This is a genomic window from Rhodococcus sp. BP22 (genome assembly GCF_014281965.1).
Classification (GTDB): domain Bacteria; phylum Actinomycetota; class Actinomycetes; order Mycobacteriales; family Mycobacteriaceae; genus Rhodococcoides.
The window spans coordinates 170,689-602,605 of sequence record NZ_JACFTB010000002.1 but is presented as its reverse complement, the minus strand read 5'-3'; the positions used below and the strand labels follow the sequence as shown (position 1 = coordinate 602,605).

General features: G+C 62.4%; 379 protein-coding genes, 7 tRNA genes, 2 pseudogenes and 2 riboswitches (1 of these 390 cut by a window edge). Of the genes and pseudogenes, 191 read left to right on the top strand and 197 right to left on the bottom strand.

The features are described 5' to 3' along the window. Positions 1–157: 157 nt before the first annotated feature. Positions 158–1,945, top strand: coding sequence for a long-chain fatty acid--CoA ligase (locus H2510_RS07245; protein WP_186627610.1), 1,788 nt, complete (start codon positions 158–160; stop codon positions 1,943–1,945). Here H2510_RS07245 and dapA read toward each other — a convergent pair. Beyond that, on the bottom strand, positions 1,926–2,885 hold the full coding sequence (gene dapA, locus H2510_RS07240) for a 4-hydroxy-tetrahydrodipicolinate synthase (protein WP_315901273.1): 960 nt from the start codon (positions 2,883–2,885) through the stop codon (positions 1,926–1,928). The two genes, H2510_RS07245 and dapA, sit on opposite strands and share 20 nt — an antisense overlap. A 74-nt stretch (positions 2,886–2,959) precedes the next feature. Here dapA and H2510_RS07235 point away from each other — a divergent pair, with 74 nt between their 5' ends. Continuing rightward, complete coding sequence (locus H2510_RS07235; RefSeq protein ID WP_186627609.1) at positions 2,960–3,850, top strand: LysR family transcriptional regulator; 891 nt, start codon at positions 2,960–2,962, stop codon at positions 3,848–3,850. Positions 3,851–3,861: 11 nt separating this feature from the next. Here H2510_RS07235 and H2510_RS07230 read toward each other — a convergent pair whose 3' ends face one another. The 6 genes from H2510_RS07230 to H2510_RS07205 all read right to left on the bottom strand — a co-directional run bounded on the left by H2510_RS07230 (position 3,862) and on the right by H2510_RS07205 (position 7,576). Then, a complete protein-coding gene (locus tag H2510_RS07230) occupies positions 3,862–4,158 on the bottom strand; it encodes a DUF1049 domain-containing protein (protein ID WP_186627608.1) in 297 nt (98 codons plus the stop codon). Between the two features lie 114 nt (positions 4,159–4,272). Then, positions 4,273–4,647 (bottom strand): hypothetical protein, encoded by a 375-nt coding sequence (locus tag H2510_RS07225; RefSeq protein WP_186627607.1) that lies wholly within the window; start codon positions 4,645–4,647, stop codon positions 4,273–4,275. A gap of 50 nt (positions 4,648–4,697) precedes the next feature. After that, complete coding sequence (locus H2510_RS07220; protein ID WP_186627606.1) at positions 4,698–6,332, bottom strand: AMP-binding protein; 1,635 nt, start codon at positions 6,330–6,332, stop codon at positions 4,698–4,700. 256 nt (positions 6,333–6,588) lie between these two features. Next, a complete protein-coding gene (locus tag H2510_RS07215) occupies positions 6,589–6,798 on the bottom strand; it encodes a DUF2945 domain-containing protein (RefSeq protein ID WP_186627605.1) in 210 nt (69 codons plus the stop codon). Between the two features lie 115 nt (positions 6,799–6,913). After that, positions 6,914–7,090, bottom strand: coding sequence for a hypothetical protein (locus H2510_RS07210; protein ID WP_186627604.1), 177 nt, complete (start codon positions 7,088–7,090; stop codon positions 6,914–6,916). A gap of 45 nt (positions 7,091–7,135) precedes the next feature. Continuing rightward, complete coding sequence (locus H2510_RS07205) at positions 7,136–7,576, bottom strand: Hsp20/alpha crystallin family protein (protein ID WP_088942176.1); 441 nt, start codon at positions 7,574–7,576, stop codon at positions 7,136–7,138. A 586-nt stretch (positions 7,577–8,162) separates the two neighbouring features. Between H2510_RS07205 and H2510_RS07200 the strand changes: the two genes are divergently transcribed. From H2510_RS07200 to H2510_RS07170, 7 genes are all read left to right on the top strand, one after another. Then, on the top strand, positions 8,163–8,351 hold the full coding sequence (locus H2510_RS07200) for a hypothetical protein (protein WP_186627603.1): 189 nt from the start codon (positions 8,163–8,165) through the stop codon (positions 8,349–8,351). A gap of 54 nt (positions 8,352–8,405) precedes the next feature. Beyond that, positions 8,406–10,871 (top strand): excinuclease ABC subunit UvrA, encoded by a 2,466-nt coding sequence (gene uvrA / locus H2510_RS07195; protein WP_186627602.1) that lies wholly within the window; start codon positions 8,406–8,408, stop codon positions 10,869–10,871. Between the two features lie 143 nt (positions 10,872–11,014). After that, positions 11,015–12,175 (top strand): acyl-CoA dehydrogenase family protein, encoded by a 1,161-nt coding sequence (locus H2510_RS07190; protein ID WP_088942170.1) that lies wholly within the window; start codon positions 11,015–11,017, stop codon positions 12,173–12,175. Between the two features lie 66 nt (positions 12,176–12,241). Continuing rightward, positions 12,242–14,422 carry a 3-hydroxyacyl-CoA dehydrogenase NAD-binding domain-containing protein gene (locus tag H2510_RS07185; RefSeq protein WP_186627601.1) on the top strand — a complete coding sequence of 727 codons (2,181 nt, stop codon included), beginning with the start codon at positions 12,242–12,244 and terminating at the stop codon, positions 14,420–14,422. 37 nt (positions 14,423–14,459) lie between these two features. After that, on the top strand, positions 14,460–15,086 hold the full coding sequence (locus H2510_RS07180; RefSeq protein ID WP_186627600.1) for a TetR/AcrR family transcriptional regulator: 627 nt from the start codon (positions 14,460–14,462) through the stop codon (positions 15,084–15,086). Positions 15,087–15,224: 138 nt separating this feature from the next. Next, positions 15,225–16,772, top strand: coding sequence for a long-chain fatty acid--CoA ligase (locus tag H2510_RS07175; RefSeq protein WP_186627599.1), 1,548 nt, complete (start codon positions 15,225–15,227; stop codon positions 16,770–16,772). Then, positions 16,769–18,289: an aldehyde dehydrogenase family protein gene (locus H2510_RS07170; protein ID WP_186627598.1), complete on the top strand. Its 1,521-nt coding sequence runs from the start codon at positions 16,769–16,771 to the stop codon at positions 18,287–18,289. The genes H2510_RS07175 and H2510_RS07170 overlap by 4 nt, the downstream gene beginning before the upstream one ends. Before the next feature lie 13 nt (positions 18,290–18,302). Here the strand turns inward: H2510_RS07170 and H2510_RS07165 are convergent, their stop codons facing one another. Continuing rightward, complete coding sequence (locus H2510_RS07165) at positions 18,303–18,890, bottom strand: TetR/AcrR family transcriptional regulator (protein WP_186627597.1); 588 nt, start codon at positions 18,888–18,890, stop codon at positions 18,303–18,305. Between the two features lie 112 nt (positions 18,891–19,002). Here H2510_RS07165 and H2510_RS07160 point away from each other — a divergent pair, with 112 nt between their 5' ends. The 5 genes from H2510_RS07160 to H2510_RS07140 all read left to right on the top strand — a co-directional run bounded on the left by H2510_RS07160 (position 19,003) and on the right by H2510_RS07140 (position 24,805). Next, entirely contained in the window at positions 19,003–19,932 is a 930-nt protein-coding gene (locus H2510_RS07160; protein ID WP_186627596.1) for a metal-dependent hydrolase, read from the top strand. Then, entirely contained in the window at positions 19,929–21,059 is a 1,131-nt protein-coding gene (locus tag H2510_RS07155; RefSeq protein WP_186627595.1) for a PDR/VanB family oxidoreductase, read from the top strand. The genes H2510_RS07160 and H2510_RS07155 overlap by 4 nt, the downstream gene beginning before the upstream one ends. A gap of 18 nt (positions 21,060–21,077) precedes the next feature. Beyond that, positions 21,078–22,658 (top strand): NAD(P)/FAD-dependent oxidoreductase, encoded by a 1,581-nt coding sequence (locus tag H2510_RS07150; protein ID WP_186627594.1) that lies wholly within the window; start codon positions 21,078–21,080, stop codon positions 22,656–22,658. Then, the gene (locus H2510_RS07145) at positions 22,655–23,491 is read left to right on the top strand and encodes an SDR family NAD(P)-dependent oxidoreductase (RefSeq protein WP_186627593.1); all 837 of its coding nucleotides are present in this window, start codon (positions 22,655–22,657) and stop codon (positions 23,489–23,491) included. The genes H2510_RS07150 and H2510_RS07145 overlap by 4 nt, the downstream gene beginning before the upstream one ends. Positions 23,492–23,557: 66 nt before the next feature. Next, positions 23,558–24,805 (top strand): MCE family protein, encoded by a 1,248-nt coding sequence (locus H2510_RS07140; RefSeq protein ID WP_186627592.1) that lies wholly within the window; start codon positions 23,558–23,560, stop codon positions 24,803–24,805. 27 nt (positions 24,806–24,832) lie between these two features. Here H2510_RS07140 and H2510_RS07135 read toward each other — a convergent pair whose 3' ends face one another. Continuing rightward, positions 24,833–25,651 (bottom strand): SDR family oxidoreductase, encoded by an 819-nt coding sequence (locus H2510_RS07135; protein ID WP_222438365.1) that lies wholly within the window; start codon positions 25,649–25,651, stop codon positions 24,833–24,835. A gap of 139 nt (positions 25,652–25,790) precedes the next feature. Between H2510_RS07135 and H2510_RS07130 the strand changes: the two genes are divergently transcribed. Beyond that, a complete protein-coding gene (locus tag H2510_RS07130) occupies positions 25,791–26,411 on the top strand; it encodes a TetR family transcriptional regulator (protein ID WP_186627590.1) in 621 nt (206 codons plus the stop codon). A 16-nt stretch (positions 26,412–26,427) separates the two neighbouring features. On the opposite strand, the gene H2510_RS07125 is transcribed toward H2510_RS07130, so the two are convergent. From H2510_RS07125 to H2510_RS07110, 4 genes are all read right to left on the bottom strand, one after another. Beyond that, complete coding sequence (locus tag H2510_RS07125; protein ID WP_176224618.1) at positions 26,428–26,583, bottom strand: hypothetical protein; 156 nt, start codon at positions 26,581–26,583, stop codon at positions 26,428–26,430. Positions 26,584–26,924: 341 nt separating this feature from the next. After that, positions 26,925–26,997: transfer RNA gene (locus H2510_RS07120), tRNA-Arg, on the bottom strand. Positions 26,998–27,067: 70 nt separating this feature from the next. Beyond that, positions 27,068–27,157, bottom strand: a tRNA-Ser gene (locus H2510_RS07115). 84 nt (positions 27,158–27,241) lie between these two features. Beyond that, a complete protein-coding gene (locus tag H2510_RS07110) occupies positions 27,242–27,970 on the bottom strand; it encodes a dienelactone hydrolase family protein (RefSeq protein WP_186627589.1) in 729 nt (242 codons plus the stop codon). 91 nt (positions 27,971–28,061) lie between these two features. Here H2510_RS07110 and hisC point away from each other — a divergent pair, with 91 nt between their 5' ends. Further along, the gene (gene hisC, locus H2510_RS07105; RefSeq protein ID WP_186627588.1) at positions 28,062–29,123 is read left to right on the top strand and encodes a histidinol-phosphate transaminase; all 1,062 of its coding nucleotides are present in this window, start codon (positions 28,062–28,064) and stop codon (positions 29,121–29,123) included. Here hisC and H2510_RS07100 read toward each other — a convergent pair. Continuing rightward, positions 29,107–30,048, bottom strand: a complete 942-nt coding sequence (locus H2510_RS07100) for an AraC family transcriptional regulator (protein WP_186627587.1) — start codon at positions 30,046–30,048, stop codon at positions 29,107–29,109. The genes hisC and H2510_RS07100 overlap by 17 nt on opposite strands. Before the next feature lie 162 nt (positions 30,049–30,210). On the opposite strand from H2510_RS07100, the gene H2510_RS07095 reads away from it, so the two are divergent. Further along, a complete protein-coding gene (locus H2510_RS07095; RefSeq protein ID WP_186627586.1) occupies positions 30,211–31,005 on the top strand; it encodes an alpha/beta fold hydrolase in 795 nt (264 codons plus the stop codon). Positions 31,006–31,021: 16 nt separating this feature from the next. Here the strand turns inward: H2510_RS07095 and H2510_RS07090 are convergent, their stop codons facing one another. After that, the gene (locus H2510_RS07090) at positions 31,022–32,056 is read right to left on the bottom strand and encodes an alpha/beta hydrolase family protein (RefSeq protein WP_186627585.1); all 1,035 of its coding nucleotides are present in this window, start codon (positions 32,054–32,056) and stop codon (positions 31,022–31,024) included. Positions 32,057–32,413: 357 nt separating this feature from the next. On the opposite strand from H2510_RS07090, the gene H2510_RS07085 reads away from it, so the two are divergent. Further along, on the top strand, positions 32,414–32,758 hold the full coding sequence (locus H2510_RS07085) for an excalibur calcium-binding domain-containing protein (protein ID WP_186627584.1): 345 nt from the start codon (positions 32,414–32,416) through the stop codon (positions 32,756–32,758). A gap of 91 nt (positions 32,759–32,849) precedes the next feature. On the opposite strand, the gene H2510_RS07080 is transcribed toward H2510_RS07085, so the two are convergent. Then, entirely contained in the window at positions 32,850–33,662 is an 813-nt protein-coding gene (locus tag H2510_RS07080) for a formate/nitrite transporter family protein (protein WP_186627583.1), read from the bottom strand. Between the two features lie 300 nt (positions 33,663–33,962). Between H2510_RS07080 and H2510_RS07075 the strand changes: the two genes are divergently transcribed. Genes H2510_RS07075 through H2510_RS07055 form a run of 5 tightly spaced genes read left to right on the top strand, consistent with a single transcriptional unit; the run spans position 33,963 to position 39,299 of the window. Further along, complete coding sequence (locus tag H2510_RS07075) at positions 33,963–37,115, top strand: ATP-binding protein (protein ID WP_186627582.1); 3,153 nt, start codon at positions 33,963–33,965, stop codon at positions 37,113–37,115. Beyond that, the gene (locus tag H2510_RS07070) at positions 37,112–37,528 is read left to right on the top strand and encodes a roadblock/LC7 domain-containing protein (RefSeq protein ID WP_186627581.1); all 417 of its coding nucleotides are present in this window, start codon (positions 37,112–37,114) and stop codon (positions 37,526–37,528) included. The genes H2510_RS07075 and H2510_RS07070 overlap by 4 nt, the downstream gene beginning before the upstream one ends. 5 nt (positions 37,529–37,533) lie before the next feature. Next, positions 37,534–37,908, top strand: a complete 375-nt coding sequence (locus H2510_RS07065; RefSeq protein ID WP_186627580.1) for a DUF742 domain-containing protein — start codon at positions 37,534–37,536, stop codon at positions 37,906–37,908. Then, entirely contained in the window at positions 37,889–38,476 is a 588-nt protein-coding gene (locus H2510_RS07060; protein ID WP_186627579.1) for an ATP/GTP-binding protein, read from the top strand. The genes H2510_RS07065 and H2510_RS07060 overlap by 20 nt, the downstream gene beginning before the upstream one ends. Before the next feature lie 58 nt (positions 38,477–38,534). After that, positions 38,535–39,299, top strand: a complete 765-nt coding sequence (locus H2510_RS07055) for an MHYT domain-containing protein (RefSeq protein ID WP_261392772.1) — start codon at positions 38,535–38,537, stop codon at positions 39,297–39,299. 51 nt (positions 39,300–39,350) lie between these two features. On the opposite strand, the gene H2510_RS07050 is transcribed toward H2510_RS07055, so the two are convergent. The 7 genes and pseudogenes from H2510_RS07050 to H2510_RS07020 all read right to left on the bottom strand — a co-directional run bounded on the left by H2510_RS07050 (position 39,351) and on the right by H2510_RS07020 (position 44,524). Beyond that, positions 39,351–40,496 (bottom strand): RNA polymerase sigma factor, encoded by a 1,146-nt coding sequence (locus H2510_RS07050; RefSeq protein ID WP_186627577.1) that lies wholly within the window; start codon positions 40,494–40,496, stop codon positions 39,351–39,353. Between the two features lies 1 nt (position 40,497). Beyond that, positions 40,498–40,906 (bottom strand): annotated as a pseudogene (locus tag H2510_RS07045) (YciI family protein). Positions 40,907–41,012: 106 nt separating this feature from the next. Further along, on the bottom strand, positions 41,013–41,414 hold the full coding sequence (locus H2510_RS07040) for a nuclear transport factor 2 family protein (protein ID WP_186627576.1): 402 nt from the start codon (positions 41,412–41,414) through the stop codon (positions 41,013–41,015). A gap of 98 nt (positions 41,415–41,512) precedes the next feature. Next, entirely contained in the window at positions 41,513–41,983 is a 471-nt protein-coding gene (locus H2510_RS07035) for a DUF732 domain-containing protein (RefSeq protein ID WP_222438364.1), read from the bottom strand. A 666-nt stretch (positions 41,984–42,649) separates the two neighbouring features. Continuing rightward, positions 42,650–43,003 (bottom strand): hypothetical protein, encoded by a 354-nt coding sequence (locus H2510_RS07030; protein WP_186627575.1) that lies wholly within the window; start codon positions 43,001–43,003, stop codon positions 42,650–42,652. An 882-nt stretch (positions 43,004–43,885) separates the two neighbouring features. Beyond that, a tRNA-Ser gene (locus H2510_RS07025) sits at positions 43,886–43,975 on the bottom strand. A 48-nt stretch (positions 43,976–44,023) separates the two neighbouring features. Further along, a complete protein-coding gene (locus H2510_RS07020) occupies positions 44,024–44,524 on the bottom strand; it encodes a MarR family winged helix-turn-helix transcriptional regulator (protein WP_397517325.1) in 501 nt (166 codons plus the stop codon). Between the two features lie 150 nt (positions 44,525–44,674). Between H2510_RS07020 and H2510_RS07015 the strand changes: the two genes are divergently transcribed. Beyond that, a complete protein-coding gene (locus tag H2510_RS07015) occupies positions 44,675–45,664 on the top strand; it encodes an NAD(P)H-quinone oxidoreductase (protein ID WP_186627573.1) in 990 nt (329 codons plus the stop codon). A gap of 46 nt (positions 45,665–45,710) precedes the next feature. Here the strand turns inward: H2510_RS07015 and H2510_RS07010 are convergent, their stop codons facing one another. Further along, a complete protein-coding gene (locus H2510_RS07010; protein WP_186627572.1) occupies positions 45,711–46,913 on the bottom strand; it encodes a cysteine desulfurase-like protein in 1,203 nt (400 codons plus the stop codon). Positions 46,914–47,077: 164 nt separating this feature from the next. Here H2510_RS07010 and H2510_RS07005 point away from each other — a divergent pair, with 164 nt between their 5' ends. From H2510_RS07005 to H2510_RS06985, 5 genes are all read left to right on the top strand, one after another. Continuing rightward, the gene (locus H2510_RS07005) at positions 47,078–47,680 is read left to right on the top strand and encodes a bacterial proteasome activator family protein (protein ID WP_186627571.1); all 603 of its coding nucleotides are present in this window, start codon (positions 47,078–47,080) and stop codon (positions 47,678–47,680) included. Between the two features lie 64 nt (positions 47,681–47,744). Then, entirely contained in the window at positions 47,745–48,587 is an 843-nt protein-coding gene (locus H2510_RS07000) for an ABC transporter permease (protein ID WP_315901272.1), read from the top strand. 12 nt (positions 48,588–48,599) lie between these two features. Continuing rightward, entirely contained in the window at positions 48,600–49,397 is a 798-nt protein-coding gene (locus H2510_RS06995; protein ID WP_186627569.1) for an ABC transporter ATP-binding protein, read from the top strand. Beyond that, positions 49,390–50,289, top strand: coding sequence for a glycosyltransferase (locus H2510_RS06990; protein WP_186627568.1), 900 nt, complete (start codon positions 49,390–49,392; stop codon positions 50,287–50,289). The genes H2510_RS06995 and H2510_RS06990 overlap by 8 nt, the downstream gene beginning before the upstream one ends. Positions 50,290–50,341: 52 nt before the next feature. Then, positions 50,342–51,220: a TylF/MycF/NovP-related O-methyltransferase gene (locus tag H2510_RS06985; RefSeq protein ID WP_136170439.1), complete on the top strand. Its 879-nt coding sequence runs from the start codon at positions 50,342–50,344 to the stop codon at positions 51,218–51,220. Here H2510_RS06985 and H2510_RS06980 read toward each other — a convergent pair. The 4 genes from H2510_RS06980 to H2510_RS06965 form a co-directional block, all read right to left on the bottom strand. Next, positions 51,211–51,615 (bottom strand): VOC family protein, encoded by a 405-nt coding sequence (locus H2510_RS06980; protein WP_186627567.1) that lies wholly within the window; start codon positions 51,613–51,615, stop codon positions 51,211–51,213. The two genes, H2510_RS06985 and H2510_RS06980, sit on opposite strands and share 10 nt — an antisense overlap. A 10-nt stretch (positions 51,616–51,625) precedes the next feature. Next, positions 51,626–52,075 carry a helix-turn-helix transcriptional regulator gene (locus H2510_RS06975; RefSeq protein ID WP_186627566.1) on the bottom strand — a complete coding sequence of 150 codons (450 nt, stop codon included), beginning with the start codon at positions 52,073–52,075 and terminating at the stop codon, positions 51,626–51,628. Between the two features lie 22 nt (positions 52,076–52,097). Beyond that, the gene (locus H2510_RS06970) at positions 52,098–53,984 is read right to left on the bottom strand and encodes a glycosyltransferase (RefSeq protein WP_186627565.1); all 1,887 of its coding nucleotides are present in this window, start codon (positions 53,982–53,984) and stop codon (positions 52,098–52,100) included. A 107-nt stretch (positions 53,985–54,091) separates the two neighbouring features. Beyond that, positions 54,092–54,871, bottom strand: coding sequence for a glycosyltransferase (locus H2510_RS06965; protein WP_186627564.1), 780 nt, complete (start codon positions 54,869–54,871; stop codon positions 54,092–54,094). A gap of 102 nt (positions 54,872–54,973) precedes the next feature. Between H2510_RS06965 and H2510_RS06960 the strand changes: the two genes are divergently transcribed. Next, on the top strand, positions 54,974–57,193 hold the full coding sequence (locus H2510_RS06960; RefSeq protein ID WP_186627563.1) for a hypothetical protein: 2,220 nt from the start codon (positions 54,974–54,976) through the stop codon (positions 57,191–57,193). On the opposite strand, the gene H2510_RS06955 is transcribed toward H2510_RS06960, so the two are convergent. Then, positions 57,142–58,113 (bottom strand): Gfo/Idh/MocA family protein, encoded by a 972-nt coding sequence (locus H2510_RS06955; protein ID WP_186627562.1) that lies wholly within the window; start codon positions 58,111–58,113, stop codon positions 57,142–57,144. The two genes, H2510_RS06960 and H2510_RS06955, sit on opposite strands and share 52 nt — an antisense overlap. Before the next feature lie 2 nt (positions 58,114–58,115). Next, complete coding sequence (locus H2510_RS06950; RefSeq protein ID WP_186627561.1) at positions 58,116–59,216, bottom strand: DegT/DnrJ/EryC1/StrS aminotransferase family protein; 1,101 nt, start codon at positions 59,214–59,216, stop codon at positions 58,116–58,118. A gap of 183 nt (positions 59,217–59,399) precedes the next feature. On the opposite strand from H2510_RS06950, the gene H2510_RS06945 reads away from it, so the two are divergent. Then, positions 59,400–60,119 (top strand): DapH/DapD/GlmU-related protein, encoded by a 720-nt coding sequence (locus H2510_RS06945; RefSeq protein ID WP_186627560.1) that lies wholly within the window; start codon positions 59,400–59,402, stop codon positions 60,117–60,119. A gap of 98 nt (positions 60,120–60,217) precedes the next feature. Beyond that, entirely contained in the window at positions 60,218–61,207 is a 990-nt protein-coding gene (locus H2510_RS06940; protein ID WP_315901271.1) for a lysylphosphatidylglycerol synthase transmembrane domain-containing protein, read from the top strand. On the opposite strand, the gene rfbB is transcribed toward H2510_RS06940, so the two are convergent. Further along, entirely contained in the window at positions 61,208–62,233 is a 1,026-nt protein-coding gene (rfbB, locus tag H2510_RS06935) for a dTDP-glucose 4,6-dehydratase (RefSeq protein ID WP_186627559.1), read from the bottom strand. A gap of 86 nt (positions 62,234–62,319) precedes the next feature. On the opposite strand from rfbB, the gene H2510_RS06930 reads away from it, so the two are divergent. The 5 genes from H2510_RS06930 to H2510_RS06910 are packed head-to-tail and all read left to right on the top strand — an operon-like array spanning position 62,320 to position 66,156. Next, on the top strand, positions 62,320–63,081 hold the full coding sequence (locus H2510_RS06930) for a hypothetical protein (protein ID WP_186627558.1): 762 nt from the start codon (positions 62,320–62,322) through the stop codon (positions 63,079–63,081). Positions 63,082–63,084: 3 nt separating this feature from the next. Continuing rightward, positions 63,085–64,293: a hypothetical protein gene (locus tag H2510_RS06925; RefSeq protein ID WP_315901270.1), complete on the top strand. Its 1,209-nt coding sequence runs from the start codon at positions 63,085–63,087 to the stop codon at positions 64,291–64,293. After that, positions 64,290–64,643 (top strand): hypothetical protein, encoded by a 354-nt coding sequence (locus tag H2510_RS06920; protein ID WP_186627557.1) that lies wholly within the window; start codon positions 64,290–64,292, stop codon positions 64,641–64,643. Before H2510_RS06925 ends, H2510_RS06920 begins: the two co-directional genes overlap by 4 nt. A gap of 44 nt (positions 64,644–64,687) precedes the next feature. Continuing rightward, positions 64,688–65,557: a glucose-1-phosphate thymidylyltransferase RfbA gene (rfbA, locus tag H2510_RS06915; protein WP_186627556.1), complete on the top strand. Its 870-nt coding sequence runs from the start codon at positions 64,688–64,690 to the stop codon at positions 65,555–65,557. 11 nt (positions 65,558–65,568) lie between these two features. Beyond that, a complete protein-coding gene (locus H2510_RS06910; RefSeq protein ID WP_186627555.1) occupies positions 65,569–66,156 on the top strand; it encodes a dTDP-4-dehydrorhamnose 3,5-epimerase family protein in 588 nt (195 codons plus the stop codon). Positions 66,157–66,166: 10 nt separating this feature from the next. Here H2510_RS06910 and H2510_RS06905 read toward each other — a convergent pair whose 3' ends face one another. Beyond that, positions 66,167–66,661 (bottom strand): GtrA family protein, encoded by a 495-nt coding sequence (locus H2510_RS06905; protein ID WP_222438437.1) that lies wholly within the window; start codon positions 66,659–66,661, stop codon positions 66,167–66,169. A 72-nt stretch (positions 66,662–66,733) separates the two neighbouring features. On the opposite strand from H2510_RS06905, the gene H2510_RS06900 reads away from it, so the two are divergent. The 7 genes from H2510_RS06900 to H2510_RS06870 all read left to right on the top strand — a co-directional run bounded on the left by H2510_RS06900 (position 66,734) and on the right by H2510_RS06870 (position 80,754). After that, entirely contained in the window at positions 66,734–68,185 is a 1,452-nt protein-coding gene (locus H2510_RS06900) for an FAD-binding oxidoreductase (RefSeq protein ID WP_261392771.1), read from the top strand. Further along, positions 68,182–68,946 carry a decaprenylphospho-beta-D-erythro-pentofuranosid-2-ulose 2-reductase gene (locus H2510_RS06895; protein ID WP_136170455.1) on the top strand — a complete coding sequence of 255 codons (765 nt, stop codon included), beginning with the start codon at positions 68,182–68,184 and terminating at the stop codon, positions 68,944–68,946. Before H2510_RS06900 ends, H2510_RS06895 begins: the two co-directional genes overlap by 4 nt. Then, positions 68,947–70,923, top strand: a complete 1,977-nt coding sequence (locus H2510_RS06890) for a galactan 5-O-arabinofuranosyltransferase (protein ID WP_186627554.1) — start codon at positions 68,947–68,949, stop codon at positions 70,921–70,923. 35 nt (positions 70,924–70,958) lie between these two features. Further along, positions 70,959–72,764, top strand: a complete 1,806-nt coding sequence (locus tag H2510_RS06885) for a glycosyl transferase (RefSeq protein ID WP_186627553.1) — start codon at positions 70,959–70,961, stop codon at positions 72,762–72,764. A gap of 56 nt (positions 72,765–72,820) precedes the next feature. Beyond that, positions 72,821–76,033, top strand: a complete 3,213-nt coding sequence (locus H2510_RS06880; protein ID WP_186627552.1) for an arabinosyltransferase domain-containing protein — start codon at positions 72,821–72,823, stop codon at positions 76,031–76,033. A 72-nt stretch (positions 76,034–76,105) separates the two neighbouring features. After that, the gene (locus H2510_RS06875) at positions 76,106–79,417 is read left to right on the top strand and encodes an arabinosyltransferase domain-containing protein (protein ID WP_186627551.1); all 3,312 of its coding nucleotides are present in this window, start codon (positions 76,106–76,108) and stop codon (positions 79,415–79,417) included. 386 nt (positions 79,418–79,803) lie between these two features. Beyond that, positions 79,804–80,754 (top strand): hypothetical protein, encoded by a 951-nt coding sequence (locus H2510_RS06870; protein ID WP_186627550.1) that lies wholly within the window; start codon positions 79,804–79,806, stop codon positions 80,752–80,754. A gap of 86 nt (positions 80,755–80,840) precedes the next feature. Here the strand turns inward: H2510_RS06870 and H2510_RS06865 are convergent, their stop codons facing one another. The 16 genes from H2510_RS06865 to cobM form a co-directional block, all read right to left on the bottom strand. Then, positions 80,841–82,385, bottom strand: coding sequence for an acyl-CoA carboxylase subunit beta (locus H2510_RS06865; protein WP_186627549.1), 1,545 nt, complete (start codon positions 82,383–82,385; stop codon positions 80,841–80,843). Beyond that, entirely contained in the window at positions 82,382–87,313 is a 4,932-nt protein-coding gene (pks13, locus tag H2510_RS06860; protein WP_315901282.1) for a polyketide synthase Pks13, read from the bottom strand. The genes H2510_RS06865 and pks13 overlap by 4 nt, the downstream gene beginning before the upstream one ends. Before the next feature lie 115 nt (positions 87,314–87,428). After that, the gene (gene fadD32, locus H2510_RS06855) at positions 87,429–89,327 is read right to left on the bottom strand and encodes a long-chain-fatty-acid--AMP ligase FadD32 (protein WP_186627547.1); all 1,899 of its coding nucleotides are present in this window, start codon (positions 89,325–89,327) and stop codon (positions 87,429–87,431) included. 173 nt (positions 89,328–89,500) lie between these two features. Then, positions 89,501–90,520: an LLM class F420-dependent oxidoreductase gene (locus H2510_RS06850; RefSeq protein WP_186627546.1), complete on the bottom strand. Its 1,020-nt coding sequence runs from the start codon at positions 90,518–90,520 to the stop codon at positions 89,501–89,503. A gap of 185 nt (positions 90,521–90,705) precedes the next feature. Continuing rightward, entirely contained in the window at positions 90,706–91,674 is a 969-nt protein-coding gene (locus H2510_RS06845; protein WP_186627545.1) for a cutinase family protein, read from the bottom strand. 8 nt (positions 91,675–91,682) lie between these two features. Continuing rightward, positions 91,683–92,225 (bottom strand): DUF732 domain-containing protein, encoded by a 543-nt coding sequence (locus H2510_RS06840; protein ID WP_186627544.1) that lies wholly within the window; start codon positions 92,223–92,225, stop codon positions 91,683–91,685. 115 nt (positions 92,226–92,340) lie between these two features. Beyond that, positions 92,341–94,188, bottom strand: a complete 1,848-nt coding sequence (locus H2510_RS06835) for an alpha/beta hydrolase-fold protein (protein WP_186627543.1) — start codon at positions 94,186–94,188, stop codon at positions 92,341–92,343. Between the two features lie 201 nt (positions 94,189–94,389). Continuing rightward, positions 94,390–95,391 carry an alpha/beta hydrolase family protein gene (locus tag H2510_RS06830; RefSeq protein ID WP_186627542.1) on the bottom strand — a complete coding sequence of 334 codons (1,002 nt, stop codon included), beginning with the start codon at positions 95,389–95,391 and terminating at the stop codon, positions 94,390–94,392. 293 nt (positions 95,392–95,684) lie between these two features. Further along, positions 95,685–96,677 (bottom strand): alpha/beta hydrolase family protein, encoded by a 993-nt coding sequence (locus H2510_RS06825; protein ID WP_186627541.1) that lies wholly within the window; start codon positions 96,675–96,677, stop codon positions 95,685–95,687. A 195-nt stretch (positions 96,678–96,872) separates the two neighbouring features. Further along, complete coding sequence (gene zomB / locus H2510_RS06820; RefSeq protein WP_315901269.1) at positions 96,873–98,729, bottom strand: flagellar motor control protein ZomB; 1,857 nt, start codon at positions 98,727–98,729, stop codon at positions 96,873–96,875. After that, a complete protein-coding gene (locus H2510_RS06815; protein WP_186627540.1) occupies positions 98,707–99,612 on the bottom strand; it encodes a decaprenyl-phosphate phosphoribosyltransferase in 906 nt (301 codons plus the stop codon). Before H2510_RS06815 ends, zomB begins: the two co-directional genes overlap by 23 nt. Beyond that, positions 99,609–100,145, bottom strand: coding sequence for a phosphatase PAP2 family protein (locus H2510_RS06810; RefSeq protein ID WP_397517324.1), 537 nt, complete (start codon positions 100,143–100,145; stop codon positions 99,609–99,611). The genes H2510_RS06815 and H2510_RS06810 overlap by 4 nt, the downstream gene beginning before the upstream one ends. Then, positions 100,123–102,030 (bottom strand): glycosyltransferase, encoded by a 1,908-nt coding sequence (locus H2510_RS06805; RefSeq protein WP_186627538.1) that lies wholly within the window; start codon positions 102,028–102,030, stop codon positions 100,123–100,125. Before H2510_RS06805 ends, H2510_RS06810 begins: the two co-directional genes overlap by 23 nt. After that, entirely contained in the window at positions 102,027–103,238 is a 1,212-nt protein-coding gene (gene glf / locus H2510_RS06800) for a UDP-galactopyranose mutase (protein WP_315901268.1), read from the bottom strand. The genes H2510_RS06805 and glf overlap by 4 nt, the downstream gene beginning before the upstream one ends. A 173-nt stretch (positions 103,239–103,411) precedes the next feature. Then, complete coding sequence (gene cobF, locus H2510_RS06795) at positions 103,412–104,176, bottom strand: precorrin-6A synthase (deacetylating) (protein WP_186627537.1); 765 nt, start codon at positions 104,174–104,176, stop codon at positions 103,412–103,414. Beyond that, complete coding sequence (gene cobM, locus H2510_RS06790) at positions 104,173–104,916, bottom strand: precorrin-4 C(11)-methyltransferase (RefSeq protein WP_186627536.1); 744 nt, start codon at positions 104,914–104,916, stop codon at positions 104,173–104,175. Before cobM ends, cobF begins: the two co-directional genes overlap by 4 nt. Before the next feature lie 189 nt (positions 104,917–105,105). Between cobM and H2510_RS06785 the strand changes: the two genes are divergently transcribed. Next, on the top strand, positions 105,106–107,172 hold the full coding sequence (locus H2510_RS06785; RefSeq protein ID WP_261392770.1) for an N-acetylmuramoyl-L-alanine amidase: 2,067 nt from the start codon (positions 105,106–105,108) through the stop codon (positions 107,170–107,172). A gap of 40 nt (positions 107,173–107,212) precedes the next feature. Here the strand turns inward: H2510_RS06785 and H2510_RS06780 are convergent, their stop codons facing one another. Continuing rightward, positions 107,213–108,049 (bottom strand): HAD family hydrolase, encoded by an 837-nt coding sequence (locus tag H2510_RS06780; RefSeq protein WP_186627534.1) that lies wholly within the window; start codon positions 108,047–108,049, stop codon positions 107,213–107,215. Between the two features lie 144 nt (positions 108,050–108,193). On the opposite strand from H2510_RS06780, the gene H2510_RS06775 reads away from it, so the two are divergent. Beyond that, positions 108,194–108,937 carry a CPBP family intramembrane glutamic endopeptidase gene (locus H2510_RS06775; protein WP_186627533.1) on the top strand — a complete coding sequence of 248 codons (744 nt, stop codon included), beginning with the start codon at positions 108,194–108,196 and terminating at the stop codon, positions 108,935–108,937. 93 nt (positions 108,938–109,030) lie between these two features. Beyond that, positions 109,031–109,537, top strand: coding sequence for a nuclear transport factor 2 family protein (locus H2510_RS06770; protein ID WP_186627532.1), 507 nt, complete (start codon positions 109,031–109,033; stop codon positions 109,535–109,537). A 68-nt stretch (positions 109,538–109,605) separates the two neighbouring features. On the opposite strand, the gene H2510_RS06765 is transcribed toward H2510_RS06770, so the two are convergent. Then, on the bottom strand, positions 109,606–110,358 hold the full coding sequence (locus H2510_RS06765) for a 1-acyl-sn-glycerol-3-phosphate acyltransferase (protein ID WP_186627531.1): 753 nt from the start codon (positions 110,356–110,358) through the stop codon (positions 109,606–109,608). A gap of 63 nt (positions 110,359–110,421) precedes the next feature. On the opposite strand from H2510_RS06765, the gene H2510_RS06760 reads away from it, so the two are divergent. From H2510_RS06760 to H2510_RS06750, 3 genes are all read left to right on the top strand, one after another. Beyond that, complete coding sequence (locus H2510_RS06760; RefSeq protein ID WP_186627530.1) at positions 110,422–111,267, top strand: hypothetical protein; 846 nt, start codon at positions 110,422–110,424, stop codon at positions 111,265–111,267. Positions 111,268–111,418: 151 nt separating this feature from the next. Beyond that, the gene (locus tag H2510_RS06755) at positions 111,419–111,847 is read left to right on the top strand and encodes a hypothetical protein (RefSeq protein ID WP_186627529.1); all 429 of its coding nucleotides are present in this window, start codon (positions 111,419–111,421) and stop codon (positions 111,845–111,847) included. Positions 111,848–111,925: 78 nt separating this feature from the next. Continuing rightward, positions 111,926–113,176, top strand: a complete 1,251-nt coding sequence (locus H2510_RS06750) for an NAD(P)/FAD-dependent oxidoreductase (RefSeq protein WP_186627528.1) — start codon at positions 111,926–111,928, stop codon at positions 113,174–113,176. Positions 113,177–113,183: 7 nt separating this feature from the next. Here H2510_RS06750 and serS read toward each other — a convergent pair whose 3' ends face one another. Next, positions 113,184–114,437 (bottom strand): serine--tRNA ligase, encoded by a 1,254-nt coding sequence (gene serS / locus H2510_RS06745; protein WP_186627527.1) that lies wholly within the window; start codon positions 114,435–114,437, stop codon positions 113,184–113,186. Positions 114,438–114,447: 10 nt separating this feature from the next. Further along, positions 114,448–114,843 carry an ankyrin repeat domain-containing protein gene (locus H2510_RS06740; RefSeq protein ID WP_186627526.1) on the bottom strand — a complete coding sequence of 132 codons (396 nt, stop codon included), beginning with the start codon at positions 114,841–114,843 and terminating at the stop codon, positions 114,448–114,450. 33 nt (positions 114,844–114,876) lie between these two features. Between H2510_RS06740 and H2510_RS06735 the strand changes: the two genes are divergently transcribed. Both H2510_RS06735 and H2510_RS06730 read left to right on the top strand, forming a co-directional pair. After that, positions 114,877–115,968, top strand: a complete 1,092-nt coding sequence (locus H2510_RS06735) for a septum formation family protein (protein WP_186627525.1) — start codon at positions 114,877–114,879, stop codon at positions 115,966–115,968. 13 nt (positions 115,969–115,981) lie between these two features. Next, complete coding sequence (locus H2510_RS06730) at positions 115,982–116,314, top strand: metallopeptidase family protein (RefSeq protein WP_084348165.1); 333 nt, start codon at positions 115,982–115,984, stop codon at positions 116,312–116,314. A 139-nt stretch (positions 116,315–116,453) separates the two neighbouring features. On the opposite strand, the gene H2510_RS06725 is transcribed toward H2510_RS06730, so the two are convergent. Next, positions 116,454–117,221, bottom strand: coding sequence for a CbtA family protein (locus H2510_RS06725; protein WP_397517323.1), 768 nt, complete (start codon positions 117,219–117,221; stop codon positions 116,454–116,456). Positions 117,222–117,238: 17 nt separating this feature from the next. Further along, positions 117,239–117,433 carry a CbtB-domain containing protein gene (locus H2510_RS06720; RefSeq protein WP_084348167.1) on the bottom strand — a complete coding sequence of 65 codons (195 nt, stop codon included), beginning with the start codon at positions 117,431–117,433 and terminating at the stop codon, positions 117,239–117,241. Positions 117,434–117,464: 31 nt separating this feature from the next. Beyond that, a riboswitch (cobalamin riboswitch) is annotated at positions 117,465–117,603 on the bottom strand. Between the two features lie 55 nt (positions 117,604–117,658). Between H2510_RS06720 and H2510_RS06715 the strand changes: the two genes are divergently transcribed. The 4 genes from H2510_RS06715 to H2510_RS06700 all read left to right on the top strand — a co-directional run bounded on the left by H2510_RS06715 (position 117,659) and on the right by H2510_RS06700 (position 120,770). Further along, positions 117,659–118,225 (top strand): histidine phosphatase family protein, encoded by a 567-nt coding sequence (locus H2510_RS06715; RefSeq protein WP_186627524.1) that lies wholly within the window; start codon positions 117,659–117,661, stop codon positions 118,223–118,225. A gap of 92 nt (positions 118,226–118,317) precedes the next feature. Beyond that, positions 118,318–118,620 (top strand): PE domain-containing protein, encoded by a 303-nt coding sequence (locus H2510_RS06710; protein WP_186627523.1) that lies wholly within the window; start codon positions 118,318–118,320, stop codon positions 118,618–118,620. Positions 118,621–118,692: 72 nt separating this feature from the next. Continuing rightward, positions 118,693–119,958: a PPE domain-containing protein gene (locus tag H2510_RS06705; protein ID WP_315901267.1), complete on the top strand. Its 1,266-nt coding sequence runs from the start codon at positions 118,693–118,695 to the stop codon at positions 119,956–119,958. Next, entirely contained in the window at positions 119,943–120,770 is an 828-nt protein-coding gene (locus H2510_RS06700) for an ESX secretion-associated protein EspG (RefSeq protein ID WP_261392768.1), read from the top strand. The genes H2510_RS06705 and H2510_RS06700 overlap by 16 nt, the downstream gene beginning before the upstream one ends. Positions 120,771–120,779: 9 nt before the next feature. On the opposite strand, the gene H2510_RS06695 is transcribed toward H2510_RS06700, so the two are convergent. Genes H2510_RS06695 through H2510_RS06685 form a run of 3 tightly spaced genes read right to left on the bottom strand, consistent with a single transcriptional unit; the run spans position 120,780 to position 123,119 of the window. Continuing rightward, entirely contained in the window at positions 120,780–121,445 is a 666-nt protein-coding gene (locus tag H2510_RS06695) for a histidine phosphatase family protein (protein WP_186627522.1), read from the bottom strand. Continuing rightward, entirely contained in the window at positions 121,442–122,371 is a 930-nt protein-coding gene (gene pheA, locus H2510_RS06690; RefSeq protein WP_186627521.1) for a prephenate dehydratase, read from the bottom strand. The genes H2510_RS06695 and pheA overlap by 4 nt, the downstream gene beginning before the upstream one ends. A gap of 31 nt (positions 122,372–122,402) precedes the next feature. After that, complete coding sequence (locus H2510_RS06685) at positions 122,403–123,119, bottom strand: hypothetical protein (protein WP_186627520.1); 717 nt, start codon at positions 123,117–123,119, stop codon at positions 122,403–122,405. A gap of 106 nt (positions 123,120–123,225) precedes the next feature. Between H2510_RS06685 and H2510_RS06680 the strand changes: the two genes are divergently transcribed. The 4 genes from H2510_RS06680 (at position 123,226) to H2510_RS06665 (ending at position 126,904) form a co-directional block, all read left to right on the top strand. Then, positions 123,226–124,011, top strand: a complete 786-nt coding sequence (locus tag H2510_RS06680) for a DUF2470 domain-containing protein (protein WP_186627519.1) — start codon at positions 123,226–123,228, stop codon at positions 124,009–124,011. 30 nt (positions 124,012–124,041) lie between these two features. Further along, a complete protein-coding gene (locus tag H2510_RS06675) occupies positions 124,042–124,848 on the top strand; it encodes a CPBP family intramembrane glutamic endopeptidase (protein ID WP_186627518.1) in 807 nt (268 codons plus the stop codon). Positions 124,849–124,996: 148 nt separating this feature from the next. After that, a complete protein-coding gene (locus H2510_RS06670) occupies positions 124,997–126,187 on the top strand; it encodes an LCP family protein (RefSeq protein WP_186627668.1) in 1,191 nt (396 codons plus the stop codon). Positions 126,188–126,349: 162 nt separating this feature from the next. Further along, positions 126,350–126,904, top strand: a complete 555-nt coding sequence (locus tag H2510_RS06665; RefSeq protein WP_186627517.1) for a ferritin — start codon at positions 126,350–126,352, stop codon at positions 126,902–126,904. Positions 126,905–126,979: 75 nt separating this feature from the next. Here the strand turns inward: H2510_RS06665 and H2510_RS06660 are convergent, their stop codons facing one another. The 4 genes from H2510_RS06660 to H2510_RS06645 form a co-directional block, all read right to left on the bottom strand. Continuing rightward, a complete protein-coding gene (locus tag H2510_RS06660) occupies positions 126,980–127,891 on the bottom strand; it encodes a DUF5926 family protein (protein ID WP_186627516.1) in 912 nt (303 codons plus the stop codon). 53 nt (positions 127,892–127,944) lie between these two features. Further along, positions 127,945–128,712 carry a glycerophosphodiester phosphodiesterase family protein gene (locus tag H2510_RS06655; protein WP_186627515.1) on the bottom strand — a complete coding sequence of 256 codons (768 nt, stop codon included), beginning with the start codon at positions 128,710–128,712 and terminating at the stop codon, positions 127,945–127,947. Continuing rightward, entirely contained in the window at positions 128,709–129,521 is an 813-nt protein-coding gene (locus H2510_RS06650; protein ID WP_186627514.1) for a DUF4328 domain-containing protein, read from the bottom strand. Before H2510_RS06650 ends, H2510_RS06655 begins: the two co-directional genes overlap by 4 nt. A 179-nt stretch (positions 129,522–129,700) precedes the next feature. Next, positions 129,701–130,045, bottom strand: coding sequence for a rhodanese-like domain-containing protein (locus H2510_RS06645; RefSeq protein WP_186627513.1), 345 nt, complete (start codon positions 130,043–130,045; stop codon positions 129,701–129,703). A gap of 187 nt (positions 130,046–130,232) precedes the next feature. Here H2510_RS06645 and H2510_RS06640 point away from each other — a divergent pair, with 187 nt between their 5' ends. After that, entirely contained in the window at positions 130,233–131,174 is a 942-nt protein-coding gene (locus tag H2510_RS06640; protein WP_186627512.1) for an LLM class F420-dependent oxidoreductase, read from the top strand. On the opposite strand, the gene H2510_RS06635 is transcribed toward H2510_RS06640, so the two are convergent. Then, entirely contained in the window at positions 131,158–132,219 is a 1,062-nt protein-coding gene (locus H2510_RS06635; protein ID WP_261392803.1) for an acyltransferase, read from the bottom strand. The two genes, H2510_RS06640 and H2510_RS06635, sit on opposite strands and share 17 nt — an antisense overlap. Before the next feature lie 330 nt (positions 132,220–132,549). Between H2510_RS06635 and H2510_RS06630 the strand changes: the two genes are divergently transcribed. The 6 genes from H2510_RS06630 (at position 132,550) to H2510_RS06605 (ending at position 138,096) form a co-directional block, all read left to right on the top strand. Further along, entirely contained in the window at positions 132,550–133,173 is a 624-nt protein-coding gene (locus H2510_RS06630) for a superoxide dismutase (protein ID WP_084348182.1), read from the top strand. Between the two features lie 218 nt (positions 133,174–133,391). Next, positions 133,392–133,919 carry a peptidase gene (locus H2510_RS06625; RefSeq protein WP_186627511.1) on the top strand — a complete coding sequence of 176 codons (528 nt, stop codon included), beginning with the start codon at positions 133,392–133,394 and terminating at the stop codon, positions 133,917–133,919. A gap of 224 nt (positions 133,920–134,143) precedes the next feature. Then, positions 134,144–134,854, top strand: a complete 711-nt coding sequence (locus tag H2510_RS06620) for a TMEM165/GDT1 family protein (RefSeq protein ID WP_186627510.1) — start codon at positions 134,144–134,146, stop codon at positions 134,852–134,854. Positions 134,855–134,978: 124 nt separating this feature from the next. After that, a complete protein-coding gene (locus tag H2510_RS06615) occupies positions 134,979–136,172 on the top strand; it encodes an ATP-binding protein (RefSeq protein ID WP_315901266.1) in 1,194 nt (397 codons plus the stop codon). Then, positions 136,169–137,230: a tripartite tricarboxylate transporter TctB family protein gene (locus H2510_RS06610; protein WP_186627509.1), complete on the top strand. Its 1,062-nt coding sequence runs from the start codon at positions 136,169–136,171 to the stop codon at positions 137,228–137,230. The genes H2510_RS06615 and H2510_RS06610 overlap by 4 nt, the downstream gene beginning before the upstream one ends. Positions 137,231–137,328: 98 nt before the next feature. After that, entirely contained in the window at positions 137,329–138,096 is a 768-nt protein-coding gene (locus H2510_RS06605) for an SDR family NAD(P)-dependent oxidoreductase (RefSeq protein ID WP_084348186.1), read from the top strand. Positions 138,097–138,242: 146 nt separating this feature from the next. Here H2510_RS06605 and H2510_RS06600 read toward each other — a convergent pair whose 3' ends face one another. Next, a complete protein-coding gene (locus H2510_RS06600) occupies positions 138,243–139,850 on the bottom strand; it encodes a TM0106 family RecB-like putative nuclease (protein WP_315901265.1) in 1,608 nt (535 codons plus the stop codon). 168 nt (positions 139,851–140,018) lie between these two features. Here H2510_RS06600 and H2510_RS06595 point away from each other — a divergent pair, with 168 nt between their 5' ends. The 9 genes from H2510_RS06595 to H2510_RS06555 all read left to right on the top strand — a co-directional run bounded on the left by H2510_RS06595 (position 140,019) and on the right by H2510_RS06555 (position 148,408). Then, positions 140,019–140,669: a DUF6474 family protein gene (locus H2510_RS06595; protein ID WP_186627508.1), complete on the top strand. Its 651-nt coding sequence runs from the start codon at positions 140,019–140,021 to the stop codon at positions 140,667–140,669. Between the two features lie 21 nt (positions 140,670–140,690). Next, on the top strand, positions 140,691–141,209 hold the full coding sequence (locus tag H2510_RS06590; RefSeq protein ID WP_186627507.1) for a hypothetical protein: 519 nt from the start codon (positions 140,691–140,693) through the stop codon (positions 141,207–141,209). A 48-nt stretch (positions 141,210–141,257) separates the two neighbouring features. Further along, the gene (locus H2510_RS06585) at positions 141,258–141,932 is read left to right on the top strand and encodes a YcnI family protein (protein ID WP_186627506.1); all 675 of its coding nucleotides are present in this window, start codon (positions 141,258–141,260) and stop codon (positions 141,930–141,932) included. Continuing rightward, on the top strand, positions 141,929–142,501 hold the full coding sequence (locus tag H2510_RS06580; RefSeq protein WP_186627505.1) for a copper resistance CopC family protein: 573 nt from the start codon (positions 141,929–141,931) through the stop codon (positions 142,499–142,501). The genes H2510_RS06585 and H2510_RS06580 overlap by 4 nt, the downstream gene beginning before the upstream one ends. Before the next feature lie 5 nt (positions 142,502–142,506). Further along, positions 142,507–143,433 carry a CopD family protein gene (locus tag H2510_RS06575; protein ID WP_315901264.1) on the top strand — a complete coding sequence of 309 codons (927 nt, stop codon included), beginning with the start codon at positions 142,507–142,509 and terminating at the stop codon, positions 143,431–143,433. Positions 143,434–143,551: 118 nt separating this feature from the next. Beyond that, the gene (locus H2510_RS06570; RefSeq protein ID WP_222438359.1) at positions 143,552–144,574 is read left to right on the top strand and encodes an ABC transporter substrate-binding protein; all 1,023 of its coding nucleotides are present in this window, start codon (positions 143,552–143,554) and stop codon (positions 144,572–144,574) included. Further along, positions 144,564–146,189: an iron ABC transporter permease gene (locus H2510_RS06565; RefSeq protein WP_186627504.1), complete on the top strand. Its 1,626-nt coding sequence runs from the start codon at positions 144,564–144,566 to the stop codon at positions 146,187–146,189. The genes H2510_RS06570 and H2510_RS06565 overlap by 11 nt, the downstream gene beginning before the upstream one ends. A gap of 16 nt (positions 146,190–146,205) precedes the next feature. Next, entirely contained in the window at positions 146,206–147,255 is a 1,050-nt protein-coding gene (locus H2510_RS06560) for an ABC transporter ATP-binding protein (RefSeq protein WP_186627503.1), read from the top strand. Positions 147,256–147,535: 280 nt separating this feature from the next. After that, the gene (locus H2510_RS06555) at positions 147,536–148,408 is read left to right on the top strand and encodes a universal stress protein (RefSeq protein WP_186627502.1); all 873 of its coding nucleotides are present in this window, start codon (positions 147,536–147,538) and stop codon (positions 148,406–148,408) included. Here the strand turns inward: H2510_RS06555 and H2510_RS06550 are convergent, their stop codons facing one another. Both H2510_RS06550 and H2510_RS06545 read right to left on the bottom strand, forming a co-directional pair. Beyond that, positions 148,409–149,005 carry a hypothetical protein gene (locus H2510_RS06550; RefSeq protein WP_186627501.1) on the bottom strand — a complete coding sequence of 199 codons (597 nt, stop codon included), beginning with the start codon at positions 149,003–149,005 and terminating at the stop codon, positions 148,409–148,411. 28 nt (positions 149,006–149,033) lie between these two features. Next, a complete protein-coding gene (locus H2510_RS06545; RefSeq protein WP_186627500.1) occupies positions 149,034–150,146 on the bottom strand; it encodes a GGDEF domain-containing protein in 1,113 nt (370 codons plus the stop codon). A gap of 261 nt (positions 150,147–150,407) precedes the next feature. On the opposite strand from H2510_RS06545, the gene H2510_RS06540 reads away from it, so the two are divergent. Both H2510_RS06540 and H2510_RS06535 read left to right on the top strand, forming a co-directional pair. Then, positions 150,408–150,890: a MarR family winged helix-turn-helix transcriptional regulator gene (locus H2510_RS06540; RefSeq protein WP_186627499.1), complete on the top strand. Its 483-nt coding sequence runs from the start codon at positions 150,408–150,410 to the stop codon at positions 150,888–150,890. A gap of 58 nt (positions 150,891–150,948) precedes the next feature. Continuing rightward, complete coding sequence (locus tag H2510_RS06535) at positions 150,949–152,862, top strand: MDR family MFS transporter (RefSeq protein WP_186627662.1); 1,914 nt, start codon at positions 150,949–150,951, stop codon at positions 152,860–152,862. A gap of 166 nt (positions 152,863–153,028) precedes the next feature. Here the strand turns inward: H2510_RS06535 and H2510_RS06530 are convergent, their stop codons facing one another. Beyond that, positions 153,029–154,582, bottom strand: coding sequence for a succinic semialdehyde dehydrogenase (locus H2510_RS06530; RefSeq protein WP_186627498.1), 1,554 nt, complete (start codon positions 154,580–154,582; stop codon positions 153,029–153,031). Positions 154,583–154,827: 245 nt separating this feature from the next. On the opposite strand from H2510_RS06530, the gene H2510_RS06525 reads away from it, so the two are divergent. Both H2510_RS06525 and H2510_RS06520 read left to right on the top strand, forming a co-directional pair. Continuing rightward, positions 154,828–156,033 (top strand): lipase family protein, encoded by a 1,206-nt coding sequence (locus tag H2510_RS06525; RefSeq protein ID WP_186627497.1) that lies wholly within the window; start codon positions 154,828–154,830, stop codon positions 156,031–156,033. A 60-nt stretch (positions 156,034–156,093) separates the two neighbouring features. Continuing rightward, on the top strand, positions 156,094–156,843 hold the full coding sequence (locus H2510_RS06520; protein WP_186627661.1) for a MerR family transcriptional regulator: 750 nt from the start codon (positions 156,094–156,096) through the stop codon (positions 156,841–156,843). Positions 156,844–156,857: 14 nt separating this feature from the next. On the opposite strand, the gene H2510_RS06515 is transcribed toward H2510_RS06520, so the two are convergent. Genes H2510_RS06515 through H2510_RS20630 form a run of 3 tightly spaced genes read right to left on the bottom strand, consistent with a single transcriptional unit; the run spans position 156,858 to position 159,223 of the window. Next, positions 156,858–157,223: a hypothetical protein gene (locus tag H2510_RS06515; RefSeq protein WP_186627496.1), complete on the bottom strand. Its 366-nt coding sequence runs from the start codon at positions 157,221–157,223 to the stop codon at positions 156,858–156,860. Then, the gene (locus tag H2510_RS06510; protein ID WP_186627495.1) at positions 157,220–158,431 is read right to left on the bottom strand and encodes a hypothetical protein; all 1,212 of its coding nucleotides are present in this window, start codon (positions 158,429–158,431) and stop codon (positions 157,220–157,222) included. Before H2510_RS06510 ends, H2510_RS06515 begins: the two co-directional genes overlap by 4 nt. Before the next feature lie 18 nt (positions 158,432–158,449). Continuing rightward, complete coding sequence (locus tag H2510_RS20630) at positions 158,450–159,223, bottom strand: hypothetical protein (protein ID WP_222438358.1); 774 nt, start codon at positions 159,221–159,223, stop codon at positions 158,450–158,452. Between the two features lie 88 nt (positions 159,224–159,311). Between H2510_RS20630 and H2510_RS06500 the strand changes: the two genes are divergently transcribed. The 3 genes from H2510_RS06500 to rraA are packed head-to-tail and all read left to right on the top strand — an operon-like array spanning position 159,312 to position 160,631. Continuing rightward, positions 159,312–159,761: a hypothetical protein gene (locus tag H2510_RS06500; protein WP_186627494.1), complete on the top strand. Its 450-nt coding sequence runs from the start codon at positions 159,312–159,314 to the stop codon at positions 159,759–159,761. Positions 159,762–159,772: 11 nt separating this feature from the next. Then, positions 159,773–160,144: a DUF5313 family protein gene (locus tag H2510_RS06495; RefSeq protein ID WP_136170519.1), complete on the top strand. Its 372-nt coding sequence runs from the start codon at positions 159,773–159,775 to the stop codon at positions 160,142–160,144. A gap of 10 nt (positions 160,145–160,154) precedes the next feature. Further along, positions 160,155–160,631 (top strand): ribonuclease E activity regulator RraA, encoded by a 477-nt coding sequence (gene rraA / locus H2510_RS06490; protein WP_186627493.1) that lies wholly within the window; start codon positions 160,155–160,157, stop codon positions 160,629–160,631. A gap of 90 nt (positions 160,632–160,721) precedes the next feature. On the opposite strand, the gene H2510_RS06485 is transcribed toward rraA, so the two are convergent. After that, positions 160,722–161,429 carry a YoaK family protein gene (locus H2510_RS06485; RefSeq protein ID WP_186627492.1) on the bottom strand — a complete coding sequence of 236 codons (708 nt, stop codon included), beginning with the start codon at positions 161,427–161,429 and terminating at the stop codon, positions 160,722–160,724. Positions 161,430–161,604: 175 nt separating this feature from the next. Here H2510_RS06485 and H2510_RS06480 point away from each other — a divergent pair, with 175 nt between their 5' ends. Beyond that, positions 161,605–162,165: a TetR/AcrR family transcriptional regulator gene (locus H2510_RS06480; RefSeq protein ID WP_222438357.1), complete on the top strand. Its 561-nt coding sequence runs from the start codon at positions 161,605–161,607 to the stop codon at positions 162,163–162,165. Between the two features lie 8 nt (positions 162,166–162,173). Here the strand turns inward: H2510_RS06480 and H2510_RS06475 are convergent, their stop codons facing one another. From H2510_RS06475 to H2510_RS20755, 3 genes are all read right to left on the bottom strand, one after another. Beyond that, entirely contained in the window at positions 162,174–162,836 is a 663-nt protein-coding gene (locus tag H2510_RS06475) for a GAP family protein (RefSeq protein ID WP_186627490.1), read from the bottom strand. A gap of 92 nt (positions 162,837–162,928) precedes the next feature. Next, a complete protein-coding gene (locus tag H2510_RS06470) occupies positions 162,929–163,843 on the bottom strand; it encodes an aminotransferase class IV (protein ID WP_186627489.1) in 915 nt (304 codons plus the stop codon). Between the two features lie 100 nt (positions 163,844–163,943). Next, positions 163,944–164,075, bottom strand: a complete 132-nt coding sequence (locus H2510_RS20755) for a hypothetical protein (protein ID WP_261392812.1) — start codon at positions 164,073–164,075, stop codon at positions 163,944–163,946. A gap of 314 nt (positions 164,076–164,389) precedes the next feature. On the opposite strand from H2510_RS20755, the gene H2510_RS06465 reads away from it, so the two are divergent. Both H2510_RS06465 and H2510_RS06460 read left to right on the top strand, forming a co-directional pair. Next, a complete protein-coding gene (locus tag H2510_RS06465; protein WP_186627488.1) occupies positions 164,390–165,997 on the top strand; it encodes an FMN-binding glutamate synthase family protein in 1,608 nt (535 codons plus the stop codon). Positions 165,998–166,008: 11 nt separating this feature from the next. After that, the gene (locus H2510_RS06460; RefSeq protein ID WP_186627487.1) at positions 166,009–167,727 is read left to right on the top strand and encodes a thiamine pyrophosphate-dependent enzyme; all 1,719 of its coding nucleotides are present in this window, start codon (positions 166,009–166,011) and stop codon (positions 167,725–167,727) included. 20 nt (positions 167,728–167,747) lie between these two features. On the opposite strand, the gene H2510_RS06455 is transcribed toward H2510_RS06460, so the two are convergent. Both H2510_RS06455 and H2510_RS06450 read right to left on the bottom strand, forming a co-directional pair. After that, entirely contained in the window at positions 167,748–169,127 is a 1,380-nt protein-coding gene (locus H2510_RS06455) for a PQQ-binding-like beta-propeller repeat protein (protein WP_186627486.1), read from the bottom strand. Positions 169,128–169,258: 131 nt separating this feature from the next. Further along, positions 169,259–169,672 carry a hypothetical protein gene (locus tag H2510_RS06450; RefSeq protein ID WP_186627485.1) on the bottom strand — a complete coding sequence of 138 codons (414 nt, stop codon included), beginning with the start codon at positions 169,670–169,672 and terminating at the stop codon, positions 169,259–169,261. 29 nt (positions 169,673–169,701) lie between these two features. Here H2510_RS06450 and H2510_RS06445 point away from each other — a divergent pair, with 29 nt between their 5' ends. Beyond that, entirely contained in the window at positions 169,702–170,283 is a 582-nt protein-coding gene (locus tag H2510_RS06445) for a TetR/AcrR family transcriptional regulator (protein ID WP_261392800.1), read from the top strand. Here H2510_RS06445 and H2510_RS06440 read toward each other — a convergent pair. Beyond that, complete coding sequence (locus tag H2510_RS06440; protein WP_186627483.1) at positions 170,280–170,837, bottom strand: helix-turn-helix domain-containing protein; 558 nt, start codon at positions 170,835–170,837, stop codon at positions 170,280–170,282. The two genes, H2510_RS06445 and H2510_RS06440, sit on opposite strands and share 4 nt — an antisense overlap. 68 nt (positions 170,838–170,905) lie before the next feature. Here H2510_RS06440 and H2510_RS06435 point away from each other — a divergent pair, with 68 nt between their 5' ends. From H2510_RS06435 to H2510_RS06425, 3 genes are all read left to right on the top strand, one after another. Continuing rightward, complete coding sequence (locus H2510_RS06435) at positions 170,906–171,580, top strand: AzlC family ABC transporter permease (RefSeq protein ID WP_186627482.1); 675 nt, start codon at positions 170,906–170,908, stop codon at positions 171,578–171,580. Beyond that, positions 171,577–171,888, top strand: coding sequence for an AzlD domain-containing protein (locus H2510_RS06430; RefSeq protein ID WP_315901263.1), 312 nt, complete (start codon positions 171,577–171,579; stop codon positions 171,886–171,888). The genes H2510_RS06435 and H2510_RS06430 overlap by 4 nt, the downstream gene beginning before the upstream one ends. A gap of 109 nt (positions 171,889–171,997) precedes the next feature. Beyond that, positions 171,998–174,130, top strand: coding sequence for a heavy metal translocating P-type ATPase (locus H2510_RS06425; RefSeq protein WP_186627481.1), 2,133 nt, complete (start codon positions 171,998–172,000; stop codon positions 174,128–174,130). Positions 174,131–174,200: 70 nt separating this feature from the next. On the opposite strand, the gene H2510_RS06420 is transcribed toward H2510_RS06425, so the two are convergent. From H2510_RS06420 to H2510_RS06405, 4 genes are all read right to left on the bottom strand, one after another. Further along, positions 174,201–174,833 (bottom strand): DUF305 domain-containing protein, encoded by a 633-nt coding sequence (locus tag H2510_RS06420; RefSeq protein ID WP_186627480.1) that lies wholly within the window; start codon positions 174,831–174,833, stop codon positions 174,201–174,203. An 86-nt stretch (positions 174,834–174,919) separates the two neighbouring features. After that, positions 174,920–175,333 carry a DUF6153 family protein gene (locus tag H2510_RS06415; protein WP_186627479.1) on the bottom strand — a complete coding sequence of 138 codons (414 nt, stop codon included), beginning with the start codon at positions 175,331–175,333 and terminating at the stop codon, positions 174,920–174,922. A 58-nt stretch (positions 175,334–175,391) separates the two neighbouring features. Further along, complete coding sequence (locus H2510_RS06410) at positions 175,392–175,853, bottom strand: MarR family winged helix-turn-helix transcriptional regulator (protein ID WP_186627478.1); 462 nt, start codon at positions 175,851–175,853, stop codon at positions 175,392–175,394. After that, entirely contained in the window at positions 175,850–176,455 is a 606-nt protein-coding gene (locus H2510_RS06405; RefSeq protein WP_186627477.1) for a DJ-1/PfpI family protein, read from the bottom strand. The genes H2510_RS06410 and H2510_RS06405 overlap by 4 nt, the downstream gene beginning before the upstream one ends. 115 nt (positions 176,456–176,570) lie before the next feature. Between H2510_RS06405 and H2510_RS06400 the strand changes: the two genes are divergently transcribed. Beyond that, positions 176,571–177,587 (top strand): DUF5914 domain-containing protein, encoded by a 1,017-nt coding sequence (locus H2510_RS06400; protein WP_186627476.1) that lies wholly within the window; start codon positions 176,571–176,573, stop codon positions 177,585–177,587. A gap of 46 nt (positions 177,588–177,633) precedes the next feature. Here H2510_RS06400 and H2510_RS06395 read toward each other — a convergent pair whose 3' ends face one another. The 5 genes from H2510_RS06395 to H2510_RS06375 form a co-directional block, all read right to left on the bottom strand. Further along, positions 177,634–179,145, bottom strand: coding sequence for an NAD(P)/FAD-dependent oxidoreductase (locus H2510_RS06395; protein WP_186627475.1), 1,512 nt, complete (start codon positions 179,143–179,145; stop codon positions 177,634–177,636). Next, entirely contained in the window at positions 179,142–179,861 is a 720-nt protein-coding gene (locus H2510_RS06390) for a class I SAM-dependent methyltransferase (RefSeq protein ID WP_136172566.1), read from the bottom strand. Before H2510_RS06390 ends, H2510_RS06395 begins: the two co-directional genes overlap by 4 nt. Before the next feature lie 41 nt (positions 179,862–179,902). Continuing rightward, positions 179,903–180,136 (bottom strand): RNA-binding S4 domain-containing protein, encoded by a 234-nt coding sequence (locus tag H2510_RS06385; protein ID WP_088942441.1) that lies wholly within the window; start codon positions 180,134–180,136, stop codon positions 179,903–179,905. A gap of 131 nt (positions 180,137–180,267) precedes the next feature. Continuing rightward, on the bottom strand, positions 180,268–182,469 hold the full coding sequence (locus H2510_RS06380) for a cation-translocating P-type ATPase (protein ID WP_186627658.1): 2,202 nt from the start codon (positions 182,467–182,469) through the stop codon (positions 180,268–180,270). Positions 182,470–182,498: 29 nt separating this feature from the next. After that, positions 182,499–182,636 carry a hypothetical protein gene (locus H2510_RS06375; protein ID WP_186627682.1) on the bottom strand — a complete coding sequence of 46 codons (138 nt, stop codon included), beginning with the start codon at positions 182,634–182,636 and terminating at the stop codon, positions 182,499–182,501. Between the two features lie 214 nt (positions 182,637–182,850). Here H2510_RS06375 and H2510_RS06370 point away from each other — a divergent pair, with 214 nt between their 5' ends. Next, positions 182,851–184,548 carry a cutinase family protein gene (locus H2510_RS06370; RefSeq protein ID WP_186627474.1) on the top strand — a complete coding sequence of 566 codons (1,698 nt, stop codon included), beginning with the start codon at positions 182,851–182,853 and terminating at the stop codon, positions 184,546–184,548. A gap of 189 nt (positions 184,549–184,737) precedes the next feature. Here the strand turns inward: H2510_RS06370 and H2510_RS06365 are convergent, their stop codons facing one another. Then, positions 184,738–186,285, bottom strand: a complete 1,548-nt coding sequence (locus H2510_RS06365; protein ID WP_186627473.1) for an aldehyde dehydrogenase family protein — start codon at positions 186,283–186,285, stop codon at positions 184,738–184,740. Positions 186,286–186,402: 117 nt separating this feature from the next. Between H2510_RS06365 and lat the strand changes: the two genes are divergently transcribed. From lat to H2510_RS06320, 9 genes are all read left to right on the top strand, one after another. Continuing rightward, positions 186,403–187,746: an L-lysine 6-transaminase gene (gene lat / locus H2510_RS06360; protein ID WP_186627472.1), complete on the top strand. Its 1,344-nt coding sequence runs from the start codon at positions 186,403–186,405 to the stop codon at positions 187,744–187,746. Between the two features lie 191 nt (positions 187,747–187,937). Next, complete coding sequence (locus tag H2510_RS06355; protein WP_315901262.1) at positions 187,938–189,788, top strand: anthranilate synthase family protein; 1,851 nt, start codon at positions 187,938–187,940, stop codon at positions 189,786–189,788. Between the two features lie 131 nt (positions 189,789–189,919). Next, the gene (locus H2510_RS06350) at positions 189,920–192,001 is read left to right on the top strand and encodes a bifunctional diguanylate cyclase/phosphodiesterase (RefSeq protein WP_261392766.1); all 2,082 of its coding nucleotides are present in this window, start codon (positions 189,920–189,922) and stop codon (positions 191,999–192,001) included. Between the two features lie 46 nt (positions 192,002–192,047). Beyond that, complete coding sequence (locus tag H2510_RS06345; protein ID WP_186627471.1) at positions 192,048–192,461, top strand: TIGR03668 family PPOX class F420-dependent oxidoreductase; 414 nt, start codon at positions 192,048–192,050, stop codon at positions 192,459–192,461. A 153-nt stretch (positions 192,462–192,614) separates the two neighbouring features. Continuing rightward, positions 192,615–195,926, top strand: a complete 3,312-nt coding sequence (gene lysX, locus H2510_RS06340) for a bifunctional lysylphosphatidylglycerol synthetase/lysine--tRNA ligase LysX (RefSeq protein WP_397517328.1) — start codon at positions 192,615–192,617, stop codon at positions 195,924–195,926. A gap of 13 nt (positions 195,927–195,939) precedes the next feature. After that, positions 195,940–196,809: an alpha/beta fold hydrolase gene (locus H2510_RS06335; protein WP_186627469.1), complete on the top strand. Its 870-nt coding sequence runs from the start codon at positions 195,940–195,942 to the stop codon at positions 196,807–196,809. 98 nt (positions 196,810–196,907) lie between these two features. Continuing rightward, positions 196,908–197,915: a beta-ketoacyl-ACP synthase III gene (locus H2510_RS06330; protein ID WP_186627468.1), complete on the top strand. Its 1,008-nt coding sequence runs from the start codon at positions 196,908–196,910 to the stop codon at positions 197,913–197,915. A 76-nt stretch (positions 197,916–197,991) separates the two neighbouring features. Then, on the top strand, positions 197,992–198,396 hold the full coding sequence (locus H2510_RS06325; RefSeq protein WP_186627467.1) for a PPOX class F420-dependent oxidoreductase: 405 nt from the start codon (positions 197,992–197,994) through the stop codon (positions 198,394–198,396). A 2-nt stretch (positions 198,397–198,398) separates the two neighbouring features. Beyond that, positions 198,399–198,581, top strand: coding sequence for a hypothetical protein (locus tag H2510_RS06320; RefSeq protein WP_084348221.1), 183 nt, complete (start codon positions 198,399–198,401; stop codon positions 198,579–198,581). On the opposite strand, the gene H2510_RS06315 is transcribed toward H2510_RS06320, so the two are convergent. After that, the gene (locus H2510_RS06315; protein ID WP_186627466.1) at positions 198,565–199,827 is read right to left on the bottom strand and encodes an MFS transporter; all 1,263 of its coding nucleotides are present in this window, start codon (positions 199,825–199,827) and stop codon (positions 198,565–198,567) included. The two genes, H2510_RS06320 and H2510_RS06315, sit on opposite strands and share 17 nt — an antisense overlap. Positions 199,828–199,910: 83 nt before the next feature. On the opposite strand from H2510_RS06315, the gene H2510_RS20745 reads away from it, so the two are divergent. The 3 genes from H2510_RS20745 to H2510_RS06300 all read left to right on the top strand — a co-directional run bounded on the left by H2510_RS20745 (position 199,911) and on the right by H2510_RS06300 (position 203,030). Beyond that, the gene (locus H2510_RS20745) at positions 199,911–200,813 is read left to right on the top strand and encodes a LysR family transcriptional regulator (protein WP_315901261.1); all 903 of its coding nucleotides are present in this window, start codon (positions 199,911–199,913) and stop codon (positions 200,811–200,813) included. 21 nt (positions 200,814–200,834) lie between these two features. After that, a complete protein-coding gene (locus H2510_RS06305; RefSeq protein ID WP_186627465.1) occupies positions 200,835–201,461 on the top strand; it encodes a histidine phosphatase family protein in 627 nt (208 codons plus the stop codon). Between the two features lie 87 nt (positions 201,462–201,548). After that, positions 201,549–203,030 carry a phage infection protein gene (locus tag H2510_RS06300; protein WP_186627464.1) on the top strand — a complete coding sequence of 494 codons (1,482 nt, stop codon included), beginning with the start codon at positions 201,549–201,551 and terminating at the stop codon, positions 203,028–203,030. Here H2510_RS06300 and H2510_RS06295 read toward each other — a convergent pair. Further along, positions 203,013–203,309 carry a putative quinol monooxygenase gene (locus H2510_RS06295; protein ID WP_186627463.1) on the bottom strand — a complete coding sequence of 99 codons (297 nt, stop codon included), beginning with the start codon at positions 203,307–203,309 and terminating at the stop codon, positions 203,013–203,015. The genes H2510_RS06300 and H2510_RS06295 overlap by 18 nt on opposite strands. Positions 203,310–203,431: 122 nt before the next feature. Between H2510_RS06295 and H2510_RS06290 the strand changes: the two genes are divergently transcribed. Continuing rightward, positions 203,432–204,970, top strand: coding sequence for an MFS transporter (locus H2510_RS06290; protein WP_186627462.1), 1,539 nt, complete (start codon positions 203,432–203,434; stop codon positions 204,968–204,970). Here H2510_RS06290 and H2510_RS06285 read toward each other — a convergent pair. The 3 genes from H2510_RS06285 to gltB form a co-directional block, all read right to left on the bottom strand. Continuing rightward, a complete protein-coding gene (locus H2510_RS06285) occupies positions 204,961–205,872 on the bottom strand; it encodes a cutinase family protein (RefSeq protein WP_186627461.1) in 912 nt (303 codons plus the stop codon). The genes H2510_RS06290 and H2510_RS06285 overlap by 10 nt on opposite strands. A gap of 191 nt (positions 205,873–206,063) precedes the next feature. Next, positions 206,064–207,515, bottom strand: a complete 1,452-nt coding sequence (locus H2510_RS06280; RefSeq protein WP_186627460.1) for a glutamate synthase subunit beta — start codon at positions 207,513–207,515, stop codon at positions 206,064–206,066. Next, positions 207,508–212,097, bottom strand: coding sequence for a glutamate synthase large subunit (gltB, locus tag H2510_RS06275; RefSeq protein ID WP_186627459.1), 4,590 nt, complete (start codon positions 212,095–212,097; stop codon positions 207,508–207,510). The genes H2510_RS06280 and gltB overlap by 8 nt, the downstream gene beginning before the upstream one ends. A 751-nt stretch (positions 212,098–212,848) precedes the next feature. On the opposite strand from gltB, the gene betT reads away from it, so the two are divergent. Genes betT through H2510_RS06260 form a run of 3 tightly spaced genes read left to right on the top strand, consistent with a single transcriptional unit; the run spans position 212,849 to position 218,038 of the window. Next, on the top strand, positions 212,849–214,894 hold the full coding sequence (gene betT / locus H2510_RS06270) for a choline BCCT transporter BetT (RefSeq protein ID WP_186627458.1): 2,046 nt from the start codon (positions 212,849–212,851) through the stop codon (positions 214,892–214,894). 60 nt (positions 214,895–214,954) lie between these two features. Then, positions 214,955–216,427: an aldehyde dehydrogenase family protein gene (locus H2510_RS06265; protein ID WP_186627457.1), complete on the top strand. Its 1,473-nt coding sequence runs from the start codon at positions 214,955–214,957 to the stop codon at positions 216,425–216,427. Positions 216,428–216,484: 57 nt separating this feature from the next. After that, the gene (locus tag H2510_RS06260; RefSeq protein ID WP_186627456.1) at positions 216,485–218,038 is read left to right on the top strand and encodes a GMC family oxidoreductase; all 1,554 of its coding nucleotides are present in this window, start codon (positions 216,485–216,487) and stop codon (positions 218,036–218,038) included. Between the two features lie 123 nt (positions 218,039–218,161). On the opposite strand, the gene H2510_RS06255 is transcribed toward H2510_RS06260, so the two are convergent. Further along, a tRNA-Leu gene (locus H2510_RS06255) sits at positions 218,162–218,244 on the bottom strand. Positions 218,245–218,463: 219 nt separating this feature from the next. Between H2510_RS06255 and H2510_RS06250 the strand changes: the two genes are divergently transcribed. From H2510_RS06250 to pknB, 7 genes are all read left to right on the top strand, one after another. Beyond that, positions 218,464–219,873, top strand: coding sequence for an FhaA domain-containing protein (locus tag H2510_RS06250; protein WP_315901260.1), 1,410 nt, complete (start codon positions 218,464–218,466; stop codon positions 219,871–219,873). 149 nt (positions 219,874–220,022) lie between these two features. After that, the gene (locus H2510_RS06245; RefSeq protein WP_084348233.1) at positions 220,023–220,487 is read left to right on the top strand and encodes an FHA domain-containing protein; all 465 of its coding nucleotides are present in this window, start codon (positions 220,023–220,025) and stop codon (positions 220,485–220,487) included. Further along, complete coding sequence (locus H2510_RS06240; protein ID WP_186627454.1) at positions 220,484–221,929, top strand: protein phosphatase 2C domain-containing protein; 1,446 nt, start codon at positions 220,484–220,486, stop codon at positions 221,927–221,929. The genes H2510_RS06245 and H2510_RS06240 overlap by 4 nt, the downstream gene beginning before the upstream one ends. Beyond that, positions 221,929–223,386 carry an FtsW/RodA/SpoVE family cell cycle protein gene (locus tag H2510_RS06235; RefSeq protein ID WP_084348235.1) on the top strand — a complete coding sequence of 486 codons (1,458 nt, stop codon included), beginning with the start codon at positions 221,929–221,931 and terminating at the stop codon, positions 223,384–223,386. Before H2510_RS06240 ends, H2510_RS06235 begins: the two co-directional genes overlap by 1 nt. Continuing rightward, positions 223,383–224,870, top strand: coding sequence for a penicillin-binding protein 2 (locus H2510_RS06230; protein WP_186627453.1), 1,488 nt, complete (start codon positions 223,383–223,385; stop codon positions 224,868–224,870). Before H2510_RS06235 ends, H2510_RS06230 begins: the two co-directional genes overlap by 4 nt. 9 nt (positions 224,871–224,879) lie before the next feature. Then, positions 224,880–226,334, top strand: a complete 1,455-nt coding sequence (locus H2510_RS06225; protein ID WP_186627452.1) for a serine/threonine-protein kinase — start codon at positions 224,880–224,882, stop codon at positions 226,332–226,334. Next, entirely contained in the window at positions 226,331–228,256 is a 1,926-nt protein-coding gene (gene pknB / locus H2510_RS06220; protein WP_186627451.1) for a Stk1 family PASTA domain-containing Ser/Thr kinase, read from the top strand. Before H2510_RS06225 ends, pknB begins: the two co-directional genes overlap by 4 nt. 8 nt (positions 228,257–228,264) lie before the next feature. Here pknB and H2510_RS06215 read toward each other — a convergent pair whose 3' ends face one another. Continuing rightward, positions 228,265–228,906 (bottom strand): aminodeoxychorismate/anthranilate synthase component II, encoded by a 642-nt coding sequence (locus tag H2510_RS06215; protein WP_186627450.1) that lies wholly within the window; start codon positions 228,904–228,906, stop codon positions 228,265–228,267. An 81-nt stretch (positions 228,907–228,987) separates the two neighbouring features. Further along, a complete protein-coding gene (locus H2510_RS06210; protein WP_186627449.1) occupies positions 228,988–229,746 on the bottom strand; it encodes a DUF881 domain-containing protein in 759 nt (252 codons plus the stop codon). A 249-nt stretch (positions 229,747–229,995) separates the two neighbouring features. Between H2510_RS06210 and crgA the strand changes: the two genes are divergently transcribed. After that, positions 229,996–230,259 carry a cell division protein CrgA gene (crgA, locus tag H2510_RS06205; protein ID WP_186627448.1) on the top strand — a complete coding sequence of 88 codons (264 nt, stop codon included), beginning with the start codon at positions 229,996–229,998 and terminating at the stop codon, positions 230,257–230,259. 45 nt (positions 230,260–230,304) lie between these two features. Further along, complete coding sequence (locus H2510_RS06200; protein ID WP_186627447.1) at positions 230,305–230,784, top strand: PH domain-containing protein; 480 nt, start codon at positions 230,305–230,307, stop codon at positions 230,782–230,784. A 38-nt stretch (positions 230,785–230,822) separates the two neighbouring features. Here the strand turns inward: H2510_RS06200 and H2510_RS06195 are convergent, their stop codons facing one another. Both H2510_RS06195 and H2510_RS06190 read right to left on the bottom strand, forming a co-directional pair. Further along, entirely contained in the window at positions 230,823–231,722 is a 900-nt protein-coding gene (locus tag H2510_RS06195; RefSeq protein WP_186627446.1) for a rhomboid family intramembrane serine protease, read from the bottom strand. 73 nt (positions 231,723–231,795) lie between these two features. Next, entirely contained in the window at positions 231,796–232,323 is a 528-nt protein-coding gene (locus H2510_RS06190) for a peptidylprolyl isomerase (protein ID WP_186627445.1), read from the bottom strand. 97 nt (positions 232,324–232,420) lie between these two features. Here H2510_RS06190 and H2510_RS06185 point away from each other — a divergent pair, with 97 nt between their 5' ends. Beyond that, positions 232,421–232,813, top strand: a complete 393-nt coding sequence (locus H2510_RS06185; protein WP_186627444.1) for a hypothetical protein — start codon at positions 232,421–232,423, stop codon at positions 232,811–232,813. A gap of 23 nt (positions 232,814–232,836) precedes the next feature. Here the strand turns inward: H2510_RS06185 and H2510_RS06180 are convergent, their stop codons facing one another. From H2510_RS06180 to dnaA, 15 genes are all read right to left on the bottom strand, one after another. Beyond that, positions 232,837–234,363, bottom strand: coding sequence for an alpha/beta hydrolase family protein (locus tag H2510_RS06180; protein ID WP_261392764.1), 1,527 nt, complete (start codon positions 234,361–234,363; stop codon positions 232,837–232,839). 239 nt (positions 234,364–234,602) lie between these two features. Continuing rightward, entirely contained in the window at positions 234,603–235,604 is a 1,002-nt protein-coding gene (locus H2510_RS06175; protein ID WP_315901259.1) for a GGDEF domain-containing protein, read from the bottom strand. 297 nt (positions 235,605–235,901) lie between these two features. Next, a tRNA-Ala gene (locus H2510_RS06170) sits at positions 235,902–235,974 on the bottom strand. A 94-nt stretch (positions 235,975–236,068) separates the two neighbouring features. Then, entirely contained in the window at positions 236,069–236,179 is a 111-nt protein-coding gene (locus H2510_RS20625; protein WP_222438355.1) for a DLW-39 family protein, read from the bottom strand. 28 nt (positions 236,180–236,207) lie between these two features. Next, positions 236,208–236,281, bottom strand: a tRNA-Ile gene (locus tag H2510_RS06165). A 124-nt stretch (positions 236,282–236,405) separates the two neighbouring features. Beyond that, entirely contained in the window at positions 236,406–237,284 is an 879-nt protein-coding gene (locus tag H2510_RS20620) for a DUF3566 domain-containing protein (protein WP_315901258.1), read from the bottom strand. A 500-nt stretch (positions 237,285–237,784) separates the two neighbouring features. Beyond that, positions 237,785–240,328 carry a DNA gyrase subunit A gene (gene gyrA / locus H2510_RS06155; RefSeq protein ID WP_186627440.1) on the bottom strand — a complete coding sequence of 848 codons (2,544 nt, stop codon included), beginning with the start codon at positions 240,326–240,328 and terminating at the stop codon, positions 237,785–237,787. A gap of 69 nt (positions 240,329–240,397) precedes the next feature. Next, complete coding sequence (gene gyrB / locus H2510_RS06150; protein WP_186627439.1) at positions 240,398–242,434, bottom strand: DNA topoisomerase (ATP-hydrolyzing) subunit B; 2,037 nt, start codon at positions 242,432–242,434, stop codon at positions 240,398–240,400. A 309-nt stretch (positions 242,435–242,743) separates the two neighbouring features. Beyond that, the gene (locus H2510_RS06145) at positions 242,744–243,841 is read right to left on the bottom strand and encodes a PDR/VanB family oxidoreductase (RefSeq protein WP_186627438.1); all 1,098 of its coding nucleotides are present in this window, start codon (positions 243,839–243,841) and stop codon (positions 242,744–242,746) included. 32 nt (positions 243,842–243,873) lie between these two features. Then, positions 243,874–244,815: a metal-dependent hydrolase gene (locus tag H2510_RS06140; RefSeq protein WP_397517322.1), complete on the bottom strand. Its 942-nt coding sequence runs from the start codon at positions 244,813–244,815 to the stop codon at positions 243,874–243,876. Between the two features lie 158 nt (positions 244,816–244,973). Beyond that, positions 244,974–245,528: a DUF721 family protein gene (locus tag H2510_RS06135; protein ID WP_084348340.1), complete on the bottom strand. Its 555-nt coding sequence runs from the start codon at positions 245,526–245,528 to the stop codon at positions 244,974–244,976. Next, positions 245,528–246,739 carry a DNA replication/repair protein RecF gene (recF, locus tag H2510_RS06130; RefSeq protein ID WP_186627437.1) on the bottom strand — a complete coding sequence of 404 codons (1,212 nt, stop codon included), beginning with the start codon at positions 246,737–246,739 and terminating at the stop codon, positions 245,528–245,530. Before recF ends, H2510_RS06135 begins: the two co-directional genes overlap by 1 nt. A gap of 2 nt (positions 246,740–246,741) precedes the next feature. Next, on the bottom strand, positions 246,742–247,662 hold the full coding sequence (gnd, locus tag H2510_RS06125) for a phosphogluconate dehydrogenase (NAD(+)-dependent, decarboxylating) (protein WP_186627436.1): 921 nt from the start codon (positions 247,660–247,662) through the stop codon (positions 246,742–246,744). A 76-nt stretch (positions 247,663–247,738) separates the two neighbouring features. Further along, the gene (dnaN, locus tag H2510_RS06120; protein ID WP_186627435.1) at positions 247,739–248,923 is read right to left on the bottom strand and encodes a DNA polymerase III subunit beta; all 1,185 of its coding nucleotides are present in this window, start codon (positions 248,921–248,923) and stop codon (positions 247,739–247,741) included. Positions 248,924–249,560: 637 nt separating this feature from the next. Next, entirely contained in the window at positions 249,561–251,093 is a 1,533-nt protein-coding gene (gene dnaA / locus H2510_RS06115; RefSeq protein ID WP_088944106.1) for a chromosomal replication initiator protein DnaA, read from the bottom strand. A gap of 658 nt (positions 251,094–251,751) precedes the next feature. Between dnaA and rpmH the strand changes: the two genes are divergently transcribed. Genes rpmH through H2510_RS06090 form a run of 5 tightly spaced genes read left to right on the top strand, consistent with a single transcriptional unit; the run spans position 251,752 to position 254,406 of the window. Further along, positions 251,752–251,895 carry a 50S ribosomal protein L34 gene (rpmH, locus tag H2510_RS06110; RefSeq protein WP_026347786.1) on the top strand — a complete coding sequence of 48 codons (144 nt, stop codon included), beginning with the start codon at positions 251,752–251,754 and terminating at the stop codon, positions 251,893–251,895. A 31-nt stretch (positions 251,896–251,926) separates the two neighbouring features. After that, positions 251,927–252,307 carry a ribonuclease P protein component gene (gene rnpA, locus H2510_RS06105; protein WP_186627434.1) on the top strand — a complete coding sequence of 127 codons (381 nt, stop codon included), beginning with the start codon at positions 251,927–251,929 and terminating at the stop codon, positions 252,305–252,307. Further along, positions 252,304–252,627 (top strand): membrane protein insertion efficiency factor YidD, encoded by a 324-nt coding sequence (yidD, locus tag H2510_RS06100; RefSeq protein ID WP_186627433.1) that lies wholly within the window; start codon positions 252,304–252,306, stop codon positions 252,625–252,627. Before rnpA ends, yidD begins: the two co-directional genes overlap by 4 nt. A gap of 4 nt (positions 252,628–252,631) precedes the next feature. Further along, positions 252,632–253,738, top strand: a complete 1,107-nt coding sequence (gene yidC, locus H2510_RS06095) for a membrane protein insertase YidC (protein ID WP_186627432.1) — start codon at positions 252,632–252,634, stop codon at positions 253,736–253,738. A gap of 29 nt (positions 253,739–253,767) precedes the next feature. Further along, the gene (locus H2510_RS06090) at positions 253,768–254,406 is read left to right on the top strand and encodes a R3H domain-containing nucleic acid-binding protein (protein WP_186627431.1); all 639 of its coding nucleotides are present in this window, start codon (positions 253,768–253,770) and stop codon (positions 254,404–254,406) included. A gap of 1,893 nt (positions 254,407–256,299) precedes the next feature. Here the strand turns inward: H2510_RS06090 and H2510_RS06085 are convergent. Next, positions 256,300–257,085: a class I SAM-dependent methyltransferase gene (locus tag H2510_RS06085; RefSeq protein ID WP_186627430.1), complete on the bottom strand. Its 786-nt coding sequence runs from the start codon at positions 257,083–257,085 to the stop codon at positions 256,300–256,302. A 2,590-nt stretch (positions 257,086–259,675) separates the two neighbouring features. Here H2510_RS06085 and rsmG point away from each other — a divergent pair. The 4 genes from rsmG (at position 259,676) to H2510_RS06065 (ending at position 263,366) form a co-directional block, all read left to right on the top strand. Further along, a complete protein-coding gene (gene rsmG, locus H2510_RS06080) occupies positions 259,676–260,353 on the top strand; it encodes a 16S rRNA (guanine(527)-N(7))-methyltransferase RsmG (protein WP_186627429.1) in 678 nt (225 codons plus the stop codon). Between the two features lie 64 nt (positions 260,354–260,417). Beyond that, positions 260,418–261,419 (top strand): ParA family protein, encoded by a 1,002-nt coding sequence (locus H2510_RS06075; RefSeq protein ID WP_186627428.1) that lies wholly within the window; start codon positions 260,418–260,420, stop codon positions 261,417–261,419. 4 nt (positions 261,420–261,423) lie between these two features. Beyond that, positions 261,424–262,458, top strand: coding sequence for a ParB/RepB/Spo0J family partition protein (locus H2510_RS06070; RefSeq protein WP_186627427.1), 1,035 nt, complete (start codon positions 261,424–261,426; stop codon positions 262,456–262,458). A gap of 221 nt (positions 262,459–262,679) precedes the next feature. Continuing rightward, the gene (locus H2510_RS06065) at positions 262,680–263,366 is read left to right on the top strand and encodes a GNAT family N-acetyltransferase (RefSeq protein WP_186627654.1); all 687 of its coding nucleotides are present in this window, start codon (positions 262,680–262,682) and stop codon (positions 263,364–263,366) included. Positions 263,367–263,392: 26 nt separating this feature from the next. Here H2510_RS06065 and H2510_RS06060 read toward each other — a convergent pair whose 3' ends face one another. From H2510_RS06060 to H2510_RS06025, 8 genes are all read right to left on the bottom strand, one after another. After that, positions 263,393–264,586: an N-acetylmuramoyl-L-alanine amidase gene (locus H2510_RS06060; RefSeq protein WP_186627426.1), complete on the bottom strand. Its 1,194-nt coding sequence runs from the start codon at positions 264,584–264,586 to the stop codon at positions 263,393–263,395. A 226-nt stretch (positions 264,587–264,812) separates the two neighbouring features. Beyond that, positions 264,813–265,145, bottom strand: a complete 333-nt coding sequence (gene trxA / locus H2510_RS06055) for a thioredoxin (RefSeq protein ID WP_084348264.1) — start codon at positions 265,143–265,145, stop codon at positions 264,813–264,815. A 38-nt stretch (positions 265,146–265,183) separates the two neighbouring features. Further along, positions 265,184–266,173: a thioredoxin-disulfide reductase gene (gene trxB, locus H2510_RS06050; RefSeq protein WP_186627425.1), complete on the bottom strand. Its 990-nt coding sequence runs from the start codon at positions 266,171–266,173 to the stop codon at positions 265,184–265,186. A 140-nt stretch (positions 266,174–266,313) separates the two neighbouring features. After that, positions 266,314–267,036: a hypothetical protein gene (locus tag H2510_RS06045; RefSeq protein ID WP_186627424.1), complete on the bottom strand. Its 723-nt coding sequence runs from the start codon at positions 267,034–267,036 to the stop codon at positions 266,314–266,316. A gap of 89 nt (positions 267,037–267,125) precedes the next feature. Then, on the bottom strand, positions 267,126–267,719 hold the full coding sequence (gene sigM / locus H2510_RS06040; RefSeq protein WP_186627423.1) for an RNA polymerase sigma factor SigM: 594 nt from the start codon (positions 267,717–267,719) through the stop codon (positions 267,126–267,128). A 125-nt stretch (positions 267,720–267,844) separates the two neighbouring features. After that, complete coding sequence (locus H2510_RS06035) at positions 267,845–271,960, bottom strand: lipid II flippase MurJ (protein ID WP_186627422.1); 4,116 nt, start codon at positions 271,958–271,960, stop codon at positions 267,845–267,847. Next, complete coding sequence (locus H2510_RS06030; RefSeq protein WP_397517327.1) at positions 271,957–274,341, bottom strand: DUF6049 family protein; 2,385 nt, start codon at positions 274,339–274,341, stop codon at positions 271,957–271,959. Before H2510_RS06030 ends, H2510_RS06035 begins: the two co-directional genes overlap by 4 nt. Continuing rightward, entirely contained in the window at positions 274,341–274,928 is a 588-nt protein-coding gene (locus H2510_RS06025; RefSeq protein WP_397517321.1) for an NUDIX hydrolase, read from the bottom strand. The genes H2510_RS06030 and H2510_RS06025 overlap by 1 nt, the downstream gene beginning before the upstream one ends. 158 nt (positions 274,929–275,086) lie before the next feature. Between H2510_RS06025 and H2510_RS06020 the strand changes: the two genes are divergently transcribed. Next, positions 275,087–276,499 carry a CCA tRNA nucleotidyltransferase gene (locus H2510_RS06020; RefSeq protein ID WP_261392791.1) on the top strand — a complete coding sequence of 471 codons (1,413 nt, stop codon included), beginning with the start codon at positions 275,087–275,089 and terminating at the stop codon, positions 276,497–276,499. On the opposite strand, the gene H2510_RS06015 is transcribed toward H2510_RS06020, so the two are convergent. From H2510_RS06015 to H2510_RS06000, 4 genes are all read right to left on the bottom strand, one after another. Continuing rightward, positions 276,492–277,982: a DUF4185 domain-containing protein gene (locus H2510_RS06015; protein WP_261392762.1), complete on the bottom strand. Its 1,491-nt coding sequence runs from the start codon at positions 277,980–277,982 to the stop codon at positions 276,492–276,494. The genes H2510_RS06020 and H2510_RS06015 overlap by 8 nt on opposite strands. A 219-nt stretch (positions 277,983–278,201) precedes the next feature. Then, a complete protein-coding gene (locus tag H2510_RS06010) occupies positions 278,202–278,705 on the bottom strand; it encodes a DUF6301 family protein (protein WP_186627418.1) in 504 nt (167 codons plus the stop codon). A 3-nt stretch (positions 278,706–278,708) separates the two neighbouring features. Further along, entirely contained in the window at positions 278,709–280,034 is a 1,326-nt protein-coding gene (locus tag H2510_RS06005) for an MFS transporter (protein WP_186627417.1), read from the bottom strand. Between the two features lie 38 nt (positions 280,035–280,072). Beyond that, entirely contained in the window at positions 280,073–281,005 is a 933-nt protein-coding gene (locus tag H2510_RS06000) for an NAD-dependent epimerase/dehydratase family protein (protein ID WP_186627416.1), read from the bottom strand. A 117-nt stretch (positions 281,006–281,122) separates the two neighbouring features. Between H2510_RS06000 and H2510_RS05995 the strand changes: the two genes are divergently transcribed. Both H2510_RS05995 and H2510_RS05990 read left to right on the top strand, forming a co-directional pair. Then, on the top strand, positions 281,123–281,809 hold the full coding sequence (locus tag H2510_RS05995) for a TetR/AcrR family transcriptional regulator (RefSeq protein ID WP_186627415.1): 687 nt from the start codon (positions 281,123–281,125) through the stop codon (positions 281,807–281,809). 63 nt (positions 281,810–281,872) lie between these two features. After that, entirely contained in the window at positions 281,873–282,481 is a 609-nt protein-coding gene (locus H2510_RS05990) for a YqgE/AlgH family protein (protein WP_186627414.1), read from the top strand. An 89-nt stretch (positions 282,482–282,570) separates the two neighbouring features. Here H2510_RS05990 and H2510_RS05985 read toward each other — a convergent pair whose 3' ends face one another. The 3 genes from H2510_RS05985 to H2510_RS05975 all read right to left on the bottom strand — a co-directional run bounded on the left by H2510_RS05985 (position 282,571) and on the right by H2510_RS05975 (position 285,208). Then, positions 282,571–283,512, bottom strand: coding sequence for a GGDEF domain-containing protein (locus tag H2510_RS05985; protein ID WP_261392761.1), 942 nt, complete (start codon positions 283,510–283,512; stop codon positions 282,571–282,573). A 300-nt stretch (positions 283,513–283,812) separates the two neighbouring features. After that, on the bottom strand, positions 283,813–284,796 hold the full coding sequence (locus tag H2510_RS05980; RefSeq protein WP_186627413.1) for a DUF1648 domain-containing protein: 984 nt from the start codon (positions 284,794–284,796) through the stop codon (positions 283,813–283,815). A gap of 7 nt (positions 284,797–284,803) precedes the next feature. Next, positions 284,804–285,208 (bottom strand): SdpI family protein, encoded by a 405-nt coding sequence (locus H2510_RS05975; RefSeq protein ID WP_088944101.1) that lies wholly within the window; start codon positions 285,206–285,208, stop codon positions 284,804–284,806. Positions 285,209–285,277: 69 nt separating this feature from the next. Between H2510_RS05975 and leuS the strand changes: the two genes are divergently transcribed. From leuS to H2510_RS05960, 3 genes are all read left to right on the top strand, one after another. Then, on the top strand, positions 285,278–288,112 hold the full coding sequence (gene leuS / locus H2510_RS05970) for a leucine--tRNA ligase (RefSeq protein WP_186627412.1): 2,835 nt from the start codon (positions 285,278–285,280) through the stop codon (positions 288,110–288,112). A 41-nt stretch (positions 288,113–288,153) separates the two neighbouring features. Then, positions 288,154–288,822 (top strand): hypothetical protein, encoded by a 669-nt coding sequence (locus H2510_RS05965; protein WP_186627411.1) that lies wholly within the window; start codon positions 288,154–288,156, stop codon positions 288,820–288,822. A gap of 156 nt (positions 288,823–288,978) precedes the next feature. Then, entirely contained in the window at positions 288,979–289,401 is a 423-nt protein-coding gene (locus H2510_RS05960; protein WP_186627410.1) for a hypothetical protein, read from the top strand. Between the two features lie 365 nt (positions 289,402–289,766). Here the strand turns inward: H2510_RS05960 and H2510_RS05955 are convergent, their stop codons facing one another. Continuing rightward, positions 289,767–290,105, bottom strand: coding sequence for a cupin domain-containing protein (locus tag H2510_RS05955; protein ID WP_136170605.1), 339 nt, complete (start codon positions 290,103–290,105; stop codon positions 289,767–289,769). Between H2510_RS05955 and H2510_RS05950 the strand changes: the two genes are divergently transcribed. From H2510_RS05950 to H2510_RS05925, 6 genes are all read left to right on the top strand, one after another. Further along, positions 290,104–290,949, top strand: coding sequence for an AraC family transcriptional regulator (locus tag H2510_RS05950; RefSeq protein ID WP_261392760.1), 846 nt, complete (start codon positions 290,104–290,106; stop codon positions 290,947–290,949). The two genes, H2510_RS05955 and H2510_RS05950, sit on opposite strands and share 2 nt — an antisense overlap. A gap of 200 nt (positions 290,950–291,149) precedes the next feature. Next, positions 291,150–292,178 (top strand): iron-siderophore ABC transporter substrate-binding protein, encoded by a 1,029-nt coding sequence (locus tag H2510_RS05945; protein ID WP_186627409.1) that lies wholly within the window; start codon positions 291,150–291,152, stop codon positions 292,176–292,178. A gap of 8 nt (positions 292,179–292,186) precedes the next feature. Continuing rightward, entirely contained in the window at positions 292,187–293,209 is a 1,023-nt protein-coding gene (locus tag H2510_RS05940; protein ID WP_222438406.1) for an iron ABC transporter permease, read from the top strand. Between the two features lie 26 nt (positions 293,210–293,235). Next, complete coding sequence (locus tag H2510_RS05935) at positions 293,236–294,249, top strand: iron chelate uptake ABC transporter family permease subunit (protein ID WP_186627650.1); 1,014 nt, start codon at positions 293,236–293,238, stop codon at positions 294,247–294,249. Then, entirely contained in the window at positions 294,246–295,109 is an 864-nt protein-coding gene (locus tag H2510_RS05930; RefSeq protein ID WP_186627407.1) for an ABC transporter ATP-binding protein, read from the top strand. Before H2510_RS05935 ends, H2510_RS05930 begins: the two co-directional genes overlap by 4 nt. A 109-nt stretch (positions 295,110–295,218) precedes the next feature. Continuing rightward, positions 295,219–296,793: an AMP-binding protein gene (locus H2510_RS05925; RefSeq protein ID WP_186627406.1), complete on the top strand. Its 1,575-nt coding sequence runs from the start codon at positions 295,219–295,221 to the stop codon at positions 296,791–296,793. A 32-nt stretch (positions 296,794–296,825) separates the two neighbouring features. On the opposite strand, the gene H2510_RS05920 is transcribed toward H2510_RS05925, so the two are convergent. Then, positions 296,826–297,794, bottom strand: coding sequence for a patatin-like phospholipase family protein (locus tag H2510_RS05920; RefSeq protein WP_186627405.1), 969 nt, complete (start codon positions 297,792–297,794; stop codon positions 296,826–296,828). Positions 297,795–297,850: 56 nt separating this feature from the next. Continuing rightward, positions 297,851–298,582 carry a thioesterase domain-containing protein gene (locus H2510_RS05915; RefSeq protein ID WP_186627404.1) on the bottom strand — a complete coding sequence of 244 codons (732 nt, stop codon included), beginning with the start codon at positions 298,580–298,582 and terminating at the stop codon, positions 297,851–297,853. A 346-nt stretch (positions 298,583–298,928) separates the two neighbouring features. Here H2510_RS05915 and H2510_RS05910 point away from each other — a divergent pair, with 346 nt between their 5' ends. Then, positions 298,929–299,582, top strand: coding sequence for a Tat pathway signal protein (locus H2510_RS05910; protein ID WP_186627403.1), 654 nt, complete (start codon positions 298,929–298,931; stop codon positions 299,580–299,582). 75 nt (positions 299,583–299,657) lie between these two features. Here the strand turns inward: H2510_RS05910 and H2510_RS05905 are convergent, their stop codons facing one another. Both H2510_RS05905 and H2510_RS05900 read right to left on the bottom strand, forming a co-directional pair. After that, positions 299,658–300,344 carry an SDR family oxidoreductase gene (locus tag H2510_RS05905; protein WP_186627402.1) on the bottom strand — a complete coding sequence of 229 codons (687 nt, stop codon included), beginning with the start codon at positions 300,342–300,344 and terminating at the stop codon, positions 299,658–299,660. A gap of 26 nt (positions 300,345–300,370) precedes the next feature. Continuing rightward, positions 300,371–300,895 carry a DinB family protein gene (locus tag H2510_RS05900; protein ID WP_186627401.1) on the bottom strand — a complete coding sequence of 175 codons (525 nt, stop codon included), beginning with the start codon at positions 300,893–300,895 and terminating at the stop codon, positions 300,371–300,373. 111 nt (positions 300,896–301,006) lie between these two features. Here H2510_RS05900 and H2510_RS05895 point away from each other — a divergent pair, with 111 nt between their 5' ends. Then, positions 301,007–302,344 (top strand): amylo-alpha-1,6-glucosidase, encoded by a 1,338-nt coding sequence (locus H2510_RS05895; protein ID WP_186627400.1) that lies wholly within the window; start codon positions 301,007–301,009, stop codon positions 302,342–302,344. On the opposite strand, the gene H2510_RS05890 is transcribed toward H2510_RS05895, so the two are convergent. Then, complete coding sequence (locus tag H2510_RS05890; RefSeq protein ID WP_186627399.1) at positions 302,341–302,724, bottom strand: VOC family protein; 384 nt, start codon at positions 302,722–302,724, stop codon at positions 302,341–302,343. The genes H2510_RS05895 and H2510_RS05890 overlap by 4 nt on opposite strands. Before the next feature lie 50 nt (positions 302,725–302,774). Between H2510_RS05890 and H2510_RS20740 the strand changes: the two genes are divergently transcribed. Further along, positions 302,775–303,020: a DUF6597 domain-containing transcriptional factor gene (locus tag H2510_RS20740; RefSeq protein WP_261392759.1), complete on the top strand. Its 246-nt coding sequence runs from the start codon at positions 302,775–302,777 to the stop codon at positions 303,018–303,020. A 42-nt stretch (positions 303,021–303,062) separates the two neighbouring features. Here H2510_RS20740 and H2510_RS05880 read toward each other — a convergent pair whose 3' ends face one another. The 9 genes and pseudogenes from H2510_RS05880 to H2510_RS05835 all read right to left on the bottom strand — a co-directional run bounded on the left by H2510_RS05880 (position 303,063) and on the right by H2510_RS05835 (position 326,221). Continuing rightward, the gene (locus H2510_RS05880; protein ID WP_186627398.1) at positions 303,063–304,058 is read right to left on the bottom strand and encodes an alpha/beta hydrolase family protein; all 996 of its coding nucleotides are present in this window, start codon (positions 304,056–304,058) and stop codon (positions 303,063–303,065) included. Beyond that, on the bottom strand, positions 304,055–318,646 hold the full coding sequence (locus tag H2510_RS05875; RefSeq protein ID WP_186627397.1) for a non-ribosomal peptide synthetase: 14,592 nt from the start codon (positions 318,644–318,646) through the stop codon (positions 304,055–304,057). The genes H2510_RS05880 and H2510_RS05875 overlap by 4 nt, the downstream gene beginning before the upstream one ends. 286 nt (positions 318,647–318,932) lie before the next feature. After that, a complete protein-coding gene (locus tag H2510_RS05870; protein ID WP_186627396.1) occupies positions 318,933–320,975 on the bottom strand; it encodes a PhoX family phosphatase in 2,043 nt (680 codons plus the stop codon). 82 nt (positions 320,976–321,057) lie between these two features. Then, a complete protein-coding gene (locus tag H2510_RS05865) occupies positions 321,058–321,783 on the bottom strand; it encodes an amino acid ABC transporter ATP-binding protein (protein WP_084345842.1) in 726 nt (241 codons plus the stop codon). 3 nt (positions 321,784–321,786) lie between these two features. Beyond that, positions 321,787–323,488, bottom strand: a pseudogene (locus tag H2510_RS20735) (ABC transporter substrate-binding protein/permease). 126 nt (positions 323,489–323,614) lie between these two features. Then, positions 323,615–324,379 carry an LLM class F420-dependent oxidoreductase gene (locus H2510_RS05850; protein WP_186627394.1) on the bottom strand — a complete coding sequence of 255 codons (765 nt, stop codon included), beginning with the start codon at positions 324,377–324,379 and terminating at the stop codon, positions 323,615–323,617. Positions 324,380–324,415: 36 nt separating this feature from the next. Then, the gene (locus H2510_RS05845) at positions 324,416–324,928 is read right to left on the bottom strand and encodes a TIGR04338 family metallohydrolase (protein ID WP_186627393.1); all 513 of its coding nucleotides are present in this window, start codon (positions 324,926–324,928) and stop codon (positions 324,416–324,418) included. Positions 324,929–324,939: 11 nt separating this feature from the next. Beyond that, entirely contained in the window at positions 324,940–325,269 is a 330-nt protein-coding gene (locus tag H2510_RS05840) for a TfoX/Sxy family protein (RefSeq protein ID WP_186627392.1), read from the bottom strand. A gap of 133 nt (positions 325,270–325,402) precedes the next feature. Further along, the gene (locus H2510_RS05835; RefSeq protein ID WP_186627391.1) at positions 325,403–326,221 is read right to left on the bottom strand and encodes a DUF2786 domain-containing protein; all 819 of its coding nucleotides are present in this window, start codon (positions 326,219–326,221) and stop codon (positions 325,403–325,405) included. 236 nt (positions 326,222–326,457) lie between these two features. On the opposite strand from H2510_RS05835, the gene H2510_RS05830 reads away from it, so the two are divergent. From H2510_RS05830 to H2510_RS05815, 4 genes are read left to right on the top strand one after another with little or no spacing between them, the layout of a single operon-like run. Further along, the gene (locus H2510_RS05830) at positions 326,458–327,729 is read left to right on the top strand and encodes an ABC transporter substrate-binding protein (RefSeq protein WP_084345838.1); all 1,272 of its coding nucleotides are present in this window, start codon (positions 326,458–326,460) and stop codon (positions 327,727–327,729) included. Positions 327,730–327,777: 48 nt separating this feature from the next. Then, positions 327,778–328,827, top strand: a complete 1,050-nt coding sequence (locus H2510_RS05825; protein WP_186627390.1) for a carbohydrate ABC transporter permease — start codon at positions 327,778–327,780, stop codon at positions 328,825–328,827. A gap of 11 nt (positions 328,828–328,838) precedes the next feature. Then, entirely contained in the window at positions 328,839–329,660 is an 822-nt protein-coding gene (locus tag H2510_RS05820; protein WP_084345837.1) for a carbohydrate ABC transporter permease, read from the top strand. Continuing rightward, positions 329,657–329,839 carry a hypothetical protein gene (locus tag H2510_RS05815; RefSeq protein ID WP_186627681.1) on the top strand — a complete coding sequence of 61 codons (183 nt, stop codon included), beginning with the start codon at positions 329,657–329,659 and terminating at the stop codon, positions 329,837–329,839. The genes H2510_RS05820 and H2510_RS05815 overlap by 4 nt, the downstream gene beginning before the upstream one ends. Before the next feature lie 122 nt (positions 329,840–329,961). Here H2510_RS05815 and H2510_RS05810 read toward each other — a convergent pair whose 3' ends face one another. Further along, entirely contained in the window at positions 329,962–331,044 is a 1,083-nt protein-coding gene (locus H2510_RS05810; RefSeq protein WP_186627389.1) for an inositol-3-phosphate synthase, read from the bottom strand. Then, positions 331,037–331,624, bottom strand: coding sequence for a PadR family transcriptional regulator (locus H2510_RS05805; RefSeq protein ID WP_186627388.1), 588 nt, complete (start codon positions 331,622–331,624; stop codon positions 331,037–331,039). Before H2510_RS05805 ends, H2510_RS05810 begins: the two co-directional genes overlap by 8 nt. A gap of 289 nt (positions 331,625–331,913) precedes the next feature. Between H2510_RS05805 and H2510_RS05800 the strand changes: the two genes are divergently transcribed. The 3 genes from H2510_RS05800 to H2510_RS05790 all read left to right on the top strand — a co-directional run bounded on the left by H2510_RS05800 (position 331,914) and on the right by H2510_RS05790 (position 336,780). Continuing rightward, entirely contained in the window at positions 331,914–332,345 is a 432-nt protein-coding gene (locus H2510_RS05800) for a DUF5318 domain-containing protein (protein WP_186627387.1), read from the top strand. 739 nt (positions 332,346–333,084) lie between these two features. Beyond that, a complete protein-coding gene (locus H2510_RS05795; protein WP_261392786.1) occupies positions 333,085–335,187 on the top strand; it encodes a transglycosylase domain-containing protein in 2,103 nt (700 codons plus the stop codon). 126 nt (positions 335,188–335,313) lie between these two features. Then, positions 335,314–336,780: a glycosyltransferase 87 family protein gene (locus H2510_RS05790; RefSeq protein ID WP_261392785.1), complete on the top strand. Its 1,467-nt coding sequence runs from the start codon at positions 335,314–335,316 to the stop codon at positions 336,778–336,780. Here H2510_RS05790 and H2510_RS05785 read toward each other — a convergent pair. The 7 genes from H2510_RS05785 to H2510_RS05755 form a co-directional block, all read right to left on the bottom strand. Further along, a complete protein-coding gene (locus H2510_RS05785) occupies positions 336,777–337,973 on the bottom strand; it encodes a TerD family protein (protein WP_186627647.1) in 1,197 nt (398 codons plus the stop codon). The genes H2510_RS05790 and H2510_RS05785 overlap by 4 nt on opposite strands. Before the next feature lie 116 nt (positions 337,974–338,089). Further along, positions 338,090–338,845, bottom strand: a complete 756-nt coding sequence (locus tag H2510_RS05780; protein ID WP_186627386.1) for an ESX secretion-associated protein EspG — start codon at positions 338,843–338,845, stop codon at positions 338,090–338,092. A gap of 17 nt (positions 338,846–338,862) precedes the next feature. After that, on the bottom strand, positions 338,863–340,323 hold the full coding sequence (locus H2510_RS05775; protein ID WP_186627385.1) for a hypothetical protein: 1,461 nt from the start codon (positions 340,321–340,323) through the stop codon (positions 338,863–338,865). A 128-nt stretch (positions 340,324–340,451) separates the two neighbouring features. Further along, positions 340,452–341,300 (bottom strand): HAD family hydrolase, encoded by an 849-nt coding sequence (locus tag H2510_RS05770; RefSeq protein ID WP_315901256.1) that lies wholly within the window; start codon positions 341,298–341,300, stop codon positions 340,452–340,454. Next, positions 341,297–343,624, bottom strand: coding sequence for a phosphoribosyltransferase (locus tag H2510_RS05765; RefSeq protein WP_186627384.1), 2,328 nt, complete (start codon positions 343,622–343,624; stop codon positions 341,297–341,299). Before H2510_RS05765 ends, H2510_RS05770 begins: the two co-directional genes overlap by 4 nt. After that, positions 343,621–344,778 (bottom strand): HpcH/HpaI aldolase/citrate lyase family protein, encoded by a 1,158-nt coding sequence (locus H2510_RS05760; RefSeq protein WP_186627383.1) that lies wholly within the window; start codon positions 344,776–344,778, stop codon positions 343,621–343,623. The genes H2510_RS05765 and H2510_RS05760 overlap by 4 nt, the downstream gene beginning before the upstream one ends. A 47-nt stretch (positions 344,779–344,825) precedes the next feature. Next, positions 344,826–345,929: a hypothetical protein gene (locus tag H2510_RS05755; protein WP_186627645.1), complete on the bottom strand. Its 1,104-nt coding sequence runs from the start codon at positions 345,927–345,929 to the stop codon at positions 344,826–344,828. A gap of 262 nt (positions 345,930–346,191) precedes the next feature. Here H2510_RS05755 and H2510_RS05750 point away from each other — a divergent pair, with 262 nt between their 5' ends. Continuing rightward, the gene (locus H2510_RS05750) at positions 346,192–346,767 is read left to right on the top strand and encodes a TerD family protein (protein ID WP_084345828.1); all 576 of its coding nucleotides are present in this window, start codon (positions 346,192–346,194) and stop codon (positions 346,765–346,767) included. A gap of 108 nt (positions 346,768–346,875) precedes the next feature. Beyond that, complete coding sequence (locus H2510_RS05745; protein WP_088945977.1) at positions 346,876–347,973, top strand: DUF475 domain-containing protein; 1,098 nt, start codon at positions 346,876–346,878, stop codon at positions 347,971–347,973. A gap of 21 nt (positions 347,974–347,994) precedes the next feature. On the opposite strand, the gene H2510_RS05740 is transcribed toward H2510_RS05745, so the two are convergent. From H2510_RS05740 to H2510_RS05725, 4 genes are all read right to left on the bottom strand, one after another. Continuing rightward, positions 347,995–348,255 (bottom strand): LuxR C-terminal-related transcriptional regulator, encoded by a 261-nt coding sequence (locus H2510_RS05740; protein WP_315901279.1) that lies wholly within the window; start codon positions 348,253–348,255, stop codon positions 347,995–347,997. 223 nt (positions 348,256–348,478) lie between these two features. Beyond that, on the bottom strand, positions 348,479–348,847 hold the full coding sequence (locus H2510_RS05735) for a response regulator transcription factor (RefSeq protein ID WP_186627381.1): 369 nt from the start codon (positions 348,845–348,847) through the stop codon (positions 348,479–348,481). Positions 348,848–348,986: 139 nt separating this feature from the next. Next, positions 348,987–349,679 (bottom strand): response regulator, encoded by a 693-nt coding sequence (locus H2510_RS05730; protein ID WP_261392757.1) that lies wholly within the window; start codon positions 349,677–349,679, stop codon positions 348,987–348,989. A gap of 67 nt (positions 349,680–349,746) precedes the next feature. Beyond that, on the bottom strand, positions 349,747–351,156 hold the full coding sequence (locus H2510_RS05725; protein ID WP_186627380.1) for a glycosyltransferase family 87 protein: 1,410 nt from the start codon (positions 351,154–351,156) through the stop codon (positions 349,747–349,749). Between the two features lie 163 nt (positions 351,157–351,319). Between H2510_RS05725 and rpsF the strand changes: the two genes are divergently transcribed. From rpsF to H2510_RS05695, 6 genes are all read left to right on the top strand, one after another. Beyond that, complete coding sequence (gene rpsF / locus H2510_RS05720) at positions 351,320–351,607, top strand: 30S ribosomal protein S6 (protein ID WP_186627379.1); 288 nt, start codon at positions 351,320–351,322, stop codon at positions 351,605–351,607. A gap of 58 nt (positions 351,608–351,665) precedes the next feature. Next, complete coding sequence (locus tag H2510_RS05715; RefSeq protein WP_084345823.1) at positions 351,666–352,217, top strand: single-stranded DNA-binding protein; 552 nt, start codon at positions 351,666–351,668, stop codon at positions 352,215–352,217. Positions 352,218–352,261: 44 nt separating this feature from the next. Continuing rightward, positions 352,262–352,504, top strand: a complete 243-nt coding sequence (gene rpsR, locus H2510_RS05710) for a 30S ribosomal protein S18 (protein ID WP_084345822.1) — start codon at positions 352,262–352,264, stop codon at positions 352,502–352,504. 15 nt (positions 352,505–352,519) lie between these two features. Further along, positions 352,520–352,975, top strand: a complete 456-nt coding sequence (gene rplI / locus H2510_RS05705; RefSeq protein WP_186627378.1) for a 50S ribosomal protein L9 — start codon at positions 352,520–352,522, stop codon at positions 352,973–352,975. A gap of 812 nt (positions 352,976–353,787) precedes the next feature. Then, positions 353,788–356,187 (top strand): replicative DNA helicase, encoded by a 2,400-nt coding sequence (gene dnaB, locus H2510_RS05700; protein WP_186627377.1) that lies wholly within the window; start codon positions 353,788–353,790, stop codon positions 356,185–356,187. A gap of 616 nt (positions 356,188–356,803) precedes the next feature. Further along, the gene (locus tag H2510_RS05695; RefSeq protein WP_186627376.1) at positions 356,804–357,268 is read left to right on the top strand and encodes a hypothetical protein; all 465 of its coding nucleotides are present in this window, start codon (positions 356,804–356,806) and stop codon (positions 357,266–357,268) included. A gap of 345 nt (positions 357,269–357,613) precedes the next feature. Here the strand turns inward: H2510_RS05695 and H2510_RS05690 are convergent, their stop codons facing one another. Then, positions 357,614–358,270 carry a DUF6308 family protein gene (locus H2510_RS05690; protein WP_186627375.1) on the bottom strand — a complete coding sequence of 219 codons (657 nt, stop codon included), beginning with the start codon at positions 358,268–358,270 and terminating at the stop codon, positions 357,614–357,616. Positions 358,271–358,274: 4 nt separating this feature from the next. Between H2510_RS05690 and H2510_RS05685 the strand changes: the two genes are divergently transcribed. Beyond that, positions 358,275–358,547 (top strand): hypothetical protein, encoded by a 273-nt coding sequence (locus H2510_RS05685; RefSeq protein ID WP_186627374.1) that lies wholly within the window; start codon positions 358,275–358,277, stop codon positions 358,545–358,547. Positions 358,548–358,748: 201 nt separating this feature from the next. On the opposite strand, the gene H2510_RS05680 is transcribed toward H2510_RS05685, so the two are convergent. After that, positions 358,749–359,321 (bottom strand): HPP family protein, encoded by a 573-nt coding sequence (locus H2510_RS05680; RefSeq protein WP_186627373.1) that lies wholly within the window; start codon positions 359,319–359,321, stop codon positions 358,749–358,751. A 265-nt stretch (positions 359,322–359,586) separates the two neighbouring features. Between H2510_RS05680 and H2510_RS05675 the strand changes: the two genes are divergently transcribed. The 4 genes from H2510_RS05675 to H2510_RS05660 all read left to right on the top strand — a co-directional run bounded on the left by H2510_RS05675 (position 359,587) and on the right by H2510_RS05660 (position 362,026). After that, positions 359,587–360,024 (top strand): pyridoxamine 5'-phosphate oxidase family protein, encoded by a 438-nt coding sequence (locus H2510_RS05675; RefSeq protein ID WP_186627372.1) that lies wholly within the window; start codon positions 359,587–359,589, stop codon positions 360,022–360,024. A gap of 217 nt (positions 360,025–360,241) precedes the next feature. Continuing rightward, positions 360,242–361,183, top strand: a complete 942-nt coding sequence (locus tag H2510_RS05670) for a DUF808 domain-containing protein (RefSeq protein ID WP_186627371.1) — start codon at positions 360,242–360,244, stop codon at positions 361,181–361,183. Between the two features lie 65 nt (positions 361,184–361,248). Further along, complete coding sequence (locus H2510_RS05665; RefSeq protein ID WP_186627680.1) at positions 361,249–361,401, top strand: hypothetical protein; 153 nt, start codon at positions 361,249–361,251, stop codon at positions 361,399–361,401. 28 nt (positions 361,402–361,429) lie between these two features. Beyond that, on the top strand, positions 361,430–362,026 hold the full coding sequence (locus H2510_RS05660) for a DUF6188 family protein (RefSeq protein WP_261392756.1): 597 nt from the start codon (positions 361,430–361,432) through the stop codon (positions 362,024–362,026). A gap of 11 nt (positions 362,027–362,037) precedes the next feature. On the opposite strand, the gene H2510_RS05655 is transcribed toward H2510_RS05660, so the two are convergent. Continuing rightward, entirely contained in the window at positions 362,038–362,943 is a 906-nt protein-coding gene (locus tag H2510_RS05655) for a LysR family transcriptional regulator (RefSeq protein WP_222438351.1), read from the bottom strand. Positions 362,944–363,040: 97 nt separating this feature from the next. On the opposite strand from H2510_RS05655, the gene H2510_RS05650 reads away from it, so the two are divergent. Continuing rightward, positions 363,041–364,354 carry an NAD(P)/FAD-dependent oxidoreductase gene (locus H2510_RS05650; protein WP_186627370.1) on the top strand — a complete coding sequence of 438 codons (1,314 nt, stop codon included), beginning with the start codon at positions 363,041–363,043 and terminating at the stop codon, positions 364,352–364,354. Positions 364,355–364,450: 96 nt separating this feature from the next. On the opposite strand, the gene H2510_RS05645 is transcribed toward H2510_RS05650, so the two are convergent. Further along, a complete protein-coding gene (locus tag H2510_RS05645) occupies positions 364,451–365,152 on the bottom strand; it encodes a DUF998 domain-containing protein (RefSeq protein ID WP_315901255.1) in 702 nt (233 codons plus the stop codon). 378 nt (positions 365,153–365,530) lie between these two features. Between H2510_RS05645 and H2510_RS05640 the strand changes: the two genes are divergently transcribed. After that, entirely contained in the window at positions 365,531–366,214 is a 684-nt protein-coding gene (locus H2510_RS05640) for a response regulator (protein WP_186627641.1), read from the top strand. A 23-nt stretch (positions 366,215–366,237) separates the two neighbouring features. Here H2510_RS05640 and H2510_RS05635 read toward each other — a convergent pair whose 3' ends face one another. Further along, entirely contained in the window at positions 366,238–368,514 is a 2,277-nt protein-coding gene (locus H2510_RS05635) for a bifunctional diguanylate cyclase/phosphodiesterase (protein ID WP_186627368.1), read from the bottom strand. A gap of 437 nt (positions 368,515–368,951) precedes the next feature. On the opposite strand from H2510_RS05635, the gene H2510_RS05630 reads away from it, so the two are divergent. Then, positions 368,952–369,224, top strand: a complete 273-nt coding sequence (locus H2510_RS05630) for a hypothetical protein (RefSeq protein WP_186627367.1) — start codon at positions 368,952–368,954, stop codon at positions 369,222–369,224. A 9-nt stretch (positions 369,225–369,233) separates the two neighbouring features. On the opposite strand, the gene H2510_RS05625 is transcribed toward H2510_RS05630, so the two are convergent. After that, positions 369,234–369,398, bottom strand: coding sequence for a hypothetical protein (locus H2510_RS05625; protein WP_186627366.1), 165 nt, complete (start codon positions 369,396–369,398; stop codon positions 369,234–369,236). A 140-nt stretch (positions 369,399–369,538) separates the two neighbouring features. Beyond that, the gene (locus H2510_RS05620; RefSeq protein ID WP_186627365.1) at positions 369,539–370,402 is read right to left on the bottom strand and encodes an MBL fold metallo-hydrolase; all 864 of its coding nucleotides are present in this window, start codon (positions 370,400–370,402) and stop codon (positions 369,539–369,541) included. A gap of 277 nt (positions 370,403–370,679) precedes the next feature. Here H2510_RS05620 and H2510_RS05615 point away from each other — a divergent pair, with 277 nt between their 5' ends. The 3 genes from H2510_RS05615 (at position 370,680) to H2510_RS05605 (ending at position 372,896) form a co-directional block, all read left to right on the top strand. Then, complete coding sequence (locus H2510_RS05615) at positions 370,680–371,549, top strand: SGNH/GDSL hydrolase family protein (protein WP_261392755.1); 870 nt, start codon at positions 370,680–370,682, stop codon at positions 371,547–371,549. Between the two features lie 45 nt (positions 371,550–371,594). After that, on the top strand, positions 371,595–372,185 hold the full coding sequence (locus H2510_RS05610) for a DUF937 domain-containing protein (RefSeq protein WP_186627363.1): 591 nt from the start codon (positions 371,595–371,597) through the stop codon (positions 372,183–372,185). 69 nt (positions 372,186–372,254) lie between these two features. Then, positions 372,255–372,896, top strand: a complete 642-nt coding sequence (locus H2510_RS05605) for a LysE family translocator (RefSeq protein WP_186627362.1) — start codon at positions 372,255–372,257, stop codon at positions 372,894–372,896. A 30-nt stretch (positions 372,897–372,926) separates the two neighbouring features. Here H2510_RS05605 and H2510_RS05600 read toward each other — a convergent pair whose 3' ends face one another. Next, positions 372,927–373,757, bottom strand: a complete 831-nt coding sequence (locus tag H2510_RS05600; protein WP_261392754.1) for an SDR family NAD(P)-dependent oxidoreductase — start codon at positions 373,755–373,757, stop codon at positions 372,927–372,929. 85 nt (positions 373,758–373,842) lie between these two features. Between H2510_RS05600 and H2510_RS05595 the strand changes: the two genes are divergently transcribed. Then, complete coding sequence (locus H2510_RS05595; protein WP_186627361.1) at positions 373,843–374,349, top strand: MarR family winged helix-turn-helix transcriptional regulator; 507 nt, start codon at positions 373,843–373,845, stop codon at positions 374,347–374,349. Positions 374,350–374,410: 61 nt separating this feature from the next. Here H2510_RS05595 and atzF read toward each other — a convergent pair whose 3' ends face one another. From atzF to H2510_RS05570, 5 genes are read right to left on the bottom strand one after another with little or no spacing between them, the layout of a single operon-like run. Next, positions 374,411–376,126: an allophanate hydrolase gene (gene atzF / locus H2510_RS05590; protein WP_186627360.1), complete on the bottom strand. Its 1,716-nt coding sequence runs from the start codon at positions 376,124–376,126 to the stop codon at positions 374,411–374,413. Further along, on the bottom strand, positions 376,113–378,137 hold the full coding sequence (locus tag H2510_RS05585) for a 5-oxoprolinase/urea amidolyase family protein (protein WP_186627639.1): 2,025 nt from the start codon (positions 378,135–378,137) through the stop codon (positions 376,113–376,115). Before H2510_RS05585 ends, atzF begins: the two co-directional genes overlap by 14 nt. After that, positions 378,137–378,763 carry an urea amidolyase associated protein UAAP2 gene (locus tag H2510_RS05580; RefSeq protein WP_186627359.1) on the bottom strand — a complete coding sequence of 209 codons (627 nt, stop codon included), beginning with the start codon at positions 378,761–378,763 and terminating at the stop codon, positions 378,137–378,139. Before H2510_RS05580 ends, H2510_RS05585 begins: the two co-directional genes overlap by 1 nt. Then, positions 378,760–379,557 (bottom strand): urea amidolyase associated protein UAAP1, encoded by a 798-nt coding sequence (locus tag H2510_RS05575; protein WP_186627358.1) that lies wholly within the window; start codon positions 379,555–379,557, stop codon positions 378,760–378,762. The genes H2510_RS05580 and H2510_RS05575 overlap by 4 nt, the downstream gene beginning before the upstream one ends. A gap of 4 nt (positions 379,558–379,561) precedes the next feature. Next, the gene (locus H2510_RS05570; RefSeq protein WP_186627357.1) at positions 379,562–381,112 is read right to left on the bottom strand and encodes an amino acid permease; all 1,551 of its coding nucleotides are present in this window, start codon (positions 381,110–381,112) and stop codon (positions 379,562–379,564) included. 199 nt (positions 381,113–381,311) lie between these two features. Here H2510_RS05570 and H2510_RS05565 point away from each other — a divergent pair, with 199 nt between their 5' ends. From H2510_RS05565 to H2510_RS05555, 3 genes are read left to right on the top strand one after another with little or no spacing between them, the layout of a single operon-like run. Further along, entirely contained in the window at positions 381,312–382,025 is a 714-nt protein-coding gene (locus H2510_RS05565; RefSeq protein ID WP_186627356.1) for a TetR/AcrR family transcriptional regulator, read from the top strand. Then, positions 382,015–382,872, top strand: coding sequence for a spermidine synthase (locus tag H2510_RS05560; RefSeq protein ID WP_186627355.1), 858 nt, complete (start codon positions 382,015–382,017; stop codon positions 382,870–382,872). Before H2510_RS05565 ends, H2510_RS05560 begins: the two co-directional genes overlap by 11 nt. A 42-nt stretch (positions 382,873–382,914) precedes the next feature. Continuing rightward, a complete protein-coding gene (locus H2510_RS05555) occupies positions 382,915–383,211 on the top strand; it encodes a putative quinol monooxygenase (protein ID WP_186627354.1) in 297 nt (98 codons plus the stop codon). A 13-nt stretch (positions 383,212–383,224) separates the two neighbouring features. Here the strand turns inward: H2510_RS05555 and H2510_RS05550 are convergent, their stop codons facing one another. The 3 genes from H2510_RS05550 to H2510_RS05540 form a co-directional block, all read right to left on the bottom strand. Further along, on the bottom strand, positions 383,225–385,078 hold the full coding sequence (locus H2510_RS05550; protein WP_315901254.1) for an EAL domain-containing protein: 1,854 nt from the start codon (positions 385,076–385,078) through the stop codon (positions 383,225–383,227). Between the two features lie 242 nt (positions 385,079–385,320). Further along, complete coding sequence (locus tag H2510_RS05545) at positions 385,321–387,696, bottom strand: lysylphosphatidylglycerol synthase transmembrane domain-containing protein (protein ID WP_186627352.1); 2,376 nt, start codon at positions 387,694–387,696, stop codon at positions 385,321–385,323. 57 nt (positions 387,697–387,753) lie between these two features. Further along, entirely contained in the window at positions 387,754–388,359 is a 606-nt protein-coding gene (locus H2510_RS05540; RefSeq protein WP_186627351.1) for a GNAT family N-acetyltransferase, read from the bottom strand. 132 nt (positions 388,360–388,491) lie between these two features. Here H2510_RS05540 and H2510_RS05535 point away from each other — a divergent pair, with 132 nt between their 5' ends. Next, positions 388,492–388,848, top strand: coding sequence for a hypothetical protein (locus H2510_RS05535; RefSeq protein ID WP_186627350.1), 357 nt, complete (start codon positions 388,492–388,494; stop codon positions 388,846–388,848). A gap of 8 nt (positions 388,849–388,856) precedes the next feature. Here the strand turns inward: H2510_RS05535 and H2510_RS05530 are convergent, their stop codons facing one another. From H2510_RS05530 to H2510_RS05510, 5 genes are all read right to left on the bottom strand, one after another. Next, complete coding sequence (locus H2510_RS05530; RefSeq protein WP_186627349.1) at positions 388,857–389,237, bottom strand: hypothetical protein; 381 nt, start codon at positions 389,235–389,237, stop codon at positions 388,857–388,859. A gap of 27 nt (positions 389,238–389,264) precedes the next feature. Continuing rightward, positions 389,265–390,011 carry an AIM24 family protein gene (locus tag H2510_RS05525; RefSeq protein ID WP_186627348.1) on the bottom strand — a complete coding sequence of 249 codons (747 nt, stop codon included), beginning with the start codon at positions 390,009–390,011 and terminating at the stop codon, positions 389,265–389,267. A gap of 9 nt (positions 390,012–390,020) precedes the next feature. Further along, positions 390,021–390,719 carry an AIM24 family protein gene (locus tag H2510_RS05520; protein WP_186627347.1) on the bottom strand — a complete coding sequence of 233 codons (699 nt, stop codon included), beginning with the start codon at positions 390,717–390,719 and terminating at the stop codon, positions 390,021–390,023. Between the two features lies 1 nt (position 390,720). Then, positions 390,721–391,329, bottom strand: coding sequence for an AIM24 family protein (locus tag H2510_RS05515; RefSeq protein ID WP_186627638.1), 609 nt, complete (start codon positions 391,327–391,329; stop codon positions 390,721–390,723). Positions 391,330–391,398: 69 nt separating this feature from the next. Beyond that, positions 391,399–392,376 (bottom strand): LLM class F420-dependent oxidoreductase, encoded by a 978-nt coding sequence (locus H2510_RS05510; RefSeq protein WP_186627346.1) that lies wholly within the window; start codon positions 392,374–392,376, stop codon positions 391,399–391,401. 94 nt (positions 392,377–392,470) lie between these two features. Here H2510_RS05510 and H2510_RS05505 point away from each other — a divergent pair, with 94 nt between their 5' ends. Then, positions 392,471–392,851: a VOC family protein gene (locus H2510_RS05505; RefSeq protein WP_186627345.1), complete on the top strand. Its 381-nt coding sequence runs from the start codon at positions 392,471–392,473 to the stop codon at positions 392,849–392,851. Between the two features lie 4 nt (positions 392,852–392,855). Here H2510_RS05505 and H2510_RS05500 read toward each other — a convergent pair whose 3' ends face one another. The 3 genes from H2510_RS05500 to H2510_RS05490 form a co-directional block, all read right to left on the bottom strand. Then, entirely contained in the window at positions 392,856–393,941 is a 1,086-nt protein-coding gene (locus H2510_RS05500) for a S1C family serine protease (protein ID WP_186627344.1), read from the bottom strand. A 226-nt stretch (positions 393,942–394,167) separates the two neighbouring features. Next, positions 394,168–395,784 (bottom strand): HNH endonuclease signature motif containing protein, encoded by a 1,617-nt coding sequence (locus H2510_RS05495; protein WP_186627343.1) that lies wholly within the window; start codon positions 395,782–395,784, stop codon positions 394,168–394,170. Positions 395,785–395,857: 73 nt separating this feature from the next. Beyond that, on the bottom strand, positions 395,858–396,619 hold the full coding sequence (locus H2510_RS05490; protein WP_186627342.1) for a nuclear transport factor 2 family protein: 762 nt from the start codon (positions 396,617–396,619) through the stop codon (positions 395,858–395,860). Positions 396,620–396,828: 209 nt separating this feature from the next. Between H2510_RS05490 and H2510_RS05485 the strand changes: the two genes are divergently transcribed. Together H2510_RS05485 and H2510_RS05480 are read left to right on the top strand one after the other, a co-directional pair. Then, positions 396,829–397,647, top strand: coding sequence for a DUF72 domain-containing protein (locus tag H2510_RS05485; RefSeq protein WP_261392753.1), 819 nt, complete (start codon positions 396,829–396,831; stop codon positions 397,645–397,647). 89 nt (positions 397,648–397,736) lie between these two features. Further along, positions 397,737–398,612 (top strand): aldo/keto reductase, encoded by an 876-nt coding sequence (locus H2510_RS05480; protein ID WP_186627340.1) that lies wholly within the window; start codon positions 397,737–397,739, stop codon positions 398,610–398,612. Here the strand turns inward: H2510_RS05480 and H2510_RS05475 are convergent. Beyond that, the gene (locus H2510_RS05475) at positions 398,609–399,382 is read right to left on the bottom strand and encodes a GTP pyrophosphokinase family protein (RefSeq protein WP_186627339.1); all 774 of its coding nucleotides are present in this window, start codon (positions 399,380–399,382) and stop codon (positions 398,609–398,611) included. The genes H2510_RS05480 and H2510_RS05475 overlap by 4 nt on opposite strands. A 15-nt stretch (positions 399,383–399,397) precedes the next feature. Next, complete coding sequence (locus H2510_RS05470) at positions 399,398–399,682, bottom strand: hypothetical protein (protein WP_186627338.1); 285 nt, start codon at positions 399,680–399,682, stop codon at positions 399,398–399,400. A 194-nt stretch (positions 399,683–399,876) separates the two neighbouring features. On the opposite strand from H2510_RS05470, the gene H2510_RS05465 reads away from it, so the two are divergent. Further along, entirely contained in the window at positions 399,877–400,290 is a 414-nt protein-coding gene (locus tag H2510_RS05465; protein WP_186627337.1) for a DoxX family protein, read from the top strand. 18 nt (positions 400,291–400,308) lie between these two features. Here the strand turns inward: H2510_RS05465 and H2510_RS05460 are convergent, their stop codons facing one another. After that, the gene (locus H2510_RS05460; RefSeq protein ID WP_261392752.1) at positions 400,309–402,306 is read right to left on the bottom strand and encodes a DEAD/DEAH box helicase; all 1,998 of its coding nucleotides are present in this window, start codon (positions 402,304–402,306) and stop codon (positions 400,309–400,311) included. Between the two features lie 256 nt (positions 402,307–402,562). Between H2510_RS05460 and H2510_RS05455 the strand changes: the two genes are divergently transcribed. From H2510_RS05455 to H2510_RS05435, 5 genes are all read left to right on the top strand, one after another. Beyond that, a complete protein-coding gene (locus H2510_RS05455) occupies positions 402,563–403,723 on the top strand; it encodes an alpha-hydroxy-acid oxidizing protein (RefSeq protein WP_186627336.1) in 1,161 nt (386 codons plus the stop codon). Continuing rightward, positions 403,720–405,024 carry an alpha-amylase family glycosyl hydrolase gene (locus H2510_RS05450; RefSeq protein WP_186627335.1) on the top strand — a complete coding sequence of 435 codons (1,305 nt, stop codon included), beginning with the start codon at positions 403,720–403,722 and terminating at the stop codon, positions 405,022–405,024. Before H2510_RS05455 ends, H2510_RS05450 begins: the two co-directional genes overlap by 4 nt. Positions 405,025–405,135: 111 nt before the next feature. After that, a riboswitch (TPP riboswitch) is annotated at positions 405,136–405,225 on the top strand. A 46-nt stretch (positions 405,226–405,271) separates the two neighbouring features. Beyond that, on the top strand, positions 405,272–406,042 hold the full coding sequence (locus tag H2510_RS05445) for a 3-oxoacyl-ACP reductase (RefSeq protein WP_186627334.1): 771 nt from the start codon (positions 405,272–405,274) through the stop codon (positions 406,040–406,042). Between the two features lies 1 nt (position 406,043). Then, positions 406,044–407,315 carry an LLM class flavin-dependent oxidoreductase gene (locus tag H2510_RS05440; protein ID WP_186627333.1) on the top strand — a complete coding sequence of 424 codons (1,272 nt, stop codon included), beginning with the start codon at positions 406,044–406,046 and terminating at the stop codon, positions 407,313–407,315. A 38-nt stretch (positions 407,316–407,353) separates the two neighbouring features. Next, positions 407,354–408,808 (top strand): DUF4185 domain-containing protein, encoded by a 1,455-nt coding sequence (locus tag H2510_RS05435; protein WP_186627332.1) that lies wholly within the window; start codon positions 407,354–407,356, stop codon positions 408,806–408,808. Here the strand turns inward: H2510_RS05435 and H2510_RS05430 are convergent. Continuing rightward, positions 408,805–409,698, bottom strand: a complete 894-nt coding sequence (locus tag H2510_RS05430) for an alpha/beta fold hydrolase (protein WP_186627331.1) — start codon at positions 409,696–409,698, stop codon at positions 408,805–408,807. The genes H2510_RS05435 and H2510_RS05430 overlap by 4 nt on opposite strands. A 178-nt stretch (positions 409,699–409,876) precedes the next feature. On the opposite strand from H2510_RS05430, the gene H2510_RS05425 reads away from it, so the two are divergent. Next, positions 409,877–410,377, top strand: a complete 501-nt coding sequence (locus H2510_RS05425; RefSeq protein ID WP_186627330.1) for a hypothetical protein — start codon at positions 409,877–409,879, stop codon at positions 410,375–410,377. Positions 410,378–410,431: 54 nt separating this feature from the next. On the opposite strand, the gene H2510_RS05420 is transcribed toward H2510_RS05425, so the two are convergent. Then, entirely contained in the window at positions 410,432–410,914 is a 483-nt protein-coding gene (locus H2510_RS05420; protein ID WP_186627329.1) for an alpha-isopropylmalate synthase regulatory domain-containing protein, read from the bottom strand. Between the two features lie 294 nt (positions 410,915–411,208). Here H2510_RS05420 and H2510_RS05415 point away from each other — a divergent pair, with 294 nt between their 5' ends. Further along, the gene (locus H2510_RS05415) at positions 411,209–412,399 is read left to right on the top strand and encodes an ATP-binding protein (protein WP_186627328.1); all 1,191 of its coding nucleotides are present in this window, start codon (positions 411,209–411,211) and stop codon (positions 412,397–412,399) included. Positions 412,400–412,403: 4 nt separating this feature from the next. Here the strand turns inward: H2510_RS05415 and H2510_RS05410 are convergent, their stop codons facing one another. After that, entirely contained in the window at positions 412,404–413,522 is a 1,119-nt protein-coding gene (locus H2510_RS05410; protein WP_186627327.1) for an alkane 1-monooxygenase, read from the bottom strand. A gap of 209 nt (positions 413,523–413,731) precedes the next feature. Here H2510_RS05410 and H2510_RS05405 point away from each other — a divergent pair, with 209 nt between their 5' ends. Together H2510_RS05405 and H2510_RS05400 are read left to right on the top strand one after the other, a co-directional pair. Beyond that, entirely contained in the window at positions 413,732–414,571 is an 840-nt protein-coding gene (locus tag H2510_RS05405) for a lysophospholipase (RefSeq protein WP_315901253.1), read from the top strand. 43 nt (positions 414,572–414,614) lie between these two features. Next, the gene (locus H2510_RS05400; RefSeq protein WP_186627326.1) at positions 414,615–415,469 is read left to right on the top strand and encodes a patatin-like phospholipase family protein; all 855 of its coding nucleotides are present in this window, start codon (positions 414,615–414,617) and stop codon (positions 415,467–415,469) included. Between the two features lie 8 nt (positions 415,470–415,477). Here the strand turns inward: H2510_RS05400 and H2510_RS05395 are convergent, their stop codons facing one another. Together H2510_RS05395 and H2510_RS05390 are read right to left on the bottom strand one after the other, a co-directional pair. Further along, positions 415,478–416,353: an amidohydrolase family protein gene (locus H2510_RS05395; RefSeq protein WP_186627325.1), complete on the bottom strand. Its 876-nt coding sequence runs from the start codon at positions 416,351–416,353 to the stop codon at positions 415,478–415,480. Continuing rightward, on the bottom strand, positions 416,340–417,020 hold the full coding sequence (locus tag H2510_RS05390; RefSeq protein ID WP_186627324.1) for a dienelactone hydrolase family protein: 681 nt from the start codon (positions 417,018–417,020) through the stop codon (positions 416,340–416,342). The genes H2510_RS05395 and H2510_RS05390 overlap by 14 nt, the downstream gene beginning before the upstream one ends. Before the next feature lie 147 nt (positions 417,021–417,167). Here H2510_RS05390 and H2510_RS05385 point away from each other — a divergent pair, with 147 nt between their 5' ends. Beyond that, a complete protein-coding gene (locus H2510_RS05385) occupies positions 417,168–418,142 on the top strand; it encodes an NADPH:quinone oxidoreductase family protein (RefSeq protein WP_186627635.1) in 975 nt (324 codons plus the stop codon). Positions 418,143–418,244: 102 nt separating this feature from the next. Beyond that, on the top strand, positions 418,245–418,832 hold the full coding sequence (locus H2510_RS05380; protein WP_186627634.1) for a DUF998 domain-containing protein: 588 nt from the start codon (positions 418,245–418,247) through the stop codon (positions 418,830–418,832). Between the two features lie 8 nt (positions 418,833–418,840). Here H2510_RS05380 and H2510_RS05375 read toward each other — a convergent pair whose 3' ends face one another. Further along, complete coding sequence (locus tag H2510_RS05375; RefSeq protein ID WP_261392751.1) at positions 418,841–419,620, bottom strand: class I SAM-dependent methyltransferase; 780 nt, start codon at positions 419,618–419,620, stop codon at positions 418,841–418,843. A gap of 117 nt (positions 419,621–419,737) precedes the next feature. Between H2510_RS05375 and H2510_RS05370 the strand changes: the two genes are divergently transcribed. Then, positions 419,738–419,814, top strand: a tRNA-Met gene (locus H2510_RS05370). Positions 419,815–419,876: 62 nt separating this feature from the next. Here the strand turns inward: H2510_RS05370 and H2510_RS05365 are convergent. The 5 genes from H2510_RS05365 to H2510_RS05345 all read right to left on the bottom strand — a co-directional run bounded on the left by H2510_RS05365 (position 419,877) and on the right by H2510_RS05345 (position 427,608). After that, positions 419,877–420,512: an LON peptidase substrate-binding domain-containing protein gene (locus tag H2510_RS05365; RefSeq protein WP_186627323.1), complete on the bottom strand. Its 636-nt coding sequence runs from the start codon at positions 420,510–420,512 to the stop codon at positions 419,877–419,879. A 2-nt stretch (positions 420,513–420,514) separates the two neighbouring features. Further along, positions 420,515–421,417 carry an alpha/beta fold hydrolase gene (locus tag H2510_RS05360; RefSeq protein ID WP_186627322.1) on the bottom strand — a complete coding sequence of 301 codons (903 nt, stop codon included), beginning with the start codon at positions 421,415–421,417 and terminating at the stop codon, positions 420,515–420,517. Positions 421,418–421,605: 188 nt separating this feature from the next. Then, positions 421,606–424,188, bottom strand: a complete 2,583-nt coding sequence (locus H2510_RS05355; protein WP_186627321.1) for a non-ribosomal peptide synthetase — start codon at positions 424,186–424,188, stop codon at positions 421,606–421,608. Positions 424,189–424,336: 148 nt separating this feature from the next. Next, complete coding sequence (locus tag H2510_RS05350) at positions 424,337–426,874, bottom strand: ABC transporter permease (protein WP_186627320.1); 2,538 nt, start codon at positions 426,872–426,874, stop codon at positions 424,337–424,339. Positions 426,875–426,876: 2 nt separating this feature from the next. Then, on the bottom strand, positions 426,877–427,608 hold the full coding sequence (locus H2510_RS05345) for an ABC transporter ATP-binding protein (RefSeq protein WP_186627319.1): 732 nt from the start codon (positions 427,606–427,608) through the stop codon (positions 426,877–426,879). 76 nt (positions 427,609–427,684) lie between these two features. Between H2510_RS05345 and H2510_RS05340 the strand changes: the two genes are divergently transcribed. Continuing rightward, positions 427,685–428,449, top strand: a complete 765-nt coding sequence (locus H2510_RS05340; protein WP_186627318.1) for a deoxyribonuclease IV — start codon at positions 427,685–427,687, stop codon at positions 428,447–428,449. Here H2510_RS05340 and H2510_RS05335 read toward each other — a convergent pair. From H2510_RS05335 to H2510_RS05325, 3 genes are all read right to left on the bottom strand, one after another. Next, the gene (locus H2510_RS05335; protein ID WP_186627317.1) at positions 428,446–429,114 is read right to left on the bottom strand and encodes a hypothetical protein; all 669 of its coding nucleotides are present in this window, start codon (positions 429,112–429,114) and stop codon (positions 428,446–428,448) included. The genes H2510_RS05340 and H2510_RS05335 overlap by 4 nt on opposite strands. A gap of 77 nt (positions 429,115–429,191) precedes the next feature. Next, positions 429,192–429,662 carry a DUF309 domain-containing protein gene (locus H2510_RS05330; RefSeq protein WP_186627316.1) on the bottom strand — a complete coding sequence of 157 codons (471 nt, stop codon included), beginning with the start codon at positions 429,660–429,662 and terminating at the stop codon, positions 429,192–429,194. Positions 429,663–429,668: 6 nt separating this feature from the next. Continuing rightward, a complete protein-coding gene (locus tag H2510_RS05325) occupies positions 429,669–430,949 on the bottom strand; it encodes a multidrug effflux MFS transporter (protein ID WP_186627315.1) in 1,281 nt (426 codons plus the stop codon). A 69-nt stretch (positions 430,950–431,018) separates the two neighbouring features. Between H2510_RS05325 and H2510_RS05320 the strand changes: the two genes are divergently transcribed. Further along, positions 431,019–431,402: a hypothetical protein gene (locus H2510_RS05320; RefSeq protein ID WP_186627314.1), complete on the top strand. Its 384-nt coding sequence runs from the start codon at positions 431,019–431,021 to the stop codon at positions 431,400–431,402. A 20-nt stretch (positions 431,403–431,422) separates the two neighbouring features. Here the strand turns inward: H2510_RS05320 and H2510_RS05315 are convergent, their stop codons facing one another. After that, on the bottom strand, positions 431,423–431,917 hold the 3' portion of the coding sequence (locus tag H2510_RS05315) for an aldo/keto reductase (protein ID WP_186627313.1). Its footprint extends 456 nt past the window's final position; 495 of the gene's 951 nt are visible here — the last part of the coding sequence; its start codon lies off the right edge, out of view; the stop codon is at positions 431,423–431,425.

Below are 431,917 nucleotides of genomic sequence, written 5' to 3'. Positions count from 1 at the left end.
CCAGATGGTGGCAGCGTCGCAAAGGTAACGACAGCGTGACATTCAATAAAGAAAAATCTTCGAATAGCAATGTCTTTCTTGGATATTCAATGCAACGAAGCTCAGCGACACCCTTCTTACCGAATCAGCCGGCAGTGCCGTCATTGGAGAGTCAATAGTGCGTGAGTTCTCAGTTCCTCAGTCGTTCTCGATTCCGGCCGACGTGTCGATGGCCGACTCCGTGTTCCGCCATGCTGAGGAAGACCCCACATTCACGCCGTTCAAGCGGCTGTCGAACGGTGGTTGGGTCGACGTCACCGCAGCTCAATTCGCGAAGCAAGTGTCCGCAGTCGCAAAGGGTCTGATTGCGTCGGGGCTGGAGCTCGGCGACCGCGTCGCCATCCTCTCTTCGACCCGCTACGAGTGGGTCGTTTTCGACTATGCCATCTGGACTGCCGGCGGATGCACTGTCTCGATTTACGAGACATCCTCGCCCGGTCAGGCGCAGTGGATCCTCGAGGATTCCGCCACAACACTTCTCGTGGTCGAAACGACCAAGCATGCGGAGATCCACCAGGAAGTTACCGACGGCGCCGACGCTCTCCGCGAGGTTCTGGTCATCGAATCGGGTGCGATCGACGAGCTCGCCAAGCGCGGCTCCACGATTACCGACGAAGAACTGCACACTCGTCGTCGCCAGGTCACTGCAGCCTCACCCGCGACCCTGATCTATACCTCCGGCACAACGGGACGCCCCAAGGGTGTCCAGCTGACTCATGCCAACTTCTACGCGCAAGCGGCCGTTTGCCAGCTGGCACTACCGGATTCGATGACCCCGGGCAAAAAGACTCTGATGTTTTTGCCGCTCGCCCATGCGTTCGCGCGAGCGATCTCATTCGGCGCGTTCGAGTCGAAAGTAACCGTGGCCCACACCTCGGATTTGACGACGCTCCTCGACCAGTTCGCCGATTTCAAACCCACCTTCATCCTCTCGGTGCCCCGCGTATTCGAGAAGGTCTACAACTCGGCGCGTCAAAAGGCCGTGGACAACGGCAAAGCCGGAATCTTCGACAGAGCAACAGCAACGGCCATCGAATACAGCGAATCCCTCGAAAAGGGCGGCCCAGGAATAGCGCTCAGGCTCGAGCACGCCATATTCGACAAGCTCGTCTATTCGAAGCTGCGCTCAGCTCTCGGTGGCGAGTGCAAGCAAGCATTCTCCGGTGGCGCCGCGCTCGGCGCACGCCTGGGTCACTACTTCCGCGGCGTCGGCATACCGATCTACGAGGGGTACGGACTCACCGAATCGAGCGCCGCCTTCAGCATCAACACTTCCAATGCGCAGCGCATCGGCACGGTAGGCAAACCGGTCGACGGCCACACCGCGCGTATCGCCGACGATGGCGAACTTCTCCTTCGCGGTCCGGTCGTATTTGCCGGCTACTGGAAGAACGAGAAGGCAACTGCCGAATCGATCATCGACGGTTGGTTCCACACCGGTGACCTCGGCTCGATCGATAATGAGGGATTCGTCTCGATCACCGGTCGTAAGAAGGAAATCATCGTCACCGCGGGTGGCAAGAACGTCGCGCCGGCGGGCCTGGAAGATTCGATGCGCGCACACCCACTGATCAGCCAGTGCATCGTGGTCGGTGACGCTCAGCCGTTCATCGGCGCACTGATCACACTCGACCCGGAGACCTTGCCCGCTTGGGTCGAGCGGAACGGCCTTCCTCCCACCACGACAACCTCCGACCTGGTGACAAACGCCGATTTGATCGCTGAAATCGATACGGCCGTGGAGGAGGCGAACAAGAAAGTGTCCAACCCCGAAAAGATCAAGAAGTACACGATCCTCGAACGCGACTTCACCCAGGAGAGCGGCGAACTGACGCCGACACTCAAGCTCAAGCGCAACATAATCCACGAAGTTCACCGAGCCGAGATCAGCGACCTGTATTCCTGACCCGCCGACTCTGCCCGCTGGAATGAGCTGACACAGCGGGCCAACCTGCGACCGTGAGGGCATCGACGAGGCGTTGCATATCGACGACCGGAGCCTCGATCAGCGGAAGACGAACTGTCGCATGGCCGATGACGCCGAGGTGTACCAGTGCAGACTTGGCCATGACCGCGCCCTGCGCGGTACGGAGCATCGCTTCGGTCAAGCCGATCAAAGATCGCTGGATGGTCCGTGCCGAGTCGAGCTCACCGGCACGGACCGCCGCTATGAGCCTTCCGGTGTGTTCCGCAGCGACATTGCCGATCACGCTGACCAATCCGGTAGCCCCACATGCGAGGTACGCAAGGTTGAGCTCGTCGAGTCCACAATAGTAGGCAAGTGAAGTCGATTCCATGACGGACATTGCTTCGAACAAGTCGCCTTTGGCATCCTTGACGGCCCGAATTCGAGGATGCGCCGACATCTCGATCAACGTTGCTGCGTCGATGGCCATACCAGTCCGCGCCGGAACGTCGTAGACCATGACGGGTAGCTCGGTGGAATCGGCGACGGCGAGGCAATGCGCAAGCACCCCAACCTGAGTCGGGCGGGAGTAGTACGGGCACACGACGAGAAGAGCATCGGCACCCGCCTGCTCGGCGTCGCGGGCTCGACGAATCGTGGCCGCGGTGTCGTACGTTCCCACCCCGGCAATCACCCGTCCAAGTCCGGACGCGCGCGCCGAGACTGCCTGCACGAGTGCAACGGACTCGCTCTCGGTGAGGGTGGGTGACTCACCTGTTGTGCCAGCAACGACGAGACCATCGCATCCGGTGGCGAGGAGGTGGTCGACCAAAGCATCAGTGCCCGACGCACTGAGCGACCCGTCGGGATTCATCGGCGAAGCCATTGCCACAAGATTGGTCCCGAAGAGTCGCTCGGCCGGCTGAAGAGGAATCGTCACAGTCGATGATCCTGCACGTCATGTCCACCTAGAACCAGCAATACTTTTTTGGGGGAATACCGTAGCTTGGCTTCATGATCGATGTCGGTGCACTCCGTGCACTACACGTGGTTGCACTCGTTGGAACGATAGCGAAGGCGGCCGAGGAGCTCGGCTACACCGCCTCCGCGGTGTCACAACAGATCAAGCGGCTCGAACGCCAACTCGGCGTCGCAGTGATGGTGCCCGCGGGAAGAACGTTGACGCTGACGCCTGCCGGTCGAATGCTCGTCGCCACCGCTCCTGATGTGTTCCAAGCTCTCGAGCGATGCACGGAGGCAGCACTATCGGTTTCGGTGGGTTTGCCACGTGGCCGACTCAGAGTCGTTGCGTTTTCGACGGCGGTGCGCGGACTGTTGGCACCGATCTTGCCAGCGCTTGGTTCACGATATCCAGACGTTCGGATCAACATCGAAGAGCAGGACCCTGCAAAGGCGCTCTCCAGCGTCGAGGCAGGCACCGCCGACCTCGCACTCGTGCACGACACCGACGGAATGCCGAGCTCTTTGCCTGCGTCGATGACCAAGCAATTGGTGCACACGGATGTCGGCGACGTGGTCATGCGGCGAACACATCCGCTAGCAGTTGCGACCGAGCCCCTCACCAGCGCCGATCTCATCGACTATGCGTGGGTGACCAGCCCTCGCGGGACTCTCTGCCACGAGTGGTTCCGGCGCCTCTTCGCCGACCTTCCTCATGAGCCCGATGTGCGTCACCTGATCGACGACTTCTCCACTCAGCTGGCACTGGTTTCCACGCACGATGTTCTCGCATTGATCCCCCGACTGGCGCGTCCGCCGCTGGGTGAGGATCTGATCTTCAGAGAGTTGCACCGTGAGCCGAAGCGAGATGTGTACGCAGTGTGGCGAATCAGCGCAGAAAACAGTCCTACTATCCGGGCGTTGATGTCAGAACTTGCTTCCTAGCTGCGGCTTGTTCAGTGGCGATTGTGCACCCGGCGTCGTAGGCGCATAACACCATTACCGAGGACTGCGATCAGAAAGCCGATGATCGCGGCTAGAAGTAGCGAAACGCCCTGGGCGACATCGAGGTTCAACCCGAGAAATTCGACGTGCGCCTTTTCTGTGTTTTGCAATACGAATATCACCAACGCGATCACCAAAAATACCGCGGCAACTCCGGTGAGGATTCGCGTTGCGCTATGAGAGGAACGCGCCGCGGGTTGCGTAGAAGTTGTTGTGGTGGTCTCGGGTTGCTGAGGCCGTTCGTTCATCGTGGCTCCTTGTCGAGGTGTCGACAGGTAGCTACCCGGCAGATGCAGAGGCGAAACCGGCGCCATTCATGTGATGGCGTTGCTGTCGACCGCCTCGATTCAGGGCGACGACCGTCACGGACTCAACGCGCTCAAAGACATCGACATGTAGATGACCATGGAGACCAACAAGGCCCACCCGGCTCCCTGCCAAATCGGCCAAGTGCCACCACTGCGCCACACCCGATACGTCTGAACGAACGCGAACAACCCCCCGATCAACAACAGAGCGGACGGAACTACGAGAAGAATCGTTCGCTCGGGCTCGGCGCACACCGTAAACGCCGCGTCGCGACACTGACCCGAGTGCGGTCCCCAGGCCGCCCACATGATGCATCCGACCATCACCACCAGCGCACTGACGATGACCGAGACGGTGAACAGGGCTGCACGGCGGACACCGCCAGACCCCCCAGGGTCATGCCATCGCTTTCCTACGTCATCGGTCATACTTCCCAACCTAATCTCCTTGCTCGGTGGCGAGGCGGGGTCCGGGATTACTACCCCTGGATCGGCTCAGCACTGGACACGTCCGTCGCCACTGTCTTCGCCCAGCGGTAGTCCGCTTTACCGGCTGGGGTTCGCTTGACCTCCTCGACCAGCACGACCGAACGCGGGATCTTGTAGCCGGCAAGCGTCTTGCGGCAGTGCTCCTGAACGTCGTCGAGGGTGAGTTCAGGTGACTCGGGATAGGTTGCGATCACCGCGGCAACCCGTTGGCCCATACGCTGGTCAGGTGCGGCGACGACGAGCGCATCGCTGATCGACGGGTGCGCGTGGAGGGCGGCCTCGACCTCCTCGGCGAAGACCTTTTCGCCGCCGGTGTTGATACATTGCGAGCCTCGTCCGAGGAAGACTATCGTGCCGTCCGCTTCCACCTTGCCCATGTCGCCGAGCACCGACAGGCGGGTTCCATCACTGCGTGTCGGGAACGTCCGGGCGGTCTTCTCCTCGTCTTTGTAGTAGCCGAGAGGGACGTTGCCGATCCGGGCGATGTAGCCCACGTCCTCGGAGCCTGCTGGAATCTCGTTCAGACGCTCGTCGACGAGTGTCATGCTCGGCGAGGGTGGCATTCGCAGAGTGCCGACCTCGTCGATGGTGAAGGCGCCGTCGTTTCCAGACTCCGAGGCGCCGAAGTTGTCCCGCAACAGCAGGTCCGGTTTGACCGCCAGCATGCGGTCCCGAACGCTGGTGGACCAGATCGCGCCGCCTGAAGTTATCGAGAACAGGGAGCTGAGATCTACCTCGCCCTTTCGGCGTTCCATCTCATCGACCAACGGCAGCCCCATAGCATCGCCGACGATCAGGATAACCTGCACCGAATCCTTCTCGATCGATTCGACGACCTTCTGCGGATCGAAGTCGCGCCTGAGCACTACGCGAGCGCCGAGGGTGAAAAAGGTGAACAACGAGTACAACGCCGCACCGTGCATCAGGGGCGCGGCGATGAGGAACGAGAGTTCGGGAAATTCCTTTGCAGCACTTGCGATCTCGGCGAGGTCTTGTCGCGCCCCCTCTCCGTATGGGTTTCCGCCGGAAAGGGGCTTGCGGAAAAAGTCATCTTGCCGCCACATGACGCCCTTCGGGTATCCAGTGGTCCCTCCCGTATAGAGCAGGTACAGGTCGTCGCCCGTGCGGGAATCGAACTCGGCTGTGGGCGACAATTCACGAGCATCGGCGAATGAAACCACGGAAACTGCATGCTCGTTCGCGGCGGACGAGAGTTCGGCGGCGATCTCGCCGATCACGATTACCGTCCGGATCATCGGGCACGCGCCCAAGAGGGAAGCAAGGACGCGCTGGTGCTCGGAGATTTCGACGACCACTGCGGCCGAATCGGAGTTGATGAAGATGTACTCGAGTTCGGCGGGCGTGTACCGGTAGTTGACGTTGATCGGGACCGCGCGAATCTTGAGCAATCCCAGGATGGAAGCTACGTGCTCGACGCTGTTCTTCAGGAACAGTGCGACATGGTTGCCTCGGGAGATGCCGGCCTGTGTGAGCAGCTGGGCGGTCCTGTTGGCCTCTGCGTCCAACTGGGCGTAGCTGAGGTTCTCGCCCTCGTAGGTCAATGCAACGCGATCAGGTACCGCATCGGCGACTGTCTCGAAAACGTCCGCAAGGTTGAATTGCATCGTCATTCCTCTCAAGTGACAGCGCCGCGATCTCGAGGCGGTTGACCTGAGTTTAGAACACGTTCTAGCTTGCTCGGAGCAACGCGATCCGATTGGGTTCTGTTTCGGTCGCGCTGTCGATCAAACTTGTATCACCTGCGTCGATGGACCGCGAGATGGTTCCACGCTAAACAAGGGGCAAACGATGAGACGCCACCAGTCGAGCGGGGTGGTCGCCTGCACAACATCACGCCACGTGACGGGAAACTACAGAGCATCAGATCTTCGTCAACGCGCTGCCCTTGTGCATCGCAATGTGGTCGGTCTTGTCACTTTTGATTTCGTACTGGGGATCGTCCGGGCTGCAGCGGCGGATATGCCCCTTGTAGTCGACGTCTTCGGTGTGGACTCGCGTAATCGTGCCTTGCACGTACCCGGCTTCGGAGTTCCAACGCACATGGTCGCCTACCGAGAACTTGGTTGCCATAACTTCTTCCCCTGCCGAATGGGTTGAGCATGCGCAACGGCATGGTCGGACAACCATGCCGTTGCGCGTGCCGCTCGATTTCGCTGACTGCCTCGAAGTTACGCGGTCAGACGAGTCATGCGACGACCATCGGATCTCGGCTTGTCGTGCGCGGATATTCGTCGTCGTCGAGTGGTTCGTCTCGATGTTGTTCGATCACATCGATTGTCGAGCATTCCCGTACCCCTGGGTCGAGAATCGAGAGCCACCACTCGTCACGATCCGGAGTATCCGGCCACAGTACTGTCTCCATCACAGATCACCTCGTTTCCGTAACAGGCTCGGTACCGAATATCCCTCAGGTGGAGTGTGTTTCGATCGAACGCTGTGTTTCCCCGTGGGCGATGTCGATTTTGCGGGGCTTTGCGCGTTCGGCGAGCGGAATCATCACCGACAGGACGCCGTTATCGTAGGTCGCCGAGATATTTTCGACGTCGATTCCCTCACCCAGGGAAACCTGACGGCGGAATGTTCCGGCAAAGCGTTCGGAGGAAATCCATTGCACACCATCGGTTTCCGGTGCAGTTCGATGCGCGGTGAGAGTAAGCGTGCCACGGTCCACATCGACGTCGATCGAGCCAGGATCGACACCGGGTAGGTCAGCGCTCAGAATGTAGCGATCGTCGACCTTGTACAGGTCCATTGGCATGAACCGTGGAACACGGCCCGAGCCACTCGATGCTCCGAGCATGTTCGCGGCGAGAGAATCGAAGTCACGAAAAGGATCGAAGCGCAGCACAGCAACCACCTCCTGAACTCGTGTCGCCCGCTCCTCTAGCGGGCGCTTTCTCACTGTGCACGGAACAATTTAGCACTCTCGACCGCCGAGTGCCAGACCGTGTCGATAACATTTTGAAAACACCGACAACTCAAACATGCTGCACGACAGCACAGCCGAGAGTTCGGGTGAGAATAGTCGACCCGAGATCTCTACCGTTTGCTGCGAGCAACGACAGGGCTGCCAGCGCGTTATGAACCCGATACGGACCGAGCAGGGTATGTCGACGGTCGCCGCGAGCCTGTGCCCGTAGTCGTCATCGATACCGATCGCCACCGCAGCCGCTCGTAGTGCTCGTTTTGCCGTTAGTGCCGGTGACTCCGTAGAAGGAGGGTCGCTTGCCATGAATATCTCCCTCGAATCCGCGCGATCAAATCTGTAGCAGCGTGAAGGACCTGAGGAGGTGGTGCCCTACGCGCTAAGGGCGTACGTTGGAGTCAGATCGCTTAAGCCGTCAGGCGTATTGACCGTGCAGATACCGCAGTCAATCAGTAACTCGAATTCGCTGCGGCACTACTCGATTAACTGATGCAGCGGAGGATCGTTGATGGAACCGATCGTGTGGCCGACAACAGATTCGATGGACGACTGGTGGAAGGGCGTGATGGCCCACCAGGACGTCGGGCATGCTCCCACGCGCAGCTACCCGCCGGACCCGGACATCGACGAAACTCGCCCTCCCCCGCAGGCCCACCCGATGGCAAGCGCCCACGCCAAACCGCGTCGAGCAAGTTGACCGCGTAAAGAACGAATCCTCCCGACCCGAGCCACCCGCGCTAGTGTCGGAAAGATGACGGGCACATCGTGGGACGGGTATGTGCGCGTTCGCGGCGCCACCGAGCACAACCTGGCAGCCATAGATGTCGATATCCCTCGCAACGCGTTCGTCGCGTTCACGGGCGTGTCGGGATCAGGCAAGTCTTCGTTGGCGTTCAGCACCTTGTATGCCGAAGCTCAACGACGCTACTTCGAGTCGGTGGCCCCCTACGCCCGTCGGCTCCTACAGCAGGTAGGCGCACCGCACGTCGCTTCCATCACCGGACTGCCCCCGGCCGTAGCGCTGCAGCAACGCCGGGGCGCGCCCAGTTCACGCTCCAGTGTCGGCACCATCACCACCTTGTCGAACCTGCTTCGGATGCTCTATTCCCGCGCCGGTACCTACCCGGATGGGGCGTCACGCCTCGAGGCGGAATCGTTCTCCCCCAACACCGTCGCCGGAGCATGCCCGCGTTGCGGCGGGCTCGGCGTCTTCCACGACGTGACGACGGATTTACTGGTTCCCGACCCGTCGTTGAGCATCCGTGAGGGAGCGATCGCGGCCTGGCCCGGCGCCTGGCAGGGTGCAAACCTACGCAGCATCGTCAGCGGCCTGGGTATCGACATCGACGTGCCATGGCGCAAGCTCAGCCGGAAGAACCGAGACTGGCTCCTCTACACCGACGAGCAACCGAAGGTGTTCATCAAACCGCAGGCCGACCGCGTCGACCACAGTTACGAAGGCAAATTCTGGAGCGCTCGCCGCCACGTCATGCATGTCCTGTCGGACTCCACCAGCCAACGAATGCGTGAGCGTGCTCTGCAGTTCACCGAGAGTGTCCGGTGCCCACAGTGCGCCGGCAGCGGACTTCGCGTCGACGCGCTGGCGGTGACCGTCGCCGGATATTCCATCGCCGAGCTCAACACGCTCTCGCTGACCGAGGTCGCCGCGGTGTTACGGCCCATCGCCGAACAGTCCGGAATGATCGCGGCGACGCCCTCGGCATCGTCCGGGGAGACAACCGAGGTGGCGGTACGCATCACTGCTGACCTGCTCGCCAGGATCGAGGTGCTGCTCGGTTTGGGTTTGGGATATCTGTCGCTGGGACGTAGTTCGACGACGCTGTCGCCCGGTGAGTCCCAGCGTCTGCGTATCGCCACACAGCTTCGATCCGGGCTCTTCGGTGTGGTGTACGTCTTGGACGAACCGTCTGCCGGCCTGCATCCGGCCGATGCCGAGCCGCTGCTCGACGTCCTGGATCGGCTGAAGGAATCCGGGAACTCACTGTTCGTCGTCGAACACGATATGGACGTGGTCCGACGGGCCGACTGGGTGGTCGATATCGGACCCGCTGCGGGGGAAGGCGGTGGCCGGGTGCTGTACAGCGGTCCAGTGGCCGGGCTCGAGCAGATCGAGGAGTCGGTTACCGGGCGCCACCTGTTCGGACGCGCAGAGTCCCTGCATCGTGTGGCGCGACCGACCGACGGCTGGCTTACTCTGACCGGCGTCACCCGCCACAACCTGCGCGAGCTATCCGCGGCGTTCCCACTGGCGGTGCTGACCGCGGTGACCGGTGTGTCGGGCTCTGGGAAGTCGACACTCGTCACCCAAGTCTTGTTCGAGGTGGCGCGTCATCGACTCGATACCGCTGCAGATGAGGACGACGACGCGCAGATCAAGATCGATGTGGCCGCCGTCGACGGATTCGAGGAGTTCAACCGGTTGGTCCGGGTGGATCAGCGCCCCATCGGCCGCACACCCCGCTCGACACTGGCCACCTACGTCGGAATGTTCGACATCGTGCGCAAACTGTTCGCCGACACCGACGAGGCCAAGGCCCGCGGCTGGGCGCCCGGCCGGTTCTCCTTCAACGTCCCCGAAGGACGCTGCCCGACGTGTCAGGGTGACGGTTTCGTCGAAGTGGAGCTCCTCTTCCTTCCCGGCACCTACGGCCCCTGCCCCACCTGCCACGGCGCCCGCTACACCCCCGAAACTCTCGAAGTCACCTGGCGCGACAAAACCATCGCCGACGTGCTGGCGATGTCGGTGAACGAAGCGGCCGGGTTTTTCGCCGACATCACCGGCGCTTCTCGCAGCCTGCAGACGCTGCTCGATATCGGGCTCGGCTACCTGCGACTCGGCCAGCCTGCGACCGAGCTCAGCGGCGGCGAAGCACAGCGCATCAAGATCGCCAACGAACTGCAGCGCACCCGACGCGGCAACGCCCTGTACCTACTGGACGAACCCACCGCCGGGCTGCATCCCGCTGACGTCGCCCTGCTCATGCGCCAACTCCACCGCCTCGTCGACGCAGGCAACACCGTCGTGATGGTGGAACACGACCTGGACGCCATTGCCTCCGCCGACTGGGTCATCGACCTCGGACCGGGCGGTGGCGACAAAGGCGGCACCGTGGTCGCCACGGGGACACCCACCGAAGTGGCCGCGTCTACGGACAGCATCACTGGCCCTTACTTGGCACGACGACTGCAATCCTGATCCGGAGCAACGCGGCCTGACATCGGATCCCCCGCGGGAGGAACGTATCGGTCGATGTCGGCACCACCTTGACATCACTCGGCAACACGAGCAAGGTAATTGGCACAGTGCCAACAAGCTTGTTTGCCGACCTAGGAATGCCCATGACTGCACTCGCCGACCGCACCAGCAGCGAACTCGCCACCGAACTCGCTGACGTGCGACAGCTTGCTCGAGGATTCTTCGAGAAAGAGGTCGTACCGCACCGAGAAGAATTTGCGGCCGCAGGCCGCCCTAGCCGCGAGGTATACAGCGCTGCCGGGCAACTCGGCTTGCTCGGCATGTCGATCCCGGAGATATACGGCGGTGGCGGTGGCGATTTCCGTCACGAGGCGGTGCTGTTCGAGGAACAGGTTCGCGCCGGCGACTCGGCCATGCAATTGGGCGTGCACAGCGGCATCGTCCCGCACTACATCCTTGCGTACGCATCCGAGGAGAACCGGCAACGATGGTTGCCGAAGCTGTGCTCCGGTGACTGGATCGGCGCGATCGCGATGACCGAGCCGGGAACCGGCTCCGATCTCCAAGGAATCGCCACCCGAGCAGTTCGCGACGGCGACGACTACGTGGTGACCGGTGCAAAGACCTTCATTTCCAATGGAGCCCACTGCGATCTGCTCATCTTGGCGGTGAAGACGGATCCGTCCGCCGGCGCGCGCGGATTGTCACTGCTCGTCGCCGAGGTATCCGATGACACCCCGGGATTCTTTCGTGGACGAGTACTGCACAAGATCGGCCAGAAGGGGCAGGACACCGCCGAGCTGTCGTTCGACGGCATGCGCGTACCGGCCGCGAACATACTGGGTGAATCGGAGGGCCGCGGCTTCGCACAGTTGATGCAGCAGCTCCCCCAGGAGCGTCTGATCTGTGGGATAGCTGCAGCCGCGATGATCGAGACTGCAGTGCAACAGACCGTCGAATATACCAAGTCTCGCAACGCTTTCGGAAAAACTTTGTTCGATCTGCAAAACACGAAGTTCGAACTCGCGGAATGCGCCACTATCGGACGAGTGGTGCGTACGTTCGTCGACGACGCCGTCGCCAAGCACCTCGTCTCCGAGCTCGACGTCACCACTGCCGCGATGGTCAAGTACTGGACCACGGACCGGCAGTTCGAGGTGGTCGACAGGTGCCTGCAGCTCTTCGGAGGATACGGCTACATGGAGGAATACCCCATCGCCCGAATGTTCGTCGACGGCCGCATAGCCCGCATCTACGCCGGTGCCAACGAAGTTATGAAAGACCTCATTTCCCGTTCGCTCTAGTTCGACCTGTGCGACGGAGTCCCCTTGGTCGCCGACAACCACCATCACGATGCCCGAAGGACGCCCATGAGCACATCGACTGCTGTGCAAACATCCACGATCAACGGCGAAATCGGCGACGACCGAGTGCTCGTACTGACGATCGACGATCCGACACAGGCCACCAACACCATGAACGACGCATTTGGTCAGTCACTTGCGTCGACGATCGACTGGCTCGAAGCACACCGCGACGACTTCGACGGCGTCATCGTGACCTCGGGAAAGGACTCGTTCTTCTCCGGAGGCGATCTCGAGTTACTGCGCGACGCCGGCCCGAATGATCATGCAGCGATCTCGGGCGCTCTCGATTTCACCAAGGATAAGTTCCGTCGTCTCGAGCGGCTCGGCAAGCCGGTTGTGGCTGCACTCGGCGGCACTGCGCTCGGTGGCGGCTACGAAATCGCGCTGGCATGCCACTATCGAATCGCTTTGGACAAGAAGAGCTCTCGCTTCGGACTTCCCGAAGTTACCCTTGGGCTCCTGCCCGGCGCCGGTGGAGTCACCAGGACAGTCCGCATGTTCGGCGTCGTCGAAGCATTGACGCGGGTTGTCGGACAGGGCCAGCGGTATCGGCCGGCTCAGGCTCTCGAGCTGGGATTGGTCGACGAGGTAGTCGACACCGAGGAGGCGATGATGGCTTCGGCCCGCGCCTGGATCACCGCTCATCCCGACGCTGCGCAGCCCTGGGACAAGAATGGGTTCGAGATCCCAGGCGGCACCGCAGCATCGCCCGGTTTGGCGGATCGACTGCCCGCTCTCGTCGCAGCCGCCAGCGGTCGCACGCCGGTCAAAGGCGCACCGATGCCTGCACCCATCGCAGTGATCACCGCCGCGGTGGAGGGATCGGTCCTGGACTTCGACTCTGCCTCACTCGTCGAGACCGAACATTGCACGTCCCTCGCATGCGGACCGGTGTCGGGGAATCTGATCCAATCGATGTTCTTCGATCTCGGTTCGATCAACAAGGGTGTCTCGCGTCCCCCGGCCGAGCCGCAACGGGTTCCGAAGAAAGTACTGGTGATCGGCGCGGGAATGATGGGCGCCGCCATCGCCTACGTCGTCGCCTCGGCAAAGGTGCCCGTCGTGCTGCGCGATGTGTCGATCGAATCAGCAGAGCGCGGAAAAGATTACGCCCGTTCGATTCTCGGTAAGTCTGTTGCCAAAGGCAGAACGACGCAGGAGGCCGCAGACGCTGTCCTCTCGCTCATCACGGCGAGTGCCGACGCAGCAGACACCGAGGGCTGCGATCTCGTCGTGGAGGCGGTGTTCGAGGATCCTGCCGTCAAGCAAGGTGCGTTCGAAGCAGTGGACAAGTACCTCACCGCCGACGCCCTTCTGTGCTCGAATACCTCGACGCTTCCCATTACTGCACTGGCCGAGGGAGTCTCCCGTGAAAGTGACTTCGTCGGGACGCACTTCTTCTCACCGGTGGACAAGATGCCACTGGTGGAGATCGTGGTCGGAGAACACACCAGCGACTCGGCGTTGGCGCGTGCATTCGACTTCGTTCGTATGATCGGCAAAACCCCGATCGTCGTCGGAGACAGTCATGGGTTCTTCACGACTCGGGTCATCGGCCGATTCATGGACGAGGCCATCTCCATGGTCGCCGAGGGCGTGCACCCGTCGACCGTCGAGCAGGCCGCCCTCCACGCCGGCTACCCATCCGGGGCGCTGGCCCTGATGGACGAAATTTCTTTGACGCTCTCACGCCATATCCGCGAGGGGATGGCCGAGGCCGCCCGCGCCGACGGCCGTGAGTGGATCGACTCGAAGTCCTATACGTTGGTCGACCGTATGGTCGACGAGTTCGAGCGTCCCGGACGCAAGTCGGGACGCGGTTTCTACGACTATGCAGAGGACGGTTCCAAGGCAGGCTTGTGGCCGGGTCTCGCCGAACACTACGTCCGCGCCGATCATGGAATTCCGTTCGAGGACATGATGGATCGAATGTTGATCGCACAATCGCTGGACTCGATCGCGTGTCTCGACGAGGGTGTGCTGCGTACGGTTGCGGACGCCAACATCGGCTCCATCATGGGAATCGGCTACCCAGCTTGGACCGGGGGTGTACTCCAGTTCGTCAACCAGTTCGACGGCGGCCTATCCGGATTCGTCGAGCGCGCCGACGAACTGCGGGAACGCTACGGTGATCGCTTCATAGTGCCGTCCTCACTGCGCTCGCGCACCGAGCGGTACCTCTGACGTCTCGCACCCTCGGTGCGATGCAATCATGAGAGCTATGGCGGCTGTGAACACACCCAAATGGAGTCGACTGGAACCCGACGAAAGACGGACACAAATACTGGCCAGCGCGGTTCGTTTGTTCGGCGACAAGCCGTACGCCGAAGTGTCGATGGCCGACGTCGCCGAGTCCGCGGGGGTTGCCCGCGGACTCATCCACCACTACATCGGTGGCAAGCGCGATCTGTATCTGGAGAGCGTGCGATTCCTGGTCACGGTCCCGCCGATCGAGGCAGTGAACCTGCCGGCCGGATCGCTCGAGGAGCGTGCCAGGGGCAGCGTGCACTGGCTGGTGGGGGTCATCGAGACCCACGGCACGGCCTGGGTGTCCATGGCGAGCGGTTCGGGCGTCGACGAGCAGGTCGCCCAGATCCTCGACGAGGCGGACGATCTCGCCGCCGAACGAGTCCTCGACGCAACAGCATTCGAGGGTGGACACGGCGACCGCATTCTCACCACGTCGGCGGTACGTGCGTTCGGTGGAATGGTCAAGGCCGCCGGGCGTGAGTGGCTGGTCCGCGGCACTTTGACCAGGGATCAGGTCGAAAGATTGTTGACGGACGTCCTCGTCACCGTTCTCGCCACGGCGCAGTCCCTCGCAGCCGACGGCAATCGAGAGCAGTAGCAGCACAGAACTTTTCAGTGGATCCCAGTAGCCGTGCGCTACACCCCTACCCTCCCTATTGACACTGTGCCAACAAGGTGGGACTGTGACCGTATTCACTCCGGGCACTTGCCCCCTCTCGTCACAAGGAACTCCGCCATGTATCTCACTCAAGGCCTCCACCGATCCGCAGCAACGACCCCGCAGCGAGCGGCCACTGTCGTCGGCGACCGAGTACGCACCTTTGCCGAGCAGATCGACCGGGTTGCTCGATTCGCCGCCGGTCTGCACTCGATCGGCGTCGAGAGCGGCGACCGGGTGGCCATGTTGGCTTTCAACAGCGACCGCTACTCCGAGTACCTGCTGGCCGTGCCCTGGGCCGACGCCGTGCTCAATCCTGTCAACATCCGATGGTCCCCGGTAGAGGTCGCCTACGCGCTGAACGATTCGAACACCAAGGTCCTCCTGGTAGATGACACCTTCGCCGCCATGGCACCTGCCCTGCGCGCAGCGTGCGCAAACCTCGAGACCATCGTCCATTGCGGCGACGGCCCCACCCCCGAAGGCATGGTCTCGTACGAAAACCTCGTCGAGTCCAACGACCCCGTTTCCGATGCGCGACGCAGTGGAGACCAACTTGCCGGATTGTTCTACACCGGCGGCACCACCGGCTTCCCCAAGGGCGTCATGCTCTCGCACGCCAACCTCGTCACCTCAGGTCTGGGAACTGTCGCCACCGGTCAATTGCTCGACGACGCGTCGATCCTGCTGCACGCTGCGCCGATGTTCCACCTCGCCGATCTTGCGGCATGGGTCGGTCAGGTCATGCTCGGCGGAACCCACGTGATGGTTCCGTTCTTCGAACCCACCGCGGTGCTGGAGGCTATCCAAAAGCATTCCATCACAGACGTTTTGTTGGTGCCTACGATGATCCAGCTACTCGTGGACCACCCTTCACTGAGCACCTTCGACACCTCCTCGCTCAGCCGGGTTCTCTACGGCGGCTCTCCCATCTCCGCCGGGGTGCTGGAGCGCACCCAGGCGCGACTTCCCGCCGCCCGGCTCACCCAGGCATACGGCATGACCGAGCTCGCTCCGGTTGCATCGCTTCTATGGCCCGAACATCATGTGGGAGAACGTATCGGCTCGGCGGGCCGGGCGGCACCACACTCCGAAATTCAGATTGTCGATCCCGACGATCGTCCTGTAGCCACCGGGGCAGTCGGCGAAATCTGCGTCCGTGGTGGACATGTCATGCTGGGCTATTGGAACAAGCCCGCGGAGACGGCAGCCGCCATTCGGGACGGGTGGATGCACACCGGCGACGTCGGATACCTCGACGACGAGGGTTTCCTGTTCGTAGTGGATCGACTCAAGGACATGATCATCACGGGCGGCGAGAACGTCTACAGCGCCGAAGTGGAAAGTGCGCTCAGCCTGCACCCCGCAGTATTGGCTTGTGCGGTGATCGGCGTACCGGACCCGGAGTGGGGCGAACGAGTCCATGCGTGCGTGGTTCTGGCAGAAGGAGTTTCACCGTCCGTCGAGGAGCTCCGCGAGCACACCAGAACCTACGTCGCAGGTTACAAGACACCGCGCACCATCGAGTTCGTCACCGCGCTACCGATGAGCGGCGCAGGCAAGATCATGAAGCGTGAACTACGAACTGCACACGAATCGAAGATCGGGCTCGAGGTCTCCCGGTGACTCGGCAGACTTCGACTGTCCAGGCATCGGCCGGCCAGACATCGAAGTCGACGAGTTTCGATTCGGTCTCGCCGATCGATGACCGCCACATCGGCACCTTCGAAGTGGCGTCGGCCGAGGCCGTAGCTGCGGCAGTAGCAGAGGCACGCCGCGTCGAGCATGAATGGTCTTCGCTCCCACCGAGGTCACGGGTTCGACACCTGAAGGCCTGGCGTCACGAAATATGGAGCCGAAGAGACGAATTCGTCGATCTGATCCATCGGGAAAATGGGAAGCCTGCCGAAGACGCTTTGCTCGAGATCGTGCTCACTCTCGAGCACATCGCGTGGGCCGAGGGCCATGCACCGCGGCTGCTGCGCACGCGCCGGGTCAATCCCGGCCTACTGTTGGCCAACTACTCTGCCCGGGTCGACAAGGTGGCGCTCGGAGTCGTCGGCGTCATCGGGCCATGGAATTACCCGCTGTATGCACCGAACAGTGCCATCTCCTCAGCCCTGGCAGCAGGCAACTGTGTCGTGTTCAAACCGAGCGAATACACCCCAGCTGTCGGTGCGAGATACGTTCAGGCCTTCAACGACGCGAATCCGACGTTGCCCACCGGGGTGCTCTCGGTGGTCATGGGGTTCGGAGACACCGGTGCCGCTCTGTGCCGAGGCAGAGTCGACAAAATCGCGTTCACCGGCTCGACCAACACCGGTTCGAAGATCATGATGACGTGCGCCGAGACGCTCACGCCGGTCGTCATGGAATGTGGCGGTAAGGATCCCGTGATCGTCGCCGCGGACGCCGACATCGCGGCGGCCGCTGAGGCGGTCGCCTGGGGCGCATTCACCAACGGTGGCCAGACATGTATCGGGGTCGAGCGCGTGTACGTCGAGCGCAGCGTCTCCGCTCAGTTCACCGCCGCACTCGTCGAGCATGCGCGCCGAATTCGACCGGGTGGTGACGCGTCGGCTACCTACGGGCCGATGACGATGCCCGCTCAAATCGACGTCGTACGAAGACATCTCGAGGATGCTGCTGCAGCTGGAGGCAGGGCGTTGATCGGCGGGCTCGATTCGATCGGTCCGCGGTTCGTCGGTCCGACCGTACTGGTCGACACCCCTGAGGACTGCTCGGCCGTTCGTGAGGAGACATTCGGTCCCACCGTCACAATCTGCGAAGTCGACGATCTCGACGAGGCGATCGGCCGCGCCAACGACCATCGATACGCGCTCGGTGCGTCGGTCTTCTCACGCCGCCGCGGAAACGAGACAGCGGCCCGGTTGGTGTGCGGCCAGGTGACCGTGAACTCGGTGATCGCGTTTGCCGGAATGGGCTCGGTCCCGATGGGCGGCGTCGGTGCCAGCGGCTTCGGCCGGGTACACGGCGACGAAGGATTCGCAGAGTTCTGCCGAACCCGTAGCCGCGTGAGCAAGATGTTCGACATTCCTGGTTTCGAGTTGGTCACCCTGCGTCGCAAACGCTGGGTCGCGCAGTCGATCGACCGCCTGCTCTGGCTCCGCCACCGCGCGTGATCTGCCGTGGTTCCTATGACTCCGATTCGGTGCGCCCAGCCACGAGCAGCGGGACTATGTTGCGGTGGGCAAAGGTGAGCAGGTCCTCGTACGTCTCGAGCGGAGCGCCTGCCGAAGGCGTCAACAGGATCGAATGGACCACGCGTGCAACGATTTCCGGTGCATCGGGCACTGCGAACGCGTCCGTACTGGATTCGTCTCGCGCAATGTGCGTTGCGGCCCTGATCGCTGACTCGAGTAGCGCAGACGCATTGATGGTGAGCTGTTCCAACACTACGGGGCTCTCGGAATCGAACATCTTCAGCAGCACGGGATTGGTCCTGACCGAGTCGATCGTCGTCGCGAAACCATGTGCGACGCGGTCAGCTCGCGAAGATTGCTCTGCAGCCGACTTCGCCAGCGACGCGAAAAGTCGTGACGATTCGCGTGCCATGACCGCTTGCACCAACTCGTCCTTGGACCCGATCCGGCGGTAGACGGTCACCCGGTTGATGCGTGCTCGCTTGGCGACGTCTCCGATCGTCGTCCGAGCGATGCCTACCTGCCCGAACAGCTCGAATGCGGCATCGAGGATGGGCCCATCGTCTCCGTCGGGATGCATTGCTCGATCCTAGCGGCCACCCGGCTGTCGGCCACGTGCTCAATGCACCATTGCAACACCAACTGTTGCAATGTAACATCGGGCCAACATCACCCGCAGAAATGGAGTTCGGATGTCCCGAAACAAGGCGGTCGTCACCACGAGTAAGCCGCATACCGATGAGTCCTACGCGATCGTCGCGCGCGCGGTGAAATTCGATTGGTCGAACGTCCCGCTCCAATACATCCCCGGGGAGTGGTACGCCACGCACTTCTGGAACGTGATGCACCTGGTACTCCCCGAGGGCGAGCGCGCCATGGCCGATGTGTTCGCAAGCGCTCTACCCTTCATCGACGATCCTCGACTGCACGAGGAAGTGGTCGGCTTCGTTGGACAGGAAGCCACTCATGCCTCTTCGCACGAAAGTTTCCGCGACTACCTCGTCACTCACGGAGTGGACATCGAACCCATCCTGCGACGCATCCGATTCGCAGTAGGAGTGGTCTTCGGAGACCACGGCCTGACGGGCCGAGCCGGCAAGGCGTGGCTGAACGAACGCCTGGGAATCTACGCGGCTGCAGAGCATTTCACCGCCGTCGTCGGTGAGTGGTTGCTCGACAACACCGAATTCGATCGACTCGGAGTCGACCCGACGATGCTGGATCTGCTGCGCTGGCACGGTGCGGAAGAACTCGAGCACCGCAACGTGGCGTTCGACGCATTCCAGTATGTAGACGGAGGCGGGTTCCGACGCGCCCGGACTGCCGTCGCGGCCAGCGCTGGGTTGGCTCTGTTGTGGTTCAGTACAGCGGCATATCTGTACAAGAACTCGGTCGCAACGCCGCGCTCGAGCAAAGGGCGCCTCCGCCGTCGAATTCAGATGCCGTGGCCACTGGCGTTCGCGAGAGCCTCACGCAAACAACTGATTCCAGGCCTGTCATTTCTGTTCGTGCAACTCGCCCTCTACATCCGTCCTGGATTCCACCCTTCGAAGATGGGCGACATCGACAAGGCTGTGCAGTACCTGGCGAAGTCACCCGCGGCATTGGCGACGCAGCCGTGAGGACCGAAAGTACGAATCCAGAACCGACATCGGTCGAAACCCGTAGTCACCTGGGCGACATCGCCGTTGTCGAACCAGGAATCGGGTTACGGGCCATCGGGGCCGTGTCCCGGATCTACGCCAAGCTGGTAGCGGATTCGTCGATCATCACGGCCCTCTCCCCTGCGCGACCTCGAAGGGGCACAGGATACGAGTTCGCGACAACCATCGACGATATCGTCGTCGAAACAGAGGACGTCCGCTCGCTCTTACTGCGGCGCAACGACGGCGTTCCGCTTCCTTCGTGGCTTCCAGGCGCGCACATCGACATCATCACACCGTCGGGGGAACTGCGTCAGTACTCACTCGCCGGCCAACCCTCCGAGGGCGAGCACTACCGGATCAGCGTTCGGAAGATCCCCGGCGGCCGAGTATCCAGCGAGATCCACGGCCTCGAGCGCGGCGACATCATTCGAGTCAGAGGGCCGCGCAATGCCTTTCCGATGGCACGAGCGGACAACTATCTCTTCGTCGCAGCGGGAATCGGCATCACCCCTATTCGCTCGATGATCGAGCGCGCCGTAGAGGACAACGCTCGTTGGACGCTCTATTACCACGGTCGATCACACGCAAGCCTGCCTTTCGTCGCGGACCTCGGTCGGTTGGCTCTTGCTTCGGGTGGACGTCTGATTCTCGCGGCCGACGATGTGGACGGTATGCCGGACCCTGCCATGATCGTGGACCTCGCAGAAGTCGACTCCGCGATGTACGTGTGCGGACCGGCGGCGCTCTCGAAGAGGCTTCGCGACGAGTCGATACGAAACCGCAGAATTCAGGAGTTTCATGCCGAACTTTTCGCTCCGCCGGCAGTAGTCGACGGTAAGCCCTTCACGCTCCATTTGAACCGTTCGGGTGAAACGATTGCCGTTGGCGCACAGGAGACTGCACTCGATGCGCTACGCCGGACGAGGCCCGATCAACCGTACTCGTGTCGACAGGGTTTCTGCGGGGTCTGCGTCGTCGGCCTCGTCGAGGGCCGCGTAGATCATCGCGACCGTGTACTCGACGCCACCGAGCGGCAGACCACGCTCACCCCGTGTGTTTCGCGAGCTGCCGTCGACAACGAAGTCGTCGTCCTCGATCTGTAAGAAGGAGTCGAAAATCTCATGACCACAACTGTTTCGGACACATCTGCCAATGAGCACGACGCCTCCGACAACCTGGCGGTCTCCCTCGTCGACGTCGCGATCATCGGGGCCGGATTCGGCGGCCTCGGTGCAGCGATTCGTCTTCAGCAGGAAGGTCGTGGTGACTTTCTGATCTTCGAGCGCGACGATGCGGTCGGCGGAACGTGGCACGTCAATACTTATCCTGGCGCCCAGTGCGATATCCCCTCTGCGCTGTACTCCTTCTCTTTTGCGCCCAACCCGGACTGGACCCGCCTTTACCCTCTTCAGCCCGAGATCGAGGCCTACCTGAACGACTGCACCGACCGGTTCGACATTCGGAACCGCATCCGCTTCGGTCACGAGGTGCTGGACGCAACGTGGAACGAAGACGAGGCCAGGTGGCTGGTGACGACGTCGGAAGGGGCCTGGTCGGCGCGCATACTCGTCGGCGCACTCGGACCCTTCAGCGAACCCGCCAAGCCGAATATTGCCGGTCTGGAGTCATTTTCGGGATCTGTCTTCCATTCCGCAGAATGGGATCACGAACACTCCGCTCGCGGTCGGCGAATTGCGGTGATCGGTACCGGGGCGTCCGCGGTGCAGTTCGTACCGCGGATCGCACCCGAGGCCGCCCATCTGACCGTGTTCCAGCGGACTCCGACGTGGATACTGCCGCACCCCGACCGGTCGATCTCCGAATCCGGACGATCGATGCTCCGAAGGTTCCCTCCGCTGCAACGCATGATGCGGCGCACGTTCGACTTGTTCCAGGAAGCGTTGGTGCCCGGCCTCATTCACCATCGATCACTGCTCGCACCACTGACCGTGCTCGGACGAGCGCATTTGCGTCGCCAGGTGAAGGATCCAGTGTTGCGCAAGAAGCTCACTCCCGATTATGCGTTCGGCTGTAAGCGACCGACGTTCTCGAACAAGTTCTATCCCGCACTGTCCCGGGACAACGTCACCGTCGAAACAACCGGCATCGCAGAAGTTGTGTCAACGGGCATCGTGACCACCGGCGGTCGAACTCACCCGGTGGACACGATTGTCCTGGGAACTGGATTCACCGTCGCCGGCCATTCGGGGTTCCGTCGCATCCGCGGCCGCGACGGACAAACGTTGGCAGATGCGTGGCCGTCGGGAGAGATGTCTTCGTACCGAGGCACGACCGTGCACGGGTTCCCGAACTTTTTCATGCTGCTCGGCCCCAATTCGGTCGTCTACACCTCGCAGGTAGTCACGATCGAAGCGCAGGTGAACTACATCCTGGAGGCACTGCGGGTCATGGACGCCAAAACCATTGCGTCGCTGGAAGTCAGCCGGCAGGCGCAGAGCGAGTTCGCCGACTACACCGATGCCACGCTCGAGGGCTCGGTATGGAACTCGGGCGGATGCAGTAGCTACTACCTGAGCCCATCCGGGCGGAACGTCACCTACTGGCCGGGCTCGGTACGTAATTTCACCCGCCGCATGTCCACGATCGACCTCGAACACTACGAGTACCGCATCGGCAGTGCCACCGATCCGAAAGAACAGAAGCCGAACGGCAATTCGACACGGTTGAAGGATCGCTCATGAGTCGACACATCTCTCTTCCCGACAAAGTTGCGCTGGTGACAGGCGGGGCGCGGGGCATCGGCGCTGCGACAGTGGAGAAATTGCTGGCAGCGGGTGCGTATGTCGCAGTTGTCGATCGAGACATACCTGCACAGGCGCGTTCATCCGAACGAGTTCTCTTCCTCTCGGCCGACGTGACCGACTCCGAGGCGATGGTGGAGTGCGTCCGTCGGACGGTGGCGGCCTTCGGCGCACTCGACATCGTGGTGGCCAATGCGGGAATCACCCCACCGCCGGCAACAATTCGGACTGTCGAACGAGATGTCTTCGACTCCGTGATGGCCGTCAATTTCGGCGGCGTGCTGAACATCGTGCGAGCGGCAGCAGACGAGATCGTCGCAAGCGGTGGGCACATGCTGTTGGTGTCCTCGTGTGCGGCGTTCACACCTGGCATGGGCGGGGTGCCGTACATGGTGAGCAAGGCGGCCGTCGAACAGCTCGGACGCGGATTGCGCATCGAACTGGCTGCGTTCGGAGCCTCCGCCGGGCTCGCGTACTTCGGCGTGGTGGACACCGGCTTGGCCCGCGACACACTCGACAACGACCCGATGGGCAAGCGAATCGGTCAGCTTCTCCCCTGGCCACTGAACCGAAGACTGTCTGCTGATCGAGCCGCAGATCTCTTGGTCGACGCTGCCCGAACTCGCCGTGCCCGGATAGTCGCCCCAACGGTGTGGCTGCCGTACTTCTGGCTGCGCGGGATCCTCAATCCCGTGCTCGAGTGGAAGCTGGCGCGCGACCGGAAACTCACTGCTCTGCTGCGCGAAGTGGAACAGGCTCAATCCCCGAGATAGCTGCTGCCCGATACGAGCCACTACTCGGTGGAAGACGTCAGTAGTCAGGAAACTCGGAGGTGGGCTGTGAGATCTCGACTGGTCAAGATTCAGCTCGTCGCATTGGTGGTGGTTACCGTCGCCGGCATCGTCTTCGTCGGCGGAAAGTACGTTCGGATCGATAACCTACTCGGATTCGGGCAGTATCGGGTCCACGCCCAATTCGAGAATTCCGGCGGCATTTTCCGCAACGCGGAAGTTACCTACCGCGGGGTTCCGGTCGGCACCGTCGGGACAATGTCGCTGACGCACAACGGGATCGACGTGGAACTCCTCCTCGACAGCGAAGGACCGGACATTCCGGATTCGGCGAGGGCCGTCGTCGCCAACCGGTCGATGATCGGTGAACAATACGTCGATCTGCAGCCGATCAGTGAGCACGGGCCTTACCTCGACGACGGTTCGACGATCACGTCGGAGAACACCGAAACACCTGTGCCTGTCGAGAAAGTACTCGCCAGTGTCGATCGGCTCGTGAAAACGGTTCCACTGAAGAATCTGACGACAGTCGTACGTGAACTCGGTGATGCTTTGAACGGCAGGGGTGACGACCTGCAGGTGTTGGCCGATACGCTTGGGTCTCTGTCGGAGAGCGCCGACGACGCTCTGCCAGAGACACTCTCACTCATCAGGGACAGCAGGACAGTTCTCGACACCCAGTCCGAACAGTCCTCTGCAATCGGTCGGTTCAGCACCGATCTCGACGCGGTTGCAGCCCAATTGCGCAGCAACGACCCCGACATAAGGCGCCTCATCGAAACCGGCACGGCAGCAAGCGATCAGGTGGGTGCACTGATCGCCGACGGCGGACCCTCCCTGACGACCGACCTGACGAATATCAACTCGGTCACCGAAATAACCGGCCTGAAATCCCTCGCGCTCAGACCGCTGCTGATCTTCCTGCCCGCCCTCGCCGCAGGTGCTGGAACTATCGTGCCCAACGATGGCACAGCTCATTTGGGACTGGTGCTGGAAACGAACAATCCCCCACCATGCACCATCGGCTACGAGGGTTCACAGGACATTCTCGACGAGGAGAAAGCGAATGATCCCAACTTCGACCTCACCGAAGAGAACTACCCGCTGAACCTTCGAGCGAACTGCGCAACACCCCAGGGCAGCGTGACGGGCGTCCGCAGCGCCAACCGGATCGTCTTCGCGGATCCTGAAACACCGCAACCATGGGACGGCAAGCCCAAGGTGGATCCGGACAAGCTCAACCTCAACCCGATCGCATCACAGCTCGCCCCCCTCGTCGGTGCATCGCCGAGGTGATCGCTGAAGGTTCGACGGCAGGGGTCGTCAGCTCTTACTCTTCGCCTCGACGCGGCCGACGAAGTGATCCATGGTGTTGTTGACGCCGAGCTGGTTCATGAGTTTGTCGAACCAGCGAACTGGAAGCACGCGGGCGGGCGACAGGAGGTTCACGAATCGGGGCATGATCAACTCGTGGCGGCCCTTCTCGATCGCTGTCAGGGTTTTCTCCGCAACGGACTCGGGCGTGAGAATCGGTAAAAGGAGTGGGTATTTCGTCTGCACACCCTTGAACATTCCGGTGCTGACGAAGTACGGGCACACAACCAGCGAGTTGATACCGGCGTTGGCTTTCGAGAGCTCCACACGGAGTGATTCAGCGAAACCGAATGCGGCGAACTTGCTCGCGGAGTAGTCGGTTTGCTTGGCGACCCCTACAAGCCCCGCAGCACTGGAAACGGTGACGACGGTACCGCGACGGTTCTCGATCATGTTGCCGAGGAAGGCCCGGGTGACCCAGAAAAGGGAAAGCGTGTTCACGCGGATCGTGCGCTCGATGGCGTCGTCGGAGGCGTCGAGGAGGTTCTTGCCGGTGACGATCCCCGCGTTGTTGATCAGGACGTCGACAGGCCCCGCTAGCTTCGCGGCTGCCTGGACGGAATCGCGATCGGACACATCAACGGTGTAGGCCGCGGCAGAGTGACCCGCAGCAACAATCTCCTTGCTGACATTGCCTCCTGCCTCTTCGGACAGATCCCACACGATGACCCGGGCCCCACGTTCAGCAGCACCCAAGGCGAGAAGTCGGCCGATGCCACTGCCACCGCCGGTGACCAAGACGGTTTGATTCCTCAGGGAATGAGACACAGTTCTTCTCCTAGCAGTAGACGGCGACGAAGCAACACCAATACCTCCAGTATTGACCAACTGGTCAATACCCGCAATGTGACTCTGGACAACCTCATACCTGCTGGCCATACACCTGCGCTGGTCTAGGCTCCCGAGAGTGGCCGGAGCAAAGAAGTCAGAACTCGAGCGGCGTAGCGACATCCTTGCCGCCGCAAAACTGGTGGCGCTCGATGGCGGACTGGACACTGTCACAGCGCGGACAGTCTCTGCAGAAGCGGACCTCTCCAGCGGCCTCGTCTACTTCTACTACCAAACCAAAAACGGCTTGCTTCACGCTCTGCTTGCGCGATTGCTCGAGACAACCTTGGACGGGCCGGAAGACGGGTTCGGCGAGGACCTTCCCGCAGACGTCGCCCTCTACGAGATGATCACGACAGAACTAGAAGGCCTCCACACTCAGCGTGATGAAGTCGACCTACTTTTCCAGTTCTACTTCCTCCGAAGAAGCGCCGATTTTCGTGACCAGATCGACACGGGTCTCCGTCTGTATACCGACGCGATTCACCCCGTCACCGGCCGATTCGCCCGGGAACACGATCTCGATCCCGACGCATTCCGCTCCACACTCGTCGCTCTCATCCAGGGAGCTGCGATAGACGTCGTACGTCGGCCCGAAAGCTTCAGTGCCGCAAACCTTCTTCAAGTTGTTGCTGCCCTCGCGTCGTCGACACCTCGCCACTCCGAGGGCGCCATCCAAGCTCGTCCACATTCTCGATGAGCGAATCGGCCCAGCGTCAGGTGCGAGTGTTTCGCTTCACCCAACCCCACGCAGCGGTCGCTGCGAACAACACGATCCCGATGATGGCCAACCAGAGCAAGCCTTTGACAACGAACCCGAGAATGACGAATACCAGCCACACGACGAGTAACAATCCAATTAGTCCAAGCATCCCCCGATCATGACAGACCCTTTACGTCCGCTCGGTCGGAACCCATCGAAACGGACACCCTGGGTCCTCGGAGTCGAAGACCGGTTTCCGTAGTGATCTTCGACTGCGAACTCCTGTGCAGTGCGTTCGCGTAGACATACTCGTAGAACTACTTCGGCGTCCGCATGTGCACTCAAGCTTGTAGGCGCCAATTCTCCTTGCCGGAAACGTGACCGAACTCCCACTGCGGATCTACCGGATACCCCACCTGGTCAGCTTCGCCTACGGATCGCGGAGGCAATCTACGACAAAGAAAAATAGTCTCGCACTGTGCGTTTCCGCAAGTGCGAGACTATTTCTTGTGCGCCCGAAGGGATTCGAACCCCTAACCTCCTGATCCGTAGTCAGGTGCTCTATCCGTTGAGCTACGGGCGCATGTTCAATTGTGTTGATCCTTACGAATCAACGGTCCTGCGTCAAACTGGCTGGTCCTTGCGGATCAGCTTGGCGGAGGCGAGAGGATTTGAACCTCCGGACCCGGTGAAGGGTCAAGTCATTAGCAGTGACTCCCATTCGGCCGCTCTGGCACGCCTCCTAGGCTGCCGGCCCTCTCGGACCGCCGAGGAACGAGATTACACACGGTTGAGAGGAGAACGCAAAACGCCAGGTCAAATCCCGTTCACCTGAGGAACGAGTCGAACCAATCGAAAATTCTGGCCTGAGCTTCGATCAGGGCCGCCGCCGCCGGGTCGCTGTCTTCGGTACTGCCGGGTGACGGCTGCGGTTCGTCGGCGCGGTGGCGCAGTCCGCTGTAGCTGACGACGTTGGTGGCTACGGATGACCGTGTGGCTGCGTCACGGAGGCCCTCGATGTGCTCCGGTGGGGTCCTGGGGTCGTTCTCGCCGTACAGGCCCAACCAGGGCGCCTGGAGCGAGGGCGCGGCTTCGATCAATGCGATGGCGTCGGCGTTCAGTGGTTCGACGATGCCCGCCGCCGCGACGCTGACGGCGGCACCGATCGGCCGGTTCGTTGCGACGATCAGCGCCGCAGTTCCGGCGTCGTCGAATCCGATGACACCGACGCAGTCCGGGTAGACACCTCGGGAAGTGAGCCAGTCGAAGGTTGCGTCGAAATCAGAGAACAGGTTTTCGCCGAAAACTTCATCACCCTCGGTGCCTCGATGGAACAAGTTCGGGGCGACGGCCAGCCATCCTTCGAGTGCGAGGGCGCGCAGCAAGTCCAGTAGCGATTCCGGTAGTTCGCGAGATTCGTGCAGCACTACGATCCCGCCTCGGACGTACCCTTCCGGGGAGATGGCCGTCAGCGGCACCTTGTGCTGCCCAGGCGGTTGCTCATCGTCGTCCGCGTCGATTCGGAGCACTGCCACATCCGTGAAGATTCCCGACATGACACCAAAATAGTGCGGCGAGGCACGCCCCGCTGGATTACCGGCGGACGCACAGGAAATGATCAGCTCCACCTGGCGCATAATGTGAGCCGTGACTGCTCGCATCCGCACCGACCTCGACGCAATCCCCGCCTACGTACCCGGACGCAACTTCCCGGGTGCGATCAAGCTGGCCAGCAACGAGACGACGCAGGGTCCGCTCCCGGGCGTCCGCGAGAAGATCGCCGAGTCGGTCGTCACCGTCAACCGCTACCCCGACATCCGCGCCACTGCCCTCGTGGACGCCGTCGCCGCGCACGTGAAGGTCGACCCGGCCAATGTCGCAGTCGGCAACGGATCGGTGTCGCTGTGCCAGGAAGTCGTCCAGATCATGTGCGGCCCCGGTGACGAGGTGATGTACGCGTGGCGGTCCTTCGAGGCGTACCCGATCATCGCGCGCGTCGCCGGTGCGACGCCGGTAGAGGTCCCCCTGAACGCGGAGCATGTGCACGATCTCGACGCGATGCTCGCCGCGATCACCGAACGCACCCGCGTGATATTCGTCTGCAACCCGAACAATCCTTCCGGCACCGTCGTGGCCAGATCTGCACTCGAACGATTCCTCGACTCGGTGCCCGCGCATGTCCTCGTGGTACTGGACGAGGCCTATTTCGAGTACGCCCGCGACAACCCGGAGGGTGAGTACACCGACGGTGTCGAATTGGCCCGCGACCGTCGCAACGTTCTCGTTCTCCGCACGTTTTCCAAGGCGTACGGGCTGGCCGGACTACGCGTGGGATATGCCGTCGGCGACCCGGCGGTGATCACCGCGATGAGCAAAGTGCGCATCGCATTCGCGGTGAGCTCTGTCGCCCAGCAGGCAGCGCTGGCATCGCTCGCAGCAAAGGACGAGCTCCTCGCCCGTACCGATACCCTTGTCGCAGAACGTGAACGGGTTCGCACTGCACTGATCGAGCTGGGTTACGACGTCGCACCCTCGGAGGCGAACTTCGTGTTCCTACCACTCGGCGCCCTCTCCGGCCCCTACACCGAAGCCGCAGCAGAAGCTGGAATACTGTTGCGCGCCTACGGAAACGACGGGGTTCGCATCACAATCGGCGACCCACACGAGAACGACGCCTTCCTGAAATACGCAGCTACCGCCACTCACTGACGGTCCGTGCCTGCCGAGGACTCATCCCGAACTCCTCACGGAACACCGCATTGAAGGTACTGACCGAGCCGAAACCCGACTGATGGGCGATCTCGGCGACCGTTCGGTGACGCTGAGCTGGATCGTCGAGCCGAGCACGAGCACGAACGAGCCGGCTGGCCCGAATCATCTCCGAAGGGTTGGTGCCCACCGACTGCGTCACGGCCTGCACATGCCGCAGCGACCAGCCGAGGCGTCGAGCAAGGGTTTTCGGGGTAAGAGTCGGGTCGTCGGACTGCGTTTTCACGAGTGTCGACGCGGCCTGTGCGACGTCCGGCCACCGCGACACATCGGATGCGACCCCGACCAGCATCCGAGTGAGCGCATCGGAAACCTCACGAAAGCTGCTCGCCGAGAGGGCATCTCGCTGCGCGGATAGCTGCTCGGTCATCGCAGCTGCTACCGCGCCCATACCCGTGGCAAGGTCGAGAATCCGCGGCTTCACGGGAACAACCGAACGGGGCCAGGCCGATTCCGGGACGCTCACCACCCATGCTCGTGCGCCCGGGCCGTGCTCGATGGAGAAGGGAGCTGCCATCGACATCGCGACCGCGGCACCCGGGCCCACGATCGCGCGATCGTCACCGTACGCACATCGAAACGTGCCCGCCCGAGGGACCACGACGCGCAGGGTCCGATCGTCGTCGGAACGAGCAGCTGCGGCGCTTCGCGAGTAGACGATCGCGTCGGAACTGAACTCCACCAGTTGAAATTCTTCGGACCGCTGCACGACGGTCTTGCCGCTGAAACCCATCGTTTCGTCGAATGCGAAATCGAGGCCACCATGGTTGAAGCGAACGTGCTCTCGCCAGAACCCCGGCCGATCCGTGGCAGGCAACAGTGTGGTGTCGATCGTCGACACGACGTAGTCCGCTGCGGCAGTCATAAGTTTCTACCTTTCGCGCCTGAATCTGTGCGCCCGGCCGTCGATTCCGTGCGCGTCACCGGCAGACCCGTCGCATACATGCGCCCTACCGTGCAGAGAGTACACGTGTCCCCCATCACAGCGGGGGTCACGACGGCGGCAAGAATCTGTCAGGAGTCCGACATGAACACGATCCAGGTCAACGGCGCGACGCTGTCCTACGAGGTATCAGGACCGGAGGACGGCACCCCCGTCGTCCTCAGTCATTCACTGTTCTTCGATCATCGAATGTTCGACGCGCTGGCCGGGCTCTTGGCGTCCGCAGGGCACCGCGTCTTCGCGTACGACCACCGCAACCACGGCGAGAGCTCGACGCATTCGCGCGCCGAGGTGTCCGTGGACATCCTGACCGAGGACGCTGCTGCGTTCATCGAAGAACTGCAACTGGGTCGCGTGCATTTTCTGGGAAACTCGCTCGGCGGATTCGTCGCGCTTCGGTTGGCGGCAAGGCGGCCCGAGTTGCTGCTCTCCGCCGTCGCAATGGGCTCTTCGGCGGAGGAGGAGCATCAGCTGGAGGCGTTTGCTCCCCTCGTGGAGCAACTGGCCGACATCGGGGGACGCGAGAACATCGACATCGTCTTGTACATCATGTTCGGAGACACCAGCTTGTCCGCAGGCACACCCGCCGTCGAGGAGTGGCGCGGCCGGATCGCGGAGCTGAAGCCCAGTATCGGCGACTCTGCCTACCAGGTGATTCACCGGTCGCGAATCGTCGAGGAATTGAACGGTTGCACGGTGCCGGTGCTCGCGATCTCCGGCACGGAAGATCACGCATACCCGCCGCCCATCTCGGACGTCAACATCGCCGAGGCATCCGGTGGCAGCTACCGGAGCGTCGAAGCTGCGGGCCACTCGGTATCTCTCGAGCAACCCGCCGCCGTCGCCGAGCACGTACTCGCGCACTTCTCGGCGATCTGAACCCCTTGCGCGAGTCCTAAATGTTCAGAGCGTCGCGGAGCGTCGGCCAGGACTCGCGCAGATCGTCCTGCCAGTACGGCCATTGGTGGATGCCGTAAGGCCGATAGACGAACTTGGCTGGGATGCGGATAGACCGAAGTTTGGTGTCGAACAACGTTGTGCAGTAGAGCGCCGCAGCCTCGAGCGGCCCGCCCATGGCGGCCGACTCGACTCCGGTGCCGCCCGGTCCGAGTTCGTACGGACCGGGCAAACCGGTGCCGACGGAAACATAGATGTCCTTGCCCCGCAAGGCTTCTGCGTTACGAGACGGGTCGTGCTCGGCCCACTTCGGATCGGCATTCTCACCCCACATGTTGCTCGCATTACCGCCATTGGTTGCGACGGTGGCGCGAACGGCGTCTTTCAGGTTCGGCTGCGAGTTGTCGTAACAGCCGCTCAGGCCTGCCACACCGGTATAGAGATCGGGGTGACGGGTAATGAGATCCATCGCGCCTTGCGCGCCCATGGAGACGCCCGCGATCGCGTTGGTGCCGTTGCCGGAGAACTGAGCATCGATCAGCGGGGGCAGTTCCGAAGTCAGGAACGTCTCCCACATGTTGACACCGAGGATTGGGTCCGGCACATTCCAGTTGGTGTAGTAGCTACTCGAACCACCTACGGGAAGCACGACGTTGAGGTCTTTGTCGGCGAAGAAGTCCACGATGTCGGTCTTCTGCGTCCACGTGCTCTCGGCGTAGTCGGATTCTTTGCCGGCGCTGACGCCGTCGAGCATGTAGAGGGTGGGGCGCGGACCGCCCCTTGCAGGCAACAACACCTGAACCTGAATGATCTTGTTCATCGAAGGCGACTGCACGAACACGGCAGCACGACGGGGTGTGATCATCTCGATACGGTCGATACGAGCAGAAGACGACTGTGAGGACTCACCGAAAGTCGTCACGGGACCATCGGAGCTTCCGGTCCCGGGCAGCGGTTGAGCAGACACCACACCGGTCCCCAATATCGACAGCGCAATGCTGGTCCCCAGCGCTGCCAGAACACGACGGTGCATTCGACTGATCAACCCTCCTCCGCCGCACCCCTTCGGGCGCAACACGAGCAACTTCGGATTCAACCTGACCCACCAGTAGGTGGACCTGCTGTAGTTGCGGTGCCGCCCACAGTAGCCGCGATATAGGTCGTACAAAAGTTCTGTCGATTCTTTGGGACATATCCAAGCAACCCGCATGAGCAGGGTCGCAGCAGTTCGATCGTGAGATCGCTCACCTCCGACTCTTCGCTTGCTCGTTCGGCACACGCGGGTATGCGGGTTCCTGCGCACGTCATTCGGTCGAATGACCTCGTTGACTGTTCAAGCGCCGAACCTAGAAGATCGACACCCGACAACCCCCTCTGCCAGGAGCTATGAATGACCAGCAAGACCCTCTTCGCACGAATTGGACTAGGTAGCGTCGTACTCGCCGCAGCGATGATGACTGCTCCGGCCGTTGCCGCAGCAGATCCGATCACCGACTTTTTGTGCGGCACCGGCTCGGCACAGTTCTGCCCGCCGCCGCTCGCACCGTTCCTCCCACCGCCCCCGCCGGCCCCAGCCCCAGCCCCAGCCCCCCAGAATGCACCGCCCGCTCCCAGCACGTTCCAGTACAAGAACTGCACCGAGGCACGTGACGCCGGTGCTGCGCCCGTGTATCGCGACGAGTACGGATACGGTCCGCATTTGGACCGCGACAATGACGGTATCGGCTGCGAGTAGGGGGATTGCCTACGGCACCAAGGGCCTCCGACCGAACGCCGAACTGGAGGCCCTCGGTGTCGACCGAGGACGTCAGCTTGCCCTCGCAGGATCAATTTGGATGGCGATTGCGCTCGGACTTCACCAGTTCCTTGGTTCGAACCAGGCGTAGGGCAGTGACAAGTACGACGCCACCGACGATGTTGAAACCCACCGTGTATCCGAACCAGTCGATCCACGATCGGTAACCGACGTCCGTGCCCGCGTGAATGGCCCCGAAGATCAGCAGTGAGTCCAAGATCGAGTGGAAGAGCTGCAATCCGGCCAGCAGGAACCCCGCCGACATCGCCGCGATGATCTTCGCGACGTCGGAATCGGTTCCCTGCTGCATGCGGGTCAGCAGGGTCATCGTGCTGCCGCCCAGGATCGCCAGGCAGATCGACTGCAGGTTCAGCGGGGCGTCTACGAAGTGGTGCGCGGATTCCGACAATACCGACAGCCATTGCGGGAAGGCATGCGCGACCAGCCACATTACGCACCATCCACCTGCCAAGTTCGACAACAATGTTCCGATCCACAGCCTCGCCAACTGCGCAGGTGTGCCGTGGCGGGAGACCAACGCCGCGATCGGCATGAGGAAGTCCTCGGTGAACAACTCACCGTGGGCCAGGAAGATCGCGACCAGACCGATTCCGAACGCAAGCCCCGCCAGCAGATGATTGTCGGTCTCGTACAGCACCGCCAGGTAGGCCATGACACCCAGTGCAACCTCGAGACCGCCGAACAATCCCGTGATCAGCACCGTGCGCACGGTTCGGTGCAGACGCTCACCGCCTTCGGAGACGACCGCGTCGAAGCTATCCTCGAGTTCCTCTTCGAGCGGACCGTCGTTGTCACCGTCGTTACGTCGCGCTTCTTCGCTCATCCGCAGGTCGTACCCGCTCGTCCCAATTCGACACCCACACTCGTCGATGCAGGGCTACATGCGGCCAGATTCGGTTCATCGAAACGGTCGAGTCTCCAGCATTCGACACCGAAAATGCTAGGTAAACAGGGCCAGAGTTGCTTAAACCTGAACATTAAAGACTGTAAACCTGATAAATCGACATCATTCTGTTACGGTTCAAATCGATTTCGTTCGACTGCGATTAATCGGAGGAAGTCGATCAATGCCCAACAGGGGACAACAGATTTCAATGGCAGACGCGAAGAGGCATTGGACCGCATGAAAGACGATGCACAGACAACCTCGTGGTGGTCGATCGGCGAATGGCGCCTCGGCTGGAAGGTTATCGCAGTTTTCGCGGTTCCGATGCTCGTCGCCGTTCTGTTCGGTGGCCTCCGGATCCAGAGCGAACTGACCGACGCCGCGGACCTCAATACATCGGCCGAACGTACATTTGCCGTTCCTGCGGCACTTCGGCTGGAACAAGCTCTCACAGCAGTGACGGTCGCGGCTGCTTCCGACTCCGACACCACTGCTCCCGTCGCAGCAGCCAGAACCGCGTTGCAGGAGTTCGCCACTGCGGCGAACGTTTTCCGAACCGACGCAGCGCTCAGTGACCTGGTGGACAAGTCCCTGCAGAACAGCCGCGCGCTCATCGACGAGGTTCCAAGCGGCTCCGAGCGGCCCATCCAACTCGTCGCCCGCTTCAGTCAGGTGTCGACAGAGCTCTGGATCCCGTTCGCAGACCTCTTGTCCAAATCCGAGCTGCCACTTCTGCGTGAGCGTGGTGCCGAGTTGACGCCTCTATGGGGCGCCCGTCGAACGCTCGCCAATCAGCACATTCTGTTCGGCACCGGCGACCTCGATCCACAATCACGTGCCATCTTCGCTTCCACTGCCGGCGCAGAACTTGCCAGCCTCGGTGGGCTCATTCCACTAGCCGTGCCCGGTGGAGTGCTGCCGCCAGCCGGAGCGGACAATGCGCAGGATCCCATGGCCGAGCTGAACTCTCTGCGGGCGTCCGCACAAGGCCGTCTCGGCGCGATCGGCGCTACACCCTTGACGTCCCCTTTGAGCAGGGACATCGGCCTCGGACTGCAAGCCAGCAGCGATCAGTACGACGCTATCGCCGATGCCACAATTGCCCGGTTCGTCCCCACCGTGATCTCCGAAACGGGGGCCGCCCAATCCGCGGCGCTTCGGGATGCGGCGCTGGTGGTCAGCACGGTCCTCACGGCACTCTTCCTCGCGCTCGTCATCAGTCGCTCGCTGGTCGAACCCATCCAGCGCCTGCGTTTTGCAGCGCTCACAGCAGCACGACACGGCCTCCCCGAGGCGATCGAAAGAATCCGCGCCGGCGAGAGAATTGTCGACCTCGAAATACCCCGTGTACCTGTCGAGACACACGAGGAGATCGGGCAACTTGCACGCGCAGTGGATGACATGAACGGGCAGGCGATTGCGTTGGCGGGCGAGCAGGCAACTCTGCGCCGCCAGGTCAACGACATGTTCGAAACGCTTTCTCGCCGAAACAAATCCCTCGTCGAACAACAGCTCGTGCTTATCGAGCAGCTCGAAAAAGACGAAGACGACCCGAATCGCCTCGAGAATCTCTTCCGCCTCGACCACATCGCCGCCCGAATGCGACGCAACAGCGATAATCTCCTCATTCTTTCCGGCAACGAGGGACGACGCGCACGAACTGCACCGATCGCTCTTGCCGACGCCCTACGCGCCTCGGCTTCCGGAGTCGAGGACTATCTGCGTGTCGAACTCGGACAGATTCTGTCTGCTGTCGTCAGTGGCCAGGCCAGTGCAGATGTCGTGCACCTCGTCACCGAACTCCTTGACAATGCCCTGCGCTACTCACCACCCGAAACAACGGTGACGATCGACGCCGCACGCACCAACGACGGTTCCGTGCTGGTAGAGATTGCCGATCTTGGTATCGGAATGTCGCCGGACGACCTGGCCGACGCCAACAGGCGCCTCTCGTCGGGCGGCGAGATGAGTCCCGACACCGCCCGCCACATGGGGCTGTTCGTCGTCAGTCGGATCAGCAATCGATACGGTATTTCTGTACGTCTGCGCCCGTCCGCAGGCATATCTGATCGCGGTGGCATCACTGCGATGGTTCACCTGCCGATTGCACTGCTCGAGGCGCCACGCGACACCGCGATCAGAACGTCGACGGCTGCACTTGCCTCTCAGGCTCGCGCAGCATCGACGGTTCAGTCTCATGCGGCGAGCGCGCCTACATCGAGTCAGGGTGCACTCCCCTACCAGGCAGCAAGCGCCCAGAACGCCGAAACTCCGGGGGCATCCGGGGACTGGCTGCCGAATCGTCAATCTGCATACCCTGCTGCTGCCACCGTCCCGCCAACTGTTTCGGGTGCGCCCGCTGCGTTTGCTTCGCCGGCCAGCCCCGTCTCGCTTCCCATGATGAACGGACTACCACGCCGTACCCCAGGGAGCAGTGGAGTACCCGGTACCGCCAATGCCTTCACGACCCAACCGATAGCGCCGCCGCCGCCGAAGCCAGAAGTTATTGTCGACCAAGCGGATACAGGCGAGTTCCCCGCCGCCAGACCCGTGCCGAGAGCTCCGATGGGTGCCCCGAACCCGAACGTAACAGCGGCGTTCTTCTCGTCCCGACCGCGCGACTCGACACCGCGTCGCATACCGACACCGCCGCGCGAAACGACACCACCGCGCGACTGGACAGCACCTCGAGACCTGACCCCACCCCGCGAGGCGACACCACCGGGTGAAGCGTCACCACCGCGCGACTGGACAGCACCCCGCGAGGCGACACCACCGGGTGAAGCGTCACCACCGCGCGACTGGACAGCACCTCGAGACTTGACCCCACCGCGTGAAACGACACAATCACGCGACTGGACGGCACCTCGAGACTTGACCCCACCGCGTGAAACGACACAATCACGCGACTGGACTCCACCTCGAGACCCGACCCCACCGCCCGAAAGCGTCTTCAGCGCGAACGCTCCCGAGGCTGGATCCGATGCTCCACCGACAGCATCCCCGATCTTTGCCGGGATGGTGTCGGAGTGGCTGATCGATCCGACGGACGACAAGTCCGGTGTGAAAAGCACAAGCATCTGGACAACTGAGGCTGACGAAGGATGGGTTGCCGCTCGCGCGTCAACGGACATGCCCTCGAGTAAGATGGCCGATTCGGGGCTCCCGATCCGTGACCGCGGGGCGCGGCTGGTTCCCGGAACCGTCAAGCCCCTGAATGGCTCTACCCGTTCCGGATCGCACCGTCAGCGGGTCGACCCGGAAACGATCAGACGCGGGTGGAGTGACTACCAATCCGGCCTCAGCCGGGGACGCCGGCACGTCAGCAGCGAGAACACCACAGCCTTGCACTCCATAACACATGTGCAGAAAGACGAAGGAGAACAGTGAATTCTGTCGGAGCCCCAGAAACTCCTCGCGCACTCGACTGGTTGGTGTCGGGTTTTGCGCGCGACGTTCCGGGAGTAAGCCACGCCATCATCGTCTCTGCCGACGGATTGCTGAGCGCGGCGAGCTCGCACCTTCCTCTCGATCGTGCGGACCAGTTGGCCGCCGTGACGTCGGGACTCGCCAGTCTCTCTGCCGGTGCGTCTCGGCTGTTCGACGGCGGCGCAGTTCTGCAATCGGTGGTCGAGATGGAAAACGGCTACCTCCTCCTCATGGGCGTTGGTAGTGGTGCCTATCTTGCTGCGCTTGCAGTAGCGGGATGCGACATCGGTCAGATCGGTTTCGAAATGGTCACTCTGGTCGATCGAGTCGGAACAACCATGGACATCGCTCCCAGAACAAGTCGGGATACCTGACGTCGATGCCACAAAACTACTCCGAGCACGCTGATCCTGAACCGAGTCTCGTTCGCTCGTACGCCATCACCGAAGGTAGGACGAAGCCGTCCATCGACCTTCCGCTCGAAGCGATCGTCGCAACGGTAGAGGATGTCATCGCAAGCGGCCTGGCACCCGAAGATATTCGTTCGTCGATTGTCGCGCTCTGCGGACAGCGCATCTCGATCGCGGAAATCGGGGCGTACCTCGGTGTACCGATCGGAGTAGCTCGGGTTCTGGTGGCGGATCTTGTTGTCAGCGGGGCATTGAAAGTGCAAGCCACTCTGCGAGCCGACGCGACTGCGGTCGAGCGCCGCGAATTGATCGAAAGGACCCTCCGTGGACTTCGGCAACTCTGACACGCCGACGCGCGTCACGTCGACAAAAATCGTGATTGCCGGAGGATTCGGCGTCGGAAAAACCACCCTTGTCGGGACGGTCTCCGAGATCGTTCCCTTGCGCACCGAAGCGATGGTGACCGACGCCAGTGACGGGATCGATCACATCGGCTCGACACCGAACAAGCAGACGACAACTGTCGCAATGGATTTCGGCCGCATATCGCTAGCCGATGACCTGGTCCTCTACCTGTTCGGCACACCCGGCCAGCGGCGATTCTGGTTCATGTGGGATGACCTCATCACGGGTGCGATCGGCGCGGTCATTCTCGTCGACACACGCCGCCTCGAAGACAGTTTTGCTGCTGTCGACTTCTTCGAAGCCCGTGGTTTGCCGTTCATAGTGGCAGTCAATCGTTTCGACGATGCTCCCGTACATGCAACGAACGACCTTCGTCAGGCTCTCGCGCTGTCCGACCACGTACCGATGATCGACATCGACGCGCGTAACCGAGAATCGTCGAAGCAGGCGTTGATCACGATCACCGAGTATGCGCTCGAACGTATCGCGACAGCAGCATCCCGCTGACACCGGACAACAACAAACCTAAGGAACTGGCATGTCGGCTGAAATGAACCATTTCTCTATGGGACTCTGGCTGCTCGGATTGACGTTCGCGGTTGCACTCCTGGGATCGGTCATCGGCTTGGCGTGTACCCGATATGGCATGGCGACAACTCGCCCTGCGGTGCGGATGCGCTGGTTTTCCATGGGCGCACTATCCATCGGTGGTGTAGGCATCTGGCTGATGCATTTCATCGCAATGCTCGGGTTTGCTGTACCCGGCAGTCCCTTTCGTTACAGTCTGACGTGGATGCTCATCTCTGCGCTGATTTCCGTGACGGGGGTCTTGGCCGGGTTGTACATGCTCGGCACCGAATTCAGTTGGCCGAGGATCCTGGCGGCCGGCTTCATCATCGGCACGACTATCAGCGTTGTGCACTACACAGGCATGCGGGCCCTACATCTTCAGGGCCAGATCAACTACGACACGCTTTTGGTCGCACTCTCGCTCGTGATTGCTATTGCTGGCGGGACAGCCGTGTTGTGGATCACTATGGTGATGAGATCCACCAGTCTGCGATTGATCGCAACCCCGATCATGGGCGTCACCGTAGTCGGCATGCACTACACCGGAATGGCCGCAGTGGAAATCATCAACGATCCGTCCGCACCCGCACCGACCGGATTCGCGTTGTTCCCGTTCATCTTTCCGGTCTTCGTCTTCGGACTTCTCACATTGGCTGTGCCGATCGTCGCCGTTCTGACAGTTCGCGACCGCGAGCTCGCCCGCATGGACGCCGCTTCAGACGATCTCGCTCAGGAAGCACGACAGCTCGCTGACCACTAGGTCTCAACCTTTGATCGCGGAGCTTCGCCCGTGTCGGTGGTCGACGACCGGTTAGTTCGGCTGGAACTTCCGCAACCGCGCAGCCTGCAGTGTGAGGTGGTGTCGCTCGGCGAGGGTGGGAGCGGTTCGGGCAGCCTCGGCGTAGAGATCCGCCGCGATAGGTAGATCCCCCGCCTTTTCGTGCAGGTACGCCGACGCGGCCGCGTACCGGGGCATTGTCGAGTCGACGGCCGCCAAAGCCGCGAGGCCGGCTGCCGCGCCGTCGGCTTCCCCGATCGCGACGGCACGATTGAGCTGCACGACCGGACTGTCGTTAAGCGAGAACAGTTCGTCGTACCAACCGACGATCTGAATCCAGTCTGTCTCCTCTGCGCGCGGTGCATCTGCGTGCAGGGCAGCGATCGCGGCCTGCGCCTGGAATTCACCGAGCCGGTCGCGACGTAGGGCTCTCTGCAGAACCACGACGCCTTCGGCGATGAGCGCGGTGTCCCACCGAGAACGATCCTGTTCGGGCAAGGCAACCAGGGTGCCGTCGGCTCGGGTCCGCGCCGGCCTCCGGGCGTGGTGTAGAAGCATCAACGCCAACAGCCCGGCAGTCTCCTCGTCCGTCGTCGTTCCGGCCAGCTGCCGGGTGAGCCGAATCGCCTCGGCTGCCAGGTCGATGTCACCGGTGTAGCCCTCGTTGAAGATCAGATACAGCACGCGTAGCACGGTTGCGAGGTCGCCGGCCTCGTCGAACCGCACGTCGCGAACAGTGCGTTTCGCCCGGCTGATTCGCTGCGCCATCGTCGCCTCGGGAACGAGATAGGACTGGGCAATCTGCCGGGTCGTCAATCCCCCGACCGCACGAAGCGTCAAAGCCACTGCGGACGACGGAGTAAGCGACGGATGAGCGCACAGGAAGAACAGCTGCAACGTGTCGTCGACGCTTTCGGCCTGTCCGGGCGTCGGCTGGGCATCGACGCGCAGTTCTCTGTCCCGTCGTGCTGTCTCCGAGCGGTGCTCGTCGAGAAACTTGCGCCAGGCAACCTTGACCAGCCATCCCTTCGGGTCGGCGGGTGGCCGGTCCGGCCACGTCGACGTGGCTCGAATCAACGCTTCCTGCACGGCATCCTCGGCCGTCGCGAAGTCGACTCCGCGATGGACGAGGACGCCGATCACTGCGGGGGTCAGCTCTCGCAGCACAGCCTCGTTCATGTCAATCGCTGATGGTCGTGGGCGTGCCCATCAGTGGTCGCACCTCGAGCCACTCGTGGATCGGCTTACCGCCCGCCCCTGGCACCGCCGACAACTCGCCTGCCAGCTCCAGCGCACGCTCGTACGTGTCGACGTCGATGATCATGAAGCCGGCGATCAGATCCTTGGTCTCGGCGAACGGCCCGTCGGTGACGGGAGGCTTGCCTTCGCCGTCGTACCGCACCCACGAGCCCTCGGGCCGGAGCGCCTGGCTGGTCACGAACTCACCCGTGCCCTCGAGCTTGGCCACGAAATCGTTTCATGTACTGCATATGGTCGTCGACCTCCTGCGGGGTCCACTGATGCATTGGAACGTCATTGACGGCCTCGGGGGCGCCACGGTAGTGCTTGAGAAACAGGTACTTCGCCATCAGGGTCTCCTCGCGTTCCGTGCAGCCCTACGGCTGCATCCAACCCTGGGACGGAGCGGCCGTTCCGGTTTCGACAACGTTGTGCACTTCTATCGGAAACTTTTTCCTACACCGCTCGATACTGCGCGGCCTCCGCAGTGATCTGCGGAAACTGAGCACCCATCGCCTCGGACAAGGCCATCGCCGCGGACAGCGGGCGGACCATCACCACGAAGTCGTCGATCAAGCCGTTCTCGTCGAGGTGGAGGAAATCGCATCCGTTGATCTTCTTGCCGTCGACCATCGCTTCGAATACCAGCGCATGGTCGCGTCCGTCGACACTCTCGATCGTCTTCGTGTAGTGAAAATTCTCGAATACGCGGAGGACGCCGCGCAGGATGGCCGACGTAATCGCCTTGCCGTCATAGGGTTTGAACGCAACCGGGCTGGTGAAACGCACATTTTCGGCCAGGAGAGTCTCCACTGCGCTGTGATCGCCGGCTTCGACCGCATCTGTGAACTTCCGCATCGCCCATGCTCCTGTTTCGCTCTTCGCTCGGATATCCAGGTCGACGTGGATTTTAGATGTAATTCCACGCGAGCGAACAACTTTCGCTGGAGACGGCCTCAGTTGACGGTCAGCTTTCCGACGTTCGTCGTGCAGTAGATCGGAACGGCGATGTTGATCAACGTGCGGGACTGGGCGTCGTCGAGTCCGGTCGTCTCCGCAATCTTGACTCTGGTGGCGTCGAGGCTCGTGTCACCGGACAGCTCGTCGCAGGCGGTACGAGCCGCCGCGACCTGATCTTCGGTGCTCCCGAAGCTGATGTTTTGGCTCTCGAGCGCCTGAAGGTACCCGGTGTCCTGGACGTTGCCCACCGCAGCCGACGCGGTGGCCTTGACACTGCTGGCCGCTGCTGAGGCACTACCCTGCACCTCGCTCGCGACACTGGACGCAATTTCGCGCGTGCTACTCGCCGATGCGTCGGTAGAGTTCGCATTATCGGTGTCGTTGTCGCTGCACGCCGCTGCAAACAATACGAGTCCACAGAGTGCAGACATGGCCACAGTGCGCTTGATCGCCGGGGTGCGTTTCATGAAGACGAGCATCCCGCTGACTGCCGCCCGCCACATCATCCGTCGCGGATGAAACAGCGAGGGCACTCAGTTGATGACCATGGCTTCGACGCAGTGCCAACAGGTTATGGTCAGTGATTAGATCCTCGCGAATTTTGATTCGGGCCCGATCGCCATCGGCGAGTTCGTGCCAAGTCTCAGTCCGAACTGGTCCATTCTGGCAGCGATGGAACTTACCAGGGCGGTAGACATCAATCCCTTATTGTCATTGCGAACTACTGGCTCAAATCTCGGTCAAGATTTCCGTTCAGCGAACGGACATGCCTTGTCGACTGCGCAAACAGGCAGCGCCGCTTTGGACCGCCAGTATCGGACTGCGCTTGGATCAACCTGTTGGATGATCCAAGCGACCAGCGCCAGGGCAGCGATTCTGGCCTGAGAGACGAGACCTGAATCTAGATGGCAGCGATCAGTACTTGATCGGATCTGCCCCACCGAAAAAGTCTTCAGCAGACCCGAAAATGTTGTCTCGCGAGATGCTGTTCTTATGCCCGCACTTCTGGCATTTACACGTATACCTGTCGTCGTCGAACCCATCCTGGACGTTCAAATGATCGTTGCAACGGTCACAGAACCAATCGACATCGGGAAATCTACTCATTTTCTGCTCCTCGACCAGGAACGAGGTTAATCCTCTTCGTCTTCGTCTTCGTCTTCGTCTTCGTCTTCGTCTTCATCTTCATCTTCGTCTTCGTCTTCGTCTTCTTCGTACCAAAAGGTGTATGCGTCACCGACCTCACCCATCGCCGATTCGAACTCTTCCTCTGCAGCTTGAAGTGTGATCTCTGCTCGCTGATGCTGCTCCGACAGCCGAGCAACCTCGTCGTCATCACCAGCAGCAGACGCCGCATCCATGTCACGTACAAGACGTTCTTCGAGTTCCTGCGCTTCGTCCCTGGCAGAGTCAGCCCTGGTGGATTCAGCCTGCAACCGTTGCATGTCTGCTTCGGCCTGTGCTGGGTCGTTGTCTGCTCTTGCCAATGTTTGGCTCCTGACTTCTCGGGTGAGACTGATTCCATCGATATCTTTACATTAGATGCGATCTGAGCAGTTGTCCCTCCCGTCAAGCCAACGGCCGATTGCCAGATATAGGCGTTGGTTCAGCTAGGTTCGCCCAGAGTGGGGCATGCTGATCACAACGCGAGTTAGCTGAACTGGAACACAACCCGTCGATCCGGCCGAGCCAGTGAAACTCTCCGAGTGCGTTAAACCACGTTCCGCGAGGCCGATACACCGAGCCGCACACCTCGGCCCCAGGTGCACCTAGGTTCCGAGACGGAGCGGCGATCATTGTGTGCGTCGGTACCGCTGTGTAAGTGCGATCATGACGGTATACACCCACCGAATTCGGTGATCGCCACAAGCGTGGGGCCAGGCAAGACGTTGGAGCCTGGGCCAATCCAAGAACGGGCAGTCGCGTGCCTCAGAGCGTGGACAACGCAAGACACACGTCTACCTGACACACTCAAGTCGCCGAACTAGCGGCCAGTTCCGGACAGCACCGAGTCCGCCACCTCGACCTGTCGTACTGCGGTCTCCCTGGGGCGAAGCGATCGGGCTCCGAGTCCGCCACTTCGATCTGCTCCGTAAGAGACTGAATGTCGTCGACAATGCGGTACAGGTCGACAACGTGATGGACGTCGGCACTCCGAAGTCCCACAAGTCGCGAGCAGTACCGGTGCCGGCGTTCTCGACGTGTACGCAGACCTCTTCGGCCACGACCTCGAGGCTGTTGGGACGCCCTCGATCGTGCAGTTTCAGCGCAGCGTGTGGGCAAAGTGTGGGCAGACGGGGCGAGTCTGGCCCACCCCAACGCAGAAGAAAGGCCCTAACCTACACCGACTGGTGAGATCAGGGCCTTCGTGGCGGAAGCGGAGGGATTTGAACCCCCGGACGCTTTTACACGTCTCTCGCTTTCAAGGCGAGTGCATTGGGCCGCTCTGCCACGCTTCCGTAGAAGATACTAAACGCCCCGTGCGCCGCGGGGCGAATCGCGGTCGGTCAGCGTGCCTGGACCTCCGACTCGCCCATCGCCGCGTCTACCTCCTCGAAGATGTCGCCGAGCGCCATCAGCTGCCGCCGTGTCAGCAGATCGACCAGATGCTTCCGGACGCTCGACACATGTGTGGGAGCTGCTTCAGCGAGCCTTCGGGCGCCTTCGTCGGTGATGGCGGCAAGCACGCCTCTGCCGTCGTCGGCGCAGGTGTTCCGCAAGACCATCCCGTCGCCTTCCATCCGGCGAATCTGGTGGGTCAACCGGCTACGCGAGGACAGGACGCCGTCGGCGAGATCGCTCATACGTACTGATCCGTCCGTTGATTCGGACAGCATCACCAAAATCCGGTATTCCGCCATCGTCAGGCCATGTGCGTCCTGCAAATCTTTGTTGAGTACCCCCATCAATCGTTGGCCGCCGTCTACATAGGCGCGCCACGCTCTCATTTCCGCAGCATCGAGCCACTGCGGGTCCCCCCCTGGACCAAAGGATCTTTCGGCCGTCACCCGACCATATTAGGCAAGGACTGCTACCGGTTAGTAGATCCCTGCCATTGATGTCCGATTTGTCCTGACAACGTTTGCCGAAAACATGCCGGAATTGCACACAGCTGGGACGTTGAATGTGGCTGCGCCGCCACGCCTACGCTGGGAGCCATGCACGCAATCACACTGACCGAGTTCGGGTCCCCCGACGTCATGGAGTGGACCGAGGTCCCCGATCCGCACCCAGGCCGTGGCCAAGTCGTCGTCGACGTCGCTGCTACCGCGATCAACCGCGCCGATCTCATGCAGCGGCAAGGTAACTACCCACCGCCTCCCGGTGCGAGCGAGATTATGGGGCTCGAATGTTCGGGCGTGATTTCCGAGCTCGGCGAAGGTGTCCACGACTGGAAGGTCGGCGACCGTGTGTGCGCCTTACTCGCCGGTGGCGGTTACGCCGAACAGGTCGTCGTGCCGTCCGCTCAGCTGTTCCCCATTCCCGGTGAACTAGATTTGCATGCGGCAGCGGCACTTCCGGAGGTGGCGTCGACTGTCTGGTCGAATCTCGTCATGTACGGCGGCATGCGATCCGGACAGGTCCTGTTGATCCACGGCGGCGGTAGCGGAATCGGCACGCATGCCATCCAGGTAGCAAAGGCATTCGGCGTCACCGTCGCAGTCACGGCCGGCTCGACATACAAACTCGACTTCTGTAGAACTCTCGGTGCAGACATCACCATCGACTACAAGAACCAAGATTTCGTCGAGGTGTTGCGGTCCGAAACCGACGGCCACGGTGCCGATCTCATCCTCGACAACATGGGTGCAAAGTACTTGCAGCCCAACGTGAATGCGCTCGCGATGGATGGCACCCTCATCACTATCGGAATGCAGGGCGGAGTCAAAGGTGAGTTGAACTTCGGCGCACTCCTCGGCAAACGCGGAACCATCCACGCCGCCGGATTACGCGGCAGACCCGAAACCGGACCGTCGAGCAAAGCGAACATCGTCTCGGACATGACCGCTCGCCTGTGGCCGATGATCAGCGAGGGACAGATCAGTCCTATCATCCACGCCGAAATTCCGATTACCGATGCGGCCCTGGGACATCGAATGCTCGACGCCGAAGACACCATCGGCAAGGTGATCCTACGAGTGCAGTAATCGTGCAGTAGAGGCCCGGCGGCACCTACCTAGTGCGGTCGGGCGTCTACGCCAGCTTGGACAATGCTTCGACGAGCTGATCGATCTCGTATCGCGTCGTATACGGAGCGAGCCCGATGGTGACAGCACCACCCTCGTCGTTGACACCCAACGCGTCGAGCAACCGGCTTCCGCTGTGGATTCCGCTGACCGTTCCGATCCGGGCCTGAGCGAGGTGCTCGGCAACCTTTTCGGCAGAAGTTCCCGAGACTGTGAAGCTGAGCGTGGGAATGCGGCTGGGAGAGTCGCCGAGAACCATCACATGATCGAGCGTTGCCAGTCGTCGGATCAAATAGTCGAACAATTTGTCGTGGTAGTCCTGCAGCGAACCGATGGACAGCTGAAGGCGTTCGCGTCGCGTTCCGGTGGCCTCCTCGTCGAGGTTGGCGAGATAGTCGATGGAGGAAACGACACCGGCGAGCAATGCGTACTGATGCCCACTGACCTCCAACCTTTCTGCGCCCTTCGCAAAAGGGTTGAGCGACATCGACGGAATGCGGTCGATCAAGCTGGGATCACGAAACACGAGCGCACCGACCTGAGGCCCACCCCACGCGGAAGCGTTGATGGCAAGGACGTCGGCTCCGAGTTCTTCGATGTCGACGTGGGCGTACGGCGCCGCACCTGCAGCATCGACGACGATGAGGCCGCCGACGGCGTGAACACGATCCGCCGCGACCCGGACGTTGGGAGCCGAGCCGACGATCGGTGACGCAGCGGTGACAGCTACGAGACGGGTACTGGCGGTGATGAGCTCCTCGAACTGCCAGCTGGGCAGCTCACAGGTGTCGATCTCGACCTCGGCCCAGCTCACACGTGCGCCGTAGCGATTGGCGATGCGCAGCCAGGGCGCAACGTTCGCTTCCTCGTCGAGCCGAGAGAGAACCAGACCGGTTCCGAGGCCGAGACGGGGCGACAGCGACTCCGCCAGCCACGCCAGCATGGTTCCGCGATCGGGCCCGAGCACTACTCCTGCCGGGTCACCGCCGACGAGGTCGGCAATCGCTTGCCTGGCTGCCTCGAGGAGCCCGGCGCTCCGACGCGAGGACATGTGTCCGGAGTTGTGATTCGGCGCACTTCCACGAAACGCCGTCGATACCGCGGTCGACACACGATCGGGGATCTGCATCCCGTTTTGTGGATCGAGGTGAATCCAGCCGTCGCCCAGTGAGGGAATCGACCCTCTGACACGTGCGACGTCGTACCCCATGCCGGACACTCTAAGCGTCGATTTCGTGAGCGTGTTTTCCACATCCCTTATTCGCATCCGCCGCCCTGTCGACTCGCACGGTTGTTTCCCCCGATCCCGCCCCACAAACAGGATAATTGGACCCGCTCGTCGCGCAATACCTGGCAACGCGCAAGGATAGCGTTATGACGCAATCGGACTCGAACTCGAATCCCGAAGCCGGTGACCATGTCGTCGTGATCGGTCCCAATGGAGAGCCTCTCGCACTGAGCCGCGCGGAGGCAACCGCTGCAGCCGCACGAGCAGCAGGCAGCGGGCCGCATCGGAACGTCGATCCGGCCGACGCCGAGCAACCTCTCTCGGACATGGTCGAGCAACCCGCCAAGGTCATGCGCATCGGCACAATGATCAAACAGTTGCTCGAGGAAGTGCGCCTCGCGCCCCTCGACGACGCCAGCCGAACCCGACTCAAAGACATCCATCAGTCGTCGATTCGCGAGCTCGAGCAGGGCTTGGCGCCCGAACTCCGCGACGAGCTCGAACGCCTGGCGCTGCCCTTCGGAGAGGACGCCATTCCCTCCGACGCCGAACTGCGGATCGCACAGGCCCAGCTCGTCGGGTGGCTGGAAGGTCTCTTCCATGGAATTCAGACGGCACTGTTCGCTCAGCAGATGGCCGCACGCGCCCAGCTCGAGCAGATGCGTCAGGGCGCACTACCGGCCGGGGGAATGCTGAACCCTGGCATGGGTGGCCCTGGTGGCGGAGGCGGTACCGGTCAGTACCTGTAAACGGGTAGGGTCGACCGTCGTGTCGGCCCCACCGAAGAATTCCGAGAGCGAAGCAGGAGAACGCGTGTCCGTTTCCGTTCCCGTTTCGGACTCACAGACGTTCAAGCGCGCTTTCGGCGATCTGACGACGGGATTCAGCCAGCGAGAGCTGTGGCTGCATCTCGGTTGGCAGGACATCAAGCAGCGCTACCGCCGCTCGGTGATCGGACCTTTCTGGATCACCATCGCCACCGGCGTCCAAGCCGTCGCGATGGGCTTGTTGTATTCGGTACTTCTCGACGTCGACCTGAAGACCTTTCTGCCGCACGTCACTGTCGGCCTCATCATCTGGGGTCTGATCAGTGCGTCGATCCTCGAAGGTGCCGATGTGTTCGTCGCGAACGAGGGGCTGATCAAACAGCTGCCCAGCGCGTTGAGTGTGCACATCTATCGCCTGGTGTGGCGCCAACTGCTGCTGCTGGGCCACAACCTGCTGATCTACGTGATCATCATCGCCGTGTTCTTCCCGCCGAACGGTTTCCATTGGTCCGATTTGGCTGCTATTCCGGCGCTCGCATTGATCTCGCTGAACGCGCTGTGGGTTGCGATTCTGTTCGGCATCGTCTCAACCCGCTACCGCGACATCGCGCCGATTCTTGGCAGCATGGTCACATTGTTGTTCTTCATGACTCCGATCGTGTGGACCACGGCAGGCCTCGAATCGATGGGCGGCGACGCTGCCAAGCGGGCCAAGCTGGTCGAGCTCAACCCGCTCTTTCACTATCTCGACATCATCCGGGCACCCATGCTCGGCGAAACTCAGGAGCTGTACCACTGGTACATCGTGATCGCGTTCACGATTGTCGGCTGGCTGCTCGCCATCTTCGCGCTCAAGAAGTACCGGGCCCGCGTGCCCTACTGGGTTTAGGGGTCTGAAACTTTGTCTGTCAGCATCAGCACGCACGACGCTTGCGTCGACTTCCCCATCTTCGACGCCAAGACGCGTTCATTGAAGAAGGCATTCCTCGGCAAAGCCGGTGGAGCCATCGATCGGAACTCCTCCGACGTCGTCGTCGTCGAGGCGCTCAAGAACATCACGATGAACTTGAAGGACGGCGACCGCATCGGGCTCGTCGGACACAACGGTGCAGGCAAGTCGACGCTGCTGCGACTGCTGTCGGGCATCTACGAGCCCACCCGGGGCAGTGCCTCGATCCGCGGCCGCGTCGCGCCGGTGTTCGATCTGGGCGTCGGAATGGACCCCGAGATCTCCGGCTACGAGAACATCATCATCCGCGGACTCTTCCTAGGCCAGACACGCAAGCAGATGCTCGCGAAGATGGACGAGATCGCTGACTTCACCGAGCTCGGCGAGTACCTCGACATGCCGCTACGGACATACTCGACGGGTATGCGGGTGCGCGTCGCGATGGGCGTCGTTACCAGCATCGACCCGGAGATTCTGCTGCTCGACGAGGGTATCGGTGCCGTGGACGCCGAGTTCATGAAGAAGGCTCGTATCCGCCTTCAGGAGCTGGTGAAGCGCTCCGGGATTCTGGTGTTCGCCAGCCACTCCAACGAATTCCTGGCCCAACTGTGCGACCGCGCGATGTGGATCGATCACGGACAGATCCGTCAAGAAGGCGGAATCGAGGAGGTCGTCCGGGCCTACGAGGGCGACGACGCAGGCGATCACGTCGCGACGATTCTGAAGGAACTCGAGCGCGAAAGTGCCTGAGAAAATTGTCGGGGTGATCGTCACCCACAAGCGTCGTGAGCTCCTAGCCCTGTCGCTGGACGTCGTGGCGCATCAGAGCCGTCCGCTCGATCATCTCGTCGTCGTCGACAATGCGCACGAAGATGCCGTCCGCACACTCGTCGAGTCGGCGGACATCCCGACCACCTATCTTGGGTCACATCACAATCTCGGTGGAGCCGGCGGCTTCGCACTCGGCATTCTCTACGCGCTGTCCCTCGGGGCCGATTGGGTATTCCTCGCCGACGACGACGGCAGACCCGAAGGGCCCGACGTCCTGGCGACGCTCTACGCCTGTGCACAGAAGCACGGCCTCGACGAGGTCTCCCCCGTCGTCTGCGACATCGACGATCCCGATCGGCTTGCGTTCCCGTTGCGCCGCGGAACGTCATGGCGACGCCTTCGTTCGGAATTGATCGACCCGCAGAACCCCGAAGACGATCTACTCGAAGGCATAGCTTCGCTGTTCAACGGCGCACTGTTCAAGGCGTCGACCATCGATGCGGTGGGGGTACCGGATCTGCGACTGTTCGTCCGCGGCGACGAGGTCGAGGTCCATCGACGGTTGCAGCGCTCGGGCTTGAAGTTCGGCACCTGCTTGACGACGGCCTATGTGCACCCCAACGGTGCCGCGGAATTCAAACCGATCCTCGGCGGACGTATGCACACGCAGTATCCGGACGATGCGACGAAGCGGTACTTCACGTACCGAAATCGCGGATATCTGATGTCGCAACCCGGAATGCGAAAGCTGCTGCCGCAGGAATGGATTCGATTCGGCTGGTACTTCCTTGTGACGACTCACAACCCGAAGGGACTCGCCGAGTGGTTGCGGCTTCGGCGCCTCGGCCGGCGGGAGCATTTCCGGCGGTAAGTCGGGGGCCCTGAGCATGTGACACCGTGCCATCCTCGGCTACCGTGTGCGCATGACGGAACCTCGGAAGCTGACGGATCGACTTCGGCATTCGGCACGCGAGAAGATCCAGCGAACAATCGGCGAAGTTCTCGACAAGCAGACGGCTCAGTTGGCCGAGCAGACAGGCACTCAGCAAGCCAAGCTTCTCGAGATCCTCGACCGTCAACGCCGAGAGATCGACGACCTTCACGCGTTCATTCGCGGCCTGGAAATGCGTATGCGACGCGACATCCCGTACGCATCCGACGTCGAGGCAGCAGCGCAGAGCGCCGAGTTCGCCGAGGAGGTCATGCCCAAAGCGCCGACCTTCCTCCGTCCGCACGCAACTCTTCGCTTCGCGCTCGGTGAAGTGTCCGTGCCCGGCATGGCGCTCGAATTCGGGGTAGCCAGCGGCACCACCCTGGAAATCATTGCCGAGGAGTCCGCGTCGAAGAAGGACGTGACGATCGTCGCCGGCTTCGATGTCTTCTCGGGGCTACCCGAAACCTGGCGCAGCGGATTCCCGAAAGGCCTGTTCGAGCAGGAGAACCTGCCTCAGGTCCCCGGTGCCGAAATCGTGCCTGGTTTGTTCGAGGAATCGCTGCCCGAGTTCTTGAAGCACCACGACGACAACCTGGCGTTCCTACACCTCGACGCGGACCTGTACTCGTCGACGATCACGGTGCTCGACCTGGTCGCCGACCGACTCGTCGTCGGGACCGTCATTGCCTTCGACGAGTACTTCAACTTCCCGGGCTGGCGTAATCACGAGTACCGCGCCTGGACGGAGTTCGTCGCACGCACGGGAACCGAATTCGACTACCTCGGTTACACCGCGGACAACGAGCAGGTGGTCGTTCGGATCCGGCGAGCTCCGACGCTGCAGGCGAGCAGGGCCGATCAGGCCTGAGAAATTCGGACGAGGTTTCCTGCCGGGTCACGGAACGCGGCGTCACGAACACCCCACGGTTGACTCGCGGGTTCCTGCAGGATTTCGGCGTTACCCGCTGCCCGCACCTTTTCGAATGTCGCATCGAGGTTGTCGGTACGAAACAACACGCCGGGAAGCTCACCCTTCGCCAGTAGAGCCGCCAACTCGTCGCCGAGTTCCGCCGACCGACCGGCATGAGGTTGCGACAGGACGATCTCGATTTCGGGCTGCTCGGCAGGGGTCAAGGTGATCCAACGGAAGCCGTCGTTGGCAACTTCGTTCTTCACTTCCAAGCCCAGGGTGTCGCGGTAGAAAAGCAGTGCGGCGTCGGGATCGTCGACGAGGACATGTACGTGGCTCAATGAGACTGTCATGTCTGCAAATCTAGGGCTGCGCGACGACCGATGCTTCTTCGATCCTGCTCGTTTGTGCCGGACTCCGACGCGGCCGTCCCAGCAACATGGCCGAGCAACTGGGCACCACCCGACTGTCGTGGTGATCGCGTGACCGATACGCGCTCGGTGTCTCACCCACGATCTCGGTGAACCGACTACTGAACGAACCGAGACTGGTACAGCCGACAGCGAAACACGCCTCGGTCACGCTCATGTCTCCGCGACGCAGAAGCGCCTTGGCCCGCTCGATGCGCCGCGTCATCAAGTGCCCATAGGGCGTCTCACCGTAAGCATCGCGGAACCGGCGACTGAAATGAGCCGTCGACATGTACGCCGCGCGAGCCAGCGTCGGGACGTCGAGAGGACTCGCGTACTCGCGATCCATCAAATCGCGGGCACGGCGAAGATGACGCAGTTCTTCGAGGTCGGCCCCACTCATGGGTGAAATCCTACGCCCGAGTTCAGCTGTAGAGCCGGGCCCAGTTCTCGCGACTCGTCAGTTCGGGCATTGCGATTCGGTAAGCGTCGGACACGTCCGCAGTTTCGGTCCGGAGACGACGCAGTGCCTGCACTCCGCGTGTGAACAGCGTCTTGGCCGCATCCTTGTCGCGCTTGCGAACTCGGACACCTTCCTGCGAGCGATCTGTGACGACTGCATGTGCGAACAGGGACACATGCCACCAATGTGCGTCGTCCGCCGAGATCGCAACCGGTCCGGGGTGTACTCGCCCACGCCACTGATTGAGGACCCTCTTGGCCAGCACAGCCCACTCCAGATTCTTGTTCGGAGTAGGACCTGCCGGGGTGATGAACATGTCTGCTGGACGAACGTCGGGCACCGCATTTGCGTTGTGCCGCTTGGTCTCCCCATAAGCTGCCCGCTCACGACGAATCGCCCCGGCGGCTTCCATGCCGCCGTCGAGAAGATTGCTCGGGCCAGCGAGGAAATCCTCGATGGCCTTGATCAAAGTGAACGCCATCCCGTACTGCATCGAGACCAGATAGCGAAACAGATCGGTACTCAGCTGGCGCGCAAGCTTTCTACCGTCGAGGCCTCCGTGCAACGCAGCGGTGATCATGCCGTTGCGGAGATTGAAGTACCTGTGCCACTCGTCCCAGTCCTTCCACGCGAAGTCCGCATGCCAGACAGCAGCACCGGGAAGGGTGACAGTGGCAAAACCGTTCGCGCGAGCGCGGTAGCCGTACTCGATGTCGTCCCACTGGAAGAACAAAGGTAGCGGGTAGCCGATCTGCGAGACGATCTCCGACGGGATCAGGCACGACCACCAACCGTTGTAACCGGCGTCGACGCGAATGTCCTGCTTCTTCTTCAGCGCGCTCTTGTCCGAGATCGCGTCCTTGACGTGAAGACCGGCTTCGATCTTCTGCAAATTGGCAACCTCGGCGCCTACGTGCACACGATCGGGATGCAGCAGATACAGCATCTGCGCGCCGATGATCGCCGGCTCGACGGTCTTGTTCGCGAATGCATTCATCCGGACGAGCGCCTCGGGCTCACACAGCACGTCATCGTCCATGAAGATGACGTTCGCGGGATCCCCACCCTTACCTTGCACCTCGTACAGGCCTCGGGTGAATCCGCCGGCACCACCGAGGTTTGGTTGGGTTATGTAGACCAGTTGGTCGCCGAGCTCGGCCGAAACTCGCTGGAACTTCGCGCGTGTCTGCACCTGATCCGTGCCCTGATCGACCACATATACGTTGTCGACTCCGTTCAGCGCGATCGGATCATCCGCCATCGCGGCCAAGGTGTTCGCGCAGTCGTCGGCGCGGTTGAAGGTACAGATGACAACCGAGGTAGGACGCAATTTCTCCGGTGCGTCGACCGACCAATCGGCATCTTCCACGGTCAGCTCACCCGAGCTGGTGGTGAACCTGACGAACAAGGCGCCGCCGTCGAGGAACTGCTGAACCTTCACTGCCATGCTGAGACGACTCGACTGCCCGTCCGTGTCGACCGTGGTGCTCGAAACTGTCCGCTTACGACCTTTCGAGTCGGTCGCGACGATGTCGATGCGCCCCGCCCCGGTGACCGCAGCTTCGAATCGGACCTCGGTGACATCGGTCCACCGCTGCCAGTAGCTGGCCGGGAACCGTCCGAAGTAGCTGTTGGTGTCGACGGTCGTGCGCTTGGAGAGTACGGCCACGTAGCGCGAGCGCTCGGCATTTCCCTTCGCGACATTCGCATACATATCAGCGCTGACCAGTGGGGACGGTCCGTCGAAGAGCAGGCGCTGCGCGGTCAGGTACGCCGGCGTTGTCGATCGGACGTCGGAATCGGCCCCGACCTCCAGACGACCGACAAGCGACACGTCAGGCTTCTCCATACAGTCGACTACCTTTCAAAGCTGTGCTGGGCTGCGCAATCGGCGCAGTCCGACCGTTGCCCAGGCTATCAACGGACACACGTCCTACCTTCATCGCGCCGCGGGACTCACAAACCAGCGGTAGCCGCGGCCTTCAGTTCGTCCTTGCGCCCACGAAGGGACAGCAGTCCACGTGCCATCGCCAGGACATCGCCGCCGGCCACTCGACTGGGCTGATCGCGGTGTGAATCGGACAACCGCACAGGGAGTTCGACGGGCTCGATACCAGCCAACTCCAACGCGTAATCGAGCTCGGTAGTGAACAGAAAACCAGGTTCGGCGAGAGAACCGACGAGTGATCTCAGCAGTTCCCCGTCGATCAGGAACGTCCCCTGCGGGTCTTTGGCGCGGGTGCCGAGAATCAGGCGGCGAAGAATCGAGAAGCCTCGCGTCATCGTCGATCGCATCGGTCCGCGGTCGATCACGGACTCCGGATGTCCCTTGGACCCGATCATGAGCAGCGGCGCGTGCCCCATGCTCTCGGTGAGTACTCGTGCCGCGTCGAGATCGTCGAAGCCGAACGGAAGATCGTCCGCGGTGAGCAGTACCTGAGCACCGCGACTGTTCGACGAGCCGACCCGGAGCGCGTTGCCCATTCCTTTGTCGCTGGTGAACAGTCGCAGAGCGACCGTTGGATGGTTCCACTCCTGCTCCAGTCGGCGGCAGATTAGTGCGGTGTCGTCGGTGGACCCGTTCTCCACCACAATGATCTCGGCCGGTATCCCGGTGAGGTAATCGCCGAAGCGCCCGACCGTGACTTCCAGGACCCGTCCAGAATTGTGGGCGGGGATGACGATCGACAAATCGAGCTGAGACTTCCCCTCGGGAAGGGGTGCAGACGTACCCACCGAACAACTCCTTCAACCCACCACGGTTGGATGGTCAGCGGAAATACTACGCTGCATCGAAGCGCACCAGTTCCAGGCAACAACCATCGACGAAGGCGTCTCGTGAACACTGCACTTCCCCTGACCAAACGGGTTGCTCCACCGATGCTTCTCGCGCTCGCCGTGGCTCTCACCGCCGCCATTCCGTTGCTGTCCAATCGCTGGTTCTACTACTGGGACGACAGTGCGGCAGCGTTCGCACCGGCATGGCACACCATCGGCGAACGTCTTCTTGCCGGTTCGTGGCCGACCTTGATCCCTGAGATGTGGGCCGGCGGGAACATCACCGCCGAAGCCCTGTACGGCACGTACAACCCCGTACTGCTTACAGATTCCGTCGTCATCGCACTCATACCGAACCTTGCCATCGGAATCACTCTGGTCAAGATGCAGTTCATGGCAATTCTGGCCGTCGGCGTCTATGTACTGGCGCGGCAGTTCGGCGCACGACAGTCCATGGCATTCGTTGCAGGCTTCGCAATGCCGTTCGCCGGTTACACGCTGTACTTCGACGCATCAAGTTGGGCATCGGGATTGATCGCCTTTGCGTGGCTGCCCCATGTTTGGTGGTCGACGCGCGCAGCGGCCCGTGGAACGGTGAATCCCCTCGTATCCGTCGTTTTCGGTCTACTGGCGATGACGACAGGAAACCCCTACGGCGCTGTTGGTGTTGCTGTTGTGTACCTGGCGGTGGCAGTGGAGTGCATCTTCACTGGCAGAGCCCCACGAATTTTGTCTATGGTGTGGAGCGGTGCGGCCGTACTTGCCATGGCGCTGATCGTCTATCTACCACTCGCATTCACCACCGGCGTGTCCGTCCGAACGCAATCCGGTGTCTCCAACGACGGCGCCCTGCGCCCAGATCTCGGTGATTTGCTCAACCTGAGCGCGCCCAGCAATCTACCGCTTGTATCGGTGTTCGGTTCGTCTTACACCACTATCCCTCTCGGCTTTCTTGCGTGGTTCATCATCCCGTTGGCCCCCTGGCTGAAGTGGTCCGAACTAAAGTTCTTGACACGCCAAGGACTTTCACTTCTGGTCTTCTTCGGCATCTATCTCGTACTGCTACTCGGCCCCTCCAACCTATGGCTCTTCCGTTGGCCGGCAAGGTTGATCGAATACGGGCAACTTCCGATAGTCATCGCATTTGCGGTCGCTGCGAGTGCTGGGCTTTATCGCGATCGCGCCAAAGTCCGGGCGCTGATCAGCGCAGTCCTACTGTTGGCACAGTTCTACCTGTCTTGGTCGAACGTGCCAGAAGACCTCGGGATTCACGCGCTGTCACTTCTGGTATGTGCGGCCTTGACCGCAATCGTTATTTTGTCGGCCTGTCGATACCCGAAAGGCGTTGTTGGAGGGCTAGTCCTTGGAACGCTGACCATATTGTCGCTGCAAACGGTTGCATGGTTTCCGGGCAACGACAACGTGACGCCCTGGCGTTTCCCTCGCCAGATCGGATTCATGCAGGATCGATTCGAGAACCGCTACACCGGTAATACATTCGTCGTTGCCGATACGAAATACATCTCTCCAGACGACCCCACTGGCCAGTGGGGCGATCTGCTTTTCGGTAATGCCTGGCAACCCGCAGGAGTGCGCGCGATAAACAGCTACGCCGGAATCAGCTACGGCGACTTCGTGAATGCCCTCTGCCTGAACTACTACGGCGGAGTGACCTGTCCGGATGCCGTCCTGCGACTAGACGCCACGGCGCCCGGAACCGACGTGAGCTGGCTCGATGCGTTGAAGCTCGAAACTGTCGTCGTCCAGAACAGTGGGCCATATGGCGGCTACCATGCATTCGACTCGTTCTCACCTGACGAGTGGACGATCGACAAGAGTCGAGGTGTCACCGTAGCGCGGCGGAATGCGCCATTGCCCTGGCCCGATGGACGACTGTCGGCCGTCGGACCCGATGTAACCATTGAGGGCGATTCCGCTGCCACCGATACAAGCGAAACCGTGCAGTACAGCGGGTCAGGTACTGCGACGTTCGCTCTGCTGGCCTGGCCGGGATGGACGGCAACCGTGGACGGCACCGAAGTACCGATCACCGCAACGCCTGGGGGGCTTATCCAAGTAGATCTTCCGTCCACTTCCGAGGGTGGGAGTTCCCTGGACTTGACGTACGCTCCCCCTGGACGCAACCTCGGAATCGGTTTGGCTGCATTAGGATTGGCGGCCGCCCTGGCACAGGCAATCCTCTACTCGGTAATGCGCCGACGCCAGAATCACGCGGTTCGGACGGAAGCCGATGAAGTCACCTCGTCGACAACGCCGTGAGCCGGTAGAACGGACGCCCGCTCACGGTCGGCATCGCCGGTGCCGTCCACTAACGCGAGGAAGCTGCGTAGCTGCGCGGCGAGTGGTTCCTCGCTGTACCGAATCGCCGGAATCTCGATAATGGTCTGTTGCTGATACCCATCTCGATCTGCCGGTAGTTCCTCGTCGACATGGCGATAGATTGTTATGTCGCGTCGCAGTAGGTCGATCTCGATCAGACGATCGGCTTCGAGAAGCGAGATCTGGCGGATTTTACGCTGACTCACACGGCTCGCCGAGATGGTTGCGATCGCTCCTGAGTCGAAACGAAGGATCGTGTCGGCACAGTCCTCGGACCGGTTGGCCTTGGACGTTTCATGGAAGAACCCGAAGTCGCCTCGAACGACGCTCGGTTGCGACCCAACGAAGTGAATGGCCAAATCGACGTCATGAATCAACAGGTCGGTCGCAACCCCGGTGGTTATCCGCGGGACAAATGGCGAATGCCTGATGCCGTTGACCTGCCATACCTCCCCCACGAACTCCTTTGCAGTTCGGACTGCAGGATTGAAACGCTCGAGCAGGCCACACATCAATGGAATTCCCTGCGCCGAGGAACGTTCGATGAGATCGCGACTCTGCTCATACGTTGCAGCCAAAGGCTTTTCGACCAGAACTGGCTTACCGAGGTCGAGCACTCGTCCCGCGATATCGTAGTGTGTCGGAGTGGCCGCGGCGACGACGACGGCGTCGATATCGGCCAAATCCTCGAAGTCTTCGGCCCAGCGGCATCCGAAACGATCGGCGATTTCCTTGCCCTGCTGTTCCCGTGGTTCTACGAGCAGACTCAGTTCACAATCATTGGACTGAGCGAGCACCCTGGCGTGCAGCGAACCCATACGGCCTGAGCCGATCAATGCAATCTTCGGAACGGCGTTCATATTCAGACCTCCAAGGCGTTGCGGACGGAGGCGACGATCTGATCGATATCTGCGGATTCGAGAGCGGCATGCACCGGGATGCTCAGGCACCGCGCTGCGACCGAGGACGCAACCGGCGTCTCTTCGATCACAACACGGGGATGGGACCGATAGCACTCGTAGTCGTATACCGTCCTCGGATAGTAGATTCCGCTGCCGACGCCCTTGTCGGCCAAGCGAACAGCCAGTTCGTTGCGATCTACAGGACTGTCTTCGTCGATGAGCAGAGTGAACTGGTGCCACACATGTCCGCGTCCCGGAAGCTCGCTCGGAACTCGCAGACCGGCAACATCCTTCAACCCCATCGCCAGCATGTCCGCGTTACGCCGGCGCCGTTCCACTTGATCGAGATACCCACGCAGTTGTGGGAGCCCTAGGCTGGCTTGCAAATCCGTCATCCGATAGTTCTGACCGACCATTTCGTACTCGTAGCGCGCACGCATTCCCTGATTGCGCAGTACACGCAAACGATCGGCTAGGTGGTCACTATCGGTGGTGACCATCCCGCCCTCGGCCGTAGTGAGGTTTTTGGTGGCGTAAAAGGAGAAGCAGCCCATCCCGAAGCTGCCCGCACCCTGACCGTCGAACGTTGCCCCGTGTGCTTGGGCCGCATCCTCGATGATGCTCAATCCGCTCGCATCGGCGACGGACCCCAATCGAGCCATATCCGCAGCCTGCCCGAAGAGATGCACGGGCATCAGCACTGCGGTTCGATCTGTCACAGCAGCACTCGCCGCGGCAGGATCCATGTTGAAGTCCGATTCCGAGATATCGGCGAATCGAACGGTCGCTCCGGCCTCGAGAATCGCGTTGACCGTGGCCACGAATGTGAACGGGCTGGTCAGCACTTCATCACCGGGTTTGAGATCGTGCACCGCAAGCGCCGCTATGAGCGCAGTCGTGCCGTTGTTGACGGCGACGGCGTGGCGTGTGCCGACCAATTCGGCGAACCCATCCTCGAAGCGCTTGACCTTGGGACCCTGCGCCACCATTCCGGATCGGAGCGTATCGAGAACTTCGCGCTCCACATCCTCGCCGAATTCGATACTGGAAATAGAGATCACTACATTTCCCCTCGGTACGTAAGATGTGCGGACGATAGCGTGGAATATCGGGCCAAGTCGACTCTGACCCTAGCGTGGAGCACGAAGTGAGCGTCGCAGCACCTGCCCCGCGTAAGGTCGTTTCATCGCGCGGAACGAACTATTGCTCGGATCGGACTTTGGAGGGTATTTGCAGTGTCGAGGATGAATATCGGGTCGGATTGCCATATTCACCCCACCGCAGTCGTCGGCGACGACGTGGTTATAGGAAGTCGAGTCACCGTAGGCCCCTATGCCGTTCTGAGCGGGCCGATCGTCATCGGTGACGACTGCTGGATCGGCGCCCACTGCGTTCTCGGCACTCCTCCCGAGATATACGGATTTCCACACTTCTCCTCGTACGATGCCGTCGGGGAGGGCTTCGGTATCGAGATCGGGCCCCGCACTGTCATTCGCGAGCTGTCCACCGTCCATAAAGGAAGCGAACGCCGCACCATAGTCGGTCCCGATTCCTTCATCATGAATCGCGTCTCCATAGAACATGACTGCCAGCTGGGCGCAGGAACAGTTGCAGCGCCCGGCACCACGTTCGCAGGGCATGTCACTGTAGGTCCAGGCAGCAATATGGGTATGAACAGCGCGGTGCACCAGCGACGAGTCATCGGGGAGGGCGCGATGGTGGGCATGGGAGGCATCGTCACCAAAGACATTCCCCCTTTCGCAACTGTGGTCGGGAATCCAGCAGCAATGCACGGCGCAAACGTTGTGGGAATGAGACGGAAGAACTACCCACAGCCTGATATCAACGCGATATCCGAAGCGTATTCTTCCCAGCTAATTCCGGATTTGTCCCTTTTGTCGGACAGTACAGCAGAGGCGTATCGCCGGTGGCTGCCGATCTCGGCCAAGCCACTGCTCACCTAGACCTTGCCGATCGAGCACGCGATGGTCGACTGCTGGCATGAAAAATTCCGTGGGTTGGTAACCTCATTACCCATGTCGGCATTGCACGCGAGATCAACGTGAGTACTCCGTCCGACTCGTCGCCGCCTCAGTCGACTAACAAAGCTCTGTTGGGCAAAGCTCTGCAACTTCTGGTCACAGTGGCAATTTTTGTTGCGATCTTCTTCGCAGTGAAGTCCCAATGGTCTCAGGTCAAGGGCACGATCGCTGATCTCGATTGGTGGTCTCTGATCGCGTCCGGAATCTTCGTGTTCCTCGGCATGGGTGCCGCAGTCCGGGCGTGGCAACATGCGCTCGGGGCGCTGGAGCATCCGATTCCCGCCTTCGACGCCGCGCGATGCTATTTGGTGGGCCAGTTGGGAAAATACCTCCCGGGTAGCGTCTGGGCATTTGTACTACAAACCGAACTGGCCCGACGCGCCGGAGTGTCTCGCGCCGCCGCCTTCACAGCTGTACTGGTCACTGTTGGACTGAGTACGACGTCGGCGTTGGTCGTGGGCCTGCTCGGCCTGCCCGCTTTGTTCCAAGTAAGCACCCTTGCCGCGATTCTGGTCATCGTGGCTGTACCGATCGCTTTGATCTGCGCTTATCCACCGATTCTTACGAAACTGGTCAACTTCGCGTTGAAGCTGCTCCGCAAGGCCCCTCTGGCCAAACAACTCACCATGCGCAAAATCGGGCTTGCACTCGGATGGTGCGGACTCAGTTGGGTGCTCTATGGCGTCCATCTGTGGATTCTGGCGTCCAGTTCAGCAGGATTCCATCTCGGCGGGTTAGTGCAGTGTATCGGCGCACTTGCCCTCGGCATGTGTGCGGGCGTGCTCGTAATCGTCGCCCCATCCGGGATCGGCGTCCGCGAGGCGGTCGTAGTCGCGGCGCTGTCGCCTTTCATGGACGCAGGCGTCGCACTAGGGCTGGCGCTCGTTTCGCGTCTTGTCTTCACACTCTGCGAGGTTTCGGCCGGCGTAATTGCTGCCGCCGCAGGATCCCGAGTGCTGCGCAATGCACTGGTACACGAACACTCCAGGGTCGACGCCACGACGGCGTGATCAGGCTCCGGGCGCGGTACGTCCGTTGAGAACAACCTCGGTTTGTGCATAGCCGCTTTCAGTCGCATCCTTCTGCGGACGCCACCACTGCTCGTTCTCGCGGTACCAGTCGACCGTCGCCTTCAGGCCGCTGCGGAAGTTCACGTACTCAGGCGTCCAACCCAATTCGGTGCGAAGCTTGGTCGAGTCGATTGCGTAGCGCAGATCGTGGCCCGGTCGATCGGTGACGAAATCGAATGCGTCGGCGGCCTGCCCGGTTTCCTCGAGGATCGTCTCGAGGACCTCACGGTTGTTCTTCTCCCCGTCGGCGCCGATCAGATACGTTTCGCCCATCGCGCCCTTTTCGATGATCGTCCACACCGCGTGGTTGTGATCGTCGACGTGGATCCAGTCCCGCACGTTATGTCCGGCGCCGTACAGCTTCGGCCTGGCACCGGACAGAATATTGGTGATCTGCCGAGGAATGAACTTCTCGACATGCTGGTACGGGCCGTAATTGTTGGAGCAGTTCGAGATCGTGGCGCGAACCCCGAACGACCGCACCCAGGCCCGCACCAGAAGGTCACTCGACGCCTTCGTCGAGGAATACGGGCTCGACGGGTTGTACGGAGTCGACTCGGTGAAACGAGCTGGGTCGTCGAGCTCGAGGTCCCCGTAGACCTCGTCGGTGGAGATGTGGTGGTAACGGACGTCGTGCTCACGGACGGCCTGCAGCAGCGTCGTCGTGCCGATGACGTTGGTGTGGACGAACGGCCACGGGTTGCTCAAGCTGTTGTCGTTGTGCGACTCCGCGGCGAAATGAACCACGAGATCGGTATCCGCGACAAGCCGGTTCACCAGTTCTGCATCAGCGACGTCACCTTCGACGAAGTCGATCTTGTCTGCCACCGAGTCCAGTGACGAGCGGTTACCCGCATAGGTGAGGGCATCGAGCACCGTCACCTGCGCATCGGGTCGCTCGGCCACGGTTTGATGCACAAAATTGGCACCGATGAACCCGGCGCCACCGGTAACGAGCAGTTTCATAAGGGCAACCATACCGGCCCGACTGCTTTCGAGCCGACCTTGTCGTTGCGTCGTGTTAGCGTTTCGGCGACTTCGGGGGGAGTGCCATGGGGCTACGCAAAAAACTTATAAGCCTGGCAGTAAGCCTGGTCGCCTTCAATGCATTGCTATGGGGGCTGCCGAAAATCGCGCCGGAGGTACCCGAGCGATACGAGGGTGTGATGGCTGTGACGCCTCCACCGGGGACAGCTGCGAAGACCACCGCGCCTCCCCTGCCTCCAGGTTTCCCGTCGATGGAACGGCCGCCGCCCAAGATCGAAGTGCCCGACGGGCAGGCTCAACCCATCGAAACCAAGTTCGGTTTGACCTACGAGATCCCGGCAGATTGGGACAACGCGTCGACCGGCTTCGGAGGTTGGGAGGACGAGACCGGAAAATCGGTCGTCTATGGAGCGATCGGCCGATTCGGTTACGAAACGTGTGCAGAGCAGAACGGATCGACCCTGGGGCTTACCGGGGCAACAGGATCCAACGATGTCGACCTCGTTCGCGTGGCTACGGAGCACTCTCGTAACGCCGACATGATCTTCAAGGCTGCAGTTGACGACCTCGGCACAATTGTTCGGCGGTCCGAACCGGAGAATGTTGTCGCGGCAGGAAATCCTGCCGTCCGTGTCACCGTGGCCATCGAGAACATCACCCAAGATTCGCCGTGTGACCCACCCTCAGCAACGTTCGACATCATGACTACGACGAGTTATGCGACCGCCCGGACAGCCGTATTCATGGTTCAACTCGACCAGGGCGTCGATGGTGCGCTCGACCATTCGGTGGCCGATGAAATCTTCTCGACGATTCGGAGGAGTTGACTAGTGATCGAGGACTTGTACACGGACAGCAGTGAAATTGCAGGCATGGGCAAACTGGCCGACCGGATCGCGACGGACACCTTGGCCAGCCATCGATACATCGTCGAACACGCCGGACTGAACGACAGCCTCCCCGGTCAGATTCTGCAACGCCTCGCTCCGTTCGTCTCCGAGTACCAGGAGTACACCCGAAGCCGCCATGTCCACCTCGCTGCCAATTGCAGCTATATCGGCAACGAACTGCAGAAGGCAGCGTGGCTGTACGACGACCAGGACCAGAAGAACTACGACGCACTCAATGCGCACACCGATCTGCTTCCGTTTCCACTCACACAACCGGGTACATCCGAGACCCCAGCTGTGGGCAACGTCGAAAAGTACCCCTCCGCAGCCGAATACGGGTCACCTGACGGCATCGACTATCCAGCTCCGAACCCAGCCATCGACGATATCCGCGAAACGATCGACGAAGCCGCCGGATGGCTCGGCGAAATCGACCGCACAATTTTCGCATTGTCCGGTTGGAGTCCACTGAACGACGCGACCATTCCAGTCACCGGAAATTGGAACGAAATCCGTCGTCTCGGACAAGCATTCGAGATCGCCGGCAACGCGATGGAATCTGCGGCATCGTCGTTCGAAGTTGGGGTGCGGCGGGTCGACGGATCCTGGAATGGGCTTGCAGCACAAGCCTTCTCGGACTATGCGGGGCGGCAAGTGGCTGCAATGTACTGGGAAGGTCCGTGTGGCCGCACTGTCAGTGCCATTTCAGAGGCCATCGCCGAGAAAATACGAGAGACCGTCAGGACAGTGATCGCCAAGATCGTCGAACTACTCGAAGCAGAAGTAGACGTCGGTTCAGGTAGAGGCGCAATCAAAGTCATTGCCAAGAAAATTCCCATCCTCGGAACAGCCTGGCAGATCGAACGGATAGTAGAAATATGCTGGCAGGCTATGGATCTGACCATGGAGCTTGTCCGCAATATCGAGGAAGTGGTCGACGACTTCGGGCGGTTCCTGGCAGCCATTGCCGATCCCACCGGTCAGATCGACCGGAGCATCGAACAGCATCTGACCCCGCTGACCGACTTCCTCGACAAAGGACAAACCGCAGTCGACACCGGAAAGACCGCCGACATCACCCCAGTGCTCTTCACGCCCGACGAGAGGTTCTCCGTCGGAGAAGGCACAGCACCCTGGCAGGACGCATGACCGAAGATGCAGCCATGAGTGCTGCTCGAGATCGCATACTCGACTCGCTGAACCGGCTCGATGCGGCACGTCGGCACGCAGACAGTGTCACCATCGGGGCGTCGACCGCGCGTCACACCGTCACGGCAAGGTTTCTTGCGCGCCTCGCCGAATCGCCACATGCGTCACCTGAGTTGCGTGAGTTCGCACGACGAGTTTCAGTGAAAGACACCACTTGGGACCGCATAGAACTCGACGCAAAACCCATACCCGCCGAGGTACACGAACTCCGCGCAGACCCTCTAGTCGATTGGCCGGGAAATTGGCCACTACAGATCGAGGAACAGCCGTTTCGCATCGAATGGCAGTGACCGCGGGCGCGCGATTACCTTCTTGATCTGCGAGACTTCCGAATATGCGTGGAATTGTTCTGGCGGGCGGTACCGGGTCGCGTCTTCATCCGATCACGATGGGCATCAGCAAGCAGTTGGTGCCGGTGTACGACAAGCCGATGATCTACTACCCACTCTCGACACTGATTCTGGCCAATATCCGCGACATTCTGATTATCACCACCGAACAGGATTCGCAGCAGTTCCAACGTCTGCTCGGTGACGGCTCCCAGTTCGGCATCAACCTGACCTACAAGGTTCAGCACGAGCCGAACGGCCTCGCTCAAGCGTTCGTCCTCGGAGCGGAGCATATCGGCTCCGACAGTGCCGCTTTGGTGCTCGGCGACAACATTTTCTACGGCCCCGGACTGGGCTCGCAACTCGGCCGATTCGATGACATCGACGGCGGAGCAGTCTTCGCTTACGAGGTGAAAGATCCCAGCGCATACGGCGTCATCGAGTTCGACGCCGCCGGCAAGGCGATCTCGTTGGAAGAGAAGCCGAAGGTCCCGAAGTCGAACTTCTCCGTCCCCGGCCTGTACTTCTACGACAACGACGTGCTCGCCATCGCCCGCGATCTTCAGCCGTCGGCGCGGGGCGAATACGAGATCACCGACGTCAACCGGCACTACCTCGACGCTGGGCGTCTTGCCGTGGAAGTGTTGCCCCGCGGGACGGCATGGCTCGATACCGGCACCTTCGATTCGCTACTGGATGCTTCCAATTATGTGCGCACCATCGAGCAACGGCAGGGCCTGAAAATTGGTTCACCGGAAGAGGTTTCGTGGCGTCGGGGATTCATCACCGACGATCAGCTGCGGGAGCGGGCAACCAAGCTCGTCAAGTCCGGGTACGGGCAATACCTGCTCGACCTCGTCGATCGCGGCAAGTAGAGGATCTGCAGATGAGCTTTCGTGAATTGAAAATCCCCGGTGCCTTCGAATTCACCCCGCGTCAGTTCGGTGACGATCGTGGCGTGTTCTTCGAATGGTTCAAATCTTCGGACTTCGAACAGGCCGTCGGGCGGCCGTTGGAGTTGGCGCAGGCGAACTGCTCGGTCTCGGCAGCCGGGGTGCTGCGCGGCATCCACTTCACCGACACCCCTCCCGGTCAGGCGAAGTACGTCACCTGCACCAAAGGTGCGTTTCTGGATGTGATCGTCGACCTGCGGGTCGGGTCGCCGACATTCGGGACATGGGACAGCGTGCTGATCGACGACGTCGATCGTCGTGCGGTGTATCTCCCGGAAGGCCTCGGGCATGCGATCTTGTCGCTCGAAGACGGCTCGACGGTGATGTACCTGTGCTCGATCGAATACACCCCGAGCCTGGATCGCGACATGAATCCGCTCGATCCCGATCTGGCGATCGACTGGCCCACCCTCGCTCGCGACGGCTCACCGCTCGAGTACCAGCTCTCCGACAAAGACAAAGCTGCACCCTCACTCGCGCAGGCCATCGACGCCGGATACCTGCCGACCTACACAAGCTGAGCGCAGACGATCAGCGGATCTTGAAGATCACCGTGCGCTGGACGATGAAGTTGATGACCGTCGCGGTCCCCTGAGCGATGACGAACGCCGCGGCGCTGTACAGGATCGTCTCTGGCCAAATATGCCCGAAGACGGTGTACAGGGCGTTCTGCACACCGAAGGTCGCGGCGTAGAGCGCGACCACCGCAATGAATCGGGCGCGCGAAGGTGCCGCGCGGAACGTCCAACGCCGGTTTATCAGGTAAGCCACCGTCGTACCCACGACGAATCCGACAGCTTTGGCGATCGACAGTTGGAAGTCGAGGCCGTACTGCAAGGCGATGGTGATGGAGAAATCGAAGATTGCCGACAGCACTCCCGTCGCCAAGAAGCGGATTACCTGGGTCTTGAGGTCCAAGGCATCGTCGGCGATGTTCTCGGTCAGCGGCAGCTCGACGGGAAGCGGAACGTGATGCTGGAGTTCCTCGTCTTCGGCTGACCAGTCGTCGGGTGTGGGCACGATCATCCACACTAGCTGTCTCATTGACACGAGCGCAGCCTGTGAAGCGACCCGGATGACCGAGTACCCTCTAGACCGATGTCCACGACAGCCGACGACGCACTCTTCCCCCTGGAACCACAGGCCGGGAACACTGCGCCGCTACCCACGCAGACCCGCACGCTTTCCGGATGGGGCCGAACCTCGCCATCCACCGGTGAGGTGCTCTCGACTTCCGACCTGGAGCTCATCGCGAGCGCGGTCAAACAAGTCGCAGAGCAAAACGACAGCAAACCCTCTCACCTGCGCCGCGGCGTCATTGCGCGTGGTTTGGGCCGCTCGTACGGCGACAATGCACAGAACTCGGGCGGCCTCGTCATCGACATGACGGCGCTCAACGGCATCCACAGCATCGACGCTGGAACTCGTATCGTCGACGTGGACGGCGGCGTCAGTCTCGACCAGCTGATGCGCGCAGCACTGCCATTCGGCCTGTGGGTTCCGGTGTTGCCCGGGACGCGCCAGGTCACCATCGGTGGTGCGATCGGCACGGATATCCACGGTAAGAACCATCACAGTGCCGGTAGTTTCGGCAATCACGTGCGCTCGATGGAACTGCTCACCGCCGACGGCGAGATCCGACACCTCACCCCGTCCGGTGAGAACGCCAAGCTGTTCTGGGCCACAGTCGGCGGCAACGGCCTCACCGGGATCATCCTGCGCGCAACCATCGAGATGACGCCGACCGAGACGGCCTACTTCATCGCCGACGGTGACGTCACCCGGAACCTCGACGAAACCATCGCCCTGCACAGTGACGGCAGCGAGAACAACTACGACTACTCGAGCGCATGGTTCGACGCCATCGCGGCACCACCGAAGCTCGGTCGTGCCGCCGTGTCGCGTGGGTCCTTGGCGAGGCTCGATCAGCTGCCCGAGAAATTGCAGAAGGATCCGCTTCGATTCAACGCGAAGCCGCTGCTGACGTTCCCCGACGTGTTCCCCAACGGGCTGGCCAACAAGTTCACGCTGGGCGCTGTCGGCCAGGCGTGGTACCTCAAGGCAGGCAACTACCGGAACAAGGTTCAGAACCTCACGGCGTTCTACCACCCACTCGACATGTTCGGTGAGTGGAATCGTGCGTACGGTTCGAACGGGTTCCTGCAGTACCAGTTCGTGGTGCCGCCGGAGGCCGTAGACGAATTCAAGAAGATCATCGTCGATATTCAGAAGTCGGGGCACTACTCCTTCCTCAATGTCTTCAAACTGTTCGGACCGGGAAACGAAGCGCCACTGAGCTTCCCGATCCCGGGCTGGAACATCTGCGTCGACTTCCCGATCAAGGCAGGCTTGGGCGAGTTCGTTCGAGAACTCGACAAGCGCGTCCTCGAATTCGGCGGACGCCTCTACACAGCGAAGGACTCACGCACTAGTGCCGAGACCTTCCACGCGATGTACCCCCGGATCGACGAGTGGATCAAGGTCCGCCGATCCGTCGACCCCACAGGCGTTTTCGCCTCCGATATGGCCAGAAGGTTGGAATTGTTGTGACGATCGACGCTGTGGGTAACCCACAGACCATTCTCGTACTCGGCGGAACAAGCGAGATCGGCCTCGCGATCACCGAGGAGTACCTGTCGAAGTCACCGGCGCGCGTCATTCTTGCCGCACTGCCGAACGACCCCCTTCGTGACAGTGCCGTAGCGCAGCTGACCGCCAAGGGCGCAAAGTCCGTGGACGTCATCGATTTCGATGCGCTCGACACTGCGTCACACCCGAAGGTCATCGACGAAGCCTGGTCCAAGGGCGATGTCGACGTCGCAATCGTCGCTTTCGCGGTGGATTTCGACGCCGAGGAACTGTGGCAGGACCAGCGCAAGGCAGTACTCGCCGCGAACATCAACTACACGGCATCGGTTTCGGTCGGTGTACTGCTGGGCGAGAAGATGAAAGCACAGGCCTACGGCCGCATCATCGTCATGTCCTCGGTGGCAGGTGAGCGGGTTCGCCGGTCCAACTTTGTTTACGGCTCCACCAAGGCCGGACTCGACGGCTTCTACCTCGGCCTCGGAGAAGCGCTGCGCGAGTTCGGGCCTCGCGTCACGGTCGTTCGTCCTGGCATGGTGCGCACCAAGTTCAGCGCGCACGTCAAGGAAGCGCCGATGACCGTCGACAAGGAGGTCATCGCCAAGCTGGCGGTGAACGCTTCACAAAAGGGCAAGGAGCTCATCTGGACGCCGGCACCGTGGCGTCTGGTGATGATGGTTCTGCGGCACGTACCGCGGCCGATCTTCCGCAAGCTCCCCATCTAGATGAGGCGAGCGCTCGGCACGGCCTTCGAAGGCGTACTGGCCGCTCTCGTCGCAGCAATTGTTGCGACGGTCGGGCTGTATGCCTTCTCACTCGTCGAGTGGCCGGCATTCAACTCGTCCAACGTCACTCGCGCCGTGACGACGCTCGGCCAAGTCGCCTGCGCCATCGCGTTCGCAGTGGCCATCGCGCTCTACCGTCGAGGAAAGCTTGGATGGTTGGCGAAGTCGCTGACGTGGGTCGGACTGTCCGGATTCGTGACGATCACCCTCGGAATGCCGCTGGCCGCAACCAAGCTGTACTTGTTCGGCGTCTCCGTCGACCAGGAGTTCCGTACCGAATACCTGACGCGGCTCACCGATTCGGCCGCGCTCCGCGATATGACGTACGCGGACATCCCGCCCTTCTACCCCGCGGGATGGTTCTGGCTGGGCGGACGCGTCGGGAACCTGCTCGGTATGGATGGCTGGGAAGTGTTCAAGCCGTTCGCAATCGGATTCCTCGCCGTCACCGCGGTGCTGGCATTCACGCTGTGGAAAGCACTCGTGAGGGTCGACTGGGCTGTCGCCGTCAGCGCAGTGACCACTGCACTGGTCGTGGCCTATGCATCTCCCGAGGCATACAGCGCCGTCATCGCTCTGCTGATCGCGCCTGCACTCCTGTTGGCCTGGGGTGCGCTGAACAGACCGGTGGTTGCCGGTGTCGGCGGGCGCTTGAATGGCGCCCTCGAGCCATCTGATCGTATGAATGGACCATTGAAGCGGTCGGGGGGTGCGGGCGAACCCCAGCGATCACTGGGCTCCTGGGGATGGGGAGCGGTGGTGGGCACCGGCCTGTTCCTCGGCCTGGCCGCCACTTTCTACACGCTTTACCTGGGCTTGGCCGCGTTCGCGGTCACGTTGATGGCCGTCGTCTCGGCGATCGTGGGTATCAGGGCCCAAAAGAGCTGGCGCGCGGCGATTCCTGTTGCAGTCCGACTCGTCGCCATCGCGGCTATCTCCGGTCTCGTTGCGCTGACCGTGTGGCTCCCCTATCTGGCGGACGCTCTGACCGGGACGCCGTCGACGTCGGGTACCGCTCTGCACTACCTTCCGGAAGCCGGTGCCACCCTGCCGTTTCCGATGTTGCAGTTCTCGTTGGTCGGTGCACTGTGCCTTGCGGGGACGGTGTGGCTCGCGGTGCGGGCGGCGTCTTCGCGTCGCGCCCAGGCGTTGGGCATCGGCGTCGTCGCGGTCTATCTGTGGACGCTTCTGTCGATGGCCGCCACAGTAGCGGGCACGACACTGTTGTCGTTCCGGCTCGAAGCCGTCCTGATCGTATTACTGGGCGCAGCAGGCGTTTTCGGATTCCTCGAAGGAACGAAGGCGATCTACCAGGCGATCAACGAACCGTCACGGTTCAAGATTGCGGCTGTCGTGATCGCAGCCGTCGGGGCAATGGCTTTCGCACAGAGCATTCCGCAGATCTTGCAGACCGAGATCACCGTCGCCTACTCCGATACCGACGGTGACGGCGTGCGCGCCGACAAGCGTCCGCCGAGCGCGGTGTCGTACTACAGCGAAGTCGACACTGCCATCCGCGAGCAAACCGGCAGGCCCCGGGACGAGACGATCGTATTGACCGCCGACACGTCGTTCCTGAGCTACTACCCGTACTTCGGATTCCAGGGACTGACCTCGCACTATGCGAATCCGCTCGCCCAGTTCGACGAGCGCGCTGCAGCTATCGGAGACTGGGCGACTCTCGTGACTCCGGACGAACTGATCGCGGCCATGGACGGCAGCGCATGGGCGGCGCCGGATGCGTTCCTGTTCCGGCGCGGAGGAGAGGGCTACACCCTTCGGTTGGCCGAGGACGTGTACCCGAACGATCCGAACGTGCGCCGCTACACCGTCACTTTCAACGAATCGTTGTTCGAGGATCAGCGGTTCACCGTTACCGACATCGGTCCGTTTGCCCTGGTCACCCGCAACGCCTAGAGGAATCACATAACGTTCACGTAACGTGCAGCGCGATGACAAACACCGATCGGACTGTGCTCGAGCAGCCGCAGACTGCCCCAGCGTCGAAACTCGGGTCGATCTCGACACGTGCACGCACTGTGCTGATCTCGCGCATGGACCGCGCCGACGTGGCCACGGCCTCGTTGTTCGCGGTCCTCGCGCTGTTCGTCATGCAGGGGCAATGGCGCAACCTCGGCAACGGATACCTCTACAACAGCGGCCAGGACCAGGCCATGTGGGAGTGGTTCCTCTCCGTTGCGGCGCACTCGGTCGCGCATCTCGACAACCCGCTGTGGAGTGATCTGCAGAACTACCCCGCGGGCGTCAACATGATGGCGAACACCGCGATGTTCGGTTTGTCGATCCCATTGGCGCCGATCACTCTGCTGTTCGGCCCCACGGTGACCTGGGCAATCGGGCTCACCGCCGGTCTCGCCGGTACGGCCTATGCCTGGTATTGGCTGTTTGCGCGCAGGTTGGGCGCATCGCGCGGCGCATCCGCCTTGGGCGGTGCACTCTGCGGATTCGCCCCCGCCATGGTCTCGCACGCCAACGGTCATCCGAACTTCGTCGTCCTGTTCCTGCTGCCGGTGATCGCCTCGATGGTTATCCGCATCGCGCACGACGGCCCGACGGCAAAGCGGACGATCGCCCTCGGGTTCGTCGTTGCGCTGCAAATCTTGCTCGGTGAAGAACCATTGCTGATCTTCGCGATCTCGTTCGGAATCTTCGTCGCCGTCTTCTACCTCGGCAACCCTCGAAGAATCGTGTCCGCGGTCGTCAACGCGGCCAAGAGCCTGCCGATCGCAGCCGTGATCGCCGTCGCACTCGTTGCTGTTCCGCTGTGGTGGCAGTTCTTCGGTCCACAGAGCTACTCGTTCATCGAGCACGGCAACATGGGCAACGACGCCAAAGCCCTCTTCCAGTTCCCGACGCAGTCCATCGGCGGGAAGGTGACACCGGGCCAGGATGTGCGCATCAATGCCACCGAGGAGAACGCCTATCTCGGTTGGCCACTACTCGTACTGTGTCTCGGTGCGACGCTGTGGATGTGGCGCGACGCCCGAGTGCGGGCAGCTGCCGCTACCGCAATCGTCATGGGCATCCTCTCGCTCGGGACCGTGCTGTACGTCGGCAAGAACGACACCGGAATCGAACTTCCGTGGAAGTGGTTCGCAGAGACCACACTCCTCGAATCCGTGTTGGAAACTCGATTCGTCCTCGGCGCGGTGCCTGCACTCGCGCTGATCCTGGTGTTGGCCACCGACAAGGCATTCGGACGCGGACTTCGCCCCCTGCCGGGCCTGTGGTCCATCGCGTTGGCGCTCGCTCTCGTGCCGTTGTTCCCGATGCCGTTGCAGGCGGTGGAGAGAACCCCGACTCCAGCGTTCTTCGCCGACGGCGAATGGCGGGACTACCTCGACGGCGGTTCGATCGTCACCGTCCCGCTACCTCGACCCGAGGACGCCCGTCCGCTGCTGTGGCAGATAGATGCCGGGATGGGCTTCCCGCTGGCAGCGGGCTACTTCGTCGGACCGAGCGAGCACGTAGACAAGAAGGCGAAATACGGTGCCGTCGACCGAAAGACCGCACTTCTGCTGGGCTCGGTACAGAACTCCGGCATGGTCCCTGACATCACCGCCGAGCAGAAGAAACAGGCCATCGAAGATCTGGACTACTGGAACGCCGACGTAGTCGTGCTCCCACCGGGGAAGAACAACAGGGCATTGCGTGCGACGGTCGACACTCTCCTGGGCACCCAAGCCCAGTTGCACGGTGGGGTGTGGGTCTGGGACGTGCGTGCGCTCACACCCTGACACACTGACCTGCACGAAACGAGCGACGGCGTGACCGTGCAATAGCATGGGAAACCGTGTCCACCGCCGCAGCCACCGCACCGAACCCGACTTCTCGGAAATCGTCGCCACGCATCTCCGCCGGAGTCGTTGCCGTCGTCGCCGGCGTGATCGCCGTGCTTGCGGCGGTCCTGACACCGCTGTTGCCGGTCACCCAGGATTCGGCGTCGATCACCTGGCCGCAGAACGGGACGCTGGCCTCCGTCGAAGCGCCGTTGATTTCCTACACACCGCTGTCTGTGGACGCGTCGATTCCATGTGCCGTGATCGAGAGCGCACCGCCCGGCACGCTCGTTCTCTCCACCACCGCGCCCAGCGCACCCGACGCACAAGGCGTCGGCCTCGTCGTCACCCGCACCGAAGGCGGCATGCAGGCCGTGCTGCGCGAGCGCGTCCTGCTCACTGTCACCAACGCCCAGCTGGCGTCCTGCTCGTCGGTCGACATCAACTCGACGAGCACCGGATCCACCGCGTCGGCGCCAGGCACCGATGCAACAGGCGTGATCGACGGCGACGTGCGCCCACAGACCGTCGGTGTCTTCACCGAATTGCAGGGAACTGCGCCTGCCGATTTGCGTGTCGATATCCAGATCGACTCGCGATTCTCCTCCACCCCAACGCTTCTCAAAAAACTCGCGATGGCCGCCGCAGTCGTCTTCACGATCATCTCGTTGATCGCGCTGCACCGGTTGGACCTGCGGGACGGGCGGCGCGGACGCCGTTTCTTCCCCTCGCATTGGTTACGCATCACCGTCGTCGACGGAGTGGTCGCCGGCGTTCTGCTTCTCTGGCATTTCATCGGCGCCAACACCTCGGACGACGGCTACCTGCTCACGATGGCACGAGTATCCGAACACGCCGGCTACATGGCCAACTACTACCGCTGGTTCGGTGTCCCAGAGGCTCCGTTCGGCATGCCGTACTACGACATGCTCGCCGCATTCGCGAAGGTATCCACCGCCAGCCCGTGGATGCGACTGCCTGCACTGATCGCGGGTCTGCTGTGTTGGGCCGTCATCAGCCGCGAGGTGATTCCGCGCCTAGGCCGCGCAGTGCGGTCCGACAAAGTTGCGATCTGGACCGCCGGGCTCGTTTTTCTGGCGTTCTGGCTCCCGTACGACAACGGTCTTCGCCCCGAGCCTGTCATTGCCCTCGGTGCCCTGTTGACCTGGTGCTCGATCGAACGTGCCATCGCGACGGGCAGGCTGCTTCCCGCCGCCGTCGCCGTACTCATCGCGGCGTTCTCGCTCGCCGCCGGACCCACTGGCCTCATCTGCGTCGCGGCGCTCCTGGCCGGAGGTAGACCGCTCGTCCGCGTTCTCATCTCGCGTGCTCGTCACGTCGGCTGGTTCCCGGTGCTGCTACCGATCCTCGCGTCGGGTGTAGTAATCGTCGCCGCGATCTTTGCCGACCAAACCCTCTCGACGGTCCTCGAAGCAACGCGGGCACGTGCCGCTGTCGGACCGAACGTTCCGTGGTTCGAAGAGCGCACCCGCTGGGACTCGCTCATGGAGATCACACCGGACGGTTCACTCGCCCGAAGATTTGCTGTGTTCGCGATGATCTTGTGCGTCATCACCACGATCGTCGTGATGCTGCGTCGAAACGGCCGCATTCCCGGTGTGGCACTGGGGCCCTCGCGTCGGATCGTGGGCATCGTGATCGGCGCGCTGGCTCTCATGATGTTCACCCCCACCAAGTGGACCCACCACTTCGGTGTGTACGCCGGTCTGGCCGCATCGCTCGCCGCCGTTGCTGCGATCGCTGTCGCATCGGCCACACGCGACAACCCACGCAACCGAACTCTGTTCACCGCAGCCGTGCTGTTTCTCACTGCCCTCGCGTTCACCGGCTCCAACGGCTGGTGGTACGTCTCGAGTTACGGAATCCCGTGGTTCGACAAGCCTCCGATGATCCTCGGAAAAGGCTTCTCGACCATTTTCCTCGGACTGACAGTTCTCGCACTGTTGTACGCCGGATGGCAGCATCTGCGCGCGCCCTACCGTGCCACTACCAGGTCCGCGCGCTTCGGAGTCTCGGCTCTGACGGTCATGTCTGCCTTCATCGTGCTGTTCGAACTCGCGTCATTCGTCAAAGGTGTGGTCGCACAGTATCCGGCCTACTCGGTGGCGCGCTCGAACCTGAACGCACTGGCCGGAAACTCCTGCAGTCTGGCCAACGACGTACTGGTGGAACAGGACCCCAATGAGGCGATGCTGACGCCGATCGGTTCCACCCTCGCTGATTCCCTCGCAGGTGAAGGCACCGCAGGCTTCGCACCCGACGGTATCCCGACCGACCTCACCGCCGACGAAGAAGACGTATCGCAACAGAGCACACGCGGGTTCAGCGACGACACGACAACCGATCAGCAGACGTCGAATTCATCCGGATCGTCAGGCACCGAAGGCGGCACAACCGAGGGCACCGGCGTCAACGGAAGCTCCGTCGCATTGCCCTTCGGTCTGGACCCCTCGCGCACTCCCATCCTCGGCAGCTACGGCGCGGACACATCGGAGCCCGCAACCCTCACCACCGAGTGGTTCTCACTCCCTGCAGCGCCCGACGGAGATTTCCTTGCCATCAGCGCAGCCGGTCGAATCAGATCCGTCGACTCCGACGGCATCGTCGCATCCGGCCAGCCGCTCGAAGTGGAGTATGCCGCCGGCGATCAGGTTCTCGGTCGAGTCACCCCGATCGACATCGGACCGCAGCCGTCATGGCGCAATCTCCGTGTGCCCTTGTCCGAGATTCCCGAGAATGCCGATCGGATCCGACTCGTCGCAACCGACTCCGACATCTCCTCCGACCAATGGCTCGCCGTGACACCCCCGCGCATACCGCGCACAGTTCCACTCGTCGACGTCATCGGGTCCGACACACCGGTGATGCTCGACTGGACCGTCGCACTCGGATTCCCGTGCCAACGCCCGTTCGACCATAAAGACGGCGTTGCGGAACTCCCCGAGTACCGGATACTGCCGGATCGCAGCGGTGCGGCCGCGCACAGTCCCGTCATGGACGCTTTCGGCGGAGGCCCGCTCGGATGGCAACAGCTCGTACTCTCCGCCGAAGTAGTCCCTACCTATCTGCGCGACGACCTCGACCGTGACTGGGGTTCACTCGAACGGTTCAGCCCACTCGATCCGTCCGCCACGCCCGCAGAGCTGACGGTCGAGACCGTGACACGCAGCGGATGGGAGTCGGAGGGTCCGATCAGGGTCGAATGAAACGGGTATCTTCCCGGTTCTTTCACCATGCGAATGCGGTGAACCGATAGCGCTCGCATACCATCGTCAACCGTGCCCGACGCCGTGACAGATTCTTCCGCCGTGCCCTCCGCCTCACCGAGGAAGGGTTCTGCGGTCGATCTTCGATCCCAGGTGCGCACCACGCGCCTGATTGCCATCATCACCGGGCTTCTCGGCGCATTTCTCGCGGTCCTGACCCCGTTTCTTCCGGTCGTGCAGACCACCTCGACGATCAACTGGCCCGAGGCCGGTTCGCTGCAGGACATCGATGCGCCGCTCGTGTCACAGGCTCCCCTCGCCTTCACTGCGAGCATCCCGTGCAGCGCCGTCGCACAGCTACCGCCGTCGGGTGGCCTCCTACTGGCAACCGCACCGCCCCAGGGCGAGGGGGCAGCGCTCAACAGCCTCTTCGTGCGCGTCAGCGAGGCGTCCGTCGACGTATTGGACCGCAACGTAGTAGTCGCCACAGCACCGCGTGCGGACGTCCAGGGCGCAGCATGTGGCTCCATCGAGATCACCTCGAACATCGACTCGACGTCGGCCGAGTTCACCGGCCTGTCCGACAAGCAGGGCAATCCGCGCTCCGGACGTCTCGACGGCGACTTACGTCCCCAGGTCGTCGGAATCTTCACCGACCTCTCCGGCGCTGCCCCTGCCGGAATGTCGGCGACTATCGACGTCGACTCGCGGTTCTCATCCAGCCCGACGATTCTCAAACTGCTCGCGATGATCCTGGCGGTCGTCTGCACCATCCTCGCAGTGGGCGCGCTCGGCCGACTCGACGGCATCGACGGCCGCGGTCACCGCCGCTTCTTCCCGTCGAACTGGTGGAAGTTCACCGGCATCGACGTCACGGTCGTCGGCGTCTTGATCGGCTGGCACTTCGTCGGAGCAAATACGTCCGACGACGGCTACCTGCTGACCATGGCCCGTGCGGCCGAGAAGTCCGGCTACATGGCCAACTACTTCCGGTGGTTCGGCGTCCCCGAAGCACCGTTCGGCTGGTACTACGACGTCCTCGCACTGTTCGCCAAGGTGTCCACGGCCAGCCCCTGGATCCGCCTACCCGCATTGATCGCCGGAATCCTGTGTTGGATGGTCATCAGCCGCGAGGTCGTTCCGCGCCTGGGTCGCGCCGTTCGCAAATCGAACGTCGCACTGTGGACCGGCGGGCTGGTGTTCCTCGCGTTCTGGCTGCCGTACAACAACGGACTACGCCCGGAGCCGATCGTCGCCGTCGGTGCGCTGCTCACCTGGTGCTCCATCGAACGCTCCATCGCAACCGGACGACTGTTACCCGCGGCCGCCGCGTTCTTGATCGGCGCATTCACACTCGCTGCCGCGCCTACCGGATTGATGTGTGTCGCAGCACTGTTGGCAGGCGCACGACCCATGGCTCGAATCGTCATTCGACGTCATCGCCAAGTCGGTACGTTGGCACTCGTCGCGCCACTTGCCGCGGCAGGCTTCCTCGTTCTCGTCGTCGTCTTCGCCGACCAGACCTTCGCCACCGTCATCGAATCCACCCGAGTCCGTACGGCCGTCGGACCGAGCGAGGCGTGGTACCAGGACTTCCTGCGCTACTACTACCTGTTCGTCCAGACCGTCGACGGTTCCGTCGCACGCCGATTCGCATTCCTGGTGATGCTGCTGTGCCTGTTCTCGACACTGTTCATCCTCTTGCGACGTCGACGCGTCCCCGGCATTGCGAACGGACCGGCATGGCGTCTCATCGGCGTCGTCTTCGGAACCATCTTCTTCATGATGTTCAACCCGACCAAGTGGACACACCACTTCGGTTCCTACGCGGGCATCGCCGGTAGCCTCGCGGCACTGACAGCCGTCGCCATCTCGGCAAGCGCACTCCGCTCGCGCAGAAACCGCACGATCTTCCTCGCCGGGCTGATGTTCGTTCTCGCACTGGCATTCTCGGGCATCAACGGTTACTGGTACGTCTCGAGTTACGGCGTCCCGTGGTTCGACAAAACCGTGTCCCTCGCCGGCAACGAATCCGGAACACTGTTCCTCGTCCTGTTCGCACTCGCCTTGGCTCTCGCTGCCTGGCAGTACCTCAGGGAGGGATACGCGCCACCGCAACCCCGTGCCACCAGCGAACGCGGCAGACGCATCAAGAAATTCGCCGCAGCGCCGCTCACCGTCGTCGCCGGACTCATGGTTCTCTTCGAGATCCTTTCTCTCGTCAAGGGAGCCGTCTCGCAGTACCCCGCATACTCACTGGCGCGATCCAATATCGAATCGCTGACCGGCAAAAGCTGCGGTTTGGCCACCGACGTTCTCGTCGAATCGGATCCCAACGCCGGAGTACTCGATCCGATCCCCGCTGGCTTCAACCCCGAAACCGGCCCCCTCGGTGGCGAAGACCCATCGAAATTCACTCCCAACGGCATCCCCACCGACCTCAGCGCCGACGCCGTGGAAGTCAAACCAGGACAGGGCAATACCGACCAGCAGAGCGTCGGACCGGCCTTCGAAGAGGGCCAGAGCTCCGGAACCGGAGGCGGAATCGGCGACCGTGGCATCAACGGATCCACCGCCGCACTCCCCTTCGGACTCGACCCGGCCACCACCCCGGTCCTCGGCTCCTACCAACCAGGAATCCAGGAACCCGCGTCAGCGACCTCGAGCTGGTACGCACTCCCCGAAAGATCCGACACCGCACCGCTGATCGTCATCTCGGCCGCCGGACGCATCCTGTCCTTCGACGACACCGGCGCACTGACCTACGGACAGTCCCTCCTCGTGGAGTACGGCGCGCGCCAACCCGACGGAACAATCGACGTCCAAGGCACCTACCTGCCCCGCGACATCGGACCCGCTCCATCGTGGCGCAACCTCCGCATCCCCATCGCGGACCTACCCGAAGGCGCCGATGCCGTACGCATCGTGGCCAACGACCCCAACCTCACCGGCGACCAATGGTTCGCGTTCACCCCGCCGCGAGTACCACAGCTCGAAACGCTGAACAGCCTCATCGGCAGCGAACAACCCGTCCTACTCGACTGGGCCGTCGGACTCCAATTCCCGTGCCAGCGACCCTTCGACCACCAATACGGCGTCGCCGAAGTACCGAACTACCGCATCCTCCCCGACCGTCCACTGGCCGTCAGCTCCACCGACACCTGGCAGTCCGGAGACAACGGCGGCCCCCTCGGCTGGGCCGAACTCCTCGCCAAGCCCGTCACCGTTCCCACCTACCTCGACCGCGACTGGGCCCGCGACTGGGGCTCACTCGAACGCTACGACCAGTACTACCCAGAAGCAGTCCCACCGACCATCGACACCTCCGAGGTCACCAGGTCGGGCCTCTGGACTCCCGGGAATCTGCGGGTGTTCGACAAGTAGGGTCACCGTTTGGGCCGTTGGGGCGGGCCTCACCACCCGCTTCAATGGTCCACTCATACGATCAGATAGCTTCGGGGCGCCATTCAAGCAGTGCGCGACGGGTGGTTGGGGCGGCACAGGCGTGGGCCTCACCACCCGCTTCAATGGTCCACTCATACGATCAGATAGCTTCGAAGCGCCATTCAAGCAATGCGCGACGGCGGTTGGCCGAAAATCCCGGCGATGTCGCAGCGGCGCACGGCATATAGCGCAGGGCACTGACATTCAGCCGCCTCGCCTCGGCGATGTCGCCGAGTTATCCACAGTCCAGGTCTGCGTCAACACGTTTCCCGTCTCCCCTGGTCGCAGGGCATTCGACTGTCGCCGAACCCTGCAAGCTTCCCTCCATGAAACGCGGTAGCTGGGCAACGAACCGGTACATCCTGGACGGGGCATCACTCAATGGCGTCATCACCCGTCGGGCACTTCGACAATGCGGAGTGTCGGACGGATCAATTACTCTGCGAACTGGCAGCGGCGGCAAATGGCGTCGAATACTGCCGGGCATCATTCTGTTGCACAACGGAAGTCCCACCCTTCTACAACAACAATCTGCCGCTTTGCTCTACGGCGGCGGACAATGCATGCTCACCGGTGGTGCCGCCGTCATGCAGCACGGCTTCGACCGAGTCGGGGGCGACGTCCACATCCTCGTTCCGGCGACAATGCGTCGAGCGCCGTCGTCGTTCGTACGTGTCGAGCGGACGCACCGCCTACCGGAACCTCTGCATCGTGGCCGCTTGGCCGTTGCCCCGCTACCGCGTGCGCTCGTCGACACTGCGCGCGCATTGCGGAATACCGGCGCCTGCACTCGCCTGTTCGCGGAAGCTATCCAACGCGGTGCGGTCGATCTCGACGAAATAGTCCGCGAGCTCAAGGATGGCCCCCGGCGTTACGGTGCCGCCGGTTGGGCAGCGGCGAGCGAACTTGCCGACGATGCGCATTCCGTTGCCGAGGTTCAGGCTCAGAGGCTCTACAGCACCTCTGGCCTTCCCAAAATGGTTCACAACCGCGACGTTCTCGACGCCGACGGCAGATTTCTCGGACGACCCGACGGCTGGATAGATGCTGTCGGATTCGGTTGGCAGATAGACTCGTTCGCTCATCATCTGAGCCCAGCCGACCACGCCAAGACTCTGAAACGTCGAGCGGACATGGAACGTATCGGAATCGTCATCGTGGCGCACCTGCCGAAGCAGATCAGAGACGATCCAACCGGGGTACTGGACGACCTTCGAGCCGGCTACGCCCGTGCACTTGCCCGACCGCGCCCACCCGTGCACATCGCGCAAGCATGAATGGCGCACACAAGCTATCTGATCGTATGAATGGACCATTCAAGCGAAAGTGCGGAGCGACCCAGTAGGCGCGACCCAACAAAAAATCAGATCGGAAGCAGGTGATGCTTCCGCGGATTCTTGAACACCTCTTTGTTCTCGAGCAGCTTGAGTGCTTTGCGGAGTTCGAGGCGCGTCTGGGACGGTTCGATGACTGCATCGATGTAACCGCGTTCGGCTGCGACCCATGGTGTTGCGACGTGCTCGTTGTAGAAGTTGATGAGCTGTGCTCGCACTGCCGGGGCGTTGTCTCCTGCCGCGGCGAGTTGCTTCCGGCCGATGATGTTCACGGCACCCTCTGCACCCATGACGGCGATACGGCCGGTGGGCCAGGCGAAGTTGATGTCGGCACCCAGTTGCTTGCAGCCCATGACCGCGTAGCCGCCACCGTAGGCTTTGCGAACCACGACGGTGACCTTGGGAACCGATGCTTCGATGTAGGAGAACAGGAATCGTCCGCCGCGCTTGATGACGCCGACCTTCTCCTGATCGACGCCGGGCAGGAAGCCTGGGGTATCGACGATGAAGACGAGCGGGATGTTGTACGCATCGCAGATCCGGATGAAGCGTGCTGCTTTGTCCGAGCCATCTGCGTCGAGTGCTCCGGACAGGAACATCGGCTGGTTGGCGACGACGCCGACCGATTTGCCGTCGACGCGGGTAAGTCCGGTGATGACGTTCGGTGCGATGCCCGTGGACATCTCGTGGAATTCGCCGTCGTCGAACATACGAAGGATGATGTCGTGCATGTCGTAGCCGGCGTTGTCGGCGTCGGGCATGACCTTGTCCAGCAACAGGTCCGACTCTGTTATCTCGGGCTCGATACCCGGATTGACCACGGGCGGGTCTTCCTGGCAGCTCGACGGCATGTAGCTCAGGTAGTTCCGTACCCAGGCGAAAGCTGCTGCTTCGTCCACGGCAACGTGGTGGACGTTGCCGTATTCGGCCTGCTTGCGTGCACTTCCGAGTTCGTCGAGGCTGACATCCTCTCCGGTGACGGACTTGATAACGTCCGGCCCGGTGACGAACATGTACGCCTCTTCGGTGGCGACGACGACATCGGTGTTGATGGGTGCGTAGACGGCGCCGCCTGCACACTTGCCGAGGATGATCGATACCTGCGGGCACATGCCGGACAACGGCTCGTGCCGACGGCCGAGCTCGGCGTACCACGCGAGTGAGGTGACGGCATCCTGCACGCGCGCGCCGCCGGAGTCGTTGATTCCGATGACCGGGCAACCGACCTTGATCGCGAAGTCCATGATGCCCGCGACCTTGCGGCCGAACATCTCGCCGACGGTGCCGCCGAAGACGGTCTGATCGTGGGAGAACACGGCAACCGGTCGCCCGTCGATGGTCCCGTGCCCGGTGACAACTCCGTCGCTGTACAGCGCGGTGGGATCGTTCGGAGCCTTGACCAGTGCACCGATCTCGATGAAGCTGCCCGGGTCCAGTAGCGAGTCCACTCGCTGTCGAGCGCTCGGGATGCCCTTCTTCGCCCGCTTGGCGATACCTATCTCACCCGCCGGCTCTTTGGCGAGTTCGAGGTTGGCACGCAGATCGGCCAACTTTTCGGCGGTGGTACCACTCAAGGCTTAGCTCCTGACTCGATTTCTTCGAGCTTCTTCGTCATGTGTGCCGCGATTCTGCCAATGTACGGCTCGTCGACGATCGCAAGGTGATCGCCTCCGATCTCGACGATCTCGAGATTCTTCACAACCGGCCCCCACCCACCGTGGGCTTCACGGGTGGCGTAAGCGGGCTCCAACGCGATGGCATCGTCGTGGTACTTGTCGGCCATGTACAGCGTCACGGGTCCGCCGTACGGCTTCAGTTCTGCTGTCTGGATGGCACGGTTGTCCAGCCAGGAAGTGCGCTGATGCTCGATGATGCCACCGGGGATCTTCGCACCGCTGAGCTTGACGAGATCGGTGATGATGCGGATCTGGCCCTCGTCGTCGGCTTCTACCAGCTTGTCGTACGGGATCGGGTAGTCGACGTCGTAGGTCTTCTTGGCGAATGCCGCGTACCGCTCCCAGCGCTTGCGCACCTCGGCGCGAGTGTCCGGAATTTCGGTTCCTGGCATCACCGTGTCGAGCAGCCCGACGTAGGCCACCTCGATACCCTGTTCTTCCATTTGCCTGGCAACTTCGTAGGCGAGGATGCCGCCGAGCGACCATCCGACGAATACGTACGGACCTTCCGGCTGGATGGCACGGATCAGCGGCACATATTCTGCAGCGCGCACGGAGATCGGGCCTTCGACGCGTTCGAGTCCGTACATCGGGGTACCGGCGGGAAGCTTCCGAAGTAGCGGCTCGTAGGCGACAGTGGAGCTGCCCGCCGAATGGAATGCGAACACCGGTGTGGCCGTCGAACCTTCGGGGCGGGCACGCAAATTGCGTACCACTCCGTCGATTTCGCCACCCTCGAGGTGCGGACGTACCTTCTCGGCCAGCTGCTCGATGGTCTCCGAGTCGAGGACGTCGTCGAAGGTGACTTCGCCGCCGGCCCGCTCGGTCAATCGGGCGGCCAACTTTTCGGCCACCTCGTCGTCGAGGATCGGCAACGTGTTGAAGATGCCCTTGGCGGACTCCTTCGTCACGACTGCCCACGTCGCGAACGTCATCCGCTCGGCGTTGTCGCGGGGCGGAACGTCGGAGCCTGCAGCCTCGGCGAACCCTTCTTTGCCGCCCAGGTCCGACATCGAATCGGTTTGCGCAACAGCAGGGGTCGTGTCGGGAGCAGCTTCGACGGGCGCGGCCGGGGAGACCGACTCTCGAGTCTCGGCCTCCTTCTCCGCGGCCTGTTGCTCGGCGAGGGCCGCAACCTCTTCACGATTCTCCAGCGCGTAACGCAGGTACTTCTCGACCTCGAGCAGGTTGGCATCGCGCACTGCCTGCAATTGCACGGTGGGTATGTCGAATTCGTATTCGACGCGATTCTTGATGCGCACAGCACTCAGCGAGTCGAGCCCGAGTTCGATCAGCGGCACCTCCGGTGGGAGGTCCTCGGGCGCATAACCCATCGACTCGGCGACGATGATCGCCAACCGGTCTTCGAGCTTCTGGCTACCGTTCGCGTCCCAGCGATCACCGAACGTCTCGACGACCTCCGGCAGCTCTTCCATCGGCGAGGTCGACGACTGCGCTACAGCCACAACGGGTTCCGGTAGTGGATCTCCGGAGGTGACGACGGCCTCGTGCAGCAGAGTGAAAGCAGATCCCTGATGGGCGTGCACCTGAACGGACGCGCCACCAAGGTGTGAAGTCACTGTCGTGACGACGGTCCCGGTCGTGGGGACTGCCGCGTGCGACACCGAGTATCCGAGTTCGACGCTCGAAAGAACCTGCGAGGCAGCTGCCTTCACCAGTTCGTCGAAACTTCCGAGGGCCGAAGCCTGCACCTCCCACACGTGCCGACCGTCCGGCAGCGCAACCCGGGAACCGGGGACGTGGGAGTTGCCGCTCGAGTTGACTCGCGAATCGAGCCAGAACTCTTTACGCAGGTAGGACGTACGCGGAATGGCTGCGTAGTCGCCATCGTCGAAAAGCGTCGTCAGATCGAGGACGTGACCGTGGACGTACAGTTGAGCGAGCGCGGCGAGGAATGTCTCGGACTCGTCTTCCTTACGCTTGAGTGTCGGGATCAACGTCGAATCGGCAACTCCTGCAGCCCATGCCGTACCCGCAATCGACATCAGCGCGACGGGGTTGGGAGCCAACTCGACGAACGTGGTGTGACCGTCGCCGACAGCGACGTTGACTGCCTGCGTGAAGTAGACCGGGTTTCGCATGCCCTTGGTCCAGTACTCCACACCGTGGATCGGTTCGTGGCCGGCGCGGTAGTGCGCCTGCTTGTCGACCGAGGAGTAAACACCGGCACGAAGCTTTCCGGGCTCGATGCCTGCCAACTCTGCGGCCAGTTCACCGAGGAGTGGGTCGACTGCAGCGGTGTGGCCTGCACCCTTCACATCGAGTATGCGGGCCATCTTGCCAGCGGCTTCGGCCATCTCGACGAGTGCCTCGACCTGTCCGCGTGGTCCGCCGACCGTCGTATGTGTCGGAGCCGCATAGACGCATGGCTCGACGTCGGGGAACTGATCGGTGAGCGCAGTGACCTCGTCCGGCGTGTATTCCACGAGTGCCATTGCGCCCTGGGACGCCGCACCGAGACCTTCCTGGCCTTCCGCGAGCAATCGTGAGCGCGCGTAGATGATGCGAACCGCATCTTCGAGGTTCAACCCGCCCACGACGTATGCCGCAGCGACCTCACCCATCGAATGTCCGATGACGGCAGAAGGCTCGGCGCCATGGGCACGCAGCGCGGCCGCCAAAGCAACCTGAATGACGAAGATGGCGACCTGCGAGTTCTCGAACTCGTAGTTCTGCGAATCGTCGAGAATGATCTCCTTGATGGAGTAACCGGCCTCGTCGAGCAGCAGTTCGTCGACCTCGTCCACCGCAGCGGCGAACGTCGTGTTGTTGCGGTACAGCGCATTTGCCATCTTGCGATGCTGTGAGCCGAACCCGGAGAATACCCAAACTGCCCCATTGGAAGCAGGCGAGTCCGCGGAGAACACGCCCTGCCCTGGCTTCCCGGACGCGATGGCGCGCAGTCCGGTGATGGCTTCTGCGTGCGTCGACGCCAGAACGACTGCACGAGAACGACCGTGGTTCCGTTTGGCCAGTGCCCGTCCGACATCGGCGAGCGGGGTGGTGCTGCCGGCTTCGGTCTCGAGCCAGTCGGCCAGTTCCGAGGCTGCGCGCTTACGCCGGGAGGGCAGTGCGGCCGAGACTGCCAGCACGACAGTCTGCGGAACGGACTCCTCGAGAATCTGCTCGGCTTCGGCAACGGGATCCGTGGTTTCGACGTTCGATACCAGAAGGCGCGTATCAGCTTCCGCCGATACATCTTCCGTTCCGTCAGCTTCTGGAACAGCCTTGACGTATTCGGTGACCACGACGTGCGCGTTGGTTCCGCCGAAACCGAAACCGGAGATACCGGCGATGGCCTTGCCGGTGTATCGCGGCCACTCGGCTCCCTCGGACACGACCTTCAGATGCGCCTTGTCGAAGTCGATGTACGGGTTGGGGCCCGCGTAGTTCAGCGAGGCAGGCAACCGGTTGTGCTGTAGCGCTAGGACAACCTTGATCAAACCTGCTGCACCCGCAGCGGATTCGAGGTGACCGAAGTTCGTCTTCGCCGAACCGAGCAGCGCAGGCTTGTCCTCGCTACGACCCCGGCCGACGACGCGTCCGAGCGCGTCCGCTTCGATGGGATCGCCGAGAATGGTGCCGGTGCCGTGGGCCTCGATGTAGTCGACACCGGACGGATTGATGCCGGCATCACGGTAGGCGAAGCGAAGAGCGTCCGCCTGAGCGTCGGGACTCGGCGCAAGAAGCCCGTTGGAGCGACCGTCCGAATTGATCGCCGAACCGGCGATGACCGCGAGAATGTCGTCTCCGTCGCGCTCGGCGTCTTCGACCCGCTTGAGCACGACGAGGCCGCCACCCTCGGATCGGATCATGCCGTTGGCATCGGAGGAGAAGGCCTTGATCTTGCCGTCCGGCGCCAGTACGCCCGTCTGGCCGAAGCCGACGGTGATCGGCGGTGCCAGCAACATGTTGACGCCACCGGCGACAGCGAGATCGGATTCGCCGTCACGCAAACTGCGAACGGCCTGGTGTACAGCCACGAGTGCGGACGAGCACGCGGTGTCCACCGCGATGGACGGTCCGCGGAAGTCGTAGAAGTACGACACTCGGTTCGCGACGATGGCCGTCGAGGTACCGGTCAGTGCGTACGGGTGAACTGCCGGGTCACTGACGGCGAGCAACTGGTAGTCGTTGGACGAGCTACCGATGAAGACGCCGACCTGCGAGCCCTTGACCGAACTGGCCGGGATGCGTGCATGCTCGAGTGCTTCCCAGGTGAGCTCCAGCGCCAGCCGCTGCTGAGGATCGACATTGACGACCTCGTTGGGCGACATCGCGAAGAACTCCGCGTCGAACGTCTTGACGTCGTCGAGGTAGCCGCCCTTCGTGACGGTCGCGTCGACAGCTGCCTTGATGACCGGATCGGAGGTGAACTCCTGCCACCGCCCCTCGGGGAGGTCGGTGATGCCGTCGCGGCCCTCACTGAGCATCGTCCACATCTCTTCGGGCGTGTGCCCTGCGCCCGGGAAACGCGTCGAGACGCCGACGATGGCGATGTCGTGCGAGGAACCGGGCACGTTGCCCTGGAGGTAGTAAGCGTCGTCGGCGGCCTCGTCGGGAACATCTGGTTCGCCCTCGATGATGCGGGTGGCCAGCGATGCGATCGTCGGATGCTGGTACGCGACCGTAGCGGTCAACGTGACACCCATGAGTTCCTCGATATCACCGCTGAGTGCGACGGCATCGCGAGAGGCGAGACCGAACTCTTCCATCGGCCGATCGTCGGAAATCTGCGCGACCGGCTGCCCCGTGGCGTCAGCGACCCAGTTGCGCAGCCACTCACGCAGCTGCGACACGGTCATATCCGCCCCAGAGCTGTCTGTCACTCGTTCGGCATCGATCTCATGGTTTGCCATCAACTCACCAAGCTACCTGTCCATTGGAAAAGGTGGTCTCCGAAGAACGTCCGCAAGACACTCAGTCCGGTTGTTCCACGTCGGGGAAAGCATTCTGCTGGTAGCCGCCGCGCAAGGTGCCCTCGATGTAAGCGGCTTTGCATGCGCGTCGAGCAATCTTGCCGCTCGAGGTACGCGGAATGGAACCGGCAGGTACAAGGAGTACGTCACGAACCGTCACGCCGTGGCGGGTGGAAATCGCGGTACGAACCTCGTGTGCGATCGGCGCCGGGTCGGCCTTGCCGGAACCGGGCGCGCGCTCGGCAACGATCACGAGCTGCTCCGAGCTGTCGCCGGGGTCCTTGGTCAGGGCTGAGCCGCTGAACTCGAACACGACGTCGGGCAGCTGGTTCAGTGGGACCGAGAATGCCGCCACGAATCCTGGACGCAAGGCCTTGCTGGCCTCCTGCGCGGAGAACTCGATGTCCTGTGGGTAGTGATTTCTTCCGTCGACGATCACGAGGTCCTTGACGCGACCGGTGATGTAGAGCTCGCCGCCGTGGTAGACGCCGTAGTCGCCGGTACGCATCCAGTTGGCGCCGTCGGCTGCACCCTCGGCATGCGATCCCTCTGGGATGCGATTGGCGAGCTTGTTGTGGAAAGTCTCGATGGTTTCCTGCTCACGGCCCCAATAACCCACACCGATGTTCTCTCCGTGCAGCCAGATCTCACCGACGTGATCGTCGGCGACCTCGGACGCGGTATCGGAGTTCACGATGGCTGCCCACTGGCTTCGGGCAACCTCGCCGGTGGAAACCTGGGGAATGGCGCCGACCGCATCTTGATCGACGACGACGAAGTTGCCTGCGTTGAGCTCGACCCGGTCGACGTACACGACCTTGGCCTCGTCGAGGTTATTGGTGGTGGAGACGAACAGCGTCGCCTCCGCCATGCCGTACGACGGCTTGATCGCCGTCTTCGGGAGGCCGTACGGACCGAATGCTTCGTTGAACTTCTTCATCGACGAGGTGGTGACCGGCTCGCTGCCGTTGATCAGGCCGATGACATTGGAGAGATCGAGCGGCTCGCCGTTCTTCGGCAACCCACGCTGCGCGGCATGCTCGAAAGCGAAGTTGGGAGCGGCCGCGAACGTGCCTGCGCCGTCGGAGACCGCGGCAAGTTCCTTGATCCAGCGCCATGGGCGCTGCACGAACGCACGCGGGCTCATGATGGTGATGTACCGGCCGCCGAGTGCGGGCAGGATGACCGTCAGCAATCCCATGTCGTGGAACATCGGCAGCCAGGTGACACCGCGTGAATCCACGGTGATCCCCATGCTGTCCACCATCTGAAGGGCGTTGACGCCAACAGCGCGGTGGGTGATCTCGACGCCAGCCGGGGTACGGGTCGAACCCGAGGTGTACTGCAGATACGCGATGTCGTCGAGCTTGGCGTTCGGTTCCACCCAGGTCTCGCCGACGCTGTCGGGAATGGCGTCGACGGCGATGATGCGCGGACGCTGAGCAGCGGGCAGTCCTCGGAAGAACGCTCGAACCCCTGCTGCGGACTGGGTTGCCGTGAGGATGGCCGTCGGCTCACAGTCGCCGAGCACGGCATGCAGCCGGTCGGAGTGACCCGGCTCGTCCGGGTCGAAGAGCGGAACCGCGATGGTCCCCGCGTAGATGGCTGCGAAGAATGCGATGACGTAGTCGAGCCCCTGCGGCGCCAGAATTGCGACACGGTCACCGGGAGAGGTGACCTGCTGCAGACGAGCGGCCACGGCGCGTAGACGACGTCCGAACTGCGCCCAGGTGAGCTCGTGAGCTTCGCCGTCGCGTTCGGTCGAATAGTCCATGAATCGATATGCCAGTGTGTCGGCATTCTTTGCAACGTTCACCTCGACATGGCGGACGAGAGTCTTACCCTCGCCGATGACGATGTGGCCGTTCTCATCGATGTATTCATCGAATGTATGGCTCATGTGTTCGCTTCTCCTCCGCGGAATCCGCTGCTTCTGCACGATCGGGCAACGGCCCGCGCCCCGACTCTTCTTCTCGACTCACGCAAACGCAGTACAGCGTGAAATATTACTAGCTGGTAGTTCTTGGGAAGGCCGGACCTGCCGGCCCCGCCATTCGAGCACCGAACATCCGGTCATTCACCCTTCAGCAACTCGATGACCGGTGCGAACGCTTCCATCTGTGTGGGGAAAACCCCGACATAGGACATCGTTGTTTTCGCGCGAACGTTACGGATTTGATCGGCAATTTCCTCGTACGTTCCGAACGCGAGGTATGGCGAGGTCAAAATATCCTCGATACTCAGCTTCACATCCACGTCGACGTTCGGCGGATAGCCGTTGTCGAGAGCAGCCAACGCCATCTCGGCCATCTGTTCACGATCGTCCGTGACCACGATGGTCGTGATCGCCCAGTTGAGTTCGATTTCCTCGAAACGCTCTCCGGCTGCCTCACGGATGATCTCGACTCGTTCGATCGTCTTCTCCAACGTCATGCCGGACAGACGAAGCTTGCCGTCCTTCGTCGAACTCGGGACGACCGAGATGATGTCGGCATACTTTGCAGCCAGTGCCAACATGCGGGGGCCACCGCCGCCGACACAGATCGGCGGTCTCGGTCCCTGACGTGGCCGTGGACTGCCCTTCAAGCCGGTGATCTTGAAATGTTTGCCCTCGAAATTGCACTCTTTGCCGCGAAGCAGAGTGTCGAGAATTTGGAGGCTCTCCTCGAGCTTCTCGATGCGGATACCCGGCCGGTCGTAGGTAATGCCGGCCTTGTCGTATTCGTCCCGCATCCAGCCTGCGCCCAACCCGAGCTCGAGGCGGCCACCCGAGAGAACGTCGATGGTCGCGGCGTCCTTGGCCAGAATCGCCGGATGCCGGAACCCGTTCGCGAGAACTGCGGTACCCAGACGGATCTTCTCCGTCGCCACCGCGAGCGCGCCGAGCGCCGCAATCGGGCCGACCTGATTGCCGAGATGATCCGGGATCATGAAGCTGTCGTAGCCGAGCTCCTCGGCCAGCTGCGCCAGCTTGATGAACTTGCGCGCCCCACCCTCCTCGGCGTTGCCCTCACCGCCTGCTGCGAAGCGGAACGGACGAAGCGCCCTGATCTGCCCGTCAGCGGGTAGATCCGGGGCCTGGGCGGAACACATGTATAGGTCTCCTCGATGCGGGTACGCGTAGATTCCAGCGCCGATTGCGCCTACTCCAAGCGGCCACTCTATCTGCTCACTACCCGGGAATACACCTGCCGGGGTACACGAAGACCAGCTTTGTGCCTATTCCCCAGAGGTCGGAGTGGACCTTGTGACACCTCCAGTGGGCCCCGTCCCCTTACTCAGGAGTGCGGAATCGCCGGCGCCTGCTCGATCAGACCGGCCGCCCACTGCGCAGTCCATTGCGTCGACGTCGTGCCGCTGTCATCGACGACGAAGGTGTTGTACGACGCATGTACCGGGTTACCTGCAGCCCCCACGAGAATTCCGATGCTCTGCGGAATGTTGCGCAGCGACAAGCCTTCCGACGGAGCAGTACAGATGAGATCGCCTGGCGCACATATCTGGTTGACCACCGAATCGAGTGAACCGAATCCGCCGGCGCGGGCCCCGGTCATAGTGACGCCTGGAAAGTCGAGACCACCGAGCGCAACTTCGGCGCCGACGCCGTCGACCGGCGGTCCGATGTCCTGACCGGAGGTGCCGTCACGGCGCCCGTCCGCTATCAACGTCACGCCCAGAACCTTGTCCGCTGAGACCGGCCCGTTGCCTGCACCGATCTCGGCTGCAATGTCGCCTGCGATGACAGCACCCTGCGAGAAGCCGGCCAGGATGTAACTCGTCAGCGGGCAATGCTCGCTGACGCGGGTCAGTTCGGCCTTCGCTACCGCAGCACCCTCGGTACGAGAGTTGTTGTACGACTGCTGGCCGTCGGGTGGGAACGCGATCGGGTTGGAGAACTGCGCAACGTACGGGACCGTGTACACGCTGACCCGACCCGGCTCGAACTGCTCCTGCAGCGGCCGAGTCACGTTCAGCATCAACGACAACGGATTGGCCGACGGGTTGTACGGATCATCGGTAGCCGAAGATTCCCAGGTACCCGGGATGGCGATGACCGAGACATCTGCACAATCCGCCGGTTGTGACGTCTGCTCGCCCGGACCGGGCTCTGGAATCGGAGAAGGCACAGGGTTCGGCAGCCTTCCGGCAAGCAGATACCACGCGGCCACGATGATCAGGCCGAGAACGACTACTACCGCAAGGAGCAGCGGCAGCAGACGCCTCTTTTTCTTCGTCCGGTTCGCCATCGAGACCGTCAGGCCTTACAAATCGTGTTCTGCGCGGCGGTGATGTAGAGCTGTGCGGTCTCGCCTGCCTGTTCGGCCGTGATCTGCGTGCCCGACGCGCTGGCCTCGACCCCCACGTTGGCTGTCACGAACGTCGCGATCTCGTCCGGTGCGACACCCTGCGACTGCGCCGAACAAATGTAGCTGGCCGTCGAGATGGCGATCTCACCGTTGCCCGCTGGGGTGACCCCACTCTTTTTCAACTCTTCGAGAAACGCTTGGCCTCGATCGTCCACCGGTGCCTGGGTTGCACCCGGGAAATCCTCGGGTACAGGCTGCGGCTGCTCCGGTGGTGCCGTCGCTGCCTCACCGGGACTCGTCACTGCGGCCGACGTCGTCGACTCGCTCGCCGAGGTCGTCGCCGAGGTGGTCGAGGATTCGGCCGTAGTGGTGGCGGTGGTGGTCGGTACCCCGGTTGCGGTGGAGTCGTCGCTTCCGCAGGCGACCAACATTCCACCTGCAGCTACGGCGAGAACACCCATCGACAGGGTTCGGGCCAGAGACGTTCGCATGTTCAATCCAGTCCTCACAAGCGCATGATTCACGAGCGGCATCGTTCAACGCGTGAGGGTACAGAGTTCCACTGAGAGGAACCTGAAGCGGGACCCCGAACCTCTCGAGCTGCGATCACGGCGCGATTGTGACCTTGCCATCCTTCACAGTGATGATGCCGAACTGGAAGTTCTGTTGCACGCCGCCACCGTCGATATCGAACTGATCACTGGTGAGATATCCCAATCGGCCACCTTCGTAGCCGACGCTCTTCCATGCGTCGAAAATCTCACCGTTGCGAATTGCCCACGCCCCGGTCAGCGGACTCCAGTAGACGTTGCCACCCTCGAACTCGTTGAACCGGCCGCCATCCTTGATCGGACCGAGCTCACTGGTCTTCGGGAAGCCGAGTGGGCCGTTCTCCCATCCGAGTTGGCCGTACTTGCCGAGGATCATGCCCTGCACCGAGTGGGTACCGAGTTCGGGACTGAAGTACATCGCGCCGATCTCGAAGCCCTGGACCGCGCCCGGCTTCGATGGCGTCGCCACCTCGTCGAGCACCGGGTATCCCAACGGGCCACCCTCGTAGCCCTGGCGTGCCCACTCGTCGAGGATCGCGCCACGCACGGCGTGCGCGCCGGTCTGCGGCGTGAAGTAGACCATTCCGTTCTGGAATGCGTTTCCGCGTCCGCGTCCGTCGGGAGTTCCGAATTCACCGGTCTTCGGGAAGCCCAGTGGGCCCGAAGGACCGCCGGAGCCCTGGTAATTGCCGCCGATCGCACCTGCGACTACCTGAGCGCCGGTGTCGGGCGAGAAGAAGACGCGTCCGAACCTGAAGTCCTGTGCCCGGCCGCCTGCGACGTTGTACTCCGGCGTCAGGCAGTCGCCCAGCCAGGAATTCGCGCCCGACGCGTTGCCGATCGCTCCGGCGACGTTGCATGCGGGCTTGTCGACGTCGACGTCGAGTGCGCCGGCGAGCTGCGGCCAGAGCTGATGCAGCTCGAACTGCCAGTACTCCCACGTATGTGTTCCCGACGGCCGGTAATTGACCTGGGCGGGGATTCCGAGCTTGTTCAGTTTGGTCGCAAATGTTTGTGAGGTCAGGCGCGAGAGGATTTCCAGACCCATACCGGCGTAGTTGGAGCTGACGCCCGGGATGCCCGACGGCGGATCGTACGGACCGGCTGCGCCGTTTCCGCTCGATACGTAGAGACTGACGCCTTCGAGCTGATCGGCCAACAGGTACGGGTCGTGCTGAGCCCACAGATCATTGGTGGGCGCACCCCACATCGCTTTGGAGCTGTACCCGCCTGCGTCGGTCATCGCGTACTGAATCGCCTGTGGCATGCCGAGAGACGTCGTCGTAAGAATGCCGGACAGCGACGCCGCGAACTTGAAGAAGCCCTGGTTGCGTGCAGCGAGGAACATCGCGGCCGTGCCACCCATCGACAGGCCGACGACACCACGAGTCTGGTTGGTACGCCAGTCGTTCTCGAGGATCGGCGGGAGTTCCTTGGTCAGGAACGTCTCCCACTGATAGTTCTTCCCCTGGTCCTGGTCGATCCAGTCGGAATAGAAGCTGGACTGTCCACCGACCGGCAGTACGACGTTGACGTTCTTGTCGGCGAAGTAGGACTCGACGTCCGTCTCGAGCGTCCAACCGTTCTCGGTGTCCGTTGCTCGGAGACCATCGAGCATGTACACCGACGGGAACACAGCCTGCGGGTTGATGTTCCAGTCGCGCGCGAGCAGGAGCTGGACCTGAATCGGAGTGCCCATCGACGGAGACGTGATCCAGAGCGCGACGCGACGGTCCGAAAGCCAATCGACTTGGGTGACGGTAGCTCCGGAGGGTGCCTGCGCCTGCGCAGGCAGCGACGCGGGTACCGGAGTCGCTTGCGCAATGCCGGCAGCGCCGAACGGCGATGCCAGGGCGACGGCCAATGCCGCTGCTACTCCGAACCGAGCAAGCCCACTGCGCATGATGACGACTCTCCTTCGTTCTTGCTGACGATGTCTTTCTACACGCGAACTACGCCGAAGCACACGAGGCTCGCTGTGACTGGTGGTGCAATTGTTGATCGGTTCCGCCGGCAGCCCGCGCCCGCACACGCAAAAATGCCGCCCTGCACCTGGTGCAGGACGGCATTTACGCGAATTCAGAACTCGATCTCGTGTTCGAGATCAGGCGTTCAGGGCCTCGAGGATCTGACCACGGGCCTTGAACAGCTCGGCGGACCAGTACGGCCACGCGTGGATACCGCTCGACGGGAAGTCGAACGTCGCCGGGATACCGAGCGTAGCCAGGCGGACCTGGAATGCGCGGCTGTTGGCGAGCGCCAGGGCTTCGAGAGCCATGCCGTTTGCCGTGTTGTAGAAGTCGACCGGAGCACGCGGCTTGTCGAACTCGCCGGGCAGACCACTGGCAGCCGAGACGTACAGCGACAAGCCCTTCAGCTTCGGAGCGAAGACGAACGGGTCGTTGCGAAGCCACGCCGGGCTCCAGGGCGGTCCCCACATGGAGTCGACGTTGAACCACGACTGCGAGAGCATCGCCACGCGGATGGCTTCACGCATACCGGGAGCCGAGATGTTCAGGTATCCGGAGAACGAACCGGCGAACTTGAACTGGTCGCGGTGGTAAGCAGCGAGCGTCAGTGCGGCCGAGCCACCCATCGAGATTCCGACGACAGCGTTGTTGTTACGCGAAACGCCGTAGTTCTCGAGGTAGGCCGGAAGATCCTCCGTCAGGAAGGTCTCCCACTTGTAGGTGACTTCCTGGCCGTTGAGGTTGGAAGCTGCGTACCAGTCACTGTAGAAGCTGGCCTGCCCACCGACGGGCATGACGAGCGTGACGTTGTCCCCGGCGAATTGGTCTTGCGCATTGGTCTCGAAGGACCACGCGTTGCGGTCGTCGCGGGCGCGGAGTCCGTCGAGCAGGTAGAGAGCGGCATCGCCGCCACGGGCTGCCCACTGGACCTGGACCTTGATCGGACCCATCTCGGACGGAACGAACAGGTCTTCGCGTCCACCGGCCGGAGCCTTGTGAACCACTGCGCTCGGTGCTGCGAGAGCAGTTGCGCCGCCCACGACACCGACGGCGAGTGGGAGGACGAGGGCTGCCGCGCCGACGCCGATGAGGCGCTTACCCCACCTGGCTTTACTGCTGAGGCCAGCAAATCGCATGAATCGTGCTCTCTCTCATCTACTGCAGGTCCCCGCGATAATGCGGCGCCCGGCGTGCCAACAGGGCATCTTCGGCCCTGTCGGGCCGTAAGTAAAGGGGTATTCGGTCGTGAACTAAGACTGGAGGGTATTCCACTCATCAGCCCCAGAGCAAAACTGCGGCTTCGCGCCGCAGATCCGCCCTGGGGCTGATATCAAGAACTGAGAGTAGCCTGTGCGAGCCCCGTCGACCAGCCTGTAAACGTCGTGAACTTTCACAACAAGGCCCAAGACCAAGGACTTCGCCGGGTACTTTATCCGATATTCGCACTCAGATCAGGTGCCATTATGTGAGCCTGTTCCTGCCAGTAGCCCCACTGATGGGTTCCCACTGCCGGGAATGCGTATGTCACGTTGTTGGCGCCGAGGCTTGCCATCCGGATCTGGAACGCGCGGCTGTTGGCCAGAGCGATGGCCTCGAGTCCCATGGCGTTACCGGTGTTGAAGTAGTCGATCGGGGAACGTGGCTGATCGAGTCCACCCGGCAGACCGCTTCCTGCGAAGACCCACACGCGGGTGCCGTTGTCGCGAAGTCGCGGTGCGAACACGAACGGATCGTTACGCAACCACGCCGGATCCCACGGCGGTCCCCACATCGCATCGATGTTGAAGCGACCCGAATCGAGGAGTGCAAGACGCATTGCTTCGCGCATTCCGGGCGCCGAGATGTTCAGGTAGCCGGACAACGAGCCCGCGTAGCTGAACTGGTCGGGGTGGTAGGCAGCAAGCGTCAGCGCAGCGCTGCCGCCCATCGAGATGCCGACGACGCCGTTGCGGTTCGGATTGAAGCCCAGGCGGCTGGAGAGGTTGTTGCGCAGATTCTGCGTCAGGAACGTCTCCCACTTGTACGTGGTCTGCTGTCCGTTGAAGTTGGACGGTGCGTACCAGTCGCTGTAAAAGCTCGACTGTCCGCCGACAGGCTGGACGACGTTGATGTTCCACGACGCCAAGAACGCGCCGACGTCGGTCTCGTGCTCCCAGCCGGAAATGTCGTTGGTGGCGCGCAGGCCGTCGAGAAGGTAGACCACACGATTGGTGTTGCCGTCAGCAGCGCGCCAGATGCGGCTCTTGATCGGCCCCATGCTGGAGTCGGTGACGAAGTCGAACGCTCGCGAGTCGAACGCCGCGTTGGCGGTTGCGCCTGTCCCGGCTACGGCCAGACCGGCGGGCACGATCACGGCGAGCATCAGCGCTGTGAGCACTCGACGCAAGCGTCCCGCGCCGCTCTTCTTTGTTCTTCCCAGCATGCAGTCTTACCTCTCAGCGGTGTGGTGAGCCGTACCAGTGGGCTATTCGCCCGTTTCAGCGGTATGAAATTTGGTCCTTGCGGGACCAGCATTCACACACATCTTTCGCATACATCGGCCGAAGCGCGATACCCGTTACTAAAATGAGATATCCCATCTTGGCCTCGAATGGATATCGAAGCAACTGGCGGCCGCCTAATTATCACCCTGCAGGATTGGTGGCTCTAAACCACATCTCTGTATTTCGTACTCCGGAACTCGATCGAATCGGTAGCTGGCATAGAACAGTGAGCGTTTGATATTTCTGACGAACAACTCTTTCGTCAGCGGGGCGCGATACGAATCGATGAGTTCACGGGTGTCCTCGCACGAGAGAGCTACACGCGCCTGAGCGACCCAGTCCTCATCCATGTACCAGGGCAGGAACGGATGTTTGTCGACGAGACCCAGATCGGCGACGACCCAGTCCGGGTACAAGTTCTTGTCGTGTCCGATGCGGCCGTTCTCCAACCGCTCGGTATGCGAAGCCAGCGGGTAGGCAAGGCCCATTTGGTCGATTACCCGCACATCGAGGCCGACGTTCATGCTCGTCATGCCCAGGTTCAAGAAGTAGACCGTGTGACCAGCGCCACCAGGTGGGATCGGCAGGGGCGGAGGTACGACATCCCAGTACGTGAACTGAGCCGAGGGCAACAGGAGCCCGCCGTCCGGGGTGTTCGCGATCGTTTCGACCATCGGTCGCATGCGCGGGTAGTCGAGGTAGTCCGTGGCGAGAATCGGGTGCGCATGCCCGGTATTGAGGGAGTAGAAGGCACGCTCGTCCACGATTCCACTGCGACCGACAATGGACCCTTCCGGCATTCCAGTCGTGTTGGCGGCAAAGAATGCCCACACGATCGTGGCCAGCCACAGGACGCCGCCGCCTGCCGCTATCAGCACCTGCCGTGTATCGGAGTTTTTGTTCGGAATTGTCACGGGCAACACCGAAATAGGAAGAAGCAGAGTGAACAATGCCGGCAGGAGTGTGCGGCCGTGCATGAAATCGCCACCGACTCGAACTGCATAAACAGCCGAGAGAAGTCCACCGATCAGGACAAATGCGACCACCGCGGTCCGGCTGCGTAAAAGGCTTTGCGCATCTCGGCGAGATCTCGGAATTCGCAGGCCTCCGAGGCCTGACATGGCAACCGTCACCACGCCTGCAACGAGCATCAGCAGCAGCGGCAACCACAGCATGTACGGTCCGAGCAAATTCCACAGATAGTCGAAACCCTGTGCCCATTTCGCGCCGCCCGCATCCTTGGACACCGCGGTGTTCGGGTAGGGCAACCCGTAGTAACCCATCCGCCAGATCTGATATCCGACCGGCACGATGCCTGCGACGACGAAGACTGCGAGACGACTCTTCCAGGATTGACGCGCAAGAAACAGCATGATGAGCGCGAGCCCCGACAGAATGAGGAGTTCCGGGCGCACCAGCGGACCGAGGCCGGCCCAGAAGGCAAGGAACAGCCACGCGGGGCCACTGATGGTTCTGGTGCTCCAGCGGACCATCAGCAACCACAGTGCGGCGATCCAGAAAATGACCAGACATGTCTCGAGACCCGAAGTGGCGAAGTCTCGGGCAGGAGGAACCGCGATGTAGACGAGCACCCCAGCAGGAAGGTAGGCCACCACGCCTGCCGACCGCGTCCGAAGCGCGTAGGTACCGAACATCGCCAGCACGATCGCAGCGGTCGACAAGACCAACGCAATGGTCAGAACCACGTACTCGAGACGTATCTCGCTGAGCCAGCTGACCGCATAGACCAGGTAGGTCCAGATGGTGCTGGTATTGGTCTCCACACGCTCGCCGGCATTGAAGACCGGGCCGTTGCCGGCCAGAAGATTGCGGACCGTACGGAGAACGATCAGACCGTCGTCGGCGATCCACCGCCGTTCCCAGGCACCGACAAGGAACAACAGTGCGGACACAGCAACACCGATGCCGAAGATCGTCCTCGACGTGCGTGTAGGGGCGGGCAGCACCTCACGCGAGGTAGACGGCGACAACCACTACTCCGATCCACGCCAGCGCGAGTACCTGCAACACCCGATCGCCCAACGCGATCTCCTCGGGTTCGCCCGCCTCGCCTCCATCGACATCCACTGCGTAACGCAGGATAGCGATAGTGAACGGAATCATCGAGATGGCGAACCAGTTGGTGGTCGTTGCGGCGTCCTGTTCGAAAGCCCACAGGCCGTAGCAAAGCACGACAGCTGTAGCCGAGAGCGTCCACACGAATCGCAGATAGGTGGTCGTGTAATTCTCCAGCGACTTGCGGATCTTCGCGCCCGTACGCTCGGCGAACTGCAACTCCGCGTATCGCTTACCGGCAGCCATGAACAGCGACCCGAACGCCATGATCAGCAGGAACCACTGCGAGAGCTGAATGGACGCGGCCACACCACCCGCGATGGCGCGGAGCAGGAATCCCGAGGACACGATGCAGATGTCCAGCACGGCCTGATGCTTGAGTCCGAAGCAGTACGCCAACTGGACGACGATGTACACCCCGATCACCAGGGCAAGCTTCCAGTTCGCGAAGAACGACAGTCCGACGGCAAGGCTCAGGGACACTACGGCCATCGCGTACGCGAGGTTGACCGGCAGCACACCTGCAGCGATCGGACGGAACCGCTTGGTCGGGTGCGCGCGGTCGGCCTCGACGTCGAGGGCGTCGTTGACCAGGTAGATGCCCGATGCCGCGAAACAGAACACGACGAAAGCCAGTGCGACGGGAAGAAGCACATCACCTTCGGTGACGGATCCCGCAGCGAGCGGCGCGGCGAGTACCAGGACGTTTTTGACCCACTGCCGGGGTCGAAGCGCCTTGATCACGCCTTCGGCAAGATTCTTCGGTGGTGCTCCGACGACGGAGGCTTCCTCGCTCATTTGTCTCCTTCGAACTTCAGGATGGCGGCTGCCGATATCGCGCCGAGCGCAGATCCTGCAAGTACATCTGTCGGGTAATGGACACCGAGAACGAGCCGCGAAAGCAGCATCGGAGGCACCAGGACCGCTGTCAACGGTAGTCCGGTCAACCGGCCGAGCAACACGGCGGCTGCCGTAGTCGAGGTTGCGTGCGAGGACGGAAAGCTCAACTTGCTGGGAGTGGAGACATTGATGTGCACCGACGGATCGTCGGGGCGCGGACGCCGCACAACTCTCTTGATCACGATCGACGCGGCATGCGAACCCACTGCGCCGACGGCGACGCCCGCCCACTGCCGCCTGCGCGGAGCATCGAGCACAGCGCCGATGCCCGCGATGGCGACCCAACCCAGCGCGTGTTCACCGAAGTGCGACATGCCCCGGGCCACTGCAACGGCCCCTGGTTGCGCGCCGACCGTCGACTGAATCTTCGACAGGATGCGAACCTCGGCAGGCGAGCCGTTCACGCCCTTAACCCTCGTAAAGAAAGACACGTTCCCAGGTTTCCTTACTGGTGAGGTGAGGGACGGCATCGCGGTAGCGACCCTTGAGTTCAGGGAACCGGCGCGAGAGCTCGGTTCGGAGTGCCATTGCTTCCTTGAACAGTGCGGCCGCCTTCTCGCGGTCACGCTGACGGTAGACGACTCCGCGGCCGTCGGCAGTGGTGACGGTGACGCCATCGACCTGCGAGAGCAGGAACCACCGCGCATCGAGCGTCGGCACGTTGAGCTGTGGGCGCTCGTGGTGGCGGTCGTGCGCGGGCTTCAAGTTGTGCACGAGCCCCTTGGCCAGGCGAGAAATCTTCGACAGCGGATTCGTCGGCACTCCGACGGCTCCTACTTCCTCGCCCGAGGCGAGGGGCAGTTCGGTCGAAGAGCCGACGACGACGGCGTCGGGGAAGGTCTTGCGCAGTGCGTGCACCTCACCCAGCGATGTAGGGAGGATCTCGAGGATGTGCTCGGGCCCTTCGAGGAAATCACGGATCGCCTTGTTCTGAATGGCGACGGTGGAGTACTCGAGGCACAGCAGGTGCTTGACGGTGGCCTTGATGGTGTCGAGCACCAGGCCGCGACCGTTGCCGGGCATGTGCAGTGCGGCGACGACGAGTCGGTTACGCAGGTGGAAGTACGCCTGCCAGTCGATGGCATCGTCCTTGTCGCTCCATGCCATGTGCCAGATTGCCGCACCGGGGAGAGTGACCGTCGGGTATCCGGCTTCCCTTGCGCGCAAACCGTATTCGGCGTCGTCCCACTTGATGAACAGTGGCAACGGCTGACCGAGTTCTTCCGCGACGACGCGCGGGATCATGCACATCCACCAGCCGTTGTAGTCGACGTCGATGCGTCGGTGCAGCAGCTTGCTAGAGCGCAGTGGGTATTCGCTGAAGTCGTGGTCGTACTCGACGTTCTGTGCGCCGGTCCACATGAAGTTGCTGCGATTGACGACCTCGCCCATCACATGCAGGTGGCTACGGGCCTGAAGGTTGAGCATCTGGCCGCCGACGAGCGTGGGAACCTTCGCGAATCGCGACATTGCCAGCGCACGAAGAATCGAGTCCGGCTCGATCTCGATGTCGTCGTCCATGAACAGAATGTGTTGGCAGTCGGTGTTGTTCAGCGCCTCGTACATGATGCGGCTGTACCCACCGGAACCACCGAGGTTGGCCTGGTCATGGATGGCGAGACGGCCACCCAGCCCTGCTTCGGCCTCGTCGAATCCGGGCTCGTCCCTGGCTTTTCTCGTACCCTGATCGGGCATGATGACGGCCTTGATCACATCGAGCACCAGCGGGTCCGAGCCAAGTGCCACAAGCGCTTTCACCGCATCGGTGGGTCGGTTGAACGTCGGGATCCCGACGGCCACCGTCGCCTCGCCCGGTGCCTCGATCGGTGCGAACCACCCGGCACTCTCCAGGACGACCTCGGAGTCGGAGGTGATGTCGAACCAGATCCAACCGCCATCCTCGAACGGGCCGAGATCGATCACGAACTCTTGTGCCGCATCACCGTCGACGGCTTCACGGCCCTCGACGTGGATACGAGAGCTGTCCGCTTTGGAGCGGTAGACATCGATCCGGCAATGCCCGGAGACCTCCACGCGCAGCACAACGGACTTCAGGATGCTGTAGCGGCGCCAGTAGCTCGCCGGGAACGCATTGAAGTAAGTGCAGAACGACACCTCGGATTCGGCGCCGACCGTCAACGAGGTGCGCGACAGCGAATGTGCCCGTCGGGCATTCGTTGTCGCCTCCTCGAGATACAGGGTGCGCACGTCGAGCGGCTCACCTGGACGAGGCAACAGCACCCGCTGCAGAAGCGACTTACCGAAGTAGGGGGCGAAGTCGAGGGCGCCGTCCTCGAGCAGATGCTTGGCCGTCATTTGTCTCCTGCCAGGGCCGCGCCCGACTCGAAATGTGGTGCGAGCGTGTTGTCGTACAAGTTCAGCGCACTGGCGATGGCCATGTGCATGTCGAGGTACTGATAGGTGCCGAGCCGCCCGCCGAAGAGAACCCCGTTTTCGGCGGCTTCCTTCTTCGCGCGGTCGCGGTACGCCTCCAGCTTCTGGCGGTCCGCGGGAGTGTTGATCGGGTAGTACGGCTCGTCGCCGCTCTCGGCGAATCGCGAGAACTCTCGCATGATGACCGTCTTGTCGGCCGGGTACGCCCGCTCGGGATGGAAGTGGCGGAACTCGTGAATGCGAATGAACGGGACGTCGGCGTCGTTGTAGTTCATCACCGGTGTGCCCTGAAAATCACCGGTCGCCAACACTTCGGTCTCGAAATCGATTGTGCGCCAGCCCAATTCGCCTTCGGAGTAGTCGAAGTAGCGGTCGAGTGGGCCGGTGTAGACAATCGGGGCATCCGGGCTCTCGGCGATCAACTCATCACGCACGTCGAACCAATCGGTGTTCAGCCGGACCTCGATCAGGTCGCTGGCCGTCATATTCTCCAACCACGCGGTGTAACCGTCGACCGGCAGACCCTCATACGTGTCGTTGAAGTAGCGATTGTCGAACGTGTAACGCACCGGCAGCCGCGTGATGTTTCCCGCCGGCAAATTCTTCGGGTCCGTCTGCCACTGCTTGGCGGTGTAATCACGGATGAACGCCTCGTACAGCGGGCGCCCGATCAGCGAGATCGCCTTCTCCTCGAAGTTCTGCGCAACCTTCGAATCGAACTCACTGGACTGCTCCTCGATGAGCGCGCGCGCCTCGGCAGGAGAGTAATACTTACCGAAGAACTGCGAGATCAGACCGAGGCCCATCGGGAACTGATATGACTGGCCCTTGTGCAGCGCGAACACGCGATGCTGATAACTCGTGAAATCCGTGAACTGATTCACGTAATCCCACACCCGCTTGTTCGAAGTGTGAAAAAGGTGAGCACCGTACTTATGGATCTCGATACCCGTCTCGGGCTCGGCCTCCGAGTACGCATTACCTCCAAGGTGGTGGCGGCGGTCCAGAACAAGGACACGCTTGCCCAGCGCAGACGCCGAGCGCTCCGCCACAGTCAGTCCGAAGAACCCGGATCCGACGACAATAAGGTCGTATCGGCCGGTCACGGAAGCGTCGGAATCAACAGGCACAGGGTTTACGGCAGTCACGGGCAATCAGGGTATCCGACAACCCGCACACCCTCCGCTCCTGACTACCAAAGTCACTCCGCAAGCTCCGCTGCTGCTTCCTTGGAGTCACTCCGCAGGCTCCGCTCCTGACCTACCAAAGTCACTCCGCAGGCTCCGCTCCTGACCTACCAAAGTCACTCCGCAGGCTCCGCTCCTGCCCGCAACAGGTAGGTATCCATCACCCAGCCATGCCGACTCTTGACCTCGGCGCGTACCCGGTCGATCTCGTCGATGCAGTCGTCCAACCTGCCGGACACCAACTTTTCATCCACTGTTCCCAAATTGGCGCCCCAGTGAATGCCCCAGCGGTCCTCCCCGACCAGCGCTCGGCAGGCCAGGTGTCCGTCGAGCATGACCACGATGTTGTCCGCTCCGGCCGCTACGTCGCTGACGAGGGCCCGGCCGGTCGTGATGGTGATCGGACCACCGATTCGGTTTAGCACCAGGCGGTGGGCGGCGGCCAGCATCGAGACACTGCTGATGCCTGGCGTGACGTCGTAGTCGATATCGAGGGTCCCGAAGTCACGGACCCGCTCGATCACTCTGATGGTGCTGTCGTACAGCGCAGGGTCACCCCAGACGAGGAATCCCACGGTCGCCGACGGGTCCAGACCGAGCAGCACCTCCTCGTAGGCGCGGGCGCGGGCGTCGTGCCAGTCCAGTACTGCGGTCCCGTAGTCGCTGGGCTTTCGGTCCCGCTCCGGGTCGGCGACCGCGACCACGCGGTAATCCCCCGGCACATGACGTCGCAGAATCTCCGCGCGCGCGTCACCTAGATCACCGACCGACGCTCCCTTGTCCGCGACGAGGAACACATCGACCTCGCGAAGCTTCCGGACAGCCTGGACGGTGATCTGGTCCGGATGCCCGCCCCCGATTCCGACGAGGTGGATTTTCATGCTCGATCTCGGCAAGCGTCGTAGAGGTGCGATTCCACGCCGGGTGTGCGGCCCACCGCAGGTCCGACCAGAATGACCGCAGCCTGACGGAGCCCTGCTGCCTCGACCTGGTCGGCGATATCGGCGAGAGTTCCGTTCAGGACGAGCTGATCGGGCTTGCTCGCATGAAAAACGACAGCGGCCGGGCAACCGGCGCCGTACTCGCCGACAATTTCCTCGACCAACGCCCTGATCCGGGTGATGGCCAGATGCAGCACCAGCGTCGACCGCGTTTCGGCGAACCGTGACAGCGCCTCGGTGTCCGGCATCGCCGTCGAGCGCGCCTGCGTCCGAGTCAGCACCACGGACTGTGTTACCTCGGGGACCGTCAGCTCGATGCGAAGCGTGGCAGCGGCCGCGGCGTAAGCGGGAACGCCGGGAGTGACATCCCAGGGCACTCCCGCGGCGTCGAGGCGTGCCGACTGCTCCGCGAGGGCGGAGTACAGCGACGGATCTCCCGAGCACAGCCGTGCGACGTCGTCACCACGTCGATGAGCGTCGACGAGTTCTTGCGTGATCGTGTCCAGGTCGAGCCGAGCTGTGTCGACGAGTCGAGCGCCCTGCGGACAGTGGGCAAGAATCGCGTCGTCGATGTATGTACCAGCGTAAACACACACTGGACTGGCGTTGAGCAGCTCGACTGCGCGCAGCGTCAGCAGGTCGGGTGCACCGGGACCGGCACCGATGAAGTGGACTGTCACAAGGCAAAAGCGTAGGCGGTGAGATTCGACGCGCCGCACGTACTGGCAATCCGCGCGCTGGCTAACTCTCAAGCTAAGGTTTAGCCTTGTGTCGGATGGGGTGGATGTGACCCATGTTGCTGTAGCGATTGTCGCAACATTGGAACGCACCACCTCATGAACAGTTCGCCTACAACCAGGAGTACCGCCTTGCACCGTCGAACGAAGCCGTCGATCGTTCTCGGCGCTGTCGCCCTGCTGGCCGTCGCGAGCCCTTTCGCGGCGTACAGCATCTCCGGCGATTCTGCGTCGACCGATGTTCGATCGGCCAACGAGACCACCCCTGTGACAGTGCCGACGAAGATCGTCGAAACGGCCCTGGCGGCAGCACCGGACATCGTCATCCCACTCAGGGAATTGACGGGTCTTCCGCTGCCCGACCTCCGCCTGTCCGATCTCAAATACCTGCCGCTTCCGGATAACATCGCCATTCCGCCGTTCCAGATTCCGGAGATCCCCGGCCTGACGGTCCCCGACTCCTCGGCGCCGTCGGCCCAGGCGCCGGCTCCGGTAACCCCTCCTGCCGGTGACGATCCAGGCGCGCCACTCGGCGCTGTCGTCAAGGAACTGAAGCAGGACACCCCGTTCAGCATGGTTGCCCTGACGTCGACGGGTCTCGACAACGCGTCGGCGCAGATTCGTCGCCAGCTCGACGACGGATCCTGGGGCCCCTGGCTTGCAACCGAACCCGTCGACACAGGCGTCGACGACGCGGCCGCCGCACCCGAGAAGCAGGGCACCGAGCCGATTTTCGTGGGAGCAACCAAGGCAGTTCAGCTGCTGATGACTCCGCGACCGCAGGCGCCCGTCCCAGCTCAGGTGCCGGCACCGGAACCGGCAGCGCCCGCTCCGGAGGTGGCGCCCGCCCCCGAGCAGCCACTCGGTTACACGCCTGCTTCCGTCTCGAAGCCGTTGCGTCAGCAGGACACTCCGCTCGCGTCGGCGATCGACGGCATCAGTGCCGTCCTGATTCAGCCCGGTACGTCCCCCGCGGACGCCACACTCAGTGATCTCGCGACACCCGTCGCGGGGAGTAAGGGCCCGAAGGTGATCTCGCGGTCACAGTGGGGCGCAGACGAATCCATCCGTTGCGCCACCCCGGACTACGACGACTTCCTCGGCGGCGCGACAGTGCATCACACCGCGGGCAGCAACGAGTACTCGAAGTCCGAGTCGGTCGAGATCGTCCGGGCCATCTACGCCTACCACGCCCAGACACTCGGCTGGTGCGACGTCGGTTACAACGTGTTGGTCGACAAGTACGGCCAGATATTCGAAGGCCGCGCAGGCGGTTTGGACAAGCCTGTGCAGGGTGCGCATGCCGGTGGATTCAACGAAAACACCATGGGCATCGCAATGATGGGCGACTTCTCCACCGAAGCACCACCACAGGCAACCATCGATTCGGTCGGCTCGTTCCTCGGCTGGCGTCTCGGACTCGCAGGGCTCGATCCCAAGGGCAGCACGTCGATGACGTCGGAGGGCACGGAATTCACGTTCGTCGGCCAAGGCCAGAGCGTCGACCTGCCGGTCATCTTTGCGCACCGTGACGTCGGGAACACCGCATGCCCCGGTGACGGTGCCTACGCAAAGCTGGACGAGATTCGCGATATCGCCGAAGCATCGCTCGGCGGCGCCGAGGTGAGTTCTACTCCTGCAGAGACCGATCCGTCGGAACCCGCCCTGGAGGCAGCAGCACCGGAGGCACAGACCCCGAACTCCGCGGGAACGGACGTCAGCAGCACGCTAGGCGCTGGAGTTCCGGCACTCGTCGACGAGCTGCTCCGCCTTGCCGATCAGAATCCGATCGCACAGAAGTGGTTGGCCTCGGGCGGCGAAACCGGAATTCTCGGAACACCGGTCAGCGGCCTCGTTCAGGTCAAGGGTGGACAGTCCGCCGGGTTCGCCAACGGCTCCATTTTCACAACCATCGCCGGTCAAGCAGTCGCGGTGATCGGCAAGATTTTCGAGCAGTTCCTCGCCCTGGGTGGGGAGAACGGTGATCTCGGACTTCCGAGTACGGATGAATACCGCGTCCCCGAGGGCCTGCGCACCGATTTCGAGAACGGTTCACTGATCTTCAACGAAGCAACTGGAATCGTCACCACGGTCATCAAGACCTACAACGACACCTACCAGCAGAAGATGGACGAAGGTGCCGTGTCGGCTCCGATCGAACCGGCTCCTGCCGCACCCGAGGTAGCACCAGCGCCGTAGGTTTCGGGCCTCGCTGCGGCCGACGCCGCAGCGGGGTTTGTCACCACCAGCGTTCGAGGACCACCGCCACCCCGTCGTCCACGTTGCTGACCGTCACTTCGTCGGCGGCAGCGAGGACGGCGGGGTGCGCGTTTGCCATGGCTACGCCCCGGCCTGCCATCTTCAGCATCGGGATGTCATTGGGCATATCACCGAACGCAGCGATGTCTTTCGCCGCCACCGACAGTCGCTCGGCAACCATGGCGACACCGGATGCCTTGGTCACACCGGGTGCCGACAGTTCGATCAGCCCGTTGTCGGTGGAGAACGTGATATCCGCCCGGCCGTCGATCAGCGGTTCGAGAGCGGCAACCATGTCCCCGCTCGACGCGCTGGACAATCGGATGAGAAGTTTCACTGCCGGAACTTCCAACACCTCGGTGTCGGATGTTTCCGTGTTGTCGGGATTGAGCCACGCGTGCTCGTAACCGGGTGAACTGACGAACTGCGGCGTCGCGGCATCGTGTGCCGATTTACCGGTCCGCTCGGCCGCCAGCCCGCAACCAGGCAATACCGAGTACGCGACGTCGGCAAGCCACTGCAGCGTCTCGGCCGACAGTGTCTGGGTGTCGAGAATCCGGTCGGTGGCACTGTCGTAGATCACCGCGCCGTTGGCGCAGACACACATCGGTGCGTAGCCGAGTTGCTCGACGACGGGTGATATCCATCGCGGCGGTCGCCCGGTCGACAGGATGAATGGGGTCCCCTCCCCGACCATGGTCAGAACCGCTCGTCGAGTGCGCTCGCTGACCCGCTCGTGGGCGTCGAGAAGGGTGCCGTCGACGTCGCTGGCGACGAGGCGGGGCTGGGTCCGAGAGGTATCAGGCATCGTCGCCATTGTGCCCTAGTAGCTCACCGACGATCGCCGGTGAGCTCACCAGGGTGCCCGTTCGGAGGTAGGCAGACCGCTGCGTGAGGATTCGGTCACACTACTGCTCGTAGTCGCCTCGGCACCGAGCAGGTTTTCCGTACACTTAGTGGGATGCTCATGACCCAGGCCGACGCGAAGGCATCTCGCCGACGCGGATTCCACGCGTACCTCGATGTTGCGGTCGTCGTTCTGGTGCTGGTCGCTACCAACCTGATCGCCCACTTCACCACGGTGTGGGCCAGCATCGCGACGGTACCCATCGCGGCCGTGATCCTCGTCGCACTGACCCGACGCCGCGGACTCGGCTGGGCCGAACTGGGCCTGTCACCGAAGCAATGGAAGACCGGTTCGATCTACGCGCTCGGTGCCGTCGGTCTCGTCGTCACCGTGGTTGCGATCGGAGCTCTATTGCCGATGACCAGGCCATTCTTCATGGCGGATCGGTATGCGACCATCTCGGCCGCGCTCGTCGCCTCGATGATCGTCATCCCCTTGCAAACGGTCATCCCCGAGGAACTGGCCTTCCGCGGCGTACTGCATGGCACGCTGGGACGCATCTATGGTGCCCGTGGCGTCTTTGCCGCCGGATCACTGCTCTTCGGCCTCTGGCATATCGCGTCTTCACTCGGATTGACCGCGGGCAATGCGGGGCTGAGCAATTTCCTCGGCGGCGGGGTGTTCGGTCAGATCGCGGGCATCGTGGCCGCGGTCATCGCGACAGCCGCCGCAGGCTTCGTCTTCACTTGGCTGCGACGCCGCAGCGGCAGCCTGATCGCCCCGATCGCGTTGCACTGGTCACTCAACGGCATCGGTGCACTCGCCGCTGCGTTGGTGTGGCACGCCTCTATGTCCTGAAATCAGCGAGCTACGGCCCTTCTCGGCGCACGTATCCCATCCAGCGGAAATTCGACTCGGCCCACACCCCAGAGCCTGGCAACGTGGACCGATATGACGATCAACGCGAGCGACGCACTCCACAAATTACTGGCGATCGAGGAGATCAAGCAGCTCTTCGCCGCCCGCCTGCGGTGCATGGACAACAAGGAATGGGACCGCTACGCGGGCTTCCACACCGACGACGTCGTCAGCGACTCATGGGCCAGTCCCGACGCTGCCCCGCAGACCGACGCCTCCCAAACCGGCAAACAGGTGACCGGTTCGCAGGCGTTGGCCGCAGCTATTCGCAGCACACTCGACGGCGCGGTGACGGTCACCAGCGTGCACCACGGCCACACCCCGGAGATCACGTTGACTTCGCCGACGACCGCCACGGGAATCTGGGCGATGGAGGACAAACTCTGGTGGACCAACACGGCCACCGGCACGACCGAGCACCTTCATGGATACGGCCACTACCACGAGGAATACCGACTCGAGGACGGTCGGTGGCTGATCAGCTACCGGAATCTGACCCGCCTGCGCGTCGATTCGACCCCTGGGTTCCACGACCGCTAGAGCCGAAAACAGCGCCTGACGGCATGTGCGCGGGTCAGCGCACATGCCGCAGGTGGCGTGCTCAGGGCTTACTTGGACTTCTTCGCTTCCCGCGCAGCATTTCTCGCTGCAAGATCCTCGGCATCGAGCTTGTCTGCCTGCTCCAACGTGGGCGCACTACCGCCGAGGCGAGCGGGAACCCAATACGCGCCAGGCTCGTGGTCGTAATCTTCCTGAAGAGCCAGCAGCATCTCCTGCATCACCGAATGCAGCTTCTCGGTGAGCTCACTCGGTGGACCGACCGGCTCGATCGGCTTGCCGACCGCAATGGAGATGGGAGTGTTGGTGCGTCCCAATCGCTTCGGGAAGCCCTTGGTCCAGACGCGCTGCGCACCCCAGATGACCGTCGGAATGATCGGCACACCGGCCTCGATCGCCATTCTCGCCGCCCCGGACTTGAATTCCTTGATCTCGAAGCTGCGACTGATGGTGGCCTCCGGGTACACCCCGACGAGCTCGCCCTTACGGAGATCCGCAACGGCAGCCTGGTACGAATCCGCACCGGCCCCGCGGTCCACTGCAATGTGCTTCAGCGATCGCATGATCGGGCCCGAGATCTTGTTGTCGAACACTTCCTTCTTGGCCATGAAGCGGATGTACCGCTTGACCCTTCGCGGCGGTATGCCGGCATAGGTGAAGTCCAGGTATCCGGTGTGGTTGACAGCGATGACCGCGCCACCGGTGGCAGGGATGTTCTCCTCACCCACAACCTTGAATTTCAGGCCTTCCAGCGCGAAGACCACACGAGCGATGCCGATGACAGATCGATAGACGGGTTCCACAGTCGGCTAGCGTAGTCGCTGGAAGACCCAGGGGAGAAGACGCAGTCGGAAGGTCAGCTGTAGATGAGTTCGCGTAGAGGCATCGTTTTCGCAAGTGTGGGACTGTTCGGGGCAGTTCTCACGCTCACCGCATGTGGGGGTGACGGCCAGCAAGGCATTCCCACCGAAACCCGCTCGGCAACGGCTACGGCAACGCCGCCAGCCACCACACCACCCTCCACCACACTCCCGCCCTCCACCACGCCTTCACCGGTGGGCCCGGCCGTCGGCGAAGTTCCCCAGAACCCCCAGGCAGCCGGAGCCTTACGGGCATTCCTCACCGACCTCGACGCCGGCGGAGTCCCCGCAGTGACGCCCACCTGCTGGACAGTTCCGCCGACCGAAATCCCCACCCGATACAGCGACGTCGCGGCAATCCTCGACGCGGCCGAAGCCCCGGGCGTCGACGGGCAGTATGCGGTCACCTGGAGCAGCCCCACCATCACGCTCAGCGTCAAGCGCAGCGAAATAGCGTCGGGATACGCGTGTCCAGCGGTATCTCCGACAGGATCGCCAGGGCCGTACAGCGATACCGAAGCCGAATACACCGTCGCGCGGTATCTCGGCCGCTTCACTGGCACCCCGGTGAACCCCGCGGACCTCGAGGGCAACTACCCACTCGTATGCGACACCCAAGCCATCTGGGACCCCCAGGGCACCGGAGCGCCGACAGTGCCGCCGCTGGCGAACAATCCCGGCCGACTCACCGGATCGGCGTCGTACAACCCCCAGAGCGTCTATGTGGCAGCGCGCGACGGCGTCTACACCACGGTCTACGCCGACGTCACCGACGTGTCCGGTGTCGAACAGAACCGGATCTTCACCCTGACGATCGGGTCCAACGGTTACTGCATCGGTGACGTCGTGTGAGGGTGTTGCCGCGTGCGCTTGCCCACTTGCCCGCGTCCTCGCCCACCCGTGTCCCCGCCCGCTTGAATGGTCCATTCATACGATCAGTTAGCTTCAGAGCGCCGTTCATGCGGTCGGGTGCACGCATATCTGCCCAACGGGGAGGAAATCTGTGACAACTCTGGGCATCGACACCAAGGTTCTGTTACTACTTTCGGGACTGATCCTGCTCTGGGCGTTGGCGCTGGGGGTCTGGAAATTCCGGCAGATGGCGACATCGCCGACGGCCCTGGCGCACCCGTACGTCGACATCGCGCATCGTGCGGCGCTGATGTACTCGTTCGCGACACTCGTCCTCGCCGCACTCACCGAATTCAGCTCGTTCCCGACGGCGGTGAACCTCACGGCCGGTCTCGTAGCCGTCTTCTTCTTCGTCGCCGCCATCGGAAGCTACGTGGTGCACGGATTTTTGAAGGACACCGACAATCAGTTCGAACATCCGGTCCGCGGGACCCACGCATTCATGTGGGCGCTGATCGGTGGCGAAATCGGCGGTACGGCCGTTCTGCTCGCCGGTTTCGTTGTGGGACAGTTCTTCTGACCGCTTCAATGGTCCATTCATACGATCAGATATCTTGAAGCGGCCATTCAAGCGCACGATCTGACTACTCTCTAACCCATGACACACGTGGTGGTCGCCGGTGCCGGCCTAGGCGGAATTGCCTGCGCACACGAACTGGCGCACAAAGGTGTTTCCGTCACCATCGTCGACCGCAACGATTACCACCAGTTCCAACCGTTGCTCTATCAGGTTGCGACGGCGCAGTTGCCTGCCGCCGACGTCGCACGACCGCTCGCAACGATCTTCGAAGACTTCGAGAACGTCCGAGTGGTTCAGGCAGAGATCAGCACCCTGGATTTTGCCTCACTGTCACTGACCGCCGCAGGCGAAAAGATCTCGGGCGACTATCTCGTCGTCGCGGCTGGGGCGCGCGCCAACTTCTTCGGAACGCCCGGCGCAGAAGAATTTTCGTTCCCGCTGTACTCCGTCGCCGACGCCGAGAAGCTTCGTCACCACGTCAGCGAGGTGCTGCGCGGTGAACACGATCCACTCGACGTCGTCATCGTCGGAGGCGGACCGACCGGCGTCGAGACCGCGGGCGCCTTCGCCGAACTGTTCACGGCTCTGCGCAAGATGGATCACCCAGGCGGTCGCGGGGAGGCCTGGCTCATCAACCACGGGCCCGCGTTGCTGGCACCGTTCAGCGAACGCTCGCATGTCTATGCACACGACAAACTGGTCGAACACGGCGCGAAAGTTCGCCTCGGGGTCGGCGTTACCGCAGTCGATGCAGGTGGCGTCGTGCTCAGTGACTCCACCCGCATCGACTCGCGGACCGTCATCTGGGCCGGCGGCGAATCCGCGGCACCGGTGGCCGCGACCGGCGACGCGAAGCCCGGGCCCGGCGGAAGACTCGACGTACTGGCCGATCTCACGGTCCCGAGGTTCGACAATGTCTACGCCGTCGGCGACGTGGCGAACATTCCGAATGTAGACGGAAAGACGCTGCCCCAGCTGGGATCGGTTGCTCAGCAAGCAGGGACCTGGGCGGCCCACAACATCGAGCTGACCATCGCGGGAAAGCATCGGAAGGTCTTTCAGTACAAGGACAAGGGCATCATGGCGATGATCGGCCGCGGGGCCGCTGTCGCAGAGGTAGGCGCGCACCGACATCAGGTGGAGGGGCCACTCGCATTCGCGGCATGGCTCGGCGTCCATGCCGCACTACTGAGCGGCGCGCACAGCAAAGTCGACGCTTTCCTGTCCTGGGCGTGGGACTACTTCGACAGCGATCACGCCGCCATCGTCGAGTGTCACGGCAATCCGAAGCGGATCGCCTGGGCCGACGACGTGAAGCCGACCATCTGACACGGTTCTAGCGCAGGACATCCGTTCCGACGAACGGCACCAAAGCTTCCGGCACCCGAACGGTCCCGTCGGCCTGCTGGTGATTCTCCAGGATCGCGACGATCCATCGCGTCGTGGCCAATGTTCCGTTCAGCGTCGCAGCAATCTGCGGCTTGCCGTTGTCGTCGCGGTACCGAACGCCCAGGCGTCGGGCCTGGAAGGTCGTGCAGTTGGACGTCGAGGTCAGCTCGCGGTAGGCATTCTGCGTCGGCACCCAAGCCTCGCAGTCGAACTTGCGGGCCGCCGAGGACCCGAGATCGCCACCGGCAACATCGATGATGCGGTACGGAAGTTCCACTGCCGCAAGCATTTCTCGCTCGAACTCGAGGAACTTGCGATGCTCGGCCGCTGCGTCCTCGGGCTTGATGTAGGAAAACATCTCGATCTTGTCGAACTGGTGGACGCGGATGATCCCGCGAGTGTCCTTGCCGTACGAACCCGCTTCGCGACGAAAGCACGTCGACCAGCCCGCGTAGCGCTTCGGGCCGTCGGACAGGTCGAGGATCTCGCCTGCGTGGTAACCGGCCAGCGCGACTTCCGACGTGCCGACGAGATACAGATCGTCGGCTTCGAGTCGGTAGATCTCATCGGCGTGGGCCCCCAGGAATCCGGTTCCCGCCATGATCTCCGGCCGCACCACCACCGGCGGGATCATCATGGTGAACCCGTTCTTGACGGCCTTCTGCGCTGCCAACTGCAACATCCCCTGCTGCAGCAATGCGCCGTAGCCGGTCATGAAGTAGAACCGCGAACCCGACACCTTCGCGCCGCGTTCCATGTCGATCAGCTTCAGCGACTCACCGAGCTCGAGGTGGTCTTTCGGCTCGAAGTCGAACGTCGGGATCTCACCGACGGTTTCCATCAACACGAAATCGTCTTCGCCGCCGGCGGGAGCTCCCTCTTCGACGACGTTCGACAAGGCGCGTTGCGCGCTGTCCACCGCGGCATCTGCCTCGTTCTGGCGCGCCTCCGCAGCCTTGACCTTCGCCGCCAGTTCGGACGACCCTGCCAGCAACGCAGGACGCTCCTCCGCTGACGCCTTCCCGACGCGTTTGCCGAGGGCCTTCTGCTCGGCGCGGAGCTGATCCCCGGCGAGCACTGCGGCCCGTCGGGACGCATCGGCGTCGAGTAGCACGTCGACTAGCGCGGGATCTTCTCCACGGGTGCGCTGCGAGGCACGGACGACATCGGGATTCTCACGAAGAAACTTCAGGTCGATCACGAGGAAAACCTTACTTGCCGAGCAAGCCCAGGTAGTCCTCGCGTCCGAACATGCGCGCCGCGTCGATCGCCGACGGGTGACCACCGTGCGGATCCGCTCCAGCCTCGACCAGCTCCCCCACCACCTCGTCCTCCCCCTTGAAGACCGCGCCTGCGAGCGGCGTCTGGCCCTTCTCGTTCGGCCGATTCACATCCGCACCCTTGCCGACCAGCATGCGCACAGTGCGCGGGTGACCGTGATAGGCCGCCAGCATGACCAGGGTGTCCCCCGCCTCGTTGTTGAGGTCGACCGGCACTCCGGCGTCCAAATATGCCTTCAACGACTCGGCATCACCGTCGCGGGCCATCGTGAACAGTCGGCCCGCAAGCTCGGCGATGTCAGCACTGGTCTCCTCGGGGTCTGTCATAGGAACCGAAGATACTCGGGCATGATGGAGTTGATGTCCACCAGCGATCCGGCTCGGCCGGGGAAACCCACAACGACACGCAACCCGCGCACAGTGTCGGCGCATGTTGCGCGCCGGGGACTCGCCTTTGTCGCTGTGGGGGCCGTCGCGGCTGCTGCGATCACACTCTCCGTGTCCGGTGGCTTCTCGCAACCGGAGAAGATCGCCACCCACTCGGCCAGCGGGCCTGCGACGTCGGGTGCCGTCACGGCCAAGACGTTCGGCTCGGCCGATCCAGGCACGTGCCTGCAGTGGACGCCGACCGACGACCCCGAAACCGACCGACAGGACCTCACCGAAGTCTCCTGCGCCGACCCACATCGATTCGAAGTAGCAGCCGACGTCGATCTGAGTGCCTACCCCGGGCTCGAATTCGCTCCGAACTCGGTCTACCCAGGAGCGCAACGGTTCGGACAGCTACGCGACGAGCATTGCATCGATGCCGTCGACGACTATTTGGGTGCCAAGTTCGATCCGAGCGGCAAGTTCAGTGTCGGCCTGATGTTCCCCAGCCAAGCAGGATGGGCATCGGGTGAACGAACGTTGCGATGTGGAATCCAGAAGTCCACGAACACGGGAATTCCGCAGGAGATGACCGGCTCGGTGCTCGACCTGGATCAGTCGAACGTATGGGAGCCCGGCACCTGCATCGGCATCCTGCAGAACGTGCCCGCCGATCCGGTCGACTGCAGCGCGCCCCACGCCTTCGAGGTGGTCTCCGTCGCAGACCTGAGCCAACAGTTCCCGAACGGAATTCCCAACGAGGCCGACCAGGACGCCTACCTCACGACGGTCTGCACCGACGCCGTGAACGCATACCTCGGCTCCCCTACCGCGCTGCGAGACAAGACGCTGACGCTGTTCTGGGACAACATCGACGTGACCAGTTGGCTGGCTGGTAGCCGTCAGGTCAGCTGTTCGATAGGCAGTGAGCTCGACACGGGCGGGTTCGCGACGATCGTCGGATCGGCAAAGGGCGACATCCTCATCAACGGTCAACCGCCGGTACCGCCGCCGTCGGCCCCCGACGGTCGGGCACTTCCGACGCCGCTGCCCGGTGCCGCCCCGATCACGTCGGGAGGATGACATTCCTACCGACATGAGCCGCGCCGACTTCGAAAACGCAGTCGGCGACGCCCTCGACACGCTTCCGCCGGACATCACCGACCGCATGGACAACGTCGTCATTCTCGTCGAGGAAGAGCACCCCACCGAGAACATCCTCGGCCTGTACGAGGGGGTCGCGCTCACCGACCGCTACGAGTACAGCGGCCACCTACCGGACGTGATCACCATCTACCGTCGTCCGATTCTGGATATGGTCGACGACGCCGAGACCGCCCGACGAGAGATCGCAATCACCGTCGCCCACGAGGTGGGGCACCATTTCGGCATCGACGACGAGCGCTTGCATGAGCTGGGTTTCGGGTAGCTTCCCCACCGCTTGAATGGTCCATTCAAGACATTTGATCGTATGAATGGACCATTCAAGCGGGGTGGGGCGGGCCCGAACCAACTGGGCGCTCAACCGACTGGGCGCTCAACCGACTGGGATGGGCCGAACCTGAGAGCTACGCCGCAACCGACTCGCGAGCCTTGACGACCGCGCGATCGGTGAGGAATGCGAACACCAGGCCGAGCGCGATCCACAGCGTCGCCTGTATCGCCAGCGAGGACAGTCGGAACTCCCACAGCAGTGTTGCTGGGAAGTCTGCGCCGACCTCGTTGATCGTGGGCAGCACTACGTATCCCAGGCCTACGACGACGAGGAATGCCGCCAGCGGAGCCGCGATCCGAACGGCGATCGAACTGTGCGACGCCACTGTTTTGGCGACGTAGATTCCGATTGCTACCGCCAACAACCCGAGAACGACCGAGGCGAGCCACAGCCAGGTGCGCTGATTGATGGTGTCGGGGTCGCCCACGGCGGGTGGATTGGCCGGATATTTGAAGAACGGGACAGCTTCGATTGCCACCCAGCCGAGCGCGCCGGCAGCGAGGGCAAGTGTGGACCCGGACAGCGAGGTGAACCGCCGTGCGTAGTGCAGCACCGTCGCGAAGATCGCACCGAGCGCTAGCCCCGCCAGCCCGGTTGCGAGGAACAACCCCGCACGTTGGCCGTCACGGCTTACGAGTGCATCTTCTTCGTCGTGCGAGTGTGCGCCCGGAGTTGCTTCGGCGTGCGAATGTGCACCTGCCGCCTCTTCGATGGCGATGGCCGAATCTACGTGCGGCTCACCGATGACGAACGCGATGGTGCCGGCGAGCAGACCTGCGATGAGACCCGCCAGGAGTCCGCGGACGAGCAACTGGAGATAGGTCCCCTGCAATGCGGTCACACGCGGGGACGTCGCGGTCAGTGACACGGGAGACCCAGCAGGTGGCGTCCGTCGTGCATCAACTCGTGCATGTACATTCCACTACGTGAAATGGCACCCTGGTCGAAACCGACCAGGTAGAGCACGACGAATGCGAGGAGCACCACCGCCGCGACGACGACTGCGAGGGCAGCCGACTCCGTGGCATTGCTGGGATTGTGAACGATGGCCATGATGGAATGCCTCCTGGGATTATGCGTCCCTTTCGAACCGAAGCGATGTGTCAGTTTTCTGGCTCTCGGAACCGCTGAGGTCCGATCACAGTGGCGCAACCGCTCCGGATTCACACCGGAATTGCCTGTACACATCGCGCTTACCCGCGAACTCTGGCACCGATCTCGGCCCGGTGTCAATCGGAACCAGGGTGCGATGAGCCCATGGGTGGAGAGGGGTGCTCGATGCCGTCGACAGTGACGCGGCTCTCGCTGGTCAGCCATGGCACGACCGAGGCGATGCGTCGCGCCAGGTTTCATGCCGATGAACCGGTCGATTCGGGCGGACTGAAGCGGCTGGAGGAACTCACCTTCGACTCGGACGCCGAGATGACCATGATCGCCCCGGAGCGGCGAACTCGACAGACTGCGGCGGTACTCGGCGTACGAGGAGCGATCGTCGCCGACCTCGCCGACCTCGATTTCGGCGAGTGGACCGGCCGGACGATGGATGACCTCGACGAGTCCGAGCTGCTGGGGTGGCTTACCGACACTTCCACCGTTCCACCGGGTGGTGAATCGATCGACGCACTGTTCGATCGCGTCGGGCAATGGATGAGCAGAGTGGCGACCGAGCGGCGTCGACTGCTGGCGGTCACGCATCCTGCTGTCGTTCGCGCCGTCGTCGTCAGAGCACTCGACGCGCCGTCGTCCTCGTTCTGGCGGGTGGACATCCCTCCTGCGACGGTGACGAATCTGAACTTCCGAGGTGGGCGATGGACCCTTCGATCCGCGGCAGAAAAAATCACCTGAGCTTTTTTGCGCGGAGTGGAACCGATTGCGCAGTGCCGTCGTCAAAGTTCTACGAGAGCGAAATTTTCGCTGCGTGACGAAAGAGTGGGGTTATGCCAGGAAATGTGCGCGTCGACCCGGTTGCCCTCGAGGCGGCCGCTGCCGAGTTGGATGCCCTGGCAGCTCGGCTCCAGACGAATCTGACGGCCGTGGCGATGCCCATCGAGATCACACCCGCCGGCAGCGAGGAAGTCTCACTGCTCGCCAATCGCTATTTCCTTCGCGCTGCAAGTTCGTTCACTCCCGCAGCCACCGACGCCATCAGCGAACTGATCGAGGCCGCTGCTGCACTGCGAGTACAGGCGTCCGCGTACCGAGATGTCGACTTCGAACACGGTCGGGCACTGACCATCTGAAGACCTGACCATCTGTACGCACTGACTTTCCACAAGCACTGACGGGGCTGGGTAAATGACGGGGGAGATGTTGTGACACTGGGAGTAACGGGGGTCGTGTGGCTACCACGCACCGCGACAGTCAATTCAGGGGCGTTGCTGCTCGGAACCGGTCCAGCCCCGCTGATCGGTGCCGCCGGCGCATGGGGCTCGGTTGCGGCCGCCTATACCGACGCATCGATCACAGTGGGTCGGGTCATGGCTGTTCTCGCGGCCGGCTGGGAAGGTGAGGCGGCCAATGCGGCCCAGGCTCGCTTCGGCGGATTTTTGGCGTGGACGCAGGGTGCGGCAACGCGTGCCACCGAGATCAGCGGACACGCTCTCGCCGAGGCTGCGGCCTATACGACTGCGGTCGCTGCGATGCCGAATCCGGTCGCGATAGCTGCTGTGAAATCCGCCAAAGTTGCCGCGTACAGCTCTGGTGGCGCACTGAACGGCAGCGCCGAAGCGCTCGAAGCTGCAGACCACACACTCGACGTTCAGGCTGCGATCGTCATGGACGCCTACGAAGCTGCGACGACGCCGCTGGCCATGACGGTCTCGTTCGATCGGCCACCCGAGATCGTCAACGACACGTCCGGTGGCACCTCCGGGCCCGACGGCAGTATCGCCAGGGGCACCTCCTACGAGGAAACGAAAGCCTTCGGGTTCAGCGCTCACACCTCACCCGCTCAGGCGGTCATCGCCGCAGCTACAGCAGCAGTTCAGAATCCTGCATTGGTGGCTGCCGCGGGGCAGGTGGCAGGCTCTGCGGGTTCGATCGCCGGCTCCAGCGTCACCACCGTTGCTTCCGCGGCCACCAACGTCGGCGGATCCGCGGTATCGACGTTCATGAACTCACAGAACCCTTCGCAGGGCTCGGCGGGATCACCGCTCGCGGCTGCAGGCAGAGCCGATGCTGGAGCACCGGGTTCGGCGGCAACGCGAGCGATGTCCTTCGGGTCCATCGGTTCCACCGGGTCAGCGGGCACCGGCGGGGTCGGCTTCGGCCGGGTGTCGGGCGGTCTCGGTAGCACCGCGTTCGGGGCTCCCAACGGACCGGGGGGCGCGTCCTCGGTGGCTGGCAGTGAGCGCGTTCTGGCAGGCGCCAATGGCTCGGGTGTGTTCGGGGCGGGCGCGAACGATGCTGCAGCCACGGCCCGTGGTGCCGGTGGGCCGGCATCGACGGCCGGGGCCCAGGGTGACGAAGACGAAGAGCACCGGACGCCTGGTTATCTGAAGCAATTCGAGCACTTCGGTGACGGCCGCACGGTCGCGCCGTCGGTCATCGGCGCGGAACCGACATGGAACGATCGTTGATCGACTTGGGGACTCGACCTCTCGGCCACACCGTTCCCTCCGCCGAACTCGACGCCGATCGGATGGACTATCTCGTCGAGGCCCTCGGAATCGTCGAGCTACCGGTAGTGCTGGACGTGTTCCCGCGGTTCGATGGGGCTGCCGAGCGAGCGGCGGCACTCCGGCGTGGGTACGACGGTCTCGATCACGACGGACTGTTGCCCGACGGGCGCGTTCATCCCGACCTCGAGATGTGGTTGCGTGTTCTGGATCGGCCGCGGTGGTTCATCGCTGCGCGACTGATCAACAGACCCTTCACCAGCGATTCTTCGATGACCCGGATCGCTTTGGCGTCCAACGAGAGCGGTTCGGTTCTCGCTGTGGCTTCGGGTGGGTGGCTCCGCCTACGTGCTTCGGTCGGGGATCCGGCGCAGGAACTGCTCGATGCACTCGGAGTGAGAAGGCCGTTCGAGTTTCACGGAATCGCCGCGGAGACAGATCTTCTGGCGGAGGCGCTCGACGGCGCACCGACCGATCGCGTCGCCACCTCGGCGAGACTCTCCCACATCGGAATCGAGGACTCGGCAGCTGCCGACGTCGCCGCAGCCATGAGCACATGCTCGGCCCATGCCGAGATCACCTCGGTCACAGTCGGTTCCGGAATCCGGACCGTCGGAAAGAATCCGGTTGCGTTCTTCGACACTCGACGTGGCCGGATCGTGGCAACATCGTCCATGGCGGCAGACGGTCGACAGTGGACGTCTTTGTCGCCTGGTTCGGATGGACGCGTGCGATCTGCGATCGAGGAGCTCATCACAGGCGCGGCCGGCTGATCAGCGCGGTCAGCTGATCGGATCGTCGAGCGTGCGGCTGCCTTTGCCTTGAAACGGCAGAACGAAAGTCCCCCAGCGGACACATGCCCAGCCACCGCCTGCAAGTGGCTCGAGCTCGACGGTCCCGGTGTTGTCGAGGTGGTTGTCTGCGGCGAATTCGCCGTCCACACCGCACAATATGCCACCGACCAGTCTGATGGCAGCACCATGACCGACCACCACCACATCGCGCGGATCATCCTCCACCAGGTACTGCTCGCGTAGTTGCTCGAGGACCGGCACGTAGCGGTCGAGAACGCTGCGCCCGGTCTCGCCTCCCGGCACCTGTGCGTCGAGATCGCCGCGGTGCCATGCGCCGTAGACGGCGGTGAATCCGTCGTGCGCTTCCTTGTCGGTGCGGTCTTCCCAATCGCCTGCGGACGCTTCCTGCAGGCCATCACGCTCGAGCATCATCGACGACGTGGCCAGCGCAATGTGTTCGGCGGTTTGCCGTGCGCGTAGAGCAACGGAGGACACGAGCACCGAGGGCGGTCTAACAGCTATGGACTGCCCGTATTTCCGCGCCTGCTCATGACCGAAATCAGTGAGGGCGGCCCCGGGCGGCCGAGTGTCCAACCTTTTGGCTACGTTGCCGAACGTCTGGCCATGTCGGACGAGGATCAGCTTGCCCGTCATCTGTCCCCTTTTCCGGCGCGCAATCCCGCCAACCACTCGATCTCCTTGTCCAACGACGGGGGCGTCCGTCCTGTTCCCGTGGCGACAGGCCAAGATCCGAGGTATCGAAGTTCCATCTTGCGATGCAACGCTCCGAGAGCTTCGGACACGGCCGGATCGTCGATGTGTCCGACGCAGTCGACGTAGAACCGGTAGGTCCCGAATTCGGTTCGGGTGGGCCGTGATTCGATTCTGGTGAGGTCGATGTCGCGGATCCCGAACTCGGACAGTGCACCGAGCAGAGCGCCGGGCTGATTGTCCGGCATCAACACCACCGCGGTGCGATCCGCTCCGGTGGGGGCGAGCGCAGGCCGCGGGGCTCCGACCAGGACGAACCGAGTGCGCGCATTGGCGACGTCGGCGACACCGTGGGCCAATGCCGGAAGTCCGAGGCGTTCACCCGCGAGGGTCGTCGATAGTGCGGCATCTGCAAGCCCTGCAGCGACGTCCTCGGCGGCGCCTGCGTTGGACGAGGCGAACTGAACCTCCACGCCGGGGAGGTTCACGTCGAGCCATTGCCGAATCTGGTTTGCAGCAATGGGATACGCGCGGATCGTTCGAACCTCGGCCAGCGTCATGCCGGGGGCACCGAGGATCGAGAAGGCCACCTCGATCTCGGTCTCGGCGAGAATCTGCAATCTCGTTCCGATGGCGAGAGCATCCAGAGTGGGCGGAACCGACCCCTCGACCGAGCTCTCGATCGGCACGACGGCTGCCACCACAGCGCCGTCGCGAACTGCCTGCAACGTCGCCGGAGGGCTCGACAGCGGGACTCGCTCGACGTCTCCGGTGAGCCCGAGTTCGTCGAGAACGCCGAGTGAAATGAATTGACCGAGGGCCATCTCGGTGAATGTTCCCGATGGACCGAAATACGCGATTGCAGGCACGGTCCGAGGTTACTGGGTCCGTTGAAACGCGTCAGACCAATCGGTCTGCAAGAAGGCCGGCGGCGAGAAGGACTGCATGCGCACCGACCGCGTCGTCCACTTCGATGCCGAGCAATACCGTCCTCACTGCTTCGGCCGCCTCCGGGCGTAGCGCGATCAGAGCACCGATGTCCGGTTCGGCCAGCGCTCGCAGGATGTCGTCGCCCCGAAGTGCCGCGACGGTGGCCGCGAGGATCGCGAGTACCTCTTCACCCGATCGTGCGCGAGCACAGAATCCGACTTCGGCGTGCGCGACCACCGCGAGGACATCGGCGACCCGACGCGGAGATTCCCATGCTCCGAAACCAGGAGTGCGATGCGCGTCGACGATCGTCGTCACCGTCTCCATGACGTCGCCTTCGGTCAGATCAGGAAAAATCACCAGCGGCGACGGCAGCCGCAGTGACGTGGCTTCCGCGAGCGTGTCCTCGCGAACGTTCACGTGGTACCTGACCACCTCGTACGACGCATGTCGATCCGGTCGAAGATCGTCCGGATCGATGTCGAGTTCGACGACGATCCGACCGAAGTTCTGCTCGGTTCGCACCGAAGCCAGAACCGAGGCGTCGATGACCGGGGGGCCGGTGGTGACCGCGTCGGGACAGCTCGAGGCTTCAGCGGCGGTGCGGCATCGCTGCTGCAGCAGCCCGGCGACGAGGGCCTGCGGATCGGGCCGGTGGGGCGCACCCAGGGTGAGTGGAATGGACACGGTTACACGGTAGACCGGGGAAATTCGCGCCGAACACTTGCGATCAAGGCAAGCGTCAACTAACTTAGGTTTGCCTCACCTACTAGTCACCGCATCGGAGGAACTCATGATCGGCGCAACCACCACCGGACCGTCTACCGCTGAACGAGTCCGCAGCGCCTGCGCGCGTGCGGAAGGTGCGAGGCTGGCGATCGAGGGAAGCGAACCTGTCGTCACCCTGCTTCATCACTTACGCTCGAATGGCGAAGTCATAGTTGCAGTGCCGGAGGATTCGGAAGTAGCGACGCTTGCCGTTGCCACTGCCACTGCCCGCCGACCTTCCGGCACCGGAGTACCCGCAGTCCTCGAGCTGACCGATCATGCACCGCTGGAGCTGCGCGAATCGATCCGATCACTGGTGTGGTTGCGCGGTGAGCTTCGACCCGTGCCCGCCTCGCTCATGCGGCCGATGGCCGGCGCCGTAGCTGCCGAACATCCGCACCCGGCTTTGCTCGACATCGGCCACGGAACGATCCTTCTCCGACTGATCCTGTCGTCTTCGGTGGTTGCCGACAGCACCGGCGCCGAACCCGTCGCCGTCGAGGACCTCCTCGCCGCCGAGCCCGACCCCTTCTGGGAGATGGAGACGAGCTGGCTGCAGCACCTCGACATCGACCATCCCGAGCTCATCGATCAGCTGGCCAGAAGACTGCCGCCATCGCTCCGTCGGGGCCGAATCCGGCCGCTGGGGATCGATCGATACGGGATCAGCTTGCGCATCGAAGCCGACCACGGCGACAACGACGTGCGGTTGCCTTTCCCTCAGCCCGTCGACGACAGCATGGCGTTGAGCCGTGCTCTCCGCGTACTCGCCGGATGCCCGTTTCTGAACGGACTGCGAGCTCGCAGCTGACAGCACCGGTCGACAGGGCACACTCGTTACGTGATCGCCCTCAAAGGCTGGCTGTCGCCACCCACGCCGGACACCGGCCCACCACCAGACCCGACCGAGCGACGAGCAATCAAGATCGAGATTGCGATCGTTCTGCTGGTCACGTTCGGGCTCAGCGGACTGAGCAGCATCCTCTCGCTCGTCGAGGACGCACTGGTCGCGGGCAGTCTGTCGGAACAGACCGTCGCGTTGAACACCTCGAGTTCGAGCCTCGGGATCATCGATCTGCTCTACCAGCTTCTACGTATCCTCCGACTCTGCGCCTGGGGCGCTCTCGGGATGTATCTGCTGTGGCGGGCGGGCCTGGGGCCTCGTCTCGTCGGCCTTGCGAAACCGCGGTGGAAAAGCGACGCCGTACCCGGCCTGGGTCTGGCCGCGCTGATCGGTATCCCCGGTCTGTTGCTCTACCTCGTCGCCAACGCCCTCGGCCTCAATCTCACTGTCGTGCCGAGCACGATCGACGATCACTGGTGGCGAATCCCGGCTCTCGTCGCATACGCCTTCGCCAACTCTGCCGCCGAAGAAATCATCGTGGTCGCGTATCTGATCTCCCGGCTCCGACGCCTCGGATTCAGCGAGAATTCGTCACTGCTCGCATCGGCGCTACTACGCGGGTCCTATCACCTCTACCAGGGTCTCGGCGGCGGCATCGGCAACCTGGCCATGGGCCTCGTCTTCGGAAGGTACTGGCAGAAGACCAACCGACTATGGCCACTACTGATCGCACATGCGCTCATCGACATCGTTGCTTTCGTCGGTTACACCGCCTTGCGCGGCCATCTCTCGTGGCTGCCGTAGGTAGAGTCGATCCGTGAACGACGACCAGCGGAACAGAGGGAACCCTCGACAAGGTCCCCCTCCCGGCCACCGGCCGCCTCCCGGTTATCGGCCACCACCCCCGAACCGGCGCTCCCCACCCCCACCACCTCCCGAGGGAACTCAAGTCATCCGCCGGGACGGTCGTCCACAGCAGCAGGCCTGGTCCCAGGCGCCCGAGCCCGGCTCGGTGTCACGCCCACCGAATTCGACGCAGCATTACCAGCGCGAACCCGACTGGGCCCCTCGCCAGACCCCACAGCCCTACCGCGAACAGGGGTACGGCGGGGAACCACCACGACGCAGGACCCCGCCTCCCCCGCAACGCTCACCCAGGCGGCCGGAGCCGGCAAAACCCCCGCGTGTGCGCAAGAAGCGTCACTGGGGCCGACGGTTCGGCCTTGTCTTTCTCGTATTGGCACTGCTGGTCGGCGGACTCGTCTACTTCGTCGACAGCTCACTGACGCGCGTGGATGCGCTGAGCAGCTACGACGGCCGCGTCGCCGACACCCCGGGTACCAATTGGCTGCTCGTCGGGTCGGACAGCCGCGCCGGCATGACGCCCGAGCAGGAAGCTGCGTTGGCGACGGGCGGTGAAGTAGGGCCGAGTCGTACCGACACGATCATTCTGATTCACATTCCCGAAGGCAGCGGCGCGACCACGATGGTCAGCCTGCCGCGTGACTCCTACGTCTCGGTACCGGGCAATGGGCAGGACAAGCTCAACGCATCGTTCGCGCTGGGAGGTCCTCCACTGCTGGTACAGACCGTCGAGGGTGCCACCGGGGTACGCATCGACCACTACGCGGAGATCGGCTTCGGTGGCTTCGCCGGGATCGTCGACGCGCTCGGCGGTGTCGACGTCTGCCTCCAGTCCGCCATCGACGATCCGCTGGCCGGCATCAGCTTGCCTGCAGGCTGCCAGGAGTTGGCCGGATCCGACGCTCTCGGCTTCGTGCGTTCACGCGCAACCGCCCTCGCCGACATCGATCGAATGAACAATCAGCGTCAGTTCATGTCGGCGCTGCTCGCGAAGGCGACGAGTCCGGCTACCTTTCTCAATCCACTGCGCATCTGGCCGTTGATGAAGGACACCGCCTCCTCGCTCAGCGTGGACGAGGGCGACCACTTCTGGAATCTGGCGTCGCTGGCATGGGCCATGCGCGGCGATCTCGTCAAGACGACAGTGCCCGTCGCCGGCTTCGAAGACTCCGACGTCGGCAACGTCTTGCTGTGGGACAACGATCGCGCATCTCAGTTCTTCGACGCACTGGCGCAGGACCGCCAGATCCCGCAGGATTTGCTGACGAGCGGTCCATGACCACCGAAATCTGCAGAGCACCCCGGCCCGAACGGGCGGAAAATACGTCGATTCTTACGCAGGGAAAAGTAAAGAGTTAGGTAGATCTAATGTAGGCAACCGTGGCCTCAATAAGGCTGAGCTTGCATGACAATGCCCTCTGACCAGCCTATTCTCTACGACATGAGCGCTGACATCAAAGACACAACGCATTCCAAATTCCACGCACTTCTGCGTGACCAGATCCGAAACGAATTCAACGCCTCACACCAATACATTGCCACGGCAGTGTATTTCGATAATACCGATCTCCCGCAGTTGGCCAAGCACTTTTACGCACAGGCCGTAGAAGAGCGCAACCACGCGATGATGATCGTCCAGTACTTCCTCGACCGCGACATCACCGTCGAGCTCACCGGCGTCGATCCGTCGAAGTCGGTGTTCACCGACGCACGAGAGCCCATCGCGCTGGCCCTCGCACAGGAGGAAACCGTCACCGAGCAGATCATCCAACTCGCGAGCACGGCCCGCGAAGAGGGCGACTACGTGGGCGAGCAGTTCATGCAGTGGTTCCTCAAGGAGCAGGTCGAAGAGGTTGCGAGCATGAAGACGCTGCTCAACATCGCTGACCGCGCAGGCCACAACCTGTTCGATCTGGAAGACTTCGTCGCCCGCGAGATGAGCACTCCAGTCGGACCGGACGCCGGCGCACCGCGATCTGCAGGCGGCTCACTGTAGAAACCTTCGACGCGCTCTACTGAATGTGGAAGCTATGCCGGCGGCATAGCTTCCACATTCGGTTTCAGCGCAATGTCAGCGCAGAGTCACCTGACGGCCACGAAGCCCGTCGCGAGAGCGCAGCTGCTCGGACGTCAGAGGGCCCTCCACCGTGAGTGCCTCGTTCAACTTCTCACCGAATGTCACGGCCGGCGAAGACCACTCGGTCGGATGCATTTCGGGATCGAGATCGAACACCGGAACCAACAGGCCGTGCGCACGGAACGAACCGGCGTACCGCGAGCCTTCACCCAACGTGAGATCCCCTGCCGCATGCAGGCGAGCGAGCGCCAGCATCAGATCGTCCTCGCTCTCCGGGCGAACCCACCGCAGATGTGCCTTGGCTCCCGCATCGACCCACCAGGCAGCGACGAGACCGTCGCCTTCCAGACGCGCAGACGGCATGATCGCCTGGTTGGCACGTTCCACCGTTGCAGCTACATCAGCCGCAGGCTCGAGCCCCTCCGGCAGCCACCAGTTGAAATCCTGGTACACGGTGATGTCCAGCTGCGCCGACGGGTCGAGGACCTCGGCCAGTGCAGGCGTGTTGCCGTCCGGAGTCGACGCATCCAACGACTCACCCGGTGCGGCCTGCCGTGCCCACTCCAGAGCGCTCGCCAAATCGGCCGCGATATTGGGCGAATGCGCCTGTACCTGCAGACCGACGAAGCCGTTCACCGCCGAATCCGATTCCCGGACCAACGCGGCAACCGCACCGGGGAGCACGGTCGCAATGGTGATCGTCCGACCGGACGCATCCACCGGCGCCACCGCCGTCGCCGACGGAACGAACTCACGCATCGCGACGAGATCGCACTCCGCAGCCACACCCTGGAACGGCCGAACCGGCGCCGCCTCCATACTTGCGCGCTCGGCTTCGCGTGCAGCTATCAGCGCTGCACGATTACTGCCCTGTTTCGGGCCACTGTTTCTTTTGCTCTTACCCACGTCCGAAACCTACACGTCGGACCGCTCTCGGGGTCACTCCGCAGGCTCCGCTTCTAGTAGGCGTCGAGCCACGCCCTCGTACGGCCAGGATTGTTCGTCGCGATCCAGCTGACACCCAGATCGCGGCACAGTTGGACGTCTTCCTTCTCCTCGACGGTCCAGCAGTACGTCGCACGGCCGGATGCGGCAGCTCGATCGACGATCCACGGGCGCTCGCGCAAGCTTCTGATCGACGGCCCGATAGCCGTGGCGCCGACCGTTGTCGCTGCGCCGCCGCCGAGATAGTACGAGGACTCACCCAGCAGGACCGTGGGCAACATTGGCGCGAATCGGCGTACTCGCCATACCGCGGTAGGGGCGAACGACATGATGACCGCCCGGGAAAAGTCCGCGGACGCTGGTTGCGCCAAGCCGTACCGATGCAGTTCGGCGAGGACTTTGTTCTCGATGAGGCTGCCGTACCGCACTGGATGCTTGGTCTCGATGAACAGTTTGGTCGGCTTGCTCGTCCAGTCGAGGACAAGTTCGATCAGGTCGCTGAGAGTGAGCAGTTCTGCCGGCTCCGCATCGTCGCCGTAGTCGAACGCTTTGAGCGCCTCGAGGTGTAGTTCGCTGACGCGGCCGGATCCGGTGGATGTCCGGTCGACGCGGCGATCGTGGACGCAGACGATGTGGCCGTCACGAGTGAGTCTGACGTCGCATTCGAGGCCGTCGGCGCCTTCACGCAGGGCGAGGTCGTAGGCGGCGAGCGTGTGCTCCTTTTTCTCCGCGGACGCACCGCGATGCGCGACGACGAACGGGTCTCGACGGCTCGTGCTCACCCGGCCGTCACTTTCTCATCACTTACTGCAGGTTCGGAGGGGCTTGGCGCAGGTTCCGAGCGGCCGACGGAGATGACCCACCGGGTCGGCGTTGCGCGGTCGGTCCCACGGAGCCCCTGGCTGTCGATCCCGCGGATGAGGAGGAGGGTCGAGAATGCCACGGCTGCGGCGACGACTGCCCCCACCGCGGACAGCAGTACTCCATCTGCCTCGGCTTGCAGGGAGTCCCGAAACCGCCACATCGTCACGGTGAGTACGAGGACCCAATCGAGGACCCAGACTGCCCACCAGATTCGAACGAGCGTCAGAAGTTTCGTCCGTTCGATGCCGCCTCGAATCTCGACCAATTCGGTCAGGTAGACCCCCGGCATGGCCAGGGACAGAACGGGGACGAGTGATCCCAGATACATCGTTCTCGCTCTTCGGGGGTCGCGGCTGCCTGCGCGGGCGAAGTGTTCTCCTCGACGCACCACCAGCCAGGACACAGCGGCCACGGCGGCCGAGGCTCCGATGATGATCGAGGCAACTTCGGCGAACACCACGAGTGCGTCCGAGGCCATGAGGACTCTGGGGTTCACCAACCGTGTTCGGTTGTAGAGCAGGATTCCGTATCGAAACAGTTCGGCGACACATGCCAGTGCCAACAGGGCCAACGTCAGCGTCAGCAATCCGGGCGCCGATTCGGCCCAACGCTCGCGCCGAGAGAGAATGTCCGACTTCTTCGGCACCGGATTGTCGATCAGCCCCCACCGGGGAATCTGCTCGTACCGGGGGGTGGCGGAAGCCTGCGACGCGGCGGAACTCTGCACACGAGGGGATTTGCTTCTCGGCCGGCGCGCTACCCAGCGAAAGTTTCGAACACCCTGGGCGGGAGCCTGCGTCGACACCGGGGAGAGCAGTACTCCGTGGCACCGAGGACACCACACCGCAGGTAGCGTCCCGACGGGCCATCGAGTGGCACATCGCGCGCAGACCTGGAATGCGGACACTAGAGGATTCTCGCCTCGGCGCCGTCGTCGCGTACGACTGGGCGACCCGCGGCGTGCCACGCGTCCATTCCGCCATCGACGTTGGTCGCCTCGTAGCCGATCTGCGCGAGGTATTGGACCACCTGCATGGAGCGTCCACCTACCTTGCATATGACGTACAGGTCGGCATCCTGATCGATCTCGCCGAGCCGTGACGGGACTTGGCTCATGGGAATGTGAAGCGCTCCCGGTGCGTGACCGTGTTGCCATTCATCGTTTTCACGGACATCGAGTAGCACGACCGAACCGGTCGTTTCCACTGGAAGTTCGGCGGCGGGTACAGAGGACAGATCCGAGGCTGACACTCTCCGATCTTGTCACGGGTCCCGCAAACACTGCCACCCCCGTAGATTCTTCGGGCCCGCAGCGCAGGTTATCCACAGTTTCCACAGGCTCATCCACAGAAAAAGGCTTCGTGCCGGTTTTTATCCACAGGCGCCAACCTTCGGTCCGCATCGCTCACTATGCGCCCGCAGCTTCTAGCATTGGTGCATGGCCACACCGACAGTCGAACTCCGCGTCTTCACCGAGCCACAGCAAGGTGCGTCGTACGACGACCTTCTCCGTGTGGCGCAAGCTGCAGAGCGGGCAGGATTCGGTGCCTTCTTCCGCTCGGATCACTACATGGCGATGAACTCCGACGGTCTTCCCGGACCGACGGATGCGTGGATCACATTGGCAGGCATAGCTCGAGAGACGTCTACGATCAGGCTCGGAACACTGGTGACGTCGGCGACATTTCGCTACCCAGGTCCATTGGCGATCAGCGTCGCCCAGGCAGATGCCATGAGCGGCGGACGCGTCGACTTCGGTTTGGGTGCTGGGTGGTTCGAGGAGGAGCACAAGGCATACGGCATTCCGTTTCCCTCACTCGGTGAGCGTTTCGACAGACTCGAGGAGTCACTGGCCGTTATCACCGGGTTGTGGGAAACGCCGTCGGGAGAGAAGTTCTCGCACGACGGAAAGTACTACCCGATAGTCGACTCGCCTGCGCTACCGAAGCCGCTACAGTCCCCGCGGCCGCCCATTCTCATCGGCGGCGGCGGCAAGAAGCGAACCCCCGCTCTTGCGGTGAAGTACGCCGACGAGTTCAACATTCCGTTCGCATCCCTCGCGGACACCGATGCGCAATTCGGCCGGGTACGCGACGCTGCGTCGGCCGCGGGTCGGGACCCGAGTTCTCTGATCTATTCCACCGCTCTCGTCCTGTGCTGCGGACGGACCGAAGAGGAGATCGCACGACGTGCGGGAGTCATCGGGCGCGAGGTACCGGAGCTACGGGAGAACGGCCTGGCGGGCAGCCCTGCCGAACTTGTCGACAAGATCGGTCGGTACAGCGAACTCGGCGCCGGACGGGTGTATCTCCAGATGCTGGACCTGAGCGATATCGATCACCTGGAGTTGGTGGCGGCAGAGGTCATTCCGCAGCTTTGACCGGAGCTCCGCTTTTTCTGCCGCTGCGGAAGCGCATGGTCAGCCATCGCGCCGCAGGAACCTCGACCCACCGGTAGAGCACTTCCGAAACACCGGCCGTCACGCCCAAGAACACGATGACCGCGCCGGTGGGTCCGGTCAGCGGGACGACGTTCTCGTACACGCGGTACAGGATCAGCGTGTGCACCAGATAGATGGCGTAACTGCGCGTGCTCGTCCACCGTACGAGCTCGCAATGTGCGATTCGACCGTCGTAGCGTCCGAGGAGAAGGACCGTTCCTGCTACCACGACGATGGTCCAGAGGTATTGATCCCCTGCCCAGTAAGCGTGAATATCGGTCGCCAATCGCACCACCTCGGCCTGTGCGAGAACGGCAACGACGACCCATCGCCACCCGATGATCTTCGCCCACCCCAAGTAGATGATCTGCCCGAGGAACAATGTCGGCAGAGTGGCCGCAATCTTGGACAACATCGGTACCGACCATGGCTGCGGAATGTAGAGGTTGTAGATCAGTACCACCGCGCACAGCACGGCTCCGGCAATCGGAACGACGACCGGCCGCGCCCGCAGGACATCTCTGGCCAGGACGCAATAAAGGTAGAACAGCACCTGGACCGTCAGCGTCCAGGTGACGCCCAGCACCGCGACCTCGGGTTTGAGGAAGAATCCACCGAGAACGAAGCTGAGCGCGGCTTCGCCGTTTGTGATGCCGTCCTGGCCACTGAACATTCCGTTGATTCCGAGCCGGACCAGAACGATTGCTGCCGCGACGGCCAACCACAACGCCGGGACCAGGCGTGCGAGCCGACTGACCATGAAGTCCCGACGGGATTGGCGCATCGCCGATCGGGTGACCAGCAGACCAGTCAACATCATGAAGACTGCGACGCCGACGAAGGATAGGTGCTGGTTGAGCCCGGCCTCATCGATTGCCACGCGAGTGACGACGTCGATGACCCACCAGCCCTCGCCGCGGTCGTCGATCAGGTAGAACGAGATGTGGGAGTACAACACCGCCAGAACGGCGAGGAACCGAAGCAGGTTCGCGCCGGTGAGTTCGACGCGCGGTGCGCGTACCTGTTCGGCGGTAGTGAAGGTGTCGGCATGCTTGCTCGACCTGCGCAAGGAGACCACGCGGGCAATCTTAGGTTCCCGTTCATCTACTGGACGAATCGTGGCGCAAACCCGTGACCTCGCCGTGACCTGGAACTGTTGGCGCACACACCGGAATTTATTCCGAAAAGGGGTCCGCGATTACAACGGTTGCACTAGGGGTACTAATGAGATTGGGTTGAAGCCTACGAATGATCCGAAGTAGGACGAGCGCGCCTGAACCACGGAAGGCGCGGCGTCGATAGAGAAGGGAAACACGTGTCCGAGTACACACTGCCCGACCTTGATTTCGATTACTCCGCCCTCGAGCCCCACATCTCGGGCGAGATCAACGAATTGCACCACTCCAAGCACCACGCCGCATACGTCGCAGGCGCCAACACCGCGATGGAGAAGTTGGCCGCGGCTCGTGAAGCCGAGGACCACGGCTCCATCTTCTTGTTCGAGAAGAACCTCGCGTTCCACCTCGGTGGCCACGTCAACCACTCCATCTGGTGGAAGAACCTGTCCCCTAACGGTGGCGACAAGCCCGAGGGCGAACTGGCCGCAGCACTGGACGACAAGTTCGGTTCGTTCGACAAGTTCCGCGCACAGTTCACCGCGGCAGCCAACGGCCTGCAGGGCTCCGGTTGGGCCGTCCTGGGGTACGACTCCCTCGGGAAGAACCTGCTCACCTTCCAGCTGTACGACCAGCAGGCCAACGTCCCGCTGGGCATCATCCCGCTGCTGCAGGTCGACATGTGGGAGCACGCCTTCTACTTGCAGTACAAGAACGTCAAGGCCGACTACGTCAAGGCCTTCTGGAACGTCGTGAATTGGGCCGACGTCCAGGCACGCTTCGAGGCAGCGACGTCGAAGACTCCGGGGCTCATTTTCCCGTAGCTCTCGTCTGCACAGAATTTCCGCACGATTGGGCCATTCTTACCGCGGTAGCGGTGAGGGTGGCCCAATCGTGTTTTCCGGTATTCACAAAGAAATTGTTAGCACTCACACCGTCTTGTGTGCCAGTGCGTTGCTGATTCATGCTTCTCCTACCCAACGTGGTGTACCTGGGCCCGCTCTGCCAAGTCGAGCGACCGGAACGATGAGGGAGCTACGTCATGGACGATCGAGGACTCATCGGTGTAGCTCCCTTCCAGGCCGGCGGAGAGCTCCGCGGTTTCGTCGTCTCGGGCCGGTGGCCGGACACGACGAAGGAATGGGCCCAGTTTCTCGTACTTGCCGTTCGTGTCGCCTCCATGCCCGGCCTACTCGGAACGTCCACGGTGTTCGGCGTCCGCGAAGAGCTTCCCGACGACCCCGAGCCGGGCAGCATTGGCCTCGTCGTCGCCGAGGGACCGGTCATCGGCGAGATGGCCGTCACACCAGGCAGGTTTGCGCTGCACCAACCGTCGGCGCTCTTCATGCTGCATCCGCCGTCGGAAACCACTCCGACGCTTCCCGAATGTGCTGGAGCCGCGTCGGGTTGCGTGCTTCTTCCCGGCCTCCCACATCTCGGCCTCGAACATCGTGCGGCCTGGGTCGAAGCAGAGTCCGACGGGACTGTCACCTCGTTGGTCAGCAGGATCGGTCTCGACCCGATCAGCGATCCCGACACTGCAGTTTTGGCAATGCTTCTCGCCTCCTGACCATACCCGTACGGAAGTCTTCGGGCGCCCAAACTTAGTGCAGCAATGGACATTTGACGTTCACTCTCCTAACGTTGCCCCAGCGAAGGGGAGTAGCCCCCAATTACTGTGTCGACATACTGGCTTCACGCCCCGACGGCGTGGCCCGGCACAGTGAACCGCCTCGGACAACCCGGCGGTGGGCGAGACCTTCGGTCATCCAACAGACCGAGGAGTCCTGCTACATGCTGTCCGCCCTGCTTCTCAGTTTCGTGGTGATCTTCATCGCTGAGCTCGGTGACAAGTCCCAGCTCATGGCCATGACGTTCGCGCTGCGCTACCGCTGGTACGTCGTCATCGGTGGAATCACCGTCGCCACTACCGTCGTCCATCTGATCTCCGTTGCCGTCGGCCACTTCCTCGGCCTGTCCATCCCGACGAATCTCATCGCGGTGATCGGTGGCATCGCATTCGTGATCTTCGGACTCTGGACGTTGCGCGGTGACTCGTTGTCCGACGACGAAGGCCAGAAAGCCGGTCGCGTCACGCGGTCCGCATTCATGGCCATTGCGTCGGCATTCATTCTGGCCGAATTAGGCGACAAGACCATGCTCGCGACGGTCACACTTGCCACGGACAACAATTGGATCGGCGTCTGGATCGGATCGACAGTAGGCATGGTTGCCGCCGATGCGCTCGCAATAGTCCTCGGCGCCGTACTCGGTAAACACTTGCCCGAGAACGTCATTCGGATCGGCGCATCGGTGTTGTTCTTCGTCTTCGGGGTGTCACTGCTGCTCGACGGGTTGTTCCCCGGTACCGCTGCCGCATCGATCGGTGCAGTCACCGTCATCGCGATATCCGCAACGGTCATAACTACTGTAATTCTGATGCGTCGCCGTCGAGCAAAGGCGTCGCTGACACCAGATCAAGTAACTGGTGTGCACGAGAGGTGAATCGCCCCATACACTCCCGAATGGAGGGTGCATGGAAAGCACAAATGGGTTTTCAGGAGTGGAGTCCGCGGAACAACCGAATGGGTCAGGAGTGGAGCCGGCGGAACGACCCAGTGGATCAGGAGTGGAGCCGGCGGAACGACCCAAGGGGTCAGGAGTTGAGCATCGGTCGCTGGATCGGTTGCTGCGCATGTTCGGACGGTTCGTCGGTACCGGATATGTAATCTATTTTGCTTTGCTGTTCTCCGAGTTGGTGCGGACGGCGAATCTGACGGCGTGGTGGTGGCCTCCGTTCGCCGGGGTCGCGGTGTTCGGTTCCGGTGTTCTGCTCGGTCTGGCGACGTTTTTGACCGATATCCGTTGGACTCGGTTCGCAGCGGGTGTGGCTGCGGTCTCGTACCTGTTCGCAGTATGTACCTGGGTCGTGGCGTGGGATGGGATGTCGTTCGATGTCGCCGGGCTTTATCTGTCTGCATTTCCTGGTCTTGCGGCTCTCGCTGCTTCACTTGTGTGGCGCCCGGGTGTGGTGGCTGTCTATCTGGTTACCGTGGTGTTGGTCATTCAGTGGTCCAATGCACGTGTGCGGCAACCGTTCGTCGAACCGACCTTGTTCGCCGACATCGCTTTCGCCATCATGTTCTGCACCATTTTTGTTGCCGCTTTGCTCGGGGCTTTGCGCACGGCACGGATTCTCGATGCGACGATCGCTGCGACTCAGGCCAATGCTGCGAGTGCCGCTGCTGCGGCGGCCCGTGATGTCGAACGGGAGCGGTTCGACGCGCTCATTCACGACGGAGTGATGACTTCGCTGCTGTCGGTGGCACGCCAGGGTCGCACCGAGTCCGTGGCGAGGCAGGCCAGGGCGACACTCGATCAGTTGGATGCGCTGCGTAGCTACTCCGTCGACAGTCGGTTCGACAGGGTGAACGCGGTCGCGCATCTGCGCGCGGCGGCTACGGACGCCGACGAGTCCGTGTCGATCGAGGTCCGCGGGGCGTCCGACCCGGGCACGACGTATCCGGCCGACGCTGTTCGCGCCACTGGGGCAGCGCTGGCCGAGGCAGTGCGCAACAGCGTCAAGCATGCAGGCGCGGGGGCTACTCGGATGGTGTCGGTGACTGCAGAGTCCGGTCGACTTGCAGTGTCGGTGTCCGATGATGGAGTCGGGTTCGATCCCGATTCCATACCACCGCATCGGCTGGGTGTCGCGGTGAGCATTCACGGTCGGATGCGGCAGCTCGACGGCGGGTCTGCCGTGGTCTCGAGCACGGCCGGTGCTGGGACGAAAGTGCATCTCCATTGGGAGGAGCTCGCGTGAAGTTTTTCCGATGGCCTTCTCACGGTGCGGAACGTCAGGACGTTCGCGACCTACTCGGGATGCGCACGCGCACTGCATATTTCATTGTCCTACTGTTCTCTGCAGCGTGCCTGATCAGCGCCGCGGCTACGGCGCCACCGGGGGCGAATTTCATTCCGCTGGCGTTGGCTGTCCTGATCAATGTGACCAGTTCACTGGTCTTGCTTACCGCACCGGGAGATCCACTCCCCCTGCGCTATTCGTATCCACTGATGCTTGCCGGACCGGTCGCGCTATGGCTGGTCTTCGCGGTGATACCCATCCCGACGACCAATCCCCTGCAGACGTGGCCACTCGGCGCATCGGTGGCTATTTACACGTTCATGTGCGTTCGAGGCAGGACGTTGCTGGCCTGGATCGGTCTCGTCTCGCTCATCGGGTCCTCGGTGCTGTGGGCTGTGGTCCGTGGCCAGGGCGCGGCGTACGGGTTGTCGTTCAGCCTGATCAACGCGGCACCACTGCTGATGTCGACGTTCTTCGCGTTCACCATTCGCCCGCTTGCACGGTCGATTTTCGAATTACGACGCCAATCCACGATGAGAATCGCGGCCGAGGCTGCTGCGTCGGCGGTCCTCGAGGAACGTGACACGCAGCTGGAACGTCTCGACGAGCTTGCTCGGCCTCTGCTCGAGCGGACGGCGGCCGGTCCCGACCTCGAGCCCGATGAAGAATTGGCGTGCATATTGCTCGAGGCCGATCTGCGAGATTCTCTTCGCGCTCGCGGGCTCCTCGACCCTCGGCTCCAGGAGTCTGTTCGAGCGGCACGTATCCGTGGCGTCACGGTGGTACTCCTCGACGATCGATCCGACGCTTTCCTCGCGTCCGAGATTCGTACGGTCATGATCACGTCGGCGGTGGAGCATATCGACCGAATCGAGGACGGCACTGCGACAGTGCGATTGCTTCCTGCCGGCCGTGAGGTCTTGGCGACCATCCTCGTCGATGCCGAGCAGACGTATCGAGTCGAGTATGCGCCTGACGGCTCGTCGACGACACCCGACGAGGCTGCGCTTCGCTGACTCGGGTACCTCCTATCTCCGCGTCACGAACGCCCGCCGGTTATGGTGCTCACGAGGCACGGGCCACATCGGGCCGCCAACAGCGAAGGGATTCGTCAGTGGAGATTTCGGGAACAGCAGCGCTGGTCACAGGAGGCGCGTCGGGGCTCGGGGCCGCGACGGCCAAGCGTCTCGCCGATGCGGGCGCCACGGTATTCGGCCTCGATCTGGCACAGTCCATCGAGCGCGCAGGCGACAGCGTCCCAGCAGGGGTGACGTTGATCCCCGCCGACGTCACGAGCGAGGCCGAGGTCGAAGCCGCTCTGGACAAGATCGCCGAGGCGGGCGTACCGCTCCGCATCGTGGTGAACTGCGCCGGCGTCGGCTGGGCAGGACGCATTCTGTCCAAGAAGGGCCCGCACGACCTGGAGCTCTTCCGCACGGTCATCACCATCAACCTGCTCGGCACGTTCAACGTCATGCGCCTGGCCGCCAATCGGATCCAGTCGCTGTCCACGGTCGACGATTCAGGTCAGCGTGGTGTGATCGTCAACACCGCGTCGGTGGCAGCATTCGAAGGCCAGATCGGACAGATCGCGTACACCGCTTCCAAGGGTGGCGTACACGCGATGACGATCACCGCAGCACGCGACCTGGCTCAGTTCGGTATCCGCGTCAACACGATTGCACCGGGCATCGTCGACACCCCGATGCTCGCAGGCGTCACCGAGGAGTACCGCAAGGGCCTCGAGGCGAGCGTTCCGTTCCCGTCGCGCCTCGCTCAGCCGTCCGAATACGCACAGTTGGTGCAGATGATCGCCGAGCACGATTACCTCAACGGCGAGACGATCCGCATGGATGGCGCGATTCGTATGGCTCCGCGCTAATTCGATCGCTTCAATGGTCCACTCATACGATTAGATAGCTACAGGGTGACATTCAAGCGGTGGGCGGAATTTTCCCCCATCGCTTGAATGGTCCACTCATACGATCAGATAGCTACAGGGTGACATTCAAGCGTCCGAGCCCGCGGTCAGACCCCCGCGCGCAATGATTCGAGTGTCGGGATCTCGATTTCCGCTCGATCGCTCATCCATTCGCGGAGGACCTTCGTTGCCCGGACGTCGTCCTCGTTGTAGACCAACAGGCGTTCGCGCTGGGTCGCATCAGGTTCGGCGTCGTAGCCGACGGCCTCGCGGTACCACCCCATCGATGCCTCGCCACCGGCCTCGGCGTCACGCCATTCGAAGCCTGCCACCGGTGCAATCTTCTTCAGTCCCTTGCCATTCGGGCAGATGAACTGATCGCTGACAGCCTGATAGATATCGACCCATTGCTCGCTGTCGATGAACTCGCGAATCTCCGCCTCGGTCGGTACTCCGCTGATGTCACCGAAGCGTCGAGCCGAATCCAGTAGCCACTTGTCCTCGGCCGCCCGCGAATAGCAGTACGCCGCGAACGTCTTGCCGCGCGCGGCCGCGTCGGCCCGTTTACCCATGAGCCAGGCCCAGAATTCGGCGAAAGAACGGCCCTCGTCCACGGTCGGAAGGGGATCCCACGTGACGAAGCCGCGGTACTCCGCCGGCGGCCCGCCCTTTTCGGTCAGCAGCGTGCCCCACATGTAGGCGCCGTGTTCCTGGTAGCTCTCCATATCGACGTCGACCTCGACGTCGGCGCGGTGAACCGTCACCTCGTCCGTGCGACGCAACAGGGGTACTCCGGCTCGCCAGGCGGTCGCGGCTGCCACGGCGTCGGTGAAACTGCCGAACGGCCAGTTGTCGGGCTCGGGGCCGGAGAAGTCGGCCAGTTCGTCGATGGTGAACACACCCTGTTCACGCAGGGCGTCGGCCCGCATGCCCGACGCCACCAGGCTGACATCTCGATTGGCGACCAGTTGCGGACGGCAGTCCGTCCACCAAGGGCACGATCGGCACTCGCTTACTTGCGAAGGCACGGTGAAGCTCTCTCCCTGAGCGACGGAGAGCCGGTCGAGAAATCGGGCGTCGTATTCGTCGAACACGGTGGTCAGATCATGGACGAGGATGCATTCAGCGCGGTAGCCGATTGCACCACCGTGGGTGTTCGGGCTGGCGATGCCCTCGAAGTCGAGCATGCGGTAGAGGTGCGCCAGACGCAGTTGATCGCGGAGTTGGCTGCGGACCTTCCGCGTCTCGTCCACCGCGGGTGCCCATTCGGTCAACGGTGACGTGCGCGCCCCGCGACCAGGGTCGGTGACCTTGTGATTGACCACGATGATCGGGATGTATCCACCGTCGACGGGATCGAGCATCAAAATCTCGCTACGCCCGCGTCGTCCGGTCGTTCGTTCGATCGGTAGGACGGCATTCCAGATCCATGGCACGCGGCGACGGCACGCGGCCATCGTCAGTTTCGATGCGGTGCGGGCATCGGGGGCCTCGATCTCGACCCACCCGTCCAAGGCCTCCGACAGTGTGGATCTGATGTCCTCACGCTGCGCGCGGGCTGCTTCACGGCGTTGTCGAACCCCTGGGTTCTCCGGTTCCTGCCGCAGCAGCGCCGAGTAGGCCGTGTCCAGATACAACCGGTGTCTGCATCGCGTCAGCGACCCGGCATCGATGAGCACCGATACCCCTCGTTCCACTGCGCGTTGGCTCGTCACGCCCCGAGCCTATGTCCCCGTACCGACAGCATCGACACCGAGCGATGACGAGGCGGTGCAAAGTGCAGGGCGCAGATGTTCTCGCAGCCATCCGTACCGATAGGCTGTGTCAAGCAATTGTGCGCGCGCCGCGCCGAACCGCCGAAGTTGACGTAAGGGGCCTTGTCGATGGGTTTGTTTCGTAAGCGCAAGGGTCGTGCCACTCGTAAGGCCGAAGCCAAGGCTCTTAAGCACAAAGCGACGTTGGAAGCGAAGTTCGGCGCCAAGAACGAACGCAAGCAGCTGAAGTCGATCGCGAAGGCACAGGGCAAGCTGAGCGCGGTGGAGGCCAAGTCGTCGAAGAACGTCGAGAAGGCTCAGGTTGCGGCCCTGAAGGCGCAGCAGAAGGCTGCGATGCAGGGCAAGTTCTCGGCTGCTCAAGTCCGCAAGTACATCGGTATTGCGCGGGTGCTCATTCCGGTACTGACGCCCATCGTCTACCGAGGTGCAGCGCTTGTGCGCGGCAAGCTCGACGAACGCAAAGCCTCGCAGCTCGGCATCAACCCTGCCGAGCTCGGCCAGTACACCGGTTACGGTGCCAAGCTCAGCGCCCGTATCGCCGGTGCCGAGAAGTCGCTGGAGAAGGTCACCTCCGGCTCCGGTGATGCCGAGACGACCAAGTTCGCCGACGCCATCTCCCAGCGACTCACCGACCTCGGCACCGCTGTACGCACGTCCGAGCAGATGCCGGCACCGCGTCGCAAAGCTGCCCACAACGCGATCTCGGCCGAACTCGACGGCATCGAAGCGGACCTGCTCGCCCGACTCGGCGTCCGGTAGCGCCCGAACTCACCGATCCTGATGACCACACCGGCAGCCTCACTCCGCGGCGGAGCTGTCGGTGCCCTGACGGTCACACTCGCCGTCGCGGCCCACGGCAGCGCAGGCGGTGGTTATCCGAGCGGGTCGGCATTGATGTTCCTGTTGGTCGTCGGTGTGGGTGTGGGTGCGCTCGCGACGATGCCCGCGCCGGGAATGGTCCGTCTTCTCGGTGGGCTGATGATCGGGCAATTCGCCGCTCACTTGGCGCTCTCGGCCGGAAGCCAGCAGGAGATGACGCACAGCCACTCGGTTCTCCCGAGTGCGTCGATGCTTGTCTTCCACCTCGCGGCCTCGACCGTTGCGGCAGTTCTCGTTTGCACTGCCGAGCGGTTGTACGGACCGATCACCTCGATCGTGCGCGCGGTTCTCGACCCACCGCTACCCCTTCCCGACGCGTCAGCCGGTGGGCACGTCGGCGCGGTCGGCTTCATGCTGTCTCCGCAACACCGATTCACGACGTCGATCTCGAGGCGTGGGCCACCCGATTCGCAGCGGTAAGCGAGTCGAAGAGTTAGGCCCACACACCCGTTCGAAAAGGAATCCTTCATGAACAGCTTCATTCGTCGTGCCTCGATCATTGCAGGCGCCGCTTCGTTGGCACTGGTAGTCGGGACAGGCGCGGCTTCGGCGCACGTCTCGGTTGTTGCGCCGGGCGCCGAGCAGGGCGGGTACACCGTTCTGACGTTCCGTGTACCGACCGAATCCGACACTGCCGCAACGACGTCGGTGAAGGTGGAACTGCCGGGTCTGAACTCGGCACGCACACAGCCCATTCCGGGATGGACGTCGACCGTCGACAAGAACCCCGAAGGTCTCGCTACTGCGGTGACCTGGACGGCAGGCCCCGGATCCGAGATCGGTCCGGGACAATTTCAGCAGTTCCTACTTTCCGCGGGCCCACTGCCGGAAGAGGAGACGGTCAGTTTCCCAGCAACGCAGACCTACAACGACGGCAAGGTCGTCGCCTGGAACGAGGAGCCTGCTGCCGACGGCAGTGAGCCCGACTATCCGGTACCGTCGGTGACTCTCGCGGCCGCAGGTGCTTCCGGCGACGGGCACGGGCAGGCAAGCGCGGCGGAGACCAACTCGGACACCGCAGAAGCGAGCACCGAATCGGAGTCGGACAACACGGCCCGTTGGCTGGCAGGTGTCGCACTCGTTCTCGGTGCGCTCGGCGCGGCGCTCGGAATCGGTGCAGCAGTGCGGGGACGCCGGTCATGAGGAAGCTCGTCGTTGCCTTACTCGCAGTGTCGGCACTGATTCTCGGCGCTCCGATCGCGTCGGCGCATTCGATCGTCACCGGGTCGAGCCCTGAGGAAGGTGCCGACATCGCATCAGGACCTGCTCAGGTGTCCGTCACCTTCAACGAGGCGCCGCAGTCCCAGTTCGCGACGCTCAATGTGGTTGGACCCGACGGCAACTTGTGGTCCAAGGGTGATCCGCGGATCGAGGCGCAAAGCATCGTCGTCGACGTCGGTGAGCTCGGTCCGGTAGGCCAGTACACGGTGGCATACCGGGTTACCTCGGCCGATGGTCATCCCATCAGTGGGACGCGTACGTTCACCCTCACCCAACAGGGATCAGGCACGCCTGGTGCGGCCGCGGACGCCGATGCGGGTGCCGATGCATCTTCGGAGTCCGGCGGGGTTCCGCTGTGGCCGTTCTTGATTGTCGGTGGGCTGGTGTTCGGCGGTGCTCTCGCCTACGCACTGCGTAAGCCCAAGGACGAGCGGAAGCCCAAGGACGAGCGGAAGCCCAAGGACGAGCGGAAGCCCAAGGAAAGCAGCTGAGCATAGTGCGCGAGTTCCACCGAAGGTGGATGTTCGCGGCGGCGGTGTCGGGGATCCTCGGGGTGGGTGCAGCCTGGTTGCTCGCCCGTCCCGAGGGCCCGGATCCGTCGGCGGTGGTCCGGGTGCTCGCCGATTGCCTCGGAGCCACTGCGCTGGGTCTCGCGCTGCTGCGCACCGAACTGTTCCCAGTGCGCAGCAGGCCGACGGTATGGCGGCAGGTCGCTGCCGTCGGGGGTTTGTGGACCGTCGCCGAAGTCGCACTGTTGGTCGATGCCGCTGCCGAGTCTTTCGGCGGCGGCGTTACCAGGCTTCCGATGGCGCAGTTCGGTACTTATCTCACCGACATCACCGTCGGTCGTCTTGGCGTCGTGACGGTGTTGTGCACCGCGATCGTGTCCGGTTACGCGCTGCTCGCCTATCGACGCGGGAGTGATGTACCCCCGATACCTATCGTGGTGTTCACCGTCATCGCGCTCGTTGCTCGGCCGATCACCGGTCATATGTCGCAACAGTTGTTCGGCGGATTGTTCGCCGCAGTGCACACGGTCGCTGCTGCGGTGTGGCTCGGGGTTCTGGCAGCAATGGCGTTGACTCTTCGGGCGAAGGGCGCATGGGCGACGACGCTTCCGATCTACTCGCGGCTCGCCTGGTGGTCGGTGTGGATATTGGCGGTGAGTGGGACGGTGAATGCAGCGGTCAAGATCGGCGGGTTCGGCGCCCTGTTGGACACCGGTTACGGCCGAATCGTGTTGGCGAAGACCGTCGTCCTGATTCTTCTCGTAGTGCTCGCGCGTCGGCTTCGGTTGACTTGGCTCGTGTCTGCCGCAGCGCATCGAACGAAGGCAGATGAGTCGGTCGTCCGGGCGGCAGTGCACGTATGCGTCATCACGGTTGCGTTCGGTCTCGCGGCGGGTCTTGCCACGACGGCATGACGAGGCTCGCGAACTGACGTTCACCGCCACGCTACCGCTCGTGCACCGAAGAGGCCACTGCTTGTAGTTTGCCTGGGCGACGATCGCAGTTCCTTCGGTCGCTCAAGGAGCACTCACGTTGATTACCTTCCGTCGCCCCGCAGTGGGCGTAGTTGCCTCTCTCGCTCTCGTCGCTGCCCTGGCAGCCTGCTCCGAACCAGCCGCACCCGAGACCACCGCCGAAACGGGTAGCGGCACACTGACTGTCTACACTTCCGAGCCGCAGGCGAAGATCGATGCCCTCAATGCCGAGTTCATGGCCGTCAATCCCGGCATCGACGTCCAGGTCTTCCGCGCAGGCACCGGTGATCTCAACGCCCGCATAGCCGCCGAACTCGAGACCGGCACGATCGGAGCCGATGTTCTGCTCGCCGCGGACGCACCGACATTCGAGAGATACAAGGACGAGAACCTGCTGCTGCAATACACTCCCGCCGGCGTCGACAAGTTGAATCAAGATGTCGTCGACCCCGAGGGGTACTACGTCGGCACCCGGATCATCCCGACGGTCATCGCATACAACACCGCCGCCGTCACCGATCCGCCCACATCATGGAAGGATCTCGCCGACGCGAAGTACAAGGGCCAGATAACTCTCCCGAATCCGGAAGTGTCGGGTGCGGCAGCGTTCAACACCGCAGTGTGGCTCAGCGAAGAGGCATTGGGCGAGCCCTGGCTCGAGGCTCTCGCGGCCAACGAACCAGTAGTCGCGGAAAGCAACGGGCCAGTCGGACAATCCGTTGCCGCCGGCACGCGGCCCGTCGGTATCGTCGTCGACTATCTGGTGCGTGAACTCGCCGCAAAGGGTTCACCCATCGCGCTCGAATACCCGACCGACGGTGTCCCGTACATTTCGCAGCCCGCAGGCATTTTCAAGGACTCGGCCAACCCCGAAGCCGCGAAGAAGTACGTAGATTTTCTCGTCGGCAAGCGTGGGCAGGAAATAGCCGTCGATCAGCAGTATCTGCCCGTGCGCGACGATGTTGGGACGCCCGAGGGTGCACCGGCTCTCGCAGATCTGCAGCTGCTCAATCCTGATCTTGCCGAGATCGCCGTCTTTCAGCCTGCCGCCGTGAAGAGGTTCGGCGAGCTTGTCGGTTAGGTTCACCCGGGGCGGCCTGACCGTCGTACGGGTTTCCCTGTGGTTGGTCGTCGGTGCGGTGATCATCGTGCCCATCGGTGCGGTGATTTCGATCGGTCTGGGCGGCAACCATATCGGTGAGCTACTCGACGCCGGGATCGTCGACGCGACTGTCAACAGCCTGGTGTCAGCAGGGGCCTCCGCCGCGATGGCAGTGGTGATTGCAATCGTCATGGCACTTGTGCTCGACCGCACGGATCTTCCCGGACGCAGTGCTGCTCGGTTGATCTTGTTGAGTCCATTGCTGATTCCGCCGTTCGTAGGTGCCATCGCGTGGACAGGCCTGCTCGGACCGAGTGGGATGATCAACAAGTACTTCACCGAGCATGTAGGGGCGCCGCTGTGGAACATCTACGGCGGCGACGGGGTCATCTTCTTGCTGACAATTCACTCCTACCCACTGGCATACTTGATCGTCTCTGCTGCACTTTCCCGCATTCCCGGGGATCTCGAACAGGCCGCGCGCATCGCGGGCGCATCACCATGGCGCGCGATGCGTGATGTCACCCTGCCTCTGCTCAGGACTGCGTCGGTGGCGTCGTTCACGCTGGTTGCGGTGTCGAATTTGGCGGATTTCGGGATTCCCGCACTGGTCGGCCTACCCGAGCGGTACGTGACTCTCTCGACGATGGTGTATCGATTCATTCAATCCGGCACCGTCGCAAAGCCTCTCGAAGTGGTCTCTGCCATCGGCATCGCGTTGCTCGTGCTTGCCGTTGCCGCAGTGGCCGTCGACCGACTCCTGGCGAGTCGCAGCCCTCAGGTCGACGGCCCGAGCACCAGTGCGCGGTTACTTCCCCTGGGCACCAGCAGAATTCCAGTTGCAATGCTCGTGTGGGTTTTCACTCTTTCCGTGACGCTGCTGCCAATTCTCGCCCTGGCATCACAGGCGCTACTTCCGGCACCGGGAGTACCGTTCACCCTCGGCAACCTGACCTTGGACAGCATCACCGCCGCTGTCACTGCTCCGGGTACCATTGTGGGACTGCAGAATTCGGTCATTCTTGCACTAGGAGCGGCCCTGATATGCGGGTTCGTGGGGTTGACACTCGGTGTACTCACCACACGGACCCGTTCTCGCGACAACACCGGCCTCGACCTGGTCGCACTGGTACCCCAGGCCATTCCCGGTCTCGTCATCGCCGTCGGTTGGTTGATCGTCGGGCGGTACACCGGGTTGTTCGACACTCGCTGGGTCATCCTCTGTGCCTATGTCATGGCGTTCCTCGCCATCGTCGTGCAGGCCGTCAGGGCTCCGTTGCGCGCGACGCCGAATGCCCTGGAGGAGGTCGCTCGCTCTTCTGGTGCATCACCACTGCGCGCCTTGTACGACGTGTCCTGGAAGATGGCCGTTCCAGCAGCGATCACCGGTGCTGTGCTCGTAGCACTGACCGCGGTTCGCGAGCTCACGATGTCGGTTCTACTGGTCGCCCCCGGCACACAGACGCTCGGTGTATCCATTTTCAACCTGCAGCAGGCAGGGGACTACAACGCGGCCGCTGCACTCTCCCTCCTCGTCGCACTCGTCGGTATGGCAGGCCTCGGTCTGGTCGCGGGCGCACGAAACCGTTCCTGACGAAAGAAGCGCAAGAATGTCCGCCATCGAACTGCATGCCGTCCACCTCGACTACCCCGGTGGCAACACCGGCCTGCAGAACGTCGACCTCGAGATCGCCGACGGTGAATTCTTGGCGCTGGTCGGGCCGTCGGGCTCCGGGAAGACAACGTTGCTGCGCACAATTGCAGGTTTTCTCGAGCCGACGTCGGGAACCGTATCTATCGCCGGCGATGTCGTCGCCGGGGCGGGACGGACGGTTGCGCCGGAGGACCGCGGTCTCGGCATGGTGTTCCAACAGCATGCACTGTGGCCGCACCGGAACGTCGGCAAAAATGTTTCTTACCCCCTCGAGCTGGCGAGAATCCCACGAGGCGAACGGTCGAAGCGCGTTGCGGAGGTGTTGGAACTGGTTGGACTGCCTGGCCTCCAAGACCGCGACCCGGCGACGTTGTCCGGCGGTCAAAGACAACGCGTCGCGCTGGCGAGAGCACTTGTCCGGTCGCCACGCGCCCTCCTGCTCGACGAGGCGCTGTCCGCACTGGACGAACCCTTGCGTGATCGGCTGCGCCTCGAACTGCGGGCGCTGACGAAGGCAGCGGGGCTCACAGTTGTCCATGTGACCCACGACCGGACCGAGGCACTGGCGCTCGCCGACCGTGTCGTGATTCTCGACGGCGGTGCCGTCGCGCAGATCGGGACACCGAAGGAGGTCGTGGAACGCCCCTCGTCGGCCTTTGTCGCGCAATTTCTCTCCGACGCCAACCTGATCGCAGGCAGTATCGACGGCGGTCGATTTCACGCCGACAATCATCCGATCGAAGTGTCCTCCGACCTCATCGATGGGGTCACCGCAGGAAGGGGCACGCTGGCCATCCTGCCGTCGGATATCGAACTCAGCACCGCGTCTTCTCACGACTGCGCAACCGGCGTCGTGACGTCCTCGTTGTTCGGGCGTGAGCGCAGCGATGTCGTCGTCGAGTCTCACGGGGTGTCGTTTCGCTGCTCCGTCTACGGACGTCGGCCTGCTGTCGGCGACGCGGTCACCATGACTGCGCGGCGGGGCATTTTCGATCCGGCCCGGTAGACGCACACGGCCCTTGCCGTTCCGTTGCTCGGCTTTCGAGTCGAATATCGGAATCCGGCTGTCCCCCTGCGCGAAAAGGTTTCCAGCACCGGTATTCTCGCCGGTTCCGTTGCTCACATAGCTGCGTGGTCGCAGCCCTGGAGCGCAACTGACGGGCTAGGCTCGAAGTGTCCGACGGGCCCGATAGTCCGGGGCTCGAGGGCCGGCGGTGTCGGCGGATCCTGGTCCAGTCGGGGACTGGGACGCGGCGCCGAGTGAAGCTATGAAGGAGCGAAATTTTATGAACACTGTGTTGCCTGTGGTTGCTGGAGTCGACGGGTCACCTGCCTCGCTGGACGCGGCGGTGTGGGCAGCGAACGCCGCGAAACGCCGTGGCTTGCCGCTACTTCTGGTGTCGGTCACGCCGGTCTCGCCTGGTGTTCTGAGTGTTCTGGTGCCGTTGCCGCAGGAGTTCTACGATGACCAACGCCAGCTGACGACAAACGTGTTGCAGGAGGCAGTCGCACGGGTGCGCGCAGAACTCGGCGACGACGCGCTGGAGATCGAAACGAAGGCAGTCACCGGAATGCCGGCGGCGGAGTTGCTGGCGTTCTCGAAGCAGGCCGCAATGATGGTCACGGGTACACGTGGGCTCGGGGAGCTGACCGCGGGGTTGGCCGGCTCGGTGAGCTCGGCGCTGATCGGGCATGCGGGGTGTCCGGTGGTGGTCATCCATGGTGGCAAGCCGCAGTCGAACGCCAGCGAAGGCCCGGTAGTGGTCGGAGTCGATGGCACCGACAACAGTGTCCCGGCAGTGGCGGCCGCGTTCGAGGAAGCGGCATTGCGTTCAGTGGACTTGATTGCGGTGCATGCCTTTTCGGATGTGCTGTTGGCGTCGTGGTTCGAGGACGACTGGGTGTCGATCGAAGAGGCGGAGCGCGCGGTGCTGTCCGAACAACTCGCCGGCTACGCCGACCGGTATCCGGATGTGAAGGTACGTTCGGTCGTGTCGAAGGACCGCCCGGTGAACTCTCTGCTCGAGCACGCCGACCAAGCGTCGTTGATCGTGGTCGGTAGCCGCGGGCGGGGTGGATACATGGGCATGTTGTTGGGTTCGACCAGCCGCGCGATCGTGCATACCGCCGAAGTGCCGGTCATGATCGTCCGGCACTGACTACAAGTGTTGGCGACGAAGGTGCTCGAGAAACTCTTGACGAGAGTCGCGGCCGGCCTGTCGTTGTCGAGCAGAGGCGTCGAGGTGGGCGCGTAAATCGATGTGCCAGCGGCCGGTCGCAGTGTTGATGCGATCGGCCAATGTCGTCAGTTGCGTCAGGGTCGCGGTGATGGTGGCGTCGACGTCGTCACCGCGGAGATGATCGCCCGAGATCGTCAGCACGAACAGCGGCCCGGCACGGAAAAGATGGTGCGAGAGGGCGCCGTGAACACTCGCATGAAACGGCGGTGAGTCCGCGGGGCGATAGTTCCACAGAAAGTGCGGGCCGGTGACAGCGATGTCGACGACCACCCGGGGTCGGTGGTGGGATTCGCCGTCGGCAGTCTGGACGACGGCGTCGCCCGGTCGGGATTCGGAGAGCTCACTGCGACGGGGTACGCCCAGTGGTTCGAGAGCGAACTCGGTACATACATGGTCGATGGCGGCGGTGGGATCGGCCATGAAGCGGGCCTCGTCGATGTTCTCCAATGCCGCGTGGGCAGATGCGAGGCGCTCCCTCAGGAACTGCTCGAGATCGTTGTTCTGAAGTCCGCCCACGCACTGATCATGCCTCGAGTTCGCGCCATCACTCTTCGGGGCTCCGTGCTTCGGTCGTCAGCTTCCTGGCATCCGACGCGTACTCACACTCGTGGGGGTAGTAGAGAGTGTCGCCACCTGCATGTTTGGCTGCATACATCGCGGTGTCCGCGCGGGCGTAGACCGCGTCGAACGTGGCGAGGAGATCAGACGCGTCGGTGTGCGCGACTCCGATACTCACGGTAACTCCAGGATCCAATTCTGGGGCCAAGCGCGCCTGCAACTCGTCGGCCTGCGCGATGGCGGCGGCCGGGTCGATGGAAGTGACCACCGCGAATTCCTCACCACCGGTGCGGGCCGTGACAGCCGGAGGTCCGAACGCCGCGTAAATCGCATTCGCGACGGCGCGCAGCACGGCGTCACCGTGAGCATGGCCATGTCGATCGTTGACGGCTTTGAAGTCGTCGAGATCGATGACCATCACCGTCACCACCCCCACCCGATCGCCGATCTCGGTGATCGCAGCGGCGAGCCCTCGCCTGTTGTGAAGCCCGGTCAATGGATCGAAGAGTGCCGCCGATGCGTCCCGGCGCAGCATCAGCAACAGGACATAAGAGAACATGGGCGCAGAGAACAACAACAAGATCAACAGAACCAGATATGCGCACGCAACGACGACGTCTCCTCCTGGCTCTGCCAGCGCACACACGAACAGGACACCGACTATCACGGCAGCCCAGGCCTGGTGGACGACTATCATCTTGGGGCCATGAAAGACCGCTATATATGTGCCGTTCACCGCTAGCCCTGCGGCGCAGGGCAACGCAACGAACGAATCGGCGAGCATCAGCAACGCTGCGGCAATGCCGATTTCGATCACGGCGACGAACACACGTGAGTAGTTTTCGGTAGGCCACGGCCCGCGCATCCACAACGCGCCGAGCACTACCCCGATGGCCGCAAGCCCCCAGGCCAGAACCTGTCCGAACCCGTCGGGCACTCCTGCTGGAGTGAAAGTCATCAAAGCGCACAACACGGCGTACAGCCAGCACCAGGTTCCCAACGCGAAGCGAGCGTGCCGCAGAAGCGGACTGGAGCGCCGATAGGCGACGGTCCAGGTGGGGTCGGCGGGTTGAGACCACCATCGTGTGAACGCGGACATACTCGGAAGAGCCTTTCGTACGAGAGGGTTCTGTTACTACAGCCCGAAATGTGTGGGCCGACCCCCTCGTCCGCAGCAACGTACCCCATTGTGACAGAGACAAGGACGAACGGTTCGGTAGCGAGGCCAGCCGATCGGGTGCGCAACCAGACATGATCGCGGCGCTGTGACGAACAAGATTGCCAAAATAGTTGTTTACCTCAGCTATGTATCTATATGGTTGCGTACAGCAAGTAATTTACATTGACCGTTGGAGCACTCATGGCAGTAGCAACCACCACAGCAGAATCGCTTGTCGAAGAGGTTTTCCGCTTCGCTCGCTCTCTGCGACGTGCCGTGACCGCCGGTGACGACAGCTCGCCTCTACCGCAAGCGTTGACCGGCGTACTGACAATCCTCGCGACAGAGGGTGAGTGCCGGCAGACCGACCTCGCCAACAAAGTGTGCGTCAGTCAGTCGGCCCTCAGCCGACAGATCGCAGACCTCGTCGAATTGGGCCTTGTCGACAGGAAACCCGACCCCGACGACAAACGCGCCTCCCGCGTCTGTGTTTCGGCAGAAGGTCAGCAGAAGTTGACGGCGATCTGGAACCGCCGCGCCCGGCAACTACGGGAGTTGCTGTGCGATTGGAGTGAGGACCAAGCACTCGACGCACTCCAATCGGTCCGCCGACTCAACAACACATTTACCGAAGACGCGCTCGCTCAGCACGACGTAGCGCACTTGAAATTGATTGCGAGATGACCCTATGACCACAGGTACCGACGCTCCGCCAGCAAAGGCAGTGGCAGATCCGGACGCGATGACCCACCGGCAGATCCTCGAGGCCCTCATCGGCCTTCTTGCCGCGTTGTTCACCGCACTGCTGAGTACGACCATCGTCGCGACTGCACTGCCCACTATCATCAGTGACCTCGAAGGTTCACAGACTGCGTACGCATGGGTTATAACGTCCACGCTCCTTGCCAATGCCGCCTCGACCCCCATCTGGGGTAAGCTCGCCGACCTCTTCAACAAGAAGGTGCTCGTCCAATCGGCGATCGTCGTCTTCGTCCTCGGCTCGATCCTGGCCGGCTTCGCGCACAATGTTCCGGTATTGCTGGCTGCCCGTGTAGTTCAGGGCATCGGCATGGGCGGGTTGACAGCACTCGTCATCGCCATCATCGGAACCATCGTCTCTCCGCGTGACCGTGGCCGCTACTCCGGCTACACCGGTGCTGTCATGGCTGTGTCCATGTCCGGTGGTCCGATCCTGGGCGGCGTCATCGTCGACAGCCCCCTCGGCTGGCGCTGGTGCTTCTTCGTCTGCGTGCCTTTGGCCGTCATAGCCCTCATCTTGGTACAGCGGACACTGCACGTTCAGACCGTCCGTAAGCAGAACGTTGCCATCGACTGGCTCGGCGCACTCCTCCTCACAGCGGGTGTATCCGTTCTCCTGATCTGGGTTTCGTTCGCCGGCAAGGCCGACTACTACGCCTGGTTCTCGCGTGAGACCGCAATGCTCGTCGGCGGTGGCCTGCTACTCCTCGTGTTGACAGTTATCGTCGAATCACGACACTCGTCACCGATCATCCCGCTCAAAATCGTTACCGAGCGCACCACCGGGCTGGCAATTATCGCGTCCATTGCAGTCGGTGTCGGCCTCTTCGGAGCGACCACGTTCCTCGGACAGTACTTCCAGACCGCACGCGGTTACTCCCCCACCGATGCCGGATTGCTCTCCATTCCAATGGTGTTCGGTACGCTCGTCGCCTCCGTCGGATCCGGACAGTTGATCACCAAGTTCGGGAAGTGGAAGCCGTTCATCACCACCGGTGCGGTATTGCTGGTCATCGGATTCGTTCTCCTCGGCACGATCGACCATCAAACCAGCCTGTGGACAGTCAGTGGGTTCACCGTCATCGTCGGCCTCGGTACCGGCATGCTGATGCAGAACCTCGTTCTCGCCGTTCAGAACACGGTCAGCGTGCACGATGTAGGCGCGGCATCCTCGACCGTCGCGTTCTTCCGTACCTTCGGTGGCGCAATCGGCGTCTCCGTTCTCGGATCTCTGCTGGCGACCCGCGTCGCGGAGAAGTCCGCAACAGGTCTGGCCGAACTGGGGGTCGACACCTCGGGCGGCGGCGGATCATCGTTGGATCTCGACGTGCTGCCACCACCGGTCGCATTGGTCATTCGTACCGCCTACGGTGACGCGACAGGACGCATCTTCCTCATCGCCGGATTCGTTGCCATCGTCACGTTGATCGCAGTCCTGCTGATCCCGAACCGTCCACTACGTCAGACGATCGACATCGCACAGGCTCCTGAGCCCGGTGAGCAGCCCGCCGAGATCCCGTCCTTCGGTACTGCTCGCGAATACTTGGCACCGGAGATCGACGAACGCGATGTCAGCGGCCGCCACGAGGCGCCGACAGGATCGGTACCGTTCGCCGGTCTGAGCGTCGACGCCCGCGATCGTCTGCTCACCCTGCTGCTCCCCGAGCCCAAGGGCACTCTCGAAGCGCTCGACGAGGCCGAGGCCATCCGCGCTCAGGTCGTTACCCTGCAACAGGAACTCGATGCCAAGATGCTCGATTTCGATGCAGTGTGCGAGCGGCTCCGGCGCCTCGGACTCAGCGAGGACCAGATTGCACGAGTTCTCGGTGACAGTCACATTCCGGACCCTCACCTGAATTACGTGAGTTCGGAGTCGAACGGCTACCGCGCCGACTAGTCCACGAACAAGGAAGGGCCCCACACCGAATGGTGTGGGGCCCTTCCTTGTTCCGCATCAGGATTCCCGCCCGAACCTCGCACCCTTTTTACCGACCTGCGCGCCACATTCGCGTCCGAGCGGGGGTGCACGGTTCACAAAAAGGGTGCGAGGTCAGCAGAAAGTACTACCGACCCGGGATGTACTGCAGAGCCTTCACGAACGGAGGCATGATCTTCGCCCAGAGCTTCGGGGAAATCCCGCGCGGCCCACCGAGGTTGAGCAGCCGCGTCGTCGCGACGGTCTGAGACTCGGTGTACTTGAGCAGCCCTTCCGGTCCATGACGACGGCCCACGCCGGAGACTCCCATGCCACCCATCGGGGCGCCAGTCGATCCCCAAGCCGGGGCGTAACCTTCGTCGACATTGACAGTTCCCGAGTGCAGGCGCACAGCGATCGCTTCGCCCTGCGCCTTGGTCTTGGCCCACACACTGCCGTTCAGGCCGTATTCGGTGTCGTTGGCCTTGGCAATGGCTTCCTCGACGTCGGCGACGGGGTAGATGGACACGAGCGGCCCGAAAGTTTCGTTCGCGGCGCACTCCATGTCCTCGGTGACGCCGGTGAGTACGGTGGGCTCGTAGAACAGCGGTCCGACATCGGGTCGCGCCTTGCCGCCGGCAATCACCTTGGCGCCCTTGGTCTTGGCATCGTCGACGTGGGCCGAGACGGTCTCGATCTGATCCTTGGAAACGAGGCTCCCCATCTCGATACCGAACTCGTAGTCGGCGCCGAGTGACATGTTGCGGACGCGCTCACCGAACGTGGCGGTGAACTCATCGGCGATCGACTTCTCGACGTAGATCCGTTCGATAGCAATACACAGCTGGCCCGAGTTGGAGAAGCAGGCGCGTACTGCCGCGTCGGACACGGTCCGAAGGTTGGCGCCCTGGGCGACGATCATGGCGTTCTTGCCACCGAGTTCGGCGGAGAAGCCGATGAGTCGACGCCCCGCCTGCTCGGCAAGCAATTTGCCCGTCGCGCTGGATCCGGTGAACATGAGGTACTCGGTGTTCTCGACAAGGGCGGTACCGACGACGGAGCCGGGCCCGGGAACAACGGCGAGCAGGTCACGCGGCAGGCCGGCCTTGTAGAGCAGTTCGACGACAGCAAGAGCGCAGTAGGGCGTCTGGGAGTCGGGCTTGAGTACGACGCCGTTGCCTGCCAGCAGGGCCGCGATGGCATCGGACACCGCAAGAGTCATCGGGTAGTTCCACGGCGAGATGACGCCGACGATGCCCTTGGGCTGGTAATGGACGGTGGTCTTCGTCAGCACAGGAAGCATGCCGGTGACGCGCTTGGGCGCCAGGAGCTTGGCTGCCACACGGGCGTAGTGCCGCGCGGTCATCGCGATGTCCAGCACTTCTTCTTGAGCGGCGGCACGGGACTTACCGGTCTCGGCCTGAGCCATGTCCATCAGCTCGTCACGATGCGCCAACACCAGGTCGCGGTACCTGTGGAAGATTTCGGCTCGCTCGGACACCGGGCGTTTCGCCCACGCCTTCTGCGCGATGCGAGCCCGCGCGATGGCGTCGGTGGCGTCGGCGGCGGTACCGACCGGAATGGTCGCCAGTTCCTTACCCGTGAACACCTCGGTGATCGACTTCGTCGGGCGGTCGGCGGCATTGGGGATTGCGATGAGTTCAGCGAGCCTGGAGAAGGTCGCAGTGGACGGAGCTGGCATATCGTTACCCCTACTGGTGAGTAGTTCTTGGAGTTACACCTAACGTACCTGGTCGGTGGCTCGGAATACCTAGGGCAGTGGCCACGGTGTACCAGTTGTTGCCTGCGGGGATGGGATCCCACTCACAATGCGCGCAAGTGGAACACCATGCTCACCCTCGGGGGTTGCGCCGCGAGGTATGGCACCATGGGGATCGGTCTTTCCTAGGCGTCGGGGCGCTCGAAGACGATCAGGGTGGGGACTTCATGCGTAGGACATTCGTTCTGACAGGCGCAGCAGCACTGATGCTCGCTTTCACACCGATGGCAACAGCAGATCCCGTCGGAGACATCATCGCTCCCCCTGCCGATCCGTCCGCATACTTGCCGACGCCGCTCGAAGATCCATGGTTCACCCCGCCCGCCGGGTACGACACCAGCGAGCCTGGAGCAGTCCTGAGCACCAGAAATGTTGCAGTGCAACCAGGTACGACGTCAACGCAAGTACTGTTCCGATCCACCGACTCGAAGAACAATCCCATCGCAGCTGCCACGACGGTCATCGTCCCGGACGGCCCATGGACCGGTGACGGCCCGCGTCCAGTCGTCGCATACAACGAGGCGACCGATTCGCTCGGCAATGCGTGCGCACCCTCCTACACGCTCCCGCGGGGTACGAACAAGGAGCTCGATCGAATTCAAGAGCTACTCGCGCGCAACTATGCCGTCGTGGTCACCGACTATCAGGGTCCGCGGCAGGCCTACTCCGCCGGACTCGTCGCCGGCCGCACGGTGCTCGACGGCCTCCGCGCATCGCACAGTGTTGGCGTCGACGCCGATGCTCCGGTCGCCATCACCGGCTACTCGGGTGGGGCAATAGCGTCGGGGTGGGCAGCTCAGTTGGCGCCGAAGTACGCGCCGGAGCTCGATATCGTCGGCGTCGCATTCGGCGGGCCGCCGACCGACTACAAGATTCTGCAGCGTTCGCTCAACGGCGGGATCGGGTCCGGCCTGTTCACCGCGGCGACGATCGGGTTGTCCAGGGAGTACCCGGAGATGCGCACGCTGGCCAACGACGACGGCAAGCGATTGGCACTGGTGCAGAAAGACCAGTGCGTCGATGTGCTGTCCTACAGCGGATTGCTGCTGTTCGACCAGCAGAACTTGTCCAACGTCCCCGACGTGTTCGACCATCCGATTACTCGCACAGTGATCGAGGAGAATCGCATGGGCCAGATCGCGCCCGAGGCGCCCACATACATCTATCAGGGCCTGCAGGACGATTTGATCCCCAAGGAGGGCGCGGAAGCCGTCCAGGACCAGTGGTGCGCGGCAGGCGCGTCGGTGCATCTCGAGGAGATCCCCGGCGATCACTCGGCAGCCGAGGGTAGCGGACGGCCAGGCGCATTCGACTGGATCTCGCAGCGTTTGGCGGGCGTTCCGACCGGTGGATGCGAAAGAGTGATTCGCTGAGTACTTGACCCTCACGCCACGGAAGGCTGCACGGTGTCCTTTGTGAGCGATTCAGAAGGCATGAAGGTGGGCGAGGTCGCCCGCCTGGTCGGGATCAGTGTTCGGGCACTGCACCACTACGACGAGATTTCGTTGGTGGTGCCCTCCGGACGTACGACCAAGGGCTATCGCAGCTACTCGGCGGAAGACGTGGAACGGCTTCATCAGGTGCTGACCTATCGCGAACTCGGGTTCACGCTCGAGAACATAGCCACCCTTCTGGACGATCCGACGGTCGACGCGATGGCACATTTACGCCGTCAGCGCACGTTGCTGGACCAGCGGATCGAACGCTTGCACGAGATGGCTGCAGCCGTGGACAAAATGATGGAGGCGAAGAAAGTGGGAATTCAATTGACACCGCAGGAGCAGCGCGAGGTTTTCGGCGACGACTGGCTCGGTGACGAATACGCCGCCGAAGCCGAGGAACGCTGGGGAGAAACGGAGCAGTGGAAGCAGTCCCAGTCACGTACCGCGCACTTCACCAAGGACGATTGGAAGCTGATCAAGGACGAGACCGACGCAATGGAGCTCGATCTTGCGGCGGCCCTCGCGGCCGGTACCGCACCGGGATCGACGGACGCCAATGTACTGGCAGAGCGGCACCGCGCCAGCATCGCGCGCTTCTACGACTGCAGCTACGAAATGCAGGTCAATCTTGCCGAAATGTACTTGACGGACGAAAGATTCACCAAACATTACGACGCCATCGCCCCGGGGCTGGCTCAGTATCTGCGTGACGTGATCGTCGGCAACGCCGAGGGGCAATAGAAGATTCACCGAAGTCAACGCCACGGGATCGTATATGGCTTGTCGTCGTCGGGTGGCAGTGCGGGTGGAGGCGAGAACCAAATCAACAGCGGATCGCGTTTCAGCTCTTCGACTTCCGGAGGTACGGGGAGCGACAGTGTTTCGATCTCGTCCCATCTGCACTCGCCCGCCCCTACGCGCGCCGCGTACGCCCTCAGTTCCGCGGAGGCACCGGGTAGTGATGCAATGTCGTACATCATCGAACCGGTGACCAATCGCGGTTGGTCGAACAACGGCAGCGGAGCGGATTCGACCTGGGCGCGCGTCTGAGCCATTCGATCCAATGCGTCGGACATCTTCCGCAGCGCTTGTCGCAGAACAGGATCATCGGGTTCGATCATGCGTCTGCCCACGGTTCGTCACCTGTACCGAGCGAATACGGATCCTTCGGCACTTCGTACACCGGGCTCGCATCGGCAGTGTTCTTGATGTCCAGCAAAAGCTTTGCATCTTCGATTTTTTCCGTGATGGGCGCCAGCTTCTGTTCGAACTGCTCGTTCATGTACCCAGTCGGACTGGTTACGAGCGACAGAAATTCCTTGAACGCGTCAGTGATCGTACGGATGGAGTCGACGAGTTTCATGCCCAGGTCGTAGCCGGTCCGCAGAATCTCCCAGATTCTCCACAACTGATACGCGGCCCCCGCAAAGGGAATCTTCTTCGACAAAAAGTCGACTACCCTTGCCCCGCTGGTCAAGTCGAATTCTTGCTCGATCATCTCGCGGACCTTTGTCACCAGTACGCGGATCGAGTTGCTGATTTCTTCTGCCGCGCGTTCGGCGACAGCTTGAATGACACGGCCACACGCCCCCTCCCACTGCATCGCGGCAACTTGCTTTGTCGCGTATTCGCTGTAAGCAACGGCCGCCATTCCGTCCCAGAACTCATCGACACGTGCAGTTCCCTGGGCGAGTGCGTCTCCACCCTTTTCCATCGCTTCACCCGCGATTCGATAGGTCCAGCCCAATCGCAACAAGTCGTTCCAGTTGCCACCGACGGGCTCGACGAGTTGCCGAAGCGGACTTTGTCCGATCATCGCTTCGATTGCGTCATCGATGTCACCGAGCCATCCAGCAGCATCGGCGATTACTGCGGCCAGATCGTCCGGAAGGCTTTCCGGCGGTGGGTAGTCGATTCCTTCAGGATGTCCGTAGTCCGCGGGATCGCCGAAAAGCTCCGCGGCACCGACCGCAGGCCGTTTCGAATCACCCCGGTCTCTTTCAGGGTGCGGAAAGGGGAGGAGCTGCGTGTGTGCATTCAGCGCCTCGTAGTTGTTCTTCTCCTGATCCGCATACAGCCAGGCCGCGATGTTCAGCTTGTCGCCCAACTCGGTGCAATTCGCCGCCAGATGGACGTGTCTGTTTCGCCACGCGTTCCGAATATCGTCCAATGGATCGAGAAGAGACCCGAAAATCTCGCCCTGATACGCACCGGCGGGACCAGCGTGCTCGTTGAAATACTTGTACGACGTCAGCGTCTGAAGTCCGATTTCGGACACCGCCCGGCCGAGTCCTGAGACCTCATCTGGAAATGCTTTGAACTTCTCCATTGGAAAATTCCTCGTTGCTCACGTGCGACGTAGCGTAGACACAATCTGGTCGATCTTGTTCCGTGAGAGCGATCCGTCGAGCTGCTCATACGAAACGATCATGAACACGGCAACGGTCGCATTCGAATAACCCTGAGTTGCAACAATATCGAGCGACGCCGCGATCGGATCGCAGTCGAACTCACGAGCGAGGTTCGATGCCTTCGCGGTGTAGCGAACCGCAGGTGCACCATCGACCTCGAACTCGATTGGAGCCGAGTATTCGATCTTCACAGCATCATTCGGTTCGTTTCGAAAAATCAGCTCAGCTGAACGGCTGACGTCGAATGCTGCTGCCGAAACGTCGACTCCGTGGCGGCCCGTAATTCCGGTGTCTGCTTTCGTTGCCCCGTCGCGGTGTTCTGGACAGTAGTCGTAACCGTAATCGGCGATGTCGCCGAACCTGACCGATTCTTCCCCAGCCGCCCATCCCCTCACTCCACCGCGATGGAACCGCCAATCTCCCGGCACCGTGTAGCTGAGGCCGTACTTGGTGTCAATCGGTATCGGATCACCTTCGGGAACTTCGATCTCCGGCGGCGCATATTCCATCGACGGGAACCCCGGTGGCGGACCTGCGACCGTACTGGTCGGCGACGAAGAGGTTTTCGGCGCAGCAACACTCGTGACCGGAGCAGCGACACCTTCGTACCTATCAGGAGTATCGGGCCCCATCTTGGGCAACAGAATACCCGCCAGGACGAACAGCCCCAGCAACACCGCGATACGAAAAAGCCGCATTTTCAAGCTCAAGTACAACTCCCCCCGAAGACGCCACAAACTAACACGACCTACCGTCGTTCCCTGGTCGCAGTGGCGTACATGGGTGGATACTCCGGTGATGACCCTGACGGTTCGCTCGGCGATGCTGTCCGCCGCCATCGGCAAGGCGAGTGGTTTCCGCAGCTCGGTAGGAATCAGCGCCGGTCTGCTGATCTTGTTCGGCGGTACCGAGTACAGACGCCTGGCCGTCGCAGGGTCCCTATTCGCGATTGCCGGTGAGATCGTGATGGACAAATTGCCGTCGACGCCGTCAAGACTGAGCCCACCCGCTCTCGGGGGGCGGATCGGTGCCGGTGCCGGGGCGGCATTCGCCATCGCACGACGTCGAGACGAAGACACGATCCCGGCAGCGATCATCGGCGGGCTATCGGCTATCGCAGGTTCATACGCAGGTCACGCGTATCGCGGGCGGGCGTCGACGCGGATTCCGCCGCTGGCCGCTGCCGTCATCGAGGACCTGGTTGCCTTGGTGATCGGGGCCGCGGTTGCCAAGGAAGTGCTGGCGTAAGGTCGAGACTTGTGAAGCCGAATTTCTGGCAGTACCTGGGTTACCAGCTTGGCCGAGTGCTTCCGCCGCCGATGCACGATTGGGTTCGCGAGGACCTCGTCGGTAGTGGCGCCCAGGCCCGCTACCTGATCCGATTCTCGCTGCCGATCATCCCGCTACTGTGTCTGTTTCTGCTCTTGCCCGGCCCGTTGTGGATCGGTCTGGCGATGATGGCTTTGCTGTTCATTCCGCTGGTCTATTTCGCGATCGCGTTGATGAACGTCTACCGGCGCCACCGGTTGTTGGTGCACGGTCTGGATCCGGAGCTTCTCAACGCAAATACTCAACGTAAAATCGATCACACCCGCGAGGACTACGAAAGGCGTCACGGCCGACTGGACTAGGCTGTTCGCCATGACTTCCGTCGAATTCAAGGCAACTGCAGACCTGGCCGACGAGATTGGGCCTGAAATCCGTAGCTGCGACACGCAATTCATCCAGTTCGGCAAGCATGCCGAGTTCGCTGGTCCCATCACCACCATCAAGTGCTTCCAGGACAACCTTCTCGTCAAGCAGACCCTGGGCGAGCCCGGCAACGGCGGTGTTCTGGTGGTCGACGGCGATGCCGGCATTCACACCGCCCTTGTCGGTGACATCATCGCTGGTCGCGGTGTCACCAACGGGTGGGCTGGGATAATCGTCAACGGGGCGATCCGCGATTCGGCGATCCTCCGCACCCTCGATATCGGCGTCAAAGCGCTGGGCACCAACCCGCGCAAGAGCACGCAGACCGGATCCGGGGAGAAGAACGTACCCGTCGAAATCGGTGGTATCACGTTCAATCCGGGTGAAATCGTGTACAGCGACTCCGACGGCGTGGTCGTCGTCTAGCGTCGCGCCGATTCAGCGTGGATATACTCCCCGATTTGGGATTCGAACCGCCTGCAGGGGGTTCGGATCCCTACAAGGGGAGTGAATTGCTCAGCGTGGATGCTCGACCCGCGGTATGCGCCATTCGTCGATCACGAACAGCAGCAACGCCACCAGCAGCATTCCTGCGGCCACCCAGACTGCTCTGTTCTCCAGTACTTCCGACATCCCGGCGCCGAGAATCGCACCGGCAACGAAGCCCAGGATCACCGAGCCGAAGTTGACGGCCCTGGTCCCGGCTGCCTTGTCGCCGTTGGCGATTCGATGGAACAAGGCCTGGGACAGGCTTCGGAGATTTCCGGTTGTCATCGTGGTGTTGTAAGCAGAATCGACAAGGACCCGAAACGTTGTCACCTGCACCGCAGCGACAAATGAAATCAGCACTGTGACAAAGGCATTCGGTACCGTGTCAGGCAGGAAACCGATGATGGCGATGACCAGGATCTCGATGATGAGGACGACCCGGACCGGACGGCGAACGATACGTGCGACGACCGGCCTGGAAATGAACTCGGCGGTGAACACCCCGAGCACGAACGCCACCAGCGGCGGAAGGTATCCGAGAGCAGACCGCCACTGCCCGGACGCCATGTCGATCCCGGAGAGGATGACGTTGGCCGTCTGAGCATTGGCGAACACACCGTCACGGGTGACGAACGTGTAGGCGTCCAGAAAACCTCCGACCGCGGCGAGCAGCACACCGAGGCGCACTGACTCGGAGGTCACCACGGTCGCCTTCGGCACCTCGGAGTCGGTCATCTACGGGCCTTCCACAGTTCGCTTCGCACGGACTCGGTCAGGGTACTTTGTGCGCGAATCCGGGGTCCGCACGCGAACAGTCGCCTCGCTGATTGGTCCACGCGGGAGAACGGTCGTTCTCCCGTCGTCGACTACTGTAGAGAACGTTGGTTCTCGGTGCAAGGAGATGGTCACGATGGAACCGGACAGTGGACGGACTGCCGTCCTGCACGCAGCCGACGAGCTCTTTTATGCACGCGGCGTCAACGCCGTCGGCATGGATGAACTGCGAGCCGCGGCCGGAATCTCCCTCAAACGGATGTACGCACTATTTCCGTCGAAAGCCGAGATCGTCGCTCAGGTACTCGAGGGCCGAACCCGCATGTGGAACGAGGGAATCGCCGCCGAGGCAGCTACGCACGAATCTGCACGCGACAAAGTGCTCTCGATTTTCGACTTCCTCGACGCCTGGTTCCGTGAAGACAATTTTCGAGGCTGCGCGTTCATCAACTCGTTCGGCGAGCTGGGGAGCGTCATGCCCGCTGTGGCCGATGCGGCGCACCGTCACAAGCGTGAATTCGTCGAGTACGTCACCGACTTGGTTGTCGAAGCTGGCGGTCCGAAAACTCTCGGTCTACAGATCGCGTTGCTCGTCGAGGGCGCGCAGACGACCGCAGCCATCTCTGATTCGCCCGAGTCTGCTCTTGCCGCAAAGGCAGCCGCCGCAGTGCTCCTCGATTCGGGGACGCACCCGTAGGCGAGTGTTCAAAACAACCCGCCCATTCCCTTGCCGATCAGTACCGCTGAGATCACCAGAATCAGCACGCTCATGACGGCCGTGTTGTTCGTTTGCAGCCACTCTTTGAGTGAGGCGAGCGGCGCCTCGAGTCGTTGTGCCGCAACCTGGTAGGCGATCACCGGAACCGCAATCGTCGAGGCCGACAGAACCGAGAAAACGGCTACGGTCACCACTGTCTGTCCGGCATCGAGGGCGGCACCTCCGATGGTGACGCCTGCGGCGATACACATCAGCAAGTTCTTCGGATTGATTGCGGCCAGCGCGAAGCCGACTCCGAGTGCTTTGACTGCGGTCATCTCGTCGATGGCGGACATCCACTTCGGAGTCGCATGTTCCTCCCCACGAGCGCGCCATTGACGGATGCCGACTCCGAGCAACAAGACTCCGATGACGAGCTTGACCCACGACGATGTGGTGGACGGCTCGTCCTCGGATCCGGTCGCCGCGCCCCCCAGGAGAACGAAGATCGTGGTTGCCAACACGATTCCGGCGATCCATCCGATCGCGAAGCTGATGCTGGTGCTGCCCGCGCGTTTACCCAGCAGCATCAGGATCGCAGCGATGATGGGTACCGGGGAGACGGCTACACCGATCACCAGTGGCAGTAGGTCGCCGAGAACTGTTCCCATAGTCGATTCCGTAGGAGTAGAAGTGATAGTCGTTCACTCGGACGCTATGGGTGTGCGGGACCTACCGCATCATCTGTAACGGGTGAGGCGCGTCAGAGGACGGTGACCCAGCCATGAACAACGTCGCCGACGAGCGCGTCGTGGTGGCGTTTGCGCAACATCGCCGACAGCGGCCCGATGTCCGTCGACGCTCCCACCGCCCGGCCGTCGATCTCAAAGACGGGTGCAACCCCAGCGGAGGTACCGCAGACGAATACTTCGTCGGCAATATAGAGCTCGGTAAGATCGACCACCCTCTCCTGCACCGGAAGCCCTTCCTCGCGAGCGAGAGTCAGAATCGTACGACGGTTGATCCCGTCGAGAATGTCCGAAGTAACGTCCGGTGTGATCAGCGTGCCACCGCGGACCAGGAAGATATTCGCGGCACTGAGCTCACACACGTGTCCGTTGATGTCGAGGAAGATGCAATCATCGAAGCCGCTGTCGATCGCATCCTGTTTGGCCAGAACCGAATTGACGTAGGCGCCGTTGACTTTTGCGCGCGAGGGAATCGCATTGTCCGGGATACGACGCCACACACTCGTTTTCAGACGCATACCGTCCTGCGGGACGATCGGGACCGCGTCGTACAAGAAGATCGACACGGTGGTGTGCAAGCCGCGCACCCGTGTTCCCGGAATTTGCTCGTCGACGTGGACCGTTGCGCGTACGTAGACTTCGCGGTCCGGTGAGTTCGCGGTGATCAGCTCACGCGTCACGGCCAAAAATCGGTCGAAATCCCACTCGTCCGCAAACCGATCGATACCGATGATCTTGCATGACTCGAGCAGTCGCTGGAAGTGATCGCGCAGCCGAAAAGCTGTCCGGGTTGCGCCGTCGACCTGAACCGGGAAGACCGTGTAAACGCTCAACCCGTACAGAACCGCCGAGGTGGCTACTCCGAGGGTCGCGTCCCGCGCGTCGATGATGCGGTCGCCGAAATATACCTTGGAATGTGGAGTTGCCATGGGCTGATGCTAGTGCGCGACAAGTTCACCGGTCCACGGGTTTACGGGCGACCATCGAAACACACCCCGCTTCTCCCAGCCGTGTCGTAGGCCGGTGATATCAATAGAGGACACCGACGAAAGGAGCACCGACCATGTCCTGCAGAGACTGCACAGCGGCTGTCGACCATTGCCACGGAACGCTGGTGATCCACTCGTCGGGCCTGGCGGAGTGCACCGAGCCCGGCTGCATCGATCTCGAGTACGTGCGTCACTACCTAGTGCTGGACTGCTCCGAGGTCACGGGCGGGTGCCAGTGCGTCGCAGAGATCGAGTTGCGTCAGGCATCTTGATCGGAATGTCCGCGCAATCGTAGATCTGCCGGTTCGGAACCACCGCCGGTGAATCAATCGGGACGCATCGCCAGGAACGCGGAGTAACGTCGCGTGAAGCGGTAGACAGAAAACAACGCAGCGGAGTTTCTCGAATAGGGCCGCGCCGGCGACGATGGGCCGAACCGGTGACCGCCATGAAGGTAGATGCGGCCCGAGTGCGGAGCGCTGCGCGATGATGCGAATTCTGTTGGTCGGCGTACCGGTCTTGCTTGCCGTCGCGTCGGTGGTTGCGGCATCGTTCGGCGCACTCTGGTGGATTGTTTCAGCGGTCGTCTTCACTGTGATTGCCGCGATCGGCATCTACGATCTCGTCCAGAAACGCCACTCGGTGCTACGTAACTACCCGATCCTCGGCCACCTGCGGTACCTGCTCGAGCTGGTCCGCCCGGAACTGCAGCAATACTTCATCGAGCGCAACTTCGACGGCCGTCCTTTCGATCGTGACAAGAGGTCACTGATCTACGAGCGCGCCAAGGGAACTGCCGCCGAGCTCTCCTTCGGAACCGAGCGCGATATCGACGCTGCCGGATACGAGCACCTCGTGCATTCCACAGCTCCCGTCGAAGTTCCGGACACTCCACCGCGCGTACGCATCGGCGGTCCGGACTGCACACACCCCTACGACATGGCGTTGTTGAACGTCTCGGCGATGAGCTTCGGTGCGCTGTCTGCCAATGCCCTGAAGGCGCTCAATGCCGGTGCAGAACGAGGTGGGTTCGCTCATGACACCGGCGAGGGTGGCCTCACGCCTTATCATCTCGGAGGCGCCGATGTCGTCTGGGAGATCGGTTCGGGTTACTTCGGTTGCCGTACCGAGGACGGCCGCTTCGATCCCGATCAGTTCTCCCGCAAGGCCGCCGACGATCGAGTGAAGTGCTTGTCGCTCAAGCTGAGTCAAGGTGCAAAGCCGGGGATCGGCGGCGTGCTGCCGGCAGCGAAGGTCAGCGCGGAGATTGCTGAGTATCGCGGTGTCCCGCAGGGGGAGAAATGTGTCAGTCCAGCCGCGCACACGGAGTTCTCCACTCCGCGCGGTCTGGTCCGGTTCATCGGGCGCATGCGTGAGCTCGCCGATGGTAAGCCTGTCGGGTTCAAGCTCTGCGTGGGCTCGCGAGTAGATGTTCTGGCAATCTGCAAAGCGATGCTCGAGGAGGGCATCGCCCCGGATTTCATCATTGTCGACGGGGCCGAGGGAGGTACCGCCGCAGCCCCGCTGGAGTACGAGGATCACGTCGGTCTCCCGCTGACCGACGGGCTGATGACACTGCACAATGCATTGGTGGGTTGCGGCCTGCGTCAGCAGATTCGGGTCGGGGCAAGCGGGAAAGTCGCCACCGGAGCCGACATCGTCAAACGGCTCATCCAAGGCGCCGATTACACCAACTCTGCCCGCGCGATGATGATGGCCGTCGGCTGCATTCAGTCACAGCGGTGTCACACCAACAAATGCCCAGTGGGAGTTGCCACTCAGAACCCCAAGCGTGCCCGGGCGCTCGACGTCGAGGACAAAAGTGCGCGAACGTTCCGATACCAGCAGGCCACCGTCGCTCAAGCGATGAAGATCATGGCATCGATGGGCGTGAGGGAGCCTTCCGAACTCACCCCACACATGTTGCGCAAGCGAATTGGTCCGATCAGCCAGCAGTCGTACGCGGAGATCTACGAATGGCTCGCACCAGCGGTGCTGCTGAATGACCCGCCGGTCGCATGGGCAGCGGACTGGAAGATCGCCGATCCCGACAGCTTCGCCCCTACCCCATGGCATCAGTCCGCTCGAGGATAAGGAGTTGTTACATGCCGAATATCGCCCGCACCATCGTCACCGCTCTCGGCGACCTGGGTGTCACTCAGATCTGGGGAGTCGTCGGCGACGCACTGAACCCCATCACCGACGCCATCCGTGACGACAAACGCCTCGAGTGGATCGGTGTACGCCATGAGGAGGTTGCGGCATTCGCAGCCGGTGCACAAGCGCAACTCACCGGCACCATCGGCGTCTGTATGGGCACCGTCGGACCCGGATCGTTGCACTTGATCAACGGACTCTACGACGCCAAGAAGTCCCACGCGCCTGTCTTGGCGATCTGCGGCCAGGTTCCGACCATGAGCATGGGGACGGACTCCTTTCAAGAGGTGAACAACGACGCGGTGTTTGCCGACGTGTCCGTATACCGCGCGACCGTGACCGCCCCGGCCCAGATGCCGTTCTTGCTTCAGCAAGCGGTGAATACCGCGATTGCGCTCAACGGTGTCGCGGTACTCACCATCCCCGGCGACATCGGCGCCATGGACGCGACCGAGGGTGCGCCCCACTTTGCACCGTCACGTGGCGAGTCGGCCGCAGATCCAGGCGATATCGACGCTGTGGTGGCTCTGCTCGACGACGCCGAGAAGGTAACGATGCTTGTCGGGAAAGGAGCGCGCGAGGCACGCGAGGAAGTTCTGGCCGTTGCGGAGCGGCTCGCTGCCCCGATGGTCCTCACGCTGAAGGGCAAGGACGGTTTGGAAGGCGACAATCGGTTTCAGGTCGGCCAGTCCGGGCTGATCGGCAATCCGGCGGCCCACCTGGCCCTCCATCAGGCCGACACATTGCTCCTCGTCGGAACCGACTTCCCTTACCGCGACTGGCTGCCGCACGATAAGAAGGTTGTCCAGATCGACGTTCGTGCCGAACACATCGGACGGCGGGTATCTGCCGACATCGGTGTTGTAGCCGATGCGAAGAATGCTTTGACGCAACTTCTCCCGAAGCTCTCGGCCAAGACCAGCACCAAGTTCCTCGACCACCACCGAACCGAGTTCGAACTGTGGGAGGCTGCGCAGCGGCGGCTGAGTGATCCCAAGCACGACAGCACACTTGTCGGAAAGGTGCGCAAACACCTCGATAATCCTGACCAGCTCATCCGACCGGAAGTGGTTGCTGCCGCGATAGACGAAGCCGCCGCGGATGACGCGATCTTCACCAGCGACACCGGAATGTCCACCGTGTGGCTCTCCCGATTCATCAGGATCCGCAACGAGCGACGACTACTCGGCTCGTTCAATCTCGGATCCATGGCCAACGCGATGCCCCAGGCGCTCGGTGCACAGGCCATGGATCGGTCCCGGCAAGTGATCGCGCTCTGCGGCGACGGAGGGCTGATGATGCTCCTCGGCGATCTCCGTACAGCCGTCACCTACAACCTGCCTGCCACCTTCGTGGTATTCGACAACCGACGACTGGGCATGGTGAAGCTCGAACAGGAGCAGTCCGGTATGGCCGAGTTCGGTACCGAACTCGACAATCCCGATCTCGCCGAGGTGGCCCGAGCATTGGGTTTGCACTCGCAACGGGTGACAAAACCCGGCGATGTTGCCGGTGCGATCGACGCTGCGCTCGCGCACCCGGGCCCTGCCCTGCTCGATATCCTCACCAACCCCGACGAAATCTCGGTGCCGGCCCGCCCTACCGCAGGCCAAGCGTGGGGTTTCGCGATCGCCAAACTGACCGAGACACTGTCCAGTCGCGAATAGCGTCGAGGTCGGCGCACGGGTCACGTCCAAACTGTGAATTGTGTGGCCGAGGATACGAGGACGTGGCCACCCCCGGGTCCCACCTGCACCACCCGAGGGTCGGCTCCTTCCGGGAGCGGGAGCGACCACATGATCACGCCGTCCCGGACTCGCAGCGCATGGGTTCCGGTGTAGTCCCCGAACACGAAGTACTCGCCATCGGTGAGACCCCCTCGCACCCAGTAGGCGTCCTGCCAGGGCGTGAGCCAACGCTGTTCGCCCGTGTCGACGTCGAGGCCGACGATGGTGCGACCTTCGGGGTCGGCGACGACCACTGTGCGTCCCACCACCGCGACGACGGCGGACTCCTTTGCGAACGTCCCCTCGACCATCAGGGGGTTTCGCCACAGTTCCGCGCCGGTCACCGCGTCGTACGCACCGTCACCAGCGAACGCTGGAACTGGTGTGGACGGCAGGCTCGGGTATCCGCCGACCACCGCCGAGGGGATCGGGATCGCGCGGATCAACTCGCCTTCTCCATCGAGGAGATTCTGTGTCCCTGCCGAACCGGATTGGATGCCAACGGTGGCGACGAACAGGTCTTTGCTCAGCGCTTGAAGTGAGTCACCCTCGTACACGAAGCGTTGTGCGCCGGTTTCGAGGTCGTACACGGTCGAGGTGTACTGCGCGCCTCCACTTCCTCGATACGTGGTCATTGCGATGTCGAACTCCGGAAGTGGGGCTACGTAGGCAAGGTCGTCGGACCTTGGAAAAGTACGCAGATAGTCGGCCGAGATGTCCATGGCCGTTCCACGTGTCAGTATCGGACTCCGGTCGGAATCTCCCACCACGTAGACGTTGTCGTCCACGAAGCGAACATTCATCACGTCGAATTCGGTTCCGATGTCGGACAACAGCGTTCCGTCCGAGGTATCGACGAACACGATTCGACGGTCGGACCAACACGCGATGACCACCGACTCGACCGTGTCGCTACAGGCGGACACTCTGCCCACGATCGTCTTCCACAGTGGCGACCCGTCCCCCGTATCCACGCCGACGAGAGTCACCGGCCCGACGCCTGTGCCGGAGCCGAGATCCCCTGTCGGCAGCGGATATCCGGTAGCGGCGACCACCACGTCGTCCCCGCCCAGAACCCCGCCGTAGCCGTAGTACATGTCGAGGTTGTAGGGCATGGCGAGCAGCACATCACTACCGTTGTCGGACAACACGTGCGGATCCAGGTGTATCGCTTGCCCGGGTCGCTCGGCAAGGGAGGTGTCGACGGTCGACCGCTCATGGGGTCCACTCGCAGATGCGGGCTCGTCGAGAGCTACCCGCACCACGATGAAGACGATCCCCACTACAACCGCAACCCCGAGTGCGCCGAGCTTCGAGCGCTCGCGTCGTGTCAGCTCCACGTGAGCAACCGTATCCCGAGGTAATCACCGTGGGCTCCTCGGAACCCCCTGTGCGTCTTGAACACTGCGCGGGCTGAAGTCGCCGACGGCGGGGCTCGTGGGTAAGGGTTCGAGCTCGACGTGGACGGTGATCAGGTCTGTGCCCAAAACGCGGACGTTGATGGCGTTGAAGGCTCGCAGGGGATGCCACCGGATGATGGAACGCTGTCGGGCCAGAGCGTCGTCGCCGTCGAGGACCGTGGCGTGGCCCTGAACCCAGCGATAACGCAGGCCGCAGCGAACCCGCACTCGTACTCGTGGGTCGTTTCCGATGTTGCGATGGCCAAGAAGCCGCGCATCAGCGGATTGATGGTCCAGCGTTGGAGGCCGCGGACCAAGAGCACTTTGAGGCGACGGCTTCGGATCGTCAAGACGAGCAGCGCGGCGTACAGGACGCTCTGCACCATCGGAACGGCAATGCCTGTGCCAGGAAAAAGCACATACGGTGCCCAGGCGATTGCGGTCGCGGCCAGAGTCCCGGCCACAATCCCGCGCGGGCCACTCATACACATGTATAATCCTCGGTGTGGCAAAGATGTCAAGTGGTGTGCAGACATATGCAGCCATCGTCGAGGCAATTCTGAAAATCGTCGGCGAGCAGGGCCTTCCTCACGCCACCGTCCGTGAGGTTGCTACAGCTGCCGGTGTGTCGATAGGCACTGTGCAGCACCACTTCCCGACCAAGGAAGTCATGCTGGCCTCGGCCTTCACCGAGGTCGTCCACCGGGTTCGCGCACGACTGGAAGCAACCGACTTCACCAACGATGCGCATCGCACCGTCTCGTCGGTACTCAGCGAGATACTCCCGCTGGATCGACAACGAAAGCAAGAAGCCCGCATCCAACTGGAGTTCGCCGTCCACGCGATCCACAACCCCGACCTGGCCGAAACCCAACGCACAGTGCTCGCCGAACTGCATCAGGCGCTCTGCAACGCCTTCGACACGAGTGCGGACCAAGACCCCGAACGTTCCCGACTTGCCGCGCACGCTGCGATCGCCCTGGCCGACGGGTTGGCCCTGCACACCGTCAGCACGGAACGCTGGCTCTCTGCCTCCCAGCTGAACGCGACAGTCGAACTCGTCCTCGACGCCCTCCTACCTCGAGAACTGCACTAGAGATGTTCGGACACCAGTACCGCCACGGTGTTCGGCTCCAATGCTTCGAACGTGTGCGGCTGATCCCCCGGGTAGGAAATGTAGTCACCGGGATGTAGCTCTACAGGGTCTTCGGTGGGTCCGACGAGTGCGCGACCCACCGACATGACGACGTGTTCGACGACGCCCGGCGAGTGGGGATCTGCCTGCCGCGCGTCGCCGACCTGGGCGTTGATGATGTAGAGGTCCCGACGCGCGTGCGGTGGGCACGAGGCGAGCAGCGTCGCTACGTAGTCGGCGTGTTCGGATCCGATGCTCGGTCCTTCGCCGGCCCTGATCAGGTGTACTCGCGGTCGGGCAGGCTCGACCAGCTGCGCGAAGGGTACGTCGAGGGTGACACTGAGCGCCCATAGGGTCTCCACGCTCGGATTACCGGTGCCAGATTCGAGTTGCGAGAGAGTAGATTTGGCGATCCCGGCTCGGCGCGCGACTTCGGCGGAGGACAGGCCGACCCGCTTGCGTTCACGTTGCAGCGCTGCGGCGATCGCCGCGATGGGTGCTCCCGACTCGGCCATGTTCGTTCACTCCATCGGTTGTATCGTTCGGTTTGACGAACACCTTAACATCGTCCACCATTACGGACATGCGTTCGATATGGCGAACACCCGCGATGCGAGACATCGCCCTCGTCTGCCTTGCCGACGGCCTCGTCGGGGCCTCCTTCGGCGCAATCGCCGTCGCGACCGGGCTCCCGCTCTGGGTTCCGGTCGCGATGTCGTTGTTCGTCTTTGCCGGTGCGTCCCAGTTCATTCTCGTGGGAGTGCTTGCTGCAGGGGGTAATCCGGTTGCTGCGGTCGCCAGCGCGATGCTCGTCAACACCAGACTCGTCCCACTCGGCTTCTCGGTCGGCGACGCATTGGCCGGCTCGAGCTGGCCCAGAAAGCTCCTCGGGATGCACCTGATCACCGATGAATCCGTTGCCTTCGCCGTCGCAGAAAAGGAACCGGCCGCGCGTCGAACATCGTTCTGGCTCTGCGGAATCGGGCTGTTCGTGAGTTGGAACATAGGCGTACTCGGTGGCGCGGCGCTCGGTAGCGCGATCACCGACACCGCCGCCCTCGGCCTCGATGCTGCTTTTCCGGCGGTGCTCATCGCTCTGGTCATGCCTGCCCTGCGCGAGGCGAGGACGCGGAACGCTGCAGTGATCGGTGCGGTCATCGCCGTCGCCGCCGCCACCGTGCTTCCCCCGGGAATCCCGGTCCTCCTCGCACTCGCCGGAGTTGCGATCGCCCCACTGTTATCGAAGGTCAACACGTGAATCTTGTCGTTCCGATGCTCGCGCTCACCGTCGGCACGATGCTGCTCCGCATCGTCGGTCCACTGCTCCGCAGTCGCGTCACACTGTCCCCGCGGATCGAGATGCTGAGTTCGACGGCCGTAGCCGTTCTCTTCGTCGCGCTCGTCGCAACCCAGGCACTGATCGTCGACACCGCATTTGCAGGGTTCGCTCTTCCCGCAGGAGTTGTCGTTGCCGCCGTGCTGGCCTGGCGCAAAGCACCGTTCGTTGTCATCGTCCTGGCGGCATCGGCGACGACTGCCGCCCTGCGGTTTTTCGGCGTTGCTTGACCCAATCGAAGGACCCTTCCCGAGACCGGCGACAAGGCGTACAGTTCGTACTGGCTAGATACCCCCTAGGGGTATAACCGCGAACTCGTTGGGGGGAAGGACATGCACGATGAGCAACCACATGAACCCTGATACTGCACATCCACCTCGGCAGGATTCGGCGCATTCCGGCCAAGATGACATGACAGGGCACGACACGTCCGGACACGCGGGGCATGCCGGACACGGCGATCACGCCGGCCAGTTCCGTCGCCTGTTCGTCATCATGGTGTTCTTCGCCGTTCCGGTCGTGTTCGCCTCGAACATGTTCGCGACGATCGTCGGCTATTCGCTACCCGACGCAGCATGGATCGCCTGGATCTCACCGGCACTGGGCACGGTCATGTACTTCTGGGGTGGTTCACCGTTTCTGACCGGTGCGGTCAGCGAAATACGTTCGCGGACACCAGGAATGATGCTTCTCATCGCGCTGGCGATCACAGTCGCATTCGTGGCATCGATGGGTTCGAGCATCGGCATACTCGACCATCAGCTCGACTTCTGGTGGGAACTGGCGCTGCTGATCGTGATCATGCTGCTCGGGCATTGGATCGAGATGCGGTCACTTGCGCAGACCACCTCGGCATTGGACTCACTGGCAGCACTTCTCCCCGACACCGCCGAACGCGTCGAGGATGGCGAGGTCGTGTCGGTGACGCCGGACGACTTACGGGTCGGCGACGTCGTCGTCGTCCGCCCAGGTGGGCGGGTGCCTGCCGATGGCACCATCGTCTCCGGGACCGCCAGCATGGACGAATCGATGGTCACCGGGGAATCGCGCACTGTCCGCCGCAGCGACGGTGACCACGTAGTCGCCGGGACCGTCGCCACCGATTCCGGCGTCCGCATCCAGGTCACCGCCATCGGCGAGGACACCGCCCTCGCCGGCATCGGACGCCTGGTTGCCGACGCGCAAAATTCGTCGTCGCGAGCCCAACGCATTGCCGATACCGCGTCGGGCTGGTTGTTCTGGTTCGCGCTGGGAGCCGCGGCCATCACCGCGGGAGTGTGGACATTGTTCGGACTGCCCGACGACGCCGTCATCCGCACGATCACCGTCCTGGTCATCGCCTGTCCACACGCCCTTGGGTTGGCGATCCCCCTGGTGGTGTCCATCGCAACCGAACGAGCCGCCCGCAGCGGTGTCCTGATCAAGGATCGGCTATCGCTGGAAACCATGCGGACAGTGAATACCGTGGTTTTCGACAAAACAGGAACGCTGACCAAAGGCGAGCCCACCGTCATCGCGATCGAGGTGACCGGGGGCCACACCGCCGACGAAGTCCTGGCATCGGCCGCGGCCGCCGAAACCGATTCCGAGCATCCTCTCGCCCGTGCCATCGTCGAAGCCGCACTTCACCGCGGACTGACGGTACCGACGGCTACCGACTTTCGGTCGTCCCCGGCGATCGGGGTGTCCGCCGACATCGACGGAACCCGCATCCACGTCGGTGGCCCGGGCCTGCTCGAACAGGAGCACGCCCGCGAACTCGCAGTCGCCGACCGCTGGGGTGACGACGGTGCGATCATCCTGCACGTCCTCGCCGAAAGCGAGGTCATCGGAGCATTGAAGCTCGCCGACGAGATCCGACCGGAATCACGCTCGGCGATCGAGGAGCTTCACGTCCGCAACATCGAGGTCGTCATGATCACCGGTGACGCCGATGCCGTCGCAAAGTCCGTCGCCACCGAACTCGGCATCGACCGCTATTTTGCCGGAGTCAAACCTGAGGACAAGTCCCATCACGTCGCCGACTTGCAACGCGAAGGACGCAGAGTGGCGATGGTCGGTGACGGCGTCAACGACGCTCCGGCGCTTGCGCAGGCCGACGTCGGGATCGCGATCGGCGCGGGCACCGACGTCGCCATCGCGTCGGCGGGAGTGATCCTGGCCAGCGACGACCCCCGATCGGTACTCTCGGTGATCGAGCTTTCGCGTGCCTCGTATCGGAAGATGAAGCAAAACCTCTGGTGGGCAGCGGGGTACAACCTTATTTCCGTGCCGCTCGCGGCAGGAGTACTGGCACCGATCGGGTTCGTGCTTCCGATGTCGGTCGGGGCGATCTTGATGTCGTTGTCGACGGTCATCGTTGCCGCCAACGCGCAGTTGTTGCGCCGACTCGATCTCACCCCTGACCACATCGCCGGTGACGAGCATCCGAATGATGTAGCCGAAGAGCATCGACCGGTGCTGAAGAGCTGAGCTCGAGCCAGACAGTGAAACGACCGAAGGCCGCACCCGACGCGGGGTGCGGCCTTCGGTGTGGAACAGGTCAGCCGAGGAGCTGACGCATCATGTCGATCTCCTCTTGCTGCGAGGTGACGATCATGCGCGACATCGCCTGAGCCTCAGGATTGGAACCCTGCTCGATCTCGATATTCGCCATGTCGATGGCACCCGTGTGGTGGTCGATCATCATCGTCAACCACTGCCGGTCGAACTCGGGCCCCGAGGACGCCATCAACGAGTCCATCTCCTGGTCGGTCATCATGCCGCTGCCGGAGCCGTGATTCATACCGCCCATACCGCCCATCTCCCCCAAATCAGCGGAAGGGGCGGGCTGGCCCCACGCGGCGAGCCACGCGGTCATCTGGTCCATCTCGGGCTGCTGCGCGGCTTCGATCGCCGACGCCAATGCCAGGACATCCGGGTTCTCGGTCCGACCGGTTGCCATCTCGGACATCTCGACGGCTTGGGCGTGGTGCGGGTACATCATCTGCGCGAACATCACGTCGGCGTTGTTGAACTGCGCGGACGCATCCGATGCGGCCTGCGACGAGTTCATCGAGTGCCCGTCCATCATCTGCCCGTTCATCGGAGTGTTGGAAGAATCTTCGCTGCAGCCTGCGAGGAAAATAACGCCTGCCGAGGCAGCTGCGAGTGCAGCAAGTACTGGAGTACGCATGTGAATTCCTTACGAGAGTGATCTTTTACGGAGTTCGGATACGAAAAAGCGATCCGCCGAGATGCAGATGCATTCCGGGCTCCTCGTCACACTCGCAAGGTCACTGATTTGTCCAATTCAGAGAGAACCCACGGCGGTGCACGTTCCAGCGCGGAAGCGGTACGGCCGCCGACGATGTTCACCGCTCGTGGTGAAAGATCGAAGTCGATGCTGGTGGTCGGCACTACCAGAGCAGGCCACGACGTCGTCGTGCCCGCGCACTGATGCATCATCTGATGTGCAGACGGGCAGTCGTGCTCCCCGAACGCAACCGGTCCCGAAGCATCGAGTCGAGACTCCGACGCCGTCGCAGAATGGCCGCCGCCCATCGGTGACATGGACGACATCGAGGACATCGGTGTCACCGAGTGCATGAGCAGCACCCCGAAGATGGTGAATGCAATCAACAACCCGGTAGCCGAGGCTGTACCTCGTCGACTTCCGCGGATCACTGAATGCATGCAACCGACGGTACCAGCCATACCCCCGGGGGGTAAAGATGTCGTGTAGCCGGACGGACTACTCGATCTCGCCACGATAGCGACGCGAAGCCGCGATGATCTTCGTCATTCCGTCCCGGATACGAAGTAGCTCCTCTTCGCCCACTGCCTGCCCGACGGCGTCGGCCCACGCGTGTTGATCGTCGCGTAGCGCCGCCAGAGTGGTCCGACCTGCGGGTGTGGGCCGAAGCAATTTGGCTCTTCGATGCTTGGGGTTCTCGAGGTACTCCGCCCACCCCTTTCCCACCAGGATGTCCGCCGTGCGCTGGACGCTCTGCCGCGCAAGACCGAGGCCGACGCGTCGAGCGATCTCGGCGACTGCCAACGGCTCGTCCAATGTGGCGCCGAGGACTTGCCACCATGCGGGCGTCAGGCCGGCCGGTTCAGTTATCTGCCGCGCCGCCGCGAGAAATTCACCGTTCAGTTCGAAAGCCGGCAGTACGGCGGAGGTCAGCGCATCACCGGCAGGTGAACGGGTCATCCGGCGACCAACTGGTCGTAGAACTTGCGCTCTCCGGTGGAGTACAGCCCGTACCAGGCCTCGATGATCGGCTCCGGGAAGAGTTCGAGTAGCTCGAACATCGCTTTCGTGAACTGCAATGCAGCTGTCCCCGGCGCGGTCACCAAGGAGTGATCGGACACCACCCGCGCATCACGATAGTGTTCACCACCTGTGTATTCGGTTGCACCGGAGATGAATTCAAGCGCATTACTGGTGTGCGGGCGAGCATTCAGCAGTCCGGTGCGCGCGAGCCCGAGCGTGGCCCCACAGATGGCGCCGACGGGTATTGCTCGTTCGATCGCCGTCCGAGCAAGCGCGAGGACCGCGGCATGACCCTCACCCCACGTGTCGCCGCCGGGGAGGACTAGTGCCGCGAGCGATCCGACGTCGAGATCGGCTACGTCGCCGTCGGGAAGAACACGAATGCCACCGGCGGTGGTGACCTCGCCGCTGCCGTCGGAGACAACAGCCAGCTGGTAGCGGTCGGGATCGGATTGCCGGGCCATGGCCACTCCAGCCACGAAGTATCCGTATTCCCAGTCGGCCATGGTGTCGAGTGCGTAGAGAGCAATGGTCTTCATCGAAGCCTCCATAATTGACAGGGTGCTGTCATATTATCCCCACGCCAAGTGTGATGTCGCGGAAATTGGGCACAATAGAGTCGAGACACGAAACCAGCACGGAAAGCGGGTACCCATGGCAGCCCTCGATGCACTACGCGGCCGGTGGCCGAAAAGCTTGCCCCTGCAGCCATTGCCTGCGGAAGCGTGGGCCAAACAGGAGCCGACGTGGAAGGGTGCGAATCCCCAGGTCATCGAGTCCGCGCTCAAACGCGCGAAGATGCGGCCGTCGGGAAACTGGTTCGTCTTCGCCGCGAGCCGTGACGTTCCCAAGGACAAGCCGTTCGGACGGCACATCGGTGGCACCGAACTGGTCGCCTGGCGCGATGAGAAGCAAGGAATCCACATCGCCCCCGGGGTGTGCCCACACCTGGGCGCGCCGCTGGACAAGGCCAAGATCGAATGCGACACCCTCATCTGCCTGTGGCACGGCATGCCGCTCGGCCCCAAGGGACGTCCCGGGTGGAAGCCGTTACCCGCATTCGACGACGGCATCCTCGTCTGGGTCCGGATGGACGAACTCGGTGGTGAAGAGCCGACCGAAGTACCGATCGTCCCGATCCGACCGCCGGCCGCGAACTCCGTCGATGCTGTGGTGACGGTGACCGGTATCTGTGAACCGGACGATATCGTCGCCAATCGCCTCGATCCGTGGCACGGGGCCTGGTTCCATCCGTACTCGTTCGCACGACTGAAGGTGGTCGACGCACCCACCGACGTCGATGTCCCCGAAAAGGACGATCGGTTCCTGGTAGACGTGACATTCCGCGTCAGCCGCGGAATCGGCGTACCGGTCCGAGTCGAATTCGTTTGCCCAGGTCCGCGCACCATCGTGATGCGCATTCTCGAAGGCGAAGGCATTGGAAGCGTCGTCGAGACGCATGCGACGCCACTGGGCCCCGGGCCGGACGGCAAGCCACGCACAGCCGTCATCGAGGTCACCGTCGCCAGCTCCGAGCGTCCGGGATTCAAGATGGCCCGCAAGGTCGCACCGCTGCTTCGTCCCGCCATGGGTTGGACTGCTGAACGACTCTGGAAAGACGACCTCGACTACGCCGAGCGAAGGTACGAATTGCGCTCACGCGGCATGTGAAAAATTAACCTGCCGATCCCCCCGATGCGCGGGGGGATCGACGCGGTCAGCGCTTGGTGAGCCGAGCCAGCTTGTCGAACACTCGAAAGCGTCCGCGCGTCGGGACCGTATAGATCGGATGCCCGGCGATGCCCCAGCCCGAGAGTAGGGTGTTCGCCGCATGCAACCCGGTTGTCGCGGCGCGCTCCATCAGTGCGACCGGCAGATCGATCCTGATGCCGTCCCCCGCGAGCACGACGCCCGGTTCCGGGGTGCGCACCGTGGGCCGATTTGCGAACTGACCGAGGCCGAACAACGGGCAATCATTGCGCCATTCGGTGCGCTCGGATACCACTGTGGCCGAAGCGGTTTCAGGATAAATCTCGTGCATCCGCGCCATCAACTGCGCGCGCGTCTCCTCTTCGGAGTCGACCGCGGCATACGCGTGCAGTTCGACCACCGATCCGCCGGTGCGAGCCGCCCACTCCGCTGCCTCGTCCTCGAACCGCTCGAGCACGCTGATGTTGTCGATCGGCGGCATACCGCCGGTCCCGATGAAAGCCGGACGATCGGCATTCACCGGCTTGTCGAGCCACACCCGATGCACCAGGAACGGCGGCGTATTCTCCAGTGCCGCAATGCGTTTACGCCACTCCGACGTTCCGAGCTCCGGCGAGCTCTCCACCACGTTCTGCAAACCCGCTATATCGGCGGCAAGCACCACGGCGTCGACCTCACCCACTCCGACGACGTCGTATGCGCGTTCGCGGCCCCGGGCAATACCCTCACACGCGGTACCCACCCTGATATCGACACCCAAGCCTAGTAAGTACTCTCCCAACGGATTCCACAGCGCCTGTGGGTAAGGGCCGCGAGGCACGTCGAAGATCAACCCCTCCGACGAACCGAGGAAGTAAATGTGGAACATCATGGCCAGTTCGGCAGCGGACATTTCCTCGGGATCGGCGAAAAAACTCCGCGAGAAAACGCCGAACGCCAAGTGTCGTGCGGCCTCGGGGAAGTTGATGTTGCGCAGAAACTCCGCCGCCGGGGTCGTGTCGAGTTCCTCGAACGTCTCCGGAACGCTGACATTCATCAGCGGCAGAGCAGCCACACCCTTGAGCGAAAACAACTCTCGCATTCGGAAAGTAGGACTCCGAGCGACGAACGCGAACGCATTCAACGGCGGCGTCTGCGGCAGCCCCTTGAAGCCGTCGATTCGGCCATCACCGTCGATCAGCGGATAGTCCTCGACAGGCCGTAGCCGTCGCAGACCCGGATCACTGCGCTCCATCAGGTTCCGAAGGTTGTAGTACTGCCGGAAGAACGCATGGAAACCGCGACTCATCGTCACCGGAGTGCCGTCGTCGAGCGTGGTATCCCACCCCCCGACGCGACCGCCCAGGTAATTCTCACGTTCGAGCACAGTCACCTCGACACCGCGCTCCGCCAAAGCCGTTGCCGCACTGAGGCCGGCGATCCCGCCACCGACAACGACGACCCGCGGCACACGGGTCAGCGAACCGGCATCCGGGAACCCAGCAGGAGCGGGATGTTCGACGCGTCGACTATCGGTCACAGTGTCTCCATCGGGCGGGCCCCGAGAAAGGTGTGCACGACACCGTTCTGCCAGCCCGTCATAGTCTCGGTAGCCAAGGAAGTGAAACCTGCACGCTGCATACGCCTGGCGAACTCTCCAGCACCGTCGAACGTCACCACACTGCGCCAGAGATGCTGATACAAAGTCGTGTTACGAGTGGCCAAGTAACCGAGCGGAATGATGACCGCCCAACACACGAACGTCCACAGCACCTGTGCACGAATGGAATCCTTGACCGAATACTCGTGAAAAGCGATGCTCCCACCGGGCTCGAGCAACGACATCAGAGACTTCAACTCCGTATCAGGATCGTCGACGTTCCTGATCAGGTACGCAGCGAGAATGCCGTCGAACGGGCCATCGACCCCGTTGACATTGAGATCCTCGACGCGGCTGTGCACGAACGTCACATTCGACGGCCACGACTTCGAGCGCGCCACCTCCAGCATCTCCGCCGACGCATCGGCAGCAACGATCTGCGCGTGCGGAGCCGCCTTCAACAATGCCGCCGTCGACGCACCCGTGCCGCAACCGATATCGAGCAGACGAAGCCCATCACCGAGCCCAGGAAGGCGCAGCCGCTCCGCCGATTTCGCCAAATGATCGTGATAGCCGGGGTTCGCACCGACCAACCGGTCGTACGCCCGTGCCCCGACGTCGAAAGCCCCAGGCACCTCGTCGCGCGGCAAGCCCATACCCGTTACCCGCTTGCCACCCAATTCGCGCCCGCCAACCTTCACAGCGCCGACTCACTCGCGACGCGAGCCGACGGGCCACCGTCGATCGAGACGACATCGCCCGGATGAAGTTGGCGACCGCGTCGCAGATCCACCTCACCATTGACGCTGACCTGCCCATCGGCGATGAAAGTCTTCGCCTCCGCCCCCGACTCGATGAGGTTCGCCAACTTGAGAAACTGCCCGAGCCTGATGGACTCGTCGCGGATCGGAACATCTTGGGAGTCAGCCATGACTCCATCTTGGACTACACCGAGCAGATGGTCACTCCGCAGGCTCCGCTCCCGCCTCAAATGGTCACTCCGCAGGCTCCGCTCCCGCCTCAAATGGTCACTCCGCAGGCTCCGCTCCCGCCCTACCAAGGTCACTCCGCAGGCTCCGCTCCCGCCGCCTGGAAGCGCCGCAAACGCAGGCTGTTGGTCACCACGAATACCGAGGAGAACGCCATCGCCGCTCCCGCGAGCATCGGGTTGAGCAGGCCCGCCGCCGCAAGTGGGATAGCCGCGACGTTGTACGCGAACGCCCAGAACAAGTTGCCCTTGATGGTCGCGAGCGTCTTACGGGAGAGCCGAATCGCGTCGCCGACGGCGCGAAGATCCCCGCGAACGAGAGTCAAGTCGCTGGCCTCGATCGCGACATCAGTGCCGGTCCCCATCGACAATCCGAGATCCGCCGTGGCCAATGCTGCCGCGTCGTTGACGCCGTCGCCGACCATCGCGACGACCCGCCCCTCGGACTGCAGCCGCGCGATGACATCGACCTTGCCCTGCGGGAGGACGCCGGCGAAGACCTCGGTGATGCCGACTTCGGCGGCGATCTTCCGCGCTGCGGCCTCGTTGTCACCGGTCAGCATGACCGGGGTCAGACCGAGTTGACGCAATTCGGTGATGGCCTGCTTCGACGTCGGCTTGAGGGCATCGGCGACGACGAGAATTCCCCGTGCACGCCCGTCCCAACCGAGCGCGACGGCGGTTCGGCCGTCGGCCTCCGCGTCGTTCAGCGCACGCTCGAGTTCTGGGGGCAGCGGGAGCGACTTCTCGGCCAGCAGGGCGGCGCGTCCCAACACCACCGTCCGGCCGTCGACAGTTCCGCTGACCCCCAGGCCTGCAATGTTCGCGAAATCTTCCACCGCGGGCAGTGAGGCCTCTTGCCTGGCAGCCGCAGTGATGGCAGCTGCGATGGGGTGTTCGGAGCCGGACTCGATGGCACCCGCCACCGTCAAGATCTCGTCGCTGTCCTCGCCGTCGGCGCCATGGACCGCGAGCAGCGTCATCTCACCGGTGGTGACGGTGCCGGTCTTGTCGAGGACGACGGTGTCGATCCGACGCGTCGATTCGAGCATCTCCGGGCCCTTGATCAGGATGCCGAGCTGGGCAGCTCGACCGGTGCCGACCATCAATGCCGTCGGAGTCGCAAGTCCGAGCGCACACGGGCAGGCGATGATCAGAACTGCAACGGACGCGGTGAATGCCGCGGCGACGGAACCGCCCGTCCCGAGCCAGAAGCCCAGGGTCGCAACGGCGATGGCAATGACGATGGGAACGAAGATCCCGGAAATACGGTCGGCCAGGCGTTGCACCTGAGCCTTACCCGTCTGAGCTTCCTCTACGAGGGTGGCCATCTGCGCGAGCTGCGTATCCGCGCCGACTCGCGTGGCTTTCACCACGAGCCTGCCACCGACGTTGACAGTCGCGCCGACCACATCGTCGCCGGTGGAGACTTCGACGGGCACCGATTCACCGGTCAGCATCGACTTGTCGACGGCGGAGGCGCCGGATTCGATGATGCCGTCCGTCGCGATCTTCTCCCCCGGCTTGACGACGAACCGATCTCCGACGGCCAGCTCTGCGACCGGCACCTGTTTTTCGACACCGTCCTTCAGGACGGTGACGTCCTTGGCACCGAGGTCCAGCAATGCCCGGAGCGCGGACCCAGCTCGCCGCTTGGCGCGCGCCTCGAAGTAGCGGCCGGCAAGAATGAACGTGGTCACTCCGGCGGCGGCCTCGAGGTAGATGTTGGACATGCCGTCCATGCGGGCGATGGTCAGCTCGAACGGATGCTTCATTCCCGTCACCCCGGCGGTCCCGAAGAACAGCGCGTACAACGACCATCCCAGCGCCGCGAGCGTGCCCATCGACACGAGCGTGTCCATCGTGGACGTGCCGTGACGCAAGTTCTTCGCCGCCGCGACATGGAAAGGCCACGCGCCCCAGACGACGACGGGTGCCGCGAGAGTCAGTGACAGCCACTGCCAGTTGTCGAACTGCAACGCGGGCACCATGGCCATGGCGATGACGGGCACGGACAATACGAGCGAGATCAGCAGTCGCTGCTTCAGCGGATCTGTCGCGTCGGCTTCGGCAGTAGCGTCGCCGTCGGTCGGGTTGTCGGTGCGGGGCAGGGTCGCGGTGTAGCCCGCCTGTTCGACGGCCTTGATCAGATCGGCAGGGAGGACGCCGTCACTGACGACTTTCGCCTTCTCGGTGGCGTAGTTGACCGTGGCCGTCACGCCGTCGATTTTGTTGAGTTTGCGCTCGATGCGGTTGGCGCACGACGCGCACGTCATGCCGCCGAGAATCAGTTCGGTGTGGGTAGTCACGACTCGTTCACCTGTACATGCTCATGGCTGGGGGGAACTTGTTCTCCGACTGGGCCCACCAACGATCCGACGAAGTAGGCGGCGAAGAACACCACTGTAATTCCGAGCACGAACATCGAGAGTTTTGCCAGCATGTCCATCTCCTTCATCTCTCAGTTCTACCATACCCCCTGGGGGTATAAATGCGGCGAGGCTGGAATCCCGATGTAACGCGACGGGTACCCCGTGCGAAATCCAGGTAGCCCGCCACGCAGACCGGCGCGGGTCGAAGTTCATGGTGAACCTGCGCGAGCAACTGCAGGTTCACATCGGTTCGGGGTCGAGTTGACCAACTGATGGGGATATCTGATGCCTTTACGCCTTTCCGCCCGCGGGCCCGCACCTCGCCGACGTCTCGCCACGAGCGCAGTCGCGTTCCTCTCACTGGGCGCATTGGCCGTCGGTGGCGTCGCACTGACCGATTTCGGTGGATTCACCTCCTCTGACGCCGAAGTCGAACTCGCCTCGACGGCAACCTGCTACGACATGGTCAGCATCGCCGTCGGCGGACGTGGTGACAGCCCGAAGAACGGCGTCACCAAGATGCTGACGACACCAGACGGAACACCACTCCCCGCCGCCCTGGCAGGCGACTTCGAAAGCGACTGGATCGACCAGATGGTCGGTGCACCCAACGACAAGGTCGCGGAAGGCTCGTACGCAGCCGTCTACGTCGAGTACCCCGCCAACATGGCGTCCTACGACGAAGCCGTCAACACCGGAGTAGAGAACTCACAGAAGGTCATGCGCGCCATCGCCGCATCCTGCCCGGATACCCGCTTCGCCATCGTCGGCTACAGCGAAGGCGCCGATGTCACGCGTCGCGCAGCCATGGAAATCGGCAATCAGACTCCCGACGGCAATGGCAACTACGGAATCGTCGACCCGTCCAAGGTCGTCGGCGTCGTCATCCTCGCCGACGCCGGACGCAAGGCGGGCGAAGGTGCATTCCCCGGATCGACATCCGGAACCGGGCCTGACGGATTCGACACGGTCTACCAGAACGGTTCCGGTCCTGCGGGCGCCGGCGCACTGCCAGGCACCGCCGGCAGCTTCGGTGCGCTCGAGGGCAAGGTAGCGTCATTCTGCTCCGAAGGCGACCTGACCTGCGCAATGCCGGAAAACACCTCGCTGCTGCACCTCGCCGCCAACGTGGGACGTCAGCTCGACGTCGACGCTCTCCAGCGTGACGGCGCGCTTACCCCCGCCACCGGTGCAGACATGGCCATGGTCCTCGGCCGCATCGCCGTCGCAGCGTTCAATGACATCGCGGGCCAGGACAACTGGCTGGCCGGCGACGAAACGTTCCTCGACGTGCTGCTCAAGGTGTCCGAGCCGGGCTACAAGCCGGGCGTCGTGACCAAGCCGGTCGCAAAGGTCGACGAAGCCGGCGAACCGCTTCCCGCCTCGGAGGCCGTCAATCTCGCCTACCTGCCGTCGAAGATCGCCAAGGAAATCATCGGCTTCATCGGGTCGAACACGAACACCGTCCAGGTAGTGATGAACGATCCTTACGGGCAGACGCTCGGACCGGGATCGGGACACCACTTCGACTACTGGCGCGACGCGGACCCAGCCAAGGGCAAGCCGCTCACCTCGGCTCAGTACGCCGCAGCGTGGCTGACTCAGCTGGCCAAGGACGCCGAGGCAGGCAAACCGATCAAGACCGCCGCTGTGCAGGAAAACGCTCGCCTCGCAGTTCTGGCAGATCCGACCACAGCTACAGCCACGACCACCTCGGCCGCTCCGACTACGACCTCGGCCGTCACGGCACCTCCCGCGGTACCGGCTGAGCTCGCTCCGATCGCACCTGCTGTCGTGGCTCCGCCTGTCGAGCCAGCACTACCGGTCGCTCCGGCTCTGCCCGTCGAGCCAGCACTACCCGTCGCTCCGGCTCTGCCCGCCGACGGCACGCAGGCAGTGGAAGGAACTCAGCCTGTCGAGGGGACGGTCACTACTACTGCCGTCCCGACGACAGTCGCTCCCACCACGACGCCGGCTCCGTAAGTTCTGCTCCTCTCAGCGCCTATCCGAGATCGTTCGGGTGGGCGCTGAGTCGTCTGACCTTGCACATGGACGGGGAGCGTGCACCCTTTTTGCAAACCTCGCACCGGTTTCCTCGTCCGAGCGCGTGTGCACGGTTACCAAAAAGGGTGCGCGGTTCGAGGAAAACGATCCCGATCGTCGACGGCCTGCTCAGGTGAATTTCACTCCCTGAGCCAAGGGCAGATCGTTGGAGTAGTTCACGGTGTTGGTTGCCCGGCGCATGTACGCCTTCCAGGCATCCGATCCGGATTCGCGGCCGCCACCGGTTTCCTTCTCGCCTCCGAATGCTCCGCCGATTTCGGCGCCGGAAGGTCCGATGTTGACGTTGGCGATACCGCAGTCCGAGCCTGCTGCGGACAGGAACATCTCCGCCTCACGTAGGTCGGTGGTGAAGATCGATGACGAAAGCCCTTGTGGCACATCGTTGTGCAGGGCTATAGCTTCGTCGAGCGTGTCGTAGGTGAGCACGTAGAGGATCGGCGCGAACGTCTCGTGCTTGACGATGTCCGTCTGTGTGGGCATCGTGATGACGGTCGGCTCGACGTAGTAGGCGTACTCACCGAATATCTCGACGCGATTGCCGCCGGCACGCACGATGCCGCCGTCGGTCACTGCCGCGTCGAGCGCCTTCTGGAAACCGGCGAAGGCGGGTGCGTCGATCAGGGGCCCGACCAGGGTGCCTGGGTCCAGGGGCGACCCGATCGACAATGTGGCGTACGCCCGCGCGATCCGCTCCACGAGATCCTCGGCGACGGACGAGTGCGCGATAACGCGTCGCAACGACGTACACCGCTGTCCTGCAGTGCCTGCCGCGGAGAACACGATGCCGCGGGTGGTCAGGTCGAGATCTGCGGACGGTGTCACGATCGCCGCGTTGTTGCCGCCGAGCTCGAGCAGTGCCCGCCCGAACCGCTCGGCCACTCGAGGTGCGACGGCGCGTCCCATCCGCGTCGAGCCCGTCGCCGACACGAGCGCCACTCGCGGGTCGTCGACGAGGGCTTCGCCGGCGACCCGATCGCCGACGATGAGCTGTGCAACCTTCGGGTCCACGCCTGCTTTTTCGGCGGCGCGCTCGAACAGTGCCTGCACGCCGAGTGCGGTCAGCGGAGTCTTCTCCGAGGGCTTCCACACCACTGTGTCACCGGAAACCAACGCCAGCACGGCATTCCACGACCACACTGCCACCGGGAAGTTGAACGCAGTGATGACGGCGACGACGCCGAGGGGGTGCCACTGTTCCATCATGCGGTGGCCGGGTCGTTCGGTAGCAATCGTTTTTCCGTAGAGCTGACGCGACAATCCGACGCCGAAGTCGCAGATGTCGATCATTTCCTGCACCTCGCCGAGGCCCTCGGAGACGATCTTGCCCGCCTCGATCGACACGAGCGCACCGAGATCGTCTTTGTATTCACGTAGGAGTTGACCGAGTTCACGGATGAGGCCGCCGCGGACGGGCGCCGGCACACTCGACCACTGGGCATAGGCCGTCCTGGCGTCGGCGATGACCGCGTCGACGTCGGAGACCGTGGCCGAACCGAGGGACGCCAGATTGCCACCGGTGATCGGTGAGCGCGCCACGATCGGCATGGTCGAGGTGGTCGCTGCGGTCGAGGCATCGAGATCGACGCGAACGCCGAGTCGCCCAAGAATCGCGCGGGTCTCGACACTCAACGCATCGTGGGTGACGGGTGAGGGCATGGTGCGCACCTTTCGAAGCCGGAGAGTGTCATTTCAATCTAGCCGAATGCCCGCAGACAGGAAAATATACTGTTCTACGGGCTTGCTAACGGAATATTAACGCGTATGTTGAGCACTATGACGCAGGTATTGCAGCGCGCGGCAGCGGCCACATCGACTGTCGACGCCCACGACGTCCATGCCATCATCGGTCGCCACATGCTCGCCGACGGATTCGAGATGGTCCTCGACCTCGACAAGAGCCAGGGATCGACGCTCGTCGATGCCAGGGACGGCACGTCGTACCTGGATCTGTTCACGTTCTTCGCCTCTTCGGCGCTCGGGATGAACCATCCCGGTCTGGTGTCGGACGCGGCGTTCCGCGCCGACTTGCTGCAGGCGGCGATGAACAAGCCGAGCAACTCCGATGTCTACACCGTGGCCATGGCGCGGTTCGTCGATACCTTCGCCCGAGTGCTGGGAGACCCGCGTCTGCCGCACCTGTTCTTCGTCGAAGGTGGTGCGCTCGCCGTCGAGAACGCACTCAAGGTCGCGTTCGACTGGAAGAGTCGGTGGAACGGTAAGCACGGCATCGACCCAGCACTGGGTACGCAGGTACTGCATTTCGAGCATGCGTTCCATGGCCGCACGGGATACACGATGTCGCTGACCAACACCGACCCCAACAAGGTCGCGCGGTTTCCGAAATTCGATTGGCCCCGCATCCCGTCGCCGTACATCCGCAGTGGGGTGGACATGGACGCGCTGGAAGCGAACGCACTTGCCGCGGCCCGGATCGCCTTCGAGGCGAATCCCCACGACATCGCCTGCGCGATAATCGAACCCATTCAGGGTGAAGGCGGTGACAACCATTTCCGCCCGCAGTTCCTGGTGCAGCTTCGGGATCTGTGCCACGAGTACGACGCGTTGTTCGTTGTCGACGAGGTACAGACGGGCGCCGGAATGACCGGCACCGCATGGGCTTTCCAGCAGCTCGATGTTGTCCCCGACGTGCTCGCGTTCGGCAAGAAGGTTCAGGTCTGCGGCGTCATGGCGGGAGGACGGGTCGACGATCTCGACGATCACGTCTTCGCTGTCTCCTCACGCATCAACTCCACGTGGGGCGGAAACCTCACCGACATGGTGCGTTCTCGGCGGATACTCGAGATCGTCGAATCCGAAGGGCTCATCGAGCGCGCCGCCGCACTGGGGCGCCACCTGAGGTGTCGCCTCGACGACATGGCGACGCGGCACGAGATGGTCACCGAGGTCCGCGGGCGGGGGTTGATGTGCGCTTTCACGATGCCCGACGCCGAGAGCCGGGACCGCTTGATCGAGGACCTCCGCACCGAGGAGCACGTTCTCGCGCTCGGATGCGGTAGTAGTGCGATCCGTTTCCGGCCTGCTTTGACGATCAGCGAAGCAGACTTGGACCGTGCCGTCGACGCGATCGAGCGAGTACTGATTCGGATGGGGAGCTAGCTCGGGCTCGAGAGTGTGTACAGTCACTCGACATGTACGCACCTCTACTCGTTGCAGGTTCATGGTGGTGGCGCTCTTAGGCGCCCACACCTTTGCGTACTTCCAACCGTGGCCGCCTTTCGAGGTGGCCATTTTTTGTTGTCTCGGTCCCTCGGTGGGCAGCCTTTTGCGATTCCGAAAGGCTGATCGACGTGCACGAAGCTCCGACCTCCAAAGTTTTGAAGAAGGCTCTCACCGGTTCCGCGCCGTTCGCGATTCTGAGCCGCGAACACGGTGTCGACGTTCTGATCGGTGATGTCACCGATGCGCCGTCCCTCGCCGACATTGCGTTGAATCCGTATGCCGACGGCCCCGATGTGTTGGCGCTGGTCCCATTTCGGCAGGTCACCGAACGCGGTTTCGTATGCCACGACGACGAATCGCCCCTGCAGTGCCTGCAGGTCCGCGAGCACGCTCTGCTGAGTATCGAGGAGGTACTCGACGCACTTCCGAGCTCCGATCTGAACCTTCTCGACGGCCGTTTCGAGCCCGATGACGACGCGTACGCTGTGGTCGTGGAGCGGGTGCTCACCGACGAGATCGGCCGGGGTGCGGGCGCGAACTTCGTCATTCGCCGTGACTTTCGGGCCCAGTTGGACGATCCGATCGCCAGTGGACTCGAGATCTTCCGGAGACTGCTGGCCGGTGAATCGGGTTCGTACTGGACATTTTTCGTTCACACACCGCAGATCACGCTCGTGGGGGCGACCCCGGAACGGCACGTCGGATTCGATGGTACGACGGCGATCATGAATCCGATCAGCGGTACCTACCGGCATCCCGTCGAAGGCCCCTCGGGCGCAGGTGTTCTCGACTTTCTCGGTGATGCGAAAGAGAACGACGAGCTGTTCATGGTCGTCGACGAGGAACTGAAGATGATGAGCCGCATCTGCGAAAAGGGTGGCCGCGTCGTCGGTCCGCGCCTCAAACAGATGGGCCATCTGACGCACACCGAGTACATCCTGGTGGGAGACAGTGAGCTGGATCCACGCGAGATCCTGCGGGAGACGATGTTCGCACCCACCGTCACCGGTTCTCCGATCGAGAACGCCGCGCGTGTCATCGAGCGTTACGAGAACACCGGTCGCGGTTACTATTCCGGCGTGCTGGCACTGTTCGAGGGTGCCGACGGGGTGAGCACACTGGATGCGCCGATCCTTATCCGCACGTGCGAGATCTCGCCTACCGGCGAGCTGAAGATCTCGGCAGGCGCCACCCTCGTGCGCAACTCGGTACCCGAACACGAAGTGGCCGAGACACGTTCGAAGCTCGGTGGCGTACTCGCCGCCCTCGGTATCGAACCGGAACGTCCACGCGGAACGGACGCGGTTCGTCTCGACACCCACCCGGGCGTCGCCGACGCGTTGGCGGCGCGTAACGACAAGCTGGCGTCGTTCTGGATCGACCAGCAGCCGCTCGTCGTACTGCCCGAGCTGCTGGGCCGTACTGCGGTCGTCGTCGATTTCGAGGATCAGTGGACGGCGATGATCGCCCATCAGCTCCGCCACCTCGGCATGGACGTGTCGGTTCTTCGATGGGAAGAATACTCCGGTACGGACGCCGACCTGCTGGTGTGCGGACCCGGGCCCGGGGATCCGAACCTTGTTCTCGACCACCGAATTCGTGCGGTCGAGCGGGCCGTCCGCGCTCGACTCGACGCCGGCGCACCGCTACTCGCGATCTGCCTGAGCCACCAGGTTCTCGCGCGGATTCTCGGGTTGGACGTCGTCGCGCTTTCTCGTCCGCAGCAGGGAGTTCAACGGGAGGTCGAGCTCTTCGGAGAGCGTCGGACACTCGGTTTCTACAACGCATTCGCCGCGCTGCCGGGAGAGATTTCAGGGGTGGACGTGTCGGTGGATTCTCACGGCGTCAACGCGCTGCGGGGCGCCGGATTCGCGTCGGTTCAGTTTCATCCGGAGTCCGTGCTGTCGACCGACGGGATCGATGTTCTCCACTGCATGGTTCAGCGGTTGTTGGAGCCGGCAAGTGTCGGTTCGGCGTGAGCGCCTTTCGGACATAGGTCAGCAGAAGTCGTTCATGCGTCTACCAAAACAAGGTAATCATCCTGTTTCTAGCGCGAAACCAGACTTTCGGGCTATTCTTGCGTTTGGCCGACCGGTCACAGGGGGGGAGTATGAACCGAGATTCCTCCATGCCCCGACCACGAATCGAAGATCCACATTCGGCGCCACGTGACGCGCTGGATGCGATCCCCGAAGCCCTTCTGCTCATCGACGCTTCCCTTGCCATCACCTACGCCAACCCTGCCGCTGCGCAACTGCTGGGCACGACGCTCGATCGCCTCCTCGGACGCGAACTCGAAGCGTGGTTCAACGAATCCGCTCGGGCAGAGTTCCTTGCCAAGTGCAGCGTCCCCGGCTGGTCCGGCGTAGTCGAAGATTTCTCGTACGCACTGCAGAAGTGGCTGTCGTACAAGGTCAACCCAGGCTCGGGTGGCTACGCAATCTGGGCCCTGGATGTCACGACCGAGCGGCTCGGCAACAGTCGAAGCGGATGGACCGATGAGCTCGCTCAAACCATGCTCGACGCAGTCCCTGCTGGAACCGTTGTACTCGACACCAACGGCACCATTGTGCTGGTCAATCAACAGTGGGATGAGTTCTGGGGCAGTTGGCCGGGTGGTTCGCGCTACGTTCCGGGCGAAAACTACTTCGATATGTGGCGCGCTGCGGCCCAGTCCGGAAATCAGGACGCCGCGATCGTTCTGACCGGACTCCAGGGACTCGTGGGCGGTGACTCGGCGATGCATACCTTCGACTTCCGATGGTCCGCGCAGGAAAACGACTACTGGTACCGCATGCGAGCGGCGCTGCTCAGCGACGGCGACGGCCTCTACATCACCCACACCGACATCACCGCGCTGGCGGCGGAACTGGGTGAGCCTTCGCGGCAGGACCCGTTGACAGGCCTGGCCAGCCGGGACGAGATCGAAACGCTGTTGCGCGGCGAACTGCAGCGGCGCACCGTCGATAACGAGGTCAGCGTCCTGCTCGTCGACATCGACGGATTCAGAGAGTTCAACGATGCCCTCGGACCCACACAGGGTGACCAACTGCTTCGCCTCGTCGCAGACCGAATCGATGCGTCGACGCGACCCACTGACACCCTCGGCCGACTCACCGGCGACGGGTTCGTGGTCATCGCCCGCGGATGTCAATCCATCGCGGCACGCGCACTTGCCGCCGGGTTCGTGAGCGTCCTCGAGCCGTCGTTCGAGCTCGGCACTCGCAAGCTGACCATCACTGCCAGTGTGGGCGTAGCCACCTCCGACGCGGAGAACACCGACCCGGTTCAACTCATTCACGACGCAACCACGGCGATGCACGCAGCCAAATCGCTCGGACGCAGCAGCCATCAGGTGTTTTCGACCGACCTACGCGACAGCAACCGCACTCGGCTGGAAATTCTCGAACGCTTGCGCGGGGTGGCCATGGCCGAACACGAACTGGAGATGCTCTACCAGCCCATCGTCGAAGTGTCCTCCGGCATCGTCATCGGCGCCGAAGCACTCATTCGCTGGAATCATCCCGACCTGGGTCTACTGATGCCCGACACCTTCATCCCCCTCGCCGAAGACGCCGGCCTCATCATCCCGCTGAGCAATTGGATTCTCAACGAGGTCGGCCGGACCATCGCCAGCTGGCAACATCGAGGTATCGCGGCGCAGGTCGGCATCAACGTCAGCCCACTGCACTTCGCCGCAGGCACACTCGCCACCGACGTCATCGACGTCATCGACTCACTCGGCATCGAGCCCGGACGTGTCGTACTCGAACTGGCAGAATCGAAATCGCTGCACAACGTCGATGCCGTGCAGTACCAGTTACTCGACGTGCGCCGACACGGGGTTCTCGTCGCGATCGACGACTTCGGCTCCGGCTTCTCCTCGCTCGAACGCCTCGCAACCCTGCCCGTCGACATCCTCAAGATCGACAAGTCACTCACCCAGCACCTCGACAGCAAGAACCTTCAGCGCAGACGCGCCATCTCCGCGCTGTGCAAAGCTGTCGTCGACGTCTCGCACGACCTGGGCAAGGACACTGTTGTCGAAGGAATCGAAACGCCCGAGCAAATGGCTTCCTGCGCTGACATGGGAGTTACCTTCGGACAAGGCCACCTTCTCGGTCGTCCGATGACAGCCGTACAGCTCGAGAGCGTCCTATGTCAGGACGGCGCACACAGCGCATCTGCATGACCGCGCGCGAGCTTTTCACGCACCCCGGATCGACAAGGAAACAACTGTGAAGATCGCCGACGACACCCTTCGCTTTTCCGCCGCGCGCCGAGCAATCCTGTCGACGATCAATCCCGACGGCACACCGCATCTCGTGCCTGTCGTCTTCGCCGTCGTCGACGATCGCATCGTCACCGCCATCGACTGGAAACCGAAGTCCACCCGTAAACTCCAGCGACTGGACAACATCCGCGCCGACCCGGCTGTCGGCCTCATCGTCGACAATTACGAAGACGAGTGGGACAACCTCTGGTGGGTTCGCGCCAGTGGATCGGCCCGTGTCGTCGACGCTCACTCCGACGAGGGCAGAGCTGCAATCGACGCTCTCGTGGAGAAGTACGAGCAATACGCTTCTGCCCGGCCGGAGGGTCCGGCAATCGTCGTCGAAAAGTTGACCTGGCGATCCTGGAAAGCCTCCTAGCCAGCGCCCGCAGACCCTCGACTGTCGAATGATCCCCCTTGAACCTGTCGTCGGCGTTACCGTTGCCCTGAGTAGTTGGTAACGCTGAGTAGTTGGCAACGCTGAGTAGTTGGCAACGCTGACGGCAGGAGTGGGCATTTGACGAGCACATCGGTGTCACCGGAGAAGTCCGCTCGCGTGGAGGGGAAGCCCGCGCGGGCCTTCGCGCCACCCGAACACGGTCGGCTGGCGCAGGTTCCACACATCGCTGGGCTGATTCTCGGCACTTTCGCAGTGCTGGTGTTTTTGTGGAGCATCTCCCCGGCGCTGAGAGAAGCCATACGGGTGCCGCGAGAGTACGTCAACAATTTCTACATCGATGCCCCGGACACCTCTCTGGCGTGGGCGCTCGTCCTCGGTCTCACCGCGGCAGCATTGGCAAGCCGTAAGCGCATCGCGTGGTGGTTCCTGACGCTCTATCTCGCGCTCTTCGCGCTTACCAATCTCGCCGAGGGTATCCAAGAGAAGAACGCCGGCGCCTGGGTCGCCCTTGGCGTCCACGTCGTCATCATCGGCATTCTGGTGGCGGCGCGCAAGGAGTTCTACACCCGCGTACGACGCGGCGCGATATGGAAAGCCCTCGGAGTTCTCGTCCTGGGCGCGATCATCGGAACCCTGCTCGGCTGGGCATTGGTCGCACTGTTCCCCGGGACGCTCCCGGAGAACGAGACGTTCCTGTGGGCCTTCAACCGCGTAACAGCATTGGCGACGGTGGACAACGAGCAATTCAGTGGTCGCACACACGGTTTCGTCAATACTTTGCTCGGCCTGTTCGGCGCGCTCGCATTGCTCGCTGCCGTCGTCACTTTGTTCAGGTCGCAGCGCTCGACCAATGCGCTGACGGGCAGCGACGAGTCGGCACTGCGCGGCCTCCTCGACAAATGGGGAGCGGACGACTCCCTCGGTTATTTCGCCACCCGACGTGACAAGGGTGTCGTGTTCGCCCCGAGCGGTAAGGCTGCGGTCACCTATCGCGTCGAGGTCGGAGTATGCCTTGCCAGCGGTGATCCCATCGGCAATCCCGAGGCGTGGCCGCACGCCATCGACGCGTGGCTCGAGTTGGCTGCAAAGTACGGCTGGTCGCCCGCGGTGATGGGGGCCAGCGAAATCGGTGCGACGGCGTACAAGCGGGCCGGCCTGAACGTCCTCGAACTCGGCGACGAGGCCATCCTGTACACCAAGACGTTCAACCTCAACGGCCGCGAGATGCGTCCGGTCCGCCAAGCCGTCACACGTGCACGCAAGGCGGGCGTGACGGTGGAAATACGTCGTCACCGCAACATTCCAGCAGCCGAGATGGCCGAGATCATCGACTGCGCCGACGCGTGGCGCGACACCGAGACCGAACGCGGATTCTCGATGGCTCTCGGTCGCCTCGGCGACCCGCTCGACGGCGAATGCATGCTGGTTCAAGCCAGAGCGGGCGAGAAGACCGTCGGCATTCTGTCGTTGGCACCGTGGGGTCGCACTGGCGTGTCGCTGGACCTGATGCGACGCGATCCTCAGTCCCCCAACGGGGTGATCGAACTTTTGGTCACCGAACTGGCGACCGGTGCAGATCAATTCGGCGTCAGCAAGATTTCGTTGAACTTTGCGGTGTTCCGGGCCGTGTTCGAGGAGGGCAGTCGAATCGGAGCTGGGCCGGTGCTGCGGATCTGGCGTTCGATGCTCGTGTTCTTCTCGCGGTGGTGGCAACTCGAGGCACTGTACCGCTCGAATCTGAAGTATCAACCCGACTGGGAACCGCGCTATCTGTGCTTCGCCGACAGTCGCGTACTACCGAAGGTCGGCATCGCATCTGCGATCGCCGAGGGCTTCCTGACGCTGCCGAGTTTCCGGCGCGCACGCAAGCACACCGGTAGCCGCGTAGCCGTGCCGGCAGCTCTCGCCGACAACACCGATATCCACAGTGACGGAAGCGGACCGGAAAATGTAGCGGAGGAGGACGAGCAGCCGCAGGGACCGCGGCGACCCGACCAGGTTCGCGTCCGGATCTCCAAGCTCGAGCGCCTCGAGAGCGAGGGAACCGAGGGCTACCCCGTCGCACATCCGCCGACGCACTCCGTCGCCGAGGCATTGGCGGCCCCCCAGGGAACGACGGTTCGGATTGCCGGTCGTCTACTGCGAATTCGAGACTATGGCGGGGTCGCCTTCGCGATCGTGCGGGACTGGACCGACGACATCCAGGTGTTGTTCGACCGGGCGCGCGTCGGAGACAAGCTGGACGAATTCGATGCAGACTTCGATCTGGGCGATCTGATCGAGGTCAGCGGAGTGATCGGACGAAGCAACAAGGGCGAGTTCTCGCTGCTCGCCGGCGACTGGCGGATGAATGCCAAATGCCTGCACCCGCTGCCGGACAAGTGGAAGGGCCTCAAAGACCCCGAATCTCGGGTGCGTCAACGCTACGTCGATCTTGCGATCAACCGCAGCACAAGGGATTTGATGATTGCTCGCAGCAACGTCGTCAAATCGATGCGGGACTCACTGTCCGGCCGCGGATACATGGAGGTGGAGACGCCGATCCTGCAGCAGGTTCACGGCGGAGCGAACGCGGCCCCGTTCATCACCCACATCAACGCCTACAACCTCGATCTGTATCTGCGGATCGCACCCGAGCTGTACTTGAAGCGGCTGTGCGTCGGCGGGATGGACAAGGTCTTCGAGATCGGCCGAGTGTTCCGTAACGAAGGCGCCGACTTCAAGCACAACCCGGAGTTCACCATCCTCGAGGCGTACGAAGCACACAGTGACTACGAGCAGGCGATGGTGTTGTGCCGCGAGCTCATTCAGCAAGCCGCTATCGCCGCACACGGTCGCGAAATCGTCCTCCGACCCGACGGCCCGAACGGCGAGATGATCGAAATCGACATCTCCGGCGAATGGCCCGTCAAAACACTGCACGGGGCCGTCGCAGAGAAGCTCGGCGTCCCGGTCGCCCCCGACACCTCACTCGCCGAACTTCGCAGACTCTGCGAGGAGAACGACGTTCCATACGAAAAGAATTGGGATGCAGGCGCCGTCGCACAGGGGATGTACGAGCATCTGGTCGAGGACTACACCGAGTTCCCCACCTTCTACACAGACTTCCCGACGTCGATGTCGCCGTTGACCCGTCCGCATCGGTCGATTCCGGGTGTTGCCGAGAAGTGGGATCTCGTCGCATGGGGTGTCGAACTGGGCACTGCGTACAGCGAGCTCACCGACCCCGTCGATCAGCGTCGCCGACTGACCGAACAATCCCTTCTCGCGGCGGGTGGTGACGAGGAAGCGATGTCGCTCGACGAGGACTTCCTGCAGGCACTCGAGTACGGCATGCCGCCGACAGGTGGTCTCGGCATGGGCGTCGATCGCGTCGTCATGTTGATCACCGGTGGCAGCATCCGCGAGACCTTGGCCTTCCCCCTCGCGAAGCCGCGACAGTAACGAAAAATTTGGAATGTTTCACATGAAACAATCACCTCCCGGCAGGTTCGTCGTAGTCGATGGACTGCGCACTCACGTCGTAGTGACCGGTGGTGGTCCGCCGATTGTCTTGTGCGGCGGACTCGGAGGCAATTGGTTCGACTGGGACGACGTGGCCGCGATTCTGTCGGCATTTCATACCGTCGTCGTGTTCGACCGACCCGGGTTCGGGCTCAGCGAATCGTTTCCGCACGGCCACACCCCGACCGTCGAGGCCGAGGCAGCTCGCATCATCGGCGTTCTCGACGCCCTCGAGCTGCCAGACCCGGCCGTGGTCGTCGGGCACTCGATCGCAGGGTTCTATGCGGAGGCGTTCGCTCGCCTGTACCCGTCGCGCACGGCGGGAATGCTGCTGCTCGACTCGAGCGCGGAGCGCGATCCGTGGCATCTGATTCCGAGGAGCTGTCGTATTTCGGTGGCATATGCCCTCTCGAGGACACTGGCAGCACTCGGACTGCAGCGACTACTCGGAACGACCGTGCGACGCATTCTCAATCAGTCCATCCCTCCCGACGGCATTCCGATCGAAACCTACGACTGGATTGCACAGATCTATCGGACGCCGTCGTACCTCGAGGCGGCGCTGGTGGAGGACTTCGTCTACCCGGATATGGCACTCGAACTCAACCGGATCAGGCGCAGCCATCCGATGCCGGATGTGCCGGCTACCGTCGTCGCCGCCCACACCGGTCGACCGTCACCGTGGGGTCGCCGCTGGATCGCCAAGCAACGGCGCCTTGCGCAGTATCTGGACGCGAAGTTCTTCGTCGTCACGAACGCCCATCATCACGCGATGATCGACCAACCCGCCGAGGTGGCGGGCCTGATCGCCGAACTGGTGTGACGTACCGAACTCCGCGCACGTAACGTGTCCTCTCGAGCCCGTAGCCCAAGACCCGATCCACAGTTCGGCGATGGCGCGGTAGCACGAGAGGAACACAGATGGGTGCATCGATAAGCACAACTTCCGGCCGACAGTCCAAGCTTCTCGGCTTGGGTGTCCACCGCCCCGAGCGGGTGGTGACCAACGACGAAATCTGCGAAACCATCGACTCGAGCGACGAGTGGATTCAGACGCGGACGGGCATCAAGAATCGTCGCTTCACCAAGCCCGAGGAAAACGTCGTATTCATGGCCATCGAGGCCGGCAAGAAGGCTCTCGCGGCAAGCGGCGTCTCGGCCGAGGACATCGATACCGTCATCGTCGCGACGTCGACGCACCTCGAGCAGACCCCCCAGGCTGCCGCCAAGGTTGCGCACGCACTCGGCACCAAGGGCCCTGCCGCATTCGACATCGGCGCCGGCTGCGCAGGATTCTGCTACGCCCTCGCGGTCGCTTCCGATCTGGTCAAGGGGGGAACCTCCAAGTATGTCCTCGTCATCGGCGCAGAGCAGCTGAGCGAGACCACCGACCCGTACGACCGCACGACGCGATTCATCTTCGCCGACGGCGCCGGCGCGGTAGTGGTCGGCCAGAGCGACGAGACCGAGATCGGGCCTGCCGTCTGGGGCTCCGACGGTTCACAGGCGGATGCGATCTACCAGACGATCGACTGGTACGACTACATCACCACAGAGGGCGCCGAGCGTCCCTGGATCAGAATGAACGGCATCTCGGTGTTCCGCTGGGCCGCGTTCGAGATGGGCAAGGCGGCCCAGAAGGTGATCGACGCCGCGGGCATCAAGACCGAGGAACTGCATGCGTTCATCCCGCATCAGGCCAACAGCCGCATCACCGAACTGCTCGCCAAGAGCCTGCACCTCGGCGACGACACCGTCGTCGCCAACGATATCGAGGAGACCGGCAACACTTCGGCCGCGTCGATTCCGTTGGCGATGGAGGAATTGCTCCGCACCGGCAAGGCCAAGGCGGGCGACACCGCCCTGCTCCTCGCGTTCGGAGCCGGCTTGTCCTACGCCGGGCAGGTCGTCAAGCTCCCCACCCTGTAGTTTTTCTCTTCCTGTAGTTCTTCTCTTCCGGCCGAGACCGACCTCGTTCGTTCTCGGCCGGAAGTAGAGTGGCGTCATGCCGAAACCACCGTTGCCGCCGGAAGCCGTCGAGCTACTGAAGAAGCCGAACCCCGCAGTCATGGCGGTGGTACGAGCAGATGGCACACCCATCACCGCCCCCACCTGGTACCTGTGGGAGGACGGCAAGATCGTCTTGAACTTCGAGGCCGGACGTAAGCGCCTCGAGCACATCCGCGGCAACCCCAGGGTGTCGATCTCGGTGCTCGACGAGGCCAGCTGGTACACCCACATCACCATTCACGGCACCATCACGCTGGCGGACGATCCGGACTTGGTCGACATCGACCGCATCTCGACCCACTACACCGGCGACAAGTACCCGGTGCGCGATCAGCCCCGGGTCACCGGTTACCTCTCAGTCGACGCGTATGTCGGCTGGGGCAGCATGAAAACCAACTAGTCGTGCTGTCCACTCCCGTCGCCATCACCATCGGTTCGGTCTGCATCGGATTCGTCCTGTTCGTTTCGGCGGCCGCTGGAGCTCAGCAGAAGTGGGATCGCCGAGGCGTCATCGCGATGTTGATACTGGCGATTTGCTGTCTGAGTGTCGTCCCGCTCACGGTCGCCCTCAGCGCTGCGGTGTGACCTGGGGCGTCGGGGCTGGAAGCGTGGTCTTCAGTCGTGTGCCCTGCAGCAGTGCCCATCCACCGGCGGTCACGGTCAGACCTATGACGAACAGCGCCATCGCGGTCCAGCCGTACATCTGAAATACCACTCCGCCTAGCCAGCCGAGAACGCTGGATCCGCCGTAGTAGAAGAGGTTGTACAGCGACGTCGCTTGGGTGCGTCCGACCACCGCACGCTGACCCGTCCATCCCGACGCGATGGCGTGGGCGGCGAAGAATCCGATAGTCAGTACGACCAGTCCGGTCAGGATGACGATCAGGTTCGTGCTGATGGTCAGTGCGACTCCGACGGCCATGGTCGCCGTCGAACCGGCGAGGACGATGCTTCTGCCGTGCCGGACAGCCAGTTGTCCGGCGATGCGCGAGGACACGGTTCCGCTGAGATACGCCACGAAGATGAGGCTGATGAGGGATTGCGGTAGACCGAACGGGCCGGCTTCGAGGCGGAAGCCGAGGTAGTTGTAGATTGCGACGAATCCGCCCATGAGCAGGAAGCCTTGGCCGTACAGGGTCAGCATGCCGGGCTCGCGGAGGTTGGCCCATAGACGTCTCGGCAGTGAGGGGCCGTCGCGGGAGACGGTGGGAGATCTGCGCGGCGTCGGTGCCAGCCATACGAAAAGGGCGGCCGCTACCGCGGCGAGTACCGACACTGTCAAGGTTCCGACGCGCCAGTTCGTGTACTCCGCAACAGGTCCGGCGACGATCCGACCCAGCAAGCCACCCATGGAGGTACCGGAGACGTAGGTCGCTGCAGCGAGCGCAGTGTGCTTGCCGTGAACTTCCTCGCTCAGGTATGCGATGGCGATCGCGGGGAGTCCGCCGAGCGCTGCTCCTTCGAAGAATCGAATCGACAACAGCATCGGTAGCGAAGAAGACAGCGGAACCATCAGTCCGAGAATCGTTGCGGCAATCACCGAGATGGCCATCGCGCGGACTCGTCCGATGCGATCGGCGACCACCGACCAGGGCAGGACCGCAGCGGCGACACCGACCGTGGCTGATCCGACCGCAAGGGAGGACTGCGACGGCGTGATGTCGAGGCCGGCCGCGATGAGCGGAAGAATGCCCTGCACCGAGTAGAGCTGCGCGAAAGTCGCGATACCCGCGAACAACAAGGCCGCAACCAGACGCTTGTATTCGCGCGATCCCCGAGGATGACCCTCCCAAACGAGTTCGGCGTCCGTATCGGTCGTCGATGAACTCATTTTCTCGACGCTATCTTTGCTGTGTACATGCGTCCAATGCATATGCACCCGGCAATCCATACTCCAGCGATATCATTGCGTAGGTGCGCGCGGAATCGAAAGAACTACTCCCCCTCATCCCGACGCTCGTCGCCGTCGCGGAAACCGAGCACATCACCGAAGCCGCCCACCTGCTCGGGATCCCACAACCGACCGTGAGCCGACAGATCGCCCGGGCAACAGCAATCCTCGGGGTCGCTGTCGTCGAACGTCGTGGACGCGGTATCGAGATGACTGCCGCTGGCCGAATCCTGATTCCCTATTTGCAACGGGCCCTGGTCGATTTGGAGGCCGGCCTCGATGCGATGAGCGAGCACGACGCGAAGGCCCGCGGCCGAATTTCCATCGCATTCCAGAACACGCTCGGCGAGGACATCGTGCCGGCACTGATCAAGGCGTTCGGAACCGGCCATCCGGCCGTGACGTTCGATCTCGATCAGGGTGCCCGCTCGCGCTGCCTCGACCGCCTCGACGACGGCTCAGCCGACCTCGCCTTCGTCTCGCTCAGTACCGAGCACACCGACGCCAATTCCTTCCAGCTCTACGACGAGCGACTGGTCCTGGTCGTGCCCACCGGACACCGCTTGGCCGGTCGCCGCAGCGTGCACGTCATCGACACTGCCGAGGAGCGCTATATCGCCATGGGTCACGGATTCGGAATGCGTTCGATCTGCGAAGGCCTGTGGGCCGAGGCAGGCATGTCTCCACACATTGCGTTCGAAGGGCAGGACATCCACACGATCCGCGGACTGGTCGGAGCCGGTCTGGGCGTCAGTATTCTTCCCAAAATTCGCGGGCCACAATACGAGACCGTGGAAGTACCCTTGGCCGATCCGACCGCCCGGCGACGCATCGGCATGGTCTGGTCCGAGCGCGTACCGGCGAGCCACGTGCAGGCCTTCCGCGCACTGACGATTCGAAACGGCCGCAGTCTCGTGGTCAGGTAGGCACGGTGGTTAAGTAGGCACGTGCAGCTCATACTGGTTCGCCATGCGCTCCCGCAGCGCTCCGAAGACACCGCCGATCCCCCGCTTGCCGAACTCGGCCACGAGCAAGCCGCCCGGGTACCTGCCGCGCTGGCCCGGTTTGCGATCGCCAGGACCGTTGCGAGCACTCAACTCCGCGCTCAGCAGACCGGCTCGGTGTTGGCTGCCGAGCTGGGGGCGACACTGGAGTCCGACGAGCGCCTCACCGAATACGACCGAGATTTCGGCGGTTACGTTCCGATCGAACTTGCGCGCACCGAGTTCCGCGACGCATTCGACCGGATCAAGGCCGGACACCTTCCCGAGGAGGTCGACGAGGGCGCGTTTCGTGCGCGCGTACTCGCCGGCATCGACGCAGCGGTCTCGGGAGTCGAACACAGCGATACGGTTGTGGTGTTCGCCCACGGCGGTGTCATCAACATCCTGCTGCAAGACATCCTGCACACCCCTACGGTTCTCGGATTCCCGATCGACTACTGCTCGATAACTCGAATTCTTTACTCCCGCAACGGTACTCGATCGGTCGCGGCGGTGAACGAGACGCAGCACGTGTGGGATCTGCTGCCTCGCAACAGAGACCGATCCACCAACTCCACAGAGAGTTCTTAAAGTGCCTGCTCAGGGCGGTGTTTCAGTCCCCATCACGGCCTTTTGTGGTCATAGTGCCCCCGGGGGCCGGTTAGCCTCGAAACCACTATGGGTAATTTTCGAATCCTCCGGCAACCGACCGCCGCTCTCGTTGCTCTTGCCTTTCCGCTGGTAGCGGCCGGAGCGTTCGCACTCGGTGCGGGCTACGACCTGAGCCCCGAAGACCCGGCGCCGGCCACCACGAACACGGCAGCGGGCACACCCAGCGCCTCTACCGGCGATCCACTGGCCACCTCGAGGAAGAGCCTGCAGCAAGCGGGGTTACCCATCAGCTTCCTGTCCGGGGGCGTCTCCCAGCTGACCGACGGCGGCAAGCAACTCAACGACGGCGTTATCGTCCTCGCCGACGGAATAACCCAGGCTCACGACGGCACGATTCAGCTCGCCGACGGATTCGGCCAATACCGTGACGGCATCGGGCAACTAGGCGACGGTGCATCCCAGATCAGCGGCGGAGTCGATCAACTCGTCGACCAGCTCGCCGGCTTCGGCGCTCAGCAGGGTGAGTTCACGGCGAAGCTCGAAGCCACCGCACAACAAATCGACAGCTTCCCGCACCCCGGATCCGACGCCATCTCCGGCCAGATTCGCTCGGTGATCGACACTCTGAACACCCAGGGATTCGGCCCATCGACGCTCGATCAGCTGCAGACCCTCAAAGGCGGTGCACGCCAGCTGTCCGGTGAGCTGAACGATCCATCCGGCCAATTCCTGACTGCCACCGGCCAGCTCGGTGACGCTACCGTCCAACTTCGAGACGGGCTGGGCCAGCTCGACGCCGGTGGCGGACAACTCCGAGCCGGAACCGATCAGTTGGTGACGGCCGTCGGCCCGGTCTCCGGAATCGTCAGCGGTATCGCGACCAACGTCCAAGAAGCAACCACCGGACTCCCGACGGCCAAGGAGCTGAACGCCGGCTCACCTGCACCCGCTTCGGAGGCCGAGGTGACGCAGGCAGCCGCGTCGAGCACGGCTGTAGCGCCGTATCTGGTTGCGGCATTGGTGGCGGTCGGTGCTATCGGCGCGGTGAGCCTGGTACGGGTCCTGAGAGGCGATTCTCGACTCGGTTGGAGCGTCGCCGCCATCGCCACCCTTGCCGTCGGCGTATGCGCGGCCTGTGCTTTCGCCTTCACCGCCCCAGGGGCCGACATCGGTGCACTTGTCGGGGCCGGTGTCTTTCTCGTCGTCTCTGCCGCTGCTTATCTGGCTGCAGGTGGGGCACTCCAGCGTCTGCTCGGCGCCGCTGTCGGCCAAGCTGTCAACGTCGGTTTGTTGCTGGTCCAGGTCGTGGTGTGCGGAGCTGCCTATGCGAGCAGTGCCTCGATCTGGGGCCACCTGTCGGCGTTCATGCCGATGAGTTATACCGCCGCGGGCGCGCGCGAGATCGGATACGGACAGATGACCTCGACAGGCTGGCTGGCAATCGGGCTGACCGTCGTTCTCCTCGCTGTCTCCGGGATCGTCTACAGAACTCTCGATACCGAACCCGGCGACAGCGAAGCGAGCAGAGACCTAGCCGACTACGCGTAGCGGGTGGATGGACGGTGCACTGGCGAGGTGCGCACCGAACTCGCCCAGCGCCTTCTGCAGGTGGGGTGTCTGCATGTGCGCGTCGAGGTCCTCTTGCGATCCCCACACCTCGATGGTGACGAAAGTGCCCGGCTCGGAAGCTGACTCGAACAGTTCGTAGGAGACGTTTCCGCTCTCCTTGGACGACTCCTCGGCCAACGTCGCCAGACCTGTTCGGATGGTATCGACCGACTCCGGCTTGGCGGTGATGGTGGCGACAACCTTGAGCTCACTGGGCATACTGCGTCCTCTCGTATGTGGCCACCTGAGAGGCAACCACCGAATTCGACGGTACCGTCATGTGGGTCATCCGCATCGGCGTTGGCGAACAAAAGAAGTGATTGCGGCGGAAGTAGAGATCCATGACCGGCGACCCCCCGAAGGCAACCCGCAAGGATTGGCTCGGACTGAGTGTTCTCGTGATCCCGATCCTGCTGGTCTCGATGGACATGTCGGTGCTCTACCTGGCGCTTCCTTTCATGACCGCGGATCTGGAACCGAGCAGCAATCAAACACTGTGGATTCTCGACCTGTACGGCTTTCTTCTGGCTGGACTGCTCATCACGATGGGTTCTGTCGGTGACCGGATCGGCCGTCGCAGACTTCTGATGATCGGCGCAGTCGTGTTCGGCGCCGCATCGTTGCTCGCAGCCTTCTCGACGTCCTCCGAGATGCTCCTTCTCGCGCGAGCACTTCTGGGCATCGGCGGAGCCACCATTGCACCGAGCACATTGTCCTTGATACGCAACATGTTTCACGACCCAGGCCAACGTAAGGAAGCGATCGGACTGTGGACCGCCGGGTTCGCCGGAGGCGGCGCCCTCGGTCCCGTCATCGGCGGGGCGTTGCTCGAGCACTTCTGGTGGGGCTCGGTGTTTCTGATCAACATTCCGATCATGGTCGTCCTGCTCATCTCGGCGCCGCTATTGGTGTCGGAGTTCAAGGATCCCGATCCGGGCCGCTTCGACCCGCTCAGCGTCGTACTGTCGATCGCGTCGATGCTCGGGATCGTCTACGCAATCAAGCACGGCGCACAGGACGGGGTCGACGCTACGACGATCACCACGGCTACCGCCGGAATTGTTCTGGGCTTGTTGTTCCTGCGAAGGCAACGGCGAGGGCGCGACCCACTCATCGATATCACCCTGTTCGCCGAACGTGCCTTCAGCGCAGCAGTACTCGTTCAATTCCTGGTGATCTTCGCGCTCACCGGATTCAGTCTGTTCGCCTCGCAGTATCTGCAGCTGATCGTGGGCCTCGGTCCACTGGAGGCGGGACTGTGGCTGCTGATCCCCGCGATCGCAGCCGGAACCGGGGCGGTACTCGCGCCGAGCCTGAGCAAGATCGTCTCGACCGGAGCGATCATCGCCGGCGGACTCGCCTTGATCGCCGTCGGCGCCGCAGCGATGGCGTTCATCCAACCCGACTCCGGACTGCCGCTACTGGTGGTGGGCATGTCCCTGCTGGCGCTCGGAGTCGGTGCATCTTCGACGCTCAACTCCGACATCGTCCTCACAGCTGCGGCACCGGAGAAAGCAGGCGCCGCCTCGGCACTGTCGGAGACCGGCGCCGAACTCGGCGGCGCCGTCGGTATCGCCATCCTCGGAACGATCGGATCGACCGTCTACCGCCACCGACTCGAGGACGCCCTGCCACCGAATACCCCGCCGGACGTAGCCGGGCCGGCGTCCGAGACCGTCGGCGGAGGCATGACCGTTGCCGACTACCTTCCGCCACCACTGGATTCGGCACTGCGAGACATCGCGGCAGCAGGGTTCGTCGACGGGCTCACGCTCGCCGCTACATGGAGTGCACTAGGGATGGGTGCAGCGGCGATCGTGGTCTATCTCCTGCTGCGGACGCAGCCGACCGGCATCGAAGCCGGACCTTCTCAGGCCTGATCGAGCAGGTAGTTCGCCAACCACGACGTAGCACTCGTTCCACTGCTATCGACCGCGTAGCTGCCGTATTCCTGGTGGATCCCGGAGCGATAGAACGCATCGATTTCGCGTCGACGCTGCTCGTTCGCCTGATCGGTCAGCTGACCTTGCAGTACTGGAAGCCCGCCCGCTGCCGACAGATCGCCGATGAGAATCTGCGCTTCCTGTTGCGCCTTCGCGACCACATCGGGGTTCGGATCAGAAGAGACCGCGAGGAAGCCTGCCAGCCGGGAAATGTAGTCGTCCTTGGGCGTCGAGCAGTACAGATCACCGATTGCGCAGAACGTTTTCACCACTGGACTGACGAAACCGAACCCGCCGACGCGCGGGCCACCGACACCGGTACCGACGACCTCGGGGCCGACCAGTGCATCAGCGTCGGAACGCTTCGGGTCGGAGATGAGGCCGACCGCGACGACCCGATTCGCGGGCACGACGCCGAGGCCCGTTCCGATCGATGCAGCGAGATCGCCTGCAGCGTCGGCACCCTGGCTGTAACCGATGATGCCGAACTTCGTTGCACCGCACTGCGCGGCCATCGCTTCGAGCATTCCGCCCGCGTTCGACGTGGCGATCGCGCGAGACTCCCCGTAGACACCACCCTCCCAAGGAAACGCGGTGGCCGGGTAAGACACGTAATCGGTGCGAACGGAAGAACTCGCGATGCGGTCGGTGACGGCAGTGAGCATGCCCGGCTTGGGCGCCGCGCCCGAACTCGTCTCCCACGTCCCCGGGATCGCGACCACGTACAGATCCGGGCAACCACCTGGATCGGCCGTCGCGGGCGCCGTCGACAGGACCGACGTCCCAGCGGCGACAGCCATGACGGCTCCGACGGTGGCGACGAGTTTCTTCACGCGCATGGTTGCGGCCTCACTGCAGTAGCGGACTTTCGACTTCGAGGGTGAGGATGCCAGTCCCTGATGTCGAATTGATGCCCAATCGGTAAACGGAGGTTACCTAAAACCAGGACATCTCACTATCGGTAACGAAAACGAGGTTATGGAGCGGAAAAACCTGCTTTCCGTCCATAACCTCGTTCTGGTGCAACCGATCAGCGTTGCGGCGCCTGAGTGGGGACGATAGGCGACGGGAGGGCCGTCACACCCTCGAGGAACGTATCGACGGCAGCCGCACACGAACGGCCTTCGGCGATGGCCCACACGATGAGCGACTGCCCACGACCCATGTCACCGGCAACGAACACACCGGGCACGTTGGTGACCCACTCGTTCGAGCGCTTGACGTTGCCGCGCTCGTTCAGGTCCACACCGAGATCGGTCAGCAGCCCCGGCTTCTCGGGACCTACGAAGCCCATGGCGAGAAGCACCAGATCGGCCTCGAGGGTGAACTCACTGCCCTCGACCTTCTCGAACTTGCCAGCCTTGAACTCGACCTCGTGCGCTTCGAGACCGGTGACCTTGCCGTCGGCACCGACGAAACGCTCGGTGTTGACCGAGAACACTCGCTCGCCACCCTCTTCGTGAGCCGAAGCGACGCGGAACATCAACGGATACAACGGCCACGGTGTGGACGTCGCACGCTCCTCCGGCGGGCGCGCCATGATCTCGAACTGGTGAACGCTCTCGGCGCCCTGACGGTGCGAGGTACCGAGGCAGTCTGCCCCGGTGTCACCGCCACCGATGATCACGACCTTCTTGCCCTTCGCTGTGACGGGCGGAGCGTCGTAATCGCCCTGCTGCACGTGATTTGCCCCGGGAAGGAACTCCATCGCCTGGTAGATGCCCTCGAGTTCGCGTCCCTCGATCGGCAGATCGCGCCACGCGGTAGCACCACCGGACAGAACGACGGCATCGAACTCTGCGCGCAGTTCTTCGGCCGAGATGTCCACTCCGACATCGACACCTGTGCGGAACACCGTGCCCTCGGCCTCCATCTGTGCCAGACGACGGTCGATGTGGCGCTTCTCCATCTTGAACTCGGGAATGCCGTAGCGCAGCAGTCCGCCGATGCGGTCGGCCCGCTCGAACACGGTGACGGTATGTCCGGCACGCGTGAGCTGTTGGGCGGCAGCCAATCCCGCAGGCCCCGAACCGACGACGGCGATGCTCTTGCCCGTCAGGAACGTCGGGTAGACGGGGGTGACCCAGCCCTCTTCGAAGGCCTTGTCGATGATCTCGACCTCGACCTGCTTGATCGTCACGGGATCCTGGTTGATACCCAGTACGCACGACGCCTCGCACGGGGCAGGGCACAGTCGCCCGGTGAACTCCGGGAAGTTGTTCGTGGCGTGCAAGCGGTCGATGCTCTCGCGCCAACGATCCTTGAACACCAGATCGTTCCACTCGGGAATCAGGTTCCCCAGCGGGCAGCCGTTGTGGCAGAACGGAACACCACAGTCCATGCAGCGGCTCGCCTGTGTCTGCAAGGCTTCCTTGGGGAAGTCCTCGTAGACCTCTTTCCAGTCCATCAGCCGTAGGTCGACGGGTCGACGCTTCGGCAGTTCACGAACCGTGTGCTTCAAAAATCCTTGTGGGTCACCCACGAGCTGCCTCCATGATCGCTTCGTCCACGTCCGCGCCGTTCTTCTCGGCTTCGGAGATGGCCAGCAGTACCTTCTTGTAGTCGCGCGGCATGACCTTCACGAAATGGTTCACCTGCTGTGACCAATCGTTGAGGATTCGCTCTGCAACTTCGGATCCCGTTTCCTCGTGATGACGGGTGACTATGTCCTTCAACCAGATGAACTCGTCGCCTTCGATGTCCTCGATATCGACCAGCTCGGTGTTCAGGTTCGCTTCGAACGTCTTCGCCGGGTCGAAGACGAATGCGACGCCGCCGGACATGCCGGCACCGAAGTTCCGGCCCGTTTCACCGAGGACGACGACCTTGCCACCGGTCATGTACTCGCAACCGTGGTCGCCGACACCCTCGACGACTGCCACCGCACCGGAGTTACGTACTGCGAAGCGCTCACCGACGACGCCTCGGATGAGGGCTTCACCATTGGTGGCACCGAACAGGAAGACGTTGCCGCCGATGATGTTGTCCTCGGCGACGAAGCCCTTGGGGGCATCGAGTGAGGGCCGCATGACGATGCGTCCACCGGAAAGACCCTTGCCGACGAAGTCGTTGGCATCGCCGTGGAGGCGAAGTGTCATTCCGGCCGGCACGAAGGCGCCGAAGCTGTTACCCGCCGAGCCGGTGAAGGTGATGTCGATGGTGTCCTCGGGCAGGCCGACGCCGCCGTACGCCTTGGTCACCTCATGGCCCAGCATGGTGCCGACCGTGCGGTTGACGTTGGTGATCTTCGAGGAGAACGACACTTTCTCGCCCTTGTCCAGAGCATTACGACTCTGCACGATGAGCTGCTGGTCGAGTGCCTTGTCGAGGCCATGATCCTGGGTACCGGTGTTGTAGAGGTCCTGGTTCATGAACGCCGACTCGACCTCGTCGAGAATCGGCGACAAATCGAGCTTGGATGCCTTCCACGCGTCCTTCGCTGCGGTGGTGTCCAGTAGCGCCACCTGGCCGACAGCCTCGTTGAGGGTGCGGAATCCGAGCTCTGCCATCAGCTCGCGAACTTCCTCGGCGATGAACATGAAGAAGTTCTCCACGAACTCCGGCTGACCGGCAAAACGCTTGCGCAACAGCGGGTTCTGCGTGGCAACACCGACCGGGCACGTATCGAGGTGGCACACGCGCATCATGATGCATCCCGTCACGACGAGAGGCGCGGTTGCGAAACCGAATTCCTCACCACCGAGCAGAGCTGCAACCATCACGTCGCGTCCGGTCTTGAGCTGTCCGTCGACCTGGACGACGATGCGATCACGAAGACCGTTGAGCAACAAGGTCTGCTGCGTCTCGGCCAAACCGAGTTCCCACGGCCCGCCCGCGTGCTTGACCGACGTCAGCGGTGTTGCGCCGGTACCGCCGTCGTGACCGGAGATGAGCACCACATCGGCGTGCGCCTTGGAGACACCTGCGGCGACGGTGCCGACGCCGAGTTCCGAGACGAGCTTGACGTGAATGCGCGCCTGCGGGTTGGCATTCTTCAGATCATGGATCAGCTGCGCCAGATCCTCGATCGAATAGATATCGTGGTGCGGCGGAGGCGAAATCAAGCCGACACCTGGCGTCGAGTGGCGAACCTCGGCAACCCACGGGTACACCTTGTGCGCCGGAAGCTGGCCACCTTCACCGGGTTTCGCACCCTGCGCCATCTTGATCTGAATATCGGTGCAGTTGGTCAAGTAATGCGAGGTGACACCGAAGCGCCCCGACGCGACCTGCTTGATCGCACTGCGTCGCCAGTCACCGTTCTCGTCGGGCTCGAAACGCGAGGCATCTTCTCCGCCTTCACCCGAATTGGAGCGGGCGCCGAGGCGGTTCATTGCGATCGCCAAAGTTTCGTGTGCCTCGGCGGAGATGGAGCCGTAGCTCATCGCGCCCGTCGAGAAGCGCTTGACGATCTCCGACGCCGGTTCGACCTCGTCGATCGAAATGGACTGCCGATCTTCGGTTTTGAAGCGGAAGAGTCCACGCAGCGAAGCCAGTCGCTCCGACTGATCGTCGACCATCTTCGTGTATTCCTTGAAGACGTCGTACTGGCCGGTGCGAGTGGAGTGCTGGAGCTTGAACACGGTGTCCGGGTTGAAGAGGTGGTACTCCCCTTCACGACGCCACTGGTACTCCCCACCCGTCTCGAGCTCACGGTGCGCGCGCTCGTGCCGGTTGGTGAGATAGGCGATGCCGTGACGCGTCTGCACATCAGCGGCGATCTGGTCGAGATCGATACCGCCGAGCTGACTGTTGAGTCCGGTGAAGTACTCGTCCACCAGGGTCTGCGCGAGGCCGATCACCTGGAACAGTTGCGCACCGGTGTACGACGCCAACGTCGAGATGCCCATCTTGGACATCACCTTCAGGACACCTTTGCCTGCCGCCTTGATGTAGTTGGCGACGGCCTTGTCGAGCTCGATATCGGCGAGGGCACCGCGCTCGATCATGTCCTCGATGGACTCGAACGCCATGTACGGATTGACCGCTGCCGCACCGAAACCGATGAGAAGCGCCATGTGGTGCACCTCGCGGGCATCACCGGATTCGATGATCAGGCCGACCTTGGTGCGGGTCTTCTCGCGGACCAAGTGCTGATGAACCGCTGAGGTCAACAGCAGCGACGGGATCGGCGCGAGCTTCTCGCTGGATTCACGATCGGAGAGCACGACGATGCGCGCTCCACCGGAAATCGCGGCAGATACCTGTGCCCGAATTGCCTCGAGCGACTGTCGAAGCCCCTCGCCGCCCTCGGCCACCGGATACAGACCGCGTACGACCACCGAACGCAGGCCTTCCTGCGTGCCGTCGTCATTGATGTGGATCAGCTTGGACAGGTCGTCGTTGTGCAGGATCGGCGTCGGGAGCACGATCTGCTTGCACGCGTCGGCGTCAGGGGCGAGCAGGTCGCCCTCGGGTCCGATGGTGCCGCCGAGGCTCGTGACGATCTCTTCACGGATCGCGTCGAGCGGCGGGTTGGTGACCTGTGCGAACAGCTGTGAGAAGTAGTCGAACAACATCCGCGGGCGGGCCGAGAGAACCGCAATCGGAGTGTCGGTGCCCATCGAACCGATGGCCTCGGCCCCGGTCTTCGCCATCGGCGAGAGAAGAACACTCAGCTCCTCGGTGGTGTACCCGAAGATCTGCTGACGGATGAGAACGCGATCGTGCGGCATGTGCACATGCGGGCGGTCGGGCAGATCGTCGATCTCGGTGAGACCGTCGTCGAGCCATTGCTGATACGGGTGCTCAGCAGCGAGCTCGTTCTTGATCTCGTCGTCGGAGACGATGCGACCCTGAGCGGTGTCCACGAGGAACATCCGTCCGGGCTGAAGACGAACCTTGCTGACGACCTTCGCCGGATCGATGTCGAGCACGCCGACCTCGGACGCCATGATGACGAGGCCGTCGTCGGTGACCCACAGCCGGCTCGGGCGCAGACCGTTGCGGTCCAGCACTGCTCCGATGACGGTGCCGTCGGTGAAGCACACCGAGGCCGGTCCGTCCCAGGGCTCCATCAGCGAAGAGTGGTACTGGTAGAACGCACGACGGGCGGGGTCCATGCTCTCGTGACGCTCCCAGGCCTCGGGGATCATCATGAGCACGGCATGCGGAAGACTGCGGCCACCGAGGTGCAACAGTTCGAGTACTTCGTCGAAACGAGCTGTGTCACTTGCACCGTGGGTAACGACGGGGAAGATCTTCTTCAGCGCGTCGGGACCACCGAAGACGTCGGAGGTGATGAGAGCCTCGCGGGCACGCATCCAGTTCTCGTTGCCGGTCGCGGTGTTGATCTCGCCGTTGTGCGCGACGCGACGGAACGGGTGCGCCAGCGGCCACGACGGGAACGTGTTGGTCGAGAAACGTGAGTGCACGAGACCGAGTGCGCTTTCGACACGATCATCCTGCAGATCGATGTAGAAGCCCTTGAGCTGAGGGGTCGTCAGCATGCCCTTGTAGACGAACGTCTGCGAGGACAGGGACGGGAAGTACACGGTCTCGCGGCCGGGGCCGCCTTTGCCGGGTCCCTGTTCGCCGAGCTCGTGCTCGACGCGCTTGCGGATGACGAATGCGCGGCGCTCGAGATCCATATCCGTAACGGAGGAATCGGAAGAGCCGAAGAACAACTGACGGAACGTGGGCATCGCATCTCGCGCGAGCGCCCCGAGAGAGGAGTCGTCGGTGGGAACATCACGCCAGCCCAGGACGGTCAGGCCCTCGTTCTCGACGATCTTCTCGACGTCCTCGCACGCACGAGCGGCATCGACTTTGCCTTGCGGCAGAAAAGCGATTCCGGTGGCATACGCGCCCGCGGCGGGCAGTTCGAAATCGACGACGGCTCGGAAGAATGCGTCCGGTACCTGGATGAGGATTCCAGCGCCGTCACCGGTGTTGGGTTCGGAGCCGGCGGCACCCCGATGCTCGAGATTGACCAGCGCAGTGATGGCCTTTTCGACGATGTCACGGCTACGGCGACCGTGAATGTCCACTACGAACGCCACTCCACAGGAGTCATGCTCGTTACGGGGATCGTAGAGGCCTTGCGGGCCCGGAGTGTGCTTCATACCTAGCCTTCGGATAAGTCCAGCTTTCAAGTACGCCAGAGCGGCTCGGCACAGATCGCCGGCCGTCGCGGACGGCTGTTGGGTGCCGTTCGCCGTTGAAGCAGCACCCCCGAGCGTCGGTCCTTGCCTACCGTCGAGCAGATCAGCTCGGGGGCACACGCAAGCCTCGTTCGGGCGGATCGGCCGTTTGTACGCCGGTCCAATGACAAACGATAAATCAATACCCAGGTAACACTGCAAATAAGGTTATCCTATTAAGCACCTCGAGCAGGGGATTCACAAGAGTTTTTTCGAGGCCATTTCGGTCCCTCCCCTCTGCTTTCGTACACACGCCGGGCTCACAATCCGGGTGTCACCGAAGGACATCGGGAAACAACGTCCGTGTAATTCGATACCTTGGTTTGTCGGGAGGTGCGCCCGCCGAGTCCCGGACGATTGACCACACACCGCTCGAAAGCCGGATTGCACTCGGCGAACAGTGCATTGGGCATCACCAGTCCGACACCTGGAGTCCGGATCGGCTCTTCGCGGTGGGTCCCCAGCGATGCCGCAGGCGACCGAAACGGTGCGCCTCGAACTGGACCGACTTGCTGTGGTGCGTCGAATTTTCGCAGCTCAAAGGGCCGAGAGCCCGCCTCCCCAGGACTAGGGTGAGGCCAACGGAAGCGTCACCTCCAGTGTTTCACTGTGTTTACGAGCACAGTGCCGACACCGCCATCCGGGTGCGCAGGCAACAGAAGGGAACAGATTTGTGAGTTCTTCGGTCGAGGAATCCAAGCCAGCTGTGGCCGAAGAACCGGAGGCTCGATCGCGGGTGAACTGGCGGGTCTTCGTACCCGCTGCGCTGTTCACTCTTGCGATTACGATCTGGGCGCTGATCGCACCGGAGAACGCGGAGAGTGTGCTCGGCAGCGCAGTGACGTGGACGTCGGACTGGTTCGGGTGGTTCTACGTAGCGCTGGTCGCGATCGTGCTCGTTTTCGTTGTTTACCTGGCTCTCTCTGGATTCGGCAATATCAAGCTCGGGCCCGCTCACTCGCAACCCGAGTTCGGGTTGCTGTCATGGGCGTCCATGCTCTTCGCCGCCGGCATCAGCACCGACCTGATGTACTTCGCCGTCTCCGAGCCGGTGACGCAATACCTCCAACCGCCGAGCACCGAAGCCGCTTCGGTAGATGCTGCCCGCGAGGCGACCGTATGGACGCTCTTCCACTACGGAATCAGTGGATGGGGCCTCTACGCCCTGATGGGGATCGCGTTGGCGTACTTCGCATATCGGAAGAACCAGCCGTTGGCGATCCGCTCGGCACTCGCACCCATCTTCGGCAAACGCGTCAAGGGTGTGCTGGGCGACACAGTCGACTTCGCTGCACTACTCGGAACGATTTTCGGCGTGGCGACCTCGCTGGGAATCGGCGTCGTGATGATCAACGTGGGACTGAACATAGTTTTCGGACTCGAGGTCAGCACCGGTGTCGAAATCGGCATCGTCGCCGTCGGTGTTGCCATTGCCACACTTTCGGCCACCTCGGGCGTGGACAAGGGAATCAAGATTCTCTCGCTTCTCAACGTGTTTCTGGCGTTCGCACTGTCGATCTGGGTGCTCGTGATGGGCCAAACCCAGTTCCTGCTCGACGCCCTCGTTCTGAACGTCAGCGACTTCGTCCGACTGTTCCCCAACATGGTTGGTCAGACCTTCGCATTCGAGGACACCGGCACGTGGATGACCGACTGGACACTGTTCTTCTGGGCCTGGTGGATCGCGTGGGCCTCGTTCGTCGGCCTGTTCCTTGCGCGGATATCCCGAGGCCGCACCATCCGCCAGTTCGTAGTCGGGACCTTGACGATCCCTTTTCTGTACATCCTCATGTGGGCCTCGGTCTACGGAAACTCTGCCCTCCAGCGGGTGCGCGGCGGTGACAACGAATTCGGCGAACAAGCGATCCTCAACCCGGAGGGCGCGTTCTACGAACTCCTGAGGGACTATCCGGCATTCATCTTCATCGCCGCCCTCGCCACCTTCACCGCTCTTCTCTTCTACGTCACGTCCGCGGACTCGGCCGCATTGGTGATGGCCAACCTCTCCTCGCACCTGCCGAGCCCGCAGCACGACGGCAATGCGGCGCTTCGCATCTTCTGGGCACTGGCGACCGGCGGTCTGACCGTGGCCATGCTCCTCGTCGGCGGTGTAGGCGCTTTGCAGAATGCTGCGGTCATCATGGGCTTGCCCTTCGCCTTCGTCATCATCCTCGTCATGATCGGGCTCTACCGATCGCTGAGAGTGGAGACATTCCGAATCGAAAGCGTCGAACAGAGTTTGCCGGGTTCACTCTCGGTCCGCACCGGAGGAAACCGCGGAGTCGACTGGTCCTGGCGCCACAGACTCAGTCGGGTTCTCAGATTCCCCGGCGAGGATCGAGTGCGGGAGTTCGGACGCGAGGTGGTGTTGCCTAGTTTCAACGAGGTCGTCGAAGAAATGCAGGCACAGGGAATCGATGCCCGATGCGGTCCCGTCGACGCCGCCGAGGACATGTACGAACTCGTGGTCGGCGCAGACCACGCTCATCCGTTCCGCTATCAGGTGTGGCGACGCAAGGTCGCCGTCCCGTCCTTCGGGCTGACTCTGCCTCGTACCGAAGACGAGTACTACCGGATGGAGGTCTATCTGGACGGTGGTTCCGGTCAGGGATACGACATCATGGGATATACGAAAGACCAGGTCATCGAAGATATCCTCGACCATTACGAAGGACATCTGACTTTCCTCCAGCTCGAGGAGAACAGCGGCGGTTCCTGACCATTCCACCCGCACGGACAGCCCTATCAGCACAACCCATGCAGCAAGGAGACCAGCCTCATGCCCAAGACGTTGTTTATCGATGGTGAGTGGACCTCTGCGGTCAACGGTGGAACTCGGGACATCCACTGCCCGGCTAACGGCGAGCTTGTCGGCACCGTCGACGAGGCAGACGGTGCCGATACGGCCGCCGCCATCGCCGCGGCCCGAAGGGCATTCGACGCCGGAGTATGGAGTTCCACCTCTGCGACCGAACGCGGCGCGTTGTTGTTACGGGTCGCTGAGGCGATCCAACAACGTAAGGACGAGTTCGCCCGCGCGGAGTCACTCGACACGGGCAAGCGCCTCGTGGAGAGCGAAATCGACATGGACGACATCAGTGCCAGCTTCCGCTATTTCGGGGTGCTCGCCGGGCAGCAGGCAGGCCGGGTGGTGGACCCGGGCATGCCCGACGTCGTGAGCAAGGTCGTGTACGAGCCCATCGGTGTCTGCGGAATGATCACCCCCTGGAACTATCCGCTACTGCAGGTGGCGTGGAAGGTGGCACCTGCTCTCGCAGCGGGCAACACATTCGTGCTCAAGCCCAGCGAACTCACACCGCACACTGCGATGCTCCTGATGGATGTGCTCGACGGGCTCGGACTACCGGCGGGCGTGGCAAACCTCGTGCTCGGCGCCGGTGCCACCGCAGGCGCGCCGCTGTCGGAACATCCCGATGTCGACATGGTCTCGTTCACCGGCGGGCTCGCGACGGGCCGCGTGGTCGCTGCAGCGGCAGTTCAGACGGTCAAGAAGGTGGCCCTCGAACTCGGCGGGAAGAACCCCAATGTCGTCTTCGCCGACGCCGACTTCGATGCAGCTGTCGACAATGCCCTCAACGCAGCGTTCGTCCACAGCGGCCAGGTGTGCTCGGCAGGAGCGCGTCTCATCGTCGAGGAGTCCATCCATGACCGCTTCGTCGAGGAGTTGATCCGTCGCGCCAAGCAGATTCGTTTGGGCGGGCCGTTCGACGAAGCAGCCGAGACAGGTCCGCTCATCTCTGCGGACCATCGTGACAAGGTCACCGCCTACGTCGACGCAGGCATCGCCGAGGGCGCCGTCGTCGGCTGCGGCGCCGAATGGGGCACCGGAGACCTCGAGTCGGGCTTCTACTATCTGCCAACGGTCCTCGACGGCTGCAACACCGCAATGTCAGTGGTTCAGGAAGAAGGCTTCGGCCCCGTCGTCACCGTGGAGACCTTCCGCACGGAAGAGGAGGCCATCGCCATCGGCAACGACACCCGGTACGGGCTCGCCGCGGGCGTCTGGAGTCAGGACGCCGGAAAGACCGAGCGCGTGGCTGCACGGTTACGCCACGGCACCGTGTGGATCAACGACTTCCACCCCTACCTGCCGCAGGCCGAGTGGGGCGGATTCGGTATGTCGGGCAACGGCCGTGAGCTGGGTCCGACCGGTCTGGCCGAATACCAGGAGATCAAGCACATCTACCAGAACCTCCGGCCCGCAGTCACCGGCTGGTTCCCGCAGCACTGAGCACACCACCGATTGTCCGGTTCGATTCGGTTCGGTTCGAGGAGAGGCGCAAGAAACATGTCCGAAAAGCGATTCGATTACGTGGTCGTCGGCGGCGGCAGCGCCGGCGCGGCTGTGGCGGCACGTCTCAGTGAGGACTCGTCCGTCACCGTTGCGTTGATCGAGGCCGGCCCCAGCGACGTCGGCGTCGACGACGTCCTCCAGCTCACCCGCTGGCCTGCACTGCTCGGATCAGGTTTCGACTGGGACTATCAGATCGAACCGCAGGAGCACGGAAACTCGTTCATGCGCCAGTCGCGGGCGAAGGTGCTGGGTGGTTGTTCCTCACACAACTCGTGCATCGCTTTCTGGCCGCCTGCCGAGGATCTCGACGAGTGGGCCGGCAAGTACGGTGCCGCCGGCTGGGACTCCGAACAGATGCTGCCGCTACTTCGGAAGCTCGAGAACAACGACCAACCGGGCACTCATCACGGTCACGACGGCCCGGTACGCATCCGGAACATCGAAGCCGTGGACCCGGCTGGTGTAGCAATTCTCGAAGCGTGTGAGCAAGCCGGCATTCCAACCGTGCAGTTCAACAACGGCACGGTTGTCGAGGGCGCCGGGTTCTTCCAGGTGAACGCCCTGGAGGACGGCGTACGGTCCTCGTCATCGGTGTCTTATCTACACCCGATCATGAACACGCGCACCAACCTCGAGGTCCTCACTGGACTCTGGGTCAAGAAGCTCATTATCGACGCGGACAAACGATGCACGGGCGTACAGGTTTTGAACCCGGACCTGGTACACACCGACACCATCCACGCCGATCGAGAGGTCATCGTCTCGGCCGGCGCGATCGACTCCCCCAAGTTGCTCATGCTCTCCGGTATCGGGCCCGCCGACCACCTGCGCGAAATCGGCGTCGAGGTAGTGGTGGACTCACCTGGAGTCGGCTCGCACATGCAGGATCACCCAGAGGGCGTCATCTCGTGGGACGCGAAGAAGCCGATGGTCACCGAGTCATTGCAGTGGTGGGAAATCGGAATCTTCACCCGCATCGACAGGGAACGCGACCGACCGGACCTGATGTTCCACTTCGGCAACACCCCGTTCGACATGCACACCTTGCGCCAGGGGTACCCCACTTCGGAGAACGCGTTCTGTCTGACCCCGAATGTCACGGACGCACGTTCGCGCGGCACAGTCCGTCTGCGCAGCCGAGACTTCCGCGACAAGCCACGCGTCGATCCGAAGTACTTCTCGGACCCGTACGACATGCAGATCATGACCTACGGGATCAAGCTTGCCCGTGAGATCGTCGGGAAGCCTGCTATGGCCGAATGGGCGGGAATGGAGTTGTTCCCGGGTGACCAAGTACGCACCGACGACGAGATCGCCGACTACATCACCCGCACCCACAACACCGTCTACCACCCCACAGGCTCGGTATCGATGGGCGCTGCCGACAATCCCGAGACACCCCTGGATCCGCAGTTGCGGGTCAAAGGGGTCCGCAACCTACGTGTGGCCGACGCGTCGATCATGCCGAAAATCGTGGCCGTCAACCCCAACATCACCACGATGATGATCGGTGAAAAGTGCGCGGAGATGATCAAGAAGGGGGTCTGACCAGGCCGACAAGAGAAGGCCCGTCCGAACGAATTCGGCCGGGCCTTCTCTGTGTTCATCGCGACATTTCGGTCGTAAATAAACCACTGGCCGCAGCGAACGAATCAGCTGCGACCAGTGTTGTGGGCGGAGGGGGACTTGAACCCCCACGTCCCGAAGGACACTGGCACCTGAAGCCAGCGCGTCTGCCATTCCGCCACCCGCCCGGGTGACCGGTGAACGTTAACATGCATATCCGGTGACGAAGAAATCGAGATGTCGACCGTTCAGCGCACGGGTATTTACCGACCCGCAACGTATATCATGCATGGACGAAGACCTCGAGCCGACACGCGTTCGCGGTCACGCGTTCGGTTCCTACTCGAAGTTCGTTCCTCGAGCAGGAACAATGCAGACCCGAGCACTAGATGGGAGGAGAGGTCACCATGGGAATTGTCCAGCGTTTCGAGCGAAAGCTGCAAGGCGCGGTCGGTGACGTATTCGCCCGAGTATTCGGTGGCGGAGTGGTTCCGCAGGAAGTCGAGGCAGCGCTTCAGCAGGAAGCGTCGGATTTGGTCCGTCCGCTCGACGGCGGCCACTACCTCGCACCGAACAGCTATGTGATCACCATCAACAGTTCCGACCATGACGGACTCGCCGCAGATCACGATCTGACCGTGAAGGCTTTTTCACGCCACCTCAGTGACTACATTCGTGATCAGGGCTGGCAGACGTACGGGGATGTCGTGGTTCGATTCGAACCGTCGCCCACCTTGCACACCGGCCAGTTCCGGGCCAGTGGTTCGGTCGATCCCGATGTGGGACGATCGTCGACTGCAACCGGAAACGCCTCGGCGGCCGGCCAACGCCCCCCGCGACCGTCAGCCCCACCTAAGTCGACATCAGGAGCCGGCCCCATGACGCAGAACCCAGGCTACGACCCGCAACGCGAACCCGCCGACGGCTCTCGCCCCGATCCGCGCGCCCGCAACGGGTATCCGGCTCCCGGCCAAGATCCGCGTTATGCGCAGGCCCGCGACCAAAACGGATATGACGCGCACAGTAACGGCGCTCCGTATGCGAACGGCGCTTACGGTGCCGATTCCGAGGCTCCCCCGCAGCAGGGTCAGCCCCGAGGCGATCAGTACAACCAGGGCTACGAACAGCAGGCCTACGGCGATCAAGGGTACGACCAGCAAGCGTATTCGGATCAGGGTTACGAGCAGGGTGGTTACGCCCAGGGATACTCGGCTCAGCCGCCACCCGAACAGGCCTACTCGGGCCAGCAGGGCTATCAGGATCAGCAGGGCTACTCGGACCAGCAGGCGTATGGCCAGCAGGCGTACGCCGAGCCGGCTTACGGCGAACAGCAGGCCTACGGGGAGCCCCAGCAGGCTTACGGGGACCAGCGCTACGCCGAGCCCGCCCAACAGCCTGCGTCCTACCAGCAGCCAGCGTCGTACCAGCAGCCAGCCTACGACTATCAGTCCCAGCAGGGCGGCTACCAGCAAGGCGGGTATCAACAGCCCGACTACGGCTACGCCGAGCCCGCGTACAACGACGCTCAGAGTCTGGCCGCGACATTGCAGCTCGAGGACGGCAGCGGCCGCTATTTCCAGCTTCGTGAAGGCCAGAACATCATCGGCCGTGGCCAAGATGCCCAGTTCCGGCTCCCGGACACCGGAGTCTCGAGGCGACACGTCGAAATTCGGTGGGATGGACGCGTCGCGATGTTGTCTGATCTAGGTTCGACCAACGGCACCACCGTCAACGGCGCATCCGTTCAGGATTGGCAATTGGCAGACGGCGACGTCATCCGCGCAGGACACTCCGAAATATTGGTCCGCATCGTTTAACGCACCCCGCCAGTATGGTGATCGACACACACAGCTTCTCTCTAGGATGCTGTGTGTGAAAACGTCTGCACGTGGTGCGTGCATGGGGGAAGGAACCGGCGTGTTCTCCACGCTGGTCGACACAGATGTGGCAAAGGAGGTGGACGGCTGTGCAGGGATTGATTCTGCAGCTGACCCGAGCGGGTTTTCTACTCTTGCTCTGGTTCTTCGTCTGGGCCGTCCTGCGAACCCTACGTAGCGACATATATGCCGCGTCCGGCATGCGAATGCCGGCACGCTATTCCCGAGGCTCAAAGGTTCTTCCCTCGTTCAACAAACAGAAGGTTGCCAAGAATCTAGTGGTAACACAGGGCGGTCTCGCCGGAACTCGCATCTCGCTCGGCACGCAACCGGTTCTCATCGGCCGCGCCGACGACTCGACACTCGTGCTGACCGACGACTACGCGTCGACCAGGCATGCACGGATTTCGCCACGCGGGGGTGACTGGTACGTCGAAGATCTCGGGTCGACCAATGGCACCTACCTCGACCGGGCCAAGGTGACCACTGCCGTCCGCGTGCCACTCGGCACTCCGGTGCGTGTGGGCAAAACCGTGATCGAGTTGCGCCCGTGACTCTTGTACTGCGTTATGCGGCCCGCAGTGACCGCGGACTCGTGCGATCCAACAACGAAGACTCCGTCTACGCAGGAGCTCGACTCCTCGCGCTTGCCGACGGGATGGGCGGACATGCCGCGGGCGAGGTCGCTTCGCAGTTGATGATCGCCGCCCTGGCGCACCTCGACGACGACGAGCCCGGTGACGACCTTCTCGGCAAGCTGGAAGCCGCGACCCGCGAGGGCAATGCCTCCATCGCCGATCAGGTCGAAGACGAGCCCGAACTCGACGGGATGGGCACGACACTCACCGCAATTCTCTTCGCAGGCAAGAAGATCGGCCTCGTTCACATCGGCGATTCGCGGGCATACATGCTTCGCGACACCAAGCTCTCGCAGATCACTCGCGACGACACCTTCGTTCAGTCGCTCGTAGACGAAGGCCGGATCACACCCGAGCAGGCGCACACACACCCACAGCGCTCACTCATCATGCGGGCATTGACCGGTAACGAGATCGAACCGACGCTGACCGTCCGCGAGGTTCGTGCGGGTGATCGTTACCTGCTCTGCTCGGACGGTCTGTCCGACGTGGTGAGCGACGAAACCATCGAGAACACCATGAATGAGGGCGACTGCGCCGAGAGCGCCGACCGCCTCATCGAACTTGCTCTGCGAAGCGGTGGACCGGACAACGTCACCGTCGTCGTCGCGGACGTCATCGACCTCGACTACGGCCAGAGTCACCCGATCGTCGGGGGTGCGGCCAGTACCGAGGAAGAAGAGTACTCACCGCCGCTCAACACCGCCGCCGGTCGTGCTGCGGCTATGCGGCCGCCGAGGTCGACACCGAAGCGAATCGCTACTCCCGCACCGGAACCCGAGAAGAAGTCGCACAAGCTCCGCTGGTCGCTGGTCGCGCTGACGCTCATCGCATTGCTGGTCGGCGGCGCCTTCGTTGCCAACGCGGCGATCCGCAACAACTACTACGTCGGCGAGGAGAACAACAGCGTCGCCGTAATGCGCGGAGTGCCGGGTTCGATACTGGGTTACTCGCTTCAGACGGTCCACGCCATCGGCTGCCTCGACGCAGACGGCACGCTCACCCTGCGCGGCCCGGATTCAGCCTCGAGCTCGTGTGACGTCTTCGAAGTCGACGATCTGGTGCCCGCCGCTCGGGAACAGGTGCGAGCCGGACTCCCGTCGGGCAAGCTCGACGATGCGAACGGACAGATGAAGCAGCTCGCCTCCGGTGATCTGTTGCCGCTGTGCACACCCGAGCCTGCGACCCCGGCTGTCACGACGCCGGTGGCACCGGTGCCACCGGTGCCACCGCCACCCGGTGCCCCAGCCTTGCCTCCGGCGCCCGATGCCCCGCCACCGGTCCTGCCCGAACCAACGCCCACCCCAGCACCGTCAGCACCGCAAGTAGCAGGCCAGAACTGTAGGGCCGGTATTTGATGAGCTCTAATTCGTCTGCGGGGGCATCCTTTCCGAGTCCGCCGGAAGGATTTGCTCCGGCACCCGTTCAGTCGAACCGACGTAACGTCGAGTTGTTGTTGCTCGGGATAGCGGTAGTGATCACCACGATGTCCTTGGTGTTGGTAGAGGCCAGCCAGGAACAAACCATCACCCTCGATCTCGTCAAGTACTCGCTGGCGTATCTGGCGTTGGTCACGGTGGCGCATCTCGCGGTCCGCAGGTTCGCGCCCCACGCGGACCCGCTGCTGCTGCCGATCGTGGCGCTGTTGAACGGTCTGGGCCTCGTGCTGATCCATCGCCTCGATCTCGCCGACCAGCAATCGGCCGCATACTTGGGTCAGGAAATCCCGTCGCCGGACGCCAATCAGCAGGTGCTCTGGACGACCCTTGCGATCGCCGGATTCATTGCCGTGCTGGTCCTGTTGCGTGATTACCGCACGCTGGCGCGCTACAGCTACACCGTCGGTCTTGCAGGTCTGGTGCTGCTCGCCATTCCCGCACTGCTGCCGTCGGCGTTTTCCGAGGTCAACGGATCGAAGATCTGGATTCGGCTGCCCGGCTTCAGCCTTCAGCCCGGCGAGTTCGCAAAGATCCTGCTGCTGATCTTCTTCGCCTCGCTCCTGGTCGCCAAGCGTGAACTGTTCACCACTGCCGGCAAACATGTACTCGGGATGGACTTCCCCCGTGCGCGCGACCTCGGTCCGATTCTGCTGGTGTGGATCGTCTCGGTCGCCGTCCTCGTATTCGAGAAGGACCTCGGTACTTCGCTGCTGATCTTCGGCACCGTGCTGGTGATGATCTACATCGCCACCGAGCGAGTCGGCTGGCTCATCATCGGATTCGCGCTGCTGTTGATCGGCTTCCTGTTCGCCTATCAAGTCTTCGGACACGTCAAGATCCGCACCGATACCTGGCTGCATCCGTTCGAGGACTACAACGACACCGGCTACCAGATCGTCCAGTCGATGTTCAGTTTCGCCACGGGCGGCCTCGCGGGGACCGGTCTGGGCAGTGGGCGTCCGTCGCAGGTCCCGTTCGCAAAGACCGACTTCATCATTGCGACGGTTGGCGAGGAGCTCGGACTCATCGGACTCACTGCAGTCCTGGTCCTCTACTTGGTCTTCATCATCCGGGGCCTGCGCACCGCGCTCGCCGTTCGTGACAGCTTCGGCAAACTTCTCGCTGCCGGCCTCGCGTTCACCATCGCCATTCAGTTGTTCGTCGTGGTGGGTGGGGTAACCAAGCTGATTCCTCTCACCGGACTCACCACCCCGTACATGTCGTACGGCGGGTCCTCGCTACTCGCCAACTATCTACTGCTGGCGTTGCTGATCAAGATCTCCGACGCGGCGCGTGAACCCGCCGTTCCGAACAAGAAGCCTGTCGTGGCGACGCCGATCGCAGAAGCGCCGACCGAAATGGTGAAACGACCGTGAACACTCCACTTCGACGAGTCTCCATCGCCGTCATGTTCATGATCGTGGCCCTTCTCGCCAATGCGACCTACCTGCAAGTGATCAAGGCGGACGATCTGCGGACCGACCCGCGTAACTCGCGCGTTCTACTCGACGAGTACTCCCGCCAGCGCGGACAGATTTCGGCGGGGGGTCAGGTCCTTGCCGCATCGCTCGGCACCGACGACCGATACAAATACCTGCGCACCTACCCGTCGAATCCGGCTGCGACGTCGAGCCCGTTGGCGAATGCGCCGGTCACCGGGTTCTACTCGATGCTCTACTCGAGCAGTGGCCTCGAGCGCACCGAAGATCAGGTGCTCAACGGTTCGGACGATCGTCTGTTCGGTCGTCGCCTCTTCGATCTGATTTCCGGACGCGACCCGCGCGGGGGCAACGTGGTGACCACCATCGACCCCGTCGTTCAGCAGGTGGCATATGACCAGCTCACGTCCAAGGGTTACACCGGATCCGTCGTCGCGATCGAGCCCTCCACGGGCAACGTCCTGGCGATGGCGAGTACACCGAGCTACGACCCCAATTCGTTGGCGAGCCACGACGGACAACAGACCACCGAGGCGTGGGATGCACTGAACGCCGATCCTGACAAGCCGTTGCTGAATCGTGCGATATCGGCGACCTACCCGCCGGGATCGACCTTCAAGGTCCTCGACACGGCGGCGGCCCTCGAGAGGGGTGCCACACCTGACGATCAGCTGACGGCGGCGTCGAACATCACCCTTCCCGGCACCCAGACCACCCTCGAGAACTACAACGGCAGCACGTGCGGTGGCGGGGCGACGGCGTCGCTACGTGAGGCGTTCGCTCGATCCTGTAACACCGCCTTCGTCGAGCTCGGCATCAAGACCGGTGCCGATGCGCTTCGAGATACCGCGAGTGCGTTCGGTATCGGGGAGGAGACGACGTCCTTGCAGCTCCCCGTCGCCGACAGCACGATCGGATCCATCCCCGATGATGCTGCGTTGGGCCAGACGAGTATCGGTCAGCGAGATGTTGCGCTGACGCCGCTACAGAATGCCGTGATCGCAGCAACAGTGGCGAACAACGGAGTTCGGATGGCACCGCACTTGATCAGTCAGCTGCAGGCACCGGATCTGTCGGACCTGTCGACCACAAAGCCACAATCGGAAGGCCAGGCCATCAGCACGGAGGTCGCTTCGACTCTGACCGATTTGATGATCGGTGCCGAGAACAACGCCGGATCACAGGGCAAGATTCCCGGTGTGCAGATCGCGTCGAAGACCGGCACTGCCGAACACGGGACCGATCCTCGAAACACACCACCGCACGCGTGGTACATCGCTTTCGCACCGGCCGAGGCACCGAAGATTGCGATCGCCGTACTCGTCGAGGACGGTGGCGACCGTGCACTTGCAGCCACCGGTGGTTCGGTTGCCGCACCGATCGGGCGCGCGGTCATCGCTGCCGGATTGCAAGGGAGGTGACCTGAGAACATGCCACTGAAAAATGGTGCCGTCATCGCACAGCGCTATCGCCTCCTACGGCTGATCGCCACGGGCGGTATGGGCCAGGTGTGGGAGGCGATGGACAATCGTCTCGACCGCAAGGTTGCCGTCAAGGTTCTCAAAGCCGAGTTCTCCGAGGATCCGGAGTTCTTGGAGCGCTTCCGTTTCGAGGCGCGCACTACGGCGCAGCTCAACCACCCCGGTATCGCCGGGGTCTACGACTACGGCGAGACGCGCGACGAAGCAGGCGAGTCCCTGGCCTATCTCGTCATGGAACTCGTCAACGGTGAACCGCTCAACGCTGTGCTCGGACGGATCGGGAAGCTGCCACTCGGGCATGCCCTCGATATGCTCGAGCAGACCGGTCGATCGCTACAGATCGCGCACACGGCAGGTGTCGTACACCGCGACGTCAAGCCGGGCAACATTCTGATCACCCCCGCAGGTCAGGTGAAGATCACCGACTTCGGCATCGCCAAGGCCGTCGACGCCTCCCCGGTCACCAAGACCGGCATGGTCATGGGGACAGCCCAGTACATTGCTCCTGAGCAGGCTCTCGGCGACGAAGCTACCTCGGCGAGCGACGTCTACTCCCTCGGCGTGGTGGGCTATGAGGTGCTCTCGGGCACGCGGCCGTTCGTCGGTGACGGTGCTCTCACCGTCGCGATGAAGCATGTCCGCGAACTGCCTGCGCCGTTGCCCGCAGACCTGCCGCCATCGGTGCGCGAGCTCATCGAAATCACGATGGCCAAGGATCCCGCGGCCCGGTACGCGAACGGCGGTGAGTTCGCGGACGCTGTTGCCGCAGTGCGTGCCGGTCGACGACCACCAGCTCCCGGCAACGGTCGGGGTCCTGGCACCGGCCGTGTTCTGATGCCTGGGGTCGTGGCCGCTGCAGGCGCCAATCCCGACAGCACTCAGATGATGCCGACGTCGCAGAACCGTTACACCGGGCCGTCCACGGGCGCTGCGGTTCCCGCCACGCCGGAACCGACGGGGATGACTTCTGCCCAGAAGGCCCTTGCTTGGGGTGGCGCTGGTCTCCTGGTGCTGGCGGTCATCATCGGTGGCTACGTGTTGCTGACGGGAGGACAGGGATCGCAGGCGCCGTTCACGCCGCCGACGTCGAAGCCTGCCCCGACCACGACGACCACCACCACCACGGAACCGACCACCACGGAACCGACCACCACCAGGGAAACCACCACCACAACCACGCCGCCACCGACGACCACCACGACGGAACCGCCGACCACGACCACCGCGCCACCGACCACCACGACGACGGCCCCAGCGGCGACGACGACGAGCGGTGGGTTCACCTTGCCGCAGTTGACCCTCCCGTCGCTGCCCGGTGCCGGTGACGAAGAAGATACCGGTGACACCGCGCCCGGCGGCGCCTCCACACCTAAACTCGGACCTGATCGACAAGGACAACCATGACGACTCCCCGCAATCTCTCCTCCCGCTACGAGTTGGGTGAGATTCTCGGCTTCGGTGGCATGTCCGAGGTCCACCTTGCGCGCGACAGTCGACTCGACCGTGATGTAGCCATCAAGGTGCTGCGAGCAGATCTCGCTCGCGATCCCACGTTCTATCTTCGGTTCCGACGCGAGGCACAGAACGCCGCAGCTCTCAACCATCCGGCGATCGTGGCGGTCTACGACACCGGTGAGGCCGAGACCGAAGCCGGTCCGCTGCCGTTCATCGTCATGGAGTACGTCGACGGCAATACTTTGCGTGACATCGTCCGCGCCGACGGTCCGATGACACCGCGCCACGCGATGGAGGTCATCGCCGACGTCTGTGCGGCTCTCGACTTCAGTCATCGCAACGGAATCGTGCATCGCGACGTCAAACCAGCGAACATCATGATCAACAACGCCGGTGCCGTCAAGGTGATGGACTTCGGTATCGCCCGCGCGATTGCGGACAGCGCGAGTCCGATGACGCAGACCGCCGCAGTGATCGGCACAGCTCAATACCTGTCCCCCGAACAGGCCAGAGGCGAGCAGGTGGACGCCCGCTCGGACGTGTATTCGCTCGGTTGCGTCCTGTTCGAGGTCCTGACCGGTGAGCCCCCGTTCAAGGGTGACTCGCCAGTGGCCGTCGCGTATCAGCATGTGCGGGAAGATCCGCAACTACCATCCTCGGTCAATTCTGCGATCCCGCGGGAGCTCGACTCGATCATTCTCAAGGCCATGGCCAAGAACCCCGCCAACCGCTACCAGTCGGCAGCGGACATGCGCACCGATTTGGTGCGAGTGCTCGGCGGGCAACGCCCCTCGGCGCCCACCGTCATGAACGACGAGGACCGCACCACGATCCTCGGCTCGATGGACTCGCGGGAGTCACAGTTCCGATCGGGTGACACCGACCGGCCGGCCGAGCAGCCTCCGGCGCAACGCGGCGAAGACAACACCTCGAAGCGTCGAGGACTGCGAATAGCAGTGATCGCGCTGGCAGCGATAGTCGTGGTCGCCATCATCACCGCGTTCCTGTTGTCTCTCGGCGGTGATTCCTCACCGGAACGAGTCGCCATCCCCACCGTCGCAAATCTCACGACCGCGGAGGCGACTTCCGCTCTTGCAGACCTAGGACTTCGAGTCCAGACCCGCGAGAAGCCCGATCCCACGATCGCCGCGGGGAGAGTCATCGCGTCGCAGCCACCCGCTGGAACGCAGGTCGATTTGCCGAGCACGGTCGACCTCGATATCTCGACCGGTCCGGAGCAGGTGCAGGTTCCGGCGTTGGCCGGCAAGACTGCTCAACAGGCAACTCAGGCATTGTCCGCGATCGGTCTCGAACTCGACTCTTCCGTGGCACGGGCGGCTTCGACACCAGAGAATCTCGACAAGGTGGTCGAACAGAATCCGTCGACCGGTGTCGGCATCACCGTCGGCTCCGCCGTCAAGATCACGTTGGGCAGTGGCCCGTCGCAGATCCGTGTCCCCGATGTCACTAGCCAGCAGGTCGACGTTGCGCGTCTCAACATCGAGGCCGCCGGCTTCAAGGTCCAGATCGAGAACATCGACTCGGGCCAGACCATAGGTCAGGTCGTCTCGACGAGCCCGGCAGGTGGATCGAACGCCACTGAAGGTGAAACTGTGACACTGCGCGTGTCGAACGGCGACAAGATCCCCATGCCCGATCTTGTCGGGATGACGCCTGCGCAAGCACTGTCGACACTCGAGGCAGCCGGATGGACGGGTACCTCAGCCAACATCACTTCGACCCCGCAGAGTCAGCTCGACCCGACCCTGGTGGGGCGGATCGTCAATCAGGCCGAACCCGCCGGATCGGAAATCACCAAGTCCCAGTCGCTCAACGTGAAGGTGGGAACCCTGGGAATTCCGCCCCGGTAAGTAGAGCGTCAGCTGAACGCGAGTGCGACCTGCGCCTCGAGTTCGACCACGAGGCGCTCGTCCTGCTCGAGTCCGCACACGGCGAGCCAGTTGGACAGCATCCGGTGGCCACCCTGAGTGAGAATCGACTCGGGGTGGAACTGGACGCCGTGTATCGGCAACGTCCGATGGCGCATGCTCATCACGAGGCCGGAGTCGGTGCGTCCGGTCACCTCGAGTTCATCGGGGATGGTGTCCTCGACGACGGTCAGTGAGTGGTATCGAGTAGCGGTGAACGGCTCGGGTAGTCCCTCGAGGACGCCGACGCCCGTGTGGTGGATGATGCTGGTCTTTCCGTGCAGTAGTTCGGGCGCGCGGTCGACGGTCGCACCGAAGGCCGCACCGATTGCCTGGTGTCCCAGACACACCCCGAGCAGTGGAGTACCGGACGCAGCCGCCGCGGTCACAAGATCCATCGTGGCTCCCGCTCGGTGCGGTGTCCCCGGCCCTGGGCTGAGCAGAATGCCGTCGAAGTCCGCAACGACGGCGGCCCGGTCGGTCAATCTGTCGTCGTCGTTACGCCAGACGGTCGCGTCGACTCCCAGTTGGCCCAGGTACTGGACGAGGTTGAAAACGAAGCTGTCGTAGTTGTCGACGACCAGAATGCGCATGGGGCAAGGATAGGTGAGCGCGTCGAGCACGAATCGCCCCGACGTCCTTAGCGAAGCTGTGGCGGACTACTGCAGAGGCGCTCACCGCGCAGGCTGGGCGAATCCGATCCGTATCGGTCCGGTGTAGCCGGGCACGGTCAGGGCGTCGGAACGTGTTTCTTCGAAACCCAGCCCGTAACGAAGCGCATACTGCCGAAACACCCGAACACCCGGATTGTTGGCGAGGGCCGCAGAGAGTCGCTCGGGGTCTCCCAAGGCCGTCACCACGTACGGCGGACTATACGTGCGCCCACCCAGCAGAAGCGTGTTACCGATGCAGCGCGGCGCGACCTGGCTCGTGATCCGTTGATCCTGCATGGCCATTGCCGACGCGCCGCCGGTCCACAGTGCATTGAGCACACTTTGCACGTCCTGTTGATGCACGACGAGGTCGTCCGGCGATGCGTCCGATGCGTACCGCCCGTCCGGGCCCCGGGCTGCGTCGGTCAACGTCACGACCACACCTGACCCCGATGCCGGCTCAATCCCCGCCTGGGCGGCGAGCGGATCGGCCGCGGCCAGCGCACGTCCCACTTCGACGTCGGAGGAACCCGCTGTGCGCTGCAGGTCGTCGACCTGCCGGGCCAGATCGTTTCTGATCGACTCGGCGTCGTCACTGCTGCTCTGGGCTGCCCCGACCAGATCCGACAACCTGGTGGTGTCGCTTCGCCGGATTTCGTCACCTTGAGATACGACCCTGGTGGTCGCCAGGAGTACCCCGACGACAAGGCACACGACGAGGACCAGGATCTGCCAGCCACGCGCCGCGAAGCGCTCTCTGGTGGTCGATTCCTCGATCATGGTTTCATCCGATGCTCTCTCGTGAGATTGCGCTGAGCTAGCGTGTATGGGCATATGGTGACCGGTCCGAAAAAACCGGGCCTGTGGATAACAACGCCAGGCAAAGCAGTGTTGGGGCAATAACAGTGCGAAACTCTACTAGCGAGGACGCTACCTGTTGCGGTTGTCCACAACCGTTATCCACAGGTTGACGGGTCGTGTACCGGTCAGTCGTCTGTACGAGCGTCAGCACACTACGAAGGGTTGAACATGCCGAAATCGAAGGTTCGGAAGAAGAAGGACTACACCATCGCACCCGGCACCAGATCCCCCGGATCGCTGAAGGCCGGGCCGTCGAGCCCACTTTTCGTGGCGGTGATGCTCGGGTTCATGCTGGTAGGGCTGCTATGGCTCATCGTGTACTACTTGGCTGCCGACAATATCTCGTGGATGAACGACCTCGGTGCGTGGAACTTTCTGATCGGTTTCGGCTTCATGGTTGTCGGTCTCGTCATGACCATGAAATGGCGATGACCGGGTCCCGTCGACAGTTAGTTACACGCGTGTCATTCATCCCCAATGTGGATAAAGCCTGTGGATAACTTTTCCGAGTCTCCACAGCCTGTGGATAGATTGAGCTGGGCGACGCCTCTTTCGGCCGTTATCGCGATGATCTTGGGCGGATTCGCACTGTTCGGAGCGGCATTGTTGACCGGTACCGACGCCACGGGCCGACTTCTCATCTCGATTGCGGCTATCGGCCTGTGGACGATCGCGGGACTCGCTGCCCTGCAGCGGCCGAGGCTGGCGATCGTCGACGGAACACTGTCGATGAAGCGCCTGTCGGGAGTGCAGGTATACGTCCCGAGCGAGATCGTGCGAATAAAGCTCGCTCGATACCCACGACTCGGGCGGCGAGTGCCGATGATCGAAATCGACGTCCAACGCGCGGGCGACAACGAGGATCGGCTGATCATCTTCGGTCGCTGGGATCTCGGAACCAGCCCGGAGACAGTGTTCGACGAGCTCGTCCGGCACGGGTTCGTACCCGCGGGCTGACGAGCCGAGCGGGTTGTTCCGACGGTGCCGGAGGAGTTTTACAGACCCATCATCGAGCGAAGCGACAGTACGCGAACTGCGATGACTGCGACGCATACGGCTGCGACGGCACCGACGGCGATCCACCCGATGTGAGGAGTTCGCAGGCGGCTGGGCAGAAACACGCTGCCGGCGGTCGCGGCAGCACCGGCGACGAGGCCACCCATGTGTCCCCAGAGCGAAATTCCGGGTATCGAAATACTGATGAAGATATTGAGGCCGATCACTACAAGAATCGGCGTCGGGCTGCGGCGAAGCTTCAGCAGAATGACCGCTTGCGCACCCAACAGTCCGAAGATCGCGCCGGAAGCCCCTGCGGTGACGGTGATCGGGGCCTCGAGGACCATGACCGAGGCACTGCCGCCGAGTAGCGAAACGAGGTAGACCGCCAGGTATCGGCTTCGGCCGAGAATCATCTCGACGTCGCGGCCGATGATGTACAACGCGAACATGTTGACGAGTAGGTGGATCGGCCCAATGTGCAGGAAGCCGCTGCCGATGAGGCGCTCGACGTCACCGGTGGCTACCGATGGTGGGAACAGCGCCCAGGCATTGAACAGTGGCGACGCGTCGGTATTGCCCATCACATCGCGCGATTGCATCGCCGTCACCGCGAAGACGAGGACGTTGAGGGCCATGAGGATGTACGTGACGAGTCCGTACGTCGATCCCGCCCGAGCACCGGCCACGGTCCGGATCGGCCGTACCGAAGCATTGGCGTCACGCACGCAGTCGACGCAGTGCTGCCCGACTGCTGCAGGTCGTAGACATTCGGCGCACGCAGGGCGTCCGCATCGCGAACACGCCAGTCCGGTAGTTCGATCGGGATGCCGGACGCACCTCGACTGGGGTGGGGTTGGCTGATCGCCGGGCGCGCCACCCCAGCCGGGGTAGGTCATGGTGTGGTTCCTCTACGGTGAATTTTTTCGAGCACTGAAATTGGTGATGTGAACGATTCTCAGGAGAGAGCGATCACGCAATGGTGACGCTGGTGATGACGACATCCTCGACGGGACGATCGCCGCGGCCGACAGCAGTTCCGGAGATGGAATCGACTACCTTCTTCGACGCCTCGTCCGTCACCTCGCCGAAGATGGAGTGCTTGCGGTTCAGGTGCGGGGTCTTGCCGGTGGTGATGAAGAACTGCGATCCGTTCGTTCCCGGACCCGCGTTGGCCATGGCCAGCAGGTAGGGGCGGTCGAACGAGAGCTCGGGGTGGAATTCGTCGCCGAACTTGTAGCCCGGTCCACCCGAACCCGTTCCGGTGGGGTCTCCGCCCTGGATCATGAAGCCGTCGATGACGCGGTGGAAGACGGCACCGTCGTAGAACGGTCCGGTCTTTCCGCCGGACGCGTTCGTCGAGGTGTATTCCTTCGATCCGTCCGCGAGCCCGACGAAATTCTCGACCGTCTTCGGCGCGTGGTTGCCGAAAAGATCGATGATGATGTCGCCGTGGTTGGTGTGCAACGTGGCAGTGGAGGTCTTGTTTGGTGAAGTCACCCCTCCATCGTGCCATTGACGCGCTACCGAGCGGTCGGCAACGGTCCTTCGATGTGTTCATTCCTGGCTCTACGCCTGCATATGGAACAGTGAAGGCATGACGAGCACATCGAAATCCGGCCGGATTCGTGGAATTGCGGTGACCACTGGTGGCTCTGCCGTGCATGCTGCGAAAGTTTTCGGTGGCGGTGCAGCGGGCGTCGGACTCCAACTCTCCACCCGGGGACTGAAGCTTGCCCGACGCGAAATTGCCCGACGTAAGCAGCGCGGTCCAGCCCAGCGGAAAGGCGGACCTCGCGTCTCACCTCGTACGAAGCGGATCTTGGTATTCGGAGCGTTGTTCGGGGCAGTCGCCGGCGTCACAGTTCTCGCCACTCGACGTCGCAACACTTTCCAGCCGCCCGCTGACGCGCCGCCCAGTCTCGCCGACTACGAGTCGGAGGCCACTCGCGCTGCCGACGGGCAGCCCGGCGCCCTCGAGCACCCCTAGCGATGGCGGTCGGTCGTTGCCGGTCAGCCTCCGCCTAATTCGGAAGCACGCCCGGCAACGACCAGCGCGCTGTTGTGCTGCGCCGTGGTGCCCTCGGCGAAATACCCTCCATGTCCCTCGGCCGGTAGATATCCCGAGCCTTCGGTAGGAAGCTTTTCCGTGCCGTCGAGATGGCTCGGATCGGTGCCGAAGGCCCCGAGGTCCGCGACCCTGTCGTCGGATGCTTCACCGACGAAGACGTGACCTGGCGGTATGGACAAGTCGGCGACAGTCCCGGTTCCCAGCCCTGGCGACCCGAGAACAACCAAATCGTCGACGCCCGTGTCGTCGGCACCGCGGATCGAATACGCGGCGGTGAGCGAACCGTAGGAATGACCGAGCAAAGACAAATGTGGATCCTCGGCACGCGCGGCATCGAGTCCGTCGAGAAATGCCGACAACCGCTCTCCGCCGGCGATTGCCGCCGAGCCTGAGACGACCGAACGGTTCGGGTTCAACAGGTTCCACCCGAGGTGCGGAGCCTCGTAGTTCATCCATGTCACGCACGCCACGGTCTCCGGCGGATCCTTTGGAAGTAGTTGTTCGACAGTCTTTTTCAATGAGTCCATATCGCCGTCGTATCGCCGCAAGTCCCCTTGGACATCCGAGTCGAGGCCGGGTACGAACACCGCCACGTGCGTAGCGGCGTCGACATTTCCCACCGCGATCGCGGCCAGGGTGTCCTCGCCACTACGATTGTCCAGGACCAGCAATTGGCGATCACCCTGGTCGAGGGTGGCCGTGATCGCGTCGAGCGCAGCCAAACGCTTACGTGTCTGCGCCAACCCCGCATCGGCATTGTCCAACATCCCACCGAAGATGTTGTTGTTCAAGCGATTCTGGAGGTCGTCGGCAACTGTTTCGAGGCGGGTTCTTTCACGAACGAGCATCCGACGGTTTGCCGAATCCCGGACCATCGCCGGAATCCCGTCCAGGTTTCCGATCAGATCGGGTCGATCGACCAGCAGTCGGGTCCGCTCAGCCATCGTGAGCGAATCCCAGAATGCGGCGTTTGCGGGCGCACTCCTTCCCATAGGTACTGCTGTCTCGGTCGGAGCTGCTGTTCGGAATTCTGTTGCAGCAGCGGGGATCGTGGAGACGTCCGCTCCTGTTGCCGATACCGAATCGGACAGTGTCCGCAGAGTCGCGGCGCCCTGCGAGTCGAGGTATCGAGCACGCGTCAGAAGTTCGGTAGCTCTTTCCCGCAGGTCGCGTATTCGTCTGAGCCGATCACGACCGAGGCTCCATGCATCTTCGGACGCGCTGGAGTACAGCGGCATTCGATCCACAACCCCGCCGTCATCGGTGATGTCGGCATCACTGTCCTGGGCCTCGCGGTCGCAGTCGAGAACCGAAGCCACGAGCGGGTACATCGCATAGCCAAGATCCTCGACACAGGTTCCGATCGACATCAGCTGATCGGCGCCGCGAACATACCCATCACGAAGGCTGTGAATTTCTGTGCGCGCTGCATCCGCGGCTGCCCCTGTCCACTCTAGGGTCTCGGACAATCGCTCGAGAGTAGCCATATCCTGCATCAGCCCGTCTGACGTGCGGGCCAGTGTGCACGCAAGCAGCCCTATCTTTTCCGGGTCCCATTGCCGAATGTCACTCCAGGTAACCATGCGCACATCCCCGTCGACTGCCCGATCGTCGTCCGGTCGGTCGACGTGAGAACACAGTCAACACTTTTTTCAGCTCGCCAGGCTGAATCTATCCACAGGCTGTGGATGAATCTGACGGCGGTGCGTCAGCGCTGTATTCTCCACTCCGGTTCGCCGGTGGACTCGGTTTCAGCCGGGCCGGGCTGCCTTGGCGCTACCGGTCTGCTGCGCTTGGCGCGATAAAGATCTGCGTCGGCCGACCGGTATATCTCCGCCCAACGACACGTAGCAGGCATGCAGACCAGCCCGACACTCCACTCGGCACGATGTGCGCGCCGAAGCCGCTCGATGATGTGCCAGGCCTCTGCCTCGTGAACGCCCGGCATGAACAGCACGAACTCGTCGCCCCCGAGTCGGCCGAGCACGTCCCGTCGCGTGAGCTCGGCTTTCCATGCCTTCGACAGGCGTGAGAGCAACACGTCACCCGCGATGTGCCCGTATTCATCGTTGATCTGCTTGAAGTTGTCCAGATCGAGCACAGCCACGCTGACCGACAACCCGCGAGCAGCGCAGGCCGGGAGCATCTTGTCTATCTTGGATTCGAATCCGAAGCGGTTGAGAAGCCCCGTCAGAACGTCGTGGGTCGCCGAATAACGCATACGCCGGGCGAAGGTACCGAATACTTCGGTGGAGCCGACTACGCCGAGCGCAATCAGGATGTATGCGATGAACGGCGAGTCGTACGGTGCGACAGAGGTACCCACTACCGTCGAAAGCGCGACGAACGCAGCCCATATGCCCGCATTACGCTCGGACCAGAACGCCCCGACATGCATACCCAGGAACATCGCGGACTGCACGCTGACGAGGAGGGTCGGCAGGGCGGTACTGACGGACGCCGTCAACGCCAGAGCGAGGGTCGCCATAAACGTGACACTGCCGATGGTGCGCTTCGGGCTCGGCTGCTTCGATCTCAGAAGCACTACCGCGGACGCGATACCGAGAGCCGACGCCGCGAGAACTGCGAGCCGACCCGTCGCCCCCAGTTGGCCCCACGATGCGCTTCCACCAGCGATGGAAAGAAGCGTCGTTCCCACGACGAAAACAAGCAGTGTCAGGGCCGCTTCATCGAGCTCGAGTTTTCTCACGCGCGAATGGCCCCGCACGTGCACACGCGGAGGCGTCCCAAATGCATGCTTCGTCGACTTCGATTCGGCATGGCCACCTCCCATGGTCGCGTCATGTGAAATGTAGGCAGACGCGCGCTCTACGTGCCGGACCCTAACACTTACAGACGACACTTGATCCGGTAGAGAAGTCGCCGGAGAAATCACTCTCGAGATCGGTGTGTCGAGGCGATCAGCTCGAATATTCACCGTATCCGGCAGACAAAAAAGATGACGCCCAGCTGGTGCTGGACGTCATCTTGTGTCTTCGTGAAACTGTGGAGCCTAGGAGATTCGAACTCCTGACATCTGCCTTGCAAAGGCAGCGCTCTACCAACTGAGCTAAGGCCCCGGGTATATCCGGCGAGCGAACAACACGTTACATGTTCACTTACCTCTTGCAACAACCGGTCTCTGACAACCGGTTTCACCTCGCCATAGGACGTTCAGGCAGTTGTGACTTCGTGCCAGACACCGTCTCCACTACGTACTGCTCGCAGCTTCACCACTGTCAGAAACACTGTCACAACCGCACCGGCGAGGAGGAGAATCTTCACGAATCTCATCCTCTCCGCCTTCTGGTTGTGGGCCTAGGAGGACTTGAACCTCCGACCTCTTCCTTATCAGGGAAGCGCTCTAACCGCCTGAGCTATAGGCCCTCGAACCTCGGTCACAGGGACCAATTAATTCGAGGAAATTATTCTCCTCGAACCGAGGAGTGAGGTTACCGCATCGAGCCGCTGTACTCCAAAACGGCTCGACGCGGTGCCGTCTCACGCCGTGTCAGTCCCGATCCGCGAGCGTCACTTCGACGCCCCCGACCAGGTCCGACGACAAGTTGTAGATGAACGATCCGATCGTCGTCAGTGCAGTGAACAACACCACATTGAGGATTCCGATGACGGCTGCGTAGCCGAACACCTGGCCCGCACTCACCAGTCCGCCACCGCCGTCCTCGTTGACGATTTCGGTGAAGGCACTGTTCAGTCGGTCCCACACGCCCATGCCGTCCAGAACGGCGTACAGAAGCCCGACGGCCACCATCCAGACGAAGAACAAGGACACCGCGATCACCAGCGAGATCTTCAGGGTCGACCACGGATCGATCTTCCGGATCTGAATCGTGGCACGGAGCGGCTCGCCCTCCACCCGTGCAGCAACCGCAACAGGGGCAGGAGCCTTCTGTGCCTCGCTAGTGGGCGCGGGATGTCGAACCGACGACAAGTCCGGCATGTCCTTCGCCAGATCCTTGCGTTCGATATGACGAGTCGGACCGTCTATGACGGCGGCCTTCGACTTGGCATCTTCCCGCCGCTGAGCCTTCGCCCCCTGACTTTCGCCACGGGGACTTTCGCCACGAGCTTGCGCGGCGGGAGTGACTGGTCCATCGGCAGGCGATCCGGCCGGCAACGCGCCAGTTCGAGTCGACAGATTGGTCTGCGGCTGGTTCTGCGCACGATGTGCTGTCTCGTGTTGACCCTGAACCTGACCCCGTTGCCACGGTGGCGCTCCCTGCGCAGACCTGTCGGCCCCCGCACCGTCCGGCGGACCCGCAGAATCGGTGCGCTCTTTCGGCAGAGCCGTCGTCGGAGGTTGCTGCGCCGATTCCGACGCTGCAGCAGGCGTCACCGCCGAAGGCTTCTCACGCGGACGCTCGGGCACACCTTTTACCGCAGGTGCTGCCTGAGTCGGTGGCGGCTCCGCCGCAGTCGGTCGAGGTGCAGGCTGTACCCCTGCCGGCGGCTGGACACCCGGTGAAGTCGGGGCCCCCGGAGGATTCTGCGGCCGCTGTGAGGCGGGCTGCTGTGCACGCTGTTCGGTTGGGGCCGAGGCTGCCGCGTCAGCTCGTTGACCGGGAACGCCCTGCTGGGGGGGTCCTTGCTGTGGGGCGCTCTGAGCCGGCGGCCCTTGCGGTGGACGGCCCGGTGCCTGGGTCTGTGGCCCCTGCGTCGGCCGTGCCGGAGGACGTGTACCACTCTGCGGCGGCTGCGGCGCTCCTGCCGCGGCCGGCCTCGGTGGTGCCTGCTGCGGCGGGGTACGCCCGGGCTCCGGTGCGGAAGGAGGCCGTGCAGCCGGTTGCGGTCGCGCAGGCTGCCGCGCAGCAGCATCGCCTTGTTCGCCCTGCGGGGCCGGCCTGCTACCGGGCCTGTTGGGAGTACTCACTACGACTCCTTCGGTGCATCTTCTTCGGTGCCCTCAGCGCCCAATTCGGGCTCATCGGCATTGCGGGCAATAGCGAGCAGTGTGTCGCCTTCACCGAGATTCATCAACCGAACGCCCTTCGTCTGACGGCCTGCTTTCCGAACCTGCTTTGCCGCGGTACGGATGACGCCGCCCCCGGATGTGATGGCATACAGCTCGTCATCATCGTCGACGATAAGAGCCCCCACCAGCGTGCCACGCTTCGGATCGTACTGAATCGTCAGCACGCCCTTTCCGCCTCGGCCCTGCTGGGGGTAGTCCTCCATCGCAGTCCGCTTCGAGTAGCCACCCGAAGTTGCCACCAGAAGGTACTTCCCTTCGCGGACGACATTGAGGGACAGTAGCCGATCTTCACCGTTGAATCGCATGCCCTGCACACCGGACGTCGCCCGACCCATCGGACGAAGCACTTCGTCGGTGGCCGAGAAACGGATGGACTGGCCCTGCGCGGAGACGAGAAGCAGATCGTCGTCCGAGGACGCCAACACTGCGCCGACCAATTCGTCCTCACCGCGCAGGTTGACCGCCACGATGCCGCCGCTTCGGTTGGAGTCGAAGTCGGTGAGCTTGGACTTCTTGACCAGACCGCCCTTGGTTGCGAGAACCAGGTACGGCGCATCCTCGTAGGTCTGGATCTGAATGACCTGAGCTATCCGCTCGTCCGGCTGGAAGGCGAGCAGGTTGGCCACGTGCTGACCACGCGCGGTGCGGTTGGCTTCCGGCAGCTCGTAAGCCTTCGCACGGTAGACGCGCCCCTTGGTGGTGAAGAAGAGAATCCAGTCGTGCGTCGAGCATACGAAGAACTTGCTGACGATGTCGTCTTGTTTGAGCCCCGCACCCTGAACGCCCTTGCCGCCGCGCTTCTGAGAACGGTAGAGATCGGTCCTGGTGCGTTTCGCGTAGCCGGTCTCGGTGATGGTGACCACTACGTTCTCGCGGGCGATCAGATCCTCGTCGTTGACGTCGCCGTCGGAAGCGATGATCCGGGTGCGCCGGTCGTCGCCGAACTTCTCGACGATCTCGGCGAGTTCGTCGCGCACGATCTGGCGCTGACGTTCAGGCTTGGCAAGGATGTCCTCGAGCTCGGCGATCTCGATTTCGATTTCTGCCAACTCGTCGATGATTTTCTGGCGCTCGAGGGCAGCAAGCCGCCGGAGCTGCATCGCGAGGATCGCGTCGGCCTGAATCGTGTCGACCTCGAGCAGGTCGATGAGGCCCGTGCGGGCGGAATCGACGTCGGGAGAGCGGCGGATCAAAGCAATGACCTCGTCGAGCGCATCGAGCGCTTTGACCAGTCCACGCAAGATGTGTGCGCGCTCCTCCGCTTTGCGCAACCGGTATCGAGTACGACGGACGATCACTTCGAGCTGATGGGCTACGTAGAAGCGAATCATCTGGTCGAGACGCAAGGTACGCGGGACACCATCGACGATCGAGAGCATGTTTGCGCCGAAACTCGTCTGAAGCTGGGAGTGCTTGTAAAGGTTGTTCAGCACGACCTTCGCGACAGCATCGCGCTTGATGGTGACCACGATGCGCAGGCCGACGCGGTCCGAGGACTCGTCGTCGATCTTCGAGATGCCACCGAGCTTGCCGTCACGTACCTGCTCGGCGATCGAAGTGATCATGTTGTCCGGGTTGACCTGATACGGCAGCTCGGTGATCACGATCGTTGCGCGACCGTTGGAATCCTCTTCGATTTCCACGACGCCGCGCATCCGGATGGATCCGCGGCCGGTGGAGTAAGCATCCTGGATGCCCTGTCCACCGACGATGAGTCCGTGGGTCGGGAAGTCCGGCCCCTTGACGCGTTCCATGCACGCGGCCAAGGTTGCTTCCTCGTCCGCTTCGAAATTATCGAGGGCCCAGAACACGGCTTCACTGAGCTCGCGCAGGTTGTGCGGAGGAATGTTGGTGGCCATACCGACGGCGATTCCGTTGGACCCGTTCATCAACAAGTTGGGCACCCTCGACGGAAGTACCGTCGGCTCTTGGGTTTTGCCGTCGTAGTTGGGAATGAAGTCGACGGTTTCCTCGTCGATATCGCGCAACATCTCCATCGCGAGCGGAGTCAAGCGTGCCTCGGTGTAACGCATTGCGGCGGCTCCGTCGTTGCCGCGCGATCCGAAGTTGCCCTGACCGTCGACCAACGGGTAACGCATCGACCACGGCTGTGCCAAACGGACCAATGCGTCGTAGATGGAGCTGTCGCCGTGCGGATGGTAGTTACCCATCGTTTCGGCAACGGGGCGTGCGGATTTGACGTAACTGCGGTCGGGACGGAAGCCCGAGTCGTACATGGCGTAGAGCACGCGGCGGTGGACTGGCTTCAGGCCGTCTCTGACCTCGGGTAGCGCGCGGCCGACGATGACGCTCATCGCGTAGTCGATGTAGCTGCGCTGCATTTCCTCTTGAATGTCGACCGGATCGATCCGGTCTCCACCCTCGGCGTTGGTGGTCGAACCCGGAGGCGGTCCTACTGGTGGTTCGGTGATATCGGACATAAGCGTTTTCTCCTAGAGAAAGTCACCGTAGGTCAACACGACAGTGGCGGGCCGACCTACGGACATCAACTAAACGTCAAGAAAGCGAACATCTTTGGCGTTGCGGGCGATGAAACTGCGACGAGCGGGCACGTCCTCGCCCATCAATACGCTGAAGAGTTCGTCTGCAGCTGCAGCGTCGTCGAGAGTGATCAGACGCAAGACGCGCACCGACGGATCCATCGTCGTTTCCCACAATTCCTTGGGATTCATCTCACCGAGACCCTTGTAACGCTGCACACCGTCTTCGACGTTGATCTTGCGCTTGTTGGCCAGACCTGCCGCGAGCAAAGCGTCTCGCTCGAGGTCGGAGTACGCGAAATCTGGTTCACCGCGGCTCCACTTGAGTTTGTACAGCGGCGGCATCGCGAGGTAGACGTGGCCGTGTTCGATCAAGGGCCGCATGAAGCGGAACAGCAACGTCATCAGCAGCGTCGAGATGTGCTGACCGTCGACGTCGGCGTCGGCCATCAGCACGATCTTGTGGTACCGCAGCTTGGTGATGTCGAACTCGTCGTGGATACCAGTACCGAAGGCGGTGATGATTGCCTGGACTTCGTTGTTCTTCAGCACGCGGTCGATGCGGGCTTTTTCGACGTTGATGATCTTTCCGCGAAGCGGCAGAATCGCCTGGAACATCGAGTCACGGCCGGACTTGGCCGAGCCGCCTGCGGAGTCGCCCTCCACGATGTAGATTTCGGACTTGCTGGGATCGTTGGAACGGCAGTCGGCTAGCTTGCCCGGCAGCCCACCGATGTCGGTTGCGCTCTTGCGCCGCACCATTTCTCGCGCTTTGCGCGCAGCCATACGAGCCTGCGCCGAGGACACCGCTTTGTTGATGATCGTCTTGGCGTCGGCCGGGTTCGATTCGAACCAGTGCGAGAGATGCTCGTTGCAGGCCTTGAGAACGAACGAACGAACCTCGGTGTTGCCGAGTTTGGTCTTCGTCTGGCCCTCGAACTGCGGCTCGGAAACACGAACCGATAGAACGGCAGCCAATCCTTCACGAATGTCGTCGCCGGTGAGATTCCCGTCCTTCTCCTTGACGAGCTTCTTTTCCTTGGCGTACTTGTTCACCGTCGCCGTCAACGCCGTGCGAAAACCTTCTTCGTGGGTTCCGCCCTCATGCGTGTTGATGGTGTTGGCAAAGGTGTGAACCGACTCGGAGTAACCGGCGTTCCACTGCATCGCGACCTCGACCTCGTGGCCTGTGCCCTTACCGGTGAATCCGACGACTGAGGTATGGATCGGGGTCTTCTTCGCGTTGATGTGCTTGACGAAGTCGACGAGACCGTCTGGGTAGTGATACGTCCGTTTCCGCGCCTTGGTGGGCTTGGAGGCTGCCTCGTCCTGTTCCTCGGTAGCAGACTTCGGCGCCAGCGCAGTTTCACCCAGCTCGTCTTCGGTCACTTCGGCGACGGCAATGCGCTCGTCGGCGAAGTTGATGGTCAGACCCTTGTTGAGGAAGGCCATTTCCTGCAGACGGCGATGCACGGTCTCGAAGTTGAAATCGAGGGTCTCGAAAATTTTGTCGTCGGCCCAGAAGCGAACCTTTGTTCCGGTCTCTTCGGTTTCTCCCACGGTCTCGAGCGGGCCGGGCTTCGCATAGTCGTACGTTTGGGTATAGCGATGTCCGTCACGTGCGATCTGCAATTCGACCTTCGTGGACAGCGCGTTCACCACAGAGATACCGACGCCGTGTAGACCACCGGAAACCGCGTACGAGTCCGAATCGAACTTGCCACCCGCGTGCAACTGAGTCATGACGACCTCGACGGTGGGAACACCGGAGGAGTGCATGCCGACTGGAATGCCTCGACCGTCGTCCTCGACCTCGACGCTGCCGTCTTCGTGAATCGTGACGTTCACGGTCGAGGCATAGCCGGCCATCGCCTCGTCGACCGAGTTGTCGACAACCTCCCAAATCAGGTGGTGCAGACCTCGCTCACCGGTCGAGCCGATGTACATACCTGGTCTCTTACGTACTGCTTCGAGCCCCTCGAGGACCGTGATGGACGAAGCGCCGTAATCTTTGTTATCGCTTTTACCTGACTTTTGGGCAGTCACGGTTGGGTTGTTCTCCTTCTACGCATCTTCGACTCCCCCTCGCACCACACGGTGCTGCCGCATCGAAAACACACTCGTGGTGCTCCCGGCACGGATGCGACACACCGTCATGGACGCCTTCCGCTTTCGCAGTGGACATCCTGGTTCGGCTGAGTCGATCCGAAGGGCTTCCTTACGTTACCGCCCTATACTACTGGTACGCCCTGGCAGCATGGGGCCAATGACACCCCAAACTGGCCTCTGAATGGCTCACAGACGCATTTTCTCGGAGTGCGACGGCAAAGATGGACAGTAGAACTGCCTCGAGGGTCAGAGGTCCAGCACGATCCGGTCGCCACTCGAGCGGGACACACAGATCAACATTTCCTGCTCCTGTTCGTCCGAGGTCAGCCGGTGTTCTCGGTGTTCGGGCCTTCCACTGAGAACGCGCACACGGCACGTTCCACAGAATCCCTGCTGGCAGGAGTAGCTGACATCGGGCCGAATCTCCCGAATCTTCTCCAGCACAGTCTTGTCCGCCGGAACGGTCACGACTGTTCCGGAGTTCACGAGTTGAACTTCGAACTCCACTCCGCCGCGCACCGGTGGCGCAGAGAACCGCTCGAAATACAGATGTGTGGCAGGGAACGCGTCGAACGCCGTACGCACGCACTCGATCATCGGCGGTGGACCGCAGCAATAGACTGCACCGCCGACCACGCGCTCGAGCAGTGTCGGGCCGGACGGAATACCTTCGACATCGTCAGTGCGTACCGTCACGCGGTCGGAATCCCACGTCGCTATCTCGTCGAGAAACGGCATCGATTCACGAGAACGACCACAGTAGACGAGATGCCAATCCATACCCACTTCGCGAGCAGCACGCACCATCGGAATGATCGCAGTGATCCCGATTCCACCGGCGACGAACATCGCCTGCCCGTTCGGTACGAACGGAAACCCGTTGCGTGGTCCGCGAACCACAAGTTCAGCTCCCTCCTCGAGGGCATGCATTTCCTGTGATCCACCGCCTCCGTCCGGGATATACCGCACCGCAACGGTGTAATTGCCGCGGTCACCAGGATCTCCGCACAACGAGTACTGACGACGCCTTCCCGAAGGCAAATGGAAGTCCAGGTGCATTCCCGGCGCCCAAGCCGGCAGGGGCGACCCGTCGGAAGACCGGAAAGTCAGCTGCGCCACGCACTGGTCGACACAAAGAATTTCTCGCCGATCGAGAGTGAGTGAGACGGTACGCACTACTTCCGGCGCAGCGTACTCATTGGAATACGACCCGTCGTCGAGGAGGGCGAACCACTTGTCCAAGGCGTCGGTCACGATCGACACCGTCTGGTCCGACGCGGCCCGACCGTACAGATCACCCGGAATGACTCGACCCACACGGAAGGTCTCGACCGACCGCGTCATTTTTGTCCACTTGCGACGAAACCCCAATGCACTCACCGTGCTGCTGCGCGGGCAGATGGGGACGTGGCGAGATATTGCACCGCCTGCGCGGTGGATCCTTCCTGTGACGGGTGGTAATCGGACCGCAGATAGCGCAGCGATGCTTTCCACAACGACTTCGGACTCGGAAAGAGCCCTCGAGCAGCAACCCGGCGATAGTCACGCAATGAAGGGCGGCGTTTTTTCGGTGATAGAGCTGCCAATGTCGGGTCCTGATCCATCAAGAACCGCACCCCGCGGGTCCAGAACCACACCATGGTAGGCGCGATGGCAATATAAGTCCGCAGCCGTCGTGCCGGTCGTACGTCGAAGTACTGCATGACCTCGAAAGCCACCGATCGGTGCTCGACTTCTTCAGCCCCGTGCCACCTCAACAGGTCCAACATGGTCGGGTCGAACTCGACGACGTCGAGCTGACGGGCATTGAGAACCCAGTCCCCGAGAAAAGCCGTCAAATGCTCAACCGCTGCGATCAGCGCAATCCGCTCCACCAGGCTGTTACGCGAATGTCCGGACCTGTTTCCCAGCGCACGGCCGAACAAAAATCGCATTTGCTCGACGTAGGGCTCGACATCGATTCCGTAGGCGGTGAGCTGGTCGAGGACCTGCGTGTGGGCCTGAGCGTGCATTGCTTCCTGCCCGATGAATCCGATGACGTCCTCTTTGAGCTGCTCGTCATGGATCAAAGGCAGAGCTTCCTTGAACGTCCGGACGAACCATTCTTCGCCCTCGGGCAGAAGAAGATGCATCACGTTGAACAGATGGGTCGCCAACGGATCGGCGTCTACATAGTGCAGCGGCAACGAACCCCAGTCGAACGAGACATTCCTGGCCTGCAGAATGACCCTGTCATTCGGCGTAGCCGCGTCGACATCGTGCGTTACCGCGACTGTCGAGTGCCCGTTACGGTCCGAAGTTCGAAAATTCTTGGGCAACACTGCATCCCTTCGTCGACTGAGTCGGCTGCCCCGAGCCAACAGCCTTGGTAAAACCGAGTGGACACGCATCCGAAAACGGCCAATCACCCACAATACCCTTGAATCACCGGCGAAGTTATGATAATCCCACTCGTGAAATATCACGATACGACTGTTTACCCATACGTATCTCGGGGACCCCTGCCCTTGACGTGGCGATCACCCTTACGCCAGCTTTTCGTGGTGGGTCCGGTGATCTTCAGCGACTTCACGATCCCGTGGCCGACCGCGGCGGCGATCTTGGCCAGAATCTGCGCCTGCATCAACCGAAGTTGAGTCGCCCACGCCGTCGACTCCGCCGATATGCTCAAAACGCTGTCCTCGAGCTTGACAGGGACAGCGTGTGCCGCAATATCCTCGCCGACGACGGTGGGCCAACGCCCCATCACCGTGCCCTCTGCCACCTTGTCTGACCATCCACGGTTCTTTGCAATCGAACCGGCCACCGAACCGAGTGTCTGTGGGTCGCGATCGTCTGGTCCGGCCCCGGACCATCCACGCTTGCGTCGGCCTCGAAGCGCGCGCACTCCACCGCTGGGCGACGACCGTCCCTGCCCCACGGACTTACCACTCGCCTTTGCCGCCGCACGTGCGTCCTCGAGGGCACGTCGAGCGAGATCCACTCCGCGTGGTTCGTTCTCCGGATCTTTGCTTCCTGCATCATCGGTCATCAGCACACGTTTTCATCGAGGGGCGTGATGGTGGAGATTCGACCCGAATCTCCCTGAACAGCTTCTACGCCGAAGCGTCTGGCATCGATTTCGGCCGGGATGTCCTCAGCGACCGCAGCCGTGATGATTACCTGCTCCGCCCCGGAAGCCACTCGCGCAAGTGCACTACGACGTTTGCGATCCAGTTCGGCGAATACATCGTCGAGCATCAGGACCGGGTCACTGCCCTCGGCACGGAGCAGTCCGAATGACGCCAACCGCAACGACAACGCGAAGGACCACGATTCGCCATGGCTCGCATAGCCTTTCGCCGGCTGATCACCGAGCCCAAGTTCGAGATCGTCCCGGTGAGGTCCGACCAGGCAGACTCCACGTTCGATCTCACGCGTACGCATAGTCGAAAGTTGATGCAAGAAAGCAGCTTCCAGTACCTCGACATCATCGGATTCGGGTTCGCGATTCGGATCCGAGAACTCCGGCGGCAGGGCTTCGGCGAGACTGCTGCGGTACTTGATCGTTGCGGGGCGTGACTCCGGCGCAATCGACGAGTACGACTCGGCTACATGAGGTGTCAGCTCGTGCACCAAACCGATTCTTGCGGAAAGCAACTCGGCACCATGCGCAGCAAGATGCCCATCCCACACATCCAGAGTCGCCAATGCACCAACACCGTCGCTCGAGCTCGAGCCACGTCGCAAGGATCCACCAGCCGTCTTGAGCAATGCCGATCGCTGACGGAGAACCTTATCGTAATCTGCTCTGACAGCGGCCATTCGGGGACGACGCGTCGTCAACAGTTCGTCGAGATACCTACGACGCTCGCCTGGGTCTCCGCGCACCAACGCGAGATCCTCGGGTGCGAACAACACACTGCGCAGTACCCCCAGGATTTCACGAGGCCGTCGCACCGGAGATCTATTCAATCTTGCTTTGTTCGCCCGGCCCTCGAGGATCTCGACATCGATCGTCAATTCACGACCCTGATTTATCACCGATGCACCCGCAAAAGCCCGCTCCGCACCTGCTCTGATCAGCGGCGCATCCGAGGACACACGGTGAGAGGACAACGTCGAGAGGTATCCGAGCGACTCGAGCAGATTCGTCTTCCCATGCCCGTTGGGACCGACGAACACCACCGAGCCAGGACCGAGATCAGTGGTGACGTCATCCCACGAACGAAAATCGCGAAGAGTGAACGAACGAACGAACAAGGTTATTTCTTTGGGTCGGGTGCTCGAAGTAATTCATCAGCACCTGCCCGCTTGACGGCGTGGCCGCCGAACTGGTTACGAAGAGCAGACACGGCCTTCATAGCGGGCGAATCATCCTGCCGCGAAGCAAATCTCGCGAACAGTGCGGCTGAGATGACCGGCACTGGGACCGCATGCCTGATCGCCTCTTCCACCGTCCACCGACCTTCACCGGAGTCCTCGGTGTAACCGGAGATCTCGCTGAACTCGGGGTCCTGGGCCAAGGCCTGCACGAGCAGATCGAGCAGCCACGAACGAACGACGGTCCCTTTGCTCCACGCGCGCAGCACACCGTGGACATCCTGAACGAGTTCTTCCGCCTCGAGCAGCTCATATCCCTCGGCATAGGCCTGCATGAGACCGTACTCGATGCCGTTGTGAACCATTTTGGAGTAGTGGCCTGCACCGACCGGGCCTGCGTGGACGAACCCGTCGGCACGCTCACCCTCTGGGCGTAGGGCGTCGAAGATCGGAAGGGCGCGTGCAACGTCCTCTTCGGAACCTCCCACCATGAGGCCGTATCCATTTTCCAGTCCCCAGACACCACCGGACACGCCGGCATCGATGTAACCGATGCCTTTCGCCGCCAGTCGTTCGGCGTTCGCGGCGTCGTCGGTGAACCGCGAGTTGCCACCGTCGATGACCAGATCACCCTTGTCGAGTACTTCGCTCAACGACGCGATCGTGCTTCGGGTGATATCACCGGACGGAACCATGACCCACACGACCCGCGGCGCCACCAACTTCTTGGCCAGCTCCTCGAGGGACGGGGCGTCGGTAACCTCTGGTCTTGGGTCGTACCCGATCACTTCATGCCCGTGCGCACGCAGACGCTCGCGCATGTTGAAGCCCATTTTCCCGAGGCCGACCAATCCCAGCTGCATGAGGAGATGTCCTTCTCTAGTGTGCGGATGCCCCTTGGTATCGAGTAAACCGCATCCGCACGTGTTCCGTATCCGATCAGCCAGGTAGTCGAACCGGCATCAGCAAATACGTGTAGGCGCTCTGCGGTGCTGGGAACTTGCCCGAAGAATCCGGAACGAGCTCATCCTCGGTGGTCGGACGCAGAACTGCCGGCCGGCTGGGAGTGGTAAACCCAAACGTGACTTTTTCACTGTGAAGCGACGACAATCCGTCGATCAGGTACCCCGGATTGAAGGCGATTGTCAATGCCTCACCCTGGAAGTCTGCAAGCAGGCCCTCTTCGGCACGCCCGGCATCGTCACCGCCTGCGGAGAGAAGCACACCTTCGGCCGAGAACTCGAGTCGTACCTGGGCACCGCGCTCGGCAACCAACGCGACGCGCTTGATGGCTTCGACGAGCGGAGCGATCTCCACGACCGCGACGGCCGTGTGCTCCGGTGGCAACAGCTGGCGGAACTTGGGAAAGTCTGCATCCAGGAGTCGGGTAGTGGTGCGACGACCTTCGCTGATGATTCCCAGCAAGCCGTCGGCGCCGATAGTCGACCCCGAACCCAGTGCGAGTTCGACGGGCGAGCTCGCATTACCGACCAAGGTCTTCGCGGACTCGGACAGAGTCTTCGCAGGTATGAGAACTTCGGTCGTGATGTCTTCGCCGACAGGTGTCCACTCGAGTTCACGGACGGCCAGGCGGAATCGGTCGGTGGCTGCGAGCACGACCTTGGTGCCCGCAATCTCGACTCGGATGCCTGTCAGCATCGGGAGGGTGTCGTCCTTGCCTGCCGCAACTGCAACCTGCGCGACGGCTTCGGAGAACACCTCCACCGGAATCGATCCGGTCTGCGTCGGCAGCTCGGGAAGCTGAGGGTAGTCCTCTACCGGCATCGTCGGCAGCGAGAACTTCGCGCTGCCGCAGGTGATGAGCACTCGAGTTCCCTCGACACCGACGTCGACGGGCTTGTTCGGGAGAGACTTCGTGATATCGGCCAAAAGCTTGCCGGAGACGAGGACTCGACCGGCAGTTGCAACCTCAGCAGATACCCGGACCTGGGCTGATACCTCGTAGTCGAACCCGGAAACAGTCAGACCCTGCTCGTCGACGGCGAGAAGAACTCCACCCAGAACGGGCACGGGCGGCCTGGAAGGGAGGCTTCGAGCAACCCAGGCAACGGAATCGGAAAAATCTTCGCAAGCAACGCGAAACTTCAGACTTCCAAGCTCCATCGCTAAAGGTCTTCCTCTCGTTCGGCAGCAGTTCGTTCCCACAATGTCTGCGGTGAGCGCGACGTGCGCTCATGACCGGTGCATCGAAGAGTCTGACACAACCGAGCAGAAGCACACCGTATGCCCTTCCCGACCAACTTGAAAGCCGAACGACGGGGTTGATGGCGCGGGCCCATGGCTGCTGGGTGGGCCTGTGAACGAATCGTTCCCCAACACCTGTTTTAGAAGAAGGTCTTTTCAAGAGAAATTCTTAGTATTAATAGGTCCTGTGGAATCTGTGCACCGAGGTACGTACTCCCTGGTCGCCAAGCGTGGTGGCGTGGGGATGAATTCGGGACCGATCATCGGTGGTGAGCCAACAGCCTGTGGACGAATCACATCGGTTCACAGGGTCCCACAATCCATCCCCAGATCCAGCCGGTTATCCACACGGTTATCCACAGGTGTGAATCATTCGAATGGAGTCCTGAAAGCACGTTTTTTTGGCATCCAGAGACCAAAAATTTCCTGCGAAAAGTGGCGGACGTCGCTCGAGGGGCACGGTTGAGTGATGTGGAGTGCACTCAACCGTGCCAGCGCGGGTAGCCGCGGGGAAGGTGGAGAAAGAAACCCGCTCAGCGATGAAACGGGCTGCTGGTCAGCGCTTGGACCGCTGCTTCACTCGAGCGGTCAGCTCTTGGACCTGGTCGTACACCTTGCGTCGCTCGGTCATCTCTTTACGGATCTTCTTATCCGCGTACATGACCGTTGTGTGATCTCGGCCGAATGTCTGCCCGATCTTGGGTAGTGACAGGTCGGTGAGTTCACGGCAGAGATACATGGCAATCTGTCTGGCCATCGCCAGCGCACGCGCTTTACCGGGTCCACAGAGATCGTCGATCGAGGTGTCGAAGTATTCCGCCGTGACGGCCATGATCGTCGCGGCATTGATCTCGAGGCTCGACGAGTCGGGCATCAAGTCTCGAAGGACCACTTCTGCCAGAGTGAGATCCAGTGCCTGACCGTTCAGCGACGCAAATGCCGTAACACGGATCAACGCGCCTTCCAGTTCACGAATATTGCGTTCGATCCGACTGGCGATCAGCTCGAGGACATCGTGCGGAACATCGAGGCGATCCATCCGAGCCTTCTTGCTGAGGATGGCGATGCGAGTTTCGAGCTCCGGGGGTTGAACGTCGGTGATCAGGCCCCACTCGAATCGAGTGCGTAGACGCTCCTCGAGGGTTGCAAGCTGTTTCGGGGGGCGATCGGAGGAGACGACGATCTGCTTGTTCGCGTTGTGCAAAGTGTTGAAGGTGTGGAAAAACTCTTCCTGGATACCTTCTTTACCTTCGATGAACTGAATGTCGTCGACCAGGAGTACGTCGGTCTCCCGGTACCGGCGTTTGAACGCCACCTTGCGGTCGTCACGAAGACTGTTGATGAAGTCGTTCGTGAACTCTTCGGTCGAGACATACTTCACGCGCATGCCTGGGAAGAGGCGCTGCGCATAGTGTCCGGCAGCGTGGAGCAAGTGCGTCTTCCCGAGCCCGGACGCGCCCCATATGAACAAAGGGTTGTAAGCGCGAGCAGGTGCTTCAGCAATGGCGACTGCCGCCGCATGCGCAAATCGATTCGATGCGCCGATGACGAAGGTGTCGAAGGTGTACTTCGAGTTAAGGCTTTGTGCCCCGGACGTCGACGATGTGGTTGCCGGCGGCTTGGTGAAGTAGGTAGGCCACGAGTTCTGCACACTTGCCAGTGCTTCCCGCTCGTCGTCCACTTCCTCGTAGTCGGCAGTTTCCGAGTCGGACGGATCGTCATCGGTGCTGGTGAGGAAGCGTCTGCGGTAAGTCGGGGTGCTAGTTGCCTCCGAATACCGCGTTTGCTCAGGCTCGTGTTTCTCTTCTTCGGGTGCTGAAATTCGCACACCGAGGCCTTCGACACCCTGACCGAGGTGACGGCCGAGCGCGTTCAGTATCGGTTCACGCAGGTCTCGCTCTATCGCTTCCTGCGCAAAAGACGAAGGAACCGCCAGCAATGCGAAGCCTTGAGTCAGGGTAAGGGGCTCGACGAGAGCGAGCCATGCCTTTTGCCCTTTGGTCAGAGGTTGACCACTGTGGCGGTCGGACGTCAAATCCGTGACTACCTCTGGCCAGATACGCGCCAGCGCATCCGGATCCTCGTTCACGGTGCCTCCCCATTCGGACGTGCCATTGAAGCGAAAGCGCATGTTGTCGACAGCACATGCCGCGGACAGTGCCTTCGAAGATGCTGTTGTTTCACGCTCGCACCGCATCGAAGTCCGATATCGTCGCCGTCGATCGCTAGTTCATCGGGGAACCACAGCCGGAAGTGCAACGTATCGGGTACGGACGTGTCGTGTACGAATATGCCATTGGTTCGTGTTTCCACACAATTATCCACAGGTGTGGATGAACGACATCGGTGTCACCCCGATCGACGACATTTTCCCAAATTTATCATTTTCAGAGTCTTGACCAGGACTTTTGGTGAATGCGAAATCCTCGAGTTACAGGTTTCCCACGGAGACCCGACAGTGAACGCCTCTCAGAGTGGTTATCAACACCCCTTGCTCCCCAGGCCTGGGGATGAATTACACAGATGTGATGCAGGGTCGTAGGATCGGACGGGTTTGACCACCGCTGAGTCGATCAGTACTGTCGAACAGTCACCCATGGCGAGGTGGCCGATGCTTGCTGGCTGCTTACAGTCTGTGTTCACTCGGATTTCTCGCTGTTGGGGTGTAAACGAGTTCGACCGAACTCGCTACCAACCGTTTTGGACGCTTCAGAGTAAGTGTCTTTGATTTTCGAGGAGTGTTCACCGTGGCCAAGGGCAAGCGGACGTTCCAGCCGAACAACCGACGCCGCGCGCGTGTTCACGGCTTCCGTCTTCGTATGCGTACGCGTGCAGGTCGTGCAATCGTGTCGGCACGTCGCGGCAAGGGCCGCAAGGAACTAACCGCCTAATCCATGTTCGTCTGAATTTACGGAGCTCGGGGTGTTACCTGAGCCGCACAGACTGCACCGAAGCGCTGATTTCACACGCGCGGTGCGTCGAGGCCGCCGAATAGGTAGACAAGACTTGGTCGTCCACGCCTACACGCGTGACGATGCAAGTTCTGTTTTCAGTGTCGGCGAACCTAGATTCGGATTGATCGTGAGCAAAGCTGTCGGGCCGGCGGTAACTCGTCATCGAGTTGCGCGCCGGCTTCGGCATATCTGTTCGGAGATACTCCTAGAAGTACCCGAGAGTTGCGACGTCGTTATTCGCGCACTGCCCGGTTCTGCGACCTTGTCGTCGAAAGATCTGCAGCGACAGGTTCGTTCCGGGTTGAAGAAGCTTGGATACCTCGGAGCGGTTAGAGATATGAATTCATGAAATTTCTACGCCTCGTCCGGTCGTTCCCTGCGCGGATTCTGATCTTCTGTATCGAGCTCTACCGCACCTATGTGTCTCCGCTCAGACTCCCCACCTGCCGTTTCTCCCCCACGTGCAGTGAGTACGCAGTCGAAGCGTTGAAGACGCACGGTGCCATCAAAGGAACCTTGTTGGCTATCGCGCGGCTACTGAAGTGCGCTCCCTGGCACTCTGGAGGCTGGGACCCGGTGCCTGATCACGGGTCATGGCGGGTACGCAAGCAGACTTCGACCGAAGATAGCCACGATCTCACGAGAGTGGACGAACAGAGGAGTACATAGAGCCGTGCTGGATTTCATCTATTATCCGGTCTCCTGGATTCTCTGGGTATGGCACAAGGTGTTCGGTGCCGTCCTCGGAGCGGACAACGGCTTCGCATGGGCCTTATCCGTAGTGTTCCTCGTGTTCACATTGCGATTGATTCTGTACAAGCCGTTCGTCAAACAGGTCCGCACCACGCGTCAGATGCAGGAACTGCAGCCTCAGATCAAGGCTCTGCAAAAGAAGTACGGCAAAGACAAGCAGCGCTTGGCCGTGGAGATGCAGAAGCTCCAAAAAGAACACGGATTCAACCCCATCATGGGTTGCTTGCCGGTCCTGGCGCAGGCGCCTGTGTTCATCGGCCTGTTCCACGTTCTGCGGTCGTTCAACCGAACAGGTACTGGGATCGGTCAGCTAGGCCTTGACCCAGCGGTCAACCGTACGATTCCGAACTACGCCTTCGATGTCGCCGATGTGAACTCGTTCCTGGACGCCCGCCTCTTCGGTGCGCCGATCTCGGCCTGGATCACAATGCCGAAGGCACAGTTGGACGCCTTTGCGAACCCGGAACTCGGCCTCGGAATCCCGTCTATTTGGACGATCGCCGCTGTTGCCGTGCCTCTGATGATCATTGCCAGCATCGCAACGCACTTCAACTCCCGCGCCTCGGTTGCCCGACAGAGCGCAGCGGCCGCGGCAAATCCGCAGTCCGCGATCATGAACAAGCTTGCCTTGTACGTCTTCCCACTGGGTGTTCTCGTCGGTGGACCGTTCCTCCCGATCGCCATCCTCCTGTACTGGGTCAGTAACAACATGTGGACCTATGCCCAGCAGCACATTGTGTTCGCGAAAATCGACAAGGAAGAATCAGAGAAGAAGAAGCAGGCCATCGAGAAGCGGACCGAGAATGCGCCCAAGCCCGGTGTGAAGCCGCCGGCCAAGCCGAAGCCCGGTGCACGCCCCAAGCTCTCGAAGCTCCCGCCCGCCACTCTTGACGCTTCCGATGCGGTCACCACATCGGATGACGTATCTTCTGCTAGTTCGACTGCACCCGACGGCTCACAGCCACAGAAGCCCACCCAGCCGAAATCTCAGGCGAACCGTAGTAAAGCCAAGCGCAAGCGACGCTGAGACGCATCGAAGACAAGGACACCAAGCACATGTCTGCAGATACCGACGAAGTGACCAACCCCGACGAGGCAGTGAACGCTGGGGACGTAGCGAGTGAAATTGTGGCAGTCGATGCCGAAACGGATCCGAGCGAGGGCGATGCAGCCAAGGTGACTGCCGTCGATAGCGTGTCTGACGAAGACTCGGATTCGGACGACGAGGATTCCGAAGACTATCTGGTCGAGGAGGGCGAGATTGCCGGCGACTACCTCGAGCAGCTCCTCGATGTTCTCGATTTCGATGGAGATATCGACCTCGATGTAGAAGGTGATCGCGCGATCGTCAGCATCGATGGTGGAGATGATCTGACGAAGCTCGTCGGCCGTAAGGGTGAGATTCTCGATGCTCTGCAAGAACTGACTCGACTCGCCGTGCAGCAATCGACGGGCGAGCGTAGCAAGCTGATGCTCGACGTAGCGGGCTGGCGCGCGAACCGACGGAGCGTATTGAGCGCTTTGGGTATCGAGGCGTCGAAGCGTGTTCTCGAAAGTGGCGAGCGTGAAGAGCTGGACCCCATGACCCCGTTCGAGCGGAAGATTGTGCACGACGCGGTAGCCAAGGTCGACGGTGTCGAAAGTGAAAGTACCGGTGTCGAACCGTCACGACGAGTAGTCGTCGTCAAATCCTGAACTGATGAACAAGAAAGGCCCCCGGCTTCGGCCGGGGGCCTTTCTTGTTCTTTGAATGGGGCTGAGCTGAGGTGAACTACAGCGCTGTTATTAGTTCGAAAGGGTCGGTTTCACGTGAAACCGAGGTATGCACTCGAAACGTCACTGTGACGGATGCTTTCGATGAAGGCTTCGTTTGATGTTTCACGTGAAACCCTGATTGTTGGCTGGCGACCGCGGGGGCGAGTTTGGCGTTGGAAGAGTCCTTCCGGTCCCGGATCTGGATTTACCGGCGGAACCGCTTCCCTATTCTGTCGATCCTCGAGGCGCGCCGGTTTAGTTGCGGCACGCGTTATCAGTCGGCGTGGTGAACGCCGGATAGTCGAATTGGGAAGTTTCACTTGCGTCCGGGCTCGATACGTATCGGTGAGGGATGTGAGGCGTTGCTGCGACTGTGGAACTGTGGGTCCGCATGGATACCCGGGGCCGCGATCTCGGCGGAACGTGGGCCACAGCATTCAGGCACTCTCCCAACCAGGTTTTACCGACAGGCTGACGAAGTAGTTGCGCCTCGTGCACGCACGAGATACCTCGTACGTCGCTAATCCTTCTGTACCCGGTGCGCCGCTACTTGCTCAGAAGTAATCGGTGCGAGGGTAAGTGTTCGAGCGCGAATCGAAGTCGGTAATCATGCAGGCGCCTTGCTGTCGGGTGAAACAAGAAGTGGTCGCTGCGGGGCGGACGGGTCGTTTTGGATGTCGAACCTTGATTCGGCTCCCTATGGCAGATCGCCGGTGTTTGGGTTCTGTGAGTCGCAGACCGGCAACTCGAATCGACCTCTTCGGTGCGGTGGAATGTCGGTCGTCGTGGCGCCATCTGTGCGGGGAGCAGCCTGGACGGACTAACGCGGATGATCATTGGGTTCGTTTGCCGGGTGAGTGGATTGCTTCCGCTTGCCTCGAGCGACCAGGTGTGGAGTCGGTTGCGACCGATTGCATTCTTAGTGGAAGGGCTTCGTTGTAGTTGGCGGAGTCGGTGCCCTCGCTGGGGCATTCAGGCCCGTGCTCTGTTAGGGGGTGTTTGTGTCAACCGGGCCTTCGGTTGCACTGTTGGTTAGCGCTCGAGCGAGTCGGGTTCAAGGGTGGTGAGTCCATCGGAGTAGTGCTCAAGAACGAGTGCCTCTCCGCGGTGACAGTCATCGCGACGATGCCTGGTGGGCGGCATGAGTGAGCAAATTGTTTGTAGCAGTTGCAACGCCAGTCATCGTGGACTGGTTTACTACGGTCGAACTGATGCACTGATGCTTTGAGGTGCTTTGGTCGCCGTGCAGCAGGTGATCTGCCATCGAGGGCGGTCGGCGTCTGTCCGCCTGTCCCCTCGCACCACTTGGTGTACTCGGATCAGGTATTTGTGGATGCACATTCTTTGCTGAGCCATCCGGCCGGGGGTTGACGAGACAATCCCGTCCAGGCGCGGCGGGCTGGCCCGGCGTACGTACCCTCGATCTCCTCGACTGTGATTATGGGTCGGTCGAGGCGGACCGATGAAGCGGATCGGCGACCGGCTGTCTGTTTGAGTTCTGCCTGCACGAGTAGTGACTCATCCTTCGCTTGCCCATGTTTCACGTGAAACCTCTCTCGGTGGCAGTCGTCCCTGCACCGGCTTTTGCTGCGGCGTCACGTCAGCCTCTGTGCTGTGCTTGGACGTTCGTATGATTGGTGCATCGACAGCCCATTTTTTGAAGAGTTGACTTGCGCTCTACCTCTTGCTGCCGCTCTGTCGATTTGCGCTGAGGATTAGCCAGATGCGACGCCAGTTCAGCGAGGTTGGTGGCGGAGGATCCGCGTCTGACGTAAATCCGTTCAGCTCCGCTGTTCGGGATTTAACCTGACCACCCACACGGGAACACCTGGTTCAGGGTCGGACGTCGTGTATCGGGGCTGATTGACGACGTCCGACATACAGATCAGTGCGATACGGGATAACGATGCGGCCGAGTGGGCGAACCAGTTCAGCAACCTCGTTCAGCGCTGTTCGCCGTGCTGCTTCTGGGAGATTGGCAACCCAACTCCACGATGCCACCTGGGCGAGGAAAGCATCGTGCCCGAGTGACTGTTCGTGAGTCGCGTTGGTGTGCTGGAGGGTCTCGAACAAGCGAGTGCTCTCGAGTGCCTTCTGCCAAGTGACGCCGGCCGGGTACTCGCCTGCCGACTCCTTGTGGTGCGAAAGTATGCGCCGGAGGTTGTGCAGCCAGGGCGTGGTGTCCACCGTCCATATGGGTGTGTTCCACAGAAGCCCGAGACCTCCCGAGGGTTTGAGGACGCGGGCGATTTCGCTGGTAGCCGTTGCTGTTTCGAACCAGTGGAATGCTTCGCCGACAACGACTGCATCGACGTCCGAGTCCGGCAGTGGAATGGACTCAGCGGTCCCGTCGAGCACCGTGATGCCGGGCGTAGTTGTCTTGATTCGTTCGCGCATCCCATGCACGGGCTCGACTGCGACGACGCTGCCGACGCGGCTGCGGAACATCCGGGAGAGCTGTCCGGTTCCGGCGGCGAGGTCGAAGACGCGACTGCTGATGCTGAGTTCTAGGTCGGTAAAAATTCGGTCGATCGACACATCGGCGTACGTCGGTCGTCCAGTCTCGTAGTCCTCTGCGACCGCGCGGAACCCGGAAGTCGCGCGGGAATCGACGCCCATAAGGGGACGATAGCGTAGAGAAGACCGACGTTGTCGACTGTTCCGGTGGGCATCCGGTTTAACGGCAGGCAATTCATTTACGCACGAAGCACCTATTTTGGCGGGCCTCCGCGGCACACCCAACTTCTGTCAAAGTGCAATGGCGTGTCCCGTCAATCTTCGCTGCATCTCGACACGCTCCTCCCCCAGACGAACTGTCCAGGAAGTTGGTCAGAGGTGTTTCACGTGAAACACACCTCAGGCGGGTGTTCCTCACAGTGCGACATATAGACCTGCTAGGAAATTTCGGTTACGAGCAACGTAATTCGATCATCGGGTGATTCGGAATTTTGATGCAAGCACGGATGACACCATCGAGCAGAATTGGATCAAGCCATTCGAAGGCTTCCTCATCGGATCGATGGTCCGGTGGACCGCATCGGAAAGTGATCGCTCAACTGACGCTTCCGTCCGATTGTTGAGCCAACCAGTTTCGGCGTGGAGCAGAGGGCATGTTGAATCGGGGCAGTGTCAGTGGACTCCCATTCGCGGCTAACGGTGATGTGGCTACCACCGAAGTTGCTTCCTGCCGAGAGTGACCGGGAGGCCATGTCGCGATGGAATGTGAGACTGCGTCCGTTTGCAGGCGTCGGTGCTATGGGTGCGAGGGTCGAGGGCACTGTATGTAGTACGTGCCTTGTTTGTACGCCGGCACTCACCTGTCGGAGGAGCGCACCGCGAGGTCGTCATTCGTTGGGGGTGGCATGGCTGTCGGGAGGTCTTCATATTGGTGTCGTTTCCGGTCGGCCCTCGAGCGACGAGCATGGAGTTGGCTGCGACCGATGTGCTGTCTTATGTGGAACCTGTGACGTTGTCGTCTGGCGACGTCAGTGCGCCGCTGGGGGGCCGTCGGGAACGAGCTCGGTGTTCGAGAGGATGTGCCTGTCGATCGGACTGTGGGTTAGCGCTCGAGGTTGGTGGGCGGTGACAAGATCTTTCGTCGGGGGTTTTGGTGGGCGCGGTGCTCAGCGCGGAATCATCGGGGCTGTCGGTGTTACCCGACCCTCGAAGTCCAGCTTGGGGTTGGGAGCAGTTCGAGGGAGCGGCCGGGCTCGAGGGTGGTGCGCTCGGACTTGTTGCGTTGCGGCCGCCGCTTGAAGGGGGCAGCGCGGCTCGGGGTGGGAGCCGCCGCTCGAGGGAGGCTCGGCTCGAGGGGGCAGCTAGCTTTGAGGGTGGTGCGCTCGCCGCTTGAAGGGGGCAGCGCGGCTTGTGGTGGGAGCCGCCGCTCGAGGGGGTACGCCCGGATCGATTGTGTTGCTGCCGCGATGATCGGGTGTCGCCACTCCGGAGTTGCGACCGGTTTCGAGCACCGGACGATCGACAGTGTGCCTAGGTGGCCGTCGACAGGTAGCGCGAATATTGGGCCAGTCCTACTCCGACGAGTGTTGACGAGGTGAGCCTTCGTCAGACGGACTTCCCGACCCGCTCGGTGAGAAGTTCGCAAACTGCCGCTTCGATAGCGTCGTCCGATAGCGAAGAGAAGCTTTATCGAGAGGACTGCCATAACCGAATATTGCGCAAGAGCGGGCCAACACGTGGCTGCACACGCGTCGTACGCGAACTGCAACAGCACGGGTTTGACGTCGAGGACTGAGTTGTTTGGTTCTCAGCGATCGCACGAAGTTGCCCCATCGAATCGATAGCTGGGTTCGGCCGGGCGGACCGCTTCGGCGTGGGTGAAGCTGCGCTGCTGATCGTGCATGACTCCGGTGATTCCCTCTCCGCTCAAATGCTCCGCCTGTTGGGATTCGAACCCCCTGCAAGAGGTACGAATTCCTACACGGGGAGTAAATTGGCCGCGCGGGTCCCGACCCGAGGTGCACCCTTGAGCCGCACCGACCCCATCATGTGTGACTCGCTAGATCCAACCCGCTCGAGCCGAGCCGTTCGATCCAACCCGCTCGAGCCGAGCCGTTGTACAAGGGAGCGTCGTTCCTCCCAGCAATACCTGATCCTGGCTGATTGATGAGCCGTTGTGTGGAGTTTCGTCTGCGGCCTGATAGTTCGGGGCGAACTCCGAACTGAGTGTGCTCCCCTATCCAGTTCTTCGACCGGAAGCCGGACTTGTCTTTAGATATGTGAGACGAGACTGAACTGAAAGGTACGAACGGCACATCAGTTTCACGTGAAACTTTCCTGATGCCGAAGGGAAGGACCGGATGAGATGTTCTTACTCTCCGACACGGTGACAAGACGAGTGGCCGAGGACGATCGGAAGAGCCCCACTAGAGGTACCGACAGGCTCGGACAGGATTGGGAGTGAAGCGGTATCGCCATCAATTCCCCGCAATGCTTGACAGCCTCCTCTGTGCGCGCCGCCCGATGTTGTTGGGCTCAATTCGCCAAGCGGAACGATGAGGAGCGACCGTTGCGTATCTGTCATCGGCTCGGCGATGGTGGCCGCACCACGAAGCTGAGTCCACGTCGGTTTCACGTGAAACCTCGGTGTCGGGCCCCAGTCGGGGTTTTTTTGGGCAAGACGAGGAGCCGTGACGCGACACGGCTACGGAATGCGCCGATGGTTTGGCGAACAGTGCTCGGAAGCGAGACAATGTTTCACGTGGAACCAGAAGCGTTGGACGACGATCAGTTGATGGCAACCGCAGAACGCGTGTTTGGTCCGCGCCTGAATTTGGCACAGCAATACTACGAATCCCTTGCAACCGCGGGAGTCGAGCGTGGGCTGATAGGTCCGCGCGAGGTTCCTCGATTGTGGGAGCGACACTTGCTCAATTGCGCGGTTGTCGGTGAGTTGATCGACGAGGGTGAGCGCGTCGTGGATGTCGGGAGCGGAGCTGGATTGCCGGGAATACCTCTGGCGATTGCTCGCCCGGATTTACATATCACTCTCATCGAGCCACTTCTTCGTCGAACTGTGTACTTGGCCGAGTTCATCGAGAAGCACGAGCTGAACGTTCTTGTGGTGCGAGGGCGCGCAGAACAGCCCGGGGTGAAGAAAGAGGCCGGAGGTGCTGACGTCGTCACCTCGAGAGCTGTTGCCCCTCTGGAAAAGCTCGCGAAGTGGTCGCTGCCGCTCATTCACGAGCGTGGTCGGATGCTTGCGTTGAAGGGAACGAGCGCCGAAGAAGAGATAGAACGCGATCGGGCTTCCCTTACTCGCATGGGTGCTGGCAAGCTAGAGGTCGTGAAGTGTGGAGTCGACATATTGCCGACACCGACAATCGTGATTCGAGCCGAGAGGGCCCCTCGGCGTTCCCTCCGCACATGATGTGCGCTCACTTCATTCCTGCTCGTTCGTAAGCAACAAACCAGTTCCGCAATAAGGAGCACCTATGTCGGGTGGATTTGATCCCGCTGTTTCACGTGAAACAAGTACCGCGAATAACGATGCACGACCCGCCTCCAAGCCGAAGGGTGGATCTGGGTTCGACGCATTCAGCGGCATCTCCGCCAATGACACCCCGATCGGTGCTGCCGCGCAGCGGGCAAGCCAGGTTCTACATCCTAAAAGCGTGACCTTGCCGAAGCTTGCGCATCGCCGAATGCTGACGATCGCGAATCAGAAGGGAGGGGTCGGGAAAACGACGACAGCCGTGAATCTCGCGGCTGCGTTGGCGCTCCAGGGCCTCACCGTCCTGGTGGTCGATCTGGACCCTCAAGGCAACGCCAGCACCGCTTTGGGCGTCGAGCATCACTCAGGTGTGCCCTCGAGCTACGAGGTGCTCATAGGCGAAGTGACCGCCCGAGAGGCGATCCAGCAGAGCCCACACAGTGAGCGTCTGTTTTGCATTCCGGCCACGATCGACCTTGCCGGCGCCGAGATCGAACTGGTGTCCATGGTCGCCCGAGAAGGACGCCTGAAGACCGCGCTGATGGATCTCGCGGACATCGACGCTGACTTCGTTTTGATCGATTGCCCGCCGTCACTCGGACTGCTGACTGTCAATGCCATGGTTGCCGCAACCGAGGTTCTGATCCCGATTCAGTGCGAGTACTACGCCCTCGAGGGCGTAGGCCAGCTCCTGCGAAACATAGAACTGGTGCAGGCCCATCTCAATCCCCAACTGCATGTTTCGACCGTCATCCTCACGATGTACGACGGCAGGACCAAGCTCGCAGACCAAGTTGCGGAGGAAGTGCGAAAGCACTTCGGCGACGCAGTGCTGCGTGCGGTAATTCCGCGCAGCGTCAAGGTCTCGGAGGCACCCGGTTACGGAATGACGGTCTTGGATTACGACCCAGGTTCCCGTGGCGCGATGAGCTACTTGGATGCTGGTCGTGAACTCGCAGCACGGTCGTCCTTTGCGACGACCGATGGAACTCAGGAGCAATAGGGATATGGTTCAAGCACGCAAGGGTGGACTGGGACGCGGATTAGCTGCTCTCATCCCCACAGGACCCGAGGCAGGTCCTCGACTCGGGAGTGCCGCCGCGGATGTAGTTATCGGAACTGCGGCGGACGGCAAGATCAGTCGGAACGCTGCGGAAAAGGCAGCACGTGAGGCATCCGCACCGACTCCGACGCCACCAGTTCGGAGTAGTGAAGAGGACCTCTCCCCCACCGGCGCGCTATACCGGGAGATCGATCCGAAGCTGATTCAACCCAACGCCAAGCAGCCGCGGTCGGTGTTCGACGAGGAAGCTTTGGCCGAACTCGTCCACTCGATCCGCGAATTCGGGCTGATGCAGCCTATCGTCGTGCGACCGGTTGCCGATGGTCGATACGAACTGGTGATGGGCGAACGCCGCTGGCGCGCGAGCCAAGAAGCGGGCCTCGAGTCGATTCCTGCCATCGTTCGTGAAACCAACGATGACGCGATGTTGCGCGATGCGTTGCTCGAGAACATCCACCGAGTTCAGCTCAATCCCCTCGAGGAGGCCGCCGCATATCAGCAGTTGCTCGAGGAGTTCGACGTCACCCATGAAGAGTTGGCGGCGAAAATCGGTCGCTCGCGTCCCGTTGTGACCAACATGATTCGACTTTTGAAGCTGCCGATTCCCGTTCAGCGACGAGTCGCAGCCGGCGTATTGTCTGCCGGACACGCGCGCGCTCTCCTGTCGTTGGATGCGGGTTCGGATGCGCAGGAGTCTTTGGCTGCGCGAATTATTGCGGAGGGCCTGTCGGTTCGTGCCACAGAAGAAGCAGTTACGTTGGCGAATCGTAACGACAACATCAGTCCGAATCCCACTCCTCGCCGCAAGCCGATTCAAATGCCGGGCCTTCAGGATGTCGCTAATAGGCTCTCGGATTCCTTCGATACCCGTGTGACGGTGAGCTTGGGTAAACGAAAAGGCAAGATCGTCGTCGAATTCGGCTCGGTCGACGACCTCGAAAGGATTGTCGAGATGATGGAAAGTCAGAAGAAAAAGTAGCGCCGAAATCCTAGGTACAAACACCCGCGGCAGTTATGTCACTGTGACGTAAGTTCTCTATCGAAGGCCGGAAGGACACGAATGATGTTGTTATACAGCACTATTCACCTATCGCGCTTTCGGGAAGATCAAGGTTGTGACGATCGCTCACTTTTGACGCGCGCACCGGTGCATCATCGCGGTCGAACGACAAAATTCGGTGCATGGAGGCTGAGGTAGCAGTGTCGACGCTCGTCACTGGAGTCACATTGGACTCCTTCGATCAACTACCGAAGCACACGCGGCGGTGTCGTTTCTGGGTGCTCGATCCAGCTAGGACCCGAGCCGACGGTGAGTCACTCGATTTGGAGTTCGAGAACGAGGCGTGGCTTTCGATGGTCATGCTCGAGTGGGGATCCTGCGGACAGATGCTGTCGGTCGGTTCGGAGATCGTGGGATGCGCTTTGTACGCACCCGCGAGCGCGGTGCCGCGGTCCACCACTTTTCCGACCTCACCTGTCAGCGCTGATGCCGTGTTGCTGACAACGTTGAGAATCGAATCGGACGTCGATCGGGAGGGACACTCGGCTTCGTTGATTCAGGCGGTAGTCGCCGATCTCGTCAATCGTGGCGTTCGTGCGCTCGAGGCATTCGGGATTCGTCGAACCGAGGAAGACGAGGCGATCGGTCCGCGAGCAACGATGTCGTTGACCTGCTCGGACACGGAATGCATGATCGACGCCGACTTCCTGGAGCAGGCCGGATTCGAAGTGGTCGCGCCACATCATCGATACCCGCGACTTCGACTCGAATTACACCGCGACCATGGATGGAAGGAAGACGTCGAGTCGGCCCTCGAGCGATTGCTTATTGCGGCCAGTTTGACCGCGGTCGAGATCGAGCACAAGGAAACCGTCGGAGTCAGATGAGCGGAGGTCGCTAAGCGCGACCTCCGTCAGCTCCGATCTGCGGCAGCGAGTTCCTCGGCGAGGAGTTCTGCGAAGGTGAATGTTCCGGTGGGCTGATCGTCTTGACCTAACAAGTACAGACGCTTCACCGAGATGAGAATTGCCTCGGCGATGATATCCCGGGATCGGGGATCACTGAGAACATCGACGTCGGAAGCGTTTGTCAGATAACCCATGTCGACTTGCACCGTCGGCATGTTGGTCAGCCGCAGCAGATCCCAAGTTCGCCCATGGCTGCGGCAATCGAGTAGCGGAGTACGGGCGACGATTTCGCGCTGTATGTAGCCGGTGAGGATCTGGCCGATCAATGACGCCGAACCGTGTGAGTTGCCGAAATGGAAACTTGCCACTCCGTTCGCCGCTGGACTCTTGCTCGACGCACAGCGAAGTGAAATCATCAGGTCCGCATTGAAGCCATTGGACGTCTCGGCACGCTCGGCAACACTGGGATTGGTTCCACGTGCACGGGACAGAAACGTCTCCATCCCGGTGGCGGCCATTCGACCCTCGAGGCGACTCGCGACATCCCAAAGAATTTCTGCTTCGGAGATTCGGCCGAACATGCCGTGGACTATGCGTCCGGTATCGGCGCCACCGAGATCGGGGTCGATCACGATGCGCTTGCCAGTCAATTGTGGGCCGGCCGCTCGGACGAGTTCTTGTTCACTGATGGCGTGTGGTGATCCGCCCGTGACACGCGTACCGAGCAGTTCGAGCGAACGTAGCGTTGCAGGACCGCAAATGCCGTCCGGGGACAGACCGATTTCCCGTTGGAAAGAGGAGAGCCCTTCGTGAGTTTTAGGCCCGAAGTATCCGTCGACGCGCTCACTGTAGAAACCCAAATCCTGCAGCCGAGTCTGGAGGGTCGCAATATCGTCCCCGTACAGAGGTGCCGAGAGCTGGTAGATGAGAGTCCGAGCTCCGAGCCGGTACGACGCTTCCTTCAGAGATCGGTAGGTAGCCGGTCCTACGACACCGTCGACCAGCAGGCCTCGATATTGCTGAAAGGCGCGGACGGCGCCACCCAAGGATTCATCGAAGTCGGATGCGGGTGGAGTCCAGTGCGTCGGATCGTTCGCAGAGGATCGATCTGTTTCCTCGACCAGAAATCCGAGCGAGACAAGCGTGCTCCGAACCTCCGCGACGGCGGGTCCAGAATCGCCGTGACTGAGTCGGTGCATACAGTTGACCTTCCGATCTCGAGTTTGATTGCTGCAACGACTGTATCCGCAACCCCGGAACGGGGAGTTCCGATTCGGGTCTGGGCCTATACAAAAGTCGATGTGCCGAGCTTGTCGGCACATCGATCAATTGTCGCAGAAAGTGACCGTCAAGCCCCAATCCGCCAGGTAGAGCCGACGGATCGCGGCGGTGGTGACGGCTACTGCTCAGACGTTGTCTGCCTGATCACAGGACCGCTTCGAGGTCCTTGAGAAGTGCTGCCTTACCCTTGGCGCCGACGATTTGCTTGATCGGCTTGCCGCCCTGGAAGAGGATCAAGGTCGGAATCGACATGACTTTGAAGTCACGAGCCGCCTGTGGGTTCGCATCGATGTCGAGCTTCGCGATCGTCAGTTTGTCCGAGTGTTCGGCCGCGATCTCCTCGAGTACTGGGGCGACCATCTTGCAAGGCCCGCACCATGTGGCCCAGAAGTCGACGAGAACGGGCTTCTCGCTGCTGAGCACGTCGTCGACGAACGACGCATCCGTGATGGTGACGGTCTTCTTGTCGTCGGACATGTGTTTCTCCTGGTTGTGTAGTAGTTCGGGAACGAAATTCAGGCGTTGACGACGTCTACCGGCTGATCGGCGTGCTCGAGCGTGTTGGAGGAAATATCGCCCTGCTCGGCGAGCCAGCGCTCGGCGTCGATGGAGGCAGTGCAGCCGGTTCCGGCCGCGGTGATTGCCTGCTGGTAGACGTGATCCACCAGGTCGCCTGCGGCGAACACTCCGGGTAGTGACGTAGTCGAGGATGGCGAGGCGACCTTGACGTAGCCTGCTTCGTCGAGTTCGACCTGGCCCTTGACCAGCTCGTTACGCGGATCATGACCGATAGCGACGAACATTCCCGTCACCTCGAGAGTGGTCTTCTCTCCGGTGATCGCGTTTTCGAGTGCTATCCCGGTGACAGAGGTGTCGCCCAGGACTTCGAGAACGTTGGTGTCGGTGAGGAAGCGAATCTTGTCGTTGGCCTTTGCGCGCTCGAGCATGATGCGCGACGCACGAAATTCGCTGCGTCGATGGACGATAGTGACGCTACGTGCGAATCGAGTGAGGAAGGTCGCTTCTTCCATAGCCGAGTCCCCGCCACCGATGACGGCAATGTCCTGATCGCGGAAGAAGAATCCGTCACAGGTGGCACAGGCGCTGACACCGCGTCCGAGCAGCTTTTCTTCACCCGGTATGCCGAGGTATCGCGCAGCCGCGCCCATCGCCAGAATGACCGCGCGTGCCTGATAGGTCTCGCCGCCGGCGGTTACGGTTTTGATCTCGCCTCTGAGGTCCATCTCTTCGACGTCCTCGGTACGAATGTCCGCGCCGAACCGCTTGGCCTGCTCGCGCATCTGCTCCATGAGGTCTGGTCCCATGATGCCTTCGCGGAAACCTGGAAAGTTCTCGACGTCCGTGGTGGTCATCAAAGCGCCACCGAACTGAGTTCCCTCGAACAGAATCGGCTGGAGTTCAGCCCTGGCTGCGTATACGCCGGCGGTGTATCCAGCCGGTCCCGAGCCGACGATGATGAGATCGTGAACCTGTGGGGTTGTCATGCGGACCTTCCGATCGAATGTGCTGTCTACCCATTGCGTTGAAACAAAAGTCGAGGGGCATAGTTCTGGTACGCCCGCCGGTTATGTCAACACCAGCGTAAAGGGTGTTGTTCCCCGGTAGTTCTCCTGCTCGTCCGAGATCAGTTCAGATCGCGACGAACCAGTGTCTGCGGGTTGCCGTCTCCGCAATCCGCGCCCAACACGAGTACGGTCATGCCGTCCATCGGAAAACGCGGCACGACGAGCAGTGTTGCGGATTGTCCGTCGACTTGTACCGGAGTGGCTGCGAGCAGAATTGCCTGAGAGTCGAAACCGTTGGCTGCCAGACACTCTGGAAGATTCCCGGCGTCCTTCAGTTCGGTTGGATCCTGTCGGCCGAGGAGGTCGCGGACATCGGTCGAATTCAAGTCGCTCGAATCGAGAACGAGGCTGGGCGGATATGCCGGTGCGGCTACCGTGTCGGGGTCGGTTGGCCCACTCGGGCGGGCGAACAGCAAGGCGGAAAGCGAAGCAACGATGGCGGCTGCGGCTGCGATACCGATACCCGTATAGGCCCACCGGCGTGGGAATCGACCGGGGCGGTCGCCGAAGGATGTTTCCTGCTCGGTCATCAGCGCGCGATCGATCCTCTCGGCGACGTCCGGGGGCATCGGCTCACCGGAGTCGAAATCGCTTCCGAGTGAGCCGAGACGGGCAGAAAGCGCGTCGAGAGCGGAGATGACCTGCATCGCTCTCGGATCTTTTCGAACGAGAGGCCAGAGCTTCTTACTGACCGACTCGTCGAGTACGCCTGCATGGAGATCTGCCAACAGGTCGGGTGAGTACGGAGCGACGGGTAGAGGCTCGGTTCCGTGCGATGCCACTTCGGTCTCCTCCCAGCGCAAGCTCTACCCACGGCCCGTGTTGTTTACGGGGCAATCGTGCCTACACATGGTAAGACGCGCCAGAGCCGCTAACGGTTCCCTTCGTACCGCAAATACTCGAGTTGTATTACTAGTTTCAACCGTCCACGGGCGCATCGGCTCTTGATCGTGCCGGTGGGTACACCGAGCATGCGGGCAGCATCTGCAACCGAGTAGCCCTCCATGTCCACTGCCACGACGGCGGATCGTTGTTCGGGTGGCAACGACATGAGTGCCTTGTGAACCTCGATGGAGGTCTCGGCGGCTGACATTTGATCCCGACCGTCGACCGGTTCGATGTCGTCCTCGTTGGTGAGCGACACGGTCGGTCTCGAACGGTTACGCCGAATGCGGTCGAGGCATGCGTTGACAACGATCTTGTGTAACCAACTGCGTACAGCTGCATCGGCCCGGAACGTGGCGGCGGTGCGGTGGGCTGACAGGAGTGCTTCTTGCAATGCGTCGGCAGCGTCCTCGTTGGTATAGCTGGTTCGGCGTGCGGTCATCCAAAGGTGCTCATGATGTCGATGTACCAGCGAAGTGAACGCATTGGCCTCCCCGGCCACGTGCGCACTCAGCAATTCGACGTCGGAGCGTCCGCCGAGAAGACCCCCGACAGCCCAGTCCCTATGTAGATCCCCCATACGAAAACGGCTCCCCCCGTATTACCGCATTGTCGGAGAGCCTAAGGCATAGAGACCGGCGAGTACGAAACGTCCCCCGAACCGAGACGTTCGCAGTTCGACGGCGGGTGAACGAGGAGTAGTCGTCAGGGCTGCGCGGTGAAGCCGAAATCAGCGATCGTCGATTGGTTACGGCCACCGTCGTTGCCGAGCCCGGTAATCCACAGCAGAACATGCGTCGTGGGCTCGGAAACGGTCAGTGGAATGTCCGTGACGCCGTTCCCGAGCGTCGCCTGCCCGATGACGGTGGTGTCGCTGAGGCTTGCGGAATCGCTTGGAGCGGAACGGATTTCGACAACGGTACCCGGAGAGGGCGAGTTGACGAAGGCGCTGGTGAGGACCTGCGAAGACGGCAGGGTTGCGAGTAGTCCTACGCCTTCCTTGAGTGACGGGAAGGGCTGGAAATACGCGTCCGTGGTCCAGGTGGAGTTGGGGTTGCCGTCGATGGCGTTGCCTGCTGAACCGGCGTTGTCGGCACTGCCCTGAGGTGAGAACACCTCGACCGAGTCGATCGCTGTCGGAGCAGCAGCCGCCGGTGGCGCGACGTCTTCTGCACCAGGGGTGGCAGGGGCGGTCGCGCTGGTGGTGAGACCGAAGTCTTGCTGCGTCAGCGGCTCGTCGGAGCTGTCACCTGCGAGGAATGTGAAGAGCCAGTAACCCGCGAAACCGAGGACGATGACGGTCAATGCGCCCAATACGACAAGCGCGATGTTGGTGCGCTTCGACCGCAATTGTTGAGCGGCTAATTCCGCAGGGTCGGCCAGCGAGTGGCCGGAGGCACCCGGTGCACGCTGACCGAGGCGCAGTGCAGGCATCAGATCGGTCTTGTCGTTGATGACTGCCGCCTGATCCAGCACGTGCTGCACAGTCGCGGCCGTACGAATCCCACTGTTCTGCTCGAGTGCACGGACGGCGACTGCCGAGATCTCGAAGGGCACGTCGGGTCGGATACGACGTGGCTCGATGGCGTTGCCGCTCTCGTCACGGTCCGCAGGACGCATGCCGCCTACCGCTCGTGGCGATGAATCCGAATCCGAACCGGGAGTCTTTCCGACAGCGTCGGCGAGGGGCCAACGCGCAGTGATCAGGGCGTACAGCATCGCGCCGAGCCCGCGAACATCGGAACCGGGGTCTGCATCGGCCAATGTCGCCGGGAATGCGAGAACTGCGTTTCCGCTGGTGCTGATCCGGACGCGGTCCGGATGGTCGATCGACAGTGCTCCGCCGCTTCGGTGTGCGGCTTCGGCGGCGGCAGCGAGGGCCTTGATGGCCCGGGCCGCGCCGGTCGGCGACGGAACGGTGTCGGCCATTTCACGTAGCGATCGGCCCGGGGTCCATTCGGCGACGACGATTCCGCCGGAGCTGCCTCGGACGACGTCGAGAACGCGAGCAAGACCTGGGGAGTTGATCCGCCCCAGTCGCAGGGTGCGGGACAGGATGGCCTGAGGGCCCTCGGGACGGTCGGCCGAGAGAGAGGACGCTTGCTGGTCGGCGTCGACGAACGTCAGCGCCACTTCACGATCCAACTTGACGTCGTGGGCCTGCCAGAACTTGAGGCCACGTGATCCACCGTGCGGGGTGAGCAGACGGTAGCGACCGCCGGCCACGGACGCACCCGGGATGAGCTTGGGACCGCGAAGAGACCGTGCAGGTTCGGAACCTGGTCCGACGGGCGGCAACGCTGGTGATCCGACTGGAGCGGCACCGGTGTCGTGTGCGACGCCACGGCTGGATTTGACCGCAGAGGTGGTGTTCTTGACGTCGGAGTCGACCTTGCTGGTCGTCGAAGTGTCCTTGGAGTCGGCCTTGGCCGGTTCGGTCTTCTTCTCGGCAGATGCTTCCGACGTCGTGGCCTCGGTTGCTTCGACTTCTGTGGAAGGCTCCGCTTCCTCGGTCGGTGGCGACTTCTTGAACGGTGAGGGCATCTTGGGAGGCGTGGTGGCCTTGGATGGCTCGAGCTTGCCCGACGCGTCTTTGGCGCGATCGTCCACCTCGACACCGCCGGCTTTTCGCTGGGTGCCGTTCACTGCGGACTCGGCCGGCCCCCCAGCCATATCGTCGTCGGTCACTCTCACTCCTTCGCGCGTCTCTGCCCCGAGTTGTCCTACATATCGTCCCGTCGCATATCGCAGCGACTTTGGTGCCGCCGGCTGACCTGAGGTGTACGGGGTCCCGGTCTGCCGCGGTCCAGCGTACGGGAGTGGTTGGGGAGAATTCTCCCATGCACGCTCCGAGCCGACGACCGCTATGTGTTCGGTCGCATCGATGTCGGCCGTTCGCGCCGGATCGGGGGTCTCGATCGACTTCCCGCGGAAACGCCGAACCAGTTTGCTGACGGCGACGGTCACTGCCAGAACCTCGGGAATCCGGCCGAACCAGAGGATTCCGAAAGTTATCGACAGCATCAGGACGGCGCAAACCCCGACTCGGAGCATTGCACCGACAGCTCCCAGTGCGTCGGTGATGTTGCCGAGATCGGCGATCCGGTCGATGGCCAGCATGGCGGTGCCACCTGCGGCCGATGCGAGCAGGACCATCCAGATGGTTTTACCGATATTGATCATCCGGAGGTTGCCGAGACTGCGATGGAGCAGGAAGCCACCGATGCATGCACCGACTACGAATCCGAGTCCGTTGGCGACGCCGAGGATCAGCACCACCTGCTCGTCGTCGCTGGCCAGCATCGGCGCCAAGGCCGACAGCGCGATCTTGACGCCCGTGATTCCGAGGATGATCCAGGTGGGAGTCCATGCCTGTTCTCGGGCGTAGAACACGCGCAGATGTATCAGGACGAGGGCATACGGGATCAGCGTGAACGCCGACCAACTGACGGCTTCGCCGAGCCGACTCGCATCGTCGGCGAAGTTTCCGAAGCCGAACAGTGCCTCGCCGACCCACGGGCCGGCGAAGGTCAAGAACACTACGATCGGCACCAACGCGACCAGTGTCAACCGGGTAGCCACCGACAGGTCGTCCACGACGGCCGGAGTGTCTCCGTCGGCTGCGTTACGACTGAGCCGCGGCATGATGGCGGTAAGAACGGTGACGCCGAGGATGCCGTACGGAAGTTGAAGCAGGATCCAGGCCTGGGAGTAGATCGCCGGGCCCGCGGCGTCTGCTTCGGCGGAGATCCTGGTGGCGAACACGAGTCCGGCCTGGCTGATGACGACGTAAAGGATGATCGCGGCAGCCATACCGCCGAAGGTCTTGAGCCGGGCGTCGATTCCCCATAGCGGTCGAAGGTCGATCTTTTCTCGACGTAGTGCCGGGATCAGTGCTACGACCTGCGTAATCACACCTGCGGTGACACCGAGTCCGAGGATGAGGACGTGTGGGTCACTGATCTGCACCGGATCGAGGGAGATCTCGCCCGGCACGAAGAAGTAGAGGGAAAAGATTCCCAGCACTACCAGGTTGTTCCAGACCGGGGCCCACGCACCGGGTCGGAAATTCTGGCGCGTGTTCAGGACGGCGGTCAGCAAGCCCGAGAGTCCGTAGAACAGGATGGCGGGCAACAGCAGATACGACAGCGCGGTGGTCAGATCACTGCTGACTTTTGCATTCTCGTCGATCAACATGCGGCTGAGCAGGGGTGCACTGATGGTGGCGATCAAGGCGACGATGGCCAACATCGAGAATGCGATGGTGAAAAGCCGTCGAACGAACGACGCTCCGCCGTCGGAATCCTCCATTTCGGCGCGAACCAGAACCGGAACGACGATGGCGCTGAGCACGGCCCCGAGAACCAGTTCGGAGATCATGTTCGGGAGGATCGTGGCCGAGGTGAACGAACTGGCGATCGCGCCACCGAGAATCCCCAGCATGACGATCTGCTTGAAGAACCCGGTGATGCGGCTGACGAGCGTTGCGATCGCGATGGATCCCGTCGCGGCCATCAGAGATTTTTGTTGCTTTTTGGGGTCCGACGGCTCGGCCGGACCGGGAGCGCGCGTCGGCTCTGTGATCGGTGGGTAATCCTCGTCGCGGAACCGAGGAATCAACTGAGTGACGGAATTGTCCGGGGCAGGCCCACCATCCGGGGACGGCGGTGCTGGATAGCTCCGCATCTCCCGGAACGGACCACGTGGAGCAGGCTCGCGTTCCCAGGGTGCCGCCGACGGCTCCAGGGTTCGGCGGAAGACCTGCGCTGCGGGCAGCCGTGTGCGTGGGACGTCCCCCTCGTACGGGATGTTCCCGGTCATGGTCGTTCGTACCCTTCGTCGGCCGGGTCTGGTTGATCCCTGAACCTGTGCCACAGTCGGCGTCCGGCAAGCAGTAGCAAAAGAACACCTGCGCAGACGGTAATAATGGCCAGCGCTTGTCCGTACGCATTCGACCGTACGGACACTGTCGACGCTTCGCCCAATTGCTGCCCGTCGAGGGTGGTCAACGAAAAGTCGACGGACAGGTTGCGGCTGTCGTCGACCTCGGCCGGAACGGTGATCGTACGGCTACCTCGAGGTGGAAGCGCGGTGGCGCCGACGTCGGTGATGCGCATCTCGGGAGGCGCATCGACATTCAACCGCACGTTGATGCTTACCGGCAGATCGTTCTGCGCGACCAGAAGCAGGGGACTCTGCTCCGACGCCAACGTGTAAACCCCGCCTGGGGCGAGGACCGTCACCGCGTCGAACAGCGCGTCGACGCCTTCCTCGGAACTGCTTGTTCGGATATTCGCCATCTCGGCTGCCTCGGCGGGGTCGGTGTCTTCACCTGCTGAGGTGAGCGCGCGCAGCAGGTCCTCCTTCAGCGGCGCCGTGTACAGCCGCGGTGTCAACGGCAGTTGAGGGTCGTCGATCAGAGATCCGGCCAAAGATTCGATCCGGCCACTCTGGATGCGGACACGATCCTCGGTGTTGGTGTCCCTGCCGACCTGCTGCACCGTTCTGGCTTCGACGGGCATCCCGGTAGGTGGCTCGGCCAGTAGTTCGGTGAACGGTCGCGGTGAAGCGAGGCCGGAGCGCAGCATCGAGGAGATCGACGACAGAATCGCGGCGGGCTCGTCACCGTCGGCGCTCCAGTTCTGCGGTGGTGCAATCGTCAAGTTCCGCGGGGTGCCGTTCGGCGGAGTGAGGGCGTGATAGACGACGGCTCCGACGGCGTCCTGCAGGCGGGCGGTTCTCGAGTCCTGCTCGAGGTCGAAACGTTGATCTTCCGGAGTGAAGTCAGGGGTCGACGGCTCGGAGCCGACAGCTGCCAGTGCGGTGGCGGTGGCTGCGTCGAATACGACGGCCTTCAACTCCGCGTCGACGCTACTTCCGCCGGTGACCAGCGCAACTCCGCCTGCCGCTGCGGGGGCCACGCTGTTGTCGGCGACCAGGACAGTCCGCGGCCCGACCGAACGCACCGTTGCCGCGGCGCGGGCGCCGAGCTGGCCGGAAGAACTCCAGACGACGTCGGGGACCGATGTCACTCCGAGGATCGAGTCCACGATGGTCGACGGAGACTCGAGCGCACTCGATACCAGTGATGCGTCGCCGACATTGCCGAGTGCGTCGAGATCGACCTGGGCGAACGGAACGGTGGTGACGCACATCGAATCGGCCAGTGGCTCGAGCCGGGAAAGCCAACTCGCGGCAGCGTCTCTTCCGGTCCCGTCGCGGGCCGCGCCACGTGGATCGGCCGGATCGTCGACCACCAGATAGCCCCGAGCCATATTGGCGACCGTGACCAGGAGATCGGGATCGATGGCCAGGCACATGCTGTCGGCGAGGCGGTTCTCCGGATCGAGTTGGTCGCTCGTGGCGTACTCGACGGCTGCAAGTAGCTTGTCCAGCCGACCACCCGTCGCGAGTTCTTCGGCAAGCTCGTCGTCCACGAGTCGGACCTTGTCCTCGAGCGATCCCGGGATCCCCGCAGCGAGTCGAGGCTTGTCCGCCAGCGGCCACAACACTGTCGTTGCTATCGGGCTCGATGTGCTCGGTGGGAGCGCGATGGCATCGGGGGCCGTCGGGTCTGTCGCGGTCGGATCACGCGGAACTCCGGCTACGGGCAGCAGGAAGCGGGCGTCATCGAGTCTCGCGGTGCCGCCGTACTCGGGTGTGCCGTTGACGTTGAGAAGAAGCGGGTAGACCCCTGGTGCATCGATGCCCAGCGAGGGCCCCTGAGTGCTTCGCAGCGGTAACGACACCACGAATTGGGTGCTCGCACCCCGCTCGAGGCTCTGTGCGACGTCCTGGAACTCACCGACCGCCCCGAACTGCTCTTGTTCGAGGGTCAGCGACGTACGAAGCTTCTCGGGCCGGTCGACGGCGTCAGCGCCCTGCATACGGACGCTGATGTCGTCGACGCGTCGGTCGCCGGTGTTGGTGACGGTGGCGCGCACGGTCACGAACGGTTCACTGGTGGTGGTGACGGTGGCGGGTGCGACGGTGTCGATGGAGAGCTGAAGGAACTGAGTGCCCCGGCGAGTCTCGGGGAGCTCGCTGTCCTCCGATTGGTAGGTGAGATCCGCCGACGTCGACGGGTCGCTGTTCCACGGCTCCTGCGCGATCGCGGTCGCAGGCGTCAAGGCAGCGGCCGGCGCGAGGACAAGCAGGAATGCGGTCAATGCCGCCGCAGTGACCCTGGTACGCCGCACGATCACTCCTTGCCGGCGGCGGTAGCGCCAGGTGTCTTGGGGGGGCTGGGTTTCTGCGAATCGGGTCGATGCATGTCCGCGATCAGCCGATCGGCGATGGCGGCCAATTTTCGTTCGTCGGCATACGCGAGCCGCGACTGGAGTTCGCTGAGCGGGACCCAGGCCACCTCGGTGACCTCGATGTCTTCATCGGAGAGTTCGCCGCCGAGGAAACGGAGCAGGTAGTGGTGGACGGTCTTGTGGACGCGGCGACCTTCGGTGACGAACCAGTAGTCGATACTTCCCAGCGTCGCCAGGACCGAACCCCGGATTCCGGTTTCTTCGGCAACTTCACGCATAGCGGTCTGCTCGGCTGTCTCGCCCTGTTCGATATGGCCTTTCGGGAGCGACCACAGCAGCCGACCTCGGCGATCGGTGCGTCCGATGAGAGCGGCGCAGCGTTTTTCGGGTGGGCCGTCGAGACCGTCCACGACCAGGCCACCTGCAGAAGTTTCCCGCACTGTGCGGAGTTTGGGCCTGTCGCTGTCGACGCGTGCGTTTCGCCGCCGCGGGTTGCGGCGGCTCCGGTTCGCACGTTCGCCAGCAGACACCCAATCCATACTAGTTGGAAAAATGAGGCGATCTCTCCTCCCGCACCGAGACGGGCGTACTCATGACCACGACCTCTCGCCTAGGCTCTGTCAACGTGGCCGAACAGTCTCCAACACCCCGACACTCCGACGCGAGCGACGACCGGCGGGAAAGACTGATGGCGGCGGCCGCGTCGACCCTCGGAGAGTTGTCCGGCGTGCTGAGTCCGCTTGCCGATCGCTTCGCGGCTCACGGGCACGAGCTGTACTTGGTCGGTGGCAGTGTCCGAGACGCGGTCCTCGGCCGGTTGTCCGGCGATTTGGACTTCACCACCGACGCGCGCCCCGAGGCGGTGCAGCAGTTGTTGTCCGGTTGGGCCGACAATCAATGGGACACCGGCATTGCGTTCGGCACGATCAGTGCCGCGAAGGACGATCAGCTCATCGAGATCACCACCTTCCGTACAGACTCGTACGACCAGGTCTCGCGCAACCCGCAGGTTCAGTACGGCACCAGCCTCGAGGAAGACCTGATCCGACGCGATTTCACCGTCAATGCCATGGCGGTTCGGCTCGGCGCGGACGGGTTGCAGGAGTTCGTCGATCCGCTCGGTGGGATGGACGCATTGCTCGAGGGGCTTCTCGATACGCCGTCCACTCCAGAGAAGTCGTTCAACGACGACCCGTTGCGGATGTTGCGCGGGGCGCGGTTCGTCTCGCAGCTCGGTTTCACGCTGATGCCGCGCGTACACGAGGCCATTTCGAACATGGCGGGTCAGATCGAACGGATCACCGCTGAACGCGTCCAGGCAGAGCTCGACAAGTTGCTGCTCGGCGACTACCCCATCGACGGAATCGACGTGATGTGCGAGACGGGTCTCGCGGCGTACGTGCTACCGGAGGTTCCGGCGATGAAGCTCGAGATCGACGAGCACCACCAGCACAAAGATGTGTACTGGCATTCGTTGACGGTGTTGCAGCAGGCCATCGACCTCGAGGACGGTGACCCCGACCTGGTATTACGTTGGGCTGCACTACTTCACGACATCGGTAAGCCGGACACGCGAAAGCACGAGCCGGCCGGTGGTGTCAGCTTCCACCACCACGAGGTCGTCGGGTCGAAGATGGTGCGCAAACGGATGCGCGCGCTGAAGTACTCGAAGAAAATGATCGACGACGTCTCGCAGTTGGTATTCCTGCACCTTCGATTCCACGGTTACGGCAAGGGACAGTGGACCGATTCCGCAGTCCGACGCTATGTCACGGACGCGGGAGAGCTACTTCCTCAGCTGCACAAGCTCGTTCGCGCCGACAGTACCACCAGGAACAAGCGTCGAGCGGCGGCGTTGCAGGCGACGTACGACGATCTGGAGGAGCGGATCGCACGTCTCGCCGAACAGGAGGATCTGGCCAGAGTGCGCCCGGATCTCGACGGCAACGCCATCATGGACTTGCTCGGGATCGAGGCCGGACCGAATGTCGGGAAGGCCTGGAAGTTCCTCAAGGAATTGCGGCTCGATCACGGACCACTCCCCCGTGAGCAGGCCGAGGCCGCGCTACTCGAGTGGTGGAAGACGCAATCGGTCAGTTGAGGTCGGCCTTCATCAAGTACACGTTGTAGCTGTCCCATTCCGATATTGCGAAGTAGAGCTCTCCGTCCTTCGACCACGGGTGCATGAATCCACCGTAGGCTTTCGGGTACTCTGCAGTCCGAATCAGAGTCGACGGCGCGGTCCACTCTCCCTGCGGTGAATTCGCTTCGCGGAGAACGATATTGCCGGCGATCGGATCGAGGTAGGTCATCTGCCACAGGCCGTCGTGGAAGCGGACCGATAGTTCGGCGGAGATGCCGTCGGCGATCGGGGTTGCGTCGTTGGAGTCCACCGGCGCCCAGGTGCCGTCGACCCAATATTGGTAGGCAGTCTTGTTGAGGACGTCGTCCTTCGGCACTCGGGCCAAGCCTACCGTACCGATCCGGCCGTTGACGGTGCCGAACATGTAGACGAAGTCTCCGGCGGGAACCATGGTGGACACCTGGAACTTCGAGAAGCCGAACATGTTGTCCCACCGGGTATGTGGATCCTTGACCCAGGTAGAGCCGTTGTCGTCGGAGTAGGCGATGCCGCCGTAGTTGGTCCACCACATACCCGGGACGACGCTCCAGCGCCGGATGGACATATACGACATGTACTGCCGATCCCCGACGGCGAATCCGGACGTCGGAATGACCGTCGTCTCCCAGTTCTTGATTTTACGACTGCCGAGCAATTCGGCTGCGTGGCAACGGGAATCCTGCACCATACTGTCGAGGGTCAGGCCGTCGGACAGGTCGGTGTCGGTGCTGTGGCCCAGGACGTTGCTGCGCCAGTCGTCACCGCCGACGACTCCGTACTCCCAGCTCTTGCCGAAGGAGTCACCGAAGGCCACGGCCACCTCGCCTGGCTTCGATTCCCACATGATGCCGAGGTCGGTGCCCTCGACCTGCCAGCGCTTGTCTGTTCTGTTGATCGAACCTTGGCCAGTCATCTGCGAGATCACCGAGACATTGCCCACCAGCGGCTGTTTCGGGGCTGGAGATGTCGGGCCCGCCTCGGCTGGATTCACAACGGCGGGAGGTGCGGGTAGCTGCGGTGCTGCGAGCGGGCCGGGGATGGGAATGGGGATGGTTTCCGGTTGCGGATCGATCTCGATGCGCGGGAACGGGAGATGTGCAGATCCGGTCGCGTCGACGGGTTCTTCGGTGGTGTCGGTGAGATCGGGGCACGGGTCCATGCACGGATCGGGCAGCGGGTCCGCGTCGACTCGGGTGTTGTCGGGTTCGGGATCGGGCACCGGGACCAGTTCGACGGACGGGTACGGCACCGGGATGACGAACTTGTCCGGCACCGAGGGTATCGGCGGCAGGACAGGCGGAGCGTTGGGATCGACTGGCTCGGGTGGATAGTCCTTGGGATCGAAGCCGGTCTCTCCGCACTGGTTGACCGGGGCGGGTGGGGCCGCGTTCGCCGGTGCTGCCAGCACGCTGCTCGATGCGAGCGCGAGCGCGCATCCCATGACGGTCAATCGGGCACGCATCTTCGTCCTTAGGGCCGGCAGCAACGAACAGACCGTGCGGTCCTGGAGAAAGGTATCACTGTGACGAACACGTTTCCTCGATCGAGACACCCAGTCCGAAGCCGCTCAGGCCAGCACGCGGGACTCACGAAAGATCGAGGCTAGTGCGAGCTGCGCAAGCTATCGATTTTCAGGAATGACAGCGAGTCGGACCGGCCGCAGCCTCAACCGACCTCACCTCTACTCATCTTCGGCGCTCTGCTCGTATTCGTCGCTCCATTGCTGGTGCGCAGGACTGACCAGATACACCCAGACCGATGAGACGCCGATCTCAGCCGTAACCACCAGGCCCGGAAGGTCCCAGCGCAGGCCGCGGGTCGGTTCGATCCACCAATCCGTGGGCCGCTGCCCGAGCAGTTCGAACATCCGCTGCACGAGTGCATCGAAAACTTCATCCAGCTCAGGCTCCAAGTCGCTCCGACCGAGAACCACATCACTGGCACAGAAGGCGAGCATATCGATCGCTCGCGACAAGTCGGTTGTCGATAAGTCCGCTATGCGCACCGACACATCGGGGCGATTGACTTCGAGATTGGTCACCGCTGCTGGCACCTGCTCATCGAGGCCGCTGAACTGCCAGCCGACCTGACCGCAGAACGGCGGCAGGTCATTGACGGTCCACATCCAGTCGAACTCAGCGGCCGCGCGCACCGCCTGGGCAGCGCGTTCGATATCTGCTCGCATCTTTTACAGCTCTTTCTCGTAGCGGTGAGCACGACGGTTGTTGAGGGCGACGGCGACCAGGCCGAGGAGGTAGACCACTACTCCGGCGTAGACGACGGCGTGCGCCGAAGTCTCTCCGGCCAGATCGGTGGATCCAGCACCTACCGCGAAGGCGGCAGCTGCGAGGGAGACGACGAAGGCGATGTTGAACACCGTGTCCTGCAGGGCGAAGACGCGTCCGCGATGGTCGTCGTCGATCTCGGTTTGCATCGATGCGTCACCGGTGAGCTTGACGGTTTGTCCGGCGACGCCGAGCAGGAAGGCGCCGAGGAGCAAGCTCGTCTGGGTCATGGTCGCAATGAACGTTGCCTGGACGACTGCGGCGAGGATCAACGCCCCGACAATGGAGCGCACTCGACCGAATCGCGGAAGGACGAACGGGGTCAGGATCGCTGCCAGGAGCATCCCGGCTGCTGTTGCGCCCACAGCGATTCCGAAGCCGGCAAGCCCGCCGGGGAGAGAACTCGAGCCTTTCTCGCGCAGGATCAGCACCATGATCAGGGTGTCGGCACCGAACACGATGCGGTGCGCGCCGATACCTGCCAGCGCCGCGGTGACCGTCGGAGATCGCCACACTGCGGCGGCACCGGATCCGAGGCCTGCGGCAATATCGGCGATTGCACGTAGTGCGGCGTGCTCGGTCGGTTCGGCAACCGTGGCGGGCCCGAGTGACTGTGGTGCGAACCGAGCTGCGGCAATCGTTCCGACGATGGATCCGACTGCCGCCGCGCCGACGGCCACGCCGGATCCGAAGTCTCCCGCTCCGAAGAAGCTGATGATCCCGACGGCAGTGCCTGCTCCAGCAGCGGCGAATCCTGATCCGATGGTCGCGAGCAGTGAATTCATCGGAACCAGCCACGAGGTGCGCACCACGTGGGGCAGGGATGCAGATACTCCGGCGAGTACGAATCTGCTCAATCCGACTGTGGTGAGCGCCAGCAACAGCAGCGGTGTCTCGCCACCACCCGTGCACAGGAGAAGCGAGGTGGTCGCGATGAGGATCAGGCGTAGGACGTTGGCCCACAGCAACACCGCGCGCCGATCCCATCGGTCGAGCATCGCGCCCGCGAAGGGACCGATGATCGAATACGGAACCAGCAGGACAGCGAATCCTGCGGCAATGGCTACTGGATTGGATTCGCGTTCCGGGTTGAACAGGATCGCTCCGCTGAGCGCGGCCTGGAACAGTCCGTCGCCGAACTGACCGGCAAAGCGAATCGCGGTGAGCTTGCCGACGCCTGGCGATGTGCGCAGCCGCATCCGCAATGTTTCTTCACTCACTTGCCGCATATTAGCCCCAGGGAAGGGTGTGGTTCAGCCGAGCGTCGTCAGGACACCGGGGCTACGTGGGTCGATGTCCACCACGCGAGAGTGCTCGCTGCCCCTTCTTCGAGTGGCGTGGGATGGAGGCCGAGGAGCGCTTCGCTTCGGGTGCTGTCGAGCAGGTAGGGATATTGGAATTGGTAGAGAGTGTCGCCGAGTTCGCGGATCTGCCCGGGGACGACGCCGAGAGTGCGGATCAGCCAGGCGGGCAGTGTGCTGACGCGAGGTGCTTTGACTCCGGCTGCGCGGGAAAGGAGTTCGATCATCTCTCGCTGAGAGACCGCGGGTGCGGTGGGTGCGTGAAGAAATGTGTTCCACAGTGTGGGGTTTGCTGCGGCGGCGATCATTGCGGCGGCGAAGTCCGGCACGAACGTGAAGGAATGCGGTGTGTCGGCATTCGCAAGAACTCGAATAGTTTTGTGCTTCAGGATGTTCGGCACAACACGTTCGCCCATGTGTGTGGTGCGCGCCCGTGGACCGTAGAAGTCGGAGGCCGCGACGCTGATCGTCGGTGTCGAGTGCTCGTCACGGGCGGCGAGTAGCTCGGTTCGGATGCCGAGCTTGCGGTAGGTTGCGTTGCGCGGCAGGTTCTCTCGCATCGGTCCGTCGACCTTGCCGTAGGAGTACAGGCTCTCCGGGAAGACGACGACAGTACCGGCGGCCGCGTCGAGAACGCGTCGTTCCATGGCGGGGAGTTGGGCGCGCCAGGCCTTGTCCGAGTAGGCGACGTGGGTGCAGTGATAGATGGCGGTGGCGCCGCGGAATGCGTCGTGAAGGTCTCCGGTTGTGATGTCGACTCGTCGTCGTTCGATCGACGGATGTTCGGGTCCGGATCCGGAACGAGTGAGAATGCGTACCGAATGTCCCAGTGCGGCAAGCTGTTGCGCGACGGTCCATCCGACGGGTCCGGCTCCGGTCACGACATGTAGTTGGTTCATGGTAACTCTTCCCCTCAAAGCGTGAGCACTGCTCTCTGTTCTTCGAGTGTGCGCCTGCTCGAACCGAAAAGCAAGAGCAGTGCTCTCTAAAACGCTCAGCGCTCTAGTATCAGGAGCATGACCACTCCCCGTGAACGAGCGCGCGCTCGGACGCTGGCCGACATCACGCGTATCGGCCGTGAACACCTCGCCGTCGATGGGGCTGCGGCACTATCGCTACGGGCAGTCGCGCGGGACCTGGGTGTCGTGTCCTCGGCGGTGTATCGCTACGTCAAGAGCCGCGATGAACTGCTCACCCTCCTCGTCGTCGACGCGTACACCGAGCTCGGTGACGAGGTGGACGAGGCCGTGGATGCACTGGACTCGCCTATCGAGAAATTTTTGACCCTCGGGTGGACCGTGCGCGCCTGGGGTCTGCGCGAGCCGGCCGGATATGCGTTGCTGTTCGGAAGTCCGGTGCCCGGATATCACGCGCCTGCAGAGCAAACGACCGGTCCCGGCACCCGGGTCATCGCCAAGCTCGTCGAAATTTTCGACGCGGCCTGGCGCGCCGGTAGGTTGGTCGAACGGCCGACCACGGTGTCGCTGTCTGGATTGCACCAAAATTTTGTCGAGGTTCGTAACGAAATGAGCACGAATATGTCCGACGAAGCGCTGGCCCGAGGAGTGTTGGTGTGGGCGTCGCTGTTCGGTGCCGTGAGTTTCGACGTCTTCGACCAGTACGGATCGTCGACTTTCGGCGCCCGCGACCAGCTGTTCGAGCATCAGCTTGCACTCTTGGTCGAGCTTGCCGGCCTGACGTAGCGCCCGAGAACGCGTGGCATGCCATGCGTTACAACGGGTGGTCGGCGGTGCCACAATGACTCCATGGCGTCGCATGCAGAAGAACCCGAAGACCAGATGGCATCGGTCGATCAGGCGGTGCGCCCGGGGAGCTTGTTGGTGTCTTCGATCGAACTTGTCGAGCCCACGTTTCGTCGAACCGTGGTGTACGTGATCGAACACAATGACGCGGGCAGCTTGGGGGTGGTCATCAACAGGCCGAGCGAGACTGCGGTGCAGGATGTTCTGCCGCAGTGGACGGATTTGGCAGCTCGCCCGAAGGCGCTGTACGTCGGTGGACCGGTCAAGCGTGATTCGGCCCTGTGTTTGGCCACGGTCCGAACCGGCGTCGCGATCGATGGTGTCCCCGGGATTCGACGCGTCGACGGGCGGGTAGTGATGGTCGATCTGGATTCCGATCCAGCAGAGATCGAATCGCTCGTCGAGGGCGTCCGAATCTTTGCGGGATATTCGGGTTGGACATTCGGCCAGTTGGCGGGCGAACTCGAGCGAGATGACTGGATTGTCGTCTCGGCCCTGGCATCCGACGTCATCGGAGCTCCGCGGCAGGATCTGTGGGCTCACGTCCTGCGCCGTCAGCCGATGCCGTTGGCGATGCTGGCCTCACACCCGATCGACGTCACGCGGAACTGAGTTCGATTCGTCGCGCTCGGATCGCTGCGATGAACGAAATCAATAGTGGCGCAATAAGATTCTGGATGAGTTGGCGTCGACCCGTGCTGTCAGAGCTTGGTTGTCGAACTTCGATTGCCCCCGTCCAGTTTGGCCCGGTACATCATCGAGTCCGCGATCCGGCCGGCCTTGTTGATGACGGAGGGGCCGTCGACCCACATGCTCGAGGGTGAGGCGAGGACGCACGCGCCGACGCTGACAGTGATGGGGATGTTGTCGCTGGAATTGTACAAAGTCTCCACCACCTCCTCGATGCGTTCGTCCACAACCGCGTCCGGTGCGGCGAAGACGGCGACGAACTCTTCGCCACCGGTTCGCGCTACGACGCCGTCTTCCTGGAACAGCAGCGACAGACGGTCGGCGACGCGGACGATCACCGTGTCACCGCTGTCATGTCCGTAGTAGTCGTTGACGACTTTGAATCGATCGATATCGATCACAAGGACTGTCAGGCTGAAGTTGTGCTCGCGACCGCGATGCCACAGTGCTTCGGCTGCATCGTCGAATCCGCGACGGTTCAGGAGGTTGGTCAAGGGGTCGAGCAGTGAGCGTCGAGCATCACGGCTGATGGCAGTCCATGCGATGTGCGCGAGGAGCGGCACCACGGCAGTGGCTGCAAAAATCACCAACGAAGTAGCCAGGACGGTAGGGGCGTCCTCGTCGCCGGCGAGAAGATTGAGCACTGTCATGGCAGCGATGAATCCGCAGCACAGTGCCAGATGTGCCAGCATCCATTTCTGGCTGACGAAGAAGGTGCACAGGCCACCGGTCAACGCGAAGAGACTGCTTCCGACGAGCGCACCGAACGGTGAGTACAGCACCAATACCGAGGCGGTTCCGACGTCGCCGAAGATGGCGAACGCGACGAAGTCTCGCTTGACGGGCGGTGGACCGAAGAACCAGCGCAGAGCGACGGCAACCTGGGCGAGCAGCATGATCGAGATCCACGCTTGCGCGCCGAATCCGTGCGGACCACGCGAACTGAACAGCATCGATACCGATGCGATCGCGTAGAGGATGGTAGCGGCACCGAAGACGTACTGCAGCGGCCGGTGGAGGCCACGGGTGGATTTGTGAGTGACCGTCCATTCGTAATCGAATGGTTGGGTGTACCAGTCGATCAGCGTGGCCCTGGCACTGTGTGGGCTCGGTCGGCGGTGACTGTTCGGTCGACTCGTCTCCGTCTGCCGACCGCTGAACGGCGGTGTTGTGTCGTTCGTTCCGGCCTCCCGTCCCTAACCCAACCAGTTCGAGATTAGCCGACAAAACCGGCTTTCAGTCTGCTTCGGTAATCAGCGCCGCGAGGCGAGGGTGTTGAGAACGCCCACGATCTCTTCGGCACGGTCGCTCGTGATGGTCAGCCGCTGGCCGTTGGCGAAGGTGATGAATGCGGCGGGCCCCTTCTCGACTGCGACGGCGTAGTTGCCTCGACCCTTGACGCGTAGACCCCATCCACCGAAGTCACCGAACGGATCGACTTCGCGAACCGACGCGCCGGTCACTTCGTCGATCGAGTAGTCGAAGGCGGCCATGCCAAGACTCCGCACGCCGATCCCTGACTCGCCGACGACCAACTGGTACCGCATCAGAGACAACGGAAGTATCGAGACGGGCACGAATATCGCAATCGGCCACCAGGAGTTCGATACCCAGCAGGTGAATGCGGCGGCTGCGGCGAGAATGACGAACAGGACGATCACGGCGACCGGACCTGCACCGAGGCGTTGGACGATCGGACCGTCGAATTCGGCTCTGGGAAGGCTGGCCGGCGGCGGTGACGACGCAGGCGTGCGTTCACGGTAATCGCGTAGGAGCGAGGCTCCCAGAATTCCCACCGCGAACCCGACGAGGGTGCCCAGGCCCAACGCCCAACTGGGCACCTCGGCATCCTCGACCGTGCTGACGTCGAGCTGCCCGGACAGAATGGCCAGCTGCAGAACCGTGATGAGTCCGACGACAGTCGAGCCGATCATCAGCATCGTGCGTCGCATGATCAGGAGCGCGTTGGCCAGTGCTGCGACGGCGCTACATCCCCCGCCGACCAGCACGATGACGATCGCGAGGGTCCAGGCGCTGGTGGTGGGGCTGGTGAAGGCGTCGGGCTCGGTGCCGCTCCAATGCGTCGCGATCTGCTGTGGGAGCCGTGACTTCCATAGGTACGCCGCTACGACGCCTAGTCCGGCGGCAAGTATCGGGACCAGTACGCCGAAGACGACGCCGGCGGGATCGAAGGTCCGTACTTTGTCGGTTCGGGCGTCCTGCGTTCGCAATGTCATCTCGCGATCAGCTCGGCTGGCACGCGTCTTTCAGGGTGCACGAAATGCACGAGTGCCCGCAGCCGTCCTCGGCGACCGGGACGGGCGCAGCGGCAGCGGCACGCGCTCCGATGGAACCACCGATACCTGCGGTGACGAAGGCTGCAAGAACGCACGCGACGACGGCGACGACGGAGAATGCGCCACTGAGCATCAGGCCGGCAGCGCCACCGATGAGCAGGAGCAGCGCTGCTGCGGCGTTGGTCGGGCCGGCGACACGGTTGGCCATGACGAACGTCTCGTCGTCGCGCATCGACTCGGGGGTGCGCACTCCGGCCCAGCGATTGCGCGGCAACCGGCCAAGAAGACTGGCGGTGGCGACTGCGCCGACCACGAGAGCGAGCACGAACATCACTACGGACACGATGAGCACAGAGGCCACGATACGGCTCCACGAGGCCGAAGTACCAGTCGGCCCAGCTCACGCCTTAGGCTGGTGGGTGTGACCGATCCAGTTGATACGCCCTCCGAGACCGCACCCGAGTACCGCTACACCGCGGATGTGGCGGGGCGTATCGAGGAGCAGTGGCAAGACCTGTGGGATGAGCAGGGGATCTTCGACGCCCCGAACCCGGTCGGCGCACTCGCCGGTGACGTACCGAAAGACAAGCTGTTCGTCCAGGACATGTTCCCGTACCCATCGGGCAGTGGTCTGCATGTCGGTCACCCGCTCGGCTACATCGCCACGGACGTGTTCGCGCGGTTCCATCGGATGCACGGACGCAACGTTCTGCACGCCCTCGGGTACGACGCCTTCGGGTTGCCTGCCGAGCAGTACGCGGTGCAGACCGGCACGCATCCGCGGTCGACCACCGAAGCCAACATCGCGAACATGCGACGCCAACTTCGGCGGCTGGGCCTCGGCCACGACCGTCGCCGCTCGCTCGCGACGACCGACGTCGACTTCTACCACTGGACGCAGTGGATCTTCCTGCAGATTTTCAACGCCTGGTACGACGTCGATCAGGCCAAGGCGCGTCCGATTTCCGAGCTCGAAGCGTCGTTCGCCGACGGTTCACGCTCGTTGGACGACGGTCGAGACTGGTCCTCGCTGTCGGCGACCGAACGGGCAAGCGTTCTCGATTCGTACCGTCTGGTCTACGAGTCCAACTCGATGGTCAACTGGTGCCCCGGTCTCGGTACGGTGCTGGCCAACGAAGAGGTCACCGCCGACGGCCGAAGTGACCGCGGTAACTTCCCTGTCTTCCGTAAGAACTTGCGTCAGTGGATGATGCGCATCACCGCGTACTCGGATCGACTGATCGACGACCTCGAGTACCTGGATTGGCCCGAGAAGGTCAAGACGATGCAGCGCAACTGGATCGGACGTTCACGTGGCGCCCAGGTGGCATTCGGCACACCGGTCGGTGACGTCGAGGTGTTCACAACGCGTCCGGACACGCTCTTCGGTGCCAGTTACGTGGTGCTCGCGCCCGAACACGAGTTGGTGGACGGTTTGACCGCCGCGCAGTGGCCCGCCGACATCCCGGCCTCGTGGACCGGCGGCGCCGGTACCCCGGCCGAGGCAGTCGCGTCGTACCGTGCCGCCATCGCCGCGAAGTCCGACCTGGAGCGTCAGGAGAACAAGCAGAAGACCGGTGTGTTCACCGGTTCCTACGCGGTCAATCCCGTAGACGGTCAGCAGGTTCCGATGTTCATCGCCGACTATGTGCTCACCGGTTACGGTACCGGCGCGATCATGGCCGTTCCCGGTCACGATCAGCGGGACTGGGATTTCGCCACCGCGTTCGGCCTGCCGATTCGTGAGGTCATTTCGGGTGGGGACGTCACCGAAGCTGCCTACACCGGCGAGGGTCCGCTGGTGAACTCCGAGTACCTCGACGGCCTTCCCGTCGACGAGGCCAAGGCCACCGTGATCGCCCGGCTGGAAGAAGAAGGCAAGGGCCGCGGCACTATTCAGTACAAGCTGCGTGATTGGCTCTTCGCCCGCCAGCGCTACTGGGGCGAGCCGTTCCCGATCGTCTACGACTCGAGCGGCAATGCGCACGCTCTACCGGAATCTGCTCTGCCGGTAGAGCTTCCGGAGGTCGAGGACTACGCTCCCGTCTCGTTCGATCCGAACGACGCCGACTCCGAGCCGTCGCCGCCGCTGGCGAAGGCCACCGACTGGGTCGAGGTCGAACTCGATCTGGGTGACGGCCTGCAGACCTACAGCCGCGACACCAACGTCATGCCGCAGTGGGCAGGAAGCTCCTGGTACCAGCTCCGCTACATCGATCCGACGAACTCCGAGACCTTCGCCGACCCCGAGAACGAAAAGTACTGGGTAGGACCGCGTCCCGAGATTCACGGACCCAACGATCCAGGCGGGGTGGATCTCTACGTCGGTGGCGTCGAGCATGCGGTGCTGCATCTGCTGTACTCGCGCTTCTGGCACAAGGTCCTCTTCGACCTCGGCCATGTCAGTTCGAGCGAGCCGTATCGCCGCCTGTTCAACCAGGGCTACATCCAGGCATACGCATTCACCGACGCGCGTGGGGTCTACGTACCCGCAGAAGAGGTGGAAGAGCGCGACGGCGGCTGGTTCTACCAGGGCGAACCCGTCAACCGTGAGTACGGGAAGATGGGTAAGAGCCTGAAAAACTCCGTCTCCCCCGACGACATTTTCGCCGAATACGGCGCCGACACCCTGCGTGTCTACGAGATGTCGATGGGCCCGCTGGATACATCACGGCCGTGGGCGACGAAGGACGTCGTCGGTGCGCAGCGATTCCTGCAGCGTGTCTGGCGACTGGTCCTCGACGAGGAAACCGGGGCTGTCCGCGTCACCGACGAGAAGCCGAGCGAGGACACCCTGCGCGTCCTCAACCGGGTGATCGAGGGTGTAGAGGCCGATTACATTGCGCTGCGCGACAATACGGCCGGGGCGAAGCTCATCGAGCTGACCAATCACCTGACCAAGGCATATCCGGCCGGTGCACCACGCGGAGTGGTCGAGCCGTTGGTGCTGATGCTCGCCCCGATGGCACCGCACTTGTCCGAGGAGCTGTGGAAGCAGCTCGGGCACGATCGCTCTCTCGCGCATGGTCCGTTCCCTCGGGTGGAGAAGAAGTGGCTCGTCGCCGACACCGTCGACTATCCGATCCAGGTCAATGGCAAGGTGCGTAGCCGCATCAGCGTGCCCGCCGATTCCACCAACTCCGACGTCGAGAAGACCGCCCTCGCGGACGAGAAGATTCTCGCGATCCTCGAGGGCAAAGCTCCGACCAAGGTCATCGTCATCCCGGGCCGGATGGTCAATATCGTCCTGAAGTAGCCGAGGGGTACACGGCTTCGGTACACGGAAAGGCGGGCCGGATGAGTTCGATCGAGGCGGGCAGCACCTTGTCCACGGTGATGCTGGGGGTAGTGGTCAGCGGCGTTCTGCAAGTGTGGACCGACAACGGTGCGCAATTGTGGACCGTCGAGGATCCGGACGGGTTGTCCGTGCTGTTGGGTCGAGGCCTCGTCGCCCGTACGCCGATGCCCGATGATCGGTTTCGTGAAGCTGCTCTGTTCGACGAAAACAGCCGCACCCTGCTTGTTCAAGAGAGATATTCGTCGCAGACGGGTGCTGCGGCCTATTCGTTTCGCTTGTTGGATCCCGTTCCACCGCAGACTAATCCGTGGGAGTCCTTGCAAAAGTTTCTTGCAGAGGTGTCGTTGTCTGCGGCCCAGCGAGGGGAGTTTTGGGTCCTCGAGACCGGTGGTTGGGATTCGCCGCAGCATCCCTATTGCTTCGGTGCCGTGATGGCGTCCGAAGATTCGGCAATTTCGATGGTCGAGACGTCACCAGTCCCCCGTGGCACCGGCGTGTGGCCGGACGACGTCCCGAAGGGGCAATCGGGAACCTCGGTGTCGGGACCCGCGACCGAGGACTCCGTAAGAACGGCGTCCATCTTTGCCACCGCAGCGGCAGCCCAGTGGGACATGCAGCCGTGGGATTTGGCAATCACCTTCGGACAGTTGCCGAGTGCGACAGCCTGACCGGTGTGCTTTCGTACTCGGAGCTCTAAGCTGGTAGTTCGTTACTCGCGATCGAAGTCGTGAACTTGTCGTTCGGGCCGGCGAACATGCGCACCCCCGTGCGCTGCGACCGAGGTATCGTCCTGTTCGGTTATCAGATACTGCTCGGGGGGTTTCATGAGTCTTGCACGCGACATCCAACTGGTTCTACCGGTGTTCTGGCTGGGTATGGTGATCGCGATTTCGTTCGTCGAAGCACCGATCAAGTTCAGGGCACCAGGGGTGACTCTGGCGATCGGTCTCGGAATCGGCCGGAAAGTGTTCGCTGCGCTCAATGTCATCGAGGTCGTACTCGCCGTCGTCCTGTCGGTGGCGTGGCTCTACGCGGACACCGACGGCTGGTTGCTGCTCGTGCTCGTCTCAGCAGTTCTCGTCGTCCAGGTCGTCGTGGTTCGTCCACCGCTGACCAAGAGGTCGAATCGGGTTCTCGCAGGCGAGGATGTGCCGCGCTCGAAGACTCACTTGATCTACATCGCCCTCGAGGTAGCCAAAGTTCTTCTGCTCATTGCACTGACAGTCGATCTTGTGGGGCAGATCTAATTTCCTGCACGGCGGCCCCACCGTCATCGGCGTCGGGAATACATGGCACCGACGCCGATGACGTGATTTCGGGTGTGCGGTCGGAATTTACTTATTCACCTAAAAATGAATAGAAATTCGACGAGACCGGCTTTATCCGCTGATTCAGCGCTTACGCTTGGTCAGCAATTCCGTTGATTCTCTGCTCTTTTCACGCTTCTCGGCGCGACGTTCTTTGATACTCTGCGCGGGTTTTCGAAGATTTCGTCCCGTTTTCTCAGCCATTGACGCTCCCTTTTCGAAGTGGCAATCACGATCTGACACCGACCATACCCACAAAATAAAATAAAGCCAGTCGCGAGAGTATTTCCGATTGACAAAACCAATTACGGCGCAGGTATTTTCGCCACAGTCAGCAGTATCGTCGAGGTTTCGATCGCCTCGAGCGCATGACTCGAGTCGGGGACGATGATCAAATCCCCGGTCGATCCTTCCCAGGCGTCCTCGCCTGCGGTGAGGCGGACCCGGCCATTGAGGACGTGGACCGTCGCCTCTCCTGGATTATTGTGCTCGGCGAGTGTCTGACCGGCGACGAGCGCGATCACCGTTTGCCGGAGGACGTGCTCGTGGCCCCCGAACACGGTGTGAGCGGCGCGCCCACTCGAGGCTCGTTCCGCGCTTGCGACCTGTTCGCGGGCCAATGCCGTCAAGGACATCTTCTTCATGTCTTTCTCCTTCGTCGAGTGGTATCTCCCGGGTGAGGTTATCGCCGACCGTGGCATCCTCGTGTGCGTGACGACGATGGACACACGCACGCTCCCGATCTATGCGGCCGGTGAGATCGCGATGCCGTATGTCATCGACGGCTGGGACGAGGTAATCACAACCGACACCTGGTTCGAGGAGCATTCGCATCCCACCCACGAGTTGCTCTGGAACGAGTGGGGCGCATCCACCGCCACGATCGGCTCCCGGATCTGGACCATCACCACGACGGTGGGCCTGTGGATTCCGGCGGGGCTGCTGCATTCGGGGTGGTTCCCATCCGGAACTCGGATGCGCACGGCACAATTTCGAGTGCAGGATGCACCGGCGATCGCACCAGATCCCGTCGGCGTCGATATCACCCCGATGCTGCGGCTGCTGCTCGATCGCCTCAACACCGAGCCACTGTCGGATTCCTCGCGTGTCACGACGGAGGCGATGGTGCTCGATGTTCTCGCTCCCACAGCCCGGGAACTGCTCATCCGCATACCGCAGTCCGAGCTGCTGGCACCTATCGTGAGCACTGTTCGAGATCGGCCCGACGATTCGACGACGCTCGAGCAGTGGGCGCTTCGACTGAACGTGAGCACTCGAACCATCACCCGCGTTTTTCACGCCGAGACGGGCTCGAGCTTCAGGGAGTGGGTCGCGGGTGTTCGGACGCAACATGCGATGTCCATGTTGGCTCGAGGCGATGCGATCGAGGAGATAGCCGCCGCGGTGGGCTTCCGGTCCGTGAGCGCGTTCGGTGCGTCGTTTCGGAGAGTCAGCGGTATGAGCCCTGGACAGTTTCGAGCCCAGTAGTCCGGCTACGGCGTGTCCGTTCGGCGACAACGGCTGTCCATTTGGCGTGATTGCGTACTTACTGAGGGTGCACTACCTTAGGTGAGGTAACCCTTGCTTCGTTGGAGTCGCTGCGTCGGCATCGATGTCCGCTGGGTTTCCAAACCTGCACTGCCGCAGGACTATGCGCGACGCCCTGCGTCAGAACCCCGAAGGAACTCATGTCCAACGTCTCCCGCTTTTTCGTTCTGTCCGCGGCCGCCGCGCTCACGGTCGGTCTGGCCTCTTGCTCATCCAGCAGCTCGGACGAAGGCGCGCCGACGACCAGCGCGGACTGGACGCCCGTCACCATCGAGCATGCTCTCGGCACGACGAAGATCGAGAACAAGCCCGAGCGCGTCGCCACCGTCAACTGGGCCAACCAAGAGGTGCCGCTGGCGCTCGGGATCGTGCCGGTCGGCATGGCCGCGGCGAACTTCGGTGACGACGACGGCGACGGCATCCTCCCCTGGGTCAGCAAGAAGCTCGACGAACTCGGCGGCGACGCACCCGTCCTCTTCGACGAGACCGACGGTGTCGACTTCGAAGCAGTTGCCGACACTGAGCCCGACGTCATCCTGGCAGCGTATTCCGGTCTGACGCAGGAGGTTTACGATCAGCTCAGCGATATCGCACCGGTCGTCGCGTACCCGGAAACCGCGTGGGGTACGCCGTGGCGCGACATGATCTCGGTCAGCAGTAAGGCGCTCGGCATGGCAGAGGAAGGCCAACAGCTGATCGCCGACCTCGACGCACAGATCGACGACGCTGTGGCACAGCATCCGGCGATCGCCGGCAAGTCGGCAATGTTCCTCACCCACGTCGATACGACGAATTTGAGCGAGGTCAGCTTCTACACCACGCACGACACACGCGCGAAGTTCTTCGAGGACCTGGGGATGGTCACCCCGCCGAGCGTCGCTGCGGCGTCGGCGTCGACCGACAAATTCAGCCTGAAGCAGAGCGCCGAGCAGGCCGATGCGTTCAGCGACGTCGAGATCATCATCACCTACGGCGGCGACGAGCTGGTCAGTGCGCTCGGGGCCGATCCACTGCTCTCGCAGATGCCCGCAGTGAAGAACGACGCGATCGTCGCACTTCCCAGTGACGGCCCGATCGGCACCGCATCGAACCCGACTCCTTTGTCGATCTCCTGGGTTCTGGAGGACTACCTGGATCTTCTGGATCGAGCAGCTGACTCCGCGAAGTGACGCAGACCCTGACGGCGGAAACAGCATCCGTTCGAAAGCCGGCAGTGCTGAGGTCGACCGGACTGATCGTGCTCACCGCAGTGCTCGTGGCGTTGGTTCTCGCCTCGATCACGATCGGTTCACGTGAGGTCGGGTTCGACGACATCATCGCGGCCCTGGGTGGATCCAAGGAAGGGTTCGACCAGGCCGCGGTGGCCACTCGACTTCCGCGCACGGTGCTGGCCCTCCTGGCCGGTGCAGCGTTGGGTGTCTCCGGTGCGGTCATGCAGGGCGTGACGCGTAATCCGTTGGCGGACCCCGGAATTCTGGGTGTGAACATGGGCGCTTCCCTGGCAGTTGTCAGTGGCATAACGTTTTTCGGTCTCGCTGCGGCAACGAGTTTCGTCTGGGTGGCCATCCTCGGAGCTGCCGTGACCGCGACATTCGTCTACGCCATCGGGTCCCTCGGTCGCGGTGGTGCGACGCCGTTGAAGTTGGCGTTGGCCGGTGCCGTCACCTCGGCTGCGCTCATCTCCTTCGTCAGTGCAATCGCATTGCCGCGCAGTGACCTGGCAGGCGGTATCCGGTCGTGGCAGATCGGTGGTGTCGGCGGTGCGGTCTTCGACAGAATCTGGATGATCCTGCCGTTCCTACTCCTCGGGTTCGCGATCTCCCTCGCTTCGGCTCGTGGTCTCAACTCGCTGGCACTGGGCGACGAGCTCGCTGCCGGTCTTGGTGAACGCGTCGCACTCACCCGTGCGGCCGCGGCGGCCGGTGCGGTCATTTTGTGCGGGGCAGTCACCGCTGTCACGGGCCCGATCGGCTTTGTCGGCCTCGTGGTTCCGCACGTATGCCGCCTGATCGTCGGCGTCGACCATCGGTGGTTGTTGCCGTATTCGGCTCTCGGTGGGGCGGTACTTCTGACTGCTGGGGACATCCTCGGACGCATCGTCGCCCGGCCGGCAGAGATCGACGTCGGCATCATCACCGCCCTCGTCGGAGCTCCGTTTTTCATCTACATCGTTCGACGCCAGAAGGTATCCGCATTGTGAGCGTCGTAGATCGGTCCACCGTCGAGATGGTGGCCCGCGGCCGCAGCAGCCGCTCGAAACGTCGACGAACGACGATTGCAGTGTTGGCACTGTTCATCGTCCTGGGTTTCGCGGTCACCCTGATGGTGGGTCGGACTTTCTACCCACCGGCCGAGGTGGTCCGCGTTCTTCTCGGTCAGGACGTGGCCGGGGCAAGCTATACCGTCGGCCGCCTTCGTCTTCCCCGCGCGGTCCTCGCGATCACCGCCGGGTTCTGCTTCGGCATCGCCGGCGTGACCTTTCAGACGATGCTGCGCAATCCACTCGCCAGCCCCGACATCATCGGAATCAGCGCCGGGTCCAGTGCCGCAGCCGCATTCGCGATCGTCACTCTCGGACTCGGTTCGACGCAGGTATCGATTTTCGCCATCGTCAGCGGGTTGGCGGTGGCGCTGATGGTCTACGTGCTCTCGTTCAAGGACGGGATCGTCGGAACCCGCTTGATTCTCATCGGTATCGGCATTGCCGCGATGCTCGACAGTGTCACCGCCTACATCCTCTCCCGCGCAGGTCAATGGGATCTGCAGGAGGCGACGCGGTGGTTGACGGGCAGTCTCAACGGAACAAGCTGGTCTTCCGTAGTACCCGTTCTCGTGGCCATGGCCATTCTGACGCCAGTGCTGCTGATGCAGAGCCGGAACCTTGCCGTCACACAGCTCGGTGACGATATGGCTCCTGCTCTCGGCGTACGGGTCAGTCGAACACGGCTGATCGTCATAGTGGCGGCCGTCGGGCTCATAGCTTTCGCGACGGCGGCGACGGGACCGATTGCGTTCGTGGCCTTCCTGTCCGGTCCCATAGCCGCACGCATCGCCGGAGCAGCCGGGTCCTTGCTGGTTCCCGCTGGGCTCGTCGGTGCGCTGCTTGTTCTCGTGGCAGATTTTTTCGGTCAGTACGGATTGGGCACCCGCTATCCGGTGGGGATCGTCACCGGTGTCCTCGGTGCGCCGTACCTCATCTACCTCATCATCCGTAGCAACCGCGTCGGAGGCACAGTGTGACCACCACCCATTCACTCGAGATCGAGCATCTGACCCTCGGCTACGGGGACCGAACCGTGATCGGCGACCTCGATCTGTCGGTGTCTCCGGGGAAGATCACCTCGATCGTCGGGGCGAACGCCTGCGGCAAATCGACTCTGCTGCGGTCGATGTCGCGTCTGCTGAAACCGCAGCAAGGGCATGTCCTGCTCGACGGCCGCGACGTGCATCGATTGCCGGCGAAGGCATTGGCTCGCGTCCTCGGTCTGCTCCCACAGTCACCGATCGCTCCCGAGGGCATCACCGTCAGCGATCTCGTCGGCCGTGGACGCCATCCACATCAGGGAATGTTCGCGCGGTGGTCCCATGACGACGACGTCGCAGTCGCCGACGCGCTCGATCTCACCCAGACCGCAGCGTTGGCCGACCGCGCCGTCGACGAGCTGTCCGGTGGTCAGCGCCAACGAGTGTGGATCGCCATGGCCCTCGCCCAACATACCGATCTGCTGCTGCTCGACGAACCGACGACGTTCCTCGACGTCAGCCACCAGGTGGAAGTACTCGATCTGCTCACCGACCTCAACCGCGGACGCGGCACGACGATCGTGATGGTGCTGCACGATCTGAATCTCGCCGCCCGTTACTCGGACCACCTGATTGCATTGGCGGACGGACACATTCATGCCTCGGGCAGTCCCAGTGAAGTGTTGACAGAGGACTGCGTGCGTACTGTCTTCGGGTTGGACAACCGCATCATCGTCGACCCGACATCCGGAAAGCCGCTCATGCTTCCCCTGGGTCGGCACCATGTCGAGTCGTCCACCCAGCCTGTCCGCGGTACCGCTGCTATTTGCTCGACCCGAGCCTCGAGCCAGGTGTGACTTCGCTTACCCTCGAAGTCGTCACCGGACCGTGGGTACCTGCCCGTCTCACCGTTCGGGTTTTGGTATCCGTTTCGGAACCGGGCAGGCCGAGCAGAAGGAAGACCAGATGCCAGACGAGTTTGCTGACCTCCACCGGCCGATTTACGCTCCGGACCTGCTCATCACCGCTCTCGAACGGAACCACGACAGGCCGGCGTTGTACATCGGCGACGTTGTTCTCACGGGCGGACAGATGCGTGATCAGATCAGCTGCTTCGCCCAAGCACTCGCGTCGCTCGGAATCACCCGGGGCACCAGCACGGCGATGCTGTCCAAGAACCGTCCCGAGGTGCTCGTCAGCATGGGCGCAACCATGATCACCGGTTGCCGCGCCAGCGCCCTCAATCCTATGGGTTCACTCGACGACCACAAGTACATCGTCGACGACGCCGAGATCGAGACCCTCATCTTCGACCCCGACTCTTTCGAGGACCGCGCCGCAGAGTTGAAGGCGTCGTCGCCGTCGTTGACCACGATCCTGTCGATGGGGCCCTCCGATGTGGGTATCGACATTCTGGCTCTCGCGGCCACATTCGAGCCTGCAGCTCTCACAGCCGCGCACGTCGATGCCGAGGACGCCAGCAGCATGGTGTACACCGGTGGCACCACAGGAAAGCCCAAAGGTGTTGTCGGATCGTTCCGTTCGGGCGCGGCGCTCAATCAGATCCAGATGTCGGAATGGCAATGGCCCGAGGAGAACCGTTTCCTCATCTGCACGCCGCTATCCCATGCCGGTGCCGCGTTCTTCATTCCGACGCTGCTGCGCGGTGGCGCGCTGATCGTCCTGCCCGCCTTCGAACCCGGAGCAGTTCTCGCGGCGATCGAAAAGCACAAGATCACCGCAACCATGTTGGTGCCCACCATGATCTACATGCTCATGGACCATCCGGACCTCGAGAAACGGGACGTCTCCAGTCTGCAGACGCTTTTCTACGGGGCATCCGCGATGTCGCCGGCACGTTTGCAGGAAGGCATCAAGAAGTTCGGTCAGATCTTCTTCCAGTTCTACGGTCAGACCGAGTGCGGCATGACCATCTCGGTGCTCCGAAAGGAAGAGCACCTCGCCGACGACCCCGCCCGACTTGCCACGTGTGGCCGTCCGGTGCCGTGGCTCGACGTCCGACTGCTCGACGACGACCTGAACGAAGTACCGCAGGGCGAACTGGGCGAGATCTGCGTCCGAGGTCCGTTGGTCATGAAGGGGTACTGGAAGAAACCTGCCGAGACCGCAGAAGCCGTCCGCGGCGGCTGGCTGCACACCGGCGACATCGCGCGCAAAGACGTCGACGGCTTTCTGTCCATCGTCGATCGCAAGAAAGACATGATCGTGACCGGCGGCTTCAACGTATTTCCGCGCGAGATCGAGGACGTGATCTCCGCGCACCCGTCCGTCGCCTCCGTGGCGGTTGTGGGTGTACCGGACGACAAGTGGGGTGAAGCCGTCAAGGCGTGCGTGGTTCTGCGCGGCGGGCTGACTGTAGCGACGGAAGAGTTGGTCGAGCGGGTGAAAGCAACCAAGGGGTCGGTGCACGCGCCCAAGAGCATTGATTTCGTGGACAGCCTGCCGCTGACACCGCTCGGTAAACTCGACAAGAAGGCGCTGCGCGCGCGGTACTGGGAGACCAGCGACCGCGCTGTGTAGGAGTGAATTTTCCCGTCATGTAGTCCCGGATTTCAGACTGGCGGTGTACGACAGGCGGTGAGGTAGTCGGCGAAGTCCCAGGTGCTCAGGAACTGCTGTGCAGCGCGGACACCGTTGCTGTAGAGGGTGAGTCTTTGCGCGTCGGTGATGTCGAAATCGACGGCGCTGATCGACTCGGTGGGTACGAACACCGTGCGCCGCACCGTGCAGGGTGAATCGACGTAGGCGGCGTCCTGGTTGGTGAACAAGGTGTCGATCGCGGCTATGCCAAGGGCCAGGGGCCCGCGCACGTGATGGGTCGCCGGGGGTGTCCCCGGTCGTGCGGTGAGCCGTACACCGAATGTCGGCCATCGAGGCTCTACGGTGTCGGTCCGGTCGAACAATCCGACGGGGAAGTCGGAGAGCAGTCCGCCGTCGACCCAGGTCGCGCCCGAAACTTGGACGGGTCGGAACAGGAACGGGATCGCCGCCGATGCTCGCACCGCCTTTGCGACTGGGAACGTATCGGGGTCGATACCGTACTGCGGTAGGTCCCACGGGATCCGGACAAGACGTTTCCGGGAGAGGTCGCTGGCGGTCACTACCAGCGAATATGCGTAGCTCAGCGGTTCCTCGCCGGTGCGTAGATCGCCGAAAGTGTGGACTCCGAACTCGGCGAGAGTATCGGTGAGGAGGTCTTCGAGATAGGCCCCCTGGTAAAGACCGTTCGAGGTGAGCAACGAAAGGACCCCGCCGATCAGCGGCACACGCCCGAGCAGTGACGGGTCGGTCAGTTTGCGGTAGTCGACGCGCTGCGCAATCTCCGGCAATCGTGTCAAGGGCTCCTTGGCGTGCTGCAGCGCAGCCACCAAGGCCGCGACGACGGCGCCGGCGCTGGACCCGGCGACGCGCGGAAAACCATAGCCTGACTCGGCGAGCGCATGGACAGCTCCGACGAGGCCGATGCCTTTGACCCCGCCGCCCTCACAGACCAGATCTGCCTGATGGACCGCTGCCGTCACCACACCAACGGTACGCGCGAAGAACAGTGGTCAACGGTAGTTTTGCACCATCGAAATCAGGAACCGGTACGCATCCTGGAGACGAACTTGTTCACCAACGACCCGACGATGCCGAAGGCCGAAGCGTCGGGGACCAGGTACTTCACGACCGTCCCACTGACGAAGGTGTGCCATGCCGGTCCGGCGTCGGATCCGTCCGAGGACACGACCATAGCGTCGCCGACGTAGACCCCGGGGAAGTGTCGGTGCGCCAGGGCCCCATTGTGGGTAGCGACGGCGAGGAGTTCCTCGGCGTGGCTTCGATCGATGTCGTCGCTCATGCCTGCCAACAATTGGTGCGCAAGCTCAGTGGGGGTGCCGACGGTGCGGGACTGCAGCGGATCGCTGTTGAGCAGGGTCAAGCTGTCCACTGCGACGCCGCGTCCCTGCATGTCGACAGCAACGGCGTGGGCGAGAAGGCCACCGAAGGAGAGTCCGAGAAGGTGGATCGGTCCCACACTGTCGGCGGCGAGAATCTCATCTGCGTAATACGCCGCGAGTGCCGTCAGGGACTTCGAATCTTCCCCGGGCGTGGGTGCCTGGACACCGTAGATGGGGTGCTCCGCGTTCACGTGTCCAGCCAATGAGGTGTAGCAGGAGGCGAGTCCGTCGATCGGATGGATGCAGAAGACGGGTGCGCGAGTGCCGGTGGTGCGGATCGGCAGGATGGTCGGCCTCGAATACGCGGTGGGCGACCGGTCGACGGCATCGGTGACGAAGGGGTGCGAGAGATCGTTGACGACGGTCATACTGAGCCTCCGGGATCAAAGTCTTCGGTCATTCGGAGCGAGTGCGAACAACCTGTGAAGTTCGTATGCGCCGATCGACGAGTATGTCGCCGCCGGAGGCGCAGGTGTTACCTGCATCTCATCGATTATTCCATGATCGCGGTGCAGAAAGACCGGATCCGTAGATCTTTCCGGGCGAAATCCCTGCTCAGGCTGCTCGGGCCTGTAGGCGCTACTTTATTGAATTACATAGTGGTAATTCATGATTCATGGACCGGATCTGGTTCATGGGTAAGAGATGCGGCGGCCCGCCCGATTCGTTACCGTCACCGCGGAAGGTAAACACACCATGCACAAGGGGGAATTTATGCGTACAAGTCGAAAGCTGGGTTCTGCGATTGCGATTGCAGCAGCCAGTGCTCTTGTTTTTGTAGGTAGTGCGACTGCGGAACCCGTAGCCGCGCCGGTGAATCCGGTGACGGCAGCAGAGCAGCTGCTGGCGGTTGCAGAAGGAAATCCAGACGCCCAGGCGGCGCTCGAGCGGGTGTTGGCGGATCCGAATGCGGCCGTTCCGCGCACCGATGTCGCCGAAGGCCCACGGGTCCCGGCCCAGATCTTCCCCATCCCGGCCTATTCGGATACGGGCGCGGGCAACCCGGTCACGGGCCAAGTTCACGGTTCCGGTATCGCGACCAACCTGAACAGTGAGTTCCGTTTCGGATTCTTCGGTGGCCCAGGAGAAATCGCACCGAATCAAGGCGCGGCGAAGTTGAACGTCCTGTGGGTCAACGCCGCGACGGGCAAGAGCGGCACCAATGTCCTCGATGTCCGCGATATCGCCGGTCCGACAGTTATTTCCACCAAGCCCATCCCGGAGGCAAAGGGTGGATTGGTAGTTGCCGGTATCTACGGCAGTATCCTGCACCGCTGGTGGGATCCGGCCGCACTCGAAGGTAAGGGTGACTGGCACTACCAGACGTCGAACATCTGGTTCCCGTCGTTGGGTGCGGTTCTGGCCTGACGATCTCGGTGAGATCGAGGTCGAGTACGGCGATGAGCTGGATGCCATGCTCGACTTCGATCTCCACCGGACTGTCTACCGCGACCGGAGCACGATTTCGGTCGGATGCGTGTCAGCGGGGGTGTCGATCGCATTCCGAACGGCCAGCGCGACGGACCCGGCCTGCAGAAACTTCGATCCGTCGTACTCCCCGCCCTCGTGCTCGACTATGTCGCGCTGCATATCGGTGTCGATTCTCCCGGGATGCACCGACGTCACACGCAGCGTAGGTTCTTCCTGGCGCAACGCATCGGCGAAGGCCCGCAACGCGAATTTCGACGCCGCATACCCGCCCCACCCAGGGTTGGCCCGGATGCCGGCACCCGAATTGATCAGCACTACATGTCCGCCCGCACGCCGCAGCGCCGGCAGCAAGAGCTGGGTCAGTGCTACCACCGACAGGACGTTGCTCTCGTACTGGCGACGCCAATCCTCGATCGACGACTCCTCGATAGTGCCGAGTGCCGCGACCCCGGCGTTGTGGACCAGAACGTCGAGCGACTCCATCGGCTGCACTGCGGCGGCGACGGCGTCGTGATCGGTGAGATCCACCGGCCAGGGCGTGCCGGTCCCGAGTTCGTTCGCGATCGAAGCGAGTGACTCGGTGGATCGTCCGCCGAGGTACACGTGGTGATCGGGTGCGAGTGTCCGCGCAATCGCGGCGCCGAGGCCTCGACTCGCACCCGTCACCAAAGCTGTACGAGTCAATGCTGTTGCAGTCATGAGTCCAAACTAGTCATTGCGCTGACCTAGTCGAACGTCATGCCTGCTTCGGCCCCCATGGACATCGTCGTGTTCCCGCCGTCGAGAGATTCTCTGATGATGTCGGCGTGGCCGGCGTGCTGGGCAACTTCGCGCAGGATGTGCAGCAGGGTGTAGCGCGCTGATTGCCACGCGCGCTCGGGAGCCCAGGGCGCGGTCGGTAGCGGTACCTGGGCGTCGAGATCGAGATCGGTGATGGCACCTTCGGTCGCGGCGGCGACGAGGGCGTACTCCTCGACGAGGTCGGCGACGCTCTGGCCCGGACTCATCACGTATTCGGTCCCCATCCGCGACATGTCGAACTCGGCGGTTTCATCCATAGCAGCGAGGATTCCCATCCAGGAGCGCTCGTTGTTCATGACGTGATTGAGCAGTCCGCCGAGGGTGAGGTCGCTGACGGTTGTTCGTTGCCTGGCCTGCTCATCGGTGATTCCCCGAACCGTGTACAGAAAGTTCTTGCGCTGGTCGGCGAGCATTCTTGCAATATCGGCCTTCTCATCGGTGAGTGTCATGAAAGTTCCCTTCGTTGCTGGTAGAGGCAACGGTACGAGCCAATGCGGACATATCCGGTCCTCGATCGACTCCGATGCGCGCGAAAGAAGAAACAGACGCAAACTAGAACCATGGGCGACCGTGGATTCACTTCGACACAACTGGCCGCTCGAGCTGCCTATCTTCTGCGCGGCAACGACTTGGGCACCATGACCAGCGCCGCACCGCGGCTGTATCCGCACATGTGGAGCTGGGACGCGGCGTTCGTGGCGGTCGGGCTCGCACCGCTCAGCGTCGAACGAGCCGTGGTGGAGCTCGATACTCTGCTGTCCGCGCAGTGGAAGAACGGCATGATCCCGCACATCGTCTTCGCCAACGGCGTCGACGGTTACTTCCCTGGACCTGCGCGGTGGGAGACACGGGAGCTGGCCGTGCACGCGCCCGTCGGGCCGCAGACATCGGGGATCACGCAGCCGCCGGTGCACGCCATTGCGGTGCAGCGCATCCTCGATCACTCCAGGCGACACGGCCGGACCACCCGGGCCGTCGCCGAGGAGTTCCTGGATCGTCGGTGGGAGAACCTCGTCCGATGGCATCGGTGGCTCGCCACGGCGCGCGACATCCAGGGCAGCGGTCGCATCACGCTGTTCCACGGCTGGGAGTCGGGCATGGACAACTCCCCGCGCTGGGATGGCTCGTATGCCAATGTCGTCGCCGGGGAGATGCCCGCCTACATCCGCGAGGACCACGCGGTGATCACCGATCTGTCGATGCGTCCGAGCAACAGTGAATACGACCGCTACATCTGGTTGGTCGAAGAGATGAAACAAGTGGGTTACGACGACGCGGCTCTGGCGGAGAAGATGAGCTTCGCCGTGGAGGACGTTTTCGTCAGCGCCATCTTCTCGATGGCATGCGATGTGCTCGCGACCATCGGTGAGGAACACTCCAAACCGCACTCCGACGTCCGAGACCTGCGCGAGTGGGCCGAGAAGTTTCGCAAGGGCGTAGTTGCGACGACCGATCCCCGTTCCGGGGCGGCCCGAGACTACGACGTCCGGGCGGGCCGCTGGATCTCCACCGACACGATCGCGATGTTCGCTCCCCTACTGTGCGGAGGGTTGCCCCGCGAGCAGGAACGCACTCTGCTGCGCATGTTCGAAGGAACCCGATTCTGCGGACATCCGGATCTGCTGTTCGCTGTTCCGCCGTCGACCTCACCGGTCTCGAAAGACTTTCGCGCACGGGAGTATTGGCGTGGGCCGGTGTGGCCGGTCATGACCTGGCTGTTCTCGTGGGCATTCTCGAGGCGCGGATGGGCCGAGCGGTCGTTGACGCTGCGCGAGGAAGGCCTGCGGCAGGCCAGTGACGGGAGTTTCGCCGAGTACTACGAGCCGTTCACCGGTGAACCGCTCGGCAGCATGCAGCAGTCGTGGACGGCGGCAGCGGTACTGGACTGGCTCGGTTAGCTACTTCCCCAGTTCTCGGCCTTCGTCAGACAGAACGGATGACCGGCCGGGTCCAGCAGTACCCGCCAGGTCTCGCCCGGTTGATCCTCGGGGAGGCTCGCGCCGAGGTCGACGGCTTTCTTCGCAGCATCGTCGAGGTCCGTCACGGCGAGATCGAAGTGATACTGCTTGCTGCCGTGCGCATTGGGCCACGCCGGCGCAACGTAGTCTTCGACGCGGCCGAACCCGAGCGCACTGCTCGGGCCGTCGAGCATCGCGTAGTCCCTCTCGGAATGGACGACGCTCCAGCCGAGTAGTTCCGACCAGAACTTCGCGCTGGTCGGCGGGTCGGGGCAGTCCAGGGTGACCATCTTCAGCGTCGCGATAGGTGTCTTCGTCATCTGCTCTCTCCTGCCAACGGTGTGTCGGTCCAGACTCCTAGACTCGGCTTGTGGTGGATAGGAAAAACGCGACAGCAACACATGCGGGCGTGCTGCGACCCGAAGAGTTGGCGCAGCACGTCGACCTGATGCGTTTGCCCTGCGCACCGTCACTGGATCCGTGGGTCGAGAACTACTGGCTCCTGCGGTGGGAGTTGCCGGCCGGTACGACCCACAGCAGCTCGACGCTGCCGCACCCGGCCTGCACGTTGAGTATCGAGCACGGTCATCGACGCTCAGGCGCATTTCACTCGTGAGTTCACTGACCTGATCGGGGTACCGCCGAGCGCCTACCTCCGTTAGCCGGTCAGCGCGCGCTCCAACGTCGGCCACGATGCGCGCAACGCGTCCTGCCAGTACATCCACGAATGTGTGCCGTTGGAACCGAGATCGAACTGTGCGGGGATACCCAGTTCGTCGAGTCGTCGCTCGAGTCGCTCGGAGCATCCGTTGGTCACTGCTTCGATGACACCACCGATGACGACCTGGTCGGGCAGTGGAGGCGCGCCGACGGGTCGGACCACTCCTGGCATGTCGTACCGTCCGGGCAGACCGGTGGAATTGGAGACGAACAGTTCCAGTCCACGTAGCTTCTCGGCGTTGACGTAGGGGTCGTGCTCGACCCAGCGTGGATCACTGTCCGGTCCCCACATGTTGTCGACATCGCCCTTGCCGCGAGCTTCCACCACCAGGCGAATGAAGTTGCGTCCCAACGGGTCCGAAGTTTGCGCACAACCGCTGTACGACGCCACTCCGCGGTAGAGGCCTGGCGCCTGGATCGCCAGGTCGAGGACCGAACCGGCGGACATGGACAACCCGCCGATCGCGTTGACGCCGTTGGCGTTCAGTGCATCATCGAGGACGGGCGGTAGTTCCTGGGTGAGGAAGGTCTGCCACTTGTTGCGGCCGAGTGCTGGGTCGTCGCGTTCCCAGTCGGTGTAGTAGCTCAGGTACCCGCCGACGGGAATGACGACGTTGACGTTCTTGTCGGCGAAGAAGGCGGCCATGTCGGTCTGCTTGAGCCAATTCGCGCCGTCTTCACCGCCGCCTGCGCCGTTGAGCATGTACAGCGTCGGACGCGGTACCGACGTGTCTGCGGGCCGGAGAACTTGGAGTTGGATGACGCGGTCCATGGACGGCGAGTAGACGTAGACATCCCAGCGGGTGTCGTCCACCTGCTCGATCCGGTCGAGCGTTCCCACAGCCGCAGTGGCGGGTTCGGCGACCGCCACGGTCGTCGGAGCGAGGAGAAGTACCGCAGTGATCGCCAGGATCAGCCGTCGCACAGTTTTCATCGCTGCACCCCGCGTCGGATGTAGTGATCGATCAGCGATCCGATGGATTTCAGTGCAGCCTCCGATGTCATCTGCCAGTGGGTGTTCGGTATCGACACTGTGGTGATTTCGCCTCGAATGTAGGGGTGCCATGTTGCGAGTCCTTGCCGTTCTTCGTGGCCGGCAGCGACGTACAGCACGTCGCCGTCGTACACGCCGGGCTGGTGCCGGGTGGAGATGTCGTGGTTGTGGCGTGCGGAGCCGAGAAGTCGTTCGACCTCGTCGCGGCTGAGTACGCCGGAGCCCGAGACGAGATCCGGCAACGAGTCCAGCGATATTTGCTGATCGTCGATGCCGGGCAGGGCAACTCCTACTGCGTGCATCAGATCCGATGCGGCCATGTCGGTGTCCCAGACATCCTCGGGCGCAACGGCGTGAGCGTCCAACAAGATGAGCGAATGAACTTCCTTGCCGGAAGCCCGTAGGCCGACGGCAATCGCGTGTGCGATCGTGCCGCCGAGCGACCAGCCGAGCAGGTGGTACGGGCCGTCGGGTGCGATCCGTTCGATCTCCTCGATGTACCGCTGTGCCAGATCGTCGAGGGAACCGGGAAGGTCGGTGAGCCCGGGTGTCTGAATTCCGTAGATGGGTCCGTCCGTGTACTTGTCCAAACCGGCGTAACACCAGGACAATCCGATGATCGGGTGAATGCAGAACAGCACTGCCTTGGGCCCACCTTCGCGAATCGGGAACACTACGTCGAAGGAGCTACCGACGTCGGCGCCCGAATCCAGGAGTGATGCAAGAGATTCGGGAACCGGGTCGGCCAAGAGCGACTGGAGTGAGAGCGTGGTACCCGTCGACTCGCGTAGGACGGTGAGCATACGCATTGCGCTGAGCGAGGTTCCTCCCAGTTCGAAGAAGTTGTCGGTGACCGACACATTGTCCACTTTCAGAACCTCCGAGAACGATCGAACGACAGTAGCTTCTGTGGCGGTTGCCGGGGGCCGGTATGCGCTGCGGAGGCCGGAGAAGTCCGGTTCCGGCAACGCGTCGACATCGAGTTTCCCGGTGGGAGTCCTCGGGATGGTGGTCAGAACCATGATGGCGGCGGGAATCATGTAGCCGGGCAGTAGTGCCCGTACGTGGCTGCGCAGGACATCGTGACCGGCGAGCCCGTCCTGGGTGACGAGAACGTACGAGACGAGCGCGGTATCCCCCGATGGACCTGGACGGCCGAGCGTGACGGCGAAGTCGACACCGGGATGTGTCGACAGCGCTGCATCGATTTCACCGAGTTCGACGCGGAAGCCGCGCACTTTCACCTGGTGATCGAGCCGACCGCTGTAGCGGAGTGTGCCGGCGGCCGTCCACCGAACGATGTCGCCGGTTCGATACATCCGGCCGTGCCCGAATGGATGTGCGACAAATCGTTCGCTGCTCAGACCAGGTCGGCCGTGGTAGCCGCGGGCGAGTGCGGGGCCGGCGACGTAGAGCTCACCGGGCACGCCGACCGGTACGGGGTGCAGGCGGTTGTCGAGGACGATTGCTTCGAACCCGGTGATCGGTGCGCCTATGTCGATCGGTACTCCGTTCTCGACTGGGCCGAGCGTGGAGATGTCCGTAGCTTCCGTGGGTCCGTAGCCGTTGAGCATGAGCCGCCCAGGTGCCCACCGGGACACCAGTTCCGGGCTGCATGCTTCCCCACCGACGCAGACGACTTCGAGGTCTGTCAGGTTCTCGGGATCGAGGGTCGACAATGCCGAAGGCGTCATCAAGGCGTGCGTGACGCGCTCCGCTCGCAGGAAGTCCGTCAGTTCGTCGCCGCCGAGGATCTCCGGCGGTGAGATGACGAGCGTGGCTGCGGAGGACAGAGCCGACACCATCTCGCCGACGGCCATGTCGAAGCTCGGTGAAGTGTTGTGCAAGAAGCGCGAGGAGGACTGCACCCGGTGGAGCTCGCGCCGCGATGACGCCAGATTGGCGAGACCGCGATGGCTCACCACCACTCCCTTGGGCATGCCGGTGGATCCCGAGGTGTAGATCATGTATGCAGCCGTGTCGAGGTCGACATAACCGTTCGATTCGGTGGAGCCTATCGGAGTCTTCGGTGCACTTTCCTGTTCGGCGACATGCTCTTCCGAGTCGAGTTCGAGCCAGCTGATTTCGGTCGGCAGTGCCGACACATGCTCGGCGAGGGTGATTCCCATGACGGCACCGGAATCGGTGACCATGTGCTCGAGGCGGTCGGCCGGGTACGCGGGATCGACGGGAACGTACGCGGCACCGGTCTTGGTGACCGCCCACACCGCGAGGACAGATTCTATCGAACGTGGAAGACCAAGTGCCACCACTGTTTCCGGACCGACACCGTAGCCGAGAAGCACGCGAGCAAGCTGTGTCGATGCGGCGTCGGCGTCGGCATAGGTGTAATCACGGCCTCGCCAGCGCACGGCCACGCCGTCGGGATTCTGCGATACCGCCGACGCGATCAGCTCCGAGAAGGTATATGGCGCCGGTGCATCGGCGCCGAGTACCGGTGCCAGCGCACTGCGTTCGGCGGCGTCGAGGATGTCGATGTCGCCGACGGGACGCGACGGCTCGGCAACAGCGGCGTCGAGGATCATCTCGAACCTTCGGACGAATCCGGCGACGGTATCGGCGTCGAACAGGTCGGTGCTGTAGCGCAGAGCGCCACGAAGTCCGTGGTCGGTCTCGGTCAGTGTCAGCGCCAGATCGAAACGTGTGACCCCGGGTTCGTAGGGGAACTCCGAAACGGTCAGACCCGGTAGCTCGATGGTGCTCGGGCGCTCGTGCTCATATGCCAGAAGCGCCTGGAACAGCGGCGAGTGCGAAGTCGACCTGGTGGGACGCAACGCTTCGACGACTTTCTCGAACGGAATGTCGGCGTTGGCGAATGCGTCGAGGTTGCGCTCTCGGAACTCGGCGAGCAGCTCCGCGAAGCTTGCCGAGGGCCGTACCTCGTTGCGTAGCACGAGAGTCCCGACGAACATGCCGACGACGTCGTCGAGCACACCGGCCCCGCGGCCGGACACCGTCGTCCCGACGGCGATGTCGCTGGTACCCGACAACCGTGCGAGCAGTATCGCGTATGCCGCGTTCATGACCATGAAGGTCGACGCACCGTGACGGTGGGCGAGGGACCGTGCGGCGGCGAACGTGCGATCGTCGAGTTCGAAGGTGACTTGGTCGCCGCGTTGCGATGCGACCGCAGGTCTGCGACGGTCGGATGGGAGATCGAGCAGATCCGGCAGACCGTCCAATGTTGTTCGCCAATAGTCGAGTTGGCGGGAGGCCACCGAATCCGGATCCTCGGTGGACCCCAGGACGCGGTGCTGCCACAGTGCGTAGTCGGCGTATTGCGCGGGCAGCGGACCCCAGGGCGCAGGCGCTCCGTGTAGTCGTGCCGTGTAGGCGGTGAGGATGTCGCGAGTCAGTGGAATCATCGAGATCCCGTCGGCCGCAATGTGATGCACTACGAGCAGGAGTACGTACTCGCCGGCCTGTGTGCGCAGAAGCGATCCACGTAGCGGCACCCCAGCCGTGACGTCGAAGCCCCGCCCCAGAACCTTCGCGGTCTCGGCGAGCACGGCATGTTCGTCGATGTCGACGGGCGTCAGGTCCAACCCGACCTCATCGGCATCGAGGATCACCTGCTCGGGCTCGTAGCCGCCCGGGTACGTCGTGCGCAGGGATTCGTGCCGGTCGAGCACGTCCTGCACGGCAAGCGCGAGCGCCGCCGCATCGAGCGTGCCGGTCAACCTGACGGCCAACGCGATGTTGTATGCGGCGGAGTCGGGATCGGCCCGGTTGAGCAGCCACATCCTGGCCTGCGCCGCAGACAACGGAATGCGCGGCGGTCGCGGGCCTGCCGTCAGCATTGGAAGCTGCGAACGATCGGCGGTATCGAGAGCGACGGCAATGCCTGCGACGGTGGGGGAATCGAACAGAGACCGCACCGGCAGTGAGGTTCCGGCACGTTCGTTGATGCGCCCGACCACGCGCGTGGCGACGAGCGAATTACCGCCGAGGTCGAAGAAGTCCTCGTCGGCCCCCACTCGGTCGAGATCGAAGACGGTGGCGAACACCTCGGCAACGAGTATTTCGCTGTCGGTTCTCGGTGCGAGGAATTCTCGCTCTACTTTCACCGGTGCGGGTAGCGCCGACCGATCGAGCTTGCCCGCCGCTGTTACCGGGACCGATTCGATGATCGTCACCGATCGAGGAACCATGTGCGACGGCAGAGTGCGACGGGCATGTTCGAGAAGGTCGGCCGGAATCGGTGAACGGTCTACTGCCGGAACGACATAGCTGACGACGGCATCGGAATCGATATCGGAGACGGCGTTGTCGACGTCGGGATGCTGGGTGAGCACTGCGTCGATCTCGCCCAGTTCGATGCGGAAGCCGCGAACCTTGACCTGTGCGTCGGCGCGGCCGAGGAACTCGAACGAACCACCGAGACTGCGGACTCGGTCACCGGTGCGGTAGAGGCGGGTGCCGCGTCGCGAGAAGGGATCGGCCACGAAGCTGGCCGCTGTCGTACCGACCTTGCCGTGGTAGCCACGAGCGAGGGAGTCGCCGCCGATGTAGAGCTCGCCGATCACCCCGCTGGGTACCGGATGGAGTCGAGAATCGAGAACGTACGCGCTGACTCCACGTATCGGTCCGCCGATTCCGAAACGTAGCTCTGGGTCCAGTGGCCCGTCGATGGTCGCGGCGATGGTGGCCTCGGTTGGGCCGTACGCATTGAACATCGCGACCCGGCCTGCCCAAGTCCTAACCAGCTCGGTCCCACTGGCTTCTCCCCCGACGACGACGGTGCTCAGCTCGGGTAAGGCGTCGGGATCCACCGTGGCGAGTGCGGCCGGAGTCACGAAGGCGTGGGTGACTCCGCGTAGGGCCCGAGTCAGTTCGGCGCCGCCGTAGATGTCGGGTTCGGCGATGACCATAGTGCAACCGGTGCCGAGAGGGAGCAGCATTTCCAGTATCGAGGCGTCGAAACTGGCCGACGCGAAATGGAATGTGCGACTGCCGTTGTCCAGCCGCAATCGTTCACACAATTCGGCGCTGAAGTTGGCGAGGCCGTTGTGGGTGACCGCCACACCCTTCGGTGTACCCGTCGAACCGGAGGTGTAGATGATGTACGCACGGTGCTCCGGGCGCAGCGTGAGAATCCGGTCGGCGTCGGTGATCGGCGCCGCCGATCCAACCGAGTGGTCCAGCTCGCTGGGGCGAACCCAGTGCACGGATCCGACTCCGGGCTCACCGATGCCCAGTTGTGCACCGGAATCGGCCAGCATGTGTTCGATTCTGCCTGCCGGATAGCGCGGATCGATCGGGACGAACGCGGCGCCTGTCTTGGCCACCGCCCACAGCATCAGAACGGCAGTCGCACTGCGTCCCAGCATGATTGCAACCGAAGTCTCAGGACCTGCGCCGCGTGCGATCAGTTGTCGAGCGATGCGGGTGGATGCGTCGTCGAGTTCAGGGTAGGTCCAGACGATATCGCCGTCCTCGAGTGCCGCGGCGCCGGTCGAGTTGACTACAGCCGATGCCAGTAGCTGCGGCAAAGTGCGTCGGCGTAGTGCGGGGCTGCCCTGCAGCACTGTGGGATCGGCAAGATCGATGTCGCCGATCACTGCGTCGGGATCGGCGGTGGCAGTGGCGAGAATATTCACGAAGTGCCGGGCGAAGGAGACGACCGTCGCGGCGTCGAACAGATCTGTTGCGTAGGTGAATGTTCCGTGGAAATCGCTGGGATCGATTTCGAGTTGCAGATCGAACTTCGCGACGGGCGCGACACCGGTGACCGGAGCGACGACGAGCCCGGGCAGTTCTACCGTCGGCGCAGCGTCGTCCACGGACAGCATGACCTGGAACAGGGGGTGATGGGCGGTCGACCGGGTGGGAGCCAGGATCTCGACAAGTCGATCGAACGGGACGTCGGCATTGCTGTAGGCAGCGAGGTCGCGGTCACGAACCCGGTGCAGCAGCTCGGTGAAGCTCGCCGCGAGATCGATCTCGGTCCGCAGGGTAAGGGTGCCCACGAACATGCCGACCATCTCGTCGAGCGCCTCTTCACCGCGACCTGCGACGGGCGTGCCTATGGTGATGTCGCGTTCTCCGGACACTCTCGCCAACAGCACGGTCAGCGCTGCATGCAGAACCATGAACGGCGTCGTCCCTGTGCGTTGCGCGAGCGCCGTGACGGCGCGGCTGGTGTCGTCGGTGACAGTGAATTCGGCGGTAGCACCGCGGTGCGACGCGGCGGCGGGGTGGGGGCGGTCCGTCGGCAGCGGCAGTCGTTCGGGGACGCCGCGGAGCTCGTTCTTCCAGAAGGCGAGTTGCTGGGAGATCATCGAGTCCGGATCGGACTCCGATCCCAGTACCTCGATCTTCCACAATGCGTAATCGGCGTACTGGATCGGTAGCGGCGTCCACATCGGTGCGGTCCCGTGAGTCCGGGAGGTATAGGCCGCCATGACATCCCGAGCCAGTGGACGCATCGACCAGCCGTCCGCGGCGATGTGATGGGTAATTACCATCAGCACGTGTTCGGTAGGGCTGAGCCGGAGCACAGCGGCCCGGATCGGTGGTTGCGCGGTGACGTCGAAGCCGCGCATCGCCATGCTCGCCAGCGCCCCGGCGAGATCGCGCTCGGTGGTGTCGGTCGTCGGCACCTCCAGTGCGGCCGACTCCAGCACGACCTGGCGTGGGCCGTCCGGGGAGTCGGGGTAGACGGTCCGCAGCGCTTCGTGCCGCTCGACGACGTCGAACACTGCCTGCCGAAGCGCGTTGGTGTCGAGGTCTCCGGTCAGGCGAATGGCGCCCGCGATGTTGTACGCCCCTGAACCCGGGTCGAAGCGGTTCAGCAACCACATGCGGTGCTGGTTGGGTGCGAGCGGAATCGACTCGGGGCGCACTGTGGTGCCGAGGGCGGGACCGCGGTGCCCGTCTGCCAGTTGCGCCGACAGTGACCGGACGGTGGGGTGATCGAAGAGGGCTCGCACGCCGATGTTGCTGCCGAGCTCGGAGTTGACCCGCGCGACGACCTGGGTGGCCGTCAGCGAATTCCCGCCGAGTTCGAACCAACCGATAGTCACACCGACGTCGGATCGACCGAGTACATCGGCGAAGATTGCGGCCACGGCTGCTTCGGTGTCGTCGGCCGGGGAGATCACCTCGGACGACTCACCGACCGGCTCCGGCAACGCCGACCGATCGAGTTTGCCGTTGCGGCCGAGGGGCATGCGCGTCAGCCGCACGTAGACGGTCGGAACCATATAGGCCGGTAGTTCGGCTTCTGCTCCGCTGCGGATCTCCTCGATCGACGCCGTTCCGCATACGTAGGCGACGAGTGTCTCGGCGGGAGTGGAGCCTGCGGAATGACTCACGTGGGCGGCGCCGGATCCGTGGACGGTGACGACGGTCGACGCGACGCCGGGTGTGCGCAGGATAGAAGCTTCGATGTCACCGAGTTCGAGGCGCTGTCCGCGGAGCTTGACCTGAAAGTCGTTGCGGCCCAGATATTCCAGTTCACCGTCGAGGGTCCATCGAACGAGGTCGCCGGTTCGGTAGAGTCGAGTGCCGCTACCGAACGGGTCGGGCACGAATCGTTCCGAGGTCAGCGCGGCCCGCCGGAGATAGCCGCGTGCAAGTTGTGCACCGGCGAGGTACAACTCGCCGACTGCGCCGATGGGGACGAGACGTAGAACCGGATCGAGAACTCGCAGCTGGGTGTTCCACACCGGGACGCCGATCGGAACCAGCGAGTCGGCACCGGGTTCGGTCTCGTGGAACGTGACGTCGACAGCGGCCTCGGTAGGTCCGTAGAGATTGTGCAGCGAGGTATCCAGCGCGGCATGGAACCGTCGAACCGTTGATCGCTGCAGTGCTTCACCGCTCGCGAAGACGTGCCGCAACGACGTGCAGGCTGCGGTGTCACCGTACTCGAGGAACAGATCGAGCATCGACGGAACGAAGTGGGCGGCGGTGATGCCCTGCTCCTGGACGAGGCCCGAGAGGTACTTGGGATCGCGGTGGCCTTCGGGCTCGGCGATGACGGTTCGGGCGCCCGTGAGATGGGGCCAGAACAGTTCCCACACCGAGACGTCGAACGTCGTCGGCGTCTTGTGCAGTACGACGTCGGATTCGTCCAACGGATAGGTGTCCTGCATCCAGAGCAGACGGTTGACGATCGAGGCATGCGATACCGCAACGCCTTTCGGCATACCGGTGGACCCCGAGGTGAAGATGACGTATGCCGCGTTCTCCCCGCGGGGGGCAGCCTTTCGTTCCCGCGGAGCGATGGGCCCGGTACCGAACCGTGACAGGTCGAGAGTGCGGGGGTCGATGACCGGTGCAGTCGCTTCGATGTGGGAACCCAATATCAGAGTGGGAGAACAGGTATCGATCATGTAGGCGATGCGTGTGCTGGGAAGGGTCGGGTCCAGTGGTAAGTACGCAGCACCTGCGTGCACGACGGCGTGGATGGCGACGAGTTGATCGATGGATCGCGGCAGCGCGACGGCGACGACCGACTCCGGACCGACACCGCGGGAGAATAGGAAACGCGTCAGGCAGTGAACCCTTGCGGCGAAACTGCCGTAGGTCAACGAATACTCTTCGAACACCACGCAGGTCTCGGACGCGTACGTGCGGGATGCCGCGCTCAGAAGTTCCGTGAGCGTCGTTGGTTCGATCTCGCGGTCGGTGGCATTCCAGTCCAGGGTCAGCGCTTCGCGTTCGAGCTCCCCCAACACGTCGATATCGATGAGGGCGCCATCGGGACGGTCGGTCATCGCCGTCAGTACACGCTGCAAACGCTCGGTTATCGTCGTGACCTGCCCGGGCGAGAACGCGTCGGGTGAGAACCTCAACATCATGGTCAGATCCGGTTCCAATACCGTGACGAGCGTCAACGGATAGTGCGTTGCATCCTCGACCGCGACGTCGAGCACTCGCATCCCGTCGATATCGGTATCGGACCGCAAGGCACTGCGATCGATCGGGTAGGACTCGAAGACCGTCAACGTATCGAACATCGCCCCGGGGCCTGCCGCTCCCTGAATATCGGCAAGTCCGACGTGATGGACGTCGAGCAGTTCGACCTGCTCACTTTGCAGCCGAGCCATCACCGTCCGAACAGAATCGGTAGCGCTCGATCGCACCCGCACGGGCAGCGTGTTGATGAACAGTCCGAGAGTGTCCGTCGCGCCGGGTACCTCGGCGGGCCTGCCCGACACCGTCGCGCCGAACACGACGTCGTTGCGAGTGAGCAAGGAAGACAACACGATCGACCATGCGACCTGGACGACGGTATTGACCGTCACCGCTGCATCCTTCGCCAGCGCCGCGATGGCGTCGCGGTGGACGCGAACGGACACCTCGCGCGGCAACACCGACGTGCCGTCCGCGGAGCTGGTTGCGGGCGCGAGGAGAGTCGGTTCGTCGAGCCCCTCCAGCGCGGTGACCCAACGCTCGCGGGCAGCATCGTGGTCGCGTCGGGAGAGCCATTCGAGATAGTTGCGGTACGCCCTGGCAGGGGTCGGGATCGGGGCGTCGGTGCCGTACAGGACCAGCAGATCCTTGATGAAGATCGGCATCGACCAGCCGTCGAACAGGATGTGGTGGTTGGTGACGACCAGTTGTGTGCGGCCGGTGCTGTGCAGCAACGCAAACCGGACCAGTGGGGCCGCTGCCATGTCGAATCTTCGCAGTCGTTCCTCGGCGATGATTCGCTCCGGATCGGCGACGGTCTCCTCACGCCACGGCACGTCGACATCAGCGAGGATCACCTGCACCGGCAAACCGCGTGCGTCGTGAACGAACGCAGAGCGAAGGTTGTCGTGGCGATCGAGCAGGCGCTGCGCTGCGCGACGTAACCGCGGGCCGTCGATGTCCCCGTCGAGCTCGAACACGATCTGCGCGGCGTAGACGTCCACACTGTCACGGGTCAGATCGGCATGGAACATCAGTCCGCGTTGCAACGGCGCCAGTGGCCATATGTCATCGATTCGACCGAAGCTGTCCTCCCACAGGTCGATTCGATGCTGATCGACCTGGACCAATGCCGCGTCGGCGGGAGTCAGACCGCCGGCCGACGGGTCGTTGGCGTGCGCGGACAGTTCACCGATCGCAACGGCCCACAGCGATGCGAACTCACGGACCTCGGCGTCGGTCAGCACCCCGTCCGGGTAGCCGATTCGAGTTGAAAGCCGTTTCCCCGCAAGAACGACGTTGATGTCGATCACCACGTCGGTTGCAAGATCGGCACCACTTCCGCCATGCACCTCGGCCGTCGTATCGGGAATCCATCCGACGCCGAGGAGGGTGTCGGGAGTGTCCGCTACCCGTCCGAGGTAGTTGAAGCTGATCTGCGGGGTGGGAAGGCCGTCCAGAGCCCCGGCTGCGCGCAGCAACCCGTACCCGGTGCCGCGGGCGGGGATCGAACGGAGCTGTTCCTTGACCGCCTTCACCACCGCAGACGGATCGGCCGCGTCGGGCACCGAGAGCCTGACGGGGTGCACGGTGGTGAACCACCCGATTGTCCGTGTCAGATCGGCGCCGGGAAGCAGTTCTTCGTCGCGGCCGTGACTCTCGATCGACACCAACTGTGACGTTCCGCGCCAACGGTGAAGAGCCAGCGCCAATGCCGTCAGAAGGGCGTCTTCTGGGCCCATCCGGTACGCAGCGGTGAGCGGGCCCAACACGGCGGCGGTGACGTCGGCGTCGATGTCGAGCTGGACGGTTCGTGTGCTTGCGCCGGTGTCGCGCTTCGGATCGAGCGGTCGGGACCCGATCGGGGTGCTTTCACCGTCGAGGATCGAAATCCATTTTTCACGTTCGTCCGTGAAGTCGAGTTCGGCGAGACCATGCGTCCATCGCCGCATCGAGGTTCCAGTTGGTGCGAGCGTGATCGCGTCGCCGCTCTGTAACCATGCCGACGCCAGGTCCGGCACGAGAATGCGCCAGGACACGCCGTCGATCACCAGGTGGTGAGCGACGATGACGAGCCGGGCCCAGCCGTCGCCGACTACGGAGACCAGTTGGAGCATGACACCGTCGCGTGGACGGAGTCGGCGGCCCGCGCGCTGGGCGACCGACTGGATCGCCGAACCGAATTCGGTGTCGGCACCGACTGTTTCGTACGAGATCACCGATTCCGGGGAAATGGTTCCGGGCTCGGCGACGACCAAGTTCTCCCCCACCCAGCGTGCCCGCAGCATGTCGTGCTGATCGAGGACGGCAGCGACGGTACGGCGGAGCCTTGTCGGGTCGAGGTCGGGCGGCGAGGTCAGGACCAGTGCCTGGTAGAAGCTGTCGAGGTCCGCAGGTTCGGCGGCGCGGGCGCACACGCTGCGTGCGATCGGAAGCAGCGGCATCGGGCCGACGCCACCGCCGTCGAGCTCCGCGAGTTCGACTCGATCGGCCGTATTCGCCGCAACCTCGGCGAGGGCGGCGACGGTACGGTGCTCGAAAACATCGCGCGGGGTAAAGATCACACCGGATTCTTTTGCCCGAGAGACGAGTTGAATGGCGACGATGCTGTCGCCACCGAGTGCGAAGAACGAATCGTCGACGCCGACGCAGTCGAGACCGAGGACGGCAGCCATCGAGTCGGCGATAGCCAGTTCGACGAGGCCGGTTGCCGGGCGGAAGGAAGTAGTGGTCCCGGTGTCGATGGGATCGGGCAGTGCCGAGCGGTCCACCTTGCCAGTGGCCGTGAGTGGCACCGCCTCGAGTTCGATCAGGTGTACCGGAATCATTTGTGTCGGAAGGAAATCCGAAGCCAGAGCAAGTAAGGACTCGCGATCGAAAGTGTGATCCGGCTTGATCTTGACATAGGAGACGAGTTGGGACTGACCGCCGTGACGGAAGATGGTCGAGACGGCGAAGTCGGTCGAGGCATGCCACGCCAGTACTGCGTCCACTTCGCCCAACTCGATACGCAGCCCGTGCAATTGAACTTGGAAGTCGCTGCGGCCCACGAACTCGAGTTCGGCCCGAGCGACGTCGGCGCCACGCCACCGTACTAGGTCACCGGTCCGGTACAGCCGGGTTCCGGACCCGAACGGATCGGCAACGAATCGCACAGCCGTCAGATCGAAGCGGCGGTGGTAACCGCGAGCCAGGCCAGGCCCGCCGGCGTACAACTCACCCGTAGTTCCGGACGGAACGGGGCGTAACCAGCGGTCGAGTACGACTGCCGATGCGCCTTGGAGTGGACGGCCGATGGTGATGGAGTGCGGGTCGTGCTGCGGCTCGGTCATCGTGATGACGATGGTGGACTCGGTGGGGCCGTAACTGTTTCGAAGATCGGCAACACCGGCCAGGCGCTCGACCAGATCCGGTGGACAGACGTCGCCACCGACGACGACGGACTCGAGCGAGGCGACCTCTTCGACGGCAACGGTCGACAGGAGGGCGGGAGCGGTGATGACATGAGTGACGGAGTGCTCGGACATCAATTGTGTCAGCTCACGCCCGCCGTACACCTCGGGCGGTGCGATGACCATGGTCGCACCGGCGCTGAATGCAGCGATCATTTCGAAGATCGACGCGTCGAAGCTGGAGGAGGAGAAGCGCAGAACTCTGGAGGCAGTAGTCAGCCCGAGCTCGGGGCGCTCCGCGGTGGTGAATGCGCTCAGTCCGCGATGGGTGACCAGGACGCCCTTCGGCGTACCTGTCGAGCCCGAGGTGTAGATCGTGTAGGCGGCGTGATCGAGATCGAGAGTGCACCGGCGATCGGCGTCGGTGATCGGAGCCGAGCTACGTTCGGCGAGTTCTTCGGTCAGCGCCTTCTCGTCGAGGGCCAACCAGTGGACGCTGTCGGGGAGTGACGCGGCCAGTGCACGGGTGGTGAGACCGATCAGCACCCCGGACTCACCGACCACGTGGACGATGCGTTCTCGCGGATACGTCGGATCGATCGGGACGAAAGATGCGCCCGACTTGGCGACCGCCCAGAATGCGAGAACCGAGTTGATCGACCGTGGGAACGACACCGCGACGACGGTGTCAGGCCCGGCGCCCCGAGCGATGAGACCACGCGCGAGAGCGTTGCTGGAGAGGTCCAGTTCGCGGTAGGTGAGCGTCTCCACCCCGGTGATCAGCGCAATACCGTCGTGATTGCGGGCCGTACCCGCGGTGAGGATGTCCGGGAGGGAGGCAGGCGCCGCGGCGACGGGTCCGCGTGCAGGCACGAGCGCTCGTACTTCTTCGACATCGAGGATGTCGAAGCCGATAATCGGGGCCGACGGTTCGCTGCCGAGGAACTGTGCCAGGAGCCCGAGGAAACGACGGTGAAGGTCGTGAAAAGCCTCTTCGCTGTAGAGGTTCGGGTTCGCCTCGAAGTCGATGCGAGATCTTCCGCCCCCGACGGACGGGTAGAGGTTGACCGACAGATCCTCGACCGGTCCGGTGGACAGCACGTTGAACAACCCGGTCACAGAACCCAGCTGCACTTTTTCGTCGTACGCCATGATGTTGATCGCGGGTCCGAAGAAACCGCGTTGCTCGCGCGGCATATCGGCGTCGCGGCGGATGTCTTCGGCGCGGTATCGCTGGTGACGCAGTGCGCCCGTCAGCTCGAGTTGAACGTCCGCGACCAGACCTGCGACGGTGGTGTCGCTGCCGATGCGAACACGGATCGGCAGCACGTTGGAGACCATGCCGCCCGAGCGGCGGAGCAACGCAGTGGTGCGGCCCGCAACCGGCAGGCTCAACACGATGTCCTCGGCCCCGGTGAGCGCGGAGAGGAATGCCGCGACAGCAGCGACGGCTATCGGCGCGAAAGCAGAATCCAGCCGGTCCGCGGTACGTGCCAACGCCACCTCGAGCATCTCCGGCAGCGGGTCCCCGCAGATTCGCGACCGCGGCGACGGCGGAGCGGCCATCCCGGCTGGGCTGGCCGGCGCCGGCATATTGCGAGTCTTGTCCATCCAGTACTGCCGATCCTTGCCGAACCGCGGCGAAGCCCGGTACTCCGCTTCCGCCCCGTAGATGTCCACGAGGGCCCCTGCCTTCGACGGCGAAGGATCCTGGCCCGCGACGGCGGCAGAGTAGATCTCGGCGGCACGATTGATCAGCTGGACTGCCCCGAAGCCATCGAGTGCGATGTGGTGGCTGTGGGAATACCAGAAGATGCGGTCCGGGGAGATACGGATGATTGCGAGGCGGGTGAGTGGGCCACTGACGAGATCGATCGGTTCGCAGTACGCGGCCTGCATCCAGTCCAGTGCGGATTGTTCAGGATCGGCGGAGTCGCTGAAGTCGATCCGGACCGTGTCCTCGTCCTGTGCGGCGTCGACGTATTGGTGGGGCTCCCCGTCGATCTCGACCAGGCGAAGCGATCCCGCCCCGAGCTCGCGAACGGTGCGTCGAACTGCGTACAGCATCAACTCGATATCGACGGTTCCGCGAATATCGAGATAGTTCGCAATCGTAATCGGGACTTCGGGCATCAAGTGCTGCGCAAACCACAATCCTCTTTGCGCCGCGGTGAGCGGGAAAGGTGCGGCGTCAGCGGCGGATGCACGATCGATGTCGTCCGAACGTACTTCCAGTGATTCAACCGAATCCACAGTGTGCTCTCTCAGTCGGGAGCATCGGTACCGGAATGAAACGCTGAGTCATCGCAAACTGGACGTTGCCCGATACGCCATTTGCATTATGTGGTGAAACCCAACTGCCGGTCTGTCCTACCGAGGTTTACACAACCGTTACCAAGGGTCAACCGGAAATGGGAACACGCCGCTGCCCCTCGAGAGAAGTCACAGGACGCGTCGACGGTTTAAATGACGACTACTAGCGAGGAAGGCCCGCATAGCTGCCATCCAGCAGCTATGCGGGCCTCAGGGGCACCGGCGACTAGGACTTCCAGACCGCAACCATGGACGGACGCGGCTGAGAATCGCCGCCATCGGGCCAGTGCGACATCGGGTTGTCGGCAGAAGCCTCGTCGAACTCACCTGGATGCTGGACTGCGACGACGACGCGCTCGTCGGAGATGATCGGACCGCACGTCTCGCCCCCGGCAGGGACAGTCAGGAACTGACGCGTCTCTCCTCGTCGTTCGCCGTCGAGAACCACCGCGAACAAGCCGTCGTTCGACTCCAGAGCGTTGCCGTCCGTGGAGATCCACAGGTTGCCCTTGGAGTCGAAAGCCAGGTTGTCCGGGCACGAGATGGGACTGACCTGAGTTTTGTCGAAGCCGCCGAAATAGGTGTCGGCCTCGTTCGGATCACCCGCGACGATGAGGAGGTTCCACACGAACGTGGTGCCCGCATGGTCGTCGTCGATCTCGAGGATCTGGCCGTTCTTGTTCTTCGCGCGTGGGTTGGCCTCGTCGGGGGCTGCTTTCCCATCGGTGCCGCGCTTGGTGTTGTTGGTCAGGGCTACATAGACCTTCCCGGTCACCGGGTTCGGCTCGAAATCCTCGGGCCGGTCCATCTTCGTCGCACCCACCTTGTCACCGGCCTGACGGGTGAACACCGCCACCTCTTCGGCGGACATCCCGTCGACCAGCGATTCGCCACGGCCGTCGTCGCCGGTACGAAGGAGCGGAATCCACTCGCCCTTCCCGGCGAACTTACCGGCCTTCGGCAGCGTGCCGGTGCCGTCGATCTCGTCGGGGGCGTCGCCGGTGAGTACAGCGACATGCAACGTGCCCGCATCGAGAATCGTCAGATTGTGACGCATCGCTGCTTGACCGTTGCCGGGCATCATCTTTCGGCTGGAGACGAACTTGTACATGTAGTCGAACCGCTCGTCGTCACCGCTGTATGCGACGACGGTGCCGTCATCGGTGACGTAGATGGTTGCGGCCTCGTGCTTGAACCGACCCAGTGCCGTGTGCTTGATCGGAACCCCGGTCGGATCCCACGGGTCGACCTCGACGACATAGCCGAACCGGTTGGCCTCATTGGGTTCCTGGGCCAAATCGAACCGCTTGTCGAAACGCTCCCACTTGCGATCACTGGCCGCGCCCTCGATGCCATAGCGGGCGAGTCGCTCTGCGGCAACAGGATCGGTGACGGATTCGGCATTGCCGAAGTACTGGTTGATGTTCTCTTCACCGGACAGCACGGTGCCCCAGGGGGTGAGGCCCCCGGAACAGTTGTTGAACGTTCCGAAGACCTTGGTGCCGGTCGGATCGACGCTCGTCCTGAGAAAGTCACTGCCCGCTGCGGGGCCGGTCAGGAGAAACTCCGTCGTGCCGGTGATGCGACGGTTGTACTTGCCGAGCCCCGGCGTCAGTGCGCCGGAACCGGACCGACCCGTCACCTGGACCACGGAAAGTCCATGTGCGGCAAGGGCGATATCGAACTGTTCACGTGTCGGGTTCTCCGCGTCGTATCCCTTGAAGAGGAACGGCTCGGTCGTGTACTCGTGATTGACCACGAGAAGGTAGGCATTCGGTGTGCCCTCGATCGGCAACAGTCCGGCGAAATCATTGTTGTAGCCGAACTGCATGTTCTGCGCGGCGGCGGTTTGATTGTCGAAATCGAACGCGGGGGCACCCTCGAGGACCGGATCACCCCATCGAATGATGACCCCCTGCTCGTAGCCCTGAGGAACCACGACGGCATCTTCGGTGTTGGGCTCGACGGCGATGAAGTCGACGCCGTCGACCGGTGGTGTGCTCATCTCGCCGCTCGAACCCGTCGGGCCTGCCTCGTCCGTGCTGCACGCAGCAAGGACGCTTCCGGCACCGACCGCCACCACGGCCATCGCTCCTCCGCGCAGGACGCCGCGGCGCGTCATCGCAGTTTTGACGATGTCGCCGAAGTACTGGCCCTTCGAGGTGTTCGGGATCTCGTGGAAGCAGGCGTCACCGCACTTGTACTTGCACGTCAAGGAAGAGCGCGCGGAGCTGCCGTCATGGGCCGAAAGGATCGGAAGAAGCTTCATGCCGCGAACGGTGACAGGTCGAAACGAAAGCGGGGAAACGCCGAGGTGAACGGTAGGCGATATCGAAGTGCCGCGCAGTTCCCTACAGGACCTGCGAGAGAAACTGCTTCAGCCGATCGGTATGCGGGTCGTCGAAAAGTTGTTCCGGGGTACCGGTTTCGATGGCACTACCGTGATCCATGAACAACACCTTGTTCGACACCGAACGCGCGAAACCCATTTCGTGCGTGACGACGACCATCGTCATACCGCCGGAGGCGAGGTCGGCCATCAGTGCGAGCACACCCTTGACAAGCTCGGGGTCCAGAGCCGATGTCGCCTCGTCGAAGAACATCACCTCGGGTTTCATGGCGAGTGCCCGAGCGATGGCGACGCGTTGCTGCTGGCCGCCGGAGAGGTTGCCCGGGCGCGAATCTGCTTTGTTCGACAGACCGACGAGCTCGAGTTGCTCCATCGCCGCAGCGCGTGCCTCGTCCTTCGACTGACCTTTGAGCTTGCGGAGGCCGAGCGAGACATTGTCCGCGACCGTCTTGTGTGGGAACAGGTTGAACTGTTGGAACACCATGCCGATGCGCTGGCGCAACTCGTCCGGGTTGTCCTTCAACACCGATTTTCCGTCGAGCAGAACGTCGCCCTGGTCGGGTTCATGGAGGCGGTTGAGCGCACGGAGCAACGTCGACTTGCCTGATCCCGAAGGCCCGATCACGGTGGTGGTGCGGCCCGCATCGACGTGAATGTTCACGCCCCTGAGCACCTTGTTGGCACCGAAAGCGAGATGAATGTCGGTGCCGGTCAATGAGACAGCCATTACTTACCTCTCCACCACGATTGATACTTCCAAGGGATCGAGCGTGCCCGAAGTATCGGCCTTACCGGAGCGCATGCGCTTGTCGATGAAGTTGACGAGGTGCGTCAGCGGGATGGTCAGGATCAGATAGAACACGCCCGCCGCCAGCAGCGGTGAGAGGTTACCGGTCTGTGCGGCGGTGTCCTGTCCGACTCGAAACAACTCGCGTTGCGAGGCCAGCAAACCGAGGAAATAGATCAGCGAGCTGTCTTTGATCAGCGAGATGAACTGATTGACCGTGGCAGGCAGTACGCGTCGGATGCCCTGAGGCATCACGACCAGGGCCATCGAACGGCGGTAGCTGAAGCCCAGTGCGCGTGAGGCTTCCATCTGACCCGGATCGACACTTTGAATGCCGGAACGGAAGATTTCACCGAAGTATGCGGCCGACATCAGCGCCAATGCCGCGATGCCAAGCGGGAAAGGGTTTCGGCTGCCGGTCAATTGGGTCAGCGTCGGACCAAAACCGAGGCCGATGAGAAGAATGACGACCGCCGCTGGAAGTCCGCGAAAGATATCTGTGTACATCCGCGCCGGCCATCGGAGCCAGCGGGAGCGGGAGATGCCCGCTACCGCCAACCCGATCCCGATCACCGTGCCGATCACCCCGGACGAAGCAGCGAGAATCAGGGTGTTCGGCAATCCGACGGTGATCAGCTTGGGAACGGTGTCCCAGATGAGGTCCCAATCGAAGAACGTGTCGTACAGATTCGACAGTGTGCTCATATCAGCTTGCAGGCAGGACGGAAGCCTTGCTGCCCGGCTTCCAGTCGGCGGGAACCTGGCGCTCGGGGTACCACTCGTTCTCGAGGGTGTTCCACGTCCCATCGGCGACGACGGCGTCGAGACCGGAGTTGAGAGCGTCGATCAACGGCTGATTGTCCTTGTTCACCGCGTATGCCGTGAAGTTGGTGGTGTTGATCGTCTTCTCGAGGATTGCGACGCCGTCCTCGGCCTTGACCTGGCCGGAAGCCTGCTGCGACGGCGCGACCCATGCGTCGATCTGGCCGGACTTCACATTCGCGTACGCGGTGTTGTAATCCGGGAAACGTACGGGCTCGATACCGAGGGTGTTGGTGACGTAATCGTCCTGGACAGTGCCCTGAACCACGCCGATGCGCTGCTCGGTGTCCAGATCGGCGATGGTCTTGATCGCGTAGTCGTTCTTGGCGACGAGCGCCATCTCACCGAAGTCGTAACCGTTGGTGAACCCGACGGTCTGGCGACGCGCATCGGTGGTGGAGATCGACGAGGAACCAGCGTCGTAGACCTTGTTGTTCACCGCGGCGAGCAAGCTGGAGAACTCGGTGGCCGAGAACTCGACGGTCAGGTTCAGCTTGGCGGCGACGGCGCGGAGCAGCTCGTTGTCGAAGCCGGTGAACTTGCCCGACGGGTCGATGAAAATGTTCGGCGGAGCGTCGGACAAGGTGCCGACGTACAGCTTGCCGGGCTCGATCAGACCGATGTTCGAGGTATCGATCTGATCGAGCGGGGTGACATCGTCCGTCGTGTACTTGTCGAGGGAAGTCTGGTCAGAGCCGGCAAGGGCGTTCTCGCCCGTTCCGCCCGAGCTGTTGTCACTCGAACATGCGACGGCCCCGAGCGTGAGTGCGAGCGTGGCAGCTACTGCGGCCAGGGCGCGGCCGCGTAAACGTCGACTGGTCAAGAGTGAACTCCTCGGTGCGAAACAAGTGAAATGACGTCCGAGGCTATCGCGAAGCCGTGAGCACTCGGAAATCAGATTGCCGCCAAGCTCAACCAGTACTCACCGCAGTCCATTCCCGACCGGTCTTCACCGCTGGCTGTTGCGCCACCCGATGGCGTCGTTCAGCTCCTTCATGTCGTACTCCGGACCGCCGATTCCGACGGTGAACAAGGTGGCTCCGGCGTCGAGAAACTCCGGCGCTTTGTCGGCCCCGGGCCACGGCACCGACTTCGTGATCACCGAGGTATCGCGTCCGACGGTGACTCCGTGCTCGGCGAGAATCCCGGACTTGCGCTTCAGCTCTTCGAGGTCGGCGAAGCTGTGCCAGATGTGCGCATACTCGGCGACCATCTTGAGCGTCTTCTTCTCCCCGCCCCCACCGATGAGGATGGGAATCTCACGTGTCGGTGCGGGATTGCCGACAGCCAGGCGATTGCTGATGCGAGCGAGGTTTTCGCTCAACAACTTCAGGCGCGAACCCGCTGTGCCGAAGTCGTAGCCGAAGTTGTCGTAATCCTTCTGGTTCCAGCCGGCACCGATGCCGAGGATCAACCGGCCACCACTGATGTGGTCGACGGTGCGGGCCATATCGGCGAGAAGATCCGGGTTGCGGTAACCACCGCCGGTGACCAGGGCCCCGATCTCTACGTTGGACGTCTGCTCCGCCCAAGCGCCCAGCATCGTCCAACATTCGAAGTGGGCACCGTCGAGGTCGCCGTACAGCGGATAGAAGTGATCCCAGTTGAAGACGATATCGACGCCGGCGTCCTCCGCGCGCAGAACCGCGTCACGAATGATCTGGTAGTCGGGTGCGTGCTGGGGCTGGAGCTGAACGCCGATTTTGATAGTCATGATTTCCATGATGCGCTTCCTCGTAGCGCATCCGCATCAACCGATCTTCACACCGTTCTCGGCCATGGTGGCGCGCAGTACGAAACCAGCTTCCTGACCGATGATTTCCCCGACCAACGTGACGAATCGATCGACGAACTCCCCGCCGTGAGACGCAGCATCGAGTTCAGCAGGTTCGAAGTGGTGCGCGAGCTCGTGCAGGACGACCAGTTCGCGCAGCGCCCACGCGTCGTTGTTGCGGTGTAGCGGCACCGCGATGGTGTGGGTATCCCGCTCGTAGTGCGAAGCGCCGGTGCCCGAACGTTCACGGACCTGTACTACCGATCCGGCATGCGGCCAGGTTTCACGAACCCAGTTCAACGCCAAGACCGCGTCGACGTAGCTCTGCACCGACTCGAGCGACGCGAACTTCCGTTCGATCGGCAGCGTGATGGTCGAACCGAACATCTCGACGGTGCGTAGTCCGCGCTCGTCTGCACGATCGAACATGACGCGAACCATGGCTTCGGCGTCGTAGACCTTCGATCGTTGGGAGTCCCTGTTGTTCACCCGGCGTGAGCTCACGGCCTGTGGTCCAGTGCCCTGTTCTCCAACGCAACCGCGACCCAGAACTGCAAGTCGGCGCCCCGGGTTTCCTCTGGCGAGACGGTGATCCACCCGGCGCTCATCTTCCGGCCACGCATGTCGGCACGTTGGGCTCCTGGCCTACCGATCAGGTCATCGGTGCGCGACGGGTCGCATCTGACCAGTAGATCGCCATCAACTGTGGCGCCGATAGCGATCTTTCCGTCGACCAGGAACTGCAGGCCGCCGAACATCTTCTTTTCGACGACCGATACCGAGGCAAGCGCTGAGCGAATCCGTTCCGCGAGCTGTTCGTCGTAGGACATCGGCGTCAATCTTCCGGTGGTAGGAGAGCGGCCACATTCAGTGTTGCAGGCTGTTCCATCGAGTGGGGCCCGATCGCGCGAACGCCGTCGGCGACTACCCACACGGTGCATTTGCCGTCGACGAGCTGGCCCATCACCTTCCGAGCTGCGTTGAACCGCGCCCCAGCTCGGGCTCACCGCCCAGGCGCGCAGCGCGTCCTGCCCGGTCGCCTGCGGCGCGTGCACCACGGGAGTATCCGGCATTGGCGGACTGGCTCTGCCACGATCCTCGCGCCTTCGACGTCGAGGTATAGAAGTCCTTCAGTTCGATTGCTTTGTTACGCAACACCACTGCGGTTCCGGCGCCGCGGCTCTCCTCTTCGATTGCCTTTGTCTCGGCCTCCTGCTTGACGCTCTCGAGCCGCTTTCCGATGCGCTCGGCAAAAGCCGTCTGGAAGTTGATCCTGGCGGTGACGCCGGCAACGACGACAACTTCTTGGCGTTTGTACTTTTTCCGACCGATGGTTTCCGTGACAGTGCGTACGGCCGTTTCGTTCCGGTAGGCACCTGACTTGATGTACGCGTCCGAGGCTCGGACCATCTGGATCAGCAGGCTCGAATACAGCGCCTCGCAGGTGTCGATGTCGGAGTCGAAGCCGTACGCGAACACCTGAGTCGACGATCGCGAGATGTCGCACTTGACGTCGTTCGCGAAGGCGATGACGAGGAACAACTTCACGAACGTGCGAAGCCCCTTCTTGCCGGCCTCGCCGATCCTGATGACGCGTTGGGCCGGTGCCACCTGCTTCTCGCGGGAAGCGTTGTGCGAACGCGCAACGGCAAGGTCGATCGACGTCGCCGTTGCCAACCGCTGGGCGGCCTCCATAAAGGCCTCGGCCTCGTGGGGGTTGTCGGTGGACTCGGCTTGGCGCAGCAGTCCGCCGATGCGGGTCAACATCTTGTCCGAACTCACCGGTAGGACGCTACAACGCCCCACCGACAACTCGGTTGACCGATTCAGGAGGGACGAAATCACGCCCATCGGGTGAGTTGTGTGCCAGAGTGCGTATCGACATGTGCGTCGGGGGCAGCACACTCGGTGTCTCACTGTGGTCGACCTCACCGTGGGTCGATCACACCGTGGGTCGATAACGCCGAGACCGTCCCTGCGCATACCAACCTGTACGAAGTTAGTGGAGAGACAAACTAATGGCGTCTTTGATCTCGAAGGTGGCGGTGCTGGCGACAGCCGCAACGCTGCTGACGCTGACCGCGTGTTCCAGTGACAGCGGTTCCAGCGATTCTGCGTCGGAAAACACCGACGGCCGCGGCCCCATCACCTACGTCGAAGGCAAGGACACCACCGAAACCGGTGTCGTCAAGCAGATCATCGACGAGTGGAACTCGACTCACCCGGACGAGCAGGTCACGTTCAAGGAGCAGTCCAACGACGCCGACCAGGCCCACGACGACCTGGTCCAGCATCTTCAGGCTGAGCAGAGCGACTACGACGTGATGGCGCTCGACGTCATCTGGACCGCAGAGTTTGCAGCCAAGGGATGGCTCGTTCCGCTCGAAGGTGAGTTCGCGCTCGACAATGCGGGCATCCTGCCGTCGACCGTCAAGAGCGCCACCTACAACGGCACGCAGTATGCCGCTCCGAAGAACACCAATGGCGGTCTGCTGTTCTACCGCAGCGACCTGCTGCCGAAGGCGCCCACCACGTGGGCCGAGCTGACCAACGACTGTGCGGTCGCCAAGACCAACAACATCGACTGCTACGCAGGTCAGTTCGCGTCGTACGAGGGTCTTACGGTCAACACGTCGGAGATCATCAACGCATACGGCGGATCGTTCGTCGGCGAAGACGGCAAGACTCCCACCGTCGACAGCCCGGAAGCCAAGGCGGGTCTGCAGGCTCTCGTCACCGCTTTCGAGACCGGAGTCATCCCGGCGCAGGACACCACGTTCAAGGAGCCCGAGAGTCAGCAGGCATTCGAGGACGGGAAGGCCCTGTTCCTGCGTAACTGGCCGTACGTCTACGGCACCGCAGCCAAGGAAGGCTCCGCCGTTGCAGGCAAGTACGCCGTAGCACCGCTGCCCGGCGCAACCGGCGTCGGAACCTCGACGCTCGGCGGCTACAACGCTGCCATCAGCGAATTCTCCGAGAACAAGGCAACTTCCGCCGACTTCTTGCGATTCCTTCAGGGTGAGCAGGCTCAGCGCATCATCGCCGAGGGTGCACTTCCGCCCGTGCTCAGCTCGCTCTACGACGACCCGGCCCTCATCGCCGAGATGCCGTACCTGCCGGCGCTGAAGCTGTCGATCGAGAACGCTGTTCCTCGTCCCGTCAGCCCGTTCTACCCGGCCGTCTCGAAGGCCGTGCAGGACAACACGTTTGCAGCAATCAAGGGTGAGAAGTCGGTCGACCAGGCCATCACGGACATGCAGGCCGGCATCGAGTCCGCCGGTTCCAACTAGCTCGTCCGTTCACCGCCGTTCTTTCGAAGCATTACAGGAGAACACACGATGGCTGTACCTACTGGTCAAGCCAGTGGGGCTGTAGACACGACCGCGGCCGGGGGAGAATCCCCCGGCCGCGGTCGGCATACAAGCACCGAGAAGAAAGCAAAGTTCGGGCTCTCCAGTGGGCGAGCGTGGCTACTGATAGCACCGACGCTGATCATCCTGGCCATAGTCATCGCGTACCCCGTCGTACGTGCGGTCATCATGTCCTTTCAGAAGGACGCGGGCCTGGACCCGGCGACCGGCATGTTCGTCAAGGGAGGCAGTGCAGGGTTCTCCAACTACACGCATTGGATTCTGCAGCAGTGCACTTCCGCGTCGGGGACGCTTGTTCCGTGCCCGCCCGGCACGCTCGGCTCCCAGTTCTGGGGAGCGGTAGGCAACACCGCCTTCTTCACGGTGGTGACGGTATCCATCGAGGTCGTCATCGGCTTCGGGATGGCTGTCATCATGGGTAAGACTTTCGCCGGACGCGCACTGCTGCGCGCCGCGATCCTGATTCCGTGGGCTATCCCGACGGCTGTGACAGCGAAGCTCTGGTACTTCATCTTCGCCTACGACGGTATCGCCAACAAGCTTCTCGGCACCAACATTCTGTGGACCGGTGATGCCTGGCCCGCACGTTTCGCGGTCATCATCGCCGACGTATGGAAGACGACGCCGTTCATGGCGCTGCTCATTCTTGCCGGGTTGCAGATGATTCCGGCCGACGTCTACGAAGCTGCCCGAGTGGACGGTGCGTCGGCGTGGCAGCGGCTGACGAAGATCACGTTGCCGCTGGTGAAACCGGCCCTGATGGTGGCGATCCTGTTCCGCACGATGGATGCGCTCAGAATGTACGACCTGCCTGCCATTCTCACCGAAGGCAACCCGGCTACCCGCACCATTTCCATTCTGGTGGTGGAGCAGATCCGGCAGGGATTCAACAGTGCCGCGTCGCTCTCGACCATCTCGTTCATCATGATCTTCATGGTCGCGTTCATTCTGGTGAAGTTCCTCGGAGCCAATGCGGTTGCCACGCAGGAGAATCAGCGTAAGGGTGTGGTCCGATGAAGAGTACTGCGATGAAAACCGCTCGCATCTATCTCGGCGTGGCGATCATCCTGATCTGGGGCCTGGCACCGTTCTACTGGATGGTGGTGACCGCGCTACGAGATCCGCGCTACACCTTCGATACGACGCCGTGGCCGACGCATGTGACGATGGAGAACTTCTCCAACGCGTTGTCGACGAGCAACGGCAACAACTTCATTCGAGCAGTGATCAACAGTCTGATCATCGGCGGTGCAACCACTCTCGTTGCGCTTGTCATCGGCATTTTTTCCGCGTATGCGCTCTCGCGGATCGACTTTCGGTTCAAGTACATCGTCGTCGGTATCGTGCTCGGCGCCTCGATGTTCCCGGTTGTGGCATTGGTGACGCCGCTGTTTCAATTCTTCACCGACATCGGGTGGATCGGTACCTACCAGGCGATGATCATCCCGAACATTTCGTTCGTGTTGCCGCTGACCATTTACACCCTGGCCGCGTTCTTCGCCGAATTGCCTTGGGAGCTCGAAGAAGCCGCCCGTATCGACGGCGCAGGACGCTTTCAGGCGTTCCGGCTGGTCATGTTGCCTCTCGCAGCACCGGCATTGTTCACCACTGCCATCCTGGCCTTCATCGCGGCAGTCAACGAATATCTTTTGGCAAGTCAGCTCTCCAGCGACAAGACCGAACCAGTGACGGTGGCCATTGCTCGGTTCTCCGGCAACGACCCGCATGTGGTTCCGTACGCGGCGATCATGGCGGCAGGCACCATCGTCGCGATCCCGCTGGTGATCATGGTGCTGCTGTTCCAACGTCGCATCATCTCCGGCCTGACTGCAGGCGGAGTCAAGTCGTGACAGCGGGCGATCATCTCCAAATGCTGGCGGGCATTCTGGGGTTCTTCGCGCTGATGGCGTTCGTGGCTGCAGTAGCAGGCATCGTCGGTGGCGATCCGAGCGTATGGGCGTCGGTCGTCCTACTCGGACTGCTTGTCGCCCTTGCCTTCGTCATCCGCAAGCTGAAGGTCCCACGCTAGGATCTTCGCTCCTGCCCGAGGTTCGTGGGCGGTGAAATCTTCCACTACACAGCATTCTGCCCGGGTGCGCATGGTCGTCAGTTGAGACCGACCATGCGCACCCGGGCAGGAAGTGAAGCTGATTACGCGTCGATGATGAACGCTTCGAGCTGCGTGCGCGCGATGTCGTCGGCAAGCTGCTTGGGCGGGCTCTTCATCAGGTAAGCAGACGCCGGGATGACCGGTCCGCCGATGCCACGATCGAGGGCGATCTTCGCTGCGCGAACCGCATCGATGATGACGCCGGCCGAGTTGGGCGAGTCCCATACCTCGAGCTTGTATTCCAGGCTCAGTGGCACGTCGCCGAAGGCGCGGCCTTCGAGGCGAACGTAGGCCCACTTGCGGTCGTCGAGCCAGCCGACGTGATCCGAAGGTCCGATGTGAACGTCCTTGGCGTTGAACTCCTTCTGGAGGTTCGACGTTACGGCCTGGGTCTTGGAGATCTTCTTCGACTCGAGGCGGGTGCGCTCGAGCATGTTGAGGAAGTCCATGTTGCCGCCGACGTTGAGCTGCATGGTCCGGTCGAGCTGGACGCCGCGATCTTCGAACAGCTTTGCCATGACGCGGTGCGTGATGGTGGCGCCGACCTGGCTCTTGATGTCGTCGCCGACGATGGGGACGCCCGCGTCTTCGAACTTCTTGGCCCAGACGGGGTCGCTGGCGATGAAGACGGGGAGAGCGTTGACGAATGCGACGCCTGCGTCGATCGATGCCTGCGCGTAGAACTTGTCGGCTTCTTCGGATCCGACGGGAAGGTAGGAGACGAGGACGTCGACCTTCGCGTCGCGGAGGGCCTGGGCAACGTCGACTGCTTCGGCGTCGGCCTCGGTGATGGTCTCGCGGTAGTACTTGCCGAGTCCGTCGAGGGTCGGTCCGCGCAGTACCTGAACGTTCTTCGGCGGCACGTCGGCGATCTTGATCGTGTTGTTCTCGCTGGAGAAGATCGCGTCGGAGAGATCGAAGCCGACCTTCTTGGCGTCTACGTCGAACGCAGCGACGAACTCGACGTCGCGGACGTGGTACTTGCCGAACTTGACGTGCATGAGGCCGGGAACGGTGGTGTTCTCGTCGGCATTCCTGTAGTACTCCACGCCCTGGACCAGGGATGAGGCGCAGTTGCCCACACCCACAATGGCCACGCGGATGGCGTTGCTGTTCTCACCCATGGTCGGGTTCTCCTTCTGTCTTGGAAACATTGTTCGGATTCGTGGTGGAGGTGGCGGACGGGCCCGCCTGCTCGGCTGCGATTACTTCGTTGAGCCACCGCACTTCGCGATCGCTCGATTCGAGGCCGAGTTGGTGAAGCTGACTGGTGTACCGGTCGAGCGTCCCGTTGGCTCGCCCCACGGCGTCGCGGAGTCCTTCACGGCGCTCCTCGACCTGACGTCGCCTGCCTTCGAGGATGCGCACCCGGGCTTCTGCCGGTGTGCGACTGAAGAAGGCGAGGTGAACGCCGAATCCGTCGTCGGTGTAGTTCTGTGGTCCGGTGTCGGCAACCAACTCTGCAAAGCGCTTCTTACCTTGCGGAGTGAGCTCGTACACACGCCGTGCCCGACGTTTCACGAGGGTGTCCGGCCCCGCATCCTCGGCAATCAACCCGTCCGCCTGCAGGCGGCGTAAGGCTGGATACAACGAGCCGTACGAGAAGGCTCGAAATGCACCGAGGAGTCCGGTCAGACGCTTGCGGAGTTCGTATCCGTGCATCGGTGCTTCGAGGAGCAAACCGAGGATTGCGAGTTCGAGCATGCGACCCTCCTCCTCTGATGTCTGTACCGCAATTTGCTGATGCGATTCCCAAGCATATACACAGAATGTATCGAGCCGATATATGCGTCGACATATCCGTGCCGCTGGTTCGCCGAAATGCAGCTCGAAGGTCGCCCGCGAGACCTGTGCGCATCGCCACAGGTAAACGCTTCGGCACAGGTGAAGCCTCGTGGGCGGAGTCAATTTCAGCGAGAGATTGCTCGTCGTTGTCGCATAAGAGTCGGGATGCCCGGTTCGCGTGTCTGGCGCCGCACGTACTCTGGTCCTCGTGCGACTTCAGCGACAGGTGGTGGACTACGCCCTTCAGCGACGGTCACTGCTCGCCGAGGTGTATTCGGGCAGGACCGGCGTGGCCGCAGTGTGTGATGCCGATCCCTATCTACTGCGTGCGGCCAAGTTCCACGGCCGCGGTAGCGACGTCGCATGCCCGATCTGCCGCAAGGAGCAGCTCACCCTCGTCTCGTGGGTGTTCGGCGAGAAGCTGGGGACACTCTCGGGTTCGGCGCGCACAGCTGACGAACTCGTTCGCCTTGCGGCGACGCAGGAGGAGTTCTCGGTTCACGTCGTGGAAGTCTGTCGTTCCTGCAGTTGGAATCACCTGGTTCAGTCCTATGTACTAGGTGCAGTTCCCACCCCGAAGCAACCGCGACGGCCCCGATCGGGATCTCGCGAACCGAACCGTCGAACAGCGAGCGAGTGACACACATCGCGTCGCTGACAACCCCGGTCGGCATACGGATGTGCCAGCCGCAACCACTGGAGACCTGTACGTGAGTTCCCCCTACGACAACACGCCTGGTGGCAGCGACAACACACCTGGCGGCAGCGACAACACCCCCGGCGCAGGCGGCCCGCCTCCCGGCCGTCCTCCCATGGGCCCACCTCCCGGTGTTCGACGGGACGCGCAGGGTCGACCACTGGGTCCGCCTCCGGGTCGACCGCAGGGTCCGCCTCCGGGTCGTCCGCAAGGACCGCCCGCGGGTCGGCCGCAGGGTCCGCCCCCGGGTCGGCCGCAGGGTCCGCCTCCGGGTCGGCCGCAGGGTCCGCCGCCAGGAGGCCAACAGGGTCCGCCGCTACGACCACAGGGCCCCCAGCCGCAGGCCGGTCGACCCGTACCGGGCGGGCCTTCGCAAGCGGGCCGACCGACGAGCGGTCCACCCGCAGGCCGTCCACCGACAGGCCGTCCACCTACGGGCAACGGCCCGGCTGGTCCACTGCCCGGGCGCCCTCCGCTGCCCAATCGCGGCCCTGAAACGGGTCCGCCCATTGCGCGCGGTGCCGGTGGGCTTCCACCGACCGGACCGCCGGACAACCCGCCCCCACGTTCCTCGGGCAACGAACCGCCCGAACCGCCCGAGAGAGGTTCCGCCGCGAACACGAAGAAGAAGTCCAAGTGGCGGGTCGCCCGTCGAACGCTGTACGCGCTGATCGCGTTGGGGATGATCATTCCGATTCTGACGTTCATGGTCGCCTACACGGTCGAGGACGTCCCACGCCCGGGTGACATCAAGACCAACCAGGTCGCCACCATTCTGGCGTCCGATGGTTCGAGTGTGCTCGGTAAGGTCGTGCCCCCCGAGGGCAATCGCACCGATGTCTCGATCGAGCAGGTGCCGTTGCACGTGCGAAACGCAGTGCTGTCAGCGGAGGACAGGGATTTCTATTCGAATCCCGGCTTCTCGGTCACCGGATTCGGACGCGCATTGCGTGACAACGTTCTCGGACGCGACAGTGCAGGCGGTGGCTCGACCATCACCCAGCAGTACGTCAAGAATGCCCTCGTCGGATCCGAACGCAGCTTGACACGAAAGATGCGTGAGCTGGTCATCTCATCGAAGATGGCTCGTCAGTGGTCCAAGGACGACATCCTGGCTGCATACCTGAACACGATCTACTTCGGCCGAGGTGCGTACGGCATCGCGGCCGCGTCGACGGCGTATTTCGACAAGCCGGTCGATCAGTTGACCGTCGAAGAAGGTGCCATGCTGGCGGCCACCATCCAGCAGCCGTCGAACCTCGACCCCGAGTTCAACCCGACCGGAGCTCAGACTCGGTGGAACTACGTGCTCGACGGCATGGTCGCGCAGGGCAGCCTGGAGCAGGCGCAGCGTGCGGAGATGCAGTATCCACGGTGGATTCCAGGTGCGCAGGCCGACGCCGGTGACAGTGACTCCGGCCCCAACGGGCTGATCAAGTCCCAGGTCCTGCGTGAATTGTCCGCGGCGGGCGTCAGTGAGCAGGACCTCAACACCGAGGGATTGCAGATCACCACGACGATCGATCCGGTGGCGCAGGCTGCAGTGATCGATGCGGTCGATTCGAACATGGAGGGCGAGCCCTCCGAGCTGCGCGCGGCGTCCGTTTCGATCGACCCACGCACGGGTGCGGTCAAGTCTTACTACGGCGGCTCGGACGGCGGCGGATTCGACTTCGCCCAGTCGGGCCTGCAGACGGGGTCCTCGTTCAAGGTCTTCGGCCTTGCGGCGGCACTGGATCAGGGTATTCCGCTTTCGCAGATGTTCGACAGCTCACCGCTTACCGTCAACGGCATCCCCATCAGCAACGTCGAGGGCGAATCCTGCGGAACGTGCACCATTGCAGAGGCGCTCAAACGCTCTCTCAACACGAGCTTCTACCGCTTGCAGTTGTCGATGGACAACGGTTCGCAGGCGATCGCCGACATGGCACACAAGCTCGGAATTCCCGAGGAAATCCCGGGCGTTGGTCCCACGTTGACCGAGCCGAACGGTGCCGGACCGAACAACGGAATCGTGCTCGGCCAGTACCAGTCTCGCGTGATCGACATGGCCTCCGCCTATGCGACGCTCGCTGCGTCCGGCGTCTACCACGCACCGCACTTCGTGCAGCGCGTCGTGACGGCCGACGGAACGGTCCTGTTGGATCGGGGCGCAGAGGCAGGCGAGCAGGTCACTTCCGCTGCTGTTGCGGACAACGTCACCGCTGCGATGCGGCCGATTGCCGGATACTCCAAGGGCCACAATCTGGACGGCGGCCGTCAATCCGCCGCGAAGACTGGCACTGCGCAACTCGGCGACACCGGCGAGAACAAGGATGCCTGGATGGTCGGGTACACCCCGTCACTGTCGACGGCAGTATGGGTTGGAACCGAACAGGGACTTCCGCTGCAGAACAGCTACGGCGGATCGATCTACGGTTCCGGACTCCCGTCGGACATCTGGAAGGACACTATGGACGGTGCGTTGGAAGGAACGTCCAACGAGTCCTTCCCGACGCCGGAGCCGATCGCCGGTCAGGCCGGTGTGCCGCAGTACTCCGCTCCCGCAGCCCCGTCCACGACACCACCCAGCGCAGCAGTGGTGACGCCACCACCGCCGATCACGTTGCCGATCCCGACGGAGATTTCGCCGCCCGTCGTGATCACACCGCGCCAGGTCGAGATCCTTCCAGGGGTGACGATTCCGCTACCTGGTCTCGCACCGGCGCCGGCGCAGTCGCAGACGACCGAACCCGCCACACCACAGACGCCCCAAAAAGAGCTCGAACCTGCTCCGGCTCGGTAACGTGACGGGGTGAGCGACGACAGAGCCATCGAACCCGGGGCGAGGAAAGTCGTCGCGAGCCCGGGGCCGTTGGCACCCGACCGCTCCTCGAACGTAGCCCGAGATCTCCCGGGCGCGAACGACCCGATGACCGCAGAGTTCGCTGCGGTCATCGGTGGATCGGCGGGGAAGCACGCACTGATCGGCCGGCAGCGATTTCTGACGCCGCTTCGGGTGGTGTTGCTCCTCGCCGTGCTGTTCCTGAGCTTCGGTTGGTTCGCCAAGGCCGGCTGTATTCAACAGGCGCCCAACGGACCAGAGGGATCGCTCGGTCTCGACTGGAGTGGCAGCCGCCAGTACGTTGCAATGTGCTATTCCGACACAGTTCCGTTGTACGGCGCAGAGCGCTTGGATCAGGGTGCCTTCCCGTACAAGAAGTCGTGGGAAGAAGTGGCCGCGGACGGAACCACTCAGATTCGCTACATGGAGTATCCGGTCCTGTCGGGGATGTATCAGTACGGCTCGATGGTCGTGGCCAAGGCATGGAGCTCGATCTCCTGGCTGCCGCAGGCGCTCTCGGTGGTGATCTACTTCAATGTCGTCGCGATCGGGTTGGCCCTTGCATGGTTGGTCACCGTCTGGGCGACAGCGATGTCGGCCGGCCGGCGCATCTGGGATGCGGCCCTCGTGGCAGGTTCACCACTGGTCATCGTGCACGGTTTCACCAATTTCGATGCTTTGGCAACAGCTTTCGCTGCCGTAGGAATCTTGGCTTGGGGTAAGAAGCGACCCGTACTGGCCGGTGTTCTGCTCGGTCTCGGCGGCGCGACCAAGTTGTATCCCCTGCTTCTCCTCGGCCCGCTGCTCGTATTGTGTTGGCGCGCTGGGAAAATGCGCGAATGGTCTCTGACCGCCGGTGCCGCGCTGGGGGCGTGGCTGGCTGTCAATCTTCCTATCGCACTCCTGTTTCCGAGCGGATGGTCGGAGTTCTTTCGGCTCAACTCCACGCGCGCTGCCGACCCGGATTCGATCTACAACGTCATCTCGTCGTTCACCGGATGGAGTGGATTCGACGGAACCTTGTACCCGGGTGACAAACCGCTGTTTCTCAACACCGTCACAATGGTGCTGTTCGTTGCCGTGTGCGCCGGTATCGCCTACATCGCGATGAATGCTCCGATGCGTCCGCGATTGGCGCAGCTGAGCTTCCTCGTCGTCGCCGGGTTCCTGCTGACCAACAAGGTGTGGAGTCCGCAGTACTCACTGTGGCTCGTGCCGCTGGCTGTGCTCGCGCTACCGCATCGAAGAGTGCTGTTGGCCTGGATGGCGATCGACGCCTTCGTCTGGTTCCCCCGGATGTACTACTACCTCGGTGTCGCCGACAAGGGCGTCCCGGAGCAGTGGTTCACCGCTACCGTCGTCGTGCGTGACATTGCCGTGATCGCACTGTGCGCGTTGATAGTTCGGCAGATCTATCGTCCGGACGAGGATCTCGTGAGACTGGGCGGGGTGGACGATCCGGTGGGCGGAGTGCTCGACCATGCGCCGGATACGCATCGGGTCACGAAAACCACCGCACCGCAGGCGGTTTCCGTGCCCATGCGAGTGGACTAGATGTACTTGCCGAGATGCGGAACGGCTTCGCCTGCGTGCTTGGCGGCGATGCCGTCACCGATTGCCTGAAGCTTCCAGTTACCACCCTCGCGGTAGACCTTTGCCATGACGAGGCCGGTGAACGGCATCCCGCCCTGGAGCGTGAAGCGGGCGAGCTCGGCGTTGTTGGTGTCGTCGACGAGGCGGCAGAATGCGTTCTCGACCTGCTCGAAAGTTTGTCCTCGGTACGAGGTCACCGTGAACACGATCGCCGTCACATTCGCGGGAACACGAGTGAGGTCGACGTTCACTACCTCGTCGTCGCCCTCGCCGGCGCCGGTCAGGTTGTCGCCCTGATGCAGGATCGACCCGTCCTTGGCCTTCAGCTGGCCGTAATACACGACGTCTGCCACGTTGCGCCCGGCGAACATGATCGCCGACGCGTCCAGGTCGATGGCCCCACTGCGTCCGCCACCGCCGAAGAAGCCGGTCTTCTTGGGTGCGGCCACCGGGTCCCATCCCAGACCCATCCGGATCTTCGTCAGCGCGACGCCACCGTCCTTGCGCAGGGTGACCTTCTGACCCTTGGTCAAGCTGACCGGACGGGCTTTCGTCAAACTGACCTCGGATGGGCCTGACGGCGGTGGTGTCGGTGCGGGTGGTGTCGGTGCGGGTGGTGTCGGTACGGGAGGAGCCGGGGTTGCCGGTTGCGCGGTGGGAGCATCGTCGACGGACACACCGTGGTCGGTGACCAATGCGGCGAAACCACCGGAGTAGCCCTGTCCTACTGCCCGAACTTTCCACGTGCCCGAGCGTCGGTACACCTCCACAGCGATCACGATGGACTCACTGCTCAGGCCGTCGACGACGTACTCGTACAACACATTGCCCTGCGCGTCGGCGATGCGAGCGGTCGGTGGGGCGGCTCGGCCGAAGCTGCTCGAAGCGTCGTCGAGGGTGATGACTGCGCGGATCTGTTCGATGTCGGCGGGGATCTCGGTCAGCGCAATCGACAACTGTCCGGGTTGTCCAGCGGCACCGGGGGCCAGACGAACACCAGGTCCGGTCGGCTGATTGAAGAAGACGAAGTCCGCGTCGGTGCGGACTTTGCCGTCCCCGGTTACCAGAAGTGCCGACAGGTCGGCAGGAGCGCTGAGCTGCACGGATACGACCACGTTGTTCACGGTGATCGGACCGTTTTGTCCCTTCGCCAAGGGCTGACCGGCTGGAGCAGACAATGTGTGTCCTTTTCGATGAGAGCGGGTCGTGAAGTGCGCACACCAATGTACTGGGTCGAAATGTCCGAATGCTGTGGACGAAGTTCCCGGCTTCAGGTCTCGGCTGCCAACTCTGTGGCCAGCCTTCGGACTTCCGCGGCCACGTCGGAATCGGAGGCGGGAATGACGCTGACAGTAGAACCGGACCGGACCAGGTATCGACCGTCATCGGCGTTGTCCACCCAGTGAAAACCAGCCAAGTCCTTTTCCACTCGATTGTCGGTGGCTTTGCCAGGGCAGACGAGGATTTCGCCTGCGCTGGTTCGACGTCGGCCCAGAAGCCGATCGAAGTGCTCCTTGGAGGTCGACCCTGTGGCGTTCTCGAACACGACCGAGTTCGCGGTCGATTGTCCGATCGGAGAAGACCGCGGGATGTCGATGCGGGGGTTGGTGCCCTTCGGGGCTTCGGGCAGTGCGTCCAGCACTCGATTCACGGCGCGATACGAGGCGACCAAGCGAACCGTCACCGGGCCGCCGGAGGAATCATCGAGTCCGGGTTGTTGGATCAGCACCGCTGCACTGTCGTGTCGGATCGCGGCATGGCCACGGATCTTGACGTCCCCGGAACCGTCGGCTGCACTCGTGCTCCTCGTATGGCCGACGACTTCGATTCGAAACCGCGGGTCGAGAAGGATCCGTCCGGCCTCGCGCAGGTCTTCGTCCATCTTCGTCGCGATGCCTATCGACGCCTCGTGGCATTGACGGTGATATTCGGCTGCCGAGCTTGCCGTCGCACGAATTTGCAGTGGGAACGGCAATCGATCGCGCCCGAACTGTTCCATCATGACCCGAAACTCGAGGCCGGTCATGGTCCACTCGCGCTCTTTCACCCGCCGAGCACCGGTGGAACGACAAGTGGCAGCGTGCCGATCAATTCGTCTCCATTGACGGCATCGACCAGATAGCCGGGCGTCTTGTGGACGTCGTCTGCGCCCCCCGGCCCACCGCGACCTGCGCCAGGCGACATTCCGCCCATTCCCGGGGTACCGGCACGGCCGGCGGCCGTACCGGATCCTCCGGTCGATCCCTGGCCCCCAGCCGCGGTACCGCCCTGGCCAGGAGCCCCGAGAACCGAGCCGCCGACCCCAGGGCGATTGAACCCACCCATGCCCGACCCCGAGCCCGTACCGCCGGAGCCCCCGCCGAACCGAGAACCGGTACCGCCTGAACTGCCGCCCCGGGAACCTGAGCCGCCGGCACCTGACCCGCCTGGACCAGAACCGCCTGGACCAGAAGCTCGGGGACCACCGAGTGGGCTGCCCAGAACCGAGCCACCGGGTGAGGACCCCGCTGGTGATGATCCGGAGGGGGCATTGGACCCTTGCTGCGCCCCTGCCGGACCGGTCGGCGGCTGCGTCGACTGTGGTGCCTCACCGGGCGCCCAACTCGACGCCTCTGTCCCGGTGTCCCGAGCATCCGATGCGGGAGATCGAAGAGCACCGCCGTCGGAGGCAGGTGAACCGGTCTGCCCCGAAGCACCATTGCCGGATCCGGGCCCGGTGGCCGAAGCGTCCGCTCGAGGAATGGGTTGCGCATCGAAGCCGAGGCCCTTGGTACCCGGTCGGTACCTGCCAGCGTCACCCGCGCCACCGTCGGTGACCGGATCGAGCGCGGTCGGCAGAATCGGAACTTGGTCGTCGGATTGATGCACGACCGGCATGTACACACTGCGCATGACCTGGCGCGCAGCTTCTTCGGCCTCTTCACGTGCGTATTGGGCCTGCTTCAACGCACCGGGCACGAGAAAACCAGGAGTCGCGTCGAGCACTTTCTCGAACGGGCCGGTAGGCAGCGGAGGCGGAACGCTCGCCTTGGTCTGCTGAAGACCCGTATATGCCTCGAGCAGCTTGTTCGCCACGAGATGCGCAGTCGTCTTCAACTCTGCGGTCGACTTCGTGTACGCCTGCACACCGTCGACTGCGGCGGTGGCTGATGGGCCCTGCCAGCTGGTGCTGTTCACCGTGGCCATTGCCTGAGCGAACTGATCGGCGCCCTCGGCCGCGTGGGCTCCGATCGCTCGCCAGTTGTTGGAGGACTCCCCGGCCCGTTCAGGTTGGAACTGCTCGACTTTCCCGAAGATCTCCCCATGCGACATTGCATCGAACGGGTCGTCGTCGAACACTGCCTTGGGCTCGTAGCCTCCGCCGTACGCGTAACTGTCTCGCTCTTGATAGATGACGGCGCGAGTCAGATCGCCGAACTCCTGCGCCGACATGTCACCGAACCCGCTGATGCTCTCGAGTGTGCGCAGGGTCTGCTGCAGTTCTTCCGAAGGATCACCGCTCATGCCTGGTGCTCCGGAACATGCGTCGGCGTAGAACCCGATTCCGCGGATGCAACACGATCCGCGCCCGTCCAGGGCCTACCTTTCGAGCCCGTTCTTCCCCAGCCCATGCCTGTACCCCCGTGTGTGCGTCAACCCCTTGCCTTGTTCGACGCAGCGGACGCATGGATGGTTCCATCGACTTCTCGAGCCGTCTCGGCATGCAGCCAGGTGAGGATCTCCTCGCCTGCGAGACCACCCGCCGACGTCGTGACCACCAACCCGTCGTGCTGGAAGTTCATCGCCTCCAGCTCTCCGTGCCGCGGCCTGATGGACCGGTCGGCGGTAATGAGCATGTCTGCATCGAGTGCGCCGTCGCCCGCAGCAAGCGTGAGGGCCCCGACGTCGAGAACGCCGTCGTCGATGCAGCGCGTGAGAACTTCGGCGACGGCGCGATTCTTGCAGACGACGTCGGGCATCGTGTAAATCTTGCGTCCCTGTTGCGAGACGTTCCATCCACGCGCGGCACACCACGAAGACCAGTCCGCGAGAAATTCGGGCGGAACCGCTGCGGGTTCGACGACGAGGTAGCAGAAAAGATCGTCCGCAGTCCGACGCTTGAGAACCCAGTCGCCGCCCGTTCGACGCGTCAGTTCCTCGCGGACCCCGCCGAGATCGATGTCCGAGAAACCGGCGCGCCATGCACGGTCGGGTTCACCGTCGACGAGGATGTTGCCGCCGTTGCTCGTGATCGAGAATCGCCACGGCGCACCGGGCAGTGAGATTCGCTGGAATTGCTCGATCGTGCGTGTCGTCGTCGGCACCACGACGGCATCGGCAGTCAGGGTGCGGAGCGACTCGGCGGCAGCGGTGGTCATGTAGGACAGTGGCGCTCTCTCGAACATTTCGACGCAGACCACGGTGTCGTCGACCTCGAACCCCAACGCGGCTGCGGAGAAGATCATCGTTCGGTCCAGGTCGACCGCTACGAGGGTGTTCACGTGACATCCTTGATCAGGCCCATGCACGAATATGCGAGGTCCGGTACCTCGAGCACCGGAACATCTCTGGCGGCAGCCAACATTCGGATATGCCGGTGCTCGGGGGCGTCGAGCTCGCGCACGAGAATCCGCCATGGAATTCGCCGGAGAAGTACTCGTGTGGTTTCTCCTACACCGGGTTTGACGAAATTGACATGCGAGATCCCGAACTCTTCGCGGACCTTCTCCACCGAAGCCCATCCGGTCCAGGTCGGGGTGCGATCGGAGTTCGATACTGCGGTGACCGATCGGGCGACATCCTCGCGTACCGCATCGAATTGTGCTGACACGGTGTCGAGAAGGTGATTGGACACGTCGTCCGGTGCAAGGTCGGCGTAGTACTTGGCACCGTGGAATTCGCCGTCGTCGATCAGGTCGCGGTTGAGGACCGTCCGGGAGACGAGACCGGAGACCGTCGAATTGAGGCAGGCAGATGCGATGAGGAAATCATCGCGCGTGCCGTAGGTCCGCGCGCAGTGGCCGGGGTCGGCCAGAACTGCGAGTTCGCTGTTGAACTCTGCGCCCTCGAATGCCGCGAGCGCAGCTGTCAATTCGCGGGCGATGGCACCTTTGCCCGTCCAGCCGTCCACGAAGACGACCGACCGGGGATCATGATTGTCTGCGAGGTATTTGAGTGCGACAGTATCGATTCCACGGTCGCGGACGATCGAGAGGGCATAGTGCGGCAGTTCGAGTCCGTGCGCATGGTGTGCCCATCGGCGCATCAGGATCCCGATCGGTGTGCCGGCCCGTGCCAAGGAGGCGAGGGCGATGTCGTGCCCGCGCTCGGCCAGAACGAGTTCGGTGACGGTGCCGACTGCGACTGCCAGACGAGAAGCACTGTCCTGCAGGACTTCTTCGAACAATTCACGGTACGCGAGATCGGGCTGAAACTCTACGGGCAGCGATTCGGCATAGTGCGCTGTGCCGGCCTGAATTCGCTTCTCTCGCTCACCGACATCGGCTTCGAGCTCGATGCCGGAGAGGTCCTTGAGCAGCCACGTCACCTCACCAGGGGCGTAGGAACCGAATGCGGGCCCGGTCAGGGGCACTGCCCGGCGCGATACTGCGAGAGCCACCGGATCGGCACCGGTGATGACGACGACGAGGACATCGGCGCCGGACGCGGCGAGAGTGCGAGCGGCACCACCTTCGCCGAACAGACGGTCGGTGTCTGCAGGCTCGTCGACCACGAGAATCAGCAACGCATTCTCCGGGCCGTCGGCGTTGTAGACATACCGAGCCTCGGGTTCGCCGTCCTCCGGCGCCAGAAACTGGAAGCCGCGACGCAGCGGATAGTTCGGTGTATCGAGAACGTAAGCAGGTGAGCGAGTGGTAGTTTGGAACAATGCCGGATGGCCACCCGCGCGGAGGATCAGCGCGAGGCGAAGTGGCAGGTACATCAATTCCTCGTGACCGAGGACCACTACGGGTCTGCCGGCGGGCACGACGGTCTCGACTCGCGTGGCAACGTGAGCGATCGCGTTCTCGAAGGCCGGAGTGTCGAAGGAGAGGAAGCCGTGACGGCCGCCGTCGGGAACGGTTGCGGGCCAATCCACATCGAGGCGGGTCACGGTGCCCGCCGTCTCCGCGGCAGGATTGAACGTCGGGTCCGGTAGTCCGGTCACGTCACCGACGAGTCCGTCGGCCAGCTCGACGCTGCCCTGCGCGAGGCTCACGCTGACGATGGTGACGCCGAGTTCGGTCGCGACGGCTTCGGTCTCGAGAATGTGCTCCTCGCTTCGCATGTCGACGAGCGAGGCGATCACGTAATGTGCCCGCGGCGTAACGGCGTGGACCGAACGGATTGCTTCCAGTGCCGTTTTACCGGTGGATATCTCGTCGTCGACAAGCACTAGCGGAAGTGGGACGGCCAGGACATCCGCGGACGTCGGCAGCAGTTTGTGATCCGTCGCGTGTGAATGGCCTTCTTGGAACTCGCCGTACACCTCGAGGCCCGGCACATCGCGACGCGTCGAATGGAGGTAGGAATATGCGTTGAGTCGCGCTGCGACGCCATGTCCCAAACCTGTTGCAGTTTCGGCGAACCCGAGCACGACGACGTCCGATCCGCCGACCGCGTCGAGTACGAGCGTCCCCAGTTGGTCCGCCGCGGCGGTCACGAGTTCGGGGTCGACCGGTATGTGTTTTCCGAGCACCTCGGACACCAACAGATGTGCACGCCTGGGGTTTCGACGCAATCCGGGGCGGACGAGTTGCTCTACCGACCACTCCGAGGACGTCCCGGTGCCGGTGACTCTGATTCCGTCGGTCGGGTTGTTCATCGGTCCGCCAGAGCGGTGAGTACGTCCACGAATGTGATCTTTTCGTTGGTGACGCCGAAAGCATCGGCACGCAGCAATGTTTGGCTCGCCCAGTTGCGATGTGGTCCAAGCTCGTTCATCTTGTTACCGTAACCCGAAGCTCGGACACCGCCGGTGTCGGATTCCAAGATGTCGAGCGCATCGTGGTACTCCTCGTGTGTGACTGCGGACAGTGCATGTACAGCTGGAACGTGAGACGGGTGAATTACCGTCTTTCCTTGAACACCGTTGGCGCGGTCCAATGCGACTTCGCGAAGGAGAGCATCGAGGTCACTGCTGACGAGCTGCTGCCGAAATCGCACTGCCCCGGGTTCGACGAACGGGGTCTGTCTGAGCATGGGACGGAACATGCGTTCGTGATCGGCGAAGTACTCCCATACCGGTCCGGTGATGACGAATCCGGTTCCGTTGTTGCGCCCGAGGTGGTTGACGATGGCGCTGATGACGTCGGCGACGACGCGTACGTCGTAGATGGTCAGGTCCCGGTCGCGGCGGATACCGAACATGCCGCACATGTCGGTGGCGCCGATGCGCACCGCGAGTACTCGGTCACTGTGTGCCAGAAGCAGTTCTCGTACCGCGACGAGTTCGGTGTCGCGAGTCTCTCGGAATACGACCTCGGCGGATTCGAGAACTGGCATCGCGAACAGTCGCTTGCCGTGCTCGCTCGAACCGGCGGCGATGGCGTCGAGGAAGGAGGCGCCGTTGGCTGCGGTGAACTTGGGCACCACGAAACCGGCGAGGGAGGCGGCACCGTGAGCGATCTCGGAACAGATCCTGCGAATGTGCTCCGGAGTACGGGCCCGGACGAAGACCAACGCGGTGAGGTCCTCGTCCGTGGCCAGCTCGTCGAGTGTCCGCACGGCGTTGGTGAGTGCTTCTTCGAGATCGTGATCGGCTACGGCATCTTCGAGGTCGATGACCAAGGAGCAGACGCCCATGCGGCTGCGTTTGATCAACGTCGCCGTCAGATCGGTTCGTGTTGCCGGCATATACAGCGTCGCGCCGAGTGCCGTTGCGACACTGACGATGTCCGCGTCGACGGGAATGTTCTTGGGTGGCCGGAAGAACAGTGCGTCGTGCACTGCGGGATCGAGATGTCGAAAGTGTTGCACCGGGCGTCCTTAGCGTTCGTGAGCAAATGAATTCTGGAGTTCGGCAATCAGCGAGCCGAGCCTCGCATCCTGTCGACAACCCCGGAGATGAAGCCCGAAATGGTATTCAGATCTTGCAGATAGGACCAGTAATCGGGGTGAGTGCCGGACAACGCAGTGCTCGCTCTCTCGATTCGAGCCAGCTGAGCATCCAACACCGATCCCCACTCGGCAACCAGACCACGGTTCACAGCCAACTGTTGTGCGTCTCGCAACGTGAAACGTACCGCCCGTTCCTTCTCCCGTGGGTTCGCCTTCACCGCACGCAGCAATTCGACCCGATCGGTGACGGCGTCGACAAGGGCCTCGGCGTCGGAGAGGCGCGCGCGAGCCTGCGCGATGTAGTCGAGAGTCTGTTCGGGGTTGCCGGCGTCGGCGGCCGCCCGCGCGGCGGCGAGGTCTTCCGAGGCCTGCTCGATGTATCGGGCGCTCATGTGCTCGTTGGCCGAGAGGTCGGCCGAGCTGGCGACATTGAACTCGCGGAGCAACGTCGAGAAGGCGGGTGCGAGTCGTTCGAAGCGTGTGCGGACAGCCTCGAGGCGGGTGCGGACCGACGAGAGAGCCGAGCGCGCTTCCTTGGCCCGGGCCGGAGCGGCCTCGACTGCAGCCTCCAGCGCTGCTGCGGCTTCACGAACTGCGGCGGCGGCATTTCGGACGCCCAGAGCGTCGTTCGCCGCGGTGGCGCGGTCGAGGGTGGCCACGCCGGCGTCGAGTGTCTGCCATGCCGCTCGTATCGACGGGTAGTCGGTGAAGCTGTCGTCGGCGGCAGCGACGGCCAACTGGGCCTTCTCGGCAAGAGCCTTGGCATCCTGAGCAAGGCGCGGGGTAGCGGCGAGCGCGGAACGTGCTTGTTCGAGGTCGATTCGGTGCGCTTGGTAGAACTCGTCGACAGCGTGGCATGCCTCGCCCAGCGCACGCGTCGCCGCGTCGAATGCGTTCTGTGCTGCGGGAGTGGTGAGGCCGTCGAACTGATCCACCGCCGCCAAGTAGGCGGCCCCGGCTTCGAAACACTTCTTCTCGGTCTTGTTCCATAACGACGTTATGTCGCGTGCCGGAGTCAATGCCCGGATTGCGTCGACACCCGTGGATGCGATCGACTGTCGTTTGTCCATGTCGAGGAAGGCAGCGACGGCGCTCTCCTGTGCTGCGCGCGCAGCAGACTCCGATCCACCTCCGCGGCGGAAGGCCCCAGGCCAGCGACTTGTCACCCGCTCGATAGTACTGACGGGAACTTCCCGCCGTGGTGTGCACGTTGCCGTAGTGCAACTGTGACAAACAGGATCGGGCCTGCGGTGTGACCGCGAGCTCCTCACAAATCGGACAGATGACCACTACGGTGGAAAGTCGTAGCGGAATCCACACGAAAGGACAGACATGGGCGTCAGCCTCAGCAAGGGCGGCAATGTTTCACTCACCAAGGCAGCTCCGAACCTGACCGCGGTCACGGTCGGACTCGGTTGGGACATTCGAACGACGACCGGAACGGACTTCGACCTCGACGCCAGCGCCATTGCGCTGAACTCGACGAAGAAGGCACTGAGCGACGGACACTTCGTGTTCTTCAACAACCTCAAGTCCCCCGACGGTTCGATCGAGCACACCGGTGACAACACCACAGGTGAGGGTGAGGGCGACGACGAGCAGATCAAGGTCGATCTTGCCGCTGTCCCGCCGGAGATCGAAACGATCACCTTCCCCGTCTCGATCTACGACGCCGATGCGCGTTCGCAGTCGTTCGGGCAGGTGCGCAACGCGTTCATTCGCGTACTGAACCAGGCCGACAACTCCGAACTCGCTCGCTACGACCTCAGCGAGGACGCCTCCACCGAGACCGCCATGGTTTTCGGTGAGCTGTACCGCAACGGTGCCGAGTGGAAGTTCCGTGCCGTGGGCCAGGGCTACGCCTCCGGCCTCGCCGGAATCGCTCGTGACTTCGGCGTGAACGTCTAGGGTTCGTAAGTCGTACTTCGATAGGGGAAAATCCCGCCGCATCATTCATGATGTATCGGGGTTCTCCCCTATTTGTTTTTATTGCCGCCAAGAGAAAGGCCACCGACAGTGGTTCTACGGATATTCGGATGGTCCATCGGAGTCACGATTGTTTCGGTGATCGTCGCCTTCCTCTACGGCGGTCTCGAGGCGATGATTCTCGTCTTGATTCTTGGTGTCCTCGAAGTGTCGTTGTCGTTCGACAACGCGGTCATCAATGCCACCGTGCTTCGCCGGATGAGCGAATTCTGGCAGAAGATATTCTTGACCGTCGGCATTGTCATCGCGGTGTTCGGTATGCGGTTGCTCTTCCCGCTCGTCATCGTCTGGGCCGCATCCGGTCTCGGACCCGTCGCAGCGATTCAACTTGCACTCAATCCGCCGGAGAACGATGCTGCGACCTTCCCCGACGGCAGTCCCAGCTACGAGACCCTCCTCACCGACGCGCATCCTCAGATTGCTGCGTTCGGTGGCATGTTCCTGCTGATGCTGTTCCTCGGATTCATTTTCGAGCACCGCGAGATCACCTGGCTGAGCTGGCTCGAGAAGCCGTTGGCCAGGATCGGCAAGCTCGACCAGCTCGCTGTCGTCGTGGCAGGTCTGCTGCTGGTGCTCAGCGCGGAGTTCCTCGCCGACGACGACAAGATTTCCACGGTCATGGTCGCCGGCGTGCTCGGCATGATCACCTACATCGCCGTCAACGGACTGGGTGAGTTGTTCCATACCGACGAAGAGGGCGAAGAGGGATCGAGTGGTCCGAGCGAACTGGCCAAGGCGACCGGCAAGGCCGGGTTCTTCCTGTTCCTCTACCTCGAGGTCCTCGACGCGTCGTTCTCGTTCGACGGTGTCATCGGCGCTTTCGCGATCACCGCGGACCCGATCATCATCGCCCTCGGCCTCGGATTCATCGGTGCGATGTTCGTCCGATCCATCACGGTGTTCCTGGTCCGCAAGGGCACGCTGTCCGATTACGTCTACCTCGAACATGGTGCGCACTGGGCCATCGGCGCACTGGCGATAATTTTGCTGGTGTCGATCGGAGTGGAGATCAACGAGCTGATCACCGGCTTCGTCGGCATTCTGTTCATCGGCGCTGCTCTGATCAGCAGTATCAGGCGCAACAAGAAGCTGGTCGAGCAGGGTGAGGACACGAAACTCACGGTGTAACGAGTAGGCGAAAGCCCTCCGTCACCAATGGTTGAGCTTGGTGTGGCCGTCCTGTAACGCGCGAGCGAACAGGGCGGCCTTCGTCGATGCAGGTCTACCTACCACCGCGTACTTGTGTCGAATGCGAGTGAGATGAGTGTTGACGGTGCCGACAGAAATGCGGACCGTAGATGCGGCGTCGGCTTTCGAATCCGATGAGAACCACGCAAGCATGACTTCGACTTCGCGGGCGCTGAGTGCGGGTCTGCGATACAGGTATCCATCGAGTTCGCTGGTCGACACCGAATAGCATGCAGACTCCGCTCCTGTATCCCGCGCAATCGTGGGTGGACGTGGCGAACTCGACAACGTGTACCTCCTGCAGTAAGAAATCCAGCACCAGAGACGTTCTTCCCCCATGCCGAGCGCCCGACCGCCCCCGTCGATACTGCGCGCGCAACCGGCATCTGAGAAGGGGTGTACCGAAATCTGTACACAATCAATACGTCGGTCGGCGCGGAAGTACCTACAGCTCCGCGATATCGATCATCCCGTCCTGCAGCGCCCGCGCTACCAGCGATGCTTTGGTCGAGGCCGGGCGGCCGACCGCCGCGTATTTCGCCCGAATGCGCGTCAGATGTGTGTTGACGGTGCCCAATGACAGGAACAGCGACTTGGCCACAGCGGTTTTGGAGTCGCAGTGTATCCAGCAGGTCAGCACCTGGATCTCGCGTCTGGTCAAGATCGGTTTAGGCAGAAACGAGCCCGACATTCCGGCGACGGGACGGTCTTGGACCGGCGGTGTGAGGCTGATCTGTGGGCGTGAAGGACGCTCGACGATCGGTGCCGAAAGCCCGGACAAGCAGATAGCTGTGGCATCGAAACCTGGTGGCATGGCGTTCTCCCCGTACTGGTGCGGTTGTGGCCTTTTACAAACCGTTGACTCGAGTTTCACAGGTGGCGGGCGGGTTGTCTGCCCTCAGAACTAGGGGCATTGAATCCTTGACGACCTGGGCGATTGACTCCGTAGATCCTCAGCTCACCGGCGGAACTTCCGGCATCGGAAGCCATCCGTCTTCGACAGCTCGCTTGTAGAGGTCGGTTTTGGTCGGTGCGGGACGCCCTGCCTGGGCATACTTGTTTCTGATCCGAACCAGGTAGTCGTTGACAGTCTGCTCCGAAAGCCCTGCCAGACGCGCGACGCGTCCGGCCTTTTCTCCCGACGCATACAACGCCAGTACTTCGCGCTGACGTGGACTCAAGCCGACATCGGGCAGTTGCGGGTCGCCGTCGATCGCCGCTGCCCAATCGGTGGTGACGACCTGGCCTCCGGCTGCGGCGCGTCGGATAGCCGAGACGATGGCGGCGGCCGGCTCGGACTTGCGGACGACGCCCAGAACTCCTGCCCTCGCGGCGGACCGAACGAGAAATGGATTCTCCGCACCGGTGTAGACCAGGACCTGTGCACCTGCGGCGTGTAACTTCTCGACATTCGACCGCGGTGAAGACCCGTCACCGAGACGAAGATCGAGGACGACGAGGTCCAACGTCGGACTCGACGCCAGAAGTTCGTCGACAGTGGCAGCGACGGCTATCAGATCCAGGTCCGATTGGTCGGCGAGGATGGATCGAAGGCCTAGCGCAACCGACTCGTGATCCTCGACCAAACCGATCCTGCGTCGAACGTTGCCATCGGTCGGCATCGGTTCCCCCGAGCCTTGCGTCATGCTCCGCCTCCGCTCACGACAACTACTTCGGCTGCCTACCGACTAGTCGGAACAAGGGGTCGGTTTGTTACTGGGTCGGCGCGTTGCTCCGCATGTCCGCCTTCGACGTCCCCGTGTCAGATCCACCGCCAGCGTCTGCCGGCTGTGTCAGCCCGGGGTTTCGTAGCCCGGCGCGGAGGAAGACGAAGAAGAAGACGACGAGCAACACTGCACGTCCCCAGACCCCCACCTCGACGAAAACTTTCTCGGTAGTGCTGTCCGAACCCTCGGTCAGCGCTCCGAAGTACTTGAACACCCCGATGCCCATCGACAGGTCTGCCACCAAGTACGCACCGACCAGGGCCCATGGCACGCGGAGAAGAACGAAGAACGGAACAAGCCAAAGGGTGTACTGCGGTGAGTGCACCTTGTGCAGGAGTAGGAATCCGCACAGCATCGAGCCACTGACAGCGATCCAGGGGTAGGTGTGTTCCACCTTCATCTTCCGCAGGCCGAGCCACAGTGCCAACCCGAATGCCATGAAAACGAGCAGCGGTGACAACACATCGACGGTGTCCTGGAACGACGCTTCGGCGCGAAGATAATCCTCCGGCGTCATGGAATCGGTGATGTAGAGGTGACGCACTCCCCAATACCAAACGGAGTTGGTGGTGATATCGGCTTGGCGGAGAGTTTGGAAGGCGAACGAGGCCCGCCAACCCTCGTAGCCCAGTACGGCAAAGGGAAGGTTGATTGCGACGACGGTGCCGATCGCTGCCATTGCAACGCCGAGCGCGCCCTGAATGTCGAACCGACCTCGAACCGTGTTTGGTAGTTCGCGACCGCCGTTCCCACCGTAGGCGACGTAGAGGAGTAGTGGCAGCACGAATGCACCCGGATACAGCTTGAGGCAGAATCCGATCGCGAGCAGAATTGCGGCCAGTATCCCTCTGGTGCGCAACGGAATTCGAAGGGCCATGACGAATACGGCGCCGACGGCCGCTGCCACCACCGGTAGTTCCCAGTTGTGGAATGCGTAGAGCACCAGCGGAGGACCGACCGACCACAACAGCGCAGGCTTGCCTGCAAGACGCCCGAGCATCCACGCTGTCAACAGGCCGAACGGTGCAAGCAGTGCACTCGAATAGAGCAGAAATTCTGCGTCGGTATGTGATGGGATCGCACCGAGCCACATCAATAGACCGCTCAATACCGGATATTCGACGGTCCCGCCGGTGAGAATTCCGTTGGGCGTGATGCCACCGCTGAGGTAAGGAAAGACGTGATTGTCGATATCGCGTCCGAGCCACAAGAATTGGATATCGGAATAGCAGACCCAACTGTCCTTGACCGTGTCGAAGGCGGTACTGCGACCGTTGTCGAGGAATGGAGCGACGGCGCAGCGGGCCTTGTTGAAGTAGCCGAGAGTCAGGGTCAGGGCACAGAGGGACACCACTGCGACCATGGTCGCCATCGACGTGCGTTGCCCTGATCGCATGAAGACAAGCCTATGTTGCCGCCGAGTGTGCTCTGGCACCGTCGTTTGATTTCGCAGGTCAGGGTATAGCCGTGTACCCTCCAAGGGTTGCTGACGCAACGACCCTCCTGCCACGGATAGTCCGTGGCCGTTTTCACTAGTCCACAGGAGGTGATGAGGTCTTATGCGTCATTACGAATTGATGGTCATTCTCGACCCCAACCTTGACGAGCGCACTGTCGCTCCGTCTCTCGATACGTTCCTCAACGTCGTTCGCAAGGACGGCGGCAGCGTCGACAAGGTCGATGTCTGGGGCAAGCGTCGTCTGGCCTACGAGATCCTGAAGCACGCCGAGGGCATCTACGCCGTTGTGAACATCAACGCCGAGCCTGCGACTGTCAAGGAACTCGACCGCCAGCTCGGACTCAACGAGTCCGTGCTGCGCACGAAGGTCCTGCGACAGGGTAAGTAATTGTCGTTGCTCGCCTCTAGGCTGGCATCAACAATGACTTTCTACTGAAAGAGGAACCATGGCAGGCGAGACCGTCATCACCGTCGTCGGGAACTTGACGGCAGATCCAGAGCTTCGTTTCACCCCGGCCGGTGCGGCCGTGGCCAACTTCACCGTTGCGTCCACTCCCCGCACGTTCGATCGTCAGTCCAACGAATGGAAAGACGGAGACGCACTCTTCATGCGCTGCAACATCTGGCGTGAAGCTGCGGAGAATGTGGCCGAGAGCTTGACCCGCGGTGCGCGAGTAGTCGTGACCGGTCGGCTCAGGCAGCGTTCATATGAAACGCGTGAGGGCGAAAAGCGGACTGTCGTAGAGCTCGAGGTCGATGAGATCGGCCCATCTCTGCGCTACGCCACCGCCAAGGTCAACAAGGCCAATCGCGGTGGTGGTGGAGCAGGCGGCGGCTTCGGCGGCGGCTCCGGTTCCTCAGGTGGATCAGGCGGCGGACGCCCGTCGTCCAACGCCAACTCGGCACCCAGCGGCGGAGACGACCCTTGGGGCAGTGCGCCTCAGGCGTCGGGTTCGTTCGGTGGAGCTCGCGGCGGAGACGACGAACCCCCGTTCTAGATCCTTGAAAGATCGAGAACACCCAGATGTAACGGAGAAAGACCATGCCAAAACCGCCATTGCGCGACAAGGTGCTCAAGAAGAAAGCGTGTTCCTTCTGCAAGGAAAAGGACGCGTCGATCGATTACAAGGACACGACGCTGCTGCGTAAGTACGTCAGCGACCGCGGCAAGATCCGCGCGCGTCGAGTCACCGGCAACTGCGTCCAGCATCAGCGCGACGTGGCCGTTGCCGTGAAGAATTCGCGTGAGGTTGCATTGCTTCCTTACGCCGCGACGGCACGATAGAAAGGGAGATCACTCATGAAGCTGATCCTCACCGCTGATGTTGACAACCTCGGTACGCCGGGCGACACCGTCGAGGTAAAGGACGGATACGGCCGCAACTTCCTGCTGCCCCGCAAGTTGGCCATCCTGGCCACTCGCGGAGCTGAGAAGCAGGTAGAGGGCATTCGCCGCGCTCAGGAAGCTCGTGCCGTCCGCGGACTCGAGCACGCCAACGAGCTCAAGCAGGCAATCGAAGGACTCGAGTCCGTGAAGCTGGCAGTGAAGACTGCAGGCAATTCGGGCAAGCTGTTCGGCTCGGTTACGGCTGCGGACGTCGCTTCTGCTCTCAAGGCAGCGGGCGGCCCGATCGTCGACAAGCGCAGCATCGATTTGCCGAAGGCTCACATCAAGAGCACGGGTGGCCACGACATCGTCGTCAACCTGCACCCCGATGTGACCGCAAAGTTCAAGCTGGATGTCGTCGGAAGCTGATTTGTAGCTTTCGGTCATATCGGCTGAGAAAGGCCCCACGAACTCTCGTTCGTGGGGCCTTTTCTTGTCTCGACGGTCTGCAGTAGCGGGGCATGGACGCCGAAGCGCTGGGGGTCGTGCCTGAGCCCTTGTGCCGCCGGACGTGGCCTCCGGTGATCACCGGGCCGGGTTGGTGTCGTCAGGTCCCGCTGGGCGGGCAACACGGCGGTCGGAATCTGACGACACCTGGCGTCGAATCGGCGGATCTTGCCGAATGTCGAGGCCGAGATCGATGCTTCGGAGAGTCGAGTCGATAGAAGTCTCGGCCCGGATCCGTGCGTGAATCTGTAAATCCGGCGCAGACCAATCCCGCTACCCGCTTTAGTGAGTGTTCCCAGACACTGTGACCTAGTTCACTTTTAAATTCACCTGCTGTTTACTCAACACGCCCGAGTTGTCAACTCGGGCGACACGCCGCGAATTAATCCATACACAGGAAAGAAACTTTATATACATGCTTTGAGCTGGCGATATGGCCAAAATTGGAAAAGTTATACCCAGGTTATCCCCAGGTGGTCAACACGGTTAGTGGGAACTATCCACAATTACTCCACAGATTCATCCACAGGCCGTGTTGTGACTGACGACGAGAACACCTAACGTCCCTCGAGCGTCTCTCCACCGCACAGGTGGGTGTGTTCGGTGGCGGCAGCGCTCTGTACCCAGGGGTGTCGTAGTCGAGGGGTACAACTTGTTTCAGTAGGTCTTGTTGCAGTGCGTCGCCGGGCTAAAACGACGATGGTGATTTCCGACAGGAAGGACGGTCGAATTCGGTGGCTGTTGTAGATGATCGAGGTCAATCGGATTACTCCTCCGAGGCGCCACGAGAGGCCCCAGGCGAGGACTTCGGTCGGCAGCCCCCCCAGGACATGGCGGCAGAGCAGTCGGTACTGGGCGGCATGCTCCTGAGTAAGGACGCCATCGCTGACGTCCTCGAGGTGCTTCGACCCGGCGACTTCTACCGTCCGGCCCACCAGAACATCTACGACGCCGTTCTCGACCTCTACAGCCGCGGTGAGCCCGCCGACCCCGTCACCGTCTCGGCCGAACTGGACAGGCGCGGCGAACTGAAGCGGATCGGCGGCCCGCCGTACCTGATCACGCTCACTCAGACGGTGCCGACGGCTGCCAATGCCGGCTATTACGCGGAGATCGTCGCGGAGAAGTCGATTCTGAGGCGGCTCGTGCAGGCCGGCACACGCATCGTTCAGTTCGGCTACGCAGGCGCCGACGGCCAGGATGTGGCCGAGGTTGTCGACCGGGCGCAGGCCGAGGTCTACGAGGTCACAGAGCGTCGCACTTCGGAGGACTTCATCCCCCTCGAAGAGCTACTCCAGCCCACCATGGACGAGATCGACTCGATCGCCAGCCGCGGAGGAATTTCGCTCGGCGTCCCTACCGGATTCGCGGAACTCGACGAGATCACCAACGGTCTTCACCCAGGTCAGATGATTATTGTTGCCGCACGTCCTGGCGTGGGCAAGGCATTGGCACTCGATACTCCCCTGCCTACGCCCGATGGCTGGACCACCATGGGTGAAGTGATGGTGGGTGACCAACTGATCGATGCCCACGGCAGGCCCACCCGCGTCGTTGCAACCACCGACGTCATGGTCGACCGCCCGTGCTTCGAACTCGAGTTCTCCGACGGCACAGTGATCGTTGCGGATGCGCAGCACCAGTGGTTGACAGATACTCGCGCGTCGCGGAAGTCCGCCCAGGCCGCTGCAGTCGGATACAACCGCACGCGCAATCAGCGAACTTTTGCTGAAGTACGCACAACCGAAGAGATTGCTCGGACGGTTCGCTGCAACACCAAAGACGCTCGCATCAACCACTCGGTGGTTAATGCCGAGGCCTTGCAGCTCCCCGAGCGCGAACTGTTGGTGCCGCCTTATACGTTGGGCGCGTGGCTCGGCGACGGTACCTCTGCGTGCGCTCAGATCACGAGCGCTGATCCCGAGATCATCACTCGTATCGAGGGCGAAGGCTTAGAGGTGACGAAGGCTGATCTCTACCTGCGGACTATTGGGGTACTCGGCGACAAGCACATCCCGAGCGAGTACCTGCGTGCCTCTGAAAGTCAACGTCGAGCACTCCTCGCGGGCCTGCTCGATACCGATGGAACGGTGACCGCTGGCGGGTCGGCTCAGTTCTGCGTGACCAGTGAGCGTCTTGTCAAGGGTGTTCGCGAACTCGTCGCCAGCCTCGGCTATCGCGTGCAGATGTCGACGAAACGAGTAAAGGGGCGTAGCGAGGCGTCTTCGACGGCCTATGCCTTGACCTTCGCGACCGATGATGTGGTATTCGGTTTGCATCGAAAGCAGATACTGCACAAGGAGCGTCGCGCAGCGAGCTCGTCTGTACGCTCCGGATCTCGCTTCATCGTCGACGTCCGCAAGGTCGACTCCGTTCCAGTGCGTTGCGTCGAGGTCGACAATGCCGATCACCTCTACCTGGCCAGTGAGTCGATGATTCCGACGCACAACTCAACAATTTCGATGGATTTCATGCGTTCGTGCTCCATCAAGCACGGCATGCCAAGTGTCATTTTTTCGCTGGAAATGAGCCGCACCGAGATTGTGATGCGACTGCTGTCGGCCGAGGCCGGTATCAAGCTCGGCGACATGCGTTCCGGAAAGATGACCGACGAAGACTGGACTCGTCTGGCGCGTCGTATGAGTGAGATCAGTGAAGCGCCGTTGTTCGTCGACGACTCACCGAACCTCACGATGATGGAGATCCGCGCCAAAGCCCGCCGTCTCAAGCAGCGCAACGGTCTGAAACTCATTGTGGTGGACTACCTTCAGCTGATGTCGTCCGGCAAGAAGGTCGAGTCGAGGCAGCAGGAAGTTTCGGACTTCTCTCGTCAGCTCAAGCTGTTGGCCAAGGAACTCGAATGTCCCGTTGTTGCGGTGTGTCAGCTCAACCGTGGCCCGGAACAGCGAACCGACAAGAAGCCGATGGTGTCCGATCTCCGTGAGTCCGGCTCGTTGGAGCAGGACGCCGACATGGTCATCCTGCTGCACCGTCCCGACGCGATCGAGCGTGACGACCCCCGCGGCGGCGAGGCCGACCTGATTCTAGGCAAGCACCGTAACGGTCCGACCGCGACAATCACTGTGGCACATCAGCTTCACCTGTCCAGGTTCGTGGATATGGCGCGCGGGTAGGTCTCTGTCGAGTTGCAGCGAAGATTGTCGGAGCGCGACGGTAGTCCAACTAGACCGCCGCCGACCCTCGACTGGTCAGAATTCCAGCACGAGCCGACCAGCTCACGGGTCGCCGTTGCCCCACAGGCAATCACACTTACCTGCCGCATGTCGCGCTGACCGAATCGGCCCGCGCGGGGCGCCAGCGGCCGGAACCTGTTGCGGCGCAGAACGTCCGCTACTGCCGATGGATGTGCCCCGTGAGGATTCGGCAGATGAGGTCGAGTTGTCCGGAGACTGGCGTCAGCGAGGGGTGGCGACTGAAACGCTTCGCCGTGGAGGTTGACTCGCTGGATCGGTGGGCGCTGCTGACCGTGTGGTGGTTGCGCATCGAAAGACCCTGCGCGAGTCGGGATTCACGCGCGATGGCTATCACGAGGGCGATAGGCTGGTGTACGACGTGCAGCACTCGAAGTGGTGCCGCCACCATGCCCGCTATTGCGGATGCGATCAGGATTGGTCCACCCGCACGCCGTGATGCCACAGCCTCGGTGCCCGGGACCGGGTTCGGTTATAGTTCCCGGCGCCGGCGATCTAGGATGATCGTCGTTCTATCTGCTCGTGACGGGGGGAATCCGTGTTCGGCTTCTATGTGGTGATGCTGTTCGTCAGTGGAATCGTCGTGATCGGTGTGGTGCTGGTGGCCTCCGAACTGCACCCCGGCCGCCGCGTTGTCAACGGTCTCATCGGCACCGCGTTCCTGGGCTACGGCATCTATCTGGCCGTGTTCTTCCAAAGTGGCGAGTACCGAATCGTCATCTGGGTCTTCATCCTTCCGTTCATCGTGCTGGCCGACGCGATGCGCACCGTCGACCCCACACCGCCGCACGGGGTTTACTCCCCCGACCCCGATGCCTACCTCGTCGACCCCGACCCCGATGCCTACCTCGTCGACCCCGACCCCGACCCGGCACCGGCTCGTACCGCCGCCACCCGCGAACGCATTGCCGCGGCCAAGTCTGCCCAACTCGAGGCCCTTCGCGCCAAGCATGCCGCCAAGAGCAATGAGTTCGACGATCACGCGCCGTCTACGCCTGCCTGACGAGTGGCATGGCGTCGGCAACGAAACCATCAATGTTTCGCTCCGCCAATATCTTCCCCGCCACCTCGACCTACCGCGACTCTAGGTCAACCAGGCCGCATTGAGTACCCGGCGCAGGTGCTGCCCGTGTTCGGTCCCTGCGCCCGACGCCGTGAAATGTCGACGCCATCGCCTTCGCCGCCGGCCTTGGAACACGATGTTCGCCTCGCTTCTGCGGATCGGACGCGAGGCTCCCGGCTACAGCCGATCCACCACTGCGGAAAATGGCAGGAAAGGGACTGGTCGAGCTCCGCGGCAGCCGTCGCACCGCGCATTACGTGCTGCCGAAGGCTTGACGGCAGTCGATCAAGGCTTCGCGACGTACCCCTTGCCCTGCATCCACGCCAGCACGTCCAGGACCCGCAGTGCCGGCACCGAATCGTCCAGGCTGGCCCGATCACGCAGATCGAGCAGCCGATGGTGCAGTGCCCCGTCGTCGTGTCGCAGGGCCAGCCTGATTGGTTCGAGGTGGGCCGACTTGGTTCCCAGCTGACGGCCGACGACCTCGTCGTAGATCGGGTACAGCCGCGGCCGCTTGCGCGCGATGAGCTTCGAGGCGATCGTCCGGCCGATGCCGTGGATCTCCCGCAGCGCATTCTCCAACTGCCAGGCCGGGGACTCAGCCGTCATCGGGTCGTGTTCCTCGGCCAGGTCGCGGTCCGGCCCCACATCCGTCAGCAGAGCCGCCATCTCGTCGCGGCGTTCCCCGAGGAGGAGCCACGCGCCCTGCGCCTGGACCTGCACGGACAGCAGGGTGACCGCGACGAGGTCGTCGGTGGTGAAGACGTACGCGTCCGCAGCGCGCCGTCCGCTGGGATCCCACGCGTCCCAACGGGCTCCGGTTCGGATGTGGCCGGTCTTGTCGACCTGGTGGGTGAAGTACTCGCGCAAGATGTCGATCGCCGCTGCGTCGTCCCCCTCGCGGAGGACCTTCGGCAGTCGGATCGGTGCGTTCTCGAGCATATGTTTGTCCCTGATTCTGTTCGGTCACTGCGAGCAGTGCTGCCCGGATCTCGGTAGCGGGCCCGGCCAGGTCGACGGCCAGGTAGCGGTAGCGGTGCCTCTGGATGGTGGCGGACTCGTCGAGGTCTCGCCCGACGGTCGGATACAGCAGCACCTCTTCCGGGACGGGACCATGCGCGTCGACCTCGTACTGGTTCTCCTAAAGCGCGTTGGTCTGCCGATGTCGGACTCGCGAGATCTGAACCGGACCGCCCGTCTCATGACACAGGAATGCTGAAACGCGGCCTCGAGTTGCTCGGGGTTCGGTCGCAAAACAGCAATGTTGGCTCACATATCGACGCTGGGGCACAACATAATACAAATATTTCGGTGAGCATGACGCCGGCTGTCACTCGTGAAGAACGATCGAATGAAGCCCGCCTCACACCCTCCCCGTCGCTACACGAATCACGCGCCCGCCGTGTGCGGCCCCGCGAGGTCAGTCCGAAATACGAGTATCGAGGTTCACCTTGGTTACACCGTCGATGGTGGAGAGCAACCTGTGCACGACATGCCGTTCGGTGTCGTCGTCGAACCCTCCTCCTACTTCCACGACACCACCGCTGCGGACTGCGATCACCCATCGGCGGGTGCTGCCGGAGTAGTCGTCGAGCAGTGCGCGGACTTTCGCGGCGATGACCTCGTTGTCGCCGATGATCAGGCTTCGCAACACGTCGCTGCGGGCGATGACACCCACCAGGATCCCGGACTCGACGACGGGCATCGAGCGCACATGCCGATCCAACATAACCGCTGCCGCGGTCGACGCTTCCCACTGTGGTTCCGCTGTCTCTACTTCGCTGACCACTGCCGGCGAGATCACTGCTTTCGGGTTCGATGTCTGAAACGCCAACAGATCCGATTCCGACACGATCCCTACCAACGCGCCTTTCCGGTCGACGACCGGGAGCGCTGCGAATCGCTTACTGGTCAACAGCATGATCGCCTCCCGCACGGGTGTGTCGCGTTGGGCGGTCACGACCTCGCGGGTCATCAGATCACGAACCTTCATAGCTTGCCTCTTCCGTTTGCTGCCGTACTGACTCTCGTAAAAAACGCTGATACGCGGTCCGCCGTGGGGCTCTTCGGACACTCTGACCCTAACCCCACGGCAGCGTGTAACAGACGTGACAGGGCAGTGTGTGAGCAACGGAACCGACACCGAAAAATCTATGCCGACAACATCATTGAACTCGGTGAACGGGGCGGGCGGCCGCTCCCCGAAAGTGTTGCCGATACGGCAGACAATAACGCGCCCGGAGTGAGAGAATCGGGTCATGATCGCACCTGATGCGCATAACCCTGCTGGGCCGGTTCGTGTCTTCACCGAGGAGCAGAGCTGGGATGCGCTGCGTTCGGAGAGGCTGGGTCGCCTGGTGACCTCGGTCGGCGGGCGGATCGACGTGGTTCCCGTCAACTACCTGGCTGACAGTGGCCGGTTGTTGTTCCGGACTGCGGAGGGCACCAAACTCGTCGAACTCAGCATCGAGAACCGCGTCGTCTTCGAAGTCGATCACATCAACCCCGGCGTCTCCGGTTGGAGCGTCGTCGTGCATGGCACGGCCCGCACCCTGAGCAGTTCCGCGGAAATCGCCGAAGCTGAAGCTCTCGACCTTGTCTCCTGGGTTCCCACCACCAAATACAACATTGTGGAAATCGTCCCTACAGAGATCAGCGGCCGCGAGCTCATGTTCGGAGACAAGCCGGACGCCTGATCTGGGCTTCATCGACTCGATACACGATCACTCAGAGATCGAGGACCGCCGGCTGTTGTCGGGTGTCCGTGTTGTCCGGTAGTCGCCGAGAGTAGCGGGCGGGCCGGTGCCGGTATTGTGCTGTACGACCGATGCCGACGCCGACGTTCATGAGATCAGACGCATTCATGGAACCGACCGTCTATACGTTCTACGCGCTGATTTCTGGAGGTCTGTGATGGCTGGTGGACTTGTTGCTCTTCTCGACGACGTCGCAGCGCTTGCTCGTCTGGCCGCTGCATCGATCGACGACGTCGGGGCGGCGACCGCGAAAGCGACAACCAAGGCCGCCGGTGTAGTCATCGACGATGCGGCCGTGACGCCACAGTATGTTCGTGGCCTCGCCGCCGAGCGCGAACTGCCCATCATCAAGCGGATCGCCATCGGTTCGCTGCGCAACAAGCTCATCATCATTCTGCCCATCGCGCTCTTGCTCAGTCAGTTCCTTCCGTGGCTGCTGACCCCCATTCTCATGCTCGGTGGTTGCTATCTCAGTTACGAAGCAGTGCACAAGATTTGGGGCGCGCTCTTCGGTCACGGTGAGCATCATGAGGCGGCGGCAGACGAGCCGCGCGATGAGGATAGCGTCGTCTCGGGAGCTGTCCGTACAGATCTGATTCTGTCAGCGGAGATCATGGTCATTGCGCTCGATACCATTGCAAGCGAAGGCTTCTGGAACCGCTTGGTCGTCCTTGCAGTTGTCGCAGTCGTGATTACCATTGCCGTCTACGGCGTCGTCGGGCTCATCGTCAAAATGGATGACATCGGTCTGAAGCTTGCGGAGAACTCGACCGGGTTGCTCGAGAAGTTCGGGCGCGGCCTGGTGCGTGGGATGCCACACGTCATGTCCGTCCTGTCCGTGGTCGGAACCGCTGCCATGTTGTGGGTCGGTGGACATATTTTGCTCAACGGAATCGACGAGCTCGGTTTTCATCCGATCTACCAGCTGGTTCACCACCTCGAGGACGCTGTCGGTGATATCTCCGGCATCGGAGGGGTGTTGGCATGGATCGTCAATACGATCGCGTCCGCGATCCTCGGTTTGATCGTCGGCCTGATAATCGTCGGCGGCCAACTCGGGATCACCCGCGTTCTCGCCAAGCGGTCCAAAGCGCACTAGCGCGTCGGGTCCGCCGAACGCCTTCACAGGTTGCGCCCCCGACCAGGGCAGGGGACAGTTCTGGTGTGCACATCGGGGACGGACTTCAGCTGGCAGGGATCATCGGCCTCGCTGCTCTCGGAACGATGCTTCTCGTTGTCGGCGCACTGGGGTCGGGCATTGTCTTGTTGGCGGTGACGGCAGTGTGGTTCTGGCGGCTCTACCGAACGGCCGAATGAAAATCTCACTGGATTGGAGTCGTCAGTGATGACACCGGCACCGATGGAACTTGCACTGCAGTCCCGACGCGTCACGCGCGTTCTGTTGGACTTCGATCTGAGCATCGAGTTCGCCGGCGGCGCTACCGTTGCGTTCAGTGAGTTCGTGATCGGTGACGTGCTGGTGGACGAGGACAATCAGTTCGAGGGGCTGCGACTTGCCGCTGCTCTCGTCGGTCGTCTGTGCGAGAGCGTCGCTTACGCGGAGTCCGGTGAATTGACGATCGTGTTCGACGACGGAACGGTTGTCGAAGCGGCTTCGCGTGAAGAGGTCGAGTCCTGGGAGTACACCGGCTCCGACGGTTCCACGGTCGTCTGCCTTCCAGGCGGCGATATCGAGGTTTTCTCGGGTCCGTCGGATCCCCCGGCACCAATCCCTGCAGTCACCGCGCTACCTTCCGTCGGAGCCACGGTTGTTCGAATTGCGGTGGGAGACAAGTCGACCGTTGAGTTCTCCGACCGGAGCAGCGTGCCCGCGGCCGTATCGCTGGACCAGGCTTACCTGGTGTTGCGTGAAAGTGTGGCCGAAGTTTCCGAGCAACAGATAGCGCTCTCGTCGGGTGTGGTCATTGCTGTACCGCAGTGATCTTGTGCCGGTCACTTCTCCTGCGGTTCGGGTGCCGTTTCCGCCAGTGCCGCAACGAGGTCTCGCTGAATATCGGTGGCGGGTACTGTGCCGTCGACGACTGCAGATACGGCGAGTTGTAACCGACGCTTTGCTTCCCGTCGGAATACGAGGCCGCTGGTGGGGGTGCCTGCGGCGGTGCTGGCGTAGAGGATCGACCAGCAGTCCGGGCGATTGAGCAGTTCAGCGCTTGCGGTGTGGTCGAGGGCTACGGGTGGGCCGAAGGTCAGGCGCAGGCCGCTGCGCTTCATCGCACCTTCGACGATGCGGTGCAGCAGTATCTGTTCGCTGCGCTTGGGCAGCAGTAGCGGGTACGCGGCGAGGTCTTCCAAGCTCGGGTCGATTCGGTCGGCCAATGGATGCCGCTCCGATAGGACGACCACGAGGTCCTCGGTCCATAGCTCTTTCGCTTGCAGTCCTGATCGTTCGACGCTGCCTCGGATCAGCGCGACCTGACAATCCCCGGTGGTGACGGCTTCGATCTGTTCGGCGAATCGTTTGAGTACGAAGTCAATTTCTGCTTCGGGGTGTTGCTCACGCACACGCACGATTGCGGCCAGTGCGTTCGCGGCGAACGTCATGTTGCCGGTCAGTCTGAGTTGGTTGCGTTTTCGCGCAGTCAGTGCGAGCGCGGACTGTTCCAGCTCGATCATGTGTCGGGCGATCGACACCAATTGTGCTCCTACAGTGGTCAATCGGACGGATCGCGATGTTCGTTCGAACAGGGGCTCGCCCATCTCGCGTTCGAGTTTGGCGATCTGCAGGCTGACTGCGGACTGGGAGATGTAGAAGCGCTCGGCGGCCCGCGAAAAGTTCAACTCCTCGGCGACGGCGAGGAAGTATTTCACCTGTCGTAGTTCCACTATTTCTCCATCCATGAGTTCTGCTCATTGATGCTATGCGATCTTTCGCGTTGATAGCGACCGGATACAAGCGTTGCATGTACTTAACAGCTTTCGAGTAGGAGGATTTGTCGTGGATGAGTACGAGGTCGTGATCGTCGGATCAGGATTCGGAGCTTTGGCTGCCGCCAAGACTCTGGGCAAGGCTGGCGTGAAGTTCTCGCTTATCTCCAGCACCACCGAGCACCTGTTCCAACCGCTGCTCTATCAGGCGGCCACCGGAATGATCTCGACGGGAGAGATTGCCCCGCCGATCAGGCGCATCCTCGCCGAGTACGACTCGGCCGATGTCCGGCTCGGTCGCGTCGTCGACGTAGATCCCGAGCGGCACGTTCTCACCTACACCGCAGCGGGCTCCACCCGTTCGATCCGGTACGGCCGCCTCATCGTCGCTACCGGCGCTACGCAGGCATATTTCGGTCACGACGAGTTCAAGGACCGCACTTTCGCCCTCAAGACCGTGGACGACGCCATCGCCCTCCGCGAGCAGATCCTGAGTTGCTACGAAGAGGCGCATCTGACCTCGGACATCGACGCCAAGCGTGAACTCCTGAGCTTCGTCGTCGTCGGCGCTGGTGCGACCGGCGTCGAACTTGCCGGCCAGATCCGCGATCTTGCACACCGCTACTTCGCCGCCTCGTTCCCCGACATCACCCCGGATGACGTCACGGTCACCCTGGTCGACGGCGTCAAAGATGTATTACCTGCCTACGGTGGCCGGTTGAGCAAGTATGCGCGCGCCAAACTGGAACGGTCCGGGGTGGAAGTGGTGACCGGTGCCATGGTCACCGACATCGCCGATGACACCGTCACGATCAAAGACGTCGACACCAAGGACGTACGCACCATCGCCGCCAAGACCGTCATCTGGTCGGCAGGCGTTCAGGCAAGCGCACTGGCTGCGACCATCGCCGAGCGAACAGGGTGCGAAACCGATCGCGCCGGGCGACTATTGATTCACGACGACCTGACTGTCGGCTCGGCATCGGACATCTTCGCCATCGGCGACGTCACGTCATTGAACAGCCTCCCCGGCCAATCCCCCATCGCGATGCAGCAGGGTAGGCACGCGGCCAAGATGATCACCGGAAAGGTGAAGGCAGGCACACCGTTCCGCTACGTCGACAAGGGCAGTATGTCGATCGTCGGTAGATTCAGTGCTGTCGCGCGTCTGTTCGGCAAGGTGGACATTGCGGGGCCGATCGCATGGGTTCTCTGGCTGGCAGTGCACCTGATGTACATGGTGGGCTTCAGGAACCGGTACGTGGCGGTCGTGTCTTGGCTCAGCTCCTACATCGGCGATCGGCGCCCACACTTCCAGTACACCGACAAGTGGGTAGATCAGGTCGAACTGGTCGAACCCGAAGTGGAGCGAGCGGCAGCCTGACGCCGCCCGCACGAACCGCGAGCGGAGTTCTCGGCAGAATTTCGAGCTTCAGGTCCACGATCCGTCGATGAACGACGTCGCAGGCCGGTACCTCCATCAGTCCGTACTGTGCGCCCGGACAACGCTGGGTGGTGCCAGGACCGTGAGCTTGCCGCTGATCGGACGCGGGTCACGACGGCAGTCGACAGTGGGGGCGATCCAGACACGTGGCCAGATCCGCGGGTCGAACGCCCGTACCGAGAAGTCGACGTTCCGCAGCACTGTGCGTCGTGCCAACGCCAGCAATACCGCGGTGCCGGTGACCGCCATCCACGTCGGCAAGGGGTAGAGCGCAAGGCGCTCGCCGAGACCGAAATGCAGCGCTTTCGCCAGCATGAGGACTGCCCCGAGCACTCCGACGAATGCGCACAGCGCCGACCAGATCGCCAACAAACGCTTCTCGTGCCACAGGTGCCATGCGATCAGTACGAGCACGACATGTCGTGCCACGAACCCCGGCAACACCGCAGTCCAATGGATGAGCGCTCCGTCGTTTGCCGGGAACAGTCCGGTGGCTGCAGTGCTCACGGCGATGACAACCGCCAGCGAGAGAATCCACTTCTTCGAACGACCATTTCGGATGTGTCGATGCAAGAAGAGAGCGCCGATGAGGGTCAATACCCCGAGCACTACGAACGTCGAGTTCATGACGTCGTGCATCGGAGAGCACGAATCGACGTCACAGGTCGTCACACCCAGCGAGCTGATCGAGTTCTGGGCAAAGCTGTAGGGCGTGTTCCACGCAGCAGCCGTGAACACCTCCGCCAACAAATATGCGAACGAGAGAATCCATGCAGTTCCTGCAGCGGCGTGGCGCAGGTCGTGGCTTCGGTGAGATGTGTCGGCGTGGTGTGGATAGCTGATGGCGGATCTCTCTGTCGATACAGACCTGACTTCTGGATCCGACTGTAGAGCGTCAACCTGAGAGCAGTGCCCCAAATGTCTCGTTTCGATCTCAGGATCGGCTGTAGTGGAAGAGCGAAGAGTATTCACGTGCGGGTCGTCCGGCATAGGCGTGTGGAGCTGGGCATCGGCTCGAAGTACGGTGTACCGGTAGCGGCTGGACCCAACAAGCGACGAGGGGATCGACGGATGCGCAAGGGTGTGTCTGTCGAGGTCACTCCCGACGGCGGTTCGATGGCGACGCCGCGAGTCAGAGTTCTCATCGTGGACGACGAACCGCAGATCCTGCGAGCACTCCGAATCAATCTGAACGTGCGCGGTTACGAGGTAGTGACGGCGGCATCCGGAGCCGAGGCGCTCCGAGTCGCCGCGAACTTCCATCCCGAGATCGTGATCCTCGATCTCGGTCTGCCGGATATCGACGGGATCGACGTCATCGGCGGCTTGCGCGGATGGACCGATGTGCCGATCGTCGTTCTCTCGGCTCGTACCGACTCCGTCGACACTGTCGAGGCACTCGATGCTGGTGCCGACGATTTTGTCACCAAGCCGTTCGGTATGGATGAGTTGCTCGCGCGTCTGCGCGCGGCTCTTCGACGCGGACCTCATGCGGCGGAAGCGGCCGTTGTGGTCACCGACTCGTTCACCGTCGATCTGTCCGCCAAAACTGTGGCGCGGCACGGAGCGAACATCCACCTCACTCGAACCGAATGGGGCGTGCTCGAACTCCTCGTCCGAAACCAGGGGAAATTGGTCTCCCAGAAGGAGATTCTGCAGACCGTGTGGGGCCCGCACCATGGGCGCGAAACGCACTATCTCCGAATCTATCTCGGTCAGTTACGGCACAAGCTCGAGGACGACCCGTCGCATCCGCGCCACCTGCTGACCGAGACCGGGATGGGCTACCGGTTCGTCTGAAGGCCATCGCAAGCGGTGGTCACCTATTCGACGGTATTCGACAAGTCGACACCGACCGGGTGCGCCGCGGCGAGCGTGGTCTGTAGCCAGTGTTCGAGTGGCGCCGGCCGCCCGTAGAGGTATCCCTGCGCGAAACGGCAATGCAGAGCCTCCACCGCGCGCGCTTGTTCCTCGGTTTCGACGCCCTCCGCCACGATGGACACAGGCAGCGCCCGCGCCATCGCTGCAATGGCGGCGACGAGTGAATTCGCGGACTCGCTGGTGCCGATCTCGGAGACGAAGGAGCGATCGATCTTGAGCAGGGCGATGGGAAGTTCGCGGAGTCGGCTGAGCGAGGAGTACCCGACGCCGAAGTCGTCGAGAACGATCAACACTTCCATCGCCGCAAGTTCGTCGAGGATCTTCTTGGCAGCGAAGACGTCGTCGATAAGTGCAGTCTCGGTGACTTCGAGAGCAAGATCGGCACCGCACAGGCCATACTCTTCCAGCATGTCGGAAACCAATTTCGGCAACGAGTCGTCGCGGAGTTGAACCGAGGAGATATTGACCGACATCGTGACGTTTTGTCCGGCTGCCCGAAGCGCGTTCAGATCCTGTAGAGCTGTGCGCAGAACGAAGGCCCCGATCTCACCGATCAGATTCGTGGATTCCGCTATCGGCACGAACTCGACGGGTGACCGTAAACGACCGTCACGGTTCCATCGCACCAGCGCCTCGTAGACGACGGTGCTTCGTGAGGACGTCGAGACGATCGGTTGATAGTGGACGACCAATTCACCGCGTCGGGTCGCCCCTCGTAGGGCAGTTGCCGTTTCGATCGCTGCGATCGAGGACGCGCGCAACGACTCGTCGAAGAAGGAGAAGCGGGAGGCACCTAGCGACTTCGCGTGATACATCGCCAGGTCGGCCTCGCGGAGGAGATCGTCCAGATCGCCTGGACGGTTGTCGGCGGCGGCAATCCCGACCGAAGCAGTGATGTACGCGGTGGCAACGCTGAGTACGAACGGCTCGGAGATCCGCTCGATCACCGAACGCGCCACCTCCTCCATCTCGGGACGAGTGCATCGACCGATAACGATGAACTCGTCACCTGCGTACCGCACCACGGTGTCCGAGGACCGTACTGTCGCGCGGATCCGATGGGCAGCTGCAGCGATCATCTCGTCGCCAACACGGTGACCGTAGGAATCGTTGACAGTCTTGAAGTTGTCGAGGTCGACGAACAGGATGAAGATTCGCCCACGTCCACTTGCGAGAGCCAATCGAGCAAACTGCTCGTCGAGCATCGTTCGGTTCGGTAGCCCCGTGAGCGTGTCGTGGGCCGCGCGGTATCGGGCGTCGTCCTCACTGCGTTGAACGAGGCTCATGGCGCGCTCGCCACGTAAGAACGTCCCGATCAGCAGTACCGAGAGCAACGCCGACCGCACCACGAGGTCGACCGTCGAGATCGAGGATCCGAGAACCAACGTGGCTGCGCACACCGCCAGCAGTGCGACGACGAACAGCACCCGACGGCGACTGTGCAGAGGAGGGGAATTCTGTCGATGCGACATCGTCGCCATCTGCGGATTGAGAGCCGCAAGAGCAAGTGACGCGTAGGCGAATAGGTAGATTCCGTCCAGTAGTCCCGGCGACAACGGAACCGTGCGTGAGAGGGACTGGGCGTAAGCAAGGTCGCCGACTAATATTGCGAGCAAGGCCACGAGAAGAAGGCGAAGCGCACGATTGCGATGCGTGGACGAGACGAGCAGGTACGTCACGAGCGTGATCATGCCTGCGTCGATTGCGGGATATACCCCATTGGCGATCGCGGCAGCCGTACTGACGGAGCCGTCGAGCAACGGGGATATCAGCACCACCCACGACACGAAAAGGGTGCCGACCGAGATGAGCCCGGCATCGATGAGCGGCGTGATGTCGTCTCTGGATCGTCGTTCGAGCACCCATCGCGCCAGCGCCGTCCCGATCAGGCAGTAGCCACCCAGCGTCAGTGCATTGGACAGTGCGGTGACACCGCCCGGATAGACCGTCGGGTCGCCGCGGAGACCGACCCCGACCAGAAAAAGTCCAGATGCGCCGAACAGGCACCACCACGACGTGGCATCGGCAGGCTTGTATCGACGAATACCGACACTGATGGCGACGATCGCTGACAACGCGAACGCGGCCATGACGATCGAGCGAACCGAGGAGTCACCGCGGAAGAAAAGAACACTACTGGCGACGACCGCTGAAGAAATGCCCACCAATTTGGGTAGACCGGCCAGCACTTGGTGCATCGGAAGAACCTTCGAGTCCATGCGAAGGTTTCCCCTTTCGTGTGCGGCGCCGGCGCGGCGGAGGCAATCGGGCATCCGCCGACTGCGAGATTAGCCCAGGATCGCCAGAGCGCGCGCGGAACCATCCTGCTGCGGACAATTTTCGTCGGTGACGAGGTTCAGAAACCGCAATGTCGCGCACCGTTTTGTCGATGAGCTACGCGTTCAAGATGACTCACAAGCTATCTTCCCTACGAAACAGCGGGGAGTGCGTGCTTGTAGGTCGATCGCAATCCCGGAGCACGGTGCTTCCCAAATCAGCGACCAGGAACTTGTTTACACGCAACAACTGGGCTTGCCGTCGAATATGTGCGATGCAACCGGGGCGCTCACCGCTTGAAAGAGTGTGTGGTGTTGCTGTTGACTTATCGGCATAGTCGGTCCCGTCAACGGGGGCTGCGCATTTGGGTCGGGGGGCCATGGATAGTTCGGTAGACCACAGCGAGGACAGTCAGGGCGAATTCGTGCGAGGCGACACCGTTATCGCGTTGCGGGACTTGGGGATACGAGCGTGGCGCAGCGGAGTGCCTGCGGGATCGATCGGCACGGTCGTCGAGGTCGACTGGCTGACCGACCTTCTCGTGGTATTCGACGTCGACGGTAGTTGGTTCACCGAACCCACCGAGGTCGAAAAAGTTGTCGCGCCCGGCGACGTTCGGCTGGTCCAACGAGCCGCCCGTCACCGGGGCTGATACGTCAATTCATTCGGTGTCGGTGGCGGGACCGTCGGTGGTTGCGCCACCTTCACCCGACCAGTCACCTGAATCCTGGCCGGCCGCGGGATCCGACTGCACGTCCGTGTGAGCGCCTTCGGCACCCTTTTCGGTGGTCTCGGTATGTGGCGTCTTTGCGTGTTTTCCAGTCATTGCAATTTCTTACCCGCGTCAGGATGGTTGAAACTCTCGGCTGCTCAGCCCCGTAGCTGTGGTCGTGGCCATCGGGCACGTCGGTGGAGAAAACCGTGTCGAACGTCGTCTACCAGAACGGCTGTGTCTCCGCCGTACAGTTAGAGGTGCATTCCATCCAACGATGCTCCGATGTGTTCGAAGTACCTTCGCGCCGAGCGGATTACGGCATCGTGGGCGTCGGTGGTGATGATTCGATCCCACCAGGCGCCGTACAGAGATCCGAACGGGAAGCGCCGAACCAGATCGACAGCTTTCCTGATGGTCTCGGGGTGCTCGGGGATGAGATTGGGATAGCTGTACATGAATCCGACCCAGCGACGGTCCGCCACCACAGTGAAGATGTCCCCGGCGAACAGGGCGCCACTGCCATCGACGCCGTCACCCCAGTGCATGACCGTGCCGCCGGCAAAATGAACTCCGGCATTGATCAGAGTTCGTCCGGGAAGCACCTCATGTGTGTCACCGGACCACAGGACGACGTTGTCGTTCCTCGGGATCCACTGCGCATCGCGTTCGTGCACGTAGATCGGCGCGTCACCGAATGCTCGGCTCCACTCGACCATCGAACTGTAGTAATGCGGATGCGACAGTGCGATCACCGAGATTCCTCCCAATTCCGTGATTCGCTCGACCGCGGCATCGTCGATGTACGTCGTGGAATCCCACAGCACGTTGCCGTCGTCTCCCGGCACCAGAAGCGCTCGTTGACCGATGGCAAGGTGCGGAGACGTCGCGATCCCCCAAAGGCCGGGCACTTCTTCCCGAATCTCGACGGTGTGGCCCAGAAGTCTCAGTTCGCCGAGACTCGTCCACTGCTGACCGTCGTACCCCACGTACTGGCGCTCGTCCTCGCAGATGAAGCAGTGAGCAGCCGCTGGGTCGGGCGAAGCTGCGGCGCTCAGTGGGTACTGAACGCCGCAGGTCACGCAGATCGGGTAGTCGTCACCGAAAGAACGAGACAATCTTGTCTTCTCGGTCTACAGGTCTTCGCGGTTACAGACCGAAGGGGAGCACGCCCGGAGCCAGTTCGAAGCCGCTGCTGCCGGCGGAGGCCGAGCTGACGCCGCCGAGAATGAGATTGATGAAATTCGTGATCATGTGAGTTCTTTCCTCCCATAGAGATGACAATGAACCCGGTCGACGCTACCGGTGATTCGGCCCGAACGGCAGCGGATGAAGCTGTGGGGTTCGTGTGAGATGAGGCCGGCTACGGCGTCGAACCGGCGTAGCGTCGATCCAATGCGGCGTGTGGCAGTGGGTCTGTTGGCAGCTTTCGCGCTGGTGAGTTGCTCCCAGAGTCCCGCCGAACAGGATCCCGCCGAACTGCCTCCGGCCATCGACTACGTCGCACTCGGTGACTCTGCGGCTTCGGGACCGCTGATCCCGGACCAGGTGGGATTCGCAGGCTGCTTGCAATCCGACGAGAACTATCCGCACGTCCTGGCGGGCTTGATCGGGGCCGCGTCGTTCACCGATGTGTCGTGTTCGGGCGCGAAGTCCGAGAACATCACCACGGTCGAGCAGATCACCGACAGCGGGTCGGTGCCGGTACAACTGGATGCGCTCTCTTCGGATACGGACCTGGTGACCATCACCATCGGCGGCAACGACGTGGATCTGGTGTCGACGGCGCGTCAGTGCATCAACTTCTCGCCGGAGCCGACAGGGCGATCGTGTCGGGATGCTCTGACCGAGGGCGGCACCGACAAGCTCGCCGACGCGATCTCCGCGGCGGCCCCGCGCTGGGGGCAGGTCTTCGAGGACATCAAGGGACGCGCCCCGAACGCGGATGTCGTCGTAGTCGGCTATGGAACCTATGTACAGCCGGGCGGTTGCTATGGAGTTCAACCGGTCTGGGCCCGAGACGCCGACTACCTGCAGCAGAGCATCGACACGATGAACGACGCTCTCGCCGAGCAGGCCGCGCAGCACGGTGCGAGTTTCGTCGACACCAGGCCCGTCAGCGTCGGTCACGACGCGTGCGCAGCAGGCGATCAGCGCTACCTCGAGGGTGTGTTCCCCCTGAACCGAGCAGCACCACTACACCCGACTGCAGCAGGAATGGCGGCATTCGCCCAGGTGATAGAGGATTCGCTTACGCTGAACTGACCGCGGCTCCCAACGGGGGGAGCCCACGCTCGGTAGGTGGACTTCATGGCATCGCTCGACGAACTGCTCGCACAGATTCCCATCGGTCAGATTGCATCGAAACTCGGTGTCGACGAGGAGACGGCGAAATCCGCTGTCACTCGGGCACTGCCCACATTGGTCGGTGGCCTCGAAGCCAATGCCAAAGACCCAGCAGGTGCTGCGTCCTTGGAGAATGCGCTCCAGCAGCACAGTTCTTCGGGATTGCTCGATGGCGGCGTCGACATCGAGCAGGTGGACGAGACAGACGGTGCGAAGATCGTGTCGAACGTCTTCGGAGACAAGAAGAACGACGTAGCAAGCGCGCTCGGCGGAATCAGCGGCGGTGCGGACAGTAACCTCGTGAGCAAAGTGCTGCCGATCCTTGCGCCGATCGTATTGGCTTATCTGGCAAAGAAATACACCGGCGGTCAGAGTGCGGGTGGCTCGGGTGGCGGCGGTCTCGGTGACCTACTGGGCAGCGTCCTCGGCGGAGCGACCAGCGGTTCGGGATCCGGCGGCGGACTGGGCGGACTCCTCGGCGGCATTCTCGGCGGTGGCTCCGGTGGCGGTATCGGCGATCTGCTCGGTGGATTGCTCGGGGGCGGCAAGAAGTAGTGCGGCTGGAGGTCCAGGACTCGAGAACTGGCCCGATACAACGTCGTTGACCGGTGCGATCGTTGAACCATGGTTTCGATGACGGCCGCTGCGGGGGTGTTCGCCGTCGCTATGGCGATGGTTCTGACCCCCGGTCCTAATATGATGTATTTGGTGTCGCGCAGTATTTCTCAGGGCAGGGTCGCTGGACTCGTCTCGCTCGGCGGCGTCGGGGTGGGATTGGTCGTCTATGTGGTGGCGACCAACCTCGGGCTGGCAGCGATGTTCGCTGCGGTTCCGACGCTGTACGCGGTCATCAAGGTCGCCGGCGCCTGCTACCTCGCCTGGCTGGCGTGGACGGCGTTGCGTGGAAGCCGTTCTGTGTTCGAAGTTTCTGGACTGCAACATGATTCGAATACTCGATTGTTCACGATGGGGCTGCTGACCAACTTGCTGAACCCCAAAATGGCCGTCATGTACATCTCGATCATTCCGCAGTTCATCGACCCTGCAGCAGGATCGATCCTGCTGCAAGGACTGGCACTCGGCGGCGTACAGATTCTGGTCGGGCTGACCGTCAACGCCCTGATCGTGCTTGCTGCAGGATCGATCGCGATGTTTCTGTCCTCGCGGCCGTCGTGGATCAAGTTGCAGCGTTACATGATGGGCACAGTTCTCGGGCTGTTGGCCGTCCGGCTTGCGGTCGATCCTTCTCGCCCTGTTCCCGCGTGAGAATGTAGCGGCCCGAGTGGAGAGGTGGCCTCACACCATGGTTGTCAGAACACCGCCGTCGGCACGAAGTGCTGCACCGTTCGTGGCGGAAGACCGTGGACTTGCCAGGTAGACAGCAAGATTGGCGATCTCGGTAGGTTCGATGAACCGCTGTAGCAGTGAGGTCGCGTTGCCGCCGATGATGGCGGCCTTGAGATCATCGGCGGGCATTGCCTGAGCTCTAGCGATCTGGGTGACAGTGGCTGCGACCCCGTCGGAGTAGGTCGGCCCGCCGAGGATCGTGTTCACGGTTACTTCGGTTCCGCGTGTGAGCTTGGCGAGGCCATTGCTCAGCGCGAGCATCCCGGCCTTCGTTACTCCGTAGTGCACCATGTCGGCTGGAATGTTCACCCCCGATTCGCTGCCGACGAAGATGATCCGGCCCCACCCGGTTACGAGCATCTTGCCCAAGACGTGCCGCGACAACCGGACGCCGCTCATGACGTTGATGTCGAAGTAGCGTTGCCATTCTTCGTCGGAAATCTGTTCGAAGGTTGCGAGCTCGAAAAGGCCGACGTTGTTGACAAGTATGTCGATATCGCAGAGAGATTCCAGAAGCTTGCCAACGTCTGTTGGATCTTCGAAGTCTGCAACGGCCCCGGAGATCGTCGCGCCCGGAACCTCGAGCCCCAATTGCCTGACGGCCTCGTCGAGCTTGCTCTCGCTGCGTCCGTTGATGACAACCGACGCTCCCTCCTGGAGGAGAGCTCGTGCAATCGCGTAGCCGATTCCTTGCGTCGAACCGCTGACGAAAGCCGACTTGCCGTGCAGCTGCAGATCCATGTCTCTCCTGGTGCGCTCGATCGATGCCGTATCGGGCATCGAATGACTTTCTCAGTCAAGTAAAACTATGACGATTGACTTTCTCAGTCAAGTCATCGGACGCGGTGTCGAGTAGTCTGCTTTCATGTCGGACCCCAGCGAACGAGCAGCACTCAGCGAAGAGGACCTCCAGACGTGGGCCGCCCTGGCCACCCTGCTGGAGTGGCTGCCCACTGCTCTCGACGCACAGCTCCAACGCGACGCAGGCCTGACCCACTTCGAGTACGGCATCCTCTTCGCCCTCTCGGAAGCGGCCGACCGCACACTCCGCATGAGCACGTTGGCAAGCTATTCCAACAGCTCCCTGTCGCGGCTCTCGCGTGCAGTGGCTCGCCTCGAGACGAAAGACTGGGTACGCCGCGCTCCCGACGCTGCGGACGGCCGCTACACCCTGGCCACCCTGACCGAGTCGGGGTCGGCGAAGGTCGACCAGGCAGCCCCCGGGCACGTGGACGTCGTCAACCGGCTCGTCTTCGACCCGTTGACGCAGGTCCAGGCGCGTCAGCTCGGCGGAATCAGTCGGCGCATCATGACGGCGATACGGTCCGAGGAGGGCTGGCAACCTTCGGCGGACCCCGGGCGCCCACGCTGAGAGCTCGCACCCTTTTTCCAAAGCTGCACGCTACATTCGCGTCCGAGCACGGCCGTTCGGTTTACAAAAAGGGTGCGCGGTCCGCAGAACCACCGCTCACCGAAGCCATGTACGCCCGCCAACCACCGAACTCGGTGATGTCGATGCCTGCTTCGCCCGCTTCGTGCGAGCAGCAGAAGCCAGTGACCCAGCGACCGTCGGACAGCTCCACCGACGTCAGACCCATCGGTGCGGGCAGGGCGGCCAGGAATGTTCCGAGTCCGGCGGCGGACATTCGGTAGAGCTCGCCGGCAATTGCCGAACCCTCCCCCCGGTGGTGCCGTACCAAGCCCGGTTTCGCGGGCGTCGTTCCCAGGTCGACCATGCGGTAGGCGTCGGACGTGTGGACCTCGCCGAGGTACCGCGCGCCGCGATCGGTCAGTTGATGGTGAACCGGAAAGCCTTCGAGATGCGCACCGACAACGAGTACGTCATGGCCGTCGGTGACGAGCGAAGGTGAAGGTGTTCCGATGAGTCGCGCAGCAAGGTCGATGGCGATCTGGTCTCGAAACTCGGGTACGACGAACATGACCCCGAATGGGTCTCCACTACTCGTGGGGTTGCCGGGGACAGCGACAGCGGCCATGTTCAGCAGGTTGCAGAAGTTGGTGAAGGTACCCATTCGACGGTTGATGGACACTGGATCAGCTTGAACTGCCACAATTGTCGGATGCTCGGTGGTAGTCGGCAGCAGCAGTCCGTCGAACCCGTCGAGCAACGCTACCGCGAGCCGCTTGGTGTGTTGGAGAACCGAGATATCGTCGACGTATCGGTGCGCCGACGGCTCGGCGGCGTTCAGGATGATCTGTCCAACAGTCGGATAGCAACTGGCCCGGTTACTTTCGACGAAAGCTCCGATGGCCGAGAAGCGTTGCGCGACGATGGCACCGTCGTACAGCAATGTGGCCGCGTCGAGCAATGGTGAAATGTCGATCTCGGAGTGAGTGAAACCCTTCGCTTTCAAGCTAGCCACCTGGCGATCGAATGCCTCTCGGTACTCTGGGCAAAGTTGCTCGAGATCCGCTGCTCGCGGAACGGCAATTCGAGGAACTGCGCTCGCAGACAGGCGAACGTCCGCGGGCCAACGCCGGCTACGGGGGTCGGCGTCGTCATAGCCTGCCATCAACTGCGTGGCCAGAGTAGCGGTCTCGAGGTCGGCAGCAAGTACTGTCACGCAGTCGAAGTCGATACATGCTGGGACGACGCCTGTCGTCGGGACGATTCCCGGGCTTGTCTTGACGCCGACGAGGCCGTGGAATGCAGCCGGAACCCGGCCGGAACCTGCTGTGTCGGTACCGATGCCGATGTCTGCGATTCCGAGAGCGACGGCGACTGCCGACCCTGAACTGGATCCACCGGACACCCGCTCCGGGTCCCAGGCGCACCGGACCGCGCCGTAAGGGCTTCTCGTCCCGACGAGACCGGTGGCGAACTGATCCAGATTGGTCTTGCCGAGGATCACTGCGCCCTGCTCCACCAGCCGCGCTACGGCTGTCGCGGTGCGAGCGGGGATGTAGGCGAACTCCGGGCATGCTGCGGTGGTGGGCAGACCTGCCACATCTACGTTGTCCTTGACGGCAACCAGTAACCCGGCCAACGGAAGGGCAACGTCGACTGTTGCTGCATCGGCCAGTACGTCGTCCTCCTCGCGTAGGGTGATCCAGATCTCGGGTCGGTCGACCTCGGCAATGCGCTTGTACGCCTGCCGTACTCGCTCCGAGATGTCATGCTGCTGCATCGGAATCGCCCCTTGTCGTGAACTCGCCTGCCGCGGACCATGCCGTGCGTTCGGCGTCGAAGGCCACTGCCTGCGAGGCCCTGAACTTCTCGATCGAGGAACTGTTCGACGCGAGGAATTGCTCGTGTTCGGCGAGTGAGAACTCGCCGTCGACGATCTCGACACCTCCACCGCGTCCGGCTGCGGTGTCGGCGCGAAGGTCCATCAGCTCCTCAGGTTCGACTGGGTACCAGGAGATTCGGTCGAAGAACCGAAGCAGCCAGGGAGACTCGCTCTCGAACGGCCCGGATTGCTCTGGATATCGGTGATTCCACACCTGCGTCGTCCGGCCGACGAACTGGTATCCGCCGGGCCCTTCCATGCCGTAGATGCACAGATATGCCCCACCGATCCCGACGGCGTTCTCCGGTGTCCAGGTCCGCGCAGGGTTGTACTTGGTGGTGACCAGTCGATGCCGCGGATCGAGCGGAGTCGCAACGGGTGCTCCCAGGTAGACGTCGCCGAGCCCGAGAACCATGTAGTCGGCCGCGAAGACGGTATCGAAAACGTCTGCGACGGACTCGAGTCCGTTCATTCGTCGGATGAACTCGATGTTCCACGGGCACCACGGTGCATCCGCCCGCACTCCGTGCATGTAGCGCGCAATTGCTTCGCGGGTCGACGGGTCGTCCCAGGACAACGGCATCCGAACGGTACGGCTCGGGACCACGAGCTCCGAAGCGGCAGGTAGATCGTCTTCCACCTCGGCCAGTAGACCCATCACTGTGTCGATCGAAAGAACGTCAGGATCCACTTTGACCTGCAACGAGCGGATGCCCGGCGTCAGGTCCAGCAACCCCTTCGGTGAGATCGCCTCGATGCGCTGATGCAGTGCGTGTGCGCGGGCACGGAGCGCGAGGTCCAGCTTCATGTCTCCGTACTCCACCAGCACGTTGTCGTCTCCCGATCGGCGGTAGGTCACGCAGGTCTCTGCCTCACGCCGGGCAAGGACGCCGTCGTCGCCGTCGCCACCGCTCGAGAAGACGAACGGCAGTGCTGCGCGACGTGCAACACCGAGTGCGCCGAGCGGAGCCGCGTGAGCTGCCCGCACGGGTACGAACCGGATCTTGTCTCCAGCTTTGAGCTGCCCGAGCTTCCATCTTTCGGCGGCGACGACGGTGACCGGGCAGACGAAGCCGCCGAGGCTGGGGCCGTCCGGGCCGAGCAGAATCGGTGTGTCGCCGGTGAAGTCGAGTGCGCCGACCGAATAGGCGTTGTCATGGATGTTCGACGGATGAAGCCCTGCCTCGCCACCGTCCGTGCGCGCCCACTCCGGTTTCGGCCCGATGAGTCGGACGCCGGTGCGATCGGAGTTGAAGTGCACCTCGTAGTCGGTGGCGAACAACGTGTCCATGTCTGCGCGCGTGAAGAACTCCGGTGCCCCGTGCGGTCCCTCGGTGACGGCGATGCTCCACCTCGTCGTCAGTGCCGGTCGGTGTTCGGAAGGAATGCAAGTAATGCGTTCGGCGGCGTCGTTCGGCGTCGAGATCTCCAGAATGTCTCCCTCGCAGAGAGTTCCACCTCGGTGTCCACCGAATTTGCCGAGCGTGAACGTCGATGCACTGCCCAGGTAAGGCTCGACGTCGATGGCGCCTTGGATGAGTACGTACATGCGCAAGCCTGCCCCGGTTGTCGTTCCCACATCGAGCGTCGTATTGGCCGGCACCAATACCGGACGCCACTGCGCGACGTCGACACCGTCGACGCGGACCCGAGCGTCGGCGCCGGTGACGCACACCCAGGTATCTGCGTCGAAGCTCAGCGCTGGTCCAGCCATGGCAGATTCGAGTCCCGGTGCGCCCTCAGGGTTGCCGAGAGCGACGTTGCCGAGGCGGAACGAGAGGTCGTCCATCGGCCCGGACGGCGGCACCCCGACCTTCCAGTATCCGATGCGTCCGGGCCAGTCCTGAACCGTGGTCAGCATCCCTGGCCGAAGTACCGTCATCTTTGCTCGCGTGGTGCCGGTCGGCATCATGGTCGTGTCACGATCATGCGGACAGCGGTGGGGTCGAATCCGTTGCACGGGTTGTTGATTTGCGGGCAGTTCGAGACGAGTACCAGGGTATCGATCTCGGCTCGCAACGTCAGCGACTTACCCGGTGCTGACAGCCCGTCGACGATTCCGAGTGTTCCGTCGGCGTCGACGGGCACATTCATGAAGAAGTTGATGTTGGACACCAGATCTCGCTTGCCGAGGCCCCATTTGGAACCTTCGGCCAGGAAGTTCTCGACGCATGCGTGTTGATGCTGCGTGTGATGCCCGTACCGTAGCGTGTTCGATTCCTGTGAGCAGGCGCCGCCTACCGTGTCGTGATTGCCTACTTCGTCGGCGACGATCGTCATCAACGCTGTCGAATCATCGCTGCGCAGCACGCTGCCGGTGCTCAGAAACAGATTCTCCTGCGCGACCACAGTTGCGGCCGCGCTATAGCGGATGGTGTGATCGTGCGCTGCGTAGACCAGTGTGTCGACGGCCTGGTTGCCGTGCAGATCGACGATGGTCAGCAGATCTCCGGCCTTCACGACGGCAGACCATGGGCCGAAAGCGTCGGCGGTCTGATCCAGCACTACCGTGCCTGATTCGAGAGTGATTGTCATCGTTCGCCTTTCGGGTGTGCCGCGGACCAAGTGTCTTCGGTGTTGCGAACGGCCCGCAGATACTCGGGGTCGGTGTTGGGTAGGTCGTCGAGTTCTCCCGGTGCCTGCCAGGCCAGAACCTCGAGCGCCGTCGTGGCGAAACTCGGCGATGGATCGAGTGGGTGCGCGGTGTTTGCCAGCAACACGACTACCGGCAGGTGAATCAGTAGGTCCACTTCGGTGCCGCATCCCGCATTGCCGGTCGAGTGCAGGTGTCCGTCGGCTTCGACGCGTACACCGTGGAAGAACGAGATCGATGGTGGCAGGTCGCGTGGTTGAAGGCCGTTCTTGGCAGCTGCCACCGTGAACAGTTCACGACCGGCAGGTGATGCCCCGTGCAACGATCCGTCTCCATACTTGCTGCGATTGGTGGCCAGAGACGTTGTACCGCAGAGTGCGTCGTGCCGGGACGAACTGTCGGCGATGATCGTGGCGAGCACTCGTCCCTGATCCGAGAGCAGTGGGTGCCCGATTCCGAGGTATGCGTTCCACGGAACTTTGACGGTGTCCGCGGCATTGAGTCGCTCCCACGGGGCGTCCGCGCGGTACAGCAGCAGGTTGGCGCAGGCGGCACCGTCTACGTCGCGCAGCCGTACTCGGGTACCGCGAGCGAGAACTCTGGTGGTGTAGCGGCCGCCGGGTACCGATTCGGACCAGGTGAGTTCGGTGACGCCGTCCGGGGCAGTCGGGGCGGAGACTTTCTCTGCCTGACTCCGAGCATGTTCCTTGGCGGCGAGAGTGGTTGCGGTGCTCATGTCTTCAGGCTCCGATCGTGACTGGCTTGGGGTGTGTTTTGCCGCGCGGAAGGCAGGCGATTCCGACCAGCACTACCGCGATCACCGTCAGTGGCGCCGCCCACTGCAGAAGCGGGAATTCGCCGGTGGGGTTGAAGATCTCGGCGCGCGGCCAGGAAAGGTTGATCACCATCAGCCCGCCGTAGAGGACCGCGGCGATATTCACCGGGATGCCGAACTTACCGAGGGTGAAGAGCTTCTCCTCTGCCGAGATGGGCTGTGCCTGCTGACCACCGTGCGGCCATCCCTTGAGGCGTTGCATCAGCAGTGGGACGGTCACCATCAAGTAGGCCAGGTAGATCAGGACGATGCAGACGCTCGACAAGGTGGTGAAGATCGCCGAGTTCCCTACGTTGACGGCGAGGATTGCCACACAGGCGAATCCGATCAAGACCGACGGTGCGATCGGGGTACCGGTGCGGGAGTTGACTTTCGACAGAATGGTCGATGCCGGTAGGCGGCCGTCGCGAGCCATCGAGAACATCAGCCGCGATGCCGCTGTCTGGATCGCGAGGGTGCAGATGAAGACGGCGATAGCCACGTCGATCAGCAGTACCTTTCCCCACGGGGAGCTGAGGATGGAGTCGATGACGTACGGAAGTCCCTGCGTCGCAAGGTTGCCGTCGGTGAGAGAAGGCGCGGCCATCAATGCGCCGACGATCATCAGGCCACCGCCGAGAGCGGATGCGGAGAGTGCGAGCCGGATAGTGCGAGGTGCCACGCGTCGTGGATTGTGTGTCTCTTCGGCAAGTTCGCCGGCCGAGCCGAAGCCGACCATGACGTATGCAGCCATGAGCCCGGAAACGATCCAGGCCCAGATGTATCCGGGATCGGCACCGGGTGCGCCGGTGTCGAAGACGACCTGAGGTCCGCGTTCGGCGTGCGTGAAGAAGACGAGAACGAGGGCGATGACGCCGAGGATCTCGCAGGTGACACCGATGCTGTTGATCCGCGACATCCAATTGACGCCGATGCAGTTGATCGTGGTGGTGAGCACCAGGAGGATAGAGCCGAGAATAACGGCGTTGGCGGCGCCGTCGGCCGAGGTCAGTGCGGTGTCTTCCCCGACGAATTGGAATCCGCTCCAGATGCTGGGCAGGACGACCTGCAGTGCAATTGCGGCGGCCGAGGCCGTGACGATCTGCGCGATGATCATGAACCATCCGGCGAACCAACCGATGATCTCACCGCCCATGCGCCTGGACCATTGGTAGATGGCTCCTGAAATGGGATATCGCGCAGCAAGTTCGGCGAAGTTCAGCGCCACCATGAACTGGCCCAGAAACACCAGCGGCCAGGTGAAGAAGAACGCCGGGCCGCCGAAACTGAAGCCGAGACCGAAGAGCTGGAAGATTGTGGTCAGGATCGATACGAACGAGAAACCGGCGGCGAACGACGCGTACTTGCCGAGACTGCGATGCAGTTGCTGGTCGTACCCGAGTTCGGCGAGGTCCAAGTGGTCGGTGCCGAACGACGGTGCCTTTTCCCCGGGCGAGGGCAGAGTAGTCGAGCTCATGTCTTTGTCTCCGTACAAGAGGTGAGAAGGACCGCCCGTCTGCGTCGACAGGTGCGGGATTGCCGGTGCGGTTTCTGTCAGTTGATAGTTTTCCGCGCCGTTGTGCCCGGCTGGTGACCGTCGTGAAACGAGCTTGTTTCGTCTATTTCGATCAGATGACAGGAATCTCACGGGCGCGGATTGCTGACAGGATGGACCAATGTCCGTTACCGGTGCCGGGAGGCCGAGGCTTGCCACCAAGAAACGTCCGGGTGACACCGCACGTGAAGAAATACTCGACGCGTCCGCCGAACTCTTCACCACCCGTGGGTACACCAACACCTCGACACGCATGATCGCCGATGCCGTTGGACTGCGGCAGGCCTCGCTCTATCACCACTTCTCGAACAAGGACGACATCCTCGATTCGCTGCTCAGCGGGACTGTCGACGAGCCACTCGGCGTCGGACAGGGCATTCAGGGTGTCGAGGAGTCGGCGGTGGTGAAGATGTACGCGATGGCCTGGTTCGATGCCGATCAGCTCAGTCGTTCCCGTTGGAACCTCGGTGCGCTCTATCTGCTGCCCGAGCTCCGGACCGATCGGTTCGGCTCGTTCAGGGAAAGCCGCTTCACGCTGATGAACCTGTATGCCACCATCGCTTGTGGGGTCGTGCAAGAGCTCGAGTCCGACGTGTCCGCCGGTATCGAAGAGCTACCGTTTCGACTTGTCGAGACGGTAGTGAACGGCCGGGCGGATACAGAGAACGGTCGAGGCTCGGCGGGCCTGCATCACGCTCCGCTCATTGCAACCGCCGCGGTCCGAGTTCTCGGATTCTCCGGTGACATCAACGGCATCCATGACAGGGCGGTGCGCGTCTTGGCCGACGTGACCGCAAGCAGTATCTTCGAGAAGAAGGCAGGGCATGGCCAATAAGAAGGCACGGCCGGAAAAACAGACAGGGCCGAAGGCTGGGGTCTACGACATCGACACCGGCACTTGCGAACTGGTACGCGATACTTTGACCGCGGACGGCTGGATGGTGCATGTCAACGGTGTGCCGAGTTCGCACATCGATATGGACGACCCGTCGCAGCTGGATTTCGAGTACATGCGTTGGATGGCGGGACTTGTTCGCTACCATACATTTTCGGGCTCCAAGCTGCGCACTTTGCATCTCGGTGGTGGCGCCTGCACTCTCGCACGCTATTTCGCTGCGGAGTATCCCGATGCAAGACAGGTCGTCGTAGAGCTGGACGGCAAGCTGGCCGAGTTGGTACGCGAATGGTTCGACCTCCCGCGCGCGCCGATGCTGCGTATCAGAGTCGGTGAGGCTCGTGCGGTGACCGAGACGCTGACCGAGGACAGTCGAGATGTGATCGTCCGCGACGTTTTTGCTGGAAGTGCCACTCCGGAACCTCTGTTGACTCTGGAATTCACCGAGCAGGTGCGACGCGTACTCGCCCCGCGCGGCATCTACGTCGTCAACTGCGGCGACACCCGTGACCTGACGAGAACCCGTCGCGAGGCTGCCACTATCGGACAGGTCTTTCCGCACACGGTGATCATCGCGGATCCGGCGATGTTGAAGGGGCGCCGTTACGGGAACGTCGTCATCGCCGGTAGCGACACGCCGATCGGTGAGGACCCGGTGCTGGCTCGTGAACTGCTCGGCGGAGGAGTGCCCGCACAGGTATGGCTCGATGAGAGGGTGCGGAATTTCAGCGGGGACGCGAAAGTCCTACGGGACGTCGTACAAGCGATCGGTAGGCTGGAAAAGTAGTTCGAAGCTCATACGTTATTACTGTCGATTTGGGAGAACCGAATGGCGCTCATCGCCCTGCTCGATCTGAAGTTCAAGCCGGAAGCACTCGACGACGCCAAGGTCGTTCTCGCCCGTGTGCTCGCCGAGACGAGGGCATTCGACGGGTGCCTAGGAGTCGACGTTCTCGTCGACGAAGCCGACCCGACGCACTGGATCGCGCACGAGCGCTGGGATTCCGCCGAAGCAGATGCGAAATACCGCGATTTCCGTGCCGGTCCCGGCAAGATCGCTGACCTGGCTCCACTCCTCGCCGGAGCGCCGAGTTTGACGAAATACACGATCGCCGACGCAGTCTAGATAGTCACCCGCGTCAGGCTGGTTCGACCGATGCCGGTCGGCCGGTGAGATAGCCCTGCACCATGTCGATGCCGAGTTCGACGGCGACGCGCAGTTCGCCGTCGGTCTCGACACCTTCCATGATCAGGGTCGCGCCGACTTCCCGCGCGAACGCAGTGAGCGACGCCACGGCCGCCCTGCGGGTCGGATCCAGGTCCACGCCGTGGACGAGTGAATAGTCCAGTTTCAGCGTGTCGGGTTTCAGTTCCACGACTTGGCGGAGTCCGGCAAATCCGGCTCCGACATCGTCGACGGATATTTTGACGCCGGCGGCCCTGAGGTCTTCGACGGATCGAGCCACAGCGCGGTAGTCGTCGACCCGTTCATGCTCGGTTATTTCCAAATATATTGTGCGCGTGCCTATGTGCGGTCGCAGGCGGGCCAGCATGTCGGTCGTCCTGATTGTTTCCGCCGAAGCGTTGACCGAGACGAACGCATCGGCGGGAAGGCCGGCCATTGCGCGTAGTGCCGTGTCGATCGCGGCGAGTTCGAGACGTGGACCGACACCGGCACATGTCGCGTCGCGGAACCAGATGTACGGCGAACCGTGACCGAACGGGAAGCGGGACAATGCCTCGTACCCGACCACGGCTCGGGTGACGGTGTCGCAGATCGGCTGGAACACGATCGAGGGTCCACCGGAGTCGATGAGTGCGTCTATTCGATCCCGTATGCCGAGAGGATCCAAGCGAAGGTGGTTTGACGCCGCAGCTGGATCTGCTTTCTCGCGGTACATCTCGATATCGGCCAGTGCAATCAACCGCCGCATGGGTGCGTCCGTGCTGTCTCCGCAGATAAGGCTGTCGCCGGCCGATCCGATACTGGTGGTGAACGGCGGACCGCTGAACGATTCTTCGAGTCCCGCGCGGATCCGAGTCTCGGCGTCGTCGACCTGGTTGCGGCTGCCGATGTGTACACATACGAACTGGTCGCCGCCCAACCGTGACACCACCGCATCGGCGGACGCAGCGTGTAGCAACCGGCTCGCTACCTCTGTCAACACCGCATCGCCCGAGGGGTGCCCGAATCGTGCATTGATGGCCTTGAACCTGTCGATGTCGATCACGACTACGCCGATGTAGCGCGTCTCGTGGATCGGTGAGGCGTTGAGGGTATTTAGGTATCCCACGGCATGGAAGAGCCCACGACGGTTCCACAGCCCGGTCAGCGGATCCCGCAGCGCTCCGTCTGCGCGTTCGCGGAGATAGCGAATGTAAGGACGAAGAGCGAACGGCATCACGAACATCGATGCGACGGTGACGGCGCGCGAGGAAACGGTCCAAGGGTCTGCCCCGTCGAGTATCGACATCCCAGCCGTGATCAACAGTGCCGTGACAGCACACGCGAGATGGATGCCGAGCACCCTCGACGAAGTTCCGATGATGGCGAATAGGGCGACGATGGCGAACATCGCCGAACTCGACATCGCGAGTAACGGCGAGTTGGGTAGCAGCATCACTGCCAGGATCCCGAGGTCGGCCCAGACGATGAACGCTTTGATCAGAGTCGGACGAGGCCATGGTCCGAGAAACCAGCGCAGTGCGACGGGGACCGTGCTCACACAGGCGACAGATATGAGGATTGCAGCGGGAAGGGTCAACTGCCCGGACGGAACCAGCAGGATTCCGGACAGTCCGAACGACAATGTCAGTGAACCGATGAGGGCCTTGGCCCATCGCTCACTGTTCGGTGGCCGAACCCGAAAGGCGTAGTCGGTCGATTTCAGGGCCCGAGGTTCGATCGCCCGGGTGTCCACTGGGTTGGCGTCCCTTGTGCGGGAAGCCCAGGAGTCAGGGGACTCTTCGTGGGACGCGAGCTTGCCGGTCACCGATCGACAGCCTTTCATGCGGGACCTGCCGGTACTCGAGAACTTTCTTGTCCATGCAACGGCCGATCGTTCGTATTCTCAGGTCCCCGACCTGTCAAAGGACGGTACCAGTGAGTGGGCTGTTCGAGGGCCGAAACAGGATCCAGCTGCCGGTTACAGCTGCCGAAAGTGTATGCGCGACGCGTTTTCCTCGGGCAACGCATTGTGGGTGACTGCCGAGACGGTACATACGAGACGGCATATCAGACCATGTCTTTCTCGGTCAGCCATCGCAGTGTCGGCCAACCGCAGAACACCGGTAGCCAACAGGTGAGCACCCGGTAGAGCAGTACGGATGGAACGGCGATGCTAGCGGGAAGGCCGAATGCCGCCAGGCCACCGATGAGGGCTGCTTCGACGGCTCCGACCCCGCCCGGCGTCGGGGCCGCCGACGCCAACGTTCCGCCGATCATGGTGACGACGGTGACCGTGATGAACGTGGTCCCACCCCCGAACGCCTCGATGCTTGCCCAAAGTGCCAGTGCGGCTCCGAGAGTGGTTGCAGCACAACCGAGTACGATGATCGAGAAGCGTTTCGGATTGCGCGCGAGTTCGCTGAGTTCGCCGAACAGCTCTTTGAGCTGTGGGCGTACGTCGTTCCGCAGCCATCGGCGTAGTTTCGGTACGAACAGCAAGGTGCCCACAGCACCGAGGGCAACACCGGCGATGAGGTAGAGAACAGTCGGGTCGGGCACGAAATGCGCCAAATCCGCCGAAGTACCGGCAGCAAAGGTGAAGAGGATCAACAGTCCGACGTGGGTGATCACCTGAACGGACTGTTGCAGTGCAACTGCGGCCGTCGCTCGAACGGCACCGAGGCCACCCTTCTGCAGGAACCGCACGCTCAGTGCGAGGCCGCCGACGCCTGCAGGGGTCGTCGTTGCGGCAAACGTATTGGCAAGCTGCATGATCGTCAGGTTGCGGAAACTCACCATGCCCGAAGCGCATGCCCATAATGCTGCGGCAGCGCCGACGTAGGTCAGCGCCGATACGACGAGTCCGAGTAGCGCCCACCACCAGTTCACCGATTGCAGCTCTGTCAGGAATGTGGGCACCGCACTGATGAACGGGTAGGCGACGTAGACGAGGCCGATGAGCAGGACGAGCTGAATGATCTGACTCCGCGAGAAGCGGGTGACCTGCTCGGCCTTGATCTTGTCGGCACCGGTCTGTTTCGCCACCTCGTCACGGACGGCCTTCATGACCTCGTTGCCGTCGGGAACCGATGTGCGGACGCGTTTGGGTATTGCCGACTTGGTCAGCCTGCCCGATGCCGCGAGAACAGTGTCGGCGTCGAGGGCCTCGATGGCACTGCGCACGGCGTGTTCCTTACCGAACAGCCCAGCAGTGGTGATCAGCAACTGCGCAATGTCGGACTGCATCTGCGCGTCGGTTGCGCCGAGTTCGGCGTTCGCGAATCCGCCGAAAAGTGCCTTACCTTCGTCGTTTCTGATCTCTGCAGTGCGCAGGTCGCCATGGGAGATCTGGAACCGGTGCAGAGTCTGCAGTCCCTTCCAGATGCTGTTGACCAGGGCGTCCGGGGAGGTGTCGTCGACGGGAACTCCGATGGGTGCGGTATGCGCATACATTGCCCACCCACGTTCGAGTGCCGATGCCGCCAGCGGGCGGCTGCTCGCGAGGGACAGATTTCCGATCGCAATGCCCATCAACGCCCGGTGCTCGACGGCTCGGTGCAGTGAGCCATGTAATGGAACGAACTCTGCGCTGCGGAAGGACAACCATCTCCACAGTTGGCGCAACGCACCTCCACTGCGCTGATTTTGCCCGTACATTTCGACGATCAGATCTGGTTCTGCACCCTCCGTCGACGCCGACAGCACGAGGGGCCCTGGGCCTGCAGGTTTCACCACGCGTAGGGAGTTGACGATGTGCCCGCGCTTGGACAACAGACGTACCGCGTCGTCGAGCGGCACTTCGAGGGCTGGTGTGCCGACGACCAGGACGATCAATGCGCCGATGAGCCAGCCGACCGACAGGCCCAACAGTGAACGGGCAGGCACCACAGTGCTGACGAACAGGTGGATCGGAACGAACGCGAGGAGCAGGAACCACCAGACTCGCCGCCAGCGCTGCGGTAGCCACGGCCCGGACACGGTGAGCACGGCAGCGAGCATGCCGATCCAGCGAGGGTCGTCCAGGAACTGGGAAAGAAAGGTGTCGAGCTGATCGGGGACTTCGAGGTGCCAGGCGGGCGTCGAGATTCCGCTCCCGGTAATCGACAACGCCAGACCGGCGAGCAGCCCGGCCGCGCCGTACCCGGCCAGTAGCTTCCATTCCCGGCCGGCGATCAGTCCGATCAGAATTCCGAACGGCAGCGCCAAGATCGCCACGCCGTACAGCACGTACACCAGATTCGACTTGTCCGGACTGAGCACCCCGACAATGTTCGAGACCGAGTTCTCCAGCGCGTCCCATTGATTTCGAGTGATGAGCGAACCGGCGATGACCGTGGACAGCAGGAGCAGCGCCAGAACGACTCGCATGATGTCACTGGTGCGTCGTACCAGCGGTTGCAGCAGGCTGCCCGTCACCGGTATATCGCGCCCGTCAACCCGCATGCTGCTATCAGTACCTTCGATCGAACCCGTGCGCGCCGGCCGACGCTATTGGCAAACCTACCGCGCGGGGCCGCGATGGTGCGTGATCCGGCGGTCGAGTTCGTTTCTTACCGCGGGCCACTCCGACTCGATGATCGAGAACACCACGGTGTCACGCAGCGACCCATCGGGCATGCGGGTGTGGTTGCGAAGAACCCCATCCTGTTTGGCTCCGAGTCGCGCAATCGCCGTTCGTGACTGGAGATTCATCCAGTGAGTCCGAAATTCGACTGCGATGCAATCCAATTCGTCGAACGCGTGGCTGAGAAGTAGAAGTTTGCTCGCCGCGTTCGTTCCGCTCCGGTGCGCCGATGCAGCGTTCCAGGTGGATCCAATCTCTACCCGTCGGTGCGCCGCATCGGCATTCATGTATGTCGTCATGCCGAGGATCTGGCCCGTGTCGTTTTGTCGCAGAGTGAACGGCAACATCGACCCCGTCTGCTGCAAGCTCAATCGTCGATCGATCTCGGCGGCCATATCGTCGGGGTGCGGAACCGAGGTGTACCAGAGGTTCCACAGCTCACCGTCACGGGCGGCGTCACACAAGCCTTCGAGATGATCTTGGCTCAGCGGCTCGAGCGTCACGACATCGTTCGACAGGGTTACCGGCTGCAGAAAAGTCACGCTGGGGACTATACGCAGGCGGGCCGACGCCGAGACTGAGATTTGTCGGGGCCCGACTCGGCTGCCTGGCCACCCGATGAACCGAAGGAAAATTGTTGTCGTGCGGGCACACTGCAGTTCTATCAGGTCGTCGTGCAGATTCGTGAATCCGAAAGTGGGAGTAGGTACTACAGCACCTACTCCTCGTGGCTGCAGGAAAACGGTGTCGATGCCGATCCATGGCAATGGATCTCGCACCCCGATGATGTTCTCTCCCTTGTCCCGCGAGTGATGCAACCGAATGCCGACCGGGTACCCGAGACCGTTCGGTTCGTCGGACCTTGCATGGACCTCGCTCGCCTCACGAACTCGTGCTGGATACCGACAACCCCGCCTTCGCTGCTTCAGGCCGTCGAAAGCGTCGCCAATTCATCGGCACTCGCCGCGAGACTGGCACATGTCAGCGCCGACATACGAGCGCACGGCGGAATTACCTATGCGGCCGGATGAGGTGGAATCTAGACTTCCAGCACGCTGACGCTGACGCCGTAGGGCAGGAAGCGGACGCGTCTGGCCGGATCCACATTGTCCTTGTGGGCGCGCAGAGCATCCAGCTCGGTCGCGTACAGCTGGTCGATGTGCGCAGAGCCGTCGGAGTCGACGGTGTAGATCGCCCAGACACCATCGCCGGTCTCGCCGGTGGTTTCCGGAGCAGGGGCCTGCTCCTGTTTCTTCTGTGCCGATGTGTCTCCGAAGAACGCGCCCCAGGAACCGCCTGCGCCGGATTGCCCGAAAACTTTACCTACTTGATCGACGACGTCGCGGAGTCCGTCGCTCGCTTCTTTGGCGAAGCGATCGAAGTCCTCGGGATCGATGCCGAAGGGTCCGTTGTTTGTCATCTCTCCATAGTGCCCTTGCCAGTCAAGTTATTGCTGCTGGAGTCGCGAACCGATCGTGCCGTGCAGCGTCCGCAAGCTGTCCTGTCCGAGCGAGACGGTCTGCGACTCGATGTGGCGCAGCAGGTGGCCGTCGTCGAGAACCTTCTCACTGGATTGAATGAGCACTGTTCCTGCGCCGGTGAAGTCGAACTGACGCTCTTCGCCGGTGTTGGCCCCGAGGAATCCGCGAGCGGCGCCCAGAAAGTTCTGCATCCACCCGGCGTCGAAGTGGTGCGACGGCGACGGGCAATCGGCCCAGCCGACCAGTGCTTCGGGGTCGATGCGCAACGGCGGCTCGGCGAACATGACAGGCCCGTTGGACGACGCCAGGAACTTGCCCGTGCCCAGTAGCGTCAGGAATCCGGGGACGATCGACTGCTTCAGATCGAGCGTTGGTTCGAAGGCCAGGAGGTTCGAGGCTCGGATGGTCAAGTTGCCGTCGTCGAGGTCGTAGCTATTGATGTTGAATCCACGGTCGCCGAGGATCAACTTGCCCTGTCCCTGCGCGAGCACCCAGTCGTTGGAATACAGCGGCGATGAGAATCGAGCGGCAACGATGGCAGGCATCGACGTCTGACCGAGCGGCTCGAATCGAATATTGCCGTAGTACGCAATCATCGCGCCCTTGGATGTGAACCAGGGTTGGCCGGCGAGTTCGACGCAGAACGCGTAATCGTTACCGGGGACATTGTCATTGATGGGCAGCGTATGGGGGGTGTGGATCTCGATGGTCATAGCTCGCCCTCAGAACTTCTTCTCGGAGGCCTGGACCCATACGGTGCCCATACCGGTCATCTTCAGCTGAACGGCCTCGCCGCTGCCACGTCCCACCGCGTCACGCCAGCCGACATTCGCCGAGATGTCGACGGTGATGTTGCCCAGGTGGCAGACATAAGCCTGTGGATCCACGACGACCTGGGGGTGTTCTGGACCGACCTGCAGTGCAATCGCCCCACCGTGTGACAGAACTGCGACGCTGCCCTGGCCGGTAAGTTGCGTCGTGAACAGTCCCTGCCCGGTCATCGCACCTCGGACGGCACCCCGTACTGCGCCTCCCTGAGAGCTAAGGGAGACAATGGAACTCGACAAATAGCCGTCGTGTGCCAGCAGTCGGTCGGCCTCGACGGTGAGCATCGACGATCCGTCGAGGTGAATCACTTCCACGTACAAGCCGGCGTGGCCGTAGAACACCTCCCCCTGACCTTCGGCGGCCATCATGGCAACATGCTCGCCCGACATCATTCGTCCCGCCATTCCTGCGACGCCGCTCGCTGAAAAACCCGACCGGCCTCCGGGTACAGAACCTGCATATCCACCCATCGAATGTGGAATGAAGTGGACGTCGCCGGTGTAATACAGCATCGAACCCTTACGGGCCAAGACGTTCTGCCCGGCCGCGAGAGAGGATTTGACAACTTTGCTGTTGACGAGCTCGAGCGGCATATCAGCGTTCCTCGGGTTGAATGTAGACGACGCCTTGGCCGTCGAAACGGAGCGAGAAGGCTTCACCGCTGCCACCACCGACGGCGGATCTCCAGGTGACATCGGTGACGAAACTCTGGTTGAGCCGGCCACGATGTGCCACAAAGGAATCTGGATCGACGACGAGCGGATATGTCGGGTCGACGGCGAGGGCGATCAAGGGTCCGCCTGCCGAGAGTAAGGCCACCGAACCCGAACCGCTGACGACGGTCGTGAACAGGCCCTGTCCCGAGGATGCTCCGCGGAGGCCGGCAAACTTGACCTCGGTCTTCAGTTGTCCGGTCAGCGCGAGCAGCTGTGAGGCCTCGACGTGCATGGTGTCGTTCGCGAGCTCGACGATCGTGATGTCCTGAGCGTCGACGGCGAAGTACACCGTGCCCTTGCCGGAAACCTCCATGAGAGATAGCGATTCACCGGTTGCCTTCTGTTTCAGGGCCGCGCGTAGTCCACCGCCTCCGCCCATCCCTGCGTTTTTGAAGGTGACGTCACCCTCGTACGCGACCATGGAACCGGAAATTGCACGTAGCGAATCTTCGGTGAGAGTCGCAATGAGCACCCTGTGCCCGTTCATTGTCAGCTGAGCCACGGGGGAACTATCCCACGCAAGGTTCCCCCGTGCCAGAGCTGCAGTCGGATCGGCTCAGACGAGCGGACGAAGTGCTTTTCCTGCGAGTTCGACGATTCCAGGCTCGTGACCGTTGGTGATCAAGTTGATGATGATGCCGTCGATACCCTGATCGAGTACCCGCGTCTGTACCTGCTCGGCGACGTCATCGGGTGTGCCGCAGAACTGGCGATCGGTTGCTGCTGCTTTGTCGGTGTCGGAGAGGTTGGACAAGTCGACGCCGTTCGACAACAAATAGTCGCTCTGCAGCTTGCGGGCTTTGTCACCGTCCTCGTCGAGAATGACGAAGGCCAGGAAGCTCGTCTCGAGATCCTTCGGGTCACGGTCCATTTCTTCGCACCGCGCTTCGACTGCTTTGATCTTGCGTGGCAATTCGCTTGCATCGCAGATGATGTTGAGGTGATCGGCGAACTGTGCGGCGAGACCGAAGGTCTTTTTCTCTCCGCCTCCACCGAGCATGATGGGCAGATCGTCGCGGATGCGCGGCTCGTTGATGGCATCCTCGACCTGATACCACAACCCGTCGAACGTCGGCCGCTGCCCGCGGAGCATCGGCTCGATGATCTGCAGTGCCTCGTCGAGACGCTCGAATCGGTCGGTGAAAGTACCGAACTCCAAACCGAAGCTCTGGTGCTCGAGTTCGTACCACCCGGCACCGATCCCGAGGATCGCGCGACCGCCACTGATGACATCGAGCGTGGTGACGGTCTTCGCCAAGATAGCCGGGTTCCGGTACGTGTTTCCGGTGACGAGTGCCGAGAGTTGGATCGTCTCGGTAGCGGTGGCCAGCGCCGACAGCGCCGAGTACGCCTCGAGCATCGGCTCGTCGGGCTTACCGATTCCAGGTAGTTGATAGAAGTGGTCCATGACGAACGCAGTGTCGAATCCTGCTGCCTCGGCTTCACGCGCCTGCGCGATGACCTTCGGGAACAGCTCTGCGACGGAGCCTGAGTAGCTGAAATTGGGCATCTGATAACCGAGGCGGATAGTCACCCGCTCAACGCTACTCCCGTCGGTGGCCTGTTCGGAGGCACACCGACGGCTTCGATACCTCCCCGTACCGACTTCGAAAGGGGCACGATGAGGTATGCCCACTATCGAATTGACCCGCGCACCCTTCACCGGATTCGCTGTCGACGACATCGAGGCCGCACGCGCCTTCTACACCGAGATCCTGGGGCTTACCGTCGTCGACGGCGACATGGGCCTGATCAACCTGCAGCTCAGCGAGACAAACGAAGTGTTGATCTACCCCCGGCTCAATCATGTGCCCGCGGCCTACACGATCCTGAACTTCCCGGTCGCAGACATCGAAGCAGCCGTCGACGCCCTGATCGCCAAAGGTGTGGTGTTCGAGCAATACCCCGACATGGGGACCGATGAGCGGGGAATCTTCAGGCACGGCGGCCCGCTGATCGCGTGGTTCACCGATCCCGCTGGAAACGTCCTGTCCGTGCTGCAAGCTTGAGCGACTACGCAGTCGGAGTCCCCAGTTCGAGGGTCACCGACTGTTGCTGACGGACTCCCTGCCCAGAGACCCATTCGAGTTCGATGACGTCGCCCGGACTCTTCTCGACCATCTCTTCGATCAGATCCTTCGACGTACGCACCGGCCTCCCGTCGAACGACACGATGACGTCGCCGCGAAGCAAACCGGTCCGCTCGGCTGGAGAATCGTATTGAACGGACGTGACCGCAGCACCCTGCGATGGTCCCGTGTCCCGCGATGCCGAGACATCGCGAACGCCGATACCCAGATACGGTGTCGGCCCAACGTGAACAGTGCCCCCGGATCGGCCGTCACGGACCTGTTCGAGCACGGCCATCGCGGTATCGATGGGAATGGCATACGCCTCGGGGGCAGATACCGCCCGAGCCTTCTCGGACAACCCGGCCGCGTCGACGCCGATGACATTGCCCCACGCGTCGACGAGCGGGCCACCCGAATCGCCTGCGCGAACGTCGGCGTCGATTCGAATCATGTCGGTCAGTTCGTTCCGTGAACCATCGACAGAGCTTTCGGCGATGACGGATTCCTGCAGCGCAACCACACGTCCGGGCGCGGAAACGAGAACTCCCCCGCCCTCCGCGTTGCCTACCGCGGTAACCCCATCGCCGACGGCAACGGCTGCAGACCTCCCGATCGGCGCCACCGGAAGGTCGACCGCGGAAGCCAACCGGAGAACCGCAACATCACGGGTCTTGTCATAACCGAGCACCGACGCGTCGTAGATCAAACCATTGCCCATATGTACCGCAGTGACGTCGGTTGCTTCCTCGATTACATGGAAGTTGGTGAGCACGAGGCCGTCCGAATCGACGACGAACCCGGTGCCCGCGACGCCGTAGAAACTGAATTCCGCCGATATGGTCACGACCGTCGGATTCACCCGAGCGGACAACTCCTCCAGAGTCAACGGCGCAGGTGGCGGCTCTGCGAGGACAGGTGCCGGCGCAGCCACGAGGGATTCGCGGACACCGGGCGCAAGTGGCGTCGGCAGAGCCGAGACAGCGAAGACCAGCACCGTGAGGAGCGCCGCCCGACTTGCCGCCTGCATGAGTATCGATTATGGCTGCGATGGCTGCGGAATGCAGTGTTCTGGGCTGCGGGGTTCTGGGGGCCTGGTGCTGCCGGCGCGCGGCATGACTGTTGGCGGGACAGGTGGTGCTCTGCGACGAGGGGCGGTGCTGTCCGGGGCGCCGTGGCTCGTGGCATGACTGCCAGCGACACATGTGGAGCTCTGTGCCGCTGGCAGTCGCTGGTAGCCGGCTAGCCGGGTGGAATCAGCTGGGTGGCGGGTGTGGATCCGGTCCGCCGGGCCTTGGTATGCCGGGTTGTGTTGGGGGCGTTGCATGTTCGGGTGTTGGATAGATATATTCGTTGGGGTGGTGGTAGTGGTTGATGCGGCCTTTTCGGGTGGGGTCGAGTGTGGTCGGGGGATGCCAGAGGGTGCGACCAGGGTAGGGGTGGCCGGGTCTGGTTTTCGTTGTTGCCCAGTCGGTGTCGTCGGGTCCGATGAGTGGGTGGTGCATGTCGCAGCCGTAGGTGAGGGCGTCGATGTCGGTGTTGCCACCGGTGGCCCATTCGTCGATGTGGTGGACCTGTGACCACGTGGCGGGTCGGGTACAGCCAGGGAAGGTGCAGCCGCGGTCGGCGGCGATGAGGACTATGCGTTGATCAGCGGTGGCGATCCGTTTGGTTCGTCCAAGGTGTAAGGGTCGTCCGTGATCGTCGAAGAGGACGAGGTAGTGGTGCGCGTGGGAGGCCATGCGGATCGCGTCGCGCATGCGAATGAGGGACCCGGTAGCAGTGACGGCGTGGCCGGTCGCTGTTTCGAGGTCGGACAGGGTCATCGTGATGACGGCGGTGACGGGTAGTCCCCGATGAGTGCCGAGGTCGCCGGAGGCGAGCATTTGCCTGACGATGGTTTTCAGTGCGTCGTGTTGGCGTCGTCCTTGGCTTCGGCGGTCCCGTCTGGCGCGATCATCGGTGTCGGTGCCGCTCTCGGTACTCGCACTGCCACTGCCACTTTCGCGGTGAGTGCTGTCGGTGGTGGGTGTAGCGTCGGAGGGATTGCACATTCCTGGTTTGGCCCATTTGGCGAATGCTGCTTCGAGGTAGGCGCGGGTTTCGGCGTCGATGAGGAAGGTGCCTTTGGAGAGGCCTTGTCGGCCTTGGTCTTTGATGCGGAAATAGCATCGTTCGGCGATCTGTTGTTCGTCTTCGTTGGTGCCGTCGGGGTCGAGCGTGTCGAAGAGTCTTCTGGCGGCGACTTTGAAGTTGTCGGGGCCGAGTTGGCGGGCTAGTTCGGTGAGTTGCTGTTCGGCGTGGTGGCGGGTTTCGGGATCGATGTCGGGACTGAGGGTGCGGAAGAAGTTGGTGATGACGTGTTGGTGTTCTTCGTCGAGGGTTCCTTCTGTGGCAGCGGTCGCCGTGGTGGCGAGGATCGGGTCGAGTCGTTCGCCGGTGATAGCTGAGCGTTGCCCGTACTGTTCGGCGTGACGAATGCGTTGACTGGCACGTCTTCTGGAGAGTCGCAGGAGTATTGCGAGAGTATCGGGTACGGATCCGTAGATGTGGTCGAGTCCGTGTTGGGCGATGAGGTCGGCGATCCAGGTGTGTGAGAGCGCGAACAGGGTGCGTTGGACTGTTTCGGCGCGGACCAATAGTGCACGTCGGTCGGAATTCGATGCTCCAGCGCTCTCGAGGCGTCTGAGGGTCGAGACTTGATCTTCGATTGTCGCTATCGCGTGTGCGAGGTCGACGTCCTCGATCTCCAGTACCGCTGATGGTGTCGACTCTGCCGAAGCGCAGCTGCCACCGGAAGACCCACTGCCACCGATAGATCCAGTGTCAGCGGCCATCCCGGCTACCCCTGAAATACTATCCCCCGAAAGCATGGAATCAGAGTAACCCCGCCCACCGACAAGAACTCGAACATATGTTCCCCTAGTAGGCCGGTGGCGTTTCAGCTCACGAGTTCGGTCGAAGTCCGAACGCAGTAATCGAAGTTACATGCAACGACTTGTCGCCGAACTCTACGAGGATGACGCCCCGTCGCGACTCGTGTTCGACTGTGGCACTGACGGTATTGCCGGCGGCGATCAGCTTCCGGAATGTCATTCCACGCAGTGATCCCACGGCGACGTCGTCTCCTGCACCCGTTCGTACTGCCCCGCCGTGTCCTTGCGAGATCGATTCCAGCGCTTCGGTTGCCGCGCGCTTACCTTTGCTCCCGACGCCACGCAGGCCGCCCATGAAGCCAACTGCGCCACCGATGCCTTGGTTCCCGATCAGCTGGGGTGTCAGCTTCGCCGATGCAGCCAAGCCTTTGGTGCCAGCACGCAACAATTGCCCGATCATCGATGCCAATTCCCAGTGCGCAGCGAGGCGTGCGATCTTCAGCTCGCCTTCCTCGTCGACGAGGTCGTACCGAATATGCATCGGGACGTTCAATGTCGCTCCGGTGGACATGATGGTCTCGAGGGACAGATCGCGGACGACGGACATTCCGTCCACCACGTCGTTCTCTACGTGAAAGTTGATCGTGTTGGGAGCGATGAAGGTGTCGTAGAACTTTTCGATCGCCTGCCTGCCCTGATGCGGTCGAGAGCCAACGGGATCGTTGACCACTCCTCCGCGTGCGTACAGGTTCACCCAGGCTTCGCGGTCGTGGACAGCGACAGCGGCGGGGGATGCATCGATCGTTGCCAAAAGGTCTTCGGAGGTGTGCACGCCATCGAAGCTATCGGTTCTGCTCGGTCGAGACCCTGGAATGCTTTGATCTCTCTAGTCGGACCTGGCAGGCTACTGCGCGCCGACGGCCCTCGGGCCACGGTGCATCGTGACATCGGTGACCAACTCGCCGTCGCTGGGCTGGAATCGTCGACGGGGTCGCGATATTCGACACTTCTCCAGTGCATACTTTTCCTATGCCAAGGCGCATGCGAGAGCCAGAGGTTCGAATCGGCATCTCCGGCTGGACGTATGCGCCATGGCGAGGCGACTTCTATCCAGCCGGCCTGCCGCACCGCGCTGAGCTCGGATACGCGTCGACGCACCTGTCATCGATCGAGATCAACGGCACTTTCTATGCAATGCAGAAGCCGTCGAGTTTCGTGAGGTGGCGCGAGGAGACGCCGGAAGATTTCGTATTCGCTATCAAGGGCGGCCGCTACATCACCCACGTCAAACGTCTCGTCGGAGCCGAAGTGGCGCTGGCGAACTTCTTCGCCACCGGGGTGTTGAGCTTGGGCGCCAAGCTCGGTCCCATTCTGTGGCAGCTTCCGCCCAATTTTCGGTTCGATGCGGACAAGCTCGCTGCGTTCTTCGACGTTCTTCCTCGAACGACAACGGCAGCAATCGAACTCGCCGAGCAACGGGACGACAAGCTGCCCGAGGATAGAGTGAATCTCGACGTCGACGGTGACCGCCCGCTGCGGCATGCACTCGAGGTTCGGCATCCGAGCTTTCAGGTGGCGGAGGCTGTCTCGCTGTTGAGGGAGAACGGTATTGCCTTCGTCGTTGCGGACAGTGCAGGTAAATATCCGTACGTCGAGACGCCGACGGCAGATTTGATGTACGTACGTCTGCACGGTGCCGACGAGCTCTACGCGAGCGGTTACACCGAAGAGGCGCTCGACGGGTGGGCCGCGAAGATAGCCGCGTGGAGCGAGCAGGGCCTCGACGTGCACGTGTACTTCGACAACGATGCGAAAGGTTTCGCACCGTTCGATGCAATGAAGCTGATCGAGCGGCTGTAGCGCTCTCTACTTTAGTATTGGGTAAACGCTAGAGCTAAATAGATCACCCGAGACGGAATAGTCGGAGCCTGCGCAGCGTCAGAACCTGCATGACTACTTCGGACAATGCCACGCCCGCCGCCGCTTCCGGGACGTTCCGTCTCGGTGGCGACCTCGAGATCAACCGCCTCGGATACGGCACGATGCAGCTGCCGGGCGAAGGCGTCTGGGGAGAGCCGAAAGACCGAGCCGCCGCCATTCGCGTTCTACAGCGGGCCGTCGAGCTGGGCGTGAACTTCTTCGACACCGCCGACAGCTATGGACCCGAGGTTGCCGAGGACCTACTGCGCGAGGCCCTACATCCCTACCGTGACGACGTCGTCATCGCCACCAAAGCCGGACTGACCCGTCAGGGACCCGGCATCTGGACGCCTGTGGGACGCCCCGCATACCTGCGTCAGCAGGCAGAACTCAGTCTTCGACGTCTTGGGTTGGACCGGATCGATTTGTTCCAGCTCCACCGAATCGACCCCGAGGTGGCGTTGGAGGACCAGGTCGGCGAGCTGAAGAAACTGCAGGACGAGGGAAAGATCCGCCACATCGGGCTGAGTCAGGTTTCGGTAGCCGAGGCGGAGGCAGCGCAGAAGATCGCGCCGATCGTGTCCGTTCAGAACCTGTACAACCTCACCGACCGATCTTCGGAGGAGCTGTTGGACTGGTCGACAGCCAACGGCGTCGGCTTCATCCCGTGGTTCCCCCTGGCAACAGGCAAGCTCAGCGGCGAGGGCAGTCCGTTGTCCACGCTCGCGAAGCAGCACAACGCGTCGCCGTCGCAACTTGCATTGGCTTGGCTGTTGAAGCGTTCGCCGGTCGTGTTGCCGATCCCGGGAACGTCGAGCGTGGAGCACCTGGAAGACAACCTCGCGGGCGCGAGCATAGAACTCACCGACGACGAGTTCGACGCGCTTTCTGCCGCAGGAGCCTAGAGCTGTCCCATACTTCCGTGTTCGAGAAGTGACGCGAGCAGCTCCCGAGGCAACGACAGTGACGGCATCGAGCTGAGCTCAATGCTGTCCGGGGCATTGAGATTGCTGCTCTTGATTTCGCCGATCTCGTCGTGCAGATGTTCCATCTTCACGTCCAGTCTGTTCGCGCTTTCGGCAGCATCGGTGAGCTCGTCGAGGAGCGTGACGGGGATAGCGCCTCGGTACTTGTAGAAGATCTTGTGTTCGAGGCTTGCCCAGAAGTCCATCGCGATGGTGCGGATCTGGAGCTCGACGAGAACGGGCTGGACTCGGTCCGTCATAAAGACAGGTATCTCGACGATCACGTGAAGACTCTTGTAGCCGTTGGGTTTCGGATTGGCGATGTAGTCCTTGATCTCGATGACCTCGACGTCGCTCTGGCCGGTCAGCATGTCGGCGACGCGGTAGGTGTCGGAGATGAAACTGCAGGTGATCCGGATGCCGGCGATGTCGAAGATGTTCTTGCGAATGTCTTCGAAGGTGAGCGGGCAATTTTTGCGTCGCGCCTTCTCGAGAAGGCTTTCCGGTGTCTTGAGCCGAGATGTCACATGTTCGATCGGCGAATACTGATGTATGTGCGTGAATTCCTCTTTGAGGATATTGATCTTGGTCATCAGTTCGTCGGTGCCGAACTTGTATCCCATCATGAAACGCGTGAAGTCGTTCCGCAGTTGAGCTACCTGCGCAGCGGTCGTATCCAGTGAAACTGCGGCCGAATCGCTGTTCTGCATAGCTCGATTGTCCACCTATGTCCGGATCGACGCGTCAAGCCCCCACGCTGGGGTCTTGCCTGCCTGCCCGTGAATCGAAGCTTGCGTCGCCGCAGCGATCTCCGAGTGGTGGCGTGAAGGTGATGTCGCCGCAGGTTCGGCAGGCATGAGTGCGGTGGTGGCCGCGGCCGCAGGAGCATGCCCTCGACCCGACCAGCACGGTTCGCGGGCCGAGCGCATGACCGCGAGCGCACCGTGAAGGTGCGCTCTCGGACCATCGATCGCCCGATCGATGGAGCGTTCCTGAGGAATCGGGTCCATCTGATATCGCCATGAAGGCCCCGCTTGCCGAATGGTTTTGGACCGTCCGCGAGTGCTGATTTCCCGGACGGCTCGATGAGAATAACACAGCAATCGAACGTATGTTCGTAGCGAGCGTATGCGATGAGATCTCGCGTGCCGAGGTGTCGATACAAGCAAGTACCGAATTCCCGGCCCGAACATCGGAGAATGCAATGACCACAACCACAACCACCGCAACGCACACCAACTCACCCGTCGCTGCTCGTGTCGGGTGGGTGCTCACCGCGATGATCGCGATCTTCCTGATCTTCGACGGAGTCACCAAGCTGCTGAACGTGCAGGCGGTGAAGGACGCGACCGTGGACCTCGGTCTCAGAGAAGAGATGATGCCCGTCGTCGGCATCGTTCTACTCGTATCGCTGGCCCTGTACTTGCTGCCGCGCACCGCATTTCTCGGTGCTGTCCTGCTCACCGGTTACCTCGGTGGCGCGGTCCTCACCAACTGGCGCGTCGACAAGCCACTGTTCAGTACCGTGCTGTTTGCGGTGTACGTCGGAATCGTGGTGTGGGGTGCACTGTATCTCCGGGATCCGAAAGTACGCCAGGTCATGTCCTTCGTGCGCTGACGCAGCTGCCCTCCGGAATCAGCGAGCATCCCTGCCGACCTCGAACAGTGCTCCAGGCTGATCGGGGTCGGCTCGTGCCGCCAAGAATGCCTCCGGGTCGATCAGATCCGCTTGACCGACGATCGAACCCAGATCGGCGATGCGCTCGACGCCGGTCAGGACCATTTCCTCCTCGACCGTGCCCTCGGCATATCCGTAATAGCAGGTCGAGGTGGTGTGGTTGTGGTCCTTGTCGATGCGATTCGCGCGCCCCTCGATCTGACGGATCTCGATGGGCGTCCACCGAGGGTCATGAATGAGAGTGATGCGGGGAGCGGCCGTCGACACCGTCTTCTCGGGCAGCAGCAACTCGTTGGAATGCAGGTTGATCGCACTGGTCGTCGTAGACACGATGACTCGCGCAGCGCCGGTTTGGAATCGGCGAATCTCGGTCTCCTGGGCTGCGCTGCTCATACTGCCGTCGACCACTGCGACATCGAGACCCTCGTCCCGGAGAGACTGCGACAACTCGGCGACGGATTCGCGATAGAACATCGAGACGAACACCTGATTGCCGTCCCGTACCCATGCGCGGACCTGATCGGCAGATGCGGGAATGCGTAAGTACGAGCACTTTTGGCGTAGCCGCAGTGCGGCCGCGCGTGTACTCGGGTTCTTCTGGAGCACCCGCCTACCGCTCACTGTCTTCCAGTTCGGCAGTCCGACCTCCTTGCGGTAATCCACCCATGCCGAGTGATAGAGCCGCTTCTGCACAGCCGTCAGCTCCTGGCCGAGAGGCTCGCGCGGCGTGGGCGGCGACGGCCGCGAAATCGACCACGGGACAGCGCCACCGGACAGCCACCGATGGATGGTGCTGATGTCGCGCTCGCGTCGTGCAGCATCCTCGGGCTCCCACCGCCACGTCTTCAGCCCGGTCGTCGCCTTGCCCTCCTTGAGTGCGAAGCCCGACTCCTCGAGGAACGTCGCCCACTGCGCAGTGATGGCGTGTCCGAGGCCTTCGTCGTCACCGATGATCGGCTCCTGCGCACGACTCTGCTCGATCGCCCGGGCCATGTACGCGAAATGCATCGGTTGATAACCGGGTGTGGCAGACATCCAGACGACGGCGCGAGCAGCCTCTTGGTAGCGCCAGAGGATCTGCGACTGCTGTGACTCGATATTCATCAACGCGTGCGACTCGTCGGCAACCACGATGTCGATGTCGAATCGAAGTTCGCCGAGCGTGATGGTCCTCTTGTTCTGTGTTCGCTTGCGTTTGCCCAGATCTACATCTTCGGGGACCGTCAGCAGCTTCTTTGTCGACTGATAGGTCACCAGTAGCCAACGCTTGCGCTCGGACGGGTGAATATCGGCCTCGGTGTCGGCGATGGTGCGCCGCCAACCGGGAAGAGCACCTTTGGGCGCTACCACCAGCACGGTTCCGATACTCGGATCCTCCATTTGGCGGACGGCCTCGCACACGGCGAGAGTCTTACCCAAACCCGTCGAGTCCATCTGGGCGAAATAGGGGAACCCGTTGTCCAACGCGTCGAGATGCCTCCGAACCGACTCGAGCTGCGTCTCGCGCGGCGTCATCGACCTCTCGTGCATCTCCTCGGGCCGCCACTCCTCGTTCGCGTCGTCCTCGATCCAGCGCTGCAGGCTGTACGGCATCGACTCGAACGACGCCAAACCGTCGGGCAGCTCCGTCCCGTAGAACGCGAACACCCGCGGACCCGGATGCCACCGAGCACCGGAGGCCGACGCGAGAGCGCGATCCTCGAACGGTACGTCGAGGACCCACACCCGCTCACCCGGATCCGGCAACCGCAGGTCCGGCGAGACGGTCTTACGTGGCGCCCGCTTGCGCGTCGTGGTCCGCTTGGCAGGTGCCCGTTTAGCAGCGGCTTTCTTCGCGGGGGCTTTCTTGGCAGTCGACTGTGCTGCCGTCGACTCCTTGAACTTGCGCGCGGCGGCGCTCTTGCCTGCGCCGATGGTTCTCGCGGTGGTTGTGGGCTTGCGTCTACGAGGTGGCATCGGATCCAGTCTGTCGTACGGTGTCCGAAATACCGTAGAGGACGGCGCTGACATCCCTGGGCGTGTGAACCGTGCACCCTTTTTGTAAACCGGTCGCCCTCGCTATGACGTGATCGAGGGGGTGAGGTTCCGAACAAGGGTGCACGCTCTCCCACCGCACGCTCTCCCACCGCACGCTCTCCCACCGCGCGCTCTCCGCACCACGTGCTCGGTGATGTCCTGCCATCTGGCCTGCGGCGGCACTACGGTGGTGACCATGAACTTCAGTGACCATCAAATCGGTATATATGCCCAGGGCATGTTCACCGATCAGAGGCCGCAGATCACCACGAACCTGGCCAGGTTGGAGGAGCAGGCCGCTGCCACGCTCAGCCCGGAAGCTCTCGGGTACATCGTCGCCAGCGCAGGTAGCGGTTCCACGGCACGCGCCAACCGCGATGCGTTCGACGAGTGGCGGATCGCGCCGCGCATGTTGCGGAGTTCAGCGGAGCGAGATCATGCGGTGACCGTGCTCGGCACCTCCATGCCCGCGCCGCTGCTGATAGCGCCGGTGGGTGTTCAGACACTCGCGCATCCGGACGGTGAGCTTGCGACCGTGCGGGCAGCCGCCGAGCTTTCGGTACCGTACATTCATTCCACTCAGGCATCGCATTCGTTCGAGCAGATCGCCGAGGCGGGTGGCGACGCCCCGAGGTGGTACCAGCTGTACTGGCCCACAGACGAATCCGTTCTGCTCAGCTTCCTCGAGAGAGCCAAGGCGTCGGGATTCACGACGCTGGTGCTGACGCTCGATACGACGCTTCTGGGTTGGAGACCGGCCGATCTCGATCGGGGATATCTGCCGTTTCTGGCGAACCTCGGGATCGAGAACTATCTGACCGACCCGGCTTTTCTGGCGGGTCTGGATCAATCAGTGGAGGCGAATCCTGTTGCTGCAGCCATGCACTGGGCGCAGATGTTCCCCAATCCTGGGTTGAACTGGTCGCAGTTGGCGTTCCTGCGTGAGCAGTGGGACGGCCCGATCGTATTGAAGGGAATCTGCACGGTTGCCGACGGGCGAGCAGCAGTCGATCACGGTGTGGACGGGATCGTGGTGTCCAATCATGGTGGACGCCAGATCGACGGGGCTCTCTCGTCGTTGAGCGCGTTGCCGGAGATCGTGGACGCCGTCGGTGATCAGCTGACGGTTTTGTTCGATTCCGGTGTGCGCACCGGGTCCGACATGGCGAAGGCGCTTGCGTTGGGGGCCGATGCGGTGCTGCTGGGACGGCCGTTCCTGTACGGGTTGGCGCTCGGCGGACAGGACGGTGTGGCGCATGTATTGCGTTGCCTTCTCGCTGAATTCGATCTGGTCACCAGCTTGTCGGGTCATACCGGGGCTGCCGAGCTCGGTCGTGAGTCGGTGATCCGGGCATGAGCAGTCAGCCTGCTTGGGTCGATCACGCCATCTGGTGGCACATCTATCCTCTGGGATTCGTCGGTGCCCCGGTCCATGATTGGGACGGCGGTTCGCTCGAGGGCGAGCATCGACTTCACCGCATCGTCGACTGGTTCGACTACGCCGTGGAACTCGGTGCGTCGGGAATCGCCCTGGGCCCGATCTTCGCCTCCGCAAGCCACGGATACGACACCATCGATCACCTTCGCATCGATTCGCGTCTGGGCACCGAAGCGGACTTCGACGACTTGATCCACCAAGCCCATTCGCGTGGACTGCGAGTGATGCTCGACGGCGTATTCAACCATGTGGCACAGGCATTTCCGCGGTTCGTTCAGGCGCTCGAAGCAGGACCGGATTCACCGGATTCCGAGTGGTTCCACCTCGACTGGTCCGGTGCGAGACCGACGCATCGCAATTTCGAGGGCCACGATGAACTGGTGACGCTGAACCATGACAGCGCCGAGGTCGAGCAGTATGTCGTCGATGTCATGTCGCACTGGCTCGAACGGGGTATAGACGGATGGCGTCTCGACGCGGCATACGCTGTGCCGCCGCGATTCTGGGCGGCGGTCATTCCGAAGGTTCGGCAAAAATTCTCTGATGCCTACTTCCTCGGGGAGGTCATCCACGGTGATTATGCAGCCATCGTGAAAGCGAGCTCACTCGATTCGGTGACTCAGTACGAGCTGTGGAAAGCGTCATGGAGTGCAATCGCGGAAAGGAACTTCTTCGAGTTGTCGCACGCGCTCGGGCGTCACAACGAGTGGCTCGAGACGTTCGTTCCGGCTACGTTCGTCGGCAATCACGACGTGGCCCGCATCGCCAGCACCATCACCGACGAACGCCATGTCGAGCATGCGCTCGTGGTTCTGTTCACGGTCGGGGGTATGCCGATGATCTACTACGGCGACGAACAGGGCTTCCGTGGCGCGAAAGAGGAACGTGTCGGCGGTGATGACGAGGTTCGACCCGAATTTCCAAGCAGCAGAGAGGGACTCGCCCCGTACGGTAGGCCGACGTTTCATCTGCATCAGGAGCTGATCGGGCTTCGCCGCCGACATCCTTGGCTCGTCGAGGCGCGGACCGAGACGGTGGAGCTGTCCAATACCGCGATGTTGTACCGCGTGCAGTCGGGTGACGAGCAGTTGCACGTGGCGTTGAACCTCGGTGACGAGGAGGTGACGTACCGCGTGGCCGGCGAGGTACTGGCCGGCGACGCACAGGTGGACGGCGGATCCACCAGGATTCCACCCCACGGCTGGGTGGTGCTGCGCTAGGCGCAGGGGGTCATGAGGTCGGCCGACGTGCTGAAACTCAACTCGTCCGGTAACTATATAGCTTTCTACTCTTAACTCTAGAGAGGCGAATATTCGACAAGAGGTACAGTCCTCTTCGACACGGGGTGCCTAACGGCTGAGAACACACCCGTCGAACCTGATCTGGTCAACACCAGCGTAGGGATGTCTGCACGTGGGATACGTGCATGCTCTGCGCGGTGTCGGCCGGAAGAGCGAAAGGCCTGAGATGAACATCCAGTCGAAAAAGTTGGACGAGCAGACAGTGGTCGTCACCGGAGCGGGTAGAGGTCTGGGCAGTGCGGTGGCCAGGGCATTCGCGCGAGAGGGCGCTCGCGTCGTGGTGAACTATCGCAACAGCAAAGTGTCGGCGCAGGCGCTGGCGTCGGAGATCGGCGGGGTTGCCATCCAAGCCGACATCACCGACGCCGAGCAGGTGGACGCATTGTTCACCGAAGCCGAAGCGCACTTCGGGCATTCCGTGACGACGGTGGTCAACAACGCGTTGGCCGACTTCTCGTTCAACGGGGACGCGCGCAGCAAGGCAGACTCGATCACGTGGGACGAGTTCGACGCTCAGTTCCGTGGCACCGTGCGTGGTGCGCTGACGACGACGCAGCGAGCGCTGAAGGGGATGCGCGAAGCAGGATTCGGCCGAATCATCAACGTGGGTACCAATCTGTTCCAGAACCCAGTGGTGCCGTACCACGACTACACGGCGTCGAAGGCTGCACTGTTGTCTCTGACCCGCACTCTCGCAGCGGATCTCGGCGGCGATGGCATTACGGTCAATATGGTCTCGGGCGGTCTCTTGCGCACTACCGATGCAAGCGCTGCGACGCCTGAAGAGGTATTCGACCTCATCGCGGCGTCGACGCCATTGCAGCGAGTGGTGACACCCGAGGAGTTCGCAGATGCCCTGTTGTTCTTCGCATCTCCGTGGTCGAGGTCGGTGACCGGACAGAATTTGGTCGTGGACGGCGGCTTGGTCAAGGACTGACATGCTGCACCTCAACGCATTCCTGTACGGCTGTGGACATCACAGTGCAGCGTGGCGTCACCCGAATTCGAGGGTCGAGGACCTCGGCGATATCAGCTACTACCAAGGACTCGCGCAGACCGCCGAGCGAGGCAAGTTCGATGCCGTGTTCTTCGCGGACGGACACTCCGTTCGTGATCCGGCAGGCGCGGGCACCTGGTTTCTGGAACCGATCACGGCGCTGACGGCGATGGCCGGAGCGACCACCCATATCGGCCTGGTCACCACCATATCCACGACGTTCTACACGCCGTTTCACGCGGCGCGATTGCTCGCCTCACTCGATCACATCAGCGGTGGTCGCGCAGGATGGAACGTCGTGACCTCGATGTTCGACGCCGAGGCACGCAATCATGGATTCGAGTACATTCCAGCACGAGCCGAAAGGTATGAGCGTGCAGAGGAATTCGTGAAGGTTGCCCTCGCGCTGTGGGACAGTTGGGATCAGGGCGCGCTGGTACTGGATCGCGAGGGAATGTATGCGGATCCGGCGAAGGTGCACCCCATCGATCACGTGGGCAAGCACTTTCGGGTGGACGGCCCATTGACGGTCCCACGGTCTCCGCAGGGACGTCCGGTGCTGTTTCAGGCAGGCGCGTCGGGACCGGGGCGTGATCTCGCGGCTCGCTACGCGGAGGCGATCTACGCCGTCGCCTACGATGCCGAAGCCGGCGCCGCCTACTACTCGGATGTCAAGCGCCGCATAGATGCTGCCGGACGAGACAGCTCGACCGTCGGAATTATGCCGGGTCTGGTGACGTATGTCGGATCGACGATGAGCGAGGCCCGTGCGAAGAAGGCCGAGCTCGATGCACTGCTTCCCGTCGAGCAGTCGTTGCGCACACTGGGGATGTTCGTGGAGCAGGACTGCAGCGATTGGGAGCTCGACGCACCGGTTCCTGCTCTTCCGCCGATCGAGGAGTTCACCGGGCCGCACGGTCGATACGAGACGATCCTGCGGATAATCGCCAAAGATGACCCGACTGTCCGTCAGCTTCTCGGGACACTCGCAGCGGGTGGAGGGCACGCCACGATGATCGGGACGCCAGAATCGATCGCCGACGAGATTTCGGAGTGGGTGCGACGAGGAGCTGCCGACGGATTCAATCTGATGCCACCGCTGTATCCGGACAGTCTCGACGACTTCGTCGACGAAGTCGTACCAATTCTTCAGGCACGTGATCTCTTTCGTAAGGAGTACTCTTCGCGCTCATTGCGCGAAAATCTGGCATGATGCGCTGGCACGGGTGGTGCATCCGCAGAAGGGGAGATATGTCGAAGCGAATGGCCGTCGTGAGCGCCGCTGTTGTTCTCGGGTCCGTGATGATCGTGTACGGGGACAGCGTCCCGGCTGCCGCCGAACCTCTCGTACCTCCCGGCGCGTGCGCGGCCGATCTGACGAACGAGACCGGGTCGCTGGTCCCGGAGGATCTCTCGATTCCGATCCCATTTCCGCAACTCGCACCCGTGCCGTATCCAGCACCGACGACGGCCCCGACACGTATCGACCCTGAGCCGCTGCCGGCGGACCCGTGCGTGGATCCGTGTCCGGACCTCACCGATGAGAGCCGCGAGCCCACCACACTCTCGAGTGAATTGAACATTCCCCGGATCGGATTCGAGTTCAAGCCGTTCACGATTCCGATCCCGATTCCCGGACCCGAAGTGCAGCTTCCGCCTCCGCCCGATCCGGCGTCGCCTTCCATCGAACCGGCGGTCAGGACTCCTGCACCTCCCATGCCGCAGATCGGCAACGTCACCCGTGTTGCCAAACAGACAGGGGCGGGATCGATCAACCGCACCGACAAACGCTGGCAGGTCTACGGAACGGACCTGGGCATGATGTGGGAGAGCGCCCCCGGACAGATAGCGACGGCGTTCGGCGATACCGTCGGCAAAGGCTTCCATCCCCCTGGAGGCCAGGGACCGGACTGGCGCAGCAATGTACTCGCGTTCAGCACCGATACCGATCTGTCCGACGGGGTCACCTACGACAGCATGGTGCAGGACAGTCGTTGTCACGCAGCCGAACTGCTCAGCAGTCGCAAGCTCGACAACGTCGAGATCACCACGATTCCTACCTCCGGCTTCGCGATCGGCGATCGCCAATACATGAGCTACATGTCCATCAGGACGTGGAACAGCATCCCTGGAACCTGGTGGACCAACTACGGGGGGATCGCTTACTCGGACGACGGCGGCTCCACCTGGACGAAGGATCCATACGCACAGTGGGACAACATCTTCGGCGTCAGTAAGTTTCAGGTGACGTCGATGGTCCCGCAGGGCGACTACGTGTACATGTTCGGCACCCCGAACACCCGACTCGGCGACGTCGGCGTCGCACGCGTCCCGAAGGATCAGGTGCTGAACAAGTCCGCGTATCAGTATTGGAGCGAGGGTAACTGGACGCCGGTCGGAGGGTATACCGCAGCGTCGACGATCGTGGCGGCCCCGGCAGCGGAGCTCTCGGTGCGGTACGACGACTCACGCCAGAGATGGCAGATGACCTACCTCGACACCGCGAAAACGGCTATCACGCTGCGGGAGTCCGACTCTCCGCAAGGGGCGTGGTCCGATGGAGCGCCGATGGTCAGCGTCGCCGACTACCCCGAGCTGTACGGAGGATTCATGCATCCCTGGTCCACCGGTACCGACCTGTACTTCAACATCTCGACGTGGTCCGACTACAACGTCTTTCAGATGCACGCGGAGTTGACGAACTAGCTCTTCAGAGAATCGATGTACTTCTCGGTGAGTTCGGCGATCTCGACAGCATGAGAGATCGGTGACCAATGGCCAGCGTGAATATCGTTGCGGGTCAGGTTCTTCACCCATTTTCCGGTGTCTTCGTAATGGTCGGGCCGCACCGCGACGTCCTCGGTGTTGACGATCAAGTGCACCGGGATGTCGATGAATCGGGCCCGCGGTTTCATCAGGCGTGGAACGAGGTTCGCTCGATACAGGTTCATTCCGTTGGTCGCGTCGGAGAACAGTGTGGGATTCTCGGTGACCAGTGACGGGTCGACGCCAGAGAATTCTTGCAAGAACGCAGGCCAGCCCTTGGCGAACTGGCGTCGAATTCGCAACGTGGAGAGGCCGGGTATGTGGAAGGTGACGGTGTACCAGGATGCGCGCGTCTGGGCGAGGACTTGCTTGACGTTGCTCCAGCTCGGCCTGGACAACCGCGACCTCGACCACTTGCCGAGATGGTCTAGGTTCGGGCCTGAAATGGAAGTGTACGAACGGATTCGATCCACCGCATGGGGTTCGCCGGCTGCTTCCCATACGGTGACGGCGCCCCAGTCGTGTGCGAGAACGTGGACAGGCGCGTTCGGGCTGACTGCGTCGACGACGGCATAGAAATCCGAGGCCAGATTGCGGAGTCGGTAGGCGGAGCGTTCACGCGGAACCGTACTTGCGCCCGCGCCACGCGCGTCGTAGCTGACGACGCGGAAGCGCTCGGTGAGTCGCGGAACGATGTGACTCCACATCTCGTGCGTGTCCGGCCAGCCGTGGACGAGAACGATGGTCTCGCCGTTTGGATTACCTGTCTCGTAGACCGCCAGTGACATTCCCTCGTTGACCACGGTTGTGCGGGTGCCGGTTTCACTCATCGGGTGGTACGTCCTGTTCGGTCTTGGTTGTCCCTGCATCAGAAACGGCCCCCTCGATACATATGGAGCGTCCCACTTTTCCGAAGGTTACTATAAGTCTCGGTTACATGTAAGTGGATTGTCGGTAGAAGGTGGGAGGATTGCTCAACCTCTCCGCCGAACCAAAGGAACCCTCGAGATGTGGCCCAACGACTGGCCTGCGACACCCCGAGCTATCGCGACCTCCACCGAGGAGGCGCTTGCTGCCGCTCGTGCGCGCTCGGAGGATGCCTATCGCGACGCCGTGGCCGACGTGGAGTCGGAGGACGCGGCGCAAGTCGGTCTGGTGCATTCCGAGATCATCCGAGCGTTGCTCGAAGAACTGCATCCCGACGGGCTGACCGGCGAAGATGTTCAGGATGTGCTGGCGCGGACAGTGCGCTCGGCCTCGGAATGGTTCGGTGACCTCGATGTCGATGGATTCGTAGAAGTGCTCACGGGTGCGCTCGGGGTCGCGGACACCGAGTCGGTACGTCCGCGACCTCGCGCTGGTCATGCGTTGTTGATCATTGCCGAACTGTCCAGTCCCAGCCGGCGTACGGCAGACGGAAAAGGTGCGCATGCCTCGACGTCGAGTGAGGTCTACATCCGGCGGGCGATCGAGGAGATAGCGCGTTCGCAGACCATCGAAATGCCCTAGTGCTCTCTACCGATATCTAGCTAAAAGACGAGAGTGCAGTAGAAGGGCCGAGAGTCACCCGTGCAGCATGTTGGCCGCACCGATAATGGCCCGGATGGACGAGCTCGTACCGTCCCCATCCATCGCCATGGACCACGCGCGACGGCCGTCGAATTCGCAGAGAACGAAGGTTGCGATCTTGGCGTCGTGTGTGCCGTTTTCCGAAACGCTTTGCTGGTGGAAGTTCAGAATTTCGATATGGAAGCCTGCGTCGTACAACATCGAGGTCAGGGCATCGATCGGGCCATGGGACGTTGCCGTTGTCGTGTGGATCGTGTTCCCGACGCCAAAGGTCGCGTCGAATCTCGTCCGTCCACCGGGGCCGGGCTGGGCGGACCAACTGCCCAGTCTGATGGGCCCGGTGCGTGCGCCGAAGCGCTGCAAGAATGCGGCCCAGTTCAGGTTCGCGGCCTGGTCACGAAGGTCGCGCGGTAGTGGTGCGCCATAGCGGGCAGCGAAGCAGTCGCTCGAGAAAGTAGTGGAAGAGAGAGTATTCATGTCGGTGGTTCTCCGAAAGCGAAGGGAGGACCGAGGTAGCACGACGACCCGCAGCGAGGGGTCGGTCCGAATTAGACCCCGCTACGGCGGCGTACTACGAGAAGGTGTTCCACAGAGTCCAATGTAGGCGCAGTTTCCGCTCTCGTGCAACCGTGTAGTCGAGTCTATCGAAATCTAGGACTTTATGAAGACTGGTCGATACAAGCAGAGAGGGTCGCTAGCCGTCCATACCGGCGTCTAGGACACGCGCTAGATGTGCCGATACTTTGCTATGGCGGTTGTTATCTTGGCCCAATGGACCCCGTGCGTAATCCCTACGCTCCGGGCGCAGGCCAGCGCCCACCCGAACTTGCAGGCCGCGAGAAGCAACTCGACGCGTTCGACGTTGTGCTCGAGCGGATAACTCGCGGTAAACCGGAGCGAAGTGTGGTCCTGACGGGGTTGCGCGGCGTGGGCAAGACCGTTCTGCTCAATCATCTTCGCTCGGCCGCGGTCGCACGTGGTTGGGGAACCGGCAAGATCGAGGCAAGGCCGGATCAAGAATTGCGTCGACCGTTGTCGTCTGCGCTGCACATGGCTGTTCGCGGCATTGCAGCCGCTCATCGCGATCCGGACAGAGTCGACGAATTCCTCGGTGTACTCAAAGCCTTCGCCTTGCGCGCCTCCGCAGACAAGGGGATGCGTGAACGTTGGCAGCCCGGTATCGATGTTCCCGCGCTGAGCGGCCGGGCGGATTCCGGGGACATCGAGATCGATTTGGTGGAACTGCTGCTCGACGCGTCGGTGCTGGCCGGTGACGTCGGCGTTGGTATCTCGATTTTCATCGACGAAATGCAGGATTTGGGGCCTGCCGACATCTCGGCGCTGTGCGCAGCCTGCCATGAGCTCAGCCAAGATGCGGCACCGCTCATTATCGTCGGAGCAGGTCTTCCGCATCTCCCCGCTGTGTTGTCGGCGTCGAAGAGCTACTCCGAGAGGCTTTTCAGCTACCACCGGATCGGGCGGCTCGAGCGCAAGGCTGCCGATCTCGCGTTGATCGCTCCGGCAGATCGCGAGGACGTGGAATTCACGACCGAGGCACTCGACGCGCTCTACGAGGCGGCGGACGGATACCCGTACTTCGTTCAGGCCTACGGCAAGGCGACGTGGGATCTGGCGCCCGAAAGTCCGATCACGGCCGAGGACGTGCGGGTTGCAGCCCCGACGGCCGAGGAGGAACTTGCCGTCGGATTCTTCGGGTCTCGTTACGAGCGCGCCACCCCTGCCGAGCGTGAGTACATGCGAGCGATGGCCGATTTGTCCAGCGACGACACCTCGGTACCGACGTCAGCGGTGGCGACGGAGTTGAAGCGCAAGCCTGCGTCGTTGTCGCCGGCTCGTGACGGACTGATCAAGAAGGGTCTGATCTACTCCGCCGAGCGCGGGACCATCGCGTTCACCGTCCCCCACTTCGGGCGGTATCTGCGGGCTCAGACCGACGAGTAGCGGGTCAGCTGTTGATCCGGGACATGTCCCCGTCGTAGAAGTCGATCAATCTCTGATCCATCACTTTTCGCCACAGTGGCGGGATCAGTGCGCAGAAGATCATCACCGCGTAACCGGCTGGGAGCTGCGGTGATTCGTCGACGGTGCGAAGGGATTGGTAGCGGCGGGTCGGGTGAGCGTGGTGATCGCTGTGCCGCTGGAGGTGGTACAGAAAAAGATTGCTCCAGAGATGGTCGCTGTTCCAGCTGTGCCGGTGATCGGTTCGTTCGTACTTGCCGTTGCTCTTCTTCTGCCGCAGCAAGCCGTAGTGCTCGAGGTAATTGGCGGCCTCGAACAGGATGATGGCGATGACTGCCTGTATCAGGAGGTAGGGCGCAACCTGCCAGCCGAAAACCCCGATGAGGACCGCAAACAACACGAGCGAGATGGCGGCGGCGTTGAACAGGTCGTTGTGGGCGGACCATTTAGTGGAACCGACCCGGTGCAGACGCCGTTGCTCGAGACTCCAGGCCGAGGTGAGGCCGCCGATTATGCTGCGAGGCAGAAATTTCCAGAAACTTTCCCCGTAACGCGCCGACGCAGGGTCTTCGGGGGTGGCGACGCGAACATGGTGCCCATGATTGTGCTCGACGTAGAAGTGTCCGTAAAACGCTTGTGCGAGTGTGACCTTGGACAGCCACCGTTCGACATTCTCACGCTTGTGTCCGAGTTCGTGAGCGGCATTGATCCCCACGCCACCGACGATCCCGATGGTGACGGCGAGTGCCAACCGCTCGGGAACTCCGAGTGGCCCGTAGGCCCAGAGATAGCATGCTGCAACCAAACCCGCGTATTGAAGCGGTATCAGTAGGTACAGGCACCAGCGGTAGTACTTGTCGTTCTCGAGCGCTCGCGCTGCTTCGAGCGGTGGGTTGCTCCGGTCGACCCCGGCGAAGACGTCGATCAGCGGAATGAGGATTCCCATGATGAACAGGCCGAGAAGCCAGAATGCGCCTGGGCCCAGAACTGTGACCAGTCCCCACGCCAAGAACGGGCTCAGCGGAATGACCAGACCGAGCGGCCACAGGTAGCGCTTGGGGTCTCGCCACCGCGCAGCGGATATCGCCTCGGGGGGAGCATTCATGGGGGGTGGAGCACGCCCTCTCGATAGATCAACCGAACTTCCAAGCAATCTACGATAAAACGGTAACAGCTAATTGTCGGCAAACGTCATGACCGATCTCATATAATTCGGCGCCATGTCGTGATCGGATGGGTACGCCGTCTTTTCCGAGCAGAAGACCGCCTTTCGAGATCGCTGAAGTTCAGCGGCGCAGACGAGGAGAGATACACGTGAAACGCACCGAGGCATCGTTCAGTGGAGTGCATGGAACCAAGATCGTGTACGACGTCTGGACCCCCGAAGATCTTCAGCCGTCGGCCATCCTGGTGCTCTCGCATGGGCTCGGTGAACACGCGGGTCGCTACCACCACGTCATCGAGCGTCTCGGGACACTCGGTCTCGTCGTCTATGCGCCCGACCATCGGGGGCACGGAAGGTCCGGTGGCAAGCGGCTCGAACTGAAGAAATGGTCGGACTTCGTCGAGGACCTGCACGAGGTCTTTCGAATCGCCCGTGCGACTTACCCCGGTACTCGGAGTTTCCTGCTCGGTCACAGCATGGGTGGTGCGATCGCCCTGTCGTACGCGCTCGAGTACCAAGAGGAGCTCGATGCGCTGATGCTGTCCGCCCCCGCGGTTGTCCTCGGTGACAGCACTCCGAAAATTCTGATTCCGATTGGCAAGATCCTGGGCAAGATCGCACCGAGCTTGCCGGTTCAGGAACTCGACTCGGCCGCGGTGTCGCGGGATCCGGCCGTCGTGGCCGCATACAACGCCGACCCTCTCGTCTACCACGGCAAGATTCCAGCCGGGCTGGCCAGCGGGTTGGTCGGTGCCATGGAGAGTTATCCCGCGCGGCTGCATACGCTCACGCTCCCGGTTCTTCTGCAGCACGGCAGCGAGGACAAGCTCGCCGACGTCTCAGGCAGTCGCTCGATCGCCGAATCCGCCGGATCGACCGATCTGACCCTCGAGGTGTACGACGGGCTGTACCACGAGATCTTCAACGAACCGGAGCAAGATCGAGTCCTCGACGACCTGATCGCCTGGCTGTCGCCGAGACTCGCGTGAGCCGGTAGGTTCTACCCAGGCTACGAAAGACGAGGGTTGCACGTTGCGTACAGCATTGGTTCTCGGTGGTGGTGGGGTTGCCGGCATCGCCTGGCAGACCGGCTTGTTGCACGGTATGGCCTGCTCGGGTGTCGACGTGACGGCCCCGGGGTGGTCCGATATGGTGCTCGGCACGTCAGCTGGATCGACCGTGGCAGCGCAAGTGACCAGCGGTACTTCACTCGGCGATCTCTACGCGCGGCAGATCGATCCGTCCCTGCAGGTAGACGAGCTGCGAGCGGACGGTTCCTTGACGGACGTCCTCGACCTGTTCGCTCGGGCAACCGAGCGGGCAGGGGGGAACGAGCAGGAGTTCGCCCGGCTGGTCGGTGCTGCCGCGATCGCTGCTCGAACCGTTCCCGAGGCCGAACGACGCACCGTCATCGCGCAACGGCTCCCCTCACACCGATGGCCCGACCGCGATCTTCGCGTGGTTGCAGTCGACGCCGTGACCGGACGCCACCGAGTGTTGGATCGAGGCTCGGGAGTGCAGCTGGTCGACGCCGTGGCAGCGAGTTGCGCGATCCCCGGGATGTGGCCGCCGGTTACCATCGGCGATCACCGCTATGTCGACGGCGGGGTCCGATCCGATGAAAATGTCGATTTGGCAGTGGGTTTCGCGCGCGTGCTGGTGCTGAAGGTCGGTCTCGTCGAACCCTCGGGCGGGAAGTTCGAGCGTGAGCGTGCACGTCTGATCGCGCGCGGATCTGCTGTGGAACTCGTGCAACCCGACGAAGACGCTGTCGCTGCTATCGGACCGGACCCAACCGATCCGGCCAGGCGCGCAGACACCGCCGAAGCGGGGTTTGCTCAGGGTGGCCGGATAGCCGATGCGATAGGCGCATTCGGGAGGGCCTGAGCCTTTCGCTACAGGAACAGGCTCGCTCCGTTTCGATAGCACACATCCGACACCCACTCGTCTCCCAGATCGAGGCGAGCCACCGCGGTCAGTGCGTTCAGATACGGATACGGAATGTTGGGGAAGTCGCTCCCGAACAATATGCGGCCCTGAAGATCGATCAGTTTCGATCGACCCGATTTCGGGAACGGCCAGGATGCTTCCGAAAAATCGGTAAACGCCATGGTCGTATCGAGGCGCACGTTCGGATACTGCAACGCTATCTGAAGGAACTCGAGATATTCGGGCATGCCCATGTGCGCGATGATCAGCGGAAGTCGCGGAAAGCGTTGCAGTAGCGTGGCAATCGATTCCGGCCCGGTGTGTGGTCCGGAAGCCGGCCCCGAACCGCAATGGATCACGACGGGTATCGCCGCGTCCTCGAGGATCCCCCACACGCCGTCGAGCAGTGGATCGTTCGGTGGATAATTTCCGACCTGTATGTGGGACTTGAAAATTCGAGCGCCGGACGCCACCGCCGATTCGACGTACTGCGTGGCACCTTCCTCGGGGTAGAACGTTGCGGTGTGCACGCAATCGGGCACCCGCTGCGCGAACTGTGTGCCCCAAGAGTTCAGCCACTCCGCCATGCCTGGCTTGTGCGGGTAGATCATCGAGGTGAACCCTCGTACGCCGAACTCGCGCATCATCTCGATACGCGTGTCCTCGTCCTCCCGATAGGTGATCGGCCAGGCCATTCCGGTGAGCGGCCCCGCGGAGTCGAAGTACGTCCAGACCTTGTCCATGACGTTCTTCGGCATGAAGTGGGTATGTACATCGAAAAGTCCGGGCAACCCGAGGTCTGTCCAGAAAGACCGAATCTGCTCGGTTTCAGTGGGCGACATGGCCGTCGAACCACTCGAGCGTCTTCGTCCAGGCGTCGGCTGCGGCCTCAGGATTGTAGACCGCGGGCCGGTCGTTGCAGTTGAATCCGTGCTCGGCCTGGGCATATCGGGTGATGTCGGTCGACACTGGTGACGTCGCTACCGCGGTACGCAATTGCTCGACCTCGTCGATGGGAATGCCCTTGTCCAGGTCGCCGAAGAACCCGTGCCAGGGCGTCTGCAACGCATCGGCGACCGACAACATGGCCGGATATCCGAAGCGTCCCTTTGAGATTCCGCCGCCGTAGAACGTCGCTGCGGCGCCGACAGCGCGTCGTACAGCGGTCTGGAAGGTGACCGATCCGCCCATGCAGAATCCGACGATCGCAGTCTGCTGTGGCTCGAACCCGAGTTCGGCCAAGGCAGAGAATCCGGCGTCGACATCGGAGTCGACCTCGCTTGCCTTCAGTGCGCCGATGGCTGCCATGGCCGGGTTCATGTCTTCGTACGCGATGATTTGGGTTTGTTGTCGATGGAATAGATGGGGCGCGGTGGCGACCCAGCCGGCATCGGCGAATCGTTGGCAGATATCGACGATGTGGTCGGTGACGCCGAAGGCCTCCTGGACTACGACGACACCGCCGCGGGGTGTTCCGGAAGGCATGACTGTGGTGAGGGGGGTGGTCATACCTCGATTGGACCACCTCGGCCGATCCATCTCCGCCCCGGCCTCCCCCGGCCGGGTCCGCGGTCCTCCCGCCGGTTTTGTACCGTGGGTCACACGGCGCTTCGCGCCTTGATCGAAATGGGACTTTTCCCGATGAGAGGACAGTTCATGCGTGCGGTGCACATCACGAAGCTGGATGGACCGGATTCGGTCGAGATCGTCGACGTCGACGAACCGGTCGACGACGGGAAGTCCGTGCTGATCGACATACACGCCGCCGGGGTCGCCTTCCCAGACGCTCTGCTGACTCGTGGCCTCTACCAGTACAAGCCGTCGTTGCCGTTCGTGCCGGGCAGCGAGATAGCGGGCATCGTTCGGTCGGCACCCGAGGGATCCGGGTTCACCGCAGGTGATCGCGTCGCCGCCCTGACCGGACTCTCCGACGGTATGGCCTCGGTCGCCGCCGTGGCACCGGAGACCGTCTTTGCGCTCCCGGACGCCGTCTCGTTGACGGCGGGTGCCGGACTGCTGTTCAACGATCTGACGGTGCATTTCGCGCTACGTGAGCGCGGACGTCTCACCGAGGGCGAAACGGTTCTCGTGCACGGCGCCGCCGGAGGCATCGGTACCTCGGCGCTGCGGATGGCTCCGGTTCTGGGCGCTGCGCGCGTCATTGCCGTCGTCAGTTCGGAAGCGAAGGCCGAGACCGCGCGGGCCGCGGGCGCCACCGACGTCGTGCTCGTGGACGGATGGAAGGACGCGGTGAAGGCGCTCACCGGAGGCAAAGGCGTCGACATCGTCGTCGATCCCGTCGGCGGTGACCGGTTCACCGACAGCATTCGTAGTCTTGCGCCTTCGGGTCGGATCCTGGTGATCGGGTTCACCGGCGGTGAGATCCCGACGGTCAAGGTCAACCGACTGCTGCTCAACAACGTCGACGTCGTGGGGGTGGGCTGGGGCGCATGGTGGATGACGCGCCCGGGCTACCTGAAGCAGCAGTGGGCCGAGGTCGAACCACTGCTCGCCTCGGGCAAGCTGACTGCGCCCGAGCCGTCGGTGTTCCCGCTCGAGAAGGCGGGCGAGGCAATTGCTTCTCTCGAAAATCGAACCGCCGCAGGCAAAGTCGTCCTGACGCTCAGCTAGTCCGGCCGATCGACCTCGCGGGCGTGCGCCAACGCGGCCACCTCCGCGGGGAAGACGTTCTCGAAGACGAACGGATCGGTTCCCAGCACTGAGGAGTACGACATTCCACGTAGGAAAGCACGCGCTGCAGGCCTGCTCTTCGCCTTCGCCTCGCTGCAATATGTGCTGCTCGAGGCATTGACAGCCTCACGATCCGAGGGCTACCGGTACGCCTATGACACCGTCAGCGATCTCGGAGTGCCGACAACATCGGACACCTCATGGCTGATGAATGTGGCCTTCTGCGTGTCCGCGATCTCGGTGCTTGCTGCGGGCATCTGTTCGGCGTCACTGCTGGGACGTCGGCGATGGGTGTATCTCGGAGCGATAGCCGCATACGCCCTCGGCAGCGTGCTCGTTGCCGTCGTCCATGCCGGCGACGGAAATGCGCACTTCATCGGTGCGGTCCTGGCGATCGGCGCCGGAAACGTCATTGCTCTGCTTGTCGGCACGGGCGTTCCGACCTGCCCGCGTTGGTACTCGAAGGGCAGCGTCGGATTGGGGGTGCTCGGTTTCGTTGCATCCGGTCTGCTGATCGCCGGTGTCGGCCCGGTGGGTGTGATGGAGCGCGCGTCGATCTATACGTTCACCTGCTGGGAGCTGCTCACCGCAGCAGCGCTCGGGTTGGTTGTTGCGCGTACGAAGCGATAGCGATCGTTTTACACCGTTCCCCGAGCGAACCACGCGCGTGCTTCCACCGTGAAGGGCTGCTCCGGGTGATCGAAGGTGTCCAGGCAGGCCAGCCGAAGCGCGTCGCGGCCGCTGTCGTCGAGCGTCGCGAGGTAGGCACCGTGAGGGCCGATACCGAGGGTGAACGGCTCCCACCAGTCGTCGAAGTTCGCGTACGAGCCACGGGCCGTGAGCGCGCCTTCCTCGACATCGGTGAGGCCTGCCTCGCGGAACACCGCAGCAATCTCGCCTGCGGTGTCACCGGTCAGCTTCATCTTCTCGCCGACAGTGGGGTCTGCGGCGACCATGAACTGGCCGAGGATCCGCATCGCGGGCATTCCGCGGCGGTCCCATTGACACGCCGCCACCGTCCCCCCAGGCCTGCTTACGCGGGACATTTCGCGCACACCGGCAACCGGGTCGCTCATGAAACCGATGACGAGACTTGCCAGCGCGGCATCGAACGAGTCCGTGTCGAAGGGCAGGCTCTCGGCGAAGCCCTCGCGGACATCGACTCCCGGATTGCCGGCCCGGCAAGCCTTGACGAAAGGTGCAGACGGATCGATTGCCGAGACAGCTGACGCACCGACTCGCGACACCAGCTCACGCGTCAAACCGCCAGGACCACAGCCGATGTCGACGACGCGCATGCCCGCCTCGATGGGGATGGCATCGGCGAATGCCGGTGCCAATGTCGGCAGATAGCGTCCGATCAGCCGGTCGTAGCCCGCCGCCGGCGCTGCGAACATCCGAGAAGTCTCTTCGCGCATGGCTCTCATCATCCGCCCGGACGTGGCATAAGGGCAATCACCTCGGCCGCTGAGGCGGTGGTTGACCTGGCGATTGGGAGATCCGCCCTGGTGCATGTAATGTTTGTTTCACAACGACGCGGGGTGGAGCAGCTCGGTAGCTCGCTGGGCTCATAACCCAGAGGTCGCAGGTTCAAATCCTGTCCCCGCTACCAATGTAAGACAAAGAACCAGCACCCTCGGGTGCTGGTTCTTTTTTTGTTTACATTTCAGCCGGTCAGGTCAACCTGAACTTGACGATGTCGGTCACGTTGTCGACAGCGTCGACGAGTACCCGTAGCCGTTCGGACGGGCCGGGTGCCTCCAGGACGTCCTGACGGTCGGCCTGCCCCATCGGAACCTGTGCGGCAAGGGTGAACAAGCGTTCACCCGCCTCGGCAGGAAGAGTGGAGAAGCTCGGATCAGGCGGTGGCGCAGCGCCTTCGGCTCGGGCCAGGTTGCCGATCAATGCGTACAGCGCAGAAATCTTGTCCTGCAGTGACTCGAACTCGGATTCGGGCGGCGGAGCGGCCGCGTTCTCGTCGGCCCATACACGAAGGTCGGCGCGCGGGTAGGGGTCGTCCTCCAGCCACGCGTCGATCCGAAGTCGTTCGCTCCCAACGCATTCCACGTAATGTCTGCCGTCACCGACCTCTTCGTGGGCGACGATGTGAGCAGCCGTTGCAATATGGTGGCGCACATCTCCGCCTCCGGACTCTTTCCCTCGCGCAATCAGCACGACCCCGAAACTGGGGTCCTCCATGGCGAGACAAGCGGCCAAGAGTTCCTGGTAACGCGGCTCGAAGATGTGCAGAGGAAGACGCTCCCCTGGCAGCAGCACGCTGCCGAGTGGAAACATCGGCCACAGCGACATCGTCAGTCCGACACTGCTGTTGTCGGTGCTGTCTTGACCTTGGAGCTCGCGGTGAGAAATTCGTCGAGAACGCGGAAGAAAAGATCCGGCTCGTCCAGCTGCGGGAAATGTCCTGCGTTGGAGAAGATCTCGACGCGACTGTTCGATACTTCCCGCCTGACGTTGTCGGCATGCGAGGCCGGAATCATGCGGTCCTTACCGCCCCAGACCAGTAGTGAAGGGATCGATTCGAATTTTGCGAAGTGCTGCTTGGCGCTGACCGTCTGTCCACGTGGACCGACGACGGCGCGCGTCGAGGCGAGGAAAGCCTCGCGGGTCTGTCTGTCGGACACCGACTTGAACGAGCGCCACGTTTCCGCCATGCTCGCGCCCGGCCGCACCGGAAGCCCCCATTTGTTCAACTGCCCCACGACGCTCTCGGCGTTCTTTCGTACCCAGTCGGACGCCAGTACCGGAAGAACGAGCTCACTGCCGGGCAAGGTGGCAGCCTTGAGCAACAGGCTCACTTCGGTGCCGAGGCCGCCGCTGCTGACGAGCGCCAACCGCTCGACCAACCCCGGGAACAGGTAAACGATCTGCATGACGATCCCGCCGCCCAGCGAATGGCCGACCATTGGCGCGGACTCGATGTTCAGATGTCCGAGCAGGTCGCGGATCGTCGCAGCATGTGAGCTGAGCGAATAGTCTCCGGACGGCTTGTCGGATCGGCCGTGGCCGAACAGATCGGGCGCGATGACACGGTGCCGCTCCGACAGGCGCTCGATTTGTCCTGCCCAGGACTCGTTCGATCCCAGCAAGCCATGCACCAGCACAATCGGTGGACCATCACCGACGTCCACATAACGAAGTACGTCTTTGTGCAGTTCGACCGAGTCCATTGGGTAACGCGGTGAGTCCTTGTTCATGGGTCGAGAGCCTCCCGGCTGCGTTGCTACAGCGTCGAAAACCAACGTACGCGTATCGAGGGACCGAGGACAGCTCATCGAGTCCTGGGTCACGTTACAAGGCTGCATCGAAGACTGGTAGCCATCACGATGACTGGCGATGGACGTCATCAGCGGTCTGCGGCTTCGCCGCCTTTCTATCGAGTCGGTCATCTGTGATCTGTCCGTTCCCGCCGCCTGCGCCTGTGCAATGCGTCGTCGATGATGTCGGCAACTCTGGCGACGATAGGTTCGCGAACCATGTCGATGTGATTGCCAGGAACTTCTCTGATGACGAGATTGCCCGTCGCCAACGTTTCCCAGGAGCGTCGATCGGAGGTGTTCTCGCCCGTCACGACGACGGTGACCGGGCCGCTCCACGGCTTCGGTCGATGAGCGTCGAGTGCTCTGTAACCGATGATGCCGAATGCCAGCCACCGTTCGGTGGTCGGAAACCGGACCAACCCCGCCAGTGCCACCGACACCGCCCGGCGAGCGAGCGCGGGAAGGCAGGGTTTACGGAGCGGTGCCCTGTCGGGGGCCGCTTCGAAATCGGTGTTGCCCTCCGACAGCTTGTCCAAGATCGTTCGGTACAGGCGAGGGTCGAGCAGAATCAGCTCTGCGACTATGTCACCGTCCGATTCGAGAATGCGAGCCATCTCGAGCGCAATCCATGCCCCTAGTGAATGGCCGACGAGCAGATATGGCCCCTGTGGCTGAATCCGGCGGATCTCGCGGACATATCGACGCGCGGCTCTGCCGATACTGCGGTCCGGAAGTGCCTTTTTTCCAAGCCCTTTGGCTTGTATCGCATACACGGGACGGTCGTGGTCCAGGTGATTGGCCAGAGGGATGAGTCCGACTGCTGGTACGCCCGCTCCCGCGATGACGAAGAGGGGAGCCGCCGAACCTTCGCTCCGCAGCGGAACCAGAACTCCGTCGTGTGAAGACCTTGCGGTGTCCAAATCGGCATCGGCGAGCTTGGCATCGACAGTCCGGGCCAGGCTACGGATGTTCATCGCCTGCGCGAGTTCCTCCGTGGAGATCTCGACGTGGAAGGACTGTCGCACTCCCACCACGATCGTGGTCAGAGCAAGTGAGGTGGCACCCAGCGCAGCAAAATCCGCGTCGCGATCGATCTTGTCCAGCCCTAGTTCCTGTTGAACTATATTGCCTATCCACCTTTCGGTGGGTCCATCGAAAGCGTTGTCGGATGCGGACTCCGGCAACTCTTGGGAGTCGAAAAGTTTCGAACGATCGACCTTGCCTCGTTCGTTCCGGTCGATCCTGTCCACCCGGGTGATATGTGCGGGGACTGTCCATTCCGGCAAATCTCTCCGCAGTGCATCGCGCACTGCGGCTACAGAAGATCGATCGGATACGAAGTACGCGACGAGTTCCTTGCCTGATTCGACATCGCGCGCAACGACCGTGGCATCGTCCACACCGTCGATAGTACGAAGTGCCGCTTCGACTTCCGTGGGTTCCACCAGGTAGCCGGACACTTTGATCACATCATCGACTCGACCCACGAGGTGCAGAACCCCGAACCGATCGATGCGACCTACATCTCCGGTGAGGTAGCGGTGAGTTGCGTCGTGAGTACTGAAACGCGAGCGCGTCAACTCTTCCAGCCCTAGATATCCATCGGCCGACAACGGCGCCGAGACCCGAATTTCGCCGATTTCACCCAACTTCCGCGTCCGACCGCCTACTCCGACGATCTCCACGATCTTTCCGTGTGGGCTGTACCCGGCAGGAATGAACCCGAGTGGAAGTGCCTGGTCCGCGCTGTAGGAATTGTAGGCGACTACACCGGATTCGGTTGTGGCGTACCAGTTGACGAAGGTTGCATCACTACCGAGCACGGATCGAAAGAAGCGTACGTCGGAAGAGTGAAGTGATTCTCCGTACGTGGTGACGACGCGAAGTGACGGGATTGTGTTCTCGGGTACGGAGCCTACGAGAGAAGGTGGCACGTTCGAGGTGAGTAGCGTCGTACGCACGCTACTCACCAGCGAAGGTGCGCAATGCAAAGTCGTGATGGAGCACCGCTCGATCCATGCCGCCAGCTGGTCCGGGTGGACAGCTCGCGGATCGCGGCAATGCACCTGTGCGCCACTGAGAAGACCTGCGAACAGGGTGTTGATGCCGGCACTGAAGCTCACTGGAAGCACACTCCCCACACGGTCACGTGGTCTGAGCGCCAGGGCCGAGCTGACTTCGTACGCTTTGCTCAGACACATCCGGTGGCTGAGCAGAACTCCCTTGGGGACGCCCGTCGATCCGGAGGTGAATGCGATCATCGCAACTTGATCCCCGGTCACCGTCGGGAGCGGCGCAGCCGAGTCTTCGGCGTCGAAGATGTCGGCAGTGTCCATCCGCAGTGCGGCCGCCTGCTCGACGATCTGCCGACGTCGAGTCTCGGGCAGGTTGGAGTCGAGAGGTACCAGTGAGCGCCCGGATGCGATGACCGCAAGCATCAACGTGATCGACTCGGTCGTGTTGCACCCGTCCACGGCGATGGGACTTCGATCGATCTGGGTCAGGTTCGCAATCTTGCGGGCCACCGCATATGTCCGGTGCAGAAGCTCGTCGAAGGTGAGTACACCGTCGTCGGCGACCAGAGCCGTCGCGTCGGGTAGCGCGTGGGCGACCTCGCACAACCGATCCAGCAGAGTGTCCCGCAGATCGGGTTTGCACATCGGCGCGAGATCGGAGTGTGGGGACGTGTCGGTCGGATGAAGCGACATGCCCCCCCTTGCAGTGCTACAGCCCATTCGGGTCTTGACTAGAAACCGTCGTTGAGTCTGTTTACGCGCTACAAGGTAACCCTAGGGTCGTTTTATGCGCAACCCTTATGACATCGTTACATTTGGACAAGAGGGTGGGCATCGACGATCAGGCGTCAGCAATGGCCTCCAACGGCCGCGTGCGCGCAGCTCTGGCGGCAGGCCAGAGGGCCGCTCCGACTCCGACGATCGCCGACCCGATCAGCATCCCGATGACCTGCCCCCACGGAACCGTCATGACCCCGAGCCCTTCGTCGCGAAGCGTCCGCACGAAACCCCAGCCGAACACTATTCCGAGGACCAGCCCGACGATGGCACCGAACAGCGCTATCAAAAGGGACTCGAGATAGATGGTGCGGCGCACCTGGGCACGCTGCATCCCCACAGCCCGCAACATCCCGATCTCTCGACGGCGCTCGACCACGGATAGAGCGAGCGTGTTGATGATGCCGAGAATCGCGATCACGACTGCCAACGCGAGGAGCCCGTAGAGAACTGCAAGCAGAGTATCGATCTGTTGGCTCTGGCTGCCCTTGAATTGGTCGCGATCCTGTACCTGTACGACGACGAACGGCTTCGTCGACGCCTCGAGGTCGCTGCGTAGGACATCGAGATCGGTGCCTGCAGCCGCGCCGACGAGAACCACGATGTCCGAGCGCACGATGCTCGGGGTCACCTGCTGGTAGACGCTCTCGGAAACGAGCCAGTCACCGACCAGAGGACTGTCCTCGTAGATGCTGGTGACGGTCACCGGTACGCGCACACCGTCGAACGAGTCGAAGTCCACCACGGTCCCCAGCTGCCAGTTCTTCTCGCTGGACGCCGACTGCGAGACCGCGATGCTGTTGCCGGAAAGTTCTGGATCGCCCTCGACAACTGTTCGATCGAACAGGCCGTCGGGAGTCCCGTCGAGGGCAACCCCGAAGCTGGGTTCACCGGAGATGTTCACCTGTACCGGGTGCAGTATTGCGACCTTGTCCACCCCGGGGGTGTTACGGGCGGCTTGTCCTGCCCCGACGGGAACACCGATGGCCTGAGGTCCACTCAGGATGTAGTCCGCCTCGATTCCAGTGTCGACGAGCGCGTCCACACTGGCTTTCGCCGACGCACCGAGTACGCCGATGACGGAGACGAGCATCAGACCGAGCATCAGAGCGAAGGCAGTTGCTGCCGTTCGGCGGGGGTTGCGGACCGAGTTGGTCCGTGCGAGACGGCCGATCGCACCGAAGGGCCGAGTGAGCACCGATCCCAATGCGCCGACAATCGGCCGCGAGAGTGACGGAGCGGCCAGCGCGACGGCGATGATGACGGCAACGGCCCCGACTCCGACGGTGCCGGCAGCGGCTCCGCCTGTCGATTGTGCGCCCACGACCAGTGCAACCGCGCCGAGCGCGCCGATCACGATCCCGAAGATCGTGCGCATGCGAAGACTGTCACCCGCAGAGGCGAACTCTTCTCGCATGGCCGCGATCGGCGGGATCTTGGCGGCACGTCGGGCCGGTGCGTAGGCACTCAGTACGGTCACGACGATCCCGACGAGAAAGGCCACGAGGACGGTTCTCGGTTCGAGAGCAAGTGTGCCCGAAGGTAATCCGACGTCGAAGGCGTTGAGCAGAGCACGCAGGCCGTAGGCGAGCCCTACGCCGCCGGCGAACCCCAGCGCGCTACCGATGACTCCGACGATGAGCGCTTCGAGCACTACCGAGCGGCTGACCTGGCCGCGGCTTGCACCGATGGCACGGAGCAATGCGAGTTCGCGGACCCGCTGCGCCACGATCATCGAGAAGGTGTTGTAGATGATGAACGTGCCGACGAGTAGCGCGATGCCGCCGAATGCCAGCAAGAAGTAGTTCACGAACGACAACGCGGATTCGATTTGGTCCTGAGCCTCGGCGCGTACCTCGTCTGCTGTCTGCACCTTGGCATCCGGTAGCGCGGCGGCGATCTCCTCGCGTAGATCGGCCTGGGTCATGCCCTTTGCCGCGAGATCGTTACCAGCGACGTCGTAGTACTGGACATGCGAGCCATCCGAGAACAGCTCGTTCGCTTGGCTCTGCAGGAACTGGACTCCGATATAACCGCCGGATTCGGCTGCGGTGTCGTAGATCCCGGTCACAGTGACATCGACCGTGCCCTTGGACGGAATGAGGACCTGCGTCGAGTCCCCGACGGTGAGGCCGGACCTCTCTGCGCCACCCTCGTTGATCGCGACTTCACCGGGGGCAGTGGGCGCAACACCGGAGAGGAAGTCTTCTTTCGCTCCGAGTCGCTGTTCATCGGGGATGTAGGCCTCCCCGATGGTGGGCGCACCGCCGGACTGGACGGTCGTTCCGGACTTGTCGAGAACGACGATCTGCCCACCGACGTAGGGCATGACCGCGGCTACGTTCGGTAGAGCCGCGATGGTCGCGGCATCCTGGGTGGGGACTCCGCTAGAGCCGACTTCTTCCGCACTGACCCGAACATCCGCACCTGCCGCGGTATCGGAGAAGATCGAGGAGAAGGTGCGTTGCAAGGTATCGGTGAACACGAACGATCCGGCGACGAAGGCCGTTCCGAGCACGACCGACAGGACAGTGAGTGCAAGGCGAACTTTGTGTGCGGCAAGATTTCTCAGTGAGACCTTGCGCATGGGATTGGCGGCCATGATCAGACCGTCTCCAGCTGCTTCATGCGGTCGAGGACTGTCTCGGCTGTCGGATTCGCCAGTTGATCGATGACAGCGCCGTCGGCCAGAAACACGACGCGGTCCGCGTAGCTTGCCGCGCGCGGATCGTGAGTGACGATCACTACCGTCTGATCGAATTCGTCGGCCGCGGCGCGCAGAATGCTCAACACCTCGCCGGACGAACGCGAGTCCAAGTTGCCGGTCGGCTCGTCGCCGAAGACGATGTCGGGCCGGCCTGCGAGTGCTCGCGCGCAGGCGACGCGCTGCTGCTGTCCCCCTGACAGTTCGCTCGGGCGATGATCGAGACGATCACCGATCCCGAGCTTGCTCACCACGGTGTCCAACCATTCCTTGTCCGGCGTGCGGCCGGCGATGTCGAGAGGGAGGGTGATGTTCTCCAGTGCCGTCAGGGTGGGGACGAGGTTGAACGACTGGAACACGAAACCGATTCGGTCTCTGCGCAATCCGGTCATCTGCTTGTCGGACAGGTCGGTCAGTTCGGTGTCACCGATCGTCACGGTCCCCGACGTTGCGGAGTCCAGGCCCGCAAGGCAGTGCATCAGTGTGGATTTTCCCGAACCGGAGGGCCCCATGATTGCTGTGAACTCGCCGCGCGCGAACTCCACGCTCACCTCGCGCAGAGCGTGGACTTGGGTATCCCCGGAGCCGTAGGTTTTGGTCAGGGCGATCGCGCTGGCGGCGATATCAGTCATAGTGTTCAGTCTTTCAGTGTTCGGGAGTCTTCACTATCGGGGGACACCCTGAGGTGCGCCCACCTATCATGGATACATGCGAATCGGGGCACACGTCCGCGACTCCGCCGACCCAATCGGTTCCGCGGAGAGTTTCGGCGTCGATCTGGTTCAGCTTTTTCTCACCGATCCGCAGAAGTGGAACAAGCTCGAGCCCCACCCCCAGGGCGAGGACTTGAAAGCCGGCAACATCGACGTCGTCGTGCACTCGTCGTATGTCTTGAACGTGGCGAGCCTGAACAATCGGATCAGGATTCCTTCGCGTAAGGCAGTGATCGAGCAATCTGCGGCCGCTGCCGAGATCGGCGCGATCGGTCTGGTCGTACACGGTGGTCACGTGCGTGATGGCGAGGACACCACGAAGGGCGTCGAGAACTGGCGCAAGTTGTTCGAGCGGCAGGAGGATGTGGGGGGCTTCGGCGTGCCGATCTTCATCGAGAACACAGCGGGCGGAGATTTCGCCATGGCTCGCCACTTCGACGACATTGCGCGGCTGTGGGACGCCGTCGGCGAATTCGGTGCCGGTTTCTGTCTCGATACGTGCCACGCTTGGGCGGGAGGCGAAGAGCTCGTCGGCGTCGTGGATCGAATCAAAGCCATCACGGGCCGAATAGACCTGGTGCACCTCAATAATTCGCGCGACGAGTTCGGCTCTGCGCGCGACCGGCATGCCAACCTCGCCGACGGAACGATCGATGCCGAGGTGTTGGTCGCGGTCGCCGAGGCAGCAGACGCTCCGGTGATCCTCGAAACGCCCGCCGACGGACTGGCCGAGGACGTTCGATTTCTGAAGAGCCTTTAGAGGAACATCGAGATCGTCTTCTCCCAGAAGCGTTCGAAGTCGTCGACGTCTGCGCAGGTGAAGACTCGGCTGTTCCAGCGGAACTCGGTGTCCACCATGGTGACGCCTTCGATTTCGATGACGTTGCAGGTGACGGACAGGTTGTGGGTCAGCGGGTCACCGTCGTCGGGGACGGCTTTACCGGTGCCGTACTCGAACGAAATCTGAGCGCCGGCTCTTCGTGCCAGCGCTGGAGGGCTCAGCACGTGCTTGGCGGTACCGAAGTCCAAACCTTCGTTGGGGGCTGCGGCGACGCGGCGACGGACTTCGGAGGTGAGTACGTCGACATGGCCGGTGGACGGAAGGCGTACCGGGAAGAAACCACGATCCTCGGACGCTGCGTCGAGATTGCCGAATCGGCCGGCTTCGATGTCGACGAGCACTCCGGAGGTGCAGTTACGGCAGCGATCGCTCTGCCACGAACCGACGGTGGCGGCGAGGACGGCAAGCAGGGTGGTGGCCGGTGGATGATGCGCACCCGCCCATTGGGTACGCGAGGAAGTGACGACCGAGGAATCGATCGTGTCTATCCGGGGATCGGTGCGACGGCTTCCGAACGGCCGTTCTTCGGGAGTGAGAACTGCAACCCAGTAAGGAACCTGTGCCGCCGCGGACTGTGCTTTCACCGACTGCCTTCCGCTCAGTGTCGCCTAACCTAACTATTCTCACTGTAGCGAGATCGGGAACGATTGGCGAGAGGGGGTCAGCCCAGAAGCCGAGGAGCCGAAGGTGACGGCGGAAGATCCCCGTCGTTCAGGCGGTCGAGAAGCTCTTGCGACCACACCAGAAGCCCGGCCACATCGAGTCCGTACGGCGGATCGACTTCGTAACCGTGGATGCGATCGTGGCCTTGTTCGAGCAGTGATCGAGCCCCCACGGCGTTGCCACGTAAAAGGTGTGTCAGGCCTACGGCGAGCTGAGCGAGACCCTGCCAGAGCATCTGCTCCGGTTCCGGTGAGTCCTTCCATGTTCCTTCGAGAATTTCGTGGGCATGGAAGGGCATGTCGGCATCGAGTAATTGTTGTGCTCTCGCGATGGACTCGTGCGGCGGAAGCCTGAGGTCCTCTGGGATCCGTTCGACACCGATTGCATCGCGTGCGAGCGGCCGTCCCAAACCGTCACGGGGGCGTGCATTCAGCGGTTTACCGTAAGCATCGCGTTCTCGGTCCGGCATGTGCGGTCACACCTTGCTGGTCGTCGTCACCGTGTGGGTCTTCGCGGTCGGGGTCTTCACAGTTACTGCGATCAGCGCGAGGAGCGCAATCGCGGAGACACCGACCATCGTGACCGATACTGCCACGGCATCGTTGCCGAGGACACCGACGACCGGTGCCACGATAGCGCCGGACCCGAACTGTGCAGCGCCGAGCAGCGCCGCAGCAGTTCCCGCGGCTTCACCGTGCCGGGACAGAGCCAGGGCAGGTGCGTTCGGCATGACGAATCCGACTGCCCCGAGGACGAACCACAGCGGAATCAGGAAGCCGAATATGCCGCCGATATCGGCGACGGCGAGGACGGTCATCACTGCGGCAGCGAGCACGCCCGCCGACAATGCGCTGATCACGATGCGTACCGGTGTGAAGTGGGCGAGGAGAACCACGTTGAGCTGTGAGGCACCGATCAGGGCAATCGCACCGAGCGCGAATACGACGGCGAATTGCTGCTCGTCGAGTTCGAATTGTTCCTGGAGCACGAACGACGAACCTGCGACGTAGGCGAAGAGGGCGGACATCGCGAGAGCGGCAACCAGCACGAGTACGACGAACTGTCCGTCGCGCAGGAGGCTGCCGTAGGTGCGGACCACCGGCATGATGCCGCGACCGCGACGACGCTCCGGTGGCAGGGATTCACGAAGTGAGAACACAGCGAGGACGAGCAAAGCCACACCGAGCACGGCAAGGACACCGAACACCCAGCGCCACGAGCCGGCAAGAAGAACCGCTCCACCCAGCGACGGCGCCAGGACCGGCGCAACCCCCATGACCAGCATCAGACGGGACAGAACAGTTGCGGCGGCTCTACCAGTGAACAGATCGCGTACGACGGCCATTGCCACGACCGCAGCTGCTGCTGCGCCCAGGCCTTGCAGCCCACGAAAGAGACCGAGGACGGCGACATTGGGAGCGAGGACGCACAGCAGTGATGCGACGACGTGGACCGCTGTGCCGGCGATGAGTGGCAGCCGACGGCCGATGATGTCGGACAGTGGACCGATGACGAGCTGGCCGAGGGCCAATCCGATCAGTGTTCCGGTCAGCGTGAGCTGCACTGCGGCCGAGGACGAGTTCAGATCGTCGACGATCGCCGGCAGTGCGGGTAGGTACATGTCGATGGTCAGTGGGCCCAGCGCGATGAGCGCACCGAGAACGAGAATGACTCTCAGTCGCTCGGACGATGTCGGCTCGGTGAGGACCACTGCTGGTTGGTCGACAGTCGCTGTTCGTTCCGGGGCTCGAGACACCCAAAGGTCAGCAACAGAGATGATCGATATGTTCCCGAGTGGGAAGCGTTGGGGCTAGAGTCCGCAATCGTGACCACGCCAGAGGACAGTCCGCGGCAGGCAATCGCCCGGGCGTACATCGATTCCTTGCTCTCCCACGATCCGAGCGCAGTGAAGTTCGCGCCCCACGCACGTCGCGTAGAGAACGGATTGACCACCGGATTTTCAGGTCCGGGCTTGATCAAGGCGCTCGGCAACGCGTTCTACTACCGTGCGATCATCGCGATCCGGAACATCGAACTCACTGAATCCGGAGACATGGTCCACTCGACCTTCCTCATCGATGCGGGATTGCGTGGCAAGCGGATGGTGACCGTCTCGGTCGAGGAAAGCTTCCTGATCCCGGACGGCACCATCCACCACATTCGCGCAAAGCTTCGCGTCCCCCTCAAGCGGGCACGCGCAACCGCCTGAAACTTCGGTGTAGAGCCCGCCTACGCGGACACGGCCGTCGACGTCGCGTCGAGCCGGGCAAGCTCGTCCGTCGACAAGGTCAGCGCCGGGGCGGCCATCAACGCGGGCAGCTGAGAGATTGTGCTGGCGCTCGCGATAGGTGCCGTAACAGTTGGCTGATGCAGCAGCCACGCGAGCGCGACGGTGGCGATCTCTTCTTCGTGAGCCTCGGCGATCTCGCTCAGCGCATCGACAACCTCGAGTCCCTTGGCGGTGAAGTAGCTCTTGGCGAGTTGCTTCCGGGGCTGGCCGCCCTCTAGATCCTCGCGCACGCGGTATTTGCCGGTCAGGAACCCCGACGCCAGCGAGAAGTAAGGAAAGACTCCGAGATCGTTGTCGGCGGCGAGTGGGGCAAGGTCGGATTCGTAGGCGTTCCGAGTGACCAGATTGTAGTGCGGCTGCAGGGCGACCGGTGCGGCGAAACCGTTGTCGTGTGCGACCTTCAACCATTCCGCGACGCGATCGGCCGAGAAGTT

Bases quoted from the DNA above. Each gene is read 5' to 3' on its own strand.
- H2510_RS07235 (WP_186627609.1), top strand. From the start codon at position 2,960: ATGATCGATGTCGGTGCACTCCGTGCACTACACGTGGTTGCACTCGTT.
- H2510_RS07230 (WP_186627608.1), bottom strand. From the start codon at position 4,158: ATGAACGAACGGCCTCAGCAACCCGAGACCACCACAACAACTTCTACG.
- H2510_RS07225 (WP_186627607.1), bottom strand. From the start codon at position 4,647: ATGACCGATGACGTAGGAAAGCGATGGCATGACCCTGGGGGGTCTGGC.
- H2510_RS07220 (WP_186627606.1), bottom strand. From the start codon at position 6,332: ATGCAATTCAACCTTGCGGACGTTTTCGAGACAGTCGCCGATGCGGTA.
- H2510_RS07215 (WP_186627605.1), bottom strand. From the start codon at position 6,798: ATGGCAACCAAGTTCTCGGTAGGCGACCATGTGCGTTGGAACTCCGAA.
- H2510_RS07210 (WP_186627604.1), bottom strand. From the start codon at position 7,090: ATGGAGACAGTACTGTGGCCGGATACTCCGGATCGTGACGAGTGGTGG.
- H2510_RS07200 (WP_186627603.1), top strand. From the start codon at position 8,163: ATGGAACCGATCGTGTGGCCGACAACAGATTCGATGGACGACTGGTGG.
- uvrA (WP_186627602.1), top strand. From the start codon at position 8,406: ATGACGGGCACATCGTGGGACGGGTATGTGCGCGTTCGCGGCGCCACC.
- H2510_RS07190 (WP_088942170.1), top strand. From the start codon at position 11,015: ATGACTGCACTCGCCGACCGCACCAGCAGCGAACTCGCCACCGAACTC.
- H2510_RS07185 (WP_186627601.1), top strand. From the start codon at position 12,242: ATGAGCACATCGACTGCTGTGCAAACATCCACGATCAACGGCGAAATC.
- H2510_RS07180 (WP_186627600.1), top strand. From the start codon at position 14,460: ATGGCGGCTGTGAACACACCCAAATGGAGTCGACTGGAACCCGACGAA.
- H2510_RS07175 (WP_186627599.1), top strand. From the start codon at position 15,225: ATGTATCTCACTCAAGGCCTCCACCGATCCGCAGCAACGACCCCGCAG.
- H2510_RS07165 (WP_186627597.1), bottom strand. From the start codon at position 18,890: ATGCATCCCGACGGAGACGATGGGCCCATCCTCGATGCCGCATTCGAG.
- H2510_RS07160 (WP_186627596.1), top strand. From the start codon at position 19,003: ATGTCCCGAAACAAGGCGGTCGTCACCACGAGTAAGCCGCATACCGAT.
- H2510_RS07150 (WP_186627594.1), top strand. From the start codon at position 21,078: ATGACCACAACTGTTTCGGACACATCTGCCAATGAGCACGACGCCTCC.
- H2510_RS07145 (WP_186627593.1), top strand. From the start codon at position 22,655: ATGAGTCGACACATCTCTCTTCCCGACAAAGTTGCGCTGGTGACAGGC.
- H2510_RS07125 (WP_176224618.1), bottom strand. From the start codon at position 26,583: ATGCTTGGACTAATTGGATTGTTACTCGTCGTGTGGCTGGTATTCGTC.
- H2510_RS07110 (WP_186627589.1), bottom strand. From the start codon at position 27,970: ATGTCGGGAATCTTCACGGATGTGGCAGTGCTCCGAATCGACGCGGAC.
- H2510_RS07100 (WP_186627587.1), bottom strand. From the start codon at position 30,048: ATGACTGCCGCAGCGGACTACGTCGTGTCGACGATCGACACCACACTG.
- H2510_RS07095 (WP_186627586.1), top strand. From the start codon at position 30,211: ATGAACACGATCCAGGTCAACGGCGCGACGCTGTCCTACGAGGTATCA.
- H2510_RS07090 (WP_186627585.1), bottom strand. From the start codon at position 32,056: ATGCACCGTCGTGTTCTGGCAGCGCTGGGGACCAGCATTGCGCTGTCG.
- H2510_RS07085 (WP_186627584.1), top strand. From the start codon at position 32,414: ATGACCAGCAAGACCCTCTTCGCACGAATTGGACTAGGTAGCGTCGTA.
- H2510_RS07080 (WP_186627583.1), bottom strand. From the start codon at position 33,662: ATGAGCGAAGAAGCGCGACGTAACGACGGTGACAACGACGGTCCGCTC.
- H2510_RS07075 (WP_186627582.1), top strand. From the start codon at position 33,963: ATGAAAGACGATGCACAGACAACCTCGTGGTGGTCGATCGGCGAATGG.
- H2510_RS07065 (WP_186627580.1), top strand. From the start codon at position 37,534: ATGCCACAAAACTACTCCGAGCACGCTGATCCTGAACCGAGTCTCGTT.
- H2510_RS07055 (WP_261392772.1), top strand. From the start codon at position 38,535: ATGGGACTCTGGCTGCTCGGATTGACGTTCGCGGTTGCACTCCTGGGA.
- H2510_RS07050 (WP_186627577.1), bottom strand. From the start codon at position 40,496: ATGAACGAGGCTGTGCTGCGAGAGCTGACCCCCGCAGTGATCGGCGTC.
- H2510_RS07040 (WP_186627576.1), bottom strand. From the start codon at position 41,414: ATGCGGAAGTTCACAGATGCGGTCGAAGCCGGCGATCACAGCGCAGTG.
- H2510_RS07035 (WP_222438364.1), bottom strand. From the start codon at position 41,983: ATGAAACGCACCCCGGCGATCAAGCGCACTGTGGCCATGTCTGCACTC.
- H2510_RS07015 (WP_186627573.1), top strand. From the start codon at position 44,675: ATGCACGCAATCACACTGACCGAGTTCGGGTCCCCCGACGTCATGGAG.
- H2510_RS07010 (WP_186627572.1), bottom strand. From the start codon at position 46,913: ATGGGGTACGACGTCGCACGTGTCAGAGGGTCGATTCCCTCACTGGGC.
- H2510_RS07005 (WP_186627571.1), top strand. From the start codon at position 47,078: ATGACGCAATCGGACTCGAACTCGAATCCCGAAGCCGGTGACCATGTC.
- H2510_RS06985 (WP_136170439.1), top strand. From the start codon at position 50,342: ATGACGGAACCTCGGAAGCTGACGGATCGACTTCGGCATTCGGCACGC.
- H2510_RS06980 (WP_186627567.1), bottom strand. From the start codon at position 51,615: ATGACAGTCTCATTGAGCCACGTACATGTCCTCGTCGACGATCCCGAC.
- H2510_RS06975 (WP_186627566.1), bottom strand. From the start codon at position 52,075: ATGAGTGGGGCCGACCTCGAAGAACTGCGTCATCTTCGCCGTGCCCGC.
- H2510_RS06970 (WP_186627565.1), bottom strand. From the start codon at position 53,984: ATGGAGAAGCCTGACGTGTCGCTTGTCGGTCGTCTGGAGGTCGGGGCC.
- H2510_RS06955 (WP_186627562.1), bottom strand. From the start codon at position 58,113: ATGAACGCCGTTCCGAAGATTGCATTGATCGGCTCAGGCCGTATGGGT.
- H2510_RS06945 (WP_186627560.1), top strand. From the start codon at position 59,400: ATGAATATCGGGTCGGATTGCCATATTCACCCCACCGCAGTCGTCGGC.
- rfbB (WP_186627559.1), bottom strand. From the start codon at position 62,233: ATGAAACTGCTCGTTACCGGTGGCGCCGGGTTCATCGGTGCCAATTTT.
- H2510_RS06930 (WP_186627558.1), top strand. From the start codon at position 62,320: ATGGGGCTACGCAAAAAACTTATAAGCCTGGCAGTAAGCCTGGTCGCC.
- H2510_RS06920 (WP_186627557.1), top strand. From the start codon at position 64,290: ATGACCGAAGATGCAGCCATGAGTGCTGCTCGAGATCGCATACTCGAC.
- rfbA (WP_186627556.1), top strand. From the start codon at position 64,688: ATGCGTGGAATTGTTCTGGCGGGCGGTACCGGGTCGCGTCTTCATCCG.
- H2510_RS06910 (WP_186627555.1), top strand. From the start codon at position 65,569: ATGAGCTTTCGTGAATTGAAAATCCCCGGTGCCTTCGAATTCACCCCG.
- H2510_RS06905 (WP_222438437.1), bottom strand. From the start codon at position 66,661: ATGATCGTGCCCACACCCGACGACTGGTCAGCCGAAGACGAGGAACTC.
- H2510_RS06900 (WP_261392771.1), top strand. From the start codon at position 66,734: ATGTCCACGACAGCCGACGACGCACTCTTCCCCCTGGAACCACAGGCC.
- H2510_RS06890 (WP_186627554.1), top strand. From the start codon at position 68,947: ATGAGGCGAGCGCTCGGCACGGCCTTCGAAGGCGTACTGGCCGCTCTC.
- H2510_RS06885 (WP_186627553.1), top strand. From the start codon at position 70,959: ATGACAAACACCGATCGGACTGTGCTCGAGCAGCCGCAGACTGCCCCA.
- H2510_RS06870 (WP_186627550.1), top strand. From the start codon at position 79,804: ATGAAACGCGGTAGCTGGGCAACGAACCGGTACATCCTGGACGGGGCA.
- pks13 (WP_315901282.1), bottom strand. From the start codon at position 87,313: ATGACCGTGTCGCAGCTGCGTGAGTGGCTGCGCAACTGGGTCGCTGAC.
- fadD32 (WP_186627547.1), bottom strand. From the start codon at position 89,327: ATGAGCCATACATTCGATGAATACATCGATGAGAACGGCCACATCGTC.
- H2510_RS06850 (WP_186627546.1), bottom strand. From the start codon at position 90,520: ATGTGTTCCGCCCAGGCCCCGGATCTACCCGCTGACGGGCAGATCAGG.
- H2510_RS06845 (WP_186627545.1), bottom strand. From the start codon at position 91,674: ATGGCGAACCGGACGAAGAAAAAGAGGCGTCTGCTGCCGCTGCTCCTT.
- H2510_RS06840 (WP_186627544.1), bottom strand. From the start codon at position 92,225: ATGCGAACGTCTCTGGCCCGAACCCTGTCGATGGGTGTTCTCGCCGTA.
- H2510_RS06835 (WP_186627543.1), bottom strand. From the start codon at position 94,188: ATGCGCAGTGGGCTTGCTCGGTTCGGAGTAGCAGCGGCATTGGCCGTC.
- H2510_RS06830 (WP_186627542.1), bottom strand. From the start codon at position 95,391: ATGCGATTTGCTGGCCTCAGCAGTAAAGCCAGGTGGGGTAAGCGCCTC.
- H2510_RS06825 (WP_186627541.1), bottom strand. From the start codon at position 96,677: ATGCTGGGAAGAACAAAGAAGAGCGGCGCGGGACGCTTGCGTCGAGTG.
- H2510_RS06815 (WP_186627540.1), bottom strand. From the start codon at position 99,612: ATGAGCGAGGAAGCCTCCGTCGTCGGAGCACCACCGAAGAATCTTGCC.
- H2510_RS06805 (WP_186627538.1), bottom strand. From the start codon at position 102,030: ATGACGGCCAAGCATCTGCTCGAGGACGGCGCCCTCGACTTCGCCCCC.
- cobF (WP_186627537.1), bottom strand. From the start codon at position 104,176: ATGAAAATCCACCTCGTCGGAATCGGGGGCGGGCATCCGGACCAGATC.
- H2510_RS06780 (WP_186627534.1), bottom strand. From the start codon at position 108,049: ATGGCGACGATGCCTGATACCTCTCGGACCCAGCCCCGCCTCGTCGCC.
- H2510_RS06775 (WP_186627533.1), top strand. From the start codon at position 108,194: ATGCTCATGACCCAGGCCGACGCGAAGGCATCTCGCCGACGCGGATTC.
- H2510_RS06770 (WP_186627532.1), top strand. From the start codon at position 109,031: ATGACGATCAACGCGAGCGACGCACTCCACAAATTACTGGCGATCGAG.
- H2510_RS06760 (WP_186627530.1), top strand. From the start codon at position 110,422: ATGAGTTCGCGTAGAGGCATCGTTTTCGCAAGTGTGGGACTGTTCGGG.
- H2510_RS06750 (WP_186627528.1), top strand. From the start codon at position 111,926: ATGACACACGTGGTGGTCGCCGGTGCCGGCCTAGGCGGAATTGCCTGC.
- H2510_RS06740 (WP_186627526.1), bottom strand. From the start codon at position 114,843: ATGACAGACCCCGAGGAGACCAGTGCTGACATCGCCGAGCTTGCGGGC.
- H2510_RS06735 (WP_186627525.1), top strand. From the start codon at position 114,877: ATGTCCACCAGCGATCCGGCTCGGCCGGGGAAACCCACAACGACACGC.
- H2510_RS06730 (WP_084348165.1), top strand. From the start codon at position 115,982: ATGAGCCGCGCCGACTTCGAAAACGCAGTCGGCGACGCCCTCGACACG.
- H2510_RS06720 (WP_084348167.1), bottom strand. From the start codon at position 117,433: ATGGCCATCGTTCACAATCCCAGCAATGCCACGGAGTCGGCTGCCCTC.
- H2510_RS06715 (WP_186627524.1), top strand. From the start codon at position 117,659: ATGCCGTCGACAGTGACGCGGCTCTCGCTGGTCAGCCATGGCACGACC.
- H2510_RS06710 (WP_186627523.1), top strand. From the start codon at position 118,318: ATGCCAGGAAATGTGCGCGTCGACCCGGTTGCCCTCGAGGCGGCCGCT.
- H2510_RS06700 (WP_261392768.1), top strand. From the start codon at position 119,943: ATGGAACGATCGTTGATCGACTTGGGGACTCGACCTCTCGGCCACACC.
- H2510_RS06695 (WP_186627522.1), bottom strand. From the start codon at position 121,445: ATGACGGGCAAGCTGATCCTCGTCCGACATGGCCAGACGTTCGGCAAC.
- H2510_RS06680 (WP_186627519.1), top strand. From the start codon at position 123,226: ATGATCGGCGCAACCACCACCGGACCGTCTACCGCTGAACGAGTCCGC.
- H2510_RS06665 (WP_186627517.1), top strand. From the start codon at position 126,350: ATGAGCGCTGACATCAAAGACACAACGCATTCCAAATTCCACGCACTT.
- H2510_RS06640 (WP_186627512.1), top strand. From the start codon at position 130,233: ATGGCCACACCGACAGTCGAACTCCGCGTCTTCACCGAGCCACAGCAA.
- H2510_RS06625 (WP_186627511.1), top strand. From the start codon at position 133,392: ATGGACGATCGAGGACTCATCGGTGTAGCTCCCTTCCAGGCCGGCGGA.
- H2510_RS06620 (WP_186627510.1), top strand. From the start codon at position 134,144: ATGCTGTCCGCCCTGCTTCTCAGTTTCGTGGTGATCTTCATCGCTGAG.
- H2510_RS06595 (WP_186627508.1), top strand. From the start codon at position 140,019: ATGGGTTTGTTTCGTAAGCGCAAGGGTCGTGCCACTCGTAAGGCCGAA.
- H2510_RS06590 (WP_186627507.1), top strand. From the start codon at position 140,691: ATGACCACACCGGCAGCCTCACTCCGCGGCGGAGCTGTCGGTGCCCTG.
- H2510_RS06585 (WP_186627506.1), top strand. From the start codon at position 141,258: ATGAACAGCTTCATTCGTCGTGCCTCGATCATTGCAGGCGCCGCTTCG.
- H2510_RS06580 (WP_186627505.1), top strand. From the start codon at position 141,929: ATGAGGAAGCTCGTCGTTGCCTTACTCGCAGTGTCGGCACTGATTCTC.
- H2510_RS06560 (WP_186627503.1), top strand. From the start codon at position 146,206: ATGTCCGCCATCGAACTGCATGCCGTCCACCTCGACTACCCCGGTGGC.
- H2510_RS06555 (WP_186627502.1), top strand. From the start codon at position 147,536: ATGAACACTGTGTTGCCTGTGGTTGCTGGAGTCGACGGGTCACCTGCC.
- H2510_RS06545 (WP_186627500.1), bottom strand. From the start codon at position 150,146: ATGTCCGCGTTCACACGATGGTGGTCTCAACCCGCCGACCCCACCTGG.
- H2510_RS06540 (WP_186627499.1), top strand. From the start codon at position 150,408: ATGGCAGTAGCAACCACCACAGCAGAATCGCTTGTCGAAGAGGTTTTC.
- H2510_RS06535 (WP_186627662.1), top strand. From the start codon at position 150,949: ATGACCCACCGGCAGATCCTCGAGGCCCTCATCGGCCTTCTTGCCGCG.
- H2510_RS06530 (WP_186627498.1), bottom strand. From the start codon at position 154,582: ATGCCAGCTCCGTCCACTGCGACCTTCTCCAGGCTCGCTGAACTCATC.
- H2510_RS06525 (WP_186627497.1), top strand. From the start codon at position 154,828: ATGCGTAGGACATTCGTTCTGACAGGCGCAGCAGCACTGATGCTCGCT.
- H2510_RS06520 (WP_186627661.1), top strand. From the start codon at position 156,094: ATGAAGGTGGGCGAGGTCGCCCGCCTGGTCGGGATCAGTGTTCGGGCA.
- H2510_RS06515 (WP_186627496.1), bottom strand. From the start codon at position 157,223: ATGATCGAACCCGATGATCCTGTTCTGCGACAAGCGCTGCGGAAGATG.
- H2510_RS06510 (WP_186627495.1), bottom strand. From the start codon at position 158,431: ATGGAGAAGTTCAAAGCATTTCCAGATGAGGTCTCAGGACTCGGCCGG.
- H2510_RS06500 (WP_186627494.1), top strand. From the start codon at position 159,312: ATGACCCTGACGGTTCGCTCGGCGATGCTGTCCGCCGCCATCGGCAAG.
- rraA (WP_186627493.1), top strand. From the start codon at position 160,155: ATGACTTCCGTCGAATTCAAGGCAACTGCAGACCTGGCCGACGAGATT.
- H2510_RS06485 (WP_186627492.1), bottom strand. From the start codon at position 161,429: ATGACCGACTCCGAGGTGCCGAAGGCGACCGTGGTGACCTCCGAGTCA.
- H2510_RS06480 (WP_222438357.1), top strand. From the start codon at position 161,605: ATGGAACCGGACAGTGGACGGACTGCCGTCCTGCACGCAGCCGACGAG.
- H2510_RS06475 (WP_186627490.1), bottom strand. From the start codon at position 162,836: ATGGGAACAGTTCTCGGCGACCTACTGCCACTGGTGATCGGTGTAGCC.
- H2510_RS06470 (WP_186627489.1), bottom strand. From the start codon at position 163,843: ATGGCAACTCCACATTCCAAGGTATATTTCGGCGACCGCATCATCGAC.
- H2510_RS20755 (WP_261392812.1), bottom strand. From the start codon at position 164,075: ATGCAGCCGGGCTCGGTGCACTCCGCCAGGCCCGACGAGTGGATCACC.
- H2510_RS06465 (WP_186627488.1), top strand. From the start codon at position 164,390: ATGATGCGAATTCTGTTGGTCGGCGTACCGGTCTTGCTTGCCGTCGCG.
- H2510_RS06460 (WP_186627487.1), top strand. From the start codon at position 166,009: ATGCCGAATATCGCCCGCACCATCGTCACCGCTCTCGGCGACCTGGGT.
- H2510_RS06450 (WP_186627485.1), bottom strand. From the start codon at position 169,672: ATGAGTGGCCCGCGCGGGATTGTGGCCGGGACTCTGGCCGCGACCGCA.
- H2510_RS06445 (WP_261392800.1), top strand. From the start codon at position 169,702: ATGTCAAGTGGTGTGCAGACATATGCAGCCATCGTCGAGGCAATTCTG.
- H2510_RS06440 (WP_186627483.1), bottom strand. From the start codon at position 170,837: ATGGCCGAGTCGGGAGCACCCATCGCGGCGATCGCCGCAGCGCTGCAA.
- H2510_RS06435 (WP_186627482.1), top strand. From the start codon at position 170,906: ATGCGTTCGATATGGCGAACACCCGCGATGCGAGACATCGCCCTCGTC.
- H2510_RS06425 (WP_186627481.1), top strand. From the start codon at position 171,998: ATGAGCAACCACATGAACCCTGATACTGCACATCCACCTCGGCAGGAT.
- H2510_RS06420 (WP_186627480.1), bottom strand. From the start codon at position 174,833: ATGCGTACTCCAGTACTTGCTGCACTCGCAGCTGCCTCGGCAGGCGTT.
- H2510_RS06415 (WP_186627479.1), bottom strand. From the start codon at position 175,333: ATGCATTCAGTGATCCGCGGAAGTCGACGAGGTACAGCCTCGGCTACC.
- H2510_RS06410 (WP_186627478.1), bottom strand. From the start codon at position 175,853: ATGACCCGTTCACCTGCCGGTGATGCGCTGACCTCCGCCGTACTGCCG.
- H2510_RS06405 (WP_186627477.1), bottom strand. From the start codon at position 176,455: ATGAAGACCATTGCTCTCTACGCACTCGACACCATGGCCGACTGGGAA.
- H2510_RS06400 (WP_186627476.1), top strand. From the start codon at position 176,571: ATGGCAGCCCTCGATGCACTACGCGGCCGGTGGCCGAAAAGCTTGCCC.
- H2510_RS06390 (WP_136172566.1), bottom strand. From the start codon at position 179,861: ATGGGCTTGCCGCGCGACGAGGTGCCTGGGGCTTTCGACGTCGGGGCA.
- H2510_RS06385 (WP_088942441.1), bottom strand. From the start codon at position 180,136: ATGGCTGACTCCCAAGATGTTCCGATCCGCGACGAGTCCATCAGGCTC.
- H2510_RS06380 (WP_186627658.1), bottom strand. From the start codon at position 182,469: ATGACGTGCGCGTCGTGCGCCAACCGCATCGAGCGCAAACTCAACAAA.
- H2510_RS06375 (WP_186627682.1), bottom strand. From the start codon at position 182,636: ATGCTGGCAAAACTCTCGATGTTCGTGCTCGGAATTACAGTGGTGTTC.
- H2510_RS06370 (WP_186627474.1), top strand. From the start codon at position 182,851: ATGCCTTTACGCCTTTCCGCCCGCGGGCCCGCACCTCGCCGACGTCTC.
- H2510_RS06365 (WP_186627473.1), bottom strand. From the start codon at position 186,285: ATGCCCTCACCCGTCACCCACGATGCGTTGAGTGTCGAGACCCGCGCG.
- lat (WP_186627472.1), top strand. From the start codon at position 186,403: ATGACGCAGGTATTGCAGCGCGCGGCAGCGGCCACATCGACTGTCGAC.
- H2510_RS06350 (WP_261392766.1), top strand. From the start codon at position 189,920: ATGAACCGAGATTCCTCCATGCCCCGACCACGAATCGAAGATCCACAT.
- H2510_RS06335 (WP_186627469.1), top strand. From the start codon at position 195,940: ATGTTTCACATGAAACAATCACCTCCCGGCAGGTTCGTCGTAGTCGAT.
- H2510_RS06330 (WP_186627468.1), top strand. From the start codon at position 196,908: ATGGGTGCATCGATAAGCACAACTTCCGGCCGACAGTCCAAGCTTCTC.
- H2510_RS06325 (WP_186627467.1), top strand. From the start codon at position 197,992: ATGCCGAAACCACCGTTGCCGCCGGAAGCCGTCGAGCTACTGAAGAAG.
- H2510_RS06315 (WP_186627466.1), bottom strand. From the start codon at position 199,827: ATGAGTTCATCGACGACCGATACGGACGCCGAACTCGTTTGGGAGGGT.
- H2510_RS06300 (WP_186627464.1), top strand. From the start codon at position 201,549: ATGGGTAATTTTCGAATCCTCCGGCAACCGACCGCCGCTCTCGTTGCT.
- H2510_RS06295 (WP_186627463.1), bottom strand. From the start codon at position 203,309: ATGCCCAGTGAGCTCAAGGTTGTCGCCACCATCACCGCCAAGCCGGAG.
- H2510_RS06290 (WP_186627462.1), top strand. From the start codon at position 203,432: ATGACCGGCGACCCCCCGAAGGCAACCCGCAAGGATTGGCTCGGACTG.
- H2510_RS06285 (WP_186627461.1), bottom strand. From the start codon at position 205,872: ATGCGCGTGAAGAAACTCGTCGCCACCGTCGGAGCCGTCATGGCTGTC.
- gltB (WP_186627459.1), bottom strand. From the start codon at position 212,097: ATGAAGCACACTCCGGGCCCGCAAGGCCTCTACGATCCCCGTAACGAG.
- H2510_RS06265 (WP_186627457.1), top strand. From the start codon at position 214,955: ATGCCCAAGACGTTGTTTATCGATGGTGAGTGGACCTCTGCGGTCAAC.
- H2510_RS06260 (WP_186627456.1), top strand. From the start codon at position 216,485: ATGTCCGAAAAGCGATTCGATTACGTGGTCGTCGGCGGCGGCAGCGCC.
- H2510_RS06250 (WP_315901260.1), top strand. From the start codon at position 218,464: ATGGGAATTGTCCAGCGTTTCGAGCGAAAGCTGCAAGGCGCGGTCGGT.
- H2510_RS06235 (WP_084348235.1), top strand. From the start codon at position 221,929: ATGAGCTCTAATTCGTCTGCGGGGGCATCCTTTCCGAGTCCGCCGGAA.
- H2510_RS06225 (WP_186627452.1), top strand. From the start codon at position 224,880: ATGCCACTGAAAAATGGTGCCGTCATCGCACAGCGCTATCGCCTCCTA.
- pknB (WP_186627451.1), top strand. From the start codon at position 226,331: ATGACGACTCCCCGCAATCTCTCCTCCCGCTACGAGTTGGGTGAGATT.
- H2510_RS06215 (WP_186627450.1), bottom strand. From the start codon at position 228,906: ATGCGCATTCTGGTCGTCGACAACTACGACAGCTTCGTTTTCAACCTC.
- H2510_RS06210 (WP_186627449.1), bottom strand. From the start codon at position 229,746: ATGATCGAGGAATCGACCACCAGAGAGCGCTTCGCGGCGCGTGGCTGG.
- crgA (WP_186627448.1), top strand. From the start codon at position 229,996: ATGCCGAAATCGAAGGTTCGGAAGAAGAAGGACTACACCATCGCACCC.
- H2510_RS06200 (WP_186627447.1), top strand. From the start codon at position 230,305: ATGTGGATAAAGCCTGTGGATAACTTTTCCGAGTCTCCACAGCCTGTG.
- H2510_RS06195 (WP_186627446.1), bottom strand. From the start codon at position 231,722: ATGACCTACCCCGGCTGGGGTGGCGCGCCCGGCGATCAGCCAACCCCA.
- H2510_RS06185 (WP_186627444.1), top strand. From the start codon at position 232,421: ATGACGAGCACATCGAAATCCGGCCGGATTCGTGGAATTGCGGTGACC.
- gyrA (WP_186627440.1), bottom strand. From the start codon at position 240,328: ATGTCCGATATCACCGAACCACCAGTAGGACCGCCTCCGGGTTCGACC.
- H2510_RS06145 (WP_186627438.1), bottom strand. From the start codon at position 243,841: ATGACGCGGTCGGTCGAGACCTTCCGTGTGGGTCGAGTCATTCCGGGT.
- H2510_RS06135 (WP_084348340.1), bottom strand. From the start codon at position 245,528: ATGACCGATGATGCAGGAAGCAAAGATCCGGAGAACGAACCACGCGGA.
- gnd (WP_186627436.1), bottom strand. From the start codon at position 247,662: ATGCAGCTGGGATTGGTCGGCCTCGGGAAAATGGGCTTCAACATGCGC.
- dnaN (WP_186627435.1), bottom strand. From the start codon at position 248,923: ATGGAGCTTGGAAGTCTGAAGTTTCGCGTTGCTTGCGAAGATTTTTCC.
- yidD (WP_186627433.1), top strand. From the start codon at position 252,304: ATGAAATTTCTACGCCTCGTCCGGTCGTTCCCTGCGCGGATTCTGATC.
- H2510_RS06090 (WP_186627431.1), top strand. From the start codon at position 253,768: ATGTCTGCAGATACCGACGAAGTGACCAACCCCGACGAGGCAGTGAAC.
- H2510_RS06085 (WP_186627430.1), bottom strand. From the start codon at position 257,085: ATGGGCGTCGATTCCCGCGCGACTTCCGGGTTCCGCGCGGTCGCAGAG.
- rsmG (WP_186627429.1), top strand. From the start codon at position 259,676: ATGTTTCACGTGGAACCAGAAGCGTTGGACGACGATCAGTTGATGGCA.
- H2510_RS06075 (WP_186627428.1), top strand. From the start codon at position 260,418: ATGTCGGGTGGATTTGATCCCGCTGTTTCACGTGAAACAAGTACCGCG.
- H2510_RS06070 (WP_186627427.1), top strand. From the start codon at position 261,424: ATGGTTCAAGCACGCAAGGGTGGACTGGGACGCGGATTAGCTGCTCTC.
- H2510_RS06060 (WP_186627426.1), bottom strand. From the start codon at position 264,586: ATGCACCGACTCAGTCACGGCGATTCTGGACCCGCCGTCGCGGAGGTT.
- trxA (WP_084348264.1), bottom strand. From the start codon at position 265,145: ATGTCCGACGACAAGAAGACCGTCACCATCACGGATGCGTCGTTCGTC.
- trxB (WP_186627425.1), bottom strand. From the start codon at position 266,173: ATGACAACCCCACAGGTTCACGATCTCATCATCGTCGGCTCGGGACCG.
- sigM (WP_186627423.1), bottom strand. From the start codon at position 267,719: ATGGGGGATCTACATAGGGACTGGGCTGTCGGGGGTCTTCTCGGCGGA.
- H2510_RS06035 (WP_186627422.1), bottom strand. From the start codon at position 271,960: ATGACCGGGAACATCCCGTACGAGGGGGACGTCCCACGCACACGGCTG.
- H2510_RS06020 (WP_261392791.1), top strand. From the start codon at position 275,087: ATGGCGGCGGCCGCGTCGACCCTCGGAGAGTTGTCCGGCGTGCTGAGT.
- H2510_RS06015 (WP_261392762.1), bottom strand. From the start codon at position 277,982: ATGCGTGCCCGATTGACCGTCATGGGATGCGCGCTCGCGCTCGCATCG.
- H2510_RS06010 (WP_186627418.1), bottom strand. From the start codon at position 278,705: ATGCGAGCAGATATCGAACGCGCTGCCCAGGCGGTGCGCGCGGCCGCT.
- H2510_RS06005 (WP_186627417.1), bottom strand. From the start codon at position 280,034: ATGCGGCAAGTGAGTGAAGAAACATTGCGGATGCGGCTGCGCACATCG.
- H2510_RS06000 (WP_186627416.1), bottom strand. From the start codon at position 281,005: ATGAACCAACTACATGTCGTGACCGGAGCCGGACCCGTCGGATGGACC.
- H2510_RS05995 (WP_186627415.1), top strand. From the start codon at position 281,123: ATGACCACTCCCCGTGAACGAGCGCGCGCTCGGACGCTGGCCGACATC.
- H2510_RS05990 (WP_186627414.1), top strand. From the start codon at position 281,873: ATGGCGTCGCATGCAGAAGAACCCGAAGACCAGATGGCATCGGTCGAT.
- H2510_RS05985 (WP_261392761.1), bottom strand. From the start codon at position 283,512: ATGCTGTTCAGTTCGCGTGGTCCGCACGGATTCGGCGCGCAAGCGTGG.
- H2510_RS05980 (WP_186627413.1), bottom strand. From the start codon at position 284,796: ATGACATTGCGAACGCAGGACGCCCGAACCGACAAAGTACGGACCTTC.
- H2510_RS05965 (WP_186627411.1), top strand. From the start codon at position 288,154: ATGAGTTCGATCGAGGCGGGCAGCACCTTGTCCACGGTGATGCTGGGG.
- H2510_RS05960 (WP_186627410.1), top strand. From the start codon at position 288,979: ATGAGTCTTGCACGCGACATCCAACTGGTTCTACCGGTGTTCTGGCTG.
- H2510_RS05950 (WP_261392760.1), top strand. From the start codon at position 290,104: ATGTCTTTCTCCTTCGTCGAGTGGTATCTCCCGGGTGAGGTTATCGCC.
- H2510_RS05955 (WP_136170605.1), bottom strand. From the start codon at position 290,105: ATGAAGAAGATGTCCTTGACGGCATTGGCCCGCGAACAGGTCGCAAGC.
- H2510_RS05945 (WP_186627409.1), top strand. From the start codon at position 291,150: ATGTCCAACGTCTCCCGCTTTTTCGTTCTGTCCGCGGCCGCCGCGCTC.
- H2510_RS05935 (WP_186627650.1), top strand. From the start codon at position 293,236: ATGGTGGCCCGCGGCCGCAGCAGCCGCTCGAAACGTCGACGAACGACG.
- H2510_RS05925 (WP_186627406.1), top strand. From the start codon at position 295,219: ATGCCAGACGAGTTTGCTGACCTCCACCGGCCGATTTACGCTCCGGAC.
- H2510_RS05915 (WP_186627404.1), bottom strand. From the start codon at position 298,582: ATGACCGTCGTCAACGATCTCTCGCACCCCTTCGTCACCGATGCCGTC.
- H2510_RS05910 (WP_186627403.1), top strand. From the start codon at position 298,929: ATGCGTACAAGTCGAAAGCTGGGTTCTGCGATTGCGATTGCAGCAGCC.
- H2510_RS05905 (WP_186627402.1), bottom strand. From the start codon at position 300,344: ATGACTGCAACAGCATTGACTCGTACAGCTTTGGTGACGGGTGCGAGT.
- H2510_RS05900 (WP_186627401.1), bottom strand. From the start codon at position 300,895: ATGACACTCACCGATGAGAAGGCCGATATTGCAAGAATGCTCGCCGAC.
- H2510_RS05895 (WP_186627400.1), top strand. From the start codon at position 301,007: ATGGGCGACCGTGGATTCACTTCGACACAACTGGCCGCTCGAGCTGCC.
- H2510_RS05890 (WP_186627399.1), bottom strand. From the start codon at position 302,724: ATGACGAAGACACCTATCGCGACGCTGAAGATGGTCACCCTGGACTGC.
- H2510_RS05880 (WP_186627398.1), bottom strand. From the start codon at position 304,058: ATGAAAACTGTGCGACGGCTGATCCTGGCGATCACTGCGGTACTTCTC.
- H2510_RS05870 (WP_186627396.1), bottom strand. From the start codon at position 320,975: ATGAAGCTTCTTCCGATCCTTTCGGCCCATGACGGCAGCTCCGCGCGC.
- H2510_RS05865 (WP_084345842.1), bottom strand. From the start codon at position 321,783: ATGGCTGTCTCATTGACCGGCACCGACATTCATCTCGCTTTCGGTGCC.
- H2510_RS05850 (WP_186627394.1), bottom strand. From the start codon at position 324,379: ATGACTATCAAAATCGGCGTTCAGCTCCAGCCCCAGCACGCACCCGAC.
- H2510_RS05840 (WP_186627392.1), bottom strand. From the start codon at position 325,269: ATGTCCTACGACGAACAGCTCGCGGAACGGATTCGCTCAGCGCTTGCC.
- H2510_RS05830 (WP_084345838.1), top strand. From the start codon at position 326,458: ATGGCGTCTTTGATCTCGAAGGTGGCGGTGCTGGCGACAGCCGCAACG.
- H2510_RS05825 (WP_186627390.1), top strand. From the start codon at position 327,778: ATGGCTGTACCTACTGGTCAAGCCAGTGGGGCTGTAGACACGACCGCG.
- H2510_RS05820 (WP_084345837.1), top strand. From the start codon at position 328,839: ATGAAAACCGCTCGCATCTATCTCGGCGTGGCGATCATCCTGATCTGG.
- H2510_RS05810 (WP_186627389.1), bottom strand. From the start codon at position 331,044: ATGGGTGAGAACAGCAACGCCATCCGCGTGGCCATTGTGGGTGTGGGC.
- H2510_RS05805 (WP_186627388.1), bottom strand. From the start codon at position 331,624: ATGCTCGAACTCGCAATCCTCGGTTTGCTCCTCGAAGCACCGATGCAC.
- H2510_RS05795 (WP_261392786.1), top strand. From the start codon at position 333,085: ATGATCATTCCGATTCTGACGTTCATGGTCGCCTACACGGTCGAGGAC.
- H2510_RS05790 (WP_261392785.1), top strand. From the start codon at position 335,314: ATGACCGCAGAGTTCGCTGCGGTCATCGGTGGATCGGCGGGGAAGCAC.
- H2510_RS05780 (WP_186627386.1), bottom strand. From the start codon at position 338,845: ATGACCGGCCTCGAGTTTCGGGTCATGATGGAACAGTTCGGGCGCGAT.
- H2510_RS05775 (WP_186627385.1), bottom strand. From the start codon at position 340,323: ATGAGCGGTGATCCTTCGGAAGAACTGCAGCAGACCCTGCGCACACTC.
- H2510_RS05765 (WP_186627384.1), bottom strand. From the start codon at position 343,624: ATGAACAACCCGACCGACGGAATCAGAGTCACCGGCACCGGGACGTCC.
- H2510_RS05755 (WP_186627645.1), bottom strand. From the start codon at position 345,929: ATGGACAAACGACAGTCGATCGCATCCACGGGTGTCGACGCAATCCGG.
- H2510_RS05750 (WP_084345828.1), top strand. From the start codon at position 346,192: ATGGGCGTCAGCCTCAGCAAGGGCGGCAATGTTTCACTCACCAAGGCA.
- H2510_RS05735 (WP_186627381.1), bottom strand. From the start codon at position 348,847: ATGCCACCAGGTTTCGATGCCACAGCTATCTGCTTGTCCGGGCTTTCG.
- H2510_RS05730 (WP_261392757.1), bottom strand. From the start codon at position 349,679: ATGACGCAAGGCTCGGGGGAACCGATGCCGACCGATGGCAACGTTCGA.
- H2510_RS05725 (WP_186627380.1), bottom strand. From the start codon at position 351,156: ATGCGATCAGGGCAACGCACGTCGATGGCGACCATGGTCGCAGTGGTG.
- rpsF (WP_186627379.1), top strand. From the start codon at position 351,320: ATGCGTCATTACGAATTGATGGTCATTCTCGACCCCAACCTTGACGAG.
- H2510_RS05715 (WP_084345823.1), top strand. From the start codon at position 351,666: ATGGCAGGCGAGACCGTCATCACCGTCGTCGGGAACTTGACGGCAGAT.
- rpsR (WP_084345822.1), top strand. From the start codon at position 352,262: ATGCCAAAACCGCCATTGCGCGACAAGGTGCTCAAGAAGAAAGCGTGT.
- rplI (WP_186627378.1), top strand. From the start codon at position 352,520: ATGAAGCTGATCCTCACCGCTGATGTTGACAACCTCGGTACGCCGGGC.
- H2510_RS05690 (WP_186627375.1), bottom strand. From the start codon at position 358,270: ATGCTCGAGAACGCACCGATCCGACTGCCGAAGGTCCTCCGCGAGGGG.
- H2510_RS05680 (WP_186627373.1), bottom strand. From the start codon at position 359,321: ATGAAGGTTCGTGATCTGATGACCCGCGAGGTCGTGACCGCCCAACGC.
- H2510_RS05675 (WP_186627372.1), top strand. From the start codon at position 359,587: ATGATCGCACCTGATGCGCATAACCCTGCTGGGCCGGTTCGTGTCTTC.
- H2510_RS05670 (WP_186627371.1), top strand. From the start codon at position 360,242: ATGGCTGGTGGACTTGTTGCTCTTCTCGACGACGTCGCAGCGCTTGCT.
- H2510_RS05660 (WP_261392756.1), top strand. From the start codon at position 361,430: ATGACACCGGCACCGATGGAACTTGCACTGCAGTCCCGACGCGTCACG.
- H2510_RS05655 (WP_222438351.1), bottom strand. From the start codon at position 362,943: ATGGATGGAGAAATAGTGGAACTACGACAGGTGAAATACTTCCTCGCC.
- H2510_RS05640 (WP_186627641.1), top strand. From the start codon at position 365,531: ATGGCGACGCCGCGAGTCAGAGTTCTCATCGTGGACGACGAACCGCAG.
- H2510_RS05635 (WP_186627368.1), bottom strand. From the start codon at position 368,514: ATGGACTCGAAGGTTCTTCCGATGCACCAAGTGCTGGCCGGTCTACCC.
- H2510_RS05630 (WP_186627367.1), top strand. From the start codon at position 368,952: ATGGATAGTTCGGTAGACCACAGCGAGGACAGTCAGGGCGAATTCGTG.
- H2510_RS05625 (WP_186627366.1), bottom strand. From the start codon at position 369,398: ATGACTGGAAAACACGCAAAGACGCCACATACCGAGACCACCGAAAAG.
- H2510_RS05615 (WP_261392755.1), top strand. From the start codon at position 370,680: ATGCGGCGTGTGGCAGTGGGTCTGTTGGCAGCTTTCGCGCTGGTGAGT.
- H2510_RS05610 (WP_186627363.1), top strand. From the start codon at position 371,595: ATGGCATCGCTCGACGAACTGCTCGCACAGATTCCCATCGGTCAGATT.
- H2510_RS05605 (WP_186627362.1), top strand. From the start codon at position 372,255: ATGGTTTCGATGACGGCCGCTGCGGGGGTGTTCGCCGTCGCTATGGCG.
- H2510_RS05600 (WP_261392754.1), bottom strand. From the start codon at position 373,757: ATGCCCGATACGGCATCGATCGAGCGCACCAGGAGAGACATGGATCTG.
- H2510_RS05595 (WP_186627361.1), top strand. From the start codon at position 373,843: ATGTCGGACCCCAGCGAACGAGCAGCACTCAGCGAAGAGGACCTCCAG.
- atzF (WP_186627360.1), bottom strand. From the start codon at position 376,126: ATGCAGCAGCATGACATCTCGGAGCGAGTACGGCAGGCGTACAAGCGC.
- H2510_RS05585 (WP_186627639.1), bottom strand. From the start codon at position 378,137: ATGCCGACCGGCACCACGCGAGCAAAGATGACGGTACTTCGGCCAGGG.
- H2510_RS05580 (WP_186627359.1), bottom strand. From the start codon at position 378,763: ATGACAATCACTCTCGAATCAGGCACGGTAGTGCTGGATCAGACCGCC.
- H2510_RS05575 (WP_186627358.1), bottom strand. From the start codon at position 379,557: ATGAGCACCGCAACCACTCTCGCCGCCAAGGAACATGCTCGGAGTCAG.
- H2510_RS05570 (WP_186627357.1), bottom strand. From the start codon at position 381,112: ATGAGCTCGACTACTCTGCCCTCGCCCGGGGAAAAGGCACCGTCGTTC.
- H2510_RS05565 (WP_186627356.1), top strand. From the start codon at position 381,312: ATGTCCGTTACCGGTGCCGGGAGGCCGAGGCTTGCCACCAAGAAACGT.
- H2510_RS05560 (WP_186627355.1), top strand. From the start codon at position 382,015: ATGGCCAATAAGAAGGCACGGCCGGAAAAACAGACAGGGCCGAAGGCT.
- H2510_RS05555 (WP_186627354.1), top strand. From the start codon at position 382,915: ATGGCGCTCATCGCCCTGCTCGATCTGAAGTTCAAGCCGGAAGCACTC.
- H2510_RS05545 (WP_186627352.1), bottom strand. From the start codon at position 387,696: ATGCGGGTTGACGGGCGCGATATACCGGTGACGGGCAGCCTGCTGCAA.
- H2510_RS05530 (WP_186627349.1), bottom strand. From the start codon at position 389,237: ATGACAAACAACGGACCCTTCGGCATCGATCCCGAGGACTTCGATCGC.
- H2510_RS05525 (WP_186627348.1), bottom strand. From the start codon at position 390,011: ATGACCATCGAGATCCACACCCCCCATACGCTGCCCATCAATGACAAT.
- H2510_RS05520 (WP_186627347.1), bottom strand. From the start codon at position 390,719: ATGCCGCTCGAGCTCGTCAACAGCAAAGTTGTCAAATCCTCTCTCGCG.
- H2510_RS05515 (WP_186627638.1), bottom strand. From the start codon at position 391,329: ATGAACGGGCACAGGGTGCTCATTGCGACTCTCACCGAAGATTCGCTA.
- H2510_RS05505 (WP_186627345.1), top strand. From the start codon at position 392,471: ATGCCCACTATCGAATTGACCCGCGCACCCTTCACCGGATTCGCTGTC.
- H2510_RS05500 (WP_186627344.1), bottom strand. From the start codon at position 393,941: ATGCAGGCGGCAAGTCGGGCGGCGCTCCTCACGGTGCTGGTCTTCGCT.
- H2510_RS05495 (WP_186627343.1), bottom strand. From the start codon at position 395,784: ATGCTTTCGGGGGATAGTATTTCAGGGGTAGCCGGGATGGCCGCTGAC.
- H2510_RS05485 (WP_261392753.1), top strand. From the start codon at position 396,829: ATGCGAGAGCCAGAGGTTCGAATCGGCATCTCCGGCTGGACGTATGCG.
- H2510_RS05480 (WP_186627340.1), top strand. From the start codon at position 397,737: ATGACTACTTCGGACAATGCCACGCCCGCCGCCGCTTCCGGGACGTTC.
- H2510_RS05475 (WP_186627339.1), bottom strand. From the start codon at position 399,382: ATGCAGAACAGCGATTCGGCCGCAGTTTCACTGGATACGACCGCTGCG.
- H2510_RS05470 (WP_186627338.1), bottom strand. From the start codon at position 399,682: ATGGACCCGATTCCTCAGGAACGCTCCATCGATCGGGCGATCGATGGT.
- H2510_RS05465 (WP_186627337.1), top strand. From the start codon at position 399,877: ATGACCACAACCACAACCACCGCAACGCACACCAACTCACCCGTCGCT.
- H2510_RS05460 (WP_261392752.1), bottom strand. From the start codon at position 402,306: ATGCCACCTCGTAGACGCAAGCCCACAACCACCGCGAGAACCATCGGC.
- H2510_RS05455 (WP_186627336.1), top strand. From the start codon at position 402,563: ATGAACTTCAGTGACCATCAAATCGGTATATATGCCCAGGGCATGTTC.
- H2510_RS05450 (WP_186627335.1), top strand. From the start codon at position 403,720: ATGAGCAGTCAGCCTGCTTGGGTCGATCACGCCATCTGGTGGCACATC.
- H2510_RS05445 (WP_186627334.1), top strand. From the start codon at position 405,272: ATGAACATCCAGTCGAAAAAGTTGGACGAGCAGACAGTGGTCGTCACC.
- H2510_RS05440 (WP_186627333.1), top strand. From the start codon at position 406,044: ATGCTGCACCTCAACGCATTCCTGTACGGCTGTGGACATCACAGTGCA.
- H2510_RS05435 (WP_186627332.1), top strand. From the start codon at position 407,354: ATGTCGAAGCGAATGGCCGTCGTGAGCGCCGCTGTTGTTCTCGGGTCC.
- H2510_RS05430 (WP_186627331.1), bottom strand. From the start codon at position 409,698: ATGAGTGAAACCGGCACCCGCACAACCGTGGTCAACGAGGGAATGTCA.
- H2510_RS05425 (WP_186627330.1), top strand. From the start codon at position 409,877: ATGTGGCCCAACGACTGGCCTGCGACACCCCGAGCTATCGCGACCTCC.
- H2510_RS05420 (WP_186627329.1), bottom strand. From the start codon at position 410,914: ATGAATACTCTCTCTTCCACTACTTTCTCGAGCGACTGCTTCGCTGCC.
- H2510_RS05415 (WP_186627328.1), top strand. From the start codon at position 411,209: ATGGACCCCGTGCGTAATCCCTACGCTCCGGGCGCAGGCCAGCGCCCA.
- H2510_RS05410 (WP_186627327.1), bottom strand. From the start codon at position 413,522: ATGAATGCTCCCCCCGAGGCGATATCCGCTGCGCGGTGGCGAGACCCC.
- H2510_RS05395 (WP_186627325.1), bottom strand. From the start codon at position 416,353: ATGTCGCCCACTGAAACCGAGCAGATTCGGTCTTTCTGGACAGACCTC.
- H2510_RS05390 (WP_186627324.1), bottom strand. From the start codon at position 417,020: ATGACCACCCCCCTCACCACAGTCATGCCTTCCGGAACACCCCGCGGC.
- H2510_RS05385 (WP_186627635.1), top strand. From the start codon at position 417,168: ATGCGTGCGGTGCACATCACGAAGCTGGATGGACCGGATTCGGTCGAG.
- H2510_RS05375 (WP_261392751.1), bottom strand. From the start codon at position 419,620: ATGCGCGAAGAGACTTCTCGGATGTTCGCAGCGCCGGCGGCGGGCTAC.
- H2510_RS05365 (WP_186627323.1), bottom strand. From the start codon at position 420,512: ATGTCGCTGTGGCCGATGTTTCCACTCGGCAGCGTGCTGCTGCCAGGG.
- H2510_RS05360 (WP_186627322.1), bottom strand. From the start codon at position 421,417: ATGAACAAGGACTCACCGCGTTACCCAATGGACTCGGTCGAACTGCAC.
- H2510_RS05355 (WP_186627321.1), bottom strand. From the start codon at position 424,188: ATGTCGCTTCATCCGACCGACACGTCCCCACACTCCGATCTCGCGCCG.
- H2510_RS05350 (WP_186627320.1), bottom strand. From the start codon at position 426,874: ATGGCCGCCAATCCCATGCGCAAGGTCTCACTGAGAAATCTTGCCGCA.
- H2510_RS05345 (WP_186627319.1), bottom strand. From the start codon at position 427,608: ATGACTGATATCGCCGCCAGCGCGATCGCCCTGACCAAAACCTACGGC.
- H2510_RS05340 (WP_186627318.1), top strand. From the start codon at position 427,685: ATGCGAATCGGGGCACACGTCCGCGACTCCGCCGACCCAATCGGTTCC.
- H2510_RS05330 (WP_186627316.1), bottom strand. From the start codon at position 429,662: ATGCCGGACCGAGAACGCGATGCTTACGGTAAACCGCTGAATGCACGC.